The sequence below is a fragment of the Streptococcus vestibularis genome (assembly GCF_900636445.1).
GTDB lineage: Bacteria > Bacillota > Bacilli > Lactobacillales > Streptococcaceae > Streptococcus > Streptococcus vestibularis.
On sequence record NZ_LR134275.1, the window covers coordinates 230,685 to 692,057 of the forward strand.

Sequence of the window (461,373 nt, forward strand, 5' to 3'; positions counted from 1 at the left end):
GACTCGCTTAGCGCTTCATCATCATCGACGATTAGTATACTTTTCTTTAGTAATTGAACTTCAAAATTCATATATTAACTCCAAAAATTTTCTTAATTATACCATAAATTTAAGTAATTATAATGTCACAGAAGAAAAAATTCAGACATTTAAAATTCTTAAAAATAATTTTAAGTTTTCTTTATCATAAATTTGTATTCCTGTCTTACAATGAACTCGTAATAAATAAGATAACCAGTCTATCAAGGTTCGAAAAAGAGGTGGCATTATGCAAAATAAATATGAAGCTGTTGATTCAATTAAAGAAATTAGCCTAGAAGAGCTAGATCAAATTATTGGTGCTGGGAAAAATGGAGTGTTTAAAACTATTTCACACGAATATCGTATGAATTCATTCCAATTTTATTCACTTGTTGTTCTTAATGTTATGAGTCTGGTTATCTTAGATGTTGCAACAAAAAGAGGGAAACCTCTTTTTGTTTTTTCTTTTAAAGGTGGTACTTTTCTATTGTTATCGTATTAGGGATAATAAGAGAGCAAAATTAGAGCTTTATTTTTTCTTAAACTTTTCTTTAACCAGTAATTTTAAAATTATTGTATAAAGTAGCATAGATATGCGTTAAATTTAATATTAAAAAGTGGGGTAGTTAAGATGAAAATAAAATTCGTACCAAAGCTATTGAGGCATTATAAGAATTTCAAGTTTAAGAATTAGATAGTCTTTTAGGCAGTGGTAAAGGGCACGGAGTAAATACAATCTCTGCTGAATGTCACTGGAAAAATTTACAAGTAATTTTTACATGTTACTAATTGAAAGAGGTTAGCTTATGAATCAGAAAGAAGTTTTGTACAGTCAGTTTGACGCCTTTCCTAGAACATTCATTGAGAGATATTTTCCTGAAGTATTATTAAAAACTAAAATATAAGTTATCGAGAATTTATTAATTCGAAACTTTAAGGGAAAATTTCTTGTATCTTAATGTTATCTTTAGGTGGTCAATTTACAATTACAGTATAGAAACAGAATTAAAAGGATAGATTTTTTATTATTGGGCTACATGAGGTTAAAAATGAAAAATATTATTGAATTACACAAGCTTTCTAAAGTGTAGAAGTTACTACCGTGGAACTAGAAAAGTTTACTGTTCGAGAGGGCGAAATCTATGGTTTTCTTGGTCCAAATGGTGCAGGTAAAACAACAACAATGAAAATGATCTTGTCGTTAGTTATGCCAACTTCAGGAGAAATACTTATTAATGGTGAAAACATCACAAAAAATAAACAGTATTTAAACCAAATCGGTTAGATGATTGAAGAACCATCATATTATCCTAATTTAACAGGTTATGAAAATCTACTGGTTTTTCAAAAATAGGTGATTATGAAAAAAAGAGATTTATTATTAGCTAGCACGGTATTGTCAATATTATTGTTTGTTGGTAGTTCACCAAGTTGTGTTCAAGCAACTGACATTGAAACAACTCGGTACAATGTATTATTAAGAGAAACTCAATCAGTTGACGATATGGAGAAAGCATTTGAAAAAGAAGGTATCACAGTTACTGACAAGATCCCTGAGATAAATTTCATGACCATCTCCACAGAGAAAAGTAAGCAGGATGTGAAAGAGGAAAATAGCAGTAAGATTGAAGAGATTGTGGAGGATGATAAGCTAACTGTTAAACCCAATATTAGCTATTCTTATAAAGGTCAAGTCTATACGAATGATAATTCTGATTTTTGGGAAAATCAATGGGATATGCAAAAGAGCATTAGCACAGGGACTAAGTTTACTCATAAATCTTCAGGTGAAGCGACGATTGGAGTTATTGATTCAGGGATTACAAACGATAACTCCGAAATATCTTCTAATATTATTTCCGTGAAAAACTTCGCAGCTGATGCGACCACTGGTCTTGTCGATGACCAAAATGTTTTAGACAAAACAGGTCATGCAACATCTGTTGTCGGTCAGATATCCTCAAACGGTAGTTACCTCGGAATTGCTCCTGGCATGAGGGTGAGAATGTATCGTGTTTTTGACGAGGGAAATGCCCAAGATCAATGGATTTTAAAAGCATTGATTCAAGCGGCTAAAGATGATGTTGATGTCATCAATTTAAGTTTCGGAGAATATCTGCTTGAAAATTCGACTGATGAAAGTGATAAAACAGCACTCATTAACATTTATCAACGGGCCGTTAATTTTGCCCATAAGCAAGGTTCAGTAGTTGTTGCTTCTGTAGGCGATGAAGGATTAAATCTAGACAATCAAGCGGAATTGAAATATCACCTTGGTAGCTCAAACGGCAAGGACTACGCTCAGGTTAATGGTTCAGTAAAAGATATTCCTGCTGAATTAGATAATGTTGTTACAGTGGGGTCAGTGGACGCTGATGATCGCATTTCTAGTTTCTCAAACAGAGGTTCTGAAGTGGATATCTACGCAACTGGAGGCGGTTCTAAAGAGTTGTCAGCAGTTGGATACGACAAATGGATGGCAGAGAGATTATTTGAAAGAGATTGGATTATTGTTCCAACACTTCAAGGACAGTTCACTTATGCGTATGGAACATCAATCGCAGCACCAAAAGTATCTGCTGCCTTGGGATTAATTATGGAAAAGTATCACTTGAAAAATCAGCCTGATGAAGCTATCAAGATCTTGTATGACAATAGCTGGCTGAGTCATGATGGAAATGGCAATTCATTTAGAATGCTGAACATTACAAATTTTGTTCAATAATCAATTAATGAAGGTATTAATATGAATCAAGTGCTTATCATAGAGGATGATTTTGATATTGACTCGCATCATCCTAGGGATAAATAACAATAGTTGTATAATCACATATCAATAATAAAGAGTTGTTCTGAATTTGCTTTATTGTATGCTAAATTTCTGAATAAACTCTAAATGCGTTCGTTTAAACATTTTAAATGGAGTACAAAACTATGAAAAAATTATTTTGGATGACGCGAAGCCAACGTTTCTCAATCAGAAAGTATTCTATCGGAGTAGCTTCGGTGCTCATTGGGATGTTCTTATTGGGAACACCTAAAGGAGCATCTGCAGATGAGTTGACCAACACCAATGATGTAACGACTACAGAAGTAGTTGGAAGTGTGACTAATGATAGTAGTAGCACGACAACATCTATAACTACAGAAGCAGTTTCTACTGCTCAAGAAACACCAACTGTTAATCAAGAAGTAGCGCAGGCTACCAAAGGAACAGGGAGCAGTTTAAATAGTTCTGCTGTATCTGAGGACTCTCATGTAAATGCTGAAGCAACTAGGACTGATTTATCTACAAACACTTCAAATGGTGTTGCAGAAGGACATACTACAAAAGAGATTACCCCAGCTGCACCATCAGTTGATCAGTCTAGCAAAGAAGTTAAAACAGAAAATATTGAAGACAAGGTATCTGAAGTCGTAGAAGCTCCTACGACTCCTGCAGATAATCAAAGCACAGATAAAGCTACTACAAAAGTAGATGACGAAGGAAGTCTGGATGATGATTTAGCAACTGTTGAAGATTTCTTGAATCAAAATCAAAATAGCAAATTATCTGATGGTGCTAATACAAGATCAGGACGAGCTATCGGTGATGACTACCCTGCTTCTTGGAGAAATAATCCCAACTCTGTGGACTCTTGGGGATATTACACAGGAAATTGCACCTCATTTGTAGCTAATCGCTTGCATAATGTTAACCACTTTGAAGTTCCAAGAGCTATGGGAAATGGAGCACAGTGGGGAGCTGTTGCAAGAAGCCTAGGATATAGAGTAGATAACACTCCAGCAGTGGGTTCTGTAGCTTACTATACTGATGGTGGTTACGGACACGTAGCTTGGGTCGCTGAGATTGTTGGAGGTAACATTGTTGTTGAAGAGTATAACTGGATTAGAAATGGAGGAATGGACTACACATATCACACCCAAACACAACCTACTTCTAAACCCGCGGGATTTATTCACTTCAAAGATTTAAGTGGTACGCCTTCAACTCCAATCAGTACAACACCTTCAGCAGGAACAAGTACCGGTGGTTCTTTGCCAAGTTCAGGTACTTATAGATTCACTAATCGCAAAGGGATTAAGTCAGAACCTAGGATTTCTAGCGCAGATATCGCTTACTATGACAATGGAAGCTCTGTTAACTATGATAAGACTGTAATAGCAGACAATTACGAATGGATTTCTTATGTCTCTTATTCAGGTGCCCGCAGATATATTGCCATCAATCAAGTAGCGACCCGACCAACGACTCCAGTCACTACTCCAAGTACAAGTGGTCAAGCGACTAGCTCTTTACCAAGTTCAGGTATTTATCGTTTTACTAGCCGAAAAGGGATCAAATCAGAACCTAAAATTTCCAGTGCTGACATTGCATACTACGACAATGGAAGTTCTGTTAACTATGATAAGACATTAGTAGCCGATAACTATGAATGGATTTCCTATGTTTCTTATTCAGGAGCTCGCAGATATATCGCTATCAATCAAGTAGCGACTCAACCAACAACTAGTGGAACCTCTACGGCCCCAGTGGCTCCAAGTAGAGCTGAACCAACAGGAACAATTTCCATCACAAATAAAAACGACCAAACGGGTACATTTGATGTTATCATTTCAAATGTTTCAAGTCCTAATGGTGTCAAAGAAGTAAAAGTACCAACTTGGTCAAGCGAAAATGGACAAGATGATATTATCTGGTATGTTGCAGCTAAGCAAGGTGATGGAACTTACAAAGTTTCCGTGAATCCAAGTGATCACAAAAATTCTCTAGGAGAATATAATGTTCACTTGTACTATGTTCAAAACGACGGCAAAATGGTTGGAGTAGGTGGTACCACGACTATTGTAAAAGCAGTTGTAAGACCTTCTATCCCTGATAAAGGGCGATATACTTTCTCAGGACATGCTAGTATAAAAGCAGAACCTAAAATGTCCTCACCAGAACTGGCTTATTACGATGCCGGAGACGGTGTTAATTACGACAAGGTACTTTTGTCTGATGGCCATTATTGGATTAGCTACGTTTCATTCTCAGGCAACAGACGATATATCAGCGTAGCAGTAGCATAGATAGGTGAATATGATGAAAAAAACAATTAAAATCGTTACAAGTTTGCTAGCAGCCGTATTGGTTATCTTACTTGCTTTTGTATTATTAAAAGGTTGTGGTAGTAGTAAAGTAGATAAAAGTGGCTTCTACAGTAAGGATACAAAGACCAGCAAAATGTCATCCTCTAGCAGTAAGAGTTTGACAAAGAGCTCTTCAAAGAAATCAAGTAGCTCCTCTAGTTCTACGCAAGTAGACTCTAGTACCGAGGCTAAAAGTAGTGAAGCTAGTGTCGCTTCCAGTGCCGCTTCTAGTGCAACAACTACAGCACCAAAACAAGCGCAAGCTCAAACACCATCTCAACCTGTTCCAAGTCAAGGTAACAGTGCTAATCAAGCTGGAACCACAACTTCTGAATCTGATCCGAAAACAGGTTATGGCGGTTGGGAAGCCACTTCTGGTACTTTGACACTGACACAGGACACCCCTGTTTATACTGAACCTAACAAAGACGGTGGTGTTGCTTATGTGCAACCTCAAGGGGACATACAATGGGATAAATACATCTTCGCTAATGGTGACAATTGGTACAGCTTTGTTCAAAAAAATCGTGACCAAGAAGTTCGATTTTACATTGCTTATTCAGATGTAGGGCATTGATAGAAAAAGAAAAGGACGATACTTATATCGAAGAATGTAAGAGGTAAAAACATCATGAATAAAGTTAATTATCATCATGAAAAACAACGCTATTCCATTCGCAAATACGCTTTTGGTGCAGCATCTGTCTTGATTGGCTGTGCCTATATGGCAAACGCTCAAGTCGCACATGCTGACCAAACAACAGCGGCACCAGTTGCAGAAAGTACAACAACTTCAACAAATGTTGCACCAACTCAACCTGCTACTACAGTAGATACTACCACTCAATCACAACCCTCTACAGTTGCCCAGACAGCGCCATCAACTACAGAAAGTACAACCTCAACACAGCCGCGAGCATCAGCTGTGTCTGACAGTGTGACGCCTGCAAGCTCATCTACTGATGTCACCAAGACTGTTGTGGTTACTTATCCAGATGGCTCAACAGATGAAGTACAAGTCCACTATACTGTTGCTGGACAAACTGACGCTGATAAGAATGAACCAACTGTTCGCACACAAACAGTCCGTCAAGGACAAACACCAACTGCAGACTCCTTTATTACCAACAAAGACAGCTTACCAGCAGGTACAACTTATAGTTTCAAAGATGACTCTGCTCTAAAAACAGAAACACCTGCGACTACGCCTACGAGCACAAAACCAACAGAAACACCAGTAACTACTCCAACAACTACTAAACCAAGTGATTCTGAAACAGTAAAAACACCTGAGAAGGCTGAAACACCAACTGCAACGACTACAAAAGACGACACTTCTAAGGAAGAAAGCAAAACTCCCGAAGAACCAGTCAAAGACAAAGTCGTTAAAGAAGTCATCACTGGTCCAGAATTGCCAGCTAGTGGTCGCTACACTTTCACTGAAAAGACAGCCGTGTATACCACACCAAGTACCAATAGTAGCGTCTCTTTCTACTTTAACAAAGGTAACCAAGTTAACTATGATAAAGTCTTAGACGCTGAGAATGCTCGCTGGATTTCTTACGTCAGCTACAGTGGTATTCGTCGCTATGCTAAGGTAGGAGAACTAACTAAGGTGCTTGAAGAAGTGACAGAACCTGAAAGCACTGAAACAAGCAAGAACCGCAAACCACAATCTGCTACTGGAACCTATGTTTTCCAAGATACAGCACAAGTACGCAATGACCCTAAACTTTCAAGTCCAGTACAGTTTGAATTCCGAAAAGGTGATCGAGTCTACTATGACAAAGTTTTAACTTTCGATGATTACAACTGGATTTCTTATGTTAGCTACAGCGGTATCCGTCGTTATGTGTCACTTAACAAAGTAGAAAAGGCAACAGTTGATACTCCAAAGACTCAAACACCACAAAAAGAAGAAAGTAAACCAGCAACTACTACCAAGTCAGAAGCATCGACTTTGCCTGCAAATGGTACTTATATTTTCACTGATAAAGCTGATGTACGTAATGATGCTAAGATTTCAAGCCCAGTACAGTTTGAATTCCGAAAAGGTGATCGAGTCAACTATGACAAAGTTTTAACTTCCGATGATTACAATTGGATTTCTTATGTCAGCTACAGTGGAACTCGCCGTTATGTTGCTCTCAACAAAGTCGAAAAAACTTCTGCTGAAACATCCCAAAAAGAAGAGGCAAAATCAACTACTTTAATGAAGGAAGTTAAACCAAGCCTCCCATCAAGTGGTAAGTATACCTTCACAAATACTGTAGAAGTACACAACGAAGCTAAACTTTCAAGTCCAGTACAATTTGAGTTTAAAAAGGGTGAAAGTGTCAACTATGATAAAGCCTTAGTTGCTGATGATTACAGCTGGATTTCTTACGTCAGCTACAGCGGTATTCGTCGCTATGTAGCGCTTAACAAAGTGGGACAAGATACACCTAAAGCAGAAGCAACAGCAAGTAAACCTAGTGTTGTAACAGGAAACATCAAGGTGGAAAATGTGACTGCTAAAGGCTTTGATGTTGTTGTCAGCAATGTCTCTGACACCCAAGGTGTCAAAGCAGTGAAAGTGCCTGTCTGGTCAAGCCAAGGTGGACAAGATGATATCATTTGGTATGATGCGACTAAGCAAAACTCTGGTGATTACAAGGTGGCGGTTAAGATTAGTGACCACAAAAATAACACTGGTGAATACAATGCTCACTTGTACTATGTCCAAAACGATGGCAGCTTGAAAGGTATCGCTGCGACAAGAACCACAGTTGCAGGAGAATCTACAACTGAAACGACTTCAAACAAAGTGACATCTAATGGCTCTTACTATAGCATTAAGGGTAAATACGACGACATTATCATCGCCAACAAGAAGTACCCATTATCTCCATCTTATAATCCTGGCGAAGATGCCACAGCCAAAGCTGCCTTTGTCCGTCTGCGCAATGACATGATTAACCAAGGGTTTAACGTTGGTCATGCTTACAGCGGTTTTAGAAGTTATGACACTCAAAAAACGCTTTATCAAAATTATGCCAATAGAGACGGATATGCCGCAGCAGATCGTTATTCTGCACGAGCTGGCTACAGCGAACACCAAACAGGTCTTGCTTACGACTTGACCGACAGGTCTGGCAATCTGCTCGAGGATAAAACAGCAACTGACTGGCTCAACAATAACGCCTACAAATACGGTTTTGTCGTGAGATACCAACCAGGTAAAGAGTCCGTGACTGGTTACATGCCAGAAGCATGGCACATCCGCTATATTGGAAAAGAAGCCAAAGAAGTTTATGAGTCTGGTAAAAGCTTAGAAGAATACTTCGACTTTGACGGTGGCGATTATACCAATACAACGTCATCTAGCACAGCAAACACTAGCACTACTACTAGCCTTACTCAACGAGGTACTTACCACTTTACAAGCCGTTCCTCTATCAAGGCAGAACCTAAGGTTTCCAGTCCAGAGCTTGCATACTACGATGCAGGAAATTCCGTCAATTATGACAAAGTTCTCACAGCAGATGGACATCAATGGATTTCTTACATTGCCTATAGTGGTAGTAGAAGATACATTGCCGTTAGTTAATCGTAGTTAAAAGGAGTGACACTTGGGTATCGCTCTTTTTTTATTAGGAGTTACATAATAAAGTTCCTAAAATGTCAGATTAAGTTAGACTTTTCAAGTAATTCAGAAAAACTTGGTAGGGTGATTGATAATTCAATAATTTTCTAGGAATTCTATTTCTTGAGAGTGGGACAAAAGTCCTAGCCTCTCAATTGTTTTTGGATTGTCGAGCAAGACGCAGTGGTTGAGTGGGCTCTACTAAGCTGATTTCATCAGCTTTTACAGCCCTACTCAACTGTGCGGAGGTGGGATGACGAAATCGAATTCTAACGAATGACCGATTTCTGTCCCACTCTCATAATTTTGAGAAATATTAGTAAAATCCATTTGTTTTGGTAGTCCATTTCGTCTTAATAAGCCATTAGAATGTTCATTGAGACCTCGTTGGCCAGGACATCCTGGATCCGTAAAGAAAATATCAATGTCATGTGCATTCGAAATAGATTTCCAATTAGAAAATTCTTTCCCACAATCAAAAGTTATTAACTTAAAGAGATGACTGGGAACTTGAGACAACTATTGATTGATGGATGCCTCAATATCACTTGCTTTCCGTCCATTGGTTTTCAGTGTGATGATGGCTTTTGAGCAGCGTTCTACTAAGGTAATGACTGCACTTTTGTGTTTTTCTCCCACAATTGTATCCCCTTCTAGATGACCGAATTCCGTCTTAAAATTAGGATAACTGTCTGCTCTCTCACGTAAATCTCTGCGCAATGCTTGTTTTCCTCGTTTTTCGCTATGATCATTTGGTTTTCTTTTGCCTTTCCAAGGGAGATCCTCTTTCTTTAGAATACCACGATCTGCTAGTCGATAGAGAGTTCTCATAGAACAAGAAACCCTATCTGGATAAGTTCCTTTAATGGCTTCAAGGCTCCAATTTTGAACTAAATGAGTTTGGATAAAATCTTTTTCTGCTTGCGTAAGACTGGTTTTATTCCTGCCACAGCGTTTCTTATTGATTTTATAGCAGAGTGCCCCTCTTTCATATAATTGATGACATTGTAGATTGTCTGTTTTGATCTGCCAAGTGAAGTCACAATAGCTGATACTTTTATGTTTTCTTGATAGTAAGCCTCTATCATTACAAGCTCACAAGCTCGTTTGTGGTAAGATGAGTATAGGTCATTTATGTTAGTTCCTTTCAGACAAATGTGGTGTTTGTCTGAGCCTAACATAGATGGCTTTTTCTGTCTAGCTTCATTTTACAAATTGGGTATACAAACATTAGAAGAATTGGAAAATCCAAATAATAATTAACTTTCTGAAAAGTGGAGACAATTGCTCAAAAATGCTATAATAGTCAGCATATACAAGCTATTAGTAATAAAAAATAAGTACCTATTCGATTGGAGGAATTCCATGTATAAAGATGACAGTTTAACCTTGCACACTGACTTGTATCAAATCAATATGATGCAGGTCTACTTCAACCAAGGTATTCACAATAAAAAGGCCGTTTTCGAAGTTTATTTCCGTCAACTTCCGTTTAAAAATGGCTTTGCTGTGTTCGCAGGTCTGGAACGTATTGTCAACTATCTTGACAATCTGACTTTCTCAGAAACTGATATTGCTTATCTAAAAGAGTTAGGTTATCCTGAGGATTTTCTAGGCTATCTAGCCAACCTAAAACTCGAGTTGACTATCAATTCAGCCCTTGAGGGTGATTTGGTATTTGCTAATGAACCGATTTTCCAAGTGGAAGGTCCCTTGGCCCAGTGTCAGTTAGTAGAGACTGCCTTGCTAAATATCCTTAATTACCAGATTCTTATTGCTACCAAGGCAGCTCGCATTCGCTCTGTCATTGAAGATGCTCCTTTATTGGAGTTTGGGACACGTCGTGCACAAGAGATGGATGCAGCAATATGGGGGACGCGTGCAGCCGTGATTGGTGGTGCTGACGCAACTTCAAATGTACGTGCTGGCAAGATTTTCGGTATACCAGTTTCAGGTACTCATGCCCATTCGCTTGTTCAAGCCTATGGCAATGATTATGATGCCTTTAAAGCCTATGCCTCTACTCATAAGGACTGTGTATTCCTTGTAGATACCTACGACACCCTTAAGATTGGTGTTCCGAATGCTATCCGTGTCGCTAAAGAGCTTGGTGATAAGATCAATTTCTTGGGTGTTCGTCTTGATTCAGGTGACTTGGCTTATCTATCGAAGCAGGTCCGTAAGCAACTGGATGCAGCTGGATTCCCTGATGCCAAGATTTACGCTTCAAACGACCTTGATGAAAATACTATCCTTAACTTGAAGATGCAGAAGGCTAAGATTGATGTTTGGGGAGTAGGTACTAAGCTTATCACTGCCTATGACCAACCAGCCTTGGGTGCTGTCTACAAGATTGTTTCAATCGAGGATGATCAGGGAGTCATGCATGATACTATCAAGTTGTCCAATAATGCTGAGAAGGTTTCGACACCAGGTAAAAAGCAAGTCTGGCGTATTACGAGTCGTGCTAAGGGCAAATCAGAAGGTGACTATATCACCTTCGCAGACACGGATGTTAATGCTTTAGAAGAAATTAATATGTTCCACCCAACATATACCTACATTAATAAGACTGTTCGTGATTTCGATGCAGTGCCACTCTTGGTCCCAATCTACGACAAGGGGCAACTAATCTATGATTTGCCAAGTCTTGATGAAATCAAGGCTTATGCGACTAAGGAATTGGACGGACTTTGGAATGAGTACAAGCGCGTGCTTAACCCTCAAGATTATCCAGTTGACTTGGCTAAAGATGTCTGGGATAACAAGATGACCTTGATTGATAATGTCCGTAAGAAAGCCCATGACTTGTCAGAGTAAAAGGAGACATTATGACTTTGCAAGAAACTATTATTGATCAACTAGGGGTTAAACCTAGCATTGATCCAAAGGAAGAAATTCGAAAATCCGTTGATTTTTTGAAGGCCTACATGCTCAAACATCCATTCCTTAAAACATATGTTTTGGGAATCTCAGGAGGTCAAGACTCTACATTGGCTGGTCGTCTTGCGCAACTTGCTGTTGAAGAGCTTCGTGCAGAGACAGGAAAAGACTATCAGTTTATCGCCATTCGTTTACCATACGGAGTCCAAGCAGATGAAGACGATGCCCAACGTGCCCTAGCTTTTATCAAGCCAGATGTAAGTCTTACGGTCAATATTAAAGAAGCTGTTGATGGTCAGGTTGCTGAACTTGCAAAGGCAGGTGTCACCGTTTCTGACTTTAATAAGGGAAATATCAAGGCCCGCCAACGCATGATAGCTCAATATGCGGTTGCTGGTGAAAATAGTGGAGCAGTTATCGGGACAGACCATGCTGCTGAAAACCTTACAGGTTTCTTCACAAAATTTGGTGACGGTGGTGCGGATATCTTACCGCTTTTTCGCCTAAACAAGCGTCAAGGTGCTGCCCTTCTTGCGGAACTAGGTGCTGACAAGGCTCTCTATGAAAAAGTCCCAACAGCTGATCTGGAAGAGGACAAACCAGGAATTGCTGACGAAGTGGCACTTGGCGTGACCTATCGTGAAATTGATGACTACCTTGAAGGCAAAGAGGTATCAGCTAAGGCTCAAGAAACCATTGAAAATTGGTGGCGTAAGGGTCAACACAAACGTCATTTACCAATCACTATCTTTGACGATTTCTGGAAATAAAAAGGAGAAATAATGTATGATTAAAGCTTATATTGACTTTTGGAAGCGTACTTTTGACTTTAGTGGACGTTCGACACGCCCAGACTACTGGTGGGTTTACTTGATTAATGTCATCATTAATACTATCCTTGTAGTAGGTTTTGTTCTCATTCCTTTCTTCAGTAGTGTGTCTAATGACCCAGCTATATTATATGATTCAGCCGAAATACAAAAAATGATTTTGAAACATATGTCGCCAATAATAATTTTTGGTTTAATCATACTAATCCCACAACTGTCCCTTCAATTTCGTCGTTTACGAGATGCAGGTATTCATCCGGCTTGGGGGCTTCTAAGTTGTATGGGCCTTATACCAGTCTTGAATATCTTATCACCTATTGGAAGCATTGTACTCATAATCATGTCGTGTCAGCCAACTAAACCAACACCTGAAACGATTTTTGATAAAGTTGAATAAGATTATTGTAACCCTAGGTTAGACCCAGGGTTATTTTTAAATTGAATTTTCAGAAATTAGTGATAGAATAGAGAGGAATAAGGCTTAAAAGGAGGAATCTTATGACTTCACTATCAACAGATTTCACAGAAAAACTATTTGCAGATTATGAGGCCAATGCCAAGTACGGCGCTATCGAAAACGCAGTAACTCATAACGGCTTGCTTAAATCTATCGAGACACGTCAATCAGAAGTTGAAAATGACCATGTTTTCTCAATTGATTTGACTAAAGATGCGGTGTCTAACCAAAAAGCTTCAGGTCGTTGCTGGATGTTTGCGGCTCTTAATACTTTCCGTCACAAATTGATTTCAGACTTCAAATTGGAAAGTTTCGAGCTTTCTCAAGCCCACACATTTTTCTGGGATAAATATGAAAAATCAAACTGGTTCTTGGAACAAATCATTGCTACAGCAGATCAAGAGATTGGCAGTCGTAAGGTTAAATTCCTTTTGGATACCCCACAACAAGATGGTGGACAATGGGATATGGTCGTATCACTTTTTGAAAAATATGGTGTTGTGCCAAAATCAGTTTATCCAGAATCTGTAGCTTCAAGCAATAGTCGTGAGCTTAATCAATACCTCAATAAGCTTCTTCGTCAAGATGCTCAAATCTTGCGTGATTTGATTGCTGGTGGTGCTGATCAAGCTGCTGTTCAAGCTAAGAAGGAAGAGCTTCTTCAAGAAATTTTCAATTATCTTGCCATGACTCTTGGTTTACCACCACGTCAGTTTGATTTTGCCTACCGAGATAAAGATGACAACTATCAATCTGAGAAAAATATCACACCACAAGCTTTCTTTGAAAGATATGTGGGTCTTAAACTTAGTGATTATGTGTCAGTTATCAACGCTCCAACAGCTGATAAACCTTACGGAAAATCTTATACTGTTGAGATGTTGGGTAATGTTGTAGGTGCGCCAAGTGTGCGTTATATTAACCTCCCAATGGATCGTTTCAAAGAGCTTGCCATTGCACAGATGAAGGCTGGAGAGACTGTTTGGTTTGGTTCAGATGTTGGTCAAGTTTCAGACCGCCAAAAAGGTATTCTTGCAACTAATGTTTATGACTTTACAGCTAGCATGGATATTAACTTGACTCAAGACAAGGCAGGACGTTTGGACTACAGTGAATCTCTCATGACTCATGCTATGGTATTGACTGGGGTTGATTTGGATGCTGATGGCAAACCTGTTAAATGGAAGGTTGAAAACTCTTGGGGAGACAAGGTTGGACAAAAAGGTTACTTTGTCGCTTCTGATGCCTGGATGGATGAATACACTTATCAAATCGTTGTTCGTAAAGACTTCCTTACAGCTGAAGAATTAGCAGCCTATGAAGCAGAGCCACAAGTACTTGCTCCTTGGGATCCAATGGGAGCCCTTGCTTCAAAATAAGACAATAGATGAAACCACTGGAAAATGATTCCAGTGGTTTTTCATAGCTTCTTTAAAATTTATCGGTAAAAAAAGAGTTATCCATTCGGATAACCCTTTTTAGTTCTTATTCTTCTGCTGTAGCAGTGTTTGAATTTGAATGTTCAGAGCCATTAGAGGCTGATGTTGATGGATTTGTTGAAGCATCAGGCCCGTACTGTTGACTATCTTGTGAACTTGATGAGTCACTGCTTTGGCTTGAGTCCCAACTTGATGATGAGCTAGATGTTCCAAGTGATCCAGAGTAAACATTTGATGTTGAAGAACCAGTAAGGAAGACATAGCTACCATTATTATAAACACCGCTAGGCATATCGAAATCTTCAGAACCTGCACCATACATCTGGTTAAGGTAGCTACTTGTTACACCATAGATTTGTTTAGCGATATCAAGGTCTGAACCATAAACTGGTGTTTTACGGTTTTTGTAACCTGTCCAAATCGCCATTGCATACTTAGTATTGTAACCAACGAAAGTTTCATCCGGAACCATAAGGTCAGCATAGACACCACTTTCTTTTTGTACTTTATAGTACTCATCGTCATCGTAGTTAGATGTACCAGTCTTACCAGCATTGATTGTACCAGGAACATAAGCTTCAGTTGCTGTACCACCTGTCAATACTTGTTTCAACATACTTGACATCATGTAGGCTGTTTGTGGTGACATGGCTTCGACACCTTTAGAATCAAATGATTTAGTTGAACCGTCTTCAAACTTGATTGATTTAATGTAAGATGGTTTATAGTAAGTACCACCATTTGCAAAGGCTGCATAAGCTGCGGCCATCTTCTCACTTGATGCACCATACTTAGAATCTGATGATGATGTTGAAGATGAGATGGCATTTGAGTAGTACATTTCTGGATACTCGATACCCAAATCTTTCAAGAAGGATTGTGCATATTCCAAACCAGCAGCTTGGAGAGCTTTAACGGCTGTAACGTTACGTGACTGTTGAAGCGCATAAGTCAATGAAATACTTCCGTAATACTTACGATCCCAGTTGTAAACTGGTGTTGAAGAACCTGGGAAATTGTAAGGATTATCGTAAACAGTCGTACCAGTGTTTGTATAAACACCTTTTTCAATAGCAGGAGCATAGTCAGTGATTGGTTTCATTGTAGAACCCCAGTCACGGTCTGTTTGAACAGCTTGGTTGGTACCAAGTGCAACGTTTTCGTCTTGGTGACGTGATCCCAATTGAGCAACAACATGTCCATTGGTAACATCAATGATAGTAGAAGCTACTTGAAGTTTGTCATTAGGATAAGCAATATAATCATTTGAGTTGTAGACATTCCAAATGTATTTTTGAATATCAGGGTCAAGATTTGTATAGACATCGAGTCCAGCTGAGTAGATATCAGCATTGGCTTCGGTAGAGACTTGTTCAACAACTTGTTTGATGTAGTTATCTAGGTATGGTTCGTAGCTAGCTTTCTTTGTGAGTGGAAGAAGACCATCTGATACATCCGTTGCTTTAGCTTGCTCGTACTCTTCTTTAGAAATATTTTTGTCTTCATACATTTCATTAAGAACAGTGTTGCGACGTTCTTTAGCAGCATCCGGATTAGTATAAGGATCATATTGTGTTGGTGCTTGTGGGATCCCAGCAAGAAGAGCTGCTTGGGCAACTGAGAGGTCACCTAATTCTTTACCAAAATAAGACTTAGCTGCAGTCTTCATACCGTAGTAACCATTACCCATATAAACCTTATTAACGTAGAAGGTCAAGATTTCTTGTTTAGTATATTGACGCTCCATTTGGAGAGATAACCATATTTCTTGTGACTTACGTTTAAGGGTTTGGTCTGAGGTGTTAGTTGAGAAGTAAGCTAACTTAATTAACTGTTGGTCAAGTGTAGATCCCCCTTGAGTGCTGTTATGACGAAGGTTGTTAACAGCGGCTCCCATAATACGATAAACGTCAATACCGCGATGGGTAAAGAAACGCTTATCCTCGATAGAGGTAATTGCATTGACTAGGGTTGTAGGAATCTCATCTGTTGATGCACTTTCACGTTTTTCGGACCCCAAGTCAGCAATAAGACTACCATTACCATCGTAAATCTTACTTGAGTTTGTTGATTGCAACTTATTCTCGGTAAGTTTAGGAACACTGCTAACATAGTAAGCAAAGAGTCCACCACCAGCAATGACACAGATTACAAAGAAAGTCAGTAGTCCAATAAAACCGTATTTTACAATACGCCATCCTAAACTTTGATCTGAAGCAGATGAGCGTTTTCCTTTGCTATAGCGAGAAGAATCTGAACGTTTAACATGTGTGTTTTTAGTACGTTTAGTTAAACCGCTAAGTGATTCTTTAAAGTTGCTGAAATTAAATTTAGCCATTATGTGTTACCACCTAATAATTTTTCAATGATTTCTAAATAAGGAACTTGAGGATAAGCTGCCTCTGCGATTGCATAACCTCTTTTTTTGATATAATCAAGAGGCATTGATTTTGATCCCTTATCAATTCGATAAAAAGCGATCAAGTCTTTGGCAGGCAGAAGGTAGGTTTCCTTAAGCGTTGAAAAGTGAAGTAGCACGAAGCAGATTCCATCTTGATTGATGACCTGAGACATGTGCTCAATTTGATGCGCATGAAAGTTTTTCATAGGCATAGATGTCTTTTGCCGTGTCTCTTTGGCTTCAAAATCAATATAGTATCCTTTGTAAACACCAGAGTAGTCGGTAGTTGAGGCTTGCCTAAAGTAAGCTTCTACAATCTTTGCTCGTGAGCGTTTTGGATAATCAACTTTGACGATCTGAACAGGTGTAGGTTTCTTATGAATAACAGCTAAGCCACGCGACAAATAGTAATCATTAGTCGCATTAATAGCAGATTCAAAGTTCATCCCCCGATTGGCAAAGTCAACTCTATTAGATTTTTTAGTACGTACTTGTGCTATCTTACGAGATATCTGATGGGGATAGTTTACCATATCTTTCCCTTCTTCTTTAATAAGATATGCATAAAGACTACTTCATTATACCATAAAATGAAGGAGGAAAACAATAAATGACATCACTACTCATAACGGGCTATAAGAGCTTTGAACTTGGTGTTTTTAAAGACAAGGACCCTAAGGTAAACATCATTAAGAAGGCAATCAAACGTGACCTTAAACGTTTTTTAGATGAAGGTGTGGATTGGATGATTTTTACTGGGAACCTTGGTTTTGAATTTTGGGCGCTAGAAGTGGCTAAGGAACTTCAGAAAGACTATCCTTTGAAGTTAGCGACGTTATTTCCATTTGAAACACACGGTCAGAATTGGAATGAAGCTAACCAAGCAAAATTGGCAGCCTTTAAACAAGTTGATTTCGTAAAGTATAGTTTTCCAGCTTATCAATCGCCAGCTCAGTTCAAACAATTTAACCAGTTTCTCATCGATAATACAGACCAAGCTTATTTATTTTATGAGCCTGAAAATGAAACAAATTTGAAATATTTTTACAATATGATAATAGATGCAAGCGATTATCCCTTATTTCGGTTGACTTTTGATGACCTCAATGAAGTCATGTCGGAATAGGACATAATTGAGTTTTAAACTTGCATTTTTATATTTTTTTCTGTATCATGAAAGCATTGGACTGTAAAGTATTAGTAAGTTAGATAAGATAAGTATTGGAGAAGAATAATGGCTAAGATTAATTTAACGCCCAAGAAAATCTACGAACAAGAATTTAAAACAAGCATGCGTGGATACGATAAAACAGAAGTTGATGAGTTTTTAGATGATGTAATCAAAGATTACGGTGTCTACATTGCTCTAGTTAAAGAATTGCAAGAAGAAAATGCAAAACTGAAGGCCAAGGAGACATCAGCTCCTGCAAGACGTCCCGCATATGCAAGTGCGACAAGTGAACCACCATATGCTACTGCCAATATTGCTTCGGCTTCAAACTATGATATCTTAAAACGTATCAGTCGTTTGGAAAAAGAGGTCTTTGGAAAACAAATCGTCGAATAAAAATGGTTTTGTGCAATTTTTGGATAATCGCATGGTTGCTAGTCTTCCATGAGGAAAGTCCATGCTAGCACTGGCTGTGATGCCAGTAGTGTTTGTGCTAGGTGAATCAATAAGCCTAGGGACTTGATTTTCAAGTTACGGCGAGCGAACTAGCTAAGTCTTAGGATAGGTTTTAGTAGCTCTGAAAGTGCCACAGTGACGGAGTTTTTAGGGAAACCTAAAAAGTGGAACGCGGTAAACCCCTCAAGCTAGCAACCCAAACTTTGGTAGGGGCATGGGATGGCTGGAAACGAACGGACCATTCTGACTGCTATGCAGTAGACAGATGATTATCGAAGGAAGTGGTACCTAGTCACTTCTGGAACAAAACATGGCTTATAGAAAATTGCATATAGGTGAGGCTGGGGCAAATGTCTCAGCCTTCTTTTAGCAAGAAACGTCTCTTTTGCGTCTACCAACTAAGGGCAAGAGTGAACAATAAGCTATAGTTTAGGAGAGTTTGTACTCGTAATAATTAGGTAACAGGATAACAATGAAAGAAACATTTACATTAGTAGCAACTGCTGCAGCCGGACTTGAAGCTGTGGTTGGACGAGAACTACGTGAGTTGGGGTATGAGACTCAAGTTGAAAATGGTAAGGTGCGTTTCCAAGGAGATGTTCGTGCAATTGCTGAAACTAACCTTTGGTTGAGAGCTGCAGACCGTATCAAGATTGTGGTGGGAGAGTTTCCAGCACGTACTTTTGAGGAGCTTTTTCAAGGAGTTTATGCCTTGGACTGGGAAAATTATCTTCCCTTAGGTGCAAAGTTCCCAATTTCAAAAGCTAAATGTGTTAAATCAAAGCTCCATAATGAGCCGTCTGTTCAGGCGATTTCTAAAAAAGCTGTTGTTAAAAAATTACAGAAGTATTTCCACCGTCCGGAAGGAGTGCCTCTTCAAGAAACAGGTGCGGAATTTAAAATTGAAGTTTCAATCTTAAAGGATAAGGCTACTGTTTTAATTGATACTACAGGTGCTAGTCTCTTTAAGCGTGGCTATCGTACTGATAAAGGTGGGGCACCTATTAAAGAAAATATGGCGGCTGCTATTCTTGAACTTAGTAACTGGTATCCTGACAAACCTTTGATTGACCCAACTTGTGGTTCAGGGACATTTTGTATTGAAGCTGCTATGATTGGAATGAATATCGCACCAGGTTTTAATCGTGATTTTGCCTTTGAGGCATGGAATTGGGTGGATAAAGATTTAGTACAGTCAGTACGAGATGAAGCTGATAGCAAGGCAAATTACGATGTTGAATTAGACATTATGGGTTGTGATATTGATAGCCGTATGGTTGAGATTGCTAAGGCTAATGCTCGCGAAGCTGGTCTTGAAGATGTTGTTAAATTGAAACAAATGCGTTTACAGGACTTGAAAACAGATAAAATCAACGGTGTCATTATTTCAAATCCTCCTTATGGGGAGCGCTTGTTGGATGACAAGGCTGTGGATATCTTGTATAATGAAATGGGTCAAACTTTTGCGCCGCTTAAAACGTGGAGCAAGTTTATCTTGACCAGTGATGAACAATTTGAAAGTAAATACGGCATGAAAGCTGATAAAAAACGTAAGCTTTATAACGGGACCCTCCGCGTTGATTTGTATCAATATTTTGGAGAGCGTGTTCGCCGTTCTGAGGCTAGAAAGGTAAATTAAACGTGTCAGAAGATAAAACACAAGATGGCTATGAAGAAAGCCAAGAGTTAGATTTCCAAGATGCCAAGGAAATGACAGTCGGTGAGGCTGTCCGCAAAGAAGCTGAGATTAATGCTGGTGTAACCGAAACAGATAGTATTTTGGATAAGTATATTAAGCAACATCGTGAGGAAGTTACCTCACAAAAATTTTCAAAGAAAATTGAAGCAGATGGCGATACATCACCCTTGGATGCCTTCATTCAAAAGCAACGTCAGGAATTTGCTGATTCAGGTTTGATTGGTCAATCAATGGCTAATGAGGCAACCAACTCAACGACTGCTGATGAAACAGTAACACCTATGACTTTTGGTTTGGACACAACTGACGCTAAGGAAGATGATACTCAAGCTTCTGTTGAACCTGAAATCACTGTGAAACCAGAAAGTCAAAGCTCTGAAACTATCATAACATCAACTAATGCTGATCGTTTTATCACGTCAGAAGCAGAAAAATTCGATCTTGGTGAAGCCCTTGCTGCAACGTCTAGATCAACTAATCAACAAGTTGATAACGCTGATATGGTAGACAATATTGATGATCCGGAACCAGAAAGTACCTTACCTGCTGATGACAAGGCTTCTGAGCCACAAGACTCTAAACCTCTGTTGGAAGATGTTGAAGTCTCAGAAACAATCGACTTAGAAGCTATTGCCACAACAGTTGCTGGTGTAACAGGAGTTAAAGCTGATGAAGCAAAAGCGATACCAAAAGTGTCTATGACAGTTAATCGTCCATCAGCAGAAGATAGAATCTCTTCAGGGTCTATTTCTCAATCTCATAAAGGTTTCTTTGATGGTGATATTCCACTTTATCGCCGTAAGGGTGTTGTTATCGTTGCTCTCGTGGTTCTTGCTCTAGCTATAATTGGTGGTAGCTATGCTCTTTATAAAGGAACACATAGCCAATCTGCGAAAACTACAAGCACTGCTTCTTCAGCAGTAATACCATCATCAAGCAAGGATGCATCAGCTTCTGATAATAAAGCCTTCGAAGACATGTATAAGAATTTCTTCACAGATGATGAGCAGACAAAACTAGCTAATGATCAATTTGGTAAGCTATCAGACTTGGAAAAACTACTTAAAAAATTGGAAAAAACCAAGTATTATGACGCAGCTAAGGTCAAATACGATAACTTGAAGAAACAAATCGAAGCTATTGAAAAAGTCAATAGTAATTATGAATCAGATGCTCTTGTAGACGGTAGCTATAATGCCTCTATCTCAGTTAAATCTGATGCAAACTTTAATGATCTTTCAGAACGTGTAACAAATACTGGCAATGCTAGTCTTGATAGTACTATCCAAGAAGCTATTAAGGGCGGTAAAACACAGCTTGAAGAAAAGGCTAAAGCTGCAAGTGCAACGTCTGCAGCGACAGCTTCTGAAAGTGTTAATACTGCTACTCCTTCGGGAGATAACACATCTGGAGCATCTAATTCAGGTGTAACAAGTGCGACTGGTGGAGTTTCTGGTGGTACAGCTGCAACTTCAACAGTTGTGACACGAGGCATCATAAATTACAATCCATCTATCCTTCAACGTGATCGCTCTCGTGTGCCTTATAATGCAAACGTAGTAGCGGATACAAGTAATCCAGCTTGGACTTGGGCTAATGGTGTTCTTGATAAGATTATTGCAACATCTCACTCACGTGGGTACTTCTCAGGAGATAACTTTATCCTTGAGCCAGTCAACATCATCAACGGAAATGGTTACTACAACATGTACCTTCCAGATGGAACTTATCTCTTTAGTATCAACTGTAAGACAGGTTACTATGTAGGTAATGGTTCAGGTCACTCAGATAAACTTGATTATGAATAATAATCGACGACACTCCCTAGGGAGTGTTTTTTTTGTTTTATCGTGGTGAAGGCCGAGTTTATAAGAATTTTGTGCTATAATAGAGGGATAAGATAGGGGTGAATACTATGGCGAAATTGATGCCGGGTAGAGTCCGTAATGAGGGGATTAAACTTTTTGAAAAGGGGCTAATTGCCATTCATCAGGTCTCAGAAACTCAGTTGGACACGACAGTTGGCCAACATCATTTAATTTATGCGCTCGATGATTCTGAAATCACGTGTGACTGTGATTATTTCGCTCAAAAAGGCTATTGTCCCCATTTGGCGGCGGTTGAGTATTATCTAAAAAATGATAAAGAAGGCCAGCGCCTCTTGGCAGAACTGGAAGAGGAACAAGAGCTCTCTCAGGGCCAAGAGCGAGGTCACTCTTTTGGTGGTTTATTTTTAGAAGGGCTTTCCCTAAATGAAGATGATACCGTTAGATATAGCTTGATGGTAGAGGGAGAGGAGTCTACCTTTGGTTCAGAGATTTGGTGGAGCATACGTTTACGTCGCTTACCAGATGAACGTTCTTATGTTATTCGAGATATTCCTGCCTTTCTCAAACTTGTAGAGGCTGAGGGTTATTATCAGATAGGTAAGAACTACTATGAACTCCTATCACTTATTCAATTTGACCAGGCTTCACAGGCATTTTTAAACTACCTAGGACGGATGATTCCAGATGAAGCCAAGACTAATTTAGACTTTATTTTACCGAATAATGCACGTCACCTTTGTCTCCCCTACGGTTTTTTTGAGGAAGGTCTGAGACGGATGCAAGATTTGGATGGCTTTAGGTTTGAATGGGAAGGAACTGAATACCGCCAACTTTTGGTCGAGGACTTGACTGCTGATGCCAATCTCTTCTCGTTTGATATTTGTGTCGAGCCCAAGATGATTGAATTGACTGTTTCTGAGAAGAATAGTCAGGCCTTTTTTAATAATCGTATTCTCTTTTATCAAGGTGTTTTTTATCGTCTGAATAGAAAACAACAAAAACTTTTGGTTGGCTTACGCTCTCTTCCAATCGGAAGCGATTTGAATAAGCACGTCAGCTTTAATCTCGATGAACAAGCCATCTTGGCTGCTAGTCTTTTTGATTTTAAGACTATGGGGCCGGTTAAGGCACCAAAAGCTTTTAATATCAAGGATTTTACACCGAGATTTCGCTTTAATCTGAAAGGTGATAGTGAGATTGTTCTTACATTAGCCTTTGATTTTGATGGTTTTTTGGTACATGATCGCCAAGAGTTGAGTCGTTTGGGATTTACTAGTAACTATCGTCATGAGCAGGCTGTTTTTCGTTTGATGTCTAAGCATGGATTCACCCCTGATTTTCAGTCATTTAAACGATTAAGTAGCAGTCAAGAGCTCTATGATTTCTTTACAAATACTCTACCAGATTTTGGAAATGCAGGAACGGTTCTGATTGGACAGGAGTTACGTGACTTACGGGTTGAGCAGAGTCCACAGGTTCAGGTAGAGCGTCAGGGAAATTTATTAGATATTTCCTTTGATTTTTCAAGCCTTGACGATGAAGATGTGGATCATGCTTTAGCAGCCTTGATGGAAAGCTCGCCCTATTTTATCAATCGTAGTGGTCAGTTGATTGTTTTTGACGAAGCGACGCATCGTATTAGTGAGAGCCTCAAAACTCTGAGAGCTCGTTATTCAGGAAAAGGTCACCTAGAACTCCATCAATTAACTGCCTATCAATTGATGGATGCTCTTTCAGAAAGTGATTCTGTTCGTTTTTCAAAAGATTTCCAACTCTTAACGCAACATTTGAGTAAGCCAGAGACCTTTGATTTGCCAACCTATAAGGTAGAAGCTGGCCTTCGTCCCTATCAGGAAAAAGGTGTTCAGTGGCTATCTATGTTGCATCACTATGGTTTTGGAGGTATCTTAGCCGATGATATGGGGTTGGGGAAAACTTTGCAAACTATTGCCTATCTCTCTGCACATTTAGAAGAAGGACAACGAGTTTTGGTTTTGTCACCATCAAGCCTGATTTACAATTGGCAGGATGAGTTTAAAAAGTTCGCTCCTCAGTTAGATGTAGCGGTTTCTTATGGACTCAAGCCAAAACGTGATGACATCATTGCCGAAGACCACCAGATTATCATTACAAGCTACGCTTCCTTCCGTCAGGATTTTGATGCTTATAAGTCTGGCAAATATGACTATCTCATTCTCGATGAGGCTCAGGTCATGAAGAATACACAGACAAAGATTGCCCAATATCTACGTGATTTTTCTGTTCCACATTGCTTAGCACTATCTGGAACGCCTATTGAAAATCATTTGTTGGAGATTTGGTCTATTTTCCAGATTATTCTACCAGGACTTTTACCAGCTAAAAAAACTTTCCTTAAGTTAACACCTAAGGAAGTGGCTAGGTATATTTCTCCCTTTATTCTAAGACGTAAAAAAGAAGAGGTTCTTCCTGATCTACCAGATTTGATTGAAATTACTCACCAAAGTGAATTGTCAGATGCTCAAAAGGCTATCTATTTAGCACAATTGCAACAGATGCAACAAGGATTAATTTCGGCAAGTGATCAGGAAATCAACCGTCATAAGGTGGAAATCTTGTCAGGAATTACCCGCTTACGCCAAATTTGTGATACCCCAGCCCTCTTTATGGATTACGCTGGTGATAGTGGGAAATTAGATAGTCTTAGAGACCTACTTAGTCAAATTAAGGAATCAGACCATCGTGTCCTTATTTTTTCACAATTTCGTGGGATGTTAGATATTACAGAGGAACTTTTACAAGAGGTAGGTATTTCCTCTTATAAGCTAACAGGGTCGACCCCATCTGATAGTCGTCAGGAGATGACCAAAGCCTTTAATCAGGGGAGTCGAGATGCCTTTTTGATTTCTTTAAAAGCAGGGGGTGTAGGGCTCAACTTGACTGGTGCTGATACAGTTATTCTGATTGACCTTTGGTGGAATCCAGCAGTGGAAATGCAGGCTATTAGTCGTGCTCATCGTATCGGTCAGGAACAAAATGTCGAAGTTTTCCGTTTGATTACAAGAGGTACTATCGAAGAGAAGATTCTTGAGCTTCAAGAAGGTAAGAAAAATCTCGTTACAACAGTATTAGATGGCAATGAAAGCCGTGCTAGCATGACAGTTGAGGATATTAAAGAAATTCTTGGTATTGCAATATCTTAATCTGTTATATTTAATATTGGAATACTAAAATATAAAATGGCACTAGGCAAATCTTCTGAATTAGGCTATAATAGAATATTGCAAGACGTATCTCCCCATTCCCGATTGTTTATATTAAGATACGCATCATCTCGAAAACGAAAGGAAGTCTTTTATGCATCGCCAAAGACGACAATTTCCGCTGATTCCGGACGGAGAATCTTGCTTGCAAGAACCTATCTCTATGCGTCTATATGAAAATGAAGATTTAATCACTAATATCCGTGGTCCTTATCAGGATAAGGACTATAACGATTTCTTGCTGAACCATGAATTCTTGTCAGCTAAGGCTCATAAACGTAAGCAGGCTCCAAACCGAGCTGAAACACAAGAGGATGGAATGACTTATGCTGAAGAAGCCCGTGAAAAGGCGAAGCGTGACGTACGTGATAAACGCCAAAAATACCTACGTCAAGAAGTTCAATCAACTAAATCTACGAATATCCGTTCACTAGCTGCTAAGCCTAAGGTAGAAAATAAACCAAGCTTTGAGGCTACTGTTGAGGCAGTTGCTGTAACAACGGATAAGGAGCCAGTGACGGCGTCTATCTTGGAAGCTCCTGTGAGTGCTATTAAGAGAACATTAGCACCTAATGGGAAGCACTCAAAAATCCATCACTTGGCAAATCGTCTGAAACAAGATACTTATATCTTGGCAGAAGTGGTTCCAACTTATCAACAACCTAGTAACCCATCTCGTAAGAACGTCAAGAAAAATAGCTATGACTTCTTGAAACGTAGCCAGGTTTATAATTACCCAGAACGTCAAGCTTACCGTGAACACCGAATTGCTCAAGAACTAAATTTGACGCATTTAGAAGATGCAAATTAATCGCAGTTTGATTGCAAGGAGAAACTATGTCAAAAACTTATCATTTTATTGGAATTAAAGGATCTGGCATGTCGGCTTTGGCCTTGATGCTCCATCAAATGGGACACAAGGTTCAAGGTTCTGATGTGGAAAAATACTACTTCACCCAACGTGGTCTTGAGCAAGCGGGTATTCCAATCCTTCCTTTCGATGAAAAAAACATCACTGAAGATGTTGAATTAATTGCTGGGAATGCTTTTCGTGAAGATAACAACGTTGAAATTGCTTATGCCATTAAAAATGGTTATAAGTTCAAGCGTTACCATGAATTTTTGGGTCATTTCATGAATCAGTTCACTAGCTTTGGTGTGGCCGGTGCACATGGTAAGACCTCTACGACAGGACTCTTGTCACACGCTATGAAAAACATCACAGATACGTCATACCTTATCGGTGATGGAACAGGACGTGGTTCAGCCAATGCGCAATACTTTGTCTTTGAAGCAGATGAATACGAACGTCATTTCATGCCGTACCATCCTGCTTACTCAATTATCACTAACATTGACTTTGACCATCCAGATTACTTTACGAGTATTGATGATGTTTTCTCAGCATTCGATGATTATGCAAAGCAAGTACAAAAAGGGCTCTTTGTTTATGGTGAGGATTCTAACCTCCGTAAAATTACATCCAATGCACCAATCTATTATTATGGTTTTGAAGAAAATGATGACTTCATGGCAACAGAGATTGTTCGTACAACGACGGGGTCTAACTTCAATGTGAAACATGATGGACAAATCATAGGGAAATTCCATGTACCAGCTTATGGTCGTCACAATATCTTGAATGCAACTGCGGTTATTGCTAACTTGTATGTAGCTGGTTTTGACATGGCCTTAGTTGCTGAACATCTAAAAACTTTCTCTGGGGTTAAACGCCGTTTCACAGAGAAAGTTATTAGTGATACTGTTATCATCGATGACTTTGCTCACCACCCAACTGAAATTATTGCAACGCTAGATGCAGCACGTCAAAAATACCCATCTAAAGAGATTGTTGCTATTTTCCAACCACATACTTTTACCCGTACCATTGCTCTTCTTGATGACTTTGCTGAGGCTTTAAATGAAGCGGATGCTGTCTATTTGGCACAAATTTATGGTTCTGCGCGTGAAGTTGACCACGGTGATGTAAAGGTTGAAGATCTTGCCGCTAAAATCAATAAACCTGCCAAAGTGGTTACAGTTGAAAATGTTTCACCTCTCCTTGACCATGACAATGCTGTCTATGTCTTTATGGGAGCTGGAGACATCCAACTTTATGAACGTTCATTTGAAGAGCTCCTAGCAAGCTTGCAAACCCACATGTAATATATTAAGGGCTGTAGCGATTTCGCTCAGCTCTTTCTCTTGGATAGAAAGGGAGTTTAGATGATTATTCGACACGCTAGAACGAATGATTGGACTGATGTTGTTCGTATCGAACAAGATAATTTCTCGCCTGAAGAGGCTGCTACACCAGAGGCTATTGCAGAGCGTTTAGAGACAATTTGTGATACCTTCCTAATTGCTGAAATTGATGGCACTGTAGCTGGTTATATAGAAGGACCTGTGATTGCGGAACGTTATCTCACAGATGACCTGTTCCATAAAGTGGCTCCTAATGTTAGTCAAGGAGGCTATATCGCAGTTACTAGTTTATCTATCTCCAAAGACTTTAAAGGGCAAGGTGTTGGAACATCCTTGATTGCAGCTCTTAAAGACCTAGCTATTGCTCAAAAACGTCAAGGGATTAGTTTGACTTGTCATGATTACCTGATTACCTACTATGAGATGAATGGTTTCATTGACGAAGGAGAATCCAAATCAAACCATGGCGGTAGCATTTGGTATAATATGGTCTGGGAGAACCCAGAAGGCTAGTAATGCCAGTGTTACGTTACTGTGACAAAGAACCAATTGATTTGCATTAACTGACTTTTTAAGATATAATGGCGTTTGTTACTATAGAGGAGGTATGCCTTGACGGACAAGTATAATGAACACTCGGAATCTGCTGAAGATAGCCTAAGCTTTAAAAATCAGATTCTTCGAGATTTACAAGAAGCGACACGGCTCCGTTCTCTTCGTGAGGAGGAGCATAAAAAAAGTGCAACTATGCCCGAGACACCACTTTCAATGTCAGCTGATAGCCATGCAATAGATTCTGGATCAGCGTCAAATAAAGTAAGTAACCAAAATTTGAGTTCTCATTCTGTTGCTCATAGTGCTATAGTTAAAACTATGACTTCTGAGACGGCTCGAGATTTTCAAGATAGTGTTGACTTGTCTTCTAATTCTCAAGCTGATTCTTTAGCCCCTAATGTCCATTCAAACGTAATATCAAGTCCTAAAGAGCAAGTTGATAAGGAGAAAAATTTAATTATTCCTCAGGAGACTGAAATGTTGAAACGTCGTTTTAAACGTCCAGTTTGGGAAACTAGTCTTAACGCGGAATCAGAGGAAGAATATATTCCTGCAGATGTTGCTAAGGAGCTCATTGAAGCTAAGGCTAAAGAATCTATCTACACGAATCCTAAAGAATTGGTGTCCAAGATGACATCAGAACGTCAAAAAGAAGCATTTTTGCAGGAACATCATACAGCAAGTAATCACTCTGAACCAGTAAGGGTTCAGTCAGACCTAGTAACTGACGACAATGAGAGTGATGAGAGTATTGCTTTAGCAGCCTCTGAAAAAGCTAACAAAAAGAAACGTAAGAAAGTGAAGAAGAAAGAGTCCTCGCTAAAAGATGTTAAACAGGACGAAATCATCAACGAAGAACCGATTTCACGCTCCAATCGAAATCAAAAACGCAATAAAAATAATCGTCGTGCAGGACGAATTGCAAGAAACATAATTGTCTTATTGATTCTTATCTTATCATTAGCTGGATTCTTTGGTTATCGATATGTTAGTGATGCAGTTGGTGCAAAAGATGTCAAGTCGACTAAGTTTATTAGTGTTGAAATTCCTGAAAATTCAGGTAACAGTTACATCGGTCAGTTGTTGGAATCAGCTGGTGTCATTAAATCTGGTAAAGTCTTTAATTACTATACCAAGTTTAAGAACATTTCAAATCTAAAAAGTGGTTACTATAACCTTCAGCCTAGTATGACTATGGATGAAATTATTGAGGCACTTCAGAAAAAAGGAAGTGATAAGCCTCAGGAACCATCTCTGGGTACAGTCTTGGTTAAAGAAGGATACACCATTGAGCAAATCGCCAAGGCGGTTGAAGTTAATTCATCAGCTAAAAAAGGTAAACATTCATCTACTGGACTTAAGGCAAAAGACTTCTTGAAACTTATGAAGGATGATGTTTTTCTTACTAAGATGAAAGCGAAGTACCCAGCCTTGTTGGCAAACCTTCCGAAGGATACAGATGCTAAGTATGTCCTAGAGGGTTATCTGTTCCCAGCGACTTATAACATTCATGACGATACGACGGTGGAATCTTTGGCAGAGGAAATGCTCTCTACGATGGACACCTACCTATCACCATACTATGCAACAATTTCATCAAGTGACCACAATGTTAATGAGATCTTGACTTTAGCTTCTCTTGTTGAAAAAGAGGGAGCAACTGACGATGACCGTAAAAACATTGCTAGCGTTTTCTATAATCGTCTTGATTCAGACATAGCCTTGCAAAGTAATATCGCGGTTCTTTATGCTCTTGGAAAACTTGGTCAAGAAACGACCTTGAAAGAAGATGCAACGATTGATACGAATATTGACTCCCTTTATAATGATTATGTTCATAAAGGGTTGATGCCTGGTCCTGTAGATAGTCCTAGTCTGTCGGCAATAGAAGCGGTTATCAATCCATCTTCTACCAAGTACATGTACTTTGTGGCGGATGTATCAACTGGTAATGTCTATTTTGCTGAGAGCTATGAAGAGCACCAGCACAATGTTGAAACTTATATTAATAGCAAACTAAAAGATAAATAGTCTGATTGGTTAATTAAAATTCCGTAACTAACTACTGAGTTTGATTTTAAACCAACTGGCTAAAAAACAGGAAAGAGGAAAAAATGGCAGAAAAAACATATGTAATGACCCTAGCAGAAAAAGAACAACTTGAAGCAGAATTGGAGGAGTACAAACTCGTACGTCGTCCAGAAGTTGTAGAACGAATCAAGATTGCCCGTTCTTATGGTGACCTTTCAGAAAACTCTGAGTATGAGGCGGCTAAAGATGAGCAAGCCTTTGTTGAAGGTCAAATTCAAATTCTTGAAACAAAGATTCGTTACGCAGAAATCGTTGATAGTGATGCTGTTGCTAATGACGAAGTTGCGATTGGTAAAACAGTTGTTGTGCAAGAAGTTGGTACAAGCGACAAAGATACTTACCATATCGTTGGTGCAGCCGGTGCTGATATTTTCTCAGGTAAAATTTCAAATGAAAGCCCAATTGCTCAAGCCTTGATTGGTAAGAAAGTTGGAGATAAAGTAGCCATCGAATCACCAGCAGGTAGCTACTCTGTTGAAATCCTTAGTGTAGAAAAAACAGCCTAAGCAAATGTTAGGACAAAATTGTCCAGTATTTGAACAAACATCGAAATACCTACATGATGTAGTAGATGTTTGATCCTTGTGGGAGTGAGGCAGAACGTTTGTTCTGTCTTACTCCTTTTTTAGTTACCAGCGATATTAGGAGCTAGGTTAGTCTGAGTTTATCTATAAGAAAACACTCTTGAAGTTTTTTGAACTACACCCCAAAAGTTAGACAGAAACAATCTACCTTTTGGGGTGTTTTATTATGAAATTGACTTATGAAGATAAAGTTTAAATATATGAATTGAGAAAACAAGAGGAAGAGTACCTAAAATGGGACGTAAACGTAAGAAAACTTGGGAAGAAATACCAGAGCTAGAGCGACTTCAAGAGGAGAATGAACGCTTATGTACCGAGGTGGCTTACCTAAAAAAGTTAAAAGAGCTAGAAGGCAGGGACGAAGCCTTACAGCGAGAAAGTCAGAGATAATTAGAGAAATAGTCACAAGAGGATTTCGACTAGATTTACTTCTTGAAACGGATGGTTTAGCTCGCTCAACTTACTACTATCAGGTGAAGAGACTGGGTGGGCTTGACAAAGATAAAGAGCTTAAAGCTGAGATTCAAGATATTTTTACTGAGTGTAACGTCTGATGAAGGCTCTTGGTTTAAGTGCTCGAATTCGTCAAAAACGGAAGTACTCTTCATATCAAGGAGAGGTTGGCAAGAAAGCAGAGAATCTCATTCAACGCCAGTTTGAAGCATCAAAACCAATGGGAAAGTGCTACACAGATGCGACAGAGTTTACCATTCCAGCAAGCAATCAAAAACTCTATTTATCGCCAGTTTTAGATGGTTTTAACAGCGAAATTATCGCCTACAATCTTTCTACTTCGCTCAACTTGAAATAAATAAAATCTATGCTAGAACAGACCTTCACTGAGTAACATTATACAAATACGATTCTTCATAGTGACCAGGGATGGCAATATCAACACGATTTCTATCATCATTTTTTAGAAGACAAAGGAACCATCCATGTCACGTAAAGGGAACAAGCCCATACAACGGCATGATGAAGTCTTTCTTTTGCATTCTGAAGTCTGAGATGTTTTATGGTTATGAGAAGATGTTTAAGTTAATTGAGCATTTGAAACAAGCTATTGTAGGCTATATTGATTACTACAACAATAAACGAATTAAGGTAAAACTAAAAGGACTCAGTCCTGTGTAATACAGAACTAAATCCTTCGGATAAATTAATTGTCTAACTTTTTGGGATCAGTACATTGTTCCAAGAGTGTTTTGTAGCTTATTTACGATTTTGTTTACCAGCGTTACGATTTTTTTGGGGTTTATTTGCAATTGCTTGGGTATTTTTTGGAGTGACATCTTTACGCTTGTTTGGTGTTGTACGAGGGGCTTTTGGAGGGTTCTTTTTGAACTCTTCAGCAACTTTCTCTTTTAAGCGAGGTTTGATGATATAGTTAGTAATCAACTGCTGGATAATAGAGAAGATACCACCAACAAACCAGTAAAGGATTACGGCTGCAGGTGAGCTGATACCAAAGAAAATCATCATGATTGGCATGCTGTACATAGTCGCCGCCATTTGCTTACGTTGCTCCTCAGGAACTTGTTGAATAGACAACCAAGATTGGAAATAGTACAGAGCGGCAATGATGATAATCAATGGGAAGTCACGATGACCGAGGTTAAACCAGAGGAAGTCATCCTTGAGTACACCAGGAGTGTAACGTGCTGCATAGTAAAGCGCTGAGAAGAATGGAAACTGAATCAATAGAGGAAGACAGCCAACACCGCCCATTAAGCTTAGGCCGTTTTCACGCTGAGCTTGCATGAGTTCAGACTGGGCAGCCATTTTTTCTTCTTGAGTTTCAGCGTTGCGCAAACGTTCGTTAATTGGTTCTAAGACAGGAGCAAGGTACTCACGTTTTGCTGATTGGTAGGCCGCACTACGAGATTGGTGAAGACCAAGTGGTAAGATAATCAAACGAACAATGATAGTTACGAAGATAATACCAAGACCAAATCCCAGATTTAAATTATGTGCGAAGTAGGTGATGACGTGGCTCATAGGGCGACCAAGTAGGTTCCAAACCCAACCAGTAGGATTACCAGACTTATCAAGGCTCACACATCCTGATAGGAAGAGAAGCATGCTGGCAGCAAGCCCCATAAGGGCTAGACGTTTTTGATTTTTATTCACAATATCATTCCTTTTGTTTTTAGTTATACTTGTCTATTTTACCCTTTTTTAAGGAAGAGAACAAGTTAAAAACGGAGCTCCGACCTTAATTAGCCATGCGAAAATCGCTGTAATTAGGGAAGTTAGCCATGGTCACATCGACATAGGTTACTTTAGACCATTTTGAAGGCCCTTTTCGAACTTCTTGGATAAACTTAGCTAGCTTAGCAGGCTTATCTGATTGTGCTAGAATTTCAACAGTTCCATTATCGTTGTTCCAGACTCGACCGTAAATATCTCCAATTTCGAGTGCTAATGCATAGGTTGAATAACGAAAACCAACACCTTGGACTCTTCCTGAGACTAATAATCGTACTTTTTGCATGGCCCATGACCTCCTTTTGAAACCTCTTTCTTTCAGTATAATCCTTGCTATAAAGTCGGTCAAGTCCAAGATTTATCAAGCAATTTCTGCTATAATGAGTGTATGGAAATCATTCAATCAAAGCAAAATGCTAGTATCAAGACTGCTAGAAAATTGTTGCAACGCAAGCACCGTAAAACCAGTTATCTTTTAGAGGGGTGGCATCTCTTTGAGGAAGCAAAGGCAAGTGGTGCGGATATTCTTCAAATTTTTGTGCTTGAGGAGATGGCTGACCGTGTAGCTAATATGTCTAAAGTTAAGTTGGTTAGTCCAGAGGTGCTCAAGGAGCTCTGTGAAACTCAGACCCCCCAAGGGATTGTGGCAGAAGTTGCTAAACAATCTCAAGCCTTGCCAGAGTCTCTTTCAGGAAAGTACCTTCTCTTGGAGGATGTTCAGGATCCTGGTAATGTAGGAACAATGATTCGAACAGCGGATGCTGCAGGTTATGATGGGGTCTTTTTATCAGATAAATCCGCTGATATTTATAATCAGAAGACCTTACGTTCTATGCAGGGAAGTCATTTTCATCTGCCAATCTATCGTGGACCGATTCTTGAGATGGTTGAAACTTGTAAAAAACATGATTTAACAGTCTTGGCAACGACTCTCTCAGAGGTTTCCGTTGACTATAAAGCAGTTAAGACAGACGGTAATTTTGCCCTAGTGATGGGAAATGAAGGTCAGGGAATCAGTAAGGAGATGGCTGAGTCTGCGGATCAACTGGTACATATTAACATGCCGGGCCAGGCAGAGAGTCTCAATGTTGCTGTTGCTGCAGGGATTATCATGTTTAGTCTCTAGGTCCTAAGGCTGATTTTATTGGAAAATATTCGCCTTTTAAAATAAATTTAAGCTCTAGTGGTATAATGAAGAAGCGTTAGAAACATTAATGAGGTATTATTATGAAGCGACCAGAAGATGATAAAGAATTCATGGAAGTTGTTGGACATTTGATTTCACACCCACGTTTTCAAAAATTGGATGGGATTGTCCAACACCATCATTCGACACGTTTGGAACACTCGGTTAATGTTAGTTATACTAGCTACAAAATTGCTAAAAAATTTGGCTGGGATGCTAAGAGTACTGCTCGAGGTGGTCTCTTGCATGACTTTTTCTATTATGATTGGCGAGTAACCAAATTTAATAAGAGTCATGCTTGGGTGCACCCACGGATTGCTGTTCGTAATGCCAGAAAGCTTGTTAATTTAAACAAAAAAGAAGAGGATATCATCCTCAAACATATGTGGGGAGCAACTATTGCACCGCCAAAGTATAAGGAATCTTATATCGTTACCATGGTGGATAAGTACTGGGCTGTTAAAGAAGCAGTGACACCTTTACGAAATCGCATTAAAAATCGTAAGTTTTTCCGTCGCAAGACTCTACAAAGTCACCACCATTAATTTATTAAACTTAGGAGATATTTATGGAATCAAATGCAATTTATACAACTAGTGATGCAGGATTAAATCGCTTTTTCGGGAAGATTTACGGTCTTGTTGGTATTGGGGTAGGGATTTCAGCAGTCATTTCTTATCTGATGTTATTCCCTCTCTCTCATCTTTTTGTTAATATTCTGATGAATTATTCTTGGGTTTATACGGCAGCTATTTTTGTTGAGTTAGCTTTGGTTTTTTTGGCTAGTGGTGCTGCACGAAAGAACACACCTGCGGCTCTGCCCTTATTCTTAGTTTATTCAGCCTTGAATGGTTTTACATTAAGTTTTATCATTGTCCAATACACTCAGGCTAATGTTTTCCAAGCTTTTATTAGTACTGCCATTGTCTTTTTTGTCATGGCACTTATCGGAGTTTCTATTAAGCGTGATTTGTCAGGAATAGTCAAATTTCTTATGGCAGCTTTGATTGGAATTATTGTGGCTAGCTTAGTTAATATTTTCTTTGCAAGTAGCACGATGAGTTTTGTGATTAGTATTGTATCAGTTCTCATTTTCTCTGGCTTAATTGCTTATGACAATCAGTTAATTAAAAAGATTTATTATAGTACTAATGGTCAAGTCACAGATGGGTGGGCGGTTTCTATGGCGCTCAGTCTCTACTTGGATTTTATTAACTTGTTCTTGAATATCTTGCGAATCTTTGCAAGTCGTGACTAGTAAAAAAAATCAGCCAAACGGCTGATTTTTTTGTGTTTAACGTTTTTTGTAATTATTTCTTGTTAACCTGTATAGGTGTAGGAGAGTAGATAGTAATCCCATTTTTCGACATAGCTATCTTTGTCGGAAAAGGCCCACTTATCGTCTTTCTTAGTGAGTTCAACTGAGTAATCCTTAAAGATATTTGTTTCGTCTGTCTTTGGTACTGATGGACTTACTTTTTTAATTGAATTAGGTAAGTAAGTTTCCATATAGTATTGTTGGGTCAATTGGTCGACATTTCCAGCGTTAGCATATTGCTTTGTAGGTGTTTTTTTAGATCGTCAGTAAGACTTGGATGGTTAGCCGCATATGCATCGTCTGCAGCTTTCATACTGATAGTTGACATGTCAACGTTAAACTCCGTCTTATATTTAGTAACGATAATGTTATCAACAGACTAACTACCACGTTCACGATTATCAGTTTAAACACATCCGGAAACTTTTGGAACTTCATCTCCAGTTGGTTTGATATTATCAGTTTCATCATAGCTATATTGAAGACTATCTGAGAAATATTGACTAAGTTCACTCTTAGCCTTATCTAAGTCATTAGAAACAAATTTATTGTAATTTTTACTTTCTCCATCTAGAGAAACTGCGTTGAAATAAGTATCAACATCTTTTTTTACATTGGTAGTTGTTTGACCATCGAAATTTTTTGGACTAGTAGAAACAGTCTGTCCTTTTGTCTTTTCATCTTTTGATTCAAAATAGAGTTTATATTTTGAATCGTTGTTCACTTCGAAAAAGAGAGAGACAGTCTTGTAGTCATTAGCTTCAACTTTTCCAAAGTCATCTGTAGCATTTTCTACGTTATTATTTTTGTTGAAGAGAATAGGTAGGTCATCTTTGTCAATCTTACTTGCTGTGACTTTTTTACCATCCTCATCTTTGAGGTAAAACTGTTTAGCAGATGTTTTTAGCTCATTTTTCATATCTTCAGAAATATCCTCAAGTTTGAATGAGGCTTCAACCAAGGTTTGATCAGCTTTAAGTTTGAGGCCTCTTCTAGACATATAGACAATGTCGTTAACAGAAGCTTAGCATCGAGTTTTGGTTTGGCACATGCTGACAATGTAAAGACGGCTATTAGAGAAATCGCCCCAGAATAAAGATATTTTTTTATAAATAATCCCCATTATTTTATTAAGGTTATGCGTCTATTGTATTATGAAATATCCCTTGAGATTATTAGAAATTTGGGGTTCAAGCCTTTTCTTATGCTATAATAAGGTTACTATTGTAAAAAATGGAGAATAAAATGACAAAAACACCCTTTATTACGGCTGATAAACTTGATCAAATCACTGCAGAATTTCCAACACCTTTCCACCTTTACGATGAAAAAGGTATTCGTGAAACAGCGCGTGCAGTTAATGCAGCCTTTTCATGGAATCCTGGTTTTAAAGAATTCTTTGCTGTAAAGGCAACACCTAATCCAGCAATCCTCAAAATCTTGAAGGAAGAAGGGTGCGGTGTAGATTGTGCGACTGATACAGAGCTTGTCATGAGTAACAAAATTGGTTTTGATAGCACTGCTATTAGTTTTACGTCTAATGATACACGTGCAGAAGAATTTGTTTACGCGCGTGATATTAATGCGACAATTAACCTTGATGCTTACGAAGATATCTTCTTCTTGGAAGAGGCTGCAGGGCTTCCTGAAACGCTTTCTTTACGCTTTAACCCAGGTGGTGTCTTTTCACTTGGTACAGATATTATGGATCATCCTGAAGAATCTAAATTTGGGATGACTAAGGAGCAACTTTTCAAAGGTTATGCCTACCTTAAAGAAAAAGGGGTGAAATCATTCGGTTTGCATGCCTTCTTGGCGTCAAATACAGTAACGAATGAGTACTATCCAACCTTGGCTGCTCAACTCTTTGAATTGGCTGTAGAAATTAAGAATGAGCTTGGTGTTAGCCTTGACTTTATCAACTTATCAGGTGGTGTTGGGGTAGATTACACGCCAGCGAACAAGCAAAACGATATTGCTGTTATTGGTGAAGGTGTTCATACTAAATTTGATGAAATCCTTGTTCCAAATGATCTCGGGGACATCAGTATTTACACTGAACTTGGTCGTTTCATGACAGCGCCACACGGACTCGTTGTTACTAAGGTTCTCCATATTAAGGATACTTATCGACGTTATGTTGGTGTTGATGCTTCTGCAGTTAACTTGCTTCGCCCAGCAATGTACGATGCCTACCACCACATTACTAATATGACTAATCCAAATGGTGATATTCAAGTGGTTGATGTCACAGGTTCGCTTTGTGAAAACAATGACAAGTTTGCTAAGAACCGTGAATTGCCTGAGGCTCGTATTGGAGATACCTTGGTTATTCATGATACTGGTGCCCATGGTTTTTCAATGGGTTATAACTATAATGGTCGTCTTCGTTCGGCAGAAATTCTCTATCAAGAAGATGGAACAGCGCGAATGATTCGCCGTGCAGAGACTATGAATGATTATTTTGCGACACTTGACGGATTTGATTTTGAAATTTAACAAATAGGCTAGACCTAGGAGGTCTAGCTTATTTTGCTTTAATGATAACCGCTTCAAGAATTATATTAGCCATCTCTTCTGGAGATTCAATACAGTCTTCCTTGAGCCAGAGTGTCAAAATGGTGATAATGGTACTAATCGTATACTTCCAAAGAATACTCGACTGGGATATGATAGTTTTTTTCCATAAGTTCTGTGATAATTTCGATATCAGAGTTAAGGATGGTCTCGGTAATGAACTTACGAATTAATCTATTGATATTTGGAATGTGTGTCATGAATATGAGAGAGCTCATGATTTCCCTTAAGATATCGTCGCATCTCGGTTAGAACACCTTCTTGATAGGTTATATCCTTTTGCAGAATACTTGAAATTTTATCTAAAATTTTAGAGAAGGTGGTTTCAACCAAGTCATCTTGATTTGAATAGTAGTAGAAGGTTGGTCTGCTGAGATTTACCTTTTTGATAATGTCTGTGATGCTGATTTGTTCGAGTGAACTCTCTTTTAAGAGTTCAGTAAATGCATTAACAATTTTTTGTTCGGAAATAGTTGATTCCTTTAGCATAAATCCCCCCCTTTTATATAAACATAATAATTTCAAGACTTATATAAAAAACTAATTTTTTCCCGGAAATCTTACAAGTCCTTTACAGTTGTAAGTAAAAGAAGCTGAAGCTCTCATTTTATCAGTATTTTAGAAAAGTAATTTTTTTGCGGACTCGTTAAGAAACCAACGTCTTATTTGTCAGTAAGGCCTATTTTTGCTATAATATAAGGTAAATCAACGTTATAGGAGAATTAAATTTATGAACACCGTCCTTTGGATTATTCTTGTTTTTGTAGCCCTTTTAGGTGGCTTTTACGGAGGCGCATATTTTGCCCGCAAACAAATTGAGAAAGAATTAGCTGAAAATCCTCGTTTGAATGTGGACGCTGTTCGTACAATGATGTCAGCAGCAGGTCAAAAGCCTAATGAAGCCAAAGTGCGTCAAACATATAATCAGATTATTAAACAACAAAAACAAGCACTTGCAGATAGCAAGAAAAAATAATGGTGGGGAGCTGGGACGTGAATCTCAGCTTTTTACATGTAATGTAAGGGGATAAGGAGGCAAGATGGATAATCGACCTATAGGATTTTTGGATTCTGGTGTCGGAGGCCTGACGGTAGTACGTGAGCTTAAACGTCAGTTGCCTCACGAGTCTATTGTTTATATTGGTGATTCTGCTAGGGCCCCATATGGTCCTAGACCAGCAGGACAAATCAGAGAATATACATGGCAGTTGGTTAAATTTCTCCTGACTAAAGACGTAAAGATGATTGTTATTGCTTGCAATACGGCGACAGCAGTAGTTTGGGAGGAAATTAAAGAGGCTTTGGACATTCCAGTACTAGGTGTTGTTTTGCCTGGTTCTAGTGCTGCCATTAAGTCTAGCCAGTCTGGTCAAATTGGTGTCATTGGTACTCCTATGACAATTGCATCTAATATATATGAGCAAAAAATTAAGCGTCTGGCGCCTCAAATGAATGTCCTGAGTTTGTCCTGTCCCCGTTTTGCCCCAATTGTTGAATCCAATGAAATTAATTCAAGTGTGGCTAAAAAGATTGTCTATGAAAGCATGGCTCCTTTAGTTGATAAGGTAGATACCTTGGTTTTGGGTTGCACCCACTACCCACTTTTACGACCGATTATTCAGAATGTTATGGGACCAAGTGTCAAATTAATTGATAGCGGAGCTGAAACTGTTCGTGATGTTTCTGTCTTGCTCAATTACTTTGAGATTAACCGTAGTCGTGAGGTCGAAGACAAGACGGAAGAATACTACACCACAGCTAGTGTGCTTGGTTTTAAAGAAATTGCTGAACAGTGGCTGGGTGAGGAAGTTACTGTCCAACATGTAGATTTGGACAAGGAGTTAGAAAATGACTAAATCAATTTTTGAATATAAGGATGATCAAGACTGGTACTTGGCTAGTTTTGGAAGCTATAATCACTTGACTTGTTTTGGTGGCGATGAGGCTTACGAACAATTTGTTGACTTTTTCCAAGCTTTGACTAACGTTTTGGCTGTCAGTGACTTTCAGTTACATATTGCTAAACATTCTTCAGACCTTCGCTTAGTATCCTTTATTTTGGATTGCTTGAAAGAGGAAACTGGTCGGGACTTAGCTGTTACACAACATCAAGGAGCTTTGATAGTTAGTGAAGGAGATAAGCTTGTCTATGTGCATGTGCCTAGAGAGGGTGTCGTCTTGAGTGATTTCTTTGGTTCTGATAACAAATCAGACTTTGGTGATGTCCTATTGATTGCGACACGCAATGAAGGAAAAACCAAGGAGTTTCGGGAACTCTTTGGAAAGCTTGGTATTAAGGTAGAAAATCTTAATGATTATCCAGATCTTCCTGAGGTTGCTGAAACGGGTATGACCTTTGAAGAAAATGCACGCTTGAAGGCGGAAACTATTTCGGAATTAACTGGTAAGATGGTTCTTTCAGATGATTCAGGTTTGCAGGTAGATGTTCTTGGAGGTTTGCCAGGTGTGTGGTCTGCTCGTTTTGCGGGTCTAGAAGCTACCGATGCTGAAAATAATGCTAAGTTACTGCATGAACTTGCCATGGTACTTGATGATAGCAAACGCTCAGCCCAGTTCCATACAACTTTAGTTGTTGCAGCACCTGGACGTGATAGTTTGGTTGTTGACGCCGACTGGAAGGGTTATATTGGACGAGAACCTAAAGGTGACAATGGTTTTGGTTATGATCCCCTTTTCTTAGTTGGTAATACGGGTAAAACAGCAGCAGAGCTTTCTGCAGAAGAGAAAAATGAACAATCTCACCGTGGACAAGCTGTTAAGAAACTTATGGAGGTCTTCCCAGCATGGCAGAACAAACAATAATCGTAATGAGCGACTCCCATGGAGAACGTGACATTGTAGTAGATATAAAAAATCGTTATCAAGGGAAGGTAGATGCTATTTTCCATAATGGAGATTCTGAGTTAGAATCAAGTGATCCTGTTTGGGAAGGTATCCATGTGGTTCGTGGCAACTGTGATTATGATTCAGGTTATCCAGAACGTTTGGTCGTTAAACTTGGTGATGTGATTATTGCACAAACCCATGGTCATCTCTATGGCATTAATTTTACCTGGGACAAGTTAGATCTTTGGGCGCAACAAGAGGATGCTGATATCTGTCTATATGGGCATTTACATGCGGCAGCAGCTTGGCGAAATGGTAAGACAGTGTATATCAATCCAGGTTCTGTTTCACAGCCACGTGGCCCAATCCATGAGAAACTCTATGCTAAGGTGATTATAAACGATGCAAAGATTCGTGTGGAATATTACACACGTGACCATGAACTTTATTCAGAACTTACACAGGAATTTGAACGATGATTGCTAAAGAATTTGAAGATTTTTTGTTGGCTCGCTTAGATAATTATTTGATCCCATCAGATCAGGTTGCTATTTTTATTGATAGTCACAACGCTAATCATGTGGTTTTGCTTTTGACAAGCAATGGTTATTCGCGCGTTCCCGTTTTGACTAAGGATAAGCATTATCTTGGGACCATATCTTTGACGGATATTAAACGTTATCAAGATGAACATAACTTGCAAGAGTGGGAGATGGTTAACCGTGATATCGGTCCGATGACATCAGATGTCGTGGAAACAGTAGAAGATAATGCCAATCTAAATGAGGTAATGCATAAGCTAGTTAATAATCCTTTCCTTCCTGTGGTTGACAGCCAAGGTATTTTTAAAGGGATTATTACACGAAAATCGATTCTAAAGGCGGTTAATAGCCTCTTACATGACTTTACACATGACTATATCATCATTCCAAAAACAACTGACAACTCAGATCACTGATTTTCTGGCTACTAAGGTCATTTCGGAGAGTTCAAAGCAAGCTTATGCTTATGATCTTAAGCAGTTTGCAACGGCGATCTCAGGACAAATTGATCAAGCTAGTCTCAAGCTCTATGAAAACCAACTGAAGGAATGGAAGCCATCCGTACAAAAGCGTAAGCGCTCTGCGGTCAATCAATTTTTGCTATACCTCTATCAAAAGGGTGAATTAACGAAATTTTTCAAACTATCAGAGACAGTAATACTACCTTCTCAGGAGGATAAGTTGCGAATACTGAATCTTTCATCTCTTTACGAGGGGCATGAAGGGGTTGGTAAGCTGTCTTGTCTGCTGATTCTAGAGCTGGGACTCTTACCTTCAGAGATTTTGGAGTTGGACTGGGTCGACATTGACTTGGATTTTGGTGTTGTAACTGTGGCCAAGGGAAGCACTAAGCGTGTTCTCAGACTTGAAGCAGATGTGAAGCAGTATTTGTTGGCTATTAAAGATATCAACAGCCAGGGCTTGCTTTTGGGTAAGGTCTATACCCGACAATGGCTGTATAAGCAAATCCAGACTTATGTTAGTGACTGTGGCTTATCGGGGGTAACTGCCCAAGTCTTGCGCCAGCAATTTATTCTTAGACAGATTGAAAAGGGAACGGGCGCCTTTGAACTTGCTCGTTTACTCGGGCTAAAAAGTCCAGTGACCTTGGAGAAATACTATAAAACCTAATGGATATTAAGTTAAAAGATTTTGAGGGGCCACTGGATTTGTTGCTCCATCTGGTTTCTAAGTATGAGGTAGATATTTACGATGTTCCCATTGTTGAGGTTATCGAGCAATACTTGGCTTATTTGGCAACCTTGCAAGCCATGAAGCTTGAAGTTGCTGGGGAATATATGCTTATGGCTAGTCAGCTTATGCTGATTAAGAGTCGTAAGCTTCTGCCTACAGTGGTGGAGGCTGAGCCTGAAGCAGATGATCCTGAGCTAGAACTCTTGAGTCAATTGGAAGAGTATGCACGCTTCAAAGCAGCTAGTCAAGAGTTAGCTAAGCAGCATGAGGTACGTGCTCAGTATTTTTCAAAACCAAAAGTTGAATTGGTTTATGAAGATGTGACGTTGAATCAGGATAAGACTATTCAAGACATTTTCTTGGCTTTTTCAAAAATCATGGCTGAAAAGCAAGAAGAAATTCGCCGAAATCACACGACTATTGCGCGTGACGATTATAAAATTGAAGATATGATGCTGATTATTGAGGAAGCATTTGGCTCAAAAAATGAGCTACATTTAGATGAACTTTTTACCGATGCTAAAGATATGAATCAAGTAATCACCCTCTTTTTGGCAACTCTTGAATTGATTAAGGTACATCGAATCTCGGTACAGCAGGAAACAATTTTTGGAACAATCACTCTAAGAAAGGAATGGACGAATGAGTAGTCACTTAGCACGATTAGAAGCTTTACTTTTTGTGGCTGGTGAAGATGGTCTTAGTCTACGTACTATGGCACAGCTTTTAGAAATGCCAGTGACTGGACTGACTCAGTCCTTGGAAAAATTGCAAGCCAAGTATGAGGCAGATGAGGATACGGCTCTTTGTTTATTGGAATCGTCAAATACCTATAAGATCGTGACTAAGCCTGATTTTGCAAGTCTTCTGCGTGACTATTCCAAAACGCCAATCAACCAAAGTCTATCCCGAGCGAGTCTCGAGGTACTTTCTATAGTTGCTTATAAACAGCCCATTACTCGAGCTGAAGTTGATGACATTCGAGGTGTCAATTCCAGCGGCGCTATTGCCAAGCTTCAGGCTTTTGATCTCATTCGAGAGGCTGGTAAAAAGGATGCTGTGGGTCGTCCCAACCTATATGCGACAACTGATTATTTCTTAGATTATATGGGAATTAACAGTTTAGACGAACTTGTGGCCATTAATCAACTAGAACTTGAAGAGCAAGAAACGAGTCTCTTTAGGGAAGATGCTTCAGAAGAGCTTGAGGACTTGGATAATTAAGAGTAAACCTTGTTGAAACTAATCATTAAAAAATAAAGAAACATAGCAGAGATGCTAGGTAGAAAGGATACAGCTTAAGCTGTAGAAAAAGAATGCGAATTAATAAATATATTGCCCACGCTGGTGTGGCTAGTCGTCGTAAAGCTGAGGAATTGATTAAAGAAGGCCGTGTGACTTTAAATGGTAAGACCGTTACGGAATTGGCAACAATTGTCAAAAGTGGCGACATTGTCGAGGTAAATGGAAGCCCAATTTACAATGAAGAAAAGGTATACTACCTTCTTAATAAACCACGCGGGGTTATTTCTTCAGTATCTGATGAGAAAAATCGTAAGACGGTGATTGACCTAATGCCCCACGTTAAGGAACGTATCTATCCTGTTGGTCGTCTTGATTGGGATACGACTGGCCTTCTTATTTTAACCAACGATGGCGACTTTACCGATAAAATGATTCACCCACGTAATGAGATTGATAAGGTTTATTTGGCGCGTGTTAAAGGTATTGCGACCAAGGAAAATCTTCGTCCTTTGATTCGTGGTGTGGTGCTTGATGGTAAAAAAACCCAGCCGGCCCGTTACAATATTATCAAGGTGGATCATGAAAAGAACCGATCAGTCGTTGAGTTGACGATTCATGAAGGGCGTAACCATCAGGTTAAGAAAATGTTTGAATCAGTAGGTTTGCTTGTTGATAAGTTGTCGCGTACCCGTTTTGGTACCCTAGATTTGACAGGGCTACGTCCAGGGGAGTCACGCCGTCTAAACAAAAAAGAAATTAGTCAGCTTCATAACGTTGCTGTTAACAAGGTTAAATGATGAAGAAGTTTCTGATTGCGTTAGTAAAGGCTTATCAGAGATGGATTTCTCCCCTGTTTCCACCGTCTTGTCGTTTTCGTCCAACTTGCTCAGTCTATATGATTCAGGCAATAGAAAAACATGGTTTAAAGGGAATTATTATGGGAATCGCCCGTATCTTAAGATGCCATCCCTTATCAGAGACTGGTGATGACCCAGTACCAGATTATTTTAGCCTAAAACGTAATAAAACTCCTTTGGATAAATGAATCCAAAGGAGTTTTTCTATGCTTAAATTTTTGACCAAGTTTTTGGTAGGAATAGGAGTAATAAAGGATAAATTTCCAAGCGTCCAGCAATCATAGCAAATCCCATGATAAGCTTAGACAAAGGACTGAAAATAGCGAAGCTATCAGTTGTCCCAAGTAAAGGTCCAATATTGTTAAATGTTGAAGCAGCAGCACTTGTTACAATTAAGAAATTTTGATTATCTAAGGACAGGATTGTAACTAGACTTAGTATGATCAACACATATACAGCCAAATATTTAAGAACGCTATGCTGTGTTTCTTTATCAAGAACACTTCCATTAATGTGTAGAGATAGGATACGGTTAGGATAGAGGCTAGCCAAAGTCTGATTACGTGCAATTTTAGCAATAATCATAGCACGTATAACCTTGAAACCACCGGCTGTAGAACCTGCTGACCCCCCGATAAACATCAGGAGAAGCAGGATATACTGAGAAAAGAGTGGCCATTTGGTAATATCCGTTAGACCAAAACCGGTTGTTGTGATGATCGTTGACACTTCGAAAAATGAGTATTTGAAAGAGTCAGCCAAATTTTGGTAAATCCCAAAAATATTGAGGATAATTAAACCTGTTGATACTGCAACAATCGTAAGATAGGTACGTAGCTCTTCATCTTGGAAGAATAATCTGATTTTGCGAAACAGGATATAGAAGTATAAGTTGAAGTTAACGCCAAATAGTAGGGTACCAACTGTAACCACATAAGTAATCAAATCGCTGTTATAGTGGGCGATAGAATCATTATAGACTGCAAATCCACCGGTACCTGCCCCCCCCATAGCAGTGATGATACTATCAAAGACCGGCATACCGCAAAGCCAGAGAATAACAGCAAAAATAACAAACATGGTCAAATAGATGATGTAAAGAATTTGAGCTGTATTTTTGAGCTTGGCAACGACCTTACCAAAGATTGGACCTGGCACCTCTGCACGCATAACCTCATGGTGACCATTTTTACTGTTGTTCATGATGGCTAGAGCAAAGACCAGTACTCCCATCCCTCCAATTAGGTGGGCGAAGCTTCGCCAAAAGAGGAGAGAATGGGTCAACACTCCAGTATCTGTGAGAATAGTAGCTCCCGTGGTTGTAAAACCTGAACTCATCTCGAAGAAGGCATCGATGACACTTGGGATTTGCCCCGCAAAAACAAATGGTAATCCCCCAAAGAATGACCAAAGTACCCAACAGAGGGCTACAATGAGCATTCCTTCTTTGGTGTAAATGTGGTAGTTCTTAGGTTTAAAGAGAGTACCAAGTACTCCGATAAAAAGGAGAATCGCCATAGTCCCCAAAATGCTGGCAAATACCTTGGCATCTTCTTGATAAATAAGAGCCACTATGAGTGGAACAACTAAGAGTCCAGCTTCAATGAGGAGCAGTTTAGAAATGAGAAAACGGACAATAGATCGATTCATGGCAGCTTACCTCTTCAACAGGTCGTAAATGTGGGTAACGTTTTGCAAGAGAGTAACGACCACGATTTTATCACCAATTGCTAATGTATCTTCTCCAGTTGGGAAGATGGCTTTTCCATTACGGATGATAGCAGCAATAAGGACACCATGAGCAAAATTAAGTTCAGAAAGTTTCTTCCCAGCGATCTTGTTGTTTTCCTTAATTTGGAATTGTAAGGTCTCAATACGGCCATTAGCTACGTGGTGAAGTGCATCAAGACTAGAGTCTTTGGCGTTATAGCGACCACGAATAAAGTGCATAACGGTATCAACAGCAATACTCTTAGGTGTGACAATTGTTGTTGTATCACGTGTATCGACAATCTCTAAAAGACTGGTACGGTTGACCTTGGTAATGTTTTTGTGAATACCAATACTTTCAAGGAACATAGAGGTGATAATATTTTCCTCATCTACTCCAGTTAGAGTAGCAACAGCATCATAACTAGCTGCACTCTCTTCAAGAAGAAGGTCTTTAGCAGTACCATCACCTAAGATAACGGAAACTTCAGGGAATACTTGACTAAAAGTTTGCGCACGGTCCATTTTATGTTCAATCAATTTGACCTTAATACGGTTGTTTTTCAAGATATTCAGTAAGTAGTAGGAGATACGTCCAGCACCAATCAACAAAAGTTTTTTGATACTTTTGGGTTTGATATAACTGTGGAAAAGTGCCATATCAACACGTTTACCAGTTACATAAATCTTATCCCCAGCTTGCATGGTAGCATTCCCGTCGGGAATGATAAGGTCTCCTTGACGATCAATTGTACAAACTAAGATGTTACCGAATTTCTTACGAAATTGTTCCATAGTCATACCAGACAATTGGCTTGTTTCAGTGACCTTAAATGCCATAAGAATAACGCGTCCATTTGCAAAAGTTTCAACTGATAGGGCGTTTGGAAATTCAACTGTGTTGGCAATATAGCGAGCTGTTAAAAGTTCAGGGTTAACTACTGATGAGAATCCAAGGAAATTTTTGTCTTTGAAATAAGCATTAGAATATTCTGGGTTACGTACACGAACGATGGTTTCTTTAGCACCCATTTGTTTTGCCAGAACTGCTGATATCATGTTTACTTCATCTTTATCAGTCATAGCGATAAAGACATCGCAGTTACTAACCTCGGCTTGTTCCAAAATCTTGAAATTTGCCCCGTTTCCAGCAAAGCCCATAACATCGTAGCGTTTACTGAGGCGTTTGAGGACCTCTTCCTTTTCTTCGATTAAGATAACGTCGTGTTTCTCACCAACAAGAGAACGACAGAGTGCTGTACCGACTTTACCAGCACCTACGACAATAATACGCATGAGTTACCTCCAAATAATCACTACTATGATACTCTATTTTGGCCGAAAAATCATCCTTTTCAGCTACCTTTATAGGTTATTCCTGTAAAAAAGGTGACGACGTCAAAAATATTAATTTTTTCTGCTAGTAGTGTTGACTTTTACAGCCAAAGTGCTAAAATATACTCAACGATTCGTTATTTTAAATCTAACCTGTCATGATTTAAGCTAATGAATGTCCACAACCATGTCGTCTGCTGAGCTTAACTCCGGGCGACATGGTATTTTTTATGTCTAGGAGAAGTCAGATGTCACGTAATCATATTGTCTTGTTTGAACCTCGTATTCCACAAAACACTGGAAATATTGCGCGTACTTGCGCAGCAACCAATAGCCCCCTCCATATCATTCGACCCATGGGATTTCCAATTGATGACAAGAAGATGAAGCGAGCAGGTCTGGACTATTGGGATAAGCTTGATATCACTTATTATGACAATTTAGCTGATTTTATGTCTAAAAATCATGCTGGTCGTTTGCATCTAGTAACGAAGTTTGCGGATAAGACTTATTCAGAAGAGGCCTATGCTGATGGTGAGGATCACTATTTTATGTTCGGTCGTGAGGATACAGGCCTACCTGAGGACTTTATGCGTGAGCATCCTGAAAAAGCTATTCGTATTCCTATGAATGATGAACATGTCCGTAGTCTTAATGTCTCAAATACGGTTTGCATGATTGTCTATGAAGCTCTTCGCCAGCAACAGTTTGTGGGGTTAGAGCTGAGTCACCGTTACCAGCATGATAAATTAAAATAGATACTTCATTTTGTCTCAAAAGAATAATTATAGTTATTGACTATCAATAGATTAGAAATCCATAAATTAAGAACCTTGTCACCAAGGTTTTTTTATGTTATCCTTAAAGGGTCTTCAGGGCAGGGTGAAACTCCCGACCGGCGGTGATTCTTTGGATAAGTCCGCGAGCGCAAGCTGATGAGGTGTAATTCCTCAACCGACAGTATAGTCTGGATGGAAGAAGACCAGTCTTTTTGCGTAGGCTTTTTTGGCATAGGCAAATCCATTGGGAACTTCTTTCAAATTGTTAAAATTTGGAGGAATTTTTTTATGACAAACACACGTAAATTGGCTTACATTGCCATTTTATCCGCAGTTTCATTCTTGTTGCTTTATTTTTCATTTCCATTGATTCCAGCAGCAGACTTTTTGAAGGTTGATTTTTCAATTCTTCCTGTTCTTATCGCCTTGGTTATCTTTGATTTTAGGAGTGCCATTGGTGTTCTCTTGCTTCGCTCATTGTTGAAGCTCTTACTTAACAATGGTGGTCCAGGATCAATGATTGGGCTTCCTATGAATTTTGTTGCTCTAGGAGTTTTTGTTTGGGGCCTAAGCTATTTTTGGAAGAAAAATCAAACAAGCAAGAATTATATTCTTGGTTCTGTTTTAGGAACGGTTTTGCTTACAGTTGCGATGGTTGTTCTTAACTACATTTATGCCGTACCACTCTATGCTAAATTTGCTAACTTTGATATTGCGCAATTCATAGGCCTCTATAAGTACCTTTTCGCTATGGTAGTACCTTTTAACTTACTTGAAGGTTTAATTTTTGCAGTAGCTTTTGCTCTTATTTATGCTCCGCTTAAGTCTATCCTAGTAAAATTATAAATATGAAACACAAACACACGCATTATATTTGCGCTTCCTTTGCCTTTTTGTTATTTGTTGCTCTCGGTTACATGGTTAAGTTCTACCCTGAAGCCTTGACAGAATTTGATAGCAGCATACAAACTAGGGTTCGAGGAGACTTACCAGGGGGACTGACACACTTCTTTAAAACGATTACCATACTTGGAAACACGTCAGTCCAGGCTATTATTGCAATTGTAGCAGTAATCTGGCTTTATTTACGTCAGTATAAATCAGAAGCTATATTTGTAGGTACCAGTGGTGTTCTTGCTAGTATTATGATTGTAAGTCTGAAATATATTTACCAACGCCCACGTCCTTTAATTACACATTTGGTTCATGCTAGTGGTTATTCATTTCCTAGTGGCCACTCCTTGGGAACTTTCATGATTCTTGGTGCAATTGCTATTGTCCTTATTCAGCGTTTGGAGAAAAAAGAATCTCAAGTAGCAGTCTTTGCTATTTCTGGCCTTCTGATTGCTCTTGTTGGACTGTCGCGTATTTATGTGGGTGTTCACTTTCCAACAGATGTTTTAGCTGGCTTTACCCTAGCGTTTGGCTTGCTTAATGTCATCTATCCAACTTATGACCGTATTCGCTTTGAATGGCGATTTCAAAGTAAACAGAAATAAAACAAAATGCAGTTCTTAACTGCATTTTGTTGTTATTATTGTATAAAAATATCATATTTATGACTAATATTCTGTTAAAATCGTATCAACTGCATATTAAATATATTACAATTGTGATATAATGATTTTAAAATTTTGATATAAAGGAGATTCTCTTGAGCATAAAAGACAGCATTGGACTAAGAATCAAAACTGAGCGTGAATGCCAACAGATGTCACGTGAAGTGCTATGTTTAGATGGTGCGGAATTGACTGTTCGCCAGTTAATTCGTATTGAAAAAGGAGAGTCTCTCCCTTCTTTGGATAAATTATCCTACATAGCAAAACGTCTGGGAAAAAGCATGGCTGACTTATTGGACCATGACAGGATTGAAATTCCTGACACTTACTATGAGATGAAAAATCGTTTAATAAAGTTCCCAACGTACGGAGATAAGGAGAGAGTTAAACAGAAGTTGGATCTTATTGAAGATGTGTATAATCAATTCTTTGATATTCTTCCAGAAGAGGAACTATTGACTCTAGATATTCTCGAAAATATATTGAGTTTTACCAGTTGGGAGGAGAGACCTAAAGTCGAAGAAATCTATGAAGATTTGTTTGAACAAGTTAAAAGAAAGAAGAAGTTTTCAACTAATGATTTGCTAGTTATTGATTATTATTTCTATCATCTTTATGGGAGAAAGCAGTATGATAAAAAGATTTTTGACAGAATAGTAGATAGAGTATTAAAGCAAAACATCCCAACAGATGATGCTTATAATATTGCCTTATTTAATGATTTGATGGCTATAGCTGGGTTAAAGATTTCTCTTGAGTCCTTTAAAGATTTCTTAACAGTAATAGATAAACTATTAGCTGTCATAGAAAAATCACAGTTTCATAGTTATAAACCAGGTGTCTATATTTTAGAAGCTAAGTATGAGCTTATACATAATGGGAACAAGAAAAAAGCTGCTGAAAACTATGATAAAGCTATAATGTTTGCGTCGGTTTTAGAAGATTCCGTTTTGGAAGAAAAGACTCGAGCAGAGAAAGCGGCAGATGGTTTGTAAACAACTGCGTAGTGACATTTATGTCACTACTTTTTTTATAGTTAATCGTTTATCATATAGTTAATAAAAATATTAAGGAGCTTAATTTTGAAAAACTTAAAAAAATTTTTAGTCTTACTTATTGCGGCAGTACCATTCTTCATGATTTATTATTAAATAGGAGTCATCATGTCAAAATACCCATATATTTCACAGGTTGATCAGCGTGATTGTGGGGTAGCTACCTTAGCTATGATTCTCAAGCACTATGATTCATCCTATAGTTTGGCTTATTTGCGGGAGTTAGCTCAGACTTCTCGTGAAGGAACTTCTGCGCTTGGTTTAGTTGAAGCGGGCAAGCAGTTGGGGTTTGAAACTCAGGCCATTCGTGCAGATTTAGACTTGTTTAAACAAGAAAACCTATCTTACCCTTTTATTGTACATGTGGTTAAGGATGGTGGTCTTCAACATTATTATACAGTGTTTGGTAAGGACAAGGGGCAAGTTGTAATTGGTGATCCAGATCCTAGCAAGAAGGTCATTAAACTGTCCCTAGAGGATTTTGACAAGGAATGGACAGGGGTTGCTCTATTTTTTGAACCAGGAGAAAACTACATTAAATATAAGGAAGAGGTACCTGGTCTTCTTTCGTTTTTACCAATTTTATTTCGTCGTAAAAGTTTGATAGCAGTCATTGTTTTGCTGAGCTTTCTGGTGACCCTTGTTAATATTATTGGTTCTTATTATTTGCAGTCTATTATAGACCGCTTGATTCCTCAAGAAGACTATGCTCTTCTGACCATGATTTCTCTAGGCCTGTGTATCGCTTATCTAGCTCAACAAGTTTTTACTTTCTTCAAAGATTATCTATTGCATCGATTGGGTAATTACTTGTCCATTGCGGTCATCCTTCCTTATATCAAGCATGTTCTTTCCTTGCCTATTAGTTTCTTTAGTTCACGTCGTACTGGTGAAATCACGTCACGTTTTGGGGATGCTAACACTATTATCGATGCTCTAGCTTCAACGATTTTATCGATTTTCCTAGATGTGACCATTGTGATAACTTTAGCTGTGGCTCTTATTTTACAAAACCGTTCTCTTTTTTTGATGACCTTAACTGTAGTTCCTCTTTATGTTTTGATTATTCTGGCCTTTTATAAGCTTTTTGAGAAGGAAAATTATCAATTAATGGAGGCAAATAGTCAGGTCAATACCGCTGTTATTGATGATTTGCGTGGCATTGAAACTTTAAAATCTTTAAGAGTTGAAGAGAGGCGTTATCAGGAAATTGAGGTGAAATTCCATGACTACTTAAAGAAATCCTTATCTAAGGCCAAGTGGCAATTAACCCAGGATGGCTTAAAAACAGGGGTCCAGTTAGTTTTCAATGTCTTTATCTTATGGTACGGGGCACAATTAGTTATGGAAGGACAATTATCTTCAGGTCAGTTGATTACCTATAATATACTACTTAATTATTTTACGTCTCCTTTAATTAATATTATCAATCTTCAATCTAAGATTCAGCAAGCCAAGGTAGCCAATAATCGTCTTCAAGAAGTTTATGTTGTGAATAAGGAAGAAAAAGGTCAACTCAAAGATTTATCCTTTAAACAATTAGACTTAAAAGGTGTTAGTCATCGTTTTAGCTACCAGCAGGAGACACTTCACAATATTGATTTGACGATTAATAAGGGAGAGAAAATCGCCCTCATGGGTCAGAGTGGTTCTGGGAAAACGACTTTAGCGAAGGTTTTGTCAGGTTATCACACAAAATCTAGTGGTCATGTAAGCCTAGACAAAGGTTCTATTAGCCAAGCAGAGTTGCGCCAGTTGGTGACCTATGTTCCACAACAGACCTATGTGTTTACGGGAACAATATTAGAAAATCTGTTATTAGGCCTTGAAGGAGAAGTTGATGAGCAGGTTATTCTAAGAGCCTGTGAACAAGCTGATATTTTGGCTGATATTCAAAAGATGCCACTAGGTTTTCAGACCCAAGTATCTGAAGATGGTGGTCTGTCTGGTGGTCAAAAACAACGCTTGGCGATAGCGAGGGCCCTCTTGTCCAAGCAACCAATCTTGATTTTTGACGAAGCTACCAGTGGTCTCGATAGTGATACTGAAAGCAGGGTCATGGCTAATCTCGCTAAGATTAAACGAACAATGATTTTTATTGCTCACCGCAATAGTGTCCGTCAACATGTTAGTCGTGTAGTGACCATGGTAAGTGGCCAGATTGAGTCAGACAGTCCTAATTTCAATCCATTCCAGTTTATTTAAAATAATCTTCCTATTATATATGTAGAAAACTTAAGAAGTCTAAATATTCACATCTTGCACCTATCTATTTAATATAGTATACTGGTAGCATACTATTAAGAGGTGTAAACATGTTAGAGGCATATAAAAATTTTTGGTTAGGCTATCTCGATTTTTATGGTCGTACAAAACGATCAGACTATTGGTGGGTTGTCTTGATTAATGGAGTTATTGCTACTCTTATTTTCCTACTGATGGACTTACTTGGAGAAACAAAAGCTGCTGGATTTACATTGACGGCTTTCATTCTATTTATAGCAGCAACGGCGCTTCCTACCATTTCTATTCAGATTCGTCGTCTGCGTGATGCCAATTTTAATGTTGCTTGGATTGTATTAAAAGCAACTCCATTAACAGTAGCTCTTTGGGTGATGTATGCCTTTCCCACAAGAAATTCAAAATAGCTATAATGAAAAAAGGGGTGAGACTAGGAAATCTAGTTTCACTCCTTTTTCTTATAAAATAAAGCTACTCAAGAGACTAGCTAGAGTCGCATAAAAGATGGCTAAACGAGTTGTTTGAGTGGGTTTATAGAGTCGAATGAGCGTAAAGATACACCAAACGAAGAGCACGGTCACAAACCATCCTGACAATAAGCGTCGTGGTGTAATACCATAAAGTGCGATATAGATACTAAAGAGTTTCCAATCAGTGATGAGGGCAAAGAGGCTAGCAAAAGTAAAAAGTAGCATACTAATCAAACGAAGCCCCTTGTGGGTGAAGAGGTCTTCTTTTGAGAAAATGTAAAGTCCAACTAGAACAGCAAAGTTAAGGATAGAGACTCGAACCAATTGCCAGAAATCTTGAACAGCAATGTGTGAGGCTTGATAGGTCGGAATGTTAGCTTGATTGAGAGAAAGGAGTTCACTCATTTGACTAGTCGCAGTTAGCATAAATAGTGCATAAGTGAAGTATAGATTTCCGAGCACAATATAGGCTGCCGTTTTTGGGAAAAGACGAGTCTTTTTGAGACTGGCCTAAAACTGCTTTTGGCTGAGTGGCTTGTCATTTGCCAAATAGACTGCTACAAGTTTGGAAAAAAGCCCTAGAGCAAGTGGGAGGTTTGTCACTAAACGAGATATAAATAATCCACTGTTTTCGAAATTGATATTGAAATTAAGTAGGGAAGCAAGTGTCTGGAAGACTTGTTGCCATAGCTGAACGAAAGAAGGCAAGACCTGGCTAAGCTGGTTAGCAACAAATACAGTAAGTACCAAGGCAGTGATAATACTAATGAGAATCATTCGCTTGTAGAGTTGGTCTTCACGTTTGACTTCTTCAGCAAGCTCTTGGTTAAGTGTCTTTTTATAAAATAAAGTCAAGACTCCCAGAAAGAAATATTTCAGTGGGAAGATATAGCTAGTATGGATGATGTCACTCAGACCATAAACCCCAACCGTTTTTGCCTGCTTTGTCCAGTGCGAGCCATTAAGTAGAGAAATAGGCCAGCATGAAGGCAAAGAATTTGAGCATTGTCCTAATTGTTAGGTATTTCCCATAGGCTAATTTGTAATCCCTGTAGGAGACTAGTGACCATGAATATTCCCGATTCAAGTCACATTACTTTAGCTTTCCCACCAAATAAGCGACAACCGAGTTTGATTGTACCTATCAAGATAAAAGTATCGCTAGAAAGACATAAGAAAAATGAGTCAGATAAGTGACATAAAGGAAGTAGGCTGTGAGGCAAGTAATAATTAGTCCCTTAATTTTCCAGACCTTTTTCAGTGAGAGATGATTAAAGAGTTTTTTGTTTTGGTTTGCAGACTTTTCTCTTCGTAGGGATACTCCTGAGAGATTATCTGTAAATCGGTGTTGTAGTTATTTGTTTCCATCATAATTCTCCTTTAGGTTTTAAATCAAAAGAAGATAATTGTAAAATTACTAAAAATGGCTCTATGGACTTAGGACTAGAGAAGGAGAAAGAAATAAAATGCCCCCATAAAAATTTTTCTCACACGGGATGATAGAATCTGGCTGATGACTGCCAATATCTTTCTCATTCGAAAAAAGTATTTGCCTAATTTATAAATGGTTTGTCAACTTTCATCCGAAATAGTTTAAGGGATCATTCAGCTTGATTGTCAAAAGTGACGCTATTTTTGACATTTTATGTGAGATAGAGGCCGCTTAGCTGTTGCAAAAATTCTGAAATTAGTTGACATGTGTTGTCAAAATAGTATGATATTAACATAAAAAACTTAGGAGGTTCTTATGTTAGGTGTCATCCTACTCTATGTTGGTATGGTTTTGATGAGTAATGGATTTCATCGCTTGGAAGGTATTCCCGACAAATCAAATGTTGTTATGAATATCTTTACAGGTGGTTTGGGATTGATTCTCAATATTATTGTCATTGCTTATGGGGCCTGCACAGGAAAAGGCACTGACTGGTTTTATGGTAGTGCCACAGGTCTTTTGTTTGCTTTTACATATCTTTATTCAGCTATCAATACAATCTTTGATTTTGATCAACGTTTGTACGGCTGGTTTAGTTTATTTGTGGCAATTAATACGATACCAGCAGGGATTCTTTGCTTAACATCTGGATATGGTGGTAATGCTTGGTATGGTATTATTTGGTTCTTGTGGGGTATTCTATGGCTAACTGCCTTTATTGAAATTAACCTTAAGAAGGACCTAGGGAAATTTGTTCCTTACCTAGCTATTTTCGAAGGAATTATAACAGCTTGGATTCCAGGGCTTTTGATGCTTTGGGGCAAGTGGTAAGCATTGATTTAAGGAGGAAAAACGATGCAATTGACAATGCGTGAGCAGGAAAAAATGATGATTAGCCTTGCGGCTATGATTGCTCAACGACGTAAAGATAAAGGAATCAAATTGAATCACCCGGAAGCAGTCGCTTTGATTACAGACTATGTACTTGAAGGTGCAAGAGAAGGTAAGACGGTTGCTCAATTGATGGATGAGGCTCGTAATCTTTTAACACGTGAAGATGTTATGGAGGGGATTGCAGAAATGATTCCAATGATTCAAGTTGAAGCTACTTTTACAGACAGTACAAAATTGGTTACTGTTCATGATCCTATTCAGTAAGGAGAAAATGCAATGATTCCAGGTGAATACCATGTGGCGAGTGAGCCAATTGATTATAATGGTGGTTACGAAGCCATTAGTATTGAAGTGAAAAATGTGGGTGACCGTGCTGCTCAAGTAGGGTCTCACTATCATTTTTACGAAGCAAACGAAGCTGGTCTTCAATTTGATCGTGAAAAGGCGCGAGGCAAACGTCTAGATATTCCAGCAGGTACAGCCATTCGTTTTGAACCAGGTGAAACGAAAACAGTACAACTTATTGACTTTGGAGGGAAACGCCGTATTTTTGGTTTCAATAACAAGGTCAATGGTTTCTTAGACTAGAAAGAGGACAAATCGATGAGTTTTAAAATGGATCGTGAAGAGTATGCTCAACACTACGGACCAACTGTAGGTGATAGCGTACGTCTTGGAGATACCAATCTTTTTGCAGCTATTGAAAAAGACTTTACTGTTTATGGACAGGAATCTAAGTTCGGTGGCGGTAAAGTTTTGCGTGATGGTATGGGTGTTAGTGCTACGGAAACGCGTGACAATCCATCAGTTGTTGATACCATTATTACAGGTGCAACCATCATTGACTATACAGGTATTATTAAAGCGGATATCGGTATTCGTGATGGTAAGATTGTTGCTATCGGTCGCGGTGGTAACCCAGATACAATGGACAATGTGGATTTTGTTGTGGGTGCTAGTACAGAAGCCATTGCGGCAGAAGGTTTGATTGTAACTGCTGGTGGTATTGACCTTCACGTACACTATATTTCTGCTGATCTTCCTGAATTTGGTTTGGATAACGGGATTACTACCCTCTTTGGTGGTGGTACTGGTCCAGCTGACGGAAGTAATGCAACAACATGTACACCAGGTAAATTTCACATCACTCGTATGTTGCAAGCTGTTGACGATATGCCTGCTAACTTTGGTTTCCTTGCCAAAGGTGTTGGTTCTGAGACTGAAGTGGTTGAAGAGCAAATTAAGGCTGGTGCAGCAGGAATTAAGACACACGAAGACTGGGGTGCGACTTACGCAGGAATTGATAATTCCCTTAAAGTTGCGGATAAATACGATGTTTCCTTTGCGGTCCACACTGACTCTTTGAATGAGGGTGGATTTATGGAAAATACTTTGGAATCCTTCCAAGGTCGTACCGTTCATACCTTCCATACCGAAGGTTCAGGTGGTGGACATGCTCCAGATATCATGGTCTTTGCTGGTAAGGAAAATATTTTGCCATCATCAACTAACCCAACCAACCCATACACTACTAATGCTATTGGTGAGTTGTTAGATATGGTTATGGTTTGTCACCACTTGGATCCAAAAATTCCAGAAGACGTCTCTTTTGCTGAATCACGTGTACGTAAACAAACAGTGGCTGCAGAAGACGTTCTTCACGATATGGGTGCCCTTAGTATCATGACTTCAGATGCCATGGCTATGGGACGTGTCGGTGAAGTAGCAATGCGTTGTTGGCAACTAGCTGATAAGATGAAGGCTCAGCGTGGTCCGCTTGAAGGCGATTCAGAATTTAACGATAATAACCGTATCAAACGTTACGTGGCTAAATATACAATTAACCCTGCTATCACTAACGGTATTGCAGACTATATCGGTTCTGTAGAAGTTGGTAAATTTGCAGATTTGGTTATCTGGGAACCAGCACAATTTGGTGCAAAACCTAAGTTGGTGCTTAAGGGTGGTATGTTAACTTATGGTGTTATGGGTGACGCTGGTTCAAGTCTTCCAACACCTCAACCACGTATCATGCGTAAATTATATGGTGCTTACGGTCAAGCGGTTCATGAAACAAATCTTACATTTGTCTCTCAATACGCTTATGATCACGGTATCAAAGAAGAAATTGGTTTGAATAAGATTGTTCTTCCTGTTAAGAATACACGTAACTTGACTAAGCGTGATATGAAGCTTAATGACTACGCTCCAAAAACAATCCGTATCGATCCACAGACCTTTGATGTCTTTATTGATGATGAGTTGGTTACTTGTGAGCCGATCCATACGACATCATTGTCTCAACGTTATTTCTTGTTCTAAGGAAGACGATATATAAATGAGGCTGGAATTTTTCCTCCAACCTCTTTTGTATTTTATAGCTATAACGTTTTTAGCACTTTATTGAGTTGCTATATGAGTTTGATGCTAGATTTTTAAAATGTAATAGAAAAGGAAAAAGTATGATTTTTACAAAAGTAGATGCTCTTGTTAAAGATATCGATGTGGACAAATACCATATTGAAACAGTCATTCTTTCGAGTGATGACCTTAACAAAAAAATTATTCGTGTGAAGAGTGATCACGGGAATGAATTTGGTATTCGTCTTGATAAGGGACAAAAATTGCAAAATGGCTCTGCCTTTTTTATCGATGATCACCATGTCCTAGTTATTGGTGTTGAGTCACAGGATTTGATTGTCATTTCACCTAAAGATATGGATGAAATGGGAATCACAGCTCATATTCTTGGGAATACTCATAAACCGATTGAGGTGAAAGATGCCAAGATTTATTTAGAGGTTGACCCAGTTGTAGAGCAAGTCTTGACTCAAAAAGAGATTGCCTACACGATTGAAGAAGTGGTCCTTGACAAACCCCTACGTCATGTGAATTTAACTGCCCATGAACATTAATCCCTTTGCGAATGTGTCTTTGCAAGATTATCTTGAAATTGTACAAATTGTCGATTCAACTTTTCCAATTGGATCATTTAACCACTCATTTGGGATGGAAAATTATCTGCGCGAAGACACTGTAACAGATGATAAAGGTTACGAAGAGTGGCAAGAAGCCTATTTAGCTAGTCAGTTTAAATATGGTGAAGGTCTTGTAATCAAACTGGTTTATGACGCTATGGCTACAGACAATCTAGAGCAGGTTTGGCATTATGATAAGGTCTTGACAGTTTCAACGCAAGCGCGTGAAACAAGACAGGGGACTAAAATGATTGCTAAGCAAATGCTTCGACTCATTCAAAGGCTCCATGCTATTCCGGTATTGGATGACTATCAGTCCAAAATACAGAAGGGTGAGGTTTTCGGCAATCCAGCTATTGTCTTTGCACTCTATGTGTTTAACAAGGGTTTGGGATGTAGTGAAGCTATTGCACTTTATGGCTATAGTGTGATTTCGACGATGGTTCAAAATGCTGTTCGTGCCATTCCACTTGGACAGTTTGCTGGACAGGAGATTGTTTTACGTAGCTTTTCACAATTAGAAAAAATGACACAAGAAATTCAAGAATTGGATGCGTCCTACCTTGGGGCCAATACGCCTGGTCTTGAATTAGCTCAGATGAAACATGAAACTCAGGTGTTCCGCCTATTCATGTCTTAAAATATCGACAAGGTTGAGAGGAAAAAATAATGACAAAACGTACTGTAATTATTGGAGTTGGTGGACCTGTTGGTTCAGGTAAAACTCTTTTGCTCGAGCGTCTTACACGACGTATGTCTGACTTAAATTTAGCAGTTATTACTAACGATATCTATACAAAAGAAGACGCTCTTTTCTTGGCTAAAAATTCAAGCCTAGATGAAGATCGTATCATTGGTGTAGAAACTGGCGGATGTCCTCATACTGCGATTCGTGAGGATGCCTCTATGAACTTTGAAGCGATTGAAACTCTTCAAGAGCGCTTTAACCATGACTTGGATGTTATTTTCCTTGAAAGTGGTGGTGACAACTTGGCTGCGACCTTCAGTCCTGATTTGGTTGATTTTACGATTTATATTATTGACGTTGCTCAGGGTGAAAAAATCCCACGTAAGGCTGGTCAAGGAATGATTAAGAGTGACTTGTTCTTGATTAATAAGACTGACCTTGCGCCTTATGTTGGAGCCAACCTAGACCGTATGCGTGAAGATACCCTTCATTTCCGTAATGAAGATTCTTTCATTTTCACAAATTTGAATAATGATGATAATGTTAAGGAAGTGGAAGAATGGATTCGCAAGAATTTCTTATTAGAGGATTTATAAGATGACGCAAGCATATGATGGCTTCGTCCATCTTGGATTTTCAAATCGAAATGGTCGTACAATTTCCCACAAGAAATATCAAGAAGGTAACTCTCGAGTATCGGCCGATAATTCAGATGCCAATGGCGTTCCTTACTATTTCCTCATTAATATGGGTGGGGGCTTTGTCGAGGGTGAGCAGTATCAAGTGACCATTGATGTTAATAAGGATGCTCATGCCTTGGTGACAACTCAAACACCTACCTATGTTTACAAGTGTGAGAAAGGACAGTTGACACAACAGAATACGTCTATCACACTTGAAGAAAATAGTTATTTGGAGTACATGGCTGATGAAGTTATTCCATATTTAAAATCACGCTATTTCCAAACAAGTCGTATTGATATGGATAAGTCTGCCCACTTGATTTATTCAGATGGTGTAACGGCAGGTTGGTCTCATGAGGATTTACCGTTTCAATACCATTATTTTCGTAATTTGACACAAATTTACCAAGATAATGAGCTTGTTTATAGCGATCAGACTCTCTTAGAGCCTCAGAAACAAGATATGTTTAAACTTGGTTATTTTGAAGGATGGCGTAATTACAATAGCTTGGTAATGGTGTCTCCGGCGATTGACGAGGCTTTTGTTAAGGCTTTGCAGAAGCACTTAGAAGATTTGAATTTAGAGTCTGATTTTGCTATTTCATCCTTAGATATCCCAGGTCTGGTGTTACGTATCTTAGGAAAAACTGCTGAGGATAATCGTCGCGTCATTTATGCCTGTACAGACTATTTTAGACAAGAAATACATGGATTAAGTACTTTAAATTTGAGAAAAAATGATATGAGGAGATAAAAAATGCATATTCCTGAAAATTACCTAAGCCCTACGACTTGTGCGGCAATGGGGGCTGTTATGTTGCCTATTTGGTATAAGGCCGTCAAGGAAGTAAAGGTTAAAGTTGATACTGATAAAAAAACGATTCCTATGTTGGGAATCGGGACTTCCTTGTCCTTCCTTATCATGATGTTTAATCTTCCAGCCCCAGGTGGAACGAGCGCCCATGCTGTTGGGGCAGTGTTAATTGCTATATTGTTAGGACCTTGGGCTTCCTGTTTAGCAGTTAGTGTAGCCCTGGCTATGCAGGCCTTGCTCTTTGGTGATGGTGGAATCTTGGCCTTTGGTGCTAATGCCTTTTGTATGGCCGTTGTTATGCCATTTGTGGGTTATGCTGTTTATAAACTCTTGAACAAGTGGACAAAGAACAGGATAATTGCTAGCTTTTTTGGAGGTTATATTGGGATTGTAGCTGCGGCCCTGACTGTTGCAGTTTTACTAGGAATTCAACCTATTCTCTTTAAAGATGGCAGTGGTAATCCACTTTACAATCCATACCCTTTGAGAGTGACGCTTCCAGTAATGGGCTTGACTCACCTCCTCATCGGTCTGGTAGAAGGATTCTTCACAGCAGGTGTCCAAGAATTCATTGAACGTTTGAATATTGATAATACTCAGGAACTAACGACTAAAAAACTACGTCCTTTATTGCTCTTTATCCTAGCCTTAATTATCCTAACGCCACTTGGTTTATTGGCGACGGGAACAGCTTTTGCGGAATGGGATGTCAAAGAGTTGGTGGAAAAATTGTCCCACTATCATGTGGAAGCCCAAGCCCCAAAAGGAATGTTGAATGGTTTCTCATTTAATGCCCTCTTCCCAGATTATAGTATTGCGGGCATTCCGGAAGTCTTGGGTTATATCCTGAGCGCTGCCTCTGCTGTTTTGATTTTCTTCATCCTCTATCGCTTGATTTTCGGTAGAAAGGTTGAAAAATGATTCTCCCAGATTGGATGTCGGAAGAGCGTCCAGTAGTCACTAAAGTCGGTAGGAATAACTTTCTTATCCGGAATCGTCACCATCTGGAAGCTCTGCTTCAAAAGTTTGAAACGCATCCTTTAAAAGTAGCATCAGTCTTTCATCCAACGGCTAAGGTTTTACTTCTCTTTTTCTTACTTATTTCAGTTGGAATTAGCCAAAATCTCACAGTTTTGTGGATTCTAGCCTTGTTTCTAGGAGCTGGGGTGGCTTTTCTACCACATTCTGTTTTAGTAAGAACCTTGAAAAAGACTGTGGTATTGTTGATTTTTCCTTTAGTTCTTTATCTACCGCATCTCTTACTTAGCGGAGGTCAATCGCTCTTTCTTTTTAGACTTCCTTTGATTGCCGTAGCCATTGCTTATTATTCAGAGACCAGTACAATAAGTGAGATGTTAGCGGCATTAAAAGGGTTGCATTTTCCTAATCTTGTTCTGCTCCAGTTAGATATCACCATAAAATATATCGATGTCTTTGGAAAACAATTAATGGATTTGCTCAAAGGGATTGAAGCACGAAGCTTTGGTGGCAATCATCGTTTTCGAATTGGAAGTAATATCTGGGGAATGTTATACCTTAAAGCTATTCGTTATGGTGAGGAACTGACTCAAGCCATGGAAGCACGTTGCTTTGTTGGTGAGTATGTCAAGTCATCACAGTCATTCACATGGAAGGATTGGCTGGCCTTGATAAGTCTAGTAGCAGTGATTTTAGGACAGATTCTGTTAGGAGGATGAGATGTTTCAATTGAAACAAGTGGCCTGTGCCTATGAACAAAAAAAGGTCTTTACTGGTCTTGATTTGGAGATTAGACAAGGACAATATGTGATGTTGATGGGGGAAAATGGGACTGGGAAATCAAGTCTTATCAGTTTATTAACTGGCTTCAAGCAGGAAGAATCTGGTCGCATTCTTTTCTTAGGGAAGGACCTCAAAGAATGGTTGAAGGACAAACGTCAAAAACGGGATTTTTATAGTCGCCTCGGAATCCTCTTTCAGGATGTGGATAGTCAGTTATTTAATAGTACTGTCTATGATGAGATTGCTTTTGGACCTCGTCAGCTAGGTCTGACCGAAGAAGAAGTCTCACTGCGGGTTCAAGATACACTATCCCTGCTGAAAATTGAAGATTTAAGGAATCGCGTTCCCTATCAACTATCTGGTGGAGAAAAGAAGAAAGTGGCCTTTGCCAGTATCATGGTAACGAATCCAGATGTGTATATTCTTGATGAACCCTTCAATAATCTTTCTAAAGAATATGAAGAATTTTTTAGGGAACTTCTACATGAGCTTCATTCAGCTGGGAAAACTATTATCATGTCTGCTCACCACTTCAAGCACCTTCATCATGAAAAGGCTGATGTTCTTCTTTTTGAAGATGGCAAAGCTGATTTCTTTCCTGCCCAGGAAGTGCTCAATAACGAGCAAGTGATTGAGCGTTTGTCGCATTATTAACAAGGATAAGTAGAAAATCGTTATTGGTTTTCTACTTTTTCTTTGTCAAACAATTGAAATTTTGAGGTGATAGTATTTTCTTATCACCTTGATTATGTTTAAGTATTAGTTAAGCTTAGTGAATTCTGTTACAATAAAAACAATCAATCTCAAAGGAGAATATTATGAAACTTAAAAAAATTCTTGGAATTACGGGTGTAGCCATTGCTTCAGTAGCTTTACTTGCTGCATGTTCATCTAAATCATCAAAAGAAGCATCTAAATCTTCAGGTGGTAAAGAAACAATTAACTTTGCTACTGTTGGGACAACAGCACCATTCTCATATGAAGAAAATGGTGAATTGACCGGTTACGACGTGGAAGTGGCTAAAGCAGTCTTTAAAGACTCTGATAAATATGAAGTGAAATTCCAAAAAACAGAATGGTCTTCAGTATTTACAGGTCTTGACGCTGCTAAATATCAAATGGCCGGGAACAACATCTCTTACTCAGAAGAACGTGACCAAAAATACCTCTTCTCATATCCAATTGGTACCACACCAGCTGTTTTGACTGTTCCAAAAGATAGTGAGATCAAGAAATACGATGACATTGCTGGACACTCAACACAGGTTGTTCAAGGAACATCAACAGCTACTCAATTGACTGAATTCAATGATAAACATTCAGATAAGCCAGTTGAACTCAACTATACTAATGAAAACATTACACAAATGTTGACAAACTTGAATGAAGGTAAGTACGACTTCAAGATTTTTGATGCACCAACTGTTAATGCAATCATTAAAAATAATAAATTGAGTAACTTGAAGACTATTGAACTTAAATCTGATCAACAACCATACATCTACTTCTTGTTTGCAGATAACCAAAAGGACCTTCAAAAATTTGTTAACAAACGTTTGGAAGAACTTCAAAAAGATGGTACTTTGGCTAAATTGGCTGAAAAATTCCTTGGAAATAAAGATTATATTCCAACTAAAGACGCTTTGAAAGTTCCAAGCAAAAAATAAGAAAGGAGCTGGGAGTGATTCTCAGCTTTTTCATATAATTAAAATCTAGGACACATTATAGTTAAAAACTATAGATATATACAATTATAAACAATTTGCTACAATTCTCATCCTATGGGATAATATTTTTACACTTAAAACAATTAAAGGGAGTTCGTTATGAAATTTAAAAAAATTCTCGGAATTACAGGATTGGCAGTCGCTTCAACAGTAGCTTTGGCTGCTTGTGGTGCTGGTGGTAATAAATCAGCTAAAGATGATAAAACTTTGACAGTTGGTATCATGACATTGGATGATACAACTGAGCCATTGTGGGATAAAGTTAAAGAATTGGCTAAAGACAAGGGTGTTACTATCGAGTTGAAAGAGTTCACAGACTACAATCAACCAAATGAAGCCCTTAAAAACGGTGAAATCGATGTTAATGCTTTCCAACACATTTATTTCTTGAACAACTGGAACAAAGAAAATAAAGGTGATGTTGTTGCGGCAGCTGACACACTTCTTAGCCCAATCCACTTTTTCTCAGGTACTGAAAACGGAAAAGCTAAGTATAAAGATGTTAAAGAGCTTCCAGAAGGAGCTACTATCTCAGTACCTAACGATGGTACAAACGAAAGCCGTGCGTTGACACTTCTTCAAACAGCTGGTTTGATTAAGTTGGATGTTAAAGATGGTGAATTGGCAACTATCAAGAACATTTCTGAAAATCCAAAGAAATTGGAGATTAAAGAAATCGCAGCTGAACAAGCTGCCCAAACTCTTTCATCAGTAGATGCAGCAGTTGTTAACAACTCATACGCACAACAACAAAATGTTGACTATGACACAACTCTCTTCCAAGAAGATCCAAGTCAAGATTTGAAAGATTGGGTTAACATCATTGCAGCTAATAAAGATTGGAAAAAATCAAACAAAGCCGATGCTATCAAGACTTTGATTAAAGCCTATCAAAATGATGAAGTAGCGCAAATCATCTATGATGCATCTAACAAGGTTGACCTTCCAGCATGGAAAGGTGCCCCAACACAAGATCAATTGAAAGCTAATTCAAAGAAATAAGCTAAGGACAGAGGGCGTGTGAGAGCACGCCGTTTTGTCGTGTATGAAGGAGACGATTTGATGGCATTTTCAAGTGAAGAAGAGCAGTTACGAAAATTTCGTAACGATGAAATTGCTCAGCACTATTTTGAAGTTTTGCGGACTTTGATTTCTAAAAAATCTATTTTTGCTCAAAATATTGGTCTCTATGATGTGGCTGCTTATCTTGGTGAGATTTTCTCTAGTGTTGGAGCAGAGGTGACAATTGACGAGACCCATACGGCACCTTTTGTCTTGGCAAAATTCAAGAGTTCAAATCCAGATGCGAAAACAATTATTTTCTATCAACACTATGATACGGTTCCTGCGGATAATGATCAGCCATGGACAGATGACCCTTTCTGTCTGACTGTTCGTAAGGGCTACATGTATGGTCGTGGTGTTGATGATGATAAGGGGCATATTACAGCTCGTCTGACAGCCCTTCGGAAATATATTCGAGAGGTTGGTGACCTTCCTGTAAACATTACATTTATGATGGAGGGCGCTGAAGAATCTGCTTCAACCGACCTTGAAAAATATTTGGAAAAATACCGAGATGACCTTCTTCCAGCAGACCTATTGGTTTGGGAGCAAGGAAATCGAAATAGTAAAGGTCAATTGGAAATCACAGGTGGCAACAAGGGGATTATTACCTTTGACTTGTCTGTCGAGAGTGCTGATGTTGATATTCATTCTAAATTTGGTGCCGTGATTGAATCGGCTTCATGGTATTTGCTCAATGCTATTTCAAGTATGCGTGATGATCAGGGACGTATTCTTATCGATGGTATCTATGAAAAAATTATCCAGCCAAATGAACGTGAGATGGATCTTATCGAGACTTACGCCATTGAAAATGCAGATAGCCTCCGTAAGATTTATGGCTTAAAACTACCTATTTTAGAAAGTGACCGCCGAGCTTTCTTAAAAACTTACTATTTTGAACCTGCTCTTTCTATTGAAGGGATTTCGACAGGTTATCAGGGGCAAGGTGTTAAGACCATTCTGCCAGCTCAAGCCAAAGCTAAGATGGAGATGCGCTTGGTCCCTGGTTTGACACCTGAGTATGTTTTGGATTGTATCAAGGCTCACCTCAAAAAAGAGGGGTTTGACCGTATCAAGGTAACCTTCACTCTTGGTGAAGAAAGTTATCGGAGTGATATGTCAGATCCTGCTATTGTCAATGTTATTGAGTTAGCAAAAGGTTTTTATGAAGAGGGTGTTGCTGTGCTTCCAACGGCAGCAGGTACAGGGCCTATGCATATGATTCATAAGGCTTTGGGTGTTCCGATGGCAGCCTTTGGTATAGGGAATGCCAACAGTCGTGACCATGGTGGGGATGAAAATGTTAGCCTAGCAGATTACTACACCCACATTGAACTAATTAAGGAGTTAATTGCAAGTTATGAGTAATGTCATTATTGATTTGAAAAATATTGATATCACCTTTACGCAGAAACGCCGCACCATTCAAGCGGTTAAGGATGTGTCTATCCAGATTGAAAAAGGTGATATTTACGGAATCGTTGGTTATTCAGGGGCTGGTAAATCTACGCTTGTGCGTGCGATTAATCTTTTGCAAGTGCCTACAGCTGGTAAAATCACTGTTGGTAAAGATGTGACTTTTGCAGATGGTAAGGTCCAATTGTCGACAAAAGAATTGCGTCAGAAACGTCAAACGATTGGGATGATTTTCCAACACTTTAACCTTATGTCTCAAAAGACGGCTTATGAAAATGTAGCCTTTGCCCTTCGTCATTCTAAACTAAGCAATGAAGAGAAAGACAAAAAAATTCGTAGTCTTTTGGAATTGGTTGATTTGACTGATCGTGCCGAAAACTATCCTGCACAATTGTCAGGTGGTCAAAAACAACGTGTAGCGATTGCGCGTGCCTTGGCTAACGATCCAGAAATCTTGATTTCAGATGAGTCTACATCAGCTCTAGACCCTAAGACAACTAAACAAATCCTTTCACTTTTGCAAGATTTGAATAAAAAACTTGGGTTGACAGTGGTTATGATTACTCACGAAATGCAAATCGTCAAAGATATTTGTAACCGTGTGGCTGTTATGCAAAATGGTCAACTTTTGGAAGAAGGAAGTGTTCTTAATATCTTCTCAAATCCACAAGAGGATTTGACACAAGAATTTATTGAAACTGCAGCAGGGATCGAGGATGCCTTGGCTAAGATTAATGCACAACCTTTGGTGAGAAACTTACCTGCATCTGCACTTCTTGTTCAGCTTAAATATGTAGGTTCTTCAACAGATGAGCCACTCTTGACTGAAATTTTCAAAGATTACGGTGTTTCAAGTAACATTCTTTATGGTAATGTTGAGATTCTAGGTGACACTCCTGTTGGTGAATTGGTCGTTGTCTTGGATGGTGAGGCAGATAAGGTTCTTGCTGCTCAAAAAGCGATTGAAAATGCAGGTGTCAGCTTGCAAGTACTTAAGAAAGGAGCCCAATAATGGCAGATTGGATTCAACAAAACTTTCCAGATATTTATCGTATCGGTATGCAGGGGGTTAATTCTTGGCCAGACGCTATCTATGCGACACTCTACATGACGGTTATTTCCTTCATCATTGGGGGACTTCTTGGTCTTGTTATGGGCCTCTTCTTGGTATTGACAGGTCCTCGTGGAGTCATTGAAAATAAATTCATTTTCCAAATCTTGGATAAAATCACTTCAATCTTCCGTGCCATTCCTTTCATCATCCTCTTAGCGATTTTGAAAGGATTCACTTACTTTATCGTGGGGACTAACCTTGGTATGACAGCGGCTTTGGTTCCATTGTCAGCTGCAACCTTCCCGTTTTTTGCACGTCAAGTACAGGTGGTACTTGCAGATCTTGACCGTGGCGTTATTGAAGCAGCACAAGCTAGTGGTGCAAGTCTTTGGGACACGATTAAGGTTTATCTTGGCGAAGGACTCCCAGAATTGGTTCGTGTATCAACAGTGACTTTGATTTCCCTTGTGGGTGAAACTGCCATGGCTGGAGCTATCGGTGCAGGTGGTCTTGGTTACATCGCCATATATTATGGATACAATCGCTCAAGTACATCAGTTACCATCTTGGCAACCTTCTTGATTTTGATTTTGATTTTCCTTGTTCAGTTTCTCGGTGATTTCTTAACCCGCAAATTGAGTCATAAATAGAATTTGAAAGCCTGTTTACCACAGACTTTTTTCATATCTTGACGATTTCAGTAATTTATCATAATATGGAAACTGTCGAATGCTTTGTGGTTGCGCTAACCACAAAAAGGAGTTAATGAGTTATGAAACGTTTTATTTCAACTTGGAATAGAACCAGTCTAATTAAGCGCATTGCCATTGGTGTGGTAGTGGGTGCTGTGCTTGGTTTATTTATTCCTAAGTTTACGGTTATTGGTCTCTTGGGAGACATGTTTGTTGGTGGTTTGAAGGCAATTGCTCCACTTTTAGTCTTTGCCCTGGTTGCCAATGCCCTTTCCCAAACGCGAGAAGGTCAACAAAGCAACATGAAGACAGTGATTGTTCTTTATCTCTTTGGGACCTTTGCGGCAGCATTGACGGCTGTTATTTCTCACTATATTTTTCCAATTTCTCTGAAGTTGGGAGCAGCAGCAGCGACTAAAGCGACGGCACCTCAAGGTGTGGGAGAAGTCTTTAAAGATTTATTGCTTAAGATGGTGGATAACCCTGTCAATGCCTTGGCTCAAGCCAACTACATTGGTGTTTTAGTATGGGCGGTTGTCTTTGGTTTTGCCATGCGAACAGCTAGCAATCACACGAAAGATTTGCTTAATACCTTGGCAGAAGTGACTTCGCAAATCGTTCGTTGGATTATTAACTTGGCCCCATTTGGTATCCTTGGTCTAGTCTTTAATACTATTTCTGAGAATGGTGTCGGTGTTTTGGCAGATTATGGTGTCCTAATCCTTGTTTTAGTGGGAACAATGGCCTTTGTTGCCTTGGTTGTTAATCCAATCATTGCTTTTATGATGATGGGGAAAAATCCTTTCCCACTAGTTTTCCGTTGTTTGAAAGATTCAGGGATTACAGCCTTCTTTACTCGCTCGTCAGCGGCTAATATTCCCGTTAACCTTCAATTGTGTGAGGACCTTGGCTTGAATCCTGATACCTATTCTGTTTCTATCCCTCTAGGGTCAACTATTAACATGGCAGGAGCGGCTGTGACAATCAATGTTTTGACGCTTGCTGCAGTGACTACTTTGGGAATTGAGGTTGATTTTGCAACAGCCCTTATTCTTAGTGTGGTTTCAGCTATTTCTGCTTGCGGTGCCTCAGGTATTGCAGGAGGTTCCCTTCTCTTGGTACCCGTAGCATGTAGCCTCTTTGGGATCTCAAATGATTTAGCTATGCAAGTTGTTGGTGTCGGCTTTATCGTCGGTGTCATCCAAGACTCTTGTGAAACAGCTCTCAACTCGTCAACAGATGTTCTTTTTACAGCAGTAGCAGAAAAAAGTCGTTGGAAGAAATCTTAGATAACTACTATATGGTCAGCCTCTTGGGCTGACTTTTTGATTATGTGACTTTAAGTCCGTTTCGCTCCGAAGGTGCGAAACAGATAAACCACCCGCTATGCGGGTGCGCATCGAAGGTTATACCGTCATAACAAAAACACTCCAAACGAGTTACAATATAGGTGTTCAAGCCAATTGTAAAGCGGAAGGAGTTAAGACTATGGCGCAAAAAGCTCACAGTTTATCACATACAAAATGGATGTGTAAGTACCACATTGTATTTACACCTAAGTATAGACGAAAAATAATCTATAATCAATATAGGAGTAGTCTGGGAGAGATTTTTCATAGACTATGCCAATATAAAGGCGTTGAAATAATAGAAGGCCACTTAATGCCAGATCATAGTAAGTATTCCACCACGAATGAGTGTAGCTAGTTTTATGGGATATTTAAAAGGTAAAAGTGCATTGATGATGTTTGATAAACACGCCAATTTAAAATATAAATTTGGGAACAGACATTTTTGGGCAGAAGGTTATTATGTAAGTACGGTAGGACTTAATGAAGCCACAATTAAGAAATATATTCAGGAACAAGAGAAGCATGATATCGCTTTGGATAAATTAAGCGTGAAAGAATATGAAAATCCCTTTAGGGATAACGGTAAGTAATGCGAATGCCTCTTTGAGAGGCTTGTGACGAGTCAAAAGCAATAAGGCTTGAACAAAGTGAAAGCCAGCGTCTTTAGGCGCTGGCTGGTATTATGGGCTTATAGCCCTTGATCAAACCACCCGTTAGACGGGTGGTTATGATTTTAGAGGGAAACATAGGTAAAGGCTATAACTAGCTCAAGAATTTGTCATCTTTAAAATATCTATAAAATGTGATAAAATAAACGTCTCTAATAGAAAAAGGTGAGATATTTATGACTAATAACCTATTAGTACTTCAATCGGATTTTGGTTTGGTTGATGGTGCTGTTTCGGCCATGATTGGTGTGGCCCTTCAGGAAGAAGCGAGTTTGGGAGTTCATCACCTGACACATGATATTACTCCCTACAACACTTTTGAGGCTTCTTATCGTCTGTTTCAGACCGTTGAATACTGGCCAGAGGGGACAACCTTTGTTTCGGTAGTTGATCCGGGTGTAGGTTCCTCACGTAAAAGTGTGGTTGCCTTAACAAAGACAGGGCAATATATCGTCACACCAGATAACGGAACACTTTCTTATATCAAGAAGGTTGTTGGTATCGTGGCTGTTCGTGAGATTTCCGAGGTTGAGAATCGTCGTAGTAACACAGAGCTTTCCTATACCTTCCATGGTCGTGATGTTTATGCCTATACAGGTGCCAAATTAGCTTCTGGTCATATCAGTTTTGAAGAAGTTGGTCCTGAGTTACCTGTGGACAAAATTTTAGAACTTCCAGTGGTTGAAACCATCATAGAGGATAATTTGGTTCGTGGGGCGATTGACATTTTGGATGTCCGTTTCGGCTCTCTTTGGACCTCTATCACACGTGATGACTTTTACGCGTTGGAACCAAACTTTGGTGATCGATTCGAAGTAACCATCTTTAACAATGATATGTTGGTCTACCAAAACCAAGTTACCTATGGGAAATCTTTTGCGGATGTTCGTATTGGTCAGCCAATTATTTATATCAATTCCCTCTATCGTGTTGGCTTAGCCATTAACCAAGGGTCTTTTGCTAAGGCTTATAATGTTGGTGTAGGTTCTAACTGGCACATTGAAATCAAACGTTTAGGAGATTAAAGTAAGATTATGAAAAATAATTCAATTCGTACAGTAGTTGCGACAGGTATTGGTGCAGCACTCTTTATTATCATTGGTATGTTTGTTAATATCCCTATTTTTGGGAATACTAGCATCCAACTTCAGTATGCTGTTCAAGCCCTATTCTCAGTGATTTATGGGCCTATTACAGGTTTCTTTATGGGCTTTATTGGCCATGCGCTTAAAGATGGCATCCAATACGGAAATATCTCATGGGCTTGGGTACTTGCAAGTGCTATTACAGGACTTGTAATTGGTCTATTCAACAAAAAATATGATGTGACAACTGGCAAGTTTTCTTTGATGAGTATGATTTGGTTTAACCTAGCACAAGCATTGGCCCTCCTTATTGCCTATGGTATTGTTACCCCTATTGGTGATAGACTCCAATTTGCACAAGCCTGGTCATACCTTTATGCACAAAGTTTTGTAGCTGGCGTAGCTAACTTTATTACAATTGCAATTGGAGGAACACTCCTTCTTGCAATCTATGCTAGATCACGTACACAATCTGGTAGTCTTACCAAAGATTAGCATGACTTATAGGAGAGTGGGACTGTCAGTTTGTTTTGATACCTCCTCTCTTTTTTAGTAGAAATATGGATAAATACATTAGTTTTAATCACTTTACATTTCAATATGATGCACAAGCAGAAGCGACGCTTAAAGATATCAGCTTTGATATTGCCAAGGGCGAAAAAGTCCTAATCTTAGGTCCTTCTGGTAGTGGAAAGTCGACCCTAGCTCAGTGTCTTAATGGTATCATACCGAATATTCATAAAGGTCAGGCAAAAGGCCAGGTAAGGATAGATGGTCAGGATATTTTCAATCAATCTATCTATGATAAGTCACAGTCGGTATCTACGGTATTGCAGGATCCAGATGGTCAGTTTATTGGCCTAACAGTAGCCGAGGATTTGGCTTTTGCTTTGGAGAATGATTGTGCTGATCAAAGTGAGATGAAAGATAAGGTAGCCCTCTGGGCTGAGCGTCTAGACTTAACCTCTCTTTTGAATCACCGCCCTCAAGATTTATCAGGTGGCCAAAAGCAACGAGTCAGTTTAGCTGGTGTCTTGATTGATGAGAGTCCTATTCTTCTATTTGATGAGCCTCTAGCAAATTTAGATCCTAAATCAGGACAGGGAACCATTGACCTCATTGATAAGATTCACGAGGAGGTAGGAGCTACGACGATTATTATTGAGCATCGTCTAGAAGATGTCCTTTATCGTCCCGTTGACCGCATTTTACTGGTCAATAAAGGAGAGCTCCTCTTTAACGGTAGGCCAGATGAGCTTTTATCGAGTACACTTTTGTTGGAAAATGGGATTCGAGACCCCCTGTATCTGACGGTTTTACGTCAGTTGGGATTTGATACAACTAGAGCACAAAATCTTAGCCAACTAGATGCTTTGGATTTGTCTGGATTAGGTATCCCAGATAGCGTTTTGAGAGATAAAACGGAAACTTCGACCGATTCTATTTTGAAGGTTGAGGGGCTTAGCGTTTCCTATGGAGATAATCCAGCAGTCATAGAGGATATGTCCTTTAGCTTGAAGAAAGGAGAGCGACTAGCGATTGTCGGTAAAAATGGGGCTGGGAAGTCGACGCTTGCTAAGGCTCTATGTGGTTTTGTCCCTAGTCAAGGGCAATTAATTTACAAGGGTCGGGATATTAGTCAGGATAGCATTGCCGAGCGTTCAGAACGTATAGGCTTTGTTTTGCAAAACCCAAATCAGATGATTAGCCAAACTATGATTTTTGATGAGGTGGCTCTTGGTTTGCGCTTGCGAGGAATTGAAGAGACTGAGGTTGAAGAGCGTGTTCATGAGGTCCTGAAGACTTGTGGCCTCTATAGTTTTCGTAAATGGCCCATTTCTGCGCTTTCCTTTGGTCAGAAAAAGCGCGTGACCATTGCATCTATCTTGGTTTTGAAACCTGAAATCATTATCTTGGATGAGCCAACGGCTGGTCAAGATTACAAGACTTACACGGATATCATGAATTTCTTGGACAGTCTTCAGAAGCAAGGTCATACCATTGTGATGATTACTCATGATATGCAGCTCATGTTGGAATATAGCGATCGTTGTATCGTTGTACTTGAAGGTAAAATCATTGCAGATGATAATCCTGTTACCATTCTCAATCAGAAGGATCTACTTGAGTCAGCCAATCTCAAGCAGACATCTCTTTATAGCTTAGGTCAGAAGTTGTTATGTGATCCAGTAAAAGTAACCCAGTATTATATAGAAAAAGGAGGGCCTTATGTCTAATCGTTTAATAGGTTATCAACCAGGTCGAGGTTTCCTCTATGATTTGTCTGGGGCGAGTAAGATGTTATTCTTTATCTTGGTTTCAGTTGCTTGTATGGCTACCTATGATCCACGCTTTATCCTAGCAGTAGGCCTACTTTCGATTTATCTCTTTAACTTGGCCAACATTTGTTGGAGAGATATTTCTTTTGTTGTGAAGATCATTGGCTCGATTGCCCTTTTTAATCTACTTATGGTCTATCTTTTCGCACCTAGTTATGGTGAAGAAATTTATGGAGCTAAGACAGTTCTGATTGAAGGATGGGGGCGTTTCTATTTAACCAGTCAGGAGCTCTTTTATCTTGCAAATCTTTTGCTTAAGTATTTTTCAACAGTCCCTCTTGCCATTCTTTTTCTTATGACGACCCATCCCAGTCAGTTTGCGGCTAGTCTTAATCAGATTGGTATTCCCTACAAATTTGCTTACTCCGTCAGTTTGACCTTGCGTTATATTCCAGATATTCAAGAAGAATTCTTTACTATTCGTAAGGCTCAAGAAGCGCGTGGTTTGGATTTGTCACAAAAGGCGGGACTGGTCAAACGTATTCGTGGGAATCTACAAATCGTTCTCCCTCTGATTTTTTCGTCACTCGAACGTATTGATACTGTATCGACGGCTATGGAATTACGCCGATTTGGTCAATACAAAAAACGTACATGGTATGTGCACAAATCCTTGACTAAACAAGATTATCTTGTAATCGTATCAGCTACTCTTTTATTGGGAATTAGTCTGGAGTTGATTTATCTTAACCATGGGCGTTTTTACAATCCATGGATTTGAAGTTGTCTTTCAGTGAGTTCTAAATAAACGAAAGAGTTCTGAGATGTCTATAGCATCCTCAGAGCTTTTTTAGTTTTTTATTCCCAATTTTTGAACGATATTTATATGAAATTTTCAATAAAGTACTTTATTGTGAAAACGTTTCTGTGATATAATTAAGGGAGTATTGATATAACTAAAAGAGTCTTGATATTATTAAGGAGGAAATTATGTCTAACCTTTCAGTAAATGCTATCCGTTTTCTAGGGGTAGATGCGATTAACCAAGCTAACTCTGGTCACCCTGGTGTGGTAATGGGTGCAGCACCAATGGGTTACACTTTGTTTACTAAGCAAATTCATGTCAATCCTGAAGTTCCAAATTGGATTAATCGTGACCGTTTTGTTTTGTCGGCAGGTCATGGTTCAATGCTTCTTTATGCGCTCCTTCATTTGTCAGGATTTAAAGATTTGAGTATTGAAGAGCTTAAACAATTCCGTCAATGGGGTTCTAAGACACCTGGTCACCCAGAATTTGGTCATACAGTTGGTGTAGATGCTACCTCAGGTCCACTTGGGCAAGGTATTGCTACAGCTGTTGGTATGGCACAAGCGGAGCGTTTCTTGGCTTCTCGTTACAACAAGGAAGGTTTCCCAATCTTTGACCATTATACTTATGTTATTGCGGGGGATGGTTGCTTTATGGAAGGCGTTTCTGGCGAAGCGTCATCTTATGCTGGTCTTCAAAAATTGGATAAATTGATTGTCTTGTACGATTCAAATGATATCAACCTTGACGGTGAAACTAAAGATTCATTTACTGAAGACGTACGTGCACGTTATGAAGCCTATGGTTGGAATACTGAGTTTGTTCAAGATGGAACGGATGTTGAAGCTATCAATGCTGCTATTGAAAGTGCAAAAGCAAGTGGTAAACCATCTTTGATTGAGGTTAAGACTGTTATTGGTCATGGTGCTCCTAATAAACAAGGAACCAACGGTGTTCACGGTGCTCCTCTTGGACCAGATGAAACAGCAGCTGCAAGAGAAAACTTGGGTTGGAACTATGCTCCATTTGAAGTTCCAAAAGAAGTTTATGCTGATTTCAAGGAAAATACAGTTGATCGTGGTCGTCAGGCCTATGACGCTTGGATTGCTTTGGTAGATGAGTACAAACAATCTTACCCAGAACTTGGTGCTGAACTTGAACGCATTCTTGAAGGTAAGGATGCAGTTGAATTCCAAGCTTCAGACTTTCCAGCTCTTGAAAATGGTTATTCACAAGCAACTCGTAATTCAAGTCAAGATGCTTTGAATGTTATTGCTGATAAAGTGCCAACATTCCTAGGTGGTTCTGCGGATTTGGCTCACTCAAATATGACTTACATTAAATCTGACGGTCTACAAGATGATGCACATCGTCTTAACCGTAACATTCAATTTGGTGTACGTGAGTTTACGATGGGAACAGTCTTGAATGGTATGTCTCTCCATGGTGGACTTCGTGTTTACGGTGGTACCTTCTTCGTATTCTCAGACTATGTAAAAGCAGCAGTTCGTTTGTCTGCACTTCAAGGACTTCCAGTTACTTATGTCTTTACTCACGACTCTATTGCAGTCGGTGAAGATGGACCGACTCATGAACCAATCGAACATCTAGCTGGACTTCGTGCTATTCCAAACCTTAATGTTTATCGTCCGGCAGATGCGCGTGAAACACAAGCTGCATGGTATCAAGCTGTAACTTCTAAATCAACACCTACGGCGCTTGTTTTGACACGTCAAAACTTGACTGTTGAAGAAGGAACAGATTTTGATAAAGTCTCAAAAGGTGCTTATGTTGTTCATGAAACAGCAGCAGATTTTGATACTATTCTCCTTGCTTCTGGTTCAGAAGTAAATCTTGCAGTAGCATCAGCAAAAGCTTTGGAATCAGAAGGTTACAAAGTTCGTGTTGTGAGTGTTCCATCAACAGATGTCTTTGATGCACAAGATCAAGCCTACAAAGAGGAAGTTCTTCCAAATGCAGTTCGTCGTCGTGTAGCAATCGAAATGGCAGCAAGTCTACCATGGTATAAATATGTTGGTTTAGACGGTGCTGTGATTGGAATTGATACATTTGGTGCCTCAGCTCCAGCTGCTAAAATTATTGAAGAATATGGCTTTACAGTAGAAAATGTCGTTGAAACAGTAAAAGGTATGAACTAAGATAGTTTGAATTCTTAGACAAAAAAACATTGGTTGTAAGGACCAATGTTTTTTGTCTAATGAAGAAAGGGTACCTAGGGCTGTTAACGATGTATTTGAGACACTGGGTGGCCCAATCTATCATGGTGCAGACTGTCATTTCTCTAACTACTTTGCAAAACATGGTAAGGACTTTGATATTGAAGTAGCTATCAATAACTATCTAGGTATTCAAGAAATGTTAGTCTATCTAAGTCATTTTATTTCAAATATCCTAAATAATCGAATTTTTCTAGTGTTCGATTGTCAGCGACTACTAGAATAATTCCTTCGGTAGGTAGTTTATTTGTTGGGTCAAAGTGAGTGTTTAACCTACCATTTTCCTCATCTCTAAAACCAATAACGTTGACATTATAAGTTTGTCTTAGATTTAAAGTATGCAAGGACTTTCCGGCCCATTCATTAGGGATTTTCAACTCAATTAAAGCCACATCATCCTCTAAATGAAAAACATTTGATATATTATAGCGGAGGATATTTGAAGCCAATTCTTTTGCTGTGCTACGTTCAGGGGTGATTACCCAGTTAGCACCCATTCCGTAAAGGACTTCCTCATAATTGTTATTCGTAGCTTTGGCGATAATATTTGTGATACCAAGTTTTTTACATTGTAGGAGCGCTAGCGCAGACGATTCTAGGTGTTCTCCAGTTGCAATAATGACTGAGTCGCAAGTATCGATACCAGCAGAACGTAGAAATTCAATGTCAGTAATGTCCCCAACAGCAGCCTTAGTCACCTGATCAGCAAGGGAATCAATTGTTGTAGAGTTGTTGTCCAAGGCGATGACATCTTGTCCAAAAGAGGAGAGTTCGGTTGCAATTGTTTGTCCAAAAATTCCTAAACCGAGGACCCCAATAATTTGTGTTTTCATATAAAATCCTTTCAGAATATTGTCAATTAATAAAATAGTTTAGCCGACTGAAATGTCAGTTGGGGCATAAGAAACATGTTTTTCTTTTTTTGTCATCAAGCTCAAGAGAACAGTAATAGGTCCGACACGACCAATGAACATCAGAGCCATGATAACGAAGCGTCCTAGGGTATTTAGATTAGGGGTCAAATCCATTGAAACACCAACGGTCGCAATGGCTGACACACTCTCAAAAAGTAGGCCTAGTGGTGAGAGAGTAGGATTAGTTTCCAGCAAAATAACATAGCCGACAAAGAGCATCGTTAGGAAAAAGAGTATAACTGTGAATGCTTGCAAAATGGTTTTATTAGATATAATACGGTTTCGAAAAACAACGCTCGAGTTACCAGACAGCTCTGACTTAAAAAGTAGGAACATGATAGAGGCAGTTGTCACCTTGATACCACCCGCAGTTCCTCCAGGACCACCCCCAATAATCATCTGAATCATAAAAAGAAGATTTGTAGAAAAATCAGCATTGGTATAGGAAATAGTCGCAAAACCAGCGGTACGCATGGTTACAGTCTGAAAGAAACTTACCAGAAGTTGCTGCCAGACATTGAGAGTACCGATGGTTTTAGAGTTATCCATTTCCAGCAACCAAGCAAGTAGTGTTCCTCCTAATAGGAGACAACCTGTACTTATAAGCACAAGACGGCTTTGATTACTGAAAGGTCTCCAAGCTAATTTCCAATTCCTTGGACGATCTTTAATATAACGTCTCATTAGTTGAATCAAATCAATCCAAACTGCAAATCCCAAGCTTCCAGACATGATGAGAAAAGCTACAGCAAGGTTAATGGTTGGATTGGTTGAATAATCCTGTAAACTGTTAGAACCTAAGTTATCAAATCCAGCATTACAAAAGGCAGAGACAGCTAGAAAGAGACTATTAAAAATGCCATGACCAAGTCCAAAACGAGGAATGAAATCAGTCATAATCACAAGTGATGCCATAGCTTCAATAGAAAAAGTTATTTTATAGACCTTAAAAAGATAAGACTTCAAATCTTTTTGGCTATCCCTACTAAGTGCGGATTGAAGGAGATCTTGATCGCTCAGTCCTAATTTATTTTTAAGGGTATAGGTACTAAAGGCTACAAGAGAGACTAGTCCAAGTCCTCCCGTCTGCATGAGAAGCATAGAGAGAATTTGACCAAGACCATTGTAAGCCTTACTGACCGGGACAACAGAAAGTCCAGTTACACAGACCATTGACACAGTATTGAAGAGATGGTCTAGGTAGCTTGTTTCTGGACTGTTAACATAGTGGCTTATGGGAAGGCTAAGTAAAATACTCCCCACTATGATGACAAAGACAAAGCTGAGCACAAGCTTTTGCGTGACAGAAAGACGATTGATCAATGAAAACCTCCGAGTTATCATAAGAATAAATAATAATCCAAGAAGCAAGAAACATCCTTGGATAAACGTTATAACGGCTTTTTGTTAGGCATCCCAGCACGACGTGGGTACTTATTTGGGGTTTCTTTTTTCTTATTGACAATGGTGATATTACGTCCATCCCCATTTGGCAGTTTATAGTTCTCGTTGAGAACAGGCTTGGCAAAAAGCAAGTTCAAGGCATTTTTAGCATTGGCTAGCTCTTCGTCAGCTGCTGCAGCTTTAAGTGCAATAAGCTGCCCACCCACTTTTAAGAAAGGAATGGTCAATTCTGAGAGAACCTGCATGCGTGCAACAGCACGGGCAGTTACAATATCAAACTGAGCACGGAAGGCCTTGTCTTGTCCAAAATCCTCTGCACGTCCATGATAGAAGTGAACACCGCTGAGATCAAGTTCATCGGCCAAGAGATTAAGGAAATTGATGCGTTTATTAAGAGAGTCAATGATAGTCACATCAAGTTCAGGACAAAGGATTTTCATAGGGAGACTTGGAAATCCAGCTCCAGCTCCGATATCGAGAAGTCGAATAGTCTGATTTTTAATATGTCCTTGGAGAACAGGAGCTAGGGAATCGTAGAAATGTTTGAGGTAGACCTCGTCTCTTTCTGTGATTGCAGTAAGGTTGATCTTTTCGTTCCATTCTACCAAGAGCTCAAAGTAGCGTTGGAATTGGTCTTTTTGTTTTTGGCCGAGATCGAACCCCAGTTCTTTCAGAGCCTTGTAAAAATCTTCAGGTGTCATTTTATATTCCTTTTATCTAGTTTCAATGCCCCTATTTTACCATAATTAATTTCTTTCATCTAATGGCAAAAGATTGTTTAAGATTAAGTAAGAACCAGTTTTTAATAAGCTGCTAAAAAAATTCCTAAGTTTAAAATTATGTAATATTAAAGATGTTATTTTCTCTTTAAAATCTGATATAATGTTAATTAAGTCTAAAATCATAATTACTCGCTTTAATGAAAAGTGAATATAGGGGATTATGGTCTTGTGGATTGAAAATAGATCCCTATGGGAAAATTTAATTTGAGGATTAAAAATGATTTATCTTTCAGAAGTTAGAAAGTCTCCAGAAGGGCTAGCCTTTAATGAAGCACCTTCTTTGTTGGAGTCAATTAAAGAACGCTATGACCAAGTTTTAAATCTTGAACAACTTCAAGCAAGTGGTCATGTAGTCTATGATAATGGCTTATATCTTTTAGATTATCAACTTAGCTATGATATTACTTTGCCATCTAGCCGTTCACTTGAGCCTACGACACTTGGGTTTAATTACCCAGTCTCGGAAACCTTTATACAAGAGGCTGATGCTGCTCTTCAAAAGGAATTAGTCGAAGAAAATCTAGTTCTTATCTTGGATGGCGATACTATTAACCTTAATGAGAGTATTTTAGATAATATTCTTCTTAATATTCCTTTGAGAGTGCTGACACCTGAAGAGGAATCAGGACAAATTTCGCTCTCAGGTAATGATTGGGAAGTCTTGTCAGAAGAGGATTTTGAAGCTCTTAAACAAGAGAAGAAAGAGGCAAGTAATCCTTTTGCTCAATTGAATGGACTATTTGATGACAATTGATTCAAAAAAAACAAACTAAAAATGTTTGACAATTTTAAAATTCTATATTATTCTATCATTATAAGCTAATTTTCGGATTTTTTCATTGGGTAAATCTAAATACTTTTTGGGAAAATGGAAGTCAAAAAATTTTTTATGAAAGTGGTAAATAGTTATTATGAGCAAACGCATTTTGATTGTTGAAGATGAGAGAAACCTTGCTCGTTTTGTCTCTCTTGAACTTCAACACGAAGGATATGACGTTGTGACAGCAGACAACGGACGCGAAGGACTTGAAATGGCACTTGAGAAAGATTTCGATCTTATTCTCTTGGACCTTATGTTGCCTGAGATGGACGGTTTCGAAGTGACACGTCGTCTCCAACAAGAAAAAAATACTTATATTATGATGATGACAGCTCGCGACTCAATCATGGATATTGTTGCCGGTTTGGACCGTGGAGCTGATGACTATATTGTAAAACCATTTGCGATTGAAGAACTGTTGGCACGTATTCGTGCAACCTTCCGTCGCCAAGATATCGAAGCTACTAAGAATGCACCAGCTAAAGCGTCAACCTATCGCGATTTGAAATTGGATGTTCAAAACCGTGCAGTTGTTCGTGGTGATGAGGCGATTCCATTGACAAAACGTGAGTTTGATTTGTTGAACACACTTTTAAGCAATATGAACCAAGTAATGACTCGTGAGGAACTCTTGCTTCAAGTCTGGAAATATGATGACGTAATTGAAACAAACGTTGTAGATGTTTATATTCGTTACTTACGTGGGAAAATCGACATTCCAGGTAAGGAATCATACATTCAAACAGTACGAGGGATGGGTTACGTTATCCGTGAAAAATGAGTAAATTATTTGGTAAAGTAACTATTAGAAAAAAGTTGACCATAACAGCTGCTGTGGTCTTCTTTATTGTATTGTCGATGTTCACTCTGGTTGTTGTTCTCTCAGCCAATACGCTTCTTTTGCAACGTGAACGTCAAAATGTAAATAATACAATCTCAAAAGTTGTTACTTATATCGAAAAGGACTGGGACTCTGATGAAGAGTTGAGTCCAGAACCGCTTTTAGCGGCCCTTTATTCACCGAAAGATATCTATGGATCAATGATTAATGGAGTGCTTTCTGAAAAGCATTCCTTAGATGGTCAAGTTGCGGTTTCTAATAAATTATATTCCAATCAGTCTGTCTATGTTTATGACAAAAAGGGAACTTTTATCTTTACTTCTGAGGAGGATACAGACTCACCTCCAGGCATGTCTGAGGTCAATAAACTGAAGTCGGTTTCCTATAAAGGTAAACGTGGTTTCTTATTACAAGTTCCAATCTATGGCAAGGATAAGAAGACCATTGTTGGGTATGCTCAAGTTTTCCATGATTTGGAATTCTACTATGCGTTAAAAAAGCGTCTAATTTTTCTATTGATATTCCTTGAAGTAGGAATAACTGTCTTAGTTATTGCAGTAACTGTAGTTGTCTTGACATCTATTCTTCGTCCGATGAGGCAGTTGCACGAAACGATGGGTATTATTACAGATTCGCCAAGTGACTTGGAGCTTCGTTCTAAGATTGAGAGTCATGATGAGATTGGTGATTTGGCGGTTAACTTTAACCGTATGATGGATAAAATTCAAGAAAATAATCAGATGCAGATGCGTTTCTTGAGTGACGTCAGTCACGAATTACGTACTCCAATTGCAGTTATTAAGGGACATATGGACCTCTTGCAACGTTGGGGTAAAAATGATCCTGAAATCCTTGAAGAAAGTCTTGAAGCTGCAAGTCACGAAGCCAACCGTATGACGATTATGATTAACGATATGTTGGATTCTATTCGTGTTAAAGGGTCATTTGACAATCATAGAAATGATACATGTGATTTGAATTCTTCAATCCGTACGGTTATTGGGAATTTCCGTGTCCTACATGAAGACTACCAATTCTATCTCAATGATTTTGAGAGTTCAGAGCGTCCGGCACAGATTTACAGCCAGCATTTTGAACAGGTTATTACTATTTTGATTGATAATGCAGTCAAGTATTCGCCTGTTAATAAGGAAATCCAGGTTACTATCAAGGCTCTGGAAGATGAGATGTTAGTACAGGTACAGGATAATGGTGAGGGTATCTCCAAAGAAGATATTGAACATATCTTTGAACGCTTCTATCGTTCAGATAAGGCGCGTAACCGTACGACAACCCAATCTGGTGTGGGTATTGGCTTATCAATCCTCTATCAAATTGTGGAAGCTTATCGATGCCATATTGATGTCAGTTCAGAACTTGGTGTGGGTACACGTTTTGACCTCTACATTCCTTTTGCAGGGTCAGAAACTACGACACCTCAACTTGAGGATTAAGTCAATTTACAAGAGATTTATACTAATGCTCAATCATGAGCACGTCTAGTTAAAGACGTGCTTTTTATGTGTTTTTATGGTAAAATAGAGTACTGAATTTCGAAGATTGGTGGTGAAGTGCATGCGTTGTCCAAAATGTCAACATAATAAATCTAATGTTATCGATAGCCGTCAGGCAGAGGATGGAAATACTATTCGTCGTCGTCGAGAGTGTGATGCTTGTCATGCCCGTTTTACTACATTTGAGCGTGTGGAAGAAGTTCCACTTTTAGTTGTCAAAAAAGACGGTACTCGTGAACAATTCTCTCGAGATAAGATTTTCAATGGTATCTTGATGAGTGCTCAGAAGCGCCCAGTTTCAAGTGAGGATATTGAAAATGCCATCACCCGTATAGAGCAAAACATTCGCCGTAACCATGATGGAGAGGTTGATAGTGAAGTTATTGGGAATTTAGTCATGAAAGAACTAGCAGACCTTGATGAAATTACCTATGTCCGTTTTGCCAGCGTCTACCGTTCTTTCAAAGATGTTGATGAGATTGAAAAATTACTTCAAGAAATCACCAAGACTGTCCGTGCGAAAAAAGAGTCTAAAAAATGAGACCTATTGAAGAATTTGTCTATGTTGGCAATCAGGTTATCGTTCCCGATCAGGCAAGTTTGATGCGTTGCTATTATCCCATTATCGGGAGTGAGGGATACGCTCTCTACCAGTATTTCCTGGCTTTTTATGACAATGGTAATCACCGTCATAAGTTTGCGGCTATTCTGAATCATCTTAACTTTGGTATGCAGCCTCTTCAGGAATCCCTGGCGGTCCTGACAGCGGTAGATCTCTTGGCCTTTTACCAGTCACCTCAAGGGTTTTATGTTGTAGAGCTTAAGTCTCCCCTATCTATCGAGCAGTTTCTAAAGCATGCGGTCTATAGTTCACTTCTAGAGCAAAAAATTGGTGAACCAGCAGTAGATGCTTTAAAACCGACGAGTTTACATGGTTTACAAGATTTATCTAAACGTTTTTCGGATGTTTTTACTGATGAGCGTTTGGCTCAAAAGTCTGTTTCTGAAATTAAGCCTAAAAATTCATTTGATTTAAGTAGTTTCAGGAATCGTATGCAGGCTGATGGACTTGTATTTACAGATGAAAAGACAGATGTTCCAGAAATCTATAAATTGTCTGAAACCTATGACATGAATTGGTATGATACCTATCTCTTAGCTAAAAAGACAGCCGTGAACCACCAGATTATTGTTAAGCGTATGCAAGTGCAATTAGAGCAGGCTCAAGCTCAAAAATTGGGTAGTGATTCTGCATTGACGGAGACGGAGCAAAAGATTCTTAAAGCTGTTAAATCTGAAAAACCTGTTGATTACTTACAGAGTGCTAAGGGTCCAGGCGGGACTGTAACTAATTCTGAGAAGAAGATTCTCACGGATTTGGCACAAAGAGGCTTTATGGATGAGGTTATTAACCTCATGGTTGCCTACAGTTTGGGACGGACACGTTCAACAAATGTGAACCGAGAGTATATCTCTAAACTTGCCAACGATTTTGCCTTTAAGAAGATTGTTACTGCTGAACAAGGGCTTTTGGCTTTGCGTAGTGGTTACGACAAAAAATCACATCGGGCAAAAGATGATTCTAAGAGGAAAACAAATGTACCTAGCTGGAGTGATCCTGATTACGATAATCAAACCAGTCAGGCCGATCAAGCCAAGTTAGACGAAATTAGACGTCGGGCTTTGGCAAAACTAGAAAAAGGAAAGGAGTAGCCAATGGAAAGAGTTGGACAAACCCTCAACCGAACAGGGCATCATGGGTCTGGCAATGCAACAGATTTAACCAAGCAAATTTTGGCAGATCCAAGAGTGGCTAGCTTTATTCAAGAACATGGCTTAAGTCAGGACCAAATCAAGCGTAGTCTTCCAAAGTTCAATCAATTCTTGGTGGAATGCCGTAAGGTCAAAGAAGGTGATGTCACCTACATTGCCAAAGGGTATGAGCCGATTCTGACCATGAATGAAGGCTACGCTGATGTGACCTATAAGGAAACGCGTCAGCTTAAGGAGCAACAAGAACAACAGGCTATTTCTAAGCGGATTAACTTGGTGAGTTTGCCTCAGTCTTATCGCAAGATTACCTTTGCTGATATCGCGCTAGATGATGCCGCTCGTGTTGATACCTTTGAGACACTTATTGATTTTGTGGCTAATTACCCTAGTCCAGACCAGAAAGGTCTCTATATCTACGGGGATATGGGGGTTGGGAAATCCTTCATGTTGGCAGCTATGGCCCATGAGCTTTCAGAGACTAAGAAGGTTGCAACGACCATTATTCATTATCCATCTTTTGCTATTGATGTTAGAAATGGGATTAAGGACAATTCTGTGAAGGAACAAATTGATGCTGTCAAAGAAGCAGAAGTCCTAGTTTTAGATGATATTGGTGCAGAGCAATTCTCTTCTTGGATTAGGGATGATGTTTTGCAAGTCATTCTCCAGTATCGCATGATCGAGGAGCTACCAACCTTCTTCACATCCAACTATAGTTTTGCAGATTTAGAAGCTAAGCTATCCAATGGACGTCAAGGAGACGAGACTTGGCAGGCCAAACGTGTGATGGAACGTATTCGTTTTCTAGCTAAAGAGGTTCACTTGAAAGGTGTTAATCGCCGTTAAGGTGATCCTAATAATGATAAAGAACAAGCGTGTTTGCTTTCCTTGGTGGAAGTGAGACTGCTAAATGAAGAAAGGAATCCCTAATTTAATCAGGGACTTAAATATATGACATTACCTACAGTTGCTATCGTGGGTCGCCCAAATGTTGGGAAGTCGACCCTATTTAACCGAATTGCGGGTGAACGTATCTCCATCGTCGAAGACGTTGAAGGGGTAACACGTGACCGTATTTATACCTCTGCTGAGTGGCTTAACCGTCAATTTAGCTTGATTGATACAGGTGGTATCGATGATGTCGATGCTCCATTCATGGAACAGATTAAGCACCAAGCTGACATTGCCATGACTGAAGCTGATGTTATTGTCTTTGTCGTTTCAGGCAAGGAAGGCGTGACAGATGCGGATGAGTACGTTGCCCGTATTCTCTATAAGACCAACAAGCCAGTTATCTTGGCGGTAAATAAAGTGGATAACCCTGAAATGCGTGCAGATATCTATGATTTCTATTCTCTTGGGCTTGGCGATCCCTACCCAGTTTCATCTGTACACGGTATTGGTACGGGGGACGTTCTCGATGCTATCGTTGAAAATCTTCCAACAGAAGTTGAAGAGGAAAATCCAGATATCATCCGTTTCAGTTTGATTGGGCGTCCAAACGTCGGAAAATCAAGTTTGATTAACGCCATTTTAGGTGAGGACCGAGTGATTGCAAGTCCTATTGCTGGTACGACTCGTGATGCCATTGATACAAACTTTGTGGACAGTGACGGTCAAGAGTATACCATGATTGACACTGCTGGAATGCGTAAATCTGGTAAGGTTTATGAAAACACAGAAAAATACTCTGTAATGCGTTCTATGCGTGCCATTGACCGCTCTGATATTGTTCTTATGGTTATCAATGCCGAAGAAGGTATCCGTGAGTATGACAAGCGTATTGCTGGTTTTGCTCATGAAGCTGGTAAAGGGATTATCATTGTAGTTAACAAATGGGATACGATCAAGAAGGACAACCATACTGTTTCCAACTGGGAAGCAGATATCCGTGATCAGTTCCAATTCTTGAGCTATGCTCCAATTATCTTTGTATCGGCTGAGACGAAACAACGTCTTAACAAGTTGCCGGAGATGATTAAACGCATCAGTGAGAGTCAAAACCGTCGTATTTCATCGGCTGTCTTGAATGATGTTATCATGGATGCCATCGCCATCAACCCAACACCAACTGACAAAGGAAAACGCCTTAAGATTTTCTACGGCACACAAGTTTCGGTTAAACCACCAACATTTGTTGTCTTTGTCAATGAAGAAGAGCTTATGCACTTCTCATACATGCGTTTCTTGGAAAATCAAATTCGTCAGGCCTTTGGTTTTGAGGGAACACCAATCCATTTGATTGCCCGTAAACGTAAATAAAAAAGTAGACCAACCAGAATAGAATCTTTATGGGTTGGTCTTTTATCATTGTAAGGAGAAAACGATGTTAGAAAATATTCAAGCTTATTTATCTAAACAAGGAGTTAAGTATATCAAACCTGAAAAAGCGGGTCCGCATCAGGAAGAGATGGAAGCGCTCAAAAATTTGGGACAAGCTGCTCGTAAGGAGATGCAGACTTTAGCAAAACGTCTAGAGGAGCGCCTAGATCCCATGAAAATGGATCGTGTCAGCAATTGGGCCAATCAGGCACAATTATGTCGGCCACACTTTTGGTGCTATTACAGGGCACCTGAGGACAGTTTAGATGATGTTGCTATGGCGATTCGACTCTACGGTCAAGCTGAAGATTGGGGAATCTCAGTTGAAGTGAGCTTTGTCGAACGGAAAAAATCAGATACTACTCTAGCGAAGCAACATAAGGTCCTAGACTTACCGATTACTTTTCCACTTTATTATCTTGCTCAAGAAGATGGTGACAGTCATCGTGTGGAAGGGACTGAAGCGAACCGTCAGATGTTTAAAGAAGCAGTCAAAGATGGTCGTGTTCGAAAGGTCTTGGTTAAATATGATGTTCCTGTGGCGGATAGCTTGACTATAGATGACTTGCTAGATCAACTAATGGAAGGCTTTCAACTGCTAAGGCCTTATTATGATAGTTGTCAGGATGCAAATAAGTTGTTGGAAGATTAGTGTAAAAAGGAGAGTAAAAATGCAAGGATTATTAATGATTGATATGCAAAAAGCCTTTGATAATAGTTCATGGGGAGAACGTAATAACCCTCAGCTTGAAGTGAATTCCCAAAAATTACTCAATTTTTTTAGAGAAAAGGGATGGCCAGTACTGCATGTTCAACACGTATCTGAGAATACTCAATCACGTTTTCACGTATCTCAAGGTCAAGATTTTAAAGATGGCTTTCAACCATGCCCAGGTGAACCTGTTTTCCAAAAGATAGTTAATAGTGCTTTCATTGGGACGAATTTAGAAAGCTATTTAAGAGATAAAAGAATTGATAAGTTAGTTATTGCAGGCTTAACCTTGCCACACTGTGTGTCTACCACAACTCGCATGGCGGCTAATTTAGGGTTTAAGACGTTACTTATTTCAGATGCAACGGCCAGTTTTGCCCTACCCAATTTAGATGGTCATTTGATAGATCCAGAGGTCCTGCATACCATAAATCTAGTATCCTTACACGGTGAATTTGCTCAAGTAATGACAACAGAGGAGTTCATGGGGGGATGATAATGATACATAAGTAGTAAAACTATATAAGTTTATATTACTAGCGTTTTTATCAGATATAATAATCTGAAATGTGATGGGTTATATCTCCAAAAATATGTTACGAGGAACTTGACTTATCATCTTAAAGTCAGGTTCTTTTTTGAATGAGAACTTTAAGTTAGCACTCAAAGGAATTCCTTTCGTAATAACAGCCCTACAAGGTTAACTTGGTTTCTCCTGAGATAGAAAGTGGACGAAAAGTTCGGTTTACTACTGCATCATTGGTATAAAGTAAAATAAAAACGAGGTTGGAACAATTGTCTCAACCTCATTTATTTATTTCGGTGAAATCACTTCAGCACCACCCATGTAAGGACGAAGAACTTCAGGGATAGTTACTGAACCATCTTCGTTTTGGTAGTTTTCAAGGATAGCGGCTACTGTACGTCCGACAGCAAGCCCTGAACCGTTGAGAGTGTGAAGAAGTTTTACTTTACCATCAGCTTCGTCACGGTAACGGATTTGTGCACGACGGGCTTGGAAATCTTCTGTATTTGAACATGAAGAAATTTCGCGGTAAGTGTTTTGTGCTGGAATCCAAACTTCCAAGTCGTAAGTTTTCGCAGCTGAGAATCCCATATCGCCAGTACATAAAGTGATGACACGGTATGGCAAGTTAAGTTTCTGAAGGATATTTTCAGCGTTAACTACCATTTTTTCCAATTCATCGTATGAGCTTTCTGGTTTTGAGAATTTGACCATTTCAACCTTGTGGAATTGGTGAAGACGAATCAAACCGCGTGTGTCACGACCTGCTGAACCAGCTTCTGAACGGAATGAAGGGCTCATGGCTGTGAAGTAGATTGGCAATTCTTTACCGTCAAGAATCTCACCGCGGTAGTAGTTAGTCAAAGGAACTTCAGCGGTTGGGATAAGGACATAGTCAGTACCGTCAAGCTCGAAAGTATCTTCCTTGAATTTTGGATATTGACCAGTACCAAACATAGAGTCGTGGTTAACCATGTAAGGTGTAATCATTTCAGTGTAACCTTCTTTAGCATGTTCATCCAACATGAAGTTGTAAATCGCACGTTCTAATTTTGCTCCTAAGCCTTTGTAGAAGAGGAAGCGAGAACCAGTAACTTTAGCGCCACGTTCCCAATCAAGAATACCAAGGTCTTCACCAAGATCCCAGTGAGGTTTAATCTCAAAATCAAAGTCACGAGGTGTTCCCCAACGACGAACTTCTACATTTTCATCCTCGTCAGTACCAACTGGTACAGTCTCGTGTGGTGTATTTGGAAGTGTCACAACGATACTGTTAAGTTTTTCATCGATAGCAGCAAGTTCAGAATCAATTTCTTTAATTTCTGCAGAAACTTTTTGCATGGCTGCAATTTGCTCTGAGGCGTCTTCTTTATTACGTTTTGCCTGAGCAATACCGTCTGAAGCAATATTACGTTGAGCTTTGAGTTCTTCAGATTTGATAAGAAGTTCACGACGTTTAACATCAAGCTCTTTTAGTTCATTTAAAGTCTCAGCAACGACACCACGTGTAGCCAATTTCTCGGAAAGGGCATCAAAGTCGTTACGAATACGTTTTACATCTAACATAAGTTCCTCCAAAAAATAAAACACCCGGTGAAAGTGTTGGAGTGACATGGGCCACGGTTCCATCCAACTTCACAGGAGTGCACTTGTTTATGTTTTTAATTATTAGAAACGGTAGAATTTCGTAGGTCAACCCTACCTGCTCACAGCAACCGCAGGCTTTCTGGAAAGGTCTAGCTATTACTTATCCGTCCTTTACAATTATACAAAAATTATGATTTTTTGGCAAATAAACCTTTGATACGAGCACCAATGGTTTGGATGAGAGTAGGTAATTTAACAACTTTTTCATTGCCAAGATGTTCCCTAGCAATCTTTAGAATCTTCCCAGAATCTTTAGAGGCAAAGAGGAATTTACTCTTGTCGGTTAATATTTCAAAATGACGGCTGATTCTCTTTCCTGATACATTTGCACCGATTTGTGTAATGCTAGTCCATGGAATTTGAATGTATTGTTCAACATTGACATCAGGGTAGAATTCAAGAGCTACATCTCCAATTAGAAATTTACCGACTTTACCTCCGATAGCCATGTAGGAAACGCCTGTTGTATGCAGTTCAACTGTTTTGTTTAGTGATTGTGCCATATCTATCTCGCTTTTTGATTGTAGTACCTTTATTATAGCATAAGAAAAGAGTTCAGCTTTGCTAAACTCTTACTCTTTTTACATGATTCCGAAGAAGCTTGCAACAATACCAACTACAAAGAGACCGATGATGATTGTGATTGGTGAAACTTTCTTCTTAAGCAACCACATACATGCAAAAGTAAGGAGAAGTCCCATCAAACCTGGAATCAATGAATCCAATTGTTTTTGAAGGGTATCAACTTGAATCTTATCAAAGCTAAGCTTATCGTTGGCTTGACCAAGGATAGTTTTTAGTTGGTCACCACTGACATTGCCTTTAGGCCATTCGATATAGGCACCTTTAGACAAAACTTTACCTGGAAGATTTACAGTGAAGACGATAGATACCCAACGTTCAACGAGGACGGCCAAGATGAACATACCAAGGATTGATGCCCCTTTAGTAATATCTTTCAAGATACCACCAGACATGTCTTTAGTGATTTCTGAACCAGCTTTGTAACCAAGTTCTTGAGTGTACCACAAGAAGGCCATACGGATAAGGTTCCAACCGATGAAGAAGATAAGTGGACCAGCGATGTTACCAGCTTGTGCCAATGATGCACCAAGGGCACCAAGGATTGGACGAACTGTGAACCAGAAGACAGGGTCACCGATACCGGCAAGTGGTCCCATCATACCGATTTTAACCCCTTGGATAGCCGCATCTTCGATTTCAGTACCATTAGCTTTTTCTTCTTCAAGAGCTAAGGTAACCCCCATGATAGGAGCAGCTACGTAAGGGTGAGTGTTGAAGAATTCCAAGTGACGTTTAAGAGCTGCGGCTTGGTCTTCTTTGTTAGTATAAAGTTTTTTGATAGCAGGAATGAGTGAGTAAGCCCAACCCAAGTTTTGCATACGTTCATAGTTCCATGAACCTTGCAAGAATTGTGAGCGCCACCAAACCTTTTTACGATCTGCTTGAGATAAGTGAATTTTTTCAGCCATGAGAGCACCCCTTCCTAGTAGTCTTCCAAGATATCGCCGATTGGGTCGCCTGAACCAGATGAAGTTCCGCCACCATTTCCGCCACCTTGTTTAGAAAGGTTGAGGTAGATGAAGGCAATTGCAACACCAATGGCACCAAGAGCGATAAGTGTCAATTGGCTAATTGCTGCGAAAGCAAAACCGATGGCGAAGAATGGCCAAACTTCACGAGTAGCCATCATGTTGATAACCATGGCGTAACCAACAGCTACGACCATACCACCACCGACAACCATACCATGGTTAAGCCAGTCAGGCATCAAGCCAAGGGCATGTTGAACAGATTGGGCCGGAATAGCAAGAAGAAGGGCTGCTGGCACAGCAATACGCAAACCTTGAAGAAGGAGAGCGAGGTAGTGTGCACGTTCAACACCAGCGATGTTTCCGTGTTCTGCAGCTTTATCTGCAGCATGAACAAGGGCAACAGATGCTGTACGAACAAGCATAGTTAGGAAGAGACCTGCAACCGCAAGCGGGATAGCTGTTGCAGTCGCAACACCGATACCTTCAGTTGTGAAGTTACCACCTTTAACCAAAATGATGGCAGCAGCAACAGATGCAAGGGCGGCGTCAGGAGCTACGGCAGCACCGATGTTTGCCCAAGCAAGGGCAATCATTTGAAGGGAACCACCAAGCATGATACCTGCAGTGAGGTTACCTGTAGCAGCACCAATAAGAGTACAAGCAACAAGTGGTTGGTGGAATTGGAATTGGTCAAGGATACCTTCAAGACCAGCAAGGAAGGCAACAACTACGACCAAAATAGCAGAAATAATTGACATATCTGACATGGTTATAATTCCTTTTCTATTGAGTTGTGATTAGCTGAGTTTATCAACTAATTTATCCGAATGAAGGTTATTGAACGTTAGCTTTTTTGATAAGGTCAAACAAATCTTTTTTAGAATCATTTGGAACCTTACGGACGTCGAATTCAACGCCAAGGTCACGCAATTTTTCGAAGCAAGCAACATCGTCTTTGTCCATAGACAAAACGTTGTTAACCATTGTTTTACCAGTTGAGTGAGCCATAGAACCAACGTTAAGTTCTTTGATTGGCACGCCACCTTCGATAGCACGAAGTGCGTCTTGAACAGTTTCGAACAAGATAAGCGCGTGTGTGTTACCAAAGCGAGGATCTTTAGAGGCATCAATCAATTTTTGAATTGGAACTACGTTAGCTTTAACGCCATTTGGTGCTGCTTGTTTAATCAATTCCTTACGCAATTCGTCTTTAGCAACATCATCTGATGCTACAATGATGCGGTCTGCTTTAGATGCAGGTGTCCAGTTAGTCGCAACCTGACCATGCAAAAGACGTGTATCCAAACGTGCCAAGTTAATCTTGAGCTTACCATCTCCAATAACTGTCCCTTCAGGGATAGCTCCTTGAGGTGCTGCTGCTTCTTGAGGTGCTGCTGTAGTTTCTTCCGCAGGATTAAGCTCCTCTGGAAGTGCTTTAATACCACCCTTAGCTTCCTTGATGATATTACCAGCAACTTGCTCCGCTGTAGCGCTAGCATCCATCATACGTTCTGTGTATGCTTGGATTAGCATTGGCAAGTTAAGTCCTGTGATGATGGCAATCTTGCGATCTGGATTTTCTCCAGCGATACGGCTGGCTTGGTTAAATGGTGAACCACTCCAAAGGTCAGCCAAAACAAGAATTTCATCATCAGCATCGAATTGTGCAATGGCATCGTTGAAGTGGGCGTAAAGGTCATCAGGACCTTCACTTGGCATAAAGGTAACGACTTGAACCTTCTCTTGGTCTCCAAAAATCATAGATCCTGATTGGTGGATTCCCTCAGCGAACTTACCATGGCTGGCGATAATAATACCGATACCCATTCGTGTTCTCCTCCTTTAAAATATTTTTTTCCTAGGCTTAAAAAGACTATCTCCGATTTCATTAAGACGGCAAAAAAAGCGCCTCTCAATCTTTTTGAACATAAGAAATCAAGAACAATTATATTCTAAAAGGCTTCCACTAAAATGTCAATAGCTAGTGAAACAAAAATGTAAAACAGACTAATCGCTGTCAGGAATGAGCGAAAAATTATAAAAAGATTATCAGATGATTAAATCTGATAATCTTTTTATGCTATTCGAAGACTAGTTCTTCTTAACAATGTGTCGGAAAAGATTTTTAAAGCCTTGCTTAAGAACAGCTAGAAAGCTAGGAGCCTTTCTTAAGCTTTCACGTGGAATTCTTTTTTGAATTTCTTTTAAGGTTGTTCTGCTTTTTCGACTGGCAAAACGGAAACGTCCATTTTGCTTTGTACGGATTTCAAAGCGTGGGATGAACTTACCACCTAAGTAAACATCAGCAATCACATAAGTGATTTCATCCCAAGGAATCTGAACATAGTCTTGTAGTTTTGTGTCATTGTAAAACTCGAAAGCCTTATCTCCAACCATGATATTTCCGTAAATTGGCCCTTCACGGAACCAAGTTCCCTTAGTTGTGTGAGCCATTTCCATATTAAGCGATTTAACCATGATTTGCTCCGATTAAAGTAGACCAATGATGTGGAGCAAGATAGCAAGGACAAAGATACCCAAGATGATGACGATTGGAGAAACTTTTCTCTTAAGAAGATACATACAAAGGAAAGTCAATCCAAGGGCAGCTAAACCAGGAATCAATTGGTTTAAGTTATCTTGCAAGGTTGTTACCTTGTTAGCTTCAAGTGATTTACCAGCAGCTTGTTGAAGAAAGGCTTCTTTGACACCGGCAATCCCTTTTGGTAGTTTATCCCAATGAATGAATGCTTCATCTTGTTGTTTAACAGTAGAAACAACTGGTGTAAAGGTGATGCTTACCCAACGTTGAATAAGAGAACCGATAACGAACATCCCCATCATTGAAGCTCCACGAGTGACTTGTTGAAGGAGGTTACCTGACAAGTCGTCCGTAATCGCAGTACCAGCACGATAACCGAATTCTTGAGTATACCACTTAACGGCAGCTACCATAACGTTCCAAAGAACGAAGAAAACGATTGGGCCCATGATGTTACCTGAAACAGCCAAGCCTGCTCCGAGTGAGAGGAAGATTGGACGAAGGGTAAACCAGAAGAGAGGGTCACCGGCACCTGCAAGAGGTCCCATCATACCGACCTTAACCCCTGAGATAGCAGCATCGTCAATGTCAGCGCCGTTGGCACGTTCTTCTTCCAAGGCAAGTGTAACCCCAAAGATTGGGTTGGCCATGAATGGTTGTGTATTGAAGAATTCCAAGTGACGTTTAAGGGCAGCTGCACGTTCTTCTTTTGATTGATAAAGTTTTTTGATTGCAGGAATAAGGGTGTAAGCCACACCACCATTTTGCATACGTTCATAGTTGAATGAAGCTAAAAGAAAGTATGAGCGCAAGAAAGCTTTAAAACGATCTGCTTTTGTTAATTTAATTTTTGAATCAGCCATTTTCTTTCCTCCTAATTAAAAGTCTTCGAGAATTTCACCGAGGGGATCACCTGATCCTCCATCATTTGAAGAACCATTTGAACCACTAGCTTCGAGCGCAAGGTACATCACGGCAAGACAGAGACCGATAACGCCCAAGCTAATTAAGGTTAATTCTTTGAGAGCAGCCAAAGCAAAACCAAGGAAGAAGAATGGCCAAACTTCACGACTAGACATCATGTTGATAACCATGGCATAACCAACGGCTACAACCATACCACCACCGATTGTCATACCTGATGTTAACCATTCAGGCATAGCTTCAAGACCCGTTTGGACGATGTGTGCGGGAATCAAGAGCAAGAGGAGGGCAGGGATAGCAACACGGAGACCTTGGAGGGCCATACCAATAAAGTGCCATCTTTCAATTCCAGCAATATCAGCTGCTTCAGCACGACTATCCATAACGTGAGCGATGAAGACTGTAGCAGTACGGACAAACATTGTCAAGGCAAGACCGGCAACAGCCAATGGAACTGCAAGGGCGATGGCAGGACCAATCCCTTTAGCTCCTTGACCACCCAAGATAAGGATAATGGTAGAAGCTACTGCGGCAAGTGAAGCGTCTGGTGCCATGGCAGCACCAACGTTAGCCCACCCCATAGTGATCAACTGCAAGCTACCACCCAACATAACGCCGAGTTCGAGGTGGCCAGTAACCAAACCAATGAGGGAACAGGCCACAACTGGTTGGTAAGTTTCGATTTGGTCGTTAACTGAGCTACAACCAATGATGAAAGCAACAATTACGACTAAAATAATTTGTACTAAACTCATTTATGCATCCTCCAAAATTATTTCTTCTCTGCTAATTTAGTTTCAGCTGACTTAATCAAGGCATCAACGTTTGTTGGGCTATCACTTGGTACCCCGCGGACGTCAAATTTGACACCCAATGATTGCAATTCTTTGATAGCATCCACATCTGTTTGGTCAAATGAAAGAGCCTTAGTAACGTTGACTTTTCCTTCCTTATAAGCTGAAGAACCAAGGTTGATTTCTGTAACGTCAACACCAGCTTTAACAGCAGCAAGAGCATCTTCAACAGATTCAAAGAGAAGCATAGCGCGTGTATCGCCAAAACGTGGGTCATTGTTTGCTTTAACCATGTTTTTAATTGGGATAACGTGAACTTGAACACCAGATGGAGCAGCTTGTTTAATCATGTTTGTACGAAGTTTATCATGACAAACAGTGTCTGAAACAACGATGATACGGTCTGGGTGAGTTGAGTGAGTCCAACCAGTTGCGACCTGACCGTGGAGGAGACGTGTGTCAACACGAGCCAAAACGTATTTGATTTTGCCATCACCAAGAACTGTTCCTTCAGGAATAGTGCCTTTAGGAATAGAAGGTTTAGCGTCAGTTGATTTGGCGTCTTCTTCAGGAATGAGGCCGTCTGGAAGGACTTTAACACCTTCTTTAGTTTCCTTATAAATATTTGCGACAACCTCCTCAACGCTTGCATCAGGAGCTACCATACGTTCCGTATATGCTTGGATAAGCATTGGCAAGTTGAGCCCTGTTACGATAACCATCTTGCGATCAGGATTTTCTTCCTTAATTCGGCTTGCCTGATTAAATGGTGACCCAGACCAAAGGTCTGCAAGGACTAGAATTTCGTCGTCTGTGTCAAATTGAGCGATGGCATCGTTGAAGTGAGCGTACAAGTCGTCAGGGCCTTCATTTGGCATGAAAGTAACGACTTGAACTTTCTCTTGTTCACCAAAAATCATAGAACCTGATTGGTGAATACCCTCAGCGAATTTACCATGGCTAGCAATAATAATACCGATACCCATTAGTGTTCTTCCTCCTTTAATATAATGTTTCTTAGGAATAGAAAAATAATTATTGGTATTACCATCCCTCAGCATGAAAATGACAACAATATTTTTTAAACCTTCGAAATTAGAACAGATTAATTATAAAACGCTTTCATTCCTATGTCAATAAGTTTTGCGCAAAAAGTACCAAAAAACTTCAAAAACTTTCAATTTTTATTTTAAATCAGGCTAAAAACAATCATATATAGTTAATAACTATATATGAATATAGGGAATGGGATTGTGTAAAATGATAATAAACACTTGTAAGGTCCGCTTGTGACTACTATAATAGCTCCAATTAACTATTTAATGTTAAATCTATAAGAAAAGAGGACCTCCTTATGTCAGATTTACTAAGTATTTACAATGAATTGCAAACTAAAAAGTGGGTAGACTTGACCCACAAGATTAATGCGGAAAGCCCACACTTTCCGGCCCTTCAAGCTTTGAAACAAGAAGACCTTTTCACATTAAAAGATGGTTTCCATGTTCAAAAATTTACAGTAGTTGGTCAATACGGAACCCATATCGATGCACCGATTCACTTTGTAGAAGGTGGTCGTTGGTTGGATGAGATTGACCTTAAAGACCTTCTCTTGCCACTTTATGTTATCGACAAGTCTAAAGAAGTTGCTGCTAATTCAAACTTTATCTTGAGCAAACAAGATATCTTAGATTTTGAAGCAGAACATGGAAAAATTACTGAAGGGGCCTTTGTCGCTTTCCGTAGTGATTGGTCAAAACGTTGGCCAAGTCAAGATGCTATGCGTAACCTGGATGACAACGGGGTTCAGCAAAGTCCAGGTTGGAGCCGTGAAGCCCTAGAATTCTTGATTCATGAACGCCATGTCAAAGCAGTAGGCCATGAAACCTTTGATACAGATGCCGGTATTCCGGCAGCAGAACATGGATTGGTTAACGAATACTATCTCTTGGATCAAGACATTTATCAAGTAGAGGTCCTGAATCAATTAGATCAAGTTCCAGCCGTTGGTGCTTTGATTTCAATTGCATTTCCTCACTGGGACAAGGCGACAGGTTCCCCAGTGCGTGCAGTAGCTATTTTACCTTGATTATAAGAAAAGACACCGAAGAATTCTTCAGTGTCTTTACCTGTTTATAAAAATAGATCTTGAAGTTTACGGGCAACGCCGTCCTCCTCATTAGTCCACTTAATTTGTTCGTTAGCGTGGGGGAGAAGGACAGAACTGGCATTTTTCATGGCATAGCCAGTCTTGGCAAGCTCCAACATCTCTGTATCATTGTGTTCGTCCCCAAAGGCAATCAAATCATCTGGAGATTTTCGCATGGCTTTGAGTAGGTAGTTCAGGGCATAAGCTTTATTAATTCCTTTAGGTGAAAACTCCAAGATATTAAGTGGTCCACCCCAAGAATCAACCTCAATTTCTTCTTTGAAATCTTTCTTAATATCTCTGGCTAGTTGGTACTTGTCTTCGTGACGGGTCTGCATAAGAAGAGCGTTAGGATTGCGTGTGATTTTAGCTGGCTCTAAACGCATAGCCTCAATGATTTTATCAACCCCAAAGAGTTGTGGTTGAATACGCTCTGGGTGCTCCATAGTGATATAAAAGTGCTTGCGGTATTCACTAGCAAGAAAATCCATCTCTAACTCATCGTGTCGTTGTAAGAGGTTAACTAGGTATTTTTTGTCCAACTTGACCGAGTGCTCGTAAGCCCATTCTCGGTCTGGGAGATTGGTCAAGGAGCCATTAAAGGTAATGAGCGGTGTCTCTAAGCCTAATGTTTTGTAATGATCAATAGCCATACGGTAAGGACGACCGGTAGCGATAACGACTTGATGACCTTTGTTTTGTACATCTTTAATAGTTGTTTTTGTAAATTCTGAAATAGTTCCATCTGGTCGCAAAAGCGTTCCATCGAGATCTAGTGCAATCAATTTTTTTGTCATGTTTCTATTATAACAGAAATCAGTTCTTTGTTGGGGTTTGACCCAGGTCGGTGGTGGAATGTTCGGTTTTTAGCGATAAAACTATCAGAAAATAAACCTTGCACCATCAAATGATTTCATGTAGAATGGTGATGTAGCATTCTACGTGAGAATGTTCCGATATCATTCGGATTTTGACAATTTTTTATTAAGGAGTATAAACTTTCATGGAAAAGTTTTTCAAATTAAAAGAGCATGGTACTGATGTTCGTACAGAGGTTACAGCAGGTTTGACAACCTTCTTTGCCATGTCTTATATCCTCTTTGTCAACCCATCTATGTTAGCCCAGACTGGCATGCCTGCTCAAGGTGTGTTCTTGGCTACCATCATTGGTGCGGTTGCAGGAACGTTGATGATGGCGTTTTATGCTAACCTACCTTACGCTCAAGCGCCTGGTATGGGTCTCAATGCCTTCTTTACCTACACAGTGGTCTTTTCTTTGGGCTACACTTGGCAAGAAGCCTTGGCTATGGTCTTTTTGTGTGGTGTTATTTCTTTGATTATCACAGTTACTAAAGTACGTAAGATGATTATTGAATCTATTCCGACAGCACTTAAGTCTGCCATTTCAGCAGGTATTGGTATTTTCCTTGCTTATGTAGGTATTAAAAATGCAGGTTTCTTGAAGTTTGCAATTGATCCAGGTACTTATACTGTAAGCGGAAAGGGAGCTGATATGGCTCAAGCTTCAATTACAGCTTCATCAGCTGCTACACCTGGTTTGGTAGCTTTCAATAATCCAACTGTTATTGTAGGTTTGATTGGGCTTGCAGTTGCGATTTTCTTTATTGTTAAGGGAATTCGTGGAGGTGTCCTCCTTTCAATTGTTGTAACAACTGTTATCGCAATTTTTGCTGGTGTAGTTGACCTTGGTAGTATTGACTGGCATGCTGCTAGTTTGACTGCTTCTATTAAGGATTTGGGGCAAGTCTTTGGTGTAGCTCTGGGTTCTAAAGGTTTGGGTTCTCTCTTCTCAGACGTGTCACGTTTGCCAGGTGTCTTTATGGCTATTCTTGCCTTCTCATTAACGGATATCTTTGATACTATCGGTACTTTGATTGGTACTGGTGAGAAGGTTGGTATCATCGCTTCAACAGGTGATAACAATGAATCTAAAGCTCTTGACCGTGCCCTTTACTCTGATCTCGTTGGTACAAGTATTGGTGCCATTGCCGGGACTTCAAACGTTACAACTTACATTGAATCTGCAGCAGGTATTGGTGCTGGTGGACGTACTGGTTTGACAGCTCTTGTGGTTGCAGTATTCTTTGCGATTTCAAGTTTCTTTAGCCCACTTGTCTCAATTGTTCCTAGTGCAGCAACTGCACCTATTCTTATCATTGTAGGTGTTATGATGCTCTCTAACCTTAAGAGTGTGGATTGGGAAGATTTGTCTGAAGCGATTCCTGCCTTTTTCACTTCTATTTTTATGGGATTCTCATATAGCATTACCTACGGTATTGCAGCTGGTTTCCTTACTTACACTTTGGTCAAAATTATCAAAGGTCAAGCAAAAGATGTTCATCTTGTCATGTGGATTTTGGATATCTTGTTTATTCTTAATTTCATTAGCATGGCTGTGCTCTAATATCTAATATTTTATAAGCAAAAAAGTCTGTCCTTTTGTCAGGCTTTTTTAGTTTTTTTACGAGTGATGATTTGAGGTTTACTTTAACGACTGTTTTAAGTTAAGATTGAAATTTTGTTAGAAATATTAACTTTATGGAGGTTTGAGTTAATGTAAGTAAGTGTTAAATTAAGAGGAGTTGTTATATCTAAATTATTCTTTCTGCCTCAATATTTATAAGTTTTTGATGGTTTTTGACAGTGGATTATAGTCCAGATTTTTATTTTTTGATATAATGAAAACATGATTTACAGTCAAAATGAAGAGGAATTGATTAGCATAGGCCGAAAGTTAGGTCGATTGCTCAATTCTGGAGATATAATTGTTCTCTCAGGTGATCTGGGAGCTGGTAAAACCACTTTAACTAAGGGAATTGCTAAAGGTTTGGATGTTTCACAGATGATCAAGAGCCCAACCTATACTATTGTTAGAGAATATGAGGGGCGTTTGCCGCTATACCATTTAGATGTTTATCGTATTGGTGATGATCCAGATTCTATTGACTTAGATGATTTTCTATACGGTGACGGTGTGACGATTATCGAGTGGGGAGAACTTTTGGATGACAGTCTCCTGGGAGACTATCTTTTAATTTCGATAAAACATCATGGTGATGGACGTCAACTGCTTCTGGAATCTTTTGGTCCTAGAAGTAAAGAAATCCAGGAGGCGATGGCAAATGGCTGAGTACGAATTAGTCATTGAGGAAGCCCAAAGAGATGATTCCGTATCCTTAGCAAAATTACTAAAGACGGTAGCTCTAGAGTCAGATTTTTTGGCTCAGGATGCTAGGAGCTCTGTACTGAATGCCGAACAGTTAGCCTCCTATATTGATAGCCGTCAAAGTGTCCCAAATGAGATTTGTTTAGTCGCAAAATTGAATCATGAGGTCATTGGTGTTTGTAATGTTACTTCTGATCAAGACACGAAGACCAGTCATATTGGTGATGTTTTCATTGCGGTTGCTAAACCCTATTGGGGTAATGGTATTGGTCAGTTTCTTATGGAAATAATGATTGACTGGGCAAACAACACACCAGCTATCTGTCGCTTAGAGTTGACTGTTCAAGCACGCAATGAACGGGCAGTACATCTCTATCAAAAATTTGGATTTGATATTGAAGGCACTAAGAAACGTGGTGCCAGAACTAAAAATGGAGAATTTCTAGATGTTTACCTGATGGCTAAACTCATAGATTAGGAAAAAACATGAAACTTGGACGAAAAATTTTATTGATGTTGTTGGCAATTTTTGCCACCACAGTAGTAGCTGTTGGAATTTACCTAACGACAACTTACAATTATGCTACAGGCGAATTGTCAAAAACCTTTAGAGTTTCAAAGGCAACGTCAGGAAATAGTAAGGCCATTCAACAGACTAAGCCTATAACGATTCTGTTGATGGGGGTGGATACAGGATCCGAAGGACGTAAGGAAACCTGGGAGGGAAATTCTGATACTATGATTTTGGTAACAGTGAATCCTAAGACTAAGAGAACTACTATGACCAGTTTGGAACGTGACCTTTTGACAGATGTTGAGGGATCGGGTGAAGTAAAACTAAACGCAGCCTATGCCGAGGGTGGAGCTGACTTAGCTATTTCAACCATTCAAAAGGTTTTAGATATTGATATCGACTACTATGCGCTGATTAATATGCAGGGTATGATTGATTTGGTGGATGCCGTAGGTGGTATCGAGGTAACGAACCATTTTGATTTCCCAATTTCGATTGCAGAAAACGAACCAGAATTTCAGGCGAAGGTAGAGCCTGGAACCCATAAAATCAATGGAGAACAGGCCTTAGTGTATTCACGTATGCGTTATGATGATCCCGATGGAGACTATGGTCGTCAAAAACGTCAACGTGAGGTTATTCAAAAGATTGTGGCTAAGCTCTTGAAGATGGGCTCGATAGGTTCTTATAAGAAAATTTTGTCTGCTGTCAGTTCAAATGTACAAACAAGTATCGATCTTGGTGATAGCACTACTCTGCGTGGTTTGATGGGCTATAGTGAGGCCTTTAAAAATATCAAGTCTTACCAGTTGGCTGGTTCGGATGCGACGATCAATGGTGGAAGCTATCAAGTAGCCTCAACTGAGGATATTCTTAAGGTCCAAAACCGTATTAAGAAGGAAGTTGGCAAGAAGGGAGTTTCTGAATCTAAACTTAAGACTAGTCTGGTACTCAATGGTTTTGGGACTTCTAGCTATGGTTCAGATGATTTCGTTAACTCTAAAGGAAGTTTGGCTTCGAGTGAAGTATCTGGAAGTTATGAGGCTGGACCATCTGAGGCAACAGGTGGAGGATCAGTAAGTACCTACAATGGAGGTACTACCTACAGCAATAACTACAGTGAGAATACTGGTAATTATGTTCAGGACCAAGGTGCAACAGCTCCTACATACAATTATAATGGTTCAGGTGTAACTACTTATAGCACGATTCCAGCAGCACAATAGAAAGGTTGGGAGACTCTCGGCCTTTTTTGCTGTCATATGGTTATTCCTTGCAATAGTTTTCAAGCTATGCTATAATATAGGAAAATAACGAAAGAGAGGCGGAGTAGAAACTTCGTCTCTTGTGTGTGTAAGGAGGTCATAATGTCGCAAAAAATTATTGATCTCGTGACGGCTGTCGTAGCTCCAGCAATTCCTGAACCCTACGAATTGGTCGATATCGAGTATGAAAAGATTGGCAGTGACTATATTTTGTCTGTTTTGGTTGATAAGCCAGGTGGAATTACTATCGAAGATACTGCAGACCTGACTGAAATTATCAGTCCCCTCTTGGATACTATTCAGCCTGACCCTTTCCCGGATCAATACATGTTGGAAGTGTCTAGCCCTGGGTTAGAGCGTCCTTTGAAGACTAAAGAAGCTTTGAAGAATGCTGTTGGTCAGTATATCAATGTTAGCCTTTACAAGGCTATTGATAAAATCAAGATTTTTCAAGGTGATTTGTTGGCCTTCGATGGCGAAACTCTAACAATTGATTATCTTGATAAGACTCGCCATAAGACTGTTGAGATTCCCTATCAAACAGTTGCTAAAGCTCGTTTGGCAGTCAAACTCTAAAACTCTTAGTGTAAATAAAGAAAGGATGCCAGTTTTGGCTCTTAAAGGCTAAAACGACAAATAATATGAGCAAAGAAATGCTAGAAGCCTTCCGTGTCTTGGAAGAAGAAAAACACATTAACAAGGAAGATATCATCGATGCTGTGGTTGAATCACTTAAATCAGCTTACAAGCGTCGTTATGGTCAGTCTGAATCAGCAGTCGTTGAATTCAATGAAAAAACAGGTGATTTTCAAGTTTTTACCGTTCGTGAAGTTGTAGACGAAGTCTTCGATAGTCGTTTGGAAATTAGCTTGAAAGATGCGCTTGCTATTAGCTCAGCTTACGAGCTTGGCGACAAGATTCGCTTTGAAGAGTCAGTCGATGAATTTGGTCGTGTTGCAGCGCAATCTGCTAAACAAACGATTATGGAAAAAATGCGTAAGCAAATGCGTGAGATTACTTATAATGACTATAAGCAACATGAAGGTGAAATCATGCAAGGAACAGTTGAACGCTTTGACCAACGTTTCATTTATGTTAATCTTGGAACGCTCGAAGCTCAATTGTCACGCCAAGACCAAATTCCTGGTGAAAGCTTTAAGTCACACGACGTCATCGATGTTTATGTTTATAAAGTTGAAAACAACCCTAAAGGTGTTAACGTCTTTGTAAGTCGTAGCCATCCAGAATTCATCAAACGTATCATGGAACAAGAAATTCCTGAAGTCTTTGATGGAACTGTAGAAATCATGAGCGTATCTCGTGAAGCTGGTGATCGTACGAAAGTTGCTGTTCGCAGTCATAACCCTAACGTTGATGCTATTGGTACTATCGTTGGTCGTGGTGGAAGCAACATCAAGAAAGTTGTCAGCCGTTTCCACCCAACACGTTTGGATGCTAAGACAGGTATTGAGGTTCCTGTTGAGGAAAATATTGATGTTATTCAATGGGTTGAAGATCCAGCTGAATTCATCTACAATGCTATTGCACCGGCTGAAGTGGACTATGTTCTCTTCGACGAAGATGATAGCAAACGTGCAACAGTAGTTGTGCCAGATAACAAATTATCTCTTGCAATTGGTCGTCGTGGGCAAAACGTTCGTTTGGCAGCTCATTTGACTGGTTACCGTATTGACATCAAGTCAGCTTCTGAATACGAAGCACTCGAAGCTGAAAAATCCGAGGCTGCTACTGAGGAAGTTGTTGATGAGATTGTTGCAGAAGAGGCTACACCTGTTGAAGTCACAACAGAAGAAGTAACTGAAACAACAGAAGCAGAATAAGAAGAACATAGAGGTGTTTGATGGCTAAAACACGAAAAATACCTTTACGCAAATCAGTTGTCTCAGGAGAAATCATTGATAAACGTGATTTGCTCCGCATTGTAAAAACTAAAGATGGTGATATTTTCATTGATCCAACAGGAAAGAAAAATGGCCGAGGTGCTTACATTAAACTAGATAATGAAGAAGCTCTCCAAGCCAAAAAGAAACGTGCTTTTAACCATAGTTTCTCCATGGATGTTCCTGAAAGTTTTTATGATGAACTCATCGCTTATGTGGATCACAAGGTCAAAAGAAGAGAGTTAGGTCTTGAATAACACAGAAAAATTGTCAAATATGTTGGGACTAGCACAAAGAGCTGGAAAGCTTATTTCTGGCGAAGAACTTGTCATCAAGGCAGTTCAATCAGGGCAGGCGAGACTAGTTTTTCTTGCCAATGATGCTGGTAGTAACGTGACTAAAAAGACGACTGATAAATGTAACTACTATAATATAGAAGTCTCCACAGTGTTTAACGCACTGGAATTAAGCATGGCTATTGGTAAACCAAGAAAAACGGTTGCTGTAGTTGATGCTGGATTTTCAAAGAAAATGAGGACTCTTATGGACTAAAGAATAGGAGGACATCACGTGTCAAAGAAACGATTATATGAAATCGCAAAAGAGGTTGGTGTAGAAAGCAAGGTTGTTGTTGCGAAAGCTCAAGAACTTGGTCTTTCTGTGAAGAGCCATTCCTCATCAGTTGAAGAAGCTGATGCTAATCGTATCGCTTCAAGTTTAAAAGGGGGAACAGCTAAGGCTGAAAGTAAGCCAGCTCCTAAAGCGATACCAACTCCTAAAGAGGAAAAGGTAGCGCCTAAGGTTGATAAGGCACCTGTTGCCAAATCAGCTCCAGCTAAAGGGGCATCAAAGGCTGAAGTCAAAGAAGCCCCTGCGACTCCGAAAAAACCACAAAGCCGTAATTTTAAGGCAGAACGTGAAGCACGTGCCAAGGCAGAGGCAGAGCGTCGTCAAAATGGCGGAGGCCGTGACAACCGTAATCGTAACCAAAATCAACAAGGAAACGATCAAGGTAAACGTCAGAATAATGATCGTCGCAACCAAAATGGAAATGGTCAAGGGAACCGTAATAATGGAAACCGCGATAACAATAGTAATCGTGACCGTAATTTCCAAGGTAAACAGCGCAATGATCAAGGTCGAAATAAACGTAACGATACTGCCCGTAACAATCAGGCAGGTCCACGTATTGACTTTAAAGCGCGTGCAGCAGCCTTGAAAGCAGAGCAAAATGCAGAATATTCACGTCAAAGTGAAACACGCTTCCGTGAAGAAAAAGCTGCAGAGCAACGCCGTGCGAAAGAACAGGAAAAGGCAAGAAAAGAAAAACAACAGGCGGAAGTCGCTGCTCAAAAAGCAGTTGCTGAAGCTAAGCCAGCTCCCAAACCAGCACCGGCTGCTCAACCAGCTCCAGCTGCACAAGTACAAGATACACGTCGTAAAAAAGCACGTCCAGATAAATCACGTGATAATCGTCGCGAGAATGAAGATGGACCTAAGCAAACAAGAAATAATAAGTGGAATAATCAAAACCAAGTGAGAAATCAACGAAATAGTAACTGGAATAAAAACAAAAATAAAAAAGGTAAAAATAACCGTGGTAATTCAGCTCCGAAACCAGTAACAGAGCGTAAATTCCATGAATTACCAAAAGAATTTGAATACACGGAAGGCATGACGGTTGCAGAAATCGCAAAACGTATTAAACGTGAGCCAGCTGAAATCGTTAAGAAACTCTTCATGATGGGTGTTATGGCAACTCAAAACCAATCTCTTGACGGAGATACAATTGAGTTGTTGATGGTTGACTATGGTATTGAGGCAACCAAAAAAGAAGAGGTCGATAATGCTGATATCGAACGTTTCTTTGTTGATGAAGATTACCTCAATAAGGATGCTATGGTAGAGCGCGCACCAGTTGTTACTATCATGGGGCACGTTGACCACGGTAAAACAACCCTTCTTGATACTCTTCGTAATTCTCGTGTTGCTACAGGTGAAGCAGGTGGTATCACACAGCACATTGGTGCCTACCAAATTGAAGAGGGTGGTAAGAAGATTACCTTCCTTGATACCCCTGGACACGCGGCCTTTACATCTATGCGTGCTCGCGGTGCCTCTGTTACAGATATTACTATCTTGATTGTAGCTGCGGATGATGGTGTTATGCCACAAACGATTGAAGCCATTAACCACTCTAAAGCTGCGGGTGTTCCAATCATTGTTGCGATTAACAAGATTGATAAACCAGGTGCAAACCCAGAACGTGTTATCGGTGAATTAGCAGAGCATGGCGTTATCTCAACAGCTTGGGGTGGTGATAGCGAATTCGTTGAGATTTCAGCGAAATTTGGTCAAAACATTGAAGAATTACTTGAAACTGTTCTTCTTGTAGCAGAAGTTGAAGAACTTAAGGCTGATCCAACAGTTCGTGCCATCGGTACTGTTATCGAAGCTCGCTTGGATAAAGGTAAAGGTGCGGTTGCTACCCTTCTTGTACAACAAGGTACTTTGAATGTTCAAGATCCAATCGTTGTTGGTAACACCTTCGGACGTGTTCGTGCTATGACCAATGACCTTGGTCGTCGCATTAAGACTGCAGCACCGTCAACACCAGTTTCAATTACTGGTTTGAATGAAGCACCAATGGCTGGTGACCATTTTGCGGTTTATGAAGATGAAAAGGCAGCTCGTGCTGCTGGTGAAGAGCGTGCAAAACGTGCTCTTATGAAACAACGTCAACAAACACACCGTGTTAGTCTTGATAACCTCTTTGATACCCTTAAAGCCGGTGAAATGAAGACTGTTAATGTTATCATCAAGGCTGATGTACAAGGTTCAGTTGAAGCCTTGGCAGCATCTCTTCTTAAGATTGATGTTGAGGGTGTTCGTGTAAATGTTGTTCACTCAGCAGTAGGTGCTATTAACGAATCTGATATTACGCTTGCCGAAGCTTCAGATGCTGTTGTTATCGGATTTAACGTTCGTCCTACACCACAGGCGCGTCAACAAGCGGAAACTGATGAAGTTGAAATTCGCCTTCATAGCATCATCTATAAGGTTATCGAAGAAATCGAAGATGCCATGAAAGGGATGCTTGATCCTGAATTTGAAGAAAAAATCATTGGTGAAGCAGTTATCCGTGAAACCTTCAAAGTTTCTAAAGTCGGAACAATCGGTGGATTCATGGTTACTAATGGTAAAATCACTCGTGATTCAAGTGCCCGTGTCATTCGTGATGGTGTGGTTATTTTTGATGGTAAATTGGCAAGCTTGAAACACTATAAAGATGACGTTAAAGAAGTCGGAAATGCTCAAGAGGGTGGTTTGATGATTGAAAACTATAACGATATTAAAGTTGATGACGTTATCGAAGCTTACATCATGGAAGAGATCAAACGTTAATCACATCAGATTTCTAAGGAAGCTTATTTAGGGGACAAAGCTGGGTCATCTGGCCTGGCTTTTGTTCCATTATAAAAAGAAAGGATAAGACTATGGGAAATTCATTTCGTGTAGATCGTGTTGGGATGGAAATCAAACGTGAAGTCAACGAAATTCTTCAAAAGAAGGTTCGTGATCCACGTGTTCAAGATGTAACCATCACAGATGTTCAAATGCTTGGTGATTTGTCGGCGGCTAAGGTTTTCTATACCATTCACTCTACTTTAGCGTCAGACAACCAAAAAGCACAAACTGGTCTTGAAAAGGCTACTGGGACAATCAAGCGTGAACTTGGTAAAAGTCTGACTATGTATAAGATTCCGGATTTGACCTTTATTAAAGATGAGTCTATCGAATACGGTAATAAAATTGATGAAATGCTTCGTAATTTGGAGCGTAAAGACTAAGCAAAAATTCCTGTCAGTTATGGCAGGAATTTTGCGTTATAATAGAGTAAGAGGAGGACTTCGATGAAAGTAACAGTCTATTTGGGAGCTAATATGGGGGACAATCCTAGTTTTAAAGAAGCAACGATTGCCTTGGGGAGATGGATTGCTAAAAATGGGCATATCCTAGTCTATGGTGGCAGTAAGATGGGACTTATGGGAGTTCTAGGTGATACAGTTTTAGAAAATGGGGGACAGGCTCATGGGATTATGCCGCAATTTCTTAAGGATAGAGAAATTGCTTATGAGGGATTGACCTCAATGACTATAGTAGAAACGATGGCAGAGCGCAAGACTGCCATGTTAGAGCAAGGCGAGCTCTTTATAGCCCTTCCAGGAGGTCTTGGAACCCTTGAAGAAATCTCAGAAGCTATTGCAGCTGCTCGTGTGGGTAAGTTGGACAAACCCTGTGTTTTCTTTAATCTCAACGGCTATTACGATGCCATGAAGGCCATGTTAGGTACCATGGTTGCTCATGATTTTTTAGAAGCTGAAACGGCTGCAAAATTTCTTTTTACAGATAATTTTTCTGAAATTGAGGCCTTTGTTCAGTCTTATACCCCACCTCAATTGCGACGTTATAGGTAAGCATCAGTGAAGAAAGGTTCTTCCACATTCAAGTGGAAGGACTTTTTATAATCAAATGAAAAGTCGTGTAAGTTTCAGAAAATATCTCAAACGGCTTAACAAAAGTGATAATTTAGTATATAATGATGCTTGTAATTTTAATAATCAAATTAATTTTCCTCTCCATCTGTGAGTAACATTCATAATCACTAGATGCCCCTCTTGGTTTGGAAAATTTTCCCAATCATTAAAAGCAGTTAATGATTTTAGGAAAATGTGGAATATAGGTTGAAACGGAAGGGATGATAGTAATGTCTATTAGGGTTAAAAGTGTTAGTTTTGAGGATTATCAAAACACACAGGTAACTGCAAAGTGTGTCAATTTTCTGCAGTCTGCTGAAATGGCCAAACTTCAGGAAAGTCAAGACTATATAGAAAAAGTAGAAGCTCTGGTTTTCGAAAGAGATGGCTTAAGGGTAGGTCAAGCAATAGTTGTTTATAAGAAGAGCTTTCGTATATTTAAAAAGGCCCTCTTGTTACATGGTCCCCTGTTAGATTACCACTCTCTGGCTAGTTTGACAGAGCTACTCGAGGCTTTAATACTCTATTTAAGAAAGAAAAATATTGCCACACTTTCTATACACCCTTACCTGGCAAATCTTATTAGAAATGAAAAACTTGAAAATATTGAAGTGGATATAGCTAGTGATGTTCTAGAGGTTTTTGAAACATTAGGTTTTGAGCACTCTCTGGATTCGGAACAATCTCTTGTGGTTAACCAGATGTTCGTGAAATCAATAGAAAGTTTTGCTAGTTCTGATGAAATCCATGCTGCCTTTTCTCCATCATTGAAGCGAGACCTCAAAAAATTCACTGATATGAATGTTAAGACTGAAGAACTTGATGAGCATCAACTTGACCAGTTCTACGATATTTTAAGTCGAACAGCAGAGAGAAAGGGATTTTCTGTTCATCCGCTAGTTTATTTTCAAAATCTAAAAAAATATTTTGGCGAATCTGCCAAGTTTATGTTGGCTTATTTAGATTGTCCAGCCTATCTAGCTTATCTTGACAAGAACATTCAGTCTTTTGAAGCCAAGATTCAGGTTTTAAAGGAAGGACCTCAGAAAAAACGTACCAAAGGTCAAATAGCAGATGCGGAGGATCAATTGAGAAGCTACTATAAGCGGTTAGAACAATTCAAGTCTTACCAAATCAAGACTGACAAATTACCGCTTTCAGCTTATCTTTTCATGGATTATGGTCCGGAAATTGTCAGCTTTTACGGGGGTAATGATGAAGCTTACCTTAATTTCGGTGGAGCGGTTTTGCTTCATTGGGAGATGATAAAATATGCTAAAAGTAAGGCTAAAAAGCGTTTTAACTTTTACGGTACTATTGAAACTGAGGCAGCTAGTTCTGGCAAAGGAAATTTTAACTTTAAGCGTCAGTTTGGCGGACAATTAGAGACGCTTGTTGGCTCATTTGATAAGACCCTCAATCCCTTCTACGATATTTTTAAGAAGACACTAGGTAGACACTAGTGTTTAGATAGTAAAAAAGCCAATTGAGATGAAGAGCATCATCTCAATTGGCTTTTTAAGTTATTATTTACAAATATTTTTTAGCGACTTCAATATCACCAGCATAATCAGTGCGTTTACCATTCACAATTTGAAAGGCATCAGCACCTTTACCGGCAATAACGACAGCATCCTCTGAGTCTGTAGTCTCGGCCATAGCTGTTTTAATAGCTTCCTCTCGATCAACAATGATACGAACCTTGCGACTGATATGGCTAGCAATTTCTTGACAGATCACAAGGGGATCCTCCTTGTTAGGATCATCAGCAGATAAGGTGACATCTACTTCGGGGTAAGTGTTGAGGACGTGACCAAAGTCTTTACGACGACTTTCACCTTTATTTCCAGGAGCTCCTAGAATCAAACTAATCTTACCTTTTTGGTGATCAGTTACGACTTGCAAGAGCTTGTCTAGGCTGTCACCATTGTGAGCATAGTCGACGAATACCTTAGCACCATTGGCCTGAGTGAGAATTTCCATACGGCCTGGAACGGAGGTTTGAGCAATCCCTTGTTTAATGTCTTCAAGACTGGCTCCAAGACGTAGGCAGGATAAACCAGCAGCCATGGCATTATCCTGATTAAAGTCACCAATGAGTTGGATATCGTAATCACCAGCTAGTTTACCTTTGGCTTTAAAGCTAAATCCTGAGCTATGTTTAACGGTATTTTCAGAGTCCTTACCATAGAAGTCGTGGTCTTTATCAGCGACTTCTTCAGCAACAAAACCGAAGTGATTCATACCACTATTGACAATAACTGCTCGACTATTTTCCAAGAGGAGACGCTTGTGGTAGAAGTAGTCTTCAAAGGTTGGGTGTTCAATAGGACCAATGTGGTCTGGGCTGATGTTAAGAAAGACACCAACATCAAAGGTCAAACCATAGACACGCTTGGTTAGATAAGCTTGGCTTGAGACCTCCATAATCAGATGGGTCATGCCATTATCAACAGCTTTAGCCATCATACGGAAAAGGTCCAAACTCTCAGGTGTAGTTAAGTTAGACTTGAAGAAGTTTTTTCCATCAAGTGTCGTGTTCATGGTTGAGAGCATGGCAGGCTTATGACTTTGCTTAAGTATGTTAAAAGCAAAGTAAGCCGCTGTTGTCTTCCCTTTTGTCCCAGTAAAGGCTAGTAATTTTAGTTTGTCTTGAGGATGTTGGTAAAAGGCCTGTGCAATGAGACTCATGGCTTGCTTGATATCTGAAACAATAATAGCGGGGATTCCTACTTGATAGTCTTTTTCAGCCACGTAGCAACTCAAGCCCGCTTTGACAGCATTCTCTAAAAACTCAGGCTTAAAGGCAGCTCCTTTAGCAAAAAATAGGGTAGATGGTGTGACATCACGACTGTCGTAAGAAAGATGATCAAAGGTCACCCCAGTCCATGAATAGTAGTAGTTGTCTTGGTCGATAATATCTCTAAAATTATGGTCCTTTTTAAGAACCTCTAGAACTTGTTCAATAGTAATCATAGTTCCTATTTTAGTCTTAATGTTCTTGTTTTACAAGTCAGAGCCAAAAGTTTATAATTAACTAGATTGTATTTTATTATCTAGAAAGAAAGTTATGACTGAAACTAAAACTGACAAGCAGCAGCAGCAAATGCTAAGAGGGACGGCATGGATGACAGCATCCAATATTATCAGTCGTCTCTTAGGGGCACTCTATATTATTCCTTGGTATGCTTGGATGGGCAAACAGGGCGACCAAGCCAATGCTCTCTTTGGTCAGGGGTATAATATTTATGCCCTTTTCCTTTTGATTTCGACAGCAGGGATTCCAGTCGCTATTGCCAAGCAGGTGTCAAAATATAACACGCTTGGAAAGATGGAAACGAGTTTCTTCTTGCTCAAACGTATCTTGTATTATATGATTGGGCTTGGACTGATTTTTGGTATTTTCATGTATTTTGCTTCTCCGTGGATGTCTTATCTTTCAGGGGGAGATGAAGACTTGGTTCGAGTGATGCGCAGCCTTTCTTGGGCGGTTGTTATTTTCCCATCTATGTCTGTTTTACGAGGCTTTTTCCAGGGCTTTAACAACATGAAACCCTATGCCCTAAGTCAGATCGCAGAGCAGATTATCCGTGTTATTTGGATGCTCTTGGCGACTTTCTTCATCATGAAAATTGGTACAGGTGACTACGTGACTGCAGTTGTCCAATCGACTTTTGCTGCTTTCATCGGTATGTTGGCTAGTTATGGGGTACTTTTCTTCTATCTTTGGAAAGAAGGCAAGCTCAAGAGCCTTTTTGGTAAGCAGGCCGTTCATCCTGATATCAATCCAACTGCAATTGTTATTGAGACATTTAAGGAAGCCATTCCCTTCATTATTACTGGATCAGCGGTTCAACTTTTCCAGTTGATTGATCAATGGACCTTTATCCGTACTATGGAGAAGTTTACAAGCTATAGTAATAGTCAGCTTCAGGTTCTCTATGCTTATTTGTCTTCAAACCCAAGTAAGATTACTATGATTTTGATTGCTGTTGCTATTTCTATTGCTGGGGTAGGAATCCCACTACTGACAGAAAATATGGTTAAAAAGGACCTTTGGGGAGCAGCCAAACTCATTATTAATAATCTCCAGTTACTCTTGCTCTTTATTGTACCTGCCATTGCGGGTTCAGTGATTTTGGCCAAACCATTATATACGGTCTTTTATGGAGCACCAGACAGTCAGGCTCATTTGCTCTTTGTAGCTAGTTTGATTCAAGTTATTTTCTTGGCTTTGTATAGCGTTTTAGCGCCAATGCTTCAAGCTATCTTTGAGACCCGTAAAGCTATCAATTATTTTTCGATTGGGGTGCTTGTTAAGGCCATTCTACAGCTACCATTGATTATTTTCTTAGGAGCCCTCGGTCCGGTTATTTCAACAGCTATCGGCTTAGGTGTTCCCATTGCTCTCATGTATAAGCGCCTTCACACAGTTACTCACTTTAGCCGTAAGACAGTCTTTAGAAAAGCTTTACTCATTTGTATTCTTACAATGCTCATGGCTATTCCAGTTGCTGTTTTCTATTGGTTATTCCAATTTGTCCTATCTCCAACAAGTCGTATGGGTAGTGTGATTCACTTAGTGATTGGAGGAGGTCTTGGCGTTTTAGTCTATGGAGTGCTTGCTCTTGTGACACGTATGGCTGACCAATTGCTTGGCGCACGAGCAGCTAGCCTACGTGCTAAATTACATATTAAATAGTATTTGAAACCAAGTCATGTGGCTTGGTTTTTCTTTTCAACCTTTTTTGAAAAAAGGAGTATAATAGGTGTGAAAATATGAAATCGCTTTAATGATTTAGAATCGAGGAAAGGATTATGAGTAATTCTAGACAGAAAGGTACTAAATTAGGGACCTGTGCCCCTGATCAGGTTTATCAGGTGTTGCAAACCAGTCCCCAAGGGTTAAACTCACAAGAAGTAAAAAAGAGACAAGCAACTTATGGTCCTAACCAGTTGAAAGAAAGTAAGAAAGAACCTATTTGGTTGACCTTTTTCAGGCATTTTACCAGTCTCATGGCCCTTTTATTGTGGGTTGGTGGCTTTATCGCTATGCTTTCCCATAGCCTGGAGTTGGGGATTGCTATCTGGTTGGTCAACATTATTAATGGTCTCTTTAGTTTTATTCAAGAATATAGAGCAAGTCAGGCTACGGCAGCCCTTAATAAGCTTCTTCCATCTTACACACGGGTTCTTCGGGATGGGAAAGAAGATAAGATTCTTGCTCAGGACTTGGTGCCAGGGGACTTGGTCTTCATTGAAGAAGGAGACAGTATTTCTGCAGATGGACGCTTGATTGACGTGACAGATTTGCGGGTTAATCAGTCTGCTCTTACTGGTGAGTCTAATCCTATTTATAAGTCAAATCAAGCGGATTTAGATCCTGAAAAAGCCGAGTTAGAATATGACAATATGGTGTTTGCTGGAACTACAGTTTCTTCTGGTTCTGGGCATTTTATAGTATCTGCTATCGGGATGAAAACTGAGTTTGGACAGATTGCGGATTTGACACAGAATTTTGCTCAGGGAAAGAGTCCCCTTCAGAAAGAATTAGACCATTTAACTAAACAGATTTCAGTTATTGCGGTGTCTGTGGGTCTCTTCTTTATGGTGGCAGCGACTCTATTTGTCCACCAACCTTTGTCCCAAGCTTTTATCTTTGCACTGGGTATGATTGTTGCCTTTATTCCTGAGGGGCTTCTTCCCACAGTTACCCTATCTCTAGCCATGGCTGTTCAGCGTATGGCTAAGGATCATGCTTTAGTGAAGAAATTATCTTCGGTTGAGACTCTTGGAGCGACCTCTGTTATTTGTTCAGATAAAACGGGAACCTTGACTCAAAATGCCATGACAGTAAATCATTTATGGACCTTGTCAGGGAATTATGAGGTAACTGGGCTTGGTTACGCACCAGAAGGGCATATTGAGAAGGAAGGACAATCCGTTCCTCTTAAAGATAATAACCTTCTGAATCGTCTGGTTCGCTTTTCTCATTTGGCTAGTAATGCTCAAGTGGTTTCTCCAAGTGCTGACAGTCCCAATTATACGGTTTTGGGAGATCCGACTGAAGCTTGTCTTAATGTTTTAGCTGAAAAAGCAGGGATTAATTTAAATGAAAATCACATTTGGGCTCCTCGTATCAAAGAAATTCCCTTTGATTCTGATCGTAAACGAATGACAACGGTACATAGTCTCGAAAAAAGTCTGGATGGCAGTCACCATATTTCTATCACTAAGGGTGCACCTAAAGAAGTGATGGAACTTTGCTCAGACTATTCTGATGGTCAAGGGGCAATCAAATCTATGACCACTACAGAACGTCAAGCTATTCTTGCTGCTAACGACCAATTTGCTCGTGACGGCTTGCGTGTTTTAGCTGTCGCTTATAGACCCTTAGAAAGTGAGCATATTGGAGAAGACAAGTGGAATATGCAGACCTTGGAGGACAATATGGTCTTTCTAGGCTTGGTGGCCATGAGTGATCCGCCACGTCAGGGTGTTCGTGAAGCCATTGAAAAATGTCACAGAGCTAGTATTCGTATAATCATGGTGACAGGTGACTATGGTTTGACAGCTCTCAGTATTGCCAAGAAAATCGGAATTGTACAAGGGGATGACGCACGTGTTGTTTCAGGACTTGAACTAGCTGGTATGGATGATGACCAGCTCAAAGAAGTGCTTAAAGGGGAGGTTGTTTTTGCTCGTGTGGCTCCTGAACAAAAATACCGTGTGGTAAATGCACTTCAGGAACTTGGTGAAGTCGTCGCTGTTACTGGTGATGGTGTTAATGATGCCCCTGCCCTTAAAAAAGCTGATATCGGAGTAGCTATGGGAATATCTGGGACTGATGTAGCTAAGGAATCTGCTGATATGATTTTAACAGATGATCATTTTGCTTCTATTGTTCATGCTGTTGAAGAGGGTCGTGCAGTCTATAGAAATATTCAAAAATTCTTGACCTATATTTTTAATTCCAATACTCCAGAAGCTGTACCCTCTGCCTTCTTCTTGTTTTCTCTGGGACGTATTCCTCTTCCCTTAACAGTTATGCAAATCCTAGCTATTGACTTAGGAACAGATATGGTACCTGCTTTGGGATTGGGGGTTGAGTCACCTGAAGAAGGCGTGATGGATAGGCCACCAAGACGCCTATCAGATAGACTGCTCAATCGACAATTGTTGATTAAGGCTTTTGTCTGGTATGGACTGATTGAAGCAGCCTTAGCTATGGGGGCTTTCTTCCTTAATTATTGGGTTAATCAAGGTAACTTAAACCATTTGGCTAGCTCAGGTCCTCTCTACCGAGAGGCAACCACAATGACCTTAGGTGCTATTATCTTTACCCAAATTGGTATGGCTATGAATAGCCGTAAGGGTAGGGGATCTATTTTCCAAATTAAACCATTTGCTAATCGGATTATTAGCTTAGGGATTGTTTTAGAAATTGTTCTCTTTATCATCCTGTCTTACGTGCCTCTCTTCCACATGCTATTTAACACTGCGCCTATTGGACTTGATGATTGGCTCTATTTACTCGCTTGTCCGTTTGTTATTATGGCTTTGGAAGAAATTAGATATCGCTTATTTGATAAAAAGTAAGTCAGTGGCATACCTTAGATTGAAGAAAGACTTTTAAATCATTTCCTAGTGCTTGAAACTATAATGTTTTAGGCACTTTTTGACGTTTGAAAACTTATTTTCGACATTCTCAAAAATTGGGCTTATTTTAAATTATAGCCAGCAGCTATCTGTATTTTTAGGTTATAGGAATAAACTATAACTAACTATCAAGAATCCGTATGATGAACTTACCATTATTTTCAGAAAATAGTGATAAAATAGAGGTCATAGATATGGAGTATATCCACTTTACCATGTAGAAAGGGCATATTATGACACAAGAATATCAATTAGAAACCATTTTGGCACACGCAGGAATCAATTCGGATGAAGCAACAGGAGCCTTGGCTTCACCAATTCATTTTTCAACAACTTACCAACATCCAGAATTTGGCCATTCTACTGGTTTTGACTATACACGAACTAAAAACCCAACACGCGCAACAGTGGAAAAAACACTTGCAGCTATTGAAAAAGCAGATTATGCTATTGCGACAAGTTCAGGGATGAGCGCCATTGTTTTGGCCTTTGAAATTTTCCCGGTAGGCAGTAAGGTTGTAGCTGCGCGTGACCTTTACGGAGGTTCTTTCCGTTGGTTTAATGACAAGGAAAAAGAAGGTCGCTTCTTTTTTGAATACACTAATACAGAAGACGAGATGATTGCGGCCATCACTGATGATACTGATATTGTCTACATCGAAACACCGACAAACCCACTTATGATTGAGTTTGACATTGAAAAAGTGGCAAAAATTGCTCATGATAAGGGTGCAGTGGTTATTGTTGATAATACTTTCTATAGCCCAATCTATCAAACACCGATTACTCAAGGTGCTGATATCGTTGTACATTCAGCTACTAAATACCTATCAGGTCATAATGATGTTTTGGCTGGTGTTGTTGTGACTAGCAACCAAGAATTTTACGATAAACTTTATTATAACCTCAATACTACGGGTCCTACCTTATCACCATTTGATAGCTATATGCTCATGCGTGGTCTTAAGACCTTAAAACTTCGTATGGAAGCATCGACAGCTAATGCTCAAGAAGTTGTAGCTTTCTTAGAAAAGTCACCGGCTGTTAAGGAAGTTCTCTATCCAGGCAAGGGTGGGATGATTTCCTTCAAAGTGGCTGATCAAGACAAGATTCCAACCATTATCAATTCTCTAAAGGTCTTTACCTTTGCAGAGAGCCTAGGTGGTGTCGAAAGCTTGATTACCTACCCAACGACACAAACCCACGCAGATATTCCAAGTGATGTACGTGCTTCCTATGGTTTGACAGACGACTTGCTTCGTCTTTCAATTGGTATTGAAGCAGCACAAGATTTGATTGTTGACTTGGAAAATGCCCTTAGTCTTTAAGGAGTTATCTATGACACGTTATGATTTTACAACACAACCAGATCGCTTAAATCAAAACACTATGAAATGGCACGAAGCCGAAAGTGATCCAGAACTACTTGAGCTTTGGGTTGCTGACATGGACTTCTTACCTGTTCCTGAAATTAGAGATGCGGTCATCAACTATGCTGAAACGCATATCTTTGGTTACCCTTATCCAAGTGATGAGCTTTACCAATCCATCATAGATTGGGAAAAAAATCAACATGGCTATTCAGTTGATAAGGCGAGTATTGTGCTTATTGAAGGGGTTGTCCCAGCTATTTCAACAGCTATTCAGGCCTTTACGAAAGAAGGCGATGCTGTTCTCATTAATACACCAGTTTATCCGCCTTTTGCTCGTTCTGTCCGCTTGAATAATCGCAAGTTGATTGAGAATAGTCTTGTTAAGGTTAACGGGCATTTTGAAATTGATTTTGAGCAATTGGAACGTGATATTGTAGGCGATGATGTAAAACTCTATGTCTTCTGTAGTCCACATAATCCAGGTGGTCGTGTCTGGACTAAGGAAGAATTGACCAAGGTAGCAGACCTTTGCCAGAAACATGGTGTTCTCTTGGTATCTGATGAAATCCATCAAGACTTGGCCTTGTATGGCAATAAGCATATCTCTCTAAATACAATTTCAGACGCCTATAAGGATTTCACTTTGGTCCTTAGTTCAGCGACAAAAACCTTTAATATTGCTGGTACCAAGAATAGTTTTACCATCATTGAAAATGAAGACTTGCGTAAGTCCTTTAAACAAAAACAATTGGCTAATAATCAACATGAAATTCCAACCATTGGTTTGATTACAACCCAAGCTGCCTTTACCTACGGTCAACCTTGGCTAGAGGAATTGAAGACAGTTTTTGAAACTAATATTGACCTTTTAACTAAGGAGCTTAGTGAAAAGACTAATATCGAAGTTATGAAACCTGAGGGAACTTATTTGGTCTGGCTTGATTTTTCAGCTTATAATCAAGATCATAATGAACTTGGACGTTTGCTTAAAGAAGAATCTAAGGTAGTGCTAAATGACGGTATTACTTTCGGTTCTGAAGGAGAAAAACATTTCCGATTTAACGTAGCTACGCCAACTAAAGTTGTTGCTGAAGGTGTGAAACGTTTGGTTTCTGTCTTTGGAAATTAGTCAAAACCACCCGTGAGAACGTTTGGTTTTGACTGCGGCTATTGGTAGCTTAGCAGTTCTTGGCTATTGTTTAGCAACAGGTAAGATTCATCTATTTAAAAATAAAATTGGCTCCTTTCCAAAAACGTTTGTAATTAAAGCAAGCGTTTTTTTTGTGTTTTTGATATAATGGAGTGAATATAAAGCAAAGGAAGAAACTATTATGGGTAAATTTCAAGTTATTTCACATCCATTGATTCAACACAAACTCTCAATCTTACGTCGTGAGGATACCTCTACTAAGGACTTCCGTGAGTTGGTTGATGAAATCGCTATGCTTATGGGTTATGAAGTATCGCGTGATCTCCCTCTTGAAGAGGTTGAAATTCAAACACCAATTACAAAAACAGCTCAAAAACAACTTTCTGGTAAAAAATTGGCAATTGTTCCAATCCTTCGTGCGGGTATTGGTATGGTCGATGGTTTGCTTAGCCTCGTACCTGCAGCAAAAGTTGGTCATATTGGTATGTACCGTGATGAAGAAACACTTGAGCCAGTTGAGTACTTGGTTAAATTGCCAGAAGATATTGATCAACGTCAGATTTTTGTAGTGGACCCAATGCTTGCAACTGGTGGTTCAGCAATTTTGGCGGTGGATTCACTAAAAAAACGTGGAGCAGCTAATATCAAGTTTGTATGTTTAGTTGCCGCACCAGAAGGTGTAAAAAAATTGCAAGATGCTCACCCAGATATTGATATATACACAGCATCTTTGGATGAGAAACTTAATGAGAATGGTTATATTGTTCCAGGTCTTGGAGATGCAGGTGACCGTCTGTTTGGTACAAAATAAGTTGAAAAGGGAAAATTTCCCTTTTTTTAATAGGGTAATGACTTAGGAAATCTTAATAATAACCTGTTTTTTTACTTATTTAGCACTCTTTTTAAATGAGTGCTAAGAAAAATGTTTTTTATTTGACCTAATTTGACTAAAATCATATAATAACATCAAGACAATATTAAAAGGAGAATTCATATGATTCCTGTAGTTATTGAACAAACATCACGTGGTGAACGTTCTTATGACATTTACTCACGTTTGCTCAAGGATCGTATTATCATGTTAACAGGTCCTGTAGAAGATAATATGGCAAACTCAATTATCGCTCAACTCTTGTTCTTAGATGCCCAAGACAATACAAAAGATATCTATCTTTATGTTAATACACCTGGTGGGTCAGTTTCAGCAGGTCTTGCCATTGTCGATACAATGAACTTCATCAAGTCTGATGTTCAAACCATCGTTATGGGTATGGCAGCATCAATGGGTACAATTATCGCTTCAAGCGGTACTAAAGGTAAACGTTTCATGTTGCCAAATGCAGAATACATGATTCACCAACCAATGGGTGGTACTGGTGGTGGTACTCAACAAACAGATATGGCTATCGCAGCTGAACACTTGCTCAAGACTCGTAATAACTTGGAGCAAATCTTGGCTGATAATTCTGGTCAGTCAATTGAAAAAGTTCATGTTGATGCTGAACGTGATAATTGGATGAGTGCCCAAGAAACACTTGAATATGGCTTCATTGATGAAATCATGACCAACAACCAATTAAAATAAGCCTAGCTTATCTAAGATAAAAGTCAGATGCTAATCGGTTTATATAAGAACCGTTTCATCTGACTTTTTGTGTTATAATAGGAAACATGTTAATAATCAATGAGGAGCTACTTGCTATTGATCAAGCAATAGACAGTCTTGTTTTACATTTTCTAAGACTGCCAGAAGTAGAAAATTACCGTTTAAAACGGCAGAAATTAGAAAATACCAGAGAACTTCAAGAGCTACTTTTGGAATTTCAGGAATTAAAGGAAAGCTATGATAAGGCTAAGGAGTATGAGTCTTTTAGACCAGATGTGAGAGACTTGAAACGTCAGGTTTTGCGAATGAAGCGACAAATTGATCTCAACGAGGTGGTTATAGGCTATCGTCAGGCGGAGTTCGATTTACAGATAATACTAGCTTCACTTGGCGAGGAGGTTGCTCAAGCTATCTCAAATCAAATTTTCATTGATACTAGGCTACCTCTTGCACCTCATAAACCTCATCATAAAAAGGGTGATACTAACATAAAGGAGAAGATGAGTCATGATTAAGCGTCAAGGAATTATTGTTTATTTATACTATAATAGAGACTTACGTAAGATTGCCAAGTTTGGCGATGTTATCTACCATTCTTATAAGATGCGTTATGTGCACCTTTATGTAGATCAAGACAGGGTTAAGGACATCTTGACAGAGCTTGAAGGAATGAAGGCGGTCAAAAAAGTTCTTCCTTCTTATTATTCTGATATTGATATGGATTTTGTAGGTAGTCTGGAACGCTACGACACCTCGGTCCCTGAACATTTTAAAAACTTTTCTCTTTAGCTAGGAGAAAAGTTTTTTTATTCTTAAAGTGTTATTTTAAAAGCAATGGAAACGATTACTGTAGTTGAATCTTAGTTATGTGTGGTTGACAATTGTCTGATAATTCTGTAATCTATAAGGTGGACTTTTTTAAGAAAATATTAAGGAGAAATCTTATGTCTAAAAAGATCACACTTATTGTGTTAGCCTTTTTTGCTTCCATTTTCTTGGTTGCCTGTGGCAAGTCACCAGATGTGACTGCTAATGCCAAAGGTACTAAGATTGGGGATACAATCAAAATTGGTGTTAACATGGAGTTGACAGGTGCTGTTGCGGCCTATGGTAAGGCAGAGCAGAATGGTATTAAGTTGGCTGTTGATGAAATTAATAAAGCAGGTGGCGTCGATGGCAAGAAACTTGAGCTTGTCACAAAAGATAATAAATCTGAAAACGCTGAAGCTTCAACATCCTCAACGAACTTGGCTATTCAGAGTAATGTAAATGCTATAGTTGGTCCAGCGACATCAGGTGCTGTCGCTGCGGCTAGCATCGTCTCACAAAAAACAGGGGTTCCTTTGCTGACACCTTCAGGTACGCAGGATGACCTTACGGTAGATACTAACGGAGCTAAGAAATTTGTTTTCCGTACAACCTTTAAGGACAGCTACCAAGGTAAAGTTTTGGCAGCTTATTCTTACAGTAATTTGAATGCTAAGAAAGTAGTTCTCTACTATGATAATGCCTCAGACTATGCCAAAGGTATTGCAGACGAGTTTAAACGCGAATATAAGGGGCAAATTGTTACTGAGGCTACCTTTGCGTCAGGTGACAAGGACTATCAGTCAGCTTTGACTAAATTTAAAGACCTTGACTATGATGCGATTGTAATGCCTGGTTACTATACTGAGACTGGTATTATCACTAAACAAGCACGTGACCTTGGAATTGATAAACCAATCCTTGGACCTGATGGGTTCAGTGATGCGAAATTTACTGAGCTTGCAGGTAAAAAGAATGCTTCAAACGTCTACTATGTATCAGGATATTCAACAAATGTTGCTCTTTCTGACAAGGCATCAGGTTTCATTGAAGCATATAAGAAAGCTTACAACACTGAACCAAATATGTTTGCTGCTCTAGCTTACGATTCTGTTTATATGATTGCAGAAGCATCAAAAGATACGAAAACTTCAGTTGATATTGCCGATAACTTAGCACATTTGAAAAACTTTGTCGGGGTTACTGGTAAAATGACGATTGATAAGGATCATAACCCTATTAAAGCAGCTCTTATGGTTAAAAGAGATAATGGTGAAGAAGTTTCAGCGGAAGCCGTTGAAATTGAAAAATAATCTGTTATCTATACTGAAAATGAACTAGAAAGTTTGGTTATATATGTTTTTTGAACAACTTCCCCAACAACTAGTCAATGGTATTATCTTGGGTAGTATCTATGCCCTACTTGCCCTTGGATATACCATGGTTTATGGGATTATCAAATTGATTAACTTTGCCCATGGAGACATCTATATGATGGGTGCCTTCGTTGGTTACTATGCGATTAACAGCTTGAAGATGAACTTCTGGATTGCCCTTGTGTTTTCTATGATTGTCTGTGCAATTTTAGGGGTAGTTATTGAATTCTTGGCTTATCGTCCACTCCGTAATTCAACACGTATTTCTGCCTTGATAACGGCCATTGGTGTGTCATTCTTTCTTGAGTACATCATGGTTTACTTTGTAGGTGCAGATACACGTTCATTCCCACAATCAATCAAGATGCATACTTATCATCTTGGGTCAATTTCTGTGACAAATGTGCAGTTGCTCATTTTGGTAGTTGCTCTTGTACTTATGGTTGCTCTTCAGTTGATCGTTAAGAAGACTAAGATGGGTAAAGCTATGCGTGCTGTATCTGTAGATAGCGACGCAGCAGAGTTGATGGGTATTAATGTTAATAATACGATTAGCTTCACTTTTGCTCTTGGATCATCACTTGCAGGGGCTGCCGGTGTCCTCATTGGTCTTTACTATAACTCAATTGAACCTCTTATGGGGATGACTCCGGGTATTAAAGCTTTTGTTGCCGCTGTTCTTGGTGGTATCGGTATTATTCCTGGTGCAGCACTCGGTGGTTTTGTTATCGGTATTTTAGAGACTTTGTCAACTGCAATTGGTTTATCAAGTTACCGTGATGCCATTGTTTATGGTGTCTTGATAGTTATCCTCTTGCTTCGTCCAGCGGGTATTCTCGGTAAAAATGTGAAAGAGAAGGTGTAAGACATGAAAAAAAATCTAAAAGTAAACCTTATTTGGTTTGGTCTTATCATTGGACTCTTCCTTATCTTGAAAGGTCTTGAACTTTCAGGTATTATGAATCTTTACTACATCCAAATCTTAATGGGAATTGGGATTTCAATCCTTATGGGACTTGGTACTAACTTAGTTCTTGGTTTCTCCGGACAATTTACACTTGGACAAGCCGGTTTCATGGCAATCGGTGCGTACTCATCAGCTATCATCACTGGCATGATGCCAACTTATGATGGTTTCTACCTCTCAATGGTTGTAGGTGTCATCATCGCAGCTGTCGTTGCCCTTATTTTTGGTATACCTACCCTTCGTTTGAAAGGTGACTATCTTGCTATTGCAACTCTCGGTATGGCTGAAATTATCCGTATCATTATCGTTAATGGTGGTGAATTGACCAATGGTGCCGCTGGTTTGACTGGAATTCTTCCTTATACAAGCTGGCCTGTCATCTATTTCTTTGTAGTTATCATTACAATCTTGGTACTCAATTTCTTGCGTTCAGCAACTGGTCGCCAAGCAATCACTCTTCGTGAAGATGAAATTGCTGCAGAGTCAATGGGTGTCAATGTTACAAAAATGAAGGTTATTATATTCGTTATCGGTGCCATGATTTCAGCGATTGCTGGTTCACTTTATGTCAGCTATATCGGGACTGTCGTGCCAAAAGACTTCACAATCATGAAGTCAATTGATTACCTTATCATTGCCGTTCTTGGAGGTCTTGGATCAATTACAGGTACTATCATTGCTGCTGTTGTTCTTGGTATTATCAACATGTTCCTCCAAAACGTTTCAAACCTTCGTATGATTATTTACGCCTTGGCTTTGATTCTTGTAATGCTCTTCCGTCCAGGTGGGCTTCTTGGAACAAAAGAACTCTATCTCTCAAAATTCTTCAATAAATCTAAGGAGGGCAAATAACAATGGCACTTCTTGAAGTTAAAAATTTAACTAAAAACTTTGGTGGTTTGACTGCTGTTGGTGACGTTTCAATGGAACTCAATGAAGGTGAGTTGGTTGGGCTTATCGGGCCAAACGGTGCTGGTAAAACAACCTTGTTCAACCTTTTGACTGGTGTCTATGAGCCAAGTGAAGGGACTGTAACGCTTGATGGTACAGTTCTCAACGGTAAAGCACCTTATAAAATCGCTTCACTCGGTTTGTCACGTACTTTCCAAAATATCCGCCTTTTCAAAGACATGACTGTACTTGAAAATGTTCTTGTTGGTTTATCAAATAAGCAACCTTCAAACTTCTTCGCATCACTTTTACGTTTGCCTAAGTACTATTCAAGTGAGGACGAGTTGAAAGACAAAGCTATGAAACTTTTGGCTATCTTTAACTTGGATGATGAGGCAGATACACTTGCGAAAAACTTGGCTTATGGACAACAACGTCACTTGGAAATTGTTCGTGCACTTGCAACGGAACCTAAAATTCTTTTCCTTGATGAACCAGCTGCGGGTATGAACCCACAAGAAACAGCTGAGTTGACTGCTCATATTCGTCAAATTCAAAAAGACTTTGGTATTACAATTATCTTGATTGAGCATGATATGAGTTTGGTTATGGATGTCACTGAGCGTATCTATGTTTTAGAATATGGACGCTTGATTGCAGAAGGAACACCTGATGAAATTAAGAATAACAAGCGTGTTATCGAAGCTTACTTGGGAGGTGAAGCGTAATGGCTATGTTAAAGGTTGAAAATCTCTCAATTAAATATGGTTCTATTGAGGCTGTTAAAAACGTTAGCTTTGAGGTTAATGAAGGTGAAGTTGTAACTCTTATCGGAGCCAATGGAGCAGGTAAAACATCTATTCTTCGTACAATCTCAGGTCTTGTTCGTCCAACTGAAGGAATTATTTCTTACCTTGGAAATGACATTCACAAAACACCAGCTCGAAAGATTGTTGCAGACGGTTTGGCACAAGTGCCTGAAGGACGTCACGTCTTTGCAGGATTAACCGTAATGGAAAATCTTGAAATGGGTGCTTTCCTTCATAAAAATAAAGAAGAAAATACAGCTCTATTGAAAAAAGTCTTCCAACGTTTCCCACGTCTAGAAGAGCGTAAGAATCAAGACGCCGCAACACTTTCTGGTGGTGAGCAACAGATGTTGGCTATGGGTCGTGCCCTTATGAGTCGTCCGAAACTTTTGCTTTTGGATGAGCCTTCAATGGGGCTTGCTCCAATCTTTATTCAAGAAATTTTTGATATTATCGAAGATATCAAGGCGCAAGGAACTACAGTTCTTTTGATTGAACAAAATGCCAATAAGGCTTTATCAATTGCGGATCGAGGTTACGTTCTTGAAACTGGTAAAGTGGTTCTTTCAGGTACTGGTAAAGAACTTCTTGCATCAGACGAAGTTCGTAAAGCCTATCTTGGAGGATAAGAAAAAGCGCCCAAGGGCGTTTTTCTATAGTCTCATACTGATTGTAAGGTACTAATTTTTCAGCAAAATAATGCAATCGGTTTCAATTAGTGTGGTATAATACAAGTAAGAAATCATTCGGAGGAAAATGAAACATGGCAGTAAAAGATTTTATGACGAAACGTGTAGTTTATGTCTCACCAGAAACAACAGTTGCAGCAGCTACAGACATTATGCGTGACAAAGGTTTGCGCCGTTTGCCAGTAATTGAACACGATAAATTGGTTGGTCTTATTACAGAAGGTACAATAGCGGAGGCTTCACCATCAAAAGCAACTAGCTTGTCCATTTATGAAATGAACTATCTCCTTAATAAGACAAAAGTAGGAGATATCATGATTAAGAATGTCCTTACTGTTTCCAAATATGCTAGCCTTGAGGATGCTATCTACATTATGCTGCAAAACAAGGTTGGAGTTCTTCCAGTAGTAGACAATGACCAAATTTCTGGAATTATTACAGATAAAGATGTCTTTCGTGCTTTCTTGGAAATTTCTGGTTATGGTCAAGCTGGAATCCGTATTGGGCTTGAAGTCTTAGACACACCACGTATCCTAGAAAAAATTGCCAACCTCATTTCTAGTGAAAATCTCAACATTGAACGTACAATTGTTGCACCAAAAACTGATACCGTGCTTCGCGTCGAACTACAAGTTGAAGGGGATGTAGAACCAGAATACCTTAAAAAAGTTTTTGTAGAAGCAGGGTTTACAGTTGTTGAAATTGCTGAAACAGAAGCAAAAGAATTAGACTAATAAGAAAAGGAGTCAAGACTAAACGAGTTTATTTCGGTGTCCTACTCCTATAGGTCAGTATATTAACAACAGGTTGTTTTTTCTATTGGAACGATCAGCATCTGGCTATAAGTTTTTAACAACAAAAAAGAAGCTAGAACATTAAATGTTCAGCTTCTTTTTTGTTAGTTTTGGAAATCATAAAGTGTTGTAGAAAGGTAACGTTCACCATTATCAGGCAAAAGTGTCAATACTTTTTTACCTTCGCCGAGTTCAGCAGCAACTTTAAGAGCAGCAGCAATAGCAGCACCTGATGAGATACCAGCTAGGAAACCTTCCTTGCTACCCAATGTACGTGATGTTGAGATAGCCTCATCAGAAGGAATACGTACAACGCTATCATATGATTTTGTATCCAATGTGTCAGGGATAAAGCCGGTTGAGATACCTTGGATTTTGTGTGGTCCTGGTTTATCACCGTTCAAGACAGCAGATTCGTCAGCTTCAATACCATAAACTTTGATGTTTGGGTTAGCAGCTTTCAGAGTTTTAGAAACACCCGAAATAGTACCACCGGTACCGATACCAGCTACGAATGCATCCAAACCATCTGCCCCAAAATCTTCCAGAATTTCTTGACCGGTTGTGGCAGCATGGGCAGCTGGATTTGAAGGGTTAGCAAATTGGAGTGGTACCCAACCATTGCGCTCAGCAGCAACTTCTTTAGCCTTAGCGATAGCACCTTTCATTCCTTCGCTACCAGGAGTCAAAACAAGTTCAGCACCGTAGGCTTGGATGATTTTACGTCGTTCAACACTCATTGTGTCAGGCATTACGATGACTACCTTGTAACCTTTAGCAGCACCAACCCAAGCGAGACCGATACCGGTATTACCTGAAGTTGGTTCAATAATAGTATTACCAGGTTTAATCGTACCAGCTTTTTCAGCATCTTCAATCATACGAAGAGCAATACGGTCTTTAACTGAAGAACCAGGATTAAATGCTTCGAGTTTAACATAAACATCTGCTGATCCTTCTGGAACAATAGAATTGAGTTTAATAACAGGTGTTTTGCCAACAAGTTCAGTGATTGAATTGTAAATTGCCATATTTAAAATCCTCTTAATCTTTGATTGATGGTTTTAAGTATACGACGGTAGAACTAACTTGTAAAATACATCTTCTTTATCACTGTGATAATGTTTGACTATCAGACAGGAATCTCAACAATTTTCTTTCCAGATTTTTCATAATTAACTTTTCCCTGATAGAACTCAGTGAGCTCTTGACCGAGTCTTTCAATCTCAGACTCTTCAACAAACAAAGTGGTAGAAACTTCTGATAAGAAAGTTGTATCAAATTCTTGGAGACCTTCTTTTTCAAGGAAGTTAGAGAAAACTTGGTATTGAGAGTAGGTCAAATTTACAATTAGGCCCGCTAACTCTTTGATTTCCACTCGTCCAATTTCTTCGATTGCATGGGCAACACTACCAGAGTAAGCGCGTATAAGACCACCTGCCCCAAGTTTGATTCCACCAAAATAGCGAGTCACAACTGCTACGACATTAGTAAGTCCTTGTTTTTCTAGAACAGTAAGCATGGGCACCCCAGCGGTTCCAGAAGGTTCGCCATCATCACTAGAACGCTTAATTTGACCATCGTCTCCGACAATCATTGCAGAGCAAGAGTGATTGGCCTTGTGATGTTTTTTCTTAATCTGGGCGATATACTCTCTCCCTTCTTCTTCATTACTAATGCGTTTCAAATGACAAATGAAACGAGATTTTTTGATTTCTTCTTCAACGATTCTATCGTTGGCAATTGTTTTGTAGTCCATAAAAAAATTTTATCATAAAAAGGTAAATTCAAACATATTTTCGAATAGAAAGATATGATACCTAAAGAATATTATGGACGACTATTTACGAAAGCACAGTTACCAGTGGACTATCTCTCAGAGGCTGTAAAATTAGAAAGTATGATAAAGGTTGATAAAAAACTTAGATGTAAAAGATGTTATAGTCAAATAGAGGAAGATTGGCAATTACCGAATGGTCAGTATTATTGTAGAGCGTGTATTGTCTTTGGTCGAAACCAAGAAGGTAAAGAACTCTATTACTTTCCTTCAGAAAAATCAGAAGTAGATTTTCCTGTCTTGAAATGGTTAGGAAAACTGACTCCTTATCAAAATGAGGTCTCGGAAAAGCTATTAAAGACTTATAAAAATCAAAAACACAGTCTTGTTCATGCAGTGACTGGTGCTGGTAAGACAGAGATGATTTATAAGATTGTTGCCTATGTTCTTGAAAATAAAAATCGTGTCGCCATTGCAAGTCCCCGAGTTGATGTTTGTCGAGAATTGTTTCTACGTATGCAGAAAGATTTTACTTGTAGTATTTCTCTGCTTCATGCTGATAGTGAACCATATGATGGTAGTCCGCTCGTTATAGCTACCACTCATCAATTACTAAAATTTTATCATAGCTTTGACTTGATTATTGTTGACGAAGTTGATGCCTTCCCCTTTGTAGGGAATGTCATGTTAAATCATGCTGTTAAACAAGCAAAGACGGAAACAGGTCGATATATTTACTTAACAGCAACTTCTACATTAGCTTTAGAGGAGCAAGTTCGCCTTGGAGCTTTAGAAAAGCATCACCTTGCCAGACGCTTCCATGGAAATCCTTTAGTCCTTCCTCGTTTCTTTTGGCAAGGAAGGTTACAAAAGTCGTTGACGAACGGCAAGCTCCCAAGCCTTCTAATTCACCAGATTAAGAAGCAGCGTAAATCAAATTTTCCTCTATTAATCTTTTTTCCCAATATAGCAGTAGGTGAAAAGTTTAGTATTACCCTAAAAAAATACCTCCCTACTGAAAACATATCCTTTGTTTCATCAAAAAGCGAGGAGCGTTCAACCATCGTAGAGAAATTCCGAAAAAAAGAACTGTCAATCTTAGTGACAACAACTATTCTCGAACGTGGTGTTACCTTTCCACAAGTAGATGTTTTTGTTTGTATGGCAAATCATCACTTATATACTAGTTCGAGTCTTATTCAGATTGGTGGTAGGGTGGGGCGTTCGCCCGAGAGACCTACAGGGAAACTCTATTTCTTTCATGAAGGATTATCTAAATCAATGTTGCAATGTCGGAAAGAAATAAATGCAATGAATAAAAAAGGAGGCTTTGAAAATGAAGTGTCTACTATGTAATGAATGGATTGAATCAGTAGCTCAATTAAGTGATTTAATTATGTTTAAACAAAGAAGAGAGTATTCTTGTGAAGATTGTAAAGGTCAATTTAAAAAGCTTGGGAAGGCGAGATGTTCAAATTGTTATAAAATAATAGATGGAAATAGTTGCATTGATTGCAAAATTTGGGCGAAAAAAGGCTATATTCCAAAACATTTTGCCATTTATTGTTATGAAGAAAATATGAAAGAGTATTTTAGTCGCTATAAATTTATGGGAGATTATTGCCTTAGAAAAATATTTCAACAAGAAATTAAAGCCAATTTAAAGCCTTTTTTAAAGAAAGGTTATATCTTAGTACCTGTCCCCTTGTCGGAAGAACGGCTGGAAGATAGAGGATTCAATCAAGTTAAAGGATTACTAGAGGGAATCCCCTATAAAAACATTTTTGAAAAAAGAGACATCGAGAAGCAATCCTCGAGAACACGCGAAGAGAGGTTAAGTCAAGATAATCCTTTCAGTTTGAAGAAAGGTATTGAGCTGCCAAGTAAGATCATCATAGTCGATGATATTTACACAACAGGATCTACCCTGTATCAAATGGTCAAACTATTGGATGACTTAGATGTCAAAGAAGTTTTGACCTTTTCCTTGGCTAGATAATAAAACCCTTGCAAATTTTCATGAAAAGGATATAATAAAGATAAAGAAAACGCTAACAAGCGAGAAAGAGGTCTTTTATGATTAAATATAGTATCCGTGGCGAAAACATCGAAGTAACTGAAGCACTTCGTGACTATGTTGAAAGTAAACTTAGCAAAGTTGAAAAATACTTCAACGAAGACCAAGAACTACATGCACGTGTAAATCTTAAGGTTTATCGCGAAAAGACAGCTAAAGTAGAAGTTACTATCCCTACAGGTTCTGTAACACTACGTGCAGAAGATGTTTCACAAGATATGTATGGTTCTATTGACTTAGTGGTCGATAAGATTGAAAGACAAATCCGTAAAAACAAAACAAAAATTGCACGTAAGCATCGTGAGAAAGTTTCAAGAGGTGAAGTGTTCTCAGCTGAATTTACTAAAGAAGAAATTGAAGAAGCACCAACTGTTGAAGTTGTAAGAACTAAAAATATTGAGTTGAAACCAATGGATGTTGAAGAAGCAATTCTTCAAATGGAGTTGTTGGGACACGATTTCTTTATCTATACTGATAGCAAAGATCATATGACTAACGTACTGTATAAGCGTGAAGATGGTAACTATGGCTTGATTGAAGCAAAATAATAAGCAGGTTTATACCCTGCTTATTATTTTTAAAAAAATATCTTGACAGCTATCCAAAAGGGTGCTAAGATATAAAAGTTGTCTTAAGTGATTTGTCTCTAACTCGTAAAGGTTCCAAAACTTTAAAAAAGTTATTGACAAGTTTAAGCAGAGATGATATTATAAATAAGCTGTTTCGAAAGGGACGGCAAACGCCAAGAAGTGAAAAAAACTTTAAAAAAGGTGTTGACAAGATATTCTATCTTTGCTAGAATATAGAAGTTGTCTCAAGAGAGACAAAGACCTTTGAGAACTGAATAAGAAACCAAGTGCAGGGTTATGATAGAAGAATTATAACCTGTCAATTTACAAGAATAAATCGTCAGACGACGGTAATGAGTTAACGCTCGAACAATTATTAAAGATTTTAATGAGAGTTTGATCCTGGCTCAGGACGAACGCTGGCGGCGTGCCTAATACATGCAAGTAGAACGCTGAAGAGAGGAGCTTGCTCTTCTTGAATGAGTTGCGAACGGGTGAGTAACGCGTAGGTAACCTGCCTTGTAGCGGGGGATAACTATTGGAAACGATAGCTAATACCGCATAACAATGGGTGACACATGTCATTTATTTGAAAGGGGCAATTGCTCCACTACAAGATGGACCTGCGTTGTATTAGCTAGTAGGTGAGGTAACGGCTCACCTAGGCGACGATACATAGCCGACCTGAGAGGGTGATCGGCCACACTGGGACTGAGACACGGCCCAGACTCCTACGGGAGGCAGCAGTAGGGAATCTTCGGCAATGGGGGCAACCCTGACCGAGCAACGCCGCGTGAGTGAAGAAGGTTTTCGGATCGTAAAGCTCTGTTGTAAGTCAAGAACGAGTGTGAGAGTGGAAAGTTCACACTGTGACGGTAGCTTACCAGAAAGGGACGGCTAACTACGTGCCAGCAGCCGCGGTAATACGTAGGTCCCGAGCGTTGTCCGGATTTATTGGGCGTAAAGCGAGCGCAGGCGGTTTGATAAGTCTGAAGTTAAAGGCTGTGGCTCAACCATAGTTCGCTTTGGAAACTGTCAAACTTGAGTGCAGAAGGGGAGAGTGGAATTCCATGTGTAGCGGTGAAATGCGTAGATATATGGAGGAACACCGGTGGCGAAAGCGGCTCTCTGGTCTGTAACTGACGCTGAGGCTCGAAAGCGTGGGGAGCGAACAGGATTAGATACCCTGGTAGTCCACGCCGTAAACGATGAGTGCTAGGTGTTGGATCCTTTCCGGGATTCAGTGCCGCAGCTAACGCATTAAGCACTCCGCCTGGGGAGTACGACCGCAAGGTTGAAACTCAAAGGAATTGACGGGGGCCCGCACAAGCGGTGGAGCATGTGGTTTAATTCGAAGCAACGCGAAGAACCTTACCAGGTCTTGACATCCCGATGCTATTTCTAGAGATAGAAAGTTACTTCGGTACATCGGTGACAGGTGGTGCATGGTTGTCGTCAGCTCGTGTCGTGAGATGTTGGGTTAAGTCCCGCAACGAGCGCAACCCCTATTGTTAGTTGCCATCATTCAGTTGGGCACTCTAGCGAGACTGCCGGTAATAAACCGGAGGAAGGTGGGGATGACGTCAAATCATCATGCCCCTTATGACCTGGGCTACACACGTGCTACAATGGTTGGTACAACGAGTTGCGAGTCGGTGACGGCAAGCTAATCTCTTAAAGCCAATCTCAGTTCGGATTGTAGGCTGCAACTCGCCTACATGAAGTCGGAATCGCTAGTAATCGCGGATCAGCACGCCGCGGTGAATACGTTCCCGGGCCTTGTACACACCGCCCGTCACACCACGAGAGTTTGTAACACCCGAAGTCGGTGAGGTAACCTTTTGGAGCCAGCCGCCTAAGGTGGGATAGATGATTGGGGTGAAGTCGTAACAAGGTAGCCGTATCGGAAGGTGCGGCTGGATCACCTCCTTTCTAAGGAAAAACGGAATGTACTTGAGTTTCTTATTTAGTTTTGAGAGGTCTTGTGGGGCCTTAGCTCAGCTGGGAGAGCGCCTGCTTTGCACGCAGGAGGTCAGCGGTTCGATCCCGCTAGGCTCCATTGAATCGAAAGATTCAAGTATTGTCCATTGAAAATTGAATATCTATATCAAATTCCATATGTAAGTAATTACATATAGATAGTAACAAGAAAATAAACCGAAACGCTGTGAATATTTAATGAGTTAGGTCGAAAGGCCAAAATAAGGTTAAGTTAATAAGGGCGCACGGTGGATGCCTTGGCACTAGAAGCCGATGAAGGACGTGACTAACAACGAAATGCTTTGGGGAGCTGTAAGTGAGCAATGATCCAGAGATGTCCGAATGGGGGAACCCGGCAGGTAATGCCTGTCACTCATTACTGTTAAGGTAATGTAGAGGAAGACGCAGTGAACTGAAACATCTAAGTAGCTGCAGGAAGAGAAAGCAAAAGCGATTGCCTTAGTAGCGGCGAGCGAAACGGCAAGAGGGCAAACCGAAGAGTTTACTCTTCGGGGTTGTAGGACTGCAACGTGGACTTAAAGATTATAGAAGAACTACCTGGGAAGGTAGGCCAAAGAGAGTAATAGCCTCGTATTCGAAATAGTCTTTATACCTAGCAGTATCCTGAGTACGGCGAGACACGAGAAATCTCGTCGGAATCTGGGAGGACCATCTCCCAACCCTAAATACTCTCTAGTGACCGATAGTGAACCAGTACCGTGAGGGAAAGGTGAAAAGCACCCCGGGAGGGGAGTGAAATAGAACCTGAAACCGTGTGCCTACAACAAGTTCGAGCCCGTTAATGGGTGAGAGCGTGCCTTTTGTAGAATGAACCGGCGAGTTACGATATGATGCGAGGTTAAGTTGAAGAGACGGAGCCGTAGGGAAACCGAGTCTTAATAGGGCGCATTAGTATCATGTCGTAGACCCGAAACCATGTGACCTACCCATGAGCAGGTTGAAGGTGAGGTAAAACTCACTGGAGGACCGAACCAGGGCACGTTGAAAAGTGCTTGGATGACTTGTGGGTAGCGGAGAAATTCCAAACGAACTTGGAGATAGCTGGTTCTCTCCGAAATAGCTTTAGGGCTAGCGTCGATGTTAAGTCTCTTGGAGGTAGAGCACTGTTTGGGTGAGGGGTCCATCCCGGATTACCAATCTCAGATAAACTCCGAATGCCAATGAGATATAATCGGCAGTCAGACTGCGAGTGCTAAGATCCGTAGTCGAAAGGGAAACAGCCCAGACCACCAGCTAAGGTCCCAAAATATATGTTAAGTGGAAAAGGATGTGGGGTTGCACAGACAACTAGGATGTTAGCTTAGAAGCAGCTATTCATTCAAAGAGTGCGTAATAGCTCACTAGTCGAGTGACCCTGCGCCGAAAATGTACCGGGGCTAAAACATATTACCGAAGCTGTGGATACCTTTATAGGTATGGTAGGAGAGCGTTCTATGTGCGAAGAAGGTGTACCGTGAGGAGTGCTGGAGCGCATAGAAGTGAGAATGCCGGTATGAGTAGCGAAAGACAGGTGAGAATCCTGTCCACCGTAAGACTAAGGTTTCCAGGGGAAGGCTCGTCCGCCCTGGGTTAGTCGGGACCTAAGGAGAGACCGAAAGGTGTATCCGATGGACAACAGGTTGATATTCCTGTACTAGAGTATATAGTGATGGAGGGACGCAGTAGGCTAACTAAACCAGACGATTGGAAGTGTCTGGCCAAGCAGTGAGGTGTGATATGAGTCAAATGCTTATATCTCTAACATTGAGCTGTGATGGGGAGCGAAGTTTAGTAGCGAAGTTAGTGATGTCACACTGCCGAGAAAAGCTTCTAGCGTTAATTATACTCTACCCGTACCGCAAACCGACACAGGTAGTCGAGGCGAGTAGCCTCAGGTGAGCGAGAGAACTCTCGTTAAGGAACTCGGCAAAATGGCCCCGTAACTTCGGGAGAAGGGGCGCTGACTGATGGTCAGCCGCAGTGAATAGGCCCAAGCAACTGTTTATCAAAAACACAGCTCTCTGCTAAATCGTAAGATGATGTATAGGGGGTGACGCCTGCCCGGTGCTGGAAGGTTAAGAGGAGTGCTTAGCGTAAGCGAAGGTATGAATTGAAGCCCCAGTAAACGGCGGCCGTAACTATAACGGTCCTAAGGTAGCGAAATTCCTTGTCGGGTAAGTTCCGACCCGCACGAAAGGCGTAATGATTTGGGCACTGTCTCAACGAGAGACTCGGTGAAATTTTAGTACCTGTGAAGATGCAGGTTACCCGCGACAGGACGGAAAGACCCCATGGAGCTTTACTGCAGTTTGATATTGAGTATCTGTACCACATGTACAGGATAGGTAGGAGCCTATGACCTCGGGACGCCAGTTTCGAGTGAGGCGTTGTTGGGATACTACCCTTGTGTTATGGCTACTCTAACCCAGATAGGTTATCCCTATCGGAGACAGTGTCTGACGGGCAGTTTGACTGGGGCGGTCGCCTCCTAAAAGGTAACGGAGGCGCCCAAAGGTTCCCTCAGAATGGTTGGAAATCATTCGCAGAGTGTAAAGGTATAAGGGAGCTTGACTGCGAGAGCTACAACTCGAGCAGGGACGAAAGTCGGGCTTAGTGATCCGGTGGTTCCGTATGGAAGGGCCATCGCTCAACGGATAAAAGCTACCCTGGGGATAACAGGCTTATCTCCCCCAAGAGTTCACATCGACGGGGAGGTTTGGCACCTCGATGTCGGCTCGTCGCATCCTGGGGCTGTAGTCGGTCCCAAGGGTTGGGCTGTTCGCCCATTAAAGCGGCACGCGAGCTGGGTTCAGAACGTCGTGAGACAGTTCGGTCCCTATCCGTCGCGGGCGTAGGAAATTTGAGAGGATCTGCTCCTAGTACGAGAGGACCAGAGTGGACTTACCGCTGGTGTACCAGTTGTTCTGCCAAGAGCATCGCTGGGTAGCTATGTAGGGAAGGGATAAACGCTGAAAGCATCTAAGTGTGAAGCCCACCTCAAGATGAGATTTCCCATGATTTTATATCAGTAAGAGCCCTGAGAGATGATCAGGTTGATAGGTTAGAAGTGGAAGTGTGGTGACACATGTAGCGGACTAATACTAATAGCTCGAGGACTTATCCAAAGAAAGTAACTGAGACATATTGACAACGATTTGGTTTCTTGATACAGTATAGATATTCAATTTTGAGTTGAGAATACTCAGAGTTAAGTGACGATAGCCTAGGAGATACACCTGTTCCCATGCCGAACACAGAAGTTAAGCCCTAGTACGCCTGATGTAGTTGGGGGTTGCCCCCTGTTAGATACGGTAGTTGCTTAGCACAAAGGGAGTTTAGCTCAGCTGGGAGAGCATCTGCCTTACAAGCAGAGGGTCAGCGGTTCGATCCCGTTAACTCCCATAGGTCCCGTGGTGTAGCGGTTATCACGTCGCCCTGTCACGGCGAAGATCGCGGGTTCGATTCCCGTCGGGACCGTTCAAGTAGAAATATTTGAGACTCGTTAGCTCAGTTGGTAGAGCAATTGACTTTTAATCAATGGGTCACTGGTTCGAGCCCAGTACGGGTCATATATGCGGGTGTGGCGGAATTGGCAGACGCACCAGATTTAGGATCTGGCGCTTAACGGCGTGGGGGTTCAAGTCCCTTCACCCGCATTAGAAAAAGTTAGCCGGCTTAGCTCAGTTGGTAGAGCATCTGATTTGTAATCAGAGGGTCGCGTGTTCAAGTCATGTAGCCGGCATAAAGATGGTCCGTTGGTCAAGGGGTTAAGACACCGCCTTTTCACGGCGGTAACACGGGTTCGAATCCCGTACGGACTATACTTGAGTAACTTAGGTTACTCTTTTTATTTTGTTTCTTTTTCTTATATGTTATAATATAGTATAATATTATTTTTGAGGTGAATATATGTCTAAAGTTTTTGTGTTTGGTCACCAAAATCCTGATTCTGATGCTATTGGTTCTTCTTATGGTTACGCTTATTTGAAACGCCAACTTGGTGTTGATGCTGAGGCTGTTGCTTTGGGTACTCCAAATGAAGAGACTGCTTTTGTACTTGAGTATTTTTCTGTAGATGCTCCTCGTGTTGTTGAGTCAGCACAGTCAGAGGGTGTAAATCAAGTTATTCTTACTGACCATAATGAGTTTCAACAATCTATTTCAGATATTAAGGAAGTAGAAGTTATTGAAGTAGTGGATCACCACCGTGTGGCTAACTTTGAGACAGCTAATCCTTTAATGATGCGTTTAGAACCTGTAGGTTCAGCTTCTTCGATTGTTTATCGCATGTTTAAAGAAAATAATGTTGAAGTTCCTAAAGATGTCGCTGGTTTGCTCTTGTCAGGTTTGATTTCTGATACTCTTCTTCTTAAATCTCCAACTACCCATGCTTCAGACCCTGCAGTAGCAGCTGAACTTGCAGAAATTGCTGGTGTTAATTTGGAAGAATATGGACTTGCTATGCTTAAAGCTGGTACTAATCTTTCTTCTAAATCTGCTGAAGAACTTATTGATATTGATGCAAAAACTTTTGAATTGAATGGCAATAAAGTTCGTGTTGCACAAGTTAATACAGTTGATATTACCGATGTTCTTTCTCGTCAAGAGGAAATCGAAGAAGCTATTACTGACTCAATTAAAAGCAATGGATACTCTGACTTTGTTTTAATGATTACTGATATTCTTAATTCAAATTCAGAAATTCTTACACTTGGTTCAAATACTGATAAAGTTGAAAATGCTTTTGATTTTGTTTTAGAAAATAATCATGCTTTCCTTGAAGGTGCCGTTTCTCGTAAGAAACAAGTAGTACCACAGTTGACTGAAAGCTTTAATGCATAAAATGGCTCTTGGTCAACTGTAGTGGGTGACGAAAAGCTAACATCTAGAGAGGACCTGATAGGTCTTCTCTTTTTTTATGTTCAGAGTGATGAAGACACGTTTCTTAAAGTTGATGAAGTTTCTAAAACCGAATCCCAACCGTTTGATGTCTTTAATCAACTTGTTAGTCGCTTCTAGTTTCGCGTTTGAATAGTCTGTTTCTAGCGCATTCTGGATGTATTGCTTGTGTCTAATAAAAGTCCTAAAGACCGTTTGAAAGTAGTGATTGACCTTGCTCATGTTCTCCTCTATTAACTCAAAAAACTCATCTACTCTTTTCTCCTGAAAGTGAAAAAGCAAGAGCTGATAGAGGTTATAATAATTAGCGAGTTCCTCTGAGAAATTCAATGTCTTCTCAACAACTTCATGTGGTGCTAAAGTTTGGCGGAAAGTCTTTGAATAGAAAGAGTTGAGAGATAACTTACGGCTGTCCTTTTGGAAGAGTCGCCAGTGATTTTTCAAGGCTCGATAGGGTAGTGACTTCTTATCAAACTGGTTCATAATCGCAATTCTTGTCTTTAAAAAGGCACGTCCAAGGTGCTGGATAATGTGGAAACGATCAAGAACGATTTTGGCGTTTGGAAAGAGTCTGTGGGCTAGTGGGATATAGGCTCCAGACATATCCATTGTGATAAACTGCACCTTTCGTCGAACTTTCAATGGGTACTTCAAAAAGTGGTTTCGAATCGTGGTTTGGCGACGATTATCAAGGATGGTTATGAGCTCGTTGGTCTCATAGTTTTGAGCGATAAAAGCCAAGGCACCTTTCTTGAACCCAAACTCATCCCAGGACATTATAGCTGGGAGTTTGTCATAATGTTTCTTGAAAGTGAACTGGTCAAGCTTACGATAGACAGTGGACGTCGACACATGAAGTCTTCTGGCAATATCAGTTAGTGACACCTTCTCAGTTAGGAGTTGTGTAACCTTTTGTCGGACTAGATTGGAAATTTGGCAGTTTTTCTCAACGATTGATGTCTCAGCCACCGTTACTCTCTTACAACTTTTGCACTGGAAACGACGTTTTTTCAGACATAGTAGTGTCGGCGTTCCCGCTTGTTCGAGAAGAGGAATTTTAGAAGTTTTTTGAAAGTCGTACTTGATCATCTTTCCATGGCAATGAGGGCATGGTGGTGCAGGATAATCCAGTTTTGCTTGAACCTCGATATGAGTATCCGTTTCAAAAACAAGAGAAATAATGATGTTAGGGTCTTTAATTCCGATTAATTCTGTGGTATTCTTAATAAGTCTCATAAGTTCTTCCTAATGATGGTTTGGTTGCTTTTCATTATAGTTCTTATGGGACTTTTTGTCTGCATTCAAAAAGCTCCATAATCTCTACAGTGGTTTTACCCACTACAGAAATTATAGAGCCCGAAAAGCTAACATCTAGAGAGGACCTGATAGGTCTTCTCTTTTTTTATGTTCAGAGTGATGAAGACACGCTTCCTAAAGTTAATAAAGTTTCTAAAACCGAATCCTAATCGTTTGATGTCTTTGATCAACTTGTTAGTCGCTTCAAGTTTTGCGTTTGAATAGTCCGTTTCTAGGGAATTTTTGATGTATTGCTTGAGTCTAAGGAAAGTCCTAAAGACTGTTTGAAAATAATGATTGACGACATTTAAGTTTTCTTGAATGAACTCAAAAAACTCATCTACTCTTTTCTCCTGAAAGTGAAAAAGCAAGAGCTGATAGAGGTTATAATAATTAGCGAGTTCCTCTGAGAAATTCAATGTCTTCTCAACAACTTCATGTGGTGCTAAAGTTTGGCGGAAAGTCTTTGAATAAAAAGAGTTGAAAGAGAGTTTACGGCTGTCCTTTTGGAAGAGTCGCCAGTGATTCTTCAAGGCTCGATAGGGTAGAGACTTCTTATCGAACTGGTTCATAATCACAATTCTTGTCTTTAAAAAGGCACGTCCAAGGTGCTGAATAATGTGAAATTGATTAAGAACTATTTTGGCATTAGGGAAGAGTTTACGAGCCAGTGGAATATAAGCTCCAGACATATCCATCGTGATAAACTGTACCTGTTGTCGGACTTTCAATGGATACTTCAAAAAGTAGTTTCGTATAGTAGTTTGGCGACGATTATCAAGGATGGTTATGAGTTTGTTTGTCTCATAGTTCTGAGCCACAAAAGCCAATTCCCCTTTCTTAAAACCAAACTCATCCCAGGACATAACAGCTGAGAGTTTTTCATAATGTTACTTGAAAGTAAACTGGTCGAGTTTACGATAGACAGTGGACGTTGACACACGAAGCCTTTTGGCAATATCAGTTAGTGATACCTTCTCAGTTAGGAGTTGTGAGACCTTTTGACGGACTAGATTGGAGATTGGCAGTTTTTTCAACGATTGACGTCTCAGCTACCGTGACTCGTCTACAATTTTTACACTGGAAGCGACGCTTCTTCAGACGTTGTAGTGTCGGCGTTCCCGCTTGTTCGAGAAGAGGAATTTTAGAAGGTTTTTGAAAGTCATATTTAATCATCTTTCCTTGGCAATGAGGGCATGGTGGTGCAGGATAATCCAGTTTTGCTTGAACCTCGATATGAGTATCCGTTTCAAAAACAAGAGAAATAATGATGTTAGGGTCTTTAATTCCGATTAATTCTGTGGTATTCTTAATAAGTTTCATAAGTTCTTCCTAATGATGGTTTGGTTGCTTTTCATTATAGTTCTTATGGGACTTTTTGTCTGCATTCAAAAAGCTCCATAATCTCTACAGTGGTTTTACCCACTACAGAAATTATAGAGCCCATAAAATTAGGCCGTCAGGCCTTTTTTTAGTGGTCTGAATAATGGTATAATACTTCTTATGATAATACAATTTAACCCAAACAAACTATGTAAGCAAGCTTTTTTTATGGAAATAGTGAATTATCTATATCTTAATCAGCCTGTGACGCTGAGAGCAATAAAAAGGCAGTTTCCTTTTCAAAAGAATATCGATAAATTAATTGAGGAGTTTGTAAAAGCAGGCTATATTGAACGTTTCGAGAAACGTTATCGTTTATTAATTAGTCTCGTGTCAGATTCTTCTAAAGTTGATTTAGATCAGCATTTTTTTATTAATGATGATTCTACTTGTTATTTAGAACTATTAAATCGTAGATTTGTTACTGAGATAAGTAATTCTACTAATGAAGTTGTCATTATTGAACAAACGAGTATCACGAGAGATGATCTTACAATTTCAAACTATTTCTATAAATTAAGAGAAAATCTACCATTATCGGAAGAGCAGAATAGATTATATGATATATTAGGGGATGTTAATCCTGAATATTTTTTAAAACATGTTACGACTTTTCTTTTAAAATACGTTAGGAAGGAATATGCACTTCAAAAAAGGAGGAATATTTTTGTTGATGCTTTAGAATTATTAGGGTATCTTATTCAAGTAGAAGAAGGTCGTTATCTTTTGAATATGGACTTAGATTCTGAAGCATTAGTTTTTAGTGCAAAAAAAGACTAGTTTTATTACTAGTCTTTTTTATGACAACTTTAACGATTCCTTAGTTCAAGATAACGTTTGTACCAGATGTTAACATAAGATTGTGAAAATGGCCCTTTACCATTGTTAATCCAATCTACTAAGATTTTAACATGTTCCTTTAAGATATAGTCAATATCAGGAGAGTAATGCATTTCTTTTTTATGTGTTTCATACTCATCTACATCTAGCAATTTTTTTTCACCATCAGCGAAGACTTTGACATCTAGGTCATAGTCAATATATTTTAGCGCTTCTTGGTCCAAAACATAGGGACTGGCTAAATTGCAGTAGTAGGAAATGCCGTTATCCCTAATCATGGCTATAATATTAAACCAGTATTTTTTGTGGAAATAAACAATAGCAGGTTCACGCGTTACCCATCGTCTTCCGTCTGCTTCAGTAACGAGGGTGTGATCGTTAACGCCAATAACAGCATTCTCAGTTGTCTTTAGTACCATAGTATCGCGCCAAGTACGGTGCAATCTACCATCATGCTTATAACTTTGAATTGTGATAAAGTCGCCTTCTTTTGGTAATTTCATGGCGTCCTCTTTCTACAATAAGGGTTATCTTCATTATTGTATCATAATTTTGAGAAAAGAGGGGGAATTCCTAGAAATATTCTCTTAGAGCGGAGGCTATAGCATTAAAGTCATAACCTTTTCGGGCCAAAGATTGTGTTAGGCGTTGCTTGAGTTCATAACCGTCGTATTTTTTACTAAATTTTTGATATTGCTTTTCTATTTCTTTATAAAGGAGAGTTTGTTCATTTTCTTCATCGGCTTCTAGTTCTAGTTGGTCAATAGCTTGCTTACTTTCTTGGAATGCAAAGCCTTTATTAATGAGGTTCTGAGTCAATTTATCCTTTAGAGATTTGGTTGGTAATTTTCCTTGATATTTTCTTAATAATTTTGAAGCTACTTTAATTGCTACTTCCGAGAAATCAAACTGGGTTAATACCTCGTCAATGACTTGTTTCTCACAGCCTTTTTGTAGCCATTTTTGCTTCAAGACATAGGCACCTTTATCTCCGGAATTTAAATTCTGTTGAGCTAGGCTTTCTAGAAGTTTATAATCATCAATCCAATGGTCTTTCTTTAGATTATCAATGATTTGGGGAATTATATGTGGATTTATTTCATGCTTAAAAAGATAATCTCTTACTTCTTTTTCCGTACGTTGTTTAAAGGAAATAAAATAGAGGGCCAGATTTTTACCATGTGAGAACTGCGCAAAGTTTTTAATATCTTCTAGCTGATTTTTACTTAGTGTCTTTTCTTTTGTTAACATGTACTTGACGACGGTGTCTTCTGTAACATAGAGACTCTCTTTTTGGTCTATCTCGACGAGATAGAGTTTTTTTTTCTTTTCGATTTTTGTGATTTTCATAGTTATTATTATATCAAAATGTTAGAATGGTAGTATGAATTTACAAGTGAAACAACGTATCCCACTTAAGATTAAACGCATGGGGATCAATGGTGAGGGCATTGGTTTTTATAAAAAAACATTGGTTTTTGTTCCTGGAGCTTTGAAGGGGGAAGAGGTATTTTGTCAGATTGTTTCGGTTAAGAGAAACTTTGTTCAGGCAAAACTATTAAAGATTAATAAAGCTTCCAAGTTTCGTGTTGAACCTAAATGTGGTGTCTATGAAGAGTGTGGTGGTTGCCAGTTGATGCATCTTCGTTATGATAAACAATTAGAGTTTAAAACGGATCTATTAGGACAAGCCTTGAAAAAGTTCAAACCGGCTAATTTTGAGTCTTATGAGATTCGTCAAACAATTGGGATGGAGCAACCACAACATTATCGTGCTAAACTACAATTTCAAACACGTTCTTTTGGTGGCTCAGTTAAAGCAGGCTTATTTGCGGAAGGAAGTCATCGACTAATTAATATTGATGATTGCTTGGTTCAAGATGAGTTAACGCAAGCGATGATGAATAAGGTTACAAGTTTGCTAGATAAATACAAGTTACCGATTTATAATGAGCGCAAAATTTCTGGGATTCGCACAGTTATGATACGACGTGCTTTAGGGTCTAATCAGGTCCAGCTAATTTTTGTAACATCTAAGTCTGTTTCTTTGACTAAGTTGGTGAAGGAGTTAATTTTAAGTTATCCTGAAATTGTAACAGTTGCTATCAATTATAACTATTCGAAATCCAGTGAGATTTATGGCCAAGAGACGGAAATTATCTGGGGTCAAGATACAATCCAAGAAGAGGTGCTGGACTATAACTTCGCTCTCTCTCCTCGTGCATTTTACCAGTTGAATCCTCAACAAACAGAGGTACTCTATGGTCAGGCCGTCGAAGCTTTAGATGTGGATAAGGATGAACATCTTATTGATGCTTATTGTGGGGTTGGTACTATTGGACTTGCTTTTGCAAATAAGGTAAAGAGTATTCGCGGTATGGATATCATTCCTGAGGCTATTGAGGATGCTAGGAAGAATGCCAAATCACTTGGCCTAGAAAATACTTACTATGAGGTGGGGAAAGCAGAAGATATCATTCCACGTTGGTATAAGGAAGGCTATCGAGCAGATGCTCTTATTGTAGATCCACCGAGAACGGGTTTGGATGATAAGTTACTCAAAACTATACTGGAATATACTCCTAAAAAAATGGTATATGTTTCATGTAATGTGTCTACTTTAGCTAGAGATCTGGTTTCTTTAGCTAAGGTTTATGATGTGAACTATATTCAGTCGGTAGATATGTTTCCTCATACTGCTCGGACAGAAGCAGTTGTGAAGCTAACTAAGAAAATGTGACAAAACCTAACATAAAAAACAAGAAATTTTCAAAATTGTTGGAAAATTTCTTTATTTTTCTAAAAAATAGGAGTATAATAGGCTTATCGATTTTTTTAAGGAGGAGCGTATGAAGAAGAGCTTCATTCATCAACAAAAGGAAATTTCTTTTGTTAAAAATACTTTCACACGGTATTTAATTGATAAACTTGACGTCGTTGAAGTGCAAGGGCCTATTTTGAGTAAGGTCGGGGATGGTATGCAGGATAATTTAAGTGGTATTGAAAATCCTGTAACTGTTAATGTACTTCAGATTCCTGACGCGACATACGAAGTTGTTCACTCATTAGCAAAATGGAAACGCCACACTTTGGCTCGTTTTGGTTTTAATGAAGGTGAAGGGCTTGTGGTTAATATGAAGGCTCTTCGTCCAGATGAAGACTCATTGGATGCAACGCACTCTGTTTATGTTGACCAATGGGATTGGGAAAAGGTTATTCCTGATGGACATCGTAATATTGCGTATTTGAAGGAAACCGTCGAGACAATCTACAAAGTCATTCGTTTGACTGAGCTTGCTGTTGAGGCACGTTACGATATTGAAGCCGTCTTACCTAAGAAAATTACCTTCATCCATTCAGAAGAGCTTGTTGAGAAGTACCCTGATTTGACACCAAAAGAGCGTGAAGATGCTATTACTAAAGAATATGGTGCTGTATTCTTGATTGGTATTGGTGGTGTACTTCCTGACGGGAAACCGCATGATGGTCGTGCACCTGACTATGATGACTGGACAACTGAGTCTGAGAACGGTTATCATGGTTTGAATGGAGATATTTTGGTTTGGAATGAGCAATTAGGACATGCTTTTGAGTTATCATCAATGGGGATTCGTGTTGATGAAGATGCACTTAAACGTCAGGTTGAAATTACTGGCGACCAAGATCGTTTGAAATTGGATTGGCACCAAGCCTTGTTACATGGCTTATTCCCACTAACAATTGGTGGTGGTATTGGTCAATCACGCATGGCTATGTTCTTGCTACGTAAGAAACATATCGGTGAGGTTCAAACTTCAGTTTGGCCAGATGCCGTTCGTGAAACTTACGAAAATATCTTGTAAAAAGAGTACTAACGAAAGTTAGTGCTTTTTAATTTGGAATAAATTGTGCATTATTGATTAGAAAATGTGTTATTGGACTAGGTATCGTGAGAGTTGAATATATTTTCATTATAAAGAAAAACCTATCCCTTGTAGGAGATAGGTTATAAAATTAGTTGTTGCTACGGAAAAATGCGTCATAGAGCGCTCTAACGGCCTCTTTCTCTTGTTCAGTTTCAATTACAAACATGACAGAAACTTCACTTGAACCCTGAGAAATCATTTCAAGGTTAATGTGTTTTTCAGAGAGTGCTTTGGCCGCTGTCGCTGTAACACCGATGTGGTCTCTCATATTTTCACCAACAATCACGAGTATAGAAAGGCCATGTTCAATTTCAACTTCATCAACACCAAGTTCACGCGTCAAGTAAGAGAGGATTTCTTGTTCTTTGATTGGGGTAAGTTCACGTTCTCGAATGATGATTGAAAGGTCATCAATTCCAGAAGGCATGTGTTCCCAACGGATGTTTAAATCTTCCAAGATTTGTAGCACCTTACGTCCGAAACCTACCTCGCGGTTCATGAGGTATTTACTCATATTGATGCTGACAAACTTGTCATCGCTAGCAATACCAACAACTGGAACGGTTGCTCCCTGGTGTTCAAGAATAATACGTGTGCCTGGGTGGTCCGGATTATTGGTGTTCTTGATAACTAATGGAATCTTACCACGATATGCTGGGAGGAGAGCTTCATCATGAAGAACCGAGAATCCAGCATATGCCAACTCACGCATTTCTTTGTAAGTCAACTCTGGAATAGAGTGCGGTTCATGTACTACACCTGGGTGGGCTGCGAAAATACCATCTACATCTGTAAAGTTTTCATATAGGTCAGCTTTAACACCTGCAGCTACGATAGAGCCTGTGATATCAGAGCCTCCTCGTGAGAATGTACAAATTTGATTATCAGAGGTGACCCCAAAGAATCCAGGAATAATCAGAACCTCATCTGATTCACGAAGTTCTTCTAACTTATCATATGAACCTGGAAGAATACGGGCGTTGCCTGGCTCACTTGAGACCAAGATACCAGCTTCGCGAGGATGAATGTAGCGTGCTTCAATATCGTTGTTGCGGAAATATTCAGCAATTAATTTTGCATTATTGTCCTCTCCAGCAGCTAGGAAGGTATCATAGAGGAAATTGTTATCTTCGATAGGAAGCGTAGCGAGGTCAGTAATAGCTTTAGCAATGTTTACCATCTCTTTTGATTTGAAACCTAGTTCATCAACCATAGCTTGGTAGCGGTTAATAATCCATTCTTGGTCAGCTTTAACATCAGCACCCTTTATATAGTGTTTGTAGTATTTAATTAGGGCGTCTGTAACTTTAGTATCCTCATCGTTACGTTTACCAGGGGCAGAGACAACGACAAAGCGGCGTTCAGGGTCAGATTTTACAATGTTTAAGACTTTTTCTAATTGTGTAGCTGAAGCGAGTGAGCTTCCGCCAAATTTGATGACTTTCATAGTTACTCCAAAAAATTATAAATTACTCTACAATTATAGCAAAATTCTGACAATTTGTCACATTGTTTTTAAAAACGACTAAGATTTAGTCTGATTATGATACAATAAAGGAAGAAAAGGAGGATATCCCGTGGTAGAGGCAATTATTTTTGATATGGATGGTGTCCTTTTTGACACTGAAAAATATTATTATGATCGACGGGCAAGTTTTTTAGGCCAAAAAGGTATTTCAATAGATCATTTACCCCCGTCTTTCTTTATAGGTGGAAATACTAAGCAGGTTTGGGAAAATATTCTCAGAGATGATTATGATAAGTGGGATGTGTCAACTTTACAAGAAGAGTACAATACTTATAAACAAAATAATCCCTTACCCTATAAAGAATTAATTTTTCCTGATGTTTTAAAGGTTTTAAATGAAGTGAAATCTCAAGGGGTGAAAATAGGCTTAGCCTCTAGCTCAGTGAAAGCAGATATCTTTAGAGCTTTGGAGGAAAATCGTTTGCAAGGTTTCTTTGATGTTGTTCTCTCAGGAGAGGAATTCAAAGATAGTAAACCCAATCCAGAGATTTATTTGACAGCGTTAAAGCAATTAAACGTGCAAGCAAATCGTGCTCTTATCATTGAAGATAGTGAAAAAGGAATTGCTGCTGGAGTAGCTGCAGGTGTAGAGGTCTGGGCGATTAAAGATAATCGGTTTGGTATGGATCAAAGTGCTGCAAAAGGTTTATTGGATAGTCTTCCAGATGTTTTAGACTTAATAAATTAGAAAACAACACCGAGCTTTTCTTCTCGGTGTTTTGATGTGTGAAATTAAAAAAATCTAAGTTTATGTTGACCTTTAGGTGGACTATGGTATACTAGGAAATAACGATAAATAATTTGATTATCAAATTATCTATTCGTCAAATGAAATTATGATAAGAAATCAAATAAGATGCGGTTTTGATATAGTAACTAGTTATCGGAAGGAGTGCTAAAATGGCTTACGAAACGATTCTTTATAGTGTTGAGGAGGGAGTGGCAACATTAACTCTCAATCGCCCTGAAGTGCAAAATGGATTTAACATTCCAGTTTGTGATGAGATTATGGCTGCAATCGAGGAAGCAGGGCAAGATGTATCTGTGAAGTTCTTGGTTATCAATGCTAATGGGAAAGTCTTTTCTGTCGGTGGAGACCTTGATCAAATGAAAAAAGCTGTTGCTGTAGATGATGTACAATCTTTGGTTCGTATTGCTGAGCAAGTGAATGAAATTTCTTTTGCTCTTAAAAAATTGCCTAAGCCAGTCATCATGGTTGTTGATGGCCCCTGTGCAGGTGCTGCTGCTAACTTAGCAGTTGCAGCAGATTTTACAATTGCATCTGAAAAAGCTAAATTTATTCAAGCTTTCGTAGGTGTTGGTTTGGCCCCTGATGCTGGTGGTCTTTACCTTTTGACTCGTTCAATTGGTATTAATCGTGCTACTCAAATTACCATGACAGGAGAGCCTGTGTCAGCTGAGAAAGCTTTAGATTGGGGAATTGCTTACAAGGTAGTCGATTCAGAAAAGCTTGAGAAAACAGTGAGTCAGTTAATTAAGAAATTAAATCGTTCTTCAGTTAATTCATTCAAAGCAATTAAAGAAATGGTTTGGGAATCTGAATTTGCAGGTTGGGAAAATTATGCTAAGCTGGAGCTTGATTTGCAGAAATCTCTTGCATTTACAGAGGACTTTAAAGAAGGTGTACGTGCTTATAGTGAGCGTCGCCGTCCTAAATTCCAAGGGAAATAAACTTGTTTTCAGAAATTAAAACTAAAGTTTTCAAATTGGACTTGCTAAATTAGTTTGAGTCTGATATAATTTGACAATCAAATCTTATTGAAAGGAGTCTGGTGTGAATTACGATAAAATTAATGGCTATCTTGTTGATATTTTTAATAACGTCGTTATTATCGAAGAAGCAAGTTTGAAAAATTCAAAGTTTAATGATGTTTCCCTCAAGGAAATGCATACCATTGATGTGATTGGTACACATCCAGATACGACACCAAGTGCAGTTGCTAGAGAGCTTATGTTAACCCTTGGTACTGTAACAACTTCTCTCAATAAACTTGAAAAGAAAGGATATATTATTCGTACGCGATCATCTGTTGATCGTCGTGTGGTCCATCTATCACTTTCTAAAAAAGGTCGTCTGGTATATCGTCTTCACCGTGGTTTCCATAAATCAATGGTGATGCGGATTACAGAAGGCTTTAACGACGAGGAGTTAAAGGTTATGAGCAAGGGCTTGGAAAATCTCCATGCCTTTCTTGAGGAGTTAAAATAATGGCATTTGCAAAAATTAGTCAGGTTGCCCATTATGCACCTGCTCAGGTCGTGACCAATGATGACCTATCTAAAATCATGGATACCAGTGATGAGTGGATTCGCTCACGTACAGGGATTCAAGAACGTCGCATTTCATTAAATGAGAATACCAGTGATTTAGCTACCAATGTTGCTTATCAGCTGTTGGAAAAGTCGGGATTATCTCCCGAAGAGCTAGACTTTGTTTTAGTTGCAACGATTTCTCCTGATAACTCCATGCCGTCAGTGGCAGCACGTGTTCAAGGAACAATTGGAGCAGTTAATGCCTTCGCTTTTGATATTACTGCGGCATGTAGTGGTTTTGTCTTTGCTTTGGCAACCGCAGAAAAATTGATAAAGTCAGGCGCTTACAAAAAAGGTTTAGTCATTGGTGCTGAAGTTCTTTCAAAAACTTTAGACTGGTCTGATCGTACAACAGCAGTTCTTTTTGGAGATGGTGCTGGCGGTGTTTTATTAGAAGAATCTGAAGAAGAACATTTTTTTGGTGAATCTTTAAATACCGACGGTAGCAAGGGCGGTCTTGAGTCAGGAGCTTCTGCAGTTATTTCGCCTTATTCTGATGGTACTGAGCAGCCTAATCCCTATATGCAAATGGATGGTAAAGCAATCTTTGATTTTGCTGTGAAGACTGTTTCGAAGAGTATTAAAGCATTGGTTGAAGAAAAAGGTGATCCCGATTACTTCCTTCTTCATCAAGCTAATATTCGTATTTTGGATATTATGGCTAAGAAAATTGATGTCAGTCGTGATAAATTTCTGGCTAACATGATGTCTTATGGTAATACCAGTGCGGCAAGTATTCCAATCTTGCTTTCTGAAAATGTGGCGAATGGGACTCTTCAATTAGGCAGTGATCAAACAATTCTTCTCTCAGGTTTTGGCGGGGGTTTGACATGGGGCAGTCTAATTGTTAAAATCTAGTTATATAAATTATGCACCAGCATAGATTATAAGAAATATATTTATCTTAAAGGAGAAAATAAAATGGCAGTATTTGAAAAAGTACAAGAAATCATTGTTGAAGAACTTGGGAAAGATGCAGAAGAAGTAAAAGTAGAAACTACTTTTGACGAACTTGATGCTGATTCACTTGATGTATTCCAAGTTATCTCAGAAATCGAAGATGAATTTGATATTCAAATCGAAACTGAAGAAGGTCTTAACACTGTTGGTGACCTTGTTGCTTACGTAGAAGAGAAAACTAAATAAGCAGGTCATAGAGAATATTCTTATTAGGGATATTCTCCTTTGTTTATACAATTACTTTGATTATTAAACTATTTATTTGATTAGAAAATCGAAAAAAGGTGAAAAATGAAATCTCGTATTACAGAACTGTTAGGAATTAAATATCCAATCTTCCAAGGTGGTATGGCCTGGGTTGCTGATGGTGACTTGGCTGGAGCCGTTTCAAATGCTGGTGGACTCGGAATTATTGGTGGCGGTAATGCCCCTAAAGAAGTGGTAAAAGCTAATATTGACAGAGTAAAACAAATCACTGACAAGCCATTCGGTGTTAATATTATGCTTTTGTCGCCATTTGTTGACGATATTGTTGACCTTGTTATTGAAGAAGGTGTAAAAGTTGTTACAACTGGTGCAGGCAACCCAGGTAAATATATGGAACGTTTTCACGAAGCTGGAATTACAGTAATCCCAGTTGTTCCATCGGTTGCACTCGCTAAACGTATGGAAAAATTGGGAGCGGATGCTGTTGTCGCAGAAGGTATGGAAGCTGGTGGCCATATCGGTAAATTGACAACTATGGCTCTTGTTCGACAAGTTGCAGATGCGGTATCTATCCCGGTTGTTGGGGCTGGTGGTGTTGCTGATGGACGTGGTATGGCTGCTGTTCTCATGCTTGGAGCAGAAGCTGTGCAGGTTGGTACGCGTTTCGCTGTTGCCAAGGAATCTAACGCTCACCAAAACTTCAAGGATAAGATTTTGAAGGCTAAAGATATCGATACTGTGATTTCTGCTTCTGTTGTAGGACACCCTGTTCGTGCCATTAAGAATAAGTTGGCTACAGAGTACAATCAGGCTGAAAAAGATTTCTTAGCTGGCAAGAAAACTCAAGAGGAAATTGAAGAGCTTGGTGCAGGTGCCCTTCGTAACGCGGTTGTTGATGGAGATGTGGAATATGGTTCAGTTATGGCTGGACAAATTGCAGGTCTTGTTCGTAAAGAAGAAACATGTGCAGAAATCTTGGAAGACCTTTACACAGGCGCTGCCAAGGTGATTAAAGAAGAAGCTGCTCGTTGGGCAGATGTAAACGTCTAAAAACGTCGAAAGGATTAGGATAGTGACAAAACGTGCGTTCTTATTTGCTGGTCAAGGGGCTCAGAAATTGGGCATGGCGAGCGATTTGTATGCGACTTATCCCGTTGTCAAAGAGACATTTGATACGGCTAGTCGTATTCTAGGTTATGATTTGCGTGAATTGATTGATTCTAACGAAGAAAAACTTAATCAGACACGCTATACTCAACCAGCTATTTTGACAACGTCAGTAGCCATTTATCGCCTTTTGGCAGAAAATGGTATCACTCCTGATATTGTTGCCGGTCTCTCTTTGGGTGAATATTCTGCCCTAGTTGCGGCTGGAGCACTCTCATTTGAGGATGCGGTAGCCCTGGTTGCTAAACGTGGAGAATTCATGGAAACAGCGGCTCCTGCTGGAAGTGGGAAAATGGTTGCAGTCATGAATACAGATCCAAGTTTGATTGAAGAAATCTGTCAAAAAGCATCTGAAAAGGGTGTAGTAACGCCTGCTAACTATAATACTCCAGCACAAATTGTTATTGGTGGTGAAGTTGAGGCTGTTGATTATGCTGTGGAATTGCTTAAAGAAGCTGGTGCTAAACGTCTGATTCCTCTTAATGTTTCAGGACCGTTCCATACAGCTTTACTTGAATCAGCTAGTCAAAAATTGGCAGCAGAACTTGAGAAAGTGTCATTCAATGACTTTACGCTTCCTTTAGTAGGTAATACTGAGGCTCAAATCATGAAGTCAGAAGACGTCAAAGCACTTTTGGCTCGTCAGGTGATGGAACCTGTACGTTTTTATGATTCGATTGCCACTATCCAAGAATTTGGTGTAGATGAAGTGATTGAGATTGGTCCAGGAAAAGTCTTGTCAGGTTTCTTGAAGAAAATTGATAAAACCCTACCAACTCAAAATGTTGAAGATCAAGCTAGTCTTGATGCCCTTCTTAATGCGTAAAACGAGGTAAACATGGAACTTAAGAATAAAAATGTTTTTGTAACAGGTTCAACACGTGGAATTGGATTAGCTGTGGCACATAAATTTGCTAGTCTTGGTGCCAACGTTGTCCTAAATGGACGTTCTGAAATCTCTGAGGACTTGCTTGCACAGTTTGCAGATTATGGTGTAACTGTTGTTGGTATCTCAGGTGATATTTCTAATGGTGAAGATGCTAAACGTATGGTTGCGGAAGCTATTGAAAAGCTTGGTAGTGTTGACGTGCTAGTTAATAATGCTGGTATCACTAACGATAAGTTGATGTTGAAGATGACTGAAGAAGATTTTGAACGTGTCTTGAAAATCAACTTGACTGGTGCCTTCAATATGACACAAGCTGTCTTGAAACCAATGTCTAAGGCGCGTCAAGGTGCCATCATCAATATGTCATCTGTTGTAGGTCTTATGGGGAATATTGGTCAAGCTAACTATGCAGCTTCAAAAGCTGGTTTGATTGGTTTCACTAAATCAGTAGCGCGTGAAGTTGCGGCCCGTGGTGTCCGTGTCAATGCTATCGCTCCTGGTTTCATTGAATCAGATATGACTGACGCTATTCCAGAGAAAATGAAAGATGCTATGATTGCTCAAGTACCAATGAAACGTATTGGTCAAGCAGAAGAAGTGGCAGAAGTTGCAGCATTCTTGGCTAGTCAAGAATATCTCACAGGTCAAACCATCGCTATTGATGGTGGTATGACTATGCAATAATTGATTTTCAATATCAAAAAATCATTTACTACAATATCCATCCGACAAAAGGAGAATATATATGTCTACAAATCGTGTTGTTGTTACAGGTTACGGCGTAACCTCACCAATCGGTAATACACCAGAAGAATTTTGGAACAGTCTTCATGACGGTAAAATTGGTATCAAGCCAATTACTAAGTTTGATGCTTCTGAAATTCCAGTCTTTAACGCTGGTGAAATCCAAGATTTCCCGTTCGATAAGTACTTTGTGAAAAAAGATACTAACCGTATGGACACTTACTCACTTTATGCGATTTATGCTGCTATGGAAGCTCTTGAAAATTCAGGACTTAACATGGAAGAAGAAGATCGTGATCGTGTTGGTGTTATCGTGTCATCTGGTATCGGTGGTCTCCAAGAACTTGAAGATCAAATCATTCGTATGCACGAACGTGGTATGAAACGTATCAAACCAATGTTTATCCCTAAAGCACTCTCAAACATGGGTGCTGGTAACATTGCTCTTAAAATTGGTGCACAAGGGGTATGTAAATCAGTGACGACTGCTTGTGCCTCTGCCAATGATGCAATCGGTGAGGCCTTCCGTGAAATTAAATTCGGTTTGCATGATGTTGTCTTGGCTGGTGGTGCTGAAGCTTCAATCACTAAGATTGGTATCGGTGGTTTCAATGCTCTTACAGCACTTTCAACAACAGAGGATCCAGAACGTTCATCAATTCCATTTGATAAAGACCGTAATGGTTTTGTTATGGGTGAAGGTGCAGGGGTTCTCGTTATCGAAAGCTTGGAACATGCTCAAAAACGTGGTGCTAACATCTTGGCTGAGATTGTTGGTTACGGATCAAATTGTGATGCCTACCACATGACAACACCAACTCCAGACGGTTCTGGTGCTGCTAAAGCAATTAAATTGGCTATCAATGAAGCTGGTATCAAACCTGAAGATGTTGATTATGTTAATGCTCACGGGACATCAACACCTGCCAATGAAAAAGGTGAAAGTGGTGCCATTGTTTCTGTACTTGGTAAAGATGTACCAGTTTCATCTACTAAATCATTTACAGGTCACTTGCTAGGTGCTGCTGGTGCGGTTGAGGCTATTGCAACAATCGAAGCTATTCGTCATAGCTATGTACCGAAAACTGCTGGTACAAAAGAATTGTCTGACTACATCGAAGCTAATGTTGTTTATGGTGAAGGTCAAGAAGCTGATATTGAGTACGCAATTTCAAATACTTTCGGTTTTGGTGGACACAATGCTGTTCTTGCCTTTAAACGTTGGGAGGCTTAATTCATGAATATTTCTGAAATCAAAGATTTGTTGGCTCAATTTGATGCATCAACTTTGCGTGAATTTTCATACAAAAACAATGGTGAAGAATTGAACTTGAGCAAAAATCAAACAAGTTCAGTAACAGCTGCCCCAGTAGCTCCTACAGTTGAAGTAGTTGCGCCAGCTCCTCAGGCTCCGGTTGCTCCAGTAGCAGCACCTGCTGCTGTTGAAACTCCAGCAACACCAGTTGAAGAAGCTTCTGCACCAGCTCAAGCTGCTGAAGGAGAAGTGGTTGAAAGTCCACTTGTCGGTGTGGCTTACTTGTCTCCATCACCTGAAAAACCAGCCTTTGTTTCTGTTGGCGACACTGTTAAGAAAGGTCAAACTCTTCTTATCGTTGAAGCGATGAAGGTTATGAATGAAGTGCCAGCGCCTAAAGATGGTGTTATTACTGAGATCTTGGTAGCGAATGAAGAAGTTGTTGACTATGGAAAAGGATTGGTACGCATCAAATGACAATTGATATTAATGCTATTCGTGAAGCTTTACCACACCGTTATCCAATGCTTTTGGTTGACCGTGTGCTAGAAGTTTCAGAAGACGAAATCACAGCTATTAAAAATGTAACGATCAATGAACCTTTCTTTAATGGACATTTTCCTCAATACCCAGTTATGCCTGGCGTTCTTATCATGGAAGCTCTTGCGCAAACAGCTGGTGTTCTTGAATTGTCTAAACCTGAAAATAAGGGCAAATTAGTCTTTTACGCAGGTATGGATAAGGTTAAATTTAAAAAACAAGTGGTTCCTGGTGACCAACTTGTTATGACAGCTAAGTTTGTTAAACGTCGTGGAACAATTGCTGTTGTTGAAGCTAAGGCTGAAGTCGATGGTAAACTTGCTGCATCAGGTACTTTGACTTTTGCTATTGGAAGCTAATGTTTTGTGAAAATCCTTCTGGCGACAGTCGGAAAGGATTTTTCTTTAGACATTGGTCTATCACATAGAAAGGAAATCAACACAGACTATCAAAAAATGTCTGATGTTATCTTGTTTTATGTTTAAAAAATTATTGATTGCCAATCGTGGTGAAATTGCAGTGCGTATTATCCGTGCAGCGCGTGAATTGGGTATCCAAACGGTTGCTATTTATTCTGAAGCAGATAAGGATTCTCTCCATACTATGCTTGCTGATGAAGCTATTTGTATCGGGCCTGCAAAATCAACGGATTCTTATTTAAATATGAATCGTGTCCTATCAGCTGCTATTGTGACTGAGGCTCAAGCTATTCACCCAGGGTTTGGTTTCTTGAGTGAAAACTCTAAATTTGCCACTCTCTGTGAAGAAATGAACATCAAGTTTATTGGTCCTTCAGGCGAAGTCATGGACAAGATGGGTGACAAAATCAATGCCCGTGCTGAAATGATTAAGGCTAATGTCCCTGTAATTCCTGGTTCAGATGGTGAAGTCTTTACAGCTGAGGAGGCTTTGGAAGTTGCCAACCGTCTTGGTTACCCAGTGATGCTTAAGGCTTCTGCCGGTGGTGGCGGTAAGGGGATTCGTAAGGTTAACACTGAAGAAGAGTTAGCTCCAGCTTTCGAATCTGCGTCACAAGAAGCTAAAGCAGCCTTTGGTAATGGGGCGATGTATATTGAAAAAGTTATTTACCCAGCTCGTCATATCGAGGTTCAAATTTTGGGAGATAGCTACGGTAACATTGTTCACCTAGGTGAGCGTGATTGCTCTCTTCAACGTAATAACCAAAAGGTCTTGGAAGAATCACCTTCAGTTGCTATTGGTAAGACTCTTCGTCACGAAATTGGTTCTGCAGCTGTCCGTGCCGCTAAGGCTGTAAATTATGAAAATGCGGGTACTATCGAGTTCCTTCTTGATGAAAAAACAGGTCAGTTCTATTTCATGGAAATGAATACCCGTGTTCAAGTTGAGCACCCAGTTACAGAATTTGTAAGTGGTGTGGATATTGTTAAAGAACAAATCCGTATTGCCGCAGGTGAAAAACTCTCTGTGACCCAAGATGATATTGAAATCAAGGGACATGCTATTGAGTGTCGTATCAATGCAGAAAATCCTAAGTTCAACTTTGCACCTAGTCCAGGGAAAATTAGCAATCTCTACCTACCTAGTGGTGGTGTTGGTCTTCGTGTAGACAGTGCAGTTTATCCTGGCTATACTATTCCACCTTACTATGATTCAATGATTGCTAAAATCATTGTTCATGGAGAAAATCGATTTGAGGCACTCATGAAGATGCAACGTGCCCTTTACGAGCTCGAAATCGATGGTGTTGTGACTAATGCTGACTTCCAGTTGGATTTGATTTCAGATCGTAGCGTTATCGCTGGGGATTATGATACTTCCTTCTTGATGGAGACCTTCCTACCAGATTATCAGAATCGTGAGGAATAAAGTTTATGGGATTATTTGATCGAAAAGAAAAGTATATCCGTATCAATCCTAACCGTTCTGTACGTAATGGGGTTGATCACCAAGTGCCAGAAGTTCCAGATGAACTTTTTGCCAAATGTCCTGGTTGTAAACAAGCTATTTATCAAAAGGACTTGGGACAAGCTAAAATCTGTCCAAATTGTTCTTATACCTTCCGTATTTCCGCTAAAGAACGTCTCGATTTAACGGTTGATGAGGGGTCATTCCAAGAACTTTTTACTGGTATTAAAACTGAAAATCCATTGAATTTCCCAGGTTATATGGAGAAATTAGCAGCGACTAAGGAAAAAACGGGTCTTGATGAAGCTGTTGTAACTGGTGTTGCAAGTATCAAGGGGCAAAAAACAGCCTTGGCCATTATGGATTCTAACTTTATCATGGCTTCAATGGGAACTGTTGTTGGTGAGAAAATCACCAAACTCTTTGAACATGCGATTGAGGAAAAACTTCCAGTTGTTATTTTTACAGCATCTGGTGGTGCCCGTATGCAAGAAGGAATCATGAGTTTGATGCAGATGGCCAAGATTTCAGCCGCTGTAAAACGTCATTCGAATGCTGGCTTGTTGTATTTGACTGTATTGACAGATCCAACAACTGGTGGGGTTACAGCAAGTTTCGCCATGGAAGGTGATATCATCTTAGCTGAGCCACAAACCTTGATTGGTTTCGCAGGTCGTCGTGTCATTGAAAACACAGTTCGCGAAACTTTGCCAGATGATTTCCAAAAGGCTGAGTTCCTTCAAGAACATGGTTTTGTTGATGCCATTGTCAAACGTACAGAGTTGGCTGATACCATTGCCACACTCTTATCATTCCATGGAGGTGTTCAATGAGCGACGTAGCACGTATTTTAAAAGAAGCGCGTGATCAAGGCCGTTTAACTGCTTTGGACTTTGCCCAAGGAATCTTCGATGACTTTATCGAACTTCATGGCGACCGTAATTTCCGTGATGATGGTGCCGTTATTGGTGGTATTGGTCGTTTAAATGGTCAAGCTGTTACTGTAGTGGGTATTCAAAAAGGTAGAAATCTTCAAGACAACCTTAACCGTAACTTTGGCCAACCACATCCAGAGGGCTATCGTAAGGCTCTTCGACTTATGAAACAGGCTGAAAAGTTTGGTCGTCCAGTTGTTACCTTTATCAATACTGCAGGTGCTTATCCTGGTGTTGGAGCAGAGGAACGTGGACAAGGTGAGGCAATTGCGCGTAACCTTATGGAAATGAGTGATCTTAAGGTGCCAATTATTGCCATCATCATTGGTGAAGGTGGTTCGGGAGGAGCTCTTGCCTTGGCGGTAGCCGATAAGGTTTGGATGCTTGAAAATACCGTCTATTCTATCTTGAGTCCTGAAGGGTTTGCAACCATTCTCTGGAAAGATGGCTCACGTTCAGAAGAGGCAGCAGAGTTGATGAAGATTACATCAGGAGAGTTACTCAATATGGGAATCGTTGACAAGGTTATCCCAGAACGTGGTTATTTTACTAGTGAAATTATTGAAGCGATTAAGACAGCTATCATAGATGAATTGGCAGAATTAAGCCAATTATCAAAAGAAGACTTGCTTGACGCGCGTTATCAACGTTTTAGAAAATATTAAAAACATTGGGGTATTACTCCCAATGTTTTTTAGACGGTATGACGTTCGAAGGCTTGGTCTGAGATGCCTTGTTCAAGGATAAGTTTAGCCCATTCCTTAGCCGAATGAAGGCTGTGATCCTTATAGTTACCACAAGATTCAATGGTGGTTCCTGGAACATCTTCCCAAGTAATTTCGTTTGCAATAGCTTCAAGACTAGATTTGATAACTTTGGCAATTTCTGTAGGATCTTGTTTACCCCACATAATCATATGGAAACCTGTACGGCAACCAAATGGTGAGCAATCAATAAGTCCATCGATACGTTGACGAATTAGTTTAGCGAGCAGGTGTTCGATAGTATGAAGACCACCTGTATCGATACTATTTTCGTTAGGTTGGATCAAACGGATATCGAAGTTTGTAATGATATCTCCTTTAGGTCCAACTTCCTCCGAAATAAGACGGACATAAGGTGCTTTAACAATAGTGTGATCAAGTTCAAAACTTTCAACAGTAACGTCCTTTGGCATGATAATACCTCCCTATTCTAATAAAGTTATCATACCATAAAATCAACTTAAAGTTCTAGTATTTATTTGAGTAATACCACTGTTGTTGATTAGAATAAGCAAACCCCTTGAAAATAAAGGGTTTATAACTGCTAATTCATATTCTAATTTCAATTTGCTTACCTTTTTGCTTACTTTTAGATAGATTTTAGTGCTTGCTCATAAAATGACGTCGCTTTTTTAGCGTTCTCTTTTGATAAGTGACTGTATGTGTCCATAGTCATTGAAAGAGTAGAATGTCCTAGACGGTGTTGTAACTCCTTATAAGGAATACCCGAATTAAGGAGCAAACTAGCATGAGTATGTCGAAAACCGTGGAAACCTATGTTATTGACACCCGCTTTTTTAAAATGCGTTTTAAGTCGTCCCGCTACTGCTTTATAATTTGGATAGGCATTGATGAAATCAGAGAATACCACTGTTTCAGTCCTGCCTAGTTTCCAAGCCTCTTGAGTTTGCTTGCGTTGGTATCTTTTAAGCATGGTTACGGTTTGCTGATCTATGTCTATATCTCGGTAACCAGCTTTCGACTTTGGACTGTTTAACTTCATATCACAGTTTAAAGTCTTTGTTATATGGACAACCGAATTATCAAGGTCAATATCAGACCATGAGAGAGCCAAAGCCTCGTTAATACGACAACCAGTGGCAAGTAAGAACTTATATAGCGTGATGTCATAATAATTTTTATATTTAGAGTTGTCTAAACTATCAAGGTAGGTAAGAAATTGTTTAAGCTCATCATTATTGAAATGCTTAACTTTGGCTTTCTTATCCTTTTGAGTGTTTCGAGGTAAAACAACATTATTGGCTGGGTTAGTTGGAATAACTTGTAAAATCACTCCATACTGTAATATACGTTTGTTAAGGGTGTGAATTTTGCCGTAATGCAGATAAGCGCCAACTTCACCAGTATTTGTACTGTTTGCCAGCTTATTCATCATGGACTGAATGACTGGGGTTGTCAGCTTATTCAGTTTAAACTCACCAAACAACGGTAAAACATGGTTGTTTAAGAGCGATTTTTGTGTGTTTCTTGTATTAACTTTAACTGTATTTTTGTAGTTATCCCACCATGAGGAAGCCAATTCCTCGTATGTTTCTATTACTACTTCTTTGTAACGTGTTGATCCATTAGCTTTAAAATCAAAATGAGCTTGTTGGGCTTTGGTCTTGAGTTCTTTCTTTGTCCTAGCGGTTACTTTGGTTGTAACTTTCTTGCCAGTGATTACATCAACACCAAGATATATATTAGTACGATAGACGGTTGACCCGTCTTTTTTCTTTATCTCGTTAATCTTCATAATGATAAACCTTTCTAAACATCAGCAGGCAAGCTATTATCAAAAAGGTTTTGTATCATGCTAGGGGCTACGAGAACCCTCTTTATTTTCGATTTTAACTAGTCAGACGGTAAATATAATACCAGAGTTGGAGACACGGCGGATAGGGGGGCTAATATGGGCTTGTTTATAGTAAACAGGCCTGTATTTAAAGTTTTTTATCGTCAGTTAGCTGTTTTAAAGTTTTTTCAAAGTCCGAGTTTATCTTTTGAGTTTTGTTGAATAGTTGGTATTCTGCTTTTGCTTTATCTTTCGCAACCTTGGAAGTGATTTTCCCATGACCTTCTAAAATATCGTATTCTTGGAAAGTCAAAAAGCGGTCAATGCTTTGGGCTAGTTGTTGCATTGTCTGAGCTTTTCGCTGTTCTATCTGTCTTTCTAGGTAATCAAAATAGCTAGATATTCCTCTTTCAAGGGAACGGATTTCTGTTTCTGAAAGGTAATTCTTTGCTATTTGGGTATCTGCTTGCAGTATACGACCGTTAGGGGAGTTTTTCCATGTTGTAAGTCCCATGTTGTCTTTTGTATGGTCAGCTTTCGTGTAGATAATTTCCGCAGCAGTTTGGCCAGTGATTGCATAATGAAACTTATTCTGTACATCAGCATAGAATTGCTTAGTCAACGTACTTTGTGGGTCATAGTCGATAGAGATTTCAGCAAAAATATCTGTAATCTGTAACCATATACGGCGTTCACTAGCTCGGATAGAACGCACGCGCTCCAAGAGCTCACGGAAATAGTCTTTTTCCAGCAAGTTTTCGCCTTGTTTCAGACGGTTGTCATCCATGGCGAACCCTTTTATCATGTACTCACGAAGTACCGAAGTAGCCCACTGTCTAAATCTCGTAGCTTTTTGGGAATTGACACGGTAACCAACTGAAATGATGGCGTCAAGATTGTAGAAATCAACTTGGCGGACAACTTCACGACTACCCTCTATTTGAACTGTTTCCATTTTGGAAATAGTTGCTTTTTCTTCTAATTCGCCCTCTTCAAAGATATTTTTTAGGTGTTTACTGATTGCAGGAACACCGACGCCAAAAAGTCTAGCCATTTCTTTCTGACTAGCCCAAATCGTTTCGCCTTTGATAATGACACTAGCTGTTTCGCTATCGTTGTCAGCAGTATAGATTAAGAATTGTAATTCGTTCATGAGAGTCCTTTCTAAAATATTGTGAGGAGTTGACTTTTGTTGACGTCAACAAAATTGATAGGTATAACCTTTACTAGGTCAGCGGACTTGCTAAAGCACGAGGGAAGCACGCGCATTGGTTATAAAATCGCCCCTTTCGGCTCCCCAAAAAGAGTAAAAGGTTGATATTTTGAAAGTACTAAAACAGGTTTTGTCAAGTTCTGGAGTATCAGAATTTGATAAACCTTGAAAAAATATCTTGCAGGAGGTGTTACTTTATTTCAATCAGCTTTTGATAAATTTTTTCAGTTAGGGCCGTTTGCTGGCTAGCTGTTAGATGTCGGGAGGTACGGATAATAGCAGTCCCGTAAACGTAGTGAGAACCTGGATTTAAAATCCCGTTGCCATCAAATGCTGATAAGTATGTGTTCCGCTTTTCAGCTTCTTCTTTGGTCTTATATACTTCCACACTACCGCCACCGTCTGTTCCTTTTCCTACAATATCCGAGCCGTCCACTGCTTCCGTGACTTGACTATCAGAAAAATAGACTGAAGCAGTATAGCCGCCCTGCTTGTTCAAGTTTCCGTTAGGGTCATTAGCTTCTGTTACTGATTGAACGCCTGTAATTGTATCAATTTCTTTTAGCCGTGTTTCTACAAACTCCCTTGATGGGTTGGTGATCTGCTTAAGCTGGGTCACACTCTTTTGATAGTCGGTCATCTTGTCGGCCAGTTCTTTCTGAGTATTTGAGTAGTCTACAGGCTGGGCTAGTTCTTCAACTTGTTTTTCAATATCTGAAGTATCACTTCCCATTTTCGGAACTTTTCGAATCGCTTTTTTTGTATCGGCTAGGGTTGTCTTTAACTCCTCTAAAGTGGCTGCTTCCAATGGTTCAGCATTTTCTTTTACCAGCTTTTCGGCGTCTGACACCAGCTTTTCAATCTCCTTGTTTTCATCGTCGAGCACTCCCGCTGCTTTTTCAAATCTGCTTACGGCTGCGTGATGTGGAGCGTAGGAAAGAAAATAATATCCCGCCCCTGACGATCCAATGGCGAGAGTTGCGACAGTTGCGATGAGAGCTTTTTTCATTGAGTTGTTCTCCTTTAGTGTGTTTTATTAAGTGGTGGCGCGTGGGTTTAGAACAGACCGCTGAGGGTGAATAAATCCAAATTCTTTATCGTTGGTGAAAATGGCAGAACTTCAAAAGTTTCAGATAGTTTTTCTTTTACTTCTTCAACTAATTCATTTTGAAATTGAACAGGCATGTTATCAAAAATACTCGTTTCTGACGGTGAATTGTCGAGAACAATACTATCTAAATATCCATTGTTAAATGGAATACCTGGTTCATATTCTTCTACGTAATTAAATCTATACTCAAGAATTTTTTTTATATTTTTACCTCTAGTAAATTCAATTAATAGAAAAGCAGGTTCTTTAAAGTCTGGTATTGCCTTCCATTTCTCTTTTACTTCCGCTAGAGAATCAAAATTAATAAAACCACACTGTACCTTTACATCATAAGGCCAAAAATCAAAAAATTCTGAAGGGCTAACCTCTAGATAATTACAAATTTTATCAATGGTTTGTAAGCTTATTTTATCTGTATTATTATTTGAAATTTTTGAAATGGTAGAGCGTGCTATACCAGTGTCATTAAATAATTGAGTTGCCGAGATACCTCTATCAATCATCAATTTAGCTAAATTATTACGAAGCATAAGAAAATTCCTCCTTGAAAATATTTTAGCCTATGCGCTAAAATTTTTCAAGTTTTTTTATTATTTTACTTGACACGATAAAAATATAGTGTATAACCAGAGATATAATTTTAGCGTTAACGCTTCAATTTTTTCAAAAAATACAAAAAAGGAGGGCTTGGGATATGAAGAATAATTTTCGTGTTCTTTTAGCGAAACAACGAAAAAAGGTTTCAGACGTACACAAGGCAACAAGTATCGCAAAAAGCACTTTGATAGCTTTGTACTACGAGCGTACTAAGCGCCCAGATATTGAAACCTTGCTAAAGATTGCTAACTATCTAGGTGTTTCTATTGATGAACTACTAACACCAGAAGATTAAGAAAGGCAGGCAAGCAATGAAGAGGAACTATACAAGGGTCATCGATGAAATGCGAACCACTCACGGGCTGAACTTGGTAGCTATTGGCCAACGAATAGGCATAGATCCCCGAACAGTTGGAAAGTGGGCGCAGGGCAAACATAAGCCCAACAAGGAAATCAGAAAAAGACTAAACAAGTTATACAGAGAGGTTAAGCGAGACATGACAAAACAGCAAAAAGATTTATGTGATTTTTTTGGGAACTTCTATCCCAAAGGAGAACCACACAACAAAAAGGAAGTTTTGGAAGTTGTAACAACTCAACGATTCGGATCTAAATACTTTGATGTTTATGGAGACATTCAAAATCCGTTATTTGTAGCGGTAGAGGTTGCTGAGATGATTGAAATCCAAAACACCACAGATTTACTAAAACGGGTAGATGATGATGAAAAGCTGACCTATGTAATATCTAGGGCAGGTCAAAAAAGAGAAATGAATATGCTGACAGAGTTCGGAGTCTATGAAGTTTTATCGCAGTCACGCAAACCACTAGCAAAAGAGTTTAAAAAAGTTGTCAAACACATTCTGAAAGAAATCCGACTAAAAGGCTACTACATGGCTGGGGAACTGGTGGAAGAACCACAGAGCACTATAAAAGCCCCTGACACGTTGGCAGAGGCAGAGAGGTATTATATCGATACACTAGCCAAAGCCATTGCAGAGGCTCAGAATATGGACGAGAAGAGCCGTCTGACAAGCAAGCTAACCCGATTCATGCAGGAGGTAGAACCACAATGGAACTAGTCTATATGGACGGTAAAAAAGAGCCTTATACGCTGAGCAGTATTGTGGCAGAATGCACGGGATTGCAACACCACACAATAACCAAGACGATCCGCAAACATCAAGTAAGGTTTGAACAGTTCGGAAAGGTTGGATTTAAAATCCAAGCTATGGAAAGTGGCCAGAATACCAAGGACTATATTTTGAACGAACAACAAGCGACCTTGTTAGTTACATTCTTAAAGAACACCGAGCAAGTGGCCAACTTCAAAACCAACCTAGTCAAAGCATTCTTTGAAATGCGTGAGGAACTTTCTAAGTTTCGTATGCAGAGGGCGCTAGAGAAGCCGAAAAGAAAAACCTTGCATGACAGTATAGAGACATGGGAGGCAAAACCCAAGCACGCGCATAGCACCATGAACAACCTGCTACTAAAAGCAGTAACTGACATGAACGCTAAGCAGTTAGTAAAAAGCCGTGGGGGCTACAATGGCATTGATAGCTTGACAAGTGACGAGCTGGAGCAATACCAAGCACTTGAGGATATGGTAATAGCCATGATTGGCTTGAATATGAGTTATCAGGAAATCAAGGCTATGGCATTCAGAAATAAAAAAAACACGCCAAAGAAGCGCGTGATTTCAACAAAAAAGGCTTAGCAATAACCACACCGCAGAGCCTTTCACACTAACACTAAAACGAATTTAACAAAGCAGGCAAGCTATTATCAAAGAGGTTTTAGTATCTTAAAAATATACACCATGATTATATCATAATTTTGGTGTCTTGTGTCCCTACTTAGAGCGCCAACTCTTAAAAATGGAATAACATCACAGAAAAAAACATAATCGAGGTAATAACATGACAAAGAGAACTGAAAACAAAAATACAATCACTGTCGCACAAAGTAACAAACTAGGTCGTGAATTGACGAACATCATGACTGGGTTACAAGGCTTACGCAGCCAAGCTAATCTCTTTATGATTGCGAGAAATACTGGAGCAGATAATGGGGTGTTACGATATGAAATGGACAAGTTTTTAGAACATATCTATGACATGGTAGAAATTTATTCTAACGAGCTAGATAGAGTTGCGTTTTACCTACTCGAATGTGACAACCCAGAGGAATTAAGAACATACGAGGCATAGGGAAAAGGAGAGTAACCATGGCCACAGAATTAAATTTATCTGCTACCCAGTTTATTATCCTAGTCATCGTTTTAACGCTTGCCTTAACTGCTTTATGGCTTAAAAAGAGCTATTTTCAGCTCGATATAGAGCCTAAAACTGATACCGTGACAGATAACACCACGCGCAACGTAGGCACACGCTACGGGGCTTATATTCAATCTCAAGGCAAGTATAACAACTAGAAAGAGGTATGAATGAAAAGAAATAGACTACAAGAGGCAGAAATGGCAGTTTTAGCAGTCCTAAAGAAAGGGTGTGCTAACGCTACGACTGGCGGAGAGATAGCTACTATCACGGGTTACAACTCCCGTCTAATATCTAGTGCAATCAGTAACCTAGTTATTCGCTATGGCGTTCCTATCATTGGTGCTAGGGTTGGTATTCGTAACGGTTACTATATAGCAGAGACCAGAGAGGAACTGTTAGAGGGGCTTAGATCTCTTGAAAACCAAGTCAAGAATGAACAGAAAAGATTAGACATTTTAAAGTCTATCGAAGACGTGACTGCATACGAGAAAATACTAGAAAGGGGATAATATGCACGTTTTAAGTGAAGAATTCGAAGACAAACTACTTCGAATCATTGACAATCGTTTTGAAGACTTTCTTAAAGCCATTTCCAAACATGATAACAAACAGTTGGATCTAATATCTGCCCAGAAAGTACAAGACGAATTAGGGGTAAGTTATAACACCCTAAGACGTTGGGAAGAAGCGGGACTTAAACGCTATCAAGCCCCAGTAGAGGGGACACGCAAAGTGTATTACCTTAGAAGTAGTATTTATGCATTTATGGGGAATGAAAGTTAGAAAGAGGGTGCAAGTATGCCTATTTACGAAAGCAAGGGCTTTGGGAATGACTTACATTTATTCGATAAAAAATCCCCCTTTAACTATGTTGCAGAACGTAGACCTATGAGAGTGCCACAAGGTGCAAATATAGACGATTTTAAGCGCAATTCAGCCCCCTACTGTATTGCTGGCTGGGTAGAACGAGACGAGAACGACAACTACAAACGCAATAACGCTAGTTTAATTTACCGTGACTTGATTTTCTTAGACTATGACGAGCTAGAGGCTAATATAGACTTTCCTAGCGTGGTCGAGAACGCCTTACATGGGTATTCTTATATAGTTTACCCAACTATTAAGCACACAAAAGAAAAGCCACGTTATAGGCTTGTGGTGAAGCCTAGTGACGGAATGACAGAACAGACTTATAGGCAAACTGTCCAAGAGATAGCAAGTAAAATCGGGCTACCTTTCGACAGTACAAGCCTAACATGGTCGCAGTTACAAGGTTTACCAGTAACCACTGGAGACCCTGCTGATTATGAAAAGATAGTAAATAGAGGGCGTGATTACCCCGTAGCAAAAACAGTTACGGGTAGTCAGAAACCACATTATCACACACCACGTCCAAGCGGTAATAAAACAATTACCATGCGCGTGCTTGATACCCTATTACATGGCTTTGGTGACGAGGGTGGGCGTAATGTTGCAGTAACTAAGTTTGTAGGGTTATTGTTGTCAAAATGGGTTAACGCAGACGTAGCCACTGCCTACGAGCTAACAACCATAGCAAATAGCGTTACTAATAACCCATTATCAGAGCAAGAGCTGGAACGGACTTTTGAAAGTATCGTTAAGGCAGAAATAAGAAAGAGAGATGTCAATGGAAGATAAGTTGACTGATTTACAAAAAGAACTAGATGAGGTAACCGCGACCCCTAAAGTCGTTAATCTCGAGGCTGGAAAGCTACAATACAATAACGACGGTGCTTTAAAAAAGACTAGGTCTAACTTAATCACACTATTAAAGGGTGGCGATGAACATTTTAAGAGAGCTTTCGCATATAATGAAGCTATAAACGACATCGAAATAACAAAGGATATTTCCTTAGGTAGCGGTTATACTCTAAGTAAAGGAAGACTTAACGATAATGCAATCGTTACCCTTTGGGGGTATTTGTCGGATAGTTGGAGAGTAGAATATAATAATGCAGATATTTATAATGCTTGTCATATTTCAGCACAACTTAACAAATACAATCCTGTAAAGGAATTTTTGGAAGAGTCGCTTAAATCATCCGAACTCAAAGACCCTTTTACGATTATTTTGCGTTACCTTAACATCAAGGATGATGAGTATAATCGTATCGTTTTTGATTTATTTTTCCGTGGAGCTATTGCAAGGGTGTTCCACCCTGGTATACAGTTTGATTACTGTTTAGATCTTGTGGGTAAACAAGGAACTGGAAAGACAACTTTCTTGAGGGAAGTATTTAAGGGCTTTCAAGGAAACTTTACCAGCTTTAAAGATAAAGATGATATCTTAAAAATGATGTCATTATGGGCAGTCACAGACGATGAAATGATAGCCTCTAAGGCAATGAGTTTTGGAGAGCTTAAAAGTTTCGTTACGACAACAGTACATCTTATCCGTAGACCTTATGGAAGAATTGTAGAGCATTTTCTAGTCGATTATGTTATCACTAGAACTACTAACGAGGTAGGTCACCTTAAAGATTTGACTGGGGATAGACGTTTTCTAGCCGTTCATGTTGACCCCAAGACAAATAAACACGAGCATCAAATCACCGACGAAGATTTAAGAGATTTATGGGGGAATTACTACCGCCGTTACAAAGAAAATCAGACTCTTTACTACGAAGAAAACAGTAAAGAGGGGAAAATAATTGCTAAGGAAAGATTGAAATATAGGGTTCAAGACGATGTTATTGAACGCCTAGAGTGGTATTTAAACACCCCTATACCAGAAGATTTTTATGCCCCAAGCGTTAGTTCTGCTGCACGCCACTACTTCTATTTTAGTTTGGAAGAGGGGGGAGTATCACATAAAGACCATTCTACACAAGCCATTGAATGGAAGGGTACAGTTAAGAGAGATAGGTTATCACTGAATGGTGTCATTAACGATATATTTCAAGACGAGAAAGATAGAAGTCTAAAAACTAAAATCAAAACATATATGAACAACTTAGACGGTTGGGAATATAGTGGCAGTGTTAGATTTGGGAATAGAAACACCAGTGGTTGGTTTAAAAAGTAATTTCCGACAAAAACGCCACTTTTCCGACTTTTTGAAAAAAATCCGACAGCGCCAATCCCTTTCATATCAAGGGATTTGCCCTATTTTGTCGGAAAGTAGGAAAAAATCCTATATAAACTATTTATTTTATATAGATATATAGGTAGAGGGAGTATAGCTCTATATAATTGTGGGGCTAAAAAAATCCGACTTTCCGACATTTAACGTCAAACCTCAATAATAACAAGGGGTTTCAGCCGTCGGAAAAAAATAATCTGTCGGGAAAAAATACGACAAAGAATAGCAAGAGGGTTCAAAGTTTGTGACCAAGTTGTGACCAAGATTTGAAAAGACGGTCACACGCTGAAACTATTGATAGTAATGACTTTTTCCCTTTATTTTTTATAAATGTGACCGTGTGACCATCTTTTTTATTTATATATATAGGAGTCGGAAATCATTTCATCTTTTCTATATAAATAATTTTTCAAAAGACGGTCACAAGATTTTGACACCACCTAAACCCTTGGTACTACTAGTTAAAAAGGTGTGACCAAGTTTTTTCAAAGATGGTCACAAATAGCAAAAGTTTACATAATTTATCTTAAAACAAGAAAGAGAGACTAAAAATGACTGAAAACCACTACCTAGAACAAGCGGAAAAAGACAGACTGGAACTTGAACAGCACCGCTTAAATTATATGGCTGATGATACACCTATTGAGCCTAGCGGTATTCCTAAACTAATGGAAATAGCTGAAAAGTTACAAGCAGAGGATACCAGTCTGAACATTTATGAACTGTATAAGCACCCAGAAGCGCGTGCTAAACTATTCTCACAGATAACTGAAGCTTGTTATATGGCTTTGAATGCTACACCGACACAAGCCCAAAGATTGGTATTTTACGACTATCTAGAACAGCAATACGAAAACACCTTAAAGAAAATGATTGCCAGCACAGACAAACAGGCACTAGGTGAGTTACTAGATTTGTTAGAGCTACCAGCAGAGAGAGAAAGCCAGTTTATCCGAGATATGGCAGTCAGTGGGATACTAGCCAAAGATTGAACAGAGAGGTGAAAGCCTCTTTTTGATACTTTATCCAATAGTTTTGGGTTTTTCCATATAGGGGGAGATAATGGAGCAGTTAGCAATAGAAACAATCACTAAACCAATGAAGCTGAGAGGAATCACTAAGGGGATAGCAGAGTTGGACGGTAAACGTTTAGAGATTGATTTGGATAATTTAGAGATTGATTTTGGTGGAGAGTCATTTGAATTAGATAGAATAGCAGGTACTAAGGGAGGTTATCGTTATTTCTTTCTTTGCCCTGATTGTGGTAGACGATGCAGGTTGCTTTATAAACGGTATTTGTATTTTAGTTGCGGTACATGCCAAGAGATCCACAAGCACACCTTGAACCGCAGTAAAACGGATTGCCAATACTATTGGGAGCTTGCGCTTAGGGAAGCTAGAAAGGTAGAACCGGGGTGGAGTCCTAGACGTGGTGGATATATGTTTGATGGTTTCCCTGAAAGACCAAAGTATATGAAACGTGACAAGTATTATAAGCACTATAAGAAGTTTTTGAAGTATACTGAAAAAGGGGATAGATTTTGGCTGAATGGTTGGAGTTTGTAGGACAATATGAAGTAGTGTGCAATTTACCAAACGAACAAATACTACATATTAGACGGTTTGAATGTTAAAAAGCTAGATATATCAAGGATTTAAGTAAGTAGAGCGTTCCAAAAAAGTACAAGGTTAGTACAAGGCTGTGTATTTAAAAATATTAAAAATAGGCTAAGATTAGGCTAAGGTCACATACTTCAAAATAGCAAGGTTTTGGTAAGGTACAGGAGTTTTACAATGGTAAGGTTTTGGTGAGGTACGAGAGTTTTACAATGGTAAGGTTTTGGTGAGGTACGAGAGTTATGGTAAAATTAAGATAGAACAATGAGTACAAAGTAAAGAACTGAAAGGATTTAAACCATTATGAGATACAGTCAACAAGTATTAGACATGCTAAAGCAAGCGATCAGTGGTCAGATTGATAATTTTTGGGATTTCTCCTTTAAGTTTAACGCTCTTTTTGGAGAAGATGAGGGTTTTGCTGAGGCTTGGGACAATGAAAACCCTGAGATGTTTGACGCTCTCAATGATTTTGAGCTGATGATGTTTTTAGAAGAACATGACCCAAGTGATAAGCAAGGATTTATAAATTTCCTAACGCCTTATTACGAAAAGGCAAAACAGTTGGTAAAACATAGCGCTTAGTACATTCTAGGCGCTTTCACTGCAAAAAACACTATGGGAAAGGAGACCGTAAATGAGTAAGCAACTTTGGAACTACTTACACTCAAGGGTTCAGGTAGTAAATAGTGGTGGTAAAATCATAAATGGGCTTGTTACAGATTTTATTGACGAAATGGACAATGATGAGCAAGATGAAATCACTATCCTCATTGACAATCCTGGCCCTGATGAACCAACTGAGATTTCTCTCTTTGAGAGTGAGATAATCTCAATTAAAGCAATCTCATAGTATTTCGTTTAAACTAAGGGTTTTTACAATCTAAATATTGAAAAGGAGGAAACCAAATGAAACTCTGGGAATTTAACCGTACAAATGTAATTATCACGCTAAAAAATGGTGTGGTAGTTAGAGGATTTGTAGAGGATTATTGTGACGCCTTTGACAATGCGGAGGAGATGGACTCCTTACTTGTAGATGTTGATGGAACTCCTAGAGAATATTTTGAGGATGAAATCCTTAGTATTTCAGTAGTATAGCGCTTCGTTAAATCTAGGCATTTTCGTCATATTATTCAGAAGAAAGAGTAAAATAAAAAGCACGTTTGACCGTGCTAGTTTCTTGCCTGCTAAACTCGTAAATTGATTGATACCCTAACGGGTATTTTTTTGCTTTCCTTTTTGCTAACTTTCAAGGTAAGCAAACGGCAACTTATGGGGTATGAATTACTAAAATAGCTCACAAAATCGCTTTGTTATCACTCTAATAAAACCTATGAAAAAGGAGTCGGTATTTATTTGAGTAATAGATGCAAATATGATACACTAGAAGGTGGTTTTCTTTAAGAAAACCTTAGAAAAGTTGAGGTAAAGACATGATAAACATGATAATTTTAGTTGTCTTTGCACTCATTGGTTTAGTCGTTGGATATTTAGCAATTTCTATTAAACTTAGCAAAGCTAAGGAACAAGCAGAAACTACCTTGCTAAAGGCAGAACAAGACGCTGTGAACCTTCGTAGTCAGGCAGAACATGATGCAGACCACCTGCGTGTAACTGCTGAACGCGAAAGTAAGGCTCAACGTAAAGAGTTCTTGTTAGAGGCAAAAGAGGAAGCTAGAAAATATCGAGAAGATATTGAAAAAGAATTCAAATCTGAACGTCAAGAGCTTAAACAAATGGAGAATCGTTTAACAGAACGTGCAACCAGCCTTGATCGTAAGGATGAAAATCTATCAAGTAAAGAACTCGCCCTCGAGAAAAAAGAGCAGAGTCTTGCTGACAAATCTAAACATCTTAATGAGCGTGAAGAGAATGTGACTCAGTTGGAGGCTGAGAAGCAAGCTGAACTTGAACGTGTTGGTCAGATGACCATTGCAGAGGCGCGTGAGGTAATCTTAACGGAGACTGAGAATAATCTGACTCATGAGATTGCAACACGTATCAAAGATGCAGAAGCACAGGTCAAAGATACTGTTGATAAGAAGGCCAAAAACTTGTTGGCGCAAGCTATGCAACGCTTGGCTGGAGATTATGTTACTGAACAAACAGTAACCACTGTTCACCTTCCAGATGATAATATGAAAGGTCGTATCATTGGACGTGAGGGGCGTAACATCCGTACGCTTGAAAGTCTAACAGGTATTGACGTTATTATTGACGACACTCCAGAAGTGGTTGTCCTTTCTGGTTTTGATCCAGTCCGTCGTGAGATTGCTCGCATGACTCTCGAAGCCTTGATTAAAGATGGACGTATCCACCCAGCTCGGATTGAGGAGTTGGTTGAGAAGAGTCGTCAGGAAATGGATAACCGTATCCGTGAATATGGTGAAGAGGCAGCCTACGAAATTGGCGCTATGAATCTTCATCCTGATTTGATTAAGATTATGGGACGCTTGCAGTTCCGTACTTCGTATGGTCAAAATGTCCTTCGTCACTCAGTTGAAGTTGGTAAATTAGCAGGTATCATGGCTGGTGAATTGGGTGAAAATGTGGCTCTCGCTCGTCGTGCTGGTTTCCTTCATGATATGGGGAAAGCTATTGACAAAGAAGTCGAAGGTAGTCACGTTGAGATTGGTACTGAGTTTGCACGTAAGTATAAAGAGCATCCAGTCGTGGTTAATGCCATTGCCAGCCACCATGGAGATGTGGAACCTGAGAGTGTGATTGCAGTTATTGTAGCTGCAGCAGATGCTTTGAGTTCGGCTCGCCCAGGAGCTCGTAATGAATCCGTTGAGAATTATGTCAAACGCCTTCGTGATCTGGAAGAGATTGCATCAAGCTTTGACGGTGTTCAAACAAGCTTTGCCCTTCAGGCTGGTCGTGAAATTCGTATTATGGTTCATCCAAATAAAATCTCAGATGATGAAGTTACAATCTTGTCTCACAAGGTACGTGAACAAATTGAGAAAAACTTGGATTACCCAGGAAATATTAAGGTTACAGTCATTCGTGAATTCCGTGCGGTTGATTATGCCAAATAAGATAAGAGAGCCGAAAGGCTTTTTTATTTTGCAGTAAAACTGAAAAGATTACCGTGTTAAAAATGTATTAACTTTCTTATCAGCTTGCTTCATTTTGATAGGTTTGCGTTTTATAATGAAATATTTTGATTTTTTTTGACTGTTTTTAGTTGACAGTTATTAAAAATTTAGTATAATAGACATTGTAAACGATTACAAAAGGAGAGATTATGATAAAGTCTGAACGTAAGCAGATTATCTTGTCTCAGTTGAAACAAGATGGTTTTGTCACTTTGGAAAACCTAACTGTTTTGTTAAGTGATACTTCCGAGTCGACGATTCGTCGCGACTTAGACGAGTTAGCGGCAGATGGCCAACTTAAACGTGTTCATGGTGGTGCTGAAAGCATTCATGGTCTAAAGGAAGAAATTGCCAATAGTCAAAAAGCTATTAGAAACGTTAAAGAAAAGGCTCAGTTAGCTGGTTATGCTGCCGATTTAATTAAGGAAGGTGATGTCGTCTTTCTTGAGGCTAGTACAACAAATGAACTTTTGATTCCACATTTGTCTAATCGTCAGGTAACGGTTGTGACTAATTCTATCCATCATGCGGTTAAGCTGGTAGATCTTGGTGTTAGCACTAGGATTGTTGGAGGAAAGGTTAAACATTCAACGGATGCGTCTATTGGAAGTACTGCTCAAGAGCAAATCAGACAACTGAATTTTGATTGTGCTTTCATTGGTGCTAATGGCGTTGATGCTAATTATTTCACCACACCAGACATGGAAGAGGCAGTTATCAAACGGACGGTTATAGCCAATGCGCAAAAAGCCTATGTTCTAGCTGATACCTCTAAACTTGGTCAGATTACCTATGCTAAGGTAGCCGAGGTTGAGAAAGTAACCATAATTACAAATGCTTCGGAAGAAGAGCTCCTAAAAGAATTAAAAGAGAAAACGAGGGTTATTGAAGTATGATTTATACTGTAACGCTAAATCCATCAATCGACTTCATTGTTCGTATCGATAAAGTAGAGATTGGTGAAGTTAACCGTATGGAGAGTGATGATAAGTTCGCTGGCGGTAAGGGGATTAATGTCAGTCGTATTTTACAACGTTTAGGAATTGACAATACTGCTACGGGCTTCATCGGTGGTTTTACAGGACGTTTTGTGACAGATGGTTTGGATGCAGAAGGCATTAAAACTAAGTTTGTAGCTGTGGATCAAGATACACGTATCAATGTTAAAATTAAGGCTGATCAAGAAACTGAAATTAACGGTACTGGGCCTGTCATCAATGATTATCAGTTGGCTGAGCTTGAAGCTATCCTTTCAAGTGTAAGTGCCGATGATGTGGTTGTTTTTGCTGGATCAGCACCAAGCAATCTTGGAAACAAGGTCTATAACAAATTGATTCCACTAGTGCGTGAAACGGGTGCACAGGTTGTCTGTGACTTTGAAGGTCAAACCTTGCTTGATTCCTTGGCTTACCAACCACTCTTGGTTAAGCCAAATAACCATGAGTTAGAAGCTATTTTCAATGTCAAACTTAATGGTTTGGCTGATGTTGAAACATATGCGCGTGAACTCCTTGCTAAGGGTGCACAGAACGTTATCATCTCAATGGCAGGTGATGGAGCTCTGCTGGTCACACCAGAGGCTGCATACTTTTCTAAACCAATCAAGGGAACAGTGAAGAACTCTGTTGGTGCGGGTGACTCAATGGTTGCTGGTTTCACTGGTGAGTTTGTTAAATCAGGTGATCCAATTGAGGCTCTCAAGTGGGGAGTAGCCTGTGGAACATCTACTGCTTTCTCAGATGACTTGGCGACAATTGAATTTATTAAAGAAACATACAATAAAGTAGAGGTAGAAAAACTATGAAAATTCAGGATTTACTGAACACAAAAGTCATGTTGCTTGACCTTCAAGCAACTACAAAGGAAGCTGCTATCGATGAAATGATTAACAGCTTGGTTGATAATGGTGTCGTGGCTGACTTTGATGTTTTCAAAGCAGGCATTATGGCTCGTGAAGCACAAACATCAACTGGTTTGGGTGATGGAATCGCTATGCCACACAGTAAAAATGCTGCAGTAAAAGAAGCAACAGTACTTTTTGCTAAATCTAATAAAGGTGTAGATTACGAATCACTTGATGGTCAACCTACAGACCTCTTCTTTATGATTGCTGCTCCAGAGGGAGCAAATGACACTCACTTGGCAGCCCTTGCTGAGTTGTCAAAATACCTTATGCAAGATGGTTTTGCAGATCGTTTGCGTAAGGTGACTTCTCCAGATGAAGTGATTGCTGCTTTCAATACGGGTGAAGAAGAAGCACAGGCTGAGGAAGCTAAGAAAGCACAAGCTGTTAAAGAAGCGGCTTCAAGCGATAAACCACTTATCGTAGCCGTAACAGCTTGTACAACTGGTATTGCTCACACTTACATGGCTGAAGAAGCACTTATTAAAACAGGTGAAGAAATGGGTGTCAATGTTCGTGTTGAAACTAACGGTGCTTCAGGTGTCGGAACACCATTGACTGCTGAAGAAATCAGTAAGGCTGTAGGTGTTATCGTAGCGGCAGACAAGGCAGTTGAAACAGCACGTTTTGACGGTAAAAACTTGCTTTCTAAACCAGTCGCTTCAGGTATTCGTCAACCTCAAGAATTAATCCAAAATATCTTGGATGGTAAGGCTGAAGTCTTCCATGCTGAAAATGCTGGAGCTGCTCAAGAATCAAGTGAGAAATTGAGCCTCGGTGGTGCCTTCTATAAACACTTGATGAGTGGGGTATCACAAATGCTCCCATTCGTTATCGGTGGTGGTATCATGATTGCGCTTGCCTTCTTGCTTGACCAAATTATGGGTGTTCCTAAAGATCAATTGTCACAACTTGGTTCTTACCATGAAATTGCTGCTCAATTCAAAGCAATTGGTGGTGCGGCCTTTGGTTTCATGCTTCCAGTACTTGCAGGTTACATTGCTTACTCTATCGCTGAGAAACCAGGTTTGGTATCAGGTTTCGTAGCTGGTGCTATTGCTTCAAGTGGTGCAGCCTTTGGTGGTGTTCCATTTGCTTCAGGCGGTAAAGCAACCCTTGCCCTTGCTGGTGTATCTTCAGGTTTTCTTGGAGCTCTTGTTGGTGGTTTCCTTGCAGGTGGTGTTATCCTAGTTCTTCGTAAACTCTTGGCAGGTATTCCACGTGCCCTTGAAGGAATCCGTTCTATCTTGCTCTTGCCACTTCTTGGTGTATTTGCTACAGGTTTCTTGATGTTGGCAGTGAATATCCCAATGGCAGCAATCAATACTGGTCTTAATAACTTCTTGTCAAGCTTGTCAGGGAGCTCAGCAGTGCTCCTCGGTCTCCTTGTCGGTGGTATGATGGCAGTGGACATGGGTGGACCAGTCAATAAAGCTGCTTATGTCTTTGGTACAGGTACTCTTGCAGCAACAGTAACTTCAGGTGGTTCAGTTGTTATGGCAGCAGTTATGGCGGCTGGTATGGTTCCTCCGTTGGCAGTCTTTGTAGCGACACTCTTGTTTAAAGATAAATTCACTGAAGAAGAACGCAACTCTGGTTTGACAAACATTGTTATGGGACTCTCATTCATCACTGAAGGTGCAATTCCATTTGGTGCAGCTGACCCAGCACGCGCTATCCCAAGCTTTATCGTTGGTTCAGCTCTTACAGGTGCTCTTGTAGGTATGGCTGGAATTAAATTGATGGCACCACACGGAGGTATCTTCGTTATCGCCCTCACATCAAATGCCCTTCTCTACCTTCTCTTCATCTTGATTGGTGCTGTGGTATCGGGTATCCTCTTTGGATTCCTTCGTAAACCACTTGATAAATAAGATATGATCATACAATCTCGTTGTGACGGGATTGTTTTTTGTGTCGTAGCAGATTTTTGTCAGGGTACCTATTTTATGATACAGTATAGGCAGAAATGGTTTATCTAGTAGCTAATGCTCTGTATAAAGAAACATAAGAGGTGAATTATGGTAAAAGAATACGATTATATTGTCATCGGTGGGGGTTCTGGTGGTGTTGCTAGTGCTAATCGTGCCGCTATGTATGGTGCTAAGGTTATTCTCTTTGAAGGAAAAGAGGTCGGTGGTACCTGTGTTAATGTGGGTTGTGTACCTAAAAAGGTCATGTGGTATGGTGCTCAGGTTGCTGAGACCCTTCACCGTTACGCAGGAGAGTATGGTTTTGATGTGACGCTTAATAAATTTGATTTTGCGACGCTTAAGGCCAATCGTCAGGCTTATATCGATCGTATCCATGGTTCTTATGAGCGCGGTTTTGATAGCAATGGTGTTGAACGTGTTTACGAGTATGCAAGATTTGTTGACCCTCATACGGTTGAAGTAGCGGGTGAACTTTATACAGCACCACATATCCTAATTGCAACAGGCGGTCATTCTCTTTATCCAAATATTCCAGGCAGTGAATATGGAATTACCTCAGACGGTTTCTTTGAGTTAGATGAGGTGCCAAAACGTACAGCTGTTATTGGTGGTGGCTATATTGGAGTTGAAGTTGCCGGTGTTCTCAATGCTCTTGGAAGTGATACTCATCTCTTTATTCGTAAGGATCGCCCATTGCGTACCTTTGACAAAGACATTATCGATGTTTTAGTTGACGAGATGGCTAAGTCTGGCCCTACACTTCACATGCATGCTAATGCAACAGAGGTAGTAAAAAATGCAGACGATTCTCTGACTATTAGCTTTGACAATGAAGAAACTATTACAGTTGATTGCCTTATCTGGGCTGTCGGACGTGCAGCGAATATTTCTGGCTTTGGTCTTGAAAAGACAGGCGTTGAGTTGACTGAACGAGGTAACATTTATTCAGACGAGTTTGAAAATACATCTGTTCCTGGTATCTATGCTCTTGGAGATGTGACTGGTAAACTTGATTTGACTCCAGTTGCAGTGAAGGCTGGTCGCCAATTGTCAGAGCGACTTTTCAATAATAAAGTTGATGCTAAACTTGATTATACAGATGTAGCTACTGTGGTCTTTAGTCATCCGGTTATTGGTGCTATTGGGTTGACTGAGGAAAAGGCAATTGCCAAATATGGTTCGGAAAATATCAAGGTCTATAAATCTAGTTTCACTCCAATGTATACGGCTCTTGGAGATAATCGTCAGCCGTCAACCATGAAATTAGTAACGCTAGGTGAGGATGAAAAAATCATCGGTCTTCACGGTATTGGGTATGGTGTCGATGAGATGATTCAAGGATTCTCTGTGGCTATTAAGATGGGAGCAACTAAGGCTGATTTTGATAATACGGTTGCCATTCATCCAACCGGCTCAGAAGAGTTTGTAACGATGAGATAGAAAAGTGAAGTCTGTTAACTGAGAGTTTCAGGCTTTTCTTTGTGTTTAAATAGCAGCCTACACTCTGTGTAAAACTATAGACTGTCTAAATAAAAAAGGCCTTCAGGCCTTTCATTCGTTAATTAAGTAGTTTCTTAATTCTGAAATAAAGTAAAGAGATCCAGTGACGACAAATAGATCGTCAGAATTTGCTGATTTAGCTTGTGCTAGCCAGTCTCTATAGTCGGCTACAGGTTTGAAGTGTTGGGGATATTCATTCAAAGGCAGTGCCTCAAAAAAGTCAAAGCTGGTTACCGTTATATCATAATCTTTCAATTCCTCTAGTAAGTCTGCCAATGGCTTTCGTCTAAGTCCTGCAAAGAGGATATGTATCCTACGATTAGCGAAGTTATCTTTTAGTACCTGTTTTAAGCTGGCAATTCCTTGAGGGTTATGAGCACCATCTAGATAAATGTTATCTCCTATCCACTCACTACGACCAGGCCAATGCGTCTCTACGATTCCCTCTTGGATGCTCTTATCGGTAATCTTAGAAAATGTTTGAGCTAGGAGATGGGCAGCAGTGACAGCTAGCCCAGCATTGTTTTCTTGATGCTGTCCTAACATTGGAAGTTTAAGCTTTGGACTTTCCCAATGGTCATAAGAAACTTGGATCGTTTGATTGTCCCTTGGAAGCAGCTGAATTTCCCTATCAATGACGGCTAAAGGAGCTTGTAGGTCATGTGATTTTTTGTTGAAGAAATGTTCAACTTCTGTAGAGACACGACCAAGTAAGATAGGTGTATTTTCTCGCATGACGCCTGCCTTATGATTGGCAATGTCCAAAAGGCTATTGCCCAAAGTTTCAGTGTGATCAAAGCCGATTGAAGTACAGATGACAAGCTCTGGAGAAAGGACATTGGTCGAATCAAGTCGTCCACCAATTCCGGCTTCAATGATAGCAATATCAACCTGTTTAAGGTCAAAGTAGAGGAACATGAGTAAGGTGACCAATTCAAATTCTGTTGGTCGCTCAAAAGCAGTGTGCTCTTCTAAATCATCAAGAAGAACCTGAGCTTTCTCGACAAGGCTAATCAGATCCTTGTCTGGAATCTCTGTGCCGTTGATACTAATGCGTTCGTTAAATCGAGTAATATAAGGGGAGGTAAAGGTCCCGACCTGATAGCCTGATTTTGTTAGGATATTTTGTAGGTAGCTAGTCGTTGATCCCTTACCGTTGGTACCGACGATATGCACCGTTGGATAGTGAGATTGAGGATTTCCTGCCTGCTTCAAGAGCCAACGCATACGTCCGAGTTGAGGGCGACGTCCATTGCCTTTGAAGGAGTGGATGAAATTTAGAGTTTTTGTATAGTTCATAGGATTATATAAAAAAGGCAGGGGTTTCCTAACCTTTTCTTTGTTTTAGTTGGAGACAGCGCCACTAGTTGTGGCGTCGCCAGTTGTCGTATTGCCAGTTGTTGTGTCTGCAGTGGCTGCGGATGAAGAAGTAGTTGTATTTCCACCAGTTGTTGTGTCTGCTGATGAAGAATAGGTGTTATTACCAGCTTGGCTGCTTGTCTCTGTTTCTGAGTCAGTTGCATTACCATAGCTAGATGAGGCGACACTTGATTCTTGGGTCTTATTGTTGCCTTCTTTAATGACTACAGTTGATTGATTGGCTGATGAATCAGAAGTGTCCTTATTTTTAGATGATGTGAAATTCATGATAGTGATGGAAGCGACAATGATTGACAAGATTGTCCCGACAGCAGTAAGTACTTTTTGGAAGGCAGTGACGCCTTTTGTAACGTGTTCGGTCACCATTGGTGCAGATTTTTTTTCTTCTTTTGATGAATGGTTACGGCGTGAGTAATTTTCAGACATGATGCTCTCCTTAAAAATATTTCGTACTCTCTATTATATGATTTTCTCGCAAAAATTGCTAAAAAAATTATGCTATAATAAATAGTAAATAAAAATCGAGGAAAAATCATGATTTATTTTGATAATTCAGCCACGACGATGCCTTATCCAGAGGCACTTAGAACCTATCAAGAAGTGGCTACTAAAATTTTTGGGAACCCATCCAGCCTACACCAATTAGGAACATCTGCGACACGTATTTTGGAGGCTTCTCGTAAGCAAGTTGCGGACCTCATTGGAAAATCAGCCGATGAGATTTTCTTTACGTCTGGTGGAACCGAAGGAGACAACTGGGTTATCAAGGGTGTGGCCTTCGAAAAAGAGCCTTATGGCAAACATGTCATCGTTTCCGATATTGAACACCCTGCGGTAAAAGAGTCTGCCAAATGGCTTTCAGAGCATGGTTTTGAAGTGTCCTATGCACCCGTTAATGAGCAAGGATTTGTGGATATTGAAGCTCTTGCTGGATTATTACGCTCTGACACGATTTTGGTTTCGGTTATGGCCGTTAATAATGAAATCGGCTCAATCCAACCCATCCAAGAAATTTCAGATCTTCTAGCTAATGAGCCGACCGTATCTTTCCATGTGGATGCTGTTCAGGCTATTGGGAAGATTCCTGTATCAGCTTATTTAACAGACCGTGTAGATTTTGCAACTTTTTCTGGTCATAAGTTCCATGCCGTTCGAGGTGTCGGTTTTGTCTACAAGAAGGCAGGGAAAAAGATTACGCCGTTCTTAACAGGTGGTGGTCAAGAAAAGGATCTTCGTTCAACGACTGAAAATGTTGCTGGGATTGCGAGTATGGCTAAGGCTTTGCGTTTGGTAACTGACAAAGAGGGATTTTCTCTTCCTAAAATTGCTAAGATGAAAAAGATTATCTTTGACGAATTGGCTAAGTACGAGGATATTACTATTTTCTCAGGCGAGGGTGAAGACTTTGCGCCCAATATTTTGACCTTTGGAATTAAGGGAGTTCGTGGTGAAGTAGTTGTCCATGCTTTTGAAGAGCATCAAATCTATATTTCAACGACATCAGCATGTTCATCTAAGGCGGGGAAACCAGCGGGGACCCTCATTTCTATGGGCGTTCCAAACAAGTTAGCCCAAACGGCTGTTCGTATCAGTCTTGATGATGATAATGATATGGGACAAGTAGAACAGTTTCTCACGATTTTCAAGCAGGTCTATGCTAAGACGCAAAAAGTAAGATAGAAAGATTTAATCGATTAAAAAATAAAACTAAATTCAAGTTTAAAGGGAAAAGGAATGACATTAACGTATTCAGAAATTATGGTTCGCTACGGTGAATTGTCGACTAAGGGCAAAAACCGTATGCGTTTTATCAATAAACTCAGAAATAACATCAAAGATGTGTTATCTATCTATCCAGAAGTTAAAGTGACTTTTGATCGAGACCGTGGACACATCTATCTCAATGGCACAGACTACGAACTAGTCGCAGAGTCTTTGAAGCAGATTTTCGGGATTCAGGCCTTTAGCCCTGTTTACAAATTTGAAAAAGATGTTGAAGTATTGAAAAAAGCTGTTCAAGACATTATGACTGGCCTCTATCGTGACGGACTTACCTTTAAGGTGACTGCTAAACGTAGTGATCACGACTTTGTTTTAGATAGTCGCGAGCTCAACCTTACTTTAGGAAATGCTGTATTTGATGTATTGCCTGACATTAAGGCACAGATGAAGGGGCCAGATGTTAATCTGAAGGTAGAAATTCGTGCTGAGGCAGCTTATATTTCTCATGAGGAAATCAAAGGAGCAGGTGGACTACCTGTAGGGACTGCTGGTAAAGGAATGCTCATGCTTTCAGGTGGGATTGATTCGCCTGTTGCAGGTTATTTAGCCCTTAAACGTGGTGTGGATATCGAGGCTGTCCACTTTGCAAGCCCACCTTATACAAGTCCTGGTGCACTTAAAAAGGCTCAAGATTTGACCCGTAAGTTGACCAAGTTTGGTGGTAATATTCAGTTCATAGAAGTACCATTTACTGAGATTCAAGAGGAAATCAAAGAAAAAGCACCAGAGGCTTATTTGATGACCTTGACACGTCGCTTCATGATGCGTATTACAGACCGAATTCGTGAAGAACGCCGTGGTCTCGTGATCATCAATGGTGAGAGTCTTGGACAGGTTGCCAGTCAGACGATGGAGTCTATGCAGGCTATCAATGCTGTAACCTGTACGCCCGTGATTCGCCCAGTTGTCACTATGGATAAGTTGGAAATCATTGATTTGGCACAAAAAATCGATACCTTTGATATCTCCATCCAACCTTTTGAGGATTGCTGTACCATTTTTGCACCTGATCGTCCAAAAACTAATCCAAAAATCAAGAACGTTGAACAATATGAAGGTCGTATGGATGTTGAAAGCTTAGTTGAACGTGCGGTTGCAGGAATCATGGTGACTGAAATCACACCTATTGAAGAAGTGCAAGACGAAGTGGATACACTTATTGAAGACTTACTTTAGTCTAGGAGGATATAGTGACAGTTTGGTATTGCCCAGGTATCATTAGAGTTAGCTATATCGAAAAAGAAATGTCGATGTTAAACTTTTACCTAGAAAGGAAACTGTATGACTGTTTATAACATCAATTTAGGAATCGGTTGGGCATCAAGTGGTGTTGAGTATGCTCAGGCCTATCGTTCTAGAATTTTCAAAAATACAGGTATTAAGGCTAAGTTTGTCTTTATGGATATGTTCTTGCAGGACAATCTTTCTGATTTGACCCGTAACATGGGGTTTTCAGATGAAGATATCATCTGGCTTTATAGCTATTTTACAGACCTTAGGATTGCCCCAACGACCTATGCTGTCAAGGATTTGGAAAAGGAAATTCCTTATGACATCACGCGTCGCGAGATTAATGGCAAAGTGGTTAAACTTTTTTGTGCCAAGGAAGATATTTTCTACGCCGCTTATTTGCGTAAAGAGGGTGAAGATATTGTCCATCGTGTGGAAAAAGTATCGCGTGGTTGCCTAATTCGTAAAGACTTTTATTCTTATACTAAGATGTTTACAGAGTACTACACACCGGTAGACAATAAGGCCCACCTCTACCAACGCCGTTTCTTCAATGAAGATGGCAGTATTGCTTATGATGAAATTGTTGATGGCAAGGATAGTGTCTTCCGTTTCCCAGATAAGATTTTGTCTTCTAAGCATGAGTTTATCGCTTACTTTATGTCTCAACTAGGTCTAACTGATCAAGACATTGTCATTTTGGACCGTGCAACTGGTACAGGACAGGCTGTTTTCCGTAATACTAAACCAGCTAAGCTTGGAGTTGTTGTCCATGCAGAGCACTTTAGTGAAAATGCTGTGACAGACAAGAATATTCTTTGGAATAACTTCTATGAGTACCAATTCAGCAATGCAGATAAGGTTGATTTCTTCATCACAGCGACAGAACGTCAACGTAGCATTATGCTAGATCAGTTCAACAAATATACACCATTTAAACCTCATATCGTAACGATTCCTGTGGGAAGTGTGGATAAACTGAGAGAGCCTGAAGGAGAGCGTAAACCATTCTCAATCATCACAGCTTCACGTTTGGCCAATGAAAAGCACGTGGATTGGTTAGCCAAGGCTGTTGTTAAGGCCAAAGAAAGTCTGCCACAAGTGAACTTTGATATCTTTGGTACAGGTGCTGAAGAAGCTAAGCTTAAGGCCATTATTGAGGAGAATCAAGCTCAGGATTATATCCATCTCAAGGGGCACCAAGATTTAACAGAAGTCTACAAGGATTACGAACTTTACCTATCAGGTTCTAAGAGTGAAGGTTTTGGATTGACACTTCTAGAAGCTGTTGGATCAGGCCTTGGTATGATTGGTTTTGATGTTCGTTATGGAAATCAAACTTTTATCAAGGATAATGAAAATGGTTACTTAATCCCTCGATTTGAAAAAGATGACGAGCCTGCTATTGTGGCTGCCTTGGCAGATAAAATTGTAGCTTTCTTCAATCGTTCAGATTTAGATCATGTTCATCAAGTTTCTTACGATATCGCCAAAGGCTTTTTAACAGAGAAAATTGAGCAGAAGTGGCTTAACTTGGTAAAGGAGATGACTAATCATGATTAATTTATTTGAAAACTATAGTCAAGGTAGTTGGGATCTCCATTACTCGCTCATTGTCGCTGGCTATGTGAATACAACAGTTTGTCTTTCAGATGATGGCTTTTTACCTAGTGATGTGACCTCACCTTACCTTTATTTCACAGGTTTTGATAAGGTTCAAGGTTCTGCACTTTACTTTAATCAGGTACCCGTGCCTGATTACTGGGAAATTATAGGAACGAATAGTAACGCGGAAATCTTCCGTTTTGATAAGAAACGTGGTCATATTCATTATGCGCATCCTGCTCACCAACGTCTAGTTAAAGCTGTGGATTGGTATGATGAGTCAGGTCGCTTGCGCGTGACTGATCGCTACAATAACAAGGGTTACCGTTTCTCACAAACAACCTATAATGTTAAGCAAGAAGCGACCATTACGAGCTATTTCACTCCTGACAACAAGGAAGTTATCGTCATCAACCATTTGACTAAAGACGTTATCTTGAATTGGAAAGACAAGGTCTACATTTTCAAAAACAAATCTGAATTTGTAGTCTTCTATCTTAAAGAAGCCGGTTATGATTTGAGTCGTATTCTATACAACTCATTGGCGACACCTTTCTTGACAACTATGAATCTTCCGAATTCTGGTCAAGATGTCCTCTTCTGGCAAGAACCGATTACTGATTCCGTTCCTGGGAATATGCGTCTCCTTCTTGATAGCAATCACCGTCAAACTAAGATTGTCGTGCAAGAATACGCAGCCTACACAAATCTTCTAAGACTGATTAGTCCAGAGCAGGCTTCTCGCGTGGCCTTCCTTGGATTCATGTATCCATTTGCCCGCCAGAACAACTTCCAAAATCAAGCGCTTATCTTGACTAACTCAGATCAGATTGAACATTTGGAAAGCATTGTCAGTGAAGTGCCTACCATGCATTATCATGTTGGGGCAATCACAGAAATGTCAAGTCGCTTGATGGATTTGGCTAAATATAGTAATGTTAGTCTTTACCCTAATATTACGACTGAGCAGGTTAAGCGTCTTTATAAGGAAGCTGATTTCTACTTGGATATTAACCATCAAAATGAAATCTTGTCAGCGACACGTGCTGCCTTTGAAAATAACTTGCTTATCCTGGCTTTCACGAACACAAGCCATGGTCCAGATTATACTGCACCAAGCAATATCTTCTCACCAATGAATGCCGGGCAATTTAAGCAAACCCTTAAAGAAGCCTTGGGCAACCGTGACTTCCTTAGTCACTTGCTTGATCGCCAACGTGAGCACGCTCATGTAGCAACACCAGAAGATTATAAGAAGGTTATTGGTTAGGAAAATGACATTAGAGGTTCGTAACATTTATCCTCTGACAGCAACATTTAAGAAGGTCGCTTCGCTTTATGAAGCGGCTTTTCCTGTGGAGGAGAGATTACCACTTTGGCAATTGTCTTGGAACAGCTTGAAAAGAGGACAATCTTTCTTGGCATATTTTGATGGGAAAGTTTTCATTGGTCTGACCTATACCATTTATACTGACAACTTGGTTTACCTACTCTTTCTTGCGGTTGAGGAAAGTAAACAGTCTCAGGGATACGGCAGTCAAATTTTGGCACAAGTTAAGGAAGAAGCAGGGGGACGACCATGTGTGCTTACGATTGAACCTATGGATGAGGAGCGAGTCTCTAATCGGGGGCAACGTTTAAAACGTTTAGCATTTTATGAACGAAATGGCTATCAGCTATTGAATCATTTCTATTTTGAAGGAACTGAACGTTATCAAATTTTGACAACGGATAGGAGTCTCTCCTTAGATGCTTTGGAGCAGGAACTAGCTAAGACCTTTTTAGGAAAATATGCTATAAGAGTTGAGTAGGCTAATCCTTACTTGGCTAAACTTCACTGAGCAGAATAAGAATAATCAAAATAACTTTTTCTCTTGTCATTAGAGGGAAAAAATGATAGAATTGTAACGTTGACTAAATGCACGTCCTGTGCAACCGCACGACTACTGTTTGCAAGTGGGTTCGTTCCCGCAGTACTAGGCGAGTCTTCACAGAGGGGAACCTCAGACACATTAAAAATTTTAATAGGAGGTGCATCATGAGCACATACGCAATCATCAAAACTGGTGGAAAACAAGTTAAAGTTGAAGTAGGTCAAGCGATCTACGTTGAAAAAATCAACGCTGAAGCTGGATCAGAAGTAACTTTTAACGAAGTTGTTCTTGTCGGTGGTGATAAAACTGTAGTAGGTACTCCAGTTGTTGAGGGAGCTACTGTTGTCGGAACTATCGAAAAACAAGGTAAACAAAAGAAAGTTGTCACTTTCAAATATAAACCTAAAAAAGGTAGCCACCGTAAACAAGGTCACCGTCAACCTTATACAAAAGTTGTTATCAACGCTATCAACGCGTAAGTTAGCGACTAATCACTAAGAAAGGACACAATCTTATGTTGAAAACTCTTGAAAACTTGCAACTTTTCGCCCACAAAAAAGGTGGGGGTTCTACTTCCAATGGTCGTGATTCACAAGCTAAACGTCTTGGTGCTAAAGCAGCTGATGGACAAACTGTATCAGGTGGATCAATCCTTTACCGTCAACGCGGTACACACATCTACCCAGGTGTAAACGTAGGCCGTGGTGGTGACGATACACTCTTCGCTAAAGTTGAAGGTGTTGTACGTTTCGAACGTAAAGGTCGCGACAAAAAACAAGTATCTGTATACCCAGTTGCTAAATAATTAAGCTAAAGTCTGCACTTTTGTGTAGGCTTTTCTTTATGAAAAAGGAGAATTCTATGCCTTTAAATCACTACCAACAAGAAGTGGGACCAAGTCTAGCGGATGCTAGTCCAGGTAAGATGCCAGATGTTGCCCTATTAGAAGGTCGTTATTGTAGCGTTGAACATTTGACAGTGGCAGAGCATTATAAGGATATTTTAGACTTTTATTTTACTAATCAGATTCTCTCTGATTGGACCTATATGTATGCGGAGCCTTTTGAATCTGAAGAAGCTGTACGTCAGTGTTTGGAGGATTATGAGAAATCCCAAAATCCTTATTTCTTTGCCATCAGGGATAAGGCTTCAAGTAAAGTTCTAGGAACCTTCTCACTCATGGCTATTACACCGAAAAATCGCAGTGTTGAGATGGGGCGAGTGATTTTGGCACCTACTTTACAAAAGACTCGAGCAGCTACAGAAGCTCAATACCTACTTATGAAATATGTCTTTGAAGATCTTAACTATCGCCGTTATGAGTGGAAATGTGATAGTCTCAACCGTCCTTCTGCCAATGCTGCCATACGTTTAGGGTTCACCTATGAGGGGCGTTTTCGTAATCATGCTATTTATAAGGGACGTAGTCGAGATACGGACTGGTTCTCGATTATTGATAGTGAGTGGCCAAGACTTAAAGAACGATTTGAGAATTGGTTAGCTCCTGAGAATTTTGATGAACAGGGACAACAGAAACGTTCTCTGAGGGATTGCTAGCTATTAATATAAGGGCTCTTTTCTGGTGAAGGAGCTCTGTTTTAGTAGTCTGAAGGTCAAGTCCAAGTTTTTAGTTTGCTAATGCTTATTATCACTGTCAAAATCAGTTTAAATGCTCATTTTTCTGTCAATAATATTCCCATAATAAAGCATATTTATGCTATAATAAAGAGTAATTTTATCAAGGAGAATAATGACTAATGGATTTAATTCGCGAAAAAGTATTTGTTAACCGTTACCACTATGATGTTCGTAACCATGAGTGGGAAAAAGAGAATGGTGTTCCTAAAACAAATGTTGAAGTAACGTTTCAGTTGCACAATAAAGATAAAGAAGCTATCAATACGTCGGTTGTAGCTGTTTTGCAATTTATGATTGTTCGTGATGAGTTTGTTATCTCAGGGATTGTTTCTCAAATGAACCATATTCAAAACCGTATCGTCAATAAACCAAAAGATTTCTCACAAGAAGAAGCTGAGTCTTTGGCAGCACCGCTATTGGATACACTTCAGCGTTTGACTTATGAAGTGACTGAAATCGCCTTGGATCGTCCAGGAATTAACTTGGAGTTCTAAGATGTCTTTAGCAGTTATTACGGATTCATCGGTTAATCTACCTGCTGAAATTCAGGGTCATGCTGATGTTTATATTTTAGATATTCCGGTTATCATTGAGGAACAGCCTTTTGTTGAAGGAAAGAACTTGGATGTGAATCAGTTTTACGAAAAAATGGCAAACTCTGAGGAACTGCTCAAGACGTCACAACCTAATCTAGCCGACTTGGATAACTTTCTCATGGAGTTGGGGGAGAAAGGGTATACCCATGTCATTGGGCTTTTCCTTTCTTCGGGGATTTCTGGTTTTTGGGCTAATAGTCAGTTTTTGATTGAAGATCATGCCAAGTTGAAGGTTGCTTTTCCTGATACTAAAATCACGGCAGCTCCTATGGGTGCTATGGTTAGAAACGTTTTGCATTGGTCAGAGCAAGGGATGTCATTCGAGAATATTTTGAAGAAGCTCGAGGAGCAAGTAGAGAACACGACGGCTTATATTCTTGTGGATGATCTTAATCACCTTGTTAAGGGTGGCCGCTTGTCGAATGGCTCAGCGATTTTGGGGAATCTTTTGTCTATCAAACCCATTTTACATTTTAATGCTGAAGGCAAAATCGTTGTTTTTGAAAAGGTACGTACAGAGAAGAAAGCTGTGAAACGCTTGGTTGCCCTAGCCGAAGACAATCGTGAAATGGAGCTTAGCATCCTTCATACTAATGCTCCTGAAAAGGCTGAGGCTCTTAAAAGTCAGCTGGAAGCTCAAGGGATTACTGTTTCATCGGTGGTATCCTTATGTGCTGTGATTGCGACGCACTTGGGCGAGGGAGCGCTGGTGCTAGGTCTAACACCTAAATTTACCAAATAAGTACGATACATCTGGAATCAGGCTTGCCTATGAGCAAGATCAATAGAGAGGAAAAATGATATGTCTATTAAAGTTATTGTTGCCGGATTTAAAGGAAGAATGGGTTCAACTGCGGTTGAAATGGTTAAGGGAGATGATGAATTGACCTTGGCTGCCTTGCTTGACCCGTTTGCGGCAGAAAAAGAAGTGGATGGTGTTCCTGTCTTCACGGATAAAGCTGATTTGGTTGGCTTTGATGCAGATGTTTGGGTAGATTTCACCATGCCTGCTGTTGCTTATGAAAATACCCGTTTTGCCTTGGAAAATGGCTTTGCACCGGTTGTAGGAACAACAGGCTTTACTGAAGCACAAATTCAGGAATTGACAGACCTTTCTAAAGACAAGTCTATCGGTGGATTGATTGCTCCTAACTTTGCTATTGGTGCTATCCTTCTTATGAAGTTTGCGGCAGAAGCTAGTAAATATTTCCCAGATCTTGAAATCATTGAGCTTCACCACGATAAAAAGAAAGATGCGCCATCAGGTACAGCAGTGAAAACAGCTGAACTTATTCGTGAGGTTCGCGAAACGAAACGTCAAGGTGCTGAGGATGAGGTGGAAACACTTGCTGGAGCACGTGGCGCTGAGTTTGATGGTTTCCGTATTCACAGTGTGCGTTTGCCAGGTCTTGTGGCTCACCAAGAGGTTATCTTTGGTGCCCAAGGAGAAGGCTTGACCTTGCGTCATGATTCTTATGACCGTATTTCCTTTATGGGTGGGGTTAACCTCGGTATTAAAGAAGTGGTTAAACGTGATCAGCTTGTTTATGGTTTGGAACATTTACTATGAAATTAAGTTATTTGCCTTCTGAGTTTCAGAAGGCTTTACCAATATTAGAGAAGATTAAGGTTGCGGGTTTTGAGGCTTACTTTGTTGGTGGTTCGGTGCGAGATGCCCTTCTCAACCGTCCCATTCACGATGTTGATATTGCTTCGTCTTCTTATCCTGAGGAAACTAAACAGATTTTTGAGCGTACGGTAGACATTGGTATTGAGCATGGGACCGTTTTGGTCTTGGAAAATGGCGGTGAGTATGAGGTGACGACTTTCCGAACAGAGGACGTCTATGTGGATTACCGTCGTCCGTCTAGCGTGTCCTTTGTGCGTTCATTGGAAGAGGATCTTAAGCGTCGTGATTTTACAGTCAATGCTTTTGCTCTTAATGAAAATGCTGAGATTATTGATAAGTTCAATGGTCTTGCTGATTTGGACAACCGTGTCTTAAGGGCTGTTGGTAAGGCTGAGGAACGCTTTAACGAGGATGCTCTTCGTATCATGCGGGGCCTACGTTTTGCAGCGAGTTTAGACTTTGATATCGAAGAGAAGACTTTTCAGGCTATGGCCAGCCATGCTCCTCTTTTGGAAAAGATTTCGATTGAGCGAAGTTTCATCGAGTTCGATAAGTTGCTTTTGGCACCGCATTGGAAGAAAGGGATCAAGGCACTTCTAGCAACTAAGGCTTATCAGTACCTTCCAGATTTTCAAGAAACTGCTGAAGAATGGCAGGATTTTGTGGCAGACTATGTGGAGGGCTTTAGATTTACAAGTTCTGAGCAGGCCTGGGCGGCAACTCTTCTGGCTCTCAAGCACGATAATCCACGCTCTTTTCTTAAAAAATGGAAGACATCTGTTAATTTCCAAAAGACAGTTCAGTCCTTGGTTGACATTTTCAATTTCCGTTTGGAGAGAGCTGTGACTAAGCAAGATGTTTATCAGTATGGTAAGGAACTCTTAGAGGAGGCTGAAACCTTGAGACGGGCTCAGGGCTTGGACGTCGATTATGAGCGTATTGCCGAGTTGGATGGTCAGTTGCTCATCCATGATAAGCACGAAATCGTTGTGAATGGTGGCACACTGATGAAGGAGCTAGGATTCAAACCTGGTCCGGACCTTGGTCGTGCACTTAAGGCTATCGAAAATGCCATCGTTGATGGTCAACTAGCTAATGCCGAGGAAGCCATCATGGCCTTTGTTCAAGCGATGAAATAAGTCTAAAGACGTTATAAAAATGACACACCGCTACAGAGCATGCGTAGAATCCGTAGCGGTGTTATTTGTAAAAAGGAAGTAAGATGTCAGATTTTATTGTTGAAAAATTAACCAAGTCCGTTGGTGATAAGACGGTTTTTAAAGAGATTTCATTCATTATCCATGATCTGGATCGTATCGGGATTATTGGTGTCAATGGGACTGGTAAGACAACTTTGTTAGATGTTGTATCAGAGCGTATTGGTTTTGATGGTGACGTGTCACCTTTTACCAAGGCTAATGGTTATAAGATTGCTTATTTGACTCAGGAGCCTGAATTTGATGATAGCAAGACAGTGCTTGATACGGTCTTGTCATCAGACCTTCGTGAGATGACTTTGATTCGTGAATACGAGACCCTCATGGCGGATTATTCTGAGGATAATCAATCTCGTTTAGAAAAGGTTATGGCTGAGATGGATAGTCTTGATGCTTGGTCCATTGAGAGCGAGGTTAAGACAGTTTTATCTAAGCTAGGTTTGTCAGACCTCTCTCAAAAGGTCGGGGACCTCTCAGGTGGTCTTCGTCGTCGTGTGCAGTTGGCTCAGGTTCTCTTGAATGATGCTGATCTTTTACTTTTGGACGAACCAACCAACCATTTGGATATTGATACCATTGCTTGGTTGACTAATTTTCTCAAGTCTTCCAAAAAAACGGTCCTCTTTATTACCCATGATCGTTATTTCTTGGACAATGTAGCCACACGTATCTTTGAGCTAGACCAGGCTAATCTGATTGAATACCAGGGGAATTATCAAGACTATGTGCGTCTAAAGGCCGAACAAGATGAACGAGATGCAGCAGCTCTTCACAAGAAAAAGCAACTCTATAAGCAGGAGTTAGCATGGATGCGAACGCAACCACAGGCACGTGCAACCAAACAACAAGCTCGTATCAATCGCTTTAAGGATCTTAAAGGTGAGGTTCACCAAACGGTCAATAATGACGATCTTGAAATTAACTTTGAGACCAGCCGTATTGGTAAGAAGGTGGTTAACTTCGGCCATGTCGATTTTGCTTATGAAGATGGCAAGCAAATTCTCAGTGATTTCAATCTTATCATGCAAAATCGCGATCGTATCGGTATTGTTGGGGATAATGGTGTCGGGAAATCGACCTTGCTCAATCTGATTAATGGTGATCTTGTGCCTTCAGCTGGTATTATAGATATTGGTGAGACGGTACGTATTGGTTATTTCTCACAGCAAATTAAGGACATGGATGAGAGTAAGCGTGTCATTAACTACTTGCAAGAAGTTGCAGATGAAGTTAAGACAACGGTTGGAACAACCAGTATCACAGAGCTCTTGGAGCAATTCCTTTTCCCTCGTTCTACTCATGGGACACAGATTGCCAAGCTCTCTGGTGGGGAAAAGAAACGTCTCTATCTACTTAAGATTCTGATTGAAAAGCCTAACGTTCTGCTCTTGGATGAGCCGACAAATGATTTGGACATTGCAACTTTGACGGTTTTGGAAAACTTCCTTAATGGTTTTGGTGGTCCTGTCGTTACCGTAAGTCACGACCGCTATTTTTTGGACAAGGTAGCTAACAAGATTCTAGCCTTTGAAGATGGCGGTGTGCGAGAGTTCTTTGGTAACTACACTGACTACCTTGATGAAAAAGCCTTCTTACAAGAGCAATCAGCCCTCCTCGAGAGGGAAAAAAAGCAAGCTAGCGTTAAAGTTGAGAAAGTCAAAGAAGACAAAAAACGCATGAGTTACTTTGAAAAACAAGAGTGGGCGACTATCGAGGATGAGATTGCCGACCTTGAAGCTAAAATCGAAGAGATTGAAGCAGCCATGCTTGAAAATGCTAGCGATTATGGACAGTTAGCTACCCTTCAACGTGATTTGGAGTCTGCCAACGAAACTTTACTTGAAAAGTATGAACGTTATGAGTATTTGAGTGAGCTAGAAGGATAAGCTCTTTAGTAATCAAAGTATGACAAAAGCCCTGCATATGCAAGGCTTTTTTATATTATTACGTAGTGAGATAACTTTTTTCTACCACAAGCGGAATGAGAATGAGAGGACTGAGACACCCGCAAAGATAATTAAGGAAGCTACCAAGCGCCCAATAAGAAAGGCTGAGAAAAACGGGGCACTAAAAAGTAGGAGACCGAATACCAGACAAATCAAGGCGATTGATAGGGCAGGTTGTCCTGAGAAGCCGAATTGACGTTGGCGATAAGCTTGAAAGCCTTGTGTAAAGGCTGAGACAAGAAGCCACCAAGCGATAATGGTTACAGCTACACCTGAGAGTACCCATGCTGATGTCGATAGCAAAATAATCCCAAAAACAATGGAAATGATACTCTGAAGCAGTTGGAAGAAGGAGCGGTTTTCGTTATCACGTTTGAAATAAACCATGAGACTTGAAACACCAGAAATGAGCATCACTAGAGCAAAAAGCCAACCAACAATGGCAAGAAGGTTTGTAGGATTAGCGAAGAAAAAGACACCCAAGAGAGTAATGAGAATCCCACTAATTAATGTAAAACTTTTCATACGATACCTCTTATTAATTTTTCTTAATACTACTATGTAAGGTAAAAATTGTCAAACAAAGACCCACTTTAGATTGGTGGGATCTGATAAGTGTAGGTAGCAGCCTTTTTAGTTCTGGTAGCTACTTGGCGTCCTGTTTTTTGGAAAAGATGCTTAAAGCGGCGTAAGAAATTTGTGGAGTCCATCTTAAGGTATGTTTCATTAAATGTCCCAAACAGTTGACGGTAGGTGGTCAAGGTACTTTCCTCTGGCATAATGTTGAGGATAGTTGGGTAGTATTCAAGTCTCCCCTTAATACGTTCCATAGCAATCAAAAGGATTTCCCAGTGGTCAAAGGCGAGGTCATCATGTGACAGCGTCTTGTCACCGTCAGTAAGCTGCAACTTGCCATTGACCATAGCGATATCTAACCAATGTGTAGATGCGGCATCATCGGCAGCCTTATCCATTTGAATATCATTAAAAGTCATGAAACAGAGGTACGCTATTGTAATGGTCCACATACGAGGATCTCGATAAGGTGTTCCTACTGTAACGAGTTGCTCGATGTGATCAGTGTTCAGCTGAACTGATGTCTCCTCACGTACTTCGCGACAGACAGCCGTATTGAGGTCTTCTTGCTCCTGAACGAAGCCACCACTAAGAGCATATTTTCCCATGTAGGGATGATTTTTTCGTTTGATAAGCAAGGTTTGGACTCTTCCTTCAAAATATCGGAAGATGACCGAGTCTACAGTTACTGAGGGTTTGGCATACTTATCCACTTCTTCTCTACTGTAGATTTCCAGGAAGTCTTTTTCGATACCAGAGTTTTCGAAGGTTTTAGACATATTTTTAGCCTCCTAGTCTATATTGTTAATTTTGAGTGAAAATGATTTTGCTGAAGCAATCCATTAGATTTCGATATGCAGACGTTCTTTAATTGCCTTCTTGGCGTAATGGTAGTTGTCAGCAAAAAAACTGTCACTATCACTGTTTTCTCCTAAAATAACGATTTTATCCTTGAATGGTGATAGTAGGTTCAAGAGATGCTTGGTAAACCAATCCCGTGTTCGGTTATCAGCCATAGTCATGTCACGAAAACCATCATCTACATAGTTTGATTTTGGCGGTATCACAAAAATCAAATCCCACTTTTCACGAGCTTGGGTTACCTGATAGAGTCGATCTAACATATCGAACTCTTCTTGTGAAATGTTTTCTTTTAAATAGTAGTCGATATATACCTTAGTGACCGTTGAGTTGGTATCTGCAAAAATAAGCCCTGAGTGTTGCCCGTTGTCAATAATCTCAGCTGTCTGGGCATATTGATCGGTTAAGAGGTGAATATAATCATTGGTATCTAACTCGTCATCTCGGACATTATACTTTTCTTGATATTCTCTGGCATATTCAAGTGAGCAAGGGGCGTTGTAAGTGCGAGCCAAATCCTTAACAAGGGTTGTTTTTCCTCCACTGGCAGATCCGACAACTAGGATCTTACGAGTAAAGTGGCGACGGAAAGGTTTGGTGATAAACCGCCAATTTTCCATAGGATTATCGCGAATCTCAGTAGCAGAGATATTGATAATAGAACGTTCGATGAGCTCTACCTGAGCTTGAGGGTAGTAGCGATTGAGCTCGATCACGTACTCTGGCTCTCCAACATAGAAGGTAATCTTTTCAGAACTATCCGTATTCTTAGTGATAAGCTCTTTGACGCGGCTAACCCATAGCACCCAACCTTCTGGATAGGGAGGCATATCAGCTTCGTCCAGTTTATCCACAACGACTAGTTCATCATTGTAGAAAACTTCACGGACATAACGAAAGCGTCGGTTGAGCGACAGGCCTGTGCGTGTCCCACGATCTTTTTGTGTGTTGCCGCCACTTACGATGACAAGGACGTTGTCGTTAGCGCGTTTTGCCTTTGTGATGAGGTCGACATGTCCTACATGCATTGGTGCAAAGGTTCCAAAAACAATACCAATACTCTTTCCTGATAAATGTTTTCTTTTCATAGGCTTATCCTTTTTTAATATAGTAAATTTACTATATTAATGGTAACATAGTTTCGAGGTAATGTAAATAGATGAAATAGTAAAATAACTAAATTGTTTTTTCAAATAAATTCAGCTTCAAGTCTTTAAATAAGGAGAAAATTTTTGAAAGAACACCCCAAAAAGGTAATGCGCTTACATTGCTGACGTGATAGGTTTTTACAAAAGAGGAAGAATTACCCATGTAATAAAATATAACATGCAAATCGAAAAAATGACAAAAAACACTTGACAAGAAGATTCTGAAAATTTATACTATTCATGTAATTAAATTACTAAGGTAATTATTTGAAAGGAAACATTGATATGACAACAGGTAAAGAGTACGTTGCTAGCGTTTTTGAAAAAGTGAAAGCTCAAAATGGCCATGAGGCTGAGTTCCTTCAAGCAGTTGAAGAAGTTTTCGATTCACTTGTTCCTGTCTTCGATAAATATCCTAAATATATTGAAGAAAACCTTTTGGAACGTTTGGTTGAACCAGAACGTATCGTTTCATTCCGTGTGCCATGGGTTGACGATAAAGGACAAGTACAAGTAAACCGTGGTTTCCGTGTACAATTCTCATCAGCTATTGGTCCTTACAAAGGTGGTCTTCGTTTCCACCCATCTGTAAACCAATCAATCATCAAATTCCTTGGTTTCGAACAAATCTTTAAAAACTCATTGACTGGTCAACCAATCGGTGGTGGTAAAGGTGGATCAAACTTCGATCCTAAAGGTAAATCAGATAACGAAATCATGCGTTTCTGCCAAAGCTTCATGACTGAATTGAGCAAACACATTGGTGCAGATACAGACGTACCTGCAGGTGATATCGGTGTTGGTGGACGTGAAATTGGTTACCTCTACGGCCAATACAAACGCCTTCGTAACGAGTACACAGGTGTTCTTACAGGTAAAGGTTTGAACTGGGGTGGTTCACTTGCTCGTACAGAAGCAACTGGTTACGGTGCTGTTTACTTTGCAGAACAAATGCTTAATGCACGTGGTGAAAACTTTAACGGTAAAACAGCAGTTGTTTCTGGTGCTGGTAACGTTGCCATCTACGCTATCGAAAAATTGCAAAGCCTTGGTGCCAAAGCGGTAACATGTTCTGACTCATCTGGTTTTGTTTATGATCCAGATGGAATCGACGTTGACTTGTTGAAAGAAATCAAAGAAGTTAAACGTGAACGTATCGTTAAATATGCAGAAGCTCGTCCAAATGCAACCTTCACCCCTGCTGGTGGTGAAAAGACAGTTTGGTCAGTTAAAGCTGACTTGGCATTCCCATGTGCAACTCAAAATGAATTGGATGAAACAGATGCAGAAACACTTGTAGCAAATGGTGTATTGGCTGTTTCAGAAGGTGCTAACATGCCTTCAACTTTGGGAGCTATTGATGTCTTCCTTAAAGCTGGTGTATCATTTGGTCCTGCCAAAGCTGCTAACGCTGGTGGTGTTGCTGTATCAGCTCTTGAAATGGCGCAAAATAGTGGACGTACATCATGGACATTCGAAGAAGTTGATGCTAAACTCTACGATATCATGAAAGGTATCTACGAAAATGCTGCAGCAGCTGCTAAAGAATTTGGTCATGAAGGTAACCTTGTTGTAGGTGCCAACATTGCTGGATTCCTTAAAGTTGCAGATGCTATGTCAGCACAAGGTATCGTTTAATTGATAGACTATTACCGATAGCCTCTCAATAAAATAAGAAAAGAAGCCTGCGGGTTTCTTTTTTTGTCTGTTTTACTAGATGGTAGGCCTTTTGATATAATAGGTCAAGGTGATTAATATGAAAAGGGAGTAAATAGATGATAAAAACAATCGTAAAGGATGTCTTTTTCCTTGGACAAAAATCGACAGAAGCGACTAAAGAAGACCTCTATTTGGCTAAAGATTTACGTGATACACTGGAGTTTCATAAGGATGCCTGTGTGGGTATGGCTGCCAATATGATTGGAGTTAAAAAGCGTGTTATTATCGTTAATATCGGTTTTGTCAATTTGGTTATGTTTAATCCTGTCTTGGTAAGCAAGTCGTCACTTTTTCAAACGGAGGAGTCTTGTTTGTCTTTAGAAGGAAGTCGTCCAACTAGACGTTATGAGTCGATTGAGGTTGCTTATTTAGATGAACAATGGATGCTTAAACAGTTAAATTTTTCTGGAATGCCAGCCCAAATTATTCAACATGAATTGGATCATTTGGAGGGGATTATTATTTAGATAGCCTATCCCAAGCGGTCTAGGCTATTGAGTTCAAAGCCTTAAAAATCAAAGTTGCGGGAGTGAGAGTGGGAAGCAATTTTCTTTCTCGCTCTTTTTTTAGTTCTCATAAGAACTTTTCTCTTGACAATAGTTCTTATGGGAACTAAAATAGTTTCTATGAGAATTATTCAAGGAGGAACTTGAGATGCATGGGAAAGATCCTTTTAGTGAATTCAGAGAATTCATCAATACTATGGAATCTCGCGTGCAAGAGTTGGGTAAAGCGTATGGTGTTGAGCATTTAGCTGGCCCGCAAGGATTTGCTGTCAGGTACTTGTTTGAGAATCAAGATAAAGAAATATTTATCAAAGATATTGAGAAAAGACTATCTATTTCCAAGTCAGTGGCTAGTAATTTGGTCAAACGTATGGAGAAAAATGGTTTTGTTGAATTGGTGACATCTGACAAGGACAAACGCTACAAGTATGTTCATCTGACAGACTTGGGTGAAAAGAAGGCCCAAGATGTCGGATATTTCCGAGAGGCTATCCATGAACAGTTGTTAGATGGTATTTCGAAAGAAGATGCTGAAACAGCTTTTCGAGTCTTTCACCAAATTCGTATGAATTTAGAAAAAAATAAGGAGTAACTTATGTTTAAAATCTTTAAACGTTTAACGACAAAAGAGTTAATCATGATTGTCTTAGCGGTGATTTTTGTTTGCTTGAACGTCTATCTAAACTTGAAAATTCCAGACTATATGTCTGATATTACGATACTCTTATCAACTAAGGGAACTAAGGCGTCGGATATTTTTGCCTGGAATACAGATGCCCCAGGGATGCGAATGCTTTTAATGTCATTTGCAGGCTTTATGGCTTCTGTAGTGGTTGGTTTTCTAGCTGCCAGAACAGCAGCAAGTTTTACTACTCGTCTTCGTGATGATATCTTTCATCAGGTTCTAGATTTTTCGGATGCCGAGATTAAGAAATTCTCTATTCCTAGTCTTTTGACCCGTACGACAAACGATATTACACAATTACAGATGGTACTGACCATGGGGTTACAGGTTATTACACAGGGACCTATTATGGCAATCTGGGCTATTACAAAGATTGCTGATAAAAATGGGAATTGGCTTCTTGCCTTGCTTGTGGCTGTGGCAGTAATTGCCATTCTCATGCTCTTCCTCTTGATTATGGTCATGCCTAAGCAACGTTTGATTCAAACTCTGACAGATAAACTTAATAGCGTAACGCGTGAATCTCTTACTGGGATTCGTGTGGTGCGTGCCTATAACGCTGAAAGTTATCAAGAGGATAAATTTGAAAAGGCCAATACTGATTTGACCCAAAACAATCTCTTTATCGGTCGTTCTTTTGCCTTACTGACACCGGTGATGACTGCTGTATCTAGTGGTTTGACACTGGCTATTTATTGGATTGGTGCGCATCTAATTGAAGATGTTAAGATTCCAACAGATCCAACTAAGATTGCTGGTGCCATGGAAAACAAGGTCCATCTCTTCTCAGACATGGTGGTTTACTCATCTTACGCCATGCAGGTTGTTATGGGATTCATGATGATGATTGTCGTTTTCTTCCTTCTTCCACGTGCAGTTGTAGCAGCTGGTCGTATCAATGAAGTTCTAGATACCCAATCTTCAGTCTCTTACCCTGAAAATAGTTCTGAAAAGCCTAAAGAAGTGGGTACTGTCGAATTTGATGATGTTTCCTTCCGTTATTCTGAAACTTCAGAGCCTGTTTTGGAGCATGTTAGCTTCAAAGCTAAAAAAGGTGACACGGTGGCCTTTATTGGTTCGACTGGCTCTGGTAAATCAACACTTGTCAACCTTATCCCACGTTTTTATGATGCCACACAAGGAACGATCAAGGTTGACGGTGTCGATGTGCGACATTATGACCATGAAACCTTGCATAATATAGTCGGTTATATTCCACAGAAGGCTGTGCTTTTCTCAGGTGATATCACGTCAAATATGACGATGGGAACGAGTAATAACAGTCCCCTTGATGATTCTAAGATTTGGGAAGCTCTCGAATTGGCTCAAGGAAAAGATTTTGTTGAAAATAAAGAAGGTCAACTTAAAGCAGAGGTTGCCCAAGCGGGGTCTAACTTCTCAGGTGGACAGAAACAACGTTTGGCTATTACGCGTGCCTTGGCACGTAAGCCTGAAATCTTGATTTTCGATGATTCTTTCTCAGCCTTAGACTATAAGACCGATCGTAAGTTACGTCAAGAACTGGCTGAAAAAACACAAGATTTGACCAAGTTGATTGTTGCCCAACGCATCTCTACTATTATGGATGCTGACCAAATCTTGGTTCTTGATCAAGGTAAGGTCGTTGGTCAAGGAACCCACAAGGAACTCTTGGCTAACAATGAGGTTTACCAAGAAATTGCCTATTCACAATTGTCTAAGGAGGAGTTAGAAAATGGAAAATAAGCCAAAAACATCATCCTATAAACGCTTAAAACCCTATATTAAAGGTTTCCAAATTCCGTTTGTCCTTGCGATTTTTGGAGCAATTATTTCAGCTGTCATTACAGTTATTGGACCAGATAAGCTTAAAGAAATTACCAATACTATTACTGAAGGTATCACACCTACAAAAATGGGGACGATTCCAGGCATTGATTTGGACAAGGTAGCAAGTATTGCTATGACCTTGGCTGTTTTATATGTTATTTCAGCCATTGTTGGTTACTTACAAAGTTTTACGGTTGCGACGGTTACACAACGCTTTTCACAACGTTTCCGTACAGCTATCCAAAAGAAAATCAACAGTGTCCCTCTTAATTATTTCGACAGTCATTCTCAAGGAGACACACTCTCTCGTGTGACTAATGACGTTGACCTTTTGGGACAATCGCTTAGTCAAGGTCTGGGTACTCTAATTACTTCAAGTATTCTCTTGGTAGCAGCCATTATTATGATGTTCTACTCAAATGTCACTATGGCTTTCACTGCGATTGGTTCTGTCTTGATTGGATTTGTTCTAGTAGCCTTTATCATGGGCTTCTCGCAACCACTTTTTAAACGCCAACAAGAAAATTTGGCTAACATTAATGGGTACATTGAAGAAATCTACACAGGTCAAGCAGTTGTAACGAGCTACAATGCATCTAAAGAAAGCAGTCAAGCTTTCAAGGGGCTTAATGATAAGCTCTATAAATCTATGTGGCAATCACAGTTTATCTCAGGTATTATGATGCCACTTATGATTTTCATTGGGAACTTTGGTTATGTCATGGTCTGTCTTGTGGGTGCTATCAAAGTTATTGACGGTAGCTTGACTATTGGTGATGTGGTAGCCTTCATGACCTATGTTCGTATCTTCTCACAACCTCTTTCTCAAATTGCACAAGGAATTACACAACTCCAATCATCCATTGCAGCCATTGGTCGTATCTTTGAATTTTTGGAAGAAAAAGATATGGACGACGAGTCAGCTAAGACAGCTGAGTTGACAGATACTAAAGGTCAAGTAGTCTTTGATCATGTTTCCTTTGGTTATACTCCTGAAAAGACTATTATTCATGACTTTTCAGCTCTTGCTAAGCCAGGTCAAAAGATTGCGATCGTTGGTCCAACGGGTGCTGGTAAGACGACTATTGTTAACCTGCTCATGAAATTCTATAATATTGATCAAGGCCGTATCACCATTGACGGTGTGAATACGAACGACATGAAACGTGAAACCGTTCATGATCAATTCTCTATGGTGCTTCAAGACACTTGGCTCTTTGAAGGTACTATTCGTGATAATTTGATTTACAACCAAGAGAATATTTCTGATGAGCAAGTTATTGCTGCAGCCAAGGCTGTCGGTGTTCACCACTTCATCACCACACTTCCAAAGGGGTATGATACTTATTTGGATGACTCTGTTACTTTATCAGTTGGTCAGAAACAACTTTTGACCATTGCGCGTGCCCTTCTTAAGGATGCCCCTCTTCTTATCTTGGACGAGGCAACATCATCAGTTGACACACGAACAGAAGAATTGATTCAGAAAGCTATGGACAAGCTTATGGAGGGTCGTACATCCTTTGTCATTGCCCATCGCTTATCAACCATTCGAAATGCCAACCTTATCCTTGTGATGAAAGATGGTAACATTATTGAACAGGGAAATCACGATGAGCTCATGGCAGCAGAAGGTTTCTATGCTGATCTTTATAATAGTCAGTTTACGGAAGAAGTGGCCTAGGATATTCTTAGAAAATTATAAGATTTAACAAAATTCCATAAAATGTATGGCTGTAACTCATGCGTTTTATGTTATACTGAGAAAAAACAGACAGATTAGGAGACCAAGATGCAATATCGCAAAGCAAGACAAGATGAAGTTTAAAAAGTGGCATAAGTGTGCGCAGATGCTTTTGAAGATTATCCCTGCCTTTTGATGAATGCTAGTAATTTAAAGAATCCTAAACAGTATGATGAGTTTGTCTTAGCTTTGCAGAAGATCCGTTTAGCTATAAAAATGGACTCTTGTTTGATGGATGAAGAGGATGGTCGCATTGTTGCAGCAGCTATTTTACAGCATTAGACGGAGTCTATGCTTAAGAACCTTCAGAATGGGGCGACTAAGCTTTTCCGTTTTATAAGCATTACTAGGTTGTTCAAGTATTTTAATTTCGTTGAAGAGTCTGAAAGACACCTGGAAGATTCTGCAGAGTACGACTGGTACCTGATGATGTTGACAGTGACTCCGGAAGAATGACTACAAGCAATGTGGTTATAAGGTCTTGGCTTACGAGAAACACAAATTGGACAACTGGCCTTTTGTCAAATCACTTGATGAATAGCCTTGTGCTATTTAACTTAGATAAGCAAAATGAATCTGGCTTCGGCTGGATTTTTTTTCTTAGCTTTAGAGTCCTTCTTGTCTGGCTCATTCCTTATTTTTAAGCCTAACTATGCTATAATTAGGAAACGCTATTAGAGGAGGTTTATATGTCAACTCCAAGTATCTATGGGGAATATGCTCAGTATCTCCCCAAGATTTTACAAGAAATAACAGACCCAATTATTGCGGCTAATATTACTAGCAAAAAAGAAACAGGTTTCAAACTCTATGAGCATTTCATTTCACGAATTAAAGAAAGCGATTCTATGCGTGAAAAGTGTCGTAGGAAAAATTTGCCTGAGACCAGTCGGTCTGCTCTCAAGGAAATTCGGGATAGTATTGGGATTCGAATCGTTTGTGGTTTTGTCGATGATATTTACAAAACTATTGATGTCATCAAGGCTATCCCTGACGTTTCTATCTATAACGAGAAAGATTATATTCTAAATGCTAAGCCAAATGGCTATCGCTCTTACCACCTCATTTTGCAAATGGAGACGGATTTTCCAGATGTTCTAGGCAATGATAAAGGGACCTATTTTGTTGAGGTTCAGCTTCGGACCATCGCTCAGGATTCCTGGGCCAGTTTGGAGCATCAGATGAAGTATAAACATGACATCAAGAATCCAGAAATGATTACCCGTGAGCTTAAGCGCTGTGCAGATGAATTAGCTTCATGTGATCTGACCATGCAGACTATCCGTAACTTAATTCAAGAAGGAGGGGACTAGAATGGCTTTGAAAATTTTACTAGCTGAGGATGAAGAGGCTCTTTCCCGAGTTTACAAGGCAGCCCTAGAGCATCAAGGTTATGAGGTGGATCAAGCATTCAATGGGCAAGAGGCAGTAGACCTAGCTGCACAGAATGCTTATCAAGTAATGATTATGGATATTATGATGCCCATAAAAACAGGTATCGAGGCATTGAAAGAGATTCGCTCCTCTGGGGACAGGACGCATGTCATTATGTTGACAGCTATGGCTGAAATTGATGATCGCGTGACAGGACTTGATGCTGGGGCGGATGATTACTTGACCAAGCCGATTTCCTTAAAGGAACTTTTGGCTCGTCTACGGTCGCTAGAGCGTCGTGTTAGTGAAACTTTTACCGCCAAAATTTTGACCCTTGGTTCTGTTCGCTTGGACCAAGAGGAACAAGAGTTGGTAGCTGGGAACGCTATTCGACTTTCAAGCAGAGAGACCAAGTTAATGGCCCACTTCATGCTCAATCCTGCCAAGAAATTAACCACTGATCACCTTTTTAAAACTATCTGGGATGATGAGGAAGATGTGGACGAGTCAATTGTCTGGGTCTATATTTCCTATCTGCGCCAGAAATTGCAAGCCATTCAAGCGGATATTAGTATTCTTGGTGAAAAGGGTGGCGACTTCTGCCTTCTGCAAGATTAGAAAGGAGTAGCCATGTTTAGACGTTTACGACTTCAGTTTATAATGATTACTTCTTTGGCTATCCTCTTTATCTTGATCTTTACGGTGGGAATCATCAACACTGTGAGGTCCTTTCAGACGGAGCAGGAAATTAGCAAGGTCCTCAACATACTCACAGAAAATAATGGAAGCTTCGGAAAAATCAAAAAAATTGAGACTAATCAAGGGCGCGAGATTCCATCAGATAGCTTTCGTTTTTTCAGTTTGACCTTGTCTGACGATAAGGTTGTTAGCCAGGATACCAGCCATACGTCCCTAATAAACGACGAGGAAGCGGCTAGATATGCTCTGACAGTTAGTCGCTTGACCAATAATCTTGGAACGATTAGAGAAAAAAATATCAATCTGAGTTATCAGGTTAGCAAAGTCAGCAGAGATAAAATCCTTGTAGTTTTTTTGGACACGTCTTCTTATTACAATTCTTCCCAAGCCTTGTTCAGTCTTTCTATTCTTTTATCACTGTTTGCTTTTATCTTTTTTGTAATCATTGTCAGTGCTTTGTCAGGAATTGTCATTCGCCCCTTCATTCGAAACTATGAAAAGCAACGGCGTTTTATCACTAATGCTGGTCATGAATTGAAAACCCCATTAGCTATTATTTCTGCTAATACGGAGTTACAGGAACTCATGACAGGGGAGAATGAATGGACTAAGTCAACTAATGACCAGGTGGCACGTTTGACCAATCTAGTCAATTCTCTTGTGGCTCTATCTCGTCTGGAAGAGCAGCCGGACATGGTTCTTCAAGATGTGGATTTTTCCTATATTACAGAGGATGCAGCCGAGGACTTTAAGGGACCTGTCGTCCGAGATGGCAAATCCTTCGTTATGGATATCGCCCCAGATATCCATGTAAAGGCTGAGGAGAAGTCTCTCTTTGAACTTGTAACTCTCCTTGTGGATAATGCGAACAAGTATTGTGATCCGGAAGGGACGGTTACTGTAAGACTTCGTCAGATTGGAAGAACGCGTAAAAGGGCTCGTTTAGAAGTGTCAAACACCTATAAAGAAGGTAAGGAAGTTGATTATAGTAAGTTTTTTGAGCGCTTTTATCGTATTGATGAGTCCCACAATAACAAAGAGCACAGTGGTTTTGGCATAGGTCTATCCATGGCGCAAAGCATGGTTAAATTATTTAAAGGGCGAATCTTTACCTCCTATAAAAATGACACCATCACCTTTACAGTTATCTTGTAAACATATTTTTTTAAAATATTTGACTAGGTGAAAATCCTAATTTATGATAAAATAGTAAGGATGAAGATTTAGTGTTCGCTTTGTCATAAAGAGACCATTTGTCAATCTGGAAAGAGATTTATCCTCTTCTTAATACGATGGTCATTTACGGATTAGGGATGATAAATCTGAGCCAAGAATAAAATCAGAAAAACAACATAGTTAATAGGGAGAAATCATGGTAGAACCAAAATACAAACGTGTCCTCATTAAACTTTCAGGTGAAGCTTTGGCTGGTGAGCGTGGTGTTGGGATTGATCTTCCAACCGTACAGACAATGGCTAAAGAAATAGCTGAAGTCGCAGAATCGGGTGTTCAAATTGCTTTGGTTATCGGTGGTGGTAACCTTTGGCGTGGCGAACCTGCAGCTGAAGCAGGAATGGATCGTGTTCAAGCGGACTATACGGGAATGCTTGGAACAGTTATGAATGCCCTTGTTATGGCTGACAGTTTGAAACAATTGGGTGTCGATACACGTGTTCAAACAGCGATTGATATGAAATCTGTGGCAGAGCCTTATATTCGTGGTCGTGCCCTTCGTCACCTTGAAAAAGGGCGTATCGTTATCTTTGCAGCTGGTATTGGTTCACCATACTTTTCAACAGATACAACGGCAGCTCTTCGTGCCGCTGAAATCGAAGCTGATGCCATCCTTATGGCTAAAAATGGTGTTGATGGTGTCTACAACGACGACCCTCGTAAAAACGCTGATGCTGTCAAATTTGACGAATTGACACACGTAGAAGTTATCAAACGTGGTTTGAAAATTATGGATGCCACAGCTTCTACCCTTTCAATGGATAATGACATTGACCTTGTTGTCTTTAATATGAACGAACCAGGAAATATCAAACGTGTTATTTTTGGTGAACACATTGGGACAACTGTATCTAACAAAGCAGAATTACGTAAATAAGAAGGAGAGAACTCATGACAAACGCAATTATTGAAAAAGCAAAAGAACGTTTTGCCCACTCACACGAGTCATTGGCCCGTGAATTCGGAGCTATCCGTGCAGGTCGTGCCAATGCATCACTTCTTGATCGCATCACTGTGGAATACTATGGTGCTCCAACACCACTTAACCAATTGGCTTCAATCACTGTTCCTGAAGCACGTGTTCTTTTGATTTCACCATTTGATAAAGGATCAATCGCTGATATCGAACGTGCCATTAATGAATCTGACCTTGGCATCAACCCAGCTAACGATGGCTCTGTAGTCCGCTTGGTTATCCCAGCACTTACAGAAGAAACTCGTAAAGAGTTAGCCAAAGAAGTGAAAAAAGTCGGCGAAAATGCTAAAATCGCTATCCGTAACATCCGTCGTGATGCAATGGATGAAGCTAAAAAGCAAGAAAAAGACAAAGAAATCACAGAAGATCAATTGAAAGCTTTGGAAAAAGATATCCAAAAAGCAACTGATGACGCTGTTAAGAAGATTGACAGCATGACAGCAGAAAAGGAAAAAGAACTTCTTACTGTTTAATCAATAGAAAAATAAGGAGAGTGGGACAGAAGCAAAAGAGCATGGACTATGTTAGCTTCCTTGTCCGACTCTCTTTTTAGAGGAAAAAAGATGAATACATTACTTGGAACGATCATTACTGCCCTAGTAACTGATGAAAATGATAAATTTTACTTTGTACAAAAGGACGGTGTGACTTTTGCCTTGTCTAAAGATGAGGGAGAACACGCCATTGGTGACATGGTGACAGGCTTCGCCTATACAGATAGTAAGCAAAAATCACGTCTGACTCAAAAGGAAATCAAGGCAACTCGCGATTCTTATGATTGGGGAGAGGTCACTGAAGTCCGCAAAGATTTAGGTGTCTTTGTAGACGTGGGAATTCCAGATAAGGAAATCGTTGTCTCTCTTGATGTTTTACCTGAACTCAAAGAGCTTTGGCCTAAGAAGGGGGACAAACTCTATATTAAACTAGATGTGGATAAAAAAGATCGTATTTGGGGGCTTCCTGCTGAACCTGAGGTCTTTCAACGCATAGCTGGTCCTGCTTACGATAATATGCAAAATCAAAAATGGCCAGCCATTGCCTACCGTCTTAAACTGTCAGGAACCTTTGTCTATCTGCCAGAGAATAACATGCTTGGCTTTATTCATCCATCAGAACGTTATGCTGAGCCGCGCTTGGGTCAAGTCCTTGAAGCGCGCGTGATTGGTTTCAGAGAAGTTGACCGCACCCTTAACCTTTCTCTTAAACCACGTTCTTTTGAAATGCTCGAAAATGATGCTCAGATGATTTTGACCTATTTAGAGAGCAATGGTGGCTTTATGACTCTTAATGATAAATCATCACCAGCAGATATCAAGGCGACCTTTGGTATTTCTAAAGGACAATTCAAAAAAGCTTTGGGTGGTCTGATGAAGGCAAAAAAAATCAAACAAGATCAGTTTGGAACAGAATTAATCGGTTAGGAGAAGGCATGAGAAAATCCTTTTATACTTGGCTGATGACTCAACGTAATCCAAAATCAAATGAACCAGTGGCAATCTTAGCCGATTTGGCTTTTGAAGATTCAACCTTTCCTAAGCATACCGATGATTTTGAAGAAGTTAGTCGTTACTTGGAAGATCAGGCTAGTTTCTCTTTCAATCTAGGCCAGTTTGACCAGATTTGGGAAGACTATCTAGCACATTGATAGGGATAAGGTTTTACCATAGGTGTAATCGTTTTTTACAATTTTTATAAAGCGGTTAGCATTTGAATTGGGATGAATTGTTACATGTTTTTACAAATATCTCAGATGTTTTTCAATAAATTAGGCTTGTTACAACTAGTTAGTAATTGCTTTAAAGAGCAGTAAGTCACAACTTTTTTGATGGAAAGTGTGGTATTATTGTAGATATTAAAATTGTTAAAAAGGGATGAATTATAGATGTTATCAAAATCTAAAACTACAAAGGCACTTCTTTACTCGACTGCAGCACTTTCACTTTTTGCTGCTAGCCACGTACATGCCGATGAAGCTTCTAACTGGACAGCACGTTCAGTAGATCAAATCAAGGCAGATATCTCTGTAAATGATAATCAACAAACTTACACTGTTCAATATGGTGATACTTTAGGTAGTATTGCTGAAGCGATGGGAATCGATGTGAATGTTTTGGCTAACATCAATCAAATTACAAACATTGATTTGATTTACCCTGGAACAGTCTTGACAGCAACTTACAATTCTGATAATCAAGCAGTCTCTGTTAAAGTTGAAACTCCAGCTTCAGAAACTTCTAACACATCTGTAGTAGCAGAAGCTAACTTGGCAACTAACGAAGTGACTGTAAATGGTCAATCTGTAGTAGCAGCTGATTTGTCAGCTCCAGTTGAAACTGTTAGCTCGACAGCTACTCAAGAGCCTGCTAAAGAAGAGTCAACACAAGCTGTTTCAGAAGTAACAGAGGCTATCGCATCAGCATCAGAAGCACCAGCATACGCAGAAACTGAACAACCAGTTGCTGATGCTATTGATCATGTAACTGCGTCAGCAGAAACTACTCCAGCTGCTGAAACACCAGCACAACCTGAAGTAAAAGAAGAAGCTCCAGCAGCAACGTCAGAAGCGTCTTCAGAAGCACCAGCAACTTCAGAGGCACCAGCAGAACAGCCAGTTGCAGAGCCAGCAGCAACATCAGAAGCTGCCTCAGAAGCACCAGCAGCTTCAGAGGCGCCAGCAGAACAGCCAGTGGTAGAACCAGCAGCAACATCAGAAGTAGCATCAGAAGCACCAGCGGCTTCAGAGGCACCAGCAGCACAACCTGCATCAACAAATACACTTCCAACGGATCCACACCTTCAACCACAAGCTGAAGCTTTCCGTCAAGATGTAGCAGCAAAATTTGGTCTTACTGATATCGGTGGTTACCGTGAAGGTGACCCACAAGACCATGGTAAAGGACTTGCCGTTGACGTTATGGTACCAGTTGGTTCAGAAGTTGGTAATCAGGTTGCACAATATGCTGTAGACAATATCGCAAATGCAGGTATCTCATATGTCATCTACAGACAAAAATTCTATGCACCAGTAAACAACATCTACGGACCAGCCAATACTTGGAACCAAATGCCTGATCGTGGTAGCGTTACTGAAAACCACTATGACCACGTTCACGTATCATTCAATGCATAATTAAGAATTACAAAAAGTCACGCCTGGCGTGATTTTTTTGATATAATGGAGAAAAATACGAAAGAAAGAGGAACTCTATTTGCAAGAGTATTCTGTTGAAATTACCCTAAACCACCCAGATGACGTCTTGTCGCTTTTCGGGACTAATGAACGACATTTAAAACTCATTGAAGAAAACCTAAATATTATTATCCATGCCCGAACAGAGCGTGTGCAAGTCCTTGGGGATGACGAAGAAAGTGTCGAATTGGCCCGCTTGACCATTCAAGCCCTCCTTGTTTTAGTGGAGCGTGGGATGCTAGTCAACACTTCAGATGTTGTCACGGCCTTAACCATGGCTCAAGATGGTTCGATTGATAAGTTTGTTGCTTTATATGAAGAAGAGATTATCAAGGACAACAGTGGTAAGCCTATTCGAGTTAAGACCCTAGGGCAAAAGGTTTATGTTGATAGCATTAAAAGCCATGATGTGGTCTTTGGGATTGGTCCAGCTGGTACAGGTAAAACCTTTTTAGCGGTCACTCTTGCAGTAACAGCTCTTAAACGTGGCCAGGTGAAACGTATTGTTCTAACACGTCCGGCTGTTGAGGCAGGTGAAAGTCTTGGTTTTTTGCCTGGTGATCTCAAGGAAAAGGTAGATCCTTACCTTCGTCCCGTCTATGATGCTCTTTATCAAATTCTTGGTAAAGAGCAAACGACTCGTCTTATGGAACGTGAAATTATTGAAATTGCGCCACTCGCCTATATGCGTGGTCGTACTCTTGAAGATGCCTTTGTTATCCTTGATGAAGCGCAAAACACAACCATCATGCAGATGAAGATGTTCTTAACGCGTCTTGGCTTTAATTCTAAGATGATTGTCAATGGAGATATGAGCCAGATTGACCTTCCACGTCGTGTAAAGTCAGGTCTTATTGATGCTATGGAAAAACTAAAAGGAATCAAGGCCATTGATTTTGTTCATTTCACTGCTAGTGATGTCGTCCGTCACCCAGTTGTTGCTGACATCATTAATGCTTATGAAAAAGATGCACCTAAAGTTGACTTTGAGGCGAAACCAGAGCAATCTAATGAGGTTGAAGAAGCATCAGGATTGACCGAATACCCAGTCATTGGTGTTGAGGATGTTAAAAAGTAAATAGATGAAAAGAGGTTTGAGAGTAAGTGTTTTCTACCTCTTTTTTTCTTTTCTAGTCCAGTAACAGATTTTCTCTCTATTTTTGGTAAAATAGTACTAAAGAGTAGGCTAATATGGGGGAAAGATTTTGAAAGTATCAAGAGAGCTATATTCCAGATGGTGCCTAGCAGATGGTAAAAGACGAAGCTACTTAGGCATATTCAAATGAATTGGTAAATTTGACTTAGTGGAGAGAAAATAATGATAACTTGTATAAAGATTTTCTAGTTGTTGAGAACATGAAATGTCAATTTTATTATCTTTCTTATAGGGATGGGGAACCTTTTGTTTTACTATTTGAGCATGACGAAAAGCTACCACAGACTTTTGACCCCCATACAGGAACTTTGAAACAGGATTCAACAGTCTCTGAATATAAAGCCTTAGTGATTTCTCATATTGATAAGCTTTCTAAAAAGGGAGAGGAGTATTCAAGAGTAAAAGAAGTATCTGTCCGAAGGTGTGTGGATGTTTATAAAAAATGTTGACGCAAAAACGAACTTATGAAAAGCGTCCCAATGCTATCGTTCTGATTGTTTATGCTAATGATGGACATATTGAGTCGCGTAGAACTTTTAAACGATTGACTTCAGAGGAAGTTAAAGGGCTCATAAGTGGTTATGAGTGGGATTATAAGTATGCCTTGGATCATCATAAGGACTGAGATCAATATGGAAATTATCTCATCTGGCGCTGATAAGTAAACCGACCAAGCAGTTTTTTTACTATGGAGAATAATATCCTAAAGATTTATTAAAGAAACTTACAGTCTTTATGATAATTGTCAAATACTATTTGGCCATTTATTTTAGTACAATAGGATAGTAGACCAATAAAAAAGGAGATTATTATGAACCAGCAAGAGTGGATTGAGTACTTTGAATTAGTCAACGGTCGTAAACCAACTCCGGCAGAGTTATCTCAAGCTCAAGCAACAGGCGAGTTTATCCTTGAGCGACCTAACGTTTTAAGCTCAAATGGACAAATGAGGGAGCAAAGACCGATTAAGCCAGCTGAACCTGTGATTGCTATGACGCAACAGCCTCAGTTTGCCCAAACAGTAGCAACTTTCCAACAAGTAGTTCCCCCTAAAAAAGGTATGTCTAAGAAAACTAAGATTATTTTGGCATCGTTCTTAGGATCCTTGGTAGCGATTTCACTTATCGTTGGTGGCTACTCACTATGGCGTTACCAATCAGGTAAGATTGCGGATGGAACATACGAGGTAGTAGCCTATTCTTATCGCGATGATGATAAAGACAAGATGGTTGATGGCATAAATGAATACAAGGACGAAGATTTGGATTTGCAGTCTTTTGTGGTTGTAAAGAATAATCAATCTAGAACCTACAATTTAGTAGAGGGTGACAATAAATCATATGTTAGTTTGATGGACTATGAGATAGATATTCCTCAGATATTTGATCCGTGGAATAAAACACAAAGTCAAGCTTTAAATGCGGACCAAGTCGAAGATATCACAAAAGACTTCATGAAAAAGATGAGAAAAGACTATTCGTTCTATACCAAAGAGGCAGCTGACAAAGTCGTTAAAAAAACAACAAGAGAATATAAAGATACCTTGAGGGAAAAACGTACTTATGTCAAACATGGTGATGAATACACTCTGACTACTTATGGTGAAAAAGGGAAGCTTGAGTCACGTATTACCTTTAAACGTCTAAGTAAATCTGATACAGACAAACGTTGGAATGATTATGAAGACGCTGTCAAGGATTATAAGAAAGAGCTGAAGTCTTATAGTGATCAATATGATAACTACAAGGATTACTTTGATTATGGTTATGGCTATAGTGACGACTATGGTAGCGATTCAAAATCAAGCTCTAGTGGTAGCAGTAGCAGTAAAAAGAGCGTTGATAGAATTTAACATTCATAAGTTTAATAAAGCAGTATCAGGCTTAAAGTCAGGTACTGTTTTTTCTTTTTATGAAAATGGTCAAATAGATTTTTGGCATTTTTCTGCTAAAATAGGAGTATCAATGAAAAAAGGGACTTTTATGAACGAAACAGAATGGTTAGATTATTTCGAAACAATCAATAATTGCAAACTAATCGAAGAAGAAATTCAACAATCCAAAGCGAACAGCGAATTTATAGCCTCAGAGCCTGTGGCAGAGAATAGTCAGCCACAAGTTTAGATGAGTGAGCCAGTAACTGAATAAGTGACACCAGTTGTGGCATCTAAAAAAGTCTATATTAAGACTTATAAGGAATTTCTTAAAGAGACGGTTCACTATAAGGTTAATGCCGATAAAATCAATGTCCTTACCTATGATAAAAAAGGCAAACTTTCAGAAGAAAAAGTCTTTAAAGGTCTAACAAAAGAAGAGAAAAAACTGGATTACGACTATGAGCGTGATGATAGGGACGATAAAAAACTTTCATTTCTAGGTGAATATTAAAAGATCAAAAATCAGCTAGTCTGGTTTTTTTAGTGTTTAAAACGTGCTATAATAAGATGTTATATCATCAGTGTTAGCCCATTTGTTAACACATGAAAGGAAATTAAAATGACAAAAACATTCTACATCACAACACCTATCTACTATCCATCTGGTAAATTGCATATTGGTTCTGCCTATACTACCATTGCCTGTGACGTCTTGGCACGTTACAAACGCATGATGAACTATGATGTCTTCTACCTTACTGGGCTTGATGAACACGGCCAAAAGATTCAACAAAAAGCTGAAGAAGCAGGAATCACACCACAAGAGTATGTGGATGGTATGGCTGTTGGTGTTAAGGACCTCTGGCAACTTTTGGATATCTCATACGATAAATTCATCCGTACGACTGATGATTACCATGAAAAAGTTGTTGCTCAAGTTTTCGAGCGTCTCTTGGAACAAGGGGATATCTACCTTGGTGAATACTCTGGTTGGTACTCAGTTTCAGATGAAGAATTCTTTACTGAAAGTCAGTTGGCAGAAGTTTACCGTGATGAGCAAGGCAATGTCATTGGTGGCATAGCTCCATCGGGACATGAAGTAGAGTTGGTTTCTGAAGAATCCTATTTTTTTAAACTCAGTAACTACGCAGACCGTTTGACTGCCTTCTTTAAAGAACACCCAGAATTTATCCAACCTGATGGTCGTATGAATGAAATGCTTAAAAACTTCATCGAGCCAGGCTTGGAAGACTTGGCGGTATCACGTACAACCTTCACTTGGGGAGTTAAAGTACCATCAGATCCAAAGCATGTTGTTTATGTGTGGATTGATGCCCTTATCAACTATATTACCGCCCTCGGTTATGGGCAGGATGAGCATGGTAATTTTGACCTTTTCTGGCAAAATGATGAAAACCATGAAATCATCCACATGATTGGTAAGGATATCCTTCGTTTCCACTCAATCTACTGGCCAATCATCTTGATGGCACTTGATTTACCATTACCTACACGTCTTGTTGCTCATGGTTGGTTTGTCATGAAAGACGGTAAGATGTCCAAGTCTAAAGGAAACGTCATCTATCCAGAAATGTTGGTAGAGCGCTTCGGTCTTGATCCACTTCGTTACTACCTCATGCGTAGTCTTCCAGTTGGTTCAGATGGTACCTTCACACCAGAAGACTATGTGGCTCGCATCAACTATGAGTTGGCTAATGATCTAGGAAACCTCCTCAACCGTACAGTTGCTATGATTAACAAGTATTTCGGTGGTCAAGTGCCTGTCTATGTTGAGAATGTTACAGACTTTGATGCTGATTTGGCTAAGGTTGTGGCTGAAAATATTGAAGAGTTCCACAAACAAATGAATGCTGTAGATTTCCCACGTGCCTTGGATGCCGTTTGGAACATCATTTCACGTACCAATAAGTATATTGATGAAACAGCTCCTTGGGTCCTTGCCAAAGAAGATGGTGACAAGGAACAATTGGCAGCAGTGATGGCTCACTTGGCGGCTAGCCTTCGTGTGGTAGCTCACCTCGTCCAACCATTCATGATGACCACTTCAAATGCCATCATGGAACAGCTCGGATTGCCAGTGGTATTTGACCTTGAAAATCTTGAACTTTCAGGTTTCCCAGAAAATGTTACAGTTATTCCAAAAGGAACTCCAATCTTCCCACGTCTTGACATGGACGAAGAAATTGCCTACATCCAATCTCAAATGAACGCAGGCAAACCACAAGAAAAAGAATGGAACCCCGAAGAAGTCGAACTTAAATCTGAAAAAGACCAAATCAAATTTGAAGACTTTGACAAGGTTGAAATCCGTGTTGCTGAAGTTAAAGAAGTCGAAAAAGTGGAAGGTTCAGACAAATTACTTCGCTTCCGTCTTGATGCTGGCGATGGTGAAGACCGTCAAATCCTCTCAGGTATCGCTAAATTCTATCCAAACGAACAAGAATTGGTCGGTAAGAAACTTCAAGTTGTGGCGAACCTCAAACCACGTAAGATGATGAAGAAATATGTCAGCCAAGGTATGATTCTTTCTGCTGAACATGACGGTAAACTCACTGTCTTGACAGTAGATCCATCTGTTCCAAACGGAAGTGTGATTGGGTAACAGTAATTCTGTTTTATAGTATTTCCTTAAGTGGGAGTGGGAAAACGAATTGATTTTGAATGATAAGTCTTCTGTTCCTTTCCTTATTTTGATTTCGCCGTATCCCCCTACTCACCTAAGAGTAATCAAAACAAGATATTTTTAACATTAAAACGAGTTCAGTCGAACTCGTTTTTTTATGCACTATATTTCAATAAATGTTTAATCTGTTCTACGCTTCCATCAGGTCCATAGGTATTAGGGGATCTGTCTAGTTTACTAATAGCATCAAGGTCTCCTTAGTGGTGGGGTAGTAAGCTATCTCGGATTTCTTCGATAAATGCTTGAATAATTGTAGATTGTTTTTGTTTATTGTTGGTTACAAAACCCAAAGTGTGCTTGGGACTATCCTTAAGTGGGATTAGGACAATCTGGTCCTTGATAAAACTGTTGACAATACCAAGGCCAGAAGCATAACTATCAGAGGAACATAGCAGATTCATGACACTGCCTCGGTCATTACTGTAGATAACTTGCTGGTCAGGCAGGACCTCCAGCGGATCCTCGTCGAAATGAATTCCAGAGCTTTCCTGACGAAAACGGACTTGTGGATATCCCTCTAAATCCTTGAGATTTAGAGATTTTTTCTTGGCTAAGGGATGTTGACGTCCCAAGAAAATCTTGGTTTCAAAGTCTCCAAGTGGGGTGAAAGTCAAATCCATGTGTTTGAAACTGCGCTCTAGGATGTGGACATTGTCTTCATCAAGGTAAATAATCCCCAAGTCACTTTCGAAACTCTCTACGCTCTTGAGAATCTTTCTAGTTGTTGTTTCAATTAATTGAAATTCTTGATAATCACTACGAAAGCGTTTGGCAATATGAGCCATAGGAAGTGACAAAAAATCATAGTGGTGACTGGCAATAGTGAACGATTTCTTAAAGGACTTGCGATAGCGTCCTTCTAGTAGATCCAGCTCTCCAAGGATACGTTTGGCGTATTTGAGAAAATCATGGCCATCATCAGTCAGTTTGGCTCCCGTATTGGAGCGCTCAAAGAGTAGAACTCCCAGTTCTTCCTCTAAATCACGAATGGATGCTGAAAGATTGGGTTGTGTCAAAAAGAGCTTCTTAGCAGCCTTACTAAATGAGCCTGTTTCAGAGATAGTCTGAACATAGCGACATTGTTGAAAATTCATAAGCATCCCCTTTTTAAAATATGATTGTGACCTATATTATAACAAAATGAGAAGTCTAATATCAGTAAAATCCTGATAGGAATAGATGAAGATCTGATATGAAATTTTTATAAAGTCAGGTCTTATAGGAGTACTGATGGAATGCTGTATAAAGTGTCAGTTGCTAAGACGTCTAATGGCTTCCAATTTTTTAGGTCGAATGAGGAAGAGTACTATGGTAATCAGTAGTAACCAGAGAATGAAATACCAGATACTTGTAGCTGGAGTAGCCTGTGTCGCTTGTGACAGAAGAAAACTAGTAAAAATAACCCCAAAGTGCAGAACAATAGTCCATCAGAGGCTGACAGTACGTAGGTGAATAGTGACAAAGAATATACCGATAGCCGAGGCAGAGTAGACTTGAACCAGGGTTGCGTCTAGAGGTTGGTGGGTGAGATTTTCTAGACGAGCCAATCATAAGGATGATAAGAAGACGCCTTCTAAAACATGTTTTGAAGATCTAACACCATTTTGGAAGGCGAGTTTACGGAGGAGTCCATAGAGACTACTTTTTTTAATGGAGAGGGAAAGAATATAAAGCAGTCCTGTAAATAGATCTATCAGAAGATGGACTAACCTTTTTTGATAGGTGGTATGTTTTGAGAGTGGCTATTTTAGCTGCTACTCTTCTAGAAAATAGTATTTTGTACGCAGTGTGACGTTTTGCACAAAAAGCGAGAGTGAAAGCTTTATTAGATTAACTGACTATTAATCTCGGGATACTTTGAATCTAGAGACCATTTTGGATCAACACGGTTTTGTATTTGTTGGTATTGAACTGTACCTAGGGAAATGGTGGTTCAATGTTAGTAAATAAGGATTTTGGATGGTAATTATCCAAATCTAAAAATTGTTTTATCTTGTTATTGACTAAAGGAAGTAAGTCCTTGATGAGAGTTAGGAACTAGAGGGTAAGAAACATATTGGGATGGTGTTTCAGAGACGGAATTTGACTAGGTGTTTGTGAGAGCATCTGTCTATGCTACATTGACTATTTTCAATGGTTGTATGGGATAGAGACTGTTTTTGGCTTTTAATTTCAGGGTGGATTGGGGGATTTTTCCTGAGAAATCGAGATTGTTGAAAAGAGATCAAAGGATTGAGCGTCACTTGGATCCCAAGGTAAGCAATACACCTATAAACCTAAGTTTCCATACAGCAGGGAGCAAGTTTCAGTTTAAATGGGGGAAGAATCTAGAGTAATCTAGATGTTTTTTTATTTTGTGAATTCTTTTACGAATAAGTAAGAGAGTGCACGAAGGAGAGAGTCATGTTAATTGCAAAAAATCAGGAGGGAAACCTCGTTTCAGCTCTTGAAACTGAGTTAAATCGTGAGGAAACTTATCGTTGTCCAGGCTGTCAAGGTAGAGTCCTATTGAGGCATGGCCAGGTAATGTGTCCACATTTTGCTCACAAGTCTTTGAAAGATTGTCAGTTCTTCTCAGAGAATGAATCGGCCCAACATTTATCCCTTAAGGCAGCCTTATATAAATCTTTGGTTAATCATGGTGAAAAAGTAAGTATTGAAAAGGTTTTGTCCGAGATGGGGCAAATTGCAGATTTATTTGTTGGAGATTCCTTAGCCTTGGAAGTTCAGTGTTCTCGGTTATCCCAGCAACGTTTGAGAGAGAGGACATGTGCCTATCACCAAGCAGGTTACGAAGTGCGTTGGCTTTTGGGTGAGGAACTCTGGTTGAATGGTCGTTTAACAGACTTACAGCGGGACTTTCTCTATTTTACGGCTAAGATAGGATTTCACCTGTGGGAGCTTGATTGGAAGCGAGAGGAAATTAGACTTAAGTATCTCATCTATGAGGATATTTTTGGGAAAGTCTATTATTTAACTAAGGCCTGGCCGTTAACCGAAAATCTCATGACAGTTCTACGTTTTCCTTATCAAGTAGAGAAGGGTGAGACCTATAAAGTTACTCAGCGAAAGAAGGTCTCACATGTGATTCAACGAGAATTAGTGGGGAAAAATCCAAGGTGGCTGAGAAGACAGGAAGAAGCCTATCTTAAGGGAATGAATTTGTTATGTCTATCTGATCAGGATTTTTTTCCACAAGTGAGATTTCCTGAATCTAAGCAAGGATTTGTCCAAATTAGATTATCTATTGATGGTTTTGAAAAGCTTTTCATGCAATATTATCGAAAAAGACATTTTTCTTACAAGCAAACCCTCTACCCTCCCACCTTTTATGCTAAAATAGTAAAGAATAGACACAATTAAGGAGAATATTATGTCAGATAATCGTACTCATTTAGACGAGAAATACACATGGGATTTGACGACCATTTTTGCGACAGATGCAGATTGGGAAAGTGAATATGAAAGCACTGTTCAGGATTTGAAGAAGGTTAGTGCTTATGCAGGTCATCTCTTGGATTCTGCTAAGAACTTGCTTGAGGCAACAGAACTTTATATGAGCCTTATGCGTCGTTTGGAGAAAATATACGTTTATGCGTCAATGAAAAATGACCAAGATACAACGGTAGGTCTTTACCAAGAATACCAAGCCAAAGCCTCAAACCTTTACTCACAGTTGAGTGGAGCCTTTGCTTACTTTGAGCCTGAATTTATGGCCTTGGATGCTAAGAAATTAGCTGAATTTAAAGAACAAGAGCCAGGTCTTGGGCTTTATGACCACTATTTCGAACGTCTTTTGGCAAACAAGGACCACGTTCTTTCTCAAGAAGCAGAAGAACTCTTGGCAGCAGCTGGTGATATTTTCAATGGTCCAACGGATACCTTCAACGTCTTGGATAATGCTGATATCCTCTTCCCATGGGTATCGGATGGTCAAGGGGATGTGATTGAGTTGACACATGGTAATTTTATCACCCTCATGGAATCTAAGGACCGTGACATTCGTAAGGGAGCTTATGAAGCGATGTACGGTACTTACGAGCAGTTCCAACATACCTATGCACAAACACTCCAAGGTGTTGTTAAGGTTCACAATTACCAAGCCAAAGTTCGTCACTATAATTCGGCACGTCATGCAGCACTTGCGGCTAACTTTATTCCAGAAAGTGTTTATGACTCTCTCTTGGAATCAGTGAACAAGCATTTGCCACTTTTGCACCGTTACCTTGATTTGCGTAAGAAGGTCTTGGGACTTGACGAGCTTAAGATGTATGACGTTTATACACCACTTTCTGAGACTGAAACTGCTCTTACTTATGAAGAGTCCCTCAAGAAAGCAGAAGAAGTCTTGGCAATCTTTGGCGAAGAGTATAGTAAAGGGGTTCATGCAGCCTTTACGGAACGTTGGATTGACGTTCACCCTAACAAAGGAAAACGTTCAGGGGCCTACTCAGGTGGTGCCTATGATACCAATGCTTTCATGCTTTTGAACTGGCAAGACACTTTGGACAATCTCTTTACCTTGGTTCACGAGACTGGCCACAGTTTGCATTCAACTTTTACACGTCAGACTCAACCATATGTTTACGGAGATTACCCAATTTTCTTGGCGGAAATTGCGTCTACAACCAATGAGAATATCTTGACGGAAACGCTTCTTAAAGAGGTTAAAGATGACAAGACACGTTTTGCTATTCTTAACCACTATTTGGATGGTTTCAAGGGAACTGTCTTCCGTCAAACACAATTTGCTGAGTTTGAACATGCTATTCATGAAGCAGATGCATCTGGTCAAATCTTGACAGCCGACTTCATGAATAAACTTTACGCAGACCTCAATGAGAAATACTACAACCTTAAAGCTGAAGATAACTACGAAATTCAGTTTGAGTGGGAACGTATTCCGCATTTCTACATGAATTACTATGTCTACCAATACGCTACAGGGTTTGCAGCAGCAAGCTACTTGGCTGAAAAAATTGTTCACGGTACTGAGGAGGATAAAGAAGCTTACCTTACTTACCTTAAGGCGGGAAGCTCAGATTATCCTTTGGAAGTTATCAAGAAAGCTGGTGTTGATATGACCAATACCGACTACTTGGATGCTGCCTTCAAAGTTTTTGAAGACCGTCTCGTTGAATTGGAAGCCTTGGTTGAAAAAGGTGTTCACCTTTCTTAAAAAAGTCATTATACTATATGAGAGAATCATTCTGGATAAGAGTGGTTCTTTTTACATCTAAAAAACGAACGTTTATAGCATGCAAGTCCTAATTGCTACGGAAAATTACTAATGAGCATATTTATAGCTCCTTGTTTATATTCATGATAGACTAAAAACCTAACGTTTTATGATTGATAAGTGAACAGTGTTCAGAAATAGAAAGTAGGTTTTTGTGAAAACAACCAATCGTTATCTTGTAGCAACGTGTGGTGTCTTACTCCATCTTATGTTGGGGTCTACCTATGCTTGGAGTATCTATCGTAATCCTATTATGGTCCAGACTGGCTGGGATCAATCTTCAGTTTCTTTTGCCTTTTCATTGGCCATCTTTTGTCTTGGTCTTTCTGCAGCCTTCATGGGACGCTTGGTTGAAAAATTTGGTCCTAGAGTGACTGGAAGTATGTCGGCTGTTCTCTATGCCGGAGGTAACATTCTAACAGGAGTTGCCATTGCTCAGGGAGAGCTGTGGATACTTTATCTTGGTTACGGTATTCTTGGTGGTCTAGGACTGGGTGTGGGGTATATTACGCCTGTTTCAACCATCATTAAGTGGTTTCCTGATAAGCGTGGCCTTGCGACTGGTCTTGCCATTATGGGCTTTGGCTTTGCATCGCTCTTGACCAGCCCTATTGCCCAATATCTGATTCAGGCACGTGGTGTTGAGCAGACCTTTTATATCTTGGGAGTTGTTTATTTTATTGTGATGCTTTTTGTCTCACAATTCATTAAACGACCAAGTGTAGAGGAAGCACAACTGTTGGCTGACAAGAGTCCGAACCGTCAAGCTGCTGATTTAAGCAAGGGAATTACGGCTAATGAAGCTCTGAAATCGTCAACTTTCTACTGGTTATGGCTTATCTTGTTTATCAATATTTCATGTGGCTTAGCCCTTGTCTCTGCAATTTCTCCAATGGCTCAAGATATGGCTGGGATGTCAGCGGAATCAGCAGCAGTTGTTGTCGGTGTTATGGGAATCTTTAATGGCTTTGGTCGCCTTCTGTGGGCAGGCTTGTCGGATTATATTGGGCGTCCGAAGACCTTTATCCTCCTCTTTGTGGTTAATATCGTTATGGCCATCCTCCTAATTGTCCTGCAAGTTCCACTTGTCTTTGTGGTTGCGATGGCTGTTCTGATGACTTGCTACGGGGCAGGTTTCTCTTTGATTCCACCATACCTTAGCGATATCTTTGGGGCAAAGGAATTGGCTACCCTTCATGGTTATATTCTGACTGCCTGGGCTATGGCAGCCTTGGTGGGACCAATGCTCCTGTCGGTAACCTATGAATTGACAAAATCTTACCAGATGACCTTGCTTGTTTTCATTGCTCTTTACGTGGTAGCTTTAGTTATTGCTTACCTCTTGAAAAAGAAGGTTATTCGTCAAAGTAGTCTAATGATGAGGATTTGAGTCATAGATAAGAAAAATCTCTAGCACTTGCTAGGGATTTTTTATATAATAAAACACATGGTTAAATCATATAGTAAAAACGCAAATCACAACATGCGTCGCCCAGTAGTAAACAAGGATATCGTGGATTACATGCGAACGCATCTTCAGGAAAATAAAGGGCATTTGGCTGAGCTGGAGGCCTTTGCTCGTAAGGAAAATATTCCAATTATTCAGCACGAAGTTGTTGCTTATTTCCGATTTTTGTTACAGACCTTACAGCCTAAGAAAATCCTTGAGGTAGGAACGGCTATTGGTTTTTCAGCTCTTCTTATGGCTGAGTACGCCCCTGATGCTCAGATTACGACGGTTGATCGTAATGAAGAAATGATTGGCTTTGCCAAGGAAAATCTAGCCAAGTATGACAGTCGCAAACAAATTACCTTGGTGGAAGGAGATGCTGCTGAGGTATTGCAAGACTTAGACACAGATTATGATTTTGTCTTTATGGACTCAGCCAAGTCTAAATATATCGTCTTTCTACCTGAAATCTTAAAACGTCTTAAGGTTGGTGGGGTCATCGTCTTTGATGATATTTTCCAAGGGGGGGATATTGCCAAAGACATCATGGAGGTTCGTCGTGGTCAGCGGACGATCTATCGTGGCTTGCATCGCCTTTTTGATGCGACCTTAGATAACCCGGGTTTGACTGCTAGTTTGGTACCTATGAGTGACGGGCTTCTTATGCTTCGGAAAAATTCTGAAAATATTATCTTGCCAGATTAAGCATTATTTAAGTAAGTGTGGTATAATAACAAAGATATTGACAATTTAAGGAGTAGATAGAATGGCTAAAGAAAATGAAAATCTTGAGTCGACAGAAGAAACTGTTGAAGAGGTTGTAGCAGACAAAGACGCAGAACAAGAGCATCTTGATCGCCAAAAAGAAGAAGAGGAAAGCATCGCCCTCGCTAGTGAAAAAGCGAAAGAAAAAGCTAAACGTGCTAAAACGAAAAAGACACGTGATGCTGGTAAACCAAGTTCAGGTGGCCGCTTCCTCGGAGGTCTTGCCCTTGTAGCTGTTTCAGCCCTTGTTGGTGCTGGTGCTATGTATGTTTCTCTGGGGAACAAAACGACTGAAGAAACAACCTTGGTATCTATGAAAGGTGATACTGTTACTGTTGGGGATGTCTTTGATTCACTTAAAGGTAGCAACCAAACACAACAAAGTGTTTTGAGTGCAACGTTGCAAAAGGCTCTTGAAAAAGAATACGGTAGCAAGGTCAGCAAAGAAGATGTTGACAAAGCCTATAAAAAATCTTTAGAACAATACGGAGACCAATTCTCACAAGTGCTTGCAGCCTATGGTCAAACAGAAGAGTCATACCGCACTCAAATCCGCACACAAAAATTGGTTGAGTACGCTGTTAACCAAGCTGCACAAAAAGATTTGACGGAAGCAAATTACAAGGCTGCCTATGATAACTACACACCAAATACAGAGGTGCAAGTAGTTTCAACTACTGATAAAGCAGTGGCAGATAAAGTAGACTCTGAAGCTAAAGCAGAAGGAGCAGACTTCTCACAAGTTGCTAAAGATAACAGCTTGGAAGTGACTTCTAAGACAGTTAACTCAGCTTCTCAAGACTTCCCAACAGATGTTTTGACAGCGGCCTTCAAACAAGATGCTAATGCCGTTTCTGACGTAGTGACTGTTTCAAACAGCTCAACTGGTGCTGCAACTTACTATATCGTCAAAACTGTTTCAAAATCTGAGAAAAATGCAGATTGGAAAAACTATAAGGATGATTTGACTAAGGTTATCATCAATGGTAAGAAAGCTGATACTAACTTCACTAACTCAGTAATTGCCAAGGTTCTTAAAAAATACAATGTTAAGGTTGTAGATAAAGCCTTTAGTGCAATTCTTGACCAGTATGCGACTGGTTCTGGAGCTTCATCAAGTTCAACATCAAGCTCTAGCAAATAAATCATAAGATAAAGTTGATAATGTTGTTATCAACTTGACCTAAGACCTAAAACACGTTAAAATGGAAAGTAACAAAGAGTTTTAAAGCTAGGAAACTCTGAGTCTGCCCTTTGAGAAAGGTAATCATTGCTTCGGATACAGAAAAATGGCGGTTGCTGCGAGCCATGGACGGATGGGATTACTTGCTACTCAAAGTTTACAATTTAAGAAAAATAAGAATGACAAGGTCATTGAATGAAGGTGGTACCGCGGTTCACGTCGCCCTTCGTTTAGTGGTCTTGTCTTTTATTCTTTTAGTATTTTCTAAATGGTATAAATTAAGAAATAATTAAGGAGAAACAATGAAACAACTTACTTCAGCACAAATTCGTCAAATGTGGCTTGATTTCTGGAAATCAAAAGGTCACGCTGTTGAACCATCAGCTAACTTGGTTCCGGTTAACGATCCAACTCTTCTTTGGATTAACTCAGGGGTTGCCACTTTGAAAAAATATTTTGATGGCTCTGTGATTCCTGAAAATCCACGTATTACTAACTCACAAAAGGCTATCCGTACTAACGATATCGAAAACGTTGGTAAGACAGCTCGTCACCACACAATGTTTGAAATGCTTGGTAACTTCTCAGTTGGTGACTACTTCCGTGATGAAGCTATCGAATGGGGTTATGAGCTTTTGACAAGCCCAGAGTGGTTTGATTTTCCAAAAGACAAGCTTTACATGACTTACTATCCAGATGATAAAGATTCATACAACCGTTGGATTGCCTGCGGCGTTGAACCAAGTCATTTGATTCCAATTGAAGATAACTTCTGGGAAATCGGTGCTGGACCTTCAGGACCAGATACTGAAATCTTCTTTGACCGTGGCGAAGACTTTGACCCGGACAATATTGGTATTCGCTTGCTTGAAGAGGATATTGAAAACGACCGTTACATTGAAATTTGGAACATCGTTTTGTCACAATTCAATGCAGATCCAGCTGTTCCACGTTCAGAATACAAAGAACTTCCTAATAAAAACATTGATACGGGCGCAGGTCTTGAACGTCTTGTAGCCGTAATGCAAGGGGCTAAAACAAACTTTGAAACAGACCTCTTCATGCCTATCATTCGTGAAATCGAAAAAATGTCTGGTAAAACTTATGATCCAGATGGTGACACAATGAGCTTTAAGGTCATTGCTGACCACATCCGTTCATTGGCATTTGCCATCGGTGATGGTGCCCTTCCAGGTAATGAAGGTCGTGGTTATGTCCTTCGTCGTCTTCTCCGTCGTGCCGTAATGCACGGCCGTCGTCTTGGCATTTCTGATGCTTTCTTGTACAAACTTGTTCCAACTGTTGGTCAAATCATGGAAAGCTATTACCCAGAAGTTCTTGAGAAGAAAGACTTTATCGAGAAAATTGTTAAACGTGAAGAAGAAACCTTTGCACGTACCATCGATGCAGGTTCAAGCATGCTTGACGAGCTTCTTGCTAACCTTAAGAAATCTGGTAAAGATACGCTTGAAGGTAAAGATATCTTTAAACTTTACGATACTTATGGATTCCCAGTGGAATTGACAGAAGAGTTGGCTGAAGATGAAGGCTTCAAGATTGACCATGAAGGTTTCAAAGCTGCCATGAAAGAACAACAAGAACGTGCGCGTGCTAGCGTGGTTAAAGGTGGTTCTATGGGTATGCAAAATGAAACCCTCGCCAACATCACTGAACCATCTGAGTTTTTGTATGAAGCGGAAACTGCTGAAAGCCGTTTGAGCGTGATCGTTGCTGACGATGCTCGTCATGATAGTGTAAATTCTGGTCAAGCACTCCTTGTCTTTGAACAAACACCATTCTACGCTGAAATGGGTGGACAAGTAGCAGACCACGGTACTATCTCAGATGCAGCTGGTACTGTCGTTGCGCGTGTTGTTGACGTTCAACGTGCACCAAATGGACAAGCCCTTCACACTGTTGAGGTTGAAGGTGAACTTGTTGTAGGTGCTAACTACAAACTTGAAATTGATCACACACGTCGTCACCGTGTCATGAAGAACCACACAGCGACTCACCTCTTGCATGCTGCTCTTCATAATATCGTTGGTGATCACGCTGTTCAAGCCGGTTCTCTTAATGAACAAGAATTCTTGCGTTTCGATTTCACTCACTTTGAGGCTGTAACTCCAGAAGAATTGCGTGCTATCGAAGAACAAGTCAACGAAGAAATCTGGAAAGCAACTCCAGTAACAACTATTGAAACAGACATTGACACTGCTAAATCAATGGGAGCTATGGCCCTCTTTGGTGAAAAATATGGTAAGAATGTTCGTGTTGTTTCAATCGGTGATTACTCTGTTGAGCTTTGTGGTGGTACACACGTTGCCAACACTGCTGAAATCGGTATGTTCAAGATTGTCAAAGAAGAAGGTATCGGTTCAGGAACACGTCGTATCTTGGCAGTTACATCACGTGAAGCTTACCTTGCTTATCGTGAAGAAGAAGATGCCCTCAAAGCAATCGCAGCAACACTTAAGGCACCACAATTGAAAGAAGTACCTAACAAGGTTGCTAGTCTTCAAGAGCAGTTGCATGCCCTTCAAAAAGAAAATGCTGCACTTAAAGAAAAAGCAGCAGCAGCAGCAGCTGGTGATGTCTTCAAAGACGTTAAAGAAGCTAACGGTGTTCGTTATATTGCTAGCCAAGTGGAAGTTTCTGATGCAGGTGCCCTTCGTACCTTTGCTGACCAATGGAAACAAGCAGACTACTCTGACGTCCTTGTCCTTGCAGCTCACATTGGTGAAAAAGTTAATGTCCTTGTAGCAAGCAAATCTAAGGGTGTTCACGCAGGTAATGTTATCAAGGTCCTTGCACCAATCGTATCAGGTCGTGGTGGTGGTAAACCAGATATGGCTATGGCCGGTGGTAGCGATGCTAACGGTATCCAAGATCTTCTCTTAGCAGTAGCAGAACAGTTTTAAGATGTGATACAATAAAATAAACTTAAAAAGGTAGGATGGAAATCCTATCTTTTTTCTTAAAAATTTAGTAATAATATTGAAATAATTGTAAAAAATATTTCAAAGGGGTATAATAAAAGTGTGAAAACGGTTCCGATTTTTTATCAAACAGCCTAGAAAGTGAGAGTGATCAAAATGAGAAAGGCATATGTTTTTAAGGAACGTCAATGTTACTCAATACGTAAATATTCTTTTGGAGCTGCATCAGTCTTGATTGGTGCTAGCTTGATGCTTGGTGGACATGCTTTGGCTCAGGAACAAGCCAATAGCGTAAATTCCAACAAGGATAATGAAGTTATTGTAAATAATTCTGAAGCACTTCAAATTGACCAGGCAACTTCAGAAGCTGTTATCGATGTCCTCAATCAACCAGCTTCAAGATCTGAAGCGCCAAGACCTAAGCTTGTTAGCAGTGAAGTTGCTTCCTCTGAAGTTAGTAGTGTAGTGGTCAGCGAGGCTGCTTCTTTGGAAGTACCAGCAGAGGTTGCTCAATCTGCATCTGCTGTTGCTTCTGTTGCGAGCTCAGAGGTGGCTAGTCCACGTTCTGAAGTGTCATTAGTAGCTAGCTCTGAAGCAGCAAGTGAGACTGACCGTTCAGCGACTTCAGAAGTTGCTGAAGCTAGACCTACTGACCGTGAAGCTGTCGATACTAGTCTTCGGACTGTCTTAACTAATGCTAGTCAGCCTGGTGTAGATGGTCCAGTGACTGCTGATGGTTCTCTTGATATCCCATCAAACGGTACTTTCTATTTCCGTCGCACAACTGAAATTCGTACAGCGCCTATCATGGATATCAAACCTACTTTTGTCTTTAGTGCAGGCGACCATGTTATCTATGACAAGGTCTTGAAGAGGGATAGCCACCAATGGATTTCTTACATTGGTTACGACTCTGAACGCTACTACGCTGATATCGCAACTTTGAAGGCTGAAAGCACTAGTAGCACCACTGAAGTGACTAGAGATGAAACCATCCCTGAACGTGGTACTTATTATTTCACTAAACCTGCAGATGTGAAGAACCAACCTAGTTTGACTGCCAAGACTGAGTTCAATTTTGATTCTGGTATGTCAGTCAACTACGATAGATCTTTGCTTGCTGACAACCACCGTTGGATTTCTTATACTTCGTACAGTGGTACTCGTCGTTATGTCGACCTAGGTGCTGTTGCAGAGGCTGTAGCTAAACCAAGAGGCGACATTTCTATTGAAAGTCATAACAATGGTGACTTTAGCGTGGTTATCAGTAATGTATCAGATCAAAACGGTGTCCTCGGAGTGTCTGTTCCAATCTGGTCTGAAAAGAATGGTCAAGATGACATTATCTGGTATAATGCGACTCGTCTTAGCAATGGTAACTACAAGGTTAATGTCAGTCTAAGTGACCACAAGAATGAACGTGGCCTCTACAATGTTCATCTTTACTATGTTGAAACTAATGGTAAATTAGTTGGTGTGGGCGGCACAACATACACAGTTCCTGCCAAGGTTGAAGAAACTCATACAACTACTAGTCATAGCCTTCCTGACTCAGGAACTTATGCTTTCAAAGAACGCTCTAGCATTAAGGCGGAACCTCGTGTAGCAAGCCCAGAGTTGGCCTACTACGATGCTGGTATGTCAGTCAACTACGACAAGATTGTCAGTGGTGATGGTTATCAATGGCTTTCTTACCTCAGCTACAATGGTAACCGCCGTTATGTAGCCGTGGCTAAACTTGCTCAGCGAGAAAGCAAACCAAGCGGTACTATCACTATTGAAAATCTCTCTAATCTTGGTTTCGACGTTCATATTACTAATGTTTCTAGTGGGGACAAAGCTATTCAAGGTGTAAGTGTTCCGGTTTGGACAGCTAAGAACGGCCAAGATGATCTTGTATGGTACCAAGCTGACAGACAAAGTGATGGTAGCTACAAGGTTCGCATCAATCTTACTGACCATAAGGCTGAAGCAGGCGAATACATTGTCCATCTCTACTATGTTCAAGATGGTAAGATGGTAGGCATTGGAGGCACTAGCACAACTGTTCCAGTACAAAGTGCAACCCGCCATAACCTTCCAGCTTCAGGTTCATATACCTTTACCGCTCGAACTGGCATTAAGACTCAACCTTTGGTAGCTAACCCAGATGTTAGCTACTACGATGCTGGTATGTCAGTCAACTATGACAAGGTTGTCAATAATGACGGCTATACATGGCTTTCTTATCTCAGCTATTCAGGACATCGTTTCTATGTGGCTATCGCACCAACGAGTGTGACTAAACCCGTAGAACAACCAGTCCAACCAAACACATCTTCATCTGGTACCTATACTTTTAAAGAACGTTCTAGTATTAAAGCAGAACCAAGTATGGCAAGTCCAGAGTTGGCCTACTATGATGCTGGTATGTCTGTTAACTATGACAAATTGGTGACTGCAGATGGTCATACATGGCTCTCTTATGTCAGCTATGGGGGCAATCGCCGTTACATTGCTATTGATGGTAAGGTAACAGCAGTTGCTCAACCAGCAAGCCCAAGCCTAGCGGCAACTGGCACCTATACCTTTACAAAACCTAGCTCTATTAAGGCTCAACCAAGTGTTGCTAGCCCAGAGTTAGCCTACTATGATAAAGGCATGTCCGTTCGCTATGACAAGGTCCTAACAGCTGATGGTCACACCTGGTTGTCTTATGTAACTTATAGTGGTGCGAGACGCTATGTGGACATTTCTTAAGATTCGTAACATCACTCTCTTTTGAGGGTGGTGTTTGCACTTTAGCAATTGAATCAATATACTATTGAATATATTTTGAAAATATTTGCCGTAAATTAGAGAAAGTTGTAGAATCAAGATGAAAGTATAGGATTCGTTCTATAAGTAGCTAATTCATCTATGACTTCAATGAAAAATTTAGTTGTTTTTGTGTTATAATAATCGAGTAAATTATCAGAAAAGGAACATCACTCATGAAAATTACAAGTAAAATTATTGGTTTAGTATTAGCTCTTATCGTAGTTATCCTTGCTGTCTTTTTGGTGACTAAATTCAACAGCCATGAATCAGCTCGTGTTAGCACAAGTAGCAGTCCAGTCAAAACGGTTAAGAAGTCATCTTCAAGCTCAAGTAAATCTACTAAGAGCGATAAGAAAAATTCAAACCCGCATGTAAAAAATGAAGACACAGAAGATGCAACCATTGCGGTTAGTGGGTCTTCTGTTGCCAAAGACTCTGCAACTAAAGACACTGATGAAACAGTCTTATCTTCAGGAGGAGTTTCTGAGACTACAAAAGAAAAAACAGGAGAAGAAACACAGGCTTCTTCATCGATTAATGGGAAGCAACTAAGTTCAGGTGACTTTAGTTCAATCGCTGGTACTTGGACCAACTCTCGAGGAGAATTTGTCACAATTTCACCAGATGGTACAGTACAAAATGGGCGTGGTTATACTTATCATCTCTATTCTGGACGTTTAAATAATGGAAATTTTTCAGGAACAATTGCTTCTGATGGTGATAGCGCAGCTTTTTGGGCTATTCCTGGAACTGGTAATGGTGATTTAGACCATCTTGTTATTGGTCAAAGTGATGATGCAGAAAATTATCCATTTTATCGTAATTGACATGAAAAAAGATTGCTATTTATTTAGTAATCTTTTTACTTTTGCTTTTATTGGAAAAACAACGAAAATGTAAGTATATGTTGGTCATTTTTTCGATTATGACGAAAATCGGATCGTTTATGATTTAAGTGGGAACAAGTCAAAAAATTTGGTATACTAGTGGACAAGTGAGAAATATTTAGTAACATTTTGTAAAATACTTGTAACATTTGTCGCTTAGTGTTACAATCAATCTGTAACATCAATTCGATAAAGAGGATAATTGATATGAAACGAGAAAAATTTTTACACGAACAACAACGTTTTTCCATTCGTAAATATTCATTTGGGGCTGCGTCAGTTCTTTTAGGAGCTAGTTTGGTCTTTGCGGGCCAAGCTTTGGCTGACGAACACCACGAAGTAGCAACAACCTCAGATGCCACTTTGCGTGCGACTTTAGATAGTGATGCTGTGATAGCAGCTGATATTTTCAGTGGTGTAGCAACAGATGGGGTAGTGTCAAGTGAGAAAGTTAGCCAAGTCTCAACAATTAGCCAAACCACTAGTGAAACTGCTACTAGCGAGGCTACAAGTGAAGTGAGTGCTGGTATCTCACAGGCAGCAGATAAAACATCTGAATCAACAGTTGCCAGCTTAGAAGCAGCAAGTGGTACAAATACTTCATCTGAAACAGCCACTAACTTTGATGTATCTGCCTTAATGAGAGCAGCTGTCAATACTAGTTTGGTGAGCCAACCGGATACAACTACAGCAAGCGATCTTCCAAGCCAAGGAACTTATGTCTACAAGGAACGTACAGAGATCAAGAATCAACCCAAGGTGTCTGCCAAGGCTGAATTTTATGTAAATCCAGGGGATAGCGTCTTTTACGATCAAGTTGTGACAGCTGATGGCTACCAATGGATTAGCTACAAATCATACTCTGGTGTGCGTCGTTATGCGCCAGTGAAACCAGTGGCAGCTGGTAGTGGTAACGGTAATAGTGGTAATGGGGATGGTAAACCTTCTAATGGCGCTCAAGCTACAACAGGTGCTCTGGATATCCCAGCGACAGGAACTTTCTACTTTACACGTAACACAGATATTAAGAAAGAACCAAAAGCAGACCTCAAACCCACTTTTGTTTTCGGTAAGGGTGACCATGTCATCTATGATAAAGTTTTGACAGCTGATAATCACCAATGGATTTCTTACCTTGGTTATGACTATGTTCGCTACTATGCAGATATTGCGACTTTGACACCTGCCAAAGCTGAAACACCAACTGTTAAACCAACAGAGACTAATCAAGCAAAATCAGAAACTACTGGTGCTGAAAAGCTCCCAGCAAGTGGTACTTATAATGTGACACGTAGCTTGAATGTTAAAAATGAACCTAAGGCTTCTGCAGAAACGCTTTATACCTTGGAAAAAGGCTACAAAGTGAACTATGACAAGGTCTTGACTGCGGATAACCACCAATGGATTTCTTACATTAGTTATAGTGGTACACGTCGTTATGTGGATATTGCTACCTTGAAAACTACTGGCTCTCAGCCACAAGAAAACCGTGTTTCTGGTAACCTTACTATCAACAATCAAACGTCTAATGGCTTTGATGTAGTCGTTACCAATGTTTCAGGCGGTGGCAAAGAAGTTCAAGAAGTGCGTGTTCCAATCTGGTCAGATAAGAATGGCCAAGATGACCTTACATGGTATCATGCCGACAAACAATCAGATGGAAGCTACAAGGTTCATGTCGATACAGCCAGCCATAAGGGCGATGCTGGTACCTATTCTGTACATCTTTACTATATGTTAAATGGTAAGAGAACTTATATTACAGAAACCAAAGCTACAGTGCCTGAATCTACTGAAACTAAAGTTACAGGGAAATTGACCATCAACAATCAAACGTCTAATGGCTTTGATGTAGTCGTTACCAATGTTTCAGGCGGTGGCAAAGAAGTTCAAGAAGTGCGTGTTCCAATCTGGTCAGATAAGAATGGCCAAGATGACCTTACATGGTATCATGCCGACAAACAATCAGATGGAAGCTACAAGGTTCATGTCGATACAGCCAGCCATAAGGGCGATGCTGGTACCTATTCTGTACATCTTTACTATATGTTAAATGGTAAGAGAACTTATATTACAGAAACCAAAGCTACAGTGCCTGAATCTACTGAAACTAAAGTTACAGGGAAATTGACCATCAGCAATCAAACGTCTAATGGCTTTGATGTAGTCGTAACCAATGTTTCAGGCGGTGGCAAGACAGTCCAAGAAGTGCGTGTTCCAATTTGGTCAGATAAGAATGGTCAAGATGATCTCACTTGGTATCATGCTGATAAACAGTCAGATGGAAGCTACAAGGTTCATGTAGACACAGCTAGCCATAAGGGCGACGCTGGTACCTATTCTGTGCATCTTTACTATATGTTGAATGGTAATAGAACCTATATCACAGAAACTAAAGCTACAGTCCCTGAATCTCAAGTAACAGGGAAATTGACTATCAACAATCAAACGTCTAATGGCTTTGATGTAGTCGTAACCAATGTTTCAGGTGGTGGCAAGGAAGTCAAAGAAGTGCGTGTTCCAATCTGGTCAGATAAGAATGGCCAAGATGACCTTGCTTGGTATCATGCTGACAAACAATCAGACGGAAGTTACAAGGTTCATGTAGACACAGCTAGCCATAAGGGTGATGCTGGTACCTATTCTGTGCATCTTTACTATATGTTGAATGGTAATAGAACCTATATCACAGAAACTAAAGCTACAGTCCCTGAATCTCAAGTAACAGGGAAATTGACCATCAGCAATCAAACGTCTAATGGCTTTGATGTAGTCGTAACCAATGTTTCAGGCGGTGGCAAGACAGTCCAAGAAGTGCGTGTTCCAATTTGGTCAGATAAGAATGGTCAAGATGATCTCACTTGGTATCATGCTGACAAACAATCAGACGGAAGTTACAAGGTTCATGTAGACACAGCTAGCCATAAGGGTGATGCTGGTACCTATTCTGTGCATCTTTACTATATGTTAAATGGTAAGAGAACTTATATTACAGAAACCAAAGCTACAGTGCCTGAATCTACTGAAACTAAAGTTACAGGGAAATTGACAAATAACGGTTCTTACTATAGTGTTCATGGTAAATACGATGATATTATCATTGTCAATAAGAAACATGGTCTTTCTAAGGACTATAACCCAGGTGAAAATCCTACAGCTAAGGCAGCCTTTGTTCGCCTTCGTGACGATATGATTAACCAAGGTTTGAATGTTGGACGTTCATACAGTGGTTTCCGTTCTTATAACTATCAAAAGACTCTTTACGACAACTATGTTAGCCGTGATGGTCAGGCAGCTGCGGACCGTTACTCAGCTCGTCCTGGATATAGCGAACACCAAACTGGATTAGTCTTTGATTTGACCGATAAATCTGGTAATTTGCTTGAAGATTCACGTGCTAGCCAATGGCTTAAAGACAATGCACATAACTATGGCTTTATCGTTCGTTTCCAAGCAGGTAAAGAAGCTTCAACTGGCTACATGCCAGAAGCATGGCACATCCGCTATGTGGGTAAAGAAGCTAAAGATATTCACGATTCAGGCTTGAGTTTGGAAGAATACTTCGGTATCCAAGGTGGCGATTATGCTACTAGCAACAAACCTGCTGAAAGCAAACCAGCCACTACAGGTGCCATCAATCTTCCAGCGACAGGAACTTATAGCTTTACAGGTCGTGCGTCAATCAAGGCGGAAGCCAAGGTTTCAAGCCCAGAATTGGCCTACTATGACAAAGGTATGAGTGTTAACTATGATAAGGTTCTGACAGCTGATGGCCGTCAATGGCTTTCATACGTAGCAGCAAGTGGTGCTCGTCGTTATGTTGACATTGCCGCAGCTAAAGCAGAGGCTAAGCCAGAAGTCAAACCAGTTGCTAAACCAGCGGATAAACCAAGTCTCCCAGAGTCAGGCCGTTATACCTTCATAGGTCGTGCGTCAATCAAGGCGGAAGCCAAGGTTTCAAGCCCAGAATTGGCCTACTATGACAAAGGTATGAGTGTCAACTACGATAAGGTTCTGACAGCTGATGGCCGTCAATGGATTTCATACGTAGCAGCAAGTGGTGCTCGTCGTTATGTTGACATTGCCACAGCTAAACCAGAAGTCAAACCAGTTGCTAAACCAAGTCTCCCAGAGTCAGGTCGTTATACTTTCACAGGTCGTGCGTCAATCAAGGCGGAAGCCAAGGTTTCAAGCCCAGAATTGGCCTACTATGACAAAGGTATGAGTGTCAACTACGATAAGGTTCTGACAGCTGATGGCCGTCAATGGCTTTCATACGTAACAGCAAGTGGTGCTCGTCGTTATGTTGATATTGCTTAATGAAGTCATGAATCAGGTTGGACAATGTGTCCAGCCTTTTTTGATGGCTCTTTGTCAACTGTAGTGGGTGACGAAAAGCTAACATCTAGAGAGGACCTGATAGGTCTTCTCTTTTTTTATGTTCAGAGTGATGAAGACACGTTTCTTAAAGTTGATGAAGTTTCTAAAACCGAATCCCAACCGTTTGATGTCTTTAATCAACTTGTTGGTAGCTTCCAGTTTTGCGTTTGAATAGTCTGTTTCTAGTGCATTTTGGATGTATTGTTTGTGTCTAAGAAAAGTTCTAAAGACCGTTTGAAAATAGTGATTGACTTTGCTTCTATTTTCCTCTATCAGCTCAAAGAACTCATCTACTCTCTTCTCCTGAAAGTGAAAAAGCAAAAGCTGATAAAGTGTATAGTAGTCAGTAAGCTCTTTTGAAAAGCCTAGTGTCTTCGCAACGACTTCATGTGGTGCTAAAGTTTGGCGGAAAGTCTTTGAATAGAAAGAGTTGAGAGATAACTTACAGCTGTCCTTTTGGAAAAGTCGCCAATGATTTTTCAAGGCTCGATAGGGTAGTGACTTCTTATCGAACTGGTTCATGGTTGCAATTCTAGTCTTTAAAAATGCTCTACCAAGGTGCTGGATAATGTGGAAACGATCAAGAACGATTTTAGCGTTTGGGAAAAGTTTTTTGGCTAGTGGAATATAAGCCCCAGACATATCCATCGTGATAAACTGCACCTGTTGGCGAGCTTTTAATGGATACTTTAAAAAGTAGTTTCGTATAGTGGTTTGGCGGCGATTATCAAGGATGGTTATGAGTTCGTTTGTCTCATAATTCTGCGCCACAAAAGCCAATTTCCCTTTCTTGAACCCAAACTCATCCCAGGACATAACAGCTGGAAGTTTGTCATAATGTTTCTTGAAAGTGAACTGGTCAAGCTTACGATAGACAGTGGACGTCGACACACGAAGTCTTCTGGCAATATCAGTTAATGACACCTTCTCAGTTAGGAGTTGTGTAACCTTTTGTCGGACCAGATTAGAGATTTGGCAGTTTTTCTCAACGATAGATGTCTCAGCCACCGTTACTCTCCTACAACTTTTACACTGGAAACGACGTTTTTTCAGATGTAGTAGAGTTGGAGTTCCAGCTTGCTCGAGAAGAGGGATTTTAGAGTTTTTTTGAAAGTCATATTTGATCATCTTTCCATGGCAGTGAGGACATGATGGTGCAGGGTAATCGAGTTTTGCTTGAATCTCTATATGAGTGTCAGTTTCAAAAACAAGTGAAATAATGATATTTTGGTCTTTAATTCCGATTAATTCTGTGGTATTCTTAATAAGTCTCATAAGTTCTTCCTAATGATGGTTTGGTTGCTTTTCATTATAGTTCTTATGGGACTTTTTGTGTACACTTAAAAAAGCTCTATAATCTCTACAGTGGTTTTACCCACTACAGAAATTATAGAGCCTTTTTGATAGGCTTTCTTTATCATGAGATTGGATTTTTCAATTTTTGTGACGTCTTTTGGAGTGCTATAATGGTTAATATAGAATCGAGGTTACTATGAAAATCGCATTGGTACAGATGGATGTTGCTCACGGACAGCCTGTGGAAAATAAAAAGCACGTGAAAGAGATGTTGGAAAGGGCGCTTGATGACAATCCTGATGTCATTGTACTTCCTGAAATGTGGAATACAGGCTATGCTTTAGATGAACTGGATGGGCTTGCAGATAAGGATGGTTTGGACTCTCAAGAACTCTTGTCTCATTTTGCGAGGAAACATGCTGTGGCTATTATTGGAGGGTCCGTTGCTATTGGGAAGGATGGCAAATTCTACAACACGACCTACGTCTACAATAAGTCTGGGGACCTAATCAATAGCTACAGCAAGGTCCATCTCTTTGGTCTTATGGCAGAGGACCAGTACATGTCTGCTGGGTCGGATGAGTCTGTTTTTGAGTTTGATGGTGTGATAGCTGCTAGTGTCATTTGCTATGATATACGTTTTCCTGAATGGGTGCGAACGCAGATGGCACAAGGGGCCAAGGTACTTTTTGTGGTAGCGCAGTGGCCAGAACCTCGTGTGAAGCAATGGGAGATTTTGTTAAAGGCGCGTGCGGTTGAAAATCAAGCTTTTGTAGTTGCTGTTAATCGTGTCGGAACAGGACCAGACGATGTCTTTTCAGGACATTCTATGGTTATAGATCCACTTGGAAATGTGGTCTTACAATCCAAGGAACATGAGGAAGGCATTTTTACGGCCGATATTAATCTTGAAGAGGTAGATAAGGTTCGAGGTCAGATTCCTGTTTTTGAGGATCGTCGCACGGACTTGTATCATTAAGGAGCGTTTATGTTATTTGAAGAATCGGATTTATTGAAGGCATTGCCAGAACAGTTTTTTGCAGGTTTGGTTGCTAAAGTTAATGCTAAGGTAGCGGAAGGAGCAGATGTGATCAATCTCGGTCAGGGCAATCCCGACCAACCGACCTATGACCATATTGTTGAGTCGCTATGTTTTTCAGCGAAAAATCCTGCTAGCCATAAGTATTCACAGTTTCGAGGCAATCGTCCTTTTAAGGAAGCAGCTGCTAGTTTTTACGAAAAACATTATGGGGTCAATTTGGACGCGGAGCGTGAGATTTGTGTCATGGGTGGAGCTAAAATTGGACTAGTGGAATTGCCTCTAGCTTTGATGAATCCTGGCGACCTCCTGCTCTTGCCTGACCCAGGTTATCCAGATTATTTATCAGGAGTGAGCCTAGGACGTGTAGCCTATGAGACCTTTCTTTTGACGGCTAAAAATGATTTCTTACCAGATCTAGATGCCATTCCTGAGGAGACAGCTCGCCGGGCTAAGTTTATCTATATCAATTATCCGAATAATCCTACGGGGGCTGTGGCGACTAAGGCTTTTTATGAAAAGTTAGTTGCTTGGGCTAAGACCTACGAAGTAGGAGTGGTGAGTGATTTAGCCTATGGAGCTTTGGGTTATAGGGGATATGAGAATCCTAGCTTTTTATCAACGCCTGGTGCTAAAGATGTGGGGATTGAGTTCTATACTTTCTCGAAAACTTTTAATATGGCTGGTTGGCGTTTAGCCTTTGCAGCTGGAAATGCTCGGATGATTGAAGCCTTGAATCTGATTCAAGACCATCTTTTTGTGGGAATTTTTCCCGCTTTGCAGGAGGCTGGGATTGCAGCCCTCTTAGATCCTAAATCTGAGGAGGCAGTGGCCCAACTAAATGCGGTTTATGATAGCCGTCGAGATGCTTTTACGCAATCAGCTGCTAAGATTGGCTGGCAGGCCTTTCCATCTAAAGGTTCCTTCTATGCTTGGATGCCTGTACCTGAGGGCTATACCAGTGAGAGTTTTGCAGATCTTTTGCTTGAGAAGGCCCATGTTGCTGTTGCACCAGGTAAAGGATTTGGTCCTGCGGGTGATGCTTATGTTCGTATTGGGCTTTTGGTAGAGCCAGAGCGTCTGGTCGAAGCGGTTGATCGTATTGCCAACTTGCATTTATTTAATAACTAGATAGTGATCATGAAAACAAGTAGTTGAAAAAGACTGCTTGTTTTTTATATTAATTACATTTTTCTTGACAAATGAATAAAAATGCAATAAACTGATTACATATTTATTCAAAAGGAGTACATAAATGAAAGTTTCAATCGTTGGTATCACTGGTTATAGTGGTTTAGAGTTAGTTAAAATTTTGAATAATCATAAAAAAGTGGAACTTGTTTCTATTCACGCAACCAAGGAAGTGGGCCGACGATTGTCTGATGTGTATCCCTATTTGACAGGTGTTTGTGATTTAGAAATTGAAGCTTACAATGCGGAAAAGATTATGCAAAAGGCGGATTTGGTTTTCTTTGCTACACCTTCAGGAGTCGCTAGTTCGCTAGCAGAGGAATTTGTTCTGGCTGATTTTCCTATTATTGATTTGTCTGGCGATCATCGCTTGCCAGCAGGTGTTTATCAAGAATGGTATAAAAAATCACCTGCTAAGCAGAGTGTTTTGAATAAATTTACATACGCATTATCAGAATATACAGATGTGAAGGATAAGAAATTTATTGCCAATCCTGGATGTTATGCAACAGCGACGGAGTTGGCCTTGCTTCCTTTGGTCGCTACTGGTCTGATTGAGACGGATAGTGTCATTGTGGATGCCAAGTCTGGTTTAACTGGTGCGGGTAAGGCTTTGAGTGAGTCTAGTCATTTTGTCAATGTTCACGATAATTACGTGACTTATAAACTCAATCATCATCAGCATATTCCTGAAATTGTTCAAACCTTGCAGACCTTTAATCCGGAAATGCCTGAGATTCAGTTTTCAACGTCGCTGTTACCAGTTAATCGCGGAATCATGGCTACGGTTTATTGTAAGTTGAAGAAGGACGTAGATATCTCTGATGTCGCTTCAGCCTTTGCAAAAGCATACGATGATAAACCTTTTGTGCGTGTTCAAGACAGCTTGCCAGAACTGCACAACGTTATCGGATCGAATTTTACAGATATTGGATTTGCCTATAATGAAAAAACCAATGTTCTGACAGTCATTTCAGTCATTGATAATCTGCTTAAAGGAGCTGCTGGACAGGCAGTGCAAAATCTCAACCTCATGCAGGGGTGGGATGAGACGGAAGGTTTGCTTATGACACCGTCATACTTGTAGATGTAAGCATAGAGTTAGGAGAAAAAATATGAAAGTCATCGATGGAACGATTGCTAGTCCACTGGGATTCTCAGCAGATGGGCTACATGCAGGATTTAAAAAGAGAAAAATGGATTTTGGTTGGATTGTCTCTGAAAAACCAGCCAGTGTTGCAGGTGTTTACACAACCAATAAGGTTATTGCAGCTCCTCTAATTGTGACCAAGACCTCAGTTAAAAAGGCTGGAAAAATGAAGGCTATCGTTGTTAACTCAGGTGTAGCCAATTCTTGTACAGGGACTCAAGGTTTGGAGGATGCTTACACTATGCAGGAGTGGACTGCTGAAAAGCTAGGTGTTGAACCAGATTTGGTTGGTGTAGCTTCTACAGGGATTATCGGAGAGTTGCTCCCATTGGATACCTTGAAAAATGGTCTTTCCAAGTTGGTGGTTAATGGTAATGCTGATGATTTTGCCAAAGCGATTTTGACGACGGATACAGCGACTAAGACTATTGCTGTGACGGAGACCTTTGGACGTGATGTGGTTACTATGTCTGGTGTCGCTAAGGGTTCAGGCATGATTCACCCTAATATGGCGACCATGCTTGGATTTATTACTTGTGATGCCAATATTTCTAGTGATACCCTTCAATTGGCCTTGAGTCAAAATGTGGAAAAGACCTTTAATCAGATTACAGTTGATGGGGATACTTCGACCAATGATATGGTTCTTGTCATGTCAAATGGTTGCACGCTCAATGAAGAGATTCTGCCAGATACACTAGAATTTGATAAATTTTCAAAAATGTTGAATTTCGTGATGCAAGAGTTAGCTAAGAAAATTGCCAAGGATGGTGAAGGTGCCAATAAACTCATCCAAGTTGATGTGGTCAATGCCCCTAATGCCCTTGATGCACGTATGATGGCCAAATCTGTTGTCGGTTCAAGCTTAGTTAAAACAGCTATCTTTGGTGAAGATCCTAATTGGGGACGTATTTTAGCTGCTGTTGGCTATGCTGGAGTGGATGTGCCTGTGGATAATGTTGATATTATGATTGGCGGACTGCCAGTTATGCTATCTTCTAGTCCTGTTGCCTTTGATGATGAGGAAATGAAAGACGTCATGCATGTCGATGAAGTCACCATTACGGTAGATCTTCATGCTGGACATGAAAAAGGAACCGCATGGGGGTGTGATCTTTCCTACGATTACGTTAAGATTAATGCCCTCTACCATACTTAAGTTATCTATGACAAAGGAGTTAACTGATGACTACTGAATATATTGTAATCAAGATTGGTGGAGTAGCCAGTAAGCAGCTAACTCCTGAGATATTGGCTAAACTGTCCGAATGGCAGCAGGCTGGTCAAAAAATTGTTATCGTCCATGGGGGCGGTTTCGCTATTAATCAGCTAATGGAGGTACATCATATTCCAATTCACAAGGTTAATGGTCTTCGTGTGACGGGTCAGTCAGATATGGCCTTGATCAAAGAAGCCTTAGTTGACATAGTTGGGAAAAACTTAGCAGGTGAGTTGACAACTGCAGGTTTGCCAGCCTATCAGCTTGTAGATGAGCTGTCAGACCTTGTTCATGCTGATTTTTTGAACCAAGAGGTTTATGGCTTTGTGGGTGAAGTCAAAAACATCACCAATCAGACCCTAGTAGCACTCCTTGCTCAAGGTAAGATTCCCTTGATTCCTAGCTTGGGTTACAGTGAGCAAGGTGATTTACTCAACATCAACGCCGATTATCTTGCAAGGGCGGTCGCTATTAGTCTGGGGGCCAAAAAACTTATCCTCATGACGGATGTCAAGGGTATTTTAGAGAATGGACGGGTTTTGAATCATTTGAATATTGTAGATGTTCAGAAAAAAATAGATTCAGGTGTGATAACTGGAGGCATGATTCCTAAAATTCAAAGTGCTGTTCAGACAGTTCAAGCCGGTGTCGAGCAGGTCGTTATTGGTGATAACCTGACAGACGGTACCATAATCAAGGAGTAAGAGATGACAAAACTATTTTCAAATTATAAGCGGGCAGCGATTGATTTTACTTCGGCACAGGGCAATTATTTGACAGATACAACTGGCAAGACCTACTTGGATTTTTCATCAGGTATCGGGGTAACCAATCTGGGCTATCATCCCTCTGTCAATCAGGCTTTGACAGAGCAGGTGGGCAAGATTTTGCACCAGCCCAATCTCTATTACAATCAGTTGCAAGAAGATGTTGCTGACCTTTTAATTGGAGACAAGGATTATCTAGCCTTTTTTTGTAACAGTGGTGCAGAGGCCAATGAGGCTGCTATAAAAATCGCCCGTAAGGCATCGGGTAAACAAGAAATCATTACCTTCCAAAATTCCTTCCATGGTCGAACCTTTGGATCCATGTCTGCCACTGGTCAGGATAAAATCAAACAAGGTTTCGGTGAAGGTGTGCCCCACTTTAGCTATGCTATTTTCAATGACATAGACAGTGTCAAATCCCTAGCCAGTGAAGGAACTGCGGCTATTATGCTGGAGTTGGTTCAAGGGGAATCAGGCGTGCAACCTGCGAATAAAGACTTCGTTAAGGCTTTGTCTGATTTTTGTAAAGAGACAGGTATTTACCTCATTGTAGATGAGGTTCAGACAGGAATTGGTCGTACTGGCAAACTCTTTGCTTATGAGCACTATGATATTGAACCAGATATCTTTACTCTGGCCAAGGGCTTGGCAAACGGTGTGCCAGTTGGTGCCATGCTTGCCAAGTCATCTCTTGGAGAGGCTTTTTCTTACGGAAGTCACGGCTCTACCTTTGGAGGAAATAAACTGGCCATGGCGGCGGCCAAGGCTACGCTTGAAGTTATGTTGGCTCCAGCTTTTCTGGATACTGCCCTTGAAAATGGGAACAAGCTACAAGCAAAATTGCAAGAGGTCTTGTCTGATAAAGAGACAGTGACTACTGTGCGTGGCTTGGGCTACATGATTGGAATTGAGACCACTGGCAATCTAGGAGAATTGGTCCAAGCAGCCAGAGATAAGGGATTGATTGTCTTAACTGCAGGGACAAACGTTATCCGTCTTCTGCCTCCAATCATTCTAAGTGATGCTGAAATCGAAAAAGGGGTGGCTACCCTATCAGAAATATTTGACTAGACAATAAAAATCACTTGATTTACAGTCAAGTGATTTCTTTTACTTATTGTCAGTAGTAATCTCGCTTAGAAGTCCTTTAGCTGTTGTTGTTGGCAGAATACGGACACGATTAAGTGAGAGGAGACCATCCTTGGCACTGGCTAGACCTTCGTTGGTTGTTAGTCCTAACTTGTATGTTTTCTTAGCTAGGTCCAGTGTCGTTTGATTGTAGCGACCTGATGGGTAAGCAATGGTATTGACCTTTGTATTGAGTTTATTTTCAAGGAAGTCGATAGAATCCGTTAATTCAACCTTTTGTGTCGCCTTGTCAGTGGCTGATAAATCAGGGTGGTTAACCGTATGAGACTGGAAGCTCATGCCGTGTGCCATCATTTCTTTCATCTGCTTGACGGTAAGATTTCCGGCATTTCCCTTCTTAACAAAGCCAGTGATAATATTATTGGTTGCCTTAGCCTTGTATTTTTTGAGAATAGGATAGGCAATAGTATAGAAATCTTCGTTACCATCGTCAAAGGTCAGCCAGACAACCTTCTTAGCAGGTAGGGCGTTTTCAGTGAAGGCTTTGTAGGCTTCTTCGGGAGTTAGGAAATAGTAACCCGCATCTACCATGGCCTTGATTTGTGCTTCAAAATTGTCCGGAGCAACAATCAGGTTGGCGTTAGAGGCCTCAGATGGATCCATAACGTGAACAGCATGGTACATGAGGATAGGGATTTGGACAGGCTCGTCATAGGTTTTCCACTTAGCTGCCGTCTTAGACTGACTGGTCTGAGATTGTTGTTGGTTGCTTTTCGACTGGTTCGGACGGTTTAACATAAAAACAGCCAGGATACCCAGAAGCACTAGATTGATGACAAGTAGAAGAAGATTCATCTTCTTTCGTTTAGGTTTGTTTGATTTTTGAGCTTGAGAAGTCATTGTATCCCCTTTCAAATAGGTCTAACTATTATTTTAACAAAATTAAGGTGGAATTGCACAGAATTTTCAGTAAAAAAAGAATACTTGTCTCCTTAAATGGCAGAAATATGGTACAATTAAAAAAATGTATGTTTTTAAGGAGAAATCGTAAATGTCTATTAAAATTGGATTGCTTGGCTTTGGTACAGTAGCTAGCGGTATTCCTTTCCTTTTGAAGGAAAATGGTGAAAAGGTTCTTGAAGCCTCACGTGACCAACTCGAAATTGCGAAGGTTTTGGTCAAAGATGACGAGGAAAAAAATCGTCTTATCGCTGCTGGAAACGACTATAATTTTGTCACAAATGTTGATGAAATCCTTAACGATGACGAGATTCAAATCGTTGTCGAATTGATGGGTCGTATCGAGCCAGCTCGTACCTTCATCACAAAAGCACTTGAAGCAGGAAAAAACGTTGTCTCTGCCAATAAGGATTTGATTGCTACTCATGGAAAAGAGTTGATTGCTCTTGCTCAAGATAAGGGTGTGGCTTTCTACTATGAAGCTGCTGTTGCTGGTGGTATTCCAATTTTGCGTACTTTGGCTAACTCTTTGACATCTGACAAGGTGACTCGTATCCTTGGTGTGCTTAACGGTACATCTAACTTTATGATGACTAAGATGGTTGATGAAGGTTGGTCGTATGAGGACGCCCTCAAGACTGCTCAAGAACTTGGTTATGCTGAAAGTGATCCAACCAACGACGTTGAAGGGATTGATGCAGCTTATAAAGCCGTTATCCTTAGTCAATTTGGTTTTGGTGCTACAATTGATTTTGACGACGTTTCTCACAAAGGGATTACTAACATCTCTACAGATGATGTGGCTGTTGCTCAAGAATTGGGTTATGTTATCAAATTGGTTGGTGATGTGCGTGAAGTAGAATCAGGTATCTCAGCAGAAGTATCGCCAACATTCTTGCCAAAAAATCACCCGCTTGCTAGCGTCAACGATGTTATGAATGCAGTCTTTGTTGAGTCTATCGGTATCGGTGAATCTATGTATTACGGTCCAGGTGCTGGTCAAAAACCAACAGCAACATCTGTTTTGGCAGACATTATCCGTATTGCTCGTCGTCTTGCAGATGGCAATGTTGGTAAACCATTCAATGAGTTCCGTCGTGACTTGCCATTGGCTAATCCAGCGGACGTTAAGAGTAATTACTACTTTGCCCTTGATACGCCAGACGAAAAAGGTAAAATCCTTCACTTGTCTGAAATTTTCAACTCAGAAGATATTTCATTTGAGCAAGTTTTGCAACAAAAAGCAAATGGCACAACAGCTCGTATCGTTGTGATTACACATGCTATGTCTAAGACACAACTCAAAGCTGTTACTGAAAAACTTGAAGCAGCGGAAGACTTCACTGTTGTCAACACATTGAAAGTTTTGTCTAACTAATTGATAAGCCCATACTGGTGCGTATAAGAAAGGTATTCAAGGAGAAAAGTCACTAATGGCTTTCCTCCTTTTGGTGTGTTATTATGAAAATTACTGTTCCAGCAACATCTGCCAATATTGGTCCAGGTTTTGACTCTGTGGGTGTTGCCGTTTCTAAATATTTGACAATCGAGGTGCTTGAACCAGCAGATGCATGGCATATCGAACATGATTTGGGAGATATTCCTTCAGATGAAAATAACCTACTTATTTCAACAGCTTTGCAAGTTAAGTCTGATTTGCAACCCCATAAACTGGTTATGACATCAGATATTCCCTTGGCGCGTGGGCTTGGTTCTTCTAGCTCAGTTATTGTCGCAGGGATTGAGTTATCCAATCAATTGGCAGACCTTAAGCTCTCAGATGACGATAAACTTGATATTGCAACCAAGATTGAAGGTCACCCGGACAATGTTGCCCCAGCTATCTTTGGGAATCTCGTTGTAGCCTCTTATGTGGATGAACATGTTAATAGCATCGTTACAGAGTTTCCAGAGTGTGCTTTTGTCGCCTTCATTCCGAGCTATGAGCTTAAGACGTCTGATTCACGTGGAGTTCTTCCAAGTGACCTATCTTACAAAGATGCTGTGGCTGCATCATCTATTGCCAACGTTGCCATTGCAGCTCTTTTTGCAGGGGATTTGGTCAAGGCGGGACGTGCTATCCAAGGAGACATGTTCCACGAACGCTACCGCCAAAAATTGGTCAAGGAATTTGCGACCATTAAGGAATTGTCAGGTCAATACGGTGCCTATGCAACCTATCTCTCAGGTGCTGGTCCAACAGTTATGACCTTAACACCACATGATCAGTCTGAGGCTCTTAAAACGGCTATCGATGGTCTTGGATTAGACGGTGAAACCTTCATCCTATCTGTAGACAAAGCAGGTGTTATCGTTGACTAGAAAGAATCAAGGGTTGCTCTTTGGACTTGCAAGCTATATTCAATGGGGATTTTTATCCCTTTTTTGGAAGCTTTTAGCAGGTGTTTCAGCCTATAACACCTTTTCATGGCGGATTGTCTTTACTGTAGTGACCATGCTGGTTTACGCGCTAATAGCTAATCAAACTACACGTTTTAAAGGGGAACTTGTGGGACTTTGGCAGGATAAGAAGGCCTTGCTTCGCATGCTGCTTGCCAGCTTTCTCATAGCAGCTAATTGGTTGATTTATATCTATGCTGTAGGTCATGGTCAAGCGACACAAGCCAGTTTGGGCTATTACATTATGCCCATTGTGTCTATCTTATTTGCTCTTGTTTTTCTCCGTGAATCATTGAGCAGAAGTATGTGGGCAGCAGTAGTATTGGCCTTCATAGGAGTACTGGTTCTTGTGGCCAATACAGGAAAACTTCCCATGGTTTCATTGGGGTTAGCTCTGAGCTTTGGTTTCTATGGTCTAATCAAAAAAGGGGTTAGGCTCTCCAGTGACGTAGCCATGCTAGTAGAAAGTGGCTTGCTACTACCTTTTGTAGCTATCTATCTCGTTTTCTTTTCTCCAGAAGCATTTTCTTCCTATTCGAGCATGGAAATGTTTCTCCTAGCCATCTCAGGTATAGTGACGGCTGTTCCCTTGCTTTGCTTCTCAGAAGCAGTCAAAAGGGCACCGCTTAACCTTATCGGGTTTATCCAGTACCTCAACCCTACGATTCAACTGCTCGTAGCCATTCTCATTTTTGGTGAGACGGTTAGCTTTGGAGAATTGAAAGGTTTCCTCTTTATCTGGGTAGCCATCCTAGTCTTTGTAACTGGCCAAATTTTAAATCTTCGTAAGAGTTCTTGATATCTGTCAGGGACTTTTTATGACATCATCCTAAAAACGGACCAAGTTTTTCTGACAATTTTAGAACTTTAAGATATAATAGTAGTATCAGATTAAAGTAGCGGAGAATTTTATGCGAAAAATAAAAAAACTAGTGGGCTATCTGATTCTGCTCGCTATCCCAGTTGCCATCGCTGCAGCCTTGTTTGTTTTTAATGGCTCAGGTTATCGCTTGTCAGAACAAGATGCTGCAGACATTGCTTACAAAAATGCAGGTGTCAAAACTTCTGAGATATCTCAATCAACAGTCTCAAAATCACGTTCTGGATTCCATGGAAGTTATGAGATTAGTTTCACAACGTCAGACAATCGTTTTGAGTATACGATTGACGGTCTGTCAGGGTCTATTTTGAAACGTAAGAGTGACCATCCAATGTCTAAAGATGAGGCCGATGCTCAAAAAGGTGAAGAGTCTAAAGACGAGACTCAAGCTAGCGAAAGTAAGGACGAGACAGCGGTGTCCAAGGAAACTGCACAAACAACAGCTCTTAACCATGCTGGCTTAACTGAAGGATCTGTGACAAACTTGAAAACGGAGTTGAAGACCGAAGGAGACGGTAAAGTCTACAATATCAGTTTTGATTATGCTGCTAGTGGTTTACGTTATAAATACGCGGTAAATGCTGATTCAGGAGCTATTGTAGCCTATACGACAGAGTATCTCACAGGAGCTACTGCAGCTGCGCAATAGGTCGTAGATAGTGGGAAAGTTCTCCTTATTTATTAAGGAGAAACCTTGCAATTTCTCTGAAATGGTGTAAACTTAAAGTGAAAACGGTAACAGTGGTTTTAGAGAGTACCGTAGAATCAAGGAGGTTTTGACCATGAAAGAATTCCAAGCATTTAAAGATACGCTTAGCAATACGGCTCTCAAAGCCATTTACGAAGAAAGTAAATTGGAAGTCCAAAATGAAACAACTGAAGGTACGGAAGCCTTTTCAGTTGCTTTGGCAACCCAAATGGCTATAAATCTACTTGAAAGTTATGAACAATGGCTAGAAGAAGAAAGAGCTAAGGAAGAAAAATAAGATGAGATCCTTGTCGACAGACAGGGCTTTTCTAATGAGAATAAAATGAGGGATTGGATCCATCTTTCAAGGTAAAATCGGAAGTCTAACCTTATTTGCAAATTCAGGTCCCCACAATTTCATTTGTCTTGAGATTAAAAATGTGATAGAATAAGACTATTCAGAGGTGCTTTGAAGCTCATTTGTCACAGGAAGCGGTGGTACTGAGAAATCCGCACAAATGTCAATGCTGGTTGCTGATGGTCAAATTGAATCAAGAAAGCTGTGAGTGGTTGCCACTCAAAACTGGGTGGTACCGCGGATACATATTCGTCCCTGTCATGTTTATGGCAGGGATTTTCTATAGCTTTTAAAGAACCAAGACCGAAGGTCGCAGGTGAATTTAAAGATATTGATGCAGTCGGAGCGAAAGCGAGGTCTACATTGCTATCAAAGGAGGGTGACATGAAGCAATCTTTTGAGACTAGTAAATTGTATTATGGTTTTCCTATTTTTATCTTGGGTTATCAGGATCAGACCTACGGTTATAATGTGACGACCTGTAGCTCTTCCTACAGTTTAGGAGATTGGCTTGTCATCGGGGTAGGTAGCGAGGAAAATGCGGCAGACCAGATTAAACATTATCAGAAGTTCACTGTGAATATTCCTAATGAAAGTTTTATGCTAGAAATGGAGCAGGCTGGATTTATTAGTCACCGTGAAAAAATTGCTAAACTCGGCTTAGATTTCCAATCTTCTAAATTGACACAAGCACCTATCTTGGATGCCTGCCCAGTCGTTCTGGATTGTAAGGTCGACAGAATTATTGAGGAAGATGGTATCTGTCATATCTTTGCTAAAATCCTGGACCGTTTGGTTGAATCTGATTTGTTGGATGACAGGGGACATTTTAAAAATGACTGCTTTGCACCGACTTACTTTATGGGTGATGGTCATAAGCGTGTCTATCGATATCTAGATGACCGAGTCGACCCCATGGGAAGCTTCATCAAGAAAGCGAGGAAGAAGGATGACAAGAACGGTATTACCTGATCGAATCGAGACGGAGCGTCTTGTTTTACGAGTCCGTACAGTGGCAGATGCTGAGGATATCTATGCCTACGCTAGTCTGCCAGAGGTTTCTTATCCAGCTGGCTTTCCACCCGTCAAGACCTTGGAAGATGAGATTTATTACCTAGAGTATATCCTTCCTGAGTGTAATCAAAAGGACAATCTCCCAGCTGGCTACGGTATTGTGGTCAAAGGGACTGATAAAGTTATCGGATCTGTTGATTTCAACCATCGCCACGAAGACGATGTACTGGAGATTGGCTATACCTTGCATCCAGACTATTGGGGCTGCGGCTATGTCCCAGAAGCGGCGCGTGCTTTAATTGACTTAGGTTTTAAGGATTTAGGCCTTCACAAGATTGAACTGATTTGTTTTGGCTACAATGTCCAAAGTCAACGTGTCGCTGAGAAACTTGGTTTTACCCTTGAAGCTCGTATCCGAGACCGCAAAGATGTGCAAGGCAACCGTTGTGACAGTCTGATATATGGATTGCTGAAGAGTGAATGGGAAGTACAAGACCAACATTAAAAATAGAAAGGACACAAATATGTCTAAAGAACTTTCACCTAAATACAATCCAGCCGAGGTTGAGGCTGGTCGTTACCAAAAATGGCTTGACGAAGATGTTTTCAAGCCCTCAGGCGATAAAAAGGCTAAGCCTTATTCAATCGTCATCCCACCACCAAATGTAACCGGTAAACTTCACCTTGGTCACGCTTGGGATACAACTTTGCAAGATATCATTATCCGTCAAAAACGCATGCAAGGTTTTGATACGCTTTGGCTTCCTGGTATGGACCACGCAGGTATTGCAACTCAAGCTAAAGTAGAAGCACGTTTGGCTGAAGATGGCATCTCTCGCTATGACCTTGGTCGTGAAAAATTCCTTGATAAAGTCTGGGAATGGAAAGACGAGTATGCCTCAACTATCAAGCAACAATGGGGTAAGATGGGTCTTTCTGTAGACTACTCTCGTGAGCGTTTCACCCTTGATGAAGGTCTTTCAAAAGCGGTTCGTAAGGTTTTTGTAGAGCTTTACAAAAAAGATTGGATTTACCGTGGTGAATTTATCATCAACTGGGATCCAAAAGCTCGTACAGCCCTTTCTGATATCGAGGTTATTCACAAGGATGTCGAAGGTGCCTTCTACCACATGAACTACATGTTGGAAGACGGTTCACGTGCCCTTGAAGTGGCAACAACACGTCCTGAAACCATGTTTGGGGATACAGCTGTAGCGGTTAACCCAAATGACGATCGTTATAAAGACTTGATTGGTAAAAATGTTATCTTGCCAATCTTGAACAAGCCAATCCCAATCGTTGGAGATGAACATGCAGACCCTGAATTTGGTACTGGTGTGGTTAAAATCACTCCTGCCCACGACCCTAATGACTTCTTGGTTGGTCAACGCCATAACTTGCCACAAGTCAATGTCATGAATGATGATGGTACCATGAATGAATTGGCTGGCGAATTCAACGGTATGGACCGCTTTGAAGCACGTAAGGCTGTTGTTAAGAAATTGGAAGAAATCGGTGCCCTTGTCGAAATTGAAAAAATGACTCACTCAGTTGGTCACTCAGAACGTACAGGTGTGCCTGTTGAACCACGTTTGTCTACACAATGGTTCGTCAAGATGAACCAATTAGCTAAGAATGCCATTGCCAACCAAGACACAGATGATAAGGTTGATTTCTACCCACCTCGTTTCAACGATACCTTCCTTCAATGGATGGAAAATGTCCACGATTGGGTTATTTCTCGTCAGCTCTGGTGGGGTCACCAAATCCCTGCTTGGTACAATGCTGAGGGTGAAATGTACGTCGGCGAAGAAGCACCAGAAGGCGACGGATGGAAACAAGACGAAGATGTCTTGGATACTTGGTTCAGTTCTGCCCTCTGGCCATTCTCAACTATGGGCTGGCCTGATGTGGAAGCAGAAGACTTCAAACGTTACTTCCCAACTTCAACTTTGGTAACAGGTTACGACATCATCTTCTTCTGGGTGTCTCGTATGATCTTCCAATCATTGGAATTCACAGGACGCCAACCATTTAAGAATGTCCTTATCCACGGTCTTATCCGTGACGAGCAAGGACGCAAGATGTCTAAATCTCTCGGTAACGGTATTGACCCAATGGATGTTATCGAGAAATACGGTGCCGATGCTCTTCGTTGGTTCCTTTCAAACGGTTCTGCACCAGGTCAAGACGTGCGCTTCTCTTACGAGAAAATGGATGCGTCTTGGAACTTCATTAACAAGATTTGGAACATCTCTCGCTACATCCTCATGAACAATGAAGGTTTGACCTTGGATGCGGCACGTGAAAATGTAGCCAAGGTGGCTGCTGGCCAAGCAGGTAACGTTACAGACCGTTGGATTCTCCACAACCTCAACGAAACAATCGGTAAAGTCACTGAAAACTTTGACAAGTTTGAATTCGGTGTGGCTGGTCACATCCTCTACAACTTTATCTGGGATGAGTTTGCGGATTGGTACGTTGAGTTGACTAAGGAAGTGCTTTATAGCGACAATGAGGACGAAAAAGTCATCACTCGTTCTGTCCTTCTATATACTTTGGACCAAATCTTGCGTCTCCTTCACCCAATCATGCCATTCGTAACTGAAGAAATCTATGACCAAATCTCTGAAGGAACAATCGTGACTGCTGAATATCCAGTGGTTCGTCCAGAGTTTGAAAACGAAGAAGCAGCAGCGGGTGTTGAAGCTCTTAAAGACGTGATTCGTTCAGTCCGTAACTCACGTGCAGAAGTAAACGTAGCTCCAAGCAAACCAATCACTATCTTGATCAAGACTAGTGATAGCAAGCTCGATGCCTTCTTCAATGACAATGTCAACTACATCAAACGCTTCACAAATCCAGAACACTTGGAAATTGCAGCAGATGTCGAAGTGCCTGACTTGGTTATGTCAAGCATCATCACAGGTGCAGAAATTTACTTGCCACTCGCTGACCTTCTCAATGTCGAAGAAGAATTAGCCCGTCTTGAAAAAGAATTGGCTAAATGGCAAAAAGAACTCGACATGGTTGGTAAGAAACTTAGCAATGAACGCTTCGTAGCCAATGCCAAACCAGAAGTCGTCCAAAAAGAACGCGACAAACAAGAAGATTACCAAGCTAAATACGATGCTACAGTTGTACGTATTGAAGAAATGAAGAAATTGGTGAAATAAACAAAGAGACACGGTAGAATGCCGTGTTTTTTGATATAATGAGAAGTAAGCTAATTTTCTATGTGTTTTACGAATATATTGTATATAGTAAGAAATGTAGAAAGGGTTTAATAAGACATTGACTTGGAGATATAATGTAATGGGAATAAAAAGATTAGAAGAATTGTTTCCAAGAGATTTTTTTGAAACAGATTTAATTGGTTTGAGTGAAAATGAAAAAACAGCTATGAAAAGCATTGAAATTAGTGAAGATGATTATTTTATTGATTTAGATAAGATTTTAAAGGCACTGAATATTAGTGTACAAAAAGGATTCTATAATGATCATTCTGGTCAAATTGATAGTGAGAATAGAGTTATTTACCTCAATTCGTTGGAAATAGATGTTCGACAAAGATTCACGATTGCACACGAAATTGGACATTATGCTTTAAATCACAGTGGGATATCCAATAGATTAAAGAATCCAGAAGATATTGCTACTGTGGATATTGCCAAGGAACGTTCTGCGAATCAATTTGCTGCTGAATTACTAATGCCTAAAAAACTAATTGCTCGTTGTATTACTAAATTTAAACAAGACAACAACCTGACCGATGAACAGTTGGCAAATGCCAATATTGATGAATTTATCGACAGCTTGTCATCAATGATGAGAACATCAAAACAAGCTACAACATTTCGTTTACAAAATTTGGGAGTAATTACATACTAAATGATGACAAGTAATAATCAAATGTTTTATGATAGTTTGGGTTCATTCTTTTGTGGGAAAAGTACGGAAGATACTATAAAAAAGCTAAATACTCAGATTTATGATGACACTGATATAACTATAAAACTTGGTGCAACGAATTCTATAGATAATCAAAATGAAGATTCTAAGTATGGCCCATTTTGCTATAAGATTGTTTCATTAAATTCTGAGGGAGTAGATGAAAAGATTAATAGTTTTGTGTCAGAGTTGAATACAAAATTAAAAAAATCAGGTACTAATGCTGGTTACAATGAAAAAGGAAATCACTGGTCAATTTTTTATTTACTTAAAGAACTGATTTCTAAATTTGAGCAGTGTGAGTATAATTTTTTTAGGGGTCAGACTGAGTCGTGGCCGACTATTCCTGCCTTATTTAGAAAAAAAGTCAATAAGGACAGTAAGTTCTATTATGAACTCTTTGAGCAATTATATAAGCAAGTGAGTCAAGAATATCCCGATAGAGTCGAATATCATTCTATCGATGAAGATTTGGATGTTAGAGCAGATCAGTTGGCTAAATTACAACATTATGAACTTCCAACCAGCCTTTTGGATATTACAGATAACCCATTCGTTGCTCTATTGTTTTTATCAAATTCTGGAAATAGAATTATTAAAAAACCAAAATTTGAAGCGTTTAAAATGAGTATAGAGGAACATTCTAAGAGCAGTTTGTTAACATTTGTTAGAAAAGGACATGATAATCAAAGAATTAGAGCTCAACATGGTGCATTCATAAATTATGATAAATTGAGTAAATATACTCACTTTACTAAAGATGAAATAAAAATTAGTGACGAGTTTCGAAGAATCCCAAGAGTGTCGATTACAATAGAGTTCTCAAAAAAAGAAACAGAAGAACTTTTAAAAAATGAAGAAGAATTAATTTTTAAAGTTAAAGAAGAAGAAGGATATTTTTTTTCTAAGGAAGATATTGAAAAAGTAAGAAAAGGTGAAACAACACTCGATGATATTATGGGAGGGACACTATCAGAAAATTTCACACCTACCCAAAAATATTCAAAGGCAAATATCGAAGCTGTTAAAAAAAGTCTGGAAGCCAAAAAATTTGAAGAAAAATATTATAAAGTAATACAAGAAGAGTTAATTCGTAAGTTGGGAGAATATGGTTATTTTTCACACACATTATTTCCAGATTTTGGAGATTATTTAGGATATCTTTCTAAAAACTTTGTAGACGTATCAGATTATAAAAAAGATGATACTAAAATTGATCCTAGTAAATTGAGTGACGATTAAACATTTTAGCAAGCAGTTAGCTTCATGACAAATTCTGTAAGTTCGAACCAATAGAAGTACAAGTTTGCTACCTTTCTCAGCTTTTGGGGAGACTGAATTGGAATTTGAACAGACCATTGACTTCAGAGTGGTGTATGTCAATGAAGTGATAGGTACTTACATCAGCATATCACTTATATTATCAAACTATGTATTTGGATAGTTTTGATGTTCATGTGGCTTGGCAGGAAGAAGTTCTAGCTGATTTTATGGGTGTACTTATGGGAAGTTTACTTTTTCTAAAACAATACCCCTTCAGCCTTCTTTAAGCAACCCAAGTTATACTATAATCATCCTGATAAGTATTGCTGAACATGGTTCGGTAGAACTCACACCTCTGACGCTGAGTCAGACAGTGAAACTTTCTTTTTTTCATAAATTTCCCAAACAAGTCTAACCTACCATAGTTAGGCTTGTTTTTTTGAATAAGCAGATATGTCTATCATTGAAAGTAAACGCTTACGCAAATTTAGTGAAAACGTTAGGCAAAGTCAGTGAAAACGTCCAAAAAACTGTCAATTCATTGACTTTCGTGGAAAATAGGACTAAAATAGCATGGTAAAAATAATTAAAAAGGAGAATTCTACTATGAATTTAACTATCTTAGGCCTCGGTTTGGCCGTTATGGGTGTATCTATTGGTGAGGGTATCCTCGTTGCCAATGTCGCTAAAGCTGCAGCTCGCCAACCTGAGATGTTTAGTAAACTTCAAACGTTGATGTTTACTGGTGTTGCCTTTATCGAAGGTACCTTCTTCGTATTGTTTGCCCTTAGCTACATTGTCTAATAGACAAATAAAAGATGAAGGAGGGATGAGCAGTGGAAACTACAAGTAATCCAACCGTCTCATTATTTGGGATTGATTTTGACTTGACTGTCCTTGCCATGTCTCTCTTGACAGTAATTATCGTTTTTGGAGTGGTTTTTTGGTCAAGTCGTAAGATGACCATTAAACCAAAGGGAAAACAAAATGTGCTTGAGTTCATCTATGAGTTTGTGAACAGTACCATTTCTCAAAATCTTGGAAAATTCACAAAAAATTATAGTTTGCTCTTGTTTGTAATTTTCACCTTTGTGTTTACAGCAAACAACCTAGGTCTGCTTGTATCTGTTAAAAGTGAGCATTACAATTTTTGGTCTTCTCCAACATCGAATTTCGGTGTTACTATCACTCTTTCTTTAATTATTACCCTCGTTAGTCATATTGAGGGGATCCGTAAAAAAGGGCTTAAAGGCTATCTAAAGGGCTACCTTTCACCATACCCAGCTATGCTCCCAATGAACATTTTGGAACAATTAACCAACCTTGCTTCATTGGCCTTGCGTTTGTTTGGTAACATTTATTCTGGTGAGGTACTTACTGGCTTGATTCTTCAATTGGTGACATGGTCTGCCTTTGCAGCACCTGTATCCTTTGCTTTGAACCTTGTCTGGGTTGCCTTTTCAGCCTTTATCGGCTTCATCCAAGCCTATGTCTTTATTATCCTAAGTTCAAACTATATTGGTGATAAAGTCAACGAAGAATAATTAAGAAAGGGAGAAATGAAATGTCATTACTGATTAATAGTACGACACTTGGTAATATCATTATCACACTCGGCTCAGTTTTTCTCTTGTATTACCTCATCCGTAAATTCGCATGGGATCAAATTACAGGAATCTTTGCTGCTCGTGAAAAGAAAATTGCCACAGATATTGATAGTGCTGAAAATGCTCGTCAAGAAGCAGAAAGCTTGGCACAAAAACGTCAAGATGAGTTGGCAGGTGCTCGCACTGAGGCAGCTCAAATTATTGATGGAGCCAAGGAAACTGGTAAAACTCAAGAATCAAAAATCATTGCAGAAGCACATGATGAAGCTAAACGCTTGAAAGAAAAAGCAAATCAAGACATCGCCCAAAGCCGTGTGGAAGCACTTGCTGGAGTTAAAGGTGAAGTTGCAGACTTGACTGTCCTCTTGGCGGAAAAAGTTATGAAACAAAACCTTGATGCTAAAGCACAATCTGACTTGATTGATAGCTATCTTGATCAATTAGGAGATGCTTAATGGATAAGAAAACACAAGCTCTTGTTGAGCAGTATGCCAGAAGCCTGGTAGAAGTCGCTTTTGAACAAGACGCCGTGTCAACAATCCAAGAAGAAGTAAGGCAAATCCTAACAGTTTTTGCTGAAACAAATCTAAAAAACTTCTTGTCGCAGGAAAATGTGACAAGTGAAGCTAAAAAAGAAAGTTTGGGCTTGTTTCAAGAGTCTTGTTCAGTGTATATGAACAATTTTCTTGAGGTAATCTTACTCAATGACCGTGCCAACATTCTCTATGATGTGTTGAAATTGGTCCTTGAGCTCTTTGATCAAGAAGACAATACTTACGATGTTACAGTGACATCAGCAAGTCCCTTGTCTGAGGAACAAAAAGCCAGACTTTTGGCGATTGTTTCACAAAAATTTGAGATTAAGACACGTCGTTTAGTAGAAAAAATTGATGAGAACCTCATCGGAGGATTCGTCATCAAAGCAAAAAATAAGGTTATTGACACGTCAATTCGCAGTCAATTGCAAACCTTTAAAACGAATTTGAAATAGAAAGTGGTGTGACTTTTGGCAATTAACGCACAAGAAATTAGCGCTTTAATTAAAAAGCAAATTGAAAACTTCCAGCCAAACTTTGACGTCACTGAAACTGGTGTCGTTACCTATATCGGTGACGGTATCGCACGTGCTCGTGGTCTTGATAATGCCATGAGTGGTGAGTTGCTCGAATTTGAAAATGGTGCCTATGGTATGGCCCAAAACCTTGAAACTAATGATGTCGGTATCATTATCTTGGGGGATTTCGTAGCAATTCGTGAAGGCGATATTGTTAAACGTACTGGAAAAATCATGGAAGTTCCAGTTGGTGAAGCCCTTATTGGTCGTGTAGTAAACCCACTTGGGCAACCAGTTGATGGTCTTGGTGACATCGAAACAACAGGTTTCCGTCCAGTTGAAACACCTGCTCCAGGTGTTATGCAACGTAAATCAGTTTCTGAGCCATTGCAAACTGGTCTTAAGGCGATTGATGCCTTGGTTCCAATTGGACGTGGTCAACGTGAATTGGTCATCGGGGACCGCCAAACTGGTAAAACTTCAGTAGCCATTGATGCTATCTTGAACCAAAAAGGGCAAGATATGATCTGTATTTATGTGGCTATTGGCCAAAAAGAATCAACAGTTCGTACACAAGTAGAAACTCTCCGTAAACATGGTGCTCTTGATTACACAATCGTTGTGACTGCCTCAGCATCACAACCATCACCATTGCTTTATATCGCACCTTACGCTGGTGTTGCAATGGCTGAAGAGTTCATGTATAACGGAAAACACGTCTTGATTGTTTATGATGATTTGTCTAAACAAGCCGTGGCCTACCGTGAACTTTCATTGCTTCTCCGTCGTCCACCAGGTCGTGAAGCCTACCCAGGGGATGTCTTCTATCTCCACTCACGTCTTTTGGAACGTTCAGCTAAAGTTTCAGATGATCTTGGTGGTGGTTCAATTACTGCCTTGCCAATCATCCAAACGCAAGCCGGAGATATCTCAGCTTATATCGCAACAAACGTTATTTCTATCACAGATGGACAAATCTTCTTGCAAGAAAACTTGTTTAACTCAGGTATTCGTCCAGCCATTGATGCGGGTTCTTCCGTATCACGTGTAGGTGGATCAGCGCAAATTAAAGCGATGAAGAAGGTTGCAGGTACGCTTCGTCTTGACTTGGCTTCATATCGTGAACTTGAAGCATTTACGCAATTTGGTTCAGATTTGGATGCTGCGACTCAAGCAAAATTGAACCGTGGTCGTCGTACAATCGAAGTTTTGAAACAACCACTTCATAAACCACTTCCAGTTGAGAAACAAGTTGTTATCCTTTACGCTTTGACACACGGTTTCTTGGATAGTGTTCCGGTTGATCAAATCTTGGATTTTGAAGAAGCACTCTATGACTACTTCGATAGTCACCATGAGGATATCTTTGAAACTATTCGTACAACTAAGGATCTTCCTGAGGAATCTGTGCTTAATGAAGCTATCCAAGCTTTCAAAGATCAATCAGAATACAAATAGAAATAGGGAGGACAGCATATGGCAGGCTCTCTAAGAGAAATCCAAGCAAAAATTGCTTCAACAAAGAAAACGAGTCAGATCACAGGAGCCATGCAAATGGTTTCTGCCTCAAAGTTGACACGTTCTGAGCAAGCTGCTAAAGATTTCCAAATCTATGCCTCAAAAATTAGACAGATCACAACAGATCTTCTACATTCAGAATTGATTAATGGTTCGTCAAATCCAATGTTGGATGCACGCCCAGTTCGTAAGACAGGTTACATTGTCATTACTTCAGATAAAGGACTTGTTGGAGGTTATAACTCAACAATTCTTAAAGCTGTGTTGGACATGATTAAACGTGACCATGATTCTGAAGATGAATATGCTATCATTTCTATTGGTGGAACAGGTTCAGATTTCTTCAAGGCTCGTAACATGAATGTTGCTTTTGAACTTCGTGGTCTTGAGGATCAACCTAGTTTTGAACAAGTCGGAAAAATCATTTCTAAAGCAGTAGGAATGTATCAAAATGAACTTTTTGATGAACTTTATGTGTGCTACAACCACCATGTCAACAGTTTGTCTAGTGAGGTTCGTGTTGAACAAATGCTTCCTATCGCTGATTTGGATCCCAATGAATCAGAAGGTCATGTGTTGACCAAGTTTGAATTGGAACCAGATCGTGACACTATTTTGGATCAACTCTTGCCACAATATGCTGAGAGTCTTATCTATGGTGCTATCGTAGATGCCAAAACAGCTGAGCACGCAGCTGGTATGACTGCAATGCAGACAGCCACTGATAATGCTAAGAATGTGATTAACGATTTGACAATCCAATATAACCGTGCACGTCAAGCTGCCATCACTCAGGAAATTACTGAAATCGTTGGTGGTGCAAGTGCACTTGAATAGCTAGAGATTTGTCTTAATTAGACACACATGAAAAAAGGATGATTGTCATCCAGAAAACTATCATAAGGAGAAAACAATGAGCTCAGGCAAAATTGCTCAGGTTGTTGGTCCTGTTGTAGACGTAGCGTTTGCAGCTGGTGATAAACTTCCTGAGATTAACAATGCATTGGTCGTTTATACTGATGAACAAAAGTCTAAACGTATCGTGCTCGAAGTAGCTCTTGAACTTGGAGAAGGTGTGGTTCGTACCATTGCGATGGAATCTACTGATGGATTGACTCGTGGACTAGAAGTTCTGGACACTGGTCGTCCAATCAGCGTTCCTGTTGGTAAAGACACCCTTGGACGTGTCTTTAACGTTCTTGGAGATACCATTGACTTGGAAGCACCTTTTGCTGACGATGCAGAGCGTGAACCAATTCACAAAAAAGCACCAACTTTCGATGAATTGTCAACATCTACTGAAATCCTTGAAACAGGGATTAAAGTTATCGACTTGCTAGCCCCTTACCTTAAGGGTGGTAAAGTTGGACTCTTCGGTGGTGCCGGTGTTGGTAAAACCGTTCTTATTCAAGAGTTGATTCACAACATTGCCCAAGAGCACGGTGGTATTTCCGTGTTTACAGGTGTTGGTGAACGTACACGTGAAGGTAATGACCTTTACTGGGAAATGAAAGAATCTGGCGTTATTGAGAAAACAGCCATGGTCTTCGGTCAAATGAACGAACCACCTGGAGCACGTATGCGTGTTGCCCTTACTGGTTTGACAATTGCGGAATACTTCCGTGATGTCGAAGGTCAAGACGTGCTTCTTTTCATCGATAATATCTTCCGTTTCACTCAAGCAGGTTCTGAGGTTTCTGCCCTTCTTGGTCGTATGCCATCAGCCGTTGGTTACCAACCTACACTTGCTACTGAAATGGGTCAATTGCAAGAACGTATCACATCAACTAAAAAAGGTTCTGTTACATCAATCCAAGCCATCTACGTTCCAGCCGATGACTATACTGACCCAGCGCCAGCTACAGCATTTGCTCACTTGGATTCAACAACCAACCTTGAACGTAAGTTGACACAAATGGGTATTTATCCAGCCGTTGACCCGTTGGCATCAAGCTCACGTGCCCTTTCACCTGAAATTGTTGGTGAAGAACACTATGCTGTTGCGACTGAAGTTCAACGTGTGCTTCAACGTTACCGTGAATTGCAAGATATTATCGCTATCCTTGGTATGGATGAATTGTCAGACGAAGAAAAAACATTGGTTGGACGTGCTCGTCGTATCCAATTTTTCTTGTCACAAAACTTTAACGTTGCTGAACAGTTTACAGGTCAACCAGGTTCTTATGTTCCAGTTGCTGAAACCGTTCGTAGCTTTAAAGAAATCCTTGAAGGTAAATATGACAATCTTCCAGAAGATGCCTTCCGTAGCGTAGGCCCAATTGAGGATGTAGTAGCTAAAGCTAAAGCTATGGGCTACTAATGAGGTGAAGATATGGCACAAATGACCGTACAAGTGGTAACTCCGGATGGTCTGAAATATGACCACCATGCCAGCTTTATCCACGCGGTTACTAAAGATGGTCAAATTGGTATCTTGCCAGGCCATATTAACTTGATTGCGCCACTTGAAGTGGATGAACTCAAGGTTCGTCGTGTGGATGACGAGAGTCACGTCGATTGGATTGCCGTAAACGGTGGTATCATCGAAGTTAAAGATGATTTTATTACTATCGTTGCCGATTCAGCAGAACGTGAACGCGACATTGACGTTTCTCGTGCCGAACGTGCCAAGCAACGTGCCGAACGTGACTTGGAAGAAGCAACTAAATCTGACCGTATTGATGAAGTTCAACGTGCTCAGGTTGCTCTCCGTCGAGCACTTAATCGTATCAGTGTCGGTACAAAATAAGATAAAAAAACGGGGCCTAAGTCTCGTTTTTTGTTTATCCTTAAAGAAAATATGAGAACTAGCAATATTGCCACAGAAAGCTAGTTGCCAAATGAATTTGAGTATAAAAGATTAAATAAAGGTTTCATCAATGAAAACGGTTAATTTAGCTTTTACTTTAGTTTAAGGTATCAAAGTGTTATAATATAAGCTGTTAGCTTTATATTTTAAGAGAAAATGTAGAGTAACGTAATAGAAAGTATGAGTTTTTTAAAGATATGAAAATTGAAAAGAAGCATCTTTTAGATTACACCATCTTGATACCTTATTTAATCTTATCCATAGTTGGTTTAATAGTAGTGTATTCAACAACAAGTGCTCGTTTAGTAGCCTTGGGAGCCAATCCCTTCGCATCTGTTATAAACCAAGGAGCCTTTTGGTTGGTATCCTTGTTCTCTATTTTTTTCATCTACCGACTGAAATTGAACTTTCTCAGGAAAGATAAGCTTTTGGGTGTTGTTATTGCCTTTGAGATTTTACTTTTGGTCATTGCCAAATTTTTCACTAGGGAAATTAATGGTGCCAATGGTTGGATTGTGCTCGGTCCCTTGTCTTTCCAACCAGCGGAGTACCTTAAGATCATTGTTGTCTGGTTTTTGGCGCACACTTTTTCAAAACAACAGTCTGCTATAGAACGTTATGACTATCAGGCCTTGACTAAGAATAGGTGGATACCGAGGAATAAAAAAGAATTTAATGACTGGCGTTACTATTTGCTGGTAATGATTGGCTTAGTTGCCATCCAACCGGACTTGGGGAATGCGGCTATCATTGTATTGACAACAGTTGTCATGTTTTCAATTTCTGGTGTTGGCTATCGCTGGTTCACGGCACTGTTTGCTGGTATTGTAGGGCTGTCGTCTGCTTTTCTTGGATTGATTGCTTTGGTTGGAGTACAAAACATGGCTAAGGTACCTGTCTTTGGATATGTTGCCAAGCGTTTTGCAGCTTATTTTAATCCTTTTAAGGATTTAACAGGTTCAGGACTTCAGTTGTCTCATTCTTACTATGCTATGAGTAATGGGGGGTGGTTCGGTCTTGGTCTCGGAAATTCGATTGAGAAAACCGGTTATCTCCCAGAAGCAACGACAGACTTTGTGTTTTCAATTGTTATTGAAGAGTTAGGTCTCATTGGAGCAGGTTTGATTCTTGCCCTTCTCTTTTTCCTTATTCTTCGTATTATGATTGTGGGAGTTAAGGCTAGAAATCCATTTAACTCTATGATGGCGCTTGGTGTAGGGGCTCTTATGCTTATGCAGGTCTTTGTTAATATCGGAGGAATCTCAGGGCTGATTCCATCAACAGGTGTTACCTTCCCTTTCCTTTCGCAAGGTGGTAACTCGCTTTTGGTAACTTCAGTTGGGATAGCCTTTGTCTTGAACATCGCTGCTAATGAAAAGCGTGATAATATTGTTCAAGCTATTGAGGAAGAATTGTCTCAGACTCAAGAATTAGAAAGTCAAGATGAAAAAATTGTACCTTTAAGAAGAAGTCGTTAATACGGCTTCTTTTTACTTATGTGACTTTAAGTCCGTTTCGCTCCGAAGGTGCGAAACAGATAAACCACCCGCTATGCGGGTGCGCATCGAAGGTTATACCGTCATAACAAAAAAACTCCAAACGAGTTACAATATAGGTGTTCAAGCCAATTGTAAAGCGGAAGGAGTTAAGACTATGGCGCAAAAAGCTCACAGTTTATCACATACAAAATGGATGTGTAAGTACCACATTGTATTTACACCTAAGTATAGACGAAAAATAATCTATAATCAATATAGGAGTAGTTTGGGAGAGATTTTTCATAGACTATGCCAATATAAAGGCGTTGAAATAATAGAAGGCCACTTAATGCCAGATCATGTCCATATGTTAGTAAGTATTCCACCACGAATGAGTGTAGCTAGTTTTATGGGATATTTGAAAGGTAAAAGTGCATTAATGATGTTTGATAAACACGCCAATTTAAAATATAAATTTGGGAACAGACATTTTTGGGCAGAAGGTTATTATGTAAGTACGGTAGGACTTAATGAAGCCACAATTAAGAAATATATTCAGGAACAAGAGAAGCATGATATCGCTTTAGATAAATTAAGCGTGAAAGAATATGAAAATCCCTTTAGGGATAACGGTAAGTAATGCGAATGCCTCTTTGAGAGGCTTGTGACGAGTCAAAAGCAATAAGGCTTGAACAAAGTGAAAGCCAGCGTCTTTAGGCGCTGGCTGGTATTATGGGCTTATAGCCCTTGATCAAACCACCCGTTAGACGGGTGGTTATGATTGGTAGCGTTTTGCATTAGCAAGGGGATTACTAAAAGCTTATAGAGGCAGTAGAAATAGAATTATTGAAAGAAATATTTGTGATTACTCTAAAGAAAAATTGAAAACTATATAAAATACTTGCAATTCTATGACATTTTGATAGAATAGTAGAGTAAAGTTAGACTGTATTGCCTACTGTCTATCTATAAAATATATTTTATTGGAGGCTTTTCCTAAATGGCAAAAGAAAAATACGATCGTAGTAAACCACACGTTAACATTGGTACAATCGGACACGTTGACCACGGTAAAACTACTTTGACAGCTGCTATCACAACTGTATTGGCTCGTCGTCTTCCTAGCGCAGTTAACACACCAAAAGACTACGCTTCAATCGACGCTGCTCCAGAAGAACGTGAACGCGGTATCACAATCAACACTGCACACGTTGAGTACGAAACTGAAAAACGTCACTACGCTCACATCGATGCGCCAGGACACGCGGACTACGTTAAAAACATGATCACTGGTGCCGCTCAAATGGACGGTGCGATCCTTGTAGTAGCATCTACTGACGGACCAATGCCACAAACTCGTGAGCACATCCTTCTTTCACGTCAGGTTGGTGTTAAACACCTTATCGTCTTCATGAACAAAGTTGACTTGGTTGACGATGAAGAATTGCTTGAATTGGTTGAAATGGAAATCCGTGACCTTCTTTCAGAATACGATTTCCCAGGTGATGATATTCCAGTTATCCAAGGTTCAGCTCTTAAAGCTCTTGAAGGTGATTCTAAATACGAAGACATCATCATGGACTTGATGAACACTGTTGACGAATACATTCCAGAACCAGAACGTGACACTGACAAACCATTGTTGCTTCCAGTCGAAGACGTATTCTCAATCACTGGTCGTGGTACTGTTGCTTCAGGACGTATCGACCGTGGTGTTGTTCGTGTTAATGACGAAGTTGAAATCGTTGGTCTTAAAGAAGAAATCCAAAAAGCAGTTGTTACTGGTGTAGAAATGTTCCGTAAACAACTTGACGAAGGTATTGCCGGAGATAACGTCGGTGTCCTTCTTCGTGGTATCCAACGTGATGAAATTGAACGTGGTCAAGTATTGGCTGCACCTGGTTCAATCAACCCACACACTAAATTCAAAGGTGAAGTTTACATCCTTTCTAAAGAAGAAGGTGGACGTCACACTCCATTCTTCAACAACTACCGTCCACAGTTCTACTTCCGTACAACTGACGTAACAGGTTCAATCGAACTTCCTGCAGGTACTGAAATGGTTATGCCTGGTGATAACGTGACTATCGACGTTGAGTTGATCCACCCAATCGCCGTTGAAAAAGGTACAACATTCTCTATCCGTGAAGGTGGACGTACTGTTGGTTCAGGTATCGTATCTGAAATCGAAGCTTAATTAATATTAAGTTCCCAATACAATTATTCGTCAGACAATAATTGAGAGAGTCGAATTTACTCGGCTCTTTTTGGTTTTTAAAAATATCTGAGAGTCTTCTTTATTTGCATTTAGTTGACTAAACTTAGGTTTTATAGAGAACAATCTTAATAAAGCAAGTCGAGTTTTCGGAATTTTCCTAAAATCCTAGTAATAGTAAGGGATTTGTGATAAAATAAACGAGTAAATAAATAAAAGAAGAGGTATGTGAAATGTCACGTAAACCATTTATCGCTGGTAACTGGAAAATGAACAAAAATCCAGAAGAAGCAAAAGCATTCGTTGAAGCTGTAGCATCAAAACTTCCTTCATCAGATCTTGTTGAAGCTGGTATCGCAGCTCCTGCAGTTGACTTGACAACTGTTCTTGCTGCTGCTAAAGGTTCAAACCTTAAAGTTGCTGCACAAAACACTTACTTTGAAAATGCAGGTGCTTTCACTGGTGAAACTAGCCCACAAGTTTTGAAAGAAATCGGTACTGACTATGTTGTTATCGGTCACTCAGAACGTCGTGACTACTTCCACGAAACTGATGAAGACATCAACAAAAAAGCTAAAGCAATCTTTGCTAACGGTATGCTTCCAATCATCTGTTGTGGTGAATCTCTTGAAACTTACGAAGCTGGTAAAGCGGCAGAATTCGTAGGTGCTCAAGTTTCAGCTGCTTTGGCTGGATTGACTGCGGAGCAAGTAGCTTCATCAGTTATTGCGTACGAACCAATCTGGGCTATCGGTACTGGTAAATCAGCTTCACAAGACGATGCACAAAAAATGTGTAAAGTTGTGCGTGATGTTGTAGCAGCTGACTTCGGTCAAGAAGTTGCTGACAAAGTACGTGTTCAATACGGTGGATCAGTTAAACCTGAAAACGTTGCTGAGTACATGGCTTGTCCAGACGTTGACGGAGCTCTTGTTGGTGGTGCATCACTTGAAGCTGAAAGCTTCTTGGCATTGCTTGACTTCGTTAAATAATGAATAAAAAGTTCGAGAACTGTTCTCGGCTTTTTTGTTTGTAAACATGTGTCTAAAAAACTAAACCTAATAAGATAAATATGTGGTTTATATAAATAGAGTTTTGAAATGTTTTGTGGTTTTGATGACATGCCAAGATGTACACTTTTTTACCATAGGCTATATACTTTCTGAGATTGTTCTTTTAGCCTAAAATTTGATAAAATAGAAGGTAACAAAATAAAAAAGGAAGTATCATGTCAAAAGGGTTATTAATCTCAATCGAAGGGCCAGATGGTGCTGGAAAGACTACAGTTTTGGAGGCGCTTTTACCTCGTCTTAGAGAAGCCTATCCAGCCAAAGTCGTGACGACACGTGAACCAGGTGGAGTCGCTATTGCAGAGCAAATTCGTGAGGTTATTTTGGATGTAAATAATACGGCTATGGATGCTAAGACAGAGCTCTTGCTCTATATTGCGGCTCGCCGTCAACATTTGGTTGAGAGGGTTTTGCCAGAGCTTGAAGAAGGCAATATGGTCATCATGGATCGTTTTATTGATTCATCAGTTGCGTATCAAGGGACTGGTCGTGGCTTGAATCAGGATGAGATTGCCTGGTTAAATGCCTATGCGACTGATGGGTATAAACCTGATGTGACCCTATTGTTTGATGTGGATTCTGAAACTGGTTTGGCCCGTATTGCAGCTAACGGCGAACGCGAAGTCAATCGGTTGGATTTAGAGAAGCTTGACCTACATCAGCGTGTACGTCAAGGTTATTTAGATTTAGCACAGGCTGAACCAGAACGTATCAAAATAATCGATGCCTCACAGGCTTTTGAGGATGTTGTAGAGGAAGCTTGGAAAGTAATTAAAGGCTATTTATAAGGAGCAAGATGAAGTTAGCTGAGAGTCAAAGCAAACTATTTGAAGAGTTTTCACAAATTATCAGAGAAAATCGTTTGAGTCATGCTTATTTGTTTTCGGGTGATTTTGGAAGTCTCGATATGGCTATTTGGCTAGCACAGAGTCGGTTTTGTGTGACTCCTGAGAATGGTCTACCTTGTGGTCACTGTCGTCCCTGTCGTTTGATTGCACAGGGGGACTTTTCTGATGTTAAAATAGTAGAGCCACAAGGACAGATTATTAAGACGGACACGATTCGCCAGTTGACTAGAGAGTTTAGTCAATCGAGTTTTGAGGGGCAGGCTCAGGTTTTTATCATTCGTGATGCAGATAAGATGCACGTCAATGCTGCTAATAGTCTATTAAAGTTTATTGAAGAACCTCAAAGTCAGATTTATATTTTTCTTTTGACAGCTGATGATAGTCGTATGTTACCTACGATTAAAAGCCGAACTCAACTCTTTTATTTTCCTAAGAATCGGGCTTATCTGGAAGAATTGCTTCAGAAGGAAGGTTTGTTGTTGACACAAGCCAAAGTGTTGGCAGATTTTGCTAAAGATGATGTTCAGGCTTTAGACTTAGCTAAAGATAATAAGGTTCTTGATCTGATTAATACAGTAGAGCGTTTCACACAGTCCCTGCTATCTAATCAGGACCTGCTTTATTTGGACGTTGCAAAACTGGCTGTCCAGTGTAGTGAAAAGTCGGAACAAGAGATAGTCTGGGCTTTTTTAACTTATCAATTGGGGAAGGATATACAAAATCCACAAGCAAGACGATGGCTAGACTTAGTTTATGAGGCTCGAAAAATGTGGCTTGCTAATGTCAGCTTTCAAAATGCGATGGAGTATATGGTATTATCATGACAGAAGTCATTGGAATAAAATTTGAAGAAACTGGAGCAGTAGAATACGTTGTTCCTGATAAAAATTACGCCAAAGATGACTTTGTAGTCGTTTTGGAGAAAAAAGATAAGCGCCTAGCCCAGGTTGTCATGGAGAACACAGATTTTCCTGAGGTTAGTTTGCCTGCGGATTTGAATCGGGTTGAAGGATTGGCAGGAGAGAAAGATTTTGCTAGATATGATGAAAATCTTTTGAAGGCTGAAAAGAGTATGGGAGTAGTGGCTGATTTAATTGCTCAAAATCAGCTTGATATGAGGGTGGTGGATATTGTCTTTCCCCTAAATAGCTCATACGTGCGTATCAGTTTTGTGGCTGAAAAGCGGGTAGATTTTCGTCAGTTGCTCAAGGATTTGGCGACTTACTTTAAGACACGTATTGAGTTACGTCAGATTTCAAGTCGTGAGGAATCAAAAATCTATGGTGGCTTAGGACCTTGTGGTCGGGCACTTTGTTGTTCTAGTTTTTTGGGTGAATTCCCACCAGTATCGATTAAGATGGCTAAAAATCAGAGTTTATCTTTGAATTCTGGTAAGATGAATGGGGTCTGTGGTCGACTTATGTGTTGTCTCAGTTATGAAGATGACTTTTACCGAGATAGCAAGGCAAGTTATCCTGACTTGGGTGATGAAATTGAAACCAAGGATGGCACGGGTCAGGTCGTTGCCATTGATGTGATTGCAGGGACTATTAAGGTTGTATTTGAAAAAGGGCGTGCGCCCCTAACTTATGGAGTGGAGGAAGTTCAGCTAAATGGAAAAGCGTGAATTGTATGATAAATTCGAGGAATTATCACAAAATTTGATGTCGATGTTGGCAGAGGTAGAAGCAATTAAGGCGAACTTCTCAGGGATTCTCGATGAAAATACGGCTCTCAAGTTGGAGAATGACAAGTTACGTGAGCACTTGAGTCAAGTAGTTCAAGAGGAGACAGGGACTAAAATGTCTCATGGCAAGGTGAACCTCGAGGCTATTTATGATGATGGATTCCACATTTGCCCAGATTTTTATGGTCAACGTCGTGATAATAATGAAGCTTGTGGCTTTTGTGCAGAATTGTTGTATGGAGATTAAGTATGCAGGTTCAAAAGAGTTTTAAGGGGCAATCTAATTATGGTACCCTTTATTTGGTTCCCACACCTATTGGTAATTTGCAGGATATGACTTTTCGCAGTGTGCAAATCCTGAAAGAGGTGGATCTTATTTGTGCGGAGGACACGCGTAATACAGGTCTCTTGCTCAAACATTTTGAAATTGAAACCAAGCAGTATTCTTTTCATGAGCACAATGCTTATGAAAAAATTCCAGATTTACTGGAACGCTTGAAGTCAGGTCTTTCTTTGGCTCAGGTTTCTGATGCGGGTATGCCTTCCATTTCGGATCCTGGGCATGATTTGGTCAAAGCCGCCATTGCTGAGGATATTCCTGTGGTGGCCTTACCGGGAGCATCAGCTGGTATTACAGCCTTGATTGCTAGTGGTTTAGCACCGCAACCTCATATTTTTTATGGATTCCTGCCTCGTAAAAAGGGACAGCAGATTGATTTCTTCAAGGGAAAAGTATCTTATCCTGAGACACAGATCTTTTACGAGTCACCCTACCGTGTGGCGGATACCCTTGAAAATATGCATGAGGTCTATGGTAACCGTCAAGTAACTCTAGTTCGAGAATTGACTAAGCTTTATGAAGAGTATCAGCGAGGGTCAATTTCAGAAATTTTAGATTATATTGCTAGTAATCCTCTCAAGGGAGAATGTTTACTGATTGTGGCTGGAGATTCTGAGAATGGCAGGGAAGAAAATCTAACATCAGATGTTACGCCAGTGAAGGCTGTTGAAGCTTTAATTGCTTCTGGTATGAAACCTAATCAGGCTATAAAAACCATTGCTAAAGAGCGAAAAATAAACAGACAAGAGCTTTATAACCTTTTCCATAGGGTTTAAGAGGCTCTTTTTTTGTGGCGACATAATATGTCAGAAAAGAAAGAATTATCAAAAAATTCCGTAAATATACTTGCTTACCTCGTGGTTTTGTGTTATATTATCTAACATAAAATATTTTACGCATTGGAGTGGTTTCATGGATACAGGTAGCAGTGCCTTTATATTGATTTGTTCAGCCATGGTTTATTTGATGACACCGGCCTTGGCCTTCTTCTATGGTGGGCTTGGGCGTCGTAAGAATGTTATCAATACCATGATGATGTCTGTTCTTCCCTTAGCTATAGCCTCTCTCTTGTGGATTGTTGCTGGCTACTCGCTTTCTTTTGGCGGTCATGGGAATTTCTTCGGTAATTTCAGTCACCTTTTTTTAAATGGTGTGTCTGAAACGGACTCAAGCCGTGGTCTAGCTATTCCTGATCTCTTATTTGCGGCTTTTCAGATGATGTTTTCCATTATCTGTGTGTCGATTTTGACAGGTTCAGTAGTAGAACGTATGCGCTTTACTCCTTTAACTATTTTCGTAGTCTTTTGGTTATTTTTGGTCTATTATCCTTTTGCACATATGGTATGGGGAGACGGAATTCTTGCCAAGTGGGGGACAATTGACTTCGCAGGTGGTGATGTGGTTCATATTACCTCGGGTGTATCGGCCTTGGTTCTGGCAATCGTTGTTGGTAAACGTCGTGATTTTGGCATTTTAGAACACCGTCCTCATAATGTTCCTTTTGTCCTATTGGGAGCGGGTCTCTTATGGTTTGGTTGGTTTGGTTTCAATGCAGGATCAGCCTTGGCTGCTAATGGCTTGGCAGTTCACGCGCTAGTAACCACACATGTTTCTGCAGCAGCTGCCATGTTTTCATGGTTGGCTCTTGAAAAATATGTGACAGGTCATCCATCTTTGGTCGGTGGTTCGACTGGTTTAGTAGCTGGGCTTGTTGCCATCACGCCTGGAGCCGGTTTCGTTTCCATCTGGAGTGCCATTCTAATTGGAGCTATGGTTAGTCCGGTTTGTTTCTATGCTATCTCTGTCTTAAAAAAACGCTTTGCCTATGATGATGCTTTGGATGCTTTTGGTTGCCACGGCGTTGGAGGTATCTTTGGTGGTTTGGCTACTGCGATTTTTACGACACCAGATTTAGCCCTAGATAAGGTCAATATTGGCTTGATTTATGGGAAGGCCCATCTGTTTATTGTGACCATTTTGGCTATTATCTTTACAGCTATTTGGTCTGCTCTTGTGACCTATGGTATTATTAAAGTAATTGCTCATTATATGCCTTTACGTGTCACTGACCGTGATGAAGCTATTGGTCTTGATGACTGTGAACACAAGGAAACAGCCTATCCAACCTTTATGGGCTTAGATTCGTAGGAGAATACAGATGAAAAAAGTAGAAGCGATTATTCGTTCGGATAAATTGGAAGATTTGAAAAATGCCTTGACTGGTAGTGGTTTAGCCAAGGGAATGACTGTAAGTCAAGTTCTGGGTTACGGTAATCAACGGGGCTTTGCAGAGTTTGTTCGTGGACAGCGCATTGTTCCTACCTTATTAGCTAAGGTCAAGGTTGAGATTGTAGTTAAGGATATGGCAGTTGACGAGGTTGTTGATGCCATTCGGAGCGCCGTAGCGACGGGAGAAGTTGGTGATGGGAAGATTTTTATTGTTCCTATTGATGATGTTATCCGTATTCGTACGGGTGAACGTGGTGGAGACGCCATTTAATATATGAAGGCTTAAACCGGTTGGTTTGGGTCTTTTTTAGTGAATTTTGATATACTTAGAGGAGTTAGTATGATTGAGGGGGTGACCGATTGGCGAAAGGAAAAAAGAAAACTAAGTCGAAAGCTAGACCTAAGAAAACTAAAAAGAAAAAGAAGTCTTTCTTGCTTTTTCCTAAATTTTTCCAAAAGTGGAGTCTGATTTTTATGGGTCTATTTGCCTTATTGGGCCTCCTAGCTAGTTTAAATTTTCCAAGGTTGACTATGGAAAAAAATATGACGCCTACAGATGAGACGACGGTTGCTTTTATTGCTGAGATTGGCGAGACATCGCGCTATTTGGCAGCTAGAAATGATCTTTATGCATCTGTCATGATAGCTCAGGCTATTCTAGAATCTGATTCTGGCCAATCAAGTTTGAGTCAGAAGCCATCTTACAATTTCTTTGGAATTAAAGGAGAATACAATGGTCAAAGTGTAACCCTACCGACCTGGGAGGATGATGGTAAGGGAAATCCTTACCATATTGATGCGGCCTTTCGTTCCTATGGTTCCGTGGAAAATTCTTTACAGGATTATGTGGACTTCCTTGAGGGAAGCTACTATGTAGGAGTGCACCGTTCCAAGACAAAGAGTTATAAAGATGCGACGGCAGCCCTAACAGGCGTTTATGCCACTGACACAACCTATGGGGATAAATTGAACAGCATCATCGAACAATATCAGTTAACTATTTACGACACATATTAGGGTCAAGGAGAATAAGAAAATATGAACCAGAACCAAGTGAAACTCATTGCAATTGACATGGACGGGACACTCTTAAATAGCCAAAAAGAGATACCTGTAGAAAATATTCAGACTATTCAGGAAGCCGCTGCGGCAGGTATTAAGATTGTCCTTTGTACGGGTCGCCCACGTTCAGGCATTGTTCCCCATTTTGAAAAATTGGGTCTTAGTGAAGAAGAGTACATTATCATGAACAATGGGTGTTCAACTTATGAAACTAAAAATTGGACCTTGCTTCAATCTGAAAGTTTATCTCGCCCTGAAATGGAAGAACTCTTGCAGGCTTGTGAAGACTTCCGAGAGGTGGCTCTAACCTTTACTGGTGAAAAAACTTACTATGTTGTGGGTAATGAGGTACCTGAGCTAGTAGCTTATGATGCTGGGACTGTTTTTACAGAAGCGAAAGCTAGGAGTTTGGAAGAAATCTTTGAGGAAGGGCAAGTGATTTTCCAGGCTATGTATATGGCTGATTCTGAATCTTTGGACGCCTTCCAAAATGCTGTGCAAGATAGACTTAATCAGAGCTATAGCACAGTTCGCAGTCAAGATTATATCTTTGAAATTATGCCACAAGGAGCAACCAAGGCCAGTGGACTGAAGCATTTAGCTGAAAAGTTGGGTATCAATCCCGAACAGATTATGGCTTTGGGAGATGCTGCTAATGACCTTGAAATGCTTCAATTCGTCGGTCAAAGCGTTGCCATGGGTAATGCGAGTGACGACATTAAGGCTTTGTGTAAGTATGTGACTTTGACAAATGACGAGGCAGGTGTGGCACACGCCATTCGTACCTGGGCTCTATAAGAAAAAGACCTTTAGCTTTATTGTTTGCTAAAGGTTTTTCGATTTCTGATAATGGCAATGAGAGTAGTTAGTGTAATGGTGATATCTGTGATGGCAGCGGGGTAAGCCTTAATGGTCAAATCGTAAATTAGCCAGAGTAACATATTCTCAATAATGACCCAGCGAAGCCACTGGAGGTTTCGTGTGATAACAATTGCTAGACTATAAGAGACTGAAGAGATGATTGGCAAATAGCCAATAACCCCAAGTTGATTGAGATAAGATCCTACGATGATTTGAAGAATGATGAGGATGGTCAAGATAGTCTTGGTCATTTTCTTTTTGATCATCAAACGATTCCTAATAATGGAAATACTAATGGTTAAGGCACCGGTATAGCCACCCAATAAGAGGTTAGCAGTGGCAGTGAAAATGTAGTCGGTAATTTGCCAGGCGAGCATCTTATTTTTTGATTTTGCAAAAGAAGATATGGCAACACAGAGGGCTCCAATGACTGAGAGTACTTGTGCTAGAAGGTAGATTATCATGATTCAACTTCCAATTTTTTCCTTTATTATATCACAAGAAAGAAGGATTTATTTCGATAATATCTATCCGTTATTTTGAGGTCACAAAAGATGAAGGAACAACTAGAAAAAGCATCTCCCAACGGATGATGGTATTGCTACGCTAGGGTTCCATTTATGAAAATCTCCAAACACTGCTAGTAATGTTTTTCTGACTGGTTTTGCTTGAAATCTGGTGACAAGTATCAGATAAAAACGCAGCATACTCGAGACGGGCATTGATGGCTTTCTGATATGAGTATCTGATCTTTCTATTATTTTAGGGAAAGGTCTTGTTTATTCCTTAATAAATAGATACAATAGAAGAGTCGGTCTTACCGAAAATTTTATATAATGAGGACAAAAATGTGTCAGTAAATTGGCAGGATATTGCGTTTTCTTTCCTCGGTGGTTTGGGACTTTTCCTATTTAGTATTAAGTACATGGGTGATGGTCTTCAACAAGCGGCCGGAGATAAACTACGCTTTTACATCGATAAGTACACCAGTAACCCATTTTTAGGTGTTCTGATTGGCATTGTCATGACGGCCTTGATTCAGTCGAGTTCAGGGGTAACCGTTATTGTCGTAGGTCTGGTTTCGGCAGGGCTCTTGAGTCTTCGTCAGGCTATTGGTATTGTCATGGGGGCGAATATCGGGACAACCGTAACCTCCTTCATGATTGGTTTCAAGCTTGGTGATTATGCTCTTCCAGTGATTTTCCTAGGGGCGGCGTTTCTCTTCTTTACGAGTAATAAGAAGCTTAATAACCTAGGACGTATCTTGTTTGGTGTTGGGGGGATTTTCTTTGCCCTTAACCTGATGGGAGATGCGGTAGAACCTTTGAAGTCAGTAGCAGCCTTTAAAGATTACCTGGCAACTTTAGGTGACCGCCCAATCATGGGAGTTATCATTGGTTCTGGTTTGACCATGTTGATTCAGTCTTCGGCAGCTACCATTGGTATTCTTCAGAGCCTTTATTCAGGTGGTTTGCTTGACCTACAAGGGGCTCTTCCAATCCTCTTTGGGGACAATATCGGAACAACTATTACAGCGGTTCTTGCGGCCCTTGGTTCCAACATTGCGGCCAAACGTGTGGCAGGGGCTCACGTACTGTTCAACGTTATTGGAACGGTCTTGTGTTTGGTTCTTCTGGTACCATTCACAGCTCTGATTCAATGGTTTAAGTCTATGCTTGGTTTGACACCAGAGATGACTATTGCCTTTGCCCATGGTACCTTCAATATTGCAAATACTATCGTGCAATTCCCATTCATTGGGCTTCTTGCTTATCTTGTAACTAAGATTATTCCTGGTGAGGATGAAGTTAACAAGTACGAAGCGCTTTACTTGGATCGTTTGCTTATCACACAAGCGCCAGCCATTGCCCTTGGTAATGCTAAGAAAGAGTTGGTTCACTTAGCGTCATATGCCATTCAATCTTTGGAGGCTTCATACGCTTTCTTTGATAAAGGTGATGAGAAATACTTTGACAAGGTTGAGAAGTATGAAACAGCTGTTAATAGTATTGACGAAGAGTTGACAACCTACTTGATTGACATCTCTAATGAATCTCTAAGCGTTTCTGAAAATGAAGTGTTGGCAAGTGTGCTTGACTCTGTTCGTGACTTGGAGCGTATTGGTGATCTGGCAGTTGCAAGCGCCAACCTTTCACAACATATTCATAATAAGGGGATTGAATTCTCTGAGACTGCTAAGACCGAGCTTGGGGATGTTTATAACCGTACGCACCGTATTGTTCTCGATAGTATTCGTGTTGTTGTGGATGATGACAAGGTGCTTGCAGGTCAAGTCATCCTTCGTCATGAAGAATTGGAAAAACTTGAAAAACAATTGCGTAAAACACATACCAAACGTCTTAACAATGGTGAATGTACTGCGCAAGCAGGTATCAACTATGTTGATTACCTCTCACATTACACACGTATCGCAGACCATGCGATTAACCTTGTTGAAAAGGTTACAGAAGGTGTGATTTAATAGAGAAAGTCGAGAAAATTTCTCGGCTTTTTTGATATAATGAAAGCGTATTAAGAATATAGAAAAATGATGAGAGGTGGTCCTATGACCTATTATATTTCAGCCAAACGTTTTTACTTTGAGAATAAAATCAAGGAAGGGGGTTACCTAGCGGTTGTGGATGGTCGTTTCGGTGACTGGTCGGAAAAGGTACCAGAAGGTGCAGAAGTACTGGATTACAGTGATTATCAGATTGCTCCGGGTCTTGTAGATACTCATATTCATGGATTTGCGGGTTATGATGTCATGGATAATTCTGAGGAAAGTCTTCTTGGCATGAGTCAAGCCTTGCTTTCAGCAGGTGTGACTTCTTTCTTACCGACAGCATTGACAGCACCATTTGAAGAGTTAAAAGCTATCTGTCAGACAACAGCAGAGACGGCTGGTAAGGAGCCTGGTGCTAAAATTCAGGGACTCTTCTTTGAAGGACCTTATTTCACTGAGACCTATAAGGGAGCGCAAAATCCTAAATATATGGGCAATCCAAGTATAGAACAGTTGCAAGCCTGGCAAGAGGCGGCTCAAGGCAAATTAATCAAGCTGGCCTTGGCTCCTGAACGTGAGGGAGTAGTTGAATTTATCAAAGAAGCGACTGGGCAAGGTGTGACAATCGCTCTAGGTCATTCCAATGCTACTTACGAGGAAGCTGTAGCGGCTGTGGAAGCTGGGGCATCTGTTTGGGTTCACGTCTACAACGGTATGCGTGGGTTTACGCATCGTGAACCTGGAATGGTTGGAGCAGCCTTCGATAGTCCAGAAACGATTGGTGAGTTGATTGCAGATGGTCATCATGTGGTTCCTGCAGCTTGTAAGGTTCTTATCAAGCAAAAGACTCCTCAAGGAGTTGCCCTTATTACAGACTGTATGTCAGCGGGAGGTTGTCCAGATGGCGACTATATGTTAGGCGAACTTCCTGTTATTGTTGAAAATGGTACTGCCCGCCTCAAAGAAGGTGGTAACCTGGCTGGTTCTATCCTACAACTTAAAGATGGTGTCAAGCACGTCGTTGATTGGGGACTTGTGACGGTTGCTCAAGCTTTACAAATGGCGAGTCATGTTCCAGCTAAATCTGTTGGTCTTGAAAATACTTGTGGAAGTCTAAAAGCAGGTCTACCAGCTGATTTTATCGTCTTAGATGACTCCTTGGACTTGCAAGCAACCTATATTGATGGACGAAAAGGTTGGGAAAAATAAGAGTATAAGTAGCACTTTCTTATGAAGGTGCTGTTTTTAATTGATTTTTACAAAGGTGTCAGAGTAGTGTAAAATAGAAATACTTTATGTTTTATAGGAGGTAATATGTCAAAACGTATTTGGAGCATTGCCCTGGCCTACGTCGGTGTAATGATTGGTGCAGGGGTATCTTCAGGGCAGGACCTCTTACAGTATTTTGTTAGTTTTGGAGCCTGGGGACTGATAGGTGTTATAGTTCTAGGAATTTTGCATGTTGGCTTTGGGCGACTCATGATTGCTCTGGGAAGTTATTACCGTTCAGATGATCATTCAGTAGTCCTGGCAGAAATCAGTCATCCTGTGATTTACCGTATTTTGGATATCGCTTTGATTATCACTTGTTTCCTGTTTGGTTTTGTGATGACAGCTGGTGCAGGGGCTAACCTTAACCAACAGTTCGGCTTTCCGATTTGGGTAGGTGCCTTCCTGTGTACAGCTCTGACTATCTTTGTGAGTTTCCTAGATTTCAAAAAAATCATCGGTGTTATTGGAGTTTTTACCCCCATGATTTTGGTTATGATTGCTATGATATTCGTGACCAATGTTCTAGGGCGTCACTGGGATTTTGCAGAGATGGATAAGGTGTCGCAAACCATTCAATCACCCTTCTCAAGCGTTTGGATGTCTGTGGTTAACTATTTTGCCGTTTGTGTCATGTCAGCCATAGCCATGGCCTTTGTAATGGGTGGATCTATTCTCAAAATCAATGAAGCCGAAAAGAGTGGAGCCTGGGGAGGATTTATGGTTGGTGTGATTTTCTTCGTCACGACCTTGATTCTCTTTGCTAACAGTGATAAAGTTGCTAGCTTGGATGTTCCTATGCTGGCCATTGCCAAGGAAGTGAACCCTATCTTTGCGACACTCTACGCCTTAGTGATTTTTGGCTTGATTTTCAATACCGTCTTTAGTCTTTACTATGCCCTTGGGAAACGCTTCTCAGCGGGTAGTGATAAACGATTCAAGTTCTTTGTGGCTGTATTTGCCCTTGCTGGTTTTGCTATTTCCTTCATGGGCTTCCGTCAATTGGTAGCGGTTATGTATCCTATTATCGGTTATTTGGGAATGCTGATGTTGGTTGTGCTAGTTGTGGCTAGCTACCGCAAAAAAGCCAAAATTCGTAAGGAAAAGGAAATTCGAAATCATCTCTTGTCTATCGTCGAGAAAGCTTATGATCCCAATCAAGACTTAACCCATCAGGACAAGAAAAAGGCCGAAGAACTTAGAGAAGCCTCAATTCTTGATAATGATATTCTCCATGAAGACTCCCATGCGCATGTTCGTCAGGAAATGGGAATCAGTGAGAAGGATTAGAATTTTATTTTACAAGTTTCTCTATTTCTGCTATAATACTGACAAGAAAGAAGGGCTTATGGCGTTTTTCTAGCGAGCTTGGGATAGTGAAAGCCAAGTAGAGCAAAGTAAGCAAGTGGCGCTTTCTCTCAGCAAAGAGCTGAAGACAAACAGATAAAATGAAGTAATAAATTAGGGTGGAACCGCGTTTCTGACGCCCCTAGTCGTAAGGCTTGGGTGTTGAAATTCGGTTCTTTTTGAATTCGTCTAATACCTAAGTAGAAAGGAGTACAATGCTTAAAGGATCTTGTTTATGTAAAGCAGTGACTTACACTCTAGATGAGGAATTATCCGAATTAGTTTTTTGCCACTGTTCATTCTGTCGGAAAGCAACTGCGTCTGCCTATACAGTTAATGCTAAAGTTAGCAGTAAAAATCTAGTATTGCATGGAAAAGAAAAGCTTGTTACGTATAGTTCTTCTCCAGGAAAACAGCGTTATTACTGCCAGAACTGTCATAGTCAAATTTTCACTGTTCAAGAAAATATACCAGAAGTCTGTGCTTTGAAATTAGGTACAATAGATGAATGCGATCAGAATTTACAAACTGTTCCCAAACGTCATATTTTTCAGGATCCAGCTTTTTCTTGGTTGCTTGATAAATAAACCTAAAAAGATAATATAAATTAAAGGAGTAAATAATGTCTAAAAAACTAACTTTCCAGGAAATTATCCTTACTTTGCAACAATACTGGAATGACCAGGGTTGTATGCTCATGCAGGCTTATGATAATGAAAAGGGTGCAGGAACCATGAGTCCTTACACCTTCCTTCGTGCCATTGGGCCTGAACCATGGAATGCGGCTTATGTAGAGCCATCTCGTCGTCCAGCTGATGGTCGTTACGGGGAAAACCCAAATCGTCTCTATCAACACCACCAATTCCAAGTGGTTATGAAACCTTCTCCATCAAATATCCAAGAGCTTTACCTTGAGTCATTGGAAAAATTGGGTATCGATCCTTTGGAACACGATATCCGTTTCGTTGAAGATAACTGGGAAAACCCATCAACTGGTTCAGCTGGTCTTGGTTGGGAAGTTTGGCTTGACGGTATGGAAATCACTCAGTTCACCTATTTCCAACAAGTTGGTGGATTGGCAACTGGTCCGGTAACTTCTGAGGTCACTTACGGTTTGGAACGTTTGGCTTCTTACATCCAAGAAGTAGATTCTGTTTACGATATTGAGTGGGCTCCAGGCGTTAAATACGGAGAAATCTTCCTTCAACCAGAATATGAACATTCAAAATACAGCTTTGAAGTTTCTAACCAAGATATGCTTCTTGAAAACTTTGAAAAATTTGAAAAAGAAGCAGGACGTGCTTTGGAATTGGGTCTTGTTCACCCAGCCTACGACTACGTATTGAAATGTTCACATACTTTTAACTTGCTAGATGCTCGTGGTGCTGTTTCTGTCACAGAACGTGCCGGTTATATTGCCCGTATCCGTAACTTGGCCCGTGTCGTAGCCAAAACCTTCGTCGCAGAACGTAAGAAACTCGGCTACCCACTTCTCGACGAAGCCACACGCGCAAAACTCCTAGCAGAAGAGGAAGAATAAACAGAGCGTATTAAAAAGGATTGGCTAATAGAGTAATCCTACAGAACCAGTTGCCGCAGTGATAAAGGTATCGTTAGAGAAACTAACGATACCAGGCAAAATTGGAGACATAGGCTCCAATTTTAGCAATGAAACGACGCAGTCGGTTGCTTGCGTGACAATCACATAAGGCAAACTGGAAAAAAATATTTTTCGGAGAAAAAACATGACAAAAAACTTATTAGTAGAACTTGGACTTGAAGAATTGCCAGCCTACGTTGTCACACCAAGTGAAAAACAACTCGGGGAGAAAATGGCAGCCTTCTTGGATAACAATCGTCTTTCATACGAAAGCATTCAAACTTTCTCAACACCGCGCCGTTTGGCAGTCCGTGTCATTGGATTGGCTGATCAACAATCTGATTTGACAGAAGATTTTAAAGGACCTTCTAAGAAAATCGCCTTGGATGCAGAAGGTAACTTCTCAAAAGCGGCACAAGGATTTGTCCGTGGAAAAGGCTTGACCGTTGATGATATCGAATTCCGTGAAGTTAAAGGTGAAGAATATGTCTACGTGACGAAACATGAAGCTGGAAAACCTGCCAAAGAAGTCTTGGCTGGCGTTCCAGAAGTGCTTTCTTCATTGACTTTCCCTGTTAGCATGCACTGGGCTAACAACACCTTTGAATACATCCGCCCTGTTCATACTTTGGTTGTCCTTTTGGGCGACGAAGCGCTTAACCTTGATTTCTTGGATATCAAGTCAGGTCGTGTGAGCCGTGGTCACCGTTTCCTTGGGCACGAAGTGGAAATCACCAATGCAGATTCTTATGAGGAAGACCTTCGTACCGTGTACGTGATTGCGGATAGCAAAGAACGTGAAAACATGATTCGTGAGCAAATCAAAGCCATCGAATCAGAACAAGGTGTTCAAGTCCAAATCGAAGAAGGACTTTTGAATGAAGTCTTGAACTTGGTCGAATACCCAACAGCATTTATGGGAAGTTTCGACACTAAGTATTTGGACGTTCCAGAAGAAGTCTTGGTGACATCAATGGAAACGCACCAACGTTACTTTGTTGTACGTGACCTTGACGGTAAGCTTAAACCAAACTTCATCTCAGTCCGTAATGGTAACGCTGAGCATTTGGAAAATGTTATCCGAGGAAATGAAAAAGTCTTGGTGGCCCGTCTTGAAGATGGTGAATTCTTCTGGCGTGAAGACCAAAAACTCAAGATTGAAGATCTCGTTGCTAAATTGGCTAACGTGACTTTCCATGAAAAAATCGGTTCTCTCTCAGAACACATGGCCCGTGCTGGTGTCATTGCGGCTTCCTTGGCTGAGCAAGCTGGTTTGACTGCCGAAGAAACGGCAGCCGTAGCGCGTGCAGCTGAAATCTACAAATTTGACCTCTTGACTGGTATGGTCGGAGAGTTCGATGAATTGCAAGGAATCATGGGTGAAAAATACGCCCTCCTTGCTGGTGAGGATGCTGCGGTTGCGACAGCTATCCGTGAGCACTACCTTCCTGATTCAGCAGACGGAGCTCTTCCAGAGACTAAGGTTGGTGCCATCCTTGCGCTTGCAGATAAATTGGATACCCTCCTTTCCTTCTTCTCAGTTGGCTTGATTCCATCAGGTTCTAATGACCCTTATGCGCTTCGTCGTGCAACGCAAGGGATTGTTCGTATCTTGGATGCTTTTGGTTGGCACATCCCTATGGATGAGTTGATCGACAGCCTTTACGCCCTTTCATTTGATAGTCTTTCTTATGACAATCAAGCAGAAGTTATCAACTTCATCAAGGCACGTGTGGACAAGATGATGGGACGTACATCAAAAGATATCAAAGAAGCCGTTCTTGCTGGTTCAAACTTCGTGGTTGCGGATATGCTTGAAGTAGCTGACGCCCTCTCAGCAGCTGCTAAGGCTGATGGTTATAAGGCAGCTGTTGAATCACTCTCACGTGCCTTCAACTTGGCAGAAAAAGCAGATGCTTCAGTAGCAGTCGATGCCAGTCTCTTTGAAAATGATCAAGAAAAAGCCCTTTCTAAAGCAATTGAAGAGCTTGAATTGACAGGTTCAGCTGGTGATAAATTGTCTCAGCTCTTTGCTCTTAGCCCAGTCATTGATGCTTTCTTTGACAACACGATGGTAATGGCAGAGGATGAAGCTGTTAAAAATAACCGTTTGGCCCTTCTTTTGGGTCTTGTGGCTAAAGCCAAAGCTGTTGCAGCCTTTAACCAATTGAATACAAAATAGAGGTAAGAGGAATGGATTCTAAAAAAATTGCTCGAATCAATGAGCTTGCAAAAAAGAAAAAAACAGAAGGTTTGACTCCAGAAGAAGCAGTGGAACAAGCAAAACTTCGTGAAGAATACATTGAGGGCTATCGTCGCTCAGTTCGTCACCATATCGAAGGGATTAAAGTGGTTGACGAAGAGGGTAACGATGTGACACCTGAAAAACTACGTCAAATACAACGTGAAAAAGGTTTGCATGGTCGTAGCCTTGATGATCCTGAATCATAATAACGATGTACAAGGGTTTGGAATTTTTCCAAGCCCTTGTTGTGAAGTATAAAATTCTGAATATTCTGTATAAAATTGACCAATTATTTCAAAAATGGTAAAATATAAGTTATGTTAAAAAATGGCATGATTCAATGAGTCGTGCTAAATAGAATTGGAGTGAAAAAAATGTCGCAAAAGCAACATCATAAAGACGACGAAAACCAGACTGAGAATGGGATGGTGCGTGGTCTTCAAAACCGTCACGTCCAGCTGATTGCCATCGCTGGTACAATCGGTACAGGTCTCTTCCTTGGGGCGGGGCGTTCCCTATCCCTAACAGGACCTTCAATCATCTTAGTATATATACTAACTGGTATCTTCATGTATCTTATGATGCGAGCGATCGGTGAGATGCTCTATATGGATCCTGACCAGCACACCTTTATCAACTTTATTACCAAATACCTTGGTAAGGGCTGGGGATTCTTCTCGGGTTGGTCCTACTGGGTATCACTGATATTCCTTGGGATGGCAGAAATTACGGCTGTATCGACCTATGTGCAATATTGGTTCCCGAGTTGGCCTGCCTGGCAGATTCAGATTGTCTTCTTGATTATCCTGAGTTCGGTTAACCTAATTGCAGTTAAGATTTTCGGGGAAGTTGAGTTTTGGTTTGGGATGATCAAGATTGTCACCATTCTTGCCTTGATAGCTACAGGGATATTTATGGTAGCAACTAACTTTGAAACGCCAGCTGGACATGCTAGTCTTACCAATATCACACAAGGTTTCCAGATGTTCCCTAAAGGTTGGGTGAGCTTTGTCATGACCTTCCAAATGGTCTTCTTTGCCTACCAAGCCATCGAATTTGTAGGGATTACAACATCTGAGACAGCAAATCCACGTAAGGTGTTGCCAAAGGCAATCAAGGAGATTCCGATTCGTATTGTCATTTTCTATGTGGGTGCCCTCATTGCCCTCATGGCTATCTTCCCATGGCAAAAACTTCCAGTTAATGAATCACCCTTCGTAACAGTCTTCCAAATGGCTGGTATCAAGTGGGCAGCGGCTTTCATTAACTTTGTTGTTTTGACAGCAGCGGCTTCATCATTGAACTCAACGCTTTATTCTACAGGTCGTCACCTTTTCCAAATTGCTAAGGAGACACCAAATAGTAAAGTCATGAAAGCTTTGAAGCTAGATACTTTGTCACGTAATGGTATTCCTTCACGTGCCATCATTGTTTCAGCCATTGTAGTATGTGTTTCAGCCTTCATCAACGTCTTACCTGGTGTATCTGATGCCTTCGCTTTGATTACGGCATCATCATCAGGTGTCTACATTGCCATCTATATTTTGACCATGCTTGCTCATCTCAAGTACCGTAAGTCTCAAGAGTTTATGGCAGATGGCTTCCTTATGCCAGCCTATAAGATTCTTAATCCATTGACTATCCTTTTCTTCATCTTCGTCTTTGTTTGTCTCTTCTTGCAAAAGTCAACAGTTGTCGGAGCTATCGGAGCAACCATCTGGATTGTAGTGTTTAGTATCTACAGTAACTGGAAACACAGTAAATAAATCGATTTAGCTCACCTTATGGTGGGTTTTTTAGTTGCCAAAAAAAAGGACACAAGGTGTCCCAGTTATTAGTTATGCAATACTTTCTTGGCTTCCATGGTGAAAGAAACCGCTTAAGAGGTCCTTACTACGATGGAAAATAGCGGGCTTGTGATCGTTGTGCGAACGGCCATTAACATCAAGTTTAGCCCATTCAAGAGCCTGGTGGGCATTTCGGTCTGAGACTGTAGATGTCCCAATATAGCTATAGATGCCTGCTTGAGCGAGAATAAAACCTTGCAGTTGACGAATATGTTCATCATTGAGGGCTTCGGAAAAATGAATCTTAACTGTCTTATAAGTTAAAGCTTGGACAGACTCGACGATAGGCGACTCTGCTAGGAGGTGCAAAAGTTCTTGATGCTTAGTAAAGTACTTATCATAGTTCATTGGAAGAATGATAGTATGGGCAATCCAATCTTCCAAGTTGGCTTTAGCTTTTTTACTGAGACCTCTTGCTGTGATACTGAGATCATCCATATTGAAAGGAAGCTGGTCGATGTGAGCAGTGTTTGAACCATATGCCTTTCTGAAAAGCGGTGTACTTGATAGAATATGTCCAGTGGGAGAAATAATAGCCAAGGCAGTTTCCTTGGTTTGGTAACCAAGCTCGTGGCATTCCATGCTAGCGTATGTGTCTTTAAATTCAATAATTGCTCTTGTCTTCATCGTGTAACTCTCTTTCTGTTAGTTTATAAACTAACAATAGTTTATCATGACTTATAATCTTGGTCAAGATTATACCTTCAAAAACAAAAAAATATTTTTGTAAGGGTTTGCAAAAAATATTTGAACTCTGATATTATATAACCATAGCAAAAGGATTGTTACTGGTCAGCAGGCAAAACCTAGATAAATACGAAAAACTAATGGGAGTAGTGTATACTCATCTCAATTGGTTCTTGGTATTTATTTAGGTTTTTTTCGTTAAAAAAGCCTCAAAGAAAACTAGGATCCTAGACAAGAAAGGAGCCCTTATGGCTAAATATACTGAATTAGCTGAGGACATTCTCAAACACGTTGGTGGCAAGGAAAATGTCAATGGCTTGAAACACTGTGTGACACGTTTACGCTTTGATTTGAAAGATGAATCTAAAGCAGATGATGACTACCTTAAGAACCGTGACGGAGTTGTTACTATTGTTAAAGCAGGTGGACAATATCAGGTGGTGATTGGTAACCATGTGCCTGATGTTTATGCGGAGGTTCTCCAAGTTGGTGGTCTTCCAGCAGGTGGTAGTCTTGATATTGATGAAGGTGATGCGCCTAAAGGGAATCTTTTTGACCGCTTTGTATCTTTGGTTTCAAGTATTTTCCAACCTTTCCTTGGTCCATTGGCTGCGGCCGGGATTATCAAGGGTGTAGTTGCTATCATGGCAGCATGTGGCTTGTCAACTGCAACAAGTCTTATTTATGTCATCTTGAATGCAGCAGGAGATGGTTTCTTCCAGTTTTTGCCAATCTTGATTGCATTAACATCTGCCCGTCGTTTCAAGGTTAATGAGTTTACAGCTATTGCGATTGCAGGAGCACTTGTTTACCCTGATATTACTACACTAGTGACTGCTCTTCAAAAGGCTGGTCAAGGACATGTTCTAGGAGTTATTCCTTTTGCACTTCCTGCAGGAGGTTACCTCTCAACTGTAATGCCTTCTATCTTGGCCGTTTGGGTGGCTTCATACATTCAAAAATTCTTTACCAAGATTACTCCAGATGTCATTAAAGTCTTCGTAGTACCCTTCTTTACATTACTCATTACTGTCCCATTAACATTCTTGGTGGTCGGACCAGTTGCCAATACTTTCTCTAATGGATTGACAAAGCTTTTCCAAGCAATCATGAACTTTAGTCCGATTGTCTTTGGTCTTGTACTTGGTGTTTTGTGGCAAGTCTTGGTTATGTTCGGAATGCACTGGGCGCTTGTTCCCCTTGCTATTCTAGATGTGGCAACAAACGGAAGTTCTATTATTCTTTCGGCAGCTATTCTTCCATGTTTCACGCAGACAGGTGTGTTGGGAGCTATCATGCTTAAAATGAAAGAAGAAAAAGTCCGTACCATCTCTATGCCAGCCTTCATTTCATCTATTTTTGGGGTTACAGAACCTGCTATCTATGGGGGTAACCCTTCCAATGAAAACGCCATTCTACATTTCATGTGGTGTTTCAGGACTTATGGGGGCTGCCATGATGGCCCTAGATATTAAGACGTATTCAATAGGTGGTCTGGGTGTCTTTGTCTTCCAAAGCCTTATTGGGCCTGACGGTAACCTTTCTAAAGTTATCTTTGCCATTATTATTGCCATTGTAGTGGTGTTCTTGCCTTCCTCATCCAACTCTTTGTACGAGTACCAAATCTATACGGTGGTGGAGCAGCTAAGGGTGAAGAAAAAGCTGAGGAGGCTGCACCTACTCCTAAAGAAATTCAACAAGAAATCATTGCTAGCCCACTCATCGGGAATGTCGTACCACTTGACCAAGTCCCTGACCAAGTCTTTGCCTCAGGAGCTATGGGTAAAGGAATCGCTATTGACCCAACTGATGGGGTGGTTGTCGCACCAGCTAAGGCAACGGTTAATTTAGTCTTCCCTACTGGTCATGCGATTGGTTTGACAACTGAAAATGGTGCAGAGCTTCTCATTCATATTGGTATGGATACTGTTTCACTTGCCGGTAAAGGTTTCAAGACCTATGTAGAAGAAGGGGATGTCGTAGAAGCGGGTCAAAAACTTATAGAATTTGACCTAGCAACTATCCGAGACGCTAAATTACCAGTCATCACACCGGTCATTGTGACAAACACTGCTGACTTCGATGATGTCTTAACTACTAAAGAAGCCCGCGTTAACACTGGTGATTATCTCTTTACTGCTGTTAAATAAAAATAAATCCGAGAAGCTGATTCTCGGATTTATTTGAATTTGTAGTCTTTAACGACTTCTACTGAATTAACTATTACATTTTCTTTTGGTTTGCTATTGTTATCAACTTCAAGGTTAGCAATAGTATCAACGACATCCATGCCTTTGATGACTTGTCCAAAGACAGTATATTTCGTATCACCAGCAGGGTAACCTCCTTTTTTGTAGGCGTCAATGATAGGTTTTGGATAGCCTGCGTTTCCTAGTTGCTTACTTTGGTCATCCTTGTTTTGAACGATGAAGAATTGGCTGCCGTTTGAATTTTTAGCACCGGTATTAGCCATAGCAAGTGCGCCACGGATGTTGTAGAGGAATGGTGTAGGTTCAACAGCGAAACCTTTCTTCCAGATAGATTCTCCACCGGTACCGTCTCCCTTAGGGTCACCACTTTGAATCATGAAGTCCTTGATAACACGGTGGAAGGTAAGCCCATCATAGTATTTGTCCTTGGCATGCTTCAAGAAGTTTTCAGAAGCCTTTGGAGCAAGTGTAGGGAAGAGTTTAATAGTGATATCACCTTTTGAAGTATGGAGGGTAACTTCAGCTTCGTTCTTGCTGACCTTGTCTGTTAACTGTGGAAAAGCCTCTTTTCCGGACTTTTGAGCCTTTTCTAATTGTTTAGTGAATATCTTGTTATCCACGTAAGCATCTCCACGAACAGCACGAGAAATATTCTCACGGTAGACAAATCCTAGTCCAGCGATAACAAGTACAATAATTAATGGAATGTACTTTTTAATATTTTTCATATATAACTCCTTTGGTGCATTATAACTACTATTGTAGCAGAAAAAAAACTCTTGGGAAACAGTTAACGGAGGTCTTTAATTATGGTAGAATGGAATTATCTACAAGAAATTGAACATGGGACTAGATATAGGGAAAGTTCGCCTCAAGGTGTAAAGTGATGTCAGACTTTTTAAGGAACATTTGCACTTACCTTGATCACAGATAGGTGTCTAAATCCTAACTATAGAAAACTTCACTAATTTGAAGGGGTTTCTTGTTTAGATTTCTTGATAAAAGGAGATTTTTATGTCAACTAAAGCAGAATGGGCTGAACTCTTTGAGTCGGTACATGAGCGTAAACCTAGCCCCCAAGAATTTTTGGACGCTAAAGCAGCTGACTTTGATACTAGCACTTTGATTGCTCAAGTAGCATCTGTGCAAGAAGCAGCTAATGAACCTGTCGCTGAAGAAGTGCCAGCAGAACAAGCAAGCAGTGAATCACCATTTGGAGATGCAGCCTTCTCAGAAGCACCTGCTCAACAACCGACACCACAATTTGATTCAAGCATGTTTGAAAAAGCATCTATCCCTACAGCTAAAGGATTTGGAACTGTACCTAACCCCGTAGATAGCTCAGCGGATAAACTTCTCTTCAACCTTATCTTGCCAATCGTTACGATTACTCTTGCAGTAATCTTTGCCATCTTGGCATGGATTGTCAGTCCTGCTTGGCTCTTCATTATTTTGACAGTGCTTGTAGCTGCTGTAGCAGTGGTTTCACTTATCTTCAGCCTTAAATCAAGCAAGAAATTGCTCTCGATCATCGCAACAGGTGTTGCTGCTCTTATGCTCTTTGTGTCTATCGGTGGTTTTATTTTTCAAATGTCTCAAAACTATAGTGATAGTACAAGCTCAAGCAAGGCATCAAAAGTTGCTGATAAAGATGATGACAGCGATTCAAAATCTGACTCAAAAGGTGACAGCACTGACGTCAACGATTATATTGACAAAAATGCTAAATTTGACTGGAATGAATCTAAGTTCAAAAAGTTGAAAGCAGGTAAAGACTCTGTTAAATCAATCATTAAGACATACGGCAAGGCGTCAAATGCCGAGATGTCAGGTGACGAGTTGAAGTTGACATACTCTGGTAAAGACTATGTCGAAAGTGTCTACCTAAACTTTAAGAAACAATATGATGGTACTTTTATCTTGTCATATGCTTCAGGTAGCTTCCCTCAAGATAAGGTAGAAGTTGACAACTCTTACAAGTCTGACTGGACGAAAGAGCAGTACGAGGCACTTGCTGAAGGAGACTATAGTGACCCATCTAATGGTACGAAACTAAAGGATGTCATTAAAGATCACCCTAAAGCTTCAAACGCTGATTACACTATCTCAACATCTCGTGAAGGTGAGTTCAAGAAAGAAATGACTCTCTCTTATAGTGACTTTGATGCAGAAGAAGGAAAACTTAAGAGCGTTTACTTGTCATTTGATACCAAAGAAGGTGAAGATACCTTCTACCTAGCTTATAAATCAGGTTTGGGAGATGACTAAATAAGGAACAGGAGGGGAAAACTTCCTGTTTTTTCGTGATAAAAGGAGAAAGTTATTGAAATTTTGCACCTACTTTTACATGGTAGTCTTACTCACTATCTTTACAGACAGAAGTTAATGTCGTAGTATAAAAGTTTATGTAAATATAGACTTTAAAAAAGTACGCTTTAATTATTGTAATTTCTTATAGCCTTTATAGATTTTGTAAGCTTAGTTTCGGAATCAAGAAGGATTAGTTGCTTAACTATAAATATAAAAAACTAGTCTTACTAACACCAGACTGTATATATGTGCAAGATTTTTAAAGGATGAAGTTGTGTCAGTAATCTATTCAAAAGTAAAAATGTCAAATAATATTTTTGAAGCTTGTAAATTGGTAAGAAGCTTTATTAGTCTACCAATTGGTGAAATAAAAGAATAGGATTCAAAAGGGAAAAGTTTTATTAGGATATGATTATTTAGATTTAGAGGATTTAATAAAAATGGATACTCTTTTAGAAAATCTTAAAAACTTAGGTGCTTATCTATATTTATATGAGGGTGATTGTGAGGTAAATATGGAATTCCGTAGTAATACAAACGAGTCATATAAAGGCATTGCTGAGGAATAAATAATCCATTATTTGACCTGCACCACAAACAGTTAGACAGAAAAATCTAACTTTTGGGTGCAGTTTTTCGTCTTTCGTCAATTTTCACGAGATAGGTTGTCACTTAAGCGTCTCAAGCAGTTTTAAAAAATATCACTTTATCCGACTTTATTTTCATAAGACCAGATTAAAGTATGATAAAATAAAGAAAAAGAGATAAAGGAGTCAGCTATGGCAACTAAAGAAGAATGGGTGCGTCACTTTGAGGACGTCAATGGTCGTAAACCAAGTCCTGAGGAGTTTATGGAGGCTAAGAAAGAAGGCTTTGTCATCGCTTCTGAGGTACCAACTGACCAGGTGTCTGAACAGGTTGAAGCTCAGCGTGTGGGTAGTTCTGAAGCTACTGAAGAGGTGTCGGCGGACTCAGTAGCAGATACGCAATCAGACGAAGCTCCTAAGCAAATGCCTGCGTTGAATCTGGAGAAAGAGCAAGAAAAAGAAACTCCAAAGACAAGTCAGATACCTTTGGAAAACCCTTATTACAAGCCAAAAGTAACCAAGAACAATGCTTTTGTTAATATTGCTTTGCCAATCATTATTCTAGTTTTGGGGATTCTATTTGTCATTTTGTCTTGGACACTTCCTATCGGTTTTGTCTTTACCTTCCTTGCTTTCTTCCTTATCATTTTGGCGATTGTGACTTTGGTTTTGAGTCTGAAATCGACACGCAAGGCACTATCTATTATTGCCCTAGTCATGTCAATTATCTTCTTCATGACTTCGCTTGCTGGAGCAGGTTATCAAGCGGTGAAATATGTCATGAACCATGCCGATCAGTTTGAGGCTGATCTTCGTTACAGAGCAAATAAATACATTGATAAAGATTATCAATTTGACTGGACAGAGGACCAGTTTAAGGAGTTGAAGGTTGACTCTTTGACTTTGGATGAGGTCCTAGATGCTCACGGTAAGGCTACGGATGCCGAGTGGCGTAATGAGGGTGAGACACTGACACTAGATCTTACTTATTCAAAAGAGGGAACAGGTAGTGACAACTTTGTCCATTTGACCTTTAAGTCTAAAGATGGTACTTACATCCTAGAGCATGCTTCCGCAGATTTTGGCTATGATAAAGTTAAGGAAGTTAGTGACTATCAAAGCAACTGGACAAAAGAGGATTATGATAAGCTAACGGTGGGTACGCAAGCAGACTTGCTTAAGGGAACACGTCTTTCAGATGTTGTCTCAAACCACTCTGAGGCCAGCTTTAGTACGCATGAGCTGACTCAGACTGATGAGGGAGACCTCACACAAAAAGTATCGCTTAGCTTCTACGATTATAGTCCAGACAGTGGTAAACTTAAGACGGTTCACTTAACGTTTGACTATGATAAACGTGAAAACGAGTACTTCTTGACAGACAAATCAGACGAATAAGACTATTTTTTAGTAATTCAAGCTCAGGGTTGCCTGGGCTTTTTACTATCAACAAAAGAGGATAAAATCTGGTATAATAGAATCGATTGATTTTTCAAGAAAGAAGTGTCACATATGAACATACAGCAACTACGTTATGTCGTAGCCATTGCCAACAGTGGAACTTTCCGCGAGGCGGCCAGCAAGCTCTTTGTGAGTCAGCCTAGTCTTTCAGTGGCTATCAAGGATTTGGAGCAAGAGTTGAATTTTAAAATTTTCACTCGTACAACGACGGGGACTGTCTTGACCAGTCAGGGCATGACCTTTTATGAACGTGCGCTTGAGGTTGTGCGCAGTTTTGATAGTTTTGAAAATCGCTATCTCAATGCTTCTGAAAAAGGGAACCAGTTTTCTATTGCCAGTCAGCACTATGATTTTTTGCCACCTTTGATTACAACTTTTTCAGAACGTTACCCTGATTACAAGGATTTCCGTATTTTTGAGTCTACGACCATTCAAATTTTGGATGAAGTAGCCAAGGGACACAGTGAGATTGGAATTATCTATTTGAATCGTCAAAATAGTAAGGGAATCCAACAAAATATGGACAAGCTTGGGCTTGAGGCTATTGATTTGATTCCATTTAAGACTCATATCTATCTTCGCAAGGGCCATCCACTGGCTCATAAAGAGAGTTTAGTCATGGAGGATTTGGCGCACCTACCTACCGTACGTTTTACTCAGGAGAAGGACGAGTACCTGTACTATTCTGAAAACTTTGTGGATACATCAGATTCGTCTCTTATGTTTAACGTGACAGACCGTGCGACTTTGAACGGTATCTTGGAGCGTACGGATGCTTATGCGACGGGTTCTGGTTTCCTAGATGCTCAAAGTGTAAACGGGATTACAGTTATTCCACTTGAGGATAATTTGGATAACAAGATGGTTTATGTCCGTCGTAAGGGGATTAACTTATCATCTTGTGCTCTCAAGTTTGTCAATGTTATGTTTGACTACTTTGATACTTACAAACCATAGGAGGACTTATGCGTAAGGTTGTGATTCCTTTGGCTATTCTAGCTCTGATTGGTTTGGATCAGTGGGTCAAGCATTGGGTTGTGGCAAATATTGCCCTTAACCAAGTTATCAAGGCTATTCCTGGGCTTTTCAGCTTGACCTATCTACAGAACCGTGGTGCTGCCTTTTCGATTTTACAGGATCAGAAATATTTCTTTGTGATTTTGACGGTTCTAGTGATCGGTGCTGCTTTGGTCTATCTGGTTAAGAATTACCAGAAGAGTCTTTGGTTGGTTCTATCTTTGATTTTGATTATCTCAGGTGGTATTGGCAACTTTATCGACCGTTTGCACTTGGGTTACGTGGTTGATATGGTTCAGCTTGATTTTATCGATTTTGCAATATTTAACGTGGCAGACTCCTATCTAACGGTGGGCGTGTTGCTCTTGATTTTAATCTTATGGAAAGAGGAAAATGGAAGTCATCATTAAAGAGGCGGGAAACCGTCTGGACAAGTCTTTGGCCGATTTGACAGAATTGTCACGCAGTCAGGCTAATGAAGCGATTAAGGCTGGAATAGTATTAGTTAATGGTAAGTCAGCCAAGGCTAAGTATGCGGTTAAAGAGGGCGATGTCATCACCTATGTATTGCCTGAAGAAGAGGTCTTGGAATACAAGGCTGAAGATATTCCTTTGGATATTATCTACGAGGATGCGGATGTGGCAGTGGTCAACAAACCTCAAGGTATGGTGGTCCATCCATCAGCTGGCCACACGTCTGGCACCTTGGTCAATGCTCTTATGTATCATGTCAAGGACCTTTCGTCTATCAATGGTGTGGTTCGCCCTGGGATTGTTCACCGTATCGACAAGGATACGTCTGGCCTTCTTATGATTGCTAAGAACGATAAGGCCCACAATGATTTGGCAGCTGAGCTTAAGGATAAGAAGTCGCTTCGCAAGTATGTGGCTATCGTGCATGGCAATCTGCCTAACGATAGAGGTGTGATTGAGGCTCCGATTGGGCGTTCGGACAAAGACCGTAAGAAACAGGCAGTAACAGCTAAAGGAAAACCTGCAGTAACACGCTTCACCGTTCTTGAACGTTTTGGCAACTATACGTTGGTAGAGTTGCAACTGGAAACAGGTCGTACCCACCAGATTCGTGTGCACATGGCTTATATTGGTCATCCAGTGGCGGGAGATCCTCTTTATGGGCCACGCAAGACCCTCAAGGGCCATGGACAATTTCTACATGCCAAGACTCTTGGTTTTACGCATCCTACGACTGGAGAATTGGTCGAATTTACAGCGGAAGAACCTGCTATTTTCAAGGAAACCTTGGAGAAGTTGAGAGAAGCTTAACAGTTATCAAACGGATAGTCTTTCTTGGGAGAGGCGCCCGTTTTTTTTCTTGTAAAAGAGTCTTAAATTTGCTATAATTTACCTAATTAAATAAGTCCTTTAATCACTGTCCAGAGAGGCAGGCAAGGAGCCATGAGAAGCGCGCGGTTGAACTGTGCCATGTTTTTGTGTATCTCCTTGTTTCAAGGGGATTTTTTGTATTTAGAAAGGTTCTTTTTATGAAGAAAAAAGAGATCGTCGATGACGTAACCATGAAACGTGCCATTACACGTATCACTTATGAGATTATTGAGCGTAACAAAAATCTCGACAAGATTGTCTTGGCTGGTATTAAGACACGTGGTGTTTATATTGCCCAGCGTATCCAAGAGCGCTTGAAACAGTTGGAAAACCTTGATGTACCATTGATTGAGCTTGACACTAAGGCTTACCGTGATGATGTTAAATCTGAACAGGACACATCCCTTATTCCTATCGAAATTGATGGTACGGATGTTATCCTTGTAGATGATGTGCTTTACACAGGTCGTACTATCCGTGCAGCTATTGATAATATCGTTAGCCATGGGCGTCCGGCGCGTGTTGGTTTGGCTGTCTTGGTTGATCGTGGTCACCGTGAATTGCCAATCCGTGCGGACTATGTTGGTAAAAATATCCCAACTAGTGAGTCAGAAGAAATCGAAGTTTTGGTGACAGAAGTTGATGGTAAGGATAGTGTCAACATTATCGATCCAAGCTAAGTTGACTGACGGATAGGGTGAAACGCCCTTTGTATCTTGTTAAATGAACACGCCCTAAGCCTTGTGCAAAAAAGATCAATATTCTTAGGAGCTGGCGCTCCGTCATCATATTTCCTATCTTTGCTTTAGGCCTTATACGGGCGTTGTATCTTACTTAACTGAACACGGGACTCATTTCTTAGGAAAAAAGATAAGTCTCCTAGCACAATTTGGAGTGCGTTGTCGACTTCGATTTTTCTACAGAAATGTTTGGCTTAGCCAAAACGTCCCTTTGTATCTTATTAATTGAACACGGTCTAAGAGCTGTGTAAAATAGATAAATCTTCCTAGAAGCTAAAGCTTCTGCGTCAGATTTCCTAATTTTACTTTGCTCTTTATACGCCCTTTGTATCTTAATTTTAAGGAGTACTTTGATATCGTGAATAACGTAAAATATGATGTGAATGATATGCCCAAAGCTGGTTTATTGGTGGGTTTGTCATTCCAGCACTTGTTTGCAATGTTTGGTGCGACGGTTCTTGTACCGATTTTGGTAGGGATTGATCCCGCTATTGCTCTTTTCTCATCTGGTTTGGGAACTTTGGCTCACTTGACGGTGACTAAGTACAAGATTCCAGCTTACATGGGGTCTAGTTTTGCCTATATTGCGGCTATGCAGATGCTTATGAAGACTGACGGTATCGCAGCGGTGGCTCAAGGTGCCATGGCTGGAGGTTTGGTCTACTTGATTGTTGCCTTGGTTGTTAAGTATGCGGGAAATGCTTGGATTGATAGAGTCCTACCGCCAATTGTGGTTGGTCCAATTATCATCGTCATCGGTTTGAGTCTTGCGGCTAATGCTGTCAAGGATGCGACAATGGTTAATGATACCTATAGTATCTTTAGTCTTGTGATTTCTATGGTAACTCTCTTTGCCGTCATCCTCTTTAACATGTATGGTAAGAAAATCATCGGTGTTATCCCAATTTTACTTGGTTTAATCGTGGGTTACATTTTCTCAGTGGTTCTTGGTTGGTTGACGGGACATGAGTTTGTTCAATTTTCAAAAGTTGCGGCTGCTCATTGGTTCCAAGTTCCAAGTTTTGACATTCCGTTTGTGAATTATGACTTCAAACTCTATCCAAGTGCGATTTTGACCATGGCTCCGATTGCCTTTGTGACAATGACTGAACACTTTGGGCATGTTATGGTTTTGAATAGTTTAACTGGACGTGATTACTTTAAAGATCCAGGTCTTGATCGTACTCTAACTGGTGATGGTTTGGCACAGATTATCGCTGGTTTCTTTGGAGCTCCACCAGTAACTTCTTATGGTGAAAATATTGGGGTTATGGCCCTTAGTAAGGTATACTCAGTTTACGTTATTGCGGGTGCAGCGGTGATTGCGGTCTTGATGAGTTTTATCGGTAAGGTGTCTGCTCTCTTGAGTTCAATACCAACAGCTGTTTTGGGTGGAATTTCAATTGCCCTCTTTGGGGTTATCGCTGCTAGCGGTTTGAAAATTTTAGTTGAACATAAGATTGATTTTGATAATAAAAAGAATCTCTTGATTGCTAGCGTTATCTTGGTATCTGGTATCGGTGGTTTGATGATTGACCTTGGTGGTCTCCAAATCACGGGTGTGGCAACCTCAACCATTCTTGGAATATTGCTTTACCAAATCTTGCCAGATCCTAACAAAGGTAGCAAGGACTAATCAATCATTAAAAAAGGAAAAACTATGGCGATTGCAGATGGAAAAGTGTCACTAAAACATTTGGTGACTATGGAAACCCTCACGAATGAAGAGGTTTTGGGCCTGATTCGTCGAGGTGGAGATTTTAAAAACGGCAGAGCTGATTTCCAGCTGGATCGACAGTATTTCGCTGCCAATCTCTTTTTTGAAAATTCAACACGAACACACAAGTCCTTTGAAGTGGCCGAGAAAAAACTAGGCTTGGATGTGATTGAGTTCGATGCTGGGACTAGCTCGGTGAATAAGGGTGAGACCCTCTATGATACCATTTTGACCATGTCTGCCTTGGGCGTTGACATCTGTGTGGTTCGCCACTCGGAAGTCGATTACTACAAGCAGTTGATTGATAGTAGGACTATTCAGACCTCTATTGTTAATGGCGGTGATGGTTCAGGGCAACACCCAAGTCAGTGTTTGCTTGACTTGATGACCATTTACGAAGAGTTCGGAACCTTTAAAAATCTTAAGATTTGTATTGCAGGTGATATTACGCATTCGCGTGTCGCTAAGTCCAATATGCAGATTCTCAAGCGTTTGGGTGCTCAGCTTTATTTTGCTGGTCCTGCAGAGTGGTATTCGAATGAGTTCGATGTCTATGGTCAGCATGTGGCTATTGACGACGTCATTGAGGGCTTGGATGTACTCATGTTGCTTCGTGTTCAGCACGAACGTCATGGGGACGATAAAGGATTTTCAAAAGAAGACTACCATGCTCTCTATGGTTTGACTGAAGAACGTTATGCCAAGTTATCTGATCAGGCGATTATCATGCACCCTGCTCCGGTTAATCGTGATGTGGAGATTGCTGATAGCCTGGTTGAGGCGCCTAAGGCTCGTATCGTTGCTCAGATGCAAAACGGGGTCTTTGTCCGTATGGCAATTATTGAAGCTATTTTAAATGGCAAAGCGTAAACTACGTTAACCGATTCCTGAGAGAATCAGACGAAAAAGAACATGGGCTAAATCTTTGAAAAGAGACAAATCTTCCTAGAGGCTAGAGCTTCTTTGTTAGATTTGATTTTCATTCAAATGTTTAACGCCCTTTGTATCTTAGTGAAAGGAACAATTTAGTATAATGGCAAAACGTTTACTTATTTTGGAAGACGGCACTATTTTTGAAGGTCAGGCCTTCGGTGCTGATGTGGATGTGACGGGTGAAATCGTCTTTAATACTGGTATGACAGGTTATCAAGAATCTATCACAGACCAGTCTTACAATGGTCAAATTTTGACTTTTACTTATCCACTTGTTGGTAACTACGGCGTTAACCGTGACGACTATGAGTCAATTAAGCCAACGACCAAGGGTGTCGTTGTGTCAGAGGCTAGCCGTCGTGCTAGCAATTGGCGTAACCAAATGACCTTGGATGAGTTTTTGAAAGCTAAAAACATCCCGGGTGTTTCTGGTATTGATACACGTGCTTTGACTAAGATTATCCGTCAACATGGTACCATGAAGGCGACTTTGGCTAATCCTGGAGACAGCATTGGGCACTTGCAAGATCAATTGCGTGCCACTGTTTTGCCAACGAACAATATTGAGCAGGTATCGACTAAGACAGCCTACCCAGCACCTGGTGTTGGTAAAAATATCGTTTTGGTTGACTTTGGTCTCAAGCACTCTATCTTGCGTGAGTTTTCAAAACGTGACTGTAACGTGACTGTTGTGCCACATGATATCACTGCTGAAGAAATTCTCCATCTTAATCCAGATGGTGTGATGTTGTCGAACGGTCCAGGTAACCCTGAAGATGTACCGTATTCACTTGATATGATTCGTGGCATTCAAGGCAAAATTCCAATTTTTGGTATTTGTATGGGTCACCAGTTGTTTAGTTTGGCGAATGGTGCCAAGGCCTACAAGATGAAGTTTGGTCACCGTGGATTTAACCATGCGGTTCGTGAAATTGCGACTGGTCGTGTTGATTTCACCAGCCAAAACCATGGTTATGCCATTGACCGTGACACTCTTCCAGAGTGCCTCATGGTAACGCACGAAGAAATTAACGATAAATCAGTTGAAGGTGTTCGTCACCGTGACTTCCCTGCATTCTCAGTGCAATTCCACCCAGATGCAGCACCTGGTCCACACGATGCTAGTTATCTCTTCGATGAGTTCTTAGAATTGATTGATGCTTTCCAAGCTGAAAAAGCACGTCATTAATTGCAACTGTCTAGTGACTATAGTGGGGTGTAACTCCTGTTTGCCCCAGTCTACTACCTTATTTAATGACAACCAGAGAGTTGTCAAATAGAAAGGAGAAGATACATGTTCACGGAAGTGAACACGCCCTAAGGACTGTGTAAAAAAAGATAAACGGTGACTAGACGCTTAGGCGTCGTCGTCACGTTTCCTATTTTCACTGGGTCCTTAACGGGCTTTGTATCATAAATTATGCCTAAACGTTCTGATATTAAAAAAATCATGGTTATCGGGTCTGGTCCTATCATTATTGGTCAGGCTGCTGAGTTCGACTACGCTGGTACGCAAGCTTGCTTGGCTTTGAAAGAAGAAGGTTACAGTGTTGTCCTTGTTAACTCTAACCCTGCGACTATCATGACTGATAAAGAAATCGCAGACAAGGTTTACATTGAACCAATTACGCTTGAGTTTGTCACACGTATTCTTCGTAAAGAGCGTCCTGATGCCCTCTTGCCAACACTTGGTGGACAAACTGGTTTGAACATGGCAATGGAATTGTCAAAAGCTGGTATTCTTGAAGAGCTTGGAGTAGAGCTTTTGGGAACAAAATTGTCTGCCATTGACCAAGCCGAAGACCGTGACCTCTTCAAACAATTGATGGAAGATTTGGAACAACCAATTCCAGAATCAGAAATTGTAAATACGGTTGAAGAAGCAGTTGCCTTTGCGACAGAAATTGGCTACCCAGTTATCGTGCGTCCTGCCTTTACCCTTGGTGGTACTGGTGGTGGTATGTGTGCCAACGAAGAAGAACTTCGTGAAATCGCTGAAAATGGATTGAAATTGTCACCAGTAACACAATGTTTGATTGAACGTTCAATCGCTGGTTTCAAGGAAATCGAATACGAAGTTATGCGTGATGCCGCAGACAACGCTCTTGTGGTATGTAACATGGAAAACTTTGACCCAGTTGGTATCCACACAGGGGATTCAATCGTATTTGCTCCAACGCAAACCTTGTCAGATATTGAAAACCAAATGCTTCGTGATGCCAGCTTGAAGATTATTCGTGCCCTTAAAATTGAGGGTGGTTGTAACGTACAGTTGGCTCTTGACCCTAATAGCTTCAAGTACTATGTTATCGAAGTAAACCCTCGTGTATCACGTTCATCAGCCCTTGCCTCAAAAGCAACTGGTTATCCAATTGCCAAATTGGCAGCCAAGATTGCTGTTGGTCTGACACTTGATGAAATGATTAACCCAGTCACTGGTACAACCTATGCCATGTTTGAACCAGCTCTTGACTATGTGGTTGCTAAGATTCCACGTTTCCCATTTGATAAATTTGAACACGGTGAACGTCGTCTTGGTACTCAAATGAAAGCAACTGGTGAAGTTATGGCTATCGGTCGTAACATCGAAGAGTCACTTCTTAAAGCCTGTCGTTCACTTGAAATCGGTGTTTACCACAATGAAATGCCTGAGCTTGCGGACGTCACAGACGATGCTTTGGTTGAAAAGATTGTCAAAGCTCAAGACGACCGTCTCTTTTACCTTTCTGAAGCTATCCGTCGTGGTTACACTATTGAAGAATTGTCAGAGTTGACTAAGATTGATATCTTCTTCCTTGATAAGTTGCTCCACATCTTCGAATTGGAACAAGAATTGGCTACTCACGTAGGCGATGTTGATGTTCTGAAAGAAGCTAAGCGTAACGGTTTCTCTGATCGTAAGATTGCTGATCTTTGGAATCAAACAGCTGACCAAGTACGTGCAACACGTTTGGAAAATAACATTGTTCCTGTTTACAAGATGGTTGATACCTGTGCGGCTGAGTTCGAGTCATCAACACCATATTTCTACTCAACTTACGAGTGGGAAAATGAATCAATCAAATCTGATAAAGAATCTGTCATCGTTCTTGGTTCAGGTCCTATCCGTATCGGACAAGGGGTTGAGTTCGACTATGCGACAGTTCACTCTGTAAAAGCCATCCAAGCTGCAGGTTACGAAGCTATCATCATGAACTCTAACCCTGAGACGGTTTCAACAGACTTCTCAGTTTCAGATAAACTTTACTTCGAACCATTGACTTTCGAAGACGTGATGAACGTTATCGAATTGGAACAACCTAAGGGTGTCGTGGTTCAGTTTGGTGGTCAAACAGCCATCAACTTGGCAGAGCCATTGTCTAAAGCTGGTGTGAAAATCTTGGGTACACAGGTTGCTGACCTTGACCGTGCCGAAGACCGTGACCTCTTTGAACAAGCCCTTAAAGATCTTGATATCCCACAACCACCAGGACAAACAGCGACAAATGAAGAAGAAGCGGTTGAAGCAGCTCGTAAGATTGGCTTCCCAGTTCTTGTTCGTCCGTCATACGTTTTGGGTGGACGTGCCATGGAAATCGTTGAAAATGAAGATGACCTTCGTTCTTACATGCGTACAGCCGTTAAGGCAAGTCCAGACCACCCAGTCCTTGTCGATAGCTATATCATCGGACGTGAGTGTGAAGTGGATGCCATCTCTGATGGTAAGGATGTCTTGATTCCAGGTATCATGGAACACATTGAACGTGCAGGGGTTCACTCAGGGGACTCAATGGCGGTTTACCCACCACAAACTCTTTCTAAGAAAATTCAAGAGACTATCGCTGATTACACTAAACGCTTGGCTATTGGTCTTAACTGTATCGGTATGATGAACATCCAGTTCGTTATCAAGGACGAAACGGTCTATGTTATCGAGGTTAACCCACGTGCCAGCCGTACGGTACCATTCTTGTCTAAGGTGACTGATATCCCAATGGCTCAAGTTGCTACAAACTTGATTCTTGGTAAATCATTGGCTGAGCAAGGTTACAAAGATGGTCTATACCCAGAAAGCAACCATGTCCATGTCAAAGCACCAGTCTTCTCATTCACAAAATTGGCTAAGGTAGATAGCCTCCTTGGACCTGAAATGAAATCAACTGGTGAAGTTATGGGGACAGATGCGACTCTTGAAAAAGCCCTCTATAAAGCCTTTGAAGCTTCTTACCTCCACTTGCCAACCTTTGGTAACGTTATCTTCACTATTCATGATGACACTAAAGAGGAAGCCCTTGACTTGGCCCGTCGCTTCGATGCTATCGGTTATGGTATCTACGCCACTGAAGGAACAGCCAAGTTCTTGAATGAACACGGAGTTCACGCAACCCTTGTTAACAAATTGGGCGAAAATGACGACAATGACATTCCAGCCCTTGTTCGTACTGGTAAAGCGCAAGCTATTATCAATACGGTTGGTAACAAACGTACTTATGACGAAGATGGAGCAGCTATCCGTAGCTCAGCTATTGAAGCTGGAATTCCACTCTTCACAGCGCTTGATACAGCAGATGCTATGGTGCGTGTGCTTGAAAGCCGTAGCTTTACAACAGAAGCTATCTAATCATGAAATAGAAGTCTCAGCCTTGCTGGGGCTTTTTTCGGCTCTTTGTCAACTGTAGTGGGTGACGAAAAGCTAACATCTAGAGAGGACCTGATAGGTCTTCTCTTTTTTTATGTTCAGAGTGATGAAGACACGTTTCTTAAAGTTGATGAAGTTTCTAAAACCGAAGCCCAACCGTTTGATGTCTTTAATCAACTTGTTGGTAGCTTCCAGTTTTGCGTTTGAATAGTCTGTTTCTAGTGCATTTTGGATGTATTGTTTGTGTCTAAGAAAAGTTCTAAAGACCGTTTGAAAATAGTGATTGACTTTGCTTCTATTTTCCTCTATCAGCTCAAAGAATTCATCTACTCTCTTCTCCTGAAAGTGAAAAAGCAAAAGCTGATAAAGTGTATAGTAGTCAGTAAGCTCTTTTGAAAAGCCTAGTGTCTTCTCAACAACTTCATGTGGTGCTAAAGTTTGGCGGAAAGTCTTTGAATAAAAAGAGTTGAGAGATAGTTTACGGCTGTCCTTTTGGAAAAGTCGCCAATGATTTTTCAAGGCTCGATAGGGTAGTGACTTCTTATCGAACTGGTTCATGGTTGCAATTCTAGTCTTTAAAAATGCTCTACCAAGGTGCTGGATAATGTGGAAACGATCAATAATGATTTCGGCGTTTGGGAAAAGTTTTTTGGCTAGTGGGATATAGGCTCCAGACATATCCATTGTGATAAACTGCACCTGTTGGCGAGCTTTTAATGGATACTTTAAAAAGTAGTTTCGTATAGTGGTTTGGCGGCGATTATCAAGGATGGTTATGAGTTCGTTTGTCTCATAATTCTGCGCCACAAAAGCCAATTCCCCTTTCTTGAACCCAAACTCATCCCAGGACATTACAGCTGGGAGTTTGTCAAAATGTTCCTTGAAAGTAAACTGGTCGAGTTTACGATAGACAGTGGATGTCGACACACGAAGTCTTCTGGCAATATCTGTTAGTACCATCTTCTCAGTTAGGAGTTGTGTAACCTTTTGTCGGACTAGATTGGAGATTTGGCAGTTTTTCTCAACGATTGATGTCTCAGCTACCGTGACTCGTCTACAATTTTTACACTGGAAGCGACGCTTCTTCAGACGTAGTAGTGTCGGCGTTCCCGCTTGTTCGAGAAGAGGAATTTTAGAAGTTTTTTGAAAGTCGTACTTGATCATCTTTCCATGGCAGTGAGGGCATGATGGTGCAGGGTAATCGAGTTTTGCTTGAATCTCGATATGAGTGTCAGTTTCAAAAACAAGTGAAATAATGATATTTTGGTCTTTAATTCCGATTAATTCTGTGGTATTCTTAATAAGTCTCATAAGTTCTTCCTAATGATGGTTTTGTCGCTTTTCATTATAGTTCTTATGGGACTTTTTGTGTACACTCAAAAAGCTCTATAATCTCTACAGTGGTTTTACCCACTACAGAAATTATAGAGCCCTTTTTTCTTACACAAATGTAAGCTCAAAAATTAAAATGAAAGCTAAGACGATGGTTTTGTTTCCGAAGATTCTGCTATACTAGTAGCATGATTATTACCACATCTTTACGTGAAAACGAGGCCTTGATTGCACGTGCCCAAGAACTAGCTTACGAGCTAGGAGCTGACTACCAGCCTCGTCGCAAGTTATCCTTGGCAAAATGTTTAGAGCGATTTGGAGCTTTTTATCTGCTATATAAAGATAGATTGTCTTTTGTTAATGCGAATGGCAGTGAGTTGTCCTTTCATCCAGATACGGCGGTTCTTCGCATTAAGGCTCCACATGATGCTTTAATTAGTCTTTTGGGGGAGTCTCCTAAGTCTATTCTTGATACGACCATGGGGCTGGCTTCTGATAGCCTAGTGATGACAGCAGTGGGAAATAGGGTGACAGCCCTTGAGAGTCAAGAGGTGATTTTTCAGGTGGTTTCTCGTGGTCTGGCAACTTACCAGACAGATGACAAGCGGCTTGAAAAAGCCATGCGGTCTATTAAGGCTATTAAGAGCGATAGCTTATCCTTTTTGAAATCCCAGGCTGATCACTCCTTTGATATCATCTATGCTGATCCTATGTTTTCAGAGACTATCAAGGAATCGGAAAATCTAGAGGCTATCAAGCCTCTGGCCAATGGTAGCCGTCTGACAGAAGAATGGCTAAAAGAGGCTAAACGTGTTGCACGGGAAAAAATTATCATCAAGGCACATTTTCGTGACCCTATTTTTGAGGAACTAGGGTTTGAACGTCAGGTTCGTCCTAATCAAAAGTTGCACTATGGCTTTATGGATTTAAAAGGCGGTCATTGACACTGAAAGTTAAAAGTATTACAATTGTTTTATCTGTGTAGTACAAATAGAAAAGAGAGATTTATGCGAAAGAAAATCAGTCCAAAGTTATTTAAAAATAAAAAAAGAGTTTGGATCATTGGAGGAATTGGCTTTCTTGTCCTTTTGGTTTTAGGTTTTAACCTTCTTGGAGGAGGTGGGCAAGATGATAAAGCGTCAGAGAGTCCCACAGCGAGTAAGGTAACAAAGGGTCAACTGGCCTCGTCTACTCTTCTGACTGGCATGGTGAAGGCTCAGTCGGAACAGTATGTTTATTTTGACAATACCATTGGACGCAATGCCACTGTGACAGTCTCTGTTGGTGAGGAAGTTAGTGTTGGTCAGCAACTGGTCCAATACGATAGCACCTCAGCCCAAGCAGCATATGATACGGCTAGTCGTGCCTACAATAAGGCAGTTCGTGACCGTAATTATTTCCAACAGTATGGAACAGCTCCTTCGGCTTCAACGCAAACAAATAATGATTCGGATGAGGATGATTCGACAACTACCGTTAGTCCTCAACAGCGTCAGCAAACTGAGGCAAGTAATTACCAAACCTTGCAAGATTATAATGATGCCATTGCCAATGCAGCATCAGAGCTAGAAAAGGCACAAGATGTTCTCAACCAAACGGTCATTGTTTCAGATGCTAATGGGACAGTCGTAGAAGTCGCGGACTCTGTGGACCCTGCTTCAAAAGAGAGCCAAACCCTAGTTCATGTGACAAGCGAAGGCCAATTTGAGATTCAAGGAACCTTAACGGAATATGACATTCCAAATATTTCAGTGGGGCAAAAGGTCAAGATTACTTCCAAAGTATACCCAGACCAAACTTGGACAGGGAAGGTCAGCTATGTTTCCAATTATCCTAAGCAAAATACCAATCAGTCAACGGGGACATCTGGCAACTCAGGTCAGTCAGGTTCTCAGTATGAATACAAGGTTCAATTGACTAGTCCTATCGGAAAACTGAAACAAGGTTTTAATGTATCTCTTGAAGTGACAAAAGATGATGATGCCTTGTTGGTTCCTGTAACTGCTGTGAGCAAGAAAGGCTCTGACAATTATGTCTGGGTGTACGATGATGAGACTCAGAAAATCAAGCAAGTTAAGGTCAAACTTGGTAATGCAGATGCCAAGCAACAAGAAATTGCATCAGGGCTAAAAGAAGGTCAAAAAGTTATCACCAAGGCAGATAAATCCTTTAAGGATGGGGAGACCCTAAAGAATGTGACGGATGCTAGGGGTAAAAAGCCCAAAGACACTAGCGGAGAAGAGGTGAAGTCAAGTGACTAAGCCAGCTCTTATGGTTTTAAAAGGCATCACCAAGTCTTTCAAAAATGGTCAAGAGTCCTTGCAGGTACTCAAGGGAATTGATTTATCAGTTGAAGAAGGTGACTTCGTGGCAATCATGGGCCCTTCTGGTTCAGGAAAATCAACCCTCATGAATATTATTGGCCTCCTTGATCAACCGACGACAGGTTCCTACCAACTCGAGGGCGAGGATGTGGCTGATCTCTCTGAAAATCGTTTGGCCAAGGTACGAAATGACCAGATTGGCTTTATCTTTCAACAGTTTTTTCTATTGCCAAAGTTAAGTGCCCAAAAGAACGTAGAGCTTCCTTTGATTTATGCAGGAAAATCTCCACGTGAACGTAAGCAAAGGGCAGAGCAATTCTTGAAAAAAGTCGGCTTGTCAGACCGTAGCCATCACCTACCGTCAGAGTTGTCTGGTGGACAGAAGCAGAGGGTTGCCATTGCACGTGCACTGTCTAACGATCCGGCAATCATTTTGGCGGATGAACCTACGGGTGCTCTTGATACCAAGACAGGAACCCAGATTATGGAGCTCTTAACCCAGCTAAACAGTGAAGGGAAGACTATTGTCATGGTTACCCATGAACCCGTGATTGCAGACTATGCCCGACGTAAGATTGTCATTCGTGATGGTGAAATCACTCAGGATACGACTGATAGCGTTCGGATTGACTAGGAGGTAAGAATGGAAAATTGGAAATTTGCTCTTAGTTCTATTCGTTCACACAAGATGCGGTCCTTCCTGACCATGTTGGGAATTATCATTGGTGTCGCTGCGGTAGTACTTATCATGGGGCTAGGAAATGGGATGCGTCAGAGTGTTACCGATAGTGTGACAGGTGATAAGGATACTGTTCAAGTCTACTATGAAGCCAAGGGTGAGGAGCTAGATCCTGCCTATGCAGACTTGTCACAACCGACCAAAACGGTTAAAGAAGTTTGGTTGGAGCAAGTAGCTAGGCAGACGCCTGGTATCGATAGTTATTTTGTGACCAACAGCCTAACGTCCTCTATCTCCCTCCAAAAAAAGACTGTGAAGAAAGTTAATATCACAGGTGCCAGTCAGGGCTACTTTAAAGCTAAAAAGTTAGAGATGCTGGCAGGACGTTCCTTGCAAGACAATGATTACAAAAATTTTTCGCGCGTCATTGTCATTGATCAGATGGTAGCCAAAAAACTCTTTAGGACGAATGAGGATGCCCTTAATCAGGTGGTTACTATTGGGAACAATGATTATCGTGTGATTGGTGTTTATAAGAATAAAGACACAGCTATTGGTGATTCTGGTGAAATTGGGACAGCGCTTGTAGCCAATACCCAGTTGGCAGCTGAGAATAATACTGATCCTATTGGTCAGATTTTTTTCCATGTGACCGATGTGAAAAATAGTAGCAGTGTCGCTAAGGATGCCGCTAAACGCTTGACCCAGTTGTCCCAAGTTGATAATGGAGAGTACAAGGCAGCAGATATGAGTTCAGCCTTAGATCAGGTGAACACAATCTTTGGAACCATTACCACTGTTGTCGGTGCTATTGCTGGGATTTCACTCTTAGTTGGTGGAATTGGTGTTATGAATATCATGCTGGTTTCGGTAACTGAGAGGACACGAGAGATTGGTCTTCGTAAAGCTTTAGGTGCCACACGTCGTAAAATCTTGACTCAGTTTTTGATTGAATCGATGGTCCTTACCATCTTGGGTGGTTTGATTGGTCTAGGTTTTGCGGCCCTTGTAGTTGGACCAATTGGGAGTGCAATGAATCTTAAAGCTACGGTCTCTCTTAGCGTAGCCATGGGAAGCATAGCCTTCTCAGCAGCCGTAGGAATCATCTTTGGCCTTCTACCGGCTAATAAAGCTTCGAAACTAGATCCTATCGAAGCACTTAGATATGATTAGAAAAGACCTCTTGAAATCTTTGGATTTTGAGAGGTTTTATGGTGTTCAAAAAAAGATAGAGAAAAAATCCAAAAAAAGTTGTATTTTTCTCTTGACGTCTGATTCAGGTCATGGTATCCTATATGAGGTTTGAAAAAAACTGACCTAAGACAGTTGGGGAGCTAGACTCGTAAACATCCAACCGAGGCACAAAACGTAACTATTTTTTGTAACGTATTGTACTTTCGTGTCTAGGTTTAGGTACGATTTTTTTGTGCCTAGCCCAAAAATAAAAACGGAGGTAAAACTACTAATGAGTGAAGCTATTATTGCTAAAAAAGCTGAACAGGTTGCTATTGTCGCTGAGAAAATGAAAGCAGCAGCATCTATCGTTGTTGTTGACTCTCGTGGACTTACAGTTGACCAAGATACAGTTCTTCGTCGTAATCTTCGTGAATCAGGCGTTGAATTTAAAGTTATCAAAAACTCTATCTTGAGCCGTGCAGCTGAAGAAGCAGGTCTTGAAGACCTTAAAGAACTTTTTGTTGGTCCATCTGCAGTAGCATTCTCAAACGAAGATGTTATCGCACCAGCAAAAGTTATTAGCGAATTTGCTAAAGATGCAGAAGCTCTTGAAATCAAAGGTGGTGTTGTTGACGGTGCGTTCACTTCAGTCGAAGAAATCAACGCTCTTGCATCACTTCCAAACAAAGAAGGTATGCTTTCTATGCTCCTTTCTGTACTTCAAGCGCCAGTGCGCAACGTTGCATACGCTGTCAAAGCTGTTGCAGAAAGCAAAGAAGACGGTGCTGCATAAGCTCGTCTTCACAACTCGTAGCTTAAGCTACGTTTAAAACACTATATTAAAAACACATTTGGAGGAAATCACAATGGCATTGAACATTGAAAACATTATTGCTGAAATTAAAGAAGCTTCAATCCTTGAATTGAACGACCTTGTAAAAGCTATCGAAGAAGAGTTTGGCGTAACTGCTGCTGCTCCTGTAGCTGCTGCTGCAGCTGGTGGTGCTGACGCTGGTGCTGCTAAAGATTCATTCGACGTTGAATTGACATCTGCAGGTGACAAAAAAGTTGGTGTTATCAAAGTTGTACGTGAAATCACAGGCGAAGGTCTTAAAGAAGCTAAAGCTATCGTTGACGGTGCACCATCAGTTCTTAAAGAAGGTGTTGCTGCAGCTGAAGCTGAAGAAATCAAAGCTAAACTTGAAGAAGCTGGAGCTTCAGTTACTCTTAAATAATAAGGTAACGACTCAAGTCGCTTAATAAAGGAACCAGGGCATTAGCTCTGGTTTTTTATTGAGATAAACGATTATGAGAAACTGTTTGAATTAATGGGGTTCCCTACCTAAAAACTGCCAAATTTATTTTTGGCAGTTTTTTGTTTTTCTATTTTAGACTGATCTTGTTTATCATATCTTCTACTATGGGATTAAAATATGAACGATTTTTCGATTTATTATTTTTTACTTGAAACAATTAAAGCATGTAAGAATAGACTGTCGCCTACATCATAATTTATATCTGATACTCACCTTTTTTTAATATATTGGAGTTTGCTTGCTATTCTTAGGTAGAAAAATTTAGGAATTTCTTTTCTCTTTGCGGATGCCTATTCATTCTGGTAGAGAGGAGGCAATGAAGAAGCAAATGCTTACTAAGAGAATATTTCCCCCCAAAAAACAGATTTAGCCACTAACTATGATGAGGTTTTGAACAAGGTCTTATATGATATCAATCACCGACCACGGAAATGCCTAGCTTACAGAACTGCTTGTGAAGCTCTAGTGGATGAGTTCGAGTAAATGTTGCACTTATACTTGCAATTTATCATTTCAAAAATTATAAAAAAGTTGTATTTTCATATTATATTATTTGATTAGAGTAGAGCAATTTGATAAAATAAATAGTATATGTGAAGGAATAAAAACTGAAAATTATCTTCTGGACTATTTTTGATGATATTCGGAAGTTTTTTAGTTGAGGTATTTCTGAGAACATGAAAATAAATAAAAGGAGGTTGTTTGACTCGATGAAAGGCAAGCAACAACAAGATTTTAGGGTAGAAAAATACATCCGTTACGGTATTCGTAAATATAGTTTTGGAGCGGCATCGGTAGCTATTGCGGCTGGTTTGATGTTCCTTGGAAATGGAGCAGTATCTGCTTCAGAAACGTCAGTTAATGGGAATACTGCAGATTCATCAGTAGTAGCTTCTAATCCAGAAAATGATGGGACTTCGACGAAAGCAGAAACTCCAGTAACTGAAAAAGAAGTAAAGGCAGAGGAGCCTAAAAAGGAAGATACTTCAGTTCAAAAAGAAGCAGAAGAAAAAACACCAACAGAAGCTCCTAAAGCAAATACTGAAAAAACTGCTGAAAAGGTTGCTGCCAATAAAACAGCACTCTATGAAGCAATTTCAAGCTTAGAGAACCGTATCGCTGTAGCTAAGAATGCAGATGCAAGTGCTCTTTCTGCTGCAAAGGAAGCTTTAGCAACCGCAAAATCGGTTTTTGCGAATCCAACAGATGGACAATCAGAAGTTGATAGTCAAACAGAAGCACTTAAGGCTTTAGCGACAGTTCTTGTAGAATCAAACGCTGCTGAAACTGCAAAGAAAGAAGAAGCGGCTAATCAAAATCAAGACAATCCTACAGTAGACACCAAGGTTTTGAACCAAACTTTATCTGAAGCAGAAGTTACCAACCAATTAGCTTATTCAGAGATGAATAAAAAGGATCTTTCTGATGAGAGTAAAGGTGCTATCGAGGCAGCAATTGCTAAGAACAAAGTTGTCCTTGCGGAAACAACCAAATTGTTGGCTGATAAGAGCTTAGCACAAGAACAAGTGGATGCTCAGTTGAACCGTTTGAACGAGTCAATTCAGGCAGTCTATGACGAATTGAAACGAAACGGTATCGGCCAAGATGGGAAATTCGCTGTAGCTCTCTCAGCTAACGAAGGATACACAGCTTCTTCTACAGAATTAAGAAAAGAAAATGGTGAATTTCTTGGTTCTACAGGTAAATCTTACAAAGTACTAGATGGCAACGACAACTATAAAATTTATGTTCATGGCTATCAATCTGAGAACACTGATGTGCCTGCGGCAAATAGTGGACAAGCAGGAATAAGTGGTCGTACAGATATTCCTTTATCAAAAACTGAAGCTCAAAAACTTGGACGAGAAGCTGCTCTATGGAAAGGTAAAATTCGTGCTACAGGAAAAGCTAATGGGAACACAACTTGGGGATCTGGTGGAGCTTATGAATACATAGCTACAGAAATCTACGGATATACTTATGAACAAGGAAATCACTATGTATATCTTACAGATGTGAAAAAACGTTTTAGTTTATCTGATGAGGCAACTGCTGCAGGTTACAAAATCACAAACGTCGCCTTAAGCAACTTAATTCCAGGATTAGCTTATAATGAAGCTACAGATACTGTAGAAGGATATGTAGCATCTTCTCTTCAAAACGGTGTATATGACATGCGTTATATTGTAACTGTAGAGAAAGATGGAGCTACTCAGCAGGTTACTTTCAGGGATTTAACGGCTGGATGGATAGGATGGCAAGATACATCTGCACCACTTATTCAAGGATCTTCTAAGTTAGTTACAGTAGGTGACGAAGTAAGTCATAACATCAAATATGTTGATAATGATGGAATGAGTCGTGATGAAAGAACTGGTTATGTATACAGAAGTAATGGAGAAAAAGTTGTTGCCGGTTCAAAAACTGCTCCTGGAAGCACGAGTGGAGCAACCTTTACTGCAGTTGATGGATCTAAAGTAAATACCGAGAACGGACCACAAACTGTCACAGCCCATACATCCCTAAACGGTAATTATACAGGAAGTCAAACTTCGATAAACGATGTCGTACCAGGATTAAATTATAATCCACAAACTGGAGATATTACTGGGACAGCAAGTGAAGCTGGAATTTTCACAGCGGCTGTTTATGCGAAAGACTATAATAATACAACCAATGCGAAAAATCAGGATTGGAATATGTATGGTCAAGAAGCTCATGAAAATATTACAATCGCAGTAGCACCTAAGATTACTGTTAAGAATGTTGAAGCTTATGCAACAAATATACCTGTAACAATCTCAAATGGAGCTAACAAAGCAGAAATTACAATGCCAGATGGAACAGTTACTAAATTAGTAGCTAAGAACGGAAACTGGGTAGTAGCTGCAGGTACTACAAATACAGCAGTTCAAGAAGGAGCAGTATTAGCGCCAGTTGCAACTTCAGGGGAATCAACTATTAACTTAACAGTGACTCCGAAATCTACAAAATACGTTGGTGTGGATAATATTGCGGCTAAAGCAACAACTGACAAGGTAAAAGCAAATATTCAACGTGAATTTGCTATGGTAACTGACGCAGCAGGTAATACGTACAAAGCGGTATTTAACCATGCAACAGGTAAATATTCGTTACCTACTGAAAAAGCTTATGAATTAAAAGACAATGGTAATGGTACATCAACTCTTATTGAACGTCGTGTTTATACAGATGCGCAAGCAAATGGTGATGTTAAATTCGTTGTTTATGAGTTTGAACGTACATGGAATACAACATCTTCAGCATCAACATTAGAGGACAAGATTGCAGAAATCCGTAAAAATGGTGAGGTAACTGCAGTAGGTAATGTTACGCGTACAGAGACTCTAATCAAGAAAGATAACACATCATCAGAACAAGGGATGGTAGTTACAGTAAGTTACGACTCAGTAACAAACCAATGGACATCTTCTGACGGTACAGCGGTAACAGCTAAAGAATCAAATGCAGGTTGGGAAATCGAAACAGCATCTGGATTCAAAGGATATGTATCATACCGTGAAGCAAGTTCAACAGATGTAGCATCAATCCAAAATGCTAAACCAACAGGAACCTCAACAAGCTATTCAGAAGCAAAAGGTACATCAGTAGACTTAATCAAGTCAACTAAAGCAAATGTAGCATTCGCAGATACAATCGATGATAAAACATCAGCAACAGATTCTGATACGATTAAAACAAAAGTAACAGCAACTGCACCAGATGGCTCAGTAACTACTTTTGATGGAGCTCAAGCAGAAGAAACAGCTTATATCCAAGCACAACGTACAGCAGCAGCTAAAACTCAAGCGGCAGCAACAGCTGTAAAAGAACAACAAGATACACAAAACGAATTAGCTCGTCTTCAAGAACTACTAGACCGTCAAACACGAGTAGTAGAAGATGCTCAAAAGGCATTAGATGACTTGAAATTACGTACAATTTCACCAACAGCTCAAGAATTAGCAGAAAGAAAACTTGCTAATTCTAAAGAGTTTAAAGCATCTATAGAAGAACAATTAGCAACAGCTAAGGCAAATCTTACTACAAAAACAACAGAGGTAGAAACAGCACGTACTGCAGCTTTAGAAGCTGAAAAAGCGGTAGAAACAGCACGTACAGCTCTTAAAACAGCAGCAGAATCAAACTTAGCTAAAGCTAACGCTTATGTACTATCTCAAAAAGGACGTTACAAAGTAACAGCCAGAGCAGTAGACTCAAACGGTGTTGTAACAACTCCAACAGTAGATGGAACAGATGCTGGAGAAGTTACAGAAGATGCAGTAGCAGAAACAACTTACTACATCGTAGTAACAGAACCAGAGAAATCATCAGGTGCTCAAGCTCAAAAACAAACTGACTCAATGGCCGACAATTTCAATGATGGAAAAGAAGGAACTACAGTATCAAATTATAAACTAGTAGATCCAAAAACAGGAGCAAAAGTTGAATCTTTAACAACTGAAGAAGGAACATACACTGTAGATCCAACGACTGGTGAGGTGTCATTTACACCAGCTGAAGGATTTGTTGGTACAGCAGCTCCTATCACAGTAGCAGCAGATGTGACATTTAATGACGAGTCAGGTAACCCAGTAACAGTACCAGTTTCAAATACATATACACCAACTGTATACGGAATTGACCCAGCTGATGATGAAACTACTGGTAAACAAGGTCAAACGCAGACATCTATTTCTGGAAAAGAACGTTTTGAAGAACTAAACACTGCAACTAATACACCTGATGGAACAAATGTTGACTGGACAACAGCTGCCTACTCATTAGAAGGAGCTAATGCTGAAGGTAAAGTGGTAGTTGATGGAGAAGGAACATACTCAATCGATCCAACAACAGGTGTAGTAACATTTGAACCACTTCCAACATTTACAGGAAAAGCTAAAGGTGTTAATGTACAAGTATCAGTAACAGCAACTGACTCAGAAGGAAACAAAGTTCCAGTTACTTCAAAAGGGTCTTATACTCCAGAAGTAACACCAGTTAAGCCAACAGGTGAAGGTGTAACTTCAAGTGGTAAACAAGGTCAAGAGCAAACAGGAACACCTAAATTTACTCAAGGTGATGAAACAGCGCCAATCACAATCAACGAACAGCAACCGGCTAAATTCGTAGTAAATGGACAACCAGTAGAAGACAAAGAAATTCCAGCTACAAAAGATGGAAAAGAAGTTGGTAAATACGTAATCGATCCATTAACAGGTGTTGTAACATTTAAACCAAACAAAGACTTTGTTGGTACTCCGGATCCAGCAACTGTTGAAGTTAAAGATAAGAATGGAACTCCAGCAACAGCTACTTACACACCAACAGTAACGCCAGTAACACCAACAGCAGAGCCAAAAGAAACAACTGGAAAACAAGGTCAACCACAAACTCAAGACACAGAGTCAATGTTCAAACAAGGTGATGAAGTAGCCCCAATTGATAAGACAACTGTTAAATTGGTAGACCCAAGTGGTAATGAAGTAACAACAATGCCAGCTCTTAAAGATGGTAAAGAAGTTGGAACATACACAATTGATCCAACAACAGGAGTTATTACATTCCAACCAAACAAAGATTTTGTTGGTACACCAGATCCAGCTAAGGTTGTAGCGAAGGATACTAACGGAACTAAGGTAGAAACAACTTACACACCAACAGTAACGCCAGTAACACCAACAGCAGAACCAAAAGAAACAACTGGAAAACAAGGTCAACCACAAACTCAAGACACAGAGTCAATGTTCAAACAAGGTGATGAAGTAGCCCCAATTGATAAGACAACTGTTAAATTGGTAGACCCAAGTGGTAATGAAGTAACAACAATGCCAGCTCTTAAAGATGGTAAAGAAGTTGGAACATACACAATTGATCCAACAACAGGAGTTATTACATTCCAACCAAACAAAGATTTTGTTGGTACACCAGATCCAGCTAAGGTTGTAGCGAAGGATACTAACGGAACTAAGGTAGAAACAACTTACACACCAACAGTAACGCCAGTAACACCAACAGCAGAACCAAAAGAAACAACTGGAAAACAAGGTCAACCACAAACTCAAGACACAGAGTCAATGTTCAAACAAGGTGATGAAGTAGCCCCAATTGATAAGACAACTGTTAAATTGGTAGACCCAAGTGGTAACGAAGTAACAACAATGCCAGCTCTTAAAGATGGTAAAGAAGTTGGAACATACACAATTGATCCAACAACAGGAGTTATTACATTCCAACCAAACAAAGATTTTGTTGGTACACCAGATCCAGCTAAGGTTGTAGCGAAGGATACTAACGGAACTAAGGTAGAAACAACTTACACACCAACAGTAACGCCAGTAACACCAACAGCAGAACCAAAAGAAACAACTGGAAAACAAGGTCAACCACAAACTCAAGACACAGAGTCAATGTTCAAACAAGGTGATGAAGTAGCCCCAATTGATAAGACAACTGTTAAATTGGTAGACCCAAGTGGTAACGAAGTAACAACAATGCCAGCTCTTAAAGATGGTAAAGAAGTTGGAACATACACAATTGATCCAACAACAGGAGTTATTACATTCCAACCAAACAAAGATTTTGTTGGTACACCAGATCCAGCTAAGGTTGTAGCAAAGGATACTAACGGAACTAAGGTAGAAACAACTTACACACCAACAGTAACGCCAGTAACACCGACAGCAGAACCAGCTGAGACAACAGATATCCAAGGTAAAACACAAAATGGAACACCAACATTCACACCAGGTAATCCAGAAGTTCCAATGGATGATGAAGTACCAGCAACATTCGAAGACGGATCAACAACTAAGACTATTCCAGGCGAAGGAACATACACAGTAGCGAAAGACGGAACAGTAATATTTACGCCTGAGAAGACATTCACAGGAGTTGGAACAGGGGTAACAGTAAAACGTGTAGATAAGAATGGAACACCAGTCACAGCTAAATACACTCCAACAGTAACACCGGTGAAACCAGAAGGAACACCTGCAGTATCTGAAGGACCTAAAGGACAACCTCAAACAGGAACACCAACATTTACACCAGGAAATCCTAATGTGCCAATCGATGAAGATGTACCACCAACATTCGAAGATGGAACAACTACAAAAATAGTACCAGGTGAAGGAACTTATACAATCGATGAAAACGGTAAAGTAACCTTTACACCAGAACCAGACTTCGTTGGTAAAGCATCAGGTGTAACCGTTAAACGTGTAGATAAGAATGGAACACCAGTCACAGCTACTTACACTCCTACAGTTCGTCCTGATACTTCATTCGTTGATAAAGATGGTAACCCACTTTCACTAACAGAAGATGGAACTAAACCAACTAAAGATATTCCAGGATACAAGATTGTTAAAACTGAAGTAGATGAAAAAGGAAATACAAAACACATCTATGAGAAAGTTACAACAACTCATAAAGATAAAGATGGTAATGTAATTCCAGGAACAACTACTGAGGAAGGTACAACTCCTAAGAAAGATATTCCAGGTTACCGTTTCGTAGAAACTAAGACACTTCCAAACGGAGATACAGAGCACGTTTACGAAAAAGTTAAGACAAGTCACAAGGATAAAGACGGTAATGAAATTCCGAACTATCCAACAGAAGATGGTGAACAACCTAAGAAAGATATTCCAGGTTACCGCTTCGTAGAGACTAAGACACTTCCAAACGGCGACATCGAACACGTTTATGAGAAAGTTAAGACAAGTCATAAGGATAAAGACGGCAATGAAATTCCGAACTATCCAACAGAAGATGGTGAACAACCTAAGAAAGATATCCCAGGCTACCGCTTCGTAGAGACTAAGACACTTCCAAACGGCGACATCGAACACGTTTACGAAAAAGTTAAGACAAGTCACAAGGATAAAGATGGCAATGAAATTCCAAATTATCCAACAGAAGACGGCGAACAACCTAAGAAAGATATTCCAGGTTACCGCTTCGTAGAGACTAAGAAACTTCCAAATGGCGATATCGAACACGTTTATGAGAAAGTTTCAACACCAGCTCCAACGCCTTCACCTGTTCCTCAACCAACTCCAGGTAAGCAAAATACAACTACTTGGACTGATGAAAATGGAAATCCATTGAAACCAACTGAGTCAGGTTCTAAAGAACCGGGAACAGTTTCAGGTTACGAATATGTGAAGACTGTGACTGATCCAAATGGAAATATCAAACATATCTTCAAGAAAGTTGAGATGCCAACTCCAAGACCGGTTGAACCAAGTCAACCAGCAACACCAAAATATGTTGAAGGTCAAAAAGAGTTGCCAAATACAGGTACTGAAGACAATAATAGTCTAGTAGCACTTGGGCTTCTTGGAGTATTGAGTGGATTTGGTCTTGTAGCTCGCAAGAAGAAAGAAGATTAATTAAATCTTTCTGATAAACGAATATAGCAGAAAACCAATGATGTAAAAATCATTGGTTTTTTGAAATTCACAAATGTTTTCTGAAAATAGGTTTGCTAACATTTAATAAAATGGTAAAAATTATTTTAATATTACTAAAAAGAGGATAGATACTTAAAAACAAAAATATATTTACTACTATAAATAATTTTGAAAAATAAAATTTATTTATTATAGTCTAAATTTTAAATTTAATAGTTTGCTTACAATACGGAAGTGTGATATCATTGAGACGTATCGGAGTGCATAATTTTGGCATAAAAACATTGTTATATTAAATGTTAAAAATGTCGGATTTTTTTGTGCTAAGTACATTGAAAAGTGAAATAATTTATAAGGAGGTTGTTACTCGCATGCAAGGGAAACAACAAGATTTTCGAGCGGAGAAGTACATTCGTTACGGTATTCGTAAGTACAGCTTTGGAGCGGCATCAGTAGCGATTGCAGCTGGTTTAATGTTCTTAGGTAATGGTGTAGTATCAGCGACGGAAGTACAATCAGCTGAAACAGCTATTACAACATCTGCTTCTAGTCAAGGTGACAAAGAGACGGAAAAGGCTGAGCCTAAAGCCGAAACAGTAGAGACTGCGAAGCCAGAAACTGTGAATACAGAGACTGTTAATCCAGAAACTGAAAAAGCTACAGAAGTGAAACCTGAAGTTAAAGTAGAAGATACTAAAAAAGTAAACAAGGCTATCCTTGAAGCAAGTATTGCTACTTTGGAGTCTAAACTTTCAACTGCTAAATACGCAGATGCTACAGTAGTAAACTCAGCTAAGGAAGTGTTGGCAACAGCTAAAGCAACTCTAGCTAAGGGAGACGCTAGCCAAGCAGATGTAGATGCACAAGCAGAAACTGTATCAGCGTTGAGCACAGTTGTAACTGAGTCGAATACTGCTGGTTTCGACAAGAAACAAGCGTCTGAAGAAGAAGTAGCAAAAGCTGAAGCTGAAAAGAAAGCTACTCCAGCTGAAAAAGATCTTTCAGTAGCAAAAACAACTCTAACACAAGTATCATCAGAAGCTGAAGTAACTAACAAATTGGCTGAGACTGAACTAGCTAAGGCTGATGTCAAAGAAGAAAACAAGGCAGCAGTTACAGAAGCAGTCGCTAAAAACAAAGAGGTTATTGCTAAAACTAAGACTCTTCTAGCTGATAAGAGTGTGACAAAAGAGCAAGTAGATGCTCAATTGGAACGCCTTAACGAGTCAATCCTTGCAGTTTACAATGAGTTAAAAAATGCAGGAATTGGCCGTGACGGGAAGTTTTCAGTTAACTTGGCAGATGCACAAACAACAGCACTTAAAGATGCAAGTACTGAAACAGGTAAAAAATGGTTAGAAGATCACGGATATTCTTCACTATCAGATATCAAAGTAAAAACTAAAGAAGATAATCTAAAAGAAATTAAAGATTTAAACGACCAAATCCAATGGTTAGACTTTGGAGATACAAATGCGTGGACAGGGTTAAACGCAAATAACCAACTTCAAATCGGTTCTACTTATACAAAAGAATTGATTCCTGGTTATATCGTTACTATGAAGGTTAAAGAATTAAAACCGTTCGAATCAACAGAAATATTCAAAAATCGTGTTGCTGGAACTGATTTAGAAAGTTCTTATCAACCTGATAAAGAAAATAAATTCAATCCAGAAAATGGTGCAACAGGATTAGGTGCGAATCCTCAGAACCAGTGGACACACGTTGCCAATTCTGGTTTGACAACTGGTAATGCTAAAACAACAATCGCAGGAACTAACCCTGCGGGTCAACCTAAAAACGGTCAAGCAGCTGGGGTTAAATTTGAAGTAACAGCGACTTATAACGGTAAAGCTGTTAAACCTGGTATCGTTATGACTTCTGGGGAAGACGTCGGACCGCTTGAGTCTGAAATCTATACAACAGATGGTACACCATGGGACTTAGCTGCAATTGTTGGATATAAAACAAATAAAAATGCTTATCGTCCACTTGATCAATTTAAAGATATGAATGGTGGTAAAACTGCTGTCCTTAAATGGCAAGATGAAAAATTCTATAATGCCTTAAGTGGTGGAAAATTTGCTACTCCTGATGCTGCTACTGCAGGTCTTGGATCTCAAGTGTTTGGAGGTGCTCTAAACCAAAACGGATCAGGAACAGCAATATTATCTACTGCCAATGTAACAGAAGTAGGACTATACATCATGTCTTCTGGACAACAATCTTCTATGATTGGTATCAAGTTCTCTGACTTTGGAGATCTTCCAGAATCTTATGGAATGGCTGAACACTACTTAAGAACACAATCTATAGATTATGACACAAAAGCAATTAAACAGATTCAACAACCATATTTAGGTAAAGTAAAAGCGGATATTGACTCTGCGCCAGGTACTCGTGTAGTTGGAGTAGATTCAGATGATGCAAAAGATAATGCTGATGAAGGTGTAGATCAACTTATTGCTCCAGATAACTTTAAACAAAATAAAGATACGGGTCTTCCAGAGGTACAATTAGTTAAAGCTCCGGACAATACTTATAAAGTTAAGGTTATTGCTTCGGCAAATGGTAATGACAAATACACAGATACTGTTGCACCAGCTTATGTGCGTGGATTTATTGATTTCAACGGAAATGGTAAATTTGATAAAGGTGAAGAATCTAATATCGCTACAGTAACTGGAAATGGTCAAGAAGTAGAACTTACATTTACAAATACCCAAGTCATCGATACTAGTAAGGATGTTGTAAACTTCCGTGTTCGTATCGCAAAAGATGAAGAACAAGTAGAAAAAGCTACAGGAATTGCATACTCTGGGGAAGTTGAAGATAACCAAATCCGAGTTTCTCACCCACCACGTGGAGACTATGAAGAAACTACTGGTAAACAAGGTGAAAAACAAAATATCGGTATTGAATTTGTTAACCGTGTAGAAGCTGATGCATCTGAATTAGGTTCTAACAATGGTAAAACTACATTCAATGCTTATGGTAAAATCGATTACACTGAACAACGTAATTCAATTAGTTTAGCATCAACTAAAAAAGTGCAAACTGAAGGTGTAATGATTGTTAAACCAGATGGAACTTTAGCTAAAACTTACACTAAAGAGGGTCAAGGTACGTATGAAGTAACTGATACAGGTGTAACATTTACTCCAGAAGCTAACTTCGTAGGTAAAGCTGATGGTATCGTACTTCGTGCGGTAGACGCTAATGGTCAATCAACTGGATGGACTTCATTGACAGATCAACACGGTCTTGTCAACATCAATGATGGTACACATACAACTACTACAAAAACTATGGATGCAGTTTATGTACCAAACGTAACTCCAAAAGAAATCACTGCCGATCCTGAAACATCAACTGATGTTCAAGGAAAAGCACAGAAGAAAACTCCAACATTCAAAACTGATGCAGGAACTGATAATGCTGCAACTGTAACACCAAGTGCTACATACCCAGCTAAATTAGTAGATCCAAAAACTGGAGCTAAAGTTGACTCTGTAACTGTAGATGGAGAAGGAACTTACACAATCAATCCAACAACAGGTGAAGTAACATTCCAACCACTTCCAACATTCAAAGGAACTGCAACAGGTGTTGACGTAACATTAACAGCACCAGTAGGTCAAAATAAAGATGGACAAGATGTAACAGCTACAGCTACTACAAAATACACTCCAACAGTAACAGCTGTAGAACCAACAGCTAAACCAGCAGACTCTGCAGGAGTACAAGGTGAAACTCAAAAAGGAACACCAACATTCACAGCAGGAAATGCAGAAGTACCAATTAAAGAAAACTCTGTAAAACTATTGAATCCAGATGGAACAGAAGCAAATGGTCCAGTAGATGCATTAGATGAAAAAGGAAACAAAGTAGGGGAATACACCGTAAACCCAGCAACAGGTGAAGTAACATTCACACCAACTGACAAAACTTACACTGGTAAAGTAACTCCAGCTAAAGTTCAAGCAGAAGATAAAAATGGAACTAAAGTAAACACTACTTACACTCCACACATCGTAGGTGTAACACCAACAGCAACACCAGCGGAATCTTCAGGAATCCAAGGTGAAGTACAAGATGGAACTGTAACATTTGCACCTGGTGAAACAACAGTAGAAGGTGTTAAAAAATCAGTACCAATCAAAGCTAACTCAGCGGTTCTTCTTGATGCTTCAGGTAACCCAGTAGTTCCTGGTACTCCAGTAGACGCTTTAGATCCAGAAGGAAACAAAGTAGGGGAATACACAATTGACCCAGCTACTAACAAAGTAACATTCACACCAACTAACAAAGCTTACAAAGGTAAAGTACAACCAGTTAACGTACAAGCAGAAGACGAAAACGGAACTAAAGTTTCGACAACCTACACACCAACAATCGTAGGAGTAACACCAACAGCAGATCCAGCTAAATCTGTCGATGTTCAAGGTGCAACTCAAACAGGTAAACCAGTATTCCAAGGCGGAACAGCTATGGTTAACGGTGAAGAGAAGATTGTTGAAATTGATGAAGATAAACCAGCTAAATTGGTGGATCCAAAAACAGGAGAACAAGTTGATTCAGTAACTGTAGAAGGCGAAGGAACATATACAGTAGCTCCAGACGGAACAGTAACCTTCAAGCCAGAACCACAATTTACAGGAGTAGCCAAAGGTGTTGAAGTCGTTCGTCAAGATAAGAACGGCACACCGGTTAAAGCTTCTTACACACCAGAAGTTAAACCTGTAACTCCAACAGGAACAGATACTGTAACTGAAGATATCCAAGGTTCAACTCAAACAGGTAAACCTGAATTCAAGGGTGGAACAGTAACAATTGATGGTAAAGAGAAAACTGTAGAAATCAACGAAGATAAACCAGCTAAATTGGTAGATCCGAAAACAGGAGATCCAGTTGATTCAGTAACGATCGAAGGCGAAGGAACATACACAGTAGCTCCAGATGGAACAGTTACCTTCACACCAGAGAAGAACTTCACAGGAAAAGGAACAGGTGTCACAGTTCAACGTGAAGATAAAAACGGTACACCAGTCACAGCTAAGTATACACCAGTTGTTAAGAAAGCAACACCAACAGGAACAGACGCTGTAACAGAAGATATCCAAGGTTCAACTCAAACAGGTAAACCAACATTTGAAGGTGGCAAAGTAACAGTTAACGGTGAAGAAAAAACTGTAGAAATCAACGAAGATAAACCAGCTAAATTGGTAGATCCGAAAACAGGAGATCCAGTAGATTCAGTAACTATCGAAGGCGAAGGAACATACACAGTAGCTCCAGATGGAACAGTTACATTCACACCAGAAAAGAACTTCACAGGTAAAGGAACAGGTGTCACAGTTCAACGCGAAGATAAGAACGGCACACCAGTTAAAGCTACTTACACACCAGTTGTAAAACCAGCTACACCAACAAGTTCAGATGTTATCACTACAAATGTTCAAGGTGCTACTCAATCAGGAACACCAACATTTGAAGGTGGCAAAGTAACAGTTAACGGTGAAGAAAAAACTGTAGAAATCGACGAAACTGTTAAACCAACATTTGACGATGGCACAACTGAGAAGCAAGTCCCAGGTGAAGGAACATACACTATCGATGAGAATGGTACAGTAACATTCACACCAGAGAAAACATTCACTGGTCAAGCGACAGGAGTAACAGTTAAACGTGTGGATAAGAACGGCACACCAATCACAGCTAAGTACACTCCAGTAGTCGTTCCAGTAACACCAACTTCAAAAGATTCTGAATCAGAAGGTCCTAAAGGACAACCTCAATCAGGAACACCAACATTTGAAGGTGGCAAAGTAACAATCAACGGTAAAGAAGTACCAGTAGAAATCGACGAAACTGTTAAACCAACATTTGACGATGGCACAACTGAGAAGAAAGTACCAGGAGAAGGAACATACACAATCGATGAGAACGGTAAAGTAACCTTCACACCAGAACCTGACTTCGTAGGTAAAGCATCAGGTGTAACCGTTAAACGTATAGATAAGAATGGAACACCAGTCACAGCTACTTACACTCCTACAGTTCGTCCTGATACCTCATTCGTTGATAAAGATGGTAACCCACTTTCGCCAACAGAAGATGGAACTAAACCAACTAAAGATATCCCAGGATACAAGATTATTAAGACTGAAGTAGACGAAAAAGGAAATACAAAACACATCTATGAAAAAGTTACAACAACTCATAAAGATAAAGATGGTAATGTAATTCCAGGAACAACTACTGAGGAAGGTACAACTCCTAAGAAAGATATTCCAGGTTACCGTTTCGTAGAGACTAAGAAACTTCCAAATGGCGACATCGAACACGTTTATGAGAAAGTTAAGACAAGTCACAAGGATAAAGATGGCAATGAAATTCCAAACTATCCAACAGAAGATGGCGAACAACCTAAGAAAGATATCCCAGGTTACCGCTTCGTAGAGACTAAGAAACTTCCAAACGGCGACATCGAACACGTTTATGAGAAAGTTAAGACAAGTCACAAGGATAAAGATGGCAATGAAATTCCAAACTATCCAACAGAAGACGGCGAACAACCTAAGAAAGATATCCCAGGTTACCGCTTCGTAGAGACTAAGAAACTTCCAAATGGCGATGTAGAACACGTTTATGAGAAAGTTAAGACAAGTCACAAGGATAAAGATGGAAACGAAATTCCAAACTATCCAACAGAAGACGGCGAACAACCTAAGAAAGATATCCCAGGTTACCGCTTCGTAGAGACTAAGAAACTTCCAAATGGCGATGTAGAACACGTTTATGAGAAAGTTAAGACGAGTCACAAGGATAAAGATGGAAACGAAATTCCAAACTATCCAACAGAAGACGGCGAACAACCTAAGAAAGATATTCCAGGTTACCGCTTCGTAGAGACTAAGAAACTTCCAAATGGCGATGTAGAACACGTTTATGAGAAAGTTAAGACAAGTCACAAGGATAAAGATGGCAATGAAATTCCAAACTATCCAACAGAAGATGGCGAACAACCTAAGAAAGATATCCCAGGTTACCGTTTCGTAGAAACTAAGACACTTCCAAACGGAGATACAGAGCACGTTTACGAAAAAGTTAAGACAAGTCACAAGGATAAAGACGGTAATGAAATTCCGAACTATCCAACAGAAGATGGTGAACAACCTAAGAAAGATATTCCAGGTTACCGCTTCGTAGAGACTAAGACACTTCCAAACGGCGACATCGAACACGTTTATGAGAAAGTTAAGACAAGTCATAAGGATAAAGACGGCAATGAAATTCCGAACTATCCAACAGAAGATGGTGAACAACCTAAGAAAGATATCCCAGGCTACCGCTTCGTAGAGACTAAGACACTTCCAAACGGCGACATCGAACACGTTTACGAAAAAGTTAAGACAAGTCACAAGGATAAAGATGGCAATGAAATTCCAAATTATCCAACAGAAGACGGCGAACAACCTAAGAAAGATATTCCAGGTTACCGCTTCGTAGAGACTAAGAAACTTCCAAATGGCGATATCGAACACGTTTATGAGAAAGTTTCAACACCAGCTCCAACGCCTTCACCTGTTCCTCAACCAACTCCAGGTAAGCAAAATACAACTACTTGGACTGATGAAAATGGAAATCCATTGAAACCAACTGAGTCAGGTTCTAAAGAACCGGGAACAGTTTCAGGTTACGAATATGTGAAGACTGTGACTGATCCAAATGGAAATATCAAACATATCTTCAAGAAAGTTGAGATGCCAACTCCAAGACCGGTTGAACCAAGTCAACCAGCAACACCAAAATATGTTGAAGGTCAAAAAGAGTTGCCAAATACAGGTACAGAAGACAATGCTAACCTAGCAGCACTTGGACTTCTCGGAGTCTTGAGTGGATTTGGTCTTGTAGCTCGTAAGAAGAAAGAAGACTAAGCTTTCTAATTGATAAGATTTGTTTGCAATGAACATATCTTCCCAAAAACTGATGAATCGAATGATTCATCAGTTTTTTGCGATTGAGAGAGGAAGGATCTAACGGGGAGACAAAGGAAAAAGGCTTTTCTATCATTTGTTAAGTCTATCAAGGCTTTAAGTAAAAAAACAGATAAGACAGTAGCTATTCTGAGGTTACTGTCTTATTTTTAGGCTCTATGTCAACTGTAGTGGGTGACGAAAAGCTAACATCTAGAGAGGACCTGATAGGTCTTCTCTTTTTTTATGTTCAGAGTGATGAAGACACGTTTCTTAAAGTTGATGAAGTTTCTAAAACCGAATCCCAACCGTTTGATGTCTTTAATCAACTTGTTAGTCGCTTCTAGTTTCGCGTTTGAATAGTCTGTTTCTAGTGCATTTTGGATGTATTGTTTGTGTCTAAGAAAAGTTCTAAAGACCGTTTGAAAATAGTGATTGACTTTGCTTCTATTTTCCTCTATCAGCTCAAAGAACTCATCTACTCTCTTCTCCTGAAAGTGAAAAAGCAAAAGCTGATAAAGTGTATAGTAGTCAGTAAGCTCTTTTGAAAAGCCTAGTGTCTTCTCAACAACTTCATGTGGTGCTAAAGTTTGGCGGAAAGTCTTTGAATAAAAAGAGTTGAGAGATAGTTTACGGCTGTCCTTTTGGAAGAGTCGCCAATGATTTTTCAAGGCTCGATAGGGTAGTGACTTCTTATCGAACTGGTTCATGGTTGCAATTCTAGTCTTTAAAAATGCTCTACCAAGGTGCTGGATAATGTGGAAACGATCAAGAACGATTTTAGCGTTTGGGAAAAGTTTTTTGGCTAGTGGAATATAAGCCCCAGACATATCCATCGTGATAAACTGCACCTTTTGTCGAGCTTTCAATGGATACTTCAAAAAGTAGTTTCGTATAGTAGTCTGGCGACGATTATCAAGGATGGTTATGAGCTCGTTGGTCTCATAGTTTTGAGCGATAAAAGCCAAGTCACCTTTCTTGAACCCAAACTCATCCCAGGACATTATAGCTGGGAGTTTGTCATAATGTTTCTTGAAAGTGAACTGGTCAAGCTTACGATAGACAGTGGACGTCGACACACGAAGTCTTCTGGCAATATCAGTTAGTGACACCTTCTCAGTTAGGAGTTGTGTAACCTTTTGTCGGACTATATTGGAGATTTGGCAGTTTTTCTCAACGATTGATGTCTCAGCCACCGTTACTCTCTTACAACTTTTGCACTGGAAACGACGTTTTTTCAGACGTAGTAGTGTCGGCGTTCCCGCTTGTTCGAGAAGAGGAATTTTAGAAGTTTTTTGAAAGTCGTACTTGATCATCTTTCCATGGCAGTGAGGACATGATGGTGCAGGATAATCCAGTTTTGCTTGAACCTCGATATGAGTATCCGTTTCAAAAACAAGAGAAATAATGATGTTAGGGTCTTTAATTCCGATTAATTCTGTGGTATTCTTAATAAGTCTCATAAGTTCTTCCTAATGATGGTTTGGTTGCTTTTCATTATAGTTCTTATGGGACTTTTTGTCTGCATTCAAAAAGCTCTATAAGCTCTACAGTGGTTTTACCCACTACAGAAATTATAGAGCCTATTTTTAACACTTTTTGATCCATAAAAGAGCATGCTAAAAAAACACCTCATCTGGTATTTTTTGAAACAAGGCGTTACAATAATATGGCATAAATAATTTTACCGATTTTGGGTAGAAGTATAATCGTAAAGTTTGTTATACGTTATGAGATAATACATTGTTCTAATGAGACGATGTATAGAGGCAATCGTATGTGGCTTAGTTGAAGCTATTGTCGATTGTCTTTTTCGTTTCTCATAAAAGTCAGCGATATGGCAGAGATTGGTATGACTAGCTGAAGCGATGTTGTGAATGCACTTGAACAAGATTTTTCTGGCATAGGGATTCCCTCGTTTAGTGATGTGTTCCTTGGCGAGAAAGTTCCCAGATTCATAGTGTCTCAGGTCAATGCCAATAAAAGCGTTGATTTGATTGGTAGACTGAAAGCGACGTTCCTACAGACGTAGTAGAGTTGGCGTTCCAGTTTTGCTTGAACCTCGATGTAGATATCTTTTTCAAAAACAAGAGAAGTAATGATGTTAGGGTCTTTAATTCCGATTAATTCTGTGGTATTCATTCCTAATGATGGTTTGGTTGCTTTTCATTATAGTTCTTATGGGACTTTTTGTGTACATTTAAAAAGCTCTATAAATCTACAGTGGTTTTACCCACTACAGAAATTAGACTCCTTGTCAACTGTAGTGGGTTGAAGAAAAGCTAAGTTTTCGAAATGAGGAAATCCGTTCTTTTGTGAATTTTTATGCAATATATATATATATATATATATATATTGCATAAAAAACCAATTATATTTTGAAGAAGCTTGTTGTTATCATTTTTTAGTATCTAGAAAACAAAAAAATAATATAAATAAATTGAATAAAACGAGACAAATTAATTGACAAATTAATATGATTTGAGTTATAGTTAAATTACTTTTATAACTTTTATAACTTTTATAAGAGCAATACATACTTTTATATGTAACTGTAAAATTTTTTATTTGACATTAAGAGGAGAAAACATGTATTCAAGAATGGAAAAATTCCATGGTAGAAAAGCTCAACGTTTTTCTATTCGTAAATATAGCTTTGGTGCTGCTAGCGTTCTTTTGGGAACGGCACTCTTTTTAGGTGCTAATGGAGTACGAGCTGATGAGGCTACGCCTTCAGTAAACCCAGCTACTTCTGGACTATCAAATTCAGATAAAAATGTTTCAGGTTCTACCTTGTCAACACCTGTTGTAGAGAAACTTCCAGAATTAAAGATTGATGCTGTAAAAGCAGATGAAAACGCTGAAGTTAAAGAAGAATCTAAAAATGAAGTAACAACTGTAGCAGAAAAAGAAGTTACTGAAGCGACTACAGATAAAACTGATAAAAAAACAGAAACAGATGTAAAAGAAAAATCTGATAAAGAGCACGCTGACAAAACAGAAGCAGATAAAGAAAAAACTGAAAAAGTTGAAACAGAAAAAGCACAAGATGATGTTAAGACAGTTCTTACTCAATTAACTTCAGAAGCTGATGTTATGGCAACAGTAGCCTCAAACTTTTCAGATAAAGAAGTGACAGGTGTTGAAGATAAACAAAATTTGTCAGCTGCAATTACTGCAGTGAAGCTTGAAGCAACAGCGTCTAAAGAATTGCTCTTATCTGATGCTTCTAAAGACCAGATGGTAGCTCAAGTGAATCGTCTTTCTGACGCAATCGAAGCAGTCTATGCTGAAATGAAGCGTGCAGGTCATGCAGGAAAAGTTGAAGCAGTGTTAGATGATGCAACAACCCAAGACCAAAAAATCGTAGGTAAAGATGTTGTTAAAGATGGACAAAAAGTTAAATCTGTAACAAATGGTTATATTACTATGAATGCTGACAATACAGCTCCTAAGGCGTGGGGATTTGATTCAACATTTGATACTTCAGATTTACAAGCAGGAGACATTACAAAAATTGAAGTAACAAACTTAGCAGAGTTTGGTGCGGCATTTCCTGTTGGAAAAGAAATTACAGCAGCAGATGGTACCGTAATTGGTAAAGTTAAATCTATCGACTATAAAACATCAACAGGAAACAACAATAATAAATCTGTACCATATTGGGCACAACGTACTCAACGTGGAATGACTTATGATGAGCGTGTTGCTGAACAACCAGCTATCGCTAATGAAACTGGGACATACACTTATAACATTGAATGGAATGAAAAAGCGAAAGATTACCCTAATATTTCATTCGGTGCTGAAAACTTATCAGGTGGTGGTTACTTAGCTCCACAAATCTCAAAAGATACAGATTACAAAGCAACTATTAAGATCGATGGCAGAACGGTTGTTGAACACACCTATACACGTAAAGGTCAACAAGCAACTTTCTCAAAACAAGGGACATCAGCTTCATTAAGAACAAATAATGGTTTAGGATATGTTTCAAATGAACTGAAAAGTAAGAGTGATACGTTAGAGATTAATACAGACTCAGACATCCGTTATGGAGTAGGGTCTAAATTTACTATTAAATTACCTAATTCTGAATTTACAGAATTTAAAGAACTTGAAGGAAGTACTAACTTTGTAAATGGTTTAAATACAGCTTCAACTCTTAACCCTAACAAAGGAGACAGTATTACATACCGTCTTGCTAACCGTTGGGCAAACGTTAAAGCTAATGAAAATAATGTTTGGATTCTTCAAGATGGTCGTGAAGGTGGATTTACATTAACTCCAAAACTGATCTCTCCAACAGAATTAGAAGTAACTGTAACAGAAGGATACATCCAAGAAGGTTCTAATATCTCGTTATCTCTTCAATCTTTAGGTGTAGAGAAAGTAATTAAAGATAAAACTTTAACAAGTGAATTCTCTAACGTTACGTATAATGAATTTGGGATTATTACAGGTGGAACAGCAGGGAACGATAAAACTGCAGCTACTCTTACAGTATCAGGTGGTACATCTATTAACGGTGAAAAAGAAGATGTTACTACAACAGTTGCAAATGGTTGGGAAATCAACGCATCTGGAACACCTTTAGGAGAACCACCAACAGGAGCAGTAGTAATTGGACTTAAAGATCTTGAGACTGGTAAAATTATAGGACATGCTACTACTAAATACGATGGTAATCGTCCGTTAAATGAAGATGGTACAAAGGATAATACTAATGTCCTAGGTAAAAAATACGATGTATCTGACTATATTCCTCCATTAATAAAAGAAGTGGATGGAGAAGAGTACATCCTTGCAAACATTCCTACAACAGGAATTGAAGGTACGTTAAGTGTAACGAACACTAGAGCTCGTGATTTATATTCTACTGAAGAATTGAAAGAGAATGGGCTTAATGCATCAGCTTATGTTACGCCTGTAGATTACAATTACGTTAAGAAAACAAGAGTAGAAGAAGTAAATCGTACAATTAAGTATGTGTATGCTGATGATGCACAAGGTCTTGCAGGACAACAAGTATTTGATCCAACGACTCAGACTGTAAGCTATAAAGGAACTGTTAAGACAAATGCTGAGGGTAAAGCAGAAATTGGTTCAAATGATAAACCAATCTACATTAACTGGAAAGGTATTGGAGATACAAATCTTCCAGAAGTAACAGTACCTCAAAAAGAAGGTTACATTGCAAGTGTAGAAAAAGTTCCTGTACAGCCAACAACTGCAACAGATGAAGATTACGAATATGTAGTAACTTACTCACCAATCCAAAAAGCTAAAACAACATTTGTCTACCAAGACAAAGATGGTAATGTTAAGCAAGTGGAAGGTAACACGCCAATCTCTGAAACAGGTAAAGGTGGAGACAAACTTACAAAAGCGGATGAAATTGCTGCGAAAATCAAAGAAGCTCAAAATAAAGGATATGAATTAGTATCTAATACATATCCAACAGACGGAGCATTCGATAAAGATGTTAACACTGACCAAGAGTTCACAGTAACGCTTAAAGAACGTGTTGTACCAGTAACACCAGATCAACCAAAAACACCAGGAACTCCAGTAGATCCAAACAACCCAGACGGACCTAAATACCCAGCTGGTTTGGAAGAAAAAGATCTAAACAAAATAGTCACACGTACAATTACTTATGTCTATGAAGATGGAACTCCAGTATTAAACGAAGATGGCACTCCAAAAACAGTAACACAAGAAGCTAAATTCACACGTGAAGCTAAGGTCAACTTGGTAACAGGTGAAGTTACATACGGAGATTGGACTCCAGCACAAGACTTGGCTGAAGTGAAATCACCAGTAGTTAAAGGATACTTAGCTGATAAAGCAAGTGTTGCGATGGTAAATGTAACCGGTGATTCAGAAGATATCAAGGAAGTAGTAACCTACAAACCACTTGGTTCATGGGTACCGAACATTCCAGGTCAACCAACAGACCCAATCAAATATCCAAACGATCCAACAGATCCAACAAAACCAGGTAACGACAAACCAGTTCTTCCATACGTACCAGGTATGACTCCTAAGGACAAAGATGGTAACCCGTTGAAACCAGTGGATCCAAACGATCCAACTAAAGGATATGAAGTACCAAATGTCCCAACTAACCCAGATGAGAATACACCGATCAACTATGTGAAGGATACACAAAAAGCTAAAACGACTTTCGTAGATGAAAAAGGAAATTCAATTCCAGGTGTTGATGCTATTACTGAAGAAGGTGACTCAGATACACCACTTACAAAAGAGGCTGATGTAAAAGCGAAAATCAAAGAACTTGAAAACAAAGGATATGAATTAGTATCTAATACATACCCAGAAAGTGGTAAGTTCGATAAAGATAAAGTCACTGATCAAGAGTTCACAGTAACACTTAAAGAACGTGTTGTACCAGTAACACCAGATCAACCAAAAACACCAGGAACTCCAGTGGATCCAAACAACCCAGACGGACCTAAATACCCAGCTGGTTTGGAAGAAAAAGATCTAAACAAAATAGTCACACGTACAATTACTTATGTCTATGAAGATGGAACTCCAGTATTAAACGAAGATGGCACTCCAAAAACAGTAACACAAGAAGCTAAATTCACACGTGAAGCTAAGGTCAACTTGGTAACAGGTGAAGTTACATACGGAGATTGGACTCCAGCACAAGACTTGGCTGAAGTGAAATCACCAGTAGTTAAAGGATACTTAGCTGATAAAGCAAGTGTTGCGATGGTAAATGTAACCGGTGATTCAGAAGATATCAAGGAAGTAGTAACCTACAAACCACTTGGTTCATGGGTACCGAACATTCCAGGTCAACCAACAGACCCAATCAAATATCCAAACGATCCAACAGATCCAACAAAACCAGGTAACGACAAACCAGTTCTTCCATACGTACCAGGTATGACTCCTAAGGACAAAGATGGTAACCCGTTGAAACCAGTGGATCCAAACGATCCAACTAAAGGATATGAAGTACCAAATGTCCCAACTAACCCAGATGAGAATACACCGATCAACTATGTGAAGGATACACAAAAAGCTAAAACGACTTTCGTAGATGAAAAAGGAAATTCAATTCCAGGTGTTGATGCTATTACTGAAGAAGGTGACTCAGATACACCACTTACAAAAGAGGCTGATGTAAAAGCGAAAATCAAAGAACTTGAAAACAAAGGATATGAATTAGTATCTAATACATACCCAGAAGGTGGTAAGTTCGATAAAGATAAAGACACTGATCAAGAGTTCACAGTAACACTTAAAGAACGTGTTGTACCAGTAACACCAGATCAACCAAAAACACCAGGAACTCCAGTGGATCCAAACAACCCAGACGGACCTAAATACCCAGCTGGTTTGGAAGAAAAAGATCTAAACAAAACAGTCACACGTACAATTACTTATGTCTACGAAGATGGAACTCCAGTATTAAACGAAGATGGCACTCCAAAAACAGTAACCCAAGAAGCTAAATTCACACGTGAAGCGAAAGTTAACTTAGTTACAGGTGAGGTTACATACGGAGATTGGACACCAGCTCAAGACTTGTCTGAAGTGACATCACCAGTAGTTAAAGGATACTTAGCTGATAAAGCAACAGTACCAACTACAAAAGTAACTGCAGACTCAGAAAATACTACAGAAGTAGTAACCTACCAACCACTTGGTTCATGGGTACCAAACATACCAGGTCAACCAACAGATCCAATCAAGTATCCAAATGATCCAACAGATCCAACGAAACCAGGAAGTGATAAACCAGTAGTACCATATGTACCAGGATTTACTCCAAAAGATGGAAATGGACAACCATTAAAACCAGTTGATCCAACAGATCCATCAAAAGGATACGAAGTACCAAGTATTCCAACATATCCAGGTCAAGACACTCCAATCAACTACGTAGCAAACAAAGCAAACTTAGTAGTTAAATATGTAGATGAAAAAGGAAAAGACTTAATCCCTGCAGAAACAACAGAAGGAAAAGTAGGAGATGAGTACACAACAACTGGAAAAGTGATTCCAGGATACGTACTTGTAAGAGTAGATGGAGAAGCTAAAGGTAAGATTAGAACAGATGGTTCAACAGTAACATATGTTTACAAACCACTAGGATCATGGGTACCAAACATTCCAGGACAACCAACAAATCCAATTCCATATCCAAACGATCCAACGGATCCAACAAAACCAGGAAGTGATAAACCAGTTCTTCCATACGTACCAGGTTATACACCTGTTGATGGAAACGGTCAACCACTTAAACCGGTAGATCCAAACGATCCAACTCAAGGATACGAAGTACCAAACGTACCAAACGATCCAACTAAGGACACGCCAATCAACTATGTTCCAGTACCACAACCTGTAACACCTGCAGATAATGGAGATAACAACGGAAATAATAATGGAACTCCAACAACTCCAGCTCAACCAGCAGCACCTTCGACACCTCAATATATGGATGGCCAACGTGAACTTCCAAATACAGGTACAGAAGACAATGCTAGCCTAGCAGCACTTGGACTTCTCGGAGTATTGAGTGGATTTGGTCTTGTAGCTCGTAAGAAGAATGAAGACTAAGCTTTCTAATTGATATGATTTGTTTGCAATGAACATATCTTCCTTAAAACTGATGAATCATGGCTCTTTGTCAACTGTAGTGGGTGACGAAAAGCTAACATCTAGAGAGGACCAGATAGGTCTTCTCTTTTTTTATGTTCAGAGTGATGAAGACACGTTTCTTAAAGTTGATGAAGTTTCTAAAACCGAAACCCAACCGTTTGATGTCTTTAATCAACTTGTTGGTAGCTTCCAATTTTGCATTTGAGTAATGTGTTTCTAGTGCGTTTTTGATGTATGGTTTGTGTCTAAGGAAGGTCCTAAAGACAGTTTTGAAGTAATGATTGACCTTGCTTATATTCTCCTCTATGAGCTCAAAGAACTCATCTACCCTCTTCTCCTGAAAGTGAAAAAGCAAAAGCTGATAAAGTGTATAGTAGTCAGTAAGCTCTTTTGAAAAGCCTAGTGTCTTCTCAACAACTTCATGTGGTGCTAAAGTTTGGCGGAAAGTCTTTGAATAAAAAGAGTTGAGAGATAGTTTACGGCTATCCTTTTGGAAAAGTCGCCAATGATTTTTCAAGGCTCGATAGGGTAGTGACTTCTTATCAAACTGGTTCATGGTTGCAATTCTAGTCTTTAAAAAGGCTCTACCAAGGTGCTGGATGATGTGGAAACGATCAATAATGATTTCGGCGTTTGGGAAAAGTCTGCGAGCTAGTGGGATATAGGCTCCAGACATATCCATTGTAATAAACTGTACCTTTTGTCGAACTTTCAATGGGTACTTCAAAAAGTGGTTTCGAATCGTGGTTTGACGGCGATTATCAAGGATGGTTATGAGTTTGTTGGTCTCATAGTTTTGCGCCACAAAAGCGAGTTCACCTTTCTTGAACCCAAACTCATCCCAGGACATAGCAGCTGGAAGTTTGTCATAATGTTTCTTGAAAGTGAACTGGTCAAGCTTACGATAGACAGTGGACGTCGACACACGAAGTCTTCTGGCAATATCAGTTAGTGACACCTTCTCAGTTAGGAGTTGTGTAACCTTTTGTCGGACCAGATTAGAGATTTGGCAGTTTTTCTCAACGATAGATGTCTCAGCCACCGTTACTCTCCTACAACTTTTACACTGGAAACGACGTTTTTTCAGACGTAGTAGAGTTGGCGTTCCCGCTTGCTCGAGAAGAGGGATTTTAGAGTTTTTTTGAAAGTCGTACTTGATCATCTTTCCTTGGCAGTGAGGACATGATGGTGCAGGGTAATCAAGTTTTGCTTGAATCTCGATATGAGTGTCAGTTTCAAAAACAAGTGAAATCTTGATATTTTGGTCTTTAATTCCGATTAATTCTGTGGTATTCTTAATAAGTCTCATGAGTTCTTCCTAATGATGGTTTGGTTGCTTTTCATTATAGTTCTTATGGGACTTTTTGTGTACACTTAAAAAGCTCTATAATCTCTACAGTGGTTTTACCCACTACAGAAATTATAGAGCTTCTATAAAAGGAATATGTACACATTGAACTAAAGAAAGTATAATTTAATTGAAATAAAATTATACTTATTTATTCTTGGTAAAAAACAGATACTGTCAATAATTTTGTGTAAACACTCAAGTAGAGTTATGGAGTGTTAATCAAATAAGTTTTCAAGTGTGTCAGAACATTGGCCAAATCCTCTCTGGATGAGTTGACTTTGCTTGAAATTATAATCTTCAAACAGGGTAACTAAATAACCTTCCAGAACCTCCTCAGTATCCTTCCCAAAAATTGTCAAAATGTAAATCCATTAAATAAATTCAGCAAAATCAGTAATTAGAATCAGTCTGCTTCAATTACTCTTAAAATAATAAGGTAACGACTCAAGTCGCTTAATAAAGAAAACCAGGGTGCAGTGCCAAGCCCTGCTTTTTTCTATTGCTTTTAATATTTCCATTTGTTAGAATGTAGGTAATGTGCGTGCTTGTCACGCCCTTTTTCTGTGCTTTTTAATGTTTCGGAAGTTGGTATAGACTTTTGAAAACTTAAGAGTATAGCTTAATGAAGAAGAAAAGGAGAAATTTATGGCTTTTATTTGGTCTTATCTCAGGCGTTATCCTAAGTGGCTAGCGATGAATTTTACGGCGGCCATTTTATTTGTTATTGCCAATTTGGGGCTGCCGACGGTTCTTGCCAGAATGATTGATGAGGGAATTAACCGTGGGGATGCAGACAAGCTTTATACCTATGCTTGGGTCATGTTTGGTGTGGTCTTAACTGGTATTGTTGGTCGTGTGCTTCTGGCCTATGCGGTTGGTAAGTTGACCACTACTATGGTGCAAGTCATGCGTAATGACATTTATGCTAAGCTTCAGGAGTATTCACACCATGAGTACGAACAAATTGGGGTATCTTCTTTGGTGACTCGTATCACGTCGGATGCTTTTGTTCTCATGCAGTTTGCAGATCAACTTCTCAAGCTGGGTGTTATCACTCCTTTGATGATGGTTTCCAGTGTCTTCTTGATTTTGACGACAAGTCCATCTTTGGCTTGGATTGTGGCAATCTCCTTGCCTTTTCTAGCCGTAGTTGTCTGGTATGTGGCGGTAAAAACGCGTCCGCTTTCTGAAAAGCAACAGACAACGCTCGACAAGATTAACCAGTATGCTCGTGAAAATCTGACTGGACTTCGTGTCATCCGTGCTTTCGCTAGAGAAGATTTTCAAGAGAAGAAGTTCGCTTCTGAAAATGCTGTCTATGCGGATAATTCAAACAAACTTTTTAAATTGACTGGTTTGACTGAGCCACTTTTTGTGCAAATCATCATAGCCATGATTGTGGCAATTGTTTGGTTTGCTCTTGAGCCATTAGGTTCTGGGACTTTGGCAATCGGTGACTTGGTTGCCTTTATTGAGTACAGCTTCCATGCACTATTGTCTTTCCTTTTCCTAGCCAATCTCTTTACCATGTATCCTCGTACAGCGGTATCTAGTGAACGTCTGCAGGAAATTATGGACATGCCGATTTCTATCAATCCAAATGAAGATGGCGTGACAGAAACCGAGACTAAGGGATATTTGGAGTTTGACAATGTGACCTTTGCCTATCCTGGTGAAACTGAAAGTCCTGTCCTACACAATATTTCCTTCAAGGCCAAACCTGGTGAAACCATTGCCTTTATTGGGTCTACGGGTTCAGGAAAATCATCACTTGTACAGTTGATTCCACGCTTTTATGATGTAACACTTGGACGCATTCTTGTGGATGGTGTGGATGTCCGTGACTACAATCTTAAGGCGCTTCGTCGTAAGATTGGTTTTATTCCACAAAAAGCTCTGCTCTTTACTGGGACGATCGGTGAAAATATTCGTTATGGTAAGGAAAATGCCAGTCATGAAGAATTGAATCAAGCTACTGATGTGGCTCAAGCCAAGGAATTTATCGAAAGTAAGGAAGAACGCTATGATTCTCACTTGGCTGAAGGTGGTAGCAACCTTTCTGGGGGACAGAAGCAGCGTTTATCAATTGCACGTGCGGTGGTTAAACGTCCTGATCTCTACATCTTTGATGATTCCTTCTCTGCCTTGGACTACAAGACTGATGCGACCTTGCGTCGTCGTCTAAAAGAAGTGACCCAGGATGCGACGGTCTTGATCGTGGCTCAACGTGTGGGAACTATTATGGATGCTGATCAGATTATCGTTCTTGATAAGGGTGAAATTGTTGGTCGTGGTCGTCACGAAGAGCTTATGGAAAGTAATGACATTTACCGTGAGATTGCTAATTCACAATTGAATCAAAAGAGTCTTACGGAAGACTAGAAGGAGGTCAAAATGAAGAATAATAAAAAGAAAACAACTCATTCCTCAAGTTTTGGCCGCCTTTGGTCATACTTGCAGGTTTACCGTTTCCCACTTTACCTAGCTATTTTCTTGAAAATTATTAGTGTCACCATGAGTGTCATTGAGCCGGTGGTCATTGGTTTAGCCATTACGGAACTGACTAAAAATACACTGGACATCATTAAGGGGGTAGAAGGAGCTCATATCAACGTTTCTTACGTTGGTTTAGTTTTGGTCTTTTACCTCTTGCGTGGTCTCATCTATGAGTTGGCTTCTTACTATTCCAACTATTTTATGACCAATGCTGTGCAAGTAACGGTTCAGGATATGCGAAATGAGATGACTGAGAAAATCAATCGTACCTCAGTGTCATACTTTGATAAGCAACAATTTGGAGACCTTTTGGGTCGCTTTACTAGTGACGTCGAGACAGTTTCGAATGCCTTGCAGCAGTCATTCTTGCAGGTTGTCAACGCCGCCTTTACTCTAGCCTTGGTTATTGGAACAGTGCTGTACCTTAATCTTCAGTTGGGAGCTGTGGTTGTTATCACTATTCCGATTACTTACTTTGGTGCTCGCTTCATTATGAGTAAGTCTCAACCTTACTTTAAGCAGCAGGCTGATGCCCTAGGTACTCTTAACGGTTTTGTTCAGGAAAATCTGACTGGTTTCAATGTGCTTAAACTTTTTGGGCGTGAGGATAGGTCTTTAGACGACTTTAAAGGAATTACGGAAGACCTTCAAAAGGTAGGTTTTAAGGCCAATTTCATTTCAGGCCTCATGATGCCTGTCCTTAATGGTTTATCTGACTTGACCTATCTAATTGTCGCCGTCCTAGGTGGTTTGCAAGTCTTAGCTGGTCGCTTGACGATTGGTAATATGCAGGCTTTTGTTCAGTACGTTTGGCAGATTAATCAACCTATTCAGAACTTGACTCAGTTGGCTGGACAATTGCAGAGTGCTAAATCTTCCTTGGACCGTATTTTCCAACTGATGGATGAACCAGACGAGGTTAATAATGCTACTGAGGTGCTTGAAGGAGAATTAACTGGTCAAGTTAGCTTTAATCATGTGGAATTCCAGTATATAGCTGATAAACCTTTGATTCGTGACTTTAACCTTGAGGTTAATCCTGGTGAAATGGTGGCCATTGTCGGTCCTACCGGTGCTGGAAAATCAACCATTATCAACCTTCTCATGCGTTTCTATGATGTGACTGCTGGTTCTATCTCGGTTGATGGTCATGATATACGCAATTTGTCGCGTCAAGATTATCGTAAACAGTTTGGTATGGTGCTTCAGGATGCTTGGCTTTTTGAAGGAACTATCAAGGAAAATCTTCGTTTTGGTAATCTTGAGGCAACTGATGAAGAAATTGTTGAAGCAGCTAAGGCTGCCAATGTGGATCACTTTATCCGTACGCTGCCTGGTGGTTACAATATGGAAATGAACCAGGAATCAAGTAACATTTCACTGGGACAAAAGCAACTTTTGACCATTGCTCGTGCGCTTCTGGCTGACCCTAAAATCTTGATTTTGGACGAGGCAACCTCATCAGTTGATACTCGTCTGGAACTCTTGATTCAAAAAGCCATGAAGACCCTCATGCAAGGTCGAACAAGTTTTGTCATTGCTCACCGACTATCAACGATTCAAGAGGCAGACAAGATTTTGGTCCTTAAAGATGGACAAATCATTGAACAAGGAAACCATGAATCCCTCCTTGCAGATAAAGGTTTTTATTACGATTTGTATAATAGTCAATTTTCGGAGAAATAAACAAGAAAATCCATCAGTTCATCATAACTGGTGGATTTTTTCTGAATGTGACGTGCAATAAAAGAGACTTCCCCAGTAAGAGAAGTCTCAAAATAACTCTTATTTCCCCGCACGTCGTGTTACGAACATGGCATCTCCGAAACTGAAGAAGCGGTAGCGTTCTTGGACGGCGTGTTTGTAGGCATCTAGGACGAATTCACGACCAGCAAAGGCTGAAACCAACATCACCAAGGTTGACTTTGGAAGGTGGAAGTTAGTTGAGAAGGCATCTACGACTGTGAATTGATAACCTGGTTTGATAAAGATATTGGTCCATCCTGAGTCGGCTTGGAGTCGGCCGTTGTATTTATTGCCGATTGTTTCCAGTGTTCGGATTGAGGTTGTTCCAACAGCAACAATGCGACCTCCAGTGGCTTTGACGCTATTAAGGGTATCGGCAGCTTCTTGGCTGAGGGTGTAAAACTCTGAGTGCATTTCATGCTCGTCGACATTATCGACAGAAACAGGTCGGAAGGTTCCCAGTCCAACGTGGAGGGTGAGGTAGACCAATTTTACGCCTTTAGCTTCAATCTTTTGAAGTAACTCAGGTGTGAAATGGAGGCCAGCTGTTGGAGCAGCGGCAGAGCCATTTTCCTTGGCATAGACCGTTTGGTAACGGTCGCGGTCTTCCAATTTTTCATGGATATAAGGTGGCAATGGCATCTCACCCAAGCTTTCCAAGACCTCAAGGAAGATACCGTTGTAGCTAAATTCTACGATACGTCCACCGTGATCTAGTTCCTCAGTGACAGTGGCAGTCAAGCGACCATCACCAAAACTGACTTTAGCACCTACCTTAAGGCGTTTCGCTGGCTTAGCCAAAACTTCCCATTGATCACCTTGGGTATTTTTCAAAAGGAGAAATTCCACGTGACCGTGGGTATCAGGCTTTTCACCGTAGAGACGGGCAGGAAGCACGCGCGTATTGTTCATGACCAAGGCATCGCCAGGGTTAAGCTGGTCAATGATGTGGTCGAAGTGGGTATCAGTCATTTCCTTGGTTACAGGATCAATGACTAAGAGTTTAGAGGCGTCACGTTGTTCCAATGGGGTTTGGGCAATTAGTTCTTCTGGTAGTTCAAAATCAAAATCGTTTGTATTCATTTCTTTCCTCGTTTAAAAATTTTCAGCCTTTTTATTATAGCACGATATAGGGCGACCGTCATTAAAGGAGTTAAGTGAAAGCGCTTGACAAAAGGATTAAAAAAAGAGATAATAAAGAAAACGGTATATACCAATATCGAGGTGAATAGAATGAAAAAGATTTTAGTTAAAAATCAAGTTGAGGGAGGCCAAGTTGCCTTTGATCTTCTTAAAGAGAGCCTTGTAGTGGGTGCTCAAACATTGGGGTTGGCTACAGGTAGTTCACCTATCGCCCTCTACCAAGAGATGGTTGAAAGCGACGTGGATTTTTCGGAACTTTACAGCGTCAATTTGGATGAATACGTCGGACTAGCACCAGACCATGAGCAGAGCTACCATGCCTTTATGAAGGCTCAACTCTTTGATGCCAAGCCATTTAAGGAGAGCTTCTTACCTGACGGTATGGCTGAAGATTTGGAGAAGGCGGCTAAGGACTACGATGACATCTTGTTGCATCATACCATTGACCTGCAAATCCTAGGAATCGGAAGTAATGGGCATATTGGTTTTAATGAGCCAGGTACGCCTTTTGATAGTCAAACTCATGTGGTCGACTTGACGGATAGCACCATTGAAGCAAATAGCCGTTTCTTTGTCAGTCGTGATCAAGTCCCTACAAAGGCTATTTCAATGGGAATTGCTTCTATTATGGCTGCTAAGAAGATAATATTGTTTGCCTATGGTGACAAGAAGGCAGATGCCATTTTCAAGATGGTTAAGGGTCCGGTGACAGAGGAAGTGCCAGCTAGTGTCTTGCAAAATCATCCAGACGTGACTCTTATCTTGGATGAGGCCGCTGCTGCGAAATTGTAATACTATCTTGTGGAAAAACAATCCCACGAAACTCAGGTTGAGGCATTTAGCATTCAGCCTTTTTCTTCTGTGAAAATGTGCTTCCAAGCAAATCAATTGCCTAGTCCTCTTTGATAGCGCTATAATAGTTAAGTTGAGTTTGACTATCAAACAACAAATATAGATATTTCATAAAGAAAGAGGAAATACAATGGCAAAACCTATTCGAGTATTGCTTTATTATAAATACCTTCCCATCGAAAACGCTGAGCAATTTGCGGCTGACCACTTGGCTTTTTGTAAGTCAATCGGTCTAAAGGGACGTATCTTGGTTGCTGACGAGGGAATCAATGGAACGGTTTCTGGTGACTATGAAACCACTCAAAAATATATGGACTACGTTCACAGCCTTCCAGGGATGGAGGACCTTTGGTTCAAGATTGATGAGGAAGAGGAGCAAGCCTTCAAGAAGATGTTTGTTCGCTACAAGAAGGAAATTGTTCACCTTGGTTTAGAGGATGATAACTTTGATAGCGACATCAATCCACTTGAAACAACGGGTGCTTACTTGTCACCAAAAGAGTTTAAAGACGCCCTTCTAGATGAGGACACTGTTGTCCTCGATACACGTAACGACTATGAGTATGACCTTGGGCACTTCCGTGGAGCCATTCGTCCAGACATCCGCAACTTCCGTGAATTGCCACAATGGGTCCGCGACCATAAAGAAGAGTTCATGGATAAGCGCGTGGTTGTTTACTGTACTGGTGGTGTCCGCTGTGAGAAATTCTCAGGGTGGATGGTTCGTGAAGGCTACAAAGATGTTGGCCAATTGCACGGTGGTATCGCGACTTACGGAAAAGATCCAGAGGTTCAAGGGGAGCTTTGGGATGGTAAGATGTATGTCTTTGATGAGCGTATTGCTGTTGATATCAACCATGTAGATCCTATAGTTGTCGGTAAGGATTGGTTCGATGGGACGCCTTGCGAACGCTATGTCAACTGTGGTAACCCATTCTGTAACCGCCGTATCCTTACTTCAGAGGAAAATGAAGACAAGTACCTTCGTGGCTGCTCACATGAATGCCGTGTTCACCCACGCAACCGTTATGTCTCTGAAAATGGTTTGAGCCAAGAAGACGTTGTCGAACGCCTTGTGGCTATTGGTGAGAGCTTGGATGTAACACCTGCCTAAGTTAAACGAGTTAAGAAGCTGAGAGAAATCTCGGCTTTTTCAAATTTCTTATTTGTAATCATTCTAAATAACTGTTATAATATTTTTTAGAATCATTCTAAATAAGGAGTGCACTATTGGAAGATAAGAATTTTGCAGAACGTTTAAATATTTTGAGAGCTGGCGTGTTGGGTGCCAATGATGGTATCATTTCCATTGCGGGAGTGGTTATCGGTGTGGCCAGTGCGACATCTAACATCTGGTTTATTTTGATTTCAGCCCTATCAGCGATTTTTGCTGGTGCCTTTTCAATGGCAGGTGGTGAATATGTCAGTGTGTCAACGCAAAAAGATACGGAAGAAGCTGCTATCGCTAAGGAACAAGCTCTCCTGGATCGCTCACCTGAAGCAGCTAGAGAGAGTTTGTACCAAACCTTCCTCAGTCAGGGGGATTGCGAAACAGCAGCGGAAGTTAAGGTCAATCAGGCCTTCAGTAAAAATCCTATCAAGGTCTTGGTTGAGGAAAAATATGGAGTTGATTTAGAAGAAATCACAAATCCATGGCATGCTGCCGTATCAAGTTTTTTGTCCTTTTCAGTTGGTTCCTTGCCACCAGCACTAGCTATTATGATTTTCCCAGAGCCTTACCGTATTCCTGTAACAGTGGTCGTGGTTGCACTGACTTTGCTCTTGACTGGCTATATCAGTGCCAAGCTCGGAAAAGCACCTATTAAACAAGCTATGTTGCGTAATTTGACCGTAGGACTCTTGACTATGCTCGTGACCTATGTGGTTGGACAGGTCTTCCATGTGAATGTGTAATTTTTAGTAACATGAGTCTACCTTCTTAGGTAGGCTTTTTTAGACTATTAGACTATACTTATCCATGGTACAATAAGGCTATGCGTTTAGATAAATTATTAGGACAGGCGGGCTATGGTTCTCGCAATCAGGTCAAGAAGCTCATTCGTAGTCGTCAGGTATATGTAGATGGTGTCCTGGTGGATCGAGATAATCTTAATGTGGATGCTAGTCTTCAAAGCATCACTGTTTCTGGTAAGGAACTGGAACATGCGCCAGAAGTCTACTACCTTATGAATAAGCCGTCAGGGGTGGTGTCAGCTAGAAAGGACAAGGAACACCAAACAGTCATTGATTTGATTAGGTCTGAGGATCAGCGAGAGGGTCTTTATCCTGTGGGACGTTTGGATAGAGATACGGAAGGCCTGGTGCTGATTACCAACAATGGTCCCCTGGGATTTGCCATGCTTCACCCAGGCTATCATGTGGCTAAGACTTATTATGTTGAGGTTAATGATATTCTGGGGCCTGATGCACCTGCATTTTTTGAGTCAGGTGTTGTCTTTGAGGATGGTACTATTTGTAAATCAGCTCAGCTAGAAATTCTAAGTTCTGCGAGCGACAAGAGCTGTGCTAGAATTACGATTTCAGAAGGTAAGTTTCATCAAGTGAAAAAGATGTTCTTGGCTTATGGGGTCAAGGTGACCTATCTTAAGCGGATTTCTTTTGGAGCGTTTAAGCTTGATGAAGGGATAGCAGTAGGATCCTACCGAGCGTTAACGGAAACAGAAAAAGTGATTTTGCGTACTTATCTGGGCTAGTCATTTCTTCCTACTAAAGTATGATAGGAACTTTCAATCTCCTGATAGGTCCATCCTATCACTAGGCTTAATACTGTAAGGCCCATAACGACGGACTTTTTTAGGGGTATAAGTAAAACTTATGACATTCTATAAGTTTTTTTAATTTCTCAAGCCTTGTTTCTGGTGGTATGATGGTATCAATTCGATTGAGAACTGAAGTAAGTCAGGAGCAATGACCAAGTCTAATCAGAGAGGGAGGTTCATTATGACAGAAGCATTTTATGATCATTTAGCAAAGACACGTCATCAGATTCACCAACATCCAGAGGTTTCTGAGGAGGAGCATGAGACGACAGTCTTTTTGAAAGGTTATTTGAAAAATCTAGGTATTGAGCCTTTAAATTATCCCTTGAAGACGGGACTCATCGCTGAGATTGGGTCAGGGCATCCGATTATTGCTTTGCGTGCTGATATTGATGCCCTACCCATTAAGGAAAAGACAGGACTTCCTTATGCCAGCGACAATGGGGCTATGCATGCCTGTGGTCATGACTTTCACCAGACCTCTCTTCTTGGAGCTGCTCAGCTTTTAAAAGAAAGAGAAGCAGAGCTTAAGGGGACCGTTCGATTGATTTTCCAACCAGCCGAGGAAAATTTCCAAGGGGCCTATCAGGTCATCGAAGCGGGTGGTCTTGAGGGTGTGTCAGCTATCATCGGTTATCACAATAATCCTCACTTGAAACCTGGTCAGATTGGTCTTCGTTCGGGGGCTATCATGGCTGGTGTGGAGCAGTTTAGGGTTGATGTCAAGGGAGTTTCTTCCCATGCTGCCCGTCCTGATTTGGGTGTAGATACGGTCTTGGTTACTACGACTATCATCAACAATTTACAGCAGATTGTGGCTCGTACGGTATCGCCCTTTGAATCAGCGGTATTGTCAGTTACTCATATCGAAGTTGGAAATACTTGGAATGTTCTTCCAGCAGCAGGCTTTTTTGAAGGAACGATTCGTACCTTTGAACCTAAGGTTCGTGAAGATGTCATTGTACGTTTTGAAAAGGTCGTTCAGGCGACAGCAGACCAGTTCGGTGCTGAGGTAGAGATAAGCTGGGGTAATTCGCCTTACGTGACCTACAATGACCAGACGCTCACACCTCTCATCTTTGAAAATTCTAAATCCTTCGCAGAAGTGATTGAAACGCTGCCATCAACAGGCGGAGAAGACTTTGCGGCCTATCAAAAGGAAATACCAGGAGTCTTTGCCTTTGTCGGCTCTAATGGTGAGGAGGATGCCCCAGACTGGCATCATGATGATTTTCTTGTGAAAGATGAGGCCTTGCCTGTAGCTGTTAATTACTATGTAGAAAACGCTCTTTTCCTACTTGATTATTTTAAGGAGCAAGACGACTGACTATTCCCTTAATTGGAATTACTAGTAATGAAGAACCTGTTACGGAAGGAAGTCCAATTATCCAGAGTTTCTCTTGGGTCATAAACAATTAGCGGATCAAGGACTCTTTGATTATTTTGTTAAGAGTTTTAAATAAGGCTTTAGGATTTTAAATTGGTGCTGCTTTTGAAAATAAAAAGGAGGACGTGCCTAAGGAGAAATATTCTTTTGATCATTTAGTTTACACTTAAGAACCCAGCCGCTTGGTTGGGCTCTTTTGTCGTATTTTAGAAGCAAGATTTCAAGATTTAAAAAGGAGGGAAGATTTTTAACTTGCTATTTTTGAGCTTTTTAGATAAGGTGAAAGCGTTATTATATCAATCCCGTTTTAAAAAAATTATATCTGATTAATAGGCTACTTTTAAAGTCTGCGAGTAAAGAAAAAAGCAATCGCTTGTCCGACCCTTGTTCTGGGAGATAAAAAAGATCTGGTTCTATGAGTGGATGGTGCGAGAGAACTTGCCAACAACATTCCCCGTGCTTCCTATTATGAATTTGGCAAACAGGGTCACGCGGCCTTTATCGAAAGTAAGCAATTTAATAAAATTATATTAGAATTTCTGCGAGAAAAGGCTTAGGTAGTGGAATTATGGAAATCTATTAAAAACAGATGAGAAAGGGGTTACAATAAAAGCTGTAGCTTTTTTATTTTCCAGTTCAGATATGTGCAGTCTGAAAAATTAAATGATAGAATGGCAGTATATAGGAGGATACAGAAATGGTAAACTATGATTTGATTGTTATCGGTTTTGGTAAAGCCGGTAAAACTTTGGCTGCTAAGATGAATGCGGCTGGTAAGAAAGTTGCTGTCATCGAGCGCAGTAAAGCTATGTATGGTGGTACTTGCATTAATATTGCGTGTATTCCAACCAAGACTATGATTGTAGCGGCAGAGAAGGGCTGGTCATTTGACGATACCATGAAAGAACGTGGTGCAGTGACTGGCCGTCTTAATGCTAAGAATTATAAAATGTTGGCAGACAATGGCGTTGATGTCATTGATGCAGAAGCACATTTCGTGTCAAATAAGGTTATCGAAGTGGTGGCTGGTGATGACCGTCAAGAGCTTACAGCTGAGACTATTGTCATCAATACAGGTGCTGTGTCTAATGTCTTGCCTATTCCTGGCTTGACAACAACTAAGCATGTCTACGATTCAACTGGTATTCAGACCCTTGAAGCCTTACCAAAACGTTTGGGTGTCTTAGGTGGTGGTAATATCGGTCTTGAATTTGCTGGCCTTTATAACCGTTTGGGAAGCCAAGTAACTGTTTTAGATGCAGCGACTAGCTTCTTGCCACGTGTGGAGCCATCTATTGCTAAGTTGGCCAAGGAATACATGGAAGAGGACGGCATTGTCTTTGAGCAAGGTGTTAAAACTTCCGAAGTTAAGAATGATGGCGATGAAGTTGTCGTTGTTACTGACAAAGGTGAGTTCCGTTTTGATGCGCTCCTTTATGCGACAGGACGTAAGCCTAATATCGAACCTCTTCACTTGGAAAATACTGATATCGCCTTGACTGAGCGCGGTGGTATCCAAGTCAATAAACATTTGGAAACAAGTGTTCCTGGTGTCTTTGCAGTGGGTGATGTTAATGGTGGTCTTCAATTTACCTATATCTCACTAGATGATTTCCGTATTGTCTTTAATTACCTAACTGGTGATGGCAGCTATAACCTTGAAACACGTGGAGCTGTTCCAACCGCTATGTTCCTTAACCCACCTTTGGCACAGGTTGGCCTTACTGAAGACCAAGCCAGAGCAGCAGGTGGACCGGTTGCTGTCAAGGAACTTCCAGTTGCTGGCATGCCTCGTGGTCATGTTAATGGCGATTTGCGTGGTGCCTTCAAAGCTGTGGTAAACCCTGAAACTAAGGAAATCTTGGGTGTGACCCTCTTTGGTCAAGAATCTCATGAAATTATCAATCTAATTACCCTAGCGATTAATCATCACATTCCATATACAGATTTGGCTAAACAAATCTTTACTCATCCAACTATGGCTGAGAACCTAAACGATTTGTTTGCGATTTAAAATGAAAAGAGCCGAGAGGCTCTTTTTTAACGTAGAAAAATTTTTTAAGACTTTCCTTAGGTGAGTTCGGCCGTCAGCGACCTTCTTCGAAGTTCCATGACTAATTTTTGAGCTCCTTTACTTTTTAATTTCTAGGCTCAGGCTAAAACAGTTCCCCGAACTGTTTTACTCTCAAAAATTCCGAGTTTCAGAAACTTTTCTCACAGCGGAAAGTATTGTAAAAAGTAAATCTCAAATCATAGTTTAATCTATTTGATAAATTCTATAGAAATGTTTGGCCAGAATGTGTTCCAATTTTTCTTTTTTACTCTCTCGTTATAGACCATTTGTCGGTCCTTGTCTGAAAAGTAATGCGGTGTGGGTGATACTCTGAAGTTAATCAAATCGTCTGTCCCAAAAGGAATAAATACTTCTAGTTCCTGATTGTCATTTAGTCTAGCAGCTATGGCAGTACATTTTTCGGGAAATTTTGAAACAGCATCTGTAGAGCTGAGATACTTTTCAGTATTAGGGCTATGTATATTCATATAATACTGATTTTTTATTTCCCAATTGTATTCAGGATATTTTCTCTTTATTTGATTTTCTATTTCAACAGTTTGCTCATATGATATATTTTTATCAAAGAAAATGACATCGATATCTGAGAAATTGATATTTGAAGATGTATTTCCGGTGCTTAAGTAGTCCCAAATATAATTGCGTAAAGTTCCAGCACAAAGCCAACAGTCATTAAGTTGGAAAGAGTGGATAATCTTTAATAGTGCCATTAGTTCGGAGTTCTGTTTAATTAGTTTTTCGACATCAATCATTTTTTAACCTCATTGGCATTGTACTAGTTTAAGATAGAAATATCAATTTAGGACCATATCTCTAATGCAAAGCGACACTCTAGGTTATATGTCGCTTTTTTTGCGCTTTGATGATAAGATAGAAGTGCTATAATAAAATTCTTTAGATTGGTGCTCTTTGTCTCCTTTGAATGCTTGATAGACCTTGAGTCACCACTAGAAACTGTATGAAAAACTTAGAAAGATACTCGTATGCCAATTGGTCTGTGGGTGTGTATAACTTATGACTAAGAAAGTAGGAGTGGGCAAGGCCCACAGTAAGATTATTTTGATGGGGGAGCACTCGGTTGTTTATGGCCATCCAGCCCTTGCTCTCCCTCTTAAGGATATTGAGGTTGTCTGTCAGATTCAGGCGGCTGATACTCCTTTGACGCTCAAGGCTCAGGATCCCTTGACGACAGCGATTTTTTCAGCGCTTAATTATCTGGAAATCAAGAATCAGCCTATCAGCTATGATATTTCGTCTAGCGTCCCTGAAAAGCGTGGCATGGGGTCATCTGCTGCAGTGGCCATTGCGGCTATTCGTGCGGTTTTTGATTATTTCGACCAGGAGCTTAGCCAGGAGACCTTGGAAATGCTGGTCCATCAGGCAGAGACTATTGCCCATAGTAAACCTAGTGGCTTAGATGCTAAGACCTGCTTGAGTGACCAAGCCATCAGCTTTACGCGAAACATTGGTTTCAAGGAAATCGAGGTCAATTTAGGTGCCTATCTGGTCATTGCTGATACGGGCATCCATGGAAACACCCGTGAGGCTGTGGAGAAGGTTGAGGCTATCGGGCTAGATGCCTTATCAGACCTGAACCGACTGGGCGAATTAAGTCAGCAGGCAGAACTAGCCCTCAAAGCCAAGGATCAAAAGCTTCTTGGTCAGCTCATGTCTCAAGCCCATAATCATCTTAAATCTTTAGGTGTGTCTTGTGACTTGTCGGACCTTCTAGTAGCAACTGCTCTGGATCACGGTGCACAGGGAGCAAAGATGTCAGGCGGAGGACTGGGTGGTTGCATTATTGCCCTAACAAGTACCAAAGATCAAGCCCAAACGATTGCTAAAAAACTTCAAGAAAAAGGAGCCGTAAACACGTGGATAGAAAGCCTGTAAGCGTCAAATCGTACGCAAATATTGCTATTGTCAAATACTGGGGTAAGGCAGATGCGGAGCGTATGATTCCTTCAACCAGCAGTATCTCACTGACTTTGGAGAATATGTATACGGAAACCAAGTTGTCTTTTCTGCCTGAGGATGCGACTGGTGATGTCATGTATATCGATGATGAGCTCCAAGGGAAAAAAGAAACAACCAAGGCCAGCAAGGTCTTAGATCTCTTCCGTACCAATCCAAACCAACATGTCAAGATTGAAACTTGGAACAACATGCCAACAGCTGCAGGTTTATCATCAAGTTCCTCAGGTCTTTCTGCCCTAGTTAAGGCGGCTAACGAACTCTTCCAAGTAGGAAAAACGCAGTCTGAATTAGCTCAAATTGCCAAGTTTGCCTCAGGCTCATCATCACGGTCTTTCTTTGGTCCATTGGCAGCTTGGGACAAGGATAGTGGTGAGGTTTATCAAGTTGAAACAGACCTCAAATTGGCCATGATTATGCTGGTTTTGACAGATCAAAAGAAACCTGTATCAAGCCGAGACGGTATGAAATTGTGTACCGAAACATCGACCTCCTTCCCAGAGTGGATTAAACAGTCTGAGCAGGATTACAAGGATATGTTAGGCTACCTCAAGGCTAATGATTTCCAAGCGGTGGGTGAGCTCACTGAAGCCAATGCCCTTCGTATGCACCAAACCACAAGTACGGCTAACCCTCCATTTTCATATTTAACGGAAGCCTCTTACCGGGCAATGGACAAGGTTAAGGCCCTCCGAGCCTCTGGTGAGCAATGTTACTTCACTATGGATGCAGGACCAAATGTTAAGGTGCTCTGTCTGGAAGAAGACCTGGACCGTCTGGCAGACCACTTCCGTAAGGACTATCAGGTCATCGCTTCACGCACCAAGGAGTTGCCAGATGCTTAAGCAGTCGGTCAATCGGGTCACAGTAAAAACAGGTGGGAAACTCTACATTGCTGGAGAATATTCTGTCTTAACACCTGGGCAGACAGCCCTAATTCAATTTATTCCTATTTTTATGTCAGCAGAGGTCAAGAAAGCTCCAAGCACACAGCTGTCTTCAGACATGTTTGACTACAGTGTGGGCCGTGAGCCAGACGTAAATTACTCCCTCATTCAAGAGGCCCTGAATACTTTTGAGGCCTATTGTGGTGAGAAATTGCCTAGTCTGGACCTTTCAATCACTGGAAAGTTGGAACGAGATGGGGTTAAATTTGGCATTGGCTCATCAGGTTCAGTTGTGGTATTGACCCTTAAGGCCTTGGCAGCAGCGCTTCAGAAAGACTTATCCAAAGACATTCTCTTTAAATTAGCTAGTTACATCCTCCTCAAACAAGGAGACAACGGTTCTATGGGAGACCTAGCTTGTATCGTATACGAGGACCTGGTTTCCTATCGCTCCTTTGATCGTGCAAAAATAGCAGAGCTTATAGACCAATTGACTTTATCCGAACTTTTGGAAATAGACTGGGGTTATCATATTAGTCCAGTAGTGTCAGTACTTAAAGCTCGCTTCGTGGTGGGATGGACCAAGCAAGCTGCTATTTCAAAAGACATGGTTAAAATGGCCAAATCTCGTATATCAAGCAAGTATTTAAGTGAAACAGAAGTTGCCGTCCAAGATGCCATCAAGGCACTGGAAACAGGAAATAAGAATTTGCTTAAGAGCAGCCTTCAAACAGTTAGTGACCAGCTAGAATCATTGAGTCCAAATATTTATGTGGATAAGTTGAAAAAACTCAAAGAAGCTGAACAAGGACTTGATGTTATCGCTAAATCCTCTGGAGCTGGAGGTGGTGACTGTGGTATCGCTTTTGCCTTTGACCAAGCTAGCCGAGATAGTCTAGTTGAGCGCTGGCAAGAGGAAGGCATAGAGCTTTTGTATGAAGTTTAGGAGTCAGCTAAGTAGACATTATCACGCAAGAAAGTAAAGAATAACCTATGACAAATCGTAAAGACGATCACATCCGTTATGCCCTTAAGTACCAGTCGCCCTACAATAGTTTTGACGATATGGAACTTATCCACAAGTCTCTGCCAACTTATGATTTAGATCAGATTGACTTGTCCACACATTTTGCGGGACGAGATTGGAAATTTCCCTTTTATATCAATGCTATGACAGGTGGTTCGGCCAAAGGTGGCGCTGTCAATCAAAAACTAGCTGAGGTAGCCAGCCGAACAGGTATTCTCATGGTGACGGGTTCCTACAGTGCTGCTCTAAAAGGAGAGGCACCAGAATCCTTTGACTATCGTCAAGAGTTTCCAGACTTAGATCTTGCGACCAATATCGGTGTTGATAAGTCTGTGGACCTGGGGCTTAAGACGGTGGAAGCTATGGATCCAGTCTTTTTACAGCTCCATGTTAATCTTATGCAGGAGCTTCTCATGCCTGAGGGAGAGCGTATTTTCCACACTTGGAAGGAAAATGTAGCGACTTATGCACAGAAAATAGGGGTTCCTCTAGTGCTTAAGGAGGTCGGCTTTGGTATGGATGTGGAAACCATTCGTTACGCCATGTCTCAGGGCATCAAAACTGTGGATATCTCAGGTCGTGGTGGAACTAGCTTTGCCTATATTGAAAATAGTAGAGGCGGTAACCGTGATTACCTCAATGACTGGGGACAAAGCACTGTTCAGACCCTCTTGCAAGCCCAAGACCTTCGTGATAATGTGGAAATCCTAGCCTCTGGCGGAGTGCGCAATCCACTTGATATGGTTAAATGTCTGGTCTTAGGAGCAAAAGGCGTAGGTCTATCGCGAACAGTCCTTGAATTGGTGGAACGTTATTCTGTGGATAAAGTTGTGGCTATTATCAATGACTGGAAGGATGACCTTCGTCTCATCATGTGTGCCCTTGATTGTTGCACTATTGATGAGCTCAAATCTGTAGATTACATCTTACATGGCAAGTTACAAGGGACTTATGTCAAACAAGAGAAGTCATAAAGGTGATAGCATTTTAACCCCGGTAAAGGATAAGTAACTCTAATCTTGTTTAGACTTGATTTAAACGAGTATTTAACGAGACTTTCCGCTGTGAGAAAAGTTCTTGAAACACTAGTGTTTCAAGAACTCGGAATTTTTGAGAGTAAAACAGTTTGGGTAACTGTTTTAGCCTGAGCCTAGAAATTAAAAAGTGAAGGGGCTCAAAAATTAGTCATGGAGATTCGAAGAAGATCGCTGACGTCCGCACTCACTTCAGGAAAGTCTAAAAAAAGATTATTTTAAAAAGAGCGTCAGCTCTTTTTTCAATACCGTCGATTCTGCCAAAACTTTCTTATTTATGGTATAATAGGGCGATTATAGATAATCAGACGCCGTTAAAAACGATTATTCTGAAAGATATATTTTCTCATAAATGAGAAATTGTGCTTTTTCAAGCTCTCCTTTCTTTAGTTGGCCATCCCAGTGGGAAGATAAGATCCTGAGATTTGGGGCTCAAGGTTAAGACCGTCACGAAAGAAAGCATTACAAAAAAATATTAAGAAGGAAAAAGAAAATGAGTAATTACGCTATTATCCTTGCTGCGGGTAAAGGAACTCGCATGAAATCAGATCTTCCAAAAGTATTGCACAGGGTTTCAGGCATCACTATGCTTGAGCATGTTTTCCGTGCAGTTTCAGCTATTGAACCAGCTAAAAATGTTACTGTTATTGGTCACAAGGCTGAGCTTGTTCGTGAGGTTTTGGATGGTCAATCTGCCTTCACTATGCAAACAGAGCAGTTGGGGACAGGTCACGCAGTAATGATGGCTGAAGAAGAGTTGGCTGGACTTGAAGGACGAACGCTTGTTATCGCTGGGGATACACCTTTGATTACCGGTGAAAGCCTTAAAAACCTTATTGATTTCCACGTTAATCACAAAAATATTGCCACTATCTTGACTGCAACTGCCGACAATCCATTTGGATATGGCCGTATCATCCGTAATGAAAATGGTGAAGTCACTAAGATTGTTGAGCAAAAAGATGCAAATGAGTTTGAACAACAGGTTAAAGAAATTAATACAGGGACTTATGTCTTTGACAATAAACGTCTCTTCGAAGCGCTTAAAAATATTAATACTAACAATGCTCAAGGGGAATACTATTTGACAGACGTCATCTCTATTTTCCGTGAAAATGGTGAAAAGGTAGGTGCCTTTACCCTTCGTGACTTTGAAGAAAGTCTTGGAGTTAACGACCGTGTTGCCCTAGCTACGGCAGAAGATGTTATGCGTCGTCGTATTAACAAGACTCACATGATTAATGGTGTTACTTTCCAAAATCCAAATGCGACATACATTGATGTAGATGTGGAAATTGCACCGGACGTTGTGGTTGAAGCTAATGTTACTCTTAAAGGACAAACTAAAGTCGGAGCAGAGTCAGTGTTGACCAATGGGACTTATATTGTTGATTCAACTATCGGTGCCAATACTGTTATCACCAACTCTATGATTGAGCATTCAGTGGTTAAAAAAGGTGTTACCATTGGTCCATTTGCCCATATTCGTCCGGATTCAATGCTCAAAGAAGGCGCTCATATCGGTAACTTCGTCGAGGTTAAGGGTTCTACTATCGGTGAAAATACTAAGGCTGGTCACTTGACCTACATTGGTAATGCGGAAGTTGGGTCTGATGTTAACTTTGGTGCAGGGACGATCACTGTAAACTATGATGGTCAACATAAATTCAAGACCCAAATTGCTAACAACGCCTTTATCGGAAGCAATTCAACTTTGATTGCACCGCTTAAAATCGGGGACAATGCACTTACAGCAGCAGGTTCAACCATTACGGATAATGTTCCAGCTGACAGTGTAGCTATTGGACGCGGCCGTCAGGTCAATAAAGAAGGCTATGCTACTAAGAAGCCTCACCACCCAAGCCAACAAAAGTAGGCTTAAGCCTATCTAAGTCTTGCTTCTATAGGAGCGATGATTTATATTGGGGTCATAGATTAAAGGAGTCAAGTCATGGAGTTTGAAGAAAAAACACTCAAACGTGAGTCAAAATTTAAGGGACATATTTTTGAAGTTGCAGTGGATGAAGTTCTCTTGCCAGACGGTAAGACAGCTGGTCGTGAACTGATTTTCCACAAGGGAGCAGTGGCCGTTTTAGCTGTTACCCCTAAAGGGAAAATTATTATCGTCAAGCAATACCGTAAGGCTATTGAGGCGGTTTCCTACGAAATTCCTGCGGGTAAACTGGAAGTCGGTGAGGCTGGCGATGAGATGGCTGCAGCAGCGCGTGAACTTGAAGAGGAGACTCAGTATAAGGGTGAACTTAAATTGATTCATGAGTTTTACACAGCCATTGGTTTCTGTAATGAAAAAATTAGGCTCTATGTTGCTACAAATCTCCAGCCTGTTGAAAATCCACGTCCACTTGACGAAGATGAGTTTCTTGAAATTTATGAGTTGACTTATGAGGAGTGTATGGAACTCGTAGCTTCAGGTGCTATTCAGGATGCTAAAACCATCATTGCTCTCCAGTACTATGCACTTCATTTTGGAGGAAAATAAGTTATGAGTAAGCCACTTTTGACTGACGATGTCATTGAGCAGGCCAAGCGTGGGGAAATTGACTTAGAGGATTATCCTTATTATCAGGACTACGAGGAAGAGTTCTATGCAGAGGACTATGAGGCTAATTATCAGCCTTCTGCATACAAGAGCCGCCGGATTGAGAATGCTAAACGTAATCAATTTCAGCACAAGCTTAATCGCATCCTCTTTTGGATTGTTGTCCTCTTGATTATTCTCATTGTTGCTGTCTTTTATTTCTAAAAAGTCTGTGAGTTGGATGGATGTATTTGCTGAACTCTGATAAGATTACAAGTAAAAAAGGAACTATATGAAAATTGGAATTATCGCTGCCATGGAGCAGGAATTAGTGCTTCTAGTGGAGCAATTGGAAAATAAAGTTGAAGAAATTGTTTTAGGCAATATCTACTATACAGGACGTTTGGGCAAACATGATGTTGTTTTGGTGCAATCAGGTGTAGGGAAGGTCATGTCAGCCATGTCTGTGGCTGTTCTAGCAGACCACTTTGAGGTTGATGCCCTCATTAACACTGGCTCTGCAGGAGCTGTAGCGCCTGGACTTAAGATTGGGGACGTGGTTGTGGCATTAAGATTAGCCTACCACGATGTTGATTTGACAGCCTTTGGCTATGATTATGGTCAAATGTCTATGCAGCCGCTTTACTTTGAAAGTGACCCTACCTTTGTAGAGACTTTTGAAAAGGTTTTGGCTCAAGCCTCTATCGACTCTAAAATTGGTCTTATTGCGACTGGTGATAGCTTTATTGCGGGTCAGGATAAGATTGATGCTATTAAAGGGCATTTTCCAGAAGTCTTAGCCGTGGAAATGGAAGGAGCAGCCATTGCTCAAGCTGCACACAGTGTCAAGAAACCTTTCATCGTTATCCGTGCTATGAGTGATACAGCAGCCCATGACGCTAATATTACCTTTGACGAATTCATTATTCAGGCGGGTAAACAATCAGCTGCGATCCTAGTGGAGTTTCTCAAAGAACTTGCTTAAGTAGTATAAATGAGTCTTAAGGCTCACCTTCTTAATAAGGTTAAAATCTACTGTCATTCTTAAGAGAATGGCAGTTTTTTGTGTCACGAAAACCACTAGCTATGCTCGTGGTTCCGACAAGTTTTTAGCGATGTATAAAAAAGTCCCCCCTAAAGTGTTATATTAGATAAGTTTTCCCGACCACTAATTAATATATTAAAGGAGGATTTTTGTTGAGACAGAATAATAGTTTAGCACATACTACATGGAATTCTATGTATCATATTGAGTTCGCACCCAAATATTGACGTCAGATAATTTATGGGAAATACAAAGCAAGTATTGGTCAAATTTTACGGTTAATATGTGAAAGAAAAGGCGTTGAAATTCATGAAGCAGCAGCTTGCCTAGATCATATTCACATGTTGGTGAGTATACCACAGAAACTAAGTATTTCCTCATTTATGGGATATTTAAAGGGCAAAAGTAGTTTAATGATATTTGATCGACACGCTAATTTAAAGTATAAATATGGGAATCGCAAATTTTGGTGTCGAGGGTTTTATGTTGATACGGTTGGGCAAAATCAGAAGCGAATTGAAGAATATATTCGTAATCCATTACAAGAGGACATGATAGCAGATCAGTTCAGTATTTTCGAGGAATGTGATTCGTTTACAGGTGATAAGAATAAAAGAAAGTAGTCTTAAAGAGACCCGCTAGACGGGTCAGCTAGCAAAGGTGGTGCTGAAGGGAAACCATTCGGTAGGCCTTTAGGCCTCGGCCGGTAGCAGAGGCTTTCAGCCGAAGAGCAAGCCACCCGTTCTCACGGGTGGTTTTGACTTGTGCTTTTCTACCCTATCTCATTAAATGAGAAATCAAGATAAAGTTAACTGCAAGATGAAATTTCGTACAAATTAAGCTATAATTATGAGTATGAAAGTTCTACTTTATCTTGAAGGAAAATCGGTTCTTGAAAAATCAGGAATCGGACGGGCTCTTCACCATCAGATGCGTGCCTTAGACTTGGCGGGGATTCCCTATACAACAGACATCTTGGGTGATTATGATGTTGTTCATATCAATACTTATGGACCACGCAGTTTGATGTTGTTACATGCAGCAAAACGTCGTGGTAAGAAGGTCATCATGCATGGTCATTCGACACGTGAGGACTTTGAAAATTCATTTATTGGTTCTAACCTCATGGCTCCACTTTTTGGAAAATATTTGGCCCATATGTATCAAAAGGCTGATTACGTGATTACGCCTTCTGAGTATTCCAAAAAATTGATTCAATCTTATGGAGTTACCACACCGATCATTGCTGTTTCAAACGGGATTGATCTGAAAAAATACGGCAAGGACCCACGCAAGGAAGAAGTTTTCCGAGATTACTTTGGTATCGAGAAAGGACAGCCAGTGGTTATTTGTGCAGGTCTTTACTTCCAACGCAAGGGAATTGAAGATTTTGTCAAGGTTGCTGAGAAGATGCCACATGTTCGTTTCATTTGGCTAGGCAGTATTAGTAAATGGCTAATTCCTAAAAAGATTCGAGACATTGTCAATGGTAAGCATCCTGATAATGTCAGCTTCCCAGGTTATTTCAAGGGAGCTGTCTTCCAGGGAGCTATGAGTGGTGCCAACGCCTTCTTTTTCCCGTCTTATGAGGAAACCGAAGGAATCGTAGTGCTAGAGGCCTTTGCCAGTCACCAACATGTGGTTTTGCGTGATATTCCTGTTTATGATGGCTGGGTTGATGAGAAATCTGCCTCATTTGGGCACAATGTGGATGAATTTGTAGTGGCCTTACAAGATATTATCGATGGTAAAGTGGACAAGCGTGAAGCAGGATACAAGGTTGCGGAAAGTCGCTCGATTGATGATGTCGCTCAAAAACTTGTTAAAGCCTACAAAGAAGTATTGGAGATTTAAATGCGTATCGGATTGTTTACAGATACTTATTTTCCACAGGTATCCGGTGTTGCGACTAGTATTCGCACACTGAAGACGCAGTTGGAAAAAATGGGGCATAGTGTCTTTATCTTTACTACGACTGATAGAGATGTTGACCGCTATGAAGACTGGCAGATTGTTCGTATTCCTAGTGTGCCTTTCTTTGCCTTTAAGGATCGCCGAGTGGCTTATCGTGGTTTTTCTAAGGCTCTAGAGATTGCAAAACAGTACAAGCTTGATATTATTCATACGCAGACAGAGTTCTCCTTGGGGCTTCTAGGGATTGCCATTGCGCGTGAACTTAAGATTCCTGTTGTACACACCTATCACACCCAGTATGAAGACTATGTCCGCTATATTGCCAGAGGTATGGTTATTAGACCGAGCATGGTTAAGTACATTGTTCGTGGCTTTATGAGCGATCTGGATGGGGTTATCTGTCCGAGTGAGATTGTTTATGACCTTTTGCTCAAGTATAAGGTTGCTGCTGAAAAACGGGTCATTCCAACAGGGATTGAACTTGAGAAATTCCAGCGTCCAGAGATTACTGAGGAAGATGTGGCGGACTTGAGAGCCAAGCTTGGTATTGCTTCGGATGAAACCATGTTGTTGAGCTTGTCTCGTGTCTCTTATGAGAAAAATATCCAAGCAGTTCTAGCGGCCCTACCTTCGGTTTTAGGGGAAGATAATAAGGTTCGGTTAGTTGTTGCTGGCGATGGCCCTTACCTACCAGACCTTAAGTCTCAAGCTAAAAAACTTGGTATTCTGGATAAGGTGGTTTTCACAGGTATGATTGCACCTGGCGAAACAGCTCTCTACTATAAGGCTGCTGATTTCTTCATCTCGGCATCAACCAGTGAGACTCAGGGTTTGACCTATCTGGAAGCCTTGGCGAGCGGCACACCTATCATTGCTCATGGAAATCTTTATTTGGATAATGTGATTACGGACCAGATGTTTGGAACGCTTTATTATCATGATAATGATTTAGCTGGGGCCATTTTGGAAGCAGCCATTGCAACGCCAGAAAAAGACGAGACTAAGTGGGCCGACAAGCTCTATGAAATTTCTGCGGAAAACTTTGGAAAACGTGTCTATGAGTATTACTTGGACCTTACAATTTCTAAGGATTTCCATAATGATCTTAATGGTGAAGGTAGCACTATGAAACGCTTGACCCGTATGGTGACTTATTTGCCAACTAAGGCTATCACCTTGCCTGTCAATGGCTCTGTTCGGATTATCAAAGGGTCTGCCAAACAGGTTAAGAAAATCAGAAATATCACAAAACTTTTGGATTAGGAAAGCTTCACATTTTCCTAGTCAGATAAAATCTTAGAATTGATTAATAAAAGAGATAATTAGCTTGAAAAATTACAGTTTCATGCTATAATAACGCATAGAGACATATCAGTCATGGGAAATCTTTCAGAGAGCGTGTGTCGCTGGGAATCACGCAGAGGACATGATTGGGACTACTCGATAAATTTTTTATGCAAACATAAAACGGTGGCCACGTTAGAGCCAATCAGAGGTGTAAGACAGACTTATTTTTTGTCGTACACGAACTAAGGTGGAACCACGTTGCGACGTCCTTTTCAGGATGTTGCAATTTTTTTATGAGGAGTCTAACTATGGACTTGCAAGAATTAGTGGAGCGTAGTTGGGCAATCCGACAAGCTTATCACGAGCTGGAAGTTAAGTATCATGATTCCAAGTGAACGATAGGAGAAGACCTCTTGGCTTTATCTAATGATATTGGAAATTTCCAACGACTAGTGATGACCAAGCAAGGACGCTACTATGATGAAACACCCTACACACTGGAACGAAAACTTTCAGAAAATATCTGGTGGCTAGTGGAGCTTTCTCAATGTTTGGATATAGACATTCAGACGGAAATGGCAAACTTCCTCTCTGATAAAGAAAAGCAGTTGAATATTAAGACTAGGAAGTAGTCTGATATTCAAAAGTCAATGCTTAGAAACTATGAATTAATAAAAGGAGAAAATTATGATTAACATTACTTTCCCAGATGGCGCTGTTCGTGAATTCGAATCTGGCGTGACAACTTTTGAAATTGCACAATCTATCAGTAACTCTTTGGCTAAGAAAGCTCTTGCTGGTAAATTCAACGGTAAATTGATTGATACTACACGTGCTATCACTGAAGATGGAAGCATCGAAATCGTGACACCTGATCACGAAGATGCCCTTCCAATTTTGCGTCACTCAGCGGCTCACTTGTTTGCACAAGCAGCTCGTCGCCTCTTCCCAGACATCCACTTGGGTGTTGGTCCAGCTATCGAAGATGGTTTCTACTACGATACTGACAATGAAGCTGGTCAAATTTCTAACGAAGATCTTCCTCGTATCGAAGAAGAAATGAAGAAAATCGTTAAGGAAAACTTCCCATCAATCCGTGAAGAAGTGACTAAAGACGAGGCGCGTGAAATCTTCAAAAATGACCCATATAAATTGGAATTGATTGAAGAACACTCAGAAGACGAAGGTGGTTTGACAATCTACCGTCAAGGTGAATACGTTGACCTTTGCCGTGGTCCACACGTGCCATCAACTGGTCGTATTCAAGTCTTCCACCTTTTGAATGTTGCAGGTGCTTACTGGCGTGGAAATAGCGATAATGCTATGATGCAACGTATCTACGGTACAGCTTGGTTCGATAAAAAAGATCTCAAGGCTTACCTTAAACGCCTTGAAGAAGCTAAAGAACGTGACCACCGTAAACTTGGGAAAGAGCTTGATTTGTTCATGATTTCTCAAGAAGTTGGTCAAGGGCTTCCATTCTGGTTGCCAAATGGTGCGACTATCCGTCGTGAGTTGGAACGTTATATCGTTGATAAAGAAGTAGCAGCAGGCTACCAACACGTTTATACGCCACCAATTGCATCAGTTGAACTTTATAAAACTTCCGGTCACTGGGATCATTACCGTGAAGACATGTTCCCTCCAATGGATATGGGAGATGGGGAAGAATTTGTCCTTCGTCCAATGAACTGCCCACACCACATCGAAGTCTACAAACACCATGTCCACTCTTATCGTGAATTGCCAATCCGTATCGCTGAAATCGGTATGATGCACCGTTACGAAAAATCAGGTGCTTTGACAGGTCTTCAACGTGTTCGTGAAATGTCACTTAACGATGGACATACTTTCGTTGCTCCAGAACAAATCGAAGATGAATTCAAGAAAATCCTTCAATTGATCATCGATGTGTATGAAGACTTTAACTTGACAGATTATCGTTTCCGCTTGTCTTACCGTGATCCTGAAGACAAACACAAATACTTTGATAACGATGAAATGTGGGAAAATGCGCAACGCATGTTGAAAGCGGCTGTTGATGATATGGGTGTTGAGTACTATGAAGCCGAAGGAGAAGCAGCCTTCTATGGACCAAAATTGGATATCCAAGTTAAGACTGCTCTTGGTAAGGAAGAAACTCTTTCTACTATTCAGTTGGACTTCTTGCTTCCAGAACGTTTTGACCTTCACTACATCGGAGCTGATGGGGAAGAACACCGTCCAGTCATGATTCACCGTGGGGTTATCTCAACTATGGAACGCTTCACAGCTATTCTGATTGAAAACTACAAGGGTGCTTTCCCAACATGGCTTGCCCCTCATCAAGTAACCCTTATTCCAGTATCTAACGAAAAACACGTAGACTACGCATGGAAAGTGGCTAAGGAACTTCGTGATCGTGGTGTCCGTGCCGAAGTGGATGAACGTAATGAAAAAATGCAGTTCAAGATTCGTGCTTCTCAAACGCAAAAAATTCCTTACCAATTGATTGTTGGTGATAAGGAAATGGAAGACGGAACTGTTAACGTTCGTCGCTATGGACAAAAACAAACACACACTGAAACTGTGTCAGAATTTGTAGAAAATATCCTTGCTGATATCGCTCGCAAATCACGCCCAGATGCCGAATAAAAAAAGGGTCGGTTAGCTAAGCTAGCTGACTTTTTAGTAGGATAAACCATGCACGTTTTTAGGAAAAGACTTTTATTTTTGCTGGGATTAGTTCTGTTCTTGTTACTGGCTAGTTTTACTTACCATAGATTGGGCTTGCAAAGAGAGAAGGGTCTCTTAGCCCTTTAGGGAGGATGGTAGCTGTCAATGGACACAAAATGAGCGTTTTTGTAAGGGGGCAGGAACGGCCTCGCCAATTCTAGATTTTAAAGACTTGTATGATGGGCTTTCAAAGGAGTACAAGATCGTCGTTGTTGAAAGAGCTGGCTATGGTTACAGTGAGGACACGTCTAAGTCCAGAGATGTTTCTGAGACACGTCAAGCCCTAGCCAAGCCTCAAGTATCAGGTCCTTATATTATTCTTTCTCATTCGATGGTCTCCTTAGAAACTCTTTTGTGGCAAGAAAAATATCCAAGTGAAATCCAGGCAGTCATTGTCTTAGATTGGGCTCTACCAGAGAGTTACTATCAAATAAAAATGCATCCCCAGATGTTATCTATGGCTCGTTGGGAAAGTCAATTAGGTCTATTAAGGTATCTACCAAATCGCTTATATATGCCTAATGAAAATCTAAGTAGCAGTGACCGACGCCTCTATCAACGAATAGCTTATCGTCAAATACTGTCACAAGCTATGTTAATGAGAGTCTATCTGTTAAGGGAAAGGATAAAAAGGTTGATGCTAAGATAGATTCACAAATCCCCACCTTACTGATGGTCTCGAATGGTGAGGGTACTGGATTTGGCCAGGAGGAGTGGCGAAACTATGCGGCCAGATTTGCAAAGGACCAGAAAAATATCGAACTGACTTTTTATGATGCCCCACGTTATCTTTATCACTATCACACCAAAGAGGTAGTTGCTAAGATAGAGGACTTCATAAAGGTGACCACTGATTAAACTAACTGATGTTATTGAGGAGAAATGTGATGCTCATTGGTTCAAAAGCCTTTTCTAGCTTATGGAAGGAATGGCAAAAGGAATACCAGCCACTGCAGGTGCTGGAGTTATTGCTTGCTTATATAGAGATGCCAGAGGATCTATCTGGGGAGATAGAGGAAACTCAGCGTTTATTATCCTATTTTGACCCTGACTTGGCGCCTCATGATGCTTTCTGGAAGGATGTTGCCAGGTTAGTAGATTTGGCTTTTCCTGAGGACAGCTTATCTAAAAAATTCTCTATTGAGCGACAAATCCATCAGTTACGTTACCTTATTTCTAGTCAACAGGCCCAGTATGTACGGACACATTATAAAAAAACAGGGATGACAGACAAAGAAGCTTTAGCTGTCTATCTAAGATGGAAGCCTTTCACCATGTTTGATCAGGGACGTCTGCACCAAAAGATTTCTATCTGTGATGGCAAGGGGATTTATCCAGATGGGATTCCTAGTGTTAATCTCAAGATTCTCCTCTATAATCGTGTAGAGTTTATTCTAGATAGTCAGGGAAATTTTCTCAATGAGGTCGATGCGGAGCAGGTGACTGAGAGTGGAGTGGTTAATGGTGCTAGTTTCAACTATGGCAATTTCAAACGCCACTGGCAACTGGATGTGGAGCCGGTTCAACCACATGATCCTGCCTTTCGTAATCGGATGACCAAGGGCTTTCGATCACCCAACAAATTGAGAAAGAAGTGGGGCCGAAAAGAGCCTGAGCATTTTGACAAGTCTTTTTACAATCCAAATGGTATCTATGCCCAGTCACACAGATCTTTGGCTAATGATGTCAAACGTCAAGCCAGACTTTTTCTCGCCATGGTTTATGGCTTTAAACCAGTTCAGAAAAAGCAAACAAAGGAGGTTCATATGTCTAAACAACCACAAAACAATAAAGGGACAGCCGTTCTAGGATCACTAGTATTTATGGCCTTATACGCCCTAGGTATTTGGCACAATGCTGTCCGAGGAAATATTCCTTTCCTTATTCTTTGGAGTGTTTTACTCCTTGTTAATATCAGTTATTTGATTTTCCGCTTGAAAAAATAAAAAAGAAAGTGATACAGACCTAAATGGTAAGAATTTAGATCTGTGTCACTTTTTGTATATTCAATTGTAACTTACCACTTGCTTTCTTCTGGGATAATAATCCAGCAAATGATGTAGAAAAGAAAACCTGTTCCAAATAAGAAAATCGCTGCAGCCCAGATGAGGCGAATAATGACAGGAACGATATCAAGATATTTAGCAATACCAGAACAAACACCGGCGATGATTTTGTTGTTAGGATCTCGTCTGAGTTCTTTTTTCATATGATTTACCTCCGTATGGCCTTATTATATCATAACTGTTTGAAGTCTGGTATTTGTTTTAAGGAAGCATGAAATAGACAATACCCAGATATTGGAGAGCCGAAGCCAACATGATGAAGAGGTGCCAAATCATGTGAAAGTATGGCTTTTTCTTAGCATAGAAAGCTGCACCAACCGTGTATGCCAATCCTCCAGCAAGCATGAGTCCCCAAAAGGCAGGTCCTGTCTTAGTGACGATAGCTGGAATAATGAAGATAACCAACCATCCCATCATCAGATAGAGGAAGAGGGAGAATTTTTCATTGATTTTTTTAGCAAAGATTTTGTAGAGAATACCAAAAATTGTTGTTCCCCATTGGAGGACGATGATGCTGTAGCCTAGCCATCCGCCAACCAGTGAGAGGGCAACAGGGGTGTAGCTTCCAGCAATGGCGATATAAATCATGCTGTGGTCAATAATTCTTAGAACCATCTTGTGGGGTGAGTTATAATCCATAGCATGATAGATGGCTGAACTCAAAAACATGAGGAAGAGACTGATGACAAAAACGGACATCCCGACGGCAGCAGTCATGCCATAGCCGTTGTTGGCATGAATGGCAGTAATTGGCAATAAGACCAACATGGCCATGGCTCCGACAGCGTGAGTCACGCTGTTAGCCACTTCCTCACCAAAGCTAAGTTTTTTACTGAGTTTGAGGTTGGGAGAAGCATTAAAAGTAGCAGTATTAGACATTGTTTCCTCCTTCAAGGTCGTTCAAAAGTTGATGGGTAGCTCGGTAACATTGAAGCGTCTGACAGGCTGAGAGTATGACTTGCGGAGCCTCTTGGGAAAACTGACCATTCATACAGGCTACAAAGTTATTGTAGTAACTCTTTTGACTTTCAGCATCTGTCCGTAGGATTTCCAAGGTTTTAGCAATCTCAGAAATCTCAAAGACGGTCTTCAGACTAGTGATGACAATAAGTCTGGCTACCTGAGCAGCATTATATTTTTTCTTGATGGGTTTTGCGATATGGCCATGTTTGACATAATTATTGACCATAGAGGCGGTTAGCCCCTTGTCGTTTGGCCCCAAAGTACTTTGGGTGACCTGGTTGACATAGAGCAAAACCTGATCCAAATAGAGTTCAATCTCTGGTAATTCTTCCCAGAGAGGGTATTGTTGTGTTGTCAAATTATAAAAACCTCTTTATCTAGTTTTCATAACCAGATTATAACATTATAGAAATTTAAGTCAAGTCAGAACTTACGGGAAATGAAAAAAGATGTTGAGATAATATGTTCAACATCTTTATTTCTTATGTGATATGGTAGAGTTATTTTTTAAAACTGCTTCAGTATCTCTTTTTATGGGGTTCTAAGTTTCTTCAAAATTGCTTGTGTAGTTTCTTGGTTCATATGTTTGGCCTTGAGAAGTTCAGTCAAAACGTGAGGCATTTCTTCAGGACTAGCCCCGGCTAACAAGGCCAGAGATTTGGCCTGGAGTTTCATATGTCCTGCTTGGATTCCTGTTGAGGTTAGCGCTTTAAGAGCAGCAAGATTTTGTGCTAAACCAAGAGAGACGATGATACTGGCTAGGGTTTTAGCATCTGGATAATTCAGCAAGTCATGGGCGATAGATGCACTTGGATTAAGTCCAATAGAACCGCCACGGGTTGCAATTGGCATGGGGAGGGTTAATTCTCCCACCAATTCTTTAGCCTCCTGGTCATAAGTCCATGTGGACAGGCCACGGTAGCTACCATCCTTGCTAGCATAGGCATGACTACCAGCCTCAACTGCTCGCCAATCATTGCCAGTCGCAATAACTAGGGCATCGATACCGTTGAAAATACCCTTATTATGGGTGGCTGCTCGGTAGGGGTCCACCTGGGCCAGTTGGCTAGCCATCTCCATTTTCTTGGCTAGGTCATGTGCTTCGTCCTTATTGCGGCTGAGGAAGCGTGTGTTAAGACGGCAAGTCGCTGTCACAAGGCTCTCAGTGGCTAGATTTGAGAGAATAGCCATGAGGCTTTGACCTTCCGAGAGATTTTCTAATTCTGGTACCAGTGCTTCCATCATGGTGTTGACCATATTGGCTCCCATAGCTTCTTGGGTATCAACGGCTAGATAGACAATGAGGAAGTCTCCCTTAACCTCAGTCCAGAGCCTGCGAGGGCCACCCCCACGCTTAACAATAGAAGGATGGGCCTCTTTGGCAATCTCTATAAGGTCCTGACTGGCTGCTTGAATTTTACTTGAAGCAGCGGCTTTATCAGGAACGTCAAAAAGGGCAACTTGGCCAATCATTTGACGATTATGAATTGTAGTCGTGAAACCGCCAGATCGTTTAATGAGCTTGCTAGCATAGGAAGCAGCGGCGACAACAGAAGGCTCCTCAGTAACCATAGGAACCTGATAGGTTACACCGTCTACCAATACATCTGGGCAAACGGCAAAGGGAAGTGTAAATCGACCAATGACATTTTCAGCCATTTGATTGGCTGTTTCAAGAGTAAGTTGTTGGTCCTTATCCAGAAGGTCTTGATTTTTCTGAGACAAAAGAGCATTCTTTTTCAAATGCTCTTTGCGTTCTTGCGGTGTCTTCTTGGAAAAACCAGTCCAAGAGAGTTTAGTCATTTTGATTTCCTTTATAGATACGTTGGTGTTCAGAGATTTCAGTCAAACGGAAAGATCCAGTTTGATAAGTAGCGAATCGGGTTGATCCGGTGTCATCCAACTGAGCCTCTTCGTAGAAAAGTTTTTCATAGTCAGCGACGCTCAAGTTGTGACGTTGGGCAAAGGTATCTAGGCGATCAGAACGAAGCATGTCTTTGTAGCCTTCCACTAAACGTCCTGAGAAAATTTCAGAGACAGCTCCAGAACCGTAAGAGAAGAAGCCAATCTTATCTCCGGCTTTAAGGTCTTGCGACTGTTCAAGCAAAGAAAGAAGTCCAAGATAAAGTGATCCTGTATAGATATTTCCAATTTGTCGACTATAAGTAATGGATGCATCAAAGTTGTTAATTAGTCGCTCTTTATTCTCTGCATTCAAATCTTTGGGAATAATCTTATTAAGTCCCTTAAGAGCTAACTTAGGATAGGGAAGGTGGAGGCAAAATGCTGAGAAATCAGCGAAATCGGCTTGATGACGTTCCTGATAAGCTGCCCAAGTTGTCTTCAAACTGTCAAGGTACTGCTTGGTTGAATAGATGCCTTGAACATAAGGCGTTGAACTGTAGTTTGGACGCCAGAAGTCCATGACATCACGAGTTTGCGCCACATTATCATCAGCAAGCTCCAAAATACGTGGATTCTGACTGACTAGCATAGCTACAGCACCAGCTCCCTGAGTTGACTCCCCAGAAGATCCGACACCATAGCGAGCAATATCACTAGCGATAACCAGAACTTTGCTATCTGGGTGAGTTGCCACATGCAACTTAGCATAGTTAAGTCCGGCTGTTGCAGCGTAACAAGCTTCCTTCATTTCAAAAGAACGGGCAAAAGGCTGAATACCCAAAAGACTGTGAACATAGACAGCAGCAGCCTTAGACTGGTCAATGGAAGACTCAGTAGCCACGATGACCATATCGATAGCTTTTTTGTCGTCGTCATTTAAAATATCAGCCGCTGCATCAGAGGCAAGCGTCACGATATCTTCTGTAATCGGCGTAATACTGGTTGCATCAAGCATCAGCCCCTTGCTGAATTTTTCAGGCTCCGCCCCACGGGCAAGAGCGAGATCAGCCATGTTTAGAACATATTGACTGGTTGCAAAACCAATCTTATCAATTCCAATAGACATATGATGTTTCCTTTTATTCTTCATTGTAGAGTATCCAGAAGATACTAATCTATAGTGATTTTACCATAAAAGAGTGCTTTCGCCTTGAAAAAAACTTTGATAGTTAGTAATATCTTATTTTTTGATAAGTGCTATAGGATTTCAAAAGACTCACTTTTGCTATTCCTATAGCTTTTAGTTCTCATTTGCACCAGAATAAGGTAAAATTAAAATGAAAAGCAACATTATTTACAGCTATAATTAGATAAGCAAAATTATTTCTACTTATTATGTTGCGAGTTTTTAGTGAGACTTTGTTTTCAATAGAATAAAGAGGAAAATCATGACAAAAGCAGACACTATTTTTAAAGAAAATATCACCAAAATCCTGGAAGAAGGTGTTTGGTCTGAGCAAGCACGTCCTAAATACAAGGATGGCACAACAGCCAATTCCAAATACATCACTGGAGCTTTTGCAGAATATGACTTGAGCAGGGGAGAGTTTCCAATTACTACTCTTCGTCCTATTGCTATCAAATCTGCCATCAAAGAAGTGTTTTGGATTTATCAAGACCAGACAAATAGTCTAGATGTCCTTGAAGATAAGTACAATGTTCACTATTGGAATGACTGGGAAGTTGAAGACGTACCTGCTAATAATGGGGACAAGCGTTCGATTGGTCAGCGTTATGGGGCCGTCGTTAAGAAGCACGATATTATTAACCGTTTGTTGGCTCAGTTGGAGGCTAATCCGTGGAATCGCCGTAATGTCATCTCTCTTTGGGATTACGAGGCCTTCGAGGAGACAGCAGGACTTCAGCCTTGTGCCTTCCAAACCATGTTTGATGTTCGTCGTGTGGGTGAGGATATTTATTTGGACGCCACTTTGACGCAACGCTCTAACGATATGTTGGTGGCTCATCATATTAATGCCATGCAGTATGTGGCCCTTCAGATGATGATTGCCAAGCACTTTGGTTGGAAAGTTGGTAAATTCTTTTATTTCATCAACAACCTCCATATTTATGACAATCAATTTGAGCAAGCTGAGGAACTCCTCAAGCGTCAGCCGTCTGATTGCCAACCACGCTTGATTCTCAATGTTCCTGATGGAACTAATTTCTTTGATATCAAACCAGAAGATTTTGAATTGGTTGATTATGATCCTGTCAAACCTCAACTCAAATTTGACTTAGCAATTTAATAAATGCTTATGATTTAAGCCTATAAAGAGCTGGCAAAGTTTTTCCGAGCTCTTTTTGTCTTTTTTTGTTAGAATGGATTGTAAACTTAAAAAGAAAAGGAAATACCGTGTCTAAACAACTCATTGCTATTTGGGCGGAAGCTCATAACCATGTTATTGGGAAGAATCACACTATGCCTTGGCATCTGCCTGCTGAACTGGCACATTTCAAGAAAACGACTATGGGTTCAGCAATTCTTATGGGACGTGTGACCTTTGATGGCATGAACCGTCGTTGCCTGCCAGGACGTGAAACCTTGATTTTGACACGAGACAAGGACTTCGACTGTGAGGGTGTAACGACCGTTACGAGTGTTGAGGAAGCCCTAGCTTGGTTTGAACAGCAAGATAAGGATCTCTATATTGCTGGTGGTGCTGGTGTCTACAAGGCTTTTGAGGGATATTATGATGCACTCATCAAGACAACTGTTGAGGCTGATTTAGAGGGAGACACGTATTTTCCACAACTAGATATGACGGCATTTAAAGAGGTATCATGTGATCGCGTGGCCAAGGATGATAAAAATGCCTATGACTTTAGTATAAGTCGCTATGAAAAAGAAGGAGACTAGGTTCATGCAACGTAGTGTTTTTGGGTTATTTACTGCATTATTGGGGGTGCTTTGTGTCCTCTCTGCCATTCCTGCCTTTCGCAAGAAACGTTATGGGTTAGCAGTTTTTCTCTTTTTAAATGCTTTTACCAACCTTGTCAATACTATTCACGCCTTCTATGGCACCCTATTTTAGAAAAGAGTGAGGAATAAATGGCTGGAAATCGTAATGAAGAAATGGTTTATTGTTCATTTTGTGGCAAAAACCAAGAAGAAGTAAAGAAAATTATCGCTGGGAATGGCGTCTTTATCTGTAACGAATGTGTGGCCTTGTCACAAGAAATCATTCGTGAGGAAATGGCAGAAGAAGTTTTGGCTGACTTGGCTGAAACACCAAAGCCAAAAGAACTTTTAGATATTTTAAACAACTATGTCGTGGGGCAGGACCGTGCCAAACGTGCCTTGTCGGTAGCTGTTTACAATCACTATAAACGTATCAATTTCACAGAAAGTCGTGAAGAGAATGATGTGGATTTGCAAAAATCAAATATTCTCATGATTGGACCAACTGGTTCAGGGAAGACTTTCTTGGCTCAGACCTTGGCTCGTAGCTTGAATGTTCCATTTGCGATTGCGGATGCAACATCATTGACAGAGGCAGGTTATGTGGGTGAGGATGTGGAAAATATCCTCCTCAAACTGATCCAAGCGGCAGACTTCAATATTGAACGTGCGGAACGTGGGATCATCTATGTCGATGAGATTGATAAGATTGCTAAAAAGGGTGAAAACGTATCAATCACTCGTGACGTTTCAGGTGAAGGGGTTCAACAAGCTCTCTTGAAGATTATCGAAGGAACAGTAGCCAGCGTTCCCCCTCAAGGTGGTCGTAAACACCCTAACCAAGAGATGATTCAAATTGATACTAAGAATATTCTCTTTATCGTGGGTGGTGCTTTTGATGGTATCGAAGATATCGTTAAGCAACGTCTTGGTGAGAAAATCATTGGTTTTGGTCAAAATAATAAGGCTATTGATGATGACTCATCATACATGCAAGAAATTGTGGCTGAAGATATTCAAAAATTCGGTCTTATCCCTGAGTTTATCGGACGTTTGCCAGTCCTTGCAGCCCTTGAACAGTTAACGGTTGACGACTTGGTTCGTATCTTGACAGAGCCTAGAAATGCCTTGGTTAGACAGTACCAAACCCTCTTGTCTTATGATGGGGTTGAACTGGAGTTTGACCAGGATGCTCTTGAAGCTATTGCAAGTAAGGCGATTGAACGTAAGACTGGTGCTCGTGGGCTTCGCTCTATCATTGAGGAAGTCATGATGGATGTCATGTTTGAAATTCCGAGTCAGGAAGATGTGACTAAGGTTCGTATTACCAAAGAAGCCGTTGACGGTACAGCTGCTCCAGTTTTGGAAACAGCGTAAGGAGGACCTATGGCTGAAGAACAAGTCCTAAATACGCACAATGCTGAAATTTTGCTCAGTGCAGCAAATAAGAGTCACTATCCCCAAGATGACCTCCCTGAGGTTGCCCTAGCAGGACGCTCGAATGTTGGTAAATCAAGCTTTATCAATACACTTCTTGGTCGTAAAAACCTCGCACGTACTTCTGGGAAACCAGGAAAAACTCAGTTGCTCAATTTCTACAATATTGACGATAAGCTTCGTTTTGTGGATGTGCCAGGTTACGGTTATGCCCGTGTGTCTAAAAAAGAACGTGCCAAGTGGGGGGAAATGATTGAAGAGTACCTTGTGACTCGAGACAATCTTCGTGTGGTTGTTAGCTTGGTTGACCTCCGACATGAACCAACTCAAGACGATATCCAAATGTATGAATTTCTTAAGTATTATGAAATTCCAGTTATCGTTGTGGCGACTAAGGCTGACAAGATTCCTCGCGGAAAATGGAACAAGCACGAATCTATCATTAAGAAAAAACTAAATTTTGATAAAAATGACCATTTCATCGTCTTTTCATCTGTCACACGTGACGGTTATGATGAAGCATGGGATACGATTTTAGCAGAATTATAAAAAGAGCTCGGAGAAATCCGAGTTTTTTTTGTGATAGTTTTTGTCTATCTCTTTGATAGCTTCAACCTATTATCCAAAGGGCTTTTATTGTGATAAGCTTGTTCTATCATATCTATTGGAGGAATCTATGGAAAACCATAATTATGAAAATGAAGGTCAGTTCCAACGGAAGATGACCTCACGCCACCTCTTTATGCTCTCGCTGGGTGGTGTTATCGGTACTGGTCTCTTCTTGAGTTCGGGTTATACGATTGCACAAGCAGGTCCCCTTGGTGCGATCCTCTCTTACCTTGTGGGGGCTGTTGTCGTTTACTTGGTTATGCTTTCTTTGGGGGAGTTAGCAGTAGCTATGCCAGTAACGGGGTCATTCCATACCTACGCCACTAAGTTTATTAGTCCGGGGACCGGCTTTACGGTAGCTTGGCTTTATTGGATTTGTTGGACGGTAGCCTTGGGAACAGAATTTCTGGGTGCTGCCATGTTGATGCAACGTTGGTTTCCATCAGTTCCGGCTTGGATGTTTGCGGCCTTCTTTGCCTTTGTGATTTTTGGAATTAATGCTTTGAGCGTAAGGTCTTTTGCTGAAGCAGAATCTTTCTTCTCGTCTATAAAAGTCATTGCTATCATAGTTTTCATCATACTAGGTCTAGGAGCTATGTTTGGTTTGGTGAGTTTTGAAGGTCACCGTGAGGCTATTATGTTTAAACATTTGACGGCCAATGGTCTCTTTCCAAATGGTGGTCTTGCTATTGTGTCAGTTATGTTGGCTGTTAACTATGCCTTTTCAGGAACAGAGTTAATCGGTATTGCAGCTGGTGAAACAGATAATCCTAAGGAAGCTGTTCCACGTGCTATTAAAACAACTATTGGCCGTTTGGTTATCTTCTTTGTCTTAACCATTGTGGTCTTGGCTTCGCTTCTTCCAATGAAAGAAGCAGGAGTTTCTTCAGCACCTTTCGTTGATGTCTTTGACAAGATGGGGATTCCATTTGCGGCGGACATTATGAATTTTGTTATCCTGACAGCTATTCTTTCTGCTGGAAATTCAGGTCTTTATGCGTCAAGTCGTATGCTTTGGTCTCTGGCTAATGAGGGAATGCTTAATAAACAACTTGTGAAAATTAATAAGCATGGTGTTCCAATGATAGCCCTTTTGATTTCCATGGCTGGAGCAGTTTTATCGCTCTTCTCAAGTATCTATGCCGCGGATACGGTTTATCTAGCTCTAGTATCGATTGCTGGTTTTGCAGTTGTTGTTGTCTGGCTCTCTATTCCTTTGGCACAAATCAACTTCCGTAAACAGTGGAATTTAGAACATTCCGATGATGAGTTGGATTACAAGACACCGTTTAACCCAATCCTACCTTATATTACAATCATTCTGTTGGCCATTTCTGTTCTCGGTATTGCTTGGGATAGTTCACAACGTGCGGGACTCTATTTCGGTATTCCTTTCATGATTTTCTGTTACCTTTATCACTACCTTCGCTTTAAAAAATGGTAAGGAGGCCTTTTATGGCAACATTTAAAGATTATTTGGAAAATAATTCTCCCCTGATTCTTCATGGGGCTCTAGGAACAGAGATGGAAGCCTTGGGGTATGATATTTCAGGTAAGCTCTGGTCAGCTAAGTACCTTCTTGAGAAGCCAGAAGTTATCCAAGAAATTCATGAAACCTATGTAGCTGCTGGGGCTGACTTGATTACCACATCATCTTATCAGGCAACCTTACCTGGATTGGTAGAGGCAGGACTTACCGAGAAAGCAGCGGAGCAGATTATTGCCCTAACGGTCCAGCTAGCAAAGGCTGCACGTGATAAGGTATGGGTAGCATTAGATGAGACTGAGAAAGCAAAACGACCATATCCTTTGATTTCTGGAGATGTTGGTCCTTACGCAGCTTATTTGGCTAATGGTTCTGAGTATAGTGGTGATTATGGTCAAATTACTATCGAAGAGCTTAAGGATTTTCATCGCCCTAGGATTCAAATTCTCCTAGATCAAGGTGTGGACTTGTTAGCTTTGGAAACTATTCCAAATCGTTTAGAAGCACAAGCCTTAATTGAACTTCTAGCTGAAGAGTTTCCTGAAGCAGAAGCCTATATTAGTTTTACAGTCCAGATTTCAGATGCTATCAGTGATGGGACTTCTCTAGCTGAAATTGCCAAGCTTGTTTCTCAATCAAATCAAATCTTGGCTGTAGGAATCAACTGTAGCTCACCTCTTCTTTATAACCAGGCTCTAGCTATTCTTAAGAATGCTGGCAAGGTGCTCATTACTTATCCAAATTCAGGTGAAGTTTATGATGGCAACAGTCAGACTTGGAAAACCAAAGATAAGGACGCTTTAACCCTAGTTGAACATAGCAAAGATTGGCATGCTCATTTTGGCGTGAAAATTTTGGGTGGTTGCTGTCGAACACGTCCAAATGACATTAAAGCCTTATATCAAGAATTTAGAACCTAGTCAAATTTCTAATTATCTGTTATAATAAGAAATTGTAAGGCTATTAGCTCTACACACTATTAGTAGAAAATGAAGCCAGCGTTAAGCTGGTTTTTAAAATGAAGAGGAAAATATGACCTACGAACAAGAATTTCTAAAAGACTTCGAAGCCTGGGTTGTTACCCAAGTTAAAGTAAACGAAACGGCCTTGGCCGCTAGCAAGAAAATCTGGGAAGAAGATGGCGATGAGCGTGCACGTGATGCAAGTTTCCGTTATGAGGCTAAATTAGATGCCTACAATTTCCTAATTGGTAAGTTTACCAATTATCGTGCGGGTAAAGGTTTCCATGATATGCCAGATGGCCTGTTCGGGGAACGTCACTATTAATAGAGAATAAAAAAGAAAATGACAACCGTAATTTATAAGAAAAAGTCGTCTGTCAAAATAGGAGAAAACTAGACATGGCTAAAGTAAAAAATAAAAAGAAAGCTTTTAAACACCGTTTGAAAAAACAAGGACTTTTCAATAATCTTAAAGCCCCTGTTCCACCAGTAGCACCACAACCTGTTGCTGAAACTAAGACAGTTGCCAAGGAAGAAGTAGCAGCCAAAGACCTTAGTCTTGAAACTTTCGCAGAACTTCCAGAAGTTGAAGGCCTTCGTTCAAACCTTGTAGAAACTCTTTATAATGAAGGTTTGACTTCAGTAGAGGCTTTTGCTACTGTGACTGAAGAAGAAGTTCTTGCCCTCAAGGGTGTCGGACCTGCGACAGTTAAAAAATTGAAAGAAAATGGTGTTAGCTTTAAAGATTAAGCCTAAAAAGATCCGAGGTAGAGACTTCGGATCTTTATTATTTGTCTTGGAGTCGTTAGTTGGTTAGCAGAACAAGAAAACCACTAGCGTGGCTAGTGGTCAATAGTAATTAATGATTTATTTCTTTGGATTTTGTTTGGTTAAGTTAAGTCCAAAAGGTACTAAGTTTTCTTGGTGCCTGCGGATGCGCCCCATATTTTCAGTGTGACGGAAAATAATCACTAAAGCCATGATGATAAGAACAGCACTAAAGATTGGGTCATATCCATCTAGCAAGAAGTGGATAGCTGGAAACACAGCTAAGGTAATAAGTCCAACAATTGCTGCAGTGACACTTGAAAATGAAATCATGCTGGTTAGATAGAGTGTTAGGACAAAGACCAAGAGTAGGAATACACAGTAGAGTGGGGCAAAACCAAGAAGCACCCCAGCACTTGTCGCAACGGCTTTTCCGCCTTTAAATCCCGCAAAGATTGGAAAAACATGCCCGATAATTGCAAAGAAACCAATGATTAGGGGTGATACTTCCGTGACACCCAGCCAAATAGGTAAGAGCACTGCCAAAGTCCCTTTAAGCATATCCACTAAGAAAGTGATTGAGCCAGCAGTCTTACCAAGAACACGGAAGGTATTGGTTGTTCCAGTATTTCCAGATCCATGCTCCCGAAGATTAGTATGAAAGAAAACTTTTCCAATCCAGAGACCAGTCTGGATGGAACCTAACAAGTAGGCGATTAGGATTAACAATAAGATTTTCATGAGATAATTATAGCATACAGCCTAGTAATTGACAAAGCTAGTCAGCATAAAGATATCCTTTGAGCTTTCCTGATTTCCTTTGCAAATTCTTTTGAAAACTTATAAAATAATAAGGATGAAAATTTTGGAGGTCACTCTTGGCTAAAAAAGAAATAAATGTAAATAATTATAATGATGATGCCATTCAGGTACTGGAAGGGTTGGATGCGGTTCGCAAACGCCCAGGAATGTACATTGGCTCAACAGATGGGACAGGTCTTCATCACCTGGTTTGGGAGATTGTCGACAATGCGGTCGACGAAGCTCTCTCAGGCTTTGGTGATGTCATTGCTGTCACCTTAAATAATGATGGTTCCGTTTCCGTTTCTGACTCTGGACGTGGGATGCCGACAGGTATGCATGTCATGGGTAAACCAACAGTTGAAGTTATTTTCACAGTCCTCCACGCGGGTGGTAAATTTGGACAGGGTGGTTATAAGACTTCTGGAGGTCTTCACGGTGTGGGTTCCTCAGTTGTTAATGCACTGTCTAGTTGGCTTGAGGTAGAAATTACCCGTGACGGTAATGTTTATCGTCAGCGTTTTGAAAATGGTGGTCACCCTGTAACAGGGCTTGAAAAGATTGGTAAAGCGCCTAAGTCTAAGACAGGTACAAAAGTTACCTTTATGCCTGATGCGAGTATTTTTTCAACGACTAACTTTAAATTTAACACTATCTCAGAGCGTCTCAAAGAATCAGCCTTCCTTCTTAAGAATGTCACTATGACATTGACAGACTTGCGTGGCGAAGAAGAAGTTCGTGAAGAATTCCACTATGAAAATGGGGTTCAAGACTTTGTGTCATACCTGAATGAGGACAAGGAAACGTTGACACCAGTCATCTATATTGATGGAGATCAACAGGAATTTCATTTAGAGGTAGCCCTTCAGTACAATGACGGTTACTCTGATAATATCCTTTCCTTTGTCAATAATGTCCGTACTAAGGACGGAGGGACCCACGAAACAGGTTTCAAATCTGCCATTACCAAGGCTCTTAACGATTATGCTCGTAAAACAGGTCTTCTCAAAGAAAAGGATAAGAACCTCGAAGGGTCGGATTATCGTGAGGGCTTGTCAGCAGTTATTTCGCTCTTGGTTCCTGAGGAACACCTTCAGTTTGAAGGACAAACCAAGGACAAACTTGGATCTCCTTTAGCACGTCCCATTGTCGATAGTATCGTTTCAGAGCATCTGACTTACTTCCTTATGGAAAATGGAGATTTGGCTTCTAACTTGGTGCGTAAGGCTATCAAGGCCCGTGATGCCCGTGAAGCTGCTAGAAAAGCGCGTGATGCTAGTCGAAATGGCAAGAAAAATAAAAAAGACAAGGGGCTCTTATCAGGGAAACTGACGCCAGCTCAGTCTAAAAATGCTAAGAAAAATGAACTCTATCTAGTCGAGGGTGATTCTGCCGGTGGATCAGCCAAACAAGGCCGTGATCGTAAATTCCAGGCTATCCTGCCTCTTCGAGGTAAGGTCCTAAACACTGAGAAAGCCAAAATGGCTGACATTCTCAAAAATGAAGAAATCAATACCATGATTTACACCATTGGTGCAGGTGTTGGAGCTGATTTTAACCTTGACGATATCAACTACGACAAGATTATCATCATGACCGATGCCGATACCGATGGGGCTCACATCCAGACCTTACTTCTTACTTTCTTCTATCGTTATATGCGTCCACTGGTTGAAGCAGGACACGTTTATATCGCTTTGCCTCCTCTTTACAAGATGTCTAAAGGGAAAGGTAAGAAGGAAGTTGTCGAATATGCTTGGACGGATGGGGAACTTGAGGAACTTCGTCAAAAATTTGGTCGTGGAGCTATTCTCCAACGTTACAAAGGGCTTGGTGAGATGAATGCTGACCAGCTCTGGGAAACAACCATGGACCCTGAGACAAGAACCCTTATCCGAGTAACGATTGATGACCTAGCGCGTGCTGAACGTCGTGTCTCAGTCCTTATGGGAGATAAACCAGCACCACGCCGTCAATGGATCGAAGATAACGTTAAATTTACCTTGGAAGAAACGACAGCGTTTTAGGGAGTGTGAGTAATGGATCTATACTTAGGTTTTCCTTTATTAGTTTTTTTGTCCTCAATTTTTCTTGTAATCATCATGAATCGTCGATGAATTAGACTTTTAGTATTGTATACACCGATAGTATTTCGTCTATGCATACTTAAGGTAATTGAATCCAATATTGGAGATCCAGAAAGTTTTTTAGAGGCAAGCTTTCTCATGATGATTGTACAGGAAAGTGTGATTGTCTAAAAAGATGGGGTTTGCCTACAATCATAAAGAGGATGAGAGATGACGGCTTATGATAAGGAGAAACTCCCTAATCACTGATTCAATAATCTATTTTAAACACTTTAAACTACAGAAAGGGTCGTTTGGTTACTGAATGTAACTGAACACGGGACTAATTTCTTAGGAAAAAAGATAAATCGCCTTGGGCTTATCGAACCCTACATCGATTTCCTATTTTTCGACAGAAATTTTCGGCAAGCCGAATCGTCCCTTTGTATCTTATGTCTAATATTCAAAACATGTCCCTTGAGGACATCATGGGGGAGCGTTTTGGACGCTACTCCAAATACATTATTCAGGAGCGTGCGCTTCCTGACATTCGTGACGGTTTGAAACCCGTTCAACGTCGTATTCTTTATTCCATGAATAAGGATGGCAATACCCATGATAAGGGCTATCGTAAATCTGCCAAGTCGGTGGGGAACATTATGGGTAATTTTCACCCACATGGCGATAGTTCCATTTATGATGCCATGGTTCGTATGTCTCAGGATTGGAAGAATCGTGAAATCTTGGTTGAGATGCACGGTAACAACGGTTCTATGGACGGTGATCCACCAGCAGCCATGCGTTATACAGAGGCACGCTTGTCAGAGATTGCGGGCTACCTTCTTCAAGATATCGATAAAAACACAGTCCCATGGGCTTGGAACTTTGATGATACAGAGAAGGAACCAACAGTCTTACCTGCAGCCTTTCCAAACCTCTTGGTTAATGGTGCGACAGGGATTTCTGCTGGTTATGCCACAGACATTCCACCGCATAATCTATCAGAAGTCATCGATGCCGTTGTTTACATGATTGATCACCCATCTGCTAAACTGGATAAATTGATGGAATTCTTGCCTGGTCCAGATTTCCCAACAGGGGCTATCATTCAGGGTAAAGATGAGATTCGCAAGGCTTACGAAACTGGTAAGGGCCGCGTCGTTGTGCGTTCATGTACTGAAATTGAACAACTCAAAGGTGGTAAGGAGCAAATCATTGTTACTGAAATTCCTTACGATGTTAATAAGGCAGTTCTTGTTAAAAAAATCGATGATATTCGTGTCAATAACAAGGTTCCTGGCATTGCAGAAGTTCGTGACGAGTCTGACCGTACAGGGTTGCGTATTGCTATCGAGCTTAAGAAAGATGCTGACAGCCAAACCATTCTTAACTATCTTTTGAAATATACGGATCTTCAAGTCAACTACAATTTCAACATGGTGGCCATCGACAATTTCACCCCACGCCAAGTGGGCTTGCAAAAGATTTTGTCAAGTTATATTGCCCACCGTCGTGATATTATCGTTGCTCGTTCAAAATTCGACAAGGAAAAAGCTGAAAAACGTCTTCATATCGTTGAAGGGCTAATCCGTGTCATCTCTATTTTGGATGAGGTTATTGCCCTTATCCGAGCTTCTGAAAATAAGGCAGATGCCAAGGAAAATCTTAAAGTCAGCTATGATTTTTCAGAAGAACAGGCCGAAGCTATCGTGACCTTGCAACTTTATCGTTTGACCAATACGGATATCGTTACTCTCCAAAATGAGGAAGACAATTTACGTGAGCAGATTGCGACTTTGGCTGCCATCATTGGAGACGAGCGTACCATGTTTAATGTCATGAAGCGTGAGCTCCGTGACATTAAGAAGAAATTTGGAAATGACCGTCGTTCAGAGTTGCAAGCAGAAACTAAGACTATTGAAATTGATACTGCAAGTCTGATTGTTGAAGAAGAAACCTATGTCAGCATCACTCGTGGTGGCTATGTCAAACGTACTAGCCCACGTTCTTTCAATGCTTCAACGATTGACGAAGTCGGAAAACGTGATGATGATGATTTGATTCTGGTTCAGCAAGCTAAGACGACACAACATCTCCTGATCTTTACCAATCAGGCCAATGTGATTTATCGTCCAATACATGAGTTACCAGATATTCGTTGGAAGGATTTGGGAGAGCATTTATCACAAACTATCACCAATTTATCTAAGGATGAAGAAGTGCTTTACGCAGAAATCCTGGATGATTTTGAAACGGGTACTTACCTAGCAGCGACTAAGCTTGGTCAGATTAAACGTTTCGAACGCAAGGAATTTACACCATGGCGTACCTACAAGTCTAAGTCGGTTAAATACGCTAAACTCAAGGATGATAGTGATTTTATTGTTACAGTCACTCCGATTCAATTGGATGATATCATGATTATCACTCAAAAGGGTTATGCCCTTCGCTTTAATGCGGACGAAGTGCCGGTAGTTGGTGCCAAGGCAGCAGGTGTTAAGGCAATCAATCTTAAGGATGATGATACCGTCCAGGCTGTCTTTGTGGCAAATACTCAAAGTTTCTACCTTCTGACACAAAGAGCTAGTCTCAAACGTGTGGCTACAGCCGATATTCCGCAGGCTAAGCGAGCTGGTCGAGGTCTCCAAGTTCTTCGTGAGCTTAAGACGAAACCACATCGCGTCTTCACTGCGGGTCCAGTCTTTACGAAAAATGCTGGTGGCGAGATAGATCTTCTAGCGACACCAGTAGAAGAGACTCCTCAGACCTTGCTTGTAATAGTTACAACAGGTGAAACGGCAGAGGTTGACTTGTCCCTTCTAAATCTTTCAGACCGTACTAGCAACGGTAGTTTCATTGAAGGATTAGCAGACAAAGAAGTCTTTTCTGCCAAGATTATTGAAAAATAAAGATAGGAAAGCTTTGTTCTCTTACTAGAGAGCAGAGTTTTTTTCTTTGTTGGGCAAAATAAGTGTTTTAAAAAGAATTGTCAGAATTTTGCAACATAACCTTGAAATTTTCAATGAAAAGGACTATACTAGAAAGTACATAGTAACAGAAAAGAGGACATACACATGACAGTTGATTTAGACTGGAAAAATTTAGGATTTAATTACCGTAAACTTCCATTCCGTTATATTTCATATTACAAAGACGGTAAATGGGATGATGGGCAATTGACTGAGGATGCAACCTTGCACATCTCAGAAGCATCTCCAGCCCTTCACTATGGTCAAGAAGCTTTTGAAGGTCTCAAAGCTTACCGTACTAAAGATGGCTCTATTCAATTGTTCCGTCCAGATGAAAATGCTAAACGTTTGCAACGTACTGCGGATCGTCTTTTGATGCCACAAGTTCCTGTTGACAAATTTGTAGATGCTTGTAAAAAAGTAGTCCGTGCTAACGAAGAATATGTCCCACCATATGGTACTGGTGCAACACTTTATCTTCGCCCACTCTTGATCGGGGTTGGTGACATTATTGGTGTTCACCCAGCAGATGAGTATATCTTTACAATTTTTGCTATGCCAGTAGGGAACTACTTCAAAGGCGGATTGGCTCCAACGAATTTCCTTATCCAGGATGAATATGACCGTGCTGCTCCACATGGTACAGGTGCTGCTAAGGTTGGTGGTAACTACGCAGCAAGTATGTTGCCAGGTAAGATTGCACATGACAGTAACTTCTCTGATGTTATCTACCTTGACCCAGCAACCCACACTAAGATTGAAGAAGTCGGTTCTGCAAACTTCTTTGGTATCACAGCTGATAACGAATTTATTACACCACTCAGCCCATCTATCTTGCCATCAATTACGAAATTCTCATTACTTTACTTGGCTGAAAATCGTTTTGGTATGAAAGCTATTCAAGGTGATGTTAAGATTGCCGAGTTGGATAAATTTGTCGAAGCCGGTGCCTGTGGTACAGCTGCTGTTATCTCACCAATTGGTGGTGTCCAACACGGTGATGACTTCCATGTCTTCTATTCAGAAACAGAAGTCGGTCCTGTAACACGTAAACTTTATGATGAGTTGACAGGTATCCAATTTGGTGACGTTGAAGCTCCAGAAGGATGGATTGTCAAAGTTGACTAATTCTGAGTAAAGAAATGGTTATTTTAAAGCTTGCTCTTGCAAGCTTTTTTCTTTTTCGGTAAAATTAAGAACATATACTAAGAAAGGATGGCTCGATTTAGGTATCGGGTATAAATCTATGAGTAAAAAAGACAAAAAAATTGAAATCCAAATCAAAGATGCCAAAGTCATTGTAAACAAAGCAATCATTGAAGGTTTTGAGCTTCTTGTTGGTAAGAAAGTCATCGGACAAATTGTAGAAATCGATGAGAAGTTTGCCGTTGTTGATAAAGAAAACGTAGCAGGTTTCCACAATAAAATGGATGATGCAATAGCTGCCATTATCGAATCCTACAATCTTAATCATTAAAATCCAAAGTAAAGGCTTGCTTTGGTCAAGAAACTGTGTTATACTATTTCTTGTTCTTAAGGAGAGATAGCGAAGAGGCTAAACGCGGCGGACTGTAAATCCGCTCCTTCGGGTTCGGGGGTTCGAATCCCTCTCTCTCCATGTCTAAGAAACTGAGTCGGGATATTCGATATCAAGTGCTTAGATGTTTTTTTATAGCATTTTGCTATTGGGGTATAGCCAAGCGGTAAGGCAAGGGACTTTGACTCCCTCATGCGTTGGTTCGAATCCAGCTACCCCAGTCAAAGGTATCGGGTGCATTGGCACCGTCTATGTTAATAATTGTCTTTGCGGGTACCTTGAAAAATATATTGTTATCAAGGGTTAGAATTGGCTGGCTCTTGTTGGAGGATCTTTTTAGAATGAACGAATTTGAAGAATTGCTAAACAGTGTTAGCGAAGTTAACACAGGTGACGTTGTAACAGCTGAAGTTATCTCAGTAGATAATGATCAAGCAAATGTTGTTATCGAAGGAACTGGTATCGAAGGTGTTTTGACACGTCGTGAATTGACAAACGACCGTGACGCAAACGTTGCAGACCTTGTTAAAGTTGGTGAAACACTTGAAGTGCTTGTTCTTCGTCAAGTTGTTGGTAAAGATACTGATACTGTAACTTACCTTGTATCTAAAAAACGCTTGGAAGCTCGCAAAGCTTGGGATAAACTTGTTGGTCGTGAAGAAGAAGTTGTTACTGTTAAAGGAACACGCGCTGTTAAAGGTGGACTTTCAGTTGAATTTGAAGGTCTTCGTGGATTTATTCCAGCTTCAATGATCGATACTCGTTTTGTTCGTAACACTGAACAATTTGTAGGTCAAGAATTCGACGCTAAAATCAAAGAAGTTGATCCAGCTGAAAACCGTTTCATCCTTTCACGTCGTGAAGTTGTTGAAGCCGAAGCTGCAGAAGCTCGTAAAGAAGTCTTCTCTAAACTTGAAGTTGGTTCAATCGTAACTGGTAAAGTTGCTCGTTTGACAAGCTTCGGTGCTTTCATCGATCTTGGTGGTGTTGACGGACTTGTTCACGTGACTGAATTGTCTCACGAACGTAATGTTTCACCTAAATCAGTTGTATCTGTTGGTGATGAAGTTGAAGTTAAAGTTCTTGCTATCGACGAAGAAGCAGGACGTGTATCGCTTTCACTTAAAGCAACAACACCTGGACCATGGGATGGCGTTGAACAAAAACTTGCTGCTGGTGATGTAATCGAAGGTAAAGTTAAACGTTTGACTGACTTTGGTGCTTTTGTTGAAGTATTGCCAGGAATCGATGGACTTGTTCACATCTCACAAATTTCACACAAACGTGTTGAAAATCCAAAAGATGTTCTTTCAGTAGGCCAAGACGTTACAGTTAAAGTTCTTGAAGTAAACGCTGATGCAGAACGTGTATCACTTTCTATCAAAGCTCTTGAAGAACGTCCAGCTAACGCTGAAGGCGAAAACAACGAAAAACGTCAATCACGTCCACGTCGTCCAAAACGTCAAGAAAAACGTGACTATGAGCTTCCAGAAACTCAATCTGGATTCTCAATGGCGGATCTTTTCGGAGATATCGAATTGTAAGATAATAAAGAGGCATGTAAACATGTCTTTTTTTATATTTTAGAGTATGCTATAATAGTATACTGTTAGCACCCTTAGTGTAATGGATATCACGTAAGATTCCGGTTCTTGAGATAGGGGTTCGATTCCCTTAGGGTGCAAAGAGGAAACGTTGAGAGAGTAGTGCTTTCAGCGTTTTTTAGTTGTTAAATTTATCAAGAGTACTCTGTAAATTCAGGGAATGTTAGAAAAGGTAAATGATATATAGTATCTTTAGAGTTTAGGGAGAAAGTCATTGAATAGTAATTTGTAATAATAACCGAATTATCTATTTCTGTAAATTGGGTAGAGAGCTAGATGCTAATAAATCGTACATAGTCTATACTTTTGTGTATATCTTGGTAATCTTTTGCTATTTATTAAAAATTTTGCTATAATACTCAGTATCTCATATTGGGGTCGTTACGGATTCGACAGGCATTATGAGGCATATTCTGCGACTCGTGTGGCGACGTTAACGCTCAGTTAAATATAACTGCAAAAAATACTAATTCTTACGCTGTAGCAGCCTAAACACCTGCTCGCGTGACTTCTAGCAGATTGCTTATGTTTGCTTAGAGGTTTTATTGATTTATAAGCTACGTTTGACCATTGCCTAGCTGGTCGAAAAGAGATTTATAGGCTCGCATATAGAAGGCTTGAGTTATGTGTCGTCTATCTGTTAAATGAAAGACATAACCTATGGTTGTAGACGAATATGTTGGCAGATGTTTGGACGTGGGTTCGACTCCCACCGGCTCCATAAAAAACTTGAGGCGTCAGCCTTTTATTTGTGTATAGGAACTTATTATGAAAAAACTTTTGTCTTTGACCGTTTTAGGTCTCTCACTTTTTTCCTTAGCTGCTTGCGGAAATTCTTCGTCTAAGACTGAGACGAAAGGATCTTTGGATAATGAAGTATCCAAGATTTTAACTGTTAAGCATGGAAATGTTCGTCAGAACTTTGATAAGATTACCATGGCAAATGCTTCTCAGGAGTTTTCTGGGGGATCAAATCTTGATAGTTTGAAGGGGTTGTTTGGTGAGCCAACATCAACTAGTCAGGAGCAGGCAGGAGACGCCACGCTTGATGTCTATAATTGGCAGTATGATAATGTTGTTGTTACAGCAAAACTTTTTAACAATAGTACCGTTGTTAAGTCAATTTCAACTTTTTCTTACGTTCGGGCTTCTAAAATCACTTTGAAAATGTATGAAGATCTTAAAAATGGAACTAGCTATGATAATGTGGTCAAAACACTTGGGGTACCAGATGTTTATTCTATCGCTGTTTCTTCTGATGCGACAATGACACAAGCACTTTGGTCATCTAACCTTGTAACTAAGAAAGGGAAAACAGGTAGCCTTACTCTTAACTTTAAAAATGGTGCCTTGGAAAACAAGTCTCAAGAAAATTTGATTAACAAGTAATCACAGTAAAAGATGCCTTTCTAAATCAATGAAGGTATTTTTTTGTTATAATAAAAGCAGTGATTAAATTTGTGGAAATATAATGACTAAAAAGGGTATTTTTATAGGGATAGCAGGTTTAATTCTGGTAATCTTATGGCCTCTTTTAAATGACTTTATTACCTAAATCAAGAAGTGGACCAATGCTAATCATGATCAAGCCTTTTTAAAAGAGGTTTTTAAGCAGGCTAAATTCCAAAACGCAATGATACTTCTTAGTCTAATGATTCTGTCATCAGCTATTCCTGGAGTTTCAAGTTCTATTTTTTGTATTTTTTGTTGGGCTACTATATGTCCCTTTGCTTGCAATTCCGATGAATATTATTGGGAATACTTTTGGAAATTTGACTAGTTTTTAAATTCTGAGAAGACTTGAGAGGTCTAAACGTATGGAGAAACTCCTAAACTATGTTGAGTCCTTTAAACATCGCTTTATTGGGATTTCACTGGCCTTTTCTACTCCTTTTATCCCATCAGTTTTGGTCAATTATGCTTGTGTTCAGATGAAATTACCCACAAGGACAAGCATTTTAGCAACACTAATTGGAGTGGCACCACTCTCTGTTGTTTATGCAGTCAGTGGGGACTTGTTGCTTAATATCCGTCCAATCCGAGTACTATTAGTGTCAGTACTTGACATCTTGCTTTTTATCTCACTCGTCATTTACTTTATCCATTTTAGGAAGGAAAAAAATGAGCTTCATTCAAGTAACTAAAGAAGAATTTAACACACATGCTCAACAAGTGTCTGAGCGTTCTTTTATGCAAACTGAGGAAATGGCTAGGCTTCTTGAAAAACGTGGGTTTAGCATTAGCTATGTCGCTTGGAAAGAAGGAGACCAGCTAGAAGTCTCAGCAATTGTCTACAGCATTCCTATGACTGGTGGGCTTCGTATGGAGGTGAATTGTGGACCGATTCACTCAAATGCAGCTCATCTGAGCGACTTTTACCAAGGTTTGAAGGATTATGCTAAGGAAAATGGTGCTCTTGAACTATTAATCAAACCTTATGATACTTATCAAACTTTTGACAGTAATGGTGACCCAACTAGTGATGAGCAGAAGCAGTTGATTAGTCAATTGACTGATTTAGGTTATAGCTTTGATGGTTTACAGACAGGCTATCCTGGTGGTGAGCCTGATTGGCATTATGTGAAGGACCTATCTGGGATTGCGGAAAAAGATCTCATCAAATCATTCAGTAAAAAAGGGAAACCTCTTGTAAAAAAAGCCAAAACATTCGGGATTAAACTGAAAAAATTGAAACGCGATGAGTTATCGATTTTTAAAGAAATCACTTCAGCGACCTCTGATCGTCGTGAGTACAGTGACAAATCTTTAGATTATTATCAAAATTTTTATGATGCTTTTGGTGATAATGCTGATTTTATGGTAGCTACCCTGAATTTTCAGGATTACTTTGATCATTTGGAGAGTGATCAGGCAAAGTTGGGAGCTAGAATTGTCAAATTGCAAGCTGATTTAGAGGCCAATCCAAAATCTGAGAAAAAGCAAAACCAATTGCGAGAGCTATCAAGTCAGTTTGCGACCTTTGATGTTCGAAAGGGCGAAGCGACTGCCTTTATTGACAAGTATGGTCAAGAAGATATTGTCCTAGCTGGAAGTCTCTTCGTCTACACACCTCAAGAGGCAGTCTATCTTTTCAGTGGCTCTTACCCTGAATTTAATAAGTTTTATGCACCAGCACTTTTGCAAGAGTATGTAATGACACAGGCTATTAAACGTGGCGTCAGCTTCTATAACTTCCTTGGTATTATGGGAATTTTTGATGGTTCTGATGGGGTTTTGCGATTTAAACAAAACTTTAATGGTTATATCGTTCGCAAGATGGGAACCTTCCGTTATTATCCACAACCGCTTAAATATAAAGCGATTCAAGGAGTTAAGAAACTGCTTGGACGTCATTAAGTCTCGGAGGGCTTCTATTGGAGTCCTCTTTCATTATAGTTCTGTTATGGAATTACTTCATGCATAAGAGAGTTTAGAGAAATAAGGAGGTAGTTTAATGAAACTGGCACTATTAGGTACAGGGATGATTGTTACAGAGGTCCTTCCTGTGTTAACGACTATTGAGGGAATTGAGCTGGAAGCTATAATGTCGACACCACGATCACTTGATAAGGCTGAAGCTTTAGCCAAGCAATATGGTCTTATTCAGGCGACAAGTGATTATGAAGTGATATTGTCCAATCCTGATGTTGACACCATTTATATTGGAACACCTAATCATACCCACTATGATTATGCCAAGCAAGCGCTTCTAGCTGGCAAGCATGTCATCTGTGAGAAACCTTTTACCCTGCATTTGGAAGAGTTTGAAGAGTTGGCTAAGCTTGCTCAAGAAAAAGAGCTTCTCTTGATAGAAGCAATAACAAATCAATATCTGGAAAATTTTAAAGTTATCAAGGACTCCTTATCTGAAATTGGTGATATCAAAATTGTTAACATCAATTATTCCCAATATTCGTCACGTTACGATGCCTTTAAGCGAGGGGAGATTGCTCCTGCCTTTAACCCTGAAATGGGTGGTGGAGCGCTTAGAGATCTTAATATCTATAATATTCACCTTCTTGTTGGCCTTTTTGGTAAGCCTAATCGTGTGGAATATCTACCTAATGTGGAGCGAGGAGTGGATACGTCAGGAATTTTAGTTTTGGACTATGGTAACTTTAAGGCTGTTGCCATTGGAGCTAAAGACTGTAGTGCGGAGATCCGTTCAACTATTCAAGGTGATAAGGGAGCTATTACTATTTTTGGTGCAACCAATACTCTTCCTGAAATTGGAGTCACACTCAATGGTCAGAAAGAGAGAGTTGTCAATCTTAATAGTCCACAACATCGTATGTATGATGAATTTGTGGCTTTTGAAAAGATGGTGGCGACCAAGGATTTTGACAGTGTTGCCAAGCAGTTGGAGCATAGCCACCAGGTCATGGAAGCCTTGGATCAAGCTTCGAAAGTTTTATAAAAAAAGAAGCTGTGGCGGTGGCCACGGCTTCTTTTGAATTTATACAGTTGTTGGGAATGAAATCTCAATCAATTTGTCAGTGTGTACTGTTCTAAGTTTGTCCATCAAAACGATATCTTTGTCGATTTTTCGTTTAAGGAAGAATTCACGGATAACTTCTAATTCGTTGTCTTTAACAGCACGATGTTTATTTGAAATCAAGAGTTCATAATGTTTAGGTGCTTGTGTAAAGACAACATCAGTATTCCCAGCAGAGTAGGTCTCTACGAGAAAGGCATCCGTGTTGTCTAGTTGGTTTTGAACGAGTTCTTGGTGTGTACGGGTCGTATTAATGAGTTTCATAGTTTCCTCCTAAGATTTGCCAGTTGTTATGTTGTTTGCTTTCCATTGTTCGATTCCCCATTTATGACTACCACGTTTTAGCTTGGCAATTGCCTCATCAATTGGAAACCATGCTAGGTTATTGAAATCTTCGAGGGGTTTGCCAATTTTTGAAAAATCTACAACTTCATAAATATAGGCTGGATTGTAATAGTAAGTGTCACGGTGGCTTGAATAGAAGTATTCATCAGCCTGGCCATAGTACTGGCCTAAAGTGGCTGTAAACCCAAGTTCTTCAATTAACTCGCGTTCTAATGCGCTATAGTGATCCTCGCCTGCTTCGATTTCTCCACCTGGGAGAAACCAAGCTCCGTTAGGAGCCTGGACTAAAATAATCTTTGTCTTTTCTTGGTTAGGAATCACAGCATAAACACCGTAACGTGTTTGATAATGAGCTCCCTCAACCTTGTCACCAAATGTTGGATTCATGAGTTGCTCCTTACGTTTATTTGCCTATATTATACTAAAATTTTGCTCATTTTCCTATTGATTTAGGCAGAATTAGGGATAAATTTGAAAATAGGAAATGAAAAGATAAATAAACCAAGTCGTAATGACTTGGTTTATTTGTTTAATCAGATTCTTTTGCTGCCTCAGCTTTTTGAGTAGCTTTTTCGACTTTTTTAGCAGACTTAATGGTAATGTGGCCTTTTGAAGTCATGACTGCCTTGAGATCTTTTTCATTTGGATTTTCAAGGTAGAAGTCGGTAATAGCATCTTCAATGTAATCTTGGATGGTACGACGTAGTGGTCGAGCACCCATCTTAGGATCGTAACCAAGGTCAACCAATTTTTCCTTAACTTTCTCTGTTACACTGAGGTGGATACCGTTGTTAGCCAAGCGTTGGTTGACATTATCAAGCATGAGGTCCACGATAGTAAGGAGATTTTCTTTGCTGAGGGCAGAGAATTCGATAATACCGTCAAAGCGGTTCATAAATTCAGGACTGAAGAAATCTCCAAGCTGGTTAAGAACAGAATTGGTACGATTTTCACGGGTAGCTCCAAAGCCAACGCTAGCTTCAACTTTACCAGTACCAGCATTTGATGTCATGATGATGATGGTATCCTTGAAGCTTACAGTGCGCCCTTGACCATCAGTCAAACGACCGTCGTCAAGTACTTGGAGGAACATGTGAAGAACGTCTGGGTGAGCTTTTTCAACCTCATCTAAAAGAATAAGTGAATAAGGATTACGGCGGACTTTTTCAGTCAACTGACCAGCTTCGTCGTAACCAACATATCCTGGAGGGGCACCAACCAATTTAGCAACAGCGTGTTTTTCCATGTATTCTGACATGTCGAAACGAATCATACTGTCAGCTGAACCAAAGAGTTCAATAGCCAATTGTTTAGAGAGCTCAGTTTTACCGACTCCTGTAGGACCTACGAAGAGGAAGCTACCAATTGGGCGGTTTGGAGCACCCAATCCAACACGATTACGGCGGATAGCTTTGGCAATCTTATCAACTGCAGCATCTTGTCCGATAACATGTGATTTAAGATCATCGGCAAGACTAAGAAGTTGTGATTGTTCTTTTTCTTTCAAATCACCGACAGGAATATTGGTCTTTTGTTCCACAATAGCTTCGATATGTTTTTCTGTGATGACAGGCATATCTTGGTCTTTGATGGTTTGCTTTTGCATTTCCTTGTATTTGGCAATTTGATCACGGAAGTAGGCAGCTTTTTCAAAGTCCTCGTCACGAGTAGCCTGAGCTTTAAGATTCTCTGCTTCAATCAAACGTTTGTCGATATCTTTAGGATCAACAAAATTGAGGGTCAAGTTCATCTTCGAACCAGCTTCATCCAGAAGGTCGATGGCCTTGTCTGGCAAGAAGCGGTCTTGAATGTAGCGGTTGGACAATTCTGCAGCTGCAGTAATGGCTTCATCAGTGTATTTGACATGGTGGTAGTCTTGATATTTAGGCTGAATACCACGCAAAATTGTGATTGTTTCCTCAACTGTTGGCTCATCTACCTTAACGGGTTGCATACGACGTTCGAGTGCAGCATCTTTCTCAATGATACGGTATTCGTTGAGTGTTGTTGCTCCAACAAGTTGAAGCTCTCCACGGGCAAGTGCAGGTTTTAAGATATTTCCAGCATCCATATTGCCATCCCCAGCATTACCAGCTCCTACAATTTCATGGATTTCGTCAATAAAGAGGATAACATCCTGACGTTGACGAATTTCTTCCATGAGTTTTTGCATGCGTTCTTCAAATTGGCCACGGATACCAGTCCCTTGAACCAGGCTGACCACATCAAGACGGATCACTTGCTTGCCTTGGAGTTTTTGTGGCACATTACCGTCAACAATTTTTTGGGCAAGTCCTTCGACTACAGCGGTTTTACCAACACCAGGCTCACCGATGAGAACAGGGTTGTTCTTGGTACGGCGGTTCAGGATTTCGATGACGCGAATAATTTCTTCGTCACGACCAATGACAGGATCAATGTCTCCACGACGAGCAATATTTGTGATATTAATTCCAAATTCTTCAAGAAGGCCTTGAGGTTGTTGAGGAGCTTGTTGGCGTGGTCCTTCTGGACGGCCTGGCCCTTGTGTATTGCCACCGTTTCCTCGGTTGCCTCCCTCTTGTGTTGGAGGTGTATTGGGAAGATCACCGTTAGAAGAACGGAAGTTATTTAGGTCGCTGAAGAAATCATCGAAGAAGTTGGAACCTCCTGTTTGATTGAATTGATTGAGGGGGTTTTGGGGGTCAGATTTCATGATTTTATAACAATTTTGACAGAGGTCAACTTGTTGCTGATTACCATTTACATTGGTATATAAATGAATACTAGCTTCATTAAGGTTACAGTTTTGACAGAGCATATCAGAACCTCTTTTCTATTTGAATTGGGAAAGACCTTTAATGAAAAAAACTTGGTCAAAAAAGGTCAAATCTATGACACCATTATAGCATGCAGAAGGTAGATTGCAAGTAAAAAGTATTTAGGTTTGGCACTCTCTTGACAAGAGTGCTGGTTTTGAATTTTAATTCAAAACCACTTGTATAAAATGAAAAAATATTATATAATATTTATATATTATTCAGAATGAAAGAGAGATACCTATGACACAAGCTAAATCCTTTTTAAAAGAAATCGACTTTACCAAGCAAGAACTCGAGGAGTTGATTGATTTATCCATAAAATTTAAACAGTTAAAAAAGGAAAGAATTCCGCATAAATATTTAGATGGCTTAAATATTGCCTTGATTTTTGAAAAAACATCTACAAGAACTCGCTCAGCTTTTACAGTGGCCGGTCAGGACCTAGGTATGAATGTGACCTACCTTGGTGCTGGAGACATTCAGCTGGGTAAGAAGGAATCTGTTGTTGATACGGCCAAGGTGCTTGGATCTATGTTTGATGGAATCGAATACCGTGGGTTTAAGCAAGAAGATGTCGAGGATTTGGCTAAGTACTCAGGTGTTCCGGTCTGGAATGGTTTGACGGATACCTGGCATCCAACTCAAATGATTGCGGATTTCATGACTTTGAAGGAGCGTTTTGGTAGTTTGGAAGATTTGACCATTGCCTATATTGGAGATGGTCGTAACAATATGGCTAATTCTCTCTTGGTGACATCGGCTATCTTGGGGGTTAATGTTAAGATTATTGCCCCAGAGGTGCTGCAACCCGAAGATGAGATTGTAGCCCTAGCTCAGAAACATAATAATGGTGCCGATTTAACCATTACAGATGATTTTTCAGAGGTCAAGGGAGTGGATATGCTTTATACGGATGTCTGGGTATCTATGGGTGAAGAGGTAGATTTTAAATCTCGTATTGATTTACTCTTGCCTTATCAAATTAATGCAGACCTACTAGCCAAGACAGAAAATCCAGATGTTATCGTTATGCATTGTCTCCCAGCCTTTCATGATCTCAATACCCAAATTGGAAAAGAAATCTATGACAAATATGGTTTGGCAGAGTTAGAAATTACAGATCAAGTCTTCCAAAAATACAGTGACATCATATTCCAAGAAGCTGAGAATCGTATGCATTCTATTAAGGCCATTATGTACAATTCCTTGAAAAATATTTAAAATTCCCCCATTTTTCCCATAAGTGTGATAAAATAAGTAAGAAATACACAATTAATAGGAGAAATAACATGGAATCACATTTGGTGAGAATCATTAACCGTCTTGAAATGATGGCGGCTGATGGTGGTAATTTGAAACGTAATTTTGAACGCGAAGGAGTAGTTGTTGCCGAAGTATCATTTAGTAACGATCCTGAAAATGGTCCAGTGTTCACATTGCGTGATGTTGAAGCTCGCGAGTCATACTCATTTGATAGCATCGACTTGATTGCAATGGAAATCTATGATTTGCTTTACTAATAATTAATTTGGATCCTCAGATAGGGGTCCAAAAATTCAAAATGCCTGGGACTCAATAGTTTCAGGTTTTTTTTAGGGCTAGAGTTTCAGTTTATGCTTGTTTTAATTACAAAAAATTGGAGTCACTTCAAAAGTTTTCGTAGAGTTTTTGATTGCTGTGCAATCTTTTATTTTTTATACTGAAATTCCGCATTTATAAGAAAAATACTTTATTATTATACAGTTTTCTGATATAATATTGAAGAATATTAGTAAGGAGTATCTTGATGAATTTTTCATTTCTACCACAGTTTTGGTCTTACTTTAACTATGGTGTCTTAGTAACAATTATGATTTCAGTCTGCGTGGTCTTCTTCGGAACCATCCTTGGGGTTTTGGTATCCTTGGCCAAGCGTTCTGGAATCAAACCTTTGGAGTGGTTGGTAAGCCTTTATGTTTGGGTTTTCCGTGGGACTCCTATGGTTGTGCAGATTATGATTGCTTTTAACCTCATCCACATGAATCTTCCAACTGTTCAGTTTGGGATTTTAAACCTTGATTTGTCACGTATCGTTCCAGGTATTATTGTCCTTTCTTTGAACAGTGGGGCTTATATTTCTGAGAGCGTGCGTGCAGGTATCGAGTCTATCCCTAAAGGTCAGGTTGAAGCTGCCTACTCACTTGGTATCCGTCCATGGAATACCATGCGTTATGTGGTCTTGCCTCAAGCTATTAAAAATATCTTGCCTGCCTTGGGTAACGAGTTCGTCACTATTATCAAGGATAGTTCACTTTTGCAAACTATCGGGGTTATGGAATTGTGGAATGGTGCACAAACTGTTGCAACTACAACCTACCTGACTTTGACACCGCTCTTGTTCGCAGCCTTCTATTATTTGATTGTGACAACGGCTATGACTGCACTCTTGAAACAAATGGAAAAACGACTTGGGGAGGGACGTAAATAATGGCAGAAACAATTATTGAGATTAAAAATCTCCACAAGTATTTTGGTAAAAACGAAGTTCTCAAAGGGATTGATTTAGATATTAAAAAAGGTGAAGTAGTGGTTATCATTGGTCCTTCAGGATCTGGTAAATCAACTTTCCTACGCTCAATGAACTTACTTGAAACGCCTACAAAAGGGGTAATTTCCTTTGAAGGTGTGGATATTACAGACAAGAGCAACGATATTTTTAAAATGCGTGAAAAGATGGGAATGGTTTTCCAACAGTTCAACCTCTTCCCTAATATGACAGTTAAAGAAAATATCACCTTGTCACCAATTAAGACTAAGGGTGTTTCTAAAGCTGATGCAGAAGCAAAGGCTATGGAACTTTTAGAAAAGGTTGGCTTGAAAGATAAGGCAGATGCCTACCCAACGAGTCTATCAGGTGGTCAGCAACAACGTATTGCGATTGCACGTGGTTTAGCTATGGATCCGGACGTTCTCTTGTTTGACGAACCTACATCAGCCCTTGATCCAGAAATGGTTGGTGAAGTTCTTGCAGTTATGCAAGACCTCGCTAAATCAGGGATGACAATGGCGATCGTTACCCACGAAATGGGCTTTGCCTATGAGGTAGCTGACCGTGTCATCTTTATGGATGGCGGTGTCATTGTCGAAGAAGGTACACCACAAGAGATCTTCGACAATACTAAGGAAGATCGTACCAAGGATTTCTTGAGTAAAGTTTTGTAATATATTCATTAAGTATGTATACATTGTTTGTGAAGGTTGGAACTTTTCCAGCCTTTTCTTTTTGTGTTCTGCTTTTCTAGAATCATTCTTGTTTAGGATAATATTGCGGAAAAGATGGATAAATATGCTATAATGATGCCATATCAAAAATAATAAAGTAGGTCAAGAAATATGCTCATATATGATGCGGCCTTAAAAACGCCTTACCGGATTCTTGGCATTAACCTCCCTAAGGATAGTCTTTTACACTTATCTAACCTAGGGTTGGCTGCCGGTGAAACGATTGAGGTGGTAACTAAGACCAAGAATAGTGCTATTATTATCGTTAAGGGGAGTCGCTTAGCCTTTGATGCTTCGATTCTGGATAAGATTGATTTGGCACCTGCGGAGGAAGATCAGGAAAAGATACCTCTTTCTGAATTACCAGTTGGACGTTCGGCTATTGTTACTGATATTTTTTCAGCAAATGAAACCAAACGACGTCTTATGGATATGGGAATCACAAAGCGTACTCGAGTCTTATTGCGTAAGGTAGCACCTTTGGGAGATCCTCTAGAAATTAGCTTGAGAGGGTATGAATTAACTCTACGCAAGTCGGAAGCGCAAATGATTAGTGTGGTCATGCTGGACGAGGGAGAGGAAAAATGACAGAAATTGCATTAATAGGTAATCCTAATAGTGGTAAAACCAGTTTATTCAACCTGATAACAGGGAATAATCAGCGTGTTGGTAACTGGCCGGGTGTTACTGTAGAACGAAAAAGTGGTCTGGTCAAAAAGAATAAGGATTTAGAAATTCAGGATTTACCAGGGATTTACTCAATGTCACCCTATAGCCCTGAAGAAAAGGTGGCGCGTGACTATTTGTTGAGCCAAAGGGCCGACAGTATTTTAAATGTAGCCGATGCGACAAATTTGGAGCGTAACCTTTATCTGACAACGCAGTTGATTGAGACAGGTATTCCAGTCACTTTAGCGCTTAACATGAGTGATGTTTTAGAGGCTCAGGGAAAACAGATTAATGTTGAAAAATTATCTTATCATCTAGGCGTGCCAGTAGTAGCTACTAGTGCTCTCAAGCAAACTGGTGTGGATCAGGTAGTGAAAAAGGCGTCCCATACGACGACTTCTACAGTCGGTGATATTGCCTTTCCAATTTATGATGATAAATTAGAAGCTGCCATCTCACAAATTTTGGAAGTTTTGGGAAATTCGGTGCCACAAAGGTCTGCGCGTTTTTATGCCATTAAACTCTTTGAACATGATGCTTTAGTTGAGGCTGATCTAGACTTGTCCCCATTCCAACGAAAAGAAATCAAAGATATCATTCGCATCACTGAGGAAATTTTCACAGAAGATGCGGAGTCAATTGTCATTAATGAGCGTTATGCCTTTATTGAACGTGTTTGCCAGATGGCTCAAAGTTATACAGAAGATTTTGCCCTGACCTTGTCAGATAAGATTGATAGAATTGTCACCAACCGTATTTTGGCCTTGCCAATTTTCGCAGCAGTTATGTATTTGGTTTATTTCTTATCTATTCAGACTGTTGGAACCATGTGGACAGACTGGGCTAACGATGTGCTTTTTGGTAAGTATGTTCCAGATTTGGTAACTTCTGGTCTTGACTATCTTCAAGTTCAGGACTGGCTTAAGTCTTTGATTGTTGATGGGATTGTCGCTGGGATTGGGACAGTGCTAGGCTTCCTTCCTCAAATTTTTGTGCTCTTTATCTGTTTGGGTGTGCTTGAGGACATTGGATATATGAGTCGTATTGCCTTTGTTATGGACCGTATTTTCCGTCGTTTTGGACTTTCTGGAAAATCCTTTATTCCCATGTTGATTTCGACAGGTTGTGGGGTTCCAGCGGTTATGTCTAGTCGAACCATTGAAAATGAAAGGGACCGTCGCATTACTATTATGACGGCGACCTTCATGCCGTGTTCGGCCAAGTTGGAAATTATTGCCTTGATTTCTGGAGCTTTCTTTCCTAGTAATTCTTTTGTGGCACCAAGTACCTATTTTATTGGGATGGCTGCTATTATCCTATCAGGTATTGCCCTCAAAAAGACGAGTTTTTTGGGTGGTCTAACCAGTCCGTTTATTATGGAATTGCCTGCCTACCACTGGCCTAAAGCCATGTCAGTCTTGCGTTATGCCTTTGGTAAGGCCATGAGTTTTGTCAAACGTGCGGGAACAATTATTTTCAGTTTGACTGTCCTGATTTGGTTCATGTCCAACTACAACTTTATGTTACAGACCGTTGATACGGAAATGAGTATCTTAGCGACTTTGGGTAAAGGATTGTCTTGGATTTTTGCACCTCTTGGTTTTGGAAATTGGAAGGCAACAGTTGCTGCTCTCACAGGTTTAGCAGCCAAGGAGACAGTTGTTGCCACCTTCGGAATTCTCTATCATAACAGTAGTGAATCTGGTTTGGCTACGGCTCTGCAAGCAGATTATTCTTCCTTAGCTGCCTATTCCTTCTTGATTTTTAACTTGCTTTGTGCGCCCTGTTTTGCGGCTATTGGAGCTATTAAGCGTGAAATGGCCAATCTTAAATGGACGGTTGGTGCTATCGGTTTCCAAACAGGCCTAGCTTATTGTGTGAGTTTAATCCTTTACCAGTTTGGCCAAGTTATCCTGTACGGCAAGTCAATGACAATTTGGACTTTTGTTGCTTTCTTACTTTTAGTTACTATGATTTACTTTGTTGTTCGTAAACCACGTCAGATTAAGGATCAAATCATTAGCTTGGATAATCTTCAAGAAGCCCATATTTAGGTTTAGGAGGAATTGTTATGTCTACGTTTATTATTGCCTTCATTATTTTTGCTTTGGCTGGTCTTGGTATCCGTCACTATATTAAAGGAAAAGGTTCTTGTGGCGATTGCGAGTGCTCTTGTCCGGTCAAAGAAGAAATGCATAAAGTTAATCACTAATGGAATATAAGAAAATGAGCTTTTATTTGGATAAGGGGTCATTTTTTCTTACAATTGTGAGGAATGTATAAAGGTTTCCTAAGAGAAAGTATGATATGATGACATGGAAAGAATCTAGCGTGACTTAATAAAGGCAAAATGAAAGAAATGGGTTTGAACAGAGAGATTGTCCTAATTCATGAGACCTGGTGTGCTGATAATATTTGGGGAGAATTTGCGACAGGTCTCCGTCAGATGGAGTATACGGTGCATACACCTAGCTTTCGTTACCATGACTTACCATATCAAGACTGTCTGACTAAAGTTGGTACCGTAACTTTGCAGGATTATCGAGATGATTTGGTGGCTTTGATCGAAAGTTAAAATCAGCCACCGCTTATTTTGGGACACTCTTTAGGTTGTCTGGTGGCATGATGGTTGCTGAAAAGACAGAAATTGCTGGTAGGGTTCTCATGTGACCTGCTCTGATAGCTGATATTTTTGCCTTTTATTCAACTATGCTAGCTTGTTTCGGCGAACACTTTTTCCGTTGGGGTTTTTGGAAAAAAAGCCATTCCGCCTTATAAAAAAGAATTTTTTCAAGTATTGTATGAATGAGCAGGAGGAATCTTTAAAAGAAGAAGTCTTTGCTATACTAGTGCCTGAGTCGGATATTACACTCAGATGGCCCTTCATTGATTTGATAAGACCAAGGCGGTTTACGTGAATTTTAGTAACATTTCGTGCCCTGTTTTTGTAAGAATAAGATGACTCATCCTAATATTGCTAGAAGAACAGCTAAGAACTACCGTGATTCAGTTCTTGTTTCACTAATGGGTGCAGATCACATGTATGAAAGTGGTAAATTTCAGTAAAAGACCTTAAGAGTTATTGAGGGCTGGAGTCAACAAAATGGTTTTGTAAATTAATGACGAAGAATAATCAGACGAAGTTGGGACAAATTCCCAGCTTTTTGTGTTTCATTTTAAATGTCTTTTTGAAAATTTTGAAAATTGAGTCACAAAGAGGCCTCCCTATGGTATAATTGAAAAAAAGTATGTATTGGAGAACACCCATGGCGATTATAATGGATGGTAAGGCCCTAGCTGTTAAAATGCAGGATCAATTGCAAGAAAAGGTAGCACGTCTAAAAGAAAAGGAATGGATTGTTCCAGGACTCGTGGTGATTATGGTCGGAGACAACCCTGCTAGTCAAGTTTATGTGCGTAATAAGGAACGTGCTGCTAAAAAGGCTGGTTTCCACAGTAAGACGGTCAATCTTTCTGAGAGTATCAGCGAGGAAGAATTGATTGAGGTTATTGAGAAGTACAATCAAGATCCGCTTTTCCATGGGATTTTGGTTCAATTGCCATTGCCAAATCATATTAATGAAATGCGTATCCTTTTGGCTATTGATCCTAAAAAGGATGTGGATGGTTTCCATCCTATGAATACTGGGAACCTCTGGAATGGTCGTCCTCAAATGGTACCTTGTACACCAGCGGGAATTATGGAAATCCTTCGTGAGTACAATGTTGAATTGGAAGGTAAGACAGCAGTTATCATTGGACGCAGTAATATTGTAGGTAAGCCTATGGCACAGCTTCTCTTGGAGAAAAATGCCACAGTTACTTTGACCCACTCACGTACGCCACATTTGGCTAAAGTTTGTAACAAGGCTGACGTTTTGATTGTGGCTATTGGCCGTGCAAAATTTGTAACGGAAGAATTTGTCAAAGAGGGTGCGGTTGTCATTGATGTAGGAATCAACCGCGATGAAGAAGGTAAACTCTGTGGCGATGTTGATTTTGATCAAGTGAAAGAGAAGGTTGGCATGATCACTCCTGTCCCAGGTGGTGTAGGTCCTATGACTATTACCATGCTGATGGAACAGACCTATCAAGCTGCTCTTCGTAGTTCGAAAGGATAGCTTATGAAAGTTGATGACGATTTAGTTAGGCAAGTGATAAGGCCTAGATTGAGAGAGTCTCACAAGGGCTCTTATGGTCGAGTGCTTTTGGTTGGTGGACTTTATCCTTATGGTGGTGCCATCATTATGGCTGCTATTGCCTGTGTCAACAGTGGTGCAGGTTTGGTTACAGTTGCTACAGATCGTGACAATATCACAGCCCTTCATGCTCATCTTCCTGAAGCTATGGCCTTTGACCTAAGGGAGACTGAAAGATTTCTTGATAATCTTAGGGCAGCTGATGTGGTATTAATCGGTTCTGGCCTAGGTGAGGAGGAGACGGCTGGTCGGGCTTTGGATTTGGTCTTGGCAAATATTAGGTCAAACCAGAACTTGGTTGTTGATGGTTCAGCTCTTAATCTGTTGGCACAGAAAAAAAAGAGCAGTTTGCCAGAGTGTCACCTTATACTTACTCCCCATCAAAAGGAATGGGAAAGACTGTCTGGTTTAGCTATTTCAGAGCAGTCGGTTTCCAATACTCAAAGAGCCTTAGAGGAGTTTCAAAGTGGGACAATTCTAGTTGCCAAGAGTCATAAGACAGCTGTTTATCAGGGAGCAGAAGTAGCCCATTTAGAGGTCGGTGGGCCCTATCAGGCGACTGGAGGAATGGGAGATACCTTGGCTGGTATGGTTACTGGTTTTCTTGCCCAATTTGCCTCAACTGACTCTTACAAGGCAGTCATAATTGCGACTTGGCTTCACTCAGCTATTGCGGATAATATCGCTGAAAATGCTTATGTGGTTTTGCCAACTCGCATCAGCAAGGCTATTCCTAGCTGGATGAAAAAATTGTCATTATAAATCTGAAAACATGTCTCAAATTGAGGCAAGTTTTTTAAAATTTCGATATTTTTTTAAGTTTGCTGAAGATAATTTGTGATAAAATATAAGAAAATTCTTATAAGAACATAGAGGAAACAAAGTGACATCATTTTGGGAAAAAAATAGTCAAAAATGGAAAATATGGCGTCAGAAGCGAAAAGAGAAACGAGCGAATAAACCTAGAAAGCCAGTAAACATCTCGCGTCGTGTTTACTTGCTTTTTGGTGTCGTTTTTGTTCTTTTTTTGTTACTTTTTGCGCGTTTGACCTATATGCAGGTTTATAACAAATCGTTTTATACTAAAAAATTAGAGGATAACTCCAAGTATACGGTTAGGATTGCAAGCGAACGTGGACAAATCTTTGATGCTAAAGGGGTTGCCCTCACGACTAACCAGAGTAAGGACGTTATTACCTTCACACGTAGCAATTTGGTGTCATCAGATACGATGAAGAAGGTCGCTGAAAAGTTGGCGACCATGGTGACTCTGACAGAGACCAAGGTGACCGATCGCCAGAAACGTGACTTTTATTTAGCTGATTCTGCCACTTATAAGCGTGTTGTTAATGATCTTCCAAACAACAAGAAAACAGATAAGTTTGGTAATAAATTAGCTGAAGCTACTATCTACAATAATGCTATTGATGCGGTTCCTGATGAAGCTGTTGATTATTCTGAGGACGAGCTAAAGATAGTCTACATTTATTCTCAGATGAATGCTGTTTCTAATTTCTCAACAGTCACACTGAAGACGGCGGACTTGACCCCTGATCAGATTGCGATTGTGGCAGCCAAGCAGAAGGAACTTAACGGAATTACAGTTGCTAAGGATTGGGAACGTCACACGTCTGATTCGGCCTTGTCCCCTCTTATCGGTAGGGTTTCAAGTTCAGAAGCAGGACTGCCTCAGGAGGATGCTAAGGATTATCTAAAAAAAGGATATGCCCTAAATGACCGTGTAGGTACCTCTTATTTGGAAAAAGAGTACGAGGAGAAGCTCCAAGGAAAACATACTGTTCGTGAGATTACTGTGGACAAGGAAGGTCAGGTTGATAGTGATAAAATCACTCAGAAAGGTAGCAAGGGAAACAACCTGCAGTTGACCATCGACCTTGATTTCCAAAAGGGAGTTGAAGATATCCTTGGCCAACAACTTTCTTCAGAGATTTCAGAGAATAAAGCGACTTATTCTGAAGGTATGTACGCAGTAGTTATGAATGCGGAGACTGGTGCTGTCCTTGCTATGGCAGGACAAAAACATGAGCAAGGGGCACAGGATTTTAAGGCTGATGCCTTAGGGACAATCACCGATGTCTTTATTCCAGGTTCTGTAGTTAAGGGAGCTACTTTAACCGCAGGTTGGCGCTCGGGTGCTATCTATGGGGACCAGGTATTAACTGACCAACCTATTAATATTGCTGGTTCGCCCTCAATTACCTCTTGGTTTACAGAGCAAGGTAGTCGTGCCATTACCGCAACTCAGGCCTTAGAATATTCCTCAAATACCTATATGGTACAGATTGCTATCAAACTTCTTGGGCAACAGTATGTTCCAGGGATGTCCCTGTCGACTGATAATATGGAAAAGGCGATGACGACGCTTCGTGATACCTATGCTGAATTTGGTATGGGTGTGTCTACGGGACTTGATTTACCAGGAGAATCAGAAGGTTACATTTCCAAGAATTATAATGTAGCCAATGTCTTGACAGAGGCTTTTGGACAATATGACTCTTATACAACTATCCAGTTGGCTCAGTATGTTGCCTCAATCGCAAATGGTGGAAAACGTGTAGCGCCTCACATCGTTGGAGGTATCTATGATGCTGGTGAAAATGGTAGCCTAGGAACTCTAGCTTCAACGGTAGACACACGTGTCCTTAACAACTTATCCTTAGATTCTGAGCAATTAGGGATTATCCAACAAGGGTTTAATGACGTTGTCAATTCAGGTTCTAGTCTTGCAACCGGTAAAGCCATGGCAAGTTCTATTATTCCAATTAGTGGTAAAACAGGGACAGCCGAAACTTATGCAACAGATGGTTCAGGAAATTCAGTAACGACAGTTAACCTTAATGCTGTTGCCTATGCGACAGCCAAAGATGGTACTAAGTTGGCGGTTGGGATTATGTACCCACATGCTTTAGACTGGAAGAGTAAGGCCCATCAAAATGCCGTTAAAGCTATCATGGAACTTTATCAAAATACTCACTAATAATATAAAATCTCTTGTGCCTTGCATGAGAGATTTTTCTGTGATATAGTGTTTTAGTATTTGTTCTTTAAGATATGAATTGAGAAAGATAAAAGAAATGGAGGCCTTCATGCTTTACCCTACTCCAATTGCTAAACTGATTGATAGTTTTTCAAAACTTCCAGGAATTGGGGCTAAGACGGCGACACGTCTGGCTTTCTATACTATTAACATGTCTGATGAAGATGTCAATGATTTTGCAAAAAATCTTTTAGCAGCAAAACGTGAATTGACCTATTGTTCGGTTTGTGGTCGCTTGACTGATGATGACCCATGTAATATTTGTATGGATGAAACTAGAGACCGTACTAAGATTTTAGTTGTTGAGGACTCCAAAGATGTTTCTGCTATGGAAAAGATTCAGGAATACCGAGGTCTCTACCATGTGCTTCAAGGGCTTATCTCCCCTATGAATGGTGTCGGACCAGATGATATTAATTTAAAGAGTTTGATTACCCGTCTTATGGACAGCGAGGTTGACGAGGTCATCATCGCAACTAATGCAACAGCCGATGGTGAGGCAACCTCTATGTATATTTCACGTGTCCTCAAACCTGCAGGTATCAAGGTGACCCGCCTAGCGCGTGGGTTGGCTGTTGGTTCTGACATTGAGTACGCTGATGAAGTAACCTTGCTAAGGGCCATCGAAAATCGAACAGAACTGTAGAAAAAGTGTTGGTATATCCAGCACTTTTTGTTTATTGTTTTACGAAAACCACTAGCTATGCTAGTGGTTCCGAAAAGCTTTTAGCGATGTATCAAAAAAGTCCCCCTAAAGTGTTATATTAGATAAGGTTTCCCGACCACTAACTAATATACAAAAGGAGGCCCCCTGATGAGACAGGATAATAATAGTTTAGCACATACTACATGGAATTGTAAGTATCATATTGAGTTCGCACCCAAATATCGACGTCAGATAATTTATGGAAAATACAAAGCAAGTATTGGTCAAATCTTACGTTTATTATGTGAAAGAAAAGGCGTTGAAATTCATGAAGCAGAAGCTTGCCCAGATCATATTCACATGTTGGTGAGTATACCACCGAAACTAAGTATTTCCTCATTTATGGGATATTTAAAGGGCAAAAGTAGTTTAATGATATTTGATCGACACGCTAATTTAAAGTATAAATATGGGAATCGCAAATTTTGGTGTCGAGGATTTTATGTTGATACGGTTGGACGAAATCAGAAGCGAATTGAAGAATATATTCGTAATCACTTACAAGAAGACGTGATAGCAGATCAGCTAAGTCTATTTGAGGAGTATGATCCGGTTACAGGTGAGAAGAATAAAAGAAAGTAATCTTAAAGAGACCCGCTAGACGGGTCAGCTAGCAAAGGTGGTGCTGAAGGGAAACCATTCGGTAGGCCTTTAGGCCTCGGCCGGTAGCAGAGGCTTTCAGCCGAAGAGCAAGCCACCCGTTCTCACGGGTGGTTTTGACTGTCATTAGGTTTCTCATTAAAAATTTGGTAAAACAAAAGAAAGGCTTAAATGATGAGGAATCGTGATGCAAATTGAAAAAATTTTAAATAACAATGTTGTCCAAGCTATGGATAATGATGTGGAATACATTGTTATGGGGAAGGGACTAGGCTTTCAAAAGAAGGTCGGAGAGACGGTTGATAAAGAGAAGGTTGAAAAGACTTTTGTCTTGGAAAATCCGGAGACAGTGGCCGAATGGACTCGTGCTTATGTAGATTTGCCTGATGGTGAAATGCAGGTCTTTTTGAATATCATCACTTTTGCTGAAGATGTCTTGCAGACCAAGTTTGAACCCTCTTTTTTTATCGCTCTTGCAGACCACCTTCATTATGCTATTGAACGCAGTAGAGAAGGCATATCCCTGCAAAATTCTTTGGCTTGGGAAGTTCGAAAATTTTACCCTTGGGAGTATGAAATTGGAAAACAAGCTCTTCGTTTGATTGCCAATGATTTAGAGGTTGAATTGGCAGATGATGAGCCAGCTTCTGTCGCTTTGCACTTTGTCAATGCATAAAAGGATACGGATCTCCATGAAAAAGACCGACAGATGACTCAAATTGTGGTTGGCATTAGTGAGATTGTCCGTCTTGATTTTGCTTGTGACTTGGAGCAAGATAGCTTTTCTTATAACCGTTTTATTACTTATCTTCGGTACTTAGCGCAACATATTGTGAGTGGGGTTAGTGGTGGTAAAAACGATGCTTTTCTATATGAACAAGTCAAGGTTAACTACCCAAAATCTTTTATCTGTACCCAAAAGGTCGTCACCTATATCAAGTCAAGTTATGCTTTTGAACTTAGTTTAGACGAACAGGTTTATTTGACCATTCATATTCAACGCTTTAGAGATCATATCGATTAGTAAGCGATTCTCATAGCTACTATACAAAAAGCAGACAATTAGGCTCAAGTCTGCTTTTTCTGTGCCCTTGTGATATAATGAATTGATTGATATTGTACTGAATCACTCGATGAAAGTATTGAATGTATTTTAGTATTCGTAATAAAAAGCTAATTTGTTAGGGAAAGGAAGGGAACGGCTCTGTCCTTTAAGTAGGCTAAACTGTTCCGAAAAAGCATGCTATGTACGTTGAAATGATTGATGAGACTGGACAAGTCTCAGAAGAAATAAAAAAACAAACTTTGGAATTACTTGATTTTGCAGCGCAGAAACTTGGCAAGGAAGACAAGGAAATGGCGGTTACTTTTGTAACTAACGAACGTAGTCACGAATTGAATTTGGAGTATCGTGATACGGATCGTCCAACTGATGTTATTAGTTTGGAGTATAAGCCGGAGTTAGATATTACCTTTGATGAAGAAGATTTGGCTGAAAATCCCGAATTGGCTGAAATGATGGGGGAGTTTGATAGTTATATCGGCGAACTCTTTATTTCTATTGATAAGGCTCGCGAACAAGCTGAGGAATATGGACATAGCTACGAGCGTGAGATGGGCTTTTTGGCTGTTCACGGATTTCTTCATATCAACGGGTATGATCACTACACCCCAGAAGAAGAAGCGGAAATGTTTGGATTACAGGAAGAAATTTTGACTGCTTATGGACTTACGCGACAATAACCCACAAAAAAAGTGGAAAAACAGAGAATTTACGGCCAGTTTTGAGTTTGCTCTGACAGGGATAATAACGGCCATTAAAGAAGAACGCAACATGCGTAAACATTTGGTATCAGCTATCTTAGTGGTATTGGCTGGCTTGGTTTTTCGTGTGTCTGCGACAGAATGGCTCTTTCTTCTGCAGGCAGTTTTTCTAGTAATTGCCCTAGAGATTGTTAATTCTGCCATTGAAAATGTTGTTGATTTGGCCAGTAATTATCACTTTTCGATGCTAGCTAAAAATGCTAAGGATATGGCTGCAGGAGCGGTCTTGGTTGTCTCTTGTTACGCACTCATTACTGGTATGATTGTTTTCATACCTAAGATTTGGAATTTGATTTTTAACTAAAAAATAGAAAGAAGATATATGACATTTAAATCAGGATTTGTGGCCATTCTTGGTCGACCTAATGTAGGAAAATCAACTTTTTTAAACCATGTTATGGGGCAAAAAATTGCTATCATGAGTGATAAGGCTCAAACAACCCGTAACAAAATTATGGGGATTTACACAACAGATAAAGAACAGATTGTTTTTATCGATACACCGGGTATTCACAAGCCCAAGACAGCACTTGGAGATTTCATGGTGGAGTCTGCTTATTCAACCCTTCGTGAAGTGGATACGGTCCTCTTCATGGTTCCAGCCGATGAGCCTCGTGGTAAGGGTGATGATATGATTATCGGACGTCTTAAGCAAGCCAAGGTTCCGGTTATATTGGTGGTTAATAAGATTGATAAGGTCCATCCAGACCAGCTCCTTGAGCAGATTGATGATTTCCGTAAACAAATGGATTTCAAGGAGATTATTCCAATTTCAGCTCTTCAAGGAAATAATGTTTCCCACCTTGTAGATGTTTTGAGTGATAATCTTGAGGAAGGCTTCCAGTATTTCCCATCGGATCAAATCACAGACCATCCAGAGCGTTTCTTGGTCTCTGAGATGATTCGAGAAAAAGTCCTACAGTTGACGCGTGAAGAAATTCCTCACTCAGTTGCTGTTGTCATTGATTCTATGAAACGTGATGAAGAGACTGATAAGGTTCACATTCGTGCGACTATCATGGTTGAGCGTGATAGCCAAAAAGGTATTGTCATCGGTAAAAAGGGTGCTATGCTCAAGAAAATTGGTACTCTTGCTCGTAAAGATATTGAGCTCATGCTTGGGGACAAGGTCTTCCTTGAAACTTGGGTGAAGGTTAAGAAAAATTGGCGGGATAAAAAACTTGATTTGGCCGATTTTGGTTATAATGAAAAAGAATACTAAGAAAAGCTGGGCATTTGCTCGGCTTTCTTGCTAGAAGGAGGGGCAGATGCCTGAGTTACCTGAGGTAGAAACTGTTAGACGAGGGTTAGAAAGATTGGTAGTAGGACGGACTATTTTGTCACTTGAAGTTAAGGTCCCGAAAATGATCAAGACATCATACGATAGCTTTTTGCATGATTTGCCTGGCCAGATGATTCAAGTCATGCGACGTAGAGGTAAGTACTTGATTTTTGACTTTGGACAATTGATTATGATTTCCCACTTGCGTATGGAGGGGAAATACCTGCTGTTCACAGACCAGGTTCCTACCAACAAACACTTTCACTTATTTTTTAAGTTAGATGATGGCTCTACACTTGTCTATCAGGATGTTCGCAAGTTTGGGACTTTTGATTTATTGGATAGGAAACAGGAAGAGGTCTATTTTATACGGAAAAAACTTGGCCCTGAGCCCACCAAGAAGACCTTTAAATATGCACCTTTTGAGAGAGCCTTAATGCATTCTGCCAAGCCTATTAAGCCCTTACTCTTGGAGCAGAAATTAGTGGCCGGTCTAGGAAATATCTACGTTGATGAGGTGCTTTGGGCGGCCAAGGTTCATCCTGAGACACCAGCAAATAAACTTAGCAAGGCAGCCATGAAACGAGTTCATGATCAAACGATTGCCATATTACAGTTGGGAATTGAAAAAGGTGGTTCCACTATAAGGACCTATCGTAATGCACTTGGTGAGGATGGGACTATGCAGAACTATCTACAGGTTTACGGAAAGACAGGGCAACCTTGTCCACGTTGTGCAAGCACGATTGAGAAAATCAGGTTAGGAGGAAGAGGAACGCATTTGTGTCCTCATTGTCAAAAACGATGATTATAGGATTAACAGGAGGCATTGCTTCAGGAAAATCAACCGTTGTTGAAATGATTAAAGAGGTAGGTTACAAGGTCATTGATGCCGATCAACTGGTGCACGATATGCAGGCCAAAGGGGGCAGGTTGTATCGAGCCTTGCATGATTGGTTGGGAGAGGATATTCTTCTTTCTGATGGAGAATTAAATCGTCCTAAGTTAGGGAAATTAATCTTTTCAAGTGAAGAGATGCGGCATCAATCTGCTGAAATTCAGGGAAAAATTATCCGAGAAGAGTTGGCAGTCAAAAGAGATTGCTTGGCCAAGGAAGAGGACGTCTTTTTTATGGATATTCCCTTACTGATTGAAAATGATTATCAGGATTGGTTTGATCAGATTTGGTTGGTGGCGGTGTCACCTGAGGTCCAGCGCCAACGCTTGATGAAAAGGAATCACTTAAGTGCTGAGGAAGCAGGCATGCGTATTGCTAGTCAAATGCCTTTAGCTGAAAAACTGCCCTATGCTAGTTTAGTTATTGACAACAACGGGAGCATCGATGATTTGAAGAAGAAGGTGAAGAGTGCCATAAAAGATTTAGCTAACCTCGTATAGTTAGTCATTGTGTTATAATGGATAGTGAATTTTAGAAAGAAGATGATTATTTGCGCCAAAAAGAGCTTAAAACCGCTGATTGGCAACGAAATCTTAAAATTGCTTGGATAGGAACTTTTTTTACTGGGGCTAGTTTTTCTATTGTTATGCCCTTCATGGCTCTCTATGTAGAAGAATTAGGGATTAAAGGCGCTATGGTAGAATGGTATGCTGGTTTATCTGTTGCCCTGTCTGCCCTAGCTTCAGCCTTGGTTTCACCAGTTTGGGGACGCTTGGCGGACCGTTATGGTCGAAAGCCCATGATGATTAGAGCCAGTATGGTCATGACCTTTACAATGGGAGGTTTAGCCTTTGTGCCTAATGTCTTCTGGATGCTTTTCTTAAGAATCTTGAATGGATTGTTTGCGGGCTATGTCCCAAATGCAACAGCTTTGATTGCTAGTCAGGCTCCTCAGCAACGTTCTGGCTATGCTCTGGGGACCTTATCTACGGGTCTAACAGCAGGTGTCCTGATTGGCCCTTTGTTAGGTGGGACCTTGTCTGAGGCGTTTGGTATGAGGTGCACCTTTTTATTAGTTGGGGTGATTTTGTTTATCTGTTGTCTTTTGACTATCTTTGGTTTGCGAGAGGACTTTCAACCGATTGAAAAGGGAGAGATGATGACCCTTTCGCAAGTATTTGCTAAAATTCCCAGCAAATCGCTTTTAATCGGCCTCTTTGTGACTAGTATGATTATCCAGATTTCTGCCCAATCGATAGCGCCTATGTTGGCCCTTTATATTCGTTATTTAGGTCAGAGGGACAATATCCTTTTTTACTCAGGTTTAATTGTTTCTGCTATGGGCTTCTCTAGTCTCTTGAGTACCCCTTTTCTGGGAAAATTGGGAGACCGTATTGGCAATCATCGTTTGCTCTTGATGGGCTTATTCTATAGCTTCCTCTTGTATTTCCTTTGTGGTTTTGCCGGTTCAGCCTTGCAACTGGGGATCTTACGCTTTGCCTATGGCTTTGGTATAGGTGCCCTTATGCCTAGTGTCAATTCTTTATTGACCAAGATGACACCCAAGGAAGGAATCTCAAGAATATTTAGCTTTAATCAAAGCTTTTCATACATTGGACAAGTTTTAGGTCCTTTTGTTGGTTCAGCAGTTGCGACTGGACTAGGTTATCGCTGGGTCTTCTTTGTGACCGCAATGATTGTCTTTGGAAATTTTGTCTGGTCCTTAATCATCTTTAGAAAATCGCTAGGAGTTAAGAATATAGGTGAGAGTTAAAATCAATTTAAAGTGTAGTGAATGTGGGAGCATCAACTATCTCACAAGTAAAAATAAACAGAATCATCCTGAGAAAATTCAGGTACTCAAATTCTGCCCCAAGGATAGAAAAGTAACCTTACATGTTGAATCTTAAAGGGTTCTATGGTAGAATAAAAAGGACTTTTTCGGAGGAATAACTATGTACGACTTATTATTAACGCTGCTCTTGGTGATGTCAGCTATTATTGTGATTGCGGTATTCATGCAACCACAAAAAAATCCAAGTAGCAATGTCTTTGATGGTGGTGGGTCAGAAGCACTATTTGAACGTAGTAAACCACGTGGTTTTGAAGCCTTTATGCAACGCTTTACAGGAATCATGGTTTTTCTATGGATTGTAGATGCAATCGTCCTTTCCATTCTCTCAAGTAAGTAATGAGCTGACTGAGGTTGGCTCATTTTTTGCGTTATAGTCAATAAATAAAAGAAAAGGAAATCATGAAAGAATCTATTATAAATTATTTGAAGGAGCATGGGAAATCCAGTGTAAACGACATTGCCCAGGCTCTTAATCATGCTGGGGGAGAAAAGTTTCCTCAGCTCATCAAGGCCATATCAGCCATGGAAAGTAAGAGACAGTTGCGTTTTAACCGAGATGGCTCTGTATCCTTGCGTCCTAAGAAAGAAAATCCTAATCAGGTGACTGTTGAAGGTGTCTTCCGTGCCAATAAGAACGGTTTTGGTTTCTTGCATGTCGATGACAGTGAAGATGACATGTTCATCGGTCGTAATGACGTTGGCCATGCCATTGATGGTGATACTGTTGCCGTTGTTATCAAGAAGCCAGCAGACCGTTTGCGTGGGACAGCGGCAGAAGCAAGAGTTGTTGAAATTGTCGAACGATCTCTTAAAACGGTTGTCGGGAAATTTATCCTCAATGATGAGAAAGAACCTTATGCAGGTTACATCAAGTCTAAGAATCAAAAAATTCAGCAGCCAATCTACATCAAGAAAGAACCAGTTGCTCTTGAGGGAAATGAGATTATTAAGGTTGATATTGAAAAATACCCTAACCGCCATTACGATTATTTTGTAGGAAGTGTTCGAGATATTATTGGTCATCAAGGAGATGCTGGTATTGATGTCTTGGAAGTTTTGGAATCAATGGATATTGTTTCGGAGTTTCCAGAAGATGTTATGGCTGAAGCAGAGGCTGTGCCGGATGCACCTAGTCAAGAAGACCTAATTGGTCGTGTTGACCTTCGTCAAGAGGTGACCTTCACTATTGACGGAGCCGATGCCAAGGACTTGGACGATGCGGTTCATATCAAACGTTTGCCAAATGGTAACTTTGAGCTTGGTGTTCATATTGCCGATGTGTCCTACTATGTTACAGAAGGTTCTGCTCTTAACCGTGAGGCAGTAGCACGTGGGACTTCTGTTTATGTGACAGACCGTGTGGTACCAATGTTGCCTGAGCGTCTTTCGAATGGTATTTGTTCACTAAATCCCAATGTTGACCGCTTGACGCAGTCAGCTATTATGGAGATTACTCCAAAAGGCAAGGTGGTCAATCATAAGATTTGCCAATCTGTAATTAAGACAACCTTCCGTATGACCTATAGTGATGTCAATGAAATGTTGGCTGGAAATCCAGAAAAGATTGAACAGTTCAAGCCTATTATGGATTCTGTGTCAGCTATGGCAGAACTTCATAAGATTTTAGAAGACATGCGTGAACGTCGTGGAGCCCTTAATTTTGATACATCTGAGGCTCGTATCTTGGTTAATGATAAGGGGATGCCAGTTGATATCGTGGTGCGTGAGCGTGGGACGGCTGAGCGAATGATTGAGTCCTTTATGTTGGCTGCCAATGAATGTGTGGCAGAGCATTTCGCTAAGGCTAAGCTGCCATTTATTTACCGTATTCACGAAGAACCTAAAGCGGAGAAATTGCAACGCTTTATGGATTATGCTTCTATCTTTGGTATTCAAATCAAAGGAACAGCTAATAAGATGGATCAGCTAGACTTGCAAGATTTCATGGCGCGAGTTCAGGGTAAACCTGGAGCAGAAGTTATGAATATGATGTTGCTTCGTTCGATGCAACAAGCCCGATATTCAGAACACAATCACGGACACTATGGACTTGCGGCTCAGTACTATACCCACTTTACTAGTCCAATCCGTCGTTACCCAGATCTCCTGGTTCACCGAATGATTCGTGAGTACACCAATAATATGTCCCAAGAAACGCGTGAACATTTTGAAGAGGTTATTCCAGAGTTAGCTACTTCATCTTCAACTCTTGAGCGTCGGGCTATTGATGCTGAACGTGTCGTTGAAGCCATGAAAAAAGCAGAATACATGGAAGAGTTTGTTGGTCAAGAATTCGATGGTATTGTCGGAAGTGTGGTTAAATTCGGTATGTTTGTGGAATTGCCAAACACCATCGAGGGTTTGGTTCACATCACGACCCTTCCAGAATTTTACAATTACAATGAACGCACCATGACCCTTCAGGGTGAGAAAACTGGTAAGACTTTCCGAGTTGGTCAGCCTATCCGTGTCAAATTAACACGTGCTGATAAGGAAACCGGAGACATTGACTTCCAATACCTTCCAAGCGAGTATGATGTCACTGAAAAAGTAGACCACAAGGCTCGTCAGGAACGTGAAGAAAAGGCGAAAGCCTTCCGTAATAGAGGTCCACGTCGTGACCGTCAAAATGGAGACTTCGAACGTCGTGGTAAACGTGGGGATAACCGTAACCGTCAAGACGATAATGGTCGTAAAGGCTCTTATGACGAAAAACGTAAGTCATCTAAGAAACCAGACAAACGTAAAAATCAAAACCGTCCTCACAATGATAACAAGGGACGTGAGAGTGGTCGTCGTAAGAAAAAAAGGAACAAACCTTTTTACAAGGACGTTGCTAAAAAACGAAAATAGGATGAGAATGGAGGGACTGCTATGCCAAAGGGTGAAGGCAATGTTGTTGCTCAGAATAAAAAGGCGAGACATGACTATAGTATTGTAGATACTATTGAAGCAGGCATCGTGCTGACAGGGACAGAGATTAAGTCTGTTCGTGCGGCCCGCATCCAGCTAAAAGATGGCTATGCCCAAATCAAGAATGGTGAGGCCTGGTTAATCAATGTCCATATTGCTCCTTTTGAGCAGGGAAATATTTGGAATCAGGATCCAGACCGTACGAGAAAATTATTGCTTAAGAAAAAGCAAATCACCAAACTTCAAAATGACCTTAAGGGAACAGGGATGACCTTGGTTCCTCTTAAGGTATACCTAAAAAACGGTTTTGCCAAGGTATTGCTTGGTATTGCCAAAGGGAAGCACGATTACGATAAACGTGAGTCAATCAAACGTCGCGAGCAAGAGCGTGACATTAAACGTATTATCAAGAGTGTTAACCGTTAAAACGCCTATCATCTAAGACTGACCTGGTCTTAGATGATTTTTTGCTTTTTAGCTTTAAGAAATGATATAATGGAAACACCGCATGATCTTTTGTTAGGGCTGCTTCTTGAATAGTACCTAGCGCTAGATTTTGATACTGTAAAGGAGATTTACGATGCCAGTAGATGCAAAAACAAAATACAAGGCTAAGAAGACTAAGATTGTTTTCTTTGATATTGATGACACCCTTCGTGTCAAAAAGACAGGTTACATTCCTGAATCTATCAAGGCTGTTTTCAAAGGGCTTAAAGAAAAAGGAATTTTGACGGGGATTGCCACAGGACGTGGCTACTATGGTGTCGTTGAGGATATTCGAGACCTAGAGCCCGATTATTTTGTAACCATCAATGGAACTTATGTGATTAATCGAAAAGGGGAAGAAATTTATAACCAGCCCCTAGCTCGTGAGGTTACAGAAGCTTTTGTTGCTTGGTGCAAAGAGATTGGGATTGCTTGGGGCTTCGCTGGTAAGGACAAGCCAGTTGTTTCAGAGCGTTCAGATTTGATTGATAATGCTATGAAACCAGTCTATGGTCTTTGTGATGTGGAGCCAGACTTTCACTTGTCGAATGATGTTTACCATATGTGGACTTTTGCGGAAAATGATGGTGAGCTTGAGTTACCAGAAGAACTCGCAGCCCATGTCCGCATGGTACCTTGGCATGAACACTCATCTGACGTCGTAGCAAATGATATCTCAAAGGCCTCTGGTGTCGAGCATGTCTTAGAGCATGAAAATCTTAAACCAGTCAATGCCATGATGTTTGGTGATGGTCCAAACGATATGGAAATCTTTGACTATGTTGGACTTAAGATTGCTATGGGTAATGCCACACCAGAATTGAAAGAAAAAGCAGATTACGTTACAGGAACAATAGAAGAAGATGGCATTTTCAATGCTTTGGAGGAACTCGGATTGGTAGAAAAAGAACTTCATTTCCCACAACTTGACTTGGATACAGTAGAAGGTCCAGTCGCAACAATTAAAACAAATCATGGTAATTTGGTCATCAAACTCTTCCCTGATCATGCACCATTAACAGTTACAAACTTTGTCAATTTGGCCAAGAGTGGCTACTATGATGGTGTGATTTTCCACAGAATTATCAAGGACTTTATGATTCAAGGTGGTGACCCAACTGGTACTGGTATGGGTGGTGAATCAAGCTTCGGTGGTAGCTTCCAGGACGAGTTTTCTGAAGAACTCTATAACCTCCGTGGTGCACTTTCAATGGCAAATGCTGGACCAGATACTAATGGTAGCCAGTTCTTCATCGTTCAAACACCTGAGATTCCTTATGCTAAAAAGGAACTCGAACGTGGTGGTTGGCCAGCACCAATCGCAGAAGCTTATGCTGAAAATGGTGGTACACCTCACCTAGACCGTCGTCACACAGTCTTTGGTCAATTGGTAGATGAAGACTCTTACAAGGTGCTTGATGAGATTGCTAATGTTGAGGTTGGAGCTCAAGATAAGCCACTTGAAGATGTTGTGATTGAAACAGTTGAGGTAGCAGACTAAGATGAAAATTGGAGACAAGCTTAGGGGTGTTATCACAGGCATCAAGCCTTACGGTGCCTTTGTTTCATTGGAAAATGGTACCACAGGCTTGATTCACATCTCGGAGATTAAGACAGGTTATATCGACAACATCTACAATACCTTAAAGGTAGACCAGGAGGTCTTGGTTCAAGTTGTTGATTTTGATGAATTTACACAAAAGGCCAGTCTTTCTTTGAGAACCCTTGAAGAAGAAAAAAATAAAATTCCTCATCGACATCGTTTCTCTGACAGTCGTTTGAACTATGGCTTTAAACCTTTGGCAGAAGCAATGCCAGGATGGATTGAAGAAGGACTTGACTATCTTAGACAAGAGCATGAAGGATAAATAGCAAAAGCTGACTCATCAGGAGTCAGCTTTTTTGGTGTTTTCGATTTGGCTACAAACGAAAAAGGTCCTCAACTTAATTGAAGACCATTCTGGATTAATTAAACATCAAAATAGAGCAATTCTTTTGGTGTGTGTGTGAAGACTTCAAAGCCATCTTTTGTCACGTAACCACAGTCCTCAATACGAACACCAACTTTTTCAGGAATGTAAATACCTGGTTCAACAGAGAAACACATTCCTTCTTCGATTACCAAGTCATTTCCTTCCATGATTGAAGGGAACTCGTGGACATCCATACCAAGTCCATGTCCCAGACGGTGGTTGAAGTATTCACCGTAACCAGCTTTTTCAATAACATTACGTGCTGCAGCATCGACTTCGCTGGCAGTTACACCTGGTTTGATAAAATCAAGGGCAGTGAGTTGAGCTTCCAAACAGATATTATAGATATCTTTCTTGAATTGGTCAGGTTGACCGACAGCCACAGTACGTGTCATATCTGAAACATAGCCTTGACTGACAACGCCTAAGTCAAAGAGGAGCAAGCTGTCATTTTCAATGCGGTTAGTTCCTGGAATACCATGTGGGTTTGCTGCATTGTTGCCTGTGAGAACCATAGTTTCAAAGGACATTTGATTGATGCCGATTTTCTTCATGCCAAATTCGATTTGAGCAATGATATCTGTCTCAGTCATATCAAGAGAGATATTGTCGAAACCGATATTAACAGCTTTATCAGCATAGTCACCAGCAACAATCATTTTTTGAATTTCATCAGCTGACTTGATAACGCGCATTTTTTGAATGAATGGTGTCAAGTTTTCAAAGCGACCTTCAAAGACTGTCTGCAATCCTTGGAACTTAGTCACATTGAGATTGTCAAACTCTGCATAAATAATAGGGCTGTCTGTACTTGCTAGACCAGCTTTGATTTTTTGCCATGGATTTTCAGAGTCCACATAACCGAAGACTGGGAAATCGAGAACAGAAGAGGCACGTGCAACCTCAAGAGCAGGAACAAAGAGGGCAGGCTCACGATTTTCGTAGACGAAGAGGAACATTTGGCGTTCATGTGGGTCACAATCAAAACCAGTAAGATAATTGACAGTTACAGGATCTGAAACAATAGCTAGCCCTGATTTATTTTCATTTAAAAAATGACGAATGCGATCAAGTTTAGACATAGAAAAAACTCCTTTGTATTTCTTACACTCATTCTGTCACTTTTATAGGGAAAATGCAAGCTGTTTTTGGCTTTTCATTAAATCATTTGCTTTCATTGAGTTTTTTTAATCTTATAGGTTGTAAGCGATGGATAATCATGAAAACGTGAAATGATAACCCAATATTTGAAATAGCTTTCTTTACCTTAGCTAGCAAAAGAGGATCCCTTTCATTTTTTTGTAAAAAATCAGTCAAAACAATTGAAAGTGTTTTCAAATTTTGCTACAATTACTATGAAAGAGTGTGCATTAAGTTTAGAAAGGAAGTGTTTCTTATGAATACTGATGAAACAATCACAATTTACGATGTTGCGCGTGAAGCCGGAGTATCGATGGCAACTGTTTCTCGTGTTGTAAATGGTAACAAAAACGTAAAAGAAAACACCCGAAAAAAAGTTCTCGAAGTTATTGATCGTTTGGATTACCGTCCAAATGCAGTTGCGCGTGGCTTGGCGAGTAAAAAAACAACTACTGTAGGAGTTGTCATTCCAAATATTACAAATAGCTATTTTGCTACTCTAGCTAAAGGTATTGATGACATTGCAACCATGTACAAGTATAATATTGTTCTTGCTTCCAGTGATGAAAATGACGATCATGAAGTTACAGTCATTAATTCTCTATTTGCTAAACAAGTTGATGGTATTATTTTTATGGGACACCATCTGACAGAAAAAATCCGTGCAGAATTCTCTCGTACCCGTACACCGATTGTTCTAGCAGGAACAGTTGATCTCGAACACCAATTACCAAGTGTTAACATCGACTATAAAGCTGCCGTTGAGGATTGTGTAACGAAACTTGCTAAAAATAATGAAAAGGTTGCTTTTGTATCAGGACCACTAATCGATGATATTAATGGCAAACTACGTTTGGCTGGGTATAAGTCTGGACTTGAAAAGAATAATTTGAGCTACAACGAAGGACTTGTCTTTGAAGCTAAATATAGCTATAAAGACGGCTTTGATTTAGCACAACGTGTCTTGAACTCTGGTGCCACTGCTGCCTATGTTGGGGAAGATGAATTGGCTGTAGGTCTCTTGAATGGCCTCTTTGCTGCAGGCAAATCAGTTCCAGAAGATTTCGAAATCATCACAAGCAATGATTCACCGATTACAAGCTACACACGTCCAAACCTTTCTAGTATAAACCATCCTCTCTATGATTTAGGGGCAGTTAGCATGCGTATGTTGACTAAAATTATGCATAAGGAAGAACTTGAAGATAAGAACGTTATTCTTAATCATGGTCTAACTTTACGCCAGTCAACAAAATAAAAAAGGAGTTGGGACATCAGTTTGTCTCAACTTCTCTTTTTTAGAAAAAGGGAGAATGAATGACTTTTGAGGATGCTTATTTTAAACAGAAAGTCCTAAAACATGATAGCCTGGAGCCTTTTGGTTTTATAACTAGTGAGAAAGGCTACGAGCTCAGAAAAACACTAATGGTTGAAGGACTTGAGGCTCGACTATTCATTGATTTAGAAGGTAAGTTGACAGGGCAGGTTGTTGATATTGATTTTGATGAGTCTTATGACACTTTCCGAAGCCCTCACGCAACTGGAACCTACGTTGGTCAAGTCAGAGAAGCTTATGGAGATCTCTTGTCACAAGTAGCTGATTTTTGTTATGACGACCAATTGTTTTCGTCCCCGCAAGCTAATCGTCTGGCTAATTTTATAGTTAAGGAATTTTCAGACCAAGCTGACCATCCTTTTGAGAAATATCCAGACTATCTTTCCTTTCGGGTTGATGATAAGTGGTATGCCTTATTTTTCCCTCTCAAAGGGGAGAAACTAGGACTTGGTGGGGAAAAGGCAGATTTAGTCTATGATGTGGTTAACCTCAAGATCGATCCAAGGCAGATGGATAAGCTCTTAGAATTAGATGGAATCTATCCTAGTTACCATATGTCCAAGAAGACTTGGATTAGCCTTGTTTTAGATGAGACAATTCCAGATCAAACGATTTTTGAGCTCCTTAGAGGGAGTCGTTCTCTGGTTGCTCCTAAGCATCTTAGAAAGCCTTCAGAGCCTCATTATTGGATTATCCCGGTAAATTTGAAATACTACGATATTGGGGAAGAGTTCTCGGCAAGTGAGGATATTCTTTGGACCCAGAAAGCCAGTATGCAAAAAGGGGACGTCGTTGCACTCTATATTACGGCACCTACCAAGGCCATTCGTTATCTCTGTCAGGTTTTAGAAGCGAATATCCCTAATCAAGGTTATCGTGAAGAGGAGAGTATTAAGGAGTTGATGCGGATTAAACCCTTATACACTTTTAATGACACTGACTTTGATAGTGATAGACTAAAGAGTTTAGGTATTAAAACTGTTCGAGGTCCTCGACATATGACGGATGGGTTAGTTCAGGCTTTATACCCTTACCTAAAAGAAAAATAGAAGGAGGACATCATGCGAATTTTGATTGCACCTGATTCCTTTAAGGAAAGTTTGTCTGCAAAAGAGGTCGCCTTAGCTCTTAAATTGGGCTTTGAAAAGGCTTTACCCGACACTGAGTTTGACCTCATGCCAATAGGTGATGGTGGCGAGGGCACCTTAGATGCTCTTGCTGAAAATCTAAATCTTGAGAAGAAAAGTATCGAGATTCCTCATGCCTATACAAGTGATGGAAGTGTTTCTTTTGCCAGCAATGGCCAGACTGCTATTTTTGAAATGGCTGCGATTTGTGGCTTGGAGCATATACCTAAAGATAAACGCAATCCTCTTTGTATAACAACCCAGGGGGTCGGTGAACTGATTGTTCACTTGGTTAAATCTGGTATTCGTGATTTTATTATAGGTGTAGGCGGATCAGCTACTAATGATGGCGGAATTGGTATGGCTTATGGATTAGGTTATTGTTTTTATGATTCTGAGGGACAGGAGCTTGATCCAATAGGTGCTAATCTTGGTCTCATTAAAAAGGTATCCTCTAAAAATAAGGTTGATTTGTCTGGTGTCACCATTCGTCTGATTACTGACGTAGATAACCCCTTGTGTGGTCCACATGGAGCGACCTATATTTTTGGTGGACAAAAAGGCTTGTCTCCTTCACAATTTAAAAAAGTTGACCAAGATATGGCTCAATTCTACCAAGGCTTTGCTCCTGAGCTTCCAAAACTGGCTGGTTCAGGGGCGGGAGGAGGCATGGCTGCAGGCCTGGTGGCGTTTGCAGATGCAGAAGTTAAATCAGGGATTGACTTTGTACTTGATTGTGTTGATTTTGACCAACGTGTGAAGTCTGCTGATTTGGTTATAGTAGGAGAAGGACGATTGGATAGCCAGTCCTTGTCTGGTAAAGCACCGGTCGGGGTGGCTAGGCGGACACCATCAGCAATTCCCGTCATTGCTATTTGCGGTAGTTTGAAGGATGGCTTGCCTGATTTTCCAGTAGCAGGCATTTCAGCTGCTTTCCCTATCATTGGACAAGTATTAGAGTTAGACCAAGTTTTAGCTACCGCTAAGGAGAATCTCTATCGCACAGGACTCAATATTGGAAATCTCATCAAGCTCAGTAAAACATTGTGATATAAGAAAAAGCTAACTTTGCATCAGCTTTTATTTTCCAAATAGTTTAGCAAAAAATCCCTTTTTTTCAAGGATAGGTTCAGTTTCACTAGGAGCAAGGATATCAGGATAGAGTTCTGAAAATAACACTTTATCAAGATTCTCTGCTTGATTACTATGTACGATAAGACCGTATGGTGAATGAGCCTTGGCCTCGTCCACGATAGTAGCTGAAATGTTGAGCGCTTGAGCCGTTTTGATATAGGTAAATTGTATCTGGTCAGCTAATTTTGGCGATAGCTTGAGACTAAGATTCGGGTAAACGGCTTGCAAGTCTTTTAAAATCTGCGGAAAATGGTCAATTACAGTTTTCTTTTCAGCATTTTCTAATAGAACAGCTAGGACTACACGTTCCGCATAGGTTCCAAAATACTGACGAAGTTCATCGGGATTTAGGCGTTTTTCGCCACTAGCGCATTGGAGCACTTTGTTTTCAAGTGAAGTCATAGGCATCTCCTGTAAGTTTTCTACTAGTATTATACAATATTTTGAATTCCTTTTCATTTGAGTCGTTTTCTGAGATTTTCAAAAATAATTGAAAACATTAAAAAATAGAAAATCGCTAGAAAATTCTGGTTTTAATTTGCTTAAGCCTTGATATTATGGTAATATAAGGGTGTAAAAAATTTTAACTCATAAGGAGAGTATTGTAATGTCAATTATTACTGATGTTTACGCTCGCGAAGTCCTTGACTCACGCGGTAACCCAACACTTGAAGTAGAAGTTTACACTGAATCTGGTGCATTCGGTCGCGGTATGGTTCCTTCAGGAGCTTCAACTGGTGAACACGAAGCAGTAGAACTTCGTGATGGTGACAAAGCTCGTTACGGTGGTCTTGGTACTCAAAAAGCAGTTGATAACGTAAACAACGTTATTGCTGAACACATCATCGGATTCGACGTACGTGATCAACAAGGTATTGACCGCGCCATGATCGCTCTTGACGGTACTCCAAACAAAGGTAAACTTGGTGCCAACGCTATTCTTGGTGTGTCTATCGCTGTAGCACGCGCAGCTGCTGACTACCTTGAAGTTCCACTTTACAGCTACCTTGGTGGATTCAACACTAAAGTTCTTCCAACTCCAATGATGAACATCATCAACGGTGGTTCTCACTCAGATGCTCCAATCGCTTTCCAAGAATTCATGATTGTACCTGCTGGTGCACCAACATTCAAAGAAGCTCTTCGTTGGGGTGCTGAAATCTTCCACACTCTTAAGAAGATCCTTAAAGAACGTGGTCTTGAAACAGCGGTAGGTGACGAAGGTGGTTTCGCACCAGCATTTGACGGTACTGAAGATGCTGTTGAAACTATCATCAAAGCTATCGAAACTGCTGGTTACAAACCAGGTGAAGATGTATTCCTTGGTTTCGACTGTGCATCATCTGAGTTCTACGAAAACGGTGTATATGACTACACTAAATTCGAAGGTGAAGGTGGAGCTAAACGTACTGCCGCAGAACAAATCGATTACATCGAAGAATTGGTTAACAAATATCCAATTATCACAATCGAAGATGCTATGGATGAAAACGACTGGGACGGTTGGAAAGCTCTTACTGAACGTCTTGGTGGTAAAGTTCAATTGGTTGGTGATGACTTCTTCGTAACTAACACAGCTTACCTTGAAAAAGGTATTGCAGAACACGCTGCTAACTCAATCCTTATCAAAGTTAACCAAATCGGTACTTTGACTGAAACTTTCGACGCTATCGAAATGGCGAAAGAAGCTGGATACACAGCAGTAGTATCACACCGTTCAGGTGAAACTGAAGATTCAACAATCGCTGATATCGCAGTTGCAACTAACGCTGGTCAAATCAAGACAGGTTCATTGTCACGTACTGACCGTATCGCTAAATACAACCAATTGCTTCGTATCGAAGACCAACTTGGTGAAGTTGCAGAATACCGTGGTTTGAAATCATTCTACAACTTGAAAAAATAAAACGTTGATTTAACAACGTTTCTGAGGACTCTAGGTTAAAACTAGGGTTCTTTTTTCTACCTAGGGGGCAAGGAAGGGGCAAGATTATTTGTAATGATGTTATCTAAAACATTGACCGCTTGGTCTTTCATGTTCCTAGTGACATGGGTATAGATGCTAGTAGTCACTTCCGAATCAGCATGACCAACTCTGTCCATAATAGTTTTTAGTGGCACGTTGTTTTCAGCCAGTATGCTTATCGTGGTATGTCTGAAGATATGAGGGGATAGGCGTTTGTCGATAGGTATTTCCAGTCTGGCATTAGCTCGTTGAAGTGATGCACTTAGGATGGTGCTATGGATAGGTTTTCCAGTATTGGTCGTGAAAATCTTATCACTACGATACCACTCTGGATTGGTTGTTTCGCTTAACTCTTTCAACTCTAGTATCTGGTCAATAATTTCAATCTCACGATTGGTGAGGTAGGTTGTTCGGTAACTAGCGACTGTTTTCGTCCCTTCGTTTTCTGGAATATATCTGTTGAATGATGTGTGGATATCCAAGGAGCGTGTCTCTTTGTGGTAATTTGAAATAGTCAGCCTAGCCAGTTCACCAATACAGCAACCATTCAAGAGCATAAACTTGCACGCTAGAGCATATCTCAGTGTTACGTCCTTTCGGTAGAGTTCTTTCAACAATCGACTGTATTCGTCTGGTTCTAAGTATTTATTCTTGGCAACTTGTTGTTTTTCGAGCTTGTTGGTCTTCTTTGGCAATCGTGCCTTCCTTGATGGCTTATAGCTAATAAGCTGTTGATCCATAGCATAATCGAAGAATGTATTTAGTACAGTCTTGGCACGATATTTTTGGGAATCCGTCCAGTCTTCAGTATCTAGTAATGATTGAATAAGTCGGACATTGATATTTGATAGGATAGTCCCTTGTTCGATAGTGTCAGATATTCGCTTAACGGATGCTGCAAGGCTCTTGATTGAGCTTAACTTAATCTGTTTTTGATGAAATTCCCACCACTCGTTGAAAGCACTATGAAACGATACATTAGTAGTGCTTGATGATTCTATTTTCTGGACTATCTTATCATCCAGTAAGCGTTGAGCTTCTTTCTTTGCTCGATTCGAGCCACTATTAAGCGTAACAGACACCCGTTTCCACTTCTCAGTGTAAGGGTCTCTGTATCTCTCAAAATATTTATATTTTCCGTTTGGTAATTGTTTTACCCACATTGTATTTACCTCACTTTTTTGATAAAATGGGTATAGTAAAGAGGGCTTTTTAATGCTTTTTACTATACGGGATATCCTCACACTCAAAGATGGCCGTCGGAGAGTGTGGGGATATTTTGGCTCTTTGTCAACTGTAGTGGGTGACGAAAAGCTAACATCTAGAGAGGACCTGATAGGTCTTCTCTTTTTTTATGTTCAGAGTGATGAAGACACGTTTCTTAAAGTTGATGAAGTTTCTAAAACCGAATCCCAACCGTTTGATGTCTTTAATCAACTTGTTGGTAGCTTCCAGTTTTGCGTTTGAATAGTCTGTTTCTAGTGCATTTTGGATGTATTGTTTGTGTCTAAGAAAAGTTCTAAAGACCGTTTGAAAATAGTGATTGACTTTGCTTCTATTTTCCTCTATCAGCTCAAAGAACTCATCTACTCTCTTCTCCTGAAAGTGAAAAAGCAAAAGCTGATAAAGTGTATAGTAGTCAGTAAGCTCTTTTGAAAAGCCTAGTGTCTTCTCAACAACTTCATGTGGTGCTAAAGTTTGGCGGAAAGTCTTTGAATAAAAAGAGCTGATAGAGAGTTTACGGCTGTCCTTTTGGAAGAGTCGCCAGTGATTCTTCAAGGCTCGATAGGGTAGTGACTTCTTATCAAACTGGTTCATAATCGCAATTCTTGTCTTTAAAAAGGCACGTCCAAGGTGCTGGATAATGTGGAAACGATCAAGAACGATTTTGGCGTTTGGAAAGAGTCTGTGGGCTAGTGGGATATAGGCTCCAGACATATCCATTGTGATAAACTGCACCTTTTGTCGAACTTTCAATGGGTACTTCAAAAAGTGGTTTCGAATCGTGGTTTGACGGCGATTATCAAGGATGGTTATGAGTTTGTTGGTCTCATAGTTTTGCGCCACAAAAGCGAGTTCACCTTTCTTGAACCCAAACTCATCCCAGGACATAACAGTAGGGAGTTTATCATAATGTTCCTTGAAAGTAAACTGGTCAAGTTTTCGATAGACAGTGGACGTCGATACGCGAAGCTTTCTGGCAATATCAGTTAGTGAGACCTTCTCAGTTAGGAGTTGTGCAACCTTTTGTCGGACTAGATTGGAGATTTGGCAGTTTTTCTCAACGATTGATGTCTCAGCTACCGTGACTCTCCTACAATTTTTACACTGGAAGCGACGTTTCTTCAGATGTAGTAGAGTTGGAGTTCCAGCTTGCTCGAGAAGAGGGATTTTAGAGTTTTTTTGAAAGTCATATTTGATCATCTTTCCATGGCAGTGAGGACATGATGGTGCAGGGTAATCAAGTTTTGCTTGAATCTCGATATGAGTGTCAGTTTCAAAAACAAGTGAAATCTTGATATTTTGGTCTTTAATTCCGATTAATTCTGTGGTATTCTTAATAAGTCTCATAAGTTCTTCCTAATGATGGTTTGGTTGCTTTTCATTATAGTTCTTATGGGACTTTTTGTGTACACTTAAAAAGCTCTATAATCTCTACAGTGGTTTTACCCACTACAGAAATTATAGAGCCTTTTTGTTTTGCCCTGGGCACGGCGTAAAACTGTCTAATTCAGTCCCTTGGACGTAAAACGAAGGAGTTTTAAGCATGAGTTTAAAACGTGACATGTTAGTTGAAGCTGGTATCGAAGACAAGGCAGTGATTGATTCCTTAATGAATGCGTACGATTCTGGGATTGAGAATGCGAAAGCACAAGCTAAGTCTGAATTACAGCTGAAAACGACAGTCTTAAACAACAACTAGAGCAACAGAGCCAAGCACTTAGCGACTTGCAAGCCAAAGAGGGAGCGAGTGAGGAAGTCAAACAACAATTGACTGACTTACAAGCTAAATTTGAAGCTTACAAGACTGACAGTGAAGCTAAACTTGCGAAAGTTACTAAATCAAACGCTATTCGTCTTGCTTTGAAGGATGTGGATGCTCACAATTCAGACGACCTTGCTAAGTTTATCAATATGGTTTTACTGACAAAGGTGGCAAACGTTGGAGAGCTGACGCTTACGCTAGGACAGTCATCAAGACTACTGCTAGACGTACATTCAACGAAATGCGAATGAGACCAGCTCAAGAGTTGGGAATTGATACGTTCTATTATTCCATTAAGTCAGCAGCTCGGAAAATGTGCGCACCGTTACAGCACCAGATAGTTACCACAGGCCGAGCTAGAACCGAGGAAGGTGTTAAGATATTTGCCCTCGATGATTATGGCTATGGTAAGATAGGAGGGTGCCAAGGCATTAACTGTGGCCATACCATGACGCCATTCATCCCAGGAGCCAATTATAAACCAGACTTACCAGACCACTTAAAAGACCTAACACCAGAGCAAGCAATAGAAAACGCCAATGCCCAATCTAAGCAAAGGGCTATTGAGCGTTCTATTAGACAATCTAAGGAGCTTTTGCATGTAGCAGAGAAACTAGGTGATCAGGAGCTGATAGACAAGTATAAGAGCAAGGTCAGGATCCAACAGGGAGCCATGAGAGACTATCTCAAACAACATCCGTTTCTACATCGTGATTACGCTAGAGAGAAGTACTATGACGACCCATTTAGCAAAGCTAAGAAAGAGGTTAAGCTTAGAGAAGAACAAAAGAAAGCTAGAGAGCTTGCTACTAAGCGTGCAGAACTTGATAAAGCTGTGAAAAGTGGTAAAATAGTAAGTGTATCAGGGGTTACAGTAGGACATACACCTCCAGGAAAGGCTGGAGAGCCAAATAGTGTAGTCCAACATAACGCAACGAATGGAGATGTACTTGGCAGAACCTATTACGATGATAGGGGCTACAAAGTAAAAGATATACATTTCACTAATCATAAGCAACCAGATAAACATCCTTACGGGAAAAAAGGTGAACATGTTCACGACTTTGTGTTTGATGATGACGGTAAGTTTATCAGTAGAACAACTAGAGAATTAACAAACAATGAAAGAGAGGAGAACCTAGATATATTATGGCGATATTAGATGATTTACAAGCGTTATATGATAACGGTTGGGACGCCTCTTTTGTCTACAAAGGACAAGATTGTGCTATCTTACCCAACTCTACAACGGACATCCAGGTCTCCATAGGAGCTCAAACATATGTAGTGTCCTCTCTTGATGACTTAGTAAACTTAGATATTGACGGCCAAAAATTGTCGCAAATAATGTCTAAGACAGAAGTACAATACTATTAGCGCTTAGAACAATCTAGGCGCTTTTTTCATGCAATAAATTGCTATAAACCACTATAAACCGTATGGATTTCCATTCGGTTTTTATTTTGCCCTGGAGCATGGCGTAAAACTGTCTAATTCTGCCCATCGTGGCGTAAAACAAAGGAGTTTTAAGCATGAGTTTAAAACGTGACATGTTGGTTGAAGCTGGTATCGAAGACAAGGCAGTGATTGATTCCTTAATGAATGCGTACGGTTCTGGGATTGAGAATGCGAAAGCACAAGCTAAGTCTGAATTACAAGCTGAAAACGACAGTCTTAAACAACAACTAGAGCAACAGAGCCAAGCTCTCAACGACTTGCAGGCTAAAGAGGGGGCGAGTGAGGAAGTTAAGCAACAATTGACTGACTTACAAGCTAAATTTGAAGCTTACAAGTCTGATAGTGAAGCTAATCTTGCGAAAGTTACAAAATCAAACGCTATTCGTCTAGCTTTGAAAGATGTGGACGCTCACAATTCGGATGACCTTGCTAAATTTATCAATTTTGACGAAATCGAACTTGATGAAGCTGGTAAACCTAAACTAGACAAGGTTATTAAAGGATTGAAAGAGACAAGCCCATATCTTTTCAAGCAAGAGGAACAAGCGGCACAGCAAAAAATCTCTGTAGGTGGTAACCCGTCAGCTAATGCTAACGGAATCACTAAGGAAGATTTCAAACGTATGGGTATCAATGAGCGTCAAGAACTCTTTGATAAAGACCCAGAGCTATATCAACAATTGAAAGGATGATTAATCTATGGTTCTAGGAACTACTACGACTGCACAAGTCATTAATCCGCAGGTAATGGCTGACATGGTTTCAGCTAAATTGCGCTGCCTCTTGAAGATCGTGACTTCTTCTATTTATCTTGTCCAAATCTTGCTTATCAACAGAGTGCTCAAGCCTTGATTTTCTTGACTTGTAGCCATCTTTTATTGTAAAATGTAATGGACGAGGGGATGTCGTAGGACGACTGGTAACAGAGCGTTCAAAGGTATCGGAGCTTTCTGATACGGGTGTGGTGCTTCCTTCAGCTTCGGGCTGTAAAGAACCCATGTGTAAAGAAGTCCTCTCTTTTAAGTTATGACTTTACAATCATTTAAAAGAGTAATACAAGCCATAACTTAAAAGAGAGGAAAGAAGAATTGGCAAAAATTGTTAAAGTTACAAGTACGGAAGTTATAATCTCGAATAATGAAGAGTATTTGAAAATAAATCCATCTGAATTGAATTTCGTTCCAAAATTAGGTGATGAAGTAGAAGTTCATAAAGTAGATGATGAAATTATTATCATAAAAGCTGAAGAGAAAAAAGATGACAATATTAACATTGTCAATGAAAACAACTTTTCCCAAAATCAGTCACAAGTCGTTTACACACAAGCAACTACTCCAGATTTGCATTATGTAAATAAATGGGTTTATGTTTTTCTCGCTATTTTTCTTGGTGGATTAGGTGTACATCATTTTTACGCAGGGTATTACGGAACAGGTATTCTTTTTCTGATTTTATCTTTTACGGGTATCCCAGTTATCATCGGATTTATCCAAGGTGTTATCGTCTTATTCAAGATGCCTGATGTGAATGGTAGGATTGTTGTTTAACTAAAAATTTATTACAAATTAAATTTTTTAAAAGCTCAAGTCTAGTATCTCAAGATGGAAAAGAGTTTACTTTTTTAATTCAGATAAGTAATATAATTCTGTGGTATTTAATAGGGATTTGATTAGCTTGTACATAAAATTAGATGAGCAAGAGTAATGAAATGACCCCAATATGACTTGAGAGTAAAAATATAATTATGATTTGTCTTTTGCTATAGAATTTTAGCCTATGATAGGCACTGTACCTAAATAGGAGTTCTAAATATAAAAAGTCCCCGCAATCCTATTGACTGCGGGGATTTCGTCTTAGAATAGACCTTTAATCTTGTCTAAAGCTCCACTGACCATTTCGTTGCCTGAAACAAGTGACTTAGCTTGGTCAAAGTATTCGCCCAAATCATCTTTATTGTCATCGACAAACTTTTTAGCAGCTTCGAAATCTTTCTTTTCAATCATTTCTTTTACTTGGTTAAATGATTCCATTGGATTCATATCTGTTCTCCTTTATAAGTTTTCTTACTAACTCTATTTAATCACGCTTACAGCAAACTAGCAAGAAATATGTTTGAGGCGAGTGCTATGAGGATTATGATTTTCCAGTTAAGTACGATTGATAATTGTTTAATCTTAAAAGGCAGTCCTGTTTGGACTGCCTTTTAAGGCTTATTGTTGTTCCGTTGAAGAGCTACTTGGCTCTGATTCACTTGAACTTGAGCTCGATTCAGATTCTGCAGGATGTAGTTCCTTGTAAGATGGGGTCTTGAATAGATCAGCTGTTGATTTATTGCCTTTTTGTTTGTAGAGGCTAGTTGATTTATCTTTCAGCTTTTTGTTGATTTGTTTCAGTTGATTCATCTGTTTCGTGTAGGAAATCGTGCTAGAATCAACATGTTTCAAACCATTTGGTGTATAGAAACGAAGGAGGTCACCAGTTTGAACAGCGTCACTCATCGAAAGCTGAGTGGCTACTGTCTTACGAATGGCTTCGTTATCCTTTTTAGTCGTTTCATCAGGGTTGGTAATTTCTTCCCCTGTTTGAGTGTTATAGAGTCGACCAGAATAGCTGGTGTATTGAGGAGTAACATATTGACCTGAGGTTCTAAATGCGACGGTTTGCTTATTATCAGGAGATAGGAGGTCTTGTCCCATCTGGATATAAGAGCTAGTGTCAACACCAAGAATGTGAAGGAGAGTTGGAAGGGCATCAACCTCTCCACCAAAGGTGTTAGAGATACCACCACCAGTATATCCTGGAATATGAATCATGTAAGGAACACGTTGAAGCATGGCTTTATCATAGTTTGACCAAGTTTCAGGGTTCTTACCGAGAAGTTCAGCAAGATTGCTGCTTCGTGTATCAGAGATACCATAGTGGTCACCGTACATGACAATAATCGAGTTGTCGTAAAGACCGGTTTCCTTAAGGTAATCAAAGAAGTCTTTGATTGCAGAGTCAAGATAGTTAGCTGTTGCAAAATATCCGTTGACTGTCTCATCTTTTGTTTCAGCGAGTGGGAAACCTTGTTCCTTTTCATCGCCTGAGAGTGAAGTGTATGGGTAGTGGTTAGATACGGTTAGGTATTTAACATAGAAAGGCTGTTGCATTTGTTCCAGATATTTGATGGAATCTGGAAACATGTACTTGTCATTTAGACCATACTGGAAGGAATTCTTATCAGTTTTTTCAGTGAAGGCTGATGAGTCAAAGAAGTAGTTATAACCCCATTGTTTATAGGTGTTATTGCGATTCCAGAAGGATCCAGTGTTTCCGTGGAAAACGGATGAAGTATAGCCACCTGTTTGAGCCAGGATAGATGGTGCAGCGTAGGCTGTATTGGTACCACCGTAGTTTACCATGTATGACCCTGTACTTAGTCCGAAGAGTGATGTTTCCATCAAGGTTTCAGCATCAGAAGTTTTTCCTGATTTAACTTGGTGGAAGAAGTTTGAAAAGGCTAGGGTTTCATTTGAGTGGTAAATGGAATTGAGGAATGGTGTTACCTCATAAGACTGACCATCTACTTGAAGCTTGTAATCAATAAGAAACTGTTGGAAACTCTCCAAGTGAATAACGATAACGTTTCTTCCTTTAGCAATTCCGTAGTACTTAGGATCAGGTGCTGCATAGTGCTTCTTAACATAAGCTTCAATCTTTTTCATATCGTCTGCTGTTGCGGATGAACGAGCTTGTGAAGCTTGATACGTTAAGTTACCGGAATAAGCTGTAAAGAAAGGAATCCCCATAGCACGAACAATATAGTTGTTGGAGAAACCACGTGTCAGTAACTCACCACGGTTAACTTCCGCTAGAAATAGGTTAACTGAGAGAAGGAGTGTCGACAGTGCGGTGACGGCAAAACTAGCTCGTTTATTAAATGGCTTACTATCCGTTTTTAGTTTTTTCCTAAAACCAGCATAGATGAAGAAAGGAATATCAATCAGATAAAAGATATAACTTGGTTCAAGAAGGTTCTTAGCTGAGTCTCCCAGCCCCGCTGCTGAACTAGAACTTGCCAGGATGGTATTTACAGTGATGAAGTCTGTGAACTCACCGAAGTAAATGACATTAGCAATAAGCAGGAGGTTAAGGATGACATAAATAGCAATGGTAATGCTATAAAAGAAACGTCTTTTCTTGAAGTAAAGTCCTAAACCTAGCAGCATTAATCCCAGTGGAATAGGGTTAATCAGCGAAAGCATAACCTGATATCTGCTTTCCAACTCAAGATTAATGTTGACGTAATAAGCGAATATGGTTTTTAGCCAGTAAAAGAAGAGTAACAAGAGGACGAATCCGAGTCTTGATGAAACTCCTTTCCAAAAGGCTTCATTTATTTTTTTCAAAGTAATACTTCCTTTGATTCTATATTATCTTAACCATTATACCAAATAACAAAATGACTCTCAAAAATTTACTGCCATTGAGTGTGATATTCCTTGACATACAATTGACAAAATCTAGTTACGAAACAGAAATTATAGCATTTTTTTGGTATAATGGTAACATGAGTATATTGACAGTAAGTCCCTTTGCGGAGAAAAAAATCAAACAAGGGAAACAGCTTCTTTTAGCCGAAGATTTTCCAAATATAGCTGAAAATAATCAGTTGATTTATCTTTATAGCCAATCCAAAGAATTTTTAGGAACAGGCTATTTGTCAAGTCAAAATAAGGGGATAGGTTGGTTTTTGTCCCCTAAAAAGCAAAAATTGACAGTGACCTATTTTCAGGGACTTTTTGAGAAAGCAAAAGCCAAACGTCAATCCTATTATGATAATGATTTAACGACGGCTTTTCGTCTTTTTAACCAAGATGGTGATGATTTTGGTGGTCTAACGATTGATTTGTATGGAGACTATGTCCTCTTTTCATGGTATAATGCCTTTGTTTATTCCTTGAAGGATGTTATTGTAGAGGCCTTCCAAACGGTCTTTCCTGAGGTCTTGGGAGGTTATGAAAAAATCCGCTTCAAGGGTCTTGATTTCGAATCAGATCATCTTTTTGGGCAAGAGTCGGGTGATACCTTCACCATTTTAGAAAATGGGGTAACATATGAAGTTTTCCTCAATGATGGGCTAATGACGGGGATTTTCCTTGATCAGCATGAAGTGCGTGATGGTTTAGTTAATGGCTTAGCCTTGGGTAAATCAGTTCTGAATATGTTCTCTTATACGGCCGCTTTTTCAGTTGCTGCAGCTATGGGGGGAGCGGTTGAAACGACATCGGTGGATTTGGCAAAACGTTCACGTGAATTATCGACGGCTCATTTTGAAGCTAATGGCTTCAGTATGGAAAATCATCGCTTGGTCGTGATGGATGTCTTCGATTATTTCAAATATGCAAAGAAAAAAGGCTTATCTTATGACCTTATCGTCATCGATCCGCCAAGCTTTGCTCGAAATAAGAAACGCACTTTCTCAGCAAATAAGGATTACCACAAGTTAATTGCACAAAGTCTTGATATTTTATCAGAGCATGGGACAATCATCGCAAGTACCAATGCTGCTAATATGACAGTGCAACAGTTTAAGAAACAACTACGTAAGGGCTTGGGAGATGTTTCAGCGGACTTCGTTAACCTGCAACAATTACCAGCGGATTTTACCGTCAATCCTAATGATCCAACATCAAATTATTTGAAAGTATACACAATAAAGGTAAATAAATGAAAATTGTAGTTCCGATTATGCCAACTAGTTTAGAGGAGGCACAAGCGCTTGAACTGTCTCGTTTTGATGGGGCAGACATTATTGAATGGCGTGCAGATTTTTTAGATAAGGATAGTATCTTAACGGTTGCTCCGGCTATTTTCGAGAAATTCGCAGGCTTTGAGATTGTCTTTACCATACGTACAACGCGTGAGGGTGGTAGGCTTGAGTTAACGGATGCGGAATATGTCGCACTGATTAAGGATGTAGCTGCGATTTATTCGCCAGATTATATTGATTTTGAGTATTTCACACGTAAGGCTGTCTTTGATCAAATGCTCGAATTTTCAAACTTGGTTTTGTCTTATCATAACTTTGAGGAGACACCTGAAAACCTCATGGAACTTTTGTCTGAGATGGCAAACTTGACACCACGAGTGGTTAAGGTGTCAGTTATGCCTAAGCATGAGCAGGATGTTCTCGACCTTATGAACTTCACACGTGGCTTTAAGGCCTTTAATCCTGAGCAGGAGTTTGTAACCATGTCAATGGGTAAACTAGGTCGTTTATCACGTTTTGCGGGCGACTTGATAGGGTCATCATGGACCTTTGCCAGTCTTGATAATGCCAGTGCTCCAGGACAAATTAGTTTAGCAGACATGCGCAGAATCAGGGAGGTTTTGGATGCAGATTGATGGACACACACGCCTAGCAGCTGTTGTCGCCAATCCAATCAAGCATTCGATTTCGCCATTCATTCATAATTCGGCCTTTGAGAAGACACAAGTTAATGGTGTTTATGTGGCCTGGGAGATTCCGAAATCAGACCTAGCCGAGACAGTTAAAAATATTAGACGTTACGACATGTTCGGTATCAATTTGTCCATGCCATATAAGGAAGCAGTTATTCCTTTTTTGGATGAGATTAGTCCTGCAGCTCAACTGATTGGTGCTGTCAATACAGTTGTTAATCGTGATGGGCGTTTGATTGGTCATAATACGGACGGTTTTGGCTTTTTTGCTAGTCTAAAGAACTTTAGCCCTAAAGATGCCCATCTGATGATTTTGGGGGCCGGTGGTGCGGCTAAATCTATTGTGACACAGGCAGTTCTTGATGGTGCAAAAAAAGTCAGTGTCTATGTTCGCCCTCAGTCATTGGATAAGGCAAAAGAGAGCTTTAAGTCCTTACTTGAACAGGCAAGTTGCCACTTGGAGTTTCATGCTTTAAATGAACTTGAGTATTTTCAAGAGGAACTAGGCCAGGCTGATTTATTGGTGAATGCGACGAGTGTTGGGATGGATGGCGCATCCATGCCTATTCCTACAGATACAAAATTTCCTAAGGGACTCTTGGTTGCTGATATCATTTATCAGCCTTTTGAAACACCTTTCTTGGCCTTGGCTAGGAAACAGGGAATAGAGGCTGTGAACGGACTTGGCATGTTGCTTCATCAAGCAGCAGGTGCCTTTAAATTGTGGACAGGCAAGGACATGCCAACAGACGCCATTTGGCAGGAATTGGAAAATATTTACAATAGCTAGGAGGGGACGACTATGAAACTAGAGGTAAATTTAACACATAACCCTTATGACATTATTATTGAAAAAGGAGCCCTTAAGACTGTCGGTCAATGGGTGAAGTCACTTTGGGAACCACAAAAGATTGCCCTTATTACGGACAATCATGTGGGAGCTCTATATGCAGAAAAAGTTAAGCTTAGCCTGGAGCACGAAGGTTTTGAGGTTGTCGTTTTTGATTTTCTAGAAGGTGAAGCGAGTAAAAATCTTAAAACTGTTAATAAGGCTTATGAGTTTTTGATTAAGAATGGCATGACTCGTAGTGATGGTATTCTTGCTCTTGGTGGCGGTGTTGTTGGTGACTTGGCAGGCTTTGTTGCTTCAACTTATATGCGTGGCATTCACTTCGTTCAGGTTCCAACTAGTCTCACTGCCCAAGTGGATTCATCTATTGGTGGTAAGACGGGTGTGAACACACCATTTGCTAAAAATATCGTGGGAACTTTTGCTCAGCCTGATGGGGTTTTGATTGACCCTAATGTCCTTGAGACACTTGGTAAACGTGAATTGATCGAAGGTATGGGTGAGGTTGTCAAATACGGTCTGATTGACGATCCTGAACTTTGGCAACTCCTTGAAAGTATTGATGGTTCGGTTCACAGTATCCTAGAAAACTCAGAAACTATCATTTATCGTTCATGTAACGTTAAGCGTAAAATTGTGGTTGAAGACGAGTTTGAAGGTGGCGTCCGTATGTATCTAAACTTTGGTCATACGATTGGGCATTCCGTTGAACAAACAGCTGGTTACGGTAAAGTCATGCACGGTGAGGCGGTAGCTATCGGAATGGTTCAGATTTCACGTGTTGCTGAGGAAAAAGGTCTGATGCCTAAGGGAATCACACGTCAAATCGCTGAGATGTGTGTTAAGTTTGGCTTGCCTGTGGACTATGAGCCATGGCGTGTTGAGGAGCTCTATACAGCCCTCACACATGACAAAAAAGCTCGTGGCAATAGCATTAAGACAGTTATCGTTCCAGAGATTGGTAAGGCAGCTATCAATCAAATTCCTTTAGTTGAAATGAAAGAGTACTTGGAGAAATAAATGAGATATTTAACAGCAGGTGAGTCTCACGGCCCACGTTTAACAGCAATTATCGAAGGTGTTCCAGCTGGTCTTCCCTTGACTGCTGAAGATATCAATGGTGATTTGAAACGCCGCCAAGGTGGCTATGGTCGTGGTGGCCGTATGAAAATTGAGTCTGATAAGGTTGAAATCACTTCTGGTGTTCGTCATGGGAAAACAACAGGGGCTCCGATTACCCTTCATGTTATCAATAAGGACCATCAAAAATGGTTGGACATCATGGCTGTGGAAGACATTGAGGATCGTTTGAAAACCAAACGTAAAATCACTCACCCACGTCCAGGACATGCTGACTTGGTTGGTGGAATGAAATACCGTTTCGATGATTTGCGTAATTCGTTGGAGCGTTCCAGTGCGCGTGAAACAACGATGCGTGTGGCAGTAGGTGCTGTCGCTAAACGAATCTTAGCTGAGCTCGATATTGAAATTGCTAATCATGTGGTTGTCTTTGGTGGTAAGGAAATTGATGTGCCTGAGAATTTGACGGTAGCCCAAATCAAGGAGTTGGCCCAACAATCAGAGATTTCAGTCGTTAACCAAGAACGTGAACAAGAGATTAAAGATTACATTGACCAAGTCAAAAAAGAAGGGGACACAATCGGTGGTGTCGTTGAAACGGTTGTTGGCGGCGTCCCTGTTGGCCTTGGCTCTTATGTGCAATGGGATACCAAACTTGATGCTAAGATTGCTCAAGCAGTTGTTTCCATCAATGCCTTCAAGGGGGTCGAGTTTGGTCTTGGATTCAAAGATGGCTATCTCAAGGGTTCTCAAGTGATGGACGAAATTCTCTGGAATGAAGAGGATGGCTATACGCGTCGCACTAACAACCTTGGTGGTTTTGAAGGTGGTATGACCAACGGGCAACCGATTGTGGTCCGTGGGGTTATGAAACCTATTCCAACCCTTTACAAGCCATTGATGTCAGTAGATATCGAAACACATGAACCATACAAGGCAACAGTCGAGCGTTCAGATCCAACGGCCTTGCCTGCAGCGGGTGTCGTTATGGAATCTGTAGTTGCTACAGTCGTAGCCAATGAAATCTTGGACAAATTCTCTTCTGATAACATGGAAGAATTGAAAGAAGCGGTAGCACGTCACCGTGACTATGTGAAAAACTTTTAAGCAGCATCAGACAATAGATGGGAGTAGTAATGAGTAAGAAAACTATTTATATCGCAGGATTGGGCTTGATTGGTGGCTCCTTGGCCTTAGGGATTAAAAGGGATCACCCTGATTATGAGATTCTTGGATATAATCGTTCTGACTATTCTCGAAATATTGCACTTGAGCGTGGGATTGTTGATCGTGCAACCAGTGATTTCAAAGAGTTTGCTCCACTTGCTGATGTGATTATCCTTGCAGTGCCAATTAAGCAAACTGTGGCCTACTTGCAGGAATTGGCTGACTTGGATCTCAAAGATAATGTCATCATCACAGACGCAGGGTCTACTAAGTTGGATATCGTTGAGGCAGCTGAACGTTACCTAACAGGTAAAAATATTCAGTTTGTTGGTTCCCACCCTATGGCTGGTTCCCATAAATCAGGGGCTATTGCAGCCGACGTGACGCTTTTTGAAAATGCCTATTATATTTTCACACCGACAAGTCTGACAAGAGAGACAACTATCCCAGAGCTTAAGGACATCTTGTCTGGGCTTAAGTCACGTTTTGTGGAGATTGATGCGGCTGAACACGACCGTGTAACCAGTCAAATCAGTCATTTTCCACACCTTTTAGCTTCTGGTCTTATGGAGCAGGCGGCTGATTATGCTCAGTCTCACGAGATGACCAATCACTTTGCGGCTGGGGGATTCCGAGATATGACCCGTATTGCAGAAAGTGAACCTGGCATGTGGGCTTCCATTCTCATGACTAATGGGCCTGCTGTCTTGGATCGTATTGAAGATTTCAAAAAACGTTTGGACCATGTGGCCGACTTGATTAAAGCTGAAGATGAGAATGCCATTTGGGAGTTCTTTGACAACGGTCGTAAAAAGCGTAAAGAGATGGAAATCCACAAAAAGGGTGGCGTGGAAAGTGCCTTCGATATTTTCGTGGATGTGCCTGACCGAGAAGACGTTATCCTTAGCATTATGGAATTGTTACGAGGAACGTCTTTGGTTAACCTTCGTATCAATGAAGAAAATCGTGAGGATATTCACGGTATCCTTCAAATTACTTTTAAAAATGAAAAAGATCGCACACATGCTAAGACTGTTATTGAAGCCAATACAGACTATCATGTGGTGATCGCCTAGGAGAATAAAATGACAAATATTTATGATTTAGCAAATGAGTTGGAACGTGGCATTCGTGCCCTTCCTGAGTACAAAACTTTGGTAGAGAAAAAAGAAGCGATTGCAGCTGATGCTGAGGCTAGCGCTCTTTTCAAAGAGTTTACTGATTTCCAAGAGGATTTCTATGCTAAAATGCAAGCTGGTACAATGCCAACAGCAGAAGAACAAGTAGCTGTTCAAGAATTGGGTCAAAAGGTAGAAGCTAATGCCCTTTTGAAAGAATACTTGGCTGCACAACAAGGTTTGTCTGTTTATTTAAATGATATTGAACGTATTATCTTCAAACCATTGCAAGAATTGAATAGTTAATTAGGGAGGGTGTGTCATTTGACAGGCCTTTTTCTGCTTTCAAAAGAGATTGTCTAAGGAAAAAACTAGAAATATTAAGGAGAAAAATGATGAGTCGTAAGATTGGAATTATTGGTATGGGAAATGTTGGAGCTGCGGTCGCTCATGGGGCAATTGCTCAAGGCTTGGCTGATAGCTATGTTTTTATTGACATTAATGAGAAGAAGGCCGAGGCAGATGCTCAGGATTTTAAGGATGCTATGGCAAATCTACCTAGCTATGCAAACATTGTTGTCAATGATTATGCAGCACTTGAAGATGCTGATGTGATTATTTCATCTCTTGGAAATATTCAGTTACAGCATAATGCTGGTGAGGACCGCTTTGCTGAATTTCCATTTACTCGAGAAGCCGTTTATCAGGTTTCTCAGAAGCTTAAAAAATTGGATTTTCAAGGAATACTCTTGGTTATCTCGAATCCTGTAGATGCTGTATCAGCCCTCTATCAGGAATTCACAGGCTGGCCAAGAGAACGTGTGATTGGGACAGGGACTCTACTCGATACAGCTAGAATGAAGGCAGCAGTAGGAGATGATTTGTCAGTCAATCCCAAATCAGTATCTGGCTACAATCTTGGTGAACATGGGAATTCCCAATTTACAGCCTGGAGTCAGGTTAAGGTCAAAGGTCAAGATATTACAGAATTGACCAGTGAAGAAGAGCGTCAAAATCTTTTTATGGCTTCTATGAAGGGTGGCCACAAGGTCTTTTATGGTAAGGGCTATACTTCATACGGCATTGCCAGTGCGGCTCTTCGTTTGGTAACTATTATCCTTTCGGATGCTCAAGAAGAAGTGGCGGTATCGAGCTATCAAGAAGCCTATCAGACCTATCTTGGATATCCAGTTATTTTAGGACGTCAAGGGGTGGTTGCTCCTGTTCACTTATCTTTGTCGGCTGAGGAAAATCGTCTTTTGGAGGAGTCTGCTAACTTAATTCGGAACCGTGTTCAAGAGGCAGTTGCCTTTCTAAGAGAAAAGTATACTAATACTAGAGAGTGAATATTTTGACAATTCAGTCTATGGTTGGGCTTTCGATTATGGTATAATGAAAGTAACTATAAAATTTTCAGGAGTAACCTATGAAACTAGAAACCAAGGCACAAGGTCTTCATGGCAGCTTGCGTATCCCTGGTGACAAGTCAATCAGTCACCGTTCGATTATGTTCGGAAGTCTTGCTAAAGGTGTGACAACTGTTCGTGATATTTTACGAGGTGAGGATGTCCTCTCAACCATGCAGGTCTTTCGTGATCTGGGTGTGACCATCGAGGATGACGGTGATGTGGTTCGCATTCACGGTGTTGGTTTTGATGGTCTCAAGGCTCCTCAAAACAAATTGGACATGGGTAACTCTGGAACATCGATTCGCTTGATTTCAGGTGTGCTCGCTGGTCAAGATTTCGATGTAGAGATGTTTGGGGATGATTCCCTTTCAAAACGCCCTATGGACCGTGTGACCATTCCCTTGCGTCAGATGGGTGTAGAGGTTTCTGGTCAAACAGATCGTGATTTGCCACCATTGAAAATGCACGGTAGCAAGTCCCTTAAACCTATTCATTACCAATTGCCTGTGGCCTCTGCTCAGGTAAAATCTGCCCTTATTTTTGCAGCTCTTCAAGCTGATGGTGAATCTGTCATCATTGAAAAGGAAAAAACACGTAATCATACGGAAGACATGATTCAGCAGTTTGGTGGTCAGCTTCAAGTAGATGGCAATGAAATTCGTATTTCTGGTGGACAAACCTTAACTGCCCAAGAAGTTGTGGTTCCAGGGGATATTTCTTCAGCCGCCTTTTGGTTGGTAGCAGGACTTGTGATGCCAAACTCTAAGATTGTCTTGGAAAATGTCGGTATTAACGAGACACGTACCGGTATCATTGATGTTATCAAGGATATGGGTGGTAAGATAAGCCTTTCAGATATTGACCAGGTTGCTAAATCTGCGACCATTACGGTTGAAACTTCAGAACTTAAAGGAACCGAAATTGGCGGTGACATCATTCCACGTTTGATTGATGAACTTCCGATTATCACACTCTTGGCGACACAAGCTCAGGGCAAGACGGTGATTCGTGATGCTGAAGAACTCAAGGTCAAAGAGACTGATCGTATTCAGGTGGTAGCAGATGCCTTGAATGCTATGGGGGCTGATATTGTTCCAACTGAGGATGGTATGATTATCACTGGTAAGACAGCTCTTCACGGGGCAGAGGTCAATACCTTTGGTGACCACAGGATCGGTATGATGACAGCCATTGCTGCCCTCTTGGTTCAAGATGGCGAAGTTAACTTGCAACGTGCAGAAGCTATCAATACAAGCTATCCAAGCTTCTTTAGTGATTTGGAAGGATTACTACATGGCTAAGGTTTTATTGGGCTTTATGGGAGTTGGTAAGAGTTCCGTCGCCCCATTCCTGGATGGTCGTTTCGTGGATATGGATCAGGTCATTGAAGAGAAAATCGGAATGTCCATTGCTGATTGTTTTGCCAAAGAAGGCGAAGCAAGCTTTCGTCAGATTGAGTCTGAGACTCTGGAAGCCCTCCTTCAAGAGGGAGATGACGTCATCATCTCTACTGGAGGTGGTGTCGTTGTGACGGAGCGCAATCGCCAGCTTTTGAAGAAAAATAGTAAGTATAACATATGGCTTCACGCTTCTTTTGATGTGGTCTATGACCGTATTAAAAAGGATACCAAGAATCAGCGCCCACTCTTTCTCAATCATTCTAAAGAGGAATTCAAGGCCATTTATGATGGTCGAATGGCCCTCTATCAAAGTTTGGCAGACCTGGTTATCACTGTTGATAACAGGACACCAGAAGAAGTAGCAAGGTTTATCAAATGTATGTAGGTTATTTGGGCCCAAGTGGGTCGTTTACGCATAATGCAGCCTTAAAGGCTTTTCCTGAGGCAGAATTGGTTTCATTAGGTACCATTACCGAGGTTATCAAGTCTTATGAAGAGGGACGTGTGGATTACGCAGTTATTCCTGTGGAAAATTCCATTGAGGGCTCTGTTCATGAGAGTTTAGACTATCTCTTCCATCAGGCCGATATTCGTGCTGTGGCAGAGATTGTTCAGCCCATCAAGCAGCAGTTGATGGCGACTAAACATCATGAGAAAATTGAGAAAATCTTCTCACACCCACAGGCCATTGCCCAAGGGAAAAAGTATATTAAACAGCATTTTCCACATGCCAAGATTGAGACAACAGCAAGTACAGCCTTTGCGGCGCGTTTTGTCGCTGATAATCCAGATCAGCCTTATGCAGCAATTGCTCCACATGCAGCGGCTAAGGAATACGGTCTTCAAATATTGGCTAAGGATATCCAGGAGATTGAAAAGAATTATACCCGCTTTTGGGTGCTGGGAAACACTGTTCCTGAGATTCCGCTCAATCAGATTGATTGTAAATTAACGCTGGCCTTGACCCTGCCTGATAATATGCCAGGGGCACTTTACAAGGCCCTATCGACCTTTGCCTGGCGAGGCATTGACTTGACCAAGATTGAAAGCCGTCCGTTGAAAACGGTACTTGGCGAGTATTTCTTTATTATTGATTGTGATTATACAAAGGAAAAGTTGGCTCAGTTCGCTCTTGAAGAGCTAACTGCAGTTGGAATTGGATATAAAATCTTGGGTGCTTACCAAGTCTATGAAATTTAAAGGGAAATCTTATGACCAAATCTAACGATGAGCCGTTTACGCATCATGAACGGTTACGTTACAACTATCTTTTAAAAAATCTTGCCCACCTTAATGGACAGCAGGCTTCGGAATTCAATTATCTACAAGGAAAGTTGGATGCTTATGAAGCGGAGCGTTCCTACGAGAGGTATCAGGGTCAAACTGCTGACTATCAAGAAGCACGGAGCCAGCCTTATAATAATCGTTCAAATTATTATCAGGCACCTGATTATGAGGATGTCAATCAGCTAACAGAGGAAGGTCTGCCTGTCTATCGAGAGGAAGTGCCTCAACGAAACGTTAAACGGAAAAAGGTTCAAAGACAAGCAGCCCCTTCAGCAACGTCGGCTCCAAGGTTCAAGTCGCAAGTAGTCAAGAAGAAGCGGCCAAAGAAAAAGCGAAGACTCAAGAAAGTCGTTAAGCTAGTGCTTAGTTGCTTAAGTCTTGGTGTTGTCTTTTTGGTGCTAGCAATGGCCTATCAATTTTACAAAGGAACTGACCTTTCTGCTGCTGGTAACAATGGTAAAGCCTATCAACCGGCCTTAGTCGAAACCTTTAACGGTAAAGACACTAAGGATGGGGTGAATATCCTTATTTTGGGTTCTGACCAACGAGTCAGCCAAGAATCTACCGAGGCCAGAACAGACTCCATTATAGTTGTCAATGTGGGCAATAAGGAAGGCAAAATCAAGATGGTAAGCTTTATGCGAGACACCTTGGTTAATATTAAGGGCGCTTCAGAGACAGACTATTCTCAGGATCTGAAACTCAATACTGCCTTCAATATTGGTGAGCAAAACAATCATCAAGGGGCAGAGCTTATGCGACAGACGCTCAAACGAAATTTTGACATTGATATCAAGTACTATGCCATGGTCGACTTTGAGACCTTTGCGGCAGGTGTTGATACCCTGTTCCCAGATGGCGTGAAAATCAATACTAAATTCTCCACTGTTGATGGTAAAAAAGTGTCCTCGGTCAAAGTTCCAGATGATTTGAGGATGGACAAGGATGGGAATGTTCCGAATCAAACCATTAAAGTCGGTAAGCAACAGATGGATGGACGAACTCTTCTTAATTACGCTCGTTTCCGTAAGGACGATGAAGGGGATTATGGGCGTACCAAACGGCAACAACAAGTGATGCAAGCTATTATGAAGCAAGTTAAAAATCCTATTAGTCTTTTCAAGGGTTCTGAGGCTTTAGGAAAAGTATACTCACTGACTTCAACCAATATGAGCATGACGGAAATGTTGGATTTGGGTCTTTCAAATGCCGGTAGTTTCAAAAATGGTATCAGTTCTCAAACTATTCCTTCAGATGGTGATTGGATTGACAGCTATGATTTATATGGCGGTCAAGGAATCGAAATTGATTTTGACAGTTACCAGGATAAATTAAAAGAACTAGGATTTAGATAAATAAAAAAACAAGCATGTTCTGTGAACGTGCTTGTTTTTAGCGTTTAGCTTGTATAAAATCATTATACAAAAGCTTAATAAAATGATAGAGCAAATATATCATAATAGCAAGAACTGGTAAGAGCTCGGCTAAATAAATTAAATGGGTTATCAGATTCACGAGCTTAAGACTGGTAGTGGCTGCCTTAAAAGCATTGACACTATTGACTAATGGGAAGCTAAAGGCAGCAAAAAGTGGGATAAAACCCTTGTTAACGAGTCTGGCAAAGAGTCTCAAGGCGAAGAAAAAGAAAATTTGGGAGAATACAAACAGGCCGACTAAAATGATAGTTGCAGGTCTTTGATTACTCTTGATTGAGCTGGTAATGAGAAGGGCCAGAGGTGCTGCTAAAATAGCGAGTATAGGCTGATATAGGTGAGGGATGGCTATCTGTTTCATTCTCCATAAAACAAGTGGAAAGAGGGCCAGGGTCGCTAATCCCGTTAGTCCTAGGATAAGCCCCTTGATACTATTTGGAATACCATCCGGAACGGTTACAAGACTAATTGCAGGGCCTACATAAACCACGAACCAACTTGGATAGACTTGTTCTAAGGCTAGTGGGCGCAGAAAACGCAGACTGAAAAAGATGATATAGGCAATATAAAGTCCAAGGAGCCCTATCCATGCGATACTTAGGTCACTTTGAGCTAGTGGAAGGCGACTGGTAAAGAGAAAGGCAGCCATAAAGAGGCTGGGAAAGGCCGAAGCTATGACTGGATTATGCAAATCTTCTTGAGTTTGTCTATAGCCAATGATCAGGCGTCCTAGCACTAGGAAAAAGCCAAAAACGGCTATAAGCCAAATACCCTGAGCAATCAGGGTAAGTTGACTTATTTGATTGGATAAACTAAAGAGGGCAAGTACCAGACTAGATAGGGCCAAGGGAATTTTCTTGAAAAATACCTTCATTGGTCCACAGTCTTTCTAGCTAGCTGCAAGGATATGGCGAAGCTGAACCGCACTCGGAGATACAATTGGAAGGAAGACGCCTTCATTCCAACGACGGATAAAGCTTGACTCTGATTCTTTCAAATAGCCACGACCACCACTAGCCTGAAGTTCGAGGAGCAGGCTGTTGGCTACGACGTCGACAATATCGATACGCAATTGGAAAAGTTCACGTGGTTTTTCAATGAAATAATTAGCATCATTAAGACCCGCAAAGAGTTGATCTTGAATAGCAAGAAGATTTCCACGTGTTGCTTCAAATTCCTCACGAAGAACACTACGGTTACTGTTTAGACTAGCTTCAACCTCATCAAGAGAACGTTGGGCCAAACCAAAGGCAAGACCAAACTGGAAACCAAGAAAGTTTGGACGTGTTTTGGCAATGTAGTCGGTACCATTTTTTGAAAGGACCCAATTAGGATCTAACTTAACGTGATCGAAAGTAAGAGAAGCGGTGTTAGCTCCTTGAAGGGAAACAAATTCCAAATCTTCGGAACGACTAAGACTTTCAGCTTCAGATGGAATAGTGATAATCCAAGGTTGGCTACCGTCTTTAAAGTCAGCAGCAAAGAGAGCTGCAAACTTATCTGCACGAAGATTAGTTACCCAAGGCAAACGACCATCGAGATAGTAGTCATCACCTTCTTGGCTGAGGGTCACATTCAATTCTTCAATGTCAGACAGGAATTTGACGGCATTTGATAAGCCAGTTCCACCAGCACGCTCACCAGTATACAATTCTTTCAACCAGGTTTCACGAGGGTAAGCATTGTCGCTCGCTAGGATATAGTCAATGAAAGTACGGTGTCCCCAAGAAATAAAGGAAGCTGTCAAAGAATGTTGTGCCAATTCATTAAGCACATCAACAACTTGAGTAGGACCACCACCTAGGCCATCAAACTCAGCAGGTACGCCTATTTTAAAGACGTCGTTTTCAGCAATTTTTTCAAGAAGTTGGTCCGCAATTGGTCCAGACTCTTGGTCAATATGGTCAGCGTTGGTGTCCAACCAAGTAAGGAATTCTTTTGAAAAATGTGACATAGGCTTAGGTCCTCCTCTAGTTTATCAGTTTAGCTTTACATTAAGCGAATTCTTGAAGTTCAGGGTTAATTGGTGTTTGTGCGAGATTGTTAGCGTAGTTACACAAGCTAGCAAGGCTGACACCCAAGATAACGTCAAGGGCATTTTGTGCAGTGTAGCCAGCTTCCAAGAAGTCATTGTAGGCTTCGTCACCAACAGCACCTTTGGTATTGATTACAGCAATAGTGAATTTAGCGAGGGTATCAAGTTTTGGATCGTCCTCAATTGGTGTACGGTTACGAAGAGCTTCCAAAAGTTGAGGTGTCATTTGGATTTGCTTGATTGAAAAGGCTGTGTGACCTGCCACACAGAAGGCACAGCCATTAGTAACAGCAGCTGTAATTTGAACAACTTCACGTTCAGTTGGTGTCAATGAATTACGACGGTTGATTTCACCGACAGTGCGGTAAGTTTCAAGCGCAGTTGGCGCATTAGCAAGGAGACCAATCAAGTTTGGAATGAATCCCCCATTGGCATCTTTGACTGTCTGAAGGACGTCTTTGACTTCTTCTGGTGCAGTTTCGATTGTATGAATGGTAATTTCTGGCATGATTATTCTCCTTTAGATAGAAACGACATCTAGCCAAGCGGCTGAGTCGTTTAATTTTTTGTCATGGACCTATGATAGCACTGTATGACTTTTCTGAAAAATCTATATTATTTATGGCCAGCCATAAATTTGATTTATATGTGCTATAATGGAGGGTAGCAAGTGGCTTTTAGGTCCCTCTAAATCCCTATACAGAGTAAAGAAAGTTGAATTATGTTAAATAAAAACGCTATTGTAGAAGTTGAAATTGTCGATTTGACACATGAAGGATCAGGTGTTGCCAAGGTGGATGGCTTTGTCTTTTTCGTGGATAATGCCCTCCCAGGCGAAGTCATCAAGATGCGAGTGCTTAAGCTCAAGAAAAATATCGGCTTTGGTAAGGTTGAGGAGTATGTGACCCTTTCACCAAACCGTAATCAGGACATTGATGCGACCTATCTTCGTTCAGGAATTGCTGATTTTGGGCATATGACTTATGAGGAGCAGCTTAAGTTCAAGCGTAAACAAGTTGTGGACAACCTCTATAAGACAGCAGGTATCTCAGACGTAGAAGTCGCTGAAACATTGGGGATGGATACACCGTACGCTTACCGTAATAAGGCTCAGGTGCCCGTTCGCCGTGTTAAAGGTCAGCTTGAAACTGGTTTCTACCGCAAGAATTCGCACGACTTGATTCCAATTGAAGATTTCCTCATCCAAGACAAGGAAATTGATAAACTCATTGTCTTTGTACGTGACCTTCTCCGTCGCTATGACCTCAAACCTTATGATGAGAAGGAGCAGACAGGTTTGATTCGTCATTTGGTAGTTCGTCGTGGTCATTATTCAGGTCAGATGATGTTGGTCTTTGTAACGACCAGACCAAAAGTTTTCCGTATTGACCAGATTATTGCTAAGATTACGGAAGCTTTTCCAAGTGTCGTTTCAATCATCCAAAACATCAACGATAAGAACACTAACGCCATCTTTGGTAAGGAGTTCCGCACCCTTTATGGTCAAGACACCATCACAGACAGTATGTTGGGCAATGACTATGAGATTTCTGCCCAGTCATTCTACCAGGTAAATACCGAGATGGCTGAAAAACTCTATCAAACAGCTATTGACTTCTCAGATCTAAACAGCGACAGCATTGTTATTGATGCCTATTCAGGAATCGGGACAATCGGTTTGTCATTTGCAAAACAGGTCAAGGAAGTCTACGGCGTTGAAGTCATCGAAACAGCCGTTGAAGATGGCAAGAAAAATGCAGAACGCAACGGCATTACAAATGCCCACTATGTGGCTGACTCAGCTGAAAATGCCATGGCCAAGTGGAGCAAGGATGGTATCAAACCAGACGTCATCATTGTGGATCCACCACGTAAGGGCTTGACAGAAAGCTTCATCAAAGCCAGCGTCGCCATGCAACCTGAAAAGATTACCTACGTCTCATGTAACCCAGCAACCATGGCGCGTGATATCAAACGCTATCAAGAATTGGACTATGAATTGAAAAAAGTGCAGCCGGTTGATTTGTTTCCTCAAACGCATCATGTTGAGGCGGTATCACTGCTTGTACGAGCTGAGGCTTCAGCGAAGTAGAAGCAGATGATCCACCCATGCGATAGCTGTCGTAGAGTAAGGAGTTTACGACGAAACGATACGGTAACAGCAAACCGCTGAGTGTGTGAGTTTGTTAGTGAAACGCAGTTAAACATCTCACTTTTACATTTCAAGGCGAAATGCTTCAAAGCTCCACTGGTGCTTCGAACTCCCACAGACGCACTATGTCGAGTGTGTGGTGTTGCTACAACGAACAAGAGGGTGAAAATCCTTGATTTTAAGCTATTTTACAAGCATTTTGTATTTGTAGAGAAAGGCAATTTTGATGTTAAAAAAGTCCTAAAAAGGCACATAGATGTATATGTATTTGTAGATGTCGTTTGCGTATCGGAAAAATGAATACAACAATAAATATTTATCTAAAGAGAGAACAATTGTATATTGTGGCTCTTTGTCAACTGTAGTGGGTGACGAAAAGCTAACATCTAGAGAGGGCCAGATAGGTCCTCTTTTTATGTATGTTTAGAGTGATGAAAACACGCTTCCTAAAGTTGATAAAATTTCTAAAACTGAAGCCCAGACGTTTAATATCTTTGATAAGCTTATTGGTCCCCTCCAATTTTGCATTTGAGTACTGTGTTTCTAGTGCGTTTTTGATGTATTGTTTGTGTCTAAGAAAAGTCCTAAAGACTATTTTGAAGTAATGGTTGACCTTGCTTATATTCTCCTCTATCAGCTCAAAGAACTCATCTACTCTCTTCTCCTGAAAGTGAAAAAGCAAAAGCTGATAAAGAGTATAGTAGTCGGTTAGTTCTTCTGAGAAATTCAGTGTCTTCTCAACGACTTCATGTGGACTTAAGGTTTGACCAAAGGTCTTCGAGTGAAATGATTTGCAAGATAACTTACGGCTGTCCTTTTGGAAGACTCTCCAGTGATTTTTCAAGGCTCGATAGGGTAGTGACTTCTTATCGAACTGGTTCATAATGGCAATTCTTGTCTTTAAAAAGGCTCGACCAAGGTGCTGGATGATGTGGAAACGATCAAGAACGATTTTGGCGTTTGGAAAGAGTCTGTGGGCTAGTGGGATATAGGCTCCAGACATATCCATCGTGATAAACTGCACCTTTTGTCGAGCTTTCAATGGATACTTCAAAAAGTAGTTTCGTATAGTGGTTTGGCGGCGATTATCAAGGATGGTTATGAGTTCGTTGGTCTCATAATTCTGCGCCACAAAAGCCAAGTCACCTTTCTTGAACCCAAACTCATCCCAGGACATTATAGCTGGAAGTTTGTCATAATGTTTCTTGAAAGTGAACTGGTCAAGCTTACGATAGACAGTGGACGTTGACACACGAAGTCTTCTGGCAATATCCGTTAGTGACACCTTCTCAGTTAGGAGTTGTGTAACCTTTTGTCGGACCAGATTAGAGATTTGGCAGTTTTTCTCAACGATAGATGTCTCAGCCACCGTTACTCTCCTACAACTTTTACACTGGAAACGACGTTTTTTCAGACGTAGTAGAGTTGGAGTTCCAGCTTGCTCGAGAAGAGGGATTTTAGAGTTTTTTTGAAAGTCATATTTGATCATCTTTCCATGGCAGTGAGGACATGATGGTGCAGGGTAATCGAGTTTTGCTTGAATCTCTATATGAGTGTCAGTTTCAAAAACAAGTGAAATAATGATATTTTGGTCTTTAATTCCGATTAATTCTGTGGTATTCTTAATAAGTCTCATAAGTTCTTCCTAATGATGGTTTTGTCGCTTTTCATTATAGTTCTTATGGGACTTTTTGTGTACACTTAAAAAGCTCTATAATCTCTACAGTGGTTTTACCCACTACAGAAATTATAGAGCCGAACAATTGTATATTGTTCTCTTTTTTTATTTTCAGGTGGGAAAATGACAAAAGAATTACAATCATCACGCTATATTGTCATTTCATTTTTAGTTCGTGAAATGGGAATTGATATTGTTGAGGACATATCTCTTATGCCTGAATTGGAAAAAAGTGGCTTGGTTCGATTGGAATCAAGTGGAGATTTAATACTCAAAGAACTTGGAGGAGTGCTATGAAACGAATTACCGCAAATCAATACCAAACTTCAGAAAGGTATTACAAATTACCTAAAATTCTTTTTGAGGATGAAAAATATATGGATATGAAACTAGAAGTAAAGGTGGCTTATTCTATTTTAAAAGATCGTTTAGAATTATCTCTCAGTCGTGGTTGGACAGATGAAGAAGGGGCGGTCTATTTAGTATTTTCTAATTCTAAAAAGTATGGAACGAATTACCAATTACTAATAAAAAAGATAAAACTATCAAACTACTTAATTGTTTTAAGGTTAACTATAAATATTTTAAGATAATCAAAAATAAAATAATAGAAATCAGTATTTAAAAATTTTTGAAATAGCAATTTAACTTAAAAATTGAAAACTTGTACTCATTTATTACTCCTTATTATCTTATATCAATACACAAAATCGCTTTCATTGTTTATATTTATATAAAAATATGAAAACGCCATCACTTGATAACAACAGGAATTTTGAGTACAATAGAGGAAATGAGAATATTATTTTATACATATATATGTATGATTGGAGTCTGAAATGGGAAAATTTGATAAACAACTAAAATATAGTATTCGAAAAGTAAGTGTCGGTGCAGCTAGTGTCGCCATTGGTGCTTTTTACCTTGCCATGGGGGCAGGTGTGGTACACGCGGAAACGAATATTACCACTGATGGAGGTGTAAGTCAGTCTACTCCGTCTCCAGACCCGGAGACAAGCCAACCTAACAGTCTGACTTCCTCTAGCTATGGGGCGGAGCCTGCTCAAAATCCAGATATTTCTGGAAAATCAACAGAGTTAACAACACCTAAAGAGAAAGAAAATAAAGACACTCTTAATGCAGCGCAGCCGACAGAAGCGTCTACGTCTGCCAATACTAGAAGTCGTCGTGTAAGAAGAGATACAGGAGATGCTCCTGCCGACGGAACTTCTAATACTCCTACTGGAACTTCAACTGGAAATAACGAAGTATTAAATTCTGCTTTAACCGAACGTAAAGGGTCTACAGTAAAACCAGATCAACCAGGGGTAAATATACCAAAAGGAGATGAGCCTGGAGCACATGATCCAAATGCTCACTTGAGTTTCGATGATCCTGATCATACTGCTACTGTTGAAGATATGTGGAAGATTATCCAACATATGCCGGATGACTTCCAAAATAACGAGCGTTCATACTTGAGAAACATGGATACTCTAGGAGACGAGCTTCGTTTTGATAAGACTGCTGAGAATCCAGATGGTGTGCCACTTAAACCAGGTGAAATCCGTGAAATAAACAGTTTCGGTGGTTGGCATGCTATCAACAAAGAGGGACATGTGGGTAAATTCGCCATCGGTAAGAAAAATGAACAAGGCTATTTCACTGGTTGGTACACTGACAAAGATGGACATCGCAAAGAAGGTGGAATGCTCGGTTCTGATGCACTTGACCGAATCTACCTTCACGAGCAAGCATTAGACCGACGCTTCAAATATATGTTAATGCTTGCCAAAGGACGTACTATCGCCAATAAAGATGATAAAGCACAAGATGGCTCTAAGTTTGATATAGTGACAGCAAATAGTAAGGAGAATCAAGATAAACTTGCTTCCTTACCTGTAAAAGAGAAGGAAGATATACTCCAACACGCACCAAATATTGAAGGTTTCAATGGGATAGAAAAAACGTTCAAAGCCTTTTCGACAGAATATGGAAGTCGCTTGAAAATCGACTTTGTGACAGGTTATATCTCAGACTTTGAAGGGTCAAAAGGAACTTATCGTATCGTTGTTAAAGCTATTAAAAAGGATAATTCTGAAGAAACTGTCTATGACCACACTATCAACCGTATTGACGGTGTAGTAGAGAACGAAGAACGTTACAGTCAAGGTGTGGATTTAAGTACGCTTAATGCATTAATTAAAAAAATTTTTAGGGATGAGTTCAATGAAAAAGTCACTACTCTTGCAACTGCTAAATATAAGGAAAAATATCCGAATGATAAAAGACCGAATAGAGAGAAACTAGCAGCTTTGAAAGAGGAAGCAAAACAAGAACTCGTTAAAAATGGAGACGCTATAGTTGAGTTACCTATCGATAAGGATGCATTGCGAGAAGGTACAGGAAGGCGAAAAAATAAGTTTAAAGAAGAACTTAATTTCGAAGCTAATAGTTATACATATGTAGCAAATAGTCTTAATAATATATTAAAAAAAATTGAGGATGAGGAGGTAAAAAGAAACTCTCCAATATGGGCTACTGCCACTGAAACAAATTCAGATGGAACAAAAAAAGTGCTGACCCAGATCGTGTCTATAAATTACTAGATTTTATATTACCAACTGCAAAAAAAATTATCTATCATGGAGACACTGATCAATTAGAACTCGAAACAGATCCAGCTAAAGTAGCCAAACATCGTACAGAGTTAAGTACTAAACTAGCAGCTAAAAAAGCAGAATTAAATACTGCTAGTGAAGAGAAAAAAAATGAACTTAAAAAAGAAATTTCTGCTTTAGAATCAGCCATTGGATCTACAAATGCCTATACTTACACGGAAGCAAGAAATGGTAGTAAACAAGTAAAAATCCTTGGATCACACATGGAAGCAACTAGAAAAACTGATGAAATATCAGAAGCTGAATATAATAAATATCATACTAATGCACTTGCTGCGGATGATGAAAAAAATGGTCTTGCTAACTTCACGGGATACTTTGTTGAAAAAAATAATGTCACACGTACCAATGTGCTAGCTGATGATAAATTATCAGAAAAAATCACTACTGCAATTGAAGGAGATCAGGACAAACTAGGTAAAGGTGGATACTTCTCAACAGGAGATATTCCATTAGGTAAAGACGTTGTATCCTATAAAGTGCAAGTGTTTGCGGAAAATGAAAAACGTGTTGGGGTTAATAATCAAAGTCCAAGACTTCAATATAACTTACCTATCCTAGCCGATTTCTCAGTTATTCAAGATACGGTAGAACCATCAAAAGAAGTCGCTAAACGAATACTTACTAAGTTAAAAGAACAAGGTAAGATTACTGAAGACCAAGAGAAGAAAATAAAAGAAGAAATTGACAAGAGTAAAAAGACATCAGAAGTAAGAGCAGCTATGTCAGGAGATGTTACTGTTCGTTATGTTGATACTGATGGAAATAATTTACCAATTACTGATGCCGATGCTAAAAAAGCTGGAGAAAAAACGGATAATGGCTATTTGGTAAGAAAAGATGTACTGATTGGTACAGACTATGATGTGAATTCAAAAAAAGTTCCGTATTTTAATGCAACTAATGGAAAATATTATGCTTTAAGATCAGTTGGTAGAGGATTGGAAACTTCATCTGATGCGCCAAATGGAAGTATCACAAAGAAACATACAGTAATCACATTTGTATATGAAGAAAGAACTACGCCGCCTACAGGTAAAGGTGTCGTTCATTTCAAGAAACAAACATCTGAGACAGCAACAGAAGCATTGACTGGATATAATGATATTACACTAGAAGGTGAAGTAGGAAAAGAATTTTCAACTGATGAAGTTAATACTAAGATTACAGAACTGAAAAATGCTGGATATGAGATTGTTGGAGACACATTTACAAGTGGTGATAAAACAGTTGATACTATAGAAGACACAGAAGGTCAAATTCCAAGTCAGGAATATACGATTACTGTAAAAGAAAAAGTTGTGACAGTAACAGAACCACCAACTCCAAATACACCGGTTGATCCAAATGTTCCAGAAGGACCAAAATGGCCAACAACTGGATTAGCAAAATCTGACTTAGAAAAAGAAGTAACACGTACAATTACTTACGTTAAGAAAGAAATTGCGGATGGACCAGAAATATCGGATGCGAAACCGACTGTAACACAAACAGCCCACTTCAAACGTAGTGCAACATATAACGCAGTTACAGGAACAATCACATACGGAAATTGGGAAAGTGAGGACAAAGAATTAGCAAAAGTAGACACACCTACATTAACAGGCTATGTAGCAGACAAAGCTTCGGTAGATAAAGTGGAAACAAATGCAGATTCGACAGGATTAGATCAAAAAGTAGTTTATACTAAACTAGGAAGTTGGCTACCAAAAGTGCCAGGTGTAGAAACACCAACGCCACTACCATATCCAAACCATCCAACAGATCCAACGAAGCCTGGAGATCCAACGGATCCTAATACACCAAATGTACCAGTGATTCCATATGTACCAGGATATACACCGAAGACACCAGATGGAAATCCATTAGTACCAGTTGATCCAGAACATCTAGAAAATGGATACAAGGTGCCTCCAATTCCAAACACACCAGGCGAAGATACACCAATTGAGTATTCAAAAGATCCACAAAAAGCAGTGGTGAAAGTATTCAATACAACAACAGGTACAGAGGTTGAACTACCTGAAGAGAAAGTAGAGCTTTCAGGTAAAACAGGTGAACCAATTCCAGCAGATTCAGTAACGGCTAAGATTGCAGACTTAGAAAAACGTGGATATATAATTGAGAATAAAGACTTGTTGAAAGATCAAAAATTCGATAAAGAAAAAGATCCAACAGATGGAGATCCAACACAAGTATTCAAATTACTAGTTAAGGAACGTACAGTAACAGTAACAGAGCCGAAAAATCCAAATGATCCAGTAGATCCAGATAAACCAGAAGGACCAAAATGGCCAGCAACTGGATTAGCAAAATCTGACTTAGAAAAAGAAGTAACACGTACAATTACTTACGTTAAGAAAGAAACTGCGGATGGACCAGAAATATCGGATGCGAAACCAACTAAGAAACAAACAGCCCACTTCAAACGTAGTGCAACATATAATGCAGTTACAGGAACAATCACATACGGACATTGGGAAAGTGCGGACAAAGAATTAGCAAAAGTAGACACACCTACATTAACAGGCTATGTAGCAGACAAAGCTTCAGTAGATAAAGTGGAAACAAATGAAAATTCTACAGGATTAGATCAAAAAGTAGTTTATACTAAACTAGGAAGTTGGGTACCAAAAGTGCCAGGTGTAGAAACACCAACGCCACTACCATATCCAAATAATCCGACAGATCCAACGAAACCTGGTGATCCAACAGATCCTAATACACCAAATGTACCAGTAATTCCGTATGTACCAGGATATACACCGAAGATTGGTGAAACGCCGTTACAACCAAAAGTGCCAAATGATCCAACACAAGGATACATTCCACCAGCGGTACCAACAGAACCTGGTAAGGATACACCGATTGAGTATGTAAAAGTTCCAAATACACCTAGTCCGGAAGAACCGGTAAAACCAACTCCAGAAAGTAATCATATTACAATCTGGGTGGATGAAAATGGTAAGCCATTGAAACCAGAAAAACCTGGAACTCATGAACCAGGAAATATTCCTGGATATCGATTGATTACAACTGTAACAAAAGATGGTGTCACAATTCATAAATTTGAAAAGATAACACCAGTAGAGCCTAATAATCCTGTTCCACAGAAACCGACCACACCGATTCCAACTTCACAAGATCCGACTATTCCAACACCAGAAAGTCAAATTCCAACTCCAAACACTCCAGAAGCAAATACTCCTACTTCTGAGACAAATAGAAGAGAGGAATTGCCAAACACAGGTACAGAAGCTAATGCTACCTTGGCTAGCGCTGGTATCATGACCTTGTTAGCTGGTCTAGGATTAGGATTCTTCAAGAAGAAGGAAGAAGATGAGAAATAATAGATTTTGTAATATAGGATAAATGAGGATGTTGGGAAAAACTCAATTCTAGGAGAAATTGAAGTAAATCTTCCCACAATAAAACGCATAGTATCAAGTTTTTCAACACCTGATACTATGCGTTTTTCTGATTTTTGGCTCTTTTCTACATAGTATTAAATTTCATATTCCATGAGGAGTCCACCTTCTTCGGCGTAATAACTACAAAGTTCAGAAGTAGGAAGGACTTCGATGCTTGCATTAGCAAATTTTTCACGAATCATTGCAGAGAATTGCTCGATAAATTTGTCATTGTTGCGGTGGGCAATCGCAATATGTCCACCTGTATAACCTGCCTTGATCAATTCATCAAAGGCAGCTTTGGTAGCTTTCTTTTGACCTCTTGCTTTTTGCAACTCAAGGGTACCCGTTTTACTAGCTTCTCCAACCATACGGATATTGAGGAGTCCAACAACGGTGCCAACTAGTTTACTTAGACGACCATTCTTCACCAAATTATCAACTTTGTCTAAAACAAAGAGCAACTTGGTTTTAGACTTGTAACTTGTGATAGCATTAACGACTTGGTCAAAATCAAGGCCTTCAGCGACTAAGTGATTGAGTTTACGAACGATAAAGTAGACCTCGTCACCAGCTGACAGGCTATCAATGACGTAAATCTTGGTATCAGGATGCTATTCCAAATAAATTTTCTTAGCGATTTCAGCACTATTATAGCTACCAGAAAGTGTACCTGTGATGGAAGACAACGACGATATTATCCGCTCCTTCAAAAGCTTTCATATAGTCATCCAGACTCGGACAGGCAGACTTGGAAGCCGTTGCAGTCGCATACATCTCCTCCATCATCTGATCAATATTGAGTTGGGCATCATCCGTGTAGATGATCTCGCCTACTTGGAGGGTCAAAGGGACACTGACAAATTCAGTATCAGGGGTCAGATTGTCCAAAGAACGGTAGTTACAGGCCCGAATCCGCAATAATCTTCCATTTCATAGGTTTATACCTCATATTTGCATAATGTAGATTGACAAGTGATTTGTCTTTTTTTTACGATTTTTTCATGAAATACATTGCTATGAAAGCGTATATCATCAGGTGAGACGGATAGAAAGTGAATGTTATGGCAGAAAGAAAAATCTCAGAGAAATCTTTGGAAAATCTGAAACGATTTAACCAAGAAAACAAAGCAATTACACGAGAATCTATTGAGATTTCTCTCCTCCGATTGTTGGAGAAAAAAGACTTGAAAAAGATTACCATATCTGAACTGGTTGAGCGTGCAGGTGTATCCCGTGCTGCCTTTTATCACAATTATGGTTCCAAGGAAGAGATTTTGAAGTCCATCTTTCAGTCTAGTATTGCAAAGATTACCAAATCTTTAGATGGATATAATCTCAAGACTGATTTTTACCAAGTCTGGGTTTCTCTCCTTAAGAAAGTCAAAAAAGAAGCCAAAATCATCAGTCTTGCCATTGATTACAATTTTGAGCAAGTGTTGACCAAGGCGGTTTATGATTTTTTGGAAAAACGAAATGGTAGCTCATCAAATGGTGCCGGTAGCTACCTTAATTCCTTCTGGAGCTCGGCTATTGTTTCAGTAATTTCCAAATGGGTCAAGGATGGTATGAAGACCCCAGCGGAAAAAATCGCCAAGCTCGGCCTTCCCCTTTTTACACAAAAGAAAAAATAATCACCGAGAGGACTAAGTTTATATATCAACTGCAACGACTTGCTTGCAGTTTTTTTCTGTTCTACCAAGTCAACACGAATTTCTAATTTATGCTACAATGGAACTATTATGCTTCAAAAAGGAGATGCAATGAAAGCAGAAGAATGGTTAACCTATTTTATGAAGATTTATGGACGTCGCCCAAAGATGACAGAGGTTGACGAGGCGATACAAAATGGTAGTCTCTTAGCCAATCGAGCAGAAGTTGAAGCCTTGTTGCCAGCATCTAAAAAGGGATTTTGGGAAAGCTTGAGTCAGTTTGTGGCGACTCATAAGGTAGTAGCATCAATCGTTGCGGTTTTTTGTGTGACGCTTCTTGGTGGTGGGGTAATTTTTGTCTGGCATTCTCACAACTCACAAACCCAAAAGCAACCATCCCTCACGGTGGCCTCATCTAACAGTCAGACATTTTCCTTAGACAAGTCTAAGCAATCGAGTTCTAAAGCTTCTGAGTCGTCTTCAAGCTATAGTTCTCAAAGTCAGAGTGCTTCATCGGTGGCCAAAACACCTGCTATGGATGTGGAAGCCATTCGAAATAGTGATTTTTCGAGCATCGAAGGAGATTGGGTGTCTGACAGTGGTCATGTTGTGACTATTACAAAATCTGGCCTCACAAAGTCTGAGGAGACGGGAAGCACTGATGGTAAGACTGTTATTAAGGATTTCAAAGGTCAACCCATGTTCTATTTTGCGGACAATAGTCCAGGTCATGGGGTTAATCCCTTTGTCCCTGTGCCAGCCAACCAAGCGGCACCGTCTCCGGACAATTCTGTCAAAGACACAGATCGTTTGGTTCAAATTCCAGAGTTAGCTGGACCAGGAGTGGTTTACACGTCCTATTACAGAGTGAAAAGCAAGAGCCAATCTAGCCAGAATAGCCCAACCAATACAACTGCCCTTTGGAATAGTGACAAGGCTGCCAAGCTTGCTAGTTATATGGTAGAGTTTGGCCACAAGATGAATCAAGAAAGTTATAGAAGGTTAACACCAAACGGAAGTGACGATTTCTATGGTGCCATGAGTTTTGCTAAAAATAACCGCATCACTGTAGGAGAAAAGACCGAACAGAATGCCCCTATGACCAACCAACAAAAGGTAGATGTTGCCTTTTCAGATGATGGTACAGGAACAGCGGACTATATCATCGTAGACAGTTACGGTTATGCAGGCTCAGCCATGATTCTCTACCATTTCACTATCCATAATGGGCAACCGGTTGTCCTAGTTTCCCTGCAAAATCAAGGTAATCCCGAAAACATGTATTACATGTATCCAACTAATAACAAGGACATTCAAGAAGCCTTCGCCAATATTGTGAATGGCAAGTGAAGGTTTGAGAGACTAGAAAGAAAAATTTGAAAAAGTGAAGAAAGTCTTGGTAACGAGGCTTTTTTCTTGTGGAAGAGCGTTTTGAGAAGGAGTAGCCTACAAAATCTGATATAATGAAGCCAAGGAGGCGCCTATGAAATATCTAAAAAAACAGACGCTGATTCTTTTATCTATCTCTAGCCTATTCCTTGTCGGATTAGCAGTTTCTACACATTTCCACAAAAAGGAGAAGCAACCAAGCTACTCCAACCTCAATAGTAAGGTTAGTCTTAGTGAGGTACGTTCCATTCTCTCGAAACATTTGGACGAGGGGAGTGTGGATAGCTTTATCAATCTGGTCAAGGATTATAATGACACCGTTGGTTCTGTTGGTTTAACTGGAGATTTTAAACCATTTACTAAAACCGACTATGATGTGGAAAAAATCAGTAGTTTGTGGACAGCCAAGCATGGTGACTTTATCGGCACAAACTGTCGTATCAACACCTATACGCTCCTGAAAGGCAAAATCAAGATTCCACAAGTCAAAAGTGATAGTGAGCTCCTTTTCCAAGATAAGGATGCCATTGACAAGGGCAAGATTTTTGATGCCAAGGAGCAGGCAAACTTTGAAATTCTCTTTTCAAGGGTTAAGACTGAACCTACCCAAGTTGTCAAGGTTCACGCCAAACATATGGAAGATTACTACAAGCAGTTCACCTTTGATGACAAGGCACGCATGCTGTCGGTTGTTGTCCATGATAATCTGGACGGAGATTCTCTTTTTGTTGGTCATGTTGGCGTCTTAGTTCCAACGACGGATGGCTACTTATTTGTTGAAAAGTTGACCTTCGAAGAGCCCTACCAAGCCATTAAATTTGCTAGCAAGAAGGACTGCTACAAGTATCTCACAACCAAGTACAAGGACTACACTGGACCGGGTCTAGCCAAACCCTTTATCATGGACAATGGCAAATGGGTGGATATGGACTAGGTTAACGTGCAACGAAAGTTTGAGTAGGGTAGAAACATGACACATGAGCTAGTCAATTCCTTGTCTCATCAGTCCCAATCAGTTGTATAATCTCATGTAAGAGTGTAAAATCTACTATATAAAGATTAAGAGGAATTAGTAATGGAATTAAAAGATTTTACTGAAAAAGAACAAGAACAAATCAACCAAGGGTTGAGTACAGCTGAGATTTCTGACAAGGAAGCTGCGAAGAAGTTGCTTGACTTGGTACCGCTAGAATGGATTAAACGCATTCCTTTCTTTGTAAGAGGCCATGCGACGACTAAGACAGTAGAGCGTGTAGCCAAGCAATATCCTGAGCTCTATGCAGTGGCTAAGCGCCAAGGGGACCTTCCTGAAAAAGAGAGAGAAGAGTTGCGTAAAATCATGACAGCTATTTTTGAAGAAAAAATGAACAAACACAAAATTAAGTAATGTTTTACCAAAAAAGGTATAAGTCTGCAAACTTATACCTTTTTCTTATCTTTACTTCCTATTTGACTTGGATAGACTAATGGCAACCACTGTCGCACCCAGAGAAAATCCAGCTAGCAAACCTTTTGTAGTTATAAAAGGTTTATCGAAGATAATATAATTATATACAGAAAATCCGAGTCCAATAAGAGTTACACTAATTGATAAAAGAATAGCGTCAACCATAATTGTCTTTGGGTCATCCTCAGCCTCCTATTTGTATCCGTTTTCTTTCTGCATATAGTAAAACATAAAAAACCTTAGCTAAATCAAGAGAGTGGTTTGGCTAAGGTATCTGATATTATTTTGTTAAGATAATAGTATCATTTGGATCACGGTCATCATCTTCAATAGTCAGCTGATTTCCGTCGAGTTTATAGTATTTGATATCATCCCCAATCGTTAGACTTTGATTGGCAGGGTTAACTGTTACAGACTTGCTATCCTTCTCGCCATCTGCTTCGTCCTCTTCCCAAGTACCAGTATTTCCAGAGATAGTAAGAGTAATACGATCGCTTTCATCAGTTCCTTTA

The 461,373-nt window shown here is 40.2% G+C and carries 400 protein-coding genes, 10 tRNA genes, 3 rRNA genes, 2 other RNA genes, 26 pseudogenes, 1 riboswitch and 2 other annotated features (2 of these 444 running past the window's edge); of the genes and pseudogenes, 363 read left to right on the top strand and 78 right to left on the bottom strand.

The features are described 5' to 3' along the window. Positions 1-71: the start of a response regulator transcription factor gene (locus EL076_RS01305; protein ID WP_003098075.1), read on the bottom strand. The gene continues 628 nt to the left of window position 1, outside the view; the window shows 71 of its 699 coding nt (coding positions 1-71); its start codon is at positions 69-71; its stop codon lies beyond the left edge, outside the window. A 197-nt stretch (positions 72-268) separates the two neighbouring features. On the opposite strand from EL076_RS01305, the gene EL076_RS10550 reads away from it, so the two are divergent. The 8 genes and pseudogenes from EL076_RS10550 to ldcB (EL076_RS10605) all read left to right on the top strand — a co-directional run bounded on the left by EL076_RS10550 (position 269) and on the right by ldcB (EL076_RS10605) (position 8,743). Continuing rightward, entirely contained in the window at positions 269-523 is a 255-nt protein-coding gene (locus EL076_RS10550; RefSeq protein WP_374110361.1) for a lacticin 481 family lantibiotic, read from the top strand. 197 nt (positions 524-720) lie between these two features. Next, a pseudogene (locus EL076_RS10395) lies at positions 721-810 on the top strand (type A2 lanthipeptide); the annotation flags it as partial. 260 nt (positions 811-1,070) lie between these two features. Next, positions 1,071-1,372: pseudogene (locus tag EL076_RS01320) on the top strand (ATP-binding cassette domain-containing protein); the annotation flags it as partial. Between the two features lie 9 nt (positions 1,373-1,381). After that, positions 1,382-2,746: a S8 family peptidase gene (locus tag EL076_RS01325; protein WP_003098069.1), complete on the top strand. Its 1,365-nt coding sequence runs from the start codon at positions 1,382-1,384 to the stop codon at positions 2,744-2,746. A 209-nt stretch (positions 2,747-2,955) separates the two neighbouring features. Further along, the gene (locus tag EL076_RS01330; protein WP_037621592.1) at positions 2,956-5,094 is read left to right on the top strand and encodes an SH3 domain-containing protein; all 2,139 of its coding nucleotides are present in this window, start codon (positions 2,956-2,958) and stop codon (positions 5,092-5,094) included. A 13-nt stretch (positions 5,095-5,107) separates the two neighbouring features. Then, complete coding sequence (locus EL076_RS01335) at positions 5,108-5,731, top strand: hypothetical protein (RefSeq protein ID WP_126428969.1); 624 nt, start codon at positions 5,108-5,110, stop codon at positions 5,729-5,731. A gap of 54 nt (positions 5,732-5,785) precedes the next feature. Continuing rightward, a pseudogene (locus EL076_RS10600) lies at positions 5,786-7,000 on the top strand (SH3 domain-containing protein); the annotation flags it as partial. Positions 7,001-7,006: 6 nt separating this feature from the next. Beyond that, a complete protein-coding gene (gene ldcB, locus EL076_RS10605; RefSeq protein WP_447466087.1) occupies positions 7,007-8,743 on the top strand; it encodes an LD-carboxypeptidase LdcB/DacB in 1,737 nt (578 codons plus the stop codon). A 330-nt stretch (positions 8,744-9,073) separates the two neighbouring features. Here ldcB (EL076_RS10605) and EL076_RS01345 read toward each other — a convergent pair. Then, positions 9,074-9,911 (bottom strand): annotated as a pseudogene (locus tag EL076_RS01345) (IS30 family transposase); the annotation flags it as partial. Between the two features lie 233 nt (positions 9,912-10,144). Here EL076_RS01345 and EL076_RS01350 point away from each other — a divergent pair. The 4 genes from EL076_RS01350 to pepC all read left to right on the top strand — a co-directional run bounded on the left by EL076_RS01350 (position 10,145) and on the right by pepC (position 14,328). Beyond that, a complete protein-coding gene (locus EL076_RS01350; protein WP_126428973.1) occupies positions 10,145-11,599 on the top strand; it encodes a nicotinate phosphoribosyltransferase in 1,455 nt (484 codons plus the stop codon). A gap of 11 nt (positions 11,600-11,610) precedes the next feature. Next, positions 11,611-12,432, top strand: coding sequence for an ammonia-dependent NAD(+) synthetase (gene nadE, locus EL076_RS01355; RefSeq protein ID WP_126428975.1), 822 nt, complete (start codon positions 11,611-11,613; stop codon positions 12,430-12,432). Between the two features lie 16 nt (positions 12,433-12,448). Beyond that, positions 12,449-12,889 carry a DUF805 domain-containing protein gene (locus EL076_RS01360; protein ID WP_126428977.1) on the top strand — a complete coding sequence of 147 codons (441 nt, stop codon included), beginning with the start codon at positions 12,449-12,451 and terminating at the stop codon, positions 12,887-12,889. A gap of 101 nt (positions 12,890-12,990) precedes the next feature. Beyond that, complete coding sequence (pepC, locus tag EL076_RS01365) at positions 12,991-14,328, top strand: aminopeptidase C (RefSeq protein ID WP_126428979.1); 1,338 nt, start codon at positions 12,991-12,993, stop codon at positions 14,326-14,328. 106 nt (positions 14,329-14,434) lie between these two features. Here pepC and pbp1a read toward each other — a convergent pair whose 3' ends face one another. Both pbp1a and recU read right to left on the bottom strand, forming a co-directional pair. Next, entirely contained in the window at positions 14,435-16,726 is a 2,292-nt protein-coding gene (gene pbp1a, locus EL076_RS01370; RefSeq protein WP_126428981.1) for a penicillin-binding protein PBP1A, read from the bottom strand. Beyond that, positions 16,726-17,322 carry a Holliday junction resolvase RecU gene (gene recU, locus EL076_RS01375; RefSeq protein WP_003098053.1) on the bottom strand — a complete coding sequence of 199 codons (597 nt, stop codon included), beginning with the start codon at positions 17,320-17,322 and terminating at the stop codon, positions 16,726-16,728. Before recU ends, pbp1a begins: the two co-directional genes overlap by 1 nt. A 77-nt stretch (positions 17,323-17,399) precedes the next feature. Here recU and EL076_RS01380 point away from each other — a divergent pair, with 77 nt between their 5' ends. From EL076_RS01380 to EL076_RS01435, 12 genes and pseudogenes are all read left to right on the top strand, one after another. Continuing rightward, entirely contained in the window at positions 17,400-17,915 is a 516-nt protein-coding gene (locus EL076_RS01380) for a DUF1273 domain-containing protein (RefSeq protein WP_003095075.1), read from the top strand. 108 nt (positions 17,916-18,023) lie between these two features. Further along, on the top strand, positions 18,024-18,356 hold the full coding sequence (gene gpsB / locus EL076_RS01385) for a cell division regulator GpsB (protein WP_003095155.1): 333 nt from the start codon (positions 18,024-18,026) through the stop codon (positions 18,354-18,356). Positions 18,357-18,371: 15 nt separating this feature from the next. Continuing rightward, positions 18,372-18,739: RNase P RNA component class B (rnpB, locus tag EL076_RS01390), an RNA gene on the top strand. Between the two features lie 149 nt (positions 18,740-18,888). Next, complete coding sequence (locus EL076_RS01395; protein WP_003098051.1) at positions 18,889-20,055, top strand: THUMP domain-containing class I SAM-dependent RNA methyltransferase; 1,167 nt, start codon at positions 18,889-18,891, stop codon at positions 20,053-20,055. A 2-nt stretch (positions 20,056-20,057) separates the two neighbouring features. After that, entirely contained in the window at positions 20,058-21,923 is a 1,866-nt protein-coding gene (locus EL076_RS01400; RefSeq protein WP_003095016.1) for a cell division site-positioning protein MapZ family protein, read from the top strand. Between the two features lie 107 nt (positions 21,924-22,030). Further along, positions 22,031-25,126 (top strand): DEAD/DEAH box helicase, encoded by a 3,096-nt coding sequence (locus EL076_RS01405; RefSeq protein WP_126428983.1) that lies wholly within the window; start codon positions 22,031-22,033, stop codon positions 25,124-25,126. 154 nt (positions 25,127-25,280) lie between these two features. Then, positions 25,281-25,997 (top strand): hypothetical protein, encoded by a 717-nt coding sequence (locus EL076_RS01410; protein WP_039976622.1) that lies wholly within the window; start codon positions 25,281-25,283, stop codon positions 25,995-25,997. 26 nt (positions 25,998-26,023) lie between these two features. Continuing rightward, positions 26,024-27,352 carry a UDP-N-acetylmuramate--L-alanine ligase gene (gene murC / locus EL076_RS01415; RefSeq protein ID WP_003095189.1) on the top strand — a complete coding sequence of 443 codons (1,329 nt, stop codon included), beginning with the start codon at positions 26,024-26,026 and terminating at the stop codon, positions 27,350-27,352. A 60-nt stretch (positions 27,353-27,412) separates the two neighbouring features. Next, on the top strand, positions 27,413-27,904 hold the full coding sequence (locus EL076_RS01420; protein ID WP_003095047.1) for a GNAT family N-acetyltransferase: 492 nt from the start codon (positions 27,413-27,415) through the stop codon (positions 27,902-27,904). 99 nt (positions 27,905-28,003) lie between these two features. Next, on the top strand, positions 28,004-29,977 hold the full coding sequence (mltG, locus tag EL076_RS01425) for an endolytic transglycosylase MltG (RefSeq protein WP_003095145.1): 1,974 nt from the start codon (positions 28,004-28,006) through the stop codon (positions 29,975-29,977). Positions 29,978-30,060: 83 nt separating this feature from the next. Beyond that, positions 30,061-30,543 (top strand): transcription elongation factor GreA, encoded by a 483-nt coding sequence (gene greA / locus EL076_RS01430; RefSeq protein WP_003095077.1) that lies wholly within the window; start codon positions 30,061-30,063, stop codon positions 30,541-30,543. 282 nt (positions 30,544-30,825) lie between these two features. Continuing rightward, positions 30,826-31,755, top strand: a pseudogene (locus EL076_RS01435) (IS3 family transposase); the annotation flags it as partial. Between the two features lie 78 nt (positions 31,756-31,833). Here the strand turns inward: EL076_RS01435 and yidC are convergent. Both yidC and EL076_RS01445 read right to left on the bottom strand, forming a co-directional pair. Then, positions 31,834-32,751, bottom strand: coding sequence for a membrane protein insertase YidC (yidC, locus tag EL076_RS01440; protein WP_003098040.1), 918 nt, complete (start codon positions 32,749-32,751; stop codon positions 31,834-31,836). Positions 32,752-32,836: 85 nt separating this feature from the next. Beyond that, the gene (locus tag EL076_RS01445) at positions 32,837-33,115 is read right to left on the bottom strand and encodes an acylphosphatase (RefSeq protein WP_037621586.1); all 279 of its coding nucleotides are present in this window, start codon (positions 33,113-33,115) and stop codon (positions 32,837-32,839) included. 102 nt (positions 33,116-33,217) lie between these two features. Between EL076_RS01445 and EL076_RS01450 the strand changes: the two genes are divergently transcribed. From EL076_RS01450 to EL076_RS01460, 3 genes are all read left to right on the top strand, one after another. Beyond that, complete coding sequence (locus EL076_RS01450) at positions 33,218-33,955, top strand: TrmH family RNA methyltransferase (protein ID WP_003098035.1); 738 nt, start codon at positions 33,218-33,220, stop codon at positions 33,953-33,955. Positions 33,956-34,056: 101 nt separating this feature from the next. Then, positions 34,057-34,560, top strand: coding sequence for an HD domain-containing protein (locus EL076_RS01455; RefSeq protein WP_003098033.1), 504 nt, complete (start codon positions 34,057-34,059; stop codon positions 34,558-34,560). Between the two features lie 23 nt (positions 34,561-34,583). Next, positions 34,584-35,273: a Bax inhibitor-1/YccA family protein gene (locus EL076_RS01460; RefSeq protein WP_003098029.1), complete on the top strand. Its 690-nt coding sequence runs from the start codon at positions 34,584-34,586 to the stop codon at positions 35,271-35,273. 62 nt (positions 35,274-35,335) lie between these two features. Here EL076_RS01460 and EL076_RS01465 read toward each other — a convergent pair whose 3' ends face one another. Together EL076_RS01465 and EL076_RS01470 are read right to left on the bottom strand one after the other, a co-directional pair. Continuing rightward, positions 35,336-35,524, bottom strand: a complete 189-nt coding sequence (locus tag EL076_RS01465; RefSeq protein ID WP_227278534.1) for a hypothetical protein — start codon at positions 35,522-35,524, stop codon at positions 35,336-35,338. A 215-nt stretch (positions 35,525-35,739) separates the two neighbouring features. After that, entirely contained in the window at positions 35,740-36,333 is a 594-nt protein-coding gene (locus EL076_RS01470; RefSeq protein ID WP_003092193.1) for a hypothetical protein, read from the bottom strand. 245 nt (positions 36,334-36,578) lie between these two features. Between EL076_RS01470 and EL076_RS01475 the strand changes: the two genes are divergently transcribed. Continuing rightward, positions 36,579-37,832: a diaminopimelate decarboxylase gene (locus tag EL076_RS01475; RefSeq protein WP_003092158.1), complete on the top strand. Its 1,254-nt coding sequence runs from the start codon at positions 36,579-36,581 to the stop codon at positions 37,830-37,832. Positions 37,833-38,084: 252 nt separating this feature from the next. Here EL076_RS01475 and EL076_RS10165 read toward each other — a convergent pair whose 3' ends face one another. Then, a complete protein-coding gene (locus EL076_RS10165) occupies positions 38,085-38,399 on the bottom strand; it encodes a TetR/AcrR family transcriptional regulator (RefSeq protein ID WP_003098020.1) in 315 nt (104 codons plus the stop codon). 241 nt (positions 38,400-38,640) lie between these two features. Here EL076_RS10165 and EL076_RS01485 point away from each other — a divergent pair, with 241 nt between their 5' ends. The 10 genes from EL076_RS01485 to yidD all read left to right on the top strand — a co-directional run bounded on the left by EL076_RS01485 (position 38,641) and on the right by yidD (position 44,783). Next, positions 38,641-38,886: a YneF family protein gene (locus EL076_RS01485; RefSeq protein WP_003098017.1), complete on the top strand. Its 246-nt coding sequence runs from the start codon at positions 38,641-38,643 to the stop codon at positions 38,884-38,886. 64 nt (positions 38,887-38,950) lie between these two features. Continuing rightward, complete coding sequence (gene racE, locus EL076_RS01490) at positions 38,951-39,766, top strand: glutamate racemase (RefSeq protein ID WP_003092217.1); 816 nt, start codon at positions 38,951-38,953, stop codon at positions 39,764-39,766. Then, positions 39,759-40,733 (top strand): nucleoside-triphosphate diphosphatase, encoded by a 975-nt coding sequence (locus tag EL076_RS01495; RefSeq protein WP_003092145.1) that lies wholly within the window; start codon positions 39,759-39,761, stop codon positions 40,731-40,733. Before racE ends, EL076_RS01495 begins: the two co-directional genes overlap by 8 nt. Continuing rightward, on the top strand, positions 40,715-41,236 hold the full coding sequence (locus tag EL076_RS01500) for a metallophosphoesterase (RefSeq protein WP_003092148.1): 522 nt from the start codon (positions 40,715-40,717) through the stop codon (positions 41,234-41,236). The genes EL076_RS01495 and EL076_RS01500 overlap by 19 nt, the downstream gene beginning before the upstream one ends. Then, positions 41,233-41,715 carry a cyclic-di-AMP-binding protein CbpB gene (gene cbpB, locus EL076_RS01505; RefSeq protein ID WP_003092169.1) on the top strand — a complete coding sequence of 161 codons (483 nt, stop codon included), beginning with the start codon at positions 41,233-41,235 and terminating at the stop codon, positions 41,713-41,715. The genes EL076_RS01500 and cbpB overlap by 4 nt, the downstream gene beginning before the upstream one ends. Further along, positions 41,669-42,430 carry a site-specific tyrosine recombinase XerD gene (gene xerD / locus EL076_RS01510; protein WP_003092233.1) on the top strand — a complete coding sequence of 254 codons (762 nt, stop codon included), beginning with the start codon at positions 41,669-41,671 and terminating at the stop codon, positions 42,428-42,430. Before cbpB ends, xerD begins: the two co-directional genes overlap by 47 nt. Continuing rightward, positions 42,430-43,143: a segregation/condensation protein A gene (locus EL076_RS01515; protein ID WP_003092139.1), complete on the top strand. Its 714-nt coding sequence runs from the start codon at positions 42,430-42,432 to the stop codon at positions 43,141-43,143. Before xerD ends, EL076_RS01515 begins: the two co-directional genes overlap by 1 nt. Beyond that, entirely contained in the window at positions 43,136-43,717 is a 582-nt protein-coding gene (scpB, locus tag EL076_RS01520; protein ID WP_003092126.1) for an SMC-Scp complex subunit ScpB, read from the top strand. Before EL076_RS01515 ends, scpB begins: the two co-directional genes overlap by 8 nt. Before the next feature lie 92 nt (positions 43,718-43,809). Continuing rightward, positions 43,810-44,535 (top strand): pseudouridine synthase, encoded by a 726-nt coding sequence (locus tag EL076_RS01525; protein ID WP_003092124.1) that lies wholly within the window; start codon positions 43,810-43,812, stop codon positions 44,533-44,535. Further along, positions 44,532-44,783: a membrane protein insertion efficiency factor YidD gene (gene yidD, locus EL076_RS01530; RefSeq protein WP_003098012.1), complete on the top strand. Its 252-nt coding sequence runs from the start codon at positions 44,532-44,534 to the stop codon at positions 44,781-44,783. Before EL076_RS01525 ends, yidD begins: the two co-directional genes overlap by 4 nt. Before the next feature lie 22 nt (positions 44,784-44,805). Here yidD and EL076_RS01535 read toward each other — a convergent pair whose 3' ends face one another. Beyond that, a complete protein-coding gene (locus EL076_RS01535) occupies positions 44,806-46,245 on the bottom strand; it encodes a TrkH family potassium uptake protein (protein WP_003092283.1) in 1,440 nt (479 codons plus the stop codon). A 6-nt stretch (positions 46,246-46,251) separates the two neighbouring features. Then, positions 46,252-47,601, bottom strand: coding sequence for a Trk system potassium transporter TrkA (trkA, locus tag EL076_RS01540; protein WP_003098008.1), 1,350 nt, complete (start codon positions 47,599-47,601; stop codon positions 46,252-46,254). 287 nt (positions 47,602-47,888) lie between these two features. On the opposite strand from trkA, the gene EL076_RS01545 reads away from it, so the two are divergent. The 6 genes from EL076_RS01545 (at position 47,889) to EL076_RS01570 (ending at position 53,681) form a co-directional block, all read left to right on the top strand. Continuing rightward, on the top strand, positions 47,889-48,398 hold the full coding sequence (locus tag EL076_RS01545; RefSeq protein WP_003092259.1) for a tRNA (cytidine(34)-2'-O)-methyltransferase: 510 nt from the start codon (positions 47,889-47,891) through the stop codon (positions 48,396-48,398). Positions 48,399-48,504: 106 nt separating this feature from the next. Next, a riboswitch (FMN riboswitch) is annotated at positions 48,505-48,627 on the top strand. An 80-nt stretch (positions 48,628-48,707) separates the two neighbouring features. Continuing rightward, a complete protein-coding gene (locus EL076_RS01550; protein ID WP_037621581.1) occupies positions 48,708-49,265 on the top strand; it encodes an ECF transporter S component in 558 nt (185 codons plus the stop codon). 2 nt (positions 49,266-49,267) lie between these two features. Beyond that, the gene (locus EL076_RS01555) at positions 49,268-49,918 is read left to right on the top strand and encodes a phosphatase PAP2 family protein (RefSeq protein ID WP_003092134.1); all 651 of its coding nucleotides are present in this window, start codon (positions 49,268-49,270) and stop codon (positions 49,916-49,918) included. Positions 49,919-50,073: 155 nt separating this feature from the next. Beyond that, positions 50,074-50,973 (top strand): helix-turn-helix transcriptional regulator, encoded by a 900-nt coding sequence (locus EL076_RS01560; protein ID WP_048787930.1) that lies wholly within the window; start codon positions 50,074-50,076, stop codon positions 50,971-50,973. A gap of 168 nt (positions 50,974-51,141) precedes the next feature. Further along, positions 51,142-53,238 (top strand): peptide cleavage/export ABC transporter, encoded by a 2,097-nt coding sequence (locus tag EL076_RS01565; protein ID WP_126428985.1) that lies wholly within the window; start codon positions 51,142-51,144, stop codon positions 53,236-53,238. A gap of 110 nt (positions 53,239-53,348) precedes the next feature. Beyond that, on the top strand, positions 53,349-53,681 hold the full coding sequence (locus tag EL076_RS01570; RefSeq protein WP_003092191.1) for a DUF805 domain-containing protein: 333 nt from the start codon (positions 53,349-53,351) through the stop codon (positions 53,679-53,681). A gap of 51 nt (positions 53,682-53,732) precedes the next feature. On the opposite strand, the gene EL076_RS10170 is transcribed toward EL076_RS01570, so the two are convergent. Continuing rightward, on the bottom strand, positions 53,733-54,170 hold the full coding sequence (locus EL076_RS10170) for a DUF4153 domain-containing protein (RefSeq protein WP_316087744.1): 438 nt from the start codon (positions 54,168-54,170) through the stop codon (positions 53,733-53,735). Between the two features lie 84 nt (positions 54,171-54,254). After that, positions 54,255-54,599 (bottom strand): urease cluster protein, encoded by a 345-nt coding sequence (locus EL076_RS10175; protein WP_225901316.1) that lies wholly within the window; start codon positions 54,597-54,599, stop codon positions 54,255-54,257. A gap of 892 nt (positions 54,600-55,491) precedes the next feature. On the opposite strand from EL076_RS10175, the gene EL076_RS01580 reads away from it, so the two are divergent. From EL076_RS01580 to EL076_RS10180, 24 genes and pseudogenes are all read left to right on the top strand, one after another. After that, positions 55,492-56,007 carry an AmiS/UreI family transporter gene (locus EL076_RS01580; RefSeq protein WP_003092256.1) on the top strand — a complete coding sequence of 172 codons (516 nt, stop codon included), beginning with the start codon at positions 55,492-55,494 and terminating at the stop codon, positions 56,005-56,007. 24 nt (positions 56,008-56,031) lie between these two features. Then, complete coding sequence (locus tag EL076_RS01585) at positions 56,032-56,334, top strand: urease subunit gamma (protein ID WP_002886558.1); 303 nt, start codon at positions 56,032-56,034, stop codon at positions 56,332-56,334. A 12-nt stretch (positions 56,335-56,346) separates the two neighbouring features. Beyond that, positions 56,347-56,658 (top strand): urease subunit beta, encoded by a 312-nt coding sequence (locus tag EL076_RS01590; protein WP_003092180.1) that lies wholly within the window; start codon positions 56,347-56,349, stop codon positions 56,656-56,658. Positions 56,659-56,673: 15 nt separating this feature from the next. Continuing rightward, complete coding sequence (gene ureC, locus EL076_RS01595) at positions 56,674-58,392, top strand: urease subunit alpha (protein WP_002886560.1); 1,719 nt, start codon at positions 56,674-56,676, stop codon at positions 58,390-58,392. 140 nt (positions 58,393-58,532) lie between these two features. Then, positions 58,533-58,985, top strand: coding sequence for an urease accessory protein UreE (gene ureE, locus EL076_RS01600; RefSeq protein WP_003092266.1), 453 nt, complete (start codon positions 58,533-58,535; stop codon positions 58,983-58,985). Further along, positions 58,975-59,688 (top strand): urease accessory protein UreF, encoded by a 714-nt coding sequence (locus EL076_RS01605; protein WP_003092133.1) that lies wholly within the window; start codon positions 58,975-58,977, stop codon positions 59,686-59,688. Before ureE ends, EL076_RS01605 begins: the two co-directional genes overlap by 11 nt. Before the next feature lie 29 nt (positions 59,689-59,717). Then, entirely contained in the window at positions 59,718-60,332 is a 615-nt protein-coding gene (gene ureG, locus EL076_RS01610) for an urease accessory protein UreG (RefSeq protein WP_002889928.1), read from the top strand. Position 60,333: 1 nt separating this feature from the next. After that, entirely contained in the window at positions 60,334-61,173 is an 840-nt protein-coding gene (locus tag EL076_RS01615) for an urease accessory protein UreD (RefSeq protein ID WP_003092279.1), read from the top strand. 3 nt (positions 61,174-61,176) lie between these two features. Further along, on the top strand, positions 61,177-62,154 hold the full coding sequence (gene cbiM / locus EL076_RS01620; protein ID WP_003092151.1) for a cobalt transporter CbiM: 978 nt from the start codon (positions 61,177-61,179) through the stop codon (positions 62,152-62,154). Next, complete coding sequence (locus tag EL076_RS01625; RefSeq protein ID WP_117647527.1) at positions 62,151-62,930, top strand: energy-coupling factor transporter transmembrane component T; 780 nt, start codon at positions 62,151-62,153, stop codon at positions 62,928-62,930. Before cbiM ends, EL076_RS01625 begins: the two co-directional genes overlap by 4 nt. Position 62,931: 1 nt before the next feature. After that, positions 62,932-63,648, top strand: a complete 717-nt coding sequence (locus tag EL076_RS01630; protein WP_003092242.1) for an ABC transporter ATP-binding protein — start codon at positions 62,932-62,934, stop codon at positions 63,646-63,648. Between the two features lie 164 nt (positions 63,649-63,812). After that, complete coding sequence (locus EL076_RS01635; RefSeq protein ID WP_003092206.1) at positions 63,813-64,661, top strand: amino acid ABC transporter substrate-binding protein; 849 nt, start codon at positions 63,813-63,815, stop codon at positions 64,659-64,661. A 159-nt stretch (positions 64,662-64,820) separates the two neighbouring features. Beyond that, positions 64,821-65,723 carry a MetQ/NlpA family ABC transporter substrate-binding protein gene (locus tag EL076_RS01640; RefSeq protein ID WP_126428987.1) on the top strand — a complete coding sequence of 301 codons (903 nt, stop codon included), beginning with the start codon at positions 64,821-64,823 and terminating at the stop codon, positions 65,721-65,723. Positions 65,724-65,783: 60 nt separating this feature from the next. Continuing rightward, positions 65,784-67,157, top strand: coding sequence for a M20/M25/M40 family metallo-hydrolase (locus EL076_RS01645; RefSeq protein ID WP_117647524.1), 1,374 nt, complete (start codon positions 65,784-65,786; stop codon positions 67,155-67,157). Then, positions 67,150-68,217 carry a methionine ABC transporter ATP-binding protein gene (locus EL076_RS01650; protein WP_003092247.1) on the top strand — a complete coding sequence of 356 codons (1,068 nt, stop codon included), beginning with the start codon at positions 67,150-67,152 and terminating at the stop codon, positions 68,215-68,217. The genes EL076_RS01645 and EL076_RS01650 overlap by 8 nt, the downstream gene beginning before the upstream one ends. Then, a complete protein-coding gene (locus tag EL076_RS01655) occupies positions 68,217-68,909 on the top strand; it encodes a methionine ABC transporter permease (RefSeq protein WP_003092149.1) in 693 nt (230 codons plus the stop codon). Before EL076_RS01650 ends, EL076_RS01655 begins: the two co-directional genes overlap by 1 nt. A 122-nt stretch (positions 68,910-69,031) precedes the next feature. Further along, positions 69,032-70,240: a serine/threonine transporter SstT gene (sstT, locus tag EL076_RS01660; RefSeq protein WP_117647523.1), complete on the top strand. Its 1,209-nt coding sequence runs from the start codon at positions 69,032-69,034 to the stop codon at positions 70,238-70,240. Positions 70,241-70,439: 199 nt separating this feature from the next. Then, positions 70,440-70,893 (top strand): annotated as a pseudogene (tnpA, locus tag EL076_RS01665) (IS200/IS605 family transposase). A gap of 254 nt (positions 70,894-71,147) precedes the next feature. Continuing rightward, positions 71,148-71,996, top strand: a complete 849-nt coding sequence (locus EL076_RS01670; protein ID WP_003097965.1) for an SAM hydrolase/SAM-dependent halogenase family protein — start codon at positions 71,148-71,150, stop codon at positions 71,994-71,996. A gap of 9 nt (positions 71,997-72,005) precedes the next feature. Next, on the top strand, positions 72,006-72,551 hold the full coding sequence (locus tag EL076_RS01675; RefSeq protein ID WP_003092236.1) for an ECF-type riboflavin transporter substrate-binding protein: 546 nt from the start codon (positions 72,006-72,008) through the stop codon (positions 72,549-72,551). A 65-nt stretch (positions 72,552-72,616) separates the two neighbouring features. After that, positions 72,617-74,293, top strand: a complete 1,677-nt coding sequence (locus EL076_RS01680; RefSeq protein ID WP_003097962.1) for an ABC transporter ATP-binding protein — start codon at positions 72,617-72,619, stop codon at positions 74,291-74,293. Beyond that, the gene (locus tag EL076_RS01685; RefSeq protein WP_003092123.1) at positions 74,286-75,116 is read left to right on the top strand and encodes an energy-coupling factor transporter transmembrane component T family protein; all 831 of its coding nucleotides are present in this window, start codon (positions 74,286-74,288) and stop codon (positions 75,114-75,116) included. Before EL076_RS01680 ends, EL076_RS01685 begins: the two co-directional genes overlap by 8 nt. Before the next feature lie 209 nt (positions 75,117-75,325). Further along, positions 75,326-77,302 (top strand): transketolase, encoded by a 1,977-nt coding sequence (gene tkt / locus EL076_RS01690; RefSeq protein WP_048787928.1) that lies wholly within the window; start codon positions 75,326-75,328, stop codon positions 77,300-77,302. A 52-nt stretch (positions 77,303-77,354) separates the two neighbouring features. Beyond that, positions 77,355-77,525: pseudogene (locus EL076_RS10180) on the top strand (ascorbate 6-phosphate lactonase); the annotation flags it as partial. Between the two features lie 16 nt (positions 77,526-77,541). On the opposite strand, the gene EL076_RS01700 reads toward EL076_RS10180, so the two are convergent. The 3 genes from EL076_RS01700 to rsmG form a co-directional block, all read right to left on the bottom strand. Then, positions 77,542-78,213 carry a potassium channel family protein gene (locus EL076_RS01700; RefSeq protein ID WP_003092220.1) on the bottom strand — a complete coding sequence of 224 codons (672 nt, stop codon included), beginning with the start codon at positions 78,211-78,213 and terminating at the stop codon, positions 77,542-77,544. A 39-nt stretch (positions 78,214-78,252) separates the two neighbouring features. Further along, positions 78,253-79,617: a TrkH family potassium uptake protein gene (locus EL076_RS01705; protein WP_126428989.1), complete on the bottom strand. Its 1,365-nt coding sequence runs from the start codon at positions 79,615-79,617 to the stop codon at positions 78,253-78,255. A gap of 68 nt (positions 79,618-79,685) precedes the next feature. After that, on the bottom strand, positions 79,686-80,399 hold the full coding sequence (gene rsmG, locus EL076_RS01710; RefSeq protein WP_126428991.1) for a 16S rRNA (guanine(527)-N(7))-methyltransferase RsmG: 714 nt from the start codon (positions 80,397-80,399) through the stop codon (positions 79,686-79,688). 298 nt (positions 80,400-80,697) lie between these two features. Here rsmG and EL076_RS01715 point away from each other — a divergent pair, with 298 nt between their 5' ends. From EL076_RS01715 to EL076_RS01755, 9 genes are all read left to right on the top strand, one after another. Then, positions 80,698-81,234, top strand: coding sequence for a DUF177 domain-containing protein (locus EL076_RS01715; protein WP_064519554.1), 537 nt, complete (start codon positions 80,698-80,700; stop codon positions 81,232-81,234). 157 nt (positions 81,235-81,391) lie between these two features. Next, complete coding sequence (locus tag EL076_RS01720; protein ID WP_126428993.1) at positions 81,392-82,081, top strand: response regulator transcription factor; 690 nt, start codon at positions 81,392-81,394, stop codon at positions 82,079-82,081. Then, positions 82,078-83,595, top strand: coding sequence for a HAMP domain-containing sensor histidine kinase (locus EL076_RS01725; RefSeq protein WP_003092189.1), 1,518 nt, complete (start codon positions 82,078-82,080; stop codon positions 83,593-83,595). The genes EL076_RS01720 and EL076_RS01725 overlap by 4 nt, the downstream gene beginning before the upstream one ends. 121 nt (positions 83,596-83,716) lie before the next feature. Then, positions 83,717-84,196, top strand: a complete 480-nt coding sequence (gene nrdR / locus EL076_RS01730) for a transcriptional regulator NrdR (RefSeq protein WP_003092257.1) — start codon at positions 83,717-83,719, stop codon at positions 84,194-84,196. Next, entirely contained in the window at positions 84,193-85,368 is a 1,176-nt protein-coding gene (locus EL076_RS01735; protein WP_126428995.1) for a DnaD domain protein, read from the top strand. The genes nrdR and EL076_RS01735 overlap by 4 nt, the downstream gene beginning before the upstream one ends. 3 nt (positions 85,369-85,371) lie before the next feature. Continuing rightward, entirely contained in the window at positions 85,372-86,274 is a 903-nt protein-coding gene (dnaI, locus tag EL076_RS01740; protein WP_126428997.1) for a primosomal protein DnaI, read from the top strand. A gap of 105 nt (positions 86,275-86,379) precedes the next feature. Next, positions 86,380-87,690 (top strand): ribosome biogenesis GTPase Der, encoded by a 1,311-nt coding sequence (gene der / locus EL076_RS01745; protein ID WP_003092252.1) that lies wholly within the window; start codon positions 86,380-86,382, stop codon positions 87,688-87,690. A gap of 64 nt (positions 87,691-87,754) precedes the next feature. Then, a complete protein-coding gene (locus tag EL076_RS01750) occupies positions 87,755-88,402 on the top strand; it encodes a ribonuclease P (RefSeq protein WP_126428999.1) in 648 nt (215 codons plus the stop codon). 19 nt (positions 88,403-88,421) lie between these two features. Beyond that, positions 88,422-88,958, top strand: a complete 537-nt coding sequence (locus tag EL076_RS01755; RefSeq protein WP_164555386.1) for a cysteine hydrolase family protein — start codon at positions 88,422-88,424, stop codon at positions 88,956-88,958. Between the two features lie 318 nt (positions 88,959-89,276). Here the strand turns inward: EL076_RS01755 and serS are convergent, their stop codons facing one another. From serS to EL076_RS01800, 9 genes are all read right to left on the bottom strand, one after another. Next, positions 89,277-90,554, bottom strand: coding sequence for a serine--tRNA ligase (gene serS, locus EL076_RS01760; protein ID WP_126429001.1), 1,278 nt, complete (start codon positions 90,552-90,554; stop codon positions 89,277-89,279). 209 nt (positions 90,555-90,763) lie between these two features. After that, positions 90,764-91,138 carry a DUF956 family protein gene (locus EL076_RS01765; protein ID WP_003092275.1) on the bottom strand — a complete coding sequence of 125 codons (375 nt, stop codon included), beginning with the start codon at positions 91,136-91,138 and terminating at the stop codon, positions 90,764-90,766. 78 nt (positions 91,139-91,216) lie between these two features. Further along, positions 91,217-92,128 (bottom strand): PTS system mannose/fructose/sorbose family transporter subunit IID, encoded by a 912-nt coding sequence (locus tag EL076_RS01770; RefSeq protein ID WP_126429003.1) that lies wholly within the window; start codon positions 92,126-92,128, stop codon positions 91,217-91,219. A gap of 14 nt (positions 92,129-92,142) precedes the next feature. Continuing rightward, positions 92,143-92,958, bottom strand: coding sequence for a PTS mannose/fructose/sorbose transporter subunit IIC (locus tag EL076_RS01775; protein WP_003092137.1), 816 nt, complete (start codon positions 92,956-92,958; stop codon positions 92,143-92,145). Between the two features lie 67 nt (positions 92,959-93,025). Continuing rightward, complete coding sequence (locus EL076_RS01780) at positions 93,026-94,018, bottom strand: PTS sugar transporter subunit IIB (RefSeq protein WP_117647591.1); 993 nt, start codon at positions 94,016-94,018, stop codon at positions 93,026-93,028. A gap of 264 nt (positions 94,019-94,282) precedes the next feature. After that, positions 94,283-94,669 (bottom strand): DUF956 family protein, encoded by a 387-nt coding sequence (locus tag EL076_RS01785; RefSeq protein ID WP_048787922.1) that lies wholly within the window; start codon positions 94,667-94,669, stop codon positions 94,283-94,285. Positions 94,670-94,681: 12 nt separating this feature from the next. Further along, positions 94,682-95,596, bottom strand: a complete 915-nt coding sequence (locus tag EL076_RS01790) for a PTS system mannose/fructose/sorbose family transporter subunit IID (RefSeq protein WP_126429005.1) — start codon at positions 95,594-95,596, stop codon at positions 94,682-94,684. 15 nt (positions 95,597-95,611) lie between these two features. After that, on the bottom strand, positions 95,612-96,412 hold the full coding sequence (locus tag EL076_RS01795; RefSeq protein WP_048787921.1) for a PTS mannose/fructose/sorbose transporter subunit IIC: 801 nt from the start codon (positions 96,410-96,412) through the stop codon (positions 95,612-95,614). 17 nt (positions 96,413-96,429) lie between these two features. Next, on the bottom strand, positions 96,430-97,437 hold the full coding sequence (locus tag EL076_RS01800; RefSeq protein ID WP_126429007.1) for a PTS sugar transporter subunit IIB: 1,008 nt from the start codon (positions 97,435-97,437) through the stop codon (positions 96,430-96,432). A gap of 368 nt (positions 97,438-97,805) precedes the next feature. Between EL076_RS01800 and EL076_RS01805 the strand changes: the two genes are divergently transcribed. Further along, the gene (locus EL076_RS01805; protein WP_126429008.1) at positions 97,806-98,537 is read left to right on the top strand and encodes a cyclase family protein; all 732 of its coding nucleotides are present in this window, start codon (positions 97,806-97,808) and stop codon (positions 98,535-98,537) included. A gap of 44 nt (positions 98,538-98,581) precedes the next feature. Here EL076_RS01805 and EL076_RS01810 read toward each other — a convergent pair whose 3' ends face one another. Then, a complete protein-coding gene (locus tag EL076_RS01810) occupies positions 98,582-99,394 on the bottom strand; it encodes a Cof-type HAD-IIB family hydrolase (protein WP_126429010.1) in 813 nt (270 codons plus the stop codon). Between the two features lie 206 nt (positions 99,395-99,600). Between EL076_RS01810 and EL076_RS01815 the strand changes: the two genes are divergently transcribed. From EL076_RS01815 to EL076_RS01870, 12 genes are all read left to right on the top strand, one after another. Next, positions 99,601-101,022: an NCS2 family permease gene (locus EL076_RS01815; protein ID WP_126429012.1), complete on the top strand. Its 1,422-nt coding sequence runs from the start codon at positions 99,601-99,603 to the stop codon at positions 101,020-101,022. A 282-nt stretch (positions 101,023-101,304) separates the two neighbouring features. Continuing rightward, on the top strand, positions 101,305-101,748 hold the full coding sequence (tsaE, locus tag EL076_RS01820) for a tRNA (adenosine(37)-N6)-threonylcarbamoyltransferase complex ATPase subunit type 1 TsaE (protein ID WP_064519543.1): 444 nt from the start codon (positions 101,305-101,307) through the stop codon (positions 101,746-101,748). After that, positions 101,741-102,262, top strand: a complete 522-nt coding sequence (locus tag EL076_RS01825) for a GNAT family N-acetyltransferase (RefSeq protein WP_003092200.1) — start codon at positions 101,741-101,743, stop codon at positions 102,260-102,262. Before tsaE ends, EL076_RS01825 begins: the two co-directional genes overlap by 8 nt. Positions 102,263-102,270: 8 nt before the next feature. Further along, positions 102,271-103,524, top strand: coding sequence for a glycopolymer--peptidoglycan transferase LytR (lytR, locus tag EL076_RS01830; RefSeq protein WP_064519537.1), 1,254 nt, complete (start codon positions 102,271-102,273; stop codon positions 103,522-103,524). Positions 103,525-103,665: 141 nt separating this feature from the next. After that, on the top strand, positions 103,666-104,139 hold the full coding sequence (rimP, locus tag EL076_RS01835; RefSeq protein ID WP_126429015.1) for a ribosome maturation factor RimP: 474 nt from the start codon (positions 103,666-103,668) through the stop codon (positions 104,137-104,139). Positions 104,140-104,204: 65 nt separating this feature from the next. Then, positions 104,205-105,404: a transcription termination factor NusA gene (nusA, locus tag EL076_RS01840; RefSeq protein ID WP_126429017.1), complete on the top strand. Its 1,200-nt coding sequence runs from the start codon at positions 104,205-104,207 to the stop codon at positions 105,402-105,404. Positions 105,405-105,424: 20 nt separating this feature from the next. Then, positions 105,425-105,721, top strand: coding sequence for an RNase P modulator RnpM (gene rnpM / locus EL076_RS01845; protein ID WP_126429019.1), 297 nt, complete (start codon positions 105,425-105,427; stop codon positions 105,719-105,721). After that, a complete protein-coding gene (locus EL076_RS01850) occupies positions 105,714-106,016 on the top strand; it encodes a YlxQ-related RNA-binding protein (RefSeq protein WP_002883776.1) in 303 nt (100 codons plus the stop codon). The genes rnpM and EL076_RS01850 overlap by 8 nt, the downstream gene beginning before the upstream one ends. 18 nt (positions 106,017-106,034) lie before the next feature. Beyond that, positions 106,035-108,869 carry a translation initiation factor IF-2 gene (gene infB / locus EL076_RS01855; RefSeq protein ID WP_126429021.1) on the top strand — a complete coding sequence of 945 codons (2,835 nt, stop codon included), beginning with the start codon at positions 106,035-106,037 and terminating at the stop codon, positions 108,867-108,869. A gap of 92 nt (positions 108,870-108,961) precedes the next feature. Then, positions 108,962-109,315, top strand: coding sequence for a 30S ribosome-binding factor RbfA (rbfA, locus tag EL076_RS01860; protein WP_003092174.1), 354 nt, complete (start codon positions 108,962-108,964; stop codon positions 109,313-109,315). Between the two features lie 63 nt (positions 109,316-109,378). Continuing rightward, positions 109,379-109,942 (top strand): LOG family protein, encoded by a 564-nt coding sequence (locus EL076_RS01865; RefSeq protein ID WP_003092198.1) that lies wholly within the window; start codon positions 109,379-109,381, stop codon positions 109,940-109,942. Positions 109,943-110,232: 290 nt separating this feature from the next. Then, positions 110,233-111,465 carry a lipid II:glycine glycyltransferase FemX gene (locus tag EL076_RS01870; protein ID WP_126429023.1) on the top strand — a complete coding sequence of 411 codons (1,233 nt, stop codon included), beginning with the start codon at positions 110,233-110,235 and terminating at the stop codon, positions 111,463-111,465. 67 nt (positions 111,466-111,532) lie between these two features. Here EL076_RS01870 and EL076_RS01875 read toward each other — a convergent pair whose 3' ends face one another. Continuing rightward, positions 111,533-112,978, bottom strand: a complete 1,446-nt coding sequence (locus tag EL076_RS01875; RefSeq protein ID WP_126429025.1) for a UDP-N-acetylmuramoyl-L-alanyl-D-glutamate--L-lysine ligase — start codon at positions 112,976-112,978, stop codon at positions 111,533-111,535. A gap of 94 nt (positions 112,979-113,072) precedes the next feature. Here EL076_RS01875 and EL076_RS01880 point away from each other — a divergent pair, with 94 nt between their 5' ends. The 14 genes from EL076_RS01880 (at position 113,073) to EL076_RS01945 (ending at position 128,063) form a co-directional block, all read left to right on the top strand. After that, positions 113,073-114,704 carry a putative polysaccharide biosynthesis protein gene (locus tag EL076_RS01880; RefSeq protein ID WP_126429027.1) on the top strand — a complete coding sequence of 544 codons (1,632 nt, stop codon included), beginning with the start codon at positions 113,073-113,075 and terminating at the stop codon, positions 114,702-114,704. A 116-nt stretch (positions 114,705-114,820) separates the two neighbouring features. Next, positions 114,821-117,601, top strand: a complete 2,781-nt coding sequence (locus tag EL076_RS01885) for a cation-translocating P-type ATPase (protein WP_126429029.1) — start codon at positions 114,821-114,823, stop codon at positions 117,599-117,601. A 293-nt stretch (positions 117,602-117,894) separates the two neighbouring features. Further along, a complete protein-coding gene (locus tag EL076_RS01890) occupies positions 117,895-118,989 on the top strand; it encodes a cystathionine gamma-synthase (protein WP_003093143.1) in 1,095 nt (364 codons plus the stop codon). A 10-nt stretch (positions 118,990-118,999) separates the two neighbouring features. Further along, positions 119,000-120,163 carry a MalY/PatB family protein gene (locus tag EL076_RS01895; protein WP_126429031.1) on the top strand — a complete coding sequence of 388 codons (1,164 nt, stop codon included), beginning with the start codon at positions 119,000-119,002 and terminating at the stop codon, positions 120,161-120,163. Positions 120,164-120,365: 202 nt separating this feature from the next. Further along, entirely contained in the window at positions 120,366-120,995 is a 630-nt protein-coding gene (gene upp / locus EL076_RS01900) for a uracil phosphoribosyltransferase (RefSeq protein ID WP_126429033.1), read from the top strand. Positions 120,996-121,178: 183 nt separating this feature from the next. After that, positions 121,179-121,769 (top strand): ATP-dependent Clp protease proteolytic subunit, encoded by a 591-nt coding sequence (locus EL076_RS01905; protein ID WP_003093117.1) that lies wholly within the window; start codon positions 121,179-121,181, stop codon positions 121,767-121,769. 86 nt (positions 121,770-121,855) lie between these two features. Then, entirely contained in the window at positions 121,856-122,305 is a 450-nt protein-coding gene (locus EL076_RS01910; RefSeq protein ID WP_003093149.1) for a YlbF family regulator, read from the top strand. Further along, positions 122,298-122,579: a DUF2129 domain-containing protein gene (locus EL076_RS01915; RefSeq protein WP_003093153.1), complete on the top strand. Its 282-nt coding sequence runs from the start codon at positions 122,298-122,300 to the stop codon at positions 122,577-122,579. The genes EL076_RS01910 and EL076_RS01915 overlap by 8 nt, the downstream gene beginning before the upstream one ends. A gap of 155 nt (positions 122,580-122,734) precedes the next feature. Further along, positions 122,735-123,910 carry an ABC transporter substrate-binding protein gene (locus EL076_RS01920; RefSeq protein WP_126429035.1) on the top strand — a complete coding sequence of 392 codons (1,176 nt, stop codon included), beginning with the start codon at positions 122,735-122,737 and terminating at the stop codon, positions 123,908-123,910. Positions 123,911-123,953: 43 nt separating this feature from the next. Continuing rightward, positions 123,954-124,838 carry a branched-chain amino acid ABC transporter permease gene (locus EL076_RS01925; RefSeq protein ID WP_003093154.1) on the top strand — a complete coding sequence of 295 codons (885 nt, stop codon included), beginning with the start codon at positions 123,954-123,956 and terminating at the stop codon, positions 124,836-124,838. A gap of 3 nt (positions 124,839-124,841) precedes the next feature. Then, the gene (locus EL076_RS01930) at positions 124,842-125,792 is read left to right on the top strand and encodes a branched-chain amino acid ABC transporter permease (RefSeq protein WP_003097900.1); all 951 of its coding nucleotides are present in this window, start codon (positions 124,842-124,844) and stop codon (positions 125,790-125,792) included. A 2-nt stretch (positions 125,793-125,794) separates the two neighbouring features. Beyond that, positions 125,795-126,559, top strand: a complete 765-nt coding sequence (locus tag EL076_RS01935) for an ABC transporter ATP-binding protein (RefSeq protein ID WP_003093115.1) — start codon at positions 125,795-125,797, stop codon at positions 126,557-126,559. Continuing rightward, positions 126,559-127,269 (top strand): ABC transporter ATP-binding protein, encoded by a 711-nt coding sequence (locus EL076_RS01940; RefSeq protein WP_126429037.1) that lies wholly within the window; start codon positions 126,559-126,561, stop codon positions 127,267-127,269. The genes EL076_RS01935 and EL076_RS01940 overlap by 1 nt, the downstream gene beginning before the upstream one ends. Positions 127,270-127,403: 134 nt before the next feature. After that, positions 127,404-128,063, top strand: coding sequence for a CBS and ACT domain-containing protein (locus EL076_RS01945; protein ID WP_003093134.1), 660 nt, complete (start codon positions 127,404-127,406; stop codon positions 128,061-128,063). 164 nt (positions 128,064-128,227) lie between these two features. Here the strand turns inward: EL076_RS01945 and cysK are convergent, their stop codons facing one another. Both cysK and EL076_RS01955 read right to left on the bottom strand, forming a co-directional pair. Next, entirely contained in the window at positions 128,228-129,154 is a 927-nt protein-coding gene (gene cysK, locus EL076_RS01950; protein WP_003093123.1) for a cysteine synthase A, read from the bottom strand. 101 nt (positions 129,155-129,255) lie between these two features. Beyond that, entirely contained in the window at positions 129,256-129,882 is a 627-nt protein-coding gene (locus EL076_RS01955; RefSeq protein WP_003093151.1) for a YigZ family protein, read from the bottom strand. A gap of 54 nt (positions 129,883-129,936) precedes the next feature. Between EL076_RS01955 and EL076_RS01960 the strand changes: the two genes are divergently transcribed. From EL076_RS01960 to EL076_RS02025, 14 genes are all read left to right on the top strand, one after another. After that, on the top strand, positions 129,937-131,256 hold the full coding sequence (locus EL076_RS01960) for a DEAD/DEAH box helicase (RefSeq protein WP_126429039.1): 1,320 nt from the start codon (positions 129,937-129,939) through the stop codon (positions 131,254-131,256). Continuing rightward, a complete protein-coding gene (locus tag EL076_RS01965) occupies positions 131,237-131,899 on the top strand; it encodes a ComF family protein (protein WP_003093132.1) in 663 nt (220 codons plus the stop codon). The genes EL076_RS01960 and EL076_RS01965 overlap by 20 nt, the downstream gene beginning before the upstream one ends. Before the next feature lie 77 nt (positions 131,900-131,976). Continuing rightward, the gene (gene hpf, locus EL076_RS01970; protein WP_003093130.1) at positions 131,977-132,525 is read left to right on the top strand and encodes a ribosome hibernation-promoting factor, HPF/YfiA family; all 549 of its coding nucleotides are present in this window, start codon (positions 131,977-131,979) and stop codon (positions 132,523-132,525) included. A gap of 405 nt (positions 132,526-132,930) precedes the next feature. Next, positions 132,931-134,478, top strand: a 16S ribosomal RNA gene (locus EL076_RS01975). A 54-nt stretch (positions 134,479-134,532) separates the two neighbouring features. Beyond that, positions 134,533-134,605, top strand: a tRNA-Ala gene (locus EL076_RS01980). 146 nt (positions 134,606-134,751) lie between these two features. Further along, positions 134,752-137,651 (top strand): 23S ribosomal RNA (locus EL076_RS01985). Between the two features lie 83 nt (positions 137,652-137,734). Further along, positions 137,735-137,850: ribosomal RNA gene (gene rrf, locus EL076_RS01990) — 5S ribosomal RNA — on the top strand. Together the 16S, 23S and 5S rRNA genes with 7 tRNA genes alongside form the textbook arrangement of a ribosomal RNA operon. Before the next feature lie 5 nt (positions 137,851-137,855). Then, positions 137,856-137,928, top strand: a tRNA-Val gene (locus EL076_RS01995). A 2-nt stretch (positions 137,929-137,930) separates the two neighbouring features. Next, positions 137,931-138,003 (top strand) — tRNA-Asp (locus EL076_RS02000). A 19-nt stretch (positions 138,004-138,022) separates the two neighbouring features. After that, positions 138,023-138,095 (top strand) — tRNA-Lys (locus EL076_RS02005). A 5-nt stretch (positions 138,096-138,100) separates the two neighbouring features. Then, positions 138,101-138,182: transfer RNA gene (locus EL076_RS02010), tRNA-Leu, on the top strand. Between the two features lie 13 nt (positions 138,183-138,195). Next, positions 138,196-138,268, top strand: a tRNA-Thr gene (locus tag EL076_RS02015). 7 nt (positions 138,269-138,275) lie between these two features. Beyond that, positions 138,276-138,347 (top strand) — tRNA-Glu (locus tag EL076_RS02020). Between the two features lie 88 nt (positions 138,348-138,435). After that, positions 138,436-139,368, top strand: coding sequence for a manganese-dependent inorganic pyrophosphatase (locus EL076_RS02025; RefSeq protein ID WP_126429041.1), 933 nt, complete (start codon positions 138,436-138,438; stop codon positions 139,366-139,368). A gap of 43 nt (positions 139,369-139,411) precedes the next feature. Here the strand turns inward: EL076_RS02025 and EL076_RS02030 are convergent. After that, positions 139,412-140,661 (bottom strand): annotated as a pseudogene (locus EL076_RS02030) (ISL3 family transposase). 135 nt (positions 140,662-140,796) lie between these two features. Next, a pseudogene (locus tag EL076_RS10055) lies at positions 140,797-142,044 on the bottom strand (ISL3 family transposase). Between the two features lie 180 nt (positions 142,045-142,224). Here EL076_RS10055 and EL076_RS02040 point away from each other — a divergent pair. Next, positions 142,225-142,884, top strand: coding sequence for a DUF1803 domain-containing protein (locus tag EL076_RS02040; RefSeq protein WP_126429043.1), 660 nt, complete (start codon positions 142,225-142,227; stop codon positions 142,882-142,884). 29 nt (positions 142,885-142,913) lie between these two features. Here the strand turns inward: EL076_RS02040 and ntdP are convergent, their stop codons facing one another. Together ntdP and recX are read right to left on the bottom strand one after the other, a co-directional pair. Then, positions 142,914-143,447: a nucleoside tri-diphosphate phosphatase gene (gene ntdP, locus EL076_RS02045; RefSeq protein WP_003097880.1), complete on the bottom strand. Its 534-nt coding sequence runs from the start codon at positions 143,445-143,447 to the stop codon at positions 142,914-142,916. A gap of 70 nt (positions 143,448-143,517) precedes the next feature. Next, a complete protein-coding gene (gene recX / locus EL076_RS02050; protein ID WP_003097878.1) occupies positions 143,518-144,294 on the bottom strand; it encodes a recombination regulator RecX in 777 nt (258 codons plus the stop codon). Positions 144,295-144,328: 34 nt separating this feature from the next. Here recX and rlmD (EL076_RS02055) point away from each other — a divergent pair, with 34 nt between their 5' ends. Together rlmD (EL076_RS02055) and asnA are read left to right on the top strand one after the other, a co-directional pair. Further along, positions 144,329-145,684: a 23S rRNA (uracil(1939)-C(5))-methyltransferase RlmD gene (rlmD, locus tag EL076_RS02055; RefSeq protein ID WP_126429045.1), complete on the top strand. Its 1,356-nt coding sequence runs from the start codon at positions 144,329-144,331 to the stop codon at positions 145,682-145,684. Positions 145,685-145,793: 109 nt separating this feature from the next. After that, positions 145,794-146,786: an aspartate--ammonia ligase gene (asnA, locus tag EL076_RS02060; RefSeq protein ID WP_003095518.1), complete on the top strand. Its 993-nt coding sequence runs from the start codon at positions 145,794-145,796 to the stop codon at positions 146,784-146,786. A 151-nt stretch (positions 146,787-146,937) separates the two neighbouring features. On the opposite strand, the gene EL076_RS02065 is transcribed toward asnA, so the two are convergent. After that, positions 146,938-148,296, bottom strand: coding sequence for an aspartate kinase (locus tag EL076_RS02065; protein WP_126429047.1), 1,359 nt, complete (start codon positions 148,294-148,296; stop codon positions 146,938-146,940). Between the two features lie 130 nt (positions 148,297-148,426). On the opposite strand from EL076_RS02065, the gene EL076_RS02070 reads away from it, so the two are divergent. From EL076_RS02070 to EL076_RS02135, 14 genes are all read left to right on the top strand, one after another. Next, the gene (locus EL076_RS02070) at positions 148,427-149,065 is read left to right on the top strand and encodes an HAD family hydrolase (RefSeq protein ID WP_126429049.1); all 639 of its coding nucleotides are present in this window, start codon (positions 148,427-148,429) and stop codon (positions 149,063-149,065) included. Between the two features lie 212 nt (positions 149,066-149,277). Then, positions 149,278-150,069, top strand: coding sequence for an enoyl-CoA hydratase (locus EL076_RS02075; protein ID WP_126429051.1), 792 nt, complete (start codon positions 149,278-149,280; stop codon positions 150,067-150,069). Positions 150,070-150,172: 103 nt separating this feature from the next. Continuing rightward, positions 150,173-150,607: a fatty acid biosynthesis transcriptional regulator FabT gene (gene fabT / locus EL076_RS02080; RefSeq protein WP_003095649.1), complete on the top strand. Its 435-nt coding sequence runs from the start codon at positions 150,173-150,175 to the stop codon at positions 150,605-150,607. After that, positions 150,607-151,569, top strand: coding sequence for a beta-ketoacyl-ACP synthase III (locus EL076_RS02085; protein WP_003095560.1), 963 nt, complete (start codon positions 150,607-150,609; stop codon positions 151,567-151,569). Before fabT ends, EL076_RS02085 begins: the two co-directional genes overlap by 1 nt. Before the next feature lie 63 nt (positions 151,570-151,632). Beyond that, positions 151,633-151,857 (top strand): acyl carrier protein, encoded by a 225-nt coding sequence (locus tag EL076_RS02090; protein ID WP_002885495.1) that lies wholly within the window; start codon positions 151,633-151,635, stop codon positions 151,855-151,857. Positions 151,858-151,962: 105 nt separating this feature from the next. Beyond that, positions 151,963-152,928, top strand: a complete 966-nt coding sequence (fabK, locus tag EL076_RS02095; RefSeq protein ID WP_048788388.1) for an enoyl-[acyl-carrier-protein] reductase FabK — start codon at positions 151,963-151,965, stop codon at positions 152,926-152,928. A 22-nt stretch (positions 152,929-152,950) separates the two neighbouring features. Further along, entirely contained in the window at positions 152,951-153,871 is a 921-nt protein-coding gene (fabD, locus tag EL076_RS02100; protein ID WP_014633940.1) for an ACP S-malonyltransferase, read from the top strand. 12 nt (positions 153,872-153,883) lie between these two features. Next, a complete protein-coding gene (fabG, locus tag EL076_RS02105) occupies positions 153,884-154,618 on the top strand; it encodes a 3-oxoacyl-[acyl-carrier-protein] reductase (protein ID WP_002885572.1) in 735 nt (244 codons plus the stop codon). Positions 154,619-154,679: 61 nt separating this feature from the next. After that, a complete protein-coding gene (fabF, locus tag EL076_RS02110) occupies positions 154,680-155,912 on the top strand; it encodes a beta-ketoacyl-ACP synthase II (protein WP_002885574.1) in 1,233 nt (410 codons plus the stop codon). A gap of 3 nt (positions 155,913-155,915) precedes the next feature. Beyond that, the gene (accB, locus tag EL076_RS02115; protein ID WP_002885548.1) at positions 155,916-156,410 is read left to right on the top strand and encodes an acetyl-CoA carboxylase biotin carboxyl carrier protein; all 495 of its coding nucleotides are present in this window, start codon (positions 155,916-155,918) and stop codon (positions 156,408-156,410) included. Further along, positions 156,407-156,832: a 3-hydroxyacyl-ACP dehydratase FabZ gene (gene fabZ / locus EL076_RS02120; protein WP_002885470.1), complete on the top strand. Its 426-nt coding sequence runs from the start codon at positions 156,407-156,409 to the stop codon at positions 156,830-156,832. The genes accB and fabZ overlap by 4 nt, the downstream gene beginning before the upstream one ends. A 118-nt stretch (positions 156,833-156,950) precedes the next feature. Further along, complete coding sequence (locus EL076_RS02125; protein ID WP_002885488.1) at positions 156,951-158,321, top strand: acetyl-CoA carboxylase biotin carboxylase subunit; 1,371 nt, start codon at positions 156,951-156,953, stop codon at positions 158,319-158,321. A gap of 5 nt (positions 158,322-158,326) precedes the next feature. Continuing rightward, entirely contained in the window at positions 158,327-159,193 is an 867-nt protein-coding gene (gene accD / locus EL076_RS02130; RefSeq protein WP_048790246.1) for an acetyl-CoA carboxylase, carboxyltransferase subunit beta, read from the top strand. After that, positions 159,190-159,960 carry an acetyl-CoA carboxylase carboxyl transferase subunit alpha gene (locus tag EL076_RS02135; RefSeq protein WP_126429053.1) on the top strand — a complete coding sequence of 257 codons (771 nt, stop codon included), beginning with the start codon at positions 159,190-159,192 and terminating at the stop codon, positions 159,958-159,960. Before accD ends, EL076_RS02135 begins: the two co-directional genes overlap by 4 nt. Before the next feature lie 29 nt (positions 159,961-159,989). On the opposite strand, the gene EL076_RS02140 is transcribed toward EL076_RS02135, so the two are convergent. From EL076_RS02140 to EL076_RS02160, 5 genes are all read right to left on the bottom strand, one after another. Further along, positions 159,990-160,472: an S-ribosylhomocysteine lyase gene (locus EL076_RS02140; protein ID WP_002885585.1), complete on the bottom strand. Its 483-nt coding sequence runs from the start codon at positions 160,470-160,472 to the stop codon at positions 159,990-159,992. Positions 160,473-160,648: 176 nt separating this feature from the next. Next, positions 160,649-161,815, bottom strand: coding sequence for a tyrosine-type recombinase/integrase (locus tag EL076_RS02145; protein WP_003095366.1), 1,167 nt, complete (start codon positions 161,813-161,815; stop codon positions 160,649-160,651). 187 nt (positions 161,816-162,002) lie between these two features. Beyond that, positions 162,003-163,007, bottom strand: coding sequence for a virulence RhuM family protein (locus EL076_RS02150; RefSeq protein WP_126429055.1), 1,005 nt, complete (start codon positions 163,005-163,007; stop codon positions 162,003-162,005). 250 nt (positions 163,008-163,257) lie between these two features. Then, on the bottom strand, positions 163,258-164,076 hold the full coding sequence (locus EL076_RS02155; RefSeq protein WP_126429057.1) for an EbhA: 819 nt from the start codon (positions 164,074-164,076) through the stop codon (positions 163,258-163,260). A 47-nt stretch (positions 164,077-164,123) separates the two neighbouring features. Next, positions 164,124-164,708 carry a helix-turn-helix domain-containing protein gene (locus tag EL076_RS02160; RefSeq protein ID WP_126429059.1) on the bottom strand — a complete coding sequence of 195 codons (585 nt, stop codon included), beginning with the start codon at positions 164,706-164,708 and terminating at the stop codon, positions 164,124-164,126. A 164-nt stretch (positions 164,709-164,872) separates the two neighbouring features. Between EL076_RS02160 and EL076_RS02165 the strand changes: the two genes are divergently transcribed. The 19 genes from EL076_RS02165 (at position 164,873) to gorA (ending at position 180,158) form a co-directional block, all read left to right on the top strand. Further along, a complete protein-coding gene (locus tag EL076_RS02165; protein ID WP_017644139.1) occupies positions 164,873-165,070 on the top strand; it encodes a helix-turn-helix domain-containing protein in 198 nt (65 codons plus the stop codon). Between the two features lie 16 nt (positions 165,071-165,086). After that, positions 165,087-165,857: a BRO family protein gene (locus EL076_RS02170; protein WP_126429061.1), complete on the top strand. Its 771-nt coding sequence runs from the start codon at positions 165,087-165,089 to the stop codon at positions 165,855-165,857. Beyond that, complete coding sequence (locus EL076_RS02175) at positions 165,848-166,495, top strand: Rha family transcriptional regulator (protein WP_126429063.1); 648 nt, start codon at positions 165,848-165,850, stop codon at positions 166,493-166,495. The genes EL076_RS02170 and EL076_RS02175 overlap by 10 nt, the downstream gene beginning before the upstream one ends. Before the next feature lie 202 nt (positions 166,496-166,697). Then, positions 166,698-166,988, top strand: coding sequence for a hypothetical protein (locus EL076_RS02180; protein ID WP_064519661.1), 291 nt, complete (start codon positions 166,698-166,700; stop codon positions 166,986-166,988). Positions 166,989-167,005: 17 nt separating this feature from the next. Further along, positions 167,006-167,212 (top strand): hypothetical protein, encoded by a 207-nt coding sequence (locus EL076_RS02185; RefSeq protein WP_126429065.1) that lies wholly within the window; start codon positions 167,006-167,008, stop codon positions 167,210-167,212. 42 nt (positions 167,213-167,254) lie between these two features. Beyond that, a complete protein-coding gene (locus tag EL076_RS02190) occupies positions 167,255-167,566 on the top strand; it encodes a hypothetical protein (RefSeq protein WP_126430136.1) in 312 nt (103 codons plus the stop codon). 1 nt (position 167,567) lies between these two features. Next, positions 167,568-167,840 carry a hypothetical protein gene (locus EL076_RS02195; RefSeq protein WP_003096073.1) on the top strand — a complete coding sequence of 91 codons (273 nt, stop codon included), beginning with the start codon at positions 167,568-167,570 and terminating at the stop codon, positions 167,838-167,840. Between the two features lie 15 nt (positions 167,841-167,855). Continuing rightward, positions 167,856-168,716 carry a primase alpha helix C-terminal domain-containing protein gene (locus EL076_RS02200; protein ID WP_126429067.1) on the top strand — a complete coding sequence of 287 codons (861 nt, stop codon included), beginning with the start codon at positions 167,856-167,858 and terminating at the stop codon, positions 168,714-168,716. Next, positions 168,706-170,103 (top strand): VapE domain-containing protein, encoded by a 1,398-nt coding sequence (locus EL076_RS02205; protein ID WP_126429069.1) that lies wholly within the window; start codon positions 168,706-168,708, stop codon positions 170,101-170,103. Before EL076_RS02200 ends, EL076_RS02205 begins: the two co-directional genes overlap by 11 nt. A gap of 608 nt (positions 170,104-170,711) precedes the next feature. Next, positions 170,712-171,152, top strand: coding sequence for a hypothetical protein (locus EL076_RS02210; protein WP_126429071.1), 441 nt, complete (start codon positions 170,712-170,714; stop codon positions 171,150-171,152). A 70-nt stretch (positions 171,153-171,222) separates the two neighbouring features. Beyond that, positions 171,223-171,726: a hypothetical protein gene (locus tag EL076_RS02215; protein WP_126429073.1), complete on the top strand. Its 504-nt coding sequence runs from the start codon at positions 171,223-171,225 to the stop codon at positions 171,724-171,726. Positions 171,727-172,080: 354 nt separating this feature from the next. Continuing rightward, a complete protein-coding gene (locus tag EL076_RS02220) occupies positions 172,081-172,362 on the top strand; it encodes a hypothetical protein (protein ID WP_126429075.1) in 282 nt (93 codons plus the stop codon). Positions 172,363-172,414: 52 nt separating this feature from the next. Further along, on the top strand, positions 172,415-172,630 hold the full coding sequence (locus EL076_RS02225; protein ID WP_126429077.1) for a hypothetical protein: 216 nt from the start codon (positions 172,415-172,417) through the stop codon (positions 172,628-172,630). A gap of 56 nt (positions 172,631-172,686) precedes the next feature. After that, positions 172,687-172,878 carry a hypothetical protein gene (locus tag EL076_RS02230; protein WP_126429079.1) on the top strand — a complete coding sequence of 64 codons (192 nt, stop codon included), beginning with the start codon at positions 172,687-172,689 and terminating at the stop codon, positions 172,876-172,878. 335 nt (positions 172,879-173,213) lie between these two features. After that, positions 173,214-174,821: a ribonuclease Y gene (locus tag EL076_RS02235; protein WP_003095429.1), complete on the top strand. Its 1,608-nt coding sequence runs from the start codon at positions 173,214-173,216 to the stop codon at positions 174,819-174,821. Between the two features lie 209 nt (positions 174,822-175,030). Beyond that, positions 175,031-175,777 carry a DeoR/GlpR family DNA-binding transcription regulator gene (locus tag EL076_RS02240; protein WP_048788390.1) on the top strand — a complete coding sequence of 249 codons (747 nt, stop codon included), beginning with the start codon at positions 175,031-175,033 and terminating at the stop codon, positions 175,775-175,777. Beyond that, positions 175,774-176,685: a 1-phosphofructokinase gene (gene pfkB, locus EL076_RS02245; RefSeq protein ID WP_003095541.1), complete on the top strand. Its 912-nt coding sequence runs from the start codon at positions 175,774-175,776 to the stop codon at positions 176,683-176,685. The genes EL076_RS02240 and pfkB overlap by 4 nt, the downstream gene beginning before the upstream one ends. Beyond that, entirely contained in the window at positions 176,682-178,658 is a 1,977-nt protein-coding gene (locus tag EL076_RS02250) for a PTS fructose transporter subunit IIABC (RefSeq protein ID WP_003095481.1), read from the top strand. The genes pfkB and EL076_RS02250 overlap by 4 nt, the downstream gene beginning before the upstream one ends. Positions 178,659-178,805: 147 nt before the next feature. Then, a complete protein-coding gene (gorA, locus tag EL076_RS02255; RefSeq protein ID WP_126429081.1) occupies positions 178,806-180,158 on the top strand; it encodes a glutathione-disulfide reductase in 1,353 nt (450 codons plus the stop codon). A gap of 111 nt (positions 180,159-180,269) precedes the next feature. Here the strand turns inward: gorA and EL076_RS02260 are convergent, their stop codons facing one another. Continuing rightward, positions 180,270-181,517 (bottom strand): bifunctional folylpolyglutamate synthase/dihydrofolate synthase, encoded by a 1,248-nt coding sequence (locus EL076_RS02260; RefSeq protein ID WP_126429083.1) that lies wholly within the window; start codon positions 181,515-181,517, stop codon positions 180,270-180,272. Positions 181,518-181,562: 45 nt separating this feature from the next. Next, entirely contained in the window at positions 181,563-182,024 is a 462-nt protein-coding gene (locus EL076_RS02265) for a DUF6556 family protein (protein ID WP_003095594.1), read from the bottom strand. A gap of 108 nt (positions 182,025-182,132) precedes the next feature. Between EL076_RS02265 and EL076_RS02270 the strand changes: the two genes are divergently transcribed. The 13 genes from EL076_RS02270 to EL076_RS02330 all read left to right on the top strand — a co-directional run bounded on the left by EL076_RS02270 (position 182,133) and on the right by EL076_RS02330 (position 195,056). Then, positions 182,133-183,278, top strand: coding sequence for a cysteine desulfurase family protein (locus tag EL076_RS02270; protein ID WP_126429085.1), 1,146 nt, complete (start codon positions 182,133-182,135; stop codon positions 183,276-183,278). A 54-nt stretch (positions 183,279-183,332) separates the two neighbouring features. Beyond that, the gene (gene thiI / locus EL076_RS02275; protein WP_003095561.1) at positions 183,333-184,556 is read left to right on the top strand and encodes a tRNA uracil 4-sulfurtransferase ThiI; all 1,224 of its coding nucleotides are present in this window, start codon (positions 183,333-183,335) and stop codon (positions 184,554-184,556) included. A gap of 105 nt (positions 184,557-184,661) precedes the next feature. Then, complete coding sequence (gene gtfA / locus EL076_RS02280; protein WP_003095578.1) at positions 184,662-186,173, top strand: accessory Sec system glycosyltransferase GtfA; 1,512 nt, start codon at positions 184,662-184,664, stop codon at positions 186,171-186,173. Continuing rightward, positions 186,166-187,485, top strand: a complete 1,320-nt coding sequence (gtfB, locus tag EL076_RS02285) for an accessory Sec system glycosylation chaperone GtfB (RefSeq protein ID WP_003095567.1) — start codon at positions 186,166-186,168, stop codon at positions 187,483-187,485. The genes gtfA and gtfB overlap by 8 nt, the downstream gene beginning before the upstream one ends. 4 nt (positions 187,486-187,489) lie before the next feature. After that, positions 187,490-188,026: a GNAT family N-acetyltransferase gene (locus EL076_RS02290; protein ID WP_003095544.1), complete on the top strand. Its 537-nt coding sequence runs from the start codon at positions 187,490-187,492 to the stop codon at positions 188,024-188,026. Between the two features lie 112 nt (positions 188,027-188,138). Beyond that, positions 188,139-188,213: a sequence feature (ribosomal protein L21 leader region), on the top strand. Between the two features lie 40 nt (positions 188,214-188,253). Further along, positions 188,254-188,568, top strand: a complete 315-nt coding sequence (gene rplU / locus EL076_RS02295) for a 50S ribosomal protein L21 (RefSeq protein WP_002885597.1) — start codon at positions 188,254-188,256, stop codon at positions 188,566-188,568. Positions 188,569-188,603: 35 nt separating this feature from the next. Continuing rightward, positions 188,604-188,894 carry a 50S ribosomal protein L27 gene (gene rpmA / locus EL076_RS02300; protein WP_002885483.1) on the top strand — a complete coding sequence of 97 codons (291 nt, stop codon included), beginning with the start codon at positions 188,604-188,606 and terminating at the stop codon, positions 188,892-188,894. Positions 188,895-188,950: 56 nt separating this feature from the next. Then, positions 188,951-189,646: a GNAT family N-acetyltransferase gene (locus EL076_RS02305; RefSeq protein ID WP_003095639.1), complete on the top strand. Its 696-nt coding sequence runs from the start codon at positions 188,951-188,953 to the stop codon at positions 189,644-189,646. A 200-nt stretch (positions 189,647-189,846) separates the two neighbouring features. Further along, the gene (locus EL076_RS02310; protein ID WP_126429087.1) at positions 189,847-190,221 is read left to right on the top strand and encodes a DUF1149 family protein; all 375 of its coding nucleotides are present in this window, start codon (positions 189,847-189,849) and stop codon (positions 190,219-190,221) included. A 1-nt stretch (position 190,222) separates the two neighbouring features. Next, positions 190,223-191,065, top strand: a complete 843-nt coding sequence (locus EL076_RS02315; protein WP_003095643.1) for a DegV family protein — start codon at positions 190,223-190,225, stop codon at positions 191,063-191,065. Between the two features lie 60 nt (positions 191,066-191,125). Next, positions 191,126-191,893 carry a 4-hydroxy-tetrahydrodipicolinate reductase gene (gene dapB, locus EL076_RS02320; protein WP_003095522.1) on the top strand — a complete coding sequence of 256 codons (768 nt, stop codon included), beginning with the start codon at positions 191,126-191,128 and terminating at the stop codon, positions 191,891-191,893. Further along, on the top strand, positions 191,890-193,092 hold the full coding sequence (locus EL076_RS02325; protein ID WP_003095394.1) for a CCA tRNA nucleotidyltransferase: 1,203 nt from the start codon (positions 191,890-191,892) through the stop codon (positions 193,090-193,092). The genes dapB and EL076_RS02325 overlap by 4 nt, the downstream gene beginning before the upstream one ends. Before the next feature lie 83 nt (positions 193,093-193,175). Next, complete coding sequence (locus EL076_RS02330) at positions 193,176-195,056, top strand: ABC-F family ATP-binding cassette domain-containing protein (RefSeq protein WP_126429089.1); 1,881 nt, start codon at positions 193,176-193,178, stop codon at positions 195,054-195,056. A gap of 81 nt (positions 195,057-195,137) precedes the next feature. On the opposite strand, the gene EL076_RS02335 is transcribed toward EL076_RS02330, so the two are convergent. The 3 genes from EL076_RS02335 to EL076_RS02345 all read right to left on the bottom strand — a co-directional run bounded on the left by EL076_RS02335 (position 195,138) and on the right by EL076_RS02345 (position 197,641). Continuing rightward, positions 195,138-195,641, bottom strand: coding sequence for an HdeD family acid-resistance protein (locus EL076_RS02335; RefSeq protein WP_003095580.1), 504 nt, complete (start codon positions 195,639-195,641; stop codon positions 195,138-195,140). 68 nt (positions 195,642-195,709) lie between these two features. Beyond that, a complete protein-coding gene (locus EL076_RS02340) occupies positions 195,710-196,471 on the bottom strand; it encodes an NUDIX domain-containing protein (RefSeq protein WP_003095637.1) in 762 nt (253 codons plus the stop codon). 63 nt (positions 196,472-196,534) lie between these two features. Continuing rightward, a complete protein-coding gene (locus EL076_RS02345) occupies positions 196,535-197,641 on the bottom strand; it encodes an AAA family ATPase (RefSeq protein WP_003095574.1) in 1,107 nt (368 codons plus the stop codon). Between the two features lie 345 nt (positions 197,642-197,986). Here EL076_RS02345 and gdhA point away from each other — a divergent pair, with 345 nt between their 5' ends. The 20 genes from gdhA (at position 197,987) to metG (ending at position 217,291) form a co-directional block, all read left to right on the top strand. After that, entirely contained in the window at positions 197,987-199,339 is a 1,353-nt protein-coding gene (gene gdhA, locus EL076_RS02350) for an NADP-specific glutamate dehydrogenase (protein ID WP_003095495.1), read from the top strand. 137 nt (positions 199,340-199,476) lie between these two features. Further along, the gene (locus EL076_RS02355) at positions 199,477-199,887 is read left to right on the top strand and encodes a peptide deformylase (protein WP_003095646.1); all 411 of its coding nucleotides are present in this window, start codon (positions 199,477-199,479) and stop codon (positions 199,885-199,887) included. A gap of 187 nt (positions 199,888-200,074) precedes the next feature. Continuing rightward, positions 200,075-200,518 carry a MarR family winged helix-turn-helix transcriptional regulator gene (locus EL076_RS02360; protein ID WP_003095436.1) on the top strand — a complete coding sequence of 148 codons (444 nt, stop codon included), beginning with the start codon at positions 200,075-200,077 and terminating at the stop codon, positions 200,516-200,518. A gap of 3 nt (positions 200,519-200,521) precedes the next feature. Continuing rightward, a complete protein-coding gene (locus tag EL076_RS02365; protein WP_003095656.1) occupies positions 200,522-202,336 on the top strand; it encodes an ABC transporter ATP-binding protein in 1,815 nt (604 codons plus the stop codon). Next, entirely contained in the window at positions 202,326-204,104 is a 1,779-nt protein-coding gene (locus EL076_RS02370) for an ABC transporter ATP-binding protein (RefSeq protein ID WP_003095558.1), read from the top strand. Before EL076_RS02365 ends, EL076_RS02370 begins: the two co-directional genes overlap by 11 nt. A 156-nt stretch (positions 204,105-204,260) precedes the next feature. Further along, entirely contained in the window at positions 204,261-204,446 is a 186-nt protein-coding gene (locus EL076_RS02375) for a hypothetical protein (protein WP_037621567.1), read from the top strand. 407 nt (positions 204,447-204,853) lie between these two features. Beyond that, entirely contained in the window at positions 204,854-205,477 is a 624-nt protein-coding gene (locus EL076_RS02380; protein ID WP_003095383.1) for a GTP pyrophosphokinase, read from the top strand. Between the two features lies 1 nt (position 205,478). Then, the gene (locus EL076_RS02385) at positions 205,479-206,156 is read left to right on the top strand and encodes a response regulator transcription factor (RefSeq protein WP_003095523.1); all 678 of its coding nucleotides are present in this window, start codon (positions 205,479-205,481) and stop codon (positions 206,154-206,156) included. A 12-nt stretch (positions 206,157-206,168) separates the two neighbouring features. Then, positions 206,169-207,392 (top strand): sensor histidine kinase, encoded by a 1,224-nt coding sequence (locus EL076_RS02390; RefSeq protein WP_126429091.1) that lies wholly within the window; start codon positions 206,169-206,171, stop codon positions 207,390-207,392. A 217-nt stretch (positions 207,393-207,609) separates the two neighbouring features. Then, a complete protein-coding gene (pyrH, locus tag EL076_RS02395; protein WP_117646950.1) occupies positions 207,610-208,347 on the top strand; it encodes a UMP kinase in 738 nt (245 codons plus the stop codon). Positions 208,348-208,361: 14 nt separating this feature from the next. Beyond that, entirely contained in the window at positions 208,362-208,919 is a 558-nt protein-coding gene (frr, locus tag EL076_RS02400; protein ID WP_003095421.1) for a ribosome recycling factor, read from the top strand. Positions 208,920-209,009: 90 nt separating this feature from the next. Then, positions 209,010-209,867 carry an RNA-binding virulence regulatory protein CvfB gene (cvfB, locus tag EL076_RS02405; RefSeq protein ID WP_126429093.1) on the top strand — a complete coding sequence of 286 codons (858 nt, stop codon included), beginning with the start codon at positions 209,010-209,012 and terminating at the stop codon, positions 209,865-209,867. An 8-nt stretch (positions 209,868-209,875) separates the two neighbouring features. Then, positions 209,876-210,091 (top strand): YozE family protein, encoded by a 216-nt coding sequence (locus tag EL076_RS02410; RefSeq protein WP_003095562.1) that lies wholly within the window; start codon positions 209,876-209,878, stop codon positions 210,089-210,091. A gap of 237 nt (positions 210,092-210,328) precedes the next feature. Next, positions 210,329-211,576 carry a LysM peptidoglycan-binding domain-containing protein gene (locus EL076_RS02415; protein WP_126429095.1) on the top strand — a complete coding sequence of 416 codons (1,248 nt, stop codon included), beginning with the start codon at positions 210,329-210,331 and terminating at the stop codon, positions 211,574-211,576. A 79-nt stretch (positions 211,577-211,655) separates the two neighbouring features. Further along, complete coding sequence (locus tag EL076_RS02420; RefSeq protein ID WP_003095658.1) at positions 211,656-212,714, top strand: PhoH family protein; 1,059 nt, start codon at positions 211,656-211,658, stop codon at positions 212,712-212,714. A 520-nt stretch (positions 212,715-213,234) separates the two neighbouring features. After that, positions 213,235-213,417: a hypothetical protein gene (locus EL076_RS10185; protein ID WP_003097781.1), complete on the top strand. Its 183-nt coding sequence runs from the start codon at positions 213,235-213,237 to the stop codon at positions 213,415-213,417. Positions 213,418-213,603: 186 nt separating this feature from the next. After that, positions 213,604-214,644 carry a hypothetical protein gene (locus EL076_RS02430; protein ID WP_003095655.1) on the top strand — a complete coding sequence of 347 codons (1,041 nt, stop codon included), beginning with the start codon at positions 213,604-213,606 and terminating at the stop codon, positions 214,642-214,644. After that, entirely contained in the window at positions 214,577-214,915 is a 339-nt protein-coding gene (locus EL076_RS02435) for a hypothetical protein (protein ID WP_128637831.1), read from the top strand. The genes EL076_RS02430 and EL076_RS02435 overlap by 68 nt, the downstream gene beginning before the upstream one ends. Positions 214,916-214,951: 36 nt before the next feature. Beyond that, the gene (locus EL076_RS02440; protein WP_391595579.1) at positions 214,952-215,179 is read left to right on the top strand and encodes a hypothetical protein; all 228 of its coding nucleotides are present in this window, start codon (positions 214,952-214,954) and stop codon (positions 215,177-215,179) included. Positions 215,180-215,287: 108 nt separating this feature from the next. Next, positions 215,288-217,291, top strand: coding sequence for a methionine--tRNA ligase (metG, locus tag EL076_RS02445; RefSeq protein WP_126429099.1), 2,004 nt, complete (start codon positions 215,288-215,290; stop codon positions 217,289-217,291). A 278-nt stretch (positions 217,292-217,569) separates the two neighbouring features. On the opposite strand, the gene EL076_RS02455 is transcribed toward metG, so the two are convergent. Then, positions 217,570-218,466 carry a LysR family transcriptional regulator gene (locus EL076_RS02455; RefSeq protein WP_003095606.1) on the bottom strand — a complete coding sequence of 299 codons (897 nt, stop codon included), beginning with the start codon at positions 218,464-218,466 and terminating at the stop codon, positions 217,570-217,572. A gap of 1,309 nt (positions 218,467-219,775) precedes the next feature. On the opposite strand from EL076_RS02455, the gene EL076_RS02465 reads away from it, so the two are divergent. From EL076_RS02465 to ldcB (EL076_RS02505), 9 genes are all read left to right on the top strand, one after another. Further along, a complete protein-coding gene (locus EL076_RS02465) occupies positions 219,776-220,735 on the top strand; it encodes a competence protein CoiA (RefSeq protein ID WP_126429102.1) in 960 nt (319 codons plus the stop codon). Positions 220,736-220,745: 10 nt separating this feature from the next. Continuing rightward, on the top strand, positions 220,746-222,551 hold the full coding sequence (gene pepF, locus EL076_RS02470; protein ID WP_126429104.1) for an oligoendopeptidase F: 1,806 nt from the start codon (positions 220,746-220,748) through the stop codon (positions 222,549-222,551). Between the two features lie 214 nt (positions 222,552-222,765). Next, positions 222,766-224,001 carry an L-lactate MFS transporter gene (locus tag EL076_RS02475; protein ID WP_003095525.1) on the top strand — a complete coding sequence of 412 codons (1,236 nt, stop codon included), beginning with the start codon at positions 222,766-222,768 and terminating at the stop codon, positions 223,999-224,001. Between the two features lie 57 nt (positions 224,002-224,058). Beyond that, the gene (locus tag EL076_RS02480) at positions 224,059-224,766 is read left to right on the top strand and encodes an O-methyltransferase (RefSeq protein WP_014633986.1); all 708 of its coding nucleotides are present in this window, start codon (positions 224,059-224,061) and stop codon (positions 224,764-224,766) included. 61 nt (positions 224,767-224,827) lie between these two features. Further along, the gene (locus EL076_RS02485; protein ID WP_003095651.1) at positions 224,828-225,970 is read left to right on the top strand and encodes a peptidyl-prolyl cis-trans isomerase; all 1,143 of its coding nucleotides are present in this window, start codon (positions 224,828-224,830) and stop codon (positions 225,968-225,970) included. Positions 225,971-226,311: 341 nt separating this feature from the next. After that, the gene (alaS, locus tag EL076_RS02490) at positions 226,312-228,930 is read left to right on the top strand and encodes an alanine--tRNA ligase (protein WP_126429106.1); all 2,619 of its coding nucleotides are present in this window, start codon (positions 226,312-226,314) and stop codon (positions 228,928-228,930) included. A gap of 174 nt (positions 228,931-229,104) precedes the next feature. Next, on the top strand, positions 229,105-231,687 hold the full coding sequence (locus EL076_RS02495; RefSeq protein WP_039976697.1) for an SH3 domain-containing protein: 2,583 nt from the start codon (positions 229,105-229,107) through the stop codon (positions 231,685-231,687). Positions 231,688-231,920: 233 nt separating this feature from the next. Continuing rightward, positions 231,921-232,574, top strand: a complete 654-nt coding sequence (locus EL076_RS02500) for a DUF6287 domain-containing protein (RefSeq protein ID WP_003095378.1) — start codon at positions 231,921-231,923, stop codon at positions 232,572-232,574. A 267-nt stretch (positions 232,575-232,841) separates the two neighbouring features. Next, complete coding sequence (gene ldcB / locus EL076_RS02505; protein WP_126429108.1) at positions 232,842-236,954, top strand: LD-carboxypeptidase LdcB/DacB; 4,113 nt, start codon at positions 232,842-232,844, stop codon at positions 236,952-236,954. Positions 236,955-237,039: 85 nt separating this feature from the next. Here ldcB (EL076_RS02505) and EL076_RS02510 read toward each other — a convergent pair. Next, a pseudogene (locus EL076_RS02510) lies at positions 237,040-238,289 on the bottom strand (ISL3 family transposase). Between the two features lie 217 nt (positions 238,290-238,506). Between EL076_RS02510 and EL076_RS02515 the strand changes: the two are divergent. The 6 genes from EL076_RS02515 to EL076_RS02540 all read left to right on the top strand — a co-directional run bounded on the left by EL076_RS02515 (position 238,507) and on the right by EL076_RS02540 (position 244,747). Further along, positions 238,507-239,289: a carbon-nitrogen family hydrolase gene (locus EL076_RS02515; protein WP_126429110.1), complete on the top strand. Its 783-nt coding sequence runs from the start codon at positions 238,507-238,509 to the stop codon at positions 239,287-239,289. Between the two features lie 9 nt (positions 239,290-239,298). Continuing rightward, the gene (locus EL076_RS02520) at positions 239,299-240,480 is read left to right on the top strand and encodes a pyridoxal phosphate-dependent aminotransferase (RefSeq protein WP_064520071.1); all 1,182 of its coding nucleotides are present in this window, start codon (positions 239,299-239,301) and stop codon (positions 240,478-240,480) included. 124 nt (positions 240,481-240,604) lie between these two features. Further along, positions 240,605-241,627 carry an N-acetyl-gamma-glutamyl-phosphate reductase gene (gene argC / locus EL076_RS02525; RefSeq protein WP_064520073.1) on the top strand — a complete coding sequence of 341 codons (1,023 nt, stop codon included), beginning with the start codon at positions 240,605-240,607 and terminating at the stop codon, positions 241,625-241,627. Between the two features lie 28 nt (positions 241,628-241,655). Next, positions 241,656-242,849, top strand: a complete 1,194-nt coding sequence (argJ, locus tag EL076_RS02530; RefSeq protein WP_117646932.1) for a bifunctional ornithine acetyltransferase/N-acetylglutamate synthase — start codon at positions 241,656-241,658, stop codon at positions 242,847-242,849. A gap of 26 nt (positions 242,850-242,875) precedes the next feature. Continuing rightward, positions 242,876-243,613: an acetylglutamate kinase gene (gene argB, locus EL076_RS02535; RefSeq protein ID WP_064520077.1), complete on the top strand. Its 738-nt coding sequence runs from the start codon at positions 242,876-242,878 to the stop codon at positions 243,611-243,613. Positions 243,614-243,616: 3 nt separating this feature from the next. Then, a complete protein-coding gene (locus tag EL076_RS02540) occupies positions 243,617-244,747 on the top strand; it encodes an acetylornithine transaminase (RefSeq protein ID WP_126429112.1) in 1,131 nt (376 codons plus the stop codon). A 39-nt stretch (positions 244,748-244,786) separates the two neighbouring features. Here EL076_RS02540 and EL076_RS02545 read toward each other — a convergent pair whose 3' ends face one another. Beyond that, positions 244,787-245,665 carry a polysaccharide deacetylase family protein gene (locus EL076_RS02545; protein ID WP_117646930.1) on the bottom strand — a complete coding sequence of 293 codons (879 nt, stop codon included), beginning with the start codon at positions 245,663-245,665 and terminating at the stop codon, positions 244,787-244,789. A gap of 151 nt (positions 245,666-245,816) precedes the next feature. On the opposite strand from EL076_RS02545, the gene EL076_RS02550 reads away from it, so the two are divergent. The 31 genes from EL076_RS02550 (at position 245,817) to EL076_RS02705 (ending at position 274,994) form a co-directional block, all read left to right on the top strand. Next, the gene (locus tag EL076_RS02550; protein ID WP_126429114.1) at positions 245,817-247,103 is read left to right on the top strand and encodes a homoserine dehydrogenase; all 1,287 of its coding nucleotides are present in this window, start codon (positions 245,817-245,819) and stop codon (positions 247,101-247,103) included. Positions 247,104-247,186: 83 nt separating this feature from the next. Continuing rightward, on the top strand, positions 247,187-248,047 hold the full coding sequence (gene thrB, locus EL076_RS02555) for a homoserine kinase (protein WP_126429116.1): 861 nt from the start codon (positions 247,187-247,189) through the stop codon (positions 248,045-248,047). Then, the gene (gene rarD, locus EL076_RS02560) at positions 248,040-248,924 is read left to right on the top strand and encodes an EamA family transporter RarD (RefSeq protein WP_003097742.1); all 885 of its coding nucleotides are present in this window, start codon (positions 248,040-248,042) and stop codon (positions 248,922-248,924) included. The genes thrB and rarD overlap by 8 nt, the downstream gene beginning before the upstream one ends. A gap of 112 nt (positions 248,925-249,036) precedes the next feature. Next, on the top strand, positions 249,037-249,654 hold the full coding sequence (locus EL076_RS02565) for a PepSY domain-containing protein (RefSeq protein ID WP_117646926.1): 618 nt from the start codon (positions 249,037-249,039) through the stop codon (positions 249,652-249,654). Between the two features lie 133 nt (positions 249,655-249,787). Next, positions 249,788-249,991: a hypothetical protein gene (locus tag EL076_RS02570; protein WP_117646925.1), complete on the top strand. Its 204-nt coding sequence runs from the start codon at positions 249,788-249,790 to the stop codon at positions 249,989-249,991. Between the two features lie 444 nt (positions 249,992-250,435). Then, a complete protein-coding gene (locus EL076_RS02580) occupies positions 250,436-251,023 on the top strand; it encodes a flavin reductase family protein (protein WP_037621554.1) in 588 nt (195 codons plus the stop codon). Then, complete coding sequence (locus tag EL076_RS02585; RefSeq protein ID WP_003097739.1) at positions 251,001-251,570, top strand: GNAT family N-acetyltransferase; 570 nt, start codon at positions 251,001-251,003, stop codon at positions 251,568-251,570. The genes EL076_RS02580 and EL076_RS02585 overlap by 23 nt, the downstream gene beginning before the upstream one ends. Positions 251,571-251,589: 19 nt before the next feature. After that, a complete protein-coding gene (locus EL076_RS02590) occupies positions 251,590-254,241 on the top strand; it encodes a valine--tRNA ligase (RefSeq protein WP_126429118.1) in 2,652 nt (883 codons plus the stop codon). 139 nt (positions 254,242-254,380) lie between these two features. Beyond that, the gene (locus EL076_RS02595) at positions 254,381-254,956 is read left to right on the top strand and encodes an ImmA/IrrE family metallo-endopeptidase (protein ID WP_064520085.1); all 576 of its coding nucleotides are present in this window, start codon (positions 254,381-254,383) and stop codon (positions 254,954-254,956) included. After that, complete coding sequence (locus EL076_RS02600; RefSeq protein WP_064520087.1) at positions 254,957-256,258, top strand: FRG domain-containing protein; 1,302 nt, start codon at positions 254,957-254,959, stop codon at positions 256,256-256,258. 627 nt (positions 256,259-256,885) lie between these two features. Beyond that, positions 256,886-257,083: a F0F1 ATP synthase subunit C gene (locus EL076_RS02605; RefSeq protein WP_004183077.1), complete on the top strand. Its 198-nt coding sequence runs from the start codon at positions 256,886-256,888 to the stop codon at positions 257,081-257,083. Between the two features lie 32 nt (positions 257,084-257,115). Next, entirely contained in the window at positions 257,116-257,823 is a 708-nt protein-coding gene (atpB, locus tag EL076_RS02610) for a F0F1 ATP synthase subunit A (RefSeq protein WP_003097733.1), read from the top strand. Between the two features lie 20 nt (positions 257,824-257,843). Beyond that, entirely contained in the window at positions 257,844-258,341 is a 498-nt protein-coding gene (gene atpF, locus EL076_RS02615; protein WP_002886161.1) for a F0F1 ATP synthase subunit B, read from the top strand. Continuing rightward, positions 258,341-258,877 carry a F0F1 ATP synthase subunit delta gene (locus EL076_RS02620; RefSeq protein ID WP_064520089.1) on the top strand — a complete coding sequence of 179 codons (537 nt, stop codon included), beginning with the start codon at positions 258,341-258,343 and terminating at the stop codon, positions 258,875-258,877. The genes atpF and EL076_RS02620 overlap by 1 nt, the downstream gene beginning before the upstream one ends. Positions 258,878-258,892: 15 nt before the next feature. Further along, positions 258,893-260,398, top strand: coding sequence for a F0F1 ATP synthase subunit alpha (gene atpA, locus EL076_RS02625; RefSeq protein ID WP_002885972.1), 1,506 nt, complete (start codon positions 258,893-258,895; stop codon positions 260,396-260,398). An 18-nt stretch (positions 260,399-260,416) separates the two neighbouring features. After that, on the top strand, positions 260,417-261,295 hold the full coding sequence (locus EL076_RS02630) for a F0F1 ATP synthase subunit gamma (protein WP_002886026.1): 879 nt from the start codon (positions 260,417-260,419) through the stop codon (positions 261,293-261,295). A gap of 76 nt (positions 261,296-261,371) precedes the next feature. After that, positions 261,372-262,778 (top strand): F0F1 ATP synthase subunit beta, encoded by a 1,407-nt coding sequence (gene atpD, locus EL076_RS02635; protein ID WP_002885994.1) that lies wholly within the window; start codon positions 261,372-261,374, stop codon positions 262,776-262,778. Between the two features lie 12 nt (positions 262,779-262,790). After that, positions 262,791-263,207 carry a F0F1 ATP synthase subunit epsilon gene (locus tag EL076_RS02640; protein ID WP_002890211.1) on the top strand — a complete coding sequence of 139 codons (417 nt, stop codon included), beginning with the start codon at positions 262,791-262,793 and terminating at the stop codon, positions 263,205-263,207. Positions 263,208-263,464: 257 nt separating this feature from the next. Beyond that, positions 263,465-264,745 carry a cell division peptidoglycan polymerase FtsW gene (gene ftsW, locus EL076_RS02645; protein WP_126429120.1) on the top strand — a complete coding sequence of 427 codons (1,281 nt, stop codon included), beginning with the start codon at positions 263,465-263,467 and terminating at the stop codon, positions 264,743-264,745. Between the two features lie 175 nt (positions 264,746-264,920). After that, positions 264,921-265,385 carry an IS200/IS605 family transposase gene (gene tnpA, locus EL076_RS02650; RefSeq protein WP_002883780.1) on the top strand — a complete coding sequence of 155 codons (465 nt, stop codon included), beginning with the start codon at positions 264,921-264,923 and terminating at the stop codon, positions 265,383-265,385. Between the two features lie 360 nt (positions 265,386-265,745). Next, entirely contained in the window at positions 265,746-266,942 is a 1,197-nt protein-coding gene (tuf, locus tag EL076_RS02655; protein ID WP_003095670.1) for an elongation factor Tu, read from the top strand. Positions 266,943-267,193: 251 nt separating this feature from the next. After that, complete coding sequence (gene tpiA, locus EL076_RS02660) at positions 267,194-267,952, top strand: triose-phosphate isomerase (protein ID WP_003095461.1); 759 nt, start codon at positions 267,194-267,196, stop codon at positions 267,950-267,952. Between the two features lie 236 nt (positions 267,953-268,188). Beyond that, positions 268,189-268,818 carry a dTMP kinase gene (gene tmk, locus EL076_RS02665; protein ID WP_003095357.1) on the top strand — a complete coding sequence of 210 codons (630 nt, stop codon included), beginning with the start codon at positions 268,189-268,191 and terminating at the stop codon, positions 268,816-268,818. Between the two features lie 8 nt (positions 268,819-268,826). After that, positions 268,827-269,702: a DNA polymerase III subunit delta' gene (locus tag EL076_RS02670; protein WP_003097726.1), complete on the top strand. Its 876-nt coding sequence runs from the start codon at positions 268,827-268,829 to the stop codon at positions 269,700-269,702. Continuing rightward, positions 269,699-270,505 carry a regulatory iron-sulfur-containing complex subunit RicT gene (gene ricT / locus EL076_RS02675; RefSeq protein ID WP_003095374.1) on the top strand — a complete coding sequence of 269 codons (807 nt, stop codon included), beginning with the start codon at positions 269,699-269,701 and terminating at the stop codon, positions 270,503-270,505. Before EL076_RS02670 ends, ricT begins: the two co-directional genes overlap by 4 nt. After that, complete coding sequence (yabA, locus tag EL076_RS02680) at positions 270,492-270,812, top strand: DNA replication initiation control protein YabA (protein ID WP_002887582.1); 321 nt, start codon at positions 270,492-270,494, stop codon at positions 270,810-270,812. Before ricT ends, yabA begins: the two co-directional genes overlap by 14 nt. Before the next feature lie 2 nt (positions 270,813-270,814). After that, a complete protein-coding gene (gene rsmI / locus EL076_RS02685) occupies positions 270,815-271,681 on the top strand; it encodes a 16S rRNA (cytidine(1402)-2'-O)-methyltransferase (protein ID WP_126429122.1) in 867 nt (288 codons plus the stop codon). Positions 271,682-271,817: 136 nt separating this feature from the next. After that, a complete protein-coding gene (locus tag EL076_RS02690; protein ID WP_126429124.1) occupies positions 271,818-273,053 on the top strand; it encodes an ammonium transporter in 1,236 nt (411 codons plus the stop codon). A 10-nt stretch (positions 273,054-273,063) separates the two neighbouring features. Continuing rightward, complete coding sequence (locus EL076_RS02695) at positions 273,064-273,405, top strand: P-II family nitrogen regulator (protein ID WP_002886165.1); 342 nt, start codon at positions 273,064-273,066, stop codon at positions 273,403-273,405. 89 nt (positions 273,406-273,494) lie between these two features. After that, the gene (locus EL076_RS02700; RefSeq protein WP_126429126.1) at positions 273,495-274,151 is read left to right on the top strand and encodes a glycoside hydrolase family 73 protein; all 657 of its coding nucleotides are present in this window, start codon (positions 273,495-273,497) and stop codon (positions 274,149-274,151) included. A gap of 21 nt (positions 274,152-274,172) precedes the next feature. Then, positions 274,173-274,994 carry a Cof-type HAD-IIB family hydrolase gene (locus EL076_RS02705; protein ID WP_126429128.1) on the top strand — a complete coding sequence of 274 codons (822 nt, stop codon included), beginning with the start codon at positions 274,173-274,175 and terminating at the stop codon, positions 274,992-274,994. 17 nt (positions 274,995-275,011) lie between these two features. Here EL076_RS02705 and EL076_RS02710 read toward each other — a convergent pair whose 3' ends face one another. Then, entirely contained in the window at positions 275,012-275,521 is a 510-nt protein-coding gene (locus tag EL076_RS02710; RefSeq protein ID WP_126429130.1) for a YgjV family protein, read from the bottom strand. 386 nt (positions 275,522-275,907) lie between these two features. Here EL076_RS02710 and EL076_RS02715 point away from each other — a divergent pair, with 386 nt between their 5' ends. The 8 genes from EL076_RS02715 (at position 275,908) to EL076_RS02750 (ending at position 285,790) form a co-directional block, all read left to right on the top strand. Next, a complete protein-coding gene (locus EL076_RS02715) occupies positions 275,908-277,539 on the top strand; it encodes a Na/Pi cotransporter family protein (protein WP_126429132.1) in 1,632 nt (543 codons plus the stop codon). Between the two features lie 84 nt (positions 277,540-277,623). Beyond that, positions 277,624-278,772: an N-acetylglucosamine-6-phosphate deacetylase gene (gene nagA, locus EL076_RS02720; RefSeq protein WP_048788301.1), complete on the top strand. Its 1,149-nt coding sequence runs from the start codon at positions 277,624-277,626 to the stop codon at positions 278,770-278,772. A 105-nt stretch (positions 278,773-278,877) separates the two neighbouring features. Further along, complete coding sequence (locus tag EL076_RS02725; RefSeq protein ID WP_064519472.1) at positions 278,878-280,122, top strand: YkvI family membrane protein; 1,245 nt, start codon at positions 278,878-278,880, stop codon at positions 280,120-280,122. 272 nt (positions 280,123-280,394) lie between these two features. Continuing rightward, positions 280,395-280,766, top strand: a complete 372-nt coding sequence (locus EL076_RS02730) for a GFA family protein (RefSeq protein WP_003097717.1) — start codon at positions 280,395-280,397, stop codon at positions 280,764-280,766. Positions 280,767-280,801: 35 nt separating this feature from the next. Beyond that, a complete protein-coding gene (gene glyQ, locus EL076_RS02735; protein ID WP_064519471.1) occupies positions 280,802-281,719 on the top strand; it encodes a glycine--tRNA ligase subunit alpha in 918 nt (305 codons plus the stop codon). A gap of 205 nt (positions 281,720-281,924) precedes the next feature. After that, the gene (glyS, locus tag EL076_RS02740; protein WP_126429134.1) at positions 281,925-283,961 is read left to right on the top strand and encodes a glycine--tRNA ligase subunit beta; all 2,037 of its coding nucleotides are present in this window, start codon (positions 281,925-281,927) and stop codon (positions 283,959-283,961) included. 11 nt (positions 283,962-283,972) lie between these two features. Then, positions 283,973-284,230, top strand: coding sequence for a DUF896 family protein (locus EL076_RS02745; RefSeq protein WP_048788298.1), 258 nt, complete (start codon positions 283,973-283,975; stop codon positions 284,228-284,230). Between the two features lie 168 nt (positions 284,231-284,398). Next, positions 284,399-285,790 carry an amino acid permease gene (locus tag EL076_RS02750; protein WP_003095398.1) on the top strand — a complete coding sequence of 464 codons (1,392 nt, stop codon included), beginning with the start codon at positions 284,399-284,401 and terminating at the stop codon, positions 285,788-285,790. A 72-nt stretch (positions 285,791-285,862) separates the two neighbouring features. Here EL076_RS02750 and EL076_RS02755 read toward each other — a convergent pair whose 3' ends face one another. Then, positions 285,863-286,498 (bottom strand): nucleotidyltransferase, encoded by a 636-nt coding sequence (locus EL076_RS02755; RefSeq protein WP_126429136.1) that lies wholly within the window; start codon positions 286,496-286,498, stop codon positions 285,863-285,865. 308 nt (positions 286,499-286,806) lie between these two features. On the opposite strand from EL076_RS02755, the pseudogene EL076_RS02760 reads away from it, so the two are divergent. Then, a pseudogene (locus tag EL076_RS02760) lies at positions 286,807-288,708 on the top strand (beta-glucoside-specific PTS transporter subunit IIABC). Between the two features lie 29 nt (positions 288,709-288,737). Here EL076_RS02760 and EL076_RS02765 read toward each other — a convergent pair. Further along, on the bottom strand, positions 288,738-289,496 hold the full coding sequence (locus tag EL076_RS02765) for a peptidylprolyl isomerase (protein ID WP_126429138.1): 759 nt from the start codon (positions 289,494-289,496) through the stop codon (positions 288,738-288,740). Between the two features lie 286 nt (positions 289,497-289,782). Between EL076_RS02765 and EL076_RS02770 the strand changes: the two genes are divergently transcribed. The 10 genes from EL076_RS02770 (at position 289,783) to carB (ending at position 303,477) form a co-directional block, all read left to right on the top strand. Further along, positions 289,783-291,036 (top strand): hypothetical protein, encoded by a 1,254-nt coding sequence (locus EL076_RS02770; protein WP_126429140.1) that lies wholly within the window; start codon positions 289,783-289,785, stop codon positions 291,034-291,036. A gap of 821 nt (positions 291,037-291,857) precedes the next feature. After that, positions 291,858-293,063: a CD20-like domain-containing protein gene (locus tag EL076_RS02775; RefSeq protein ID WP_126429142.1), complete on the top strand. Its 1,206-nt coding sequence runs from the start codon at positions 291,858-291,860 to the stop codon at positions 293,061-293,063. 114 nt (positions 293,064-293,177) lie between these two features. Further along, positions 293,178-294,083, top strand: coding sequence for a LysR family transcriptional regulator (locus tag EL076_RS02780; RefSeq protein ID WP_126429144.1), 906 nt, complete (start codon positions 293,178-293,180; stop codon positions 294,081-294,083). A gap of 8 nt (positions 294,084-294,091) precedes the next feature. Then, positions 294,092-294,553, top strand: a complete 462-nt coding sequence (gene lspA / locus EL076_RS02785; RefSeq protein WP_048788664.1) for a signal peptidase II — start codon at positions 294,092-294,094, stop codon at positions 294,551-294,553. Continuing rightward, positions 294,537-295,427: an RluA family pseudouridine synthase gene (locus EL076_RS02790; RefSeq protein ID WP_126429146.1), complete on the top strand. Its 891-nt coding sequence runs from the start codon at positions 294,537-294,539 to the stop codon at positions 295,425-295,427. Before lspA ends, EL076_RS02790 begins: the two co-directional genes overlap by 17 nt. 218 nt (positions 295,428-295,645) lie before the next feature. Continuing rightward, on the top strand, positions 295,646-296,167 hold the full coding sequence (gene pyrR, locus EL076_RS02795) for a bifunctional pyr operon transcriptional regulator/uracil phosphoribosyltransferase PyrR (protein WP_003095423.1): 522 nt from the start codon (positions 295,646-295,648) through the stop codon (positions 296,165-296,167). A gap of 418 nt (positions 296,168-296,585) precedes the next feature. Further along, the gene (locus tag EL076_RS02800) at positions 296,586-297,863 is read left to right on the top strand and encodes a uracil-xanthine permease family protein (protein ID WP_003095351.1); all 1,278 of its coding nucleotides are present in this window, start codon (positions 296,586-296,588) and stop codon (positions 297,861-297,863) included. 24 nt (positions 297,864-297,887) lie between these two features. Beyond that, the gene (locus EL076_RS02805; RefSeq protein WP_003095459.1) at positions 297,888-298,814 is read left to right on the top strand and encodes an aspartate carbamoyltransferase catalytic subunit; all 927 of its coding nucleotides are present in this window, start codon (positions 297,888-297,890) and stop codon (positions 298,812-298,814) included. A gap of 163 nt (positions 298,815-298,977) precedes the next feature. Further along, the gene (locus EL076_RS02810; RefSeq protein ID WP_003095621.1) at positions 298,978-300,066 is read left to right on the top strand and encodes a carbamoyl phosphate synthase small subunit; all 1,089 of its coding nucleotides are present in this window, start codon (positions 298,978-298,980) and stop codon (positions 300,064-300,066) included. Between the two features lie 231 nt (positions 300,067-300,297). Then, positions 300,298-303,477: a carbamoyl-phosphate synthase large subunit gene (gene carB / locus EL076_RS02815; RefSeq protein ID WP_126429148.1), complete on the top strand. Its 3,180-nt coding sequence runs from the start codon at positions 300,298-300,300 to the stop codon at positions 303,475-303,477. Positions 303,478-303,556: 79 nt separating this feature from the next. On the opposite strand, the pseudogene EL076_RS02820 reads toward carB, so the two are convergent. Next, a pseudogene (locus tag EL076_RS02820) lies at positions 303,557-304,806 on the bottom strand (ISL3 family transposase). A gap of 209 nt (positions 304,807-305,015) precedes the next feature. On the opposite strand from EL076_RS02820, the gene EL076_RS02825 reads away from it, so the two are divergent. The 9 genes and pseudogenes from EL076_RS02825 to EL076_RS02865 all read left to right on the top strand — a co-directional run bounded on the left by EL076_RS02825 (position 305,016) and on the right by EL076_RS02865 (position 326,703). Next, positions 305,016-305,771, top strand: a complete 756-nt coding sequence (locus tag EL076_RS02825) for a class I SAM-dependent methyltransferase (RefSeq protein ID WP_126429150.1) — start codon at positions 305,016-305,018, stop codon at positions 305,769-305,771. A 63-nt stretch (positions 305,772-305,834) separates the two neighbouring features. After that, a complete protein-coding gene (locus EL076_RS02830; RefSeq protein WP_126429153.1) occupies positions 305,835-307,088 on the top strand; it encodes an efflux RND transporter periplasmic adaptor subunit in 1,254 nt (417 codons plus the stop codon). Positions 307,089-307,098: 10 nt separating this feature from the next. After that, on the top strand, positions 307,099-307,785 hold the full coding sequence (locus EL076_RS02835; protein ID WP_408055271.1) for an ABC transporter ATP-binding protein: 687 nt from the start codon (positions 307,099-307,101) through the stop codon (positions 307,783-307,785). Between the two features lie 9 nt (positions 307,786-307,794). Further along, positions 307,795-309,003: an ABC transporter permease gene (locus EL076_RS02840; protein WP_126429157.1), complete on the top strand. Its 1,209-nt coding sequence runs from the start codon at positions 307,795-307,797 to the stop codon at positions 309,001-309,003. 125 nt (positions 309,004-309,128) lie between these two features. Further along, positions 309,129-309,264, top strand: a sequence feature (ribosomal protein L10 leader region). Between the two features lie 31 nt (positions 309,265-309,295). Continuing rightward, positions 309,296-309,799 carry a 50S ribosomal protein L10 gene (rplJ, locus tag EL076_RS02845; protein ID WP_003095623.1) on the top strand — a complete coding sequence of 168 codons (504 nt, stop codon included), beginning with the start codon at positions 309,296-309,298 and terminating at the stop codon, positions 309,797-309,799. Positions 309,800-309,872: 73 nt separating this feature from the next. Beyond that, positions 309,873-310,241, top strand: a complete 369-nt coding sequence (gene rplL, locus EL076_RS02850) for a 50S ribosomal protein L7/L12 (RefSeq protein ID WP_003095336.1) — start codon at positions 309,873-309,875, stop codon at positions 310,239-310,241. 336 nt (positions 310,242-310,577) lie between these two features. Continuing rightward, positions 310,578-310,805: pseudogene (locus EL076_RS10465) on the top strand (IS30 family transposase); the annotation flags it as partial. 227 nt (positions 310,806-311,032) lie between these two features. Continuing rightward, positions 311,033-318,742 (top strand): YSIRK-type signal peptide-containing protein, encoded by a 7,710-nt coding sequence (locus EL076_RS02860; protein ID WP_126429159.1) that lies wholly within the window; start codon positions 311,033-311,035, stop codon positions 318,740-318,742. A 392-nt stretch (positions 318,743-319,134) separates the two neighbouring features. Further along, the gene (locus EL076_RS02865; protein WP_126429161.1) at positions 319,135-326,703 is read left to right on the top strand and encodes an Ig-like domain-containing protein; all 7,569 of its coding nucleotides are present in this window, start codon (positions 319,135-319,137) and stop codon (positions 326,701-326,703) included. 252 nt (positions 326,704-326,955) lie between these two features. Here the strand turns inward: EL076_RS02865 and EL076_RS02870 are convergent. The 3 genes and pseudogenes from EL076_RS02870 to EL076_RS09930 form a co-directional block, all read right to left on the bottom strand. Further along, positions 326,956-328,205, bottom strand: a pseudogene (locus EL076_RS02870) (ISL3 family transposase). Between the two features lie 221 nt (positions 328,206-328,426). Beyond that, a pseudogene (locus tag EL076_RS02875) lies at positions 328,427-328,759 on the bottom strand (transposase); the annotation flags it as partial. Beyond that, positions 328,708-328,884 (bottom strand): hypothetical protein, encoded by a 177-nt coding sequence (locus EL076_RS09930; RefSeq protein ID WP_003094080.1) that lies wholly within the window; start codon positions 328,882-328,884, stop codon positions 328,708-328,710. The gene EL076_RS09930 and the pseudogene EL076_RS02875, both read right to left, overlap by 52 nt. Positions 328,885-329,331: 447 nt before the next feature. Here EL076_RS09930 and EL076_RS02880 point away from each other — a divergent pair, with 447 nt between their 5' ends. Then, positions 329,332-335,346, top strand: coding sequence for a mucin-binding protein (locus tag EL076_RS02880; protein WP_197716143.1), 6,015 nt, complete (start codon positions 329,332-329,334; stop codon positions 335,344-335,346). Positions 335,347-335,447: 101 nt separating this feature from the next. Here EL076_RS02880 and EL076_RS02885 read toward each other — a convergent pair. Then, positions 335,448-336,697 (bottom strand): annotated as a pseudogene (locus tag EL076_RS02885) (ISL3 family transposase). Positions 336,698-337,384: 687 nt separating this feature from the next. Here EL076_RS02885 and EL076_RS02890 point away from each other — a divergent pair. Together EL076_RS02890 and EL076_RS02895 are read left to right on the top strand one after the other, a co-directional pair. Continuing rightward, the gene (locus tag EL076_RS02890; RefSeq protein WP_126429163.1) at positions 337,385-339,121 is read left to right on the top strand and encodes an ABC transporter ATP-binding protein; all 1,737 of its coding nucleotides are present in this window, start codon (positions 337,385-337,387) and stop codon (positions 339,119-339,121) included. A gap of 12 nt (positions 339,122-339,133) precedes the next feature. Further along, positions 339,134-340,921, top strand: a complete 1,788-nt coding sequence (locus EL076_RS02895; protein ID WP_126429165.1) for an ABC transporter ATP-binding protein — start codon at positions 339,134-339,136, stop codon at positions 340,919-340,921. A 99-nt stretch (positions 340,922-341,020) separates the two neighbouring features. Here the strand turns inward: EL076_RS02895 and queA are convergent, their stop codons facing one another. After that, on the bottom strand, positions 341,021-342,064 hold the full coding sequence (gene queA, locus EL076_RS02900) for a tRNA preQ1(34) S-adenosylmethionine ribosyltransferase-isomerase QueA (protein ID WP_126429167.1): 1,044 nt from the start codon (positions 342,062-342,064) through the stop codon (positions 341,021-341,023). Positions 342,065-342,214: 150 nt separating this feature from the next. Here queA and EL076_RS02905 point away from each other — a divergent pair, with 150 nt between their 5' ends. The 6 genes from EL076_RS02905 (at position 342,215) to EL076_RS02935 (ending at position 349,157) form a co-directional block, all read left to right on the top strand. Continuing rightward, positions 342,215-342,916 carry a glucosamine-6-phosphate deaminase gene (locus tag EL076_RS02905; protein ID WP_126429169.1) on the top strand — a complete coding sequence of 234 codons (702 nt, stop codon included), beginning with the start codon at positions 342,215-342,217 and terminating at the stop codon, positions 342,914-342,916. Between the two features lie 190 nt (positions 342,917-343,106). Continuing rightward, complete coding sequence (gene trhO / locus EL076_RS02910) at positions 343,107-344,090, top strand: oxygen-dependent tRNA uridine(34) hydroxylase TrhO (protein ID WP_126429171.1); 984 nt, start codon at positions 343,107-343,109, stop codon at positions 344,088-344,090. Between the two features lie 116 nt (positions 344,091-344,206). After that, the gene (locus EL076_RS02915; RefSeq protein ID WP_126429173.1) at positions 344,207-344,890 is read left to right on the top strand and encodes a VIT1/CCC1 transporter family protein; all 684 of its coding nucleotides are present in this window, start codon (positions 344,207-344,209) and stop codon (positions 344,888-344,890) included. An 80-nt stretch (positions 344,891-344,970) separates the two neighbouring features. Continuing rightward, complete coding sequence (locus EL076_RS02920) at positions 344,971-345,690, top strand: 16S rRNA pseudouridine(516) synthase (RefSeq protein ID WP_126429175.1); 720 nt, start codon at positions 344,971-344,973, stop codon at positions 345,688-345,690. A gap of 247 nt (positions 345,691-345,937) precedes the next feature. Then, positions 345,938-347,083, top strand: coding sequence for an amidohydrolase (locus tag EL076_RS02925; RefSeq protein ID WP_126429176.1), 1,146 nt, complete (start codon positions 345,938-345,940; stop codon positions 347,081-347,083). Between the two features lie 757 nt (positions 347,084-347,840). After that, positions 347,841-349,157 carry an FAD-containing oxidoreductase gene (locus EL076_RS02935; protein WP_126429178.1) on the top strand — a complete coding sequence of 439 codons (1,317 nt, stop codon included), beginning with the start codon at positions 347,841-347,843 and terminating at the stop codon, positions 349,155-349,157. A gap of 248 nt (positions 349,158-349,405) precedes the next feature. On the opposite strand, the gene EL076_RS02940 is transcribed toward EL076_RS02935, so the two are convergent. Continuing rightward, positions 349,406-349,969, bottom strand: a complete 564-nt coding sequence (locus EL076_RS02940) for a nucleotidyltransferase family protein (protein ID WP_126429180.1) — start codon at positions 349,967-349,969, stop codon at positions 349,406-349,408. A 262-nt stretch (positions 349,970-350,231) separates the two neighbouring features. Here EL076_RS02940 and mvk point away from each other — a divergent pair, with 262 nt between their 5' ends. The 15 genes and pseudogenes from mvk (at position 350,232) to EL076_RS03020 (ending at position 365,585) form a co-directional block, all read left to right on the top strand. Further along, on the top strand, positions 350,232-351,110 hold the full coding sequence (gene mvk / locus EL076_RS02945; protein ID WP_003093452.1) for a mevalonate kinase: 879 nt from the start codon (positions 350,232-350,234) through the stop codon (positions 351,108-351,110). Next, positions 351,092-352,036 (top strand): diphosphomevalonate decarboxylase, encoded by a 945-nt coding sequence (gene mvaD / locus EL076_RS02950; protein WP_126429182.1) that lies wholly within the window; start codon positions 351,092-351,094, stop codon positions 352,034-352,036. The genes mvk and mvaD overlap by 19 nt, the downstream gene beginning before the upstream one ends. Next, a complete protein-coding gene (locus EL076_RS02955; RefSeq protein WP_126429184.1) occupies positions 352,029-353,024 on the top strand; it encodes a phosphomevalonate kinase in 996 nt (331 codons plus the stop codon). Before mvaD ends, EL076_RS02955 begins: the two co-directional genes overlap by 8 nt. A gap of 47 nt (positions 353,025-353,071) precedes the next feature. Continuing rightward, positions 353,072-354,079, top strand: a complete 1,008-nt coding sequence (gene fni, locus EL076_RS02960; protein ID WP_126429186.1) for a type 2 isopentenyl-diphosphate Delta-isomerase — start codon at positions 353,072-353,074, stop codon at positions 354,077-354,079. Between the two features lie 553 nt (positions 354,080-354,632). Then, positions 354,633-356,015, top strand: a complete 1,383-nt coding sequence (gene glmU / locus EL076_RS02965; RefSeq protein WP_126429188.1) for a bifunctional UDP-N-acetylglucosamine diphosphorylase/glucosamine-1-phosphate N-acetyltransferase GlmU — start codon at positions 354,633-354,635, stop codon at positions 356,013-356,015. Positions 356,016-356,090: 75 nt separating this feature from the next. Further along, entirely contained in the window at positions 356,091-356,639 is a 549-nt protein-coding gene (locus EL076_RS02970) for an NUDIX domain-containing protein (protein ID WP_126429190.1), read from the top strand. Positions 356,640-356,642: 3 nt separating this feature from the next. After that, positions 356,643-356,903, top strand: a complete 261-nt coding sequence (gene macP / locus EL076_RS02975) for a cell wall synthase accessory phosphoprotein MacP (protein WP_003094623.1) — start codon at positions 356,643-356,645, stop codon at positions 356,901-356,903. Between the two features lie 67 nt (positions 356,904-356,970). Next, positions 356,971-357,663, top strand: a complete 693-nt coding sequence (locus tag EL076_RS02980; RefSeq protein ID WP_126429192.1) for a 5'-methylthioadenosine/adenosylhomocysteine nucleosidase — start codon at positions 356,971-356,973, stop codon at positions 357,661-357,663. Between the two features lie 254 nt (positions 357,664-357,917). Continuing rightward, a pseudogene (tnpA, locus tag EL076_RS02985) lies at positions 357,918-358,346 on the top strand (IS200/IS605 family transposase). A 232-nt stretch (positions 358,347-358,578) separates the two neighbouring features. After that, positions 358,579-359,577 (top strand): glycosyltransferase family 4 protein, encoded by a 999-nt coding sequence (locus EL076_RS02990; protein WP_126430138.1) that lies wholly within the window; start codon positions 358,579-358,581, stop codon positions 359,575-359,577. After that, entirely contained in the window at positions 359,578-360,900 is a 1,323-nt protein-coding gene (locus EL076_RS02995) for a glycosyltransferase family 4 protein (protein ID WP_126429194.1), read from the top strand. 332 nt (positions 360,901-361,232) lie between these two features. Then, positions 361,233-361,556: pseudogene (locus EL076_RS03000) on the top strand (MazG-like protein). A gap of 55 nt (positions 361,557-361,611) precedes the next feature. Then, the gene (gene thrS, locus EL076_RS03005; protein WP_048787990.1) at positions 361,612-363,558 is read left to right on the top strand and encodes a threonine--tRNA ligase; all 1,947 of its coding nucleotides are present in this window, start codon (positions 361,612-361,614) and stop codon (positions 363,556-363,558) included. A 48-nt stretch (positions 363,559-363,606) separates the two neighbouring features. Beyond that, a pseudogene (locus tag EL076_RS10470) lies at positions 363,607-364,497 on the top strand (alpha/beta hydrolase). Positions 364,498-364,526: 29 nt separating this feature from the next. After that, positions 364,527-365,585, top strand: coding sequence for a DUF3114 domain-containing protein (locus tag EL076_RS03020; RefSeq protein WP_048787987.1), 1,059 nt, complete (start codon positions 364,527-364,529; stop codon positions 365,583-365,585). 71 nt (positions 365,586-365,656) lie between these two features. Here EL076_RS03020 and EL076_RS03025 read toward each other — a convergent pair whose 3' ends face one another. The 5 genes from EL076_RS03025 to EL076_RS03045 all read right to left on the bottom strand — a co-directional run bounded on the left by EL076_RS03025 (position 365,657) and on the right by EL076_RS03045 (position 369,639). Then, a complete protein-coding gene (locus EL076_RS03025; RefSeq protein ID WP_126429196.1) occupies positions 365,657-365,848 on the bottom strand; it encodes a PspC domain-containing protein in 192 nt (63 codons plus the stop codon). Between the two features lie 58 nt (positions 365,849-365,906). Further along, positions 365,907-366,584 (bottom strand): PAQR family membrane homeostasis protein TrhA, encoded by a 678-nt coding sequence (gene trhA / locus EL076_RS03030; RefSeq protein ID WP_126429198.1) that lies wholly within the window; start codon positions 366,582-366,584, stop codon positions 365,907-365,909. Then, on the bottom strand, positions 366,577-367,026 hold the full coding sequence (locus EL076_RS03035; protein WP_126429200.1) for a DUF1836 domain-containing protein: 450 nt from the start codon (positions 367,024-367,026) through the stop codon (positions 366,577-366,579). Before EL076_RS03035 ends, trhA begins: the two co-directional genes overlap by 8 nt. A 173-nt stretch (positions 367,027-367,199) precedes the next feature. Beyond that, positions 367,200-368,471: a hydroxymethylglutaryl-CoA reductase, degradative gene (locus EL076_RS03040; RefSeq protein ID WP_003094754.1), complete on the bottom strand. Its 1,272-nt coding sequence runs from the start codon at positions 368,469-368,471 to the stop codon at positions 367,200-367,202. Then, complete coding sequence (locus EL076_RS03045) at positions 368,464-369,639, bottom strand: hydroxymethylglutaryl-CoA synthase (protein WP_003094162.1); 1,176 nt, start codon at positions 369,637-369,639, stop codon at positions 368,464-368,466. Before EL076_RS03045 ends, EL076_RS03040 begins: the two co-directional genes overlap by 8 nt. Before the next feature lie 322 nt (positions 369,640-369,961). Between EL076_RS03045 and EL076_RS03050 the strand changes: the two genes are divergently transcribed. From EL076_RS03050 to EL076_RS03090, 9 genes are all read left to right on the top strand, one after another. Then, positions 369,962-370,822 carry a thymidylate synthase gene (locus EL076_RS03050; protein WP_003093490.1) on the top strand — a complete coding sequence of 287 codons (861 nt, stop codon included), beginning with the start codon at positions 369,962-369,964 and terminating at the stop codon, positions 370,820-370,822. A 107-nt stretch (positions 370,823-370,929) separates the two neighbouring features. Then, complete coding sequence (locus EL076_RS03055) at positions 370,930-371,433, top strand: dihydrofolate reductase (protein ID WP_003093756.1); 504 nt, start codon at positions 370,930-370,932, stop codon at positions 371,431-371,433. Between the two features lie 4 nt (positions 371,434-371,437). Next, positions 371,438-371,608 carry a hypothetical protein gene (locus tag EL076_RS03060; protein WP_002886174.1) on the top strand — a complete coding sequence of 57 codons (171 nt, stop codon included), beginning with the start codon at positions 371,438-371,440 and terminating at the stop codon, positions 371,606-371,608. A 17-nt stretch (positions 371,609-371,625) separates the two neighbouring features. Then, the gene (clpX, locus tag EL076_RS03065) at positions 371,626-372,852 is read left to right on the top strand and encodes an ATP-dependent Clp protease ATP-binding subunit ClpX (RefSeq protein ID WP_003093395.1); all 1,227 of its coding nucleotides are present in this window, start codon (positions 371,626-371,628) and stop codon (positions 372,850-372,852) included. A 9-nt stretch (positions 372,853-372,861) separates the two neighbouring features. Next, on the top strand, positions 372,862-373,461 hold the full coding sequence (gene yihA / locus EL076_RS03070) for a ribosome biogenesis GTP-binding protein YihA/YsxC (protein WP_126429202.1): 600 nt from the start codon (positions 372,862-372,864) through the stop codon (positions 373,459-373,461). Positions 373,462-373,588: 127 nt separating this feature from the next. Next, positions 373,589-374,965, top strand: coding sequence for an amino acid permease (locus EL076_RS03075; protein WP_003094138.1), 1,377 nt, complete (start codon positions 373,589-373,591; stop codon positions 374,963-374,965). An 11-nt stretch (positions 374,966-374,976) separates the two neighbouring features. Then, positions 374,977-375,927 (top strand): homocysteine S-methyltransferase, encoded by a 951-nt coding sequence (gene mmuM, locus EL076_RS03080; RefSeq protein ID WP_126429204.1) that lies wholly within the window; start codon positions 374,977-374,979, stop codon positions 375,925-375,927. 112 nt (positions 375,928-376,039) lie between these two features. Next, on the top strand, positions 376,040-376,294 hold the full coding sequence (locus EL076_RS03085) for a DUF1912 family protein (RefSeq protein WP_003094650.1): 255 nt from the start codon (positions 376,040-376,042) through the stop codon (positions 376,292-376,294). A gap of 74 nt (positions 376,295-376,368) precedes the next feature. Then, positions 376,369-376,719, top strand: a complete 351-nt coding sequence (locus EL076_RS03090) for a helix-hairpin-helix domain-containing protein (protein WP_048787980.1) — start codon at positions 376,369-376,371, stop codon at positions 376,717-376,719. Positions 376,720-376,836: 117 nt separating this feature from the next. On the opposite strand, the gene plsY is transcribed toward EL076_RS03090, so the two are convergent. Further along, positions 376,837-377,478 carry a glycerol-3-phosphate 1-O-acyltransferase PlsY gene (gene plsY / locus EL076_RS03095; RefSeq protein ID WP_126429206.1) on the bottom strand — a complete coding sequence of 214 codons (642 nt, stop codon included), beginning with the start codon at positions 377,476-377,478 and terminating at the stop codon, positions 376,837-376,839. 137 nt (positions 377,479-377,615) lie between these two features. Here plsY and parE point away from each other — a divergent pair, with 137 nt between their 5' ends. The 13 genes and pseudogenes from parE to EL076_RS03160 all read left to right on the top strand — a co-directional run bounded on the left by parE (position 377,616) and on the right by EL076_RS03160 (position 390,131). Next, complete coding sequence (gene parE, locus EL076_RS03100; RefSeq protein ID WP_126429208.1) at positions 377,616-379,565, top strand: DNA topoisomerase IV subunit B; 1,950 nt, start codon at positions 377,616-377,618, stop codon at positions 379,563-379,565. A 491-nt stretch (positions 379,566-380,056) separates the two neighbouring features. Then, positions 380,057-382,513 (top strand): DNA topoisomerase IV subunit A, encoded by a 2,457-nt coding sequence (gene parC, locus EL076_RS03105; RefSeq protein WP_126429210.1) that lies wholly within the window; start codon positions 380,057-380,059, stop codon positions 382,511-382,513. A 156-nt stretch (positions 382,514-382,669) separates the two neighbouring features. Beyond that, positions 382,670-383,701: pseudogene (locus tag EL076_RS03110) on the top strand (branched-chain amino acid aminotransferase); the annotation flags it as partial. A gap of 118 nt (positions 383,702-383,819) precedes the next feature. After that, positions 383,820-384,050 carry a DUF2969 domain-containing protein gene (locus EL076_RS03115; RefSeq protein ID WP_003093931.1) on the top strand — a complete coding sequence of 77 codons (231 nt, stop codon included), beginning with the start codon at positions 383,820-383,822 and terminating at the stop codon, positions 384,048-384,050. A gap of 60 nt (positions 384,051-384,110) precedes the next feature. Beyond that, positions 384,111-384,191: transfer RNA gene (locus EL076_RS03120), tRNA-Tyr, on the top strand. A gap of 68 nt (positions 384,192-384,259) precedes the next feature. Beyond that, positions 384,260-384,331: transfer RNA gene (locus EL076_RS03125), tRNA-Gln, on the top strand. Between the two features lie 120 nt (positions 384,332-384,451). Then, positions 384,452-385,654, top strand: a complete 1,203-nt coding sequence (gene rpsA / locus EL076_RS03130) for a 30S ribosomal protein S1 (RefSeq protein WP_003094841.1) — start codon at positions 384,452-384,454, stop codon at positions 385,652-385,654. Between the two features lie 68 nt (positions 385,655-385,722). Then, a tRNA-Arg gene (locus EL076_RS03135) sits at positions 385,723-385,794 on the top strand. 294 nt (positions 385,795-386,088) lie between these two features. After that, positions 386,089-386,438: a transfer-messenger RNA gene (gene ssrA, locus EL076_RS03140) on the top strand. A gap of 44 nt (positions 386,439-386,482) precedes the next feature. After that, entirely contained in the window at positions 386,483-387,103 is a 621-nt protein-coding gene (locus EL076_RS03145; protein WP_126429214.1) for a DUF3862 domain-containing protein, read from the top strand. 428 nt (positions 387,104-387,531) lie between these two features. Then, positions 387,532-387,858: a VTT domain-containing protein gene (locus EL076_RS10195; RefSeq protein WP_232009664.1), complete on the top strand. Its 327-nt coding sequence runs from the start codon at positions 387,532-387,534 to the stop codon at positions 387,856-387,858. Further along, positions 387,836-389,071 carry an aminoacyltransferase gene (locus tag EL076_RS03155; protein ID WP_126429216.1) on the top strand — a complete coding sequence of 412 codons (1,236 nt, stop codon included), beginning with the start codon at positions 387,836-387,838 and terminating at the stop codon, positions 389,069-389,071. The genes EL076_RS10195 and EL076_RS03155 overlap by 23 nt, the downstream gene beginning before the upstream one ends. Before the next feature lie 97 nt (positions 389,072-389,168). Then, entirely contained in the window at positions 389,169-390,131 is a 963-nt protein-coding gene (locus EL076_RS03160; protein ID WP_126429218.1) for a Gfo/Idh/MocA family protein, read from the top strand. Positions 390,132-390,170: 39 nt separating this feature from the next. On the opposite strand, the gene EL076_RS03165 is transcribed toward EL076_RS03160, so the two are convergent. The 3 genes from EL076_RS03165 to EL076_RS03175 form a co-directional block, all read right to left on the bottom strand. Then, positions 390,171-390,473: a DUF1827 family protein gene (locus tag EL076_RS03165; protein ID WP_002885967.1), complete on the bottom strand. Its 303-nt coding sequence runs from the start codon at positions 390,471-390,473 to the stop codon at positions 390,171-390,173. Positions 390,474-390,482: 9 nt separating this feature from the next. After that, positions 390,483-390,941, bottom strand: a complete 459-nt coding sequence (locus EL076_RS03170; protein ID WP_002890379.1) for an NUDIX hydrolase — start codon at positions 390,939-390,941, stop codon at positions 390,483-390,485. A 142-nt stretch (positions 390,942-391,083) separates the two neighbouring features. Beyond that, complete coding sequence (locus EL076_RS03175; RefSeq protein WP_126429220.1) at positions 391,084-393,354, bottom strand: ATP-dependent Clp protease ATP-binding subunit; 2,271 nt, start codon at positions 393,352-393,354, stop codon at positions 391,084-391,086. 241 nt (positions 393,355-393,595) lie between these two features. Here EL076_RS03175 and argF point away from each other — a divergent pair, with 241 nt between their 5' ends. The 26 genes and pseudogenes from argF to EL076_RS03310 all read left to right on the top strand — a co-directional run bounded on the left by argF (position 393,596) and on the right by EL076_RS03310 (position 416,974). Then, a complete protein-coding gene (argF, locus tag EL076_RS03180; protein WP_126429222.1) occupies positions 393,596-394,576 on the top strand; it encodes an ornithine carbamoyltransferase in 981 nt (326 codons plus the stop codon). A gap of 68 nt (positions 394,577-394,644) precedes the next feature. Further along, positions 394,645-394,875 (top strand): DUF1797 family protein, encoded by a 231-nt coding sequence (locus EL076_RS03185; RefSeq protein ID WP_002885970.1) that lies wholly within the window; start codon positions 394,645-394,647, stop codon positions 394,873-394,875. Between the two features lie 266 nt (positions 394,876-395,141). Beyond that, positions 395,142-395,822, top strand: a complete 681-nt coding sequence (locus EL076_RS03190) for an amino acid ABC transporter permease (RefSeq protein WP_002886081.1) — start codon at positions 395,142-395,144, stop codon at positions 395,820-395,822. After that, positions 395,822-396,556 carry an amino acid ABC transporter ATP-binding protein gene (locus EL076_RS03195; RefSeq protein WP_003094046.1) on the top strand — a complete coding sequence of 245 codons (735 nt, stop codon included), beginning with the start codon at positions 395,822-395,824 and terminating at the stop codon, positions 396,554-396,556. Before EL076_RS03190 ends, EL076_RS03195 begins: the two co-directional genes overlap by 1 nt. A gap of 171 nt (positions 396,557-396,727) precedes the next feature. Then, positions 396,728-397,204, top strand: coding sequence for a ferrous iron transport protein A (locus tag EL076_RS03200; RefSeq protein ID WP_037599232.1), 477 nt, complete (start codon positions 396,728-396,730; stop codon positions 397,202-397,204). After that, on the top strand, positions 397,201-399,339 hold the full coding sequence (gene feoB / locus EL076_RS03205) for a ferrous iron transport protein B (RefSeq protein WP_126429224.1): 2,139 nt from the start codon (positions 397,201-397,203) through the stop codon (positions 399,337-399,339). The genes EL076_RS03200 and feoB overlap by 4 nt, the downstream gene beginning before the upstream one ends. A gap of 17 nt (positions 399,340-399,356) precedes the next feature. Beyond that, positions 399,357-399,497 (top strand): FeoB-associated Cys-rich membrane protein, encoded by a 141-nt coding sequence (locus tag EL076_RS03210; protein WP_126429226.1) that lies wholly within the window; start codon positions 399,357-399,359, stop codon positions 399,495-399,497. Between the two features lie 147 nt (positions 399,498-399,644). Next, complete coding sequence (locus EL076_RS10200) at positions 399,645-399,860, top strand: hypothetical protein (protein ID WP_232009666.1); 216 nt, start codon at positions 399,645-399,647, stop codon at positions 399,858-399,860. Between the two features lie 691 nt (positions 399,861-400,551). Further along, positions 400,552-401,406, top strand: coding sequence for a bifunctional methylenetetrahydrofolate dehydrogenase/methenyltetrahydrofolate cyclohydrolase (locus EL076_RS03220; RefSeq protein ID WP_003093181.1), 855 nt, complete (start codon positions 400,552-400,554; stop codon positions 401,404-401,406). A gap of 3 nt (positions 401,407-401,409) precedes the next feature. Next, positions 401,410-402,246: an NAD(P)H-hydrate dehydratase gene (locus EL076_RS03225; RefSeq protein WP_126429228.1), complete on the top strand. Its 837-nt coding sequence runs from the start codon at positions 401,410-401,412 to the stop codon at positions 402,244-402,246. Positions 402,247-402,367: 121 nt separating this feature from the next. Continuing rightward, the gene (gene pbp2b / locus EL076_RS03230; protein ID WP_126429230.1) at positions 402,368-404,482 is read left to right on the top strand and encodes a penicillin-binding protein PBP2B; all 2,115 of its coding nucleotides are present in this window, start codon (positions 402,368-402,370) and stop codon (positions 404,480-404,482) included. A 109-nt stretch (positions 404,483-404,591) separates the two neighbouring features. Beyond that, on the top strand, positions 404,592-405,188 hold the full coding sequence (gene recR, locus EL076_RS03235; RefSeq protein ID WP_003094128.1) for a recombination mediator RecR: 597 nt from the start codon (positions 404,592-404,594) through the stop codon (positions 405,186-405,188). A 168-nt stretch (positions 405,189-405,356) separates the two neighbouring features. Beyond that, a complete protein-coding gene (gene tnpA / locus EL076_RS03240; protein WP_126429232.1) occupies positions 405,357-405,830 on the top strand; it encodes an IS200/IS605 family transposase in 474 nt (157 codons plus the stop codon). 205 nt (positions 405,831-406,035) lie between these two features. Beyond that, positions 406,036-406,872, top strand: a pseudogene (licT, locus tag EL076_RS10205) (BglG family transcription antiterminator LicT). Between the two features lie 221 nt (positions 406,873-407,093). Then, positions 407,094-407,591 (top strand): rRNA maturation RNase YbeY, encoded by a 498-nt coding sequence (gene ybeY / locus EL076_RS03255; protein WP_048787858.1) that lies wholly within the window; start codon positions 407,094-407,096, stop codon positions 407,589-407,591. Further along, positions 407,572-407,976, top strand: coding sequence for a diacylglycerol kinase family protein (locus tag EL076_RS03260; RefSeq protein WP_003093800.1), 405 nt, complete (start codon positions 407,572-407,574; stop codon positions 407,974-407,976). The genes ybeY and EL076_RS03260 overlap by 20 nt, the downstream gene beginning before the upstream one ends. Before the next feature lie 18 nt (positions 407,977-407,994). After that, positions 407,995-408,894 (top strand): GTPase Era, encoded by a 900-nt coding sequence (era, locus tag EL076_RS03265; RefSeq protein ID WP_126429236.1) that lies wholly within the window; start codon positions 407,995-407,997, stop codon positions 408,892-408,894. A 46-nt stretch (positions 408,895-408,940) separates the two neighbouring features. Further along, positions 408,941-409,762 carry a DNA-formamidopyrimidine glycosylase gene (mutM, locus tag EL076_RS03270; RefSeq protein WP_126429238.1) on the top strand — a complete coding sequence of 274 codons (822 nt, stop codon included), beginning with the start codon at positions 408,941-408,943 and terminating at the stop codon, positions 409,760-409,762. After that, entirely contained in the window at positions 409,759-410,352 is a 594-nt protein-coding gene (gene coaE / locus EL076_RS03275) for a dephospho-CoA kinase (protein WP_126430139.1), read from the top strand. Before mutM ends, coaE begins: the two co-directional genes overlap by 4 nt. Before the next feature lie 98 nt (positions 410,353-410,450). Next, the gene (locus tag EL076_RS03280; protein WP_278533601.1) at positions 410,451-411,626 is read left to right on the top strand and encodes a multidrug efflux MFS transporter; all 1,176 of its coding nucleotides are present in this window, start codon (positions 410,451-410,453) and stop codon (positions 411,624-411,626) included. Continuing rightward, positions 411,616-411,762 carry a 50S ribosomal protein L33 gene (rpmG, locus tag EL076_RS03285; RefSeq protein WP_081448739.1) on the top strand — a complete coding sequence of 49 codons (147 nt, stop codon included), beginning with the start codon at positions 411,616-411,618 and terminating at the stop codon, positions 411,760-411,762. The genes EL076_RS03280 and rpmG overlap by 11 nt, the downstream gene beginning before the upstream one ends. Positions 411,763-411,807: 45 nt before the next feature. After that, entirely contained in the window at positions 411,808-412,044 is a 237-nt protein-coding gene (gene secG, locus EL076_RS03290; RefSeq protein ID WP_002886135.1) for a preprotein translocase subunit SecG, read from the top strand. Positions 412,045-412,106: 62 nt separating this feature from the next. Next, complete coding sequence (gene rnr, locus EL076_RS03295) at positions 412,107-414,560, top strand: ribonuclease R (RefSeq protein ID WP_126429240.1); 2,454 nt, start codon at positions 412,107-412,109, stop codon at positions 414,558-414,560. Positions 414,561-414,581: 21 nt separating this feature from the next. Further along, entirely contained in the window at positions 414,582-415,046 is a 465-nt protein-coding gene (smpB, locus tag EL076_RS03300) for an SsrA-binding protein SmpB (RefSeq protein ID WP_002885905.1), read from the top strand. Between the two features lie 154 nt (positions 415,047-415,200). Continuing rightward, entirely contained in the window at positions 415,201-416,607 is a 1,407-nt protein-coding gene (locus tag EL076_RS03305) for a Cof-type HAD-IIB family hydrolase (RefSeq protein ID WP_126429242.1), read from the top strand. A gap of 1 nt (position 416,608) precedes the next feature. Further along, complete coding sequence (locus EL076_RS03310; protein WP_126429244.1) at positions 416,609-416,974, top strand: S1 RNA-binding domain-containing protein; 366 nt, start codon at positions 416,609-416,611, stop codon at positions 416,972-416,974. Positions 416,975-417,075: 101 nt separating this feature from the next. Here EL076_RS03310 and EL076_RS03315 read toward each other — a convergent pair whose 3' ends face one another. Next, entirely contained in the window at positions 417,076-418,161 is a 1,086-nt protein-coding gene (locus EL076_RS03315) for a M24 family metallopeptidase (protein WP_003097563.1), read from the bottom strand. A gap of 314 nt (positions 418,162-418,475) precedes the next feature. Here EL076_RS03315 and ccpA point away from each other — a divergent pair, with 314 nt between their 5' ends. Genes ccpA through EL076_RS03330 form a run of 3 tightly spaced genes read left to right on the top strand, consistent with a single transcriptional unit; the run spans position 418,476 to position 421,732 of the window. Next, positions 418,476-419,477 carry a catabolite control protein A gene (ccpA, locus tag EL076_RS03320; RefSeq protein WP_003094772.1) on the top strand — a complete coding sequence of 334 codons (1,002 nt, stop codon included), beginning with the start codon at positions 418,476-418,478 and terminating at the stop codon, positions 419,475-419,477. 59 nt (positions 419,478-419,536) lie between these two features. Then, positions 419,537-420,604: an MmcQ/YjbR family DNA-binding protein gene (locus EL076_RS03325; protein ID WP_003093510.1), complete on the top strand. Its 1,068-nt coding sequence runs from the start codon at positions 419,537-419,539 to the stop codon at positions 420,602-420,604. A gap of 12 nt (positions 420,605-420,616) precedes the next feature. Then, positions 420,617-421,732 (top strand): glycerate kinase, encoded by a 1,116-nt coding sequence (locus EL076_RS03330; protein WP_126429246.1) that lies wholly within the window; start codon positions 420,617-420,619, stop codon positions 421,730-421,732. Positions 421,733-421,762: 30 nt separating this feature from the next. Here EL076_RS03330 and EL076_RS03335 read toward each other — a convergent pair whose 3' ends face one another. Beyond that, positions 421,763-422,218 (bottom strand): YueI family protein, encoded by a 456-nt coding sequence (locus tag EL076_RS03335; protein WP_126429248.1) that lies wholly within the window; start codon positions 422,216-422,218, stop codon positions 421,763-421,765. 205 nt (positions 422,219-422,423) lie between these two features. Here EL076_RS03335 and eno point away from each other — a divergent pair, with 205 nt between their 5' ends. After that, positions 422,424-423,722 (top strand): surface-displayed alpha-enolase, encoded by a 1,299-nt coding sequence (gene eno / locus EL076_RS03340; RefSeq protein WP_002889001.1) that lies wholly within the window; start codon positions 422,424-422,426, stop codon positions 423,720-423,722. 56 nt (positions 423,723-423,778) lie between these two features. Here eno and EL076_RS03345 read toward each other — a convergent pair whose 3' ends face one another. Both EL076_RS03345 and EL076_RS03350 read right to left on the bottom strand, forming a co-directional pair. Then, positions 423,779-424,945: a tyrosine-type recombinase/integrase gene (locus EL076_RS03345; protein ID WP_126429250.1), complete on the bottom strand. Its 1,167-nt coding sequence runs from the start codon at positions 424,943-424,945 to the stop codon at positions 423,779-423,781. Positions 424,946-425,103: 158 nt separating this feature from the next. Next, a pseudogene (locus EL076_RS03350) lies at positions 425,104-426,353 on the bottom strand (ISL3 family transposase). 196 nt (positions 426,354-426,549) lie between these two features. On the opposite strand from EL076_RS03350, the gene EL076_RS10210 reads away from it, so the two are divergent. The 5 genes and pseudogenes from EL076_RS10210 to EL076_RS03390 all read left to right on the top strand — a co-directional run bounded on the left by EL076_RS10210 (position 426,550) and on the right by EL076_RS03390 (position 429,773). After that, positions 426,550-426,705: a hypothetical protein gene (locus tag EL076_RS10210; protein WP_232009668.1), complete on the top strand. Its 156-nt coding sequence runs from the start codon at positions 426,550-426,552 to the stop codon at positions 426,703-426,705. Positions 426,706-426,731: 26 nt separating this feature from the next. Further along, a complete protein-coding gene (locus EL076_RS10215; protein ID WP_232009670.1) occupies positions 426,732-427,019 on the top strand; it encodes a phage scaffolding protein in 288 nt (95 codons plus the stop codon). Next, positions 426,917-427,436, top strand: a pseudogene (locus EL076_RS10220) (phage minor capsid protein); the annotation flags it as partial. The gene EL076_RS10215 and the pseudogene EL076_RS10220, both read left to right, overlap by 103 nt. 864 nt (positions 427,437-428,300) lie before the next feature. Then, positions 428,301-428,918 carry a phage scaffolding protein gene (locus EL076_RS03375; protein ID WP_126429254.1) on the top strand — a complete coding sequence of 206 codons (618 nt, stop codon included), beginning with the start codon at positions 428,301-428,303 and terminating at the stop codon, positions 428,916-428,918. 396 nt (positions 428,919-429,314) lie between these two features. Next, a complete protein-coding gene (locus EL076_RS03390) occupies positions 429,315-429,773 on the top strand; it encodes a TM2 domain-containing protein (protein ID WP_197716146.1) in 459 nt (152 codons plus the stop codon). Positions 429,774-430,079: 306 nt separating this feature from the next. On the opposite strand, the gene EL076_RS03395 is transcribed toward EL076_RS03390, so the two are convergent. Both EL076_RS03395 and EL076_RS03400 read right to left on the bottom strand, forming a co-directional pair. Then, the gene (locus EL076_RS03395) at positions 430,080-430,265 is read right to left on the bottom strand and encodes a hypothetical protein (protein ID WP_126429256.1); all 186 of its coding nucleotides are present in this window, start codon (positions 430,263-430,265) and stop codon (positions 430,080-430,082) included. 171 nt (positions 430,266-430,436) lie between these two features. Beyond that, positions 430,437-432,617, bottom strand: coding sequence for an LTA synthase family protein (locus tag EL076_RS03400; RefSeq protein ID WP_126429258.1), 2,181 nt, complete (start codon positions 432,615-432,617; stop codon positions 430,437-430,439). A 161-nt stretch (positions 432,618-432,778) separates the two neighbouring features. Between EL076_RS03400 and EL076_RS03405 the strand changes: the two genes are divergently transcribed. From EL076_RS03405 to EL076_RS03460, 12 genes are all read left to right on the top strand, one after another. Next, positions 432,779-433,942, top strand: a complete 1,164-nt coding sequence (locus EL076_RS03405; protein ID WP_126429260.1) for a class I SAM-dependent rRNA methyltransferase — start codon at positions 432,779-432,781, stop codon at positions 433,940-433,942. Next, positions 433,939-434,616: a type I 3-dehydroquinate dehydratase gene (aroD, locus tag EL076_RS03410; protein WP_126429262.1), complete on the top strand. Its 678-nt coding sequence runs from the start codon at positions 433,939-433,941 to the stop codon at positions 434,614-434,616. The genes EL076_RS03405 and aroD overlap by 4 nt, the downstream gene beginning before the upstream one ends. Beyond that, positions 434,606-435,463, top strand: coding sequence for a shikimate dehydrogenase (locus EL076_RS03415; protein ID WP_126429265.1), 858 nt, complete (start codon positions 434,606-434,608; stop codon positions 435,461-435,463). Before aroD ends, EL076_RS03415 begins: the two co-directional genes overlap by 11 nt. 12 nt (positions 435,464-435,475) lie before the next feature. Further along, on the top strand, positions 435,476-436,543 hold the full coding sequence (aroB, locus tag EL076_RS03420; RefSeq protein ID WP_126429267.1) for a 3-dehydroquinate synthase: 1,068 nt from the start codon (positions 435,476-435,478) through the stop codon (positions 436,541-436,543). Then, positions 436,544-437,710: a chorismate synthase gene (gene aroC, locus EL076_RS03425; RefSeq protein WP_126429269.1), complete on the top strand. Its 1,167-nt coding sequence runs from the start codon at positions 436,544-436,546 to the stop codon at positions 437,708-437,710. A gap of 29 nt (positions 437,711-437,739) precedes the next feature. Continuing rightward, positions 437,740-438,846 carry a prephenate dehydrogenase gene (locus EL076_RS03430; RefSeq protein ID WP_037621527.1) on the top strand — a complete coding sequence of 369 codons (1,107 nt, stop codon included), beginning with the start codon at positions 437,740-437,742 and terminating at the stop codon, positions 438,844-438,846. Between the two features lie 9 nt (positions 438,847-438,855). After that, positions 438,856-439,194 (top strand): YlbF/YmcA family competence regulator, encoded by a 339-nt coding sequence (locus tag EL076_RS03435; RefSeq protein WP_003097542.1) that lies wholly within the window; start codon positions 438,856-438,858, stop codon positions 439,192-439,194. A gap of 89 nt (positions 439,195-439,283) precedes the next feature. Continuing rightward, entirely contained in the window at positions 439,284-440,234 is a 951-nt protein-coding gene (locus EL076_RS03440) for an L-lactate dehydrogenase (RefSeq protein ID WP_037621525.1), read from the top strand. Between the two features lie 80 nt (positions 440,235-440,314). Then, positions 440,315-441,598 carry a 3-phosphoshikimate 1-carboxyvinyltransferase gene (gene aroA / locus EL076_RS03445; RefSeq protein WP_126429271.1) on the top strand — a complete coding sequence of 428 codons (1,284 nt, stop codon included), beginning with the start codon at positions 440,315-440,317 and terminating at the stop codon, positions 441,596-441,598. Beyond that, complete coding sequence (locus tag EL076_RS03450) at positions 441,591-442,082, top strand: shikimate kinase (protein ID WP_003097538.1); 492 nt, start codon at positions 441,591-441,593, stop codon at positions 442,080-442,082. The genes aroA and EL076_RS03450 overlap by 8 nt, the downstream gene beginning before the upstream one ends. Next, on the top strand, positions 442,073-442,897 hold the full coding sequence (pheA, locus tag EL076_RS03455) for a prephenate dehydratase (RefSeq protein ID WP_002890467.1): 825 nt from the start codon (positions 442,073-442,075) through the stop codon (positions 442,895-442,897). The genes EL076_RS03450 and pheA overlap by 10 nt, the downstream gene beginning before the upstream one ends. 11 nt (positions 442,898-442,908) lie before the next feature. Further along, the gene (locus EL076_RS03460; protein ID WP_126429272.1) at positions 442,909-444,339 is read left to right on the top strand and encodes an LCP family protein; all 1,431 of its coding nucleotides are present in this window, start codon (positions 442,909-442,911) and stop codon (positions 444,337-444,339) included. Between the two features lie 37 nt (positions 444,340-444,376). Here EL076_RS03460 and EL076_RS03465 read toward each other — a convergent pair whose 3' ends face one another. The 3 genes from EL076_RS03465 to EL076_RS03475 are packed head-to-tail and all read right to left on the bottom strand — an operon-like array spanning position 444,377 to position 446,960. After that, positions 444,377-445,291 (bottom strand): TDT family transporter, encoded by a 915-nt coding sequence (locus tag EL076_RS03465; protein ID WP_126429274.1) that lies wholly within the window; start codon positions 445,289-445,291, stop codon positions 444,377-444,379. A gap of 15 nt (positions 445,292-445,306) precedes the next feature. Beyond that, positions 445,307-446,371 carry an acyl-CoA dehydrogenase family protein gene (locus EL076_RS03470; protein ID WP_126429277.1) on the bottom strand — a complete coding sequence of 355 codons (1,065 nt, stop codon included), beginning with the start codon at positions 446,369-446,371 and terminating at the stop codon, positions 445,307-445,309. 40 nt (positions 446,372-446,411) lie between these two features. Further along, positions 446,412-446,960 carry a carboxymuconolactone decarboxylase family protein gene (locus EL076_RS03475; protein WP_117648063.1) on the bottom strand — a complete coding sequence of 183 codons (549 nt, stop codon included), beginning with the start codon at positions 446,958-446,960 and terminating at the stop codon, positions 446,412-446,414. Positions 446,961-447,173: 213 nt separating this feature from the next. Between EL076_RS03475 and rlmD (EL076_RS03480) the strand changes: the two genes are divergently transcribed. Next, positions 447,174-448,544: a 23S rRNA (uracil(1939)-C(5))-methyltransferase RlmD gene (gene rlmD / locus EL076_RS03480; RefSeq protein WP_126429279.1), complete on the top strand. Its 1,371-nt coding sequence runs from the start codon at positions 447,174-447,176 to the stop codon at positions 448,542-448,544. Positions 448,545-448,990: 446 nt separating this feature from the next. On the opposite strand, the pseudogene EL076_RS03485 reads toward rlmD (EL076_RS03480), so the two are convergent. Further along, a pseudogene (locus tag EL076_RS03485) lies at positions 448,991-450,240 on the bottom strand (ISL3 family transposase). Between the two features lie 165 nt (positions 450,241-450,405). On the opposite strand from EL076_RS03485, the gene EL076_RS03490 reads away from it, so the two are divergent. From EL076_RS03490 to EL076_RS03505, 4 genes and pseudogenes are all read left to right on the top strand, one after another. Then, positions 450,406-450,579, top strand: coding sequence for a hypothetical protein (locus EL076_RS03490; protein WP_126429281.1), 174 nt, complete (start codon positions 450,406-450,408; stop codon positions 450,577-450,579). Next, a pseudogene (locus EL076_RS03495) lies at positions 450,576-450,782 on the top strand (replication initiator protein A); the annotation flags it as partial. The gene EL076_RS03490 and the pseudogene EL076_RS03495, both read left to right, overlap by 4 nt. Positions 450,783-451,121: 339 nt before the next feature. Further along, positions 451,122-452,891 (top strand): YSIRK-type signal peptide-containing protein, encoded by a 1,770-nt coding sequence (locus EL076_RS03500; RefSeq protein WP_164555388.1) that lies wholly within the window; start codon positions 451,122-451,124, stop codon positions 452,889-452,891. A 275-nt stretch (positions 452,892-453,166) separates the two neighbouring features. After that, entirely contained in the window at positions 453,167-456,313 is a 3,147-nt protein-coding gene (locus tag EL076_RS03505; RefSeq protein WP_164555389.1) for a mucin-binding protein, read from the top strand. A 155-nt stretch (positions 456,314-456,468) separates the two neighbouring features. Here EL076_RS03505 and EL076_RS03510 read toward each other — a convergent pair. After that, a pseudogene (locus tag EL076_RS03510) lies at positions 456,469-457,310 on the bottom strand (DegV family protein). Positions 457,311-457,437: 127 nt separating this feature from the next. Between EL076_RS03510 and EL076_RS03515 the strand changes: the two are divergent. From EL076_RS03515 to EL076_RS03530, 4 genes are all read left to right on the top strand, one after another. Next, positions 457,438-458,007, top strand: coding sequence for a TetR/AcrR family transcriptional regulator (locus tag EL076_RS03515; protein WP_126429283.1), 570 nt, complete (start codon positions 457,438-457,440; stop codon positions 458,005-458,007). A gap of 129 nt (positions 458,008-458,136) precedes the next feature. After that, positions 458,137-459,375: a DUF4767 domain-containing protein gene (locus EL076_RS03520; RefSeq protein ID WP_126429285.1), complete on the top strand. Its 1,239-nt coding sequence runs from the start codon at positions 458,137-458,139 to the stop codon at positions 459,373-459,375. A gap of 133 nt (positions 459,376-459,508) precedes the next feature. Continuing rightward, the gene (locus EL076_RS03525) at positions 459,509-460,348 is read left to right on the top strand and encodes a DUF4300 family protein (protein WP_126429287.1); all 840 of its coding nucleotides are present in this window, start codon (positions 459,509-459,511) and stop codon (positions 460,346-460,348) included. A 141-nt stretch (positions 460,349-460,489) separates the two neighbouring features. Further along, positions 460,490-460,801, top strand: coding sequence for a hypothetical protein (locus EL076_RS03530; protein ID WP_064519110.1), 312 nt, complete (start codon positions 460,490-460,492; stop codon positions 460,799-460,801). A gap of 340 nt (positions 460,802-461,141) precedes the next feature. On the opposite strand, the gene EL076_RS03540 is transcribed toward EL076_RS03530, so the two are convergent. Continuing rightward, positions 461,142-461,373: the 3' portion of an SP_0198 family lipoprotein gene (locus tag EL076_RS03540; protein WP_126429289.1), read on the bottom strand. It continues 188 nt past the right edge of the window; only the last 232 of its 420 coding nucleotides appear in the window; the start codon falls outside the window, past its right edge; the stop codon is at positions 461,142-461,144.

Bases quoted from the DNA above. Each gene is read 5' to 3' on its own strand.
- EL076_RS02385 (WP_003095523.1), top strand. From the start codon at position 205,479: ATGGCTTTGAAAATTTTACTAGCTGAGGATGAAGAGGCTCTTTCCCGA.
- der (WP_003092252.1), top strand. From the start codon at position 86,380: ATGACATTACCTACAGTTGCTATCGTGGGTCGCCCAAATGTTGGGAAG.
- EL076_RS02990 (WP_126430138.1), top strand. From the start codon at position 358,579: ATGAAAGTTCTACTTTATCTTGAAGGAAAATCGGTTCTTGAAAAATCA.
- EL076_RS03040 (WP_003094754.1), bottom strand. From the start codon at position 368,471: ATGACTAAACTCTCTTGGACTGGTTTTTCCAAGAAGACACCGCAAGAA.
- EL076_RS02065 (WP_126429047.1), bottom strand. From the start codon at position 148,296: ATGAAAGTCATCAAATTTGGCGGAAGCTCACTCGCTTCAGCTACACAA.
- EL076_RS02830 (WP_126429153.1), top strand. From the start codon at position 305,835: ATGCGAAAGAAAATCAGTCCAAAGTTATTTAAAAATAAAAAAAGAGTT.
- aroB (WP_126429267.1), top strand. From the start codon at position 435,476: ATGAAACTAGAGGTAAATTTAACACATAACCCTTATGACATTATTATT.
- EL076_RS01930 (WP_003097900.1), top strand. From the start codon at position 124,842: ATGAAAAAAAATCTAAAAGTAAACCTTATTTGGTTTGGTCTTATCATT.
- EL076_RS01535 (WP_003092283.1), bottom strand. From the start codon at position 46,245: ATGAATCGATCTATTGTCCGTTTTCTCATTTCTAAACTGCTCCTCATT.
- EL076_RS01770 (WP_126429003.1), bottom strand. From the start codon at position 92,128: ATGGCTGAAAAAATTCACTTATCTCAAGCAGATCGTAAAAAGGTTTGG.
- EL076_RS01585 (WP_002886558.1), top strand. From the start codon at position 56,032: ATGCAATTGACAATGCGTGAGCAGGAAAAAATGATGATTAGCCTTGCG.
- aroC (WP_126429269.1), top strand. From the start codon at position 436,544: ATGAGATATTTAACAGCAGGTGAGTCTCACGGCCCACGTTTAACAGCA.
- EL076_RS03090 (WP_048787980.1), top strand. From the start codon at position 376,369: ATGGCTAAAGTAAAAAATAAAAAGAAAGCTTTTAAACACCGTTTGAAA.
- EL076_RS01715 (WP_064519554.1), top strand. From the start codon at position 80,698: ATGATTTATCTTTCAGAAGTTAGAAAGTCTCCAGAAGGGCTAGCCTTT.
- EL076_RS01500 (WP_003092148.1), top strand. From the start codon at position 40,715: ATGGCAGAACAAACAATAATCGTAATGAGCGACTCCCATGGAGAACGT.
- fni (WP_126429186.1), top strand. From the start codon at position 353,072: ATGACAAATCGTAAAGACGATCACATCCGTTATGCCCTTAAGTACCAG.
- EL076_RS02185 (WP_126429065.1), top strand. From the start codon at position 167,006: ATGGCCACAGAATTAAATTTATCTGCTACCCAGTTTATTATCCTAGTC.
- EL076_RS01645 (WP_117647524.1), top strand. From the start codon at position 65,784: ATGGCATTTTCAAGTGAAGAAGAGCAGTTACGAAAATTTCGTAACGAT.
- EL076_RS02455 (WP_003095606.1), bottom strand. From the start codon at position 218,466: ATGAATTTTCAACAATGTCGCTATGTTCAGACTATCTCTGAAACAGGC.
- thrB (WP_126429116.1), top strand. From the start codon at position 247,187: ATGAAAATTACTGTTCCAGCAACATCTGCCAATATTGGTCCAGGTTTT.
- EL076_RS02705 (WP_126429128.1), top strand. From the start codon at position 274,173: ATGAACCAGAACCAAGTGAAACTCATTGCAATTGACATGGACGGGACA.
- EL076_RS03115 (WP_003093931.1), top strand. From the start codon at position 383,820: ATGAGTAAAAAAGACAAAAAAATTGAAATCCAAATCAAAGATGCCAAA.
- EL076_RS03405 (WP_126429260.1), top strand. From the start codon at position 432,779: ATGAGTATATTGACAGTAAGTCCCTTTGCGGAGAAAAAAATCAAACAA.
- EL076_RS02690 (WP_126429124.1), top strand. From the start codon at position 271,818: ATGGATACAGGTAGCAGTGCCTTTATATTGATTTGTTCAGCCATGGTT.
- EL076_RS01890 (WP_003093143.1), top strand. From the start codon at position 117,895: ATGACACAAGAATATCAATTAGAAACCATTTTGGCACACGCAGGAATC.
- secG (WP_002886135.1), top strand. From the start codon at position 411,808: ATGTACGACTTATTATTAACGCTGCTCTTGGTGATGTCAGCTATTATT.
- macP (WP_003094623.1), top strand. From the start codon at position 356,643: ATGAGTAAGCCACTTTTGACTGACGATGTCATTGAGCAGGCCAAGCGT.
- EL076_RS03375 (WP_126429254.1), top strand. From the start codon at position 428,301: ATGAGTTTAAAACGTGACATGTTGGTTGAAGCTGGTATCGAAGACAAG.
- EL076_RS02925 (WP_126429176.1), top strand. From the start codon at position 345,938: ATGACAGAAGCATTTTATGATCATTTAGCAAAGACACGTCATCAGATT.
- EL076_RS02330 (WP_126429089.1), top strand. From the start codon at position 193,176: ATGTCAGATTTTATTGTTGAAAAATTAACCAAGTCCGTTGGTGATAAG.
- EL076_RS02550 (WP_126429114.1), top strand. From the start codon at position 245,817: ATGTCTATTAAAATTGGATTGCTTGGCTTTGGTACAGTAGCTAGCGGT.
- rlmD (WP_126429279.1), top strand. From the start codon at position 447,174: ATGTTAAATAAAAACGCTATTGTAGAAGTTGAAATTGTCGATTTGACA.
- EL076_RS02415 (WP_126429095.1), top strand. From the start codon at position 210,329: ATGTTATCAAAATCTAAAACTACAAAGGCACTTCTTTACTCGACTGCA.
- EL076_RS01570 (WP_003092191.1), top strand. From the start codon at position 53,349: ATGTTAGAGGCATATAAAAATTTTTGGTTAGGCTATCTCGATTTTTAT.
- EL076_RS03505 (WP_164555389.1), top strand. From the start codon at position 453,167: ATGGAAGCAACTAGAAAAACTGATGAAATATCAGAAGCTGAATATAAT.
- EL076_RS01825 (WP_003092200.1), top strand. From the start codon at position 101,741: ATGGCTGAGTACGAATTAGTCATTGAGGAAGCCCAAAGAGATGATTCC.
- EL076_RS03220 (WP_003093181.1), top strand. From the start codon at position 400,552: ATGGCGATTATAATGGATGGTAAGGCCCTAGCTGTTAAAATGCAGGAT.
- argJ (WP_117646932.1), top strand. From the start codon at position 241,656: ATGAAAGTCATCGATGGAACGATTGCTAGTCCACTGGGATTCTCAGCA.
- EL076_RS01795 (WP_048787921.1), bottom strand. From the start codon at position 96,412: ATGAGTTTAGTACAAATTATTTTAGTCGTAATTGTTGCTTTCATCATT.
- EL076_RS01870 (WP_126429023.1), top strand. From the start codon at position 110,233: ATGTCTATTAGGGTTAAAAGTGTTAGTTTTGAGGATTATCAAAACACA.
- EL076_RS03210 (WP_126429226.1), top strand. From the start codon at position 399,357: ATGTCTACGTTTATTATTGCCTTCATTATTTTTGCTTTGGCTGGTCTT.
- pbp1a (WP_126428981.1), bottom strand. From the start codon at position 16,726: ATGGCTAAATTTAATTTCAGCAACTTTAAAGAATCACTTAGCGGTTTA.
- EL076_RS03335 (WP_126429248.1), bottom strand. From the start codon at position 422,218: ATGACTTCACTTGAAAACAAAGTGCTCCAATGCGCTAGTGGCGAAAAA.
- ureE (WP_003092266.1), top strand. From the start codon at position 58,533: ATGATTTTTACAAAAGTAGATGCTCTTGTTAAAGATATCGATGTGGAC.
- nagA (WP_048788301.1), top strand. From the start codon at position 277,624: ATGACCTATTATATTTCAGCCAAACGTTTTTACTTTGAGAATAAAATC.
- EL076_RS02310 (WP_126429087.1), top strand. From the start codon at position 189,847: ATGGATTTAATTCGCGAAAAAGTATTTGTTAACCGTTACCACTATGAT.
- atpF (WP_002886161.1), top strand. From the start codon at position 257,844: ATGTCATTACTGATTAATAGTACGACACTTGGTAATATCATTATCACA.
- EL076_RS02620 (WP_064520089.1), top strand. From the start codon at position 258,341: ATGGATAAGAAAACACAAGCTCTTGTTGAGCAGTATGCCAGAAGCCTG.
- glyQ (WP_064519471.1), top strand. From the start codon at position 280,802: ATGTCTAAAAAACTAACTTTCCAGGAAATTATCCTTACTTTGCAACAA.
- EL076_RS10165 (WP_003098020.1), bottom strand. From the start codon at position 38,399: ATGCTAAAGGAATCAACTATTTCCGAACAAAAAATTGTTAATGCATTT.
- EL076_RS03075 (WP_003094138.1), top strand. From the start codon at position 373,589: ATGGAAAACCATAATTATGAAAATGAAGGTCAGTTCCAACGGAAGATG.
- EL076_RS01605 (WP_003092133.1), top strand. From the start codon at position 58,975: ATGAACATTAATCCCTTTGCGAATGTGTCTTTGCAAGATTATCTTGAA.
- EL076_RS03050 (WP_003093490.1), top strand. From the start codon at position 369,962: ATGACAAAAGCAGACACTATTTTTAAAGAAAATATCACCAAAATCCTG.
- EL076_RS03200 (WP_037599232.1), top strand. From the start codon at position 396,728: ATGCTCATATATGATGCGGCCTTAAAAACGCCTTACCGGATTCTTGGC.
- EL076_RS02565 (WP_117646926.1), top strand. From the start codon at position 249,037: ATGCGAAAAATAAAAAAACTAGTGGGCTATCTGATTCTGCTCGCTATC.
- EL076_RS01725 (WP_003092189.1), top strand. From the start codon at position 82,078: ATGAGTAAATTATTTGGTAAAGTAACTATTAGAAAAAAGTTGACCATA.
- EL076_RS02600 (WP_064520087.1), top strand. From the start codon at position 254,957: ATGATGACAAGTAATAATCAAATGTTTTATGATAGTTTGGGTTCATTC.
- rplJ (WP_003095623.1), top strand. From the start codon at position 309,296: ATGAGTGAAGCTATTATTGCTAAAAAAGCTGAACAGGTTGCTATTGTC.
- nadE (WP_126428975.1), top strand. From the start codon at position 11,611: ATGACTTTGCAAGAAACTATTATTGATCAACTAGGGGTTAAACCTAGC.
- plsY (WP_126429206.1), bottom strand. From the start codon at position 377,478: ATGAAAATCTTATTGTTAATCCTAATCGCCTACTTGTTAGGTTCCATC.
- pfkB (WP_003095541.1), top strand. From the start codon at position 175,774: ATGATTTATACTGTAACGCTAAATCCATCAATCGACTTCATTGTTCGT.
- rbfA (WP_003092174.1), top strand. From the start codon at position 108,962: ATGGGAAATTCATTTCGTGTAGATCGTGTTGGGATGGAAATCAAACGT.
- EL076_RS01940 (WP_126429037.1), top strand. From the start codon at position 126,559: ATGGCTATGTTAAAGGTTGAAAATCTCTCAATTAAATATGGTTCTATT.
- EL076_RS02670 (WP_003097726.1), top strand. From the start codon at position 268,827: ATGAAGTTAGCTGAGAGTCAAAGCAAACTATTTGAAGAGTTTTCACAA.
- EL076_RS03060 (WP_002886174.1), top strand. From the start codon at position 371,438: ATGCAACGTAGTGTTTTTGGGTTATTTACTGCATTATTGGGGGTGCTT.
- EL076_RS01815 (WP_126429012.1), top strand. From the start codon at position 99,601: ATGGAAAAGTTTTTCAAATTAAAAGAGCATGGTACTGATGTTCGTACA.
- EL076_RS01925 (WP_003093154.1), top strand. From the start codon at position 123,954: ATGTTTTTTGAACAACTTCCCCAACAACTAGTCAATGGTATTATCTTG.
- EL076_RS02595 (WP_064520085.1), top strand. From the start codon at position 254,381: ATGGGAATAAAAAGATTAGAAGAATTGTTTCCAAGAGATTTTTTTGAA.
- EL076_RS02135 (WP_126429053.1), top strand. From the start codon at position 159,190: ATGAGCGACGTAGCACGTATTTTAAAAGAAGCGCGTGATCAAGGCCGT.
- EL076_RS02585 (WP_003097739.1), top strand. From the start codon at position 251,001: ATGACAAGAACGGTATTACCTGATCGAATCGAGACGGAGCGTCTTGTT.
- EL076_RS01485 (WP_003098017.1), top strand. From the start codon at position 38,641: ATGAACACCGTCCTTTGGATTATTCTTGTTTTTGTAGCCCTTTTAGGT.
- EL076_RS02920 (WP_126429175.1), top strand. From the start codon at position 344,971: ATGCGTTTAGATAAATTATTAGGACAGGCGGGCTATGGTTCTCGCAAT.
- EL076_RS01590 (WP_003092180.1), top strand. From the start codon at position 56,347: ATGATTCCAGGTGAATACCATGTGGCGAGTGAGCCAATTGATTATAAT.
- accB (WP_002885548.1), top strand. From the start codon at position 155,916: ATGAATATTTCTGAAATCAAAGATTTGTTGGCTCAATTTGATGCATCA.
- aroD (WP_126429262.1), top strand. From the start codon at position 433,939: ATGAAAATTGTAGTTCCGATTATGCCAACTAGTTTAGAGGAGGCACAA.
- ftsW (WP_126429120.1), top strand. From the start codon at position 263,465: ATGAAAATTGAAAAGAAGCATCTTTTAGATTACACCATCTTGATACCT.
- EL076_RS01380 (WP_003095075.1), top strand. From the start codon at position 17,400: ATGACATCACTACTCATAACGGGCTATAAGAGCTTTGAACTTGGTGTT.
- EL076_RS03170 (WP_002890379.1), bottom strand. From the start codon at position 390,941: ATGAATCCAACATTTGGTGACAAGGTTGAGGGAGCTCATTATCAAACA.
- EL076_RS01635 (WP_003092206.1), top strand. From the start codon at position 63,813: ATGAAACTTAAAAAAATTCTTGGAATTACGGGTGTAGCCATTGCTTCA.
- cbpB (WP_003092169.1), top strand. From the start codon at position 41,233: ATGATTGCTAAAGAATTTGAAGATTTTTTGTTGGCTCGCTTAGATAAT.
- EL076_RS03475 (WP_117648063.1), bottom strand. From the start codon at position 446,960: ATGCCAGAAATTACCATTCATACAATCGAAACTGCACCAGAAGAAGTC.
- EL076_RS01680 (WP_003097962.1), top strand. From the start codon at position 72,617: ATGGATAAATACATTAGTTTTAATCACTTTACATTTCAATATGATGCA.
- EL076_RS02205 (WP_126429069.1), top strand. From the start codon at position 168,706: ATGGAAGATAAGTTGACTGATTTACAAAAAGAACTAGATGAGGTAACC.
- yidD (WP_003098012.1), top strand. From the start codon at position 44,532: ATGATGAAGAAGTTTCTGATTGCGTTAGTAAAGGCTTATCAGAGATGG.
- EL076_RS01350 (WP_126428973.1), top strand. From the start codon at position 10,145: ATGTATAAAGATGACAGTTTAACCTTGCACACTGACTTGTATCAAATC.
- EL076_RS01780 (WP_117647591.1), bottom strand. From the start codon at position 94,018: ATGGGTATCGGTATTATTATCGCCAGCCATGGTAAGTTCGCTGAGGGA.
- queA (WP_126429167.1), bottom strand. From the start codon at position 342,064: ATGAATACAAACGATTTTGATTTTGAACTACCAGAAGAACTAATTGCC.
- cvfB (WP_126429093.1), top strand. From the start codon at position 209,010: ATGAATACATTACTTGGAACGATCATTACTGCCCTAGTAACTGATGAA.
- EL076_RS01750 (WP_126428999.1), top strand. From the start codon at position 87,755: ATGTTAGAAAATATTCAAGCTTATTTATCTAAACAAGGAGTTAAGTAT.
- rimP (WP_126429015.1), top strand. From the start codon at position 103,666: ATGTCGCAAAAAATTATTGATCTCGTGACGGCTGTCGTAGCTCCAGCA.
- EL076_RS02810 (WP_003095621.1), top strand. From the start codon at position 298,978: ATGGCAAAACGTTTACTTATTTTGGAAGACGGCACTATTTTTGAAGGT.
- EL076_RS02545 (WP_117646930.1), bottom strand. From the start codon at position 245,665: ATGACTTCTCAAGCTCAAAAATCAAACAAACCTAAACGAAAGAAGATG.
- ureG (WP_002889928.1), top strand. From the start codon at position 59,718: ATGACAAAACGTACTGTAATTATTGGAGTTGGTGGACCTGTTGGTTCA.
- EL076_RS03330 (WP_126429246.1), top strand. From the start codon at position 420,617: ATGCGAATTTTGATTGCACCTGATTCCTTTAAGGAAAGTTTGTCTGCA.
- EL076_RS01515 (WP_003092139.1), top strand. From the start codon at position 42,430: ATGGATATTAAGTTAAAAGATTTTGAGGGGCCACTGGATTTGTTGCTC.
- tsaE (WP_064519543.1), top strand. From the start codon at position 101,305: ATGATTTACAGTCAAAATGAAGAGGAATTGATTAGCATAGGCCGAAAG.
- EL076_RS02155 (WP_126429057.1), bottom strand. From the start codon at position 164,076: ATGAAAAAAGCTCTCATCGCAACTGTCGCAACTCTCGCCATTGGATCG.
- dapB (WP_003095522.1), top strand. From the start codon at position 191,126: ATGTCTATTAAAGTTATTGTTGCCGGATTTAAAGGAAGAATGGGTTCA.
- EL076_RS03190 (WP_002886081.1), top strand. From the start codon at position 395,142: ATGAATTTTTCATTTCTACCACAGTTTTGGTCTTACTTTAACTATGGT.
- gtfB (WP_003095567.1), top strand. From the start codon at position 186,166: ATGATTAATTTATTTGAAAACTATAGTCAAGGTAGTTGGGATCTCCAT.
- EL076_RS03195 (WP_003094046.1), top strand. From the start codon at position 395,822: ATGGCAGAAACAATTATTGAGATTAAAAATCTCCACAAGTATTTTGGT.
- EL076_RS02570 (WP_117646925.1), top strand. From the start codon at position 249,788: ATGAAAGAATTCCAAGCATTTAAAGATACGCTTAGCAATACGGCTCTC.
- EL076_RS02150 (WP_126429055.1), bottom strand. From the start codon at position 163,007: ATGAACGAATTACAATTCTTAATCTATACTGCTGACAACGATAGCGAA.
- pyrR (WP_003095423.1), top strand. From the start codon at position 295,646: ATGAAGAAAAAAGAGATCGTCGATGACGTAACCATGAAACGTGCCATT.
- EL076_RS02370 (WP_003095558.1), top strand. From the start codon at position 202,326: ATGGAAAATAAGCCAAAAACATCATCCTATAAACGCTTAAAACCCTAT.
- gdhA (WP_003095495.1), top strand. From the start codon at position 197,987: ATGACAACAGGTAAAGAGTACGTTGCTAGCGTTTTTGAAAAAGTGAAA.
- EL076_RS01395 (WP_003098051.1), top strand. From the start codon at position 18,889: ATGAAAGAAACATTTACATTAGTAGCAACTGCTGCAGCCGGACTTGAA.
- EL076_RS02240 (WP_048788390.1), top strand. From the start codon at position 175,031: ATGATAAAGTCTGAACGTAAGCAGATTATCTTGTCTCAGTTGAAACAA.
- EL076_RS01880 (WP_126429027.1), top strand. From the start codon at position 113,073: ATGACTGAAACTAAAACTGACAAGCAGCAGCAGCAAATGCTAAGAGGG.
- EL076_RS01565 (WP_126428985.1), top strand. From the start codon at position 51,142: ATGTCAAAATACCCATATATTTCACAGGTTGATCAGCGTGATTGTGGG.
- EL076_RS03310 (WP_126429244.1), top strand. From the start codon at position 416,609: ATGAAAATTGGAGACAAGCTTAGGGGTGTTATCACAGGCATCAAGCCT.
- ureC (WP_002886560.1), top strand. From the start codon at position 56,674: ATGAGTTTTAAAATGGATCGTGAAGAGTATGCTCAACACTACGGACCA.
- EL076_RS02805 (WP_003095459.1), top strand. From the start codon at position 297,888: ATGGCGATTGCAGATGGAAAAGTGTCACTAAAACATTTGGTGACTATG.
- EL076_RS02410 (WP_003095562.1), top strand. From the start codon at position 209,876: ATGAGAAAATCCTTTTATACTTGGCTGATGACTCAACGTAATCCAAAA.
- EL076_RS01935 (WP_003093115.1), top strand. From the start codon at position 125,795: ATGGCACTTCTTGAAGTTAAAAATTTAACTAAAAACTTTGGTGGTTTG.
- EL076_RS03465 (WP_126429274.1), bottom strand. From the start codon at position 445,291: ATGAAGGTATTTTTCAAGAAAATTCCCTTGGCCCTATCTAGTCTGGTA.
- EL076_RS02140 (WP_002885585.1), bottom strand. From the start codon at position 160,472: ATGCCAAAGGACGTTACTGTTGAAAGTTTTGAACTTGATCACACTATT.
- tnpA (WP_002883780.1), top strand. From the start codon at position 264,921: ATGGCGCAAAAAGCTCACAGTTTATCACATACAAAATGGATGTGTAAG.
- EL076_RS01460 (WP_003098029.1), top strand. From the start codon at position 34,584: ATGGAATCAAATGCAATTTATACAACTAGTGATGCAGGATTAAATCGC.
- recU (WP_003098053.1), bottom strand. From the start codon at position 17,322: ATGGTAAACTATCCCCATCAGATATCTCGTAAGATAGCACAAGTACGT.
- EL076_RS02940 (WP_126429180.1), bottom strand. From the start codon at position 349,969: ATGATTGATGTCGAAAAACTAATTAAACAGAACTCCGAACTAATGGCA.
- EL076_RS01960 (WP_126429039.1), top strand. From the start codon at position 129,937: ATGATACCTAAAGAATATTATGGACGACTATTTACGAAAGCACAGTTA.
- ccpA (WP_003094772.1), top strand. From the start codon at position 418,476: ATGAATACTGATGAAACAATCACAATTTACGATGTTGCGCGTGAAGCC.
- EL076_RS01790 (WP_126429005.1), bottom strand. From the start codon at position 95,596: ATGGCTGATTCAAAAATTAAATTAACAAAAGCAGATCGTTTTAAAGCT.
- nusA (WP_126429017.1), top strand. From the start codon at position 104,205: ATGAGCAAAGAAATGCTAGAAGCCTTCCGTGTCTTGGAAGAAGAAAAA.
- EL076_RS01545 (WP_003092259.1), top strand. From the start codon at position 47,889: ATGTCACGTAATCATATTGTCTTGTTTGAACCTCGTATTCCACAAAAC.
- EL076_RS03160 (WP_126429218.1), top strand. From the start codon at position 389,169: ATGAAACTGGCACTATTAGGTACAGGGATGATTGTTACAGAGGTCCTT.
- mmuM (WP_126429204.1), top strand. From the start codon at position 374,977: ATGGCAACATTTAAAGATTATTTGGAAAATAATTCTCCCCTGATTCTT.
- EL076_RS02465 (WP_126429102.1), top strand. From the start codon at position 219,776: ATGTTAATTGCAAAAAATCAGGAGGGAAACCTCGTTTCAGCTCTTGAA.
- EL076_RS02230 (WP_126429079.1), top strand. From the start codon at position 172,687: ATGAAACTCTGGGAATTTAACCGTACAAATGTAATTATCACGCTAAAA.
- EL076_RS01670 (WP_003097965.1), top strand. From the start codon at position 71,148: ATGACTAATAACCTATTAGTACTTCAATCGGATTTTGGTTTGGTTGAT.
- nrdR (WP_003092257.1), top strand. From the start codon at position 83,717: ATGCGTTGTCCAAAATGTCAACATAATAAATCTAATGTTATCGATAGC.
- EL076_RS02500 (WP_003095378.1), top strand. From the start codon at position 231,921: ATGAAAATTACAAGTAAAATTATTGGTTTAGTATTAGCTCTTATCGTA.
- EL076_RS02515 (WP_126429110.1), top strand. From the start codon at position 238,507: ATGAAAATCGCATTGGTACAGATGGATGTTGCTCACGGACAGCCTGTG.
- EL076_RS03470 (WP_126429277.1), bottom strand. From the start codon at position 446,371: ATGTCACATTTTTCAAAAGAATTCCTTACTTGGTTGGACACCAACGCT.
- frr (WP_003095421.1), top strand. From the start codon at position 208,362: ATGACAAACGCAATTATTGAAAAAGCAAAAGAACGTTTTGCCCACTCA.
- lspA (WP_048788664.1), top strand. From the start codon at position 294,092: ATGCGTAAGGTTGTGATTCCTTTGGCTATTCTAGCTCTGATTGGTTTG.
- EL076_RS02895 (WP_126429165.1), top strand. From the start codon at position 339,134: ATGAAGAATAATAAAAAGAAAACAACTCATTCCTCAAGTTTTGGCCGC.
- recR (WP_003094128.1), top strand. From the start codon at position 404,592: ATGCTTTACCCTACTCCAATTGCTAAACTGATTGATAGTTTTTCAAAA.
- EL076_RS01910 (WP_003093149.1), top strand. From the start codon at position 121,856: ATGTTAATAATCAATGAGGAGCTACTTGCTATTGATCAAGCAATAGAC.
- EL076_RS02390 (WP_126429091.1), top strand. From the start codon at position 206,169: ATGTTTAGACGTTTACGACTTCAGTTTATAATGATTACTTCTTTGGCT.
- alaS (WP_126429106.1), top strand. From the start codon at position 226,312: ATGAAACAACTTACTTCAGCACAAATTCGTCAAATGTGGCTTGATTTC.
- EL076_RS03260 (WP_003093800.1), top strand. From the start codon at position 407,572: ATGGACTTACGCGACAATAACCCACAAAAAAAGTGGAAAAACAGAGAA.
- EL076_RS02730 (WP_003097717.1), top strand. From the start codon at position 280,395: ATGCTTAAAGGATCTTGTTTATGTAAAGCAGTGACTTACACTCTAGAT.
- EL076_RS02955 (WP_126429184.1), top strand. From the start codon at position 352,029: ATGCTTAAGCAGTCGGTCAATCGGGTCACAGTAAAAACAGGTGGGAAA.
- EL076_RS02215 (WP_126429073.1), top strand. From the start codon at position 171,223: ATGGAGCAGTTAGCAATAGAAACAATCACTAAACCAATGAAGCTGAGA.
- glmU (WP_126429188.1), top strand. From the start codon at position 354,633: ATGAGTAATTACGCTATTATCCTTGCTGCGGGTAAAGGAACTCGCATG.
- EL076_RS02520 (WP_064520071.1), top strand. From the start codon at position 239,299: ATGTTATTTGAAGAATCGGATTTATTGAAGGCATTGCCAGAACAGTTT.
- EL076_RS02430 (WP_003095655.1), top strand. From the start codon at position 213,604: ATGAACCAGCAAGAGTGGATTGAGTACTTTGAATTAGTCAACGGTCGT.
- gtfA (WP_003095578.1), top strand. From the start codon at position 184,662: ATGACTGTTTATAACATCAATTTAGGAATCGGTTGGGCATCAAGTGGT.
- scpB (WP_003092126.1), top strand. From the start codon at position 43,136: ATGAGTAGTCACTTAGCACGATTAGAAGCTTTACTTTTTGTGGCTGGT.
- EL076_RS01335 (WP_126428969.1), top strand. From the start codon at position 5,108: ATGAAAAAAACAATTAAAATCGTTACAAGTTTGCTAGCAGCCGTATTG.
- EL076_RS02175 (WP_126429063.1), top strand. From the start codon at position 165,848: ATGGAACTAGTCTATATGGACGGTAAAAAAGAGCCTTATACGCTGAGC.
- EL076_RS01445 (WP_037621586.1), bottom strand. From the start codon at position 33,115: ATGCAAAAAGTACGATTATTAGTCTCAGGAAGAGTCCAAGGTGTTGGT.
- EL076_RS02195 (WP_003096073.1), top strand. From the start codon at position 167,568: ATGCACGTTTTAAGTGAAGAATTCGAAGACAAACTACTTCGAATCATT.
- pheA (WP_002890467.1), top strand. From the start codon at position 442,073: ATGTATGTAGGTTATTTGGGCCCAAGTGGGTCGTTTACGCATAATGCA.
- argB (WP_064520077.1), top strand. From the start codon at position 242,876: ATGACTACTGAATATATTGTAATCAAGATTGGTGGAGTAGCCAGTAAG.
- trhA (WP_126429198.1), bottom strand. From the start codon at position 366,584: ATGTCTAATACTGCTACTTTTAATGCTTCTCCCAACCTCAAACTCAGT.
- thiI (WP_003095561.1), top strand. From the start codon at position 183,333: ATGACATTAACGTATTCAGAAATTATGGTTCGCTACGGTGAATTGTCG.
- EL076_RS01470 (WP_003092193.1), bottom strand. From the start codon at position 36,333: ATGTCTAGAAGAGGCCTCAAACTTAAAGCTGATCAAACCTTGGTTGAA.
- EL076_RS02695 (WP_002886165.1), top strand. From the start codon at position 273,064: ATGAAAAAAGTAGAAGCGATTATTCGTTCGGATAAATTGGAAGATTTG.
- ricT (WP_003095374.1), top strand. From the start codon at position 269,699: ATGACAGAAGTCATTGGAATAAAATTTGAAGAAACTGGAGCAGTAGAA.
- EL076_RS01410 (WP_039976622.1), top strand. From the start codon at position 25,281: ATGCATCGCCAAAGACGACAATTTCCGCTGATTCCGGACGGAGAATCT.
- EL076_RS01865 (WP_003092198.1), top strand. From the start codon at position 109,379: ATGAAAGTAACAGTCTATTTGGGAGCTAATATGGGGGACAATCCTAGT.
- EL076_RS01735 (WP_126428995.1), top strand. From the start codon at position 84,193: ATGAGACCTATTGAAGAATTTGTCTATGTTGGCAATCAGGTTATCGTT.
- EL076_RS03530 (WP_064519110.1), top strand. From the start codon at position 460,490: ATGGAATTAAAAGATTTTACTGAAAAAGAACAAGAACAAATCAACCAA.
- EL076_RS03175 (WP_126429220.1), bottom strand. From the start codon at position 393,354: ATGCTCTGTCAAAACTGTAACCTTAATGAAGCTAGTATTCATTTATAT.
- EL076_RS03515 (WP_126429283.1), top strand. From the start codon at position 457,438: ATGGCAGAAAGAAAAATCTCAGAGAAATCTTTGGAAAATCTGAAACGA.
- EL076_RS03155 (WP_126429216.1), top strand. From the start codon at position 387,836: ATGAGCTTCATTCAAGTAACTAAAGAAGAATTTAACACACATGCTCAA.
- EL076_RS02725 (WP_064519472.1), top strand. From the start codon at position 278,878: ATGTCAAAACGTATTTGGAGCATTGCCCTGGCCTACGTCGGTGTAATG.
- EL076_RS02090 (WP_002885495.1), top strand. From the start codon at position 151,633: ATGGCAGTATTTGAAAAAGTACAAGAAATCATTGTTGAAGAACTTGGG.
- EL076_RS03085 (WP_003094650.1), top strand. From the start codon at position 376,040: ATGACCTACGAACAAGAATTTCTAAAAGACTTCGAAGCCTGGGTTGTT.
- EL076_RS01655 (WP_003092149.1), top strand. From the start codon at position 68,217: ATGGCAGATTGGATTCAACAAAACTTTCCAGATATTTATCGTATCGGT.
- EL076_RS10170 (WP_316087744.1), bottom strand. From the start codon at position 54,170: ATGCTAACTGCGACTAGTCAAATGAGTGAACTCCTTTCTCTCAATCAA.
- EL076_RS01360 (WP_126428977.1), top strand. From the start codon at position 12,449: ATGATTAAAGCTTATATTGACTTTTGGAAGCGTACTTTTGACTTTAGT.
- glyS (WP_126429134.1), top strand. From the start codon at position 281,925: ATGACAAAAAACTTATTAGTAGAACTTGGACTTGAAGAATTGCCAGCC.
- EL076_RS02825 (WP_126429150.1), top strand. From the start codon at position 305,016: ATGATTATTACCACATCTTTACGTGAAAACGAGGCCTTGATTGCACGT.
- gorA (WP_126429081.1), top strand. From the start codon at position 178,806: ATGGTAAAAGAATACGATTATATTGTCATCGGTGGGGGTTCTGGTGGT.
- EL076_RS02640 (WP_002890211.1), top strand. From the start codon at position 262,791: ATGGCACAAATGACCGTACAAGTGGTAACTCCGGATGGTCTGAAATAT.
- EL076_RS03520 (WP_126429285.1), top strand. From the start codon at position 458,137: ATGAAAGCAGAAGAATGGTTAACCTATTTTATGAAGATTTATGGACGT.
- fabK (WP_048788388.1), top strand. From the start codon at position 151,963: ATGAAATCTCGTATTACAGAACTGTTAGGAATTAAATATCCAATCTTC.
- EL076_RS01330 (WP_037621592.1), top strand. From the start codon at position 2,956: ATGAAAAAATTATTTTGGATGACGCGAAGCCAACGTTTCTCAATCAGA.
- tmk (WP_003095357.1), top strand. From the start codon at position 268,189: ATGTCAAAAGGGTTATTAATCTCAATCGAAGGGCCAGATGGTGCTGGA.
- EL076_RS02025 (WP_126429041.1), top strand. From the start codon at position 138,436: ATGTCTAAAGTTTTTGTGTTTGGTCACCAAAATCCTGATTCTGATGCT.
- EL076_RS02210 (WP_126429071.1), top strand. From the start codon at position 170,712: ATGACTGAAAACCACTACCTAGAACAAGCGGAAAAAGACAGACTGGAA.
- cysK (WP_003093123.1), bottom strand. From the start codon at position 129,154: ATGGCAATTTACAATTCAATCACTGAACTTGTTGGCAAAACACCTGTT.
- EL076_RS01580 (WP_003092256.1), top strand. From the start codon at position 55,492: ATGTTAGGTGTCATCCTACTCTATGTTGGTATGGTTTTGATGAGTAAT.
- EL076_RS03525 (WP_126429287.1), top strand. From the start codon at position 459,509: ATGAAATATCTAAAAAAACAGACGCTGATTCTTTTATCTATCTCTAGC.
- EL076_RS03045 (WP_003094162.1), bottom strand. From the start codon at position 369,639: ATGTCTATTGGAATTGATAAGATTGGTTTTGCAACCAGTCAATATGTT.
- EL076_RS02380 (WP_003095383.1), top strand. From the start codon at position 204,854: ATGTCAACTCCAAGTATCTATGGGGAATATGCTCAGTATCTCCCCAAG.
- EL076_RS03460 (WP_126429272.1), top strand. From the start codon at position 442,909: ATGACCAAATCTAACGATGAGCCGTTTACGCATCATGAACGGTTACGT.
- EL076_RS02145 (WP_003095366.1), bottom strand. From the start codon at position 161,815: ATGAAGATTAACGAGATAAAGAAAAAAGACGGGTCAACCGTCTATCGT.
- carB (WP_126429148.1), top strand. From the start codon at position 300,298: ATGCCTAAACGTTCTGATATTAAAAAAATCATGGTTATCGGGTCTGGT.
- rplU (WP_002885597.1), top strand. From the start codon at position 188,254: ATGAGCACATACGCAATCATCAAAACTGGTGGAAAACAAGTTAAAGTT.
- EL076_RS02790 (WP_126429146.1), top strand. From the start codon at position 294,537: ATGGAAGTCATCATTAAAGAGGCGGGAAACCGTCTGGACAAGTCTTTG.
- EL076_RS03165 (WP_002885967.1), bottom strand. From the start codon at position 390,473: ATGAAACTCATTAATACGACCCGTACACACCAAGAACTCGTTCAAAAC.
- EL076_RS02745 (WP_048788298.1), top strand. From the start codon at position 283,973: ATGGATTCTAAAAAAATTGCTCGAATCAATGAGCTTGCAAAAAAGAAA.
- EL076_RS02980 (WP_126429192.1), top strand. From the start codon at position 356,971: ATGAAAATTGGAATTATCGCTGCCATGGAGCAGGAATTAGTGCTTCTA.
- greA (WP_003095077.1), top strand. From the start codon at position 30,061: ATGGCAGAAAAAACATATGTAATGACCCTAGCAGAAAAAGAACAACTT.
- EL076_RS01905 (WP_003093117.1), top strand. From the start codon at position 121,179: ATGATTCCTGTAGTTATTGAACAAACATCACGTGGTGAACGTTCTTAT.
- EL076_RS02995 (WP_126429194.1), top strand. From the start codon at position 359,578: ATGCGTATCGGATTGTTTACAGATACTTATTTTCCACAGGTATCCGGT.
- EL076_RS01615 (WP_003092279.1), top strand. From the start codon at position 60,334: ATGACGCAAGCATATGATGGCTTCGTCCATCTTGGATTTTCAAATCGA.
- EL076_RS03020 (WP_048787987.1), top strand. From the start codon at position 364,527: ATGCTCATTGGTTCAAAAGCCTTTTCTAGCTTATGGAAGGAATGGCAA.
- EL076_RS02085 (WP_003095560.1), top strand. From the start codon at position 150,607: ATGGCATTTGCAAAAATTAGTCAGGTTGCCCATTATGCACCTGCTCAG.
- rnr (WP_126429240.1), top strand. From the start codon at position 412,107: ATGAAAGAATCTATTATAAATTATTTGAAGGAGCATGGGAAATCCAGT.
- EL076_RS02165 (WP_017644139.1), top strand. From the start codon at position 164,873: ATGAAGAATAATTTTCGTGTTCTTTTAGCGAAACAACGAAAAAAGGTT.
- EL076_RS02260 (WP_126429083.1), bottom strand. From the start codon at position 181,517: ATGAACTATACAAAAACTCTAAATTTCATCCACTCCTTCAAAGGCAAT.
- EL076_RS02225 (WP_126429077.1), top strand. From the start codon at position 172,415: ATGAGTAAGCAACTTTGGAACTACTTACACTCAAGGGTTCAGGTAGTA.
- EL076_RS01685 (WP_003092123.1), top strand. From the start codon at position 74,286: ATGTCTAATCGTTTAATAGGTTATCAACCAGGTCGAGGTTTCCTCTAT.
- cbiM (WP_003092151.1), top strand. From the start codon at position 61,177: ATGCATATTCCTGAAAATTACCTAAGCCCTACGACTTGTGCGGCAATG.
- EL076_RS01885 (WP_126429029.1), top strand. From the start codon at position 114,821: ATGAGTAATTCTAGACAGAAAGGTACTAAATTAGGGACCTGTGCCCCT.
- EL076_RS02905 (WP_126429169.1), top strand. From the start codon at position 342,215: ATGAAAAAGATTTTAGTTAAAAATCAAGTTGAGGGAGGCCAAGTTGCC.
- xerD (WP_003092233.1), top strand. From the start codon at position 41,669: ATGACTATATCATCATTCCAAAAACAACTGACAACTCAGATCACTGAT.
- EL076_RS02540 (WP_126429112.1), top strand. From the start codon at position 243,617: ATGACAAAACTATTTTCAAATTATAAGCGGGCAGCGATTGATTTTACT.
- EL076_RS02335 (WP_003095580.1), bottom strand. From the start codon at position 195,641: ATGAAAAGTTTTACATTAATTAGTGGGATTCTCATTACTCTCTTGGGT.
- EL076_RS03225 (WP_126429228.1), top strand. From the start codon at position 401,410: ATGAAAGTTGATGACGATTTAGTTAGGCAAGTGATAAGGCCTAGATTG.
- EL076_RS03415 (WP_126429265.1), top strand. From the start codon at position 434,606: ATGCAGATTGATGGACACACACGCCTAGCAGCTGTTGTCGCCAATCCA.
- EL076_RS01475 (WP_003092158.1), top strand. From the start codon at position 36,579: ATGACAAAAACACCCTTTATTACGGCTGATAAACTTGATCAAATCACT.
- EL076_RS03185 (WP_002885970.1), top strand. From the start codon at position 394,645: ATGGAATCACATTTGGTGAGAATCATTAACCGTCTTGAAATGATGGCG.
- rplL (WP_003095336.1), top strand. From the start codon at position 309,873: ATGGCATTGAACATTGAAAACATTATTGCTGAAATTAAAGAAGCTTCA.
- EL076_RS03435 (WP_003097542.1), top strand. From the start codon at position 438,856: ATGACAAATATTTATGATTTAGCAAATGAGTTGGAACGTGGCATTCGT.
- fabZ (WP_002885470.1), top strand. From the start codon at position 156,407: ATGACAATTGATATTAATGCTATTCGTGAAGCTTTACCACACCGTTAT.
- ldcB (WP_126429108.1), top strand. From the start codon at position 232,842: ATGAAACGAGAAAAATTTTTACACGAACAACAACGTTTTTCCATTCGT.
- EL076_RS02880 (WP_197716143.1), top strand. From the start codon at position 329,332: ATGTATTCAAGAATGGAAAAATTCCATGGTAGAAAAGCTCAACGTTTT.
- EL076_RS01755 (WP_164555386.1), top strand. From the start codon at position 88,422: ATGCAAGGATTATTAATGATTGATATGCAAAAAGCCTTTGATAATAGT.
- asnA (WP_003095518.1), top strand. From the start codon at position 145,794: ATGAAGAAGAGCTTCATTCATCAACAAAAGGAAATTTCTTTTGTTAAA.
- EL076_RS02160 (WP_126429059.1), bottom strand. From the start codon at position 164,708: ATGCTTCGTAATAATTTAGCTAAATTGATGATTGATAGAGGTATCTCG.
- EL076_RS09930 (WP_003094080.1), bottom strand. From the start codon at position 328,884: ATGAATACCACAGAATTAATCGGAATTAAAGACCCTAACATCATTACT.
- EL076_RS02865 (WP_126429161.1), top strand. From the start codon at position 319,135: ATGCAAGGGAAACAACAAGATTTTCGAGCGGAGAAGTACATTCGTTAC.
- era (WP_126429236.1), top strand. From the start codon at position 407,995: ATGACATTTAAATCAGGATTTGTGGCCATTCTTGGTCGACCTAATGTA.
- EL076_RS02860 (WP_126429159.1), top strand. From the start codon at position 311,033: ATGAAAGGCAAGCAACAACAAGATTTTAGGGTAGAAAAATACATCCGT.
- EL076_RS02355 (WP_003095646.1), top strand. From the start codon at position 199,477: ATGATAAAAACAATCGTAAAGGATGTCTTTTTCCTTGGACAAAAATCG.
- coaE (WP_126430139.1), top strand. From the start codon at position 409,759: ATGATTATAGGATTAACAGGAGGCATTGCTTCAGGAAAATCAACCGTT.
- EL076_RS03440 (WP_037621525.1), top strand. From the start codon at position 439,284: ATGAGTCGTAAGATTGGAATTATTGGTATGGGAAATGTTGGAGCTGCG.
- EL076_RS02835 (WP_408055271.1), top strand. From the start codon at position 307,099: ATGGTTTTAAAAGGCATCACCAAGTCTTTCAAAAATGGTCAAGAGTCC.
- EL076_RS02780 (WP_126429144.1), top strand. From the start codon at position 293,178: ATGAACATACAGCAACTACGTTATGTCGTAGCCATTGCCAACAGTGGA.
- EL076_RS02305 (WP_003095639.1), top strand. From the start codon at position 188,951: ATGCCTTTAAATCACTACCAACAAGAAGTGGGACCAAGTCTAGCGGAT.
- fabG (WP_002885572.1), top strand. From the start codon at position 153,884: ATGGAACTTAAGAATAAAAATGTTTTTGTAACAGGTTCAACACGTGGA.
- pyrH (WP_117646950.1), top strand. From the start codon at position 207,610: ATGGTAGAACCAAAATACAAACGTGTCCTCATTAAACTTTCAGGTGAA.
- EL076_RS01640 (WP_126428987.1), top strand. From the start codon at position 64,821: ATGAAATTTAAAAAAATTCTCGGAATTACAGGATTGGCAGTCGCTTCA.
- rnpM (WP_126429019.1), top strand. From the start codon at position 105,425: ATGGCTAAAACACGAAAAATACCTTTACGCAAATCAGTTGTCTCAGGA.
- EL076_RS02580 (WP_037621554.1), top strand. From the start codon at position 250,436: ATGAAGCAATCTTTTGAGACTAGTAAATTGTATTATGGTTTTCCTATT.
- murC (WP_003095189.1), top strand. From the start codon at position 26,024: ATGTCAAAAACTTATCATTTTATTGGAATTAAAGGATCTGGCATGTCG.
- EL076_RS01630 (WP_003092242.1), top strand. From the start codon at position 62,932: ATGTTTCAATTGAAACAAGTGGCCTGTGCCTATGAACAAAAAAAGGTC.
- EL076_RS03345 (WP_126429250.1), bottom strand. From the start codon at position 424,945: ATGTGGGTAAAACAATTACCAAACGGAAAATATAAATATTTTGAGAGA.
- EL076_RS02180 (WP_064519661.1), top strand. From the start codon at position 166,698: ATGACAAAGAGAACTGAAAACAAAAATACAATCACTGTCGCACAAAGT.
- dnaI (WP_126428997.1), top strand. From the start codon at position 85,372: ATGGAAAGAGTTGGACAAACCCTCAACCGAACAGGGCATCATGGGTCT.
- EL076_RS02765 (WP_126429138.1), bottom strand. From the start codon at position 289,496: ATGAAAAATATTAAAAAGTACATTCCATTAATTATTGTACTTGTTATC.
- EL076_RS01555 (WP_003092134.1), top strand. From the start codon at position 49,268: ATGAAACACAAACACACGCATTATATTTGCGCTTCCTTTGCCTTTTTG.
- EL076_RS02605 (WP_004183077.1), top strand. From the start codon at position 256,886: ATGAATTTAACTATCTTAGGCCTCGGTTTGGCCGTTATGGGTGTATCT.
- EL076_RS02290 (WP_003095544.1), top strand. From the start codon at position 187,490: ATGACATTAGAGGTTCGTAACATTTATCCTCTGACAGCAACATTTAAG.
- EL076_RS02590 (WP_126429118.1), top strand. From the start codon at position 251,590: ATGTCTAAAGAACTTTCACCTAAATACAATCCAGCCGAGGTTGAGGCT.
- tpiA (WP_003095461.1), top strand. From the start codon at position 267,194: ATGTCACGTAAACCATTTATCGCTGGTAACTGGAAAATGAACAAAAAT.
- EL076_RS02345 (WP_003095574.1), bottom strand. From the start codon at position 197,641: ATGAAAAGAAAACATTTATCAGGAAAGAGTATTGGTATTGTTTTTGGA.
- recX (WP_003097878.1), bottom strand. From the start codon at position 144,294: ATGAAAATCACAAAAATCGAAAAGAAAAAAAAACTCTATCTCGTCGAG.
- ntdP (WP_003097880.1), bottom strand. From the start codon at position 143,447: ATGAAATTACCAAAAGAAGGCGACTTTATCACAATTCAAAGTTATAAG.
- EL076_RS03315 (WP_003097563.1), bottom strand. From the start codon at position 418,161: ATGTCTAAACTTGATCGCATTCGTCATTTTTTAAATGAAAATAAATCA.
- clpX (WP_003093395.1), top strand. From the start codon at position 371,626: ATGGCTGGAAATCGTAATGAAGAAATGGTTTATTGTTCATTTTGTGGC.
- EL076_RS01765 (WP_003092275.1), bottom strand. From the start codon at position 91,138: ATGGCACAATCACTAAACAAAACAGTTGAACTGCATACAACAGGCGTT.
- upp (WP_126429033.1), top strand. From the start codon at position 120,366: ATGGGTAAATTTCAAGTTATTTCACATCCATTGATTCAACACAAACTC.
- EL076_RS02890 (WP_126429163.1), top strand. From the start codon at position 337,385: ATGGCTTTTATTTGGTCTTATCTCAGGCGTTATCCTAAGTGGCTAGCG.
- EL076_RS02935 (WP_126429178.1), top strand. From the start codon at position 347,841: ATGGTAAACTATGATTTGATTGTTATCGGTTTTGGTAAAGCCGGTAAA.
- EL076_RS01550 (WP_037621581.1), top strand. From the start codon at position 48,708: ATGACAAACACACGTAAATTGGCTTACATTGCCATTTTATCCGCAGTT.
- parC (WP_126429210.1), top strand. From the start codon at position 380,057: ATGTCTAATATTCAAAACATGTCCCTTGAGGACATCATGGGGGAGCGT.
- serS (WP_126429001.1), bottom strand. From the start codon at position 90,554: ATGTTAGATGTAAAACGTATTCGTAACGACTTTGATGCCCTTTCCGAG.
- EL076_RS01455 (WP_003098033.1), top strand. From the start codon at position 34,057: ATGAAGCGACCAGAAGATGATAAAGAATTCATGGAAGTTGTTGGACAT.
- trkA (WP_003098008.1), bottom strand. From the start codon at position 47,601: ATGCGTATTATTGTCGTAGGTGCTGGTAAAGTCGGTACAGCACTCTGT.
- EL076_RS02265 (WP_003095594.1), bottom strand. From the start codon at position 182,024: ATGTCTGAAAATTACTCACGCCGTAACCATTCATCAAAAGAAGAAAAA.
- EL076_RS02485 (WP_003095651.1), top strand. From the start codon at position 224,828: ATGGCTAAAGAAAATGAAAATCTTGAGTCGACAGAAGAAACTGTTGAA.
- rlmD (WP_126429045.1), top strand. From the start codon at position 144,329: ATGAATTTACAAGTGAAACAACGTATCCCACTTAAGATTAAACGCATG.
- argF (WP_126429222.1), top strand. From the start codon at position 393,596: ATGACACAAGCTAAATCCTTTTTAAAAGAAATCGACTTTACCAAGCAA.
- EL076_RS02270 (WP_126429085.1), top strand. From the start codon at position 182,133: ATGATTTATTTTGATAATTCAGCCACGACGATGCCTTATCCAGAGGCA.
- EL076_RS01650 (WP_003092247.1), top strand. From the start codon at position 67,150: ATGAGTAATGTCATTATTGATTTGAAAAATATTGATATCACCTTTACG.
- smpB (WP_002885905.1), top strand. From the start codon at position 414,582: ATGCCAAAGGGTGAAGGCAATGTTGTTGCTCAGAATAAAAAGGCGAGA.
- argC (WP_064520073.1), top strand. From the start codon at position 240,605: ATGAAAGTTTCAATCGTTGGTATCACTGGTTATAGTGGTTTAGAGTTA.
- EL076_RS01495 (WP_003092145.1), top strand. From the start codon at position 39,759: ATGACTAAATCAATTTTTGAATATAAGGATGATCAAGACTGGTACTTG.
- gpsB (WP_003095155.1), top strand. From the start codon at position 18,024: ATGGCTAAGATTAATTTAACGCCCAAGAAAATCTACGAACAAGAATTT.
- EL076_RS02190 (WP_126430136.1), top strand. From the start codon at position 167,255: ATGGCAGTTTTAGCAGTCCTAAAGAAAGGGTGTGCTAACGCTACGACT.
- rpmA (WP_002885483.1), top strand. From the start codon at position 188,604: ATGTTGAAAACTCTTGAAAACTTGCAACTTTTCGCCCACAAAAAAGGT.
- EL076_RS01675 (WP_003092236.1), top strand. From the start codon at position 72,006: ATGAAAAATAATTCAATTCGTACAGTAGTTGCGACAGGTATTGGTGCA.
- rpsA (WP_003094841.1), top strand. From the start codon at position 384,452: ATGAACGAATTTGAAGAATTGCTAAACAGTGTTAGCGAAGTTAACACA.
- EL076_RS02630 (WP_002886026.1), top strand. From the start codon at position 260,417: ATGGCAGGCTCTCTAAGAGAAATCCAAGCAAAAATTGCTTCAACAAAG.
- hpf (WP_003093130.1), top strand. From the start codon at position 131,977: ATGATTAAATATAGTATCCGTGGCGAAAACATCGAAGTAACTGAAGCA.
- EL076_RS10550 (WP_374110361.1), top strand. From the start codon at position 269: ATGCAAAATAAATATGAAGCTGTTGATTCAATTAAAGAAATTAGCCTA.
- EL076_RS03305 (WP_126429242.1), top strand. From the start codon at position 415,201: ATGCCAGTAGATGCAAAAACAAAATACAAGGCTAAGAAGACTAAGATT.
- EL076_RS02775 (WP_126429142.1), top strand. From the start codon at position 291,858: ATGGCAACTAAAGAAGAATGGGTGCGTCACTTTGAGGACGTCAATGGT.
- rsmG (WP_126428991.1), bottom strand. From the start codon at position 80,399: ATGACACCTGAAGATTTTTACAAGGCTCTGAAAGAACTGGGGTTCGAT.
- EL076_RS03430 (WP_037621527.1), top strand. From the start codon at position 437,740: ATGAGTAAGAAAACTATTTATATCGCAGGATTGGGCTTGATTGGTGGC.
- EL076_RS02970 (WP_126429190.1), top strand. From the start codon at position 356,091: ATGGAGTTTGAAGAAAAAACACTCAAACGTGAGTCAAAATTTAAGGGA.
- yihA (WP_126429202.1), top strand. From the start codon at position 372,862: ATGGCTGAAGAACAAGTCCTAAATACGCACAATGCTGAAATTTTGCTC.
- EL076_RS03450 (WP_003097538.1), top strand. From the start codon at position 441,591: ATGGCTAAGGTTTTATTGGGCTTTATGGGAGTTGGTAAGAGTTCCGTC.
- EL076_RS02750 (WP_003095398.1), top strand. From the start codon at position 284,399: ATGTCGCAAAAGCAACATCATAAAGACGACGAAAACCAGACTGAGAAT.
- EL076_RS03145 (WP_126429214.1), top strand. From the start codon at position 386,483: ATGAAAAAACTTTTGTCTTTGACCGTTTTAGGTCTCTCACTTTTTTCC.
- accD (WP_048790246.1), top strand. From the start codon at position 158,327: ATGGGATTATTTGATCGAAAAGAAAAGTATATCCGTATCAATCCTAAC.
- EL076_RS01700 (WP_003092220.1), bottom strand. From the start codon at position 78,213: ATGAAAACACAAATTATTGGGGTCCTCGGTTTAGGAATTTTTGGACAA.
- EL076_RS01955 (WP_003093151.1), bottom strand. From the start codon at position 129,882: ATGGACTACAAAACAATTGCCAACGATAGAATCGTTGAAGAAGAAATC.
- EL076_RS01720 (WP_126428993.1), top strand. From the start codon at position 81,392: ATGAGCAAACGCATTTTGATTGTTGAAGATGAGAGAAACCTTGCTCGT.
- EL076_RS02435 (WP_128637831.1), top strand. From the start codon at position 214,577: ATGGTAGCGATTCAAAATCAAGCTCTAGTGGTAGCAGTAGCAGTAAAA.
- EL076_RS03490 (WP_126429281.1), top strand. From the start codon at position 450,406: ATGACAAAAGAATTACAATCATCACGCTATATTGTCATTTCATTTTTA.
- EL076_RS02495 (WP_039976697.1), top strand. From the start codon at position 229,105: ATGAGAAAGGCATATGTTTTTAAGGAACGTCAATGTTACTCAATACGT.
- EL076_RS01465 (WP_227278534.1), bottom strand. From the start codon at position 35,524: ATGGAAACTTACTTACCTAATTCAATTAAAAAAGTAAGTCCATCAGTA.
- EL076_RS01405 (WP_126428983.1), top strand. From the start codon at position 22,031: ATGGCGAAATTGATGCCGGGTAGAGTCCGTAATGAGGGGATTAAACTT.
- EL076_RS01875 (WP_126429025.1), bottom strand. From the start codon at position 112,978: ATGATTACTATTGAACAAGTTCTAGAGGTTCTTAAAAAGGACCATAAT.
- EL076_RS02325 (WP_003095394.1), top strand. From the start codon at position 191,890: ATGAAATTAAGTTATTTGCCTTCTGAGTTTCAGAAGGCTTTACCAATA.
- sstT (WP_117647523.1), top strand. From the start codon at position 69,032: ATGAAACGTTTTATTTCAACTTGGAATAGAACCAGTCTAATTAAGCGC.
- tnpA (WP_126429232.1), top strand. From the start codon at position 405,357: ATGAGACAGGATAATAATAGTTTAGCACATACTACATGGAATTGTAAG.
- feoB (WP_126429224.1), top strand. From the start codon at position 397,201: ATGACAGAAATTGCATTAATAGGTAATCCTAATAGTGGTAAAACCAGT.
- EL076_RS02770 (WP_126429140.1), top strand. From the start codon at position 289,783: ATGTCAACTAAAGCAGAATGGGCTGAACTCTTTGAGTCGGTACATGAG.
- metG (WP_126429099.1), top strand. From the start codon at position 215,288: ATGACAAAAACATTCTACATCACAACACCTATCTACTATCCATCTGGT.
- mvk (WP_003093452.1), top strand. From the start codon at position 350,232: ATGACTAAGAAAGTAGGAGTGGGCAAGGCCCACAGTAAGATTATTTTG.
- EL076_RS02365 (WP_003095656.1), top strand. From the start codon at position 200,522: ATGTTTAAAATCTTTAAACGTTTAACGACAAAAGAGTTAATCATGATT.
- EL076_RS01775 (WP_003092137.1), bottom strand. From the start codon at position 92,958: ATGTCAGATATGTCAATTATTTCTGCTATTTTGGTCGTAGTTGTTGCC.
- EL076_RS10185 (WP_003097781.1), top strand. From the start codon at position 213,235: ATGTTGACGCAAAAACGAACTTATGAAAAGCGTCCCAATGCTATCGTT.
- EL076_RS01920 (WP_126429035.1), top strand. From the start codon at position 122,735: ATGTCTAAAAAGATCACACTTATTGTGTTAGCCTTTTTTGCTTCCATT.
- eno (WP_002889001.1), top strand. From the start codon at position 422,424: ATGTCAATTATTACTGATGTTTACGCTCGCGAAGTCCTTGACTCACGC.
- EL076_RS03500 (WP_164555388.1), top strand. From the start codon at position 451,122: ATGGGAAAATTTGATAAACAACTAAAATATAGTATTCGAAAAGTAAGT.
- lytR (WP_064519537.1), top strand. From the start codon at position 102,271: ATGAAACTTGGACGAAAAATTTTATTGATGTTGTTGGCAATTTTTGCC.
- EL076_RS02200 (WP_126429067.1), top strand. From the start codon at position 167,856: ATGCCTATTTACGAAAGCAAGGGCTTTGGGAATGACTTACATTTATTC.
- EL076_RS01800 (WP_126429007.1), bottom strand. From the start codon at position 97,437: ATGGGTATCGGTATTATTATTGCTAGCCATGGTAAATTCGCTGAGGGT.
- EL076_RS02075 (WP_126429051.1), top strand. From the start codon at position 149,278: ATGGCTTACGAAACGATTCTTTATAGTGTTGAGGAGGGAGTGGCAACA.
- EL076_RS01965 (WP_003093132.1), top strand. From the start codon at position 131,237: ATGAAGTGTCTACTATGTAATGAATGGATTGAATCAGTAGCTCAATTA.
- pepF (WP_126429104.1), top strand. From the start codon at position 220,746: ATGTCAGATAATCGTACTCATTTAGACGAGAAATACACATGGGATTTG.
- EL076_RS01895 (WP_126429031.1), top strand. From the start codon at position 119,000: ATGACACGTTATGATTTTACAACACAACCAGATCGCTTAAATCAAAAC.
- aroA (WP_126429271.1), top strand. From the start codon at position 440,315: ATGAAACTAGAAACCAAGGCACAAGGTCTTCATGGCAGCTTGCGTATC.
- EL076_RS01420 (WP_003095047.1), top strand. From the start codon at position 27,413: ATGATTATTCGACACGCTAGAACGAATGATTGGACTGATGTTGTTCGT.
- tkt (WP_048787928.1), top strand. From the start codon at position 75,326: ATGTCTAACCTTTCAGTAAATGCTATCCGTTTTCTAGGGGTAGATGCG.
- ybeY (WP_048787858.1), top strand. From the start codon at position 407,094: ATGTACGTTGAAATGATTGATGAGACTGGACAAGTCTCAGAAGAAATA.
- yabA (WP_002887582.1), top strand. From the start codon at position 270,492: ATGGAAAAGCGTGAATTGTATGATAAATTCGAGGAATTATCACAAAAT.
- EL076_RS02360 (WP_003095436.1), top strand. From the start codon at position 200,075: ATGCATGGGAAAGATCCTTTTAGTGAATTCAGAGAATTCATCAATACT.
- EL076_RS01525 (WP_003092124.1), top strand. From the start codon at position 43,810: ATGCGAATTAATAAATATATTGCCCACGCTGGTGTGGCTAGTCGTCGT.
- EL076_RS01810 (WP_126429010.1), bottom strand. From the start codon at position 99,394: ATGACAAAAAAATTGATTGCACTAGATCTCGATGGAACGCTTTTGCGA.
- EL076_RS01325 (WP_003098069.1), top strand. From the start codon at position 1,382: ATGAAAAAAAGAGATTTATTATTAGCTAGCACGGTATTGTCAATATTA.
- rsmI (WP_126429122.1), top strand. From the start codon at position 270,815: ATGCAGGTTCAAAAGAGTTTTAAGGGGCAATCTAATTATGGTACCCTT.
- EL076_RS02125 (WP_002885488.1), top strand. From the start codon at position 156,951: ATGTTTAAAAAATTATTGATTGCCAATCGTGGTGAAATTGCAGTGCGT.
- pepC (WP_126428979.1), top strand. From the start codon at position 12,991: ATGACTTCACTATCAACAGATTTCACAGAAAAACTATTTGCAGATTAT.
- EL076_RS02235 (WP_003095429.1), top strand. From the start codon at position 173,214: ATGATAAACATGATAATTTTAGTTGTCTTTGCACTCATTGGTTTAGTC.
- EL076_RS01915 (WP_003093153.1), top strand. From the start codon at position 122,298: ATGATTAAGCGTCAAGGAATTATTGTTTATTTATACTATAATAGAGAC.
- EL076_RS02340 (WP_003095637.1), bottom strand. From the start codon at position 196,471: ATGTCTAAAACCTTCGAAAACTCTGGTATCGAAAAAGACTTCCTGGAA.
- EL076_RS02040 (WP_126429043.1), top strand. From the start codon at position 142,225: ATGATAATACAATTTAACCCAAACAAACTATGTAAGCAAGCTTTTTTT.
- EL076_RS02480 (WP_014633986.1), top strand. From the start codon at position 224,059: ATGGTTAAATCATATAGTAAAAACGCAAATCACAACATGCGTCGCCCA.
- EL076_RS01625 (WP_117647527.1), top strand. From the start codon at position 62,151: ATGATTCTCCCAGATTGGATGTCGGAAGAGCGTCCAGTAGTCACTAAA.
- EL076_RS01945 (WP_003093134.1), top strand. From the start codon at position 127,404: ATGGCAGTAAAAGATTTTATGACGAAACGTGTAGTTTATGTCTCACCA.
- mutM (WP_126429238.1), top strand. From the start codon at position 408,941: ATGCCTGAGTTACCTGAGGTAGAAACTGTTAGACGAGGGTTAGAAAGA.
- EL076_RS01805 (WP_126429008.1), top strand. From the start codon at position 97,806: ATGTCAGATTTACTAAGTATTTACAATGAATTGCAAACTAAAAAGTGG.
- EL076_RS10195 (WP_232009664.1), top strand. From the start codon at position 387,532: ATGGAGAAACTCCTAAACTATGTTGAGTCCTTTAAACATCGCTTTATT.
- EL076_RS01450 (WP_003098035.1), top strand. From the start codon at position 33,218: ATGGAAATCATTCAATCAAAGCAAAATGCTAGTATCAAGACTGCTAGA.
- EL076_RS02755 (WP_126429136.1), bottom strand. From the start codon at position 286,498: ATGAAGACAAGAGCAATTATTGAATTTAAAGACACATACGCTAGCATG.
- atpD (WP_002885994.1), top strand. From the start codon at position 261,372: ATGAGCTCAGGCAAAATTGCTCAGGTTGTTGGTCCTGTTGTAGACGTA.
- EL076_RS03325 (WP_003093510.1), top strand. From the start codon at position 419,537: ATGACTTTTGAGGATGCTTATTTTAAACAGAAAGTCCTAAAACATGAT.
- EL076_RS02170 (WP_126429061.1), top strand. From the start codon at position 165,087: ATGAAGAGGAACTATACAAGGGTCATCGATGAAATGCGAACCACTCAC.
- trhO (WP_126429171.1), top strand. From the start codon at position 343,107: ATGGCAAAACCTATTCGAGTATTGCTTTATTATAAATACCTTCCCATC.
- EL076_RS10210 (WP_232009668.1), top strand. From the start codon at position 426,550: ATGAGTTTAAAACGTGACATGTTAGTTGAAGCTGGTATCGAAGACAAG.
- EL076_RS02840 (WP_126429157.1), top strand. From the start codon at position 307,795: ATGGAAAATTGGAAATTTGCTCTTAGTTCTATTCGTTCACACAAGATG.
- EL076_RS03025 (WP_126429196.1), bottom strand. From the start codon at position 365,848: ATGAAAAAAGAACTCAGACGAGATCCTAACAACAAAATCATCGCCGGT.
- EL076_RS02220 (WP_126429075.1), top strand. From the start codon at position 172,081: ATGAGATACAGTCAACAAGTATTAGACATGCTAAAGCAAGCGATCAGT.
- EL076_RS10200 (WP_232009666.1), top strand. From the start codon at position 399,645: ATGGGTTTGAACAGAGAGATTGTCCTAATTCATGAGACCTGGTGTGCT.
- EL076_RS02710 (WP_126429130.1), bottom strand. From the start codon at position 275,521: ATGATAATCTACCTTCTAGCACAAGTACTCTCAGTCATTGGAGCCCTC.
- racE (WP_003092217.1), top strand. From the start codon at position 38,951: ATGGATAATCGACCTATAGGATTTTTGGATTCTGGTGTCGGAGGCCTG.
- EL076_RS01785 (WP_048787922.1), bottom strand. From the start codon at position 94,669: ATGGTTAAATCGCTTAATATGGAAATGGCTCACACAACTAAGGGAACT.
- EL076_RS02250 (WP_003095481.1), top strand. From the start codon at position 176,682: ATGAAAATTCAGGATTTACTGAACACAAAAGTCATGTTGCTTGACCTT.
- EL076_RS03395 (WP_126429256.1), bottom strand. From the start codon at position 430,265: ATGAATCCAATGGAATCATTTAACCAAGTAAAAGAAATGATTGAAAAG.
- tuf (WP_003095670.1), top strand. From the start codon at position 265,746: ATGGCAAAAGAAAAATACGATCGTAGTAAACCACACGTTAACATTGGT.
- EL076_RS02315 (WP_003095643.1), top strand. From the start codon at position 190,223: ATGTCTTTAGCAGTTATTACGGATTCATCGGTTAATCTACCTGCTGAA.
- thrS (WP_048787990.1), top strand. From the start codon at position 361,612: ATGATTAACATTACTTTCCCAGATGGCGCTGTTCGTGAATTCGAATCT.
- fabF (WP_002885574.1), top strand. From the start codon at position 154,680: ATGTCTACAAATCGTGTTGTTGTTACAGGTTACGGCGTAACCTCACCA.